Genomic DNA, 423,258 nt, shown 5'->3' on the forward strand with positions numbered 1-423,258 from the left:
ATCGCCTGCGCCACGCCGCGCCCCACCAGCGCCAGCAGCACGCAGGCCACCGCCACGCTCATGTGACCGACCTGCGGCACCGCCACCAGCAGGCCGCCCGCCACCTGCCCCAGCAGGATGGCGACGAAGGTGCCCATCTCGACCATGCCGTTGCCGCCCGTCAGCTCGCGCGCATCGAGCACCTGCGGCAGGTAGGCGAACTTGACCGGTCCGAACAGCGTGGAATGCAGCCCCATGAGGAACACGCAGCCCAGCAGGATCACCGCGTCGGCCCGCACGAAGCCCCAGGCCGCGAGCAGCATGATGATGATCTCGAGGTTCTTGACGAAGCGGATCATCTTCGTCTTGTCGAACTTGTCGGTGAGCTGGCCCGAGGTGGCCGAGAACAGCAAGAACGGCAGGATGAACAGCGCACCAATCGCCAGGCCCGCCATGGCCGGCGGCATCCAGCTCAACTGGAGCTGGTAGGTCACCATGACGGTGAAGGCGAACTTGAAGAGGTTGTCGTTCGCCGCGCCCGAGAACTGGGTCCAGAAGAAAGGCGCGAAGCGCCGCTGCTTGAGGAGGGCGAACTGGTTGGCGTGGGCGTTCGCTTCGTGGACCACGGGGGTGGTTGCGGCAGCAGCGGGGGTTGTCATTCGAAGAATTCTCCTCAGGCCGCCATCGCGGCTGCGCCCGGATTGTGCCGCAGCGCGGCCTGCCAGCGCATCTCCAGCTTGTGCAGCGCCCACAGGACCGGCAGGCCCGCCAAGGCGGCCGTCAGGTGCTTGAGGGTGTGGCCCGAAATCGTGTGCTGCGTGAAGGCGTATATCTGGTGGTCGGCCAGCTCGAAGACCTTGGCCAGCACATAGAAGCCGATCACCCAGCCCAGCTTCAGGCCCACCCCGCCGCGCATCGGCGTGGACAGCGCCAGCGTGACCACCAGCGCCATGCCGCCGAACTGCACCAGCGCCCAGGGCAGGACGTTGCCGGTTTCCTGGAACACCTCGGCCGCCAGCAGGCCGGCCGTCAGCACGAACCAGGCGACGGGCCAGCCGGCGCGCTGGCTGACGCGCTCGCACACCGCCACGCCCATCAGCCCCGCGAAGGCCACCGCCATGCCGGCGCGGTCGGCCGCGAGCCGGGGTGCGTCGGGCACGAGGTGATAGAAGGCCGAGCCGGCGGCGGTGGCGATCAGCCCCGCGAAGAACAGCCAGGCGCAGTCGAGCGTGTTGTCCGGCGGGTCGCTGGCGGGCGGCGCCAGCGGGAACACCGACAGCGCCTGCTGGTGCGAACGGTCGATGCGGTTCAGCCGGTACAGGCCCCAGAAGCCGATCAGCACGAAGGGCAGGTTGCTCAGCACGTCCATGGCGTTGGGCAGGCCGTGCCAGGCGCGGTCGTCGGCGAACACCGAGGCGATGGCGACATCGGCCGCCGGCAGGGCGGGGCCGAAGAAGGCGATGAGCGTGAGCAGTGCGAAGGTGAAAAGCAGCCCGCGTTCGCGGCGGCTGAGGGAGGGCAAGAGCATGGCGGTCCTCGGTGGTGGGTGACGAGCGGCGGAATTTAGTGGCCGGCTGCCCCACAGGCATCGGAAATCGATACGAGGTACCAATTCACTCCTTTCGGTATCCGCTTTCGATACTTCCCGCCGCCCGTGTACGCTCGAACCATGAGCACCACCGTCGACCTCGTACTCGCCCTCAAGAACGAACTCAAAAGCGCCCGCATGACCTACGCCGATCTGGCCCGGTCGCTCGACATGGCCGAATCCAGCGTCAAGCGGATGCTGGCCAAGAGCGACATGCCGCTGTCGCGCGTCGATGCCATCTGCCGCGCGCTGAAGATCGATTTCGCCGAACTGGCCCGCCGCGTGGCCGACGCCCAGCCGCTGCTGAAGGAACTGACGCACGAGCAGGAAAAGGCCGTGGTCAAGGACAAGAAGCTGCTGCTGGTGGCGATCAGCGTGTTGAGCCAGTGGACGCTGGAGCAGATCGTGGCGGCCTACCGGATCAGCGAAGCCGAGTGCATCGGCTGCCTGGCGCAACTGGACCGCATCGGCATCATCGAGCTGCGGCCGCTCAACCGGTATCGCCTGAAGCTGGCCAAGACCTTTCGCTGGCGTCCGCACGGGCCGGTGATGGAGTTCTTTCGCGAGAACGTGGTGCTGGACTACTACCGTGGCGGCTTCGACGGCCCTGCCGAAGGGCTGCTGCTGGTGCACGGCTCGATCAGCCGTTCGCTGGCGCCGGCCTTCCTGGAGCGGTTGCAGCGCGTGGCGCAAGACTTTGCGCAGCAGCACCAGACGGACCAGAAGCTGTCCCCCAAGGACCGCGAGGGCTACACGCTGCTGCTGGGGATGCGGAACTGGGAGTTCGAGGCGTTCACCCGCCTGCGACGGGCCTGAGGCCTGTTCGCGATCTGGGGATGTTCGGGTTCATTCAGGGCGAGTGCGAATGACACCAGGTGCTCCCCTCCGCGAATGTCCCCCGCTTCGCTCCTCCTTTATTTCGCTGCGGGGAGCACCTGGCGTCATTCGCACAGGACACGCTGCTGGTGCATCGCTGATCAACGACCGCGCCGAATAACGCTCACGCTGGCGGTGTGAGCGCCGCCCTGAAAGGGCTCAGGCCTTGGCGGCTTCGAGCGCGTCGCGCGTGGTGCGTGCGGCGTTCTTCGCCGCATCGGCGAAGTCTTCGCCGGACGACGCGTAGCAGATGGCCCGCGACGAGTTCACGATGATCGGCGCATCGGCGCGCCAACCCGCGCGCACCGTGGCCACCGCATCGCCGCCCTGGGCGCCGACGCCCGGGATCAGCAGCGGCACCGTCGGCGCGAGCGCGCGCACGCGTTCGATCTCGGCCGGGTAGGTCGCGCCCACCACCAGCCCGAGCTGGCCGTTGAGGTTCCATGGCCCCTGCGCCAGCTTGGCAACGTGCTCGTAGAGGAAAGGCTGGCCGTCGATGTCCGCCAGCCGCTGGCCCTGCAGGTCGGCGCCGCCGGGGTTGCTGGTGCGGCACAGCAGAAAGGCGCCCTTGCCTTCGTGCTTGAGGTACGGCGCCACCGAATCGAAGCCCATGAAGGGCGACAGCGTCACCGCGTCGGCGCCGTAGCGCTCGAAGGCTTCGAGGGCGTACTGCTCGGCGGTGGAGCCGATGTCGCCGCGCTTGGCGTCGAGGATCACGGGCACATGCGGCGCGTTGCGGCGCATGTGCTCCATGAGCTGTTCGAGCTGGGTTTCGGCGCGGTGGGCCGCGAAATAGGCGATCTGGGGCTTGAAGGCGATGACCAGGTCGGCCGTCGCGTCGACGATGCGCGCGCAGAAGTCATAGATGCGGCTGGCGTCGTCCCTGTATCCCCCGGGGAACTTGGCGGGCTCCGGATCGAGCCCCACGCAGAGCAACGAGCTGTTTTTTTGCTGTGCAGCGGCCAGCTTGTCGAGGAAAGTCATGGGCCGTGATTTTAGGCGGCCGCTCCCGGACCTCAACCGGGGGTTGGCGTGTGCTGCTCGGCCGCGAGGCAAAGGTCGGCCCACGCACGGGCCTTGTCGGCGGGGTTGCGCAGCAGATAGGCCGGGTGATACGTCGCCACCACCGCCGCGCCTGCGGCCGACGCCAGCGGCACGACGCGCCCGCGCAGCTTGCCGAGCGGGTCGCCACTTTGCATGAGGCTCTGGGCGGCCAGCGGGCCCATCGCCAGCACGACGCGGGGGGCGAGCACCGCCGCGTGTTCGTCGAAAGCCTCGGCCATGGGGCGCGGGCTGCCGGGCTGGCCGGCGGCCACGCCGCGATGGGTGCGCACCAGATGCACCGGCGTCTTGCCGTCGTGCAGCTTGAGGGCGCGCAGCATGTTGTCGAGCAGCTTGCCGGCATCGCCCGCGAAGGGCTCGCCGTGGCGGCCGTCGGCTTCGGGCGGCATGTCGGCGACGACCAGCCAGCCGCCTTCCACTGATGCCAAGGGATCGACCGTGTCGCCGTACAGGCGGCGCGGGGTTTCGATGAGGACTGCGGCGCCATTCGTCGCGGGGGCGGCGGCAGGTGCGGGGCGGGCGACCGGGGCGGGCGCAGTGGCGGGCCGTGCGGCGACTGGCGCGGGGGCCGGAGCCGGAGCTGGCGCTTCGGCAACGAATCGCTCGCTCACAGGCGCCTGCTCTTCGACAGCCGCTACCGCTTCAATGGCAACAGGGGCCTCTTCGACCACCTCGGGCATCGGCCACCAGACCTTCACGCCCATTTCGTCGAGCATCGCGCGCTGGCGGGCGTCGAGTTTCAGTGTCTGCACGGCGCTCATCGCAAGGCTCCCCAGGCGGTGCCTGTTTCATTCAATCTAAGGCTCATAACGACCGCGTCTTCGCGCTTGCCTTCATGCGCCGGGTAGTAGCCCTTGCGCACGCCGACGCTGCGAAAGCCCTGGCGCACGTAGATGTCGAGCGCACGCTGGTTGCTCTGGCGCACTTCGAGCCAGAGCCACTGCGCGTCCTCGCCGCGCGACCAGCCGGTCAGCGCTTCGAGCATGAGCGGCGCCCAGCCCTGGCGCTGGAAGGCCGGCGCCACGGTGATGTTGAGCAGGTGCACCTCGTCCACGCCCTTCATGGCGACGAAATAGCCGATGAGCGTTTCACCCAGGCTGGTGACCGGCGTGTCCAGGCCAGGGCTGGACACCGGCGCCAGCAGGCACTGGCAGTGGTAGCCGACGGCCATGGAATCGGTGAAGTTGGCGCGCGTCCACGGGTGGCTGTAGGCCGTCAGCTCGACCGCGCAGACAGCGTCGATCCGCTCGATGGTGAGCGGTTCGAGGCGGGCTTCGACGGGCTGGAGGACGGCGCTCATGCGTGGGTGGGTGGTACCAGGGCTGCTGCTGCGGTGGCGGCGGCCGCCTTGATGGCCGCGCGCTCTTCGGTGGTTTGCGCCACTTTATCGCGAACGTACAGCGGCCAGGCCTGCGCGGCGGGCACGGTGCGGCCGGCCGCGAGCAGCGCGGGCGCCAGCCGCAGCATGGCGGTGGCGGTCGGCAGCACCTCGTGGCGGGCCGTGGCCGGCGCCAGGCGCGGGCCGTAGGCGACGAAGGCGTTGCCGGCCAGCGCCCAGCCGGCGGGCACGTCGAGCGCCTCGGGCGACAGCAGCAGGGGCTCGTCGTCGCCGCCCAGCGGGCCGGCGGCGTCGAAGTCGTAGCGGGCGGCGTAGAGCTGGTCCATGCGGGCGTCGAGCACCGCCACCACCTGGCGCGCGCCGAAGGCATGGCGGGCCTCTTCGGCCACGGCGAGCAGGGTGTCGACCGGCAGCAGCGGCACGTTGGCGCCGAAGGCCAGCCCCTGCGCCACCGAGCAGGCGGTGCGCAGGCCGGTGAACGAGCCGGGGCCACGGCCGAAGACGATGGCGTCGAGGTCGGCCAGTGCGAGCCCGGCATCGGCCATCAATTGCTGGATCAGCGGGAGCAGGGTGATCGAGGCCTGCGCGCCGCCGGCGCCGCTGTGGGCCAGCAGCCGGTCGCCGTGGCGCACGGCCACCGACAGGTGCTCGGTGCTGGTATCGAAAGCCAGCAGCTTCAGGGTTTCAGACATGGACGTGACGCCCCAGGACCGCACCGATGCCGGGTGTGCGGGGAAAGAAGCGGGACGCGATGGGCATCCCCCGATTATCGAGGGCGCCCGCGGGCCCGTCCCCAGGTCGGGCAATCGGTCAGCTGGCGTGATCGCTGCGCAGGATCGTCAGCCCTGCCTTGCGCAGCGGCGCCAGCGCCTTGGCCGGCGCCTCAGGCGAGACCAGCAGCGTGGTCGCCGCCGTCACCGGGTTGACCACCCAGGCCGAGGCCACGCCGAGCTTTTCGGACGACGCCAGCACGACGGTTTCGGCCGCCGAGGCCATCAGCGCGCGCTTGATCTCGGCTTCTTCGAGGTCGCCCGTGGTCAGCCCGGCTTCGGCGTGCACGCCCGTGACGCCCATGAAGTAGGTGTCGGCATGGATGCGCGCAATGGCGGCCATGGCCGCGGCGCCCACCGCCACCACCGAGTGCTTGAACAGCCGCCCGCCGATCAGCACCACCTCGAGCTGCGTGTGCGCGGCCAGCTCGACCGCCACCGACGGGCTGTGCGTGACCACCGTGGCCTGCAGGGTGCGCGGCAGGTGGCGGGCCATCTGCACGGCGGTGGTGCCGCCATCGATGAACACCACCTGCCCCGGCTTCACCAGGCGCGCGGCGGCACGGCCTATGAGCACCTTCTCGTCCGACGCGAGCTGCTGGCGGCTGGCGAAGTCGGCACCGGCCGGTGCCAGCGGCAGCGCACCGCCGTGCACGCGCTGGAGCAGGCCTTCGGCCGCCATCTCGCGCAGGTCGCGGCGGATGGTGTCTTCGGACAGGCCGAGCGCTTCGCTGAGCGACTTCGCGACGACGTTGCCGTCGCGCTGCAGGGCCGAGAGGATGTGTTGCTTGCGCTGGCTGGTGAGCATGGCCCGATGGTATTGGCCTCTTTCTTTATTTGCACGAATTTTCTTGATGATGCACGAATTTGCACATATGCTCGCCGCCCATGACCCTTCAAGACCGCGTCCGGGTGCACGAAGTCACCCTCCTTTCCGACAACTGGTTCGTGCTCAAGACCACCCGGCTGGACTGGCTGCGCAACGACGGCCAGTGGCAGCCCATGCACCGCGAGACCTACGACCGTGGCAATGGCGCCACGCTGCTGCCCTACAACCTCGCGCAGCGCACGGTGCTGCTGGTGCGGCAGTTCCGCTACCCGGTGTTCGTCAACGGGCATGACGACCTGCTGATCGAAGCCGCGGCCGGCCTGCTCGACAACGCGGCGCCCGAGGAGCGCATCCGCGCCGAGGTCGAGGAAGAGCTGGGCTACCGGCTCGGCACGGTCACGAAGATCTTCGAGAGCTTCATGAGCCCGGGCTCGGTGACCGAGAAGCTGCACTTCTTCGTCGCGCCCTACGAGCCCTCGATGCGCATCGGCAACGGCGGCGGCCTGGCGGAAGAGGGCGAGGACATCGAGGTGCTCGAGCTGCCCATCGACGAGGCGCTGGCCATGGTGGCCGACGGCCGCATCGTCGACGCCAAGACGGTGATGCTGCTGTACCACGCGAAGCTGCATGTTTTCCCGCCGGGATAATGGCCGGATGCGTTTTGCCACCCGCCTGATTCCTTCCTCCCTTTTCTTCCTCTCGCTCGCCACGCTGGCTTCGGCCAGCGCCTTCGCCCAGCAGGCGTTGCCGACCCAGGTCGAAGCGGCTCTTGCGCGCGCCAAGGTCTCGCGCGAAACGGTGACGATGCTGGTGGCCGAGGCCGACGGCACGCGCCAGCCGCGCCTGGCCTGGCGCACGCAGGTGCCGGTGAACCCGGCATCGATCATGAAGCTGGTCACCACCTACGCCGCGCTCGACATGCTGGGCGCGGCCTACAACTGGACCACGCCGGTCTACGTCGACGGCACCATCAGCAACGGCGTGCTCAACGGCAACCTCTACATCAAGGGCCAGGGCGATCCGAAGCTGGTGCTGGAGCGCGTGTGGCTGCTGCTGCGCCACGTGCAGGGGCTGGGCATCACCACCGTGGGCGGCGACATCATCATCGACCGCAGCGCCTTCGAGAACACGGTCGAGAGCGACCCCGGCGCCTTCGACGGCGAGCCGCTGCGGCCGTACAACGCCTCGCCCGACGCGCTGCTGGTCAACTTCAAGTCGGTCAACATGACCTTCGTGCCCGACCGCGGCGGCCAGATCGCGCGCGTGAGCTACGAGCCGCCGCTGGCCAGCGTCGCCATGCCGGCCACCGTGGCGCTCACACCCGGCGAATGCGGCGACTGGCGCACCGCGCTCAAGACAGACTTCAGCGACGTCAACCGCATCCGCTTCAACGGCAGTTTTCCGGCCGCCTGCGGCGAGAAGAGCTGGGCGGTGGCGTATGGCGACCCGCGCACCTACAGCCTGCGCGCCATCGGCGGCATGTGGGCCGAGATGGGCGGGCGCGTGGGCGGGCAGATGCGCGAAGGGCGCGTGCCGGCGGGGCTGAAGCCGGCCTTCGAGTTCGAGTCGCCGCCGCTGGCCGAGGTGGTCCGTGACATCAACAAGTACAGCAACAACGTGATGGCGCAGCAGTTGTTCCTCACGATCGGGCTGACGCAGAAGAACCGCGGCACCTTCGAGGCCTCGCGCACCGCGCTGGGCCAGTGGTGGCGCGAGCGCATCGGCACGGGCGAGGCGCAGCCGGTGTTCGAGAACGGCTCGGGCCTGTCGCGCGACGAACGCATCAGCGCGGCCGCGCTCGGCAAGATGCTGCAGGTGGCATGGCGCTCGCCGGTGATGCCGGAGCTGATGTCCTCGCTGCCGGCCATGGGCGTGGACGGCACGCTCAAGAAGCGCACGCTGCGCTCGGGCGGCTCGGCCCACCTGAAGACCGGCACCCTGCGCGACGCCTCCGGCGTGGCCGGCTACGTGGATGGCAAGAGCGGCCGGCGCTATGTGCTGGTGGCGATCGCCAATGGCGAGAACGCGGTGGCGGCGCGAGCGGCTTTCGATGCGCTGGTCGACTGGGCTTCGCAGGACAACTGACCTGACGGCCGGCGGATTGGCGGCCGCACCGGCCCGGCATGTACTGAAATCTTCTGACGGTAGACGCGCGCTTGCGCGCGGCCATGGCGCTGCACAAAATCGGACGCTCGTTCTATTTAGTGCAAAACCAACGCAGGAGACATGCCTTGAAAAAGCCACAACAACAACAGCAACAACATCCATCCACCCCACTGCGCAAGCCGGCGGCATTGGCGGCCCTTGCGGGCGCCACGCTGTTGCTGCTTGCGGCCTGCGGCGGCGGTGGTGACGGCGGAGGTGGCTTCGGTTTCGGTTTTCCGCCGGCTGCCGGCGACACCGGCCGCGGCTCGGTCGTGACCAATCCGCCCGCACAGTCGGCCAGCATGTCGTCCGACCAGTTCAAGGCCAGCCTGCAGTCCAGCGACCAGGGCAAGGCGCTGCTGCAGGTGGCGGGCACGCCCAAGTGCGGCATCGACATGCGTTATCTCGAATACCGCACCATCGGCGCGAAGAACGAGGCCACCAACGCCACCGCCGCGATCATGGTGCCCACCGGCACCGACGTGGCCTGCAGCGGCGCGCGGCCGGTGGTGCTCTACGCCCACGGCACCACCGCGGCGAAGAACTACAACCTCGCCAAGTGGACCGACACCACCCAGCCAGCCGCCGGCGAGGGCCTGCTGATCGCTGCCATGTTCGCGGCGCAGGGCTTCATCGTGGTGGCGCCCAACTACGCGGGCTACGACAAGTCGACGTTGCCCTATCACCCGTACCTGGACGGCGACCAGCAGGGCAAGGACATGGTCGATGCGCTGACGGCCGCGCGCAAGACCTTCCCGAACATCAACGCCACGGACGCGGGCTCGCTGTTCATCACCGGTTATTCGCAGGGCGGTTATGTCGCGATGGCGGCGCACCGCGAGATGCAGGCCACGGGCAAGCCGGTGACGGCCTCGGCGCCGCTGTCGGCGCCCTCGGCGATCAGCCTGCTGACGGACTACACCTTCCTGGGCTGGCCGGCGCTGGGCAGCACGCTCTTCGTGCCGCTGCTCACGACCAGTTGGCAGCAGCAGTTCGGCAATGTCTACAACACCACCGCCGACGTGTACGAGGACCAGTACGCCCCCGGCATCGACGCCCTGCTGCCGAGCCTGACGCCCGTCAACACGCTGTTCGCGAACGGCAAGCTGCCGCAACTGGCGCTGTTCCCGGCCAATGCGACGCCCGGCCCGGTGAACTCGCAACTGTCGATCTTCTACGGCGCCAACAACCTGATCCGCCAGAGCTACCTGACGCAGGCGGCCGGCGACATCCAGTCGAACGGCTGCACCGGCAACGCGCTGCCCGCCACGGCGGCGTCGCTGGGCTCTGCCACGCCGCTGGACTGCAAGCCGACGGTGGGCTTTCGCAAGGCGGCGCTCGCGAATGACCTGCGCAACTGGGTGCCGACCAAGCCGATGCTGATGTGCGGCGGCGCCAACGACCCGACCGTGAACTTCGTGAGCACCCGCGCCACCACGGGCTACTTCCGCGCCAAGGGCATGCCGGCCGCGTTGCTGAGCGTGGTCGACCTGGAAGACAGCGCTGCGGTCGACGCCTACTCGAACGCACGTGCCGGCTTTGCGCAGGCCAAGAGCCTGCTGTCGCAAAGCACCCCGGGCAGTGTGTCCGACAAGGCACAGGCCGTCACGCTGGCGTACCACGGCACGCTGGCACCGCCGTTCTGCCTGGCGTCGGCACGCGGGTTCTTCCAGGGCGTGCTGGCTGCTGGAGGCTGATCCATCGGGCTGCGCTCCTTGCTTGCTTGGTGCGCAGTCCGTTCGGGGCGGGTGCGAATGACACCAGGAGCTCCCCTCCGCGAATGTCCCCCGCTTCGCTCCTCCTTTATTTCGCTGCGGGGAGCACCTGGTGCCATTCGCACAGGACACGCTGCTGGTGTGCAGCCGATCAGCGACCGCTCTGAGCGCTCACGTCGATACGGGGCTCTTTTTCGCGAAATAAAGGAGGAGCGAAGCGGGGGACATTCGCGAAAAAGAGCACCGTGTCGGCGTGAGTGCCGCCCTGAACAGCAGAGCGCCCCAAGACAACGCAACCTCAGGCCGCAGCAGCCCGCTGAAGCCGGTCGCGCACCCCTTCCCACTCGGGGGTATCGGGCGGAGTCTCGACCCAGATCAGCTTGACCCCCTGTGCGTCGAACTCGCGCAGCACGGCGAACAGTTGCTGCGCGCTGGCCGCCGCGTCGTCGGGCATGCGCCGCTGCAGCACGCGCTGCGAACGGCAGCGGATCGCGGTGCGCGACCACACAGCGATGTGCGCCGCGCCGGAGCCCAGCACATCGAGACCTGTCTGGATCGCCTTGGCATCCATCAGCCGCAACTTGGCGTCGGGCGCGTAGTGCGCTTCGAGCGTGCCCGAGGCGCGCGGGTCGGGCGTTTCGAGCACTTCGCGGTCGCTCAGCTTTTCGCCGCACGCCGCTTCGATCTGCGCACGCGTGATCAGGCCGGGGCGCAGCAGCACGGGCGCGCCGCGGCTGCAGTCGACGATGGTCGACTCGATGCCGACTTCACAGGCGCCACCGTCGATCACCATCAGCGCATCGCCGAACTCGTCGTGCACATGCTGGGCGGTGGTCGGACTGACACGGCCGAAGCGGTTGGCGCTGGGCCCCGCGAGGCCGGGCACGCCCTGCTCGGCACAGGCCTCCAGCAGCGCCTGCGCCACGGGGTGCGAAGGACAGCGCAGGCCGATGGTGTCCTGCCCGCCGGCCGCCGCCGCGCCCACGCCGGGCTGGCGCGTGACGATCAGCGTGAGCGGGCCCGGCCAGAAGGCCTGCACCAGCTTCTGCGCGAACGGCGGCAGCGGCTGGGCGAAGCGCGAGAGCGATTCGGTGCCCTTCATGCCGGCCGCCACGTGGACGATCAGCGGATGGTCGGACGGCCGGCCCTTGGCCTTGAAGATGCCTGCCACGGCGGTGTCGCTGCTCGCGTCGGCGCCCAGGCCGTAGACGGTTTCGGTCGGGAACGCGACCAGTCCGCCCGCGCGCAGCACGCGTGCCGCCTCGGCAATGGCTTCGGGAGATTGGCCGTCGAGGATCATGGGAGCCCGGTCACGGAAACCGCCGGCAGGCCCAGCAGCAAGGCGGCCTGCGTGGCCGTGGCGCGCACGCCTTCGAGCGTGGCGCCGGTCAGGGTCAGGTGGCCCATCTTGCGGCCGCGCCGGGGCTCCATCTTTCCGTACAGGTGCAGGTGCACGCCGGGCAGCGCGAGCACTTCGACCCACGGCGGCGAAACCGGCTTGTCGGCCTTGCTGTCGTCGCCGGCCGGAAACCACAGGTCGCCCAGCAGGTTCAGCATGATCGCGGGGCTGTGCTGGCGCGGCGCGGCCAGCGGCAGGCCGGCGAGCGTGCGCACCTGCAGCTCGAACTGCGACACGTCGCAGGCTTCCATCGTGTAGTGGCCGCTGTTGTGCGGGCGCGGCGCCATTTCGTTCACCACCAGCGAGCCGTCGGCCAATGCGAAGAATTCGACGCACAGCACGCCCACGTAGTTCAGGCCGTTGGCGATGCTCTTGGCGGAGTTGATCGCGCCCTGCGCCACGGTCTTGGGCATGTTCTGCGGATGCACCTCGGTCACGGCGAGGATGCCGTCGCGGTGCAGGTTGCGCTGCGGTGGAAAGTGCACCAGTTGCCCGTCGCGGCCGCGCGCGAGGATCACCGAGCATTCGAATTCGAGCGGCAGCAGCTTTTCGAGCACGCAGGGCACGCAGCCGGTGGCCTGCCAGGCATCGACCAGCTCGGCGCGCGTGCTCACGCGCTGCTGGCCCTTGCCGTCATAGCCCAGGCGCGCGGTTTTCAGAATGCCAGGCAGCAGATGGTCTTCGACGGCGGCAAGCTGCGCTGCCGTTTCGATGGCCGCATAGGGTGCGCAGGGCACGCCGCAGCGGGTGAAGTGGGCCTTTTCGGCAATGCGGTCCTGCGCGATGGCGATGGCCGAGGCGCCCGGCGACACCGGCCGCGCCACCGCCAGATGCTCCAGCGACGGCGCCGGCACGTTCTCGAACTCGGTCGTGACCGCGTCGGCCAGGCCGGCCAGGCGCGCCAGGCCGTCGACGTCGGCGTAGTCGGTGTGGATGTGGTTGTGGCTCACGCGGCCGGCGGGGCTGTCCGCGTCGGGGTCGAGCACCACCGTGAAGTAACCCATGCGCTGGGCTGCGTGGGCGAACATGCGCCCCAACTGGCCGCCGCCGAGCACGCCGAGGGTGGCGCCCGGAAGAATGGGCAGGTCGTTGTTGTTGTTGTCGCTCACAGGGCCCCCCCGCCTTGCGGCGAGAACGGCGACACGGCCGCCGGGTCCACGGGCGGCAGCGTCATGGCCTCGGCGGCGGCGGTCTGCGCCGTGCGGAAGGCGTCGAGCTTCGCGCGCAGCGCGGGGTTATTCACCGCCAGCATCGCGACCGCGAACAGCGCCGCATTGGCCGCGCCCGCATTGCCGATGGCAAAAGTGGCCACCGGCACGCCCTTGGGCATCTGCACGATGCTGTAGAGCGAATCAACGCCCTGCAGATGGCGGCTGGCCACCGGCACGCCGAGCACCGGCACCGTGGTTTTGGACGCCAGCATGCCCGGCAGATGGGCCGCGCCACCCGCCCCCGCGATGATCGCGGTGAGCCCGCGCCCGGCGGCGCTTTCGGCATACGCAAAGAGCGCATCGGGCATCCGGTGGGCCGAGACCACCTTTGCTTCGTGGCTGATTCCGAATTGCTGGAGAATCTCGACCGCGTTGCGCATCGTCTCCCAATCGGAGCTCGAGCCCATCACTACACCGACCTGAATGGTTTCGTTCATGGTTTCAATTTTACGTTTCACCCCCAGTTGGTTCCGATGATCGACATCACTCTCGAAAATTTCCAGGCCGAGCTGGTCGAAGGCTCCGTCGCCACGCCGGTGCTGCTCGACATCTGGGCCGAATGGTGCGGACCCTGCAAACAGCTCGGGCCGGTGCTCGAAAAGCTGGAGGTGGAGTACGCCGGCCGCTTCACGCTGGCCAAGCTGGACGCAGACAAGGTGCCGCAGATTTCGTCGCAACTGTCCGAAATGTTCGGCGTGCGCAGCATCCCGTTCTGCGTGATGTTCAAGGACGGCCAGCCGGTCGACGGCTTCGTCGGTGCCATCCCGGCCGAGAAGATCCGCGAATTCCTCGACAAGCACGTGCCGGGCGCGGACGAGGCCGAAGCGGCTTCCGAAGAGGCTGCCGCGCAGGAAGCATTGGCCGGGGGCGACACCCTGGGCGCACTCGAAAAGCTGCAGCACGCGGTGGCCACCGACCCGGCCAACGACGACGCGCGCTTCGACTACATCAAGCTGCTGCTGCAGGAAGGCCGCGTCGACGACGCCAAGGTCGCCTTTGCGCCGGTGATCGCCAAGACCTCGCTGGTGCGCCGTTTCGATTCGCTCCAACGCTGGATGGATGCTATCGATTTCGCAGCGCCAGTCGCAGGCACGGTGCCCGTTTCAGCCGATTTCGATGCAAAGATCACCGCCAACAAACGCGACTTCGAGGCCCGCTTCGGCCGCGCCCGCCTGCTGATGGCCGCGCAGCGCTGGACCGACGCGATGGACGAGCTGCTCGACATCCTCATGCGCGACAAGACCTGGAGCGAAGACCTCGCCCGCAAGACCTACATCGCGATCCTCGACCTGATCGAGCCGCCCAAGGTGAAGGTGGCCGACGGGCAAATCCCGCCGGATGATCCGGTCGTGGCCACATACCGCCGCCGCCTGAGCAGCATCGTGCTGAGCTAGCCGTTTCGGGCCGGCACCCGCGCTTCCTTCGATGCGCTGGCGAATGAAAGCGACCTGCGGGTCGCTTTTTTCTTGCCCGTCCCGCACCGAGGGCTGCGCCACGTTGGCGGCCACGGCGGCGTCGCATACGATCACGCCCGATTCAACTTGTTGCAGATTGAAAAGGAAGACTGGCCATGCGTTCCTTCACCCGCCGTATCGCACTCCCCGCTCTTGCCACGACGGCGCTGCTGACGGCCCTGACCGGTTGCGGCAGCGGCATCAGTCTTGATGAACCGATCGAAGGGCCCCTCTGGCGCCTGGCGCAACTGGGCGACGAGCCGATCGGACAGAGCGAGGCGCAGCTCCAGTTCGACCGCAGCAGCGGGCGGGTCAGCGGTTCGGGCGGGTGCAACCGGGTGTCGGGCAGCTTCACGCGCAGTGGCATCACGCTGAAGATCGGCCAGTTGGCCTCGACGCGCATGGCCTGCGCCGACCCGACGCGCGGCGCCAATGAAGCGCAGTTTCTTTCAGCCCTGCAGAGCACTGCGAGCTACCGCCTCGCCCCGGGGCGGCTTGCACTGCTCGATGCTGGCGGGCGGACTGTGGCGATCCTGAGTTCGGGCAGCCGCTGAGCGCGGGCGGCCGCCCTGCCGCCCTGGTCTATCAGCCGGTGAGGCGTTCGAGCGCTTCGCGGTACTTGGCGGCGGTCTTCTCGATGACTTCCGCCGGCAGGCGCGGCGCGGGCGGCGTCTTGTCCCAGGGCTTGCCGTTGATCTTGGTGGCTTCGAGCCAATCGCGCACGAACTGCTTGTCGTAGCTCGGCGGGTTGGTGCCGGCCGCCAGCGCGTCCTGGTAGCCCTCGACGGGCCAGTAGCGCGAGCTGTCGGGCGTGAGCACCTCGTCCATCAGCACCAGCGTGCCGGCTTCGTCCAGGCCGAACTCGAACTTGGTGTCGGCAATGATCATTCCCTTGGTCAGGGCGATCTGCGCGGCCGTCTCGTAGATCGCGATGCTGGTCTCGCGGATCTGCTGGGCCAGCTTGGGGCCGACGATCTCGACCACGCGGTCGTAGGTGATGTTTTCGTCGTGCTCGCCGGCTGCCGCCTTGGCAGCGGGCGTGAAGATCGGGCGCGGCAGCTTGCTCGCGTTGGTCAGGCCCTCGGGCAGCGGCACGCCGCACACCGAACGCGATTCCTGGTATTCCTTCCAGCCGCTGCCGGCCAGGTAGCCGCGCACCACGGCCTCGACCGGAATGGGCTTCAGGCGCTTGACCAGCATCGAGCGGCCGGTGACCTGCGGCACTTCGTCGGCCGTGACCACGCTCTCGGGCGCGTCGCCGGTCAGGTGGTTGGGGCAGAGCTGGCCGAGCCGCTCGAACCACCACAGCGCCATCTGCGTGAGGATCACGCCCTTGCCGGGGATGGGCTCGCCCATGATCACGTCGAAGGCGCTGAGCCGGTCGCTCGCGACCATCAGGATGCGGTCTTCGCCGACGGCGTAGTTGTCGCGCACCTTGCCGCGCGCAAGCAGGGGCAGGCTCTGGATGGAGGAGGTGTGGACGGTGGTCATGGAACAGTTGCTCTGGGAACGGGAAAACGGGGTGACGTGGAAAACGGATTGTGCGCGCAGAAAAAAGCCACCGCGGACGGTGGCCTTCGAATCGCGCGGAAGTTTTAAACGACTTCTTGCGCCAGCTCGCCCTTGGCGTACTTGGCGGCGACCACTTGCAGCGTGTCGCCCTTGATCTTCGGGCCCTGGCCTTCGCAGCCGAACTCGACATAGCGCTGCTTGCAGATCAGCTTGGCGGCTTCGCGCGCGGGCTTGAGCCATTCGCGGGCGTCGAACTTCTCGGGGTTCTCGAACAGGAACTTGCGCACCGCGCCGGTCATGGCCAGGCGGATGTCGGTGTCGATGTTGATCTTGCGCACGCCGTGCTTGATGGCTTCCTGGATTTCCTTGACCGGCACGCCGTAGGTTTCCTTCATGTTGCCGCCGTACTGGCGAATGATGGCCAGCAGCTCCTGCGGCACGCTCGACGAGCCGTGCATCACCAGGTGGGTGTTGGGAATGCGGCGGTGGATTTCCTTGATGCGGTCGATCGCCAGGATGTCGCCGGTGGGCTCGCGCGTGAACTTGTAGGCGCCGTGGCTGGTGCCGATGGCAATGGCCAGCGCGTCGATCTGGGTGCGCTTGACGAAGTCGGCGGCCTGCTCGGGGTCGGTCAGCAGTTGCTCGCGCGTCATGGTGTCGTCGGTGCCGTGGCCGTCTTCCTTGTCGCCCTTCATGGTTTCGAGCGAACCGAGGCAGCCGAGCTCGCCTTCGACGGTCACGCCCAGGCGGTGGGCCATGTCCGACACCTTCTTGGTGACGTCCACGTTGTAGTCGTAGCTGGCGATGGTCTTGCCGTCGGCTTCGAGCGAGCCGTCCATCATGACCGAGCTGAAGCCCAGGTCGATGGCGCCCTTGCAGACGTCGGGGTTCTGGCCGTGGTCCTGGTGCATGACCAGCGGAATGCCGGGGTACTGCTCGATGGCGGCCTGGATCAGGTGCTTGATGAAGGCTTCGCCGGCGTACTTGCGGGCGCCTGCGCTGGCTTGCAGGATGACGGGGGCGCCGACTTCCTTGGCGGCCTCCATCACGGCTTGCACCTGTTCGAGGTTGTTGACGTTGAAGGCCGGAATGCCGTAGCCATTGGCTGCGGCATGGTCGAGCAGTTCGCGCATCGAGACGAGTGCCATGGAGAAATACCTCGCGGGAATTAGGGAAAAGAGAAGGCGGAAAGACGAGAAAAACTGCCCCAATTCTACCGAGCGACCTTGTGGGACGACACTGACGGCAACCCGAGGAAATCGATGACGGGCGGCAGCACCGGGCCACCGAGCCACTGGATCGGCTTGGCAAAGGCGCCGATCAGCGTGACATGGCTCAGGTTGTCGAACAGCTTTACCTCTACCGGCACGCCGGCGGCGCGCAGCGCGGCAGCCATCTGGCCGGTGTTGCGGTCGGGGTAGACCAGGTTGTCCTTGGAGGCCGCCATCAGCAGCGCGCGGGGCGATGCAGCCGTGACATGCGCCAGCGGCTGCGAGTCGCGCGGCGTGTTCGGCCAGTTGAAGGCGGCCTGCGCCTGCGGGTCGCCGATGGGCAGGAAGTCGTAGGGGCCGGCCAGGCCGATCCAGCCCGCGAGCTGCGCCGGGCTGGCGCCCACTTCGGCCAGCCAGCGATCGTCCAGCGCCACCATCGCGGCGTTGTAGCCGCCCGAGCTGTGGCCCATCACGTAGACCTGCTTCGGGTCGGCGCCCAGTTGCGCGGCGTTGTCGAGCGCCCATTTCACGGCCAGCGCGCTGTCGCGCACGAACACCGGGTAGGTGAAGACGGGCGATAGGCCGTAGTCGGGAATCACCACCACCGCGCCGCGCGCGGCCAGCGCCTCGCCGACGAACTTGTAGCTGGCGCGGTCGCCATTGGTCCAGGTGCCACCGAAGAAGAACACCACCAGCGGACGGGCGCCCCGGGCGGGCGAGGTGGACGGCAGCGGCTGGTACACGTCGAGCACCTGGCGCTGCGCCTTCCCGTAGGCGATGCCGCCCTGGAACTGGTACGTATCGCCGGGCACCAGGCCGTTGAGCACCTTGATCGGCGAGCAGGCCGAAAGCGCGACGGCGGCGGTGACGGTGAAGGCGGTGAAGAAGGCGCTGCGACGCCGGCGAAGTGACGCGAAGGTGGGAAAGCTCATCGCCACAGTACGCACGCGAAGGCGCGCCGGTTTCGTCAGATGGGAAGCTGCGTGGTCGACAGCACCTGCTTCAGAACGACGAAGGTGCGGATCTGCCGCACGCCCGGCAGGTACAGCAACTGCTCGGCATGCAGGCGGTTGAAGCTGTCGTTGTCGCGGGTGCGCACGAGCATGAAGTAGTCGAACTCGCCGGTGACCACATGGCATTCGAGACAGCCCGAGACCTTCTGCGCGGCCTTCTCGAAGTCGGCGAAGGAATCGGGCGTGGAGCGGTCGAGCACCACGCCGATCATCACGAGCATGCCGAGATCGAGCGCGTCGGGGTCGAGCAGCGCCACGACGCCCTTGATGAGTCCCGCCGCCTTGAGCCGCTCGACGCGGCGCAGGCAGGCCGGCGCACTGAGGTTCACCTTGGCTGCCAGCGCCACGTTCGAGACCGAGGCGTCGCGCTGCAGGGCGCGAAGGATCGCCCGGTCGGTGCGATCCAGCTCAGGCGCTACACGCAATTTTGTTGTGCTCATTGGCTCTTCTTTGGACTGAAAGTTCCAGTGAATCTCATCTTGCCTTCTTTTGATCCGCAGATCCAGAAAACTTCGCAAGCACGTTGCGAGCCCTTCTTCCTACGATTGCTGGCACCAACTCCCTGGAGCCACGCAGATGAACCTGAAGAAGTTTCCCCGTCACGCCCTGACCTTCGGCCCGACGCCGATCCATCCGTTGAAGCGCCTGAGCGCGCACCTGGGCGGCAAGGTCGATCTCTATGCCAAGCGCGAGGACTGCAACAGCGGCCTGGCCTTCGGCGGCAACAAGACGCGCAAGCTCGAATACCTGATCCCCGAGGCGCTCGAAGGCGGCTACGACACGCTGGTGTCCATCGGCGGCATCCAGTCGAACCAGACGCGGCAGGTGGCGGCGGTGGCCGCGCACCTCGGGCTGAAGTGCGTGCTGGTGCAGGAGAACTGGGTCAACTATTCGGACGCGCTGTACGACCGGGTCGGCAACATCGAGATGTCGCGCATCCTCGGCGCCGATGTGCGGCTCGACGCGGCGGGCTTCGACATCGGCATCCGCAAGAGCTGGGAAGAAGCCATGGCCGACGTGCGCAAGGCCGGCGGCAAGCCCTTTCCGATTCCGGCCGGCTGCTCGGAACATCCGCGCGGCGGCCTCGGCTTCGTCGGCTTTGCCGAGGAAGTGCGCCAGCAAGAGGCCGAGCTGGGCTTCAAGTTCGACTACATCGTGACCTGCTCGGTCACCGGCAGCACGCAGGCCGGCATGGTGGTGGGCTTCGCGGCCGACGGCCGGGCCGACCGCGTGATCGGCATCGACGCCTCGGCCAAGCCGCAGCAGACCTTCGAGCAGATCGTGCGCATCGCCAAGGGCACGGCCGAGCTGGTCGAGCTGGGCCGCGACATCACCGAAAAAGACGTGGTGCTGGACCGCCGCTTCGGTGGCCCCGAATACGGGCTGCCGAACGACGGCACGCTGGAGGCGATCCGCCTTTGCGCGCGCTTCGAGGGGATGCTGACCGACCCCGTGTACGAGGGCAAGTCGATGCACGGGATGATCGAGAAGGTGCGGCTGGGGGAATTCCCGGCCGGCTCGAAGGTGCTGTATGCGCACCTGGGCGGTGTGCCCGCCCTGAACGCCTACAGCTTCCTCTTCAGGAACGGCTGAGCGGGGGGACCGCGCAACGAAAAAGGCCGGCATGCGCCGGCCTTTTTTGCTGCAAGCGTGCTCAGCTCGCGCGGCAGATCTTGAGCATGTTGGTGCCGCCCGGGGCACCCATCGGCTCGCCGCAGGTGATGGCGTAAACGTCGCCGCTTTGCACGATGCCACGCTTCTTCAGGTGGTTCTCGGCCTGCAGCAGCGCGGTGTCGCGGTCGCTTTCCGAATCCATCAGCAGCGGGCGCACGTTGCGGTACAGCGCCAGCTTGCGCTGCGTGGCCAGCCGCGAGGTCAGGGCGTACATCGGAATGTGCGCGCGGTGGCGGCTCATCCACAGCATGGTGGAGCCCGACTCGGTCAGCGCCACGATGGCCTTGGCGCCCAGATGGTGCGCCGTGAACAGCGCGCCCATGGCAATCGACTGGTCGATGCGGCTGTAGGTCTTGCCGCTGAAGTCGGCGTCGAGCGTCTTGTCTTCGGCGATTTCGGCGGCTTCGCAGATGCGGCTCATCTCCTGCACCGTTTCGAGCGGGTAGCGGCCCGAGGCGGTTTCGGCCGAGAGCATCACGGCGTCGGTGCCGTCGAGCACGGCGTTGGCCACGTCGCTCACTTCGGCGCGCGTGGGCACGGGGTTGGTGATCATCGACTCCATCATCTGGGTCGCGGTGATCACCACCTTGTCCATGTCGCGCGCCATGCGGATCATCTTTTTCTGCAGCGCGGGCACGGCGGCATTGCCGACTTCAACGGCGAGGTCGCCACGGGCGACCATGATGCCGTCGCTGGCGCGCAGGATTTCTTCGAGCTTGGGAATGGCTTCGGCGCGTTCGATCTTGGCGATCATCCCGGGCTTGTGGCCGAACTCGGCCGCCGCCACGTTGCACAGCTGGCGCGCCATTTCCATGTCGGTGGCGTTCTTGGGGAAGCTCACGGCCACGTAGTCGGCCTGGAAGCTCATCGCGGTCTTGATGTCTTCCATGTCCTTGGCCGTCAGCGCGGGCGCCGTGAGGCCGCCACCCTGCTTGTTGATGCCCTTGTTGTTCGACAGCTCGCCGCCCAGCTTGACGGTGGTGTGCACGGCTTCGCCGCGAACAGCGTCGACGGTCAGCACGATCAGGCCGTCGTTCAGCAGCAGCTTGTCGCCGGGCTTCACATCGCGCGGCAGGTCCTTGTAGTCCAGGCCCACGGCGTCGATGTCGCCCAGCTCGGTGCGCGAGGCGTCGAGCACGAACTTGGCGCCCGGCTCCAGCCAGACCTTGCCCTGCGCGAACTTGCCGACGCGAATCTTCGGACCCTGCAGGTCGGCCATGATGGCCACTTCGCGGCCCACCTTGCGGGCGGCTTCGCGCACCATGGCGGCGCGGTCGATGTGGTCCTGCGCGGTGCCGTGGCTGAAATTGAGCCGCACCACGCTGACCTTGGCCAGGATCATCTGCTCCAGCAGTTCCGGCGTGTTGGACGCCGGGCCGAGCGTGGCAACGATCTTGGTGGCGTGGCGGGGGATGCGGTCCGTGCTCATGAAGGTAGTCTCCGTTTTGTATTCGCTACTGTATACACTTTGTGTGTCTGACGGAAGACACCTCCGTGGGTTTTCCCGCCGCCGGACTCAGCCGGCCGCGCGCTTGGACAGGATTTCGAAGGCCGGCAGGGTCTTGCCTTCCAGCACTTCGAGAAACGCGCCGCCGCCGGTCGAGATGTAGCCGACCTGCTTTTCGATGCCGTACTTGGCAATGGCGGCCAGCGTGTCGCCGCCGCCGGCGATCGAGAAGGCGCTGCTCTGGGCAATCGCTTGCGCGATGGCCTTGGTGCCGCCCTCGAAGGCGTCGAACTCGAACACGCCCACCGGACCGTTCCAGACGATGGTGCCGGCTTCGCGCAGTTGCGCGGCCAGGATCGCGGCGGTCTTGGGGCCGATGTCCAGGATCAGGTCGTCGTCCGCCACGTCGTTGGCGTCTTTGACGGTGGCAGCCGCGTCGGCCGCGAAGGTCTTGGCCGTGACCACGTCCACCGGGATCGGCACGTCGGCGCCGCGCGCGCGCATGGCCTCGATCACCGCCTTGGCCTGGTCGATCAGGTCGGGCTCGGCCAGCGACTTGCCGATCTTCAGGCCGGCCGCCAGCATGAAGGTGTTGGCGATGCCGCCACCCACGATGAGCTGGTCGACATTGGCCGACAGGCTCTTGAGGATGGTCAGCTTGGTGCTGACCTTCGAGCCCGCCACGATGGCCACCAGCGGGCGCTTGGGCTGGGCCAGCGCCTTGGTGATGGCATCCATCTCGGCGGCCAGCAGCGGGCCGGCCGCGGCGACCTTGGCGAACTGAGCGATGCCGTAGGTGGTGGCTTCGGCGCGGTGCGCGGTGCCGAAGGCGTCGTTCACGTAGATGTCGGTGAGCGCGGCAAGCTTGCGGGCCAGCGCTTCGTCGTTCTTCTTTTCGCCCTTGTTGACGCGGCAGTTCTCCAGCAGCACGACCTGGCCGGGCTTCACGTCGACGCCGTCGACCCAGTTGGCGACCAGCGGCACGTCGCGGCCGAGCAGTTCGCCCAGGCGCTTGGCCACGGGGGCGAGCGAGTCTTCGGGCTTGAATTCGCCTTCGGTCGGGCGGCCCAGGTGCGAGGTGACCATCACGGCCGCGCCAGCGTCGAGCGCCAGCTGGATGCAGGGCACCGAGGCGCGCACGCGCGTGTCTTCGGTGATGTTGCCGGCGTCGTCCTGCGGCACGTTGAGATCGGCGCGGATGAAAACGCGTTGGCCGGTGGCCTTGCCCTGCGCGCAGAGGTCGGTGAATCGAATGACGTTCATGGATCTGGAGGTGGTGGAAGACGGGTCGGCCTGCATTGTAGGTTTCGCCCTAGCGCACCCCTGTGCTTCCCTTGCGCCCGGCTGATGCTTTTCAGCCCTTTTGCTGGGCCTTGGCGAAGCGTTCGAGGATCTCGACAAAACTCGCTGCGGCGGGAGACAGCACACGCCGCGCGGCGCCGTAGACGCACACCTCGCGATGGAAGTCCGGCGACTCCAGCCGCACCATCTGCAGCCCATGGGCACGCACCAGCGGGGCCGAGTAGGTCGGGCACACCGTCAGTCCGAGCCCCGAAGCCACCATGCCCAGCGCGGTCGTCATGTACGACACCTCCTGGGTGCTCGGGCGCAGCATGTACGCGCGCTCGGCCGCGGCCAGCTCGGGCAGCACGCGCTGGCGGAAGTCGCGCGTCGGCGCGATGAAGGTGTAGGGCTCGAGCTCGTGCCAGCGCACCTTGCGGCGCTTGGCGAAGGCGTGCCCGGGCGGGCAGATCAGCCAGTGGCGATCGCGAAAGAGCGTGCGGCGCTCGATGGCGCTGTCGACCGCCACGTCCTGCCCCACGGCCAGTTCCACGTCGCCAGCCATCACGCCCGTGAGCAGGTGCTCGGGCAGGGTGTCGGCCAGCCGCACGTCGACATCGGGATAAGCCTCGCGGTAGACCGCGATCACGCGCGGCATCAGCGTGCAGGCCATGAGCTGCGGCGCCGCAAGCCGCAACAAGCCTTTCTTCTTGTCACGCAGATCGGTCACGCCCGCTACCGCGCTCGTGAGATCGCCCAGCAGCCTATGCACCGAAGGCAAGAACTCGCGCCCCGCCTCCGACAGCTGCACGCTGCGGGTGTGGCGGTCGAGCAGTTGCACGCCCATCTCGCGTTCGAGTTCGCGCACCAGCACGCTCAACGCCGACTGGGTCAGGTGCAACTGCTGCGCCGCGGCGGTGAAGCTGCCGGCTTCGGCCACGGCGGCAAAGGCGCGCAACTGGCGCAGGGTCAGATTCATATGGTTATTTCATCAATCGATGAATTAATTTCGATTGCATCATAAGACGCGGCATCGCCCAATCGCGGCTTACCGGAGACAAGCCATGCCGACGACTGCCCCCACGGCACCCCCACCACCCGTTCGCGGGTTGCATCACTTCGCCTGGCGCTGCCGCGACAGCGAAGAGACCCGCCATTTCTACGAAGACCTGCTGGGCCTGCCGCTGGCCCACGTCATCAAGAGCGACCACGTGCCGAGCACGGGCGAGTACTGCCCCTACGTCCACATCTTTTTCCAGATGCGCGACGGCTCGTACATCGCCTTCTTCGACCTGGGCGACGACATCGCCGCGCTGCCTTCGCCCAACACGCCCGCGTGGGTGAACCACATCGCACTGCGCGTCGATTCGGTGGCCGACCTGCTGGCCGCCAAGGCGCGCCTCGAAGGCGCCGGCATCGAGGTGCTGGGCGTGACCGACCACCACATCATCGAATCGATCTACTTCTTCGACCCCAACGGCATCCGCGTGGAACTGACCACGCCGACCGTGCCGCAGGCCGAGATGGACGCGCATGCGCTGCGCGCCCATGCCGACCTCGACGCCTGGACCGCGCGCAAGGCCGAGCTGCGCGCGGCAAGGAGTGCGTCGAATGCCTGAGATGCAACTCGCCGTCATCGACGTCAAGCCCGGCGCATCGATGGAAAGCCAGTCGGGCCTGCAGCTGCTGCGCCCGCGCATCTACGGCGCTTACCGCGCGCCGGTAGGGCCGAAGAAGATCGCGGCCATCGTGATGCACCCGACCAGCAACTTCATGGGCCACTACCTGATCGGCCCGCTGGCCGAGCGCGGCATCTGCTGCATGGGCCTGAACTCACGCTTCGTGGGCAACGACACGGTGCTGCTGATGGAGCGCGCCATTCAGGACCTGGGTGCCGGCGTGCAGTACCTGCGCGCGGCCGGCTACGAGAAGGTGTTCCTGGTGGGCAACTCAGGCGGCGCGGCGCTCGCGGCCTTCTACCAGGCACAGGCCGAGAAGCTCACCGCCACGCACCTGCCCGACGGCGACCCCACGCACCTGCACCCCGACGACCTGCCGCCCGTGGACGGCATCGCGCTGTGCGCCGCGCACCTGGGCCGCACGCGGCTGATGCGCGACTGGATCGACCCCTCGGTCACCGACGAGCACGATCCGCTCTCGGTGGACCCCGAACTCGACATGTACGACCCGCGCCACCGCATGCCTTATGACCCTGCATTCCTCGCGCGCTTCAGCGCAGCGCAGAAGGCGCGGCTGGACCGCATCGAGCAATGGGCCATCGACCGACTCGCGCTGCTGCGCAGCACACCGGGCGCACCGCGCGACCAGGCCTTCGTCGTCTACCGCACGCACGCCGATCCGCGCTGCGTGGACCTCTCGCTCGATGCCAACGAGCGCCTGCCCGGCAGCGTGTGGGGCGATGCGCGGCAAGTGAACTACTCGGCCAACGCAATGGGCCGCACCACCTCGTTGACCGCCTTCCTGTCGCAGTGGTCGTCGCGCTCGCAGGCCGACGGGCCCACCAACCTTGCGCGCACCACGGTGCCGAAGCTGCTGCTGACCTACACGGGCGACCAATCGACTTTTCCGAGCACGCGCGATGCATGGATGGCCGCGGGCGGATCGCGCATCCGCAATGTCGACATCGTGGGCGGCAATCACTACCTGGCGGGCCAGCCGCACCTGATTCCGCAGGCGGCCGACGCCATCGCCGAGTTCGCGCACGCGCTGTAGAAGAGACATGGAAAACTTTGCATTCGCACCGGCCTACGAGCTGCCGGTCTGGCACTTCACGCCACCGCCCGAGCTGAACAGCACGACCGTGGTGCGCCACCCGATCGTGATCGTCGGCGCGGGGCCATCCGGCCTCACGCTGGCTTGCGACCTCGCGCAGCGCGGCGTGCATGCGGTGCTGATCGACGAAGACGACACCGTCGGCGTGCGCGGCGCTTCGTCGCGTGGCATCTGCTATGCGCAAAAGAGCCTGGAGATCTTCGAGCGCCTAGGCATCTACGAACGCATTGCAGCCAAGGGCATCACCTGGTCGTTCGGGCGCACCTTCTCGGGCGAGCAGGAGGTCTACAACTTCAACCTGCAGACGAACAACGTCTCGAAGCAACCGCCGTTCATCAACCTGCAGCAGTTCTACGTCGAGTGGTTCCTGGTCGAACGCATCCTCGAGATCGGCATGACCGACGTGCGCTGGAAGAGCCGCGTGACCCGCATCGAGCAACTGGGCGACGGCGTGCGCCTCGACATCGAGACGCCGGCCGGCAGCTACACCATCGAGGCCGATCACCTGATCGACGCCACGGGCGCCAACAGCCCCATCCGCACGCAGCTCGGCATCGAGGCGCATGCCTCGCGCAGCACCGACCGCTGGTGCATCAGCGACGTGCGCTTCAAGAAGCCGCTGCCCACCGAGCGCTGGACCTGGGTCGATGCACCGTTCAACGAAGGCCGTGGCGTCTGGCAGCACCTGATGGCCGACGGCGTGTGGCGCATCGACTACCAGATGCCCGAAGACTGCGACACGGCTCACATCAGCAAGCCCGAAGTGGCGGGCGCGCGGCTGCGCGAGCAGCTCGGGCCCGACGTGGAGTTCGAGTTCGTGTGGATCGGCCCCTATGGCTACCGCGACCACCTGCTCGACAGCTTCCGGCATGGCCGCGTGTTCTTCATCGGCGATGCGGCGCATGTGGTGAGCCCCTTCGGTGCGCGCGGTGGCAACAGCGGCATCCAGGATGCGGCGAACCTCGGCTGGAAGCTCGCGCTGGTCGCGCAAGGGCAGGCCGGCGATGCGCTGCTCGACAGCTACGACGCCGAGCGCCAACCCGCCGCCGCGCAGAACCTGCAGGTGACGAGCCGCTCGGCGCGCTTTCTCGCGCCGCGCTCGCCGGCCGAGCACACGCTGCGCCGGGCCGTGGTGGCACTCGCCGCGCGCCATCCGTTTGCACGGGCGCTGGTGAACACCGGGCGCATGTCGGTGGCCAACGATTACCCGGTGGCACCGCGGTTGCCCGAAGGCGGCCGCACGGTGCAGAACCTGCCGCTGCGCTGGGCCGACGACGGACGCGAGACGACGCTGATGCAACTGCTGGCCGAGGGCACGCAATGCATCGGCCTGTGGTTTGCGCCGACACGCGAGCAAGCCCGTGCCGCCATCGACGCCACGGCCTCGCTGCCGCTGCGCCTGCTGGCCGTGGGCGGCGACAGCGGCTTGCCCACGCTGCAGCCCGACGAACAACTCTCGCGGCATCTCGGCATCGGCGATGCGGGCAGCTTCGTGCTTGTTCGGCCCGATGCCTACCGCGCCGCCGTGCTGGCGCAAGCCACGCCCGAAGCCATCGCCGCCGCATTGCGCACCGCACTCGCCCACGACACCGCCCCATGAACACAGCGCCCCATATCCCCGACCCCGACGGCTTCTACGCCGCGCTGCTGGCCGCGCACGAAGGCCTGAGCGAGCCTCAAAGCGCCGACCTCAATGTCCGCCTCGTGCTGCTGCTGGCCAACCAGTGCGGCGACCAGTCCGTGCTGCTGGCCTGCATCCGCGCGGCCGCCGAAGACAACCCCACGACCACTCGAACCCCATGACCGCCAACGTCTCTTTCGCTTCTGCCTCGGACACCCGCGAGCAGAAGCCCCAACTGCGCGAACTCGCACCCGGTGCCTACGGCTACATCAGCGACTTCGATCCCAACTGCGGCTTCGTCGTCGGCGACGAACACGTGGTGCTGATCGACACACGCCCCACACCGCGCATGGCGCGCGACTTTCTCGCGGCCATCCGCACGGTGACCGACAAGCCCATCAAGACCATCGTGCTCACCCACTACCACGCGGTGCGCGTGATGGGCGCGAGCGCCTTCGACGAAGTGGAGCAGATCATCGCGAGCAACGGCACGCTCGACTGGGTCCGCACGCGCGGGCAGGCCGATTTCGATTCGGAGGTCGGCCGCTTTCCGCGCCTGTTCGCGGGCGTGGAAGAGATCCCGGGCCTGACTTTCCCGACGATGAGCTTCGATCGCCAGATGAGCCTGTGGCTAGGGCCGCGCCCCGGCACGGGCCGCGAGCTGCGCCTGATGGCGCTGGGCCGGGGCCATTCGAGCGGCGACACCGTGGCATGGCTGCCCGACTGCGGCGTGCTGTTCTCGGGCGACGTGGTCGAGAACCACTGCGGCGTGTACGCGGGCGACGCCTACATCGGCGACTGGGCCGGCACGCTCGACGCGGTGCACGCGCTGAAGCCGCGCGTGCTGGTGCCTGGACGCGGCGCGGTGCTGCAGGACGAAGCCGCATGCGCCGAGGCCATCGGCCTGACCAAAGCCTTTCTGTCGACGCTGCTCGACAGCGTGCGCGCCGGCATCGCCGCAGGCGAAACGCTGCGCGGCTGCTTCGCGCGTGCCGAAGCGGCGATGACGCCGCGCTTCGGCCACTGGCCCGTGTTCCAGCACGTGCTGCCCTTCGACGTGTCGCGTGCCTATGACGAACTGCGCGGCATCGAGCACCCCGTCATCTGGACGGCGGAGCGCGACCGCGAGCTGTGGCAAGTCCTGCGCGGCGAATGAGCTGAACCGATTTCAAAACAGGCAACGGAGACAAAAGACGATGATGAAACGCTTCCTTCCCCTGCTGGCCGCGGCCCTCGCGCTCGCCACCAGCCCCTTCGCCTCCGCGCAACCGGCGGCCTACCCGAGCCAGCCGGTCAAGTGGATCGTTCCGTACTCGGCGGGTGGTGGCACCGACAACCTCGCGCGCTCGCTGGCCGAGGCGATGCAGCCTTCATTGGGGCAGCCGCTGATCATCGACAACCGGCCCGGCGCATCGACCAACATCGGCGTGTCCGTGATGATGCAGGCCAAGCCCGATGGCTACACGATCATGCAGGCCGAGAACGCGGCGCTGCTCTTCAACGAGCACATGTTCACCAAGCTGCCCTACAAGCCGGCGACCGACTTCACCTACATCGGCACCATCGGCCGCTTTCCGGTGGCGCTGGTGGTGCACCCCGACTTTCCCGCGAAGACGGTGGCGGAGTTCGTGCGCTACGTGAAGGCCAACCCCGAGAAGGTCAGCTATGCCTCGCCGGGCAACGGCTCGCCGCATCACATGGCGATGGAACTCTTCAAGCAGAAGGCCGGACTGAGCATCGTGCATGTGCCGTACAAGGGCGCCGCGCCCGCGATGTCCGACGTGATGGGCGGCCAGGTGCCGGTGATGATGCTCGACCTGGCTTCGGGCCTGCCGATCATCCGCTCGGGCAAGGTGCGGGTGCTGGCCATTGCGCTGCCGCAGCGCGCGAACGCGTTGCCCGATGTGCCGACCTTCGTCGAGGCCGGTTTCCCTGACGTCAATGCCTACGCCTTCCACGGCCTGATCGGCCCGGCCGGCATGCCGCCCGAAGCGGTGGCGCGGCTGAACGCCGAACTGCACAAGGCGATGAAAGCACCGAAGGTGGTGAAGCTGTTCGCGGACTTCGGCTTCGAGGCGCTGCCGGGCACGCCGCAGGATTTCTACAAGCTCTCGCGTGCCGAGAGCGATCGCTGGGGCAAGATCATTCAGGCCGCTGGCGTGAAGCTGGAATGACCGGCTACCAACCGAGCCAGAGGTGCAGCGGCAGGTACACCGCCATGCCCGCGAGCATCGTGCCGAGCACGCCGCGCCGCCAGTAGAAGTACGCCGCACCGACGACCGCCGCATACAGGCGGGCGTCGTGCAGCGTGGTGATGAGGTGGCCCTGCGTCATCACGATCTCGGGTGCGATCACGCCGGCGAGCGCGGCGGCCGGCGCGTAGTGCAGCGCACGGTGGGCCCAGTCGGGCAGACCCCAGGGCCGGTCGAGGATGAAGAAGAAGCAGCGCGTGAGCACGGTGACGAGCGCCAGCCCGACGATCACGCCCATCGTCCACAGGTCGGTGGTGCCGCTCACTTGTCGTCCTCCGCGGTGGGGTCGAGCCCGAACTGCTTTTCGAGCCAGAAGCACAGCAGCACGGCCGCGCCGATGGCCACGACGATGTTGAGCTTGAGCGGCAGCGAATAGGCGGCCACGGCCGTGGCGCCGGCGATCAGCCCGGCCAGCACGCGCAGCCGCGTGGTCGCCATCGAGCAGACGATGGCCACCAGGCTCAGCACGCCCGCGAAGCCCAGGCCCCAGGTCTGCGGAATGAAGTTGGCCAGCGCGATGCCCAACAGGCTCATGCCCATCCAGGCGCTCCAGGTCACGAAGTAGTTGCCGGTGAGGTAGGCCTCTTGCGCTTCCTTTTCGGCGATGGTGGCCGGGGGCTTCGGGTACTGCTTTGTGAACAGCGCATAGCTCATGTCCGCCGTGAGGTAGCCGTGCACCATGCGGCGCCAGCGCGGCATGTGCATGAGGTAGGGCCGCAGGTGCAGGCTGAACACCACGAAGCGCAGGTTGACGCAAAAGCCCGTCGCCAGAATCACCCAGGCCGGCGCGCCCGCGAACAGCAGCGGAATGGCCGCAAGCTGCGAGCTGCCCGCGTAGACCAGCAAGGTCATCGCGATGGCCTCGATCACGCTCATGTCCGACTTGACCATGGCCACGCCGGTCATCAAACCCCAGGCGCCGATGCCCATGGCCACGGAGGACATGTCGCGCACGCCCACGCGGAATTCGGGGCGGCGGCGGATGTCTGCGGAAAGAAACATCAGCCGAACACCTGCCCGGGCTTCAGATCGAAGCCGCGCAGGAAATCGGCCACGGCCAGGCGCTTGCCGCCGGGACGCTGAAGCTCGGTGAGCATGACGGTCGAGCCGGCAGCCGCCACGGCGACGCCGGTGTCGGTCACGGACAGGATCGTGCCCGGCGCGGCCGACGCGTCGGCGGCGGGTGCCGCGTGGGCGGTCCAGAGCTTGATGGTCTCGCCGTCGAGCGGGCTGTTGGCGCCCGGAAAGGGATCGAACGCCCGCACGCGCCGCACGATGGCGTCGGCGGCCTGGGCCCAGTCGATCAGGGCCTCGTGCTTCTCGACCTTGCTGGCGTAGGTAACGCCTTCGGCCGGCTGCGGCGTGCGGGTGAGGGCGCCGATGTTCGCCAATGCTTCGACGATCATGCGGCCGCCCAGCGCGGCCAGACGGTCGTGCAGGCGGGCGGTGTTGTCGTCGCCGATCTCGATGGCTTCGCGCAGCAGCATGTCGCCGGTGTCCAGGCCCGCATCCATCTGCATGATGGTGATGCCGGTCTGCGCATCGCCGGCCTCGATGGCGCGGTGGATGGGCGCCGCGCCGCGCCAGCGCGGCAGCAGGCTGGCGTGGATGTTGAGGCAACCGTGCACCGGCAGGTCGAGCACCCACTGCGGCAGGATCAGCCCGTAGGCGGCGACCACCATCACGTCGGGCTGCGCTGCCAGCAGGGCGTCGCGTCCGGCCGCCGCTTCTTCGGGGTACTTGCCGTCGAGCCGCAGGCTGCGCGGCTGGGCCACGGGCCAGTTGTTGGCAACCGCGCACTGCTTGACCGGCGAGGCCTGCAGCTTCATGCCGCGACCGGCGGGCCGGTCGGGCTGGCTCATCACCAGGACGATGTCATGGCCGGCCGCCGCAATGGCTTCCAGCGCGACGCGCGCGAACTCGGGCGTGCCCGCGAAAACGACCTTGAGCCGGCTCAATCCCGCAGCCGATCGAATTCGAGATCGTCCCCCGTGTGATAGCGCCGGACCACGCCGGTCGGGTCGATGTAGATATAGAGCATGCGGCGTTCGTTCACGGCCTTGTAGCGCCAGGTCCAGACGGCGCCGTCGAAGGAGCTGACGCGGGAGATTTCATACGGACGGCCATAGAAGGCCATCACGTCGTTCTGGCGCCACTCGTTGACCTTGATGTCCTGGCCGAAGCGCGCTTCGCTCAGCACCTGGGTGGCCGAGACGACCTTGCCCGCCGCGTCCACGTCGATGTCGGTGACCTCGAAGCCGGCTGGCATGCGCGAATACTGCAGGCGCTCGCCACCGCCGTTGAGCGGGTAGCGGCCCGTGGGCGTGCCCAGGCGCTGCAGGGTCTCGGCGGCCGTGGTGCCGGGCTGGATGCGGGTGGGGTCGTTGACGCAGCCGGCGAGTACCAACGCGGACAGGGCGAATGCCGCCAGCGCTGCCAGGGACCCGGCGCGGCGCGTCATGGCGGTCAAGCCCGCTCCCGCAGCTCTTCGCGCTGCTGCTTCAGCAGCTTGCTCTTGATCCGGTTGCGCTTCAGGGGCGAGAGGTATTCGACGAACACCTTGCCAAGCAGGTGGTCGAGTTCGTGCTGGATGCACACGGCCAGCAGGCCGTCGGCCTCGATGGTGCGCAATTCGCCGTTTTCGTCGAGCGCCTGGACCTTGACCGCCGTCGAGCGCATGACGCCGTCATAGATGCCGGGCACCGACAGGCAGCCTTCTTCGTTCAGCACTTTTTCGTCGCTGGCCCAGGTGATCTCGGGGTTGATCAGCACGATCGGTTCGTTGCGTTCTTCAGACACATCGATGACGACCAGGCGCTCATGCACGTCGACCTGGGTCGCGGCCAGACCGATGCCGTTGGCGTCGTACATGGTCTCCAGCATGTCAGCCACCAGGGTCTTGATGCGCGCGTCGACGCCTTGCACCGGTTTGGCCACGGTGTGCAGGCGTTTGTCCGGGTAACTCAGAATGATTCGTTTGGCCATGAAATCGGGGGGAAGTTGTGGCTATTTTCGCCAATTCCGCGACGCGACGGGCCGCGCGGGGCCGAAAACGTTGCCCTCCCAGGGGCTTCAGCGCAGAATTCGTAGCAAATTGTGAGATTCGTATGCGCGGCGATACGTTGCCCGCTCACCCATCCAGACATGAACAAGCTCAGATCCACTGAACGCCAGCGCCCCTCTTTTCTTGCAACGTTGACCGCCCTGGCGGTCATTGGCAGTTGCGGCGCCACGACGGCCTGGGCTCAAAACTACCCCGTCACGCCCCAGCAGCGCGCCACCGCCCAGCAGACCGCCCAGGCCGGCGTTCCGCTGAACGAGCTGGCGCCCAGGGCGCCCGACGAATACACGATCAAGCCCGGCGACACGCTCTGGGCCATTTCGCGCCTGTACCTGCTGCACCCCTGGCGCTGGCCGGAACTGTGGGGCATGAACATCAGCGAGATCGCGAACCCGCACCGCATCTACCCCGGCCAGGTGCTGTACCTGGACAAGAGCGGCGGCCGCGCACGCCTGACCACCCGCCGCGGCGGCTTCAGCGGCGATGGCGGCACCATCAAGCTGTCGCCGCGCACGCGCTTCGACTCGCTGTCCGGCATGGCGCTGCCCACGCTCAATCCGAGCCTGATCGAGCCGTTCCTGAGCGAGCCGATCGTGGTGGACGCCAACACGCTGGACGCCGCACCGCGCATCGTGGCCGGCAACGACAGCCGCGTGCTGCTGTCGCGCGGCGACCGCGCCTATGCCCGTGGCAACGCCGGCTCGCCGCTGGTCGAGGCCCCGGGGCCGGTCCAGCACTTCCGCGTCTTCCGCAATGCCACGCCGCTGAAAGACCCGGGCACGGGCGAGATCCTCGGCTACGAGGCGCAGTACCTGGGCAAGGCCCAGCTGCAACGCGGCGAGTCGACCACCATCGAGACGGTGGAAAACAAGGACCTCATCACCGTGGTGCCCGCGAGCCTCGACATCATCGCGTCGCGCGAGGAAATACGCGCCGGCGACCGCCTGCTGCCCGAGCCGCCGCGCCAGTTGCTGAGCTACGCGCCGCGCGCGCCCTCCACGCAGGTCGACGGCCGGATCATCTCGGTCTACGGCAACGCGGTGCAGTTCGCCGCCCAGAACCAGGTAGTGGCCATCAACAAGGGCACCCGCGACGGCATCGACAGCGGCCACGTGCTGGCCATCCTGAAGAACGGCGAGACCATCCTCGACCGCACCGGCGAACGCAAGGAAACCATCAAGCTGCCGAACGAACGCATCGGCCTGCTGATGGTGTTCCGCACCTTCGAGAAAGTTTCCTACGCGCTGGTGCTCGAAATCAACGACACTCCGCGCGCCGGCGACTTCCTCGTCAACCCCTGACCTGCGGCCCCGGCTCTCTCTTCTTTCGCAATCGTTTGGAACGCGCAGAACTCGCAGGTTGGCTGCGACTCTCACTGACGCCGGGCATCGGCGATGCCACCGCACGCCGCCTGCTTGCGGCCTTCGGCCTGCCCGAAGATGTCTTCGCGCAGCCGGAAGCCGCGCTGCGTGAGGTCGTCACCGTCGCCCAGGCCGAAGCCCTGCGGCAGGCACCCGCCGGCCTGCAGCCGCAGGTCGACCAGACCTGGCAATGGCTGCACGCCACCGACAACGGCATTGCGCGCCGCATCGTGACGCTCGGCGACGCCAGCTACCCGACCGCGCTGCTCGAAATGGCCGACCCGCCGCCGATGCTCTATGTGCTCGGTGGCGCCGACTTCGACCTGACGCAGCTCGACCACAGCATCGCCGTCGTGGGCAGCCGCAATCCAACGCCGCAGGGCGCCACCAACGCACGCAGCTTCGCGCGGGCGCTGGGCGAAGCGGGCCTGCCCGTGGTGTCGGGGCTGGCGTTGGGTGTCGACGGCGCGGCGCATCAAGGCGCGCTCGAAGCAGCGGGCAACACGCCGCGGCTTGCCACGGTGGCCGTGGTGGGCACCGGCCTGGACCGCGTCTACCCCGCGCGGCACCGCGACCTGGCGCACCGCATCACCTTGCAAGGGTTGATCGTGAGCGAGCTGCCGCTCGGCACGCCACCGCTCACGCAGAATTTTCCGAAGCGCAACCGCCTCATCGCCGGACTGGCGCGCGGCACGCTGGTGGTCGAGGCGGCATTGGCGTCGGGCTCGCTGATCACCGCGCGGCTCACCTCGGAGCAGGGCAAGGAAGTGTTCGCCATTCCGGGCTCGATCCATTCGCCGCAATCGCGCGGCTGCCATGCGCTGATCCGCCAGGGCGCCAAGCTCGTGGAGTCGGTGAACGACATCCTCGAAGAGCTGCCACCACTTCGCACCAACGGCTCGCTCGCATCCGCAACCCCGGACGAAGGCGCCGCCCTTGAAGACCCGCTGCTGGACGCCCTCGGCTTCGACCCCGTGAGCCTCGACGCACTGAGCGCGCGCACCGGCTGGAGCGCGGCCGCGCTGCAGGCGAAGATGCTTGAACTGGAGTTGGACGGCCAGGTCGCGCGACTGCCCGGCGGGCTCTTTCAACGAATGGCTTCCACTTAGCCCGCCTTGCACGAACGTCGGCTATATTGGGCTCATGTTCGAAGTGCTCGTTTTTGTCTACGAAAACTATTGGCGCGGCGATGCTTGCCCTGAACCCGAGCAACTGGGCCGCAAGCTCAGTGCGCACGGCTTCGAGGCAGAAGAGATCCGCGATGCCCTGCACTGGCTCGACGGCCTGAGCCTTGCAACGCAGGGCATGCAGATCGAACACCATGCCGACGACAAGACCATCGCCACGGTCATCCTGCGCGGCGCACCCGAAGCGGCACTGCCCCAGTCGGTCCACGCGATGCGCGTCTATTCCCAGGCCGAGCAGGAGCACCTTGGTGCGGAGTGCCTGGGCTTCATCCGTTTTCTCGAATCGGCGAACGTGCTGCCTTGCGGCCTGCGCGAGATCGTCGTCGAGCGCGCGATGGCTGCGCCGGGCGATCCGGTTGCGCTCGACGAGCTGAAGATCATCGTACTGATGGTGCACTGGAGCACCGGCATCGAGCCCGACGCATTGGTGCTCGACGAGCTTTGCGAAAGCCGCGAAGGCCGCACGGCGCACTAGGCGCCCGCCCATCGAGTTCGGTTAGTTCAACAGCCGCTCGGGGTTGGCGTCCAGCTTGGCCAGCGCCTCGCGCGTGGCACGCACCGTGAGCGTCTCTTCCTCGGCCGGCACCAGCAGGCCCGCCTGCAGATACGTCGCCAATCGCCCCACCTGGATCAGGAAGCTGCGCCCGTCCGCCGATGCGAACAGGTGCAGGCGCTTGCGGTCGCTGCGCCAGACGAACTGCACCTGGTTCACGCGGTCGTTGTGGTCGAGCATGAACCAGTTGCCCACTTGCAACTCATGCGCCCAGGCGACCATGTCTTCCGAGACCTGGGTGCCGGCGGCATCGGGAATGACCTCGATCGACGCCGCATCCACACCGAGCAGCATCTCGATGCTGTGGGCATCGAGCGGCAGGTCGGACGCACCGCCGTCGTCGCTGACGAAATCTTCCAAGTGCGCCAGCCGCTCGGCCATGGCCTCGATCTTGGCCTGCGGAATGGCCTCGGTCTTCGACAGGAAGGCGTCGGACAGCGTGGCGCCGATGATCTTGATGTGCGCTTCCTGGGGCTCGTCAATGATGCCCAGCAGGGCCATGCCCTGGCGCAGGCGCTGCAGCAGTTGCGGCAGGTCTTGAATGACGCGCGCGCGGTCAGTGCGGTTGGGCTTGGCGCTTGCGGCCCAGACCAGCTCGGAGGCCACGCGCTTGAGCATGACGGTCTGCTCGCCCTGCGCGCCATAGCGCAGCGCGGCAATCGCCAGCACCTCGGCCCAGACCTTGAACAGGAACTCGCGGATCTCGTCGCGCACCGGCATGTCGTTGAGCATCTTGCGCAACTCGATGGTGTACTGGATCGCCATTGTTTCCTTCTGCTCGACCTGCTGCGCGACGCTCATCACGCGCTGCGTGCTGTCGCTCTGCGTGAGGTAGCGGCTGAGGAAGGCCACGAACTCGTCGAACACCAGCTTGAACACACGCTGGCCGGTCTCGGGGTATTGCTCGATCACCTGCACCACGCGGCGGATCTCGTTTTCGAGCGCGCTGCCGGAGATGGCGGCCGCATCGAAGCCCATCACGCAGGAGCCCATGCGGTCGATCAGCATGCGCGCGGGATGCTGCAGCGTGCCGAAGAACTCGGGCTCGGCAATGGCCACGCGCAGCACCGGCATCTGCAGCCGCGCGAACCACACGCGGGCCGAGAACGGAATGCGTTCTTCCGCGAGGATGGCCTGGAACATCAGCGCCACGATCTCGACCGTGGCCTTGTCGGCCGTGGTGGGTGCGCGCTTCTTCAGCTCGGCGCTGCGGCGGCGCAGGTCGACCGCCGTCTGCTGCAGCAGCGTGGCCTGTTCGCCCGAGCCGTCCATGAATTGCGTGGCCGCCATCCGGTAGGCGACTTCCGCATCGGCAATGGCGCCGGCGAAGGTGCGCGAGAAAACGCGGGGCGATCCACCAGTGCCGCCGTGGCCCGCCTGCCCGCCGCCGATGCCGCCGCCCGTTGCACGCCCTTCCGCCGCCGGGACGGAGTTCTGGCCGCCTGCCCCCGAGTCGCCGCCGATGCGCCCGGTCACGAAGCGCTTGAGGCTCAGCAGCGCGGTCTGTGCGCGCTGCCGCGCGATCGTCAGCGGCGAGCCGCCGATGGTCGATGTAGGCGCCATGGTTGACGGCACCGAGGCCTGCTGCCCGCCGTCGAATCCAAAGCCGGGGCGCTGTTGCGCGCTGTAGGGTGCATCGGACGTGCCGCGGTGGTCCACCGGTCCGTTCGACGAAGCCGTGGAGCCCGTCGCGGACGGGCTGCCACCGCCCGCCCCGCCTGTGCGCCGCACGAAGCTCTTGAGGTCGATCTCCGGCATCACGCCATTGGCGATCAGGAAGGCGTTGGCGTTCTCGTAGGCCTTGACGACCCCATCGATCAGCGCCAGTTGCACCGTGTCCTGCACCCGGGTCCAGAGCCCCCGGCTCAGGCCGGCCGCCAGCCATTGCTCCACCAGCAGCTTGGCCAGCGTCTCGGGCTTGAGCACGTCCTTGGCGTCGAGCTCGCTCGTGCCTTCGAGATGCTGGATGCGCAGGCGCAGATCGCTCAGCTCGAAGCTGGCCTTGTCGTGAATCACCTGCGCCAGGCGCGACGAGAGGATGTTGCTTTCAACCACCTCGTCGCCGATCAGCTCCAGCCGCAACGCCGAGGACGAGGTCGACGGCGCGCTGCCGGTCGATGTGACCAGTGCCTTGCGCCAGCCGGTCTGGGCCAGCGAAATCCATTGGGAGCCCTGCCCCTGGAACGCCACGAAATCGTCGCGGTGTTCCTGCATGGCGCGGGCATTGCCGGCCTCCGAGGAAATCGATGTCAGCCGGTCCCGGATCGCGCGGGCCAGCGGCACGATCACGCCTTCCGTGGCCGATACGAAACGCTCACGCGTCTCGCGTGCGAGCTGCAGGGAAGAAGCGGACCGCGCAATGCTCATTGAAGGATCGGGAAAACCAAGGTAAACGATTCGTGGGCAACACCCGCGAGCTTGCATCGGGATGCGCAAGCGCACAAGTGGCGACAACGCCCGGCGTTGCATGCGAACCGCGGTGCGGCCCTGCCGCCACCGCTTTGTTTGAACCTCAAGTATCCGTCAGACCACCGCGCCGGCGTTCGGGGCGTCTTCGGACTCGCCGTCGCGCTTGGTCGGGCCGCCCTTGATCAGGTCTTCGCGCTTCACGCCCAGCCACATCGCGATCGCGGCAGCCACGAAGCACGACGAGTAGATGCCGAAGCAGATGCCGATGGTCAGCGCCAGGGCGAAGTAATGCAGGGTCGGGCCGCCGAAGAAGAACATCGACAGCACCACGAGCTGCGTGGAGCCGTGGGTGATGATCGTGCGGCTGATGGTCGAGGTGATCGCGTTGTCGATGACCTCGCTGGTCGACAGCTTCCGGTAGCGGCGGAAGTTCTCGCGCACCCGGTCGAAGATCACGACCGACTCGTTCACCGAATACCCCAGCACCGCGAGCACCGCCGCCAGCACCGCCAGCGAGAACTCCCACTGGAAGAAGGCGAAGAAGCCCAGGATGATCACCACGTCATGCAGGTTGGCCAGAACGGTAGCCAGCGCAAACTTCCATTCGAAGCGAAACGCCAGGTAGATCATGATGCCGACCACCACCATGGCCAGCGCCTTCAGGCCGTTGCTGGTCAGCTCGTCGCCCACCTGCGGTCCGACGAATTCGTTGCTGCGCAGTTCCACCGCCGGCTCGACCGCCTTCAGCGCGTCCATCACCTGGGCGCTCTGCTGGGCCGAGTTCATGCCCTTTTGCACCGGCAGGCGAATCTGCACCGAGGTGCCGAAGCTCTGGACCTGCACCTCCTGGTAGCCCAGCTTGGCGACGACCTCGCGCACCTTGCCGACGTCGGCCGATTGCTTGTAGGCCACTTCCATCACCGTGCCGCCGGTGAACTCCACCGACAGGTGAAGCCCGCGGTGGAACAGGAAGAACACGGCCAGTGCAAAGGTGACGACAGAAACGATGTTCAGCACCACCGCGTGGCGCATGAACGGAATGGTCTTGTGGATCCGGAAGAATTCCATGGCGCTTGTCCTTGGCCTTTACTTGGTTTCGGCCACGGCCGTGCCGTCGCTGTTCGGACGCCAGACGGTGCCGATCGACACGCTCTTGAGCTTCTTCTTCTGGCCGTACCAGAAGTTCACGAGACCGCGCGAGAAGAACACCGCCGAGAACATCGAGGTGACGATGCCGATGCAATGCACCACCGCAAAGCCGCGCACCGGACCCGAGCCGAAGGCCAGCAGCGCAATGCCGGCAATCAGCGTGGTCACGTTGGAGTCAAGAATGGTGCCCCACGCGCGCTCGTAGCCCGCGTGGATCGCGGCCTGCGGCGACGCTCCGTTTCGCAGTTCTTCGCGCACCCGTTCGTTGATCAGCACGTTGGAGTCGATGGCCACGCCGATGGCAAGTGCCATGGCCGCGATACCGGGCAGCGTGAGCGTAGCCTGCAGCATCGAGAGGATGGCGACCAGCAGCATCAGGTTGACCGCCAGCGCGATCGACGAGAACGCGCCGAACAGCGCGTAGTAGAAGCACATGAACACCATGATTGCGGCAAAGCCGTACATCACGCTGTCGAAGCCCTTCTTGATGTTCTCGGCACCCTGCGTCGGGCCGATCGTGCGTTCCTGGATGATTTCCATCGGCGCAGCCAGCGAGCCGGCGCGCAGCAGCAGCGCGAGGTCGTTGGCTTCGCTCACGGTCATCGAGCCCGAGACCTGGAAGCGGTTGCCCAGTTCGCCGTTGATCGAGGGAGCCGTGAGCACTTCGCCCTTGCCCTTCTCGAAGATCAGCATGGCCATGCGCTTCTTGTAGTTCTCGCGACTCACATCACGCATGATGTTGCCGCCCTTCGAGTCCATGGTCAGATCGACCTTGGGCTGGTTGCTCTGCTGGTCGAAGCCGGGCTGCGCGTCGGTGAGGTTCTCGCCGGTGACGAGCACCTGCTTCTTCACGATCACCGGACGGCCCGATCGATCGAGGAATTTCTCGGAGCCGAAAGGCACCGGTCCGCCGCCCAGTTCGGCCGCGCGGCCTTCGGGGCTTTCGTCCACCAGACGCATTTCGAGCGTGGCGGTGCGGCCGATGATGGTCTTGGCCTGGGCCGGGTCCTGCATGCCGGGCAGTTGCACGACGATGCGGTCGATGCCCTGCTGCTGGATCACCGGTTCGGCCACGCCGAGTTCGTTGATCCGGTTGTGCAGCGTGGTCACGTTCTGCTTGAGTGCCGCGTCCTGGAAGCGGCGCGCCGCTTCGGGCTTGATGCTCGCCACGATGCGCCAGTCGGTGCCCTGCTGGCTCTCGACGGTGGTGAGGTCGGGCATCTGGTCCTGGATCAGGCGACGGGCGATTTCCAGGCTGGCTTCGTCGCGCAGCGTGACCTCGACGGTCTGGCCGTTGCGGTTCACCGCGCTGCCGCGCACTTTCTTGTCGCGAAGGCCGGTGCGGATGTCACCGGCGAAGGACTCGGCCTTCTTGTCGAGCACGCCGCGCATGTCGACCTGCAGCAGGAAGTCGACCCCGCCACGCAGGTCCAGCCCCAGGTACATCGGGAAGGCGTGCAGCGCGGTCAGCCATGCGGGAGAGCGCGACACCAGGTTCAGCGCCACCACGTAGGAGGCCTCGTCCGCGTTCGGCACCAGGGCCTGCTGCAGCGCGTCGCGTGCCTTGATCTGGTCGTCGGTGGTGGCGAAACGCACGCGCACCGCGGTCGGCTCCAGCGTCAGCAGGTCGGGCGTCAGGCCGGCCGTCTTGAGCACTTCCTCCACCCGGGCCTGCGTCGACGTATCGATCTTGACGACGGACTTGGCTGCCGACACCTGCACCGCAGGCGACTCACCGAAGAAATTGGGCAGGGCATAGATGAGCCCCACGAGCAACACGATCACGATGATCGTGTACTTCCAGACCGGATAGCGGTTCATGAGCGGGCGCTTTTCACAAGCTTCAGAAATGGAACACGGCGTGACTTGGAGCCGTGCGCCGCAAAGCGCAAGGCCCGGCTCACGCTTTTATTGCTTGACGGCGCCCTTGGGCAGAACCTGGACCACAGCGCTGCGCTGCACCTTGATCTCGATGCCGTTGGCGATTTCGAGGCCCAGGTATTGATCGCCGATCGAGGTGATCTTGCCGAGCACGCCGCCGGCCGTGGCGACTTCGTCGCCCTTGGCCAGCGCTTCGATCATGGCGCGCGCTTCTTTCTGGCGCTTCATTTGCGGGCGGATCATGACGAAATACAGCACCACGAACATCAGCACCAGGGGCAGCATGCTGCCGAGCGAGGACAACATGTCACCGCCGCCGGCGGCTGCGGGCGCGGTCTGGGCGAAAGCAGAGGAAATGAACAAGAGAGTCTCCAACAGAGGGAAGAGAGAACGAGAGGAGCGCGGACCGGGGTCCGTCATTCCACCGCTTCGCGGCCACAGGGAAAACGGGCCGCAAATCAAAGCTTGGCGGGGCTTGGCCGCGCACAGCACCGGGCATTGTATTCGGGGCGCGGCGCCCCTCAGTGCGCTATCCCGGCGCGACGCGCGGGGCTTTCAGGACGCTTCCGGGCTCTGCATTTGCTGCATATTTGATAGCAACTCCTGCAAATATCACCGGCTTTTGGCGCTTTTCCGGACAGCAGCGCATTGCACGCGGAAGCCGGGGCCACAGCCGCCAGACAATTCGATCCGCATGACGCGCAAAGCAAGGAGCCTCCATGAGCAAGCGCAATCGCTTGACGACAGCCAACACCGCACCGGCGCTTCACGAGGGGCTGAATCCACTGCTGGTGGACCTGCGGCAACTGATCGAGCAAGCCCGGCAAACGGCGGCCGCCGCCGTGAACGCGGGACTGACGCTCATGTACTGGCGCATCGGCCAGCGCATCCGCACCGAAGTGCTGGGCGGCCAGCGTGCCGGCTACGGGGAAGAAATTGTCGCGACGCTGTCACGACAATTGGCGAGCGACTACGGACGCGGCTTCGAGGAGAAGAACCTGCGGCGCATGATGCAGTTCGCCGAAGTGTTCCCGTCCGAGCAAATTGTCGTACCGCTGATACGACATTTGAGATGGACGCACTTTCTCGCGTTGCTGCCGGTCAAGGACCCGCTCGCCCGCGACTTCTACGCACAGATGTGCCAACTGGAAGGCTGGAGCGTTCGCACGCTGCGCGAGCGCATCGGCTCGCTGCTCTACGAGCGCACCGCGGTCTCGCGCCAGCCCGACGTGTTGATCCGCCAGGAACTCGACGAACTGCAATGCCAGAACCCGACCGAACCGGCGTTGCTGTTGAAAGACCCTTTGTGCTCGACTTCCTGGGCTTGCAGGACCGCCATCTGGAGAAGGACCTCGAAGACGCCATCCTGCGCGAGCTGGAGAGTTTTCTGCTCGAACTCGGGGCGGGCTTCAGCTTTGTGGCGCGGCAACGGCGCATCCAGCTCGACAACGATGACTTCTACATCGACCTGCTTTTCTACAACCGCAAGCTGCGCCGCCTGGTGGCGATCGAGCTGAAGCTGGGCGAATTCCGCGCCGAATACAAGGGCCAGATGGAGCTGTACCTGCGCTGGCTGGCCCGCCACGACCAGGAGCCGGGTGACGCGCCCCCGCTCGGCATCATTCTCTGCACCGGCAAGAAGCAGGAGCAGATCGAACTGCTGGAGCTGAACAAGTCAGGCATCCACGTGGCGGAATACCTCACCGTCCTGCCGCCCCGCGAAGTGTTCGAGCAGAAGATTCACGGCGCCCTGATGGCTGCACGCGCGCGGCTGGATGGCCGGCTCGCGGACAAGGCCGACTGAGCCGACCTCCAGCAATCCCGGATCAGGCAGCCGCGCGCTGCGCCTGCGGATTGCGCCACTTGGCCAGCAGCTCGCTCCAGCGAGTGCGGGCCGCCGCAAGGTTGCGTTCCTTGACGTGGCCATAGCCGCGAATCTGCTCCGGCAGCCCGGCGATTTCCAACGCCAGCGCGTGGTTGTCGGCACGCAGGGCGCCGATCACTTCCTCGATGCTGGCGCGGTATTCGCCGATCAGCGCGCGCTCGGTCTTGCGCTCTTCGGTGCGGCCGAAGATGTCGAGGGCCGTACCGCGCACGCCCTTGAGCTTCGCGAGGAACTTGAAGCCGGTCAGCATCCAGGGCCCGAACTTCTGCTTCTGCAGTTGGCCCTTGGCGTTCTTCTTGGCCATGAGCGGCGGTGCCAGGTGGTAGTTGAGCTTGTAGTCACCCTCGAACATGCCTTCGACGCGGTCCAGGAAAGTCCGATCGGTGTGCAGGCGCGCGACTTCGTACTCGTCCTTGTACGCCATCAGCTTGAACAGGTAGCGGGCCACCGTTTCGGTCAGGCCGGTCTTGTTGCCCAGTGCCGACTCCGCCTTTTGCACCTTGCCGATGAACTGCTTGTACTGCTCGGCGTAAGCGGCGTTCTGGTAGCCGGTCAGAAACTCCGCGCGGCGCGCGACGAGGGCCTCGACCGTCTCGCGCTTCTTGAACTCGATGACCTGTCCCGGGCGCACGCGCTTTTGCAGTTCTTCAGGGCGCACGGCGGCCTGGCGGCCCCATTCGAAGGCGGTCTTGTTGTTCTCGATGGCCACGGCGTTCAGCTCGATGGCGCGCATCAGCGACTCGTGCGCCAGCGGGATCCAGCCCTTTTGCCAGGCGTAGCCCAGGATCATCGGGTTGACGTAGATGCTGTCGCCCATCAGCGTGGTCGCGGCCGCATCGGCGTCGAAGGTGCCCATGCCGTCGATGCCCACGGCGCGCGCGATCTCGGCGGCGCAGGCGTCTTCGGGGTTCTGCCAGTTGGCGTTGCGCACGAAGGCGGCGGTGGGTGAGCTGTGGCTGTTGAGCGCCACGTGCGTGCGCCCTTCGCGCATGCGCGCCATGGTTTCGCCGTTGATCGCGACCAGCGGATCGCAGGCCAGGATCAGATCGGCCGCCGCAGTACCGACGCGCGTGGTGCGGATGTCGTCCTGCGTGTCGCCGATCAGCACGTGGCTCCAGGTGGCGCCGCCCTTTTGCGCCAGGCCCGCCGCGTCCTGCGTGACGATGCCCTTGGCTTCGATGTGCGCGGCCATGCCGAGCAGTTGGCCGATGGTGATGACGCCGGTGCCGCCGACGCCCGCCACCACCACGCCCCAGACCTTGCCGCCGTCCAGCGACGGAATCGCCGGCTCGGGCAGCAGGCCGAACTCGGCCGGCGTGGCCGCCTTGTTCTTGCCCTTCTTCTTGAGCTGGCCGCCTTCGACCGACACGAAGCTCGGGCAGAAGCCCTTCAGGCAGCTCATGTCCTTGTTGCAGCTGCTCTGGTTGATGGTGCGCTTGCGGCCGAATTCGGTTTCCAGCGGCTCCACGGAGAGGCAATTGCTCTGCACGCTGCAGTCGCCGCAGCCTTCACAGACCAGCTCGTTGATGACCACGCGCTTGGCCGGATCGACGGCCGTGCCCCGCTTGCGGCGGCGGCGCTTCTCGGTCGCGCAGGTCTGGTCGTAGATGATGGCCGTGGTGCCGGGCATCGCGCGGAATTCGCGCTGGATTTCGTCGAGCAGGTCGCGGTGCTTGACCTGCACGTGGTCGCCCGGAATCGAAACGCCCTCGTACTTCTCGGGCTCGTCGGTCACGATCACGACCTTCTTCGTGCCTTCGGCATGCAGGCTCTCGGCGATCTGCAGCACCGAGTGGCCTTCGGGCCGCTCGCCGACCTGCTGGCCGCCGGTCATGGCGACCGCGTCGTTGTAGAGGATCTTGTAGGTGATGTTCACGCCGGCCGCGATGCTCTGGCGAATCGCGAGCAGGCCGCTGTGGAAGTACGTGCCGTCGCCCAGGTTCGCGAAGATGTGCTGGTCGGTGGTGAAAGGCTGCTGGCCGACCCATGGCACGCCCTCGCCGCCCATCTGCGTGAAGCCGATGGTGGAGCGGTCCATCCAGGTCGCCATGAAGTGGCAGCCGATGCCGCCCATCGCGCGCGAGCCTTCGGGCACCACGGTGCTGGTGTTGTGCGGGCAGCCCGAGCAGAACCACGGCTGGCGCGTGGCGTCGGCCACGCTGGTGGAAGCCTGCTGCACCACCATCGAACGCTCCTTGGCTTCGAGGATGGCGAGCTGCGCGTCGATGCGGGCGGCCATGTCGGCGCCGGCGGCGGCCAGCAGGCCGGTCTTCTTCAGTCGCGCGGCAATGGCCTTGGCGATGAGCGCGGGGCTCAGGTCGGCGTTGGCGCGCAGCAGCGTGTGCGAGGTCGGGTTGGGCATCGACCATTCACCGCCGGAGTAGCCGTCGTCGCTCGCGCCCTGGCCTTCGTCGAACTTGCCGACCACGTTGGGCCGCACGTCCGAGCGCCAGTTGTAGAGCTCTTCCTTGAGCTGGTATTCGATGACCTGGCGCTTTTCTTCAACCACCAGGATCTCTTGCAGGCCGGTGGCGAATTCGCGCGTGAGCTGCGCTTCGAGCGGCCACACCACGGCCACCTTGTGCAGGCGAATGCCGAGCTGGCGGCAGGCCGCGTCATCGAGCCCCAGGTCCAGCAGTGCCTGGCGCGTGTCGTTGAAGGCCTTGCCGCTGGCCATGATGCCGAAGCGGTCGTTCGGGCCTTGAATCACGTTGTGGTTCAGCCGGTTGGCGCGGATGTAGGCCAGCGCGGCGTACCACTTGTAGTGCATGAGCCGGGCTTCCTGCTCCAGCGCATGGTCGGGCCAGCGGATGTGCAGGCCGCCGGGCGGCATTTCGAAGTCGGTGGGAATGACGATCTCGACGCGCTCGGGATCGATCATGGCCGTGGCGCTCGACTCGACGATCTCCTGGATCGTCTTCATGCCCGACCACACGCCCGAGAAGCGGCTCATGGCGAAGGCGTGGATGCCCAGGTCCAGAATTTCCTGCACGCTGGTCGGAAAGAACACCGGCGTGCCGCAGGCCTTGAAGATGTGATCGCTCTGGTGGGCGGCCGTGCTGCTCTTGGAGATGTGGTCGTCGCCGGCCACCGCGATCACGCCGCCGAATTCGGTGGTGCCCGCCATGTTGGCGTGCTTGAAGACGTCGGAGCAGCGGTCCACGCCCGGGCCCTTGCCGTACCAGATGCCGAAGACGCCGTCGAACTTGTTGGTGCCTTGCGGCGAAAAGCCCAGTTGCTGCGTGCCCCAGAGCGCGGTGGCCGCGAGTTCTTCGTTCACGCCCGGCTGGAAGACGATGTTCTGTTCCTTGAGGAACTTGCTGGCCTTCCACAGCGCCTGGTCGTAGCCGCCGAGCGGGGAGCCGCGGTAGCCGCTGATGAAGCCGGCGGTGTTCTTGCCGGCCTGCTTGTCGCGCAACTGCTGAAGCATCGGCAGCTTCACCAGGGCCTGAACGCCGCTCATGAAAGCGCGGCCGTAATCAAGGGAGTACTTGTCGTCGAGCGTGACGGTTTCTAGCGCGCGGCGGATGTGCTCGGGCAGCGGGGCGTTCATGTTGTCTGTCTCCGTATGGCAGGGCCTTTTGAGCCTGGCTGATTGACTGTGGGTCTGTGCCCGGTAGGGCGCGAGCCCATGATCACGCAAAGTGTATGCCGGGGTCCGCGACAGGTGTTTGCGTTCTTTGCCCCGAAAAAGCAGGTTCCAGAAAGAATCTTGCTTAATATCGGCGTCCATGGAAAGCATTGACAAGTTCGACCTCGCAATCCTGCAAGAACTGCAGGCCGACGGCCGCCTCACCAACGCGGAGCTTGCGCAGCGCGTGGGCCTCTCGGCCGCGCCGTGCTGGCGCCGGGTGCGGGCGCTGGAGGAAGCGGGCTTCATCAAGGGCTATCACGCCGAGATCGACCGCCACAAGATAGGGCTCGGCGTGCTCGCTTTCGTGCGCGTGGACACCGAGCGTGTCACCAACGAGGCCACGCGCAAGCTGGAGGATGCGATTCGCAAAATGCCCGAGGTGGTGGCCTGCCACTACATCAGCGGCACCGGCACCTTCGAGCTGCAGGTGGTGGCGCAAGACCTGAACGGCTTTTCGGCCTTCGCGCGGCAGCACCTGATGAACCTGCCGAACGTGAAAGACCTGCACACCAGCTTCTCGCTGGGCGAGGTGAAGGCGAGCAGCGCGCTGCCGCTGGGGCATCTGGCAAAGTAGAAAAAAGGGAACGCCATGAATCTCGAAGCAAGCAGCCGGGCACTGTCCTATCTGCAGCAAATCCACCTGCTGACCGACGCGGAACACGCCGCGGCCGCGAACGATCCGGAACGGGCCAACGCCCCGCTGCGCACGCCGGCCGAAGCCCTGGCCTGGGTCGTGGCCCGCGAGATCGTGTTGCAGCAGCAGCTTGCCGGGCTGCCGGCCCGCGCGGGCGCCGGCCGGGAAAACGAAGCGCAGGCCATCGTCTCGGAAGCCACCGGCCTGATCAGCAACAGCGACTTTCCGTTGCCGGCCTGGGCGCTGCTCCAGATGAACCTGCTGGAGCGCCGCATGCAGGACGGCGTGAGCGCCGAGGCGCTCGACCAGTTGCTGGCCATGCAACTGATCGATGCGGCGCAGCATGCGCACAGCCTGTCGATGCTGCCCACGCACCAGGAAGCCTGGGCCGCGCCCGATTCGCTGCCCGCCACGCTGGCCTGGACGGTGCTTGGTTCGGGCGCGCTGAGCGAGGACGACCTGAAGGCGCTGGCCGGCCGCGCGGAGCACGCCGACCTTGTCGCGGACGCCATCGCCCGTATCGCCGGCGCGCCGATGGTGACGCGCACGACGACGAAATCGACGTCCTTCTCCACCAGCACGCTCTCGTTCACCACGACTTCGTCGTCGTCCGCGTCGCCGTTGTCGCCCGTGTCGTCCTCACAGACACGGACGCAAACATGGACATCGACGCGCACGCCAACACAGGCGCCAACGCCGGGCCTCGTTCCCAACCGCTGGAAGCTGATCGGCCTTGCCGTGGTCGCGCTGATCGCGCTCTACCTGCTCTTCGGCCGCTGAAGGCACGCGCCCTTCACCCAGCACCATTCAACGCCGCTCGCTGCTGCTGGCCTCGCGAATGGCGCCGAATTCCGATCCCGCGCCCCACGCCGGCCAGCGCCGGCTGTTGGCCAGCGTCTCGCCGACGCGGTAGAGCAGCGGCAGGTCGTGCGCCATGCCGGTGAAGGACCAGTCGGCCTGCCATTCGTCGGCCGGCTGGTGGTAGCGATCGGCGGTGTAGGCCTTGCTGGCGGCTTCGCCGGCCGCGAGGCCGCCCGCCACCCAGTCGTTGCCCGAGGCGAACGACAGCGCCGGCACGCCGCGCTTGGCGAACGAGAAATGGTCGGAGCGGAAGAAATGGCCGGCCTCGGGGTGCGGGTCGGTCGCGTAGGCCAGGCCGAAGCCCTTGGCCTGCGCGACCAGCAGGTCCTGCAACTGCGAGGCCGCGCTACCCGAGGTGCTGAAGTTGCGCGCCGGGCCTTCGGGGCTCAGCGCGTCCATGTTGATCACGGCCACGGTCCTGGCCAGCGGGTACAGCGGCTTGGCGCCGTAGTACTCGGAGCCCAGCAGGCCGCGCTCCTCGGCCGTCACGGCCAGGAAGACGACGGAGCGCTCGGGCTTCTTCGGCGCGCTGGCAAAGGCGCGGCCCATCTCGATCAGCGCGGCCAGGCCAGTGCCGTTGTCGACCGCGCCGTTGTAGATCTTGTCGCCCTTCGCATCGGGCGCGCCCACGCCCAGGTGGTCCCAGTGGGCGCTGTAGATCACCGTTTCGCCGGGGTGCTTGCGGCCTTCGACGCGGCCCACCACGTTCTTCGAGACGATCACCTGCCGATCGATCGCGTACTCGGCCGACAGGCTCGCGTCCTTGAGCACCTGGGGCTGGAACTCGCGCGTCTGCGCGAGCTTCTTCTGTGCCTCGAAATCCAGCCCCGCGCGGCGCAGCAGATCGACCGCCACGTCGCGCTGAATCCATGCCTCCAGCTTGGGATGCACGGCCGCAGGCTGGTCGCGCTCGATGTCGAACATGGTCGCGGTGTTGGAGTTTTTCACCGTGGCCCAGCCATAGGCGGCCGGCGCGGTCTCGTGCACGATCAGCACGCCCAGCGCACCCCGGCGCGCGGCCTCCTCGAACTTGTAGGTCCAGCGGCCGTAGTAGGTCATGGCCTTGCCGCCGAAGTCGCCGCTACCGGTTTCGAAATCGGGGTCGTTGACCAGCACGACGGCGATCTTGCCCTTCAGGTCGACACCCTTGTAGTCGTCCCAGCGCCGCTCGGGTGCGCTCACGCCATAGCCCACGAAGACCAGCGGTGCCTGCCGGATCGCGACCGAGGTCGAGCCGTCGAGCGCCGCGCGCACCGCGATCTGCTCGCCCTGCACCAGCGCATCGCGCTGCGAGCCGACCTGCAGCGTGATCTGCGGCGTGCCGCGAAACTCGGTCTTCACCAGCGGCACGGCCTGCGTCCAGCCGCGCTTGCCGCCTTCGAGGTCGCCGCCGGGCACGAGGCCCGCCGCCTTGAACTGGGCCACGAGATAGTCGACCGTCTTGCCCTCGGCCGGCGTGGCCGGCGCGCGGCCTTCGAAGTCGTCGCCCGAGACGGTCTTCACGATCTGCGACAGGCGCTGCGGATCGAAGCGCGGCGCCGGATCGGCGGCCAGCGCACCGCCAGCGCTCCACGCGAGGCCGACGCCGCAACAAAGAAGGGAAATGGCACGCCGCTGGATCATGCAAGGCTCCTGGATGGGGGGATGCTCCGGATACTAGACAGCCGGCCGCAGCCACCGCGCGATGCCCCCGGCCTTCCCCCGAGAACCTTAGTTAGCCGCCTCCCGACGAGGCCTGCCAAAGGGCATCCGATAGTGAACGCCTAAAATCCCCGCCCACCACATCCCGCCACCGCGGACAAAGAGGACCTCGAATGAACCCCATCCGCCGCGCCCTGGCCCTCGGCCTTGCCGTCGCCACGCTCGCCTTCGGTGCCCAGGCACAGAACCGCGAACTCACCGTGGCCTCCAGCGCCACCTACGCGCCCTTCGCCTTCGAGAACAAGGACAAGCAGATCGTCGGCTTCGACATCGACATCATCAATGCCATCGCCAAGCAGCAGGGCCTGAAGATCAAGATCGTCAACACGCCCTTCACCGGCATCTTCGGCGCGCTGAACAACGGCGACGTCGACCTGGTGATCTCGGGCGTGACCATCAACGACAAGCGCAAGCAAAGCTACGACTTCACGCCGCCCTACTTCGCGGCCCGCCAGTTGATCGCGCTGCCGAAGAACAGCAAGGTCGCCTCGCTGAAGGACCTGGCCGGCAAGAAGATCGCCGTGGTCAGCGCCTCCACCGCCGACGACATCGCCTCGCGCGAGTTCGGCAAGACCAGCCCCGACATCCGCCGCTTCGAGAGCACGCCGCTCATCATTTCCGAGCTGGCCGGCGGCGGCGTCGATGCCGCCATGGGCGACAACGGCGTGATCGCCTACCGCGTGGCGCAGAACCCCGAGCTGAAGACCCTCGACGACAAGTCCTTCCCCGAAGAGGGCTTCGGCATCGTCGTGAAGAAGGGCGACAAGGCCCTGCTCGACAAGCTCAGCGCCGGCCTGGCCGCCATCCGCGCCGACGGCAGCTACGTGACGATCTACAAGAAGTGGTTCAACAAGGACCCGAACGTGCGCTGAGCCGCACGGCACCTGTGACCCGATCACGGCCGCCCACGAAGCGGCCGTTTGTTTTTTCAGAGTGATGACGCGAAGGCGATGAATATGGAACAACCGATCCTGCTCTTTGGATGGTTTCGATGGGACATCCTGGTCGAATACAAGGACCTGTTCTGGCAAGGCGCATGGATGACGCTGCGCATGACGGTGGTGTGCGTGCTGCTGGGTTCGAGCTGGGGCCTGTGCCTGGCGCTCGCGCGCCTGGCGCAGCCGCGCCACGCGCCCTGGACCTGGGTCGCGCGCTTCTTCCTGCGCTGGCCCGCCACGGTGTATGTGAGCTTCTTTCGCGGCACGCCGCTGTTCGTGCAGATCCTGTTGATCCACTTCGCTGTGATGCCGGTGTTCATCCACCCGACCTCGGGCCTGCTGATCGACGGCGAACTCGCGCGCACGCTCAAGCAGGAGCACGGCGCGCTCATCTCCGGCGTGGTGGCGCTCACGCTCAACTCGGCGGCCTACATCTCGGAGGTGTTCCGCGCCGGCATCCAGTCGATCTCGCGCGGGCAGTTCGATGCCGGCCGTTCGCTCGGCTTCTCGCCCGCGCAGGTAATGCGCTACGTGGTGCTGCCGCAGGCCTTCCGCCGCATGCTGCCGCCGCTGGGCAACAACGCGATCGCGCTGCTGAAAGACACCTCGCTGGTGTCCGCCATCGGCCTGGCCGAGCTGGCCTATGCGGCACGCACGGTGGCGGGCGCCTATGCGCGCTACTGGGAGCCGTACCTGGCGATCTCGGTCATCTACTGGGTCATGACGCTGGTGCTCACGACGATGCTGCGCCGCCTTGAAATCCGCCTCGCGCGCAGCGACCGGGGCTGACAAGGGGTGAGAGAAAAAAGGGCCGCGCCACAATAGCGCCACATGCCACCCATATCCCCCGAAGAGACACCGATCCCGCCCGCGCGGCCGCAGCCCTCGAAGCTCGCCGCCCTCGAGCCCCTGAAGCTCCCCGTGTTCCGCATGCTGTGGAGCACCTGGCTCATCGCCAACATCTGCATGTGGATGAACGATGTGGCGGCGGCGTGGATGATGACCTCGCTCACCACCTCGCCGATCTGGGTGGCGCTGGTGCAGTCGGCCTCCACCTTGCCGGTGTTCCTTCTCGGCCTGCCCAGCGGCGCGCTGGCCGACATCCTCGACCGCAGGCGCTGGCTGGTGGCCACGCAGTTCTGGCTGGCCGGCACGGCCATCGTGCTGTGCGCGGCACTGGCGCTCGACCTGATGACCGCGCCGCTGCTGCTGGCGCTCACCTTCGCCAACGGCATCGGGCTGGCGCTGCGCTGGCCGGTGTTCGCGGCCATCGTGCCCGAGCTGGTGCCACGGCCGCAGTTGCCAGCGGCGCTGGGCCTGAACGGCATCGCGATGAACGCCTCGCGCATCGTCGGCCCGCTCACGGCCGGCGTGCTGATCGCCAGCGCCGGCACGGTGTGGGTGTTCGCGCTCAACGCGGTGCTGTCAGTGGCCTCGGGCTTCGTGGTGCTGCGCTGGCGGCGCGCGCACACACCCAATCCGCTGGGCCGCGAAAAGCTCATCAGCGCGATGCGCGTGGGCGTGCAGTTCGTGCGGCAGTCGCAGCGCATGCGCGCGGTGCTGGTGCGCGTGTCGATCTTCTTCTTCCACTCCACGGCCCTGCTGGCGCTGCTGCCGCTGCTGGCGCGTGAGCTGCAGGGCGGCGGTGCCGGCACCTTCACGCTGCTGCTGGCGGCCATGGGCTCGGGCGCGATCATCGCGGTGCTGTTCCTGCCCCGGCTGCGCCAGGCGATGGGGCGCGACCAGCTGGTGCTGCGCGGGGCGCTGCTGCAGTCGGGCGCCACGGCGGTGATGGCCTACGCGCCCAACGCATGGGTGGCGGTGCCGGCGATGTTCTTCGGCGGCATGGCGTGGATCACGGTGGCCAATTCGCTGTCGGTGTCGGCCCAGCTCGCATTGCCCGACTGGGTGCGGGCGCGCGGCATGTCGATGTACCAGATGGCCATCATGGGCGCGAGCGCGATCGGCGCGGCGCTCTGGGGCCAGGTGGCCACGGTGACGTCGCTGCAACTGAGCCTGGTCATCGGCGCCATCAGCGGCACCCTGCTGATGCTGGTGGCCCTGCGCTGGGTGACCGATGTGAGCGGCGAAGACGACACCAGCCCCGCCGAAGCCGGCTGGGCCGCCGGCCCGCCGGCCGAGGCGCCGCAGGAAGACGGCCGCGTGGTGATCACGGTCGAGTTCATGATCGACCCGGCCCGCGCCGCCGCCTTCCATATCGTCATGCAGCAGACCCGCCGCGCGCGCCTGAGCCAGGGCGCGATCGGCTGGGAGCTGCTGCACGACATCGCGCAGCCGGCGCGCTACGTGGAGCAGATCGTCGATGAATCGTGGACCGACCACCTGCGCCGCTTCAACCGCGCCACCGCCTCCGACATGGCGCTGCGCGAGCGGCGGCTGGCCTTTCACCTGGGCGAGTCGCCGCCGGTGGTCACGCGCTACGTGGTGCGACGCTGAGCCCCTGCGGCGTCTCGCTGCCGCAACAGTGGCGGGCGTCTGATTGTTTCTTGATGGTGAATCGTGCCAAATGGTCCGGCATCTCCCGGCCCGGGGCCGCTACAAGAGACAACGAGGAGCACGCATGCACATCGAGCGACCGCATCGATTCCCGCGCCACATCCCGATTCCCCTTGTTTCATCCCTCGCGGCCGTGCTGGCCGCACTGGCCGGCGGCGGTGCTCATGCGGCCTGCGGCCCCACCACCACGCCCGGCACCGGCGACACGGTGGTCTGCGACGGCACCACCACCGGCTCGCCCAGCGTGATCGCGGTGCCGGGCAGCACCGGCGTCAGCATCACGGTGAACAACGGCGCCACGCTGAGCACCACTGCCAACCAGGCTTTGCTCATACAAGACGGCAGCAGCATCACCAACAACGGGACGATCACGGTCACGGGCCCTGGAACAGGGGGCGGTGGGCGCGGCGCAATGATTGCCACCGGCAGCGACAACGTGCTGACCAACAACGGCACCATCCGCACCGCAAGCACAGGCCCAGGCGCAGTGGGCATCCTGGTGACGTCGAACAGCAGCACCCGGACTGTCATCACAAACAGCGGCAGCATCACCACCACGGGCGGCAGCTCGCACGGCATCTCCACGCTGGGCCCGGGCAACACAGTCACCAACAGCGGCACCATCGACGTCAGCGGCAGGGCGAGCAAGGGCGTCTATCTGCAAGGCGGCAACGGCGTCGCCAACCTGCTGGTCAACACCGGCACCATCCGCGCGACAGGCGCCAACACCTCGGCCACGAGCGGCTTCGCGAGCGCGGTGCATGTGAACACGCTCAGCGCCAGCTTCTTCTCGCGCGTCGAGAACCATGCCGGCGGCGTGCTCTCGAGCGCCAATGACTACGGCTATCGCGGACAGAACGGCAACGACACGCTGATCAATGCCGGCTCCATCGAGGGCAATGGCGGCACCAACAACGACGGCGCGATCCTGATGGGCGGCGGCGGCACCGGCACGCTGATCCTGCAGACCGGCTCGGTCATCAAAGGCGCGGCCGATGGCGGCAACGCGAGCAGCGACACCTTCCTCGAAGGCACCGGCACCGTCGACAACGCCTTTCGCAATTTCCAGAACCTCACGATGCGCGGCACCGCGTGGTCGTGGAAGACCGATGCGAGTTTCTCGAATTCGATCCGCATCGAGTCGGGCCGCTTCGACCTGCCCGCGACGCTGACCAGCCCCGGCATCGCCGTGCTCCCCGGCGCCACGGTCGCCGGCACCGGCACCTTCGCGGGCAACGTGACGAACCAGGGCACCTTGCTGCCCGGCCCCAACGACGGCGTCAACTTCGGCGCCTTCACGGTGCGCGGCAACTACTTCGGCGGCAGCGGCGCGCTGGTGCAGGTCAACACCGTGGTCGCTGGCGACAACTCGCCGTCGGACAAGCTGGTGATCGACGGCGGCGCGGCCTCGGGCGGCACCGGGTTGCGCGTCGTCAATCGCGGCGGGCTGGGCGCGCCCACGCTGGCCGACGGCATCCTGGTGGTGCAGACGCTCAACGGCGGCACCACCGCCGCCAACGCCTTCTCGCTGACGCAGGCGGTCGAGGCCGGTGCCTACAACTACCACCTGTTCCGCGGCGGCGCGGCGGGCAACAACCCGGACAACTGGTACCTGCGCAACAGCGGCTACGTGGTCGACGGCAACGTTGTGGGCACGGTCACCGAGGTCATCGATGCGCTGGAAACCCATCCGCCGACACCCGGCACGCCGCCGCCGTCGTTCGAGCCGGTCAAGCTCTACCGGCCCGAAGTGGCGCTGTACAGCAGCATTCCGCTGGTGGTGCGCCGCCTCGGGCTCGCGCAGCTCGGCAGCTTTCATGACCGGCAGGGCGACCAGCAACTGCTTGCCAACGACGAGGGCTCGCAAGCCTCGTGGGGCCGCGTGTTCGGCGAAAGCACGCGGCAACGCCTGCGCGGCGACGCCGACCCGCAATTCAACGGTCGCATCTCCGGCCTGCAGCTCGGGCACGACTTCCTGATTGCCACGGACGGCTCGGGCGGGCGCAACCGCGTCGGCGTGCTCGGCGGCTACACCCGCGCCAGCGGCGACACCAGCGGCGTGGTGGACGGCAACACCAACGGCGCCACCGGCCACCTGAGCGTCGAGGGCTACAGCCTGGGCGCGTACTGGACCCGCGTGGCCAGCAGCGGCTGGTACAGCGACGCTGTGCTCATGGCCACCCGCTTCAGGGCCGACGCGCTCTCCACGCTCGGGCGCGGCGGCCGTCCGCACGGCACCTCGGTCACGGCCTCGCTCGAAGCGGGCTATCCGCTGGCACTGAGCGACAACGTCACGCTGCAGCCGCAGGTGCAATTGATCTGGCAGCGCAGCGCGATCGACGGCTTCGACGACGGCATTTCCGCCGTGCGCTTCCAGCGCGACAACGCCGTCACCGCCCGCGTGGGCGCGCGGCTCGAAGGCAGCTTCAGCGCCGGCGGCGGCACCTGGAAGCCTTATCTGAAGGCCAATCTCTGGCACACCTTCAGCGGCGACAACCTGATCTTCTTCGGGCCCACCGACCAGGTCGCCAACGGTCGCGGCGCCAGCGCGCTCGAAGTCGGTGCCGGCGTGGTCGGGCAGGTGAACAAGATGCTGGCGGTGTATGGCGGCCTGGCCTACACCAGCGCCATCGGTCGGACGCAGCAGACCGGCGTGCAGGGCCAGTTGGGCATGCGGGTGCGCTGGTAACACCAGGCGCGGCGGCTGGCGTTCCACCTGGGCAAAGCGTCGCCAGCGGGTGTTTTGACCACTTGCATGGTTTTGATGGCATAGCACTTGCATGCATAAGAGCAAGGGTATCCACCCATGTCAGACTTTTTCTGACCACATGGATAATTTAGACTATCCAACCCGCCGTCAAGAGGTTTGCCACGATGAATCCGGTCCCCCTGCGCAGCCGTTTCTGGTCTGACCTGACCAGCGAAGAGTTCTCCCGTCTCGACCGCGAACGGCTCATCGCCGTGTTGCCGGTGGGCGCCACCGAACAGCACGGTCCCCATCTGCCGATGTCGACCGACACCGCCACCATCGACGGCATGGTGCGCGCCACGCTCCCGTACCTGCCCGACGACCTGCCGGTGCTTTTTCTTCCCACCGTGCCCTATGGCAAGAGCAACGAGCATTCGCGCTACCCCGGCACGCTCACCGTGTCGGCCCACACGCTGATCTCGCTGTGGAAAGACATCGGCGCCTGCGTCGCCAAGGCCGGCGTGCGCAAGCTGGTGCTCTACAACAGCCACGGCGGCCAGATGAGCGTGATGGACATCGTGGCGCGCGACCTGCGCGAAGAGCACGACATGATGGTCGTGGCCGCCAACTGGTACACGCTGGGCCTGCCCGAGGGCCTGTTCACCGCGCATGAAGGCAAGCACGGCATCCATGCCGGCGACCTCGAAAGCTCGGTGATGCTGCACCTGACGCCCGACTACGTGCGCCGCGATCAATTCCAGAACTTCAGCTCCATGACCGAGCAGCTGGCCGCCGAGAACAAGTTCCTCTCGATCACCCCCAGCGGCAAGCTCGGCTGGCAGATGCACGACATCAACCCCGCGGGCGCCGCCGGCGACGCCACGCGCGCCACCGCCGAGAAGGGCGCGGCAGTGCTCGACCACGTGGGCCGCCGCTTCGTCGAGCTGCTGCAGGAGGTCGACCGCTTCCCGCTCGAACGCCTGGCCAACGTCCCGGCCTGGCGCTAGGCTCGCACGCCATGGACAGCACCCAGACCCCACCCCTGGTCAGCCTGCGCAACGTCAGCAAGCGCTTTGCCAACGGCACGCTCGCCCTGCAGGGCATGACGCTCGACATCGGCGAGCACGACTTCGTCAGCTTCCTCGGCCCCTCGGGCTGCGGCAAGAGCACCGCGCTGCGGCTGGTGGCCGGGCTCACCCGGCTCAGCTCGGGCGAGATGAAATGGTCGGGCGCCAACACCGGCAAGACACAGAGCGACCGCGACCTGGGCTTCGTGTTCCAGGAGCCCACGCTCATGCCCTGGACCAAGGTGTTCGACAACGTCTGGCTGCCACTCAAGCTCGCGGGCATGGGCCGCGACGAGGCCGCGCCGGTGGTGCAGCAGGTGCTGGAGCTGGTCGGCCTCTCGCGCTTTGCCGACGTCTATCCGCGCGAGCTGTCGGGCGGCATGAAGATGCGCGTGTCGATCGCGCGCGCGCTCGTCACGCACCCGCGCCTGCTGCTCATGGACGAGCCCTTCGCCGCGCTCGACGAAATGACGCGCATCAAGCTCAACAACGACCTGCTGGCCATCTGGCGCGAGCACCGCTTCTCGATCGTGTTCGTCACGCACAGCGTGTACGAGTCGGTGTACCTGTCGAACCGCATCGTCGTGATGGCGGCGCGCCCCGGCCGCGTGATCGACGAGATCCGCATCGACGAGCCGTACCCGCGCGGCGAAGAGTTCCGCACGTCGAGCCGCTACAACGCGCATTGCACGGCTGTCTCGCAATCCCTGCACGGAGCCCTGCATGGCCTCGACATCGACCATTGAACCCGTGATGCCCATGGACCACACGACCGACGAAGCCACCCCGTCCGCCGACATGCTGCGCGCGCACGAAGACAGGCTGCGCCGCCGCGAGTCGATGCTGCGCATCGTGGTGCCGGCGGGCATCGTCCTGGCGCTGCTGCTGATCTGGGAGTGGACGGTGCGCGTCAACAACATCCCGCACTACATCCTGCCCGCGCCCTCGCTCATTCTTCGCACGCTGTTCGACAACTGGGATTCGCTGTCCAGCGCGCTGTGGTTCACCGTCAAGCTCACGCTGCTCGCGCTCACGGCGGCCATCGTCGGCGGCGTGCTGCTGGCGATTGCGTTCGCGCTGTTCAAGTGGGTCGAGATCGGGCTGTTCCCCATCGCCGTGATCCTGCAGGTGACGCCGATCATCGCGATCGCACCGCTGATCCTGATCTACGTGTCGAGCACCACGGCGGCGCTGCTGCTGTGCGCGTGGATCGTGGCCTTCTTCCCCATCTTGTCGAACACGGTCATCGGATTGAAGAGCGCCGACAGCAACCTGCGCGACCTGTTCCAGCTCTACAAGGCCTCGCCCTGGCAGACATTCCGCTACCTGCTCGCACCCAGCGCGCTGCCGTACTTCATGGCGGGCCTGAAGATCGCGGGCGGCCTGAGCCTGATCGGCGCGGTGGTGGCCGAGTTCACTGCCGGCACCGCAGGCAAGGAAACCGGATTGGCCTCGCGCATTCTCGAATCGAGCTTCCGCACCGAGATCCCGATGATGTTCGCCGCGCTGCTGCTGGTGTCGTTGCTCGGCATCGTGATCTTCATCGTGTTCGCCGCCCTGTCGCGCCTGGTGCTGGGCCACTGGCACGAAAGCGAAATGCGCCGCGAGCGCTGACCGGGCCTGTTGCGATGGACGCCATCACCATGACCGAACAACCGGCCACGCACGCCGCCGTCGACTGGGACGCTGTGCGCCGCGAACTGCACGGCCTGAACCTGATCACCGCGCCCAACCAGCGCAAGCAGTTGTCGAAGGACTTCTACTGGTACAGCCCCATCCTCACCGCACAGCTCGCGGGCTGCGTGGCCGACCTCGTCGTCAAGGTCAGCACCGAAGACGACGTGCGCCAGGCCGCGGCCGTGGCCGCGAAGTGGAAGCTGCCGCTGACCGTGCGCGCCGGCGGCACCGGCAACTACGGCCAGTGCGTGCCGCTCGAGGGCGGCATCGTGCTCGACGTGACGCAGATGTGCCGCGTGCTCGACATCGGCGAAGGCCGCATGCGCGTCGAGGCCGGTGCGCGCATGCACGACATCGACCTCGCCGCGCGTGAGACCGGACAGGCGCTGCGCATGTGGCCCTCGACCTGGCACGTGGCCAGCATCGGCGGCTTCATCGCGGGCGGCTTCGGCGGCATCGGCTCTTTCCGCCACGGCATCCTGCGCGACCCCGGCAACCTGCTGCGTGCGCGCGTGATGACGGTGGAGCGCGAGCCGCGCGTCATCGAACTGCAGGGCGACGAGATCCAGCAGGTGCACCACGCCTACGGCACCAACGGCGTGATCCTCGACGTCGAAGTGGCGCTGAGCCCCGCCGTCGAATGGGTGCACTGCACGGTGTTGTTCGACACGTACCGCGGCGCGCTCGACTTCGGCATTGCGGCACAGGCGCCGACGCTCGACATCTTCCTGCTGTCGACCGTCGAGGCGCGCTTCTCGCCCTACTACACGGCCATGCGCGACCGCTTTCCGCCGAACCGGCATGCGGTGTTCACCATGGTCTCGCCCGATTCGATGGCGGATTTCCGCGCGCTTGCCGAAGCCCATGACGGCACGATCTCCGTGGCCGGCACCGAAGCCGAACTGCTGGCCGACGGCCTGCCACCCGCTTATGAATGCGCGTTCAACCACACGACGCTGCAGGCGCTGAAGGCTGACCGTGGCTGGACCTACCTGCAGGTTGCCTACGCCCAGCCCTTCGACCCGTCGGTGGTCGAGCGCCATCTCGAGATCTTCGGCGACGACGTATTGCAGCATCAGGACTTCGCGCGCGCTGGCGGCGAGTGCGGCACCTTCGGCATCCTGCTGGTGCGCTGGAAGGGCGAGGCCCATCAGTACGAGCTGATCCGCGAGATCGAGTCGCAAGGCGGCTGCAAGATATTCAACCCGCACGTCGTGACCATCGAAGACGGCGGCATGAAGACCATCGACACACAGCAGATCGATTTCAAGAAGCGCAGCGATCCGATGGGGTTGATGAACCCCGGCAAGACGCGGGGCTGGCATGCGGACATGGCTGTCGAGCGCTGACATGACGTCCTGCTTTTCTGTTCTTCTTGCTGGGCGTTTTGTTCGCTGTTGTTCAGGGCGACGCTCACGCCGACACGGTGCTCTTTTTCGCGAATGTCCCCCGCTTCGCTCCTCCTTTATTTCGCGAAAAAGAGCCTCGTATCGGCGCGAGCGCTGGACAGAGCAGTTGTTGATCAGCGGTACACCAGCAGCCTGTCCGGGTGCGAATGACACCAGGTGCTCCCCGCAGCGAAATAAAGGAGGAGCGAAGCGGGGGACATTCGCGGAGGGGAGCACCTGGTGTCATTCGCACCCGCCCCGAATGAACCCGAACCCGAACCCGAACCCGCACCCAAGCAGCAGCGCCCCAAACAACAGCCCCCAGAACGCAAGCCCGCGATCGACATCGCTGACATGAAAATCCCCCGAGTCGCTTTCAAATCCCAGGAGTCCACTGCCATGCGCGTCCCCGCTCTGACCCTTCGTCCCCTTGCTTTCGGCCTGGCCCTCGCGGCCGCCGCCTTCGCCGTGCAGGCGCAGGAAAAAGTGGTGTTCGCCACCAACTGGAAAGCGCAGGCCGGCCACGGCGGCTTCTACCAGGCGCTGGTGGACGGCACCTACAAGAAGTACGGCCTCGACGTGGAGATCATGCAGGGCGGCCCGATGGTCAACAACCGGCCGATGCTGCCGGCCGGCAAGGTCGACTTCCTGATGACCGGCAACCTGCTGCAGTCCTTCGACAACGTGAAGAACGGCGTGCCCACCGTGGTGGTCGCGGCCATCTTCCAGAAAGACCCGCAGGCCATCTTTGCGCACCCCGGCCAGGGCTACGACACCTTCAAGGACCTGACCAAGGCGCCCGTGGCCTTCATCGGCAAGGACGGCCAGTTCAGCTTCTGGCAGTGGATGAAGTCGGAGCACGGCTTCAAGGATTCGCAGCTCAAGCCCTACACCTTCAACGTCGGCCCGTTCCTGGCCAACAAGAAATCGATCCAGCAGGGCTACGCGATTTCCGAGCCGCTCTCCATCAAGGCACAGGCCGGCTTCGACCCCGTGGTGCACCTGCTGGCCGACCATGGCTTCTCGACCTACGCGACCACCATCGAGACGCGCGCCGACCTGATCAAGACCAAGCCCGAGACGGTGCGCAAGTTCGTCGAGGCTTCGATCATCGGCTGGAACAACTACCTCTACGGTGACAACAAGGCCGCCAACGAGCTCATCACCAAGACCAACCCCGACTCGACCGCCGTTGCGCTGCAAGGCTCGATCGACCTGATGAAGAAGATGGGCATCGTCGACAGCGGCGACTCGCTCACCAAGGGCATCGGCGCCATGGACGAAGCCCGCGTGAAAGATTTCTACGACAAGATGGTCAAGGCCGGCCTGTACAAGCCGGGCGAGATCGATCTGTCGAAGGTCGTGACCACGCAGTTCGTGAACAAGGGCGTCGGTGTCGACGTCCGCAAGAAGCTCACCGGCAAGTAAGAAGAGCCGGCCAGCCAGAGAAGCATTGTTTTTCCCGTGGGTCGCGCGGGGCTTGCGCCGGGGTCAGATGCCGGCGCCTGGGTTGCCATAAGGCACGCGCGGCCTTTTGTTCCTTGGGCTCTGACCCCGTCTCGCCGAACAGGCGAACCGGCCCTTCACCATGAAAACGCTCGTCGTCCACTGCCATCCGAACCCTGACAGCTTCAACCACGCGCTGTACCGCGCCGCCCTCGAGGCGCTCGAACCCCGGCATGCCGTCAAGGCCATCGACCTCTATGCCGAAGGCTTCGACCCGACGCTGACCCGCGAGGAGCGCATCGCCTACCTCGACAACCCCGAACTGATCCGCGAGCGCGTGAAACCGCATGTCGAAGCGCTGCTGTGGGCCGAGCACCTGGTGTTCGTCTACCCCACCTGGTTCCACGGGCCACCGTCGATGCTCAAGGGCTGGCTGGAGCGGGTGTGGCTGCCGGGCGTGGCTTTCCTGCCGGCCGAGCGCAAGGGGCAGCTCGCGAAGTCGGGCATGCGGCACATCCAGCGGCTGACGGTGGTGACCACGGGCGGCTCGCCGCGCTGGTTCGTGTTCGCGATCGGTGATCCGGGCCGGCGGCTGTTCACGCGCGCGCTGCGTGCGCTGTTCGCATGGCGCTGCAAGGTGACGTGGCTGCAACTGCACGACATGAACGCCGCCACCGCGAACGACCGCACCCATTTCATCGCGCGCGTGTCGCGCAAGCTGCAGAGCATCTGAGCCGTTTCGAACAAACAGAAAGAAAGAAGAGGAGGCCCGCACCATGAGTCTCGAGCGCACGCTCACTGTCCGCGTCGAACGCATCTCGCGGCAGACGCCGGAAATCCTGGCCTTCGAGCTGGCCCATCCGTGGGGCCGGCCGCTGCCGGCCTACGAGGCCGGCGCGCACATCGACGTGCACATGCCCGGCGGCTTTTCGCGCCAGTACTCGCTGGCGCGTGCGCCTTCGGGCAACGCGTCCTATGTGATCGGCGTGAAGCGCGAAGTCGGCAGCCGCGGCGGCTCGGCTTCGATGCATGAGCGCGTGCGCGAGGGCGACCTGCTGCCCATCAGCACGCCGCGCAACACCTTTCCGCTGCGCGAAGAGGCAAAGCACCACCTGCTGCTGGCGGGCGGCATCGGCATGACGCCGCTGCTGGCCATGGCGCAGGCGCTGGCGGCGCGCGGCGCGGACTTCACGCTGTGCGTGTTCGCGCGCAGCGAAGAGCACCTGGCCTTTGCCGATGCACTGCGCGCGCCCGCGCTGGCGCCGCACCTGCGGCTGCACCTCGACCAGGGCGATGCCTCGCAACGCATCGACCTGCGCGCGCTGCTCGCCGAGCGCGCGCCGAACGCGCATCTCTACGTGTGCGGCCCGGGTGGCTTCATGCAGGCGGTGCGCGATGCGGCTGCACATTGGCCCGAAGACGCACTGCACACCGAGTACTTCGCGGCGCCGACCGACGCCAACACCACCACCGGCCTGCCCTTCACGCTCAAGCTCGCGCGGCGCGGCATCACGGTGCCGGTGGCGGCCGACCAGACGGCCGTCGATGCGCTGCATGAAGTCGGCATCGACATCCCCGTGTCGTGCCAGCAGGGCCTGTGCGGCACCTGTGTGGTCGAAGGCGACGGCGAGGGTGCCGAACACCGCGACTTCTGCCTCACCGGCAGCGAGCGCAAGACCCGCGTGGCGCTGTGCTGCTCGCGCGCCAAGGGCCAGGAACTGGTGCTGCAGCTGTGAGCGCGCGGCCCGTCATCATCGACACCGGCATCGACGAGCGCGAGGCCGAAAGCGAAGCCCCCGCCACGCGCGGGCGTTCGCGCAAGTACACGCAGGTGCTGGGCCTCATCAACCAGGCCGCCATCGAGGTGTTCGCCAGCGAAGGGCTGGCCGGTGCATCGACGCAGGCCATCGCCGACAAGGCCGGCCTGTCGAAGGCACAGCTGCACTACTACATCGAAAGCAAGGAAGCGCTGTACCGGCAGGTGCTGCAGGACATCCTGACCGACTGGATCGTGGTGTTCGGCTTCAGCGACGAGGCCTTCGGCCCGCGCAAGGTGCTGGGCGACCTGATCCATCGCAAGATGGTGTTCTCGTTCGACCACCCGCTGCGCTCGCGCATCTTCACGGCCGAAATGATGCGCGGCGCGCCGGTCATCAACAGCATGATGACCACGAGCAAGGCCCGCACCGACCAGGCCGCCGCCGTGATCCAGAACTGGATGAACCAGGGCCTGATGGACAAGGCCGACCCGATGCTGGTGCTGTTCCACATCTGGGCCGTGACGCAGTTCTATGCCGACCACGCCACGCAGGCCGCGTACTACCGCGACGTGGCGCAACAGGGCGACGAGAAAGACCGGCGCTACCTGATCGAGCAGGTGACGGAGTTCTTGCTGAAGGGCGCGGGGGTCAAGTAGCCGCGCGCTGCGGCAAATACATCGTGGCTTCGACTTCCACCAGCACCTCGTCCCCCGGCAGAAAGCGCGACACCTCGACCACCGTGCTCACCGGCGGCTCGCCCGGATAGAAGAGGCCGCGCACGCGGTTGTAGAAAGCGTAGTGCGGCAGGTGGCGGAAGTACTGCACCAGCTTCACCACGTCTTCCATCGTGCCGCCGTGCTCGGCCGCGATCTGGCGGATGCGCTCCAGCACGAACCAGCTCTGCGCCACGATGGGCGCCTCGAACACATCGACCGACATCTGGCCCGTGGCGTAGCCCACGCCCTGCAGGGCGGTGCGCGCGGCTTCGGGAATCGCGTCGTAGCCCGCGACGGCGCGGCGCGTGGCCGGGTCGACCGCGACCACGCCGCTCATGAAGACGAAATCGCCCACGCGTTTCGCGGCCGCGTAGTTGGCCATCGGCTTGCCCATGCTCATGGTGTTTTCTCCGGATTCGTTTGTTTTTCGAGGATGCGGCCGGCGCGGATCACGGTGCGTTGGCGGCCGCGCGGGCCGATGAGTTCGTGTTCGTCGGTGGCCGCGAGCAGCACCAGGTCGGCCGGGCAGCCCGGCGCGATGCGGCCGTCCCATGCGAGCCCGAGCGCCTTCGCGGGGCTGACGGTGATGGTGTCGAGCCAGTCGGCGGCCGGTGCCAGGTGCGCCATCTGCACGCCGAGGCCGAAGGTCTCCAGAAGATCGTAGCTGCCATAGGGGTAGAAGGCGTCCTGCACGTTGTCGGTGGCCAGGCTCGCACGCAAGCCCCATGCCGCCGCCTCGCGGATGCGCGTGATGCCGCGCGCCACCGGCGTGCGGTCCCACGCGCCCTGCAGGTACAGGTTGGTGGTCGGCAGCGCCACCAGGTGAAGGCCGGCGCCCGCGCACAGCGCGAGCGTTTCGTTGGCGACCGCGTCGTCGTGCATCGCGAGCGAGCAGGCGTGGCCGCAAACGACGTGGCCCTTGAAGTCGCGCGCCCGCACCAGTTGCGCGATGCTGCGCAGGCCGCTGGCCTCCACGTCGAGCCCTTCGTCGACATGGAAGTCCAGGCCCAGCCCGTGCTGCTGCGCGAGGTCGAACACGCGGCCGAGCTTGTGCACGATGCCGTCGTTGCGATAGACGAAAGCGCCGAGCGTGCCGCCCGCACGTTGCACCTCGTGCGCGATGCGCTCGCCGGCCGCGAGGTCGGCGAACAGGTCGAGCGGCGTGAGCGAGACGAACTGCAGTTCGATGCGGCCGTGCCATTCCTCGCGCAGCGCCTCGAACACGGGGAGCGCGGCCGGCGGTTCAGCCTGCACCCAGTCGATGTGCGTGCGCAGTGCGCGCGTGCCCGACTGCCATGCGTCTTGCAGCGCGCGCGTCATGCGCAGGCGCAGCGACTCGCCGGTCCAGCTGTCGCGGTGCCTGTTCATGCGGTCGATGGCGGTGAACAGGTCGCCCTGTGCTGCACCCACGTCCTGCACGGTGTAGTTCTTGTCGATGTGGGCGTGGGCTTCGACCAGCGCGCTCAGCAGGATGCCGCGCGCGTGCTTTTGCCCGGCGCTCGGAACGATCGATTCGACCTTGCCGTCTGTCAACGTGATGTCGAACACCTGCGCGTCGCCGGCATCGAAGCCCCGCAGCGGCGCCGGAATGCGCAGCGCTTCGAGCTTCATGTGCGCTGTCGCCATGCGCGCAGCCAGCCGAGGCCGGCCGAGGTGCCGCCGGGCTCGGAGCCTCGGGCGGGCCGGTACTCGCAGCCGACCCAGCCCTGCCAGCCGCACTGCGCCGACACCTCGTCGATCACATCGAACAGGTAGGGATAGTTCTGCTCACCGATGTCGGGCTCGTGGCGCTCGGGCACGCCCGCGATCTGCAGGTGGCCGACGCGGCCGGTCGGCAGGTACTTGCGGATCTTCATCGCCACGTCGCCTTCGACGATCTGGCAGTGGTACAGGTCCATCTGCACCTTGAGGTTGGGTGCGCCGACCGCTTCGACGATCTCGTGCGCGTGGTCTTGCCGGTTGAGAAAAAAGCGCGGAATGTCGCGCGTGTTGATCGGCTCGATCAGCACGTCGCGCCCGGCCTTGGCGGCTTCGGCGGCGGCCCAGCGCAGGTTGTCGAGGTAGACCACCTGCACGGCCTCGCGCTCCAGGCCTTCGGGCACGAGGCCGGCCATGACGTGGATGCGCGGGCAGTCGAGCGCCACGGCGTAGTCGATGGCCTTGGCGATGCCTTCGCGGAATTCGGCGTCGCGGCCCGGCAGGCAGGCAAGGCCGCGGTCGCCGCCGTCCCAGTCGCCGGGCGGGCCGTTGAACAGCACCTGCTTCAGGCCGTTGGCCTGCAGCCGGGCCACGATTTCTTTCTGCGGGAACGCATAGGGAAAGAGATATTCGACGCCCTGGAAGCCGTCTTTCGCGGCGGCATCGAAGCGGTCGAGGAAAGCTAGCTCCGGGTAGAGCATCGAGAGGTTGGCGGCGAATTGGGGCATGGGGTGTTTTTACTACCAGCGCGCGCCGAAGGTGCGGCGCAGTTCATCGATCTGCGTGGCGTCCAGCGGTTCGGGCTTCGTTGTGGTGGTGAGCAGTTGGAGCTTTGCGGTTTCTTCGAGTTCTTCGAGGACCGACATGGCGGCGGCGGGTGTGTCATGCCAGACGTTGGGGCCCAGGCGCGTGAGCATCACGGCGCGGATTGGCGTGCCGGCGTTGCCGTGGCGTTCGATGGCCTGTGCGACCTGTTCGGCCGCCTCGGGGGCGCCGGGGCGGTGGTACGGAATGACCGGCACGTGGCCGACTTTCATCACGAAGTACGGTGTGAGTGCGGGCAGCAGTTCATCGCCTTGCTGCGGCATCAACGTGAGCGCGACGCAATGCGTGCTGTGGGTGTGGATCACGCAGGCCGTATCGGCGTCGAACTTGCGCGCTGCGGCATAGATGCGCGTGTGCAATGCGATGGTCTTGCTGGCGCGGTCGCCGCTGGTCTGCTGGCCTTGCGCATCGAGCTTTGCGAGTCGCGCCGGGTCGAGGAAACCGAGGCAGGCGTCGGTGGGCGTGATGAGGAAGCCGTCGTCCAGCCGCACGCTGATGTTGCCTGCCGTGGCATGCACGTAGCCGCGGTCGAACAGGCTGCGGCCTGTGCGGCAGATTGCTTCTCGGGCCTGGTTTTCTGTCATGTCGGTTTCTGGGTTGTCTGCATTAGGGGCGCTGCTGTTCTTCAGGGCGAGTGCGAATGACACCAGGTGCTCCCCTCCGCGAATGTCCCCCGCTTCGCTCCTCCTTTATTTCGCTGCGGGGAGCACCTGGTGTCATTCGCACAGGACACGTCGCTGGTGCACCGCCGATCAACAACCGCTCTGTCCAGCGCTCGCGCCGATACGGTGCTCTTTTTCGCGAAATAAAGGAGGAGCGAAGCGGGGGACATTCGCGAAAAAGAGCACCGTGTCGGCGGGAGTGCCGCCCTGAACAGCAGCGCCCCAAACCACGAAGCATCCAACGCACAACGGCTGCAGACGTCATCCGAGCACTGTAAATGCCTTGGTAAAAAAATCATCACTGCCGAAATTGCCAGACTTCAGCGCGATATGGACACCCGCGCCCTTTGCGGCCTCGGCGCGTGCATGGCACCACGGCACGCCGGGGTCGATCTGCGGGCCGATCTGCATCTGCGCGATGCCCAGCGCTTGCACGCACGCACCCGAAGTTTCACCACCGGCCACGACGAGTTGACGCACACCCTGGCCGACCAAACCACGTGCGATGGCGGCGATGGTGCGTTCGACCATTGCGCCAGCCTCGTCCACGCCGAGGCGGCCTTGCACCGATTTCACGGCGCCGGCCTCAGCTGTGGAATAGACGAGCACCGGGCCTTTGTCGAGCAACGGGGTGGCCCATGCCAGCACTTCAGCCGCCACATCCACGCCTGCCGCGATGCGCAGCGGATCGATGGCCAGCGCCGCGCCGCCACGCTGGATGAAGTCGAGCACCTGCCGATTGGTCGCAAGCGAACAACTGCCGGACACCACCGCCTTGTGGCCACCGGCCGCAGGCAATGCACTGGCCTGTGACGAAGGCGCAAGGCCGAAGTTGGCCGGCAGGCCGATGGCCACACCGGAGCCTGCGGTGACCAGCGGCATCTTCGCGAGTGCGGGACCCATGCGCAGCAGGTCATCGTTCGACACCGCATCGACGATGGCGATCGAGACGCCCTCGCCTTTCAATTGTTCGATGCGCTCCCCGATGGCTTCGGCACCACGCGCCACCACCGCGTGATCGATCAATCCCATCTTGCGCGTGCACTGCGCCTGCAGCACACGCACGAGGTTCGGGTCGGTCATCGGCGTGAGCGGATGGTTCTGCATGCCGCTCTCGTTGAGCAGCACATCGCCCGCGAACAGGTAGCCCTTGAACACGGTGCGCTTGTTGTCGGGGAAGGCGGGCGTGGCGATGGTGAAGTCGCAGTTCAACGCCTCCATCAGCGCCTCGGTGACGGGGCCGATGTTGCCCTGCGGTGTGCTGTCGAAGGTGGAGCAGTACTTGAAGTAGATCTGCTGTGCGCCTTGCGCCTGCAGCCAGCGCAGGGCTTCCAGTGATTGCGCGATGGCTTCGGCCGGTGCGATGGTGCGCGACTTGAGCGCGACCACCACCGCGTCGACTTCGGCATCGAGCGGCGTGGCCGGCACGCCGATCGCCTGCACCACGCGCATGCCGGCACGCACGAGGTTGTTGGCGAGGTCGGTGGCGCCGGTGAAATCGTCGGCGATGCAGCCGAGCAGCAGCTTCTTCTTTGCCATCGCTCAGTCTTTCGACACGGGCAGCTTGACCGCCTGCGCGTTCTCGCGGACGTAGTCGCGCAGGATGGCGTCGAAGCTGGCATCGGCCTTCAGGCCCAGCGCTTCCGCACGCGCCGCGTGAATGCGGCTGGGCCAACTGGTGACGATCTTTGCGACAGCGGCGTCGGGCTGCCAGTCGATCAGGCCAGTGGCGTCCTTGCCTGCGATGCGTTCGAGTGCCTGCGCCATCTCGCGCACGGTGGTGGTCAATGCGGGCAGGTTGATGGCGGTGCGCGCGCCCCACTCGGCAGCGCTCGCCGTGGCCGCGCGGATGATGCCGGCGACGGTGTTGTCGGGCGAAGCCAGCGCGACGGCCGTGTCAGGCGACACGGGGCAGCGCGCGCGCTCGCCGGCCAGTGGCTCGCGCAGCATGCCGCTCAGGAAGCTGGAGGCCGCGCCGTTGGGCCGGCCGGGGCGCACCGACACCGTCATGAGCCGCACGTTGCGGCCCTGCACGAAGCCCTTGCGCGTGAAGTCGGCCACGAGCTGTTCGCCGATGAACTTCTGGATGCCGTAGCTGTTCTGCGGCGTCGGCAGCGTGGTGTCTTCGATCACGGCGGGCAGGCGCTGCTCGGGCGAATCGCCGAACACCGCGACCGAGCTGGAGAACACGAACACCGGCGCATGGCCCGCGCGGCGGCAGGCGTCGAGCAGGGCGCGCGTGGTGTCGAGGTTGCTGCGCATGCCGAGATCGAAGTCGGCCTCGCACTCGCCGCTGACGGCTGCAGCGAGGTGGAACAGCGCATCGGTGTCGGCCAGCGGCAGCGCGCCGTTGCCGGCTTGTTCGTACAGATCGCCCTGCACGAACTGGATGCGGGCATCGGCCGCGAGGTCAGCGGGCGGCGGCACGCGGTCGGCCAGCGTGATGCGCGCGACGGGCTGGGCTTCGCCGCCAGCCAGCGCAAGGTCGCCGCCAGCGAGCAGCGTGCGGGCGAGACGGGCGCCGAGAAAGCCGCAGCCGCCGGTGATGAGGATGTTCATGGTCGTCTTGTCTTTCGTTTGCTTGTTCGTTTTTTTTAGAGCACGGGCAGGAAGCGCAGCAGCGCGTCGGCCACCGCATCGGGCGCCTCGCGTTGCGGGAAGTGGCCCACGCCGTCGAGCAGTTCACGGCGGTAGGGGCCGCTGAAGAAGCGCTCCTTGCCGGCCGAGGTGTCGGGATGATTGCAGGGGTCCGCCGCGCCATGCAGCACCAGCGTGGGCACCGACAGCACGGGCGCGGGGCTGAGCGCGGCATCGTCGGCCGCGTAGTGTGGATCGCCTGGCGCGTGGCCCCAGCGATGGCGGTACGAATGCACCACCACCTGTGCCCAGTCGTCGCCTGCGAAAGCAGCGGCGGTGGCCTCGAACTCGGCGGGCTCGTACCAGCCGGCCGGGGCCCACGTGTCCCACATCATCCGCGTGAAGGCGATGCGATCTTCGTGCACCGTGCGTTCGCCACGCGGCGTGGCCATGTACCAGTGGTACCAGTAGTTGCGCGCCTGTTCGATCGCCATCGGCTGGTCGGGCGCGTTGGTGCCGTAGCCGATGGGCATCAGCGTGAGCGCGCTTGCGACGCCGGGCCGCAGCCCGCAGGCATTGCCCACCGCGCGTGCGCCCCAGTCGTGGCCGACCAGCGCGGGCTGCTGAAGGCCGAGCGCGTCGATGAAGTCGAGCAGGTCGCGGCCCAGTGCCGAGAGCTGTCCGCTGCGCGGCGTATCGGCATGCAGGAAGGTCGTGGGCGCGAAGCCGCGCAGCGCAGGCAGCAACACGCGCCAGCCGGCTTCAACGAGCCGGGCGGCCACGCCGTGCCAGCAGCGCGGGCTGTCGGGCCAGCCGTGCATCAGCACTGCTGTGGCTTTGCCGGCAGGGTTCCACTCTTCGTAGCCGATGCGCAGCAGCGGCGTGTCGACGGTCTTGATGTCGCTCATGAGGCCTTTCCTTTCGCGGCGGGCAGTTCGATGCCCGGAAAGATTTTGATGACGGCGCTGTCGTCCTCGCGCGCGAAGCCTGCCGTGGACGCCTGCATGAACATTTGATGCGCGGTGGACGACAACGGCAACGGAAACTTGCTGGCGCGCGCCACGTCGAGCACGAGGCCCAGGTCCTTCACGAAGATGTCGACGGCCGACAGCGGCGTGTAGTCGCCCGCGAGCACATGCGCCATGCGGTTCTCGAACATCCAGCTGTTGCCCGCGCTGTGCGTGATGACTTCGTAGAGCGCATCGGGGTCCACGCCTTCGCGCAGGCCCAGCGCCATCGCCTCGGCCGCCGCCGCGATGTGCACGCCGGCCAGCAGCTGGTTGATGACCTTGACCTTGCTGCCCGCGCCGGCCGAATCGCCCAGGCGGTAGACCTTGGCGGCCATCGCCTCGAGCACCGCGCCGGCCTTGGCGTAGGCGGCGGGTGTGCCGGCGGTCATCATCGTCATCTGGCCGCTCGCGGCCTTGGCGGCGCCGCCGGAGATGGGCGCATCGAGGTACAGGATGCCCTGCTTCGCAAGGCGCGCTTCGAGCGCCACGGACCAGTTCGGATCGACGGTGGAGCACATCACGAAGAGGCTGCCGGGTTTCATCGATGCGGCGCAGCCGGGTGTGGTGCCGTCGCCGAACAACACCGATTCGGTCTGCGCGGCGTTGACGACGACGCTGACCACGATGTCGCACTGCGCGCCGAGCGCGGCCAGCGTGTCGCAGGCCGTGCCGCCATCGCGCGCGAAGGCGGCGGCAACGCCGGGGCGCACGTCGAACACGTGCGGCGCATGGCCCGCGCGACGCAGCGATTGCGCCATGCCGCTGCCCATGGCGCCGAGGCCCACGAGGCCGACGACGGGGGTGTTGCTGGAGGTGTCTGTCATGGTGTCGTTTCTCCGGTCAGCGATTGACGAGTTGTTTGGGCGTGAGCCACACGCCGATGGCCCCGAGCACGAGGGCCGCGGCCAGCACGTACATGCCGATCTGCGTGCTGCCCGTGAGGTCCTTGAGATATCCGATGAGGTACGGGCTCACGAAGCCCGCAAGGTTCCCCACCGAGTTGATGGCCGCGATGCCCGCGGCCGCGGCCGTGCCCGAGAGGAACGCGGTGGGCAGCGACCAGAAGAGCGGTGCGCAGGTCAGCACGCCGGCTGCGGCGAGCGAAAGGAATGCGAGCGACACGGCCGTGTTCTGCGTGTACGAGGCGGCCACGGTGAAGCCGACGGCGCCCATCATCGCGGGCACGATCAGGTGCCAGCGGCGCTCCTGCCGGCGGTCGGCGCTGCGGCCGAAGAGGTTCATCGCGACGATCGCGCAGACGAACGGAATCGCGCTCAGCAAGCCGATATTGAAGTTGCCCTGCACGCCCGTGGCTTTCACCAGCGTGGGCAGCCAGAAGGTCAGCGCGTACTGGCCCATGACGAAGGCGAAGTAGATCAGCGCCATCCACCACACGCGTGCATCGCGGAACACCGCGGCCACCGAGTGCGGGCCCTTGGCGCCGTGCGCCTGGTCGCGCTCGACCTCGCGCTGCAGCAGCGCCTTTTCTTCGGGCGAGAGCCATTTGGCCTGCTGGATGCCGTTGTCGAGGTAGAAGAGAACGATCACGCCGACCAGCACTGCGGGAATGGCTTCGATGATGAACATCCACTGCCAGCCGTGCATCGACGAGACGCCGTGGAAGGCGTCCATGATCCAGCCCGACAGCGGATTGCCGAAGATGCCCGCCACGGGTATCGCCGACATGAAGACCGCGATGATCCGCGCGCGCCGGTGCGAGGGATACCACTGGGTCAGGTAGAGGATCACGCCGGGATAGAAGCCCGCCTCGGCCACGCCGAGCAGGAACCGCAGGATGTAGAAGCTGGTGGGCGTCTGCACGAACACGAAGCATGCCGAGAGCAGGCCCCAGGTGATCATGATGCGCGCGATCCACATGCGCGCGCCCACGCGGTTGAGCAGCAGGTTGCTCGGCACCTCGAAGAGGAAGTAGCCGAGGAAGAAGATGCCGGCGCCCAGGCCGAACACGGTTTCGCTGAACCCGAGGTCCTGCCCCATCTGCAGCTTGGCGAAGCCGACGTTCACCCGGTCCAGGTACGCGATCACGTAGCAGAGCATCAGGAAGGGAACGAGGCGCCAGAAGACCTTGGCATAGGTGCGCTTCTCGAGCGCGGTGTCGGCGGCCGATGGGGCCGTGGCCGGGGGCGCGCCGGCCTGGAGGGTTGGAGTCATGACAGGGAAGTCCGCTTGCAGCTTTGGATGAAAAGCTTGGGTGAAGAAAGCGAGGTCGTCTCGTTGCCGTGCAGCGCGGCCGCCTCTTTATTTGTCAGGTCATCATACAAATTCAAGCCAAGCTGGCTGACCCGGGTAAACCCTCAAGCCGCAGCTCGTTTCCTTCTTCTTGCTTATTTGCCTGCGGGCCAGTCTTCGACCAGCGGCCGCGCGAGTTGCGCGCCTTCCTGCTGCCAGAAGGCTGGATCGGCCTGTTCGATGCGGCGGATGGCGTTGTCCATGTGGGACTTGGCGGCCTCGCGGGCGCGCAGCGGGTCGCCAGCCTCGATGGCTTCGACGATCTGCGCATGCTCCTGCGCGACCTCGCGCGCGAAGTCGGCGCGGCGCGCTTCGTTGGCGCGGGTGACGCGTGTGGCGCCGTGCAAAAACTGCCGCAGGTATTGCAGCGTGCCGATCAGGAACGGGTTGCGCGCGGCCTCGGCGATGGCGCGGTGAAAGCGCACATCTTCGTCGGCGCCGTTGCCGCCGGCAGCCACCGCGGCGTGCAGCGCATCGATAGCGTCACGGATGCGTTGCACGTCTTCAGGCGTGCGGCGCTCGGCCGCGAGCGCGGCCACTTCCGCTTCGAGCGCACGGCGCAGCTCGACCATCTGGATCACCGCTTCGCGCGAGGCCACGTGCGGCATCTCGAAGCGCAGCGGCTCGACACCAGCAGCACGCACGTACACGCCGCTGCCCTGTCGCGAATCCACGAGCCCCAGCGACTTGAGCCGCGAGACCGCTTCGCGGATCACGGTGCGGCTCACGCCGAACTGTTCCGCGAGCACCGCTTCGGTCGGCAGCCGATCGCCTTCGGACAAGCGCCCGCTGCGCACCTCGGCCGCGAGCGCATCGGCCACCTGGTCGGCCAGGCGGACGGCGGGGGCGAGGGATTGGAAACGGGCGGTCATGGACGCGAGGGGCGGTGGGGCCTGCGACTCTAACGCAGGCCCGCACGCCATGCCCCGCGCTGCGCAGTGCTCTGCGCTGTGCCGGTTCAGTTCAACGCGTGACGCGCGGCGCGCACGATGCTCGCGGCATCCACGCCGAAGAACTGGCGCAGTGCCGCGCGCGTGTCGCTGCGGCCGAAGCCGTCGGTGCCGAGCGTGAGGTAGCGGCGGCCTTCGGGCAGGAAGGCGCGCACGCTCTCGGGCACGGCGCGCACATAGTCGGTGGCCGCGATGATCGGGGCCTTGCCCTTGCCGAGTTGCTGCGCGACGAACGCGGTGCCGGCGTCTTCACCGGCCAGTGCACGCTGTTCGCAGGCCAGGCCGTCGCGTGCCAGTTCGCTCCAGCTCGTGACGCTGAACACCTCGGCCTCGATGCCTTCGTCGGCCAGCAATTGCGCGGCCTTGACGACTTCGGTGAGGATGGCGCCCGAGCCCATGAGCGTGACCTTCTGCTTCGCCTTGCCCTTGGCCGGCGCATACGTGCCGAAGCGATAGCACCCGCGCAGGATGTCGCCTTCCGCGCCCTCGGGCACATCGGGCTGCGCGTAGTTTTCGTTCATGAGCGTGACGTAATAGAAAACGTCCTTCTGCTCGACCATCATTTCGCGGATGCCCGCATCGACGATCACCGCCATCTCGCCCGCATACGCCGGGTCGTAGGCCTTGCAGTTGGGGATGGTCGCGGCCACGAGGTGGCTGCTGCCGTCCTGGTGCTGCAGACCTTCGCCGCCGAGCGTGGTGCGGCCCGACGTGGCGCCGAGCAGGAAGCCGCGGGCCCGCTGGTCGGCGGCAGCCCAGATCGCATCGCCCACACGCTGGAAGCCGAACATCGAGTAGTAGATGTAGAAGGGCAGCATCGCGAGGCCGTGGACGCTGTAGCTGGTGGCCGCTGCCGTCCAGCTTGCGATGGCGCCTGCTTCGCTGATGCCTTCTTCGAGGATCTGCCCGTCGGTGGCTTCGCGGTAGCTCAGCACCGAGCCGATGTCTTCCGGCGCATAGCGCTGGCCCACGCTCGAATAGATGCCGACCTGCTTGAACAGGTTGGCCATGCCGAAGGTGCGCGCCTCGTCGGCCACGATGGGCACGATGCGCGGGCCCAGGGCCTTGTCTTTCAGGAGGTTGCCCAGCATGCGCACGAAGGCCATGGTGGTGCTCATTTCCTTGCCCGCCGCTGCCGTCGCAAACTGCGCGTAGCTCGCGATATCGGGCTTGGGCACCACGTCGCAGGCGGTCTCGCGGCGCGGCATGGCGCCGCCGAGCGCTTCGCGGTGCTGGCGCAGGTAGCGCATCTCGGCGCTGTCTTCGGTGGGGCGGAAGAAGTCCATCGCGGTGGCCTGCGCATCGGTCAGCGGCAGGTTGAAGCGGTCGCGGAATTCGATGAGGTCGACGTCGCCCATCTTCTTGTGCGAGTGCGTGGTCATCTTGCCCTGGGCCGCGCTGCCCATGCCGTAGCCCTTCTTGGTGTGGGCCAGGATCACGGTGGGCTGGCCCTTGTGCTTGGCCGCCGCGGCGTAGGCCGCATGGATCTTCACGAGGTCGTGGCCGCCGCGCTTGAGGCGGTCGATCTGCTCGTCGGTCATGCCTTCGGCAAGGCGCGCGAGTTCGGGGTTCTGGCCGAAGAAGTTGTCGCGGTTGAAGCGGCCGTCTTTCGCGGCAAAGGTCTGCATCTGGCCGTCGACGGTGTTGGCGAAGACACGGGCCAGGGCACCGCTCACGTCCTGCGCGAACAGGCCGTCCCAGTCGCTGCCCCACACGAGCTTGATGACGTTCCAGCCCGCGCCGGCGAAGAGCTTTTCAAGCTCGTCGATGATGCGGCCGTTGCCGCGCACCGGGCCGTCGAGGCGCTGCAGGTTGCAGTTGACGACCCACACGAGGTTGTCGAGCTTCTCGCGCGCTGCGAGCGTCAAGGCGCTCATCGACTCGGGCTCGTCCATTTCGCCGTCGCCGAACACGCCCCAGACCTTGCGACCTTCGCAGTTCAGCAGATTGCGGTGCGTGAGGTAGCGCATGAAGCGCGCGTGATAGATCGAGCTGATGGGGCCGATGCCCATCGAGCCGGTGGGGAACTGCCAGAAGTCCGGCATCAGGTACGGATGCGGATAGCTGCACAGGCCGCGCGCGCCGCTGCCTTCGGTGAAGGCGGGCGCGGTGAGTTCCTGGCGGTAGTGGTTCAAGTCTTCTTCGCTGAGGCGCCCTTCGAGGTACGCACGCGCGTACACGCCGGGCGCGCTGTGCGGCTGGAAGAACACGAGGTCGCCACGATGCGCTTCGCTGCGTGCGTGGAAGAAATGATTGAAGCCGGTCTCGAACAGATCGGCCGCGCTTGCATAGCTGGCGATGTGTCCACCGAGTTCGCCATACGCCTGGTTGGCCTTGGCCACCATCGCGAGCGCGTTCCAGCGCATCAGCGAGGCCAGCCGCTCTTCGATGGCGAGGTCGCCCGGGAACGGCGGCTGGTCTTCCGCCGCGATGGTGTTGACGTACGGCGTCGCGAGTTCGGGCTGCCAGCCGATGCGCTGCTGGCGCGCGAGGCGGGCCAGCTCCACCAACATCTGGCGTGCGCGCTGCGGACCATGCGTTTGCGCCAGCGCCAGGAAGGCGTCGCGCCACTCGGCGGTCTCTGCAGGGTCGGGGTCGTGCGAAAGCGGCGTGTCGAGCAGCAATGCGCGCATCTGGTCGGCTGAAATCGGGGCGTTCATACCGGCACTTTAGGCCGGCATGCGGAGAATTAGCTACCGGCACGGCCAATTCCCTGCAGTCGTCACAGCATAAGATGCCGCCACTTTCAACTTGCACGGCATTTCATGCAACTCGACGCCATCGACCTGCGCATCCTCGACGAACTGCAGCGCGACGGCGCGCTGTCGAACGTGGAGCTGGCGCGCCGCGTGCACCTGTCGCCCTCGCCATGCCTGGCCCGGGTGAAGGCGCTCGAAGCCAACGGCGTGATCGGCCGCTACGTGGCGCTCGCGAGTCCCAAGGCGCTGGGCCTGGGCCTGAACGTGTTCATCTCGATCAGCCTGAAGACGCAGAGCAAGCATTCGCTGGCCGACTTCGAGCAGCGCATCGCCGAGCACGACGAGGTGATGGAGTGCTACCTGATGACTGGCGACCGCGACTACCTGATCCGCGTGGCCGTGGCCGACATGGCGGCGCTGGAGAAATTCATCATGGAGCAGCTCACGCCGATCCCGGGGATCGAGAAGATCCGGTCGAGCTTTGCGTTGAAGCAGGTGCGGTACAAGACGGCGCTGCCGTTGCCGACGGCGCCGTCCTGAGCGTCAGGGGTTCAGCGTCGTCAGCGACTTGCCTGCGCTGTAGAGCATGGTGATTTCCTTGGTGGTCAACAGCCGGTTCCACATGGCCACGTCGTTGTACTTGGGTGCCACCTTGCCGATGGCGTAACCGCTGTAGAACTTGCCGGTCGCATCCTCATTGAAGACCAACGGCCCGGCGGGCAGCGCCTTCGCCATGTCCAGGGCCGCCAGGTCGAGCGCGGCGCTTTGCAGTTTCTGCCCAGGATTCCCGACATAGGCGGTGGCCTTCTTCGCCACGGTGTCGACGCTCAGCGCGATGTACACCCACTGGTCCGATGGAATCGACAACGTGGCGTCGGCGCGCTGCTTGCCATCGCCGAAATTGAAGGTCAGCGCGTTGGGCGAATCGGTCTGGCTGGCGATGAAGCCGGGGTTCGCGCCCGAGGCCCAGTTCTTGTTGGTCACGACAGGCAGCCACGCCTGCTTGGCATCCGAGTTGAACCAGAAGCCCAGCGTGAACTGCGCACGGCCGGTCCAGTCGATCGGCATGACGTAGCTGTTGACCTTGGGGTCGATGACCAGCGCCTTGCCCGAGAAGCCATCGGCAACGTAGGACACCGGGGTCGGCGGCGTGGGCTTCAACAAGGCCAGTCCGGGCCCGCCCTTCGCATCGCCCAGGCCGCCATCGAACGAGATGAAGGTGCGCAACTGATCGAGCAGCGAAGGCGCGAGCTGATCGACCGGCTCGACGTAGCTGACCTCGGCGCGCGTGGCGAGCGGCACACCATCGGCCGTCACAACATAGTTGAACAAATAGGTCTTCTCGCCTTCGGCGCCGAGCCCCGGAGGCTCTTCGCTCCATGCGGTGGCCGCGGGCGGCAGCGTCTTGACCGGCTTGTTGTCGCGGTACACGCGCAGTTCCGCCGGGGGCGTTGCATCGGCCGCAAGCTTCCAGTCCAGGCGAATGGTCTTGGGCGCATCCGGGGCGGTGCTGGCGCGCAACTGCTGCACGCCCGGCTTGCCGAGCAGCGATTGCCCGTCCATGGTCCACAAGGCAGGGTCGGCATCGACGGCGCCCAGGAAGTCCAGCACGGTCGGCGCAATGTCGGCGGCACTGGGATAGTCGTACAGGTCCATGGGGGCCGCGGCATTGAACACCGCGTTGGCCGGCTTGTTCAGTGCGATGAACGTGGTCTTGTCCGCCCGTGGCGGCGGCACCGGCGCGCCCTTCGCGCGCATGGCCCGGTCGGTGCTTGCAAGTACCAGCCATTCTTCCTTGCCGTTCGCCTGCTGGCGCGCCTGGATGGCGGCCAACAGCTTCGCGACCTGCGCGTCCAAAACTTCCAGCGCGCCCTTGTAGTCGCTGTCGGAGCCGGTGCTCGCAATCGGCGCCAGCGCATGAAAATTCGCGAGCACAAGGTCGTGGCTGCCGTTCGCGATGGCCTTTTCGGCCGACGCTGCAACGCAGAGATCGACACCGGCGCAATCGACCAGCCGGTCGATGGCCGCGCCCTGCACATCCGCCTGCAGCAAACCGACGAGCTGCGCATTGCTGGCCGCCACGGCGGCCTTGCGCGAGGGACTGGCGGATGCGAGCCGCCGGAAAAGCGTGTCGGCCTGCGGGGTCTGGGCCACCGCATCCGAATTCACCTTGTGCCGATTCGCCCAGGCACCGGTCACGATGGTGGCCCAGCCGGGCCCGCTCAGTGTTTCCTGTTGAGTGACCGTGCCGGCGATGCCACCGGTGTAGGCGGCCCGGAGCTTCAGTTGCGCGAGCGCCGGCATCCGTTGCTGCGCAATCGCCTCCTGCAACTGGTTGATGTTCAGCCCGTCGATGCCGATCAGCAGCACCTTGCGGGATGTCGCCGCGGGAGGTACAGCGGGCGCGGCGCCTGTCGGCCCGGAGCCGAAAGGGAGTCCACCACCGCCGCCACCACCACCGCAGCCGGACAGGAGCGCAATGAGCGCCACACAAAGAAGGTTTTTCCAGCCGGAATGCATGGCGTGCGCCCTACAGCGAATCGACGGCAACGCCGCCGATCCTGGGGTCCGTGAGGCTGTGCCGGCCGGTCTCGACATGGCCCGCGAAACGACGCAGGAAGCCGCTTTGCGCATCGGTCGTGATGCGCACGTCGAACCACTGCGCACTGGCCGACAGATTCCAGGTGTCGTGCACCGATGCGTCCGGCTGGACCACGAGGCTGCGCGAGTCCTTGCTGTCGTACCCATTGGCGACGAAGAAGGTGCACGCGGACTTGCCTGCATTGCTCAAGGTCAGGACGAGGTGGCCATTGACGACGTCGTAGCAGGCTCGCGCTTCGGGCCGGGCCGCTGTGTCCGAAGGCGCGGCAAGTTGCCCCTTGAACTGGTTGAGGAACCCGTTGGGGCCGTAGACCGAGAAGTCGTACACGGCCCCGGTGCCACCGGCCGCCTCGGGCGTCCAGCTGTCCGACAGCGTCTTGCCGGCCTCCACCGAGTATTGCCACGGGCCTCTGCGGTCGTCGGCATCGGTGAAGGTGCGGTCGGGAAACACCGTGTCGTCGGGCTCGTAGGCCTTGTCCGCGACGTTGAAGGTTGCCCGGTTGTTCGCGTAGACGATGAACCCGGCGCCGGCCGCGCCGGTGTTGGCGAAGTCGATCCAGAAGCGCTTGCCGTCCGGGTCCGGCCGCGCATGCGCGAACAGCTCATACGGCAAGGCGCGTGCCGGCCGCTGGCCCATCTGCTGGACAGGCCGTGACGGTGTGACCGGCGGCACCGGACCGGGCAGCTTGCGGCCGGCGTCGGCAACGGTCTTGTAGTTCTGGGTGTCCGGCAGCGCAGGCAAGCTGCTGTCCGGCGTCTTGAAGTCGAAGGCCGAGGTCAGGTCGCCGCACATCGCCCGGCGCCAGGGCGAGATGTGTTCGCAAGCCACGCCGAAGCGTGCTTCGATGAAGCGCAGCACGGAGGTGTGGTCGAACACCTGCGAACACACCCAGCCGCCCTTGCTCCACGGCGAGATCACCAGCATGGGAACGCGCGGCCCGAGTCCGATGGGCACGCCGTTGTAGTTTTCTTCGGCCGTGGACACGGTGCTTTGGCCCTGGTAGCCGTAAAGCCGCGTGTTGACCGGCGGCACGTAGGCGGGCATGTGGTCGAAGAACCCGTCGTTCTCGTCGTAGTTGACGATGAACACGGTCTTGGCCCAGACGGCAGGATTGGACGTCAGCGCGTGCAGCAGCTTGTCGACCAGCGCCTGGCCTGCGGCCGGCGTTGCGGTCGGGTGCTCGCAGTAGGCGTCGGGGCACACGATCCATGACACCTCCGGCAACCGGTCGTTCCGTACGTCGTCGGCAATCGCATTGGCCAGCACTTCGTCGTAAGGCTCTTCGTTGGAAGCCAACTGGCTGCCGACATAGGACCGGCCCCGCCGGTAGAGATCGGACTTCTTGTCGAGCTTGCGAAAGGCCTTGTGGTACGCGACCGAGTTGCAACCGTAGTTCGAATAGGCCTGGTACACGCGCCAGTCGATCTTCTTTTCCTGCAACTGCTCCGCGTAGCAACGCCAGCGCAACCCCTCCCAGGGGTCGTCCTTGTCCATGTCGCCGGTCCAGTTGTTGTCCAGTTCCTGGCCGTGCAACCGCTTCTTGCCGTTGGTGGCGTCATAGCCGCTGAGCGTGTAGACGCTGGCGCCGCCGGTGAAGTACTGGCGGTTCGGCTCGGTGTTGGCAAAGATCGAGCAATGGTTGGCATCGCAGATCGTGAAGGCGTTCGCGAGCTGGTAGTAGAACGGCAGGTCCTGCTCGGTGTAGTAGCCCATCGACATGCGGCTCTTCAACGGCACCCACGCGTCCCAGTTCTTCCAGATGCCCTGCTCCAGCTTCCAGCTGTGGTCGGTACCGCCCACCTGGTGTGCGCTGGTGGCGCTGGTGTCGAGCCGGAAGGGCAGCACGTAGCCGAGCTTGGCCTGCGCGGCGGGATCGCCTTCGTACCAGGTGCTTTTCTTGTGCCAGTTGTTGAAGCCGACGTTGGCATAGCCGGTGCGCGACTCTGCATTCCTGCCGACGCTCTGGTACCACACGGGCCTGCCGCTGGGCAGTGGCACGGGCCGCGGATCGCCAAAGCCCCGCACACCGTTCATGGTGCCGAAGTAGTGATCGAACGACCGGTTCTCCTGCATCAGCACGACGATGTGCTTGACGTCCTGAAGGGTGCCGGTGACGTTGTTGGCGGGAATGGCCAGCGCGCGGCGGATGCTGGGCGGAAACGCGGCCAGCGCCGTTGCGGCGATGCCGACACCGGCCGTGTTCTGCAGGAATGTGCGACGTGAATTCATGGATGTGCGCCCGGTTGGCTCAGAGGGCCGCGGGCGGCGGCGCGCAATGAATGCCGGCGGTGGGCGCGGGCGGCGTTGCAGGCGTGACCGGGGTGGGCGTCGGAATCCCGGCGACAGGACCGGTGCTGCCACTGCTGCCGCCACAGGCTGCGAGCACGCAGGCCAGGCCTAGCGCGATGGACAGGCGCGCAAGAATGCGATGCATGAATGAAGCTCCCCTTGAAAGTCTTTGTTATTGCGAGGCGCCGGCGCGAACCCGGTCGCGCGAGGAAACAGAAGCAACAAGACGGCGGCGACAGGTGCGCCGCCGTCCCGACCTTCATCAGGTCTTCGAGAGCTTCGGCTGGATCGGGTCGGCGGTGAGGTAGCCGACCGCGGAGCTGTAGCGGTCGTTGTAGTTCTTGCGCACCAGCGGATCGAGCGTGACGTAGACCTTGCTGTGCAGGCCGTCCGCAGGCGTCTTCGAAGGGCCCGTGCCCCAGTCACCCGCGTGCTGGAAGTTGCTCATGATGTAGGTCCAGCCGTTGAGCTCATCGACCGCATGCAGGCCGGTCGACTCGCCGCCGGAGGGAATCGACATGATCCGCGAGAGCTTCTTCGTGTCGATGTTGTAGGCCCACAGGAAGTTGTTGACGTGGCTGCTGCTGTCCTCGCCGATGAACAGGGTGCGCAGCTTTTCCGAGAACTTGAGGTTGTCGGGGTTGCCGATCTTGTCGGGGTTGGAGGTGTTGCCAAGCGCATCGGGATTCTTGAGGTCTTCACCCACGATCAGCGCGCGGGTCTGCGTCGGCACCCAGTCGCTGTTGATGGATGTACCGTCGGTGTCCTTCTGGCCGCCCGCGAGGTTGTGCGCCATCACGCCGCCGGCGCTGAGCTTGGTGGGCAACGCGATGTTGGTGGCGGCCGACCAGCCCGTGCCGCCCACGACCATCGAGTCCTGGATGTTCTGCAGCGCGGAGTAGGCCACCTTGTCCTTGATGTTGACGGTGGTGCCTTCCATCTTGGTGAAGGCCATGCTGGCGCCCTTGAGGTTGGCGTAGCGGTGGGTTTCGAGGAAGGCGGCGGCCTTCTCCATGCCGGGCTTCAGCTTGACGTAATTGGCCTTGCCGTTGGCGAACAGCTTGGTGTAGCTGGGGTCGCTCGGATCGCTCGTCTTGACGTCCATGATGTCGACCGCCTTGAGCGTGTCGGCGAGGTTCTCGATCTCGGCGCTGGTCGCATGGCCGAGGTTGATCCACGTGATCTTCGTGGCGGCGGCGGCCGGGTCGATCGAGTAGCCCGCGTCGTACCTGGCGACGTAGAGCGTGCCGGCCGACAGGTCCTTTTCCTTGTCGGCGACGAACATGAAGAAGCCGCCGTTGGTGTAGTCGTCACCCATGAGTGCGGTGCGGTTGTCGGGCATGACCTGGATCAGCTCATGCGAGATGCGGCCCATGCAGTAGTGCTTCTTGACACTGCCGGTGCCGTCGGGGTTCACCGTGATTTCGGGCAGGTGGCCGTAGTGGTACGGGTTGGCCTTGGTCGGGTCGCCGAACACGTTCTGGCTGTAGGCCTGGAACATGGCACTGCCCGCTGCGGTGGTCGCGTCGGGCTCGTACTCTTCGCTCGACAGGTGGGTGTTCCAGGGCGACAGGCTGGCGCCGCAGGTGATCCAGAGACCATGGGCGCTCGACATGTCGACGTTGTGGTACTTCACGAGGCTCAGCTTGCCCGTGGTCTGGTCCTGGTCGAGCGTGAGCACGGCGATGGGGGACGGCAGCATGCCGTAGGTATCGGCGCCGCTCAGATCGCGCGTGTTGTATTCAAACTGGACCACAGCGAACACCGGCTTGCCCTTGATGCCGGTCACAGTCGCGTTCGGCAGCGAAAGCAGCGACGTGCCATCGGGGCTGTCGGAGAAGAACTGACGGTTCTTGCCGGCCACCGAGGTATCGATGATCGGCTCGTTCTTGATGTTGACATAGCCGCCTGCGAGGATCTTGCCGCCCTTGCCATCGGACACCATGTCGCCGGTCAGGAAGAAGGGCTGGTAAGCCAGCTTGTATTCGGTGGAGCTGCCGTTGTCGAACGACACCTTGAAGGTCGAGCCGACGGTGGTGGTGGCCATGGCGGCCGCATCGGCGAGCGTCGGCGCGGGCATGCCCGTGAATTCGGCCGAGGCGAACTTGGCGGCAGGTGCGGGTGCCGGCGCTGGCGCGGGCGGAGGAACGATGGGCGGGAAGACCGTGCCGCCGCCACCACCGCCGCAGGCGGTGAGGAAGGCGACGCCGCCGAGCGGCAGCATCGGGGCGGCGCCCAGCAATTTCAGGGCGTGGCGGCGGGAGGCGCTGGGGGCCTGGGTGGAGTCAGTCATTTGTTTTTCCGGAGATCGTGGAGGAGGCGTCGTGAGGCCTTAAGTCAGCCTCCCGTCAGGCACAGGACCATAGTTGGCGGCCATGACGAAACCGTGCATTGCTCATGACAGAGCGATGACACTGCACGCCGCAAGGGCGTGCCGATCAACGGAAAAAGTGGCTGGCGCGGCTCAGGGCGCCGGCAGCCCGCGCGGCCACAGCGCCCACAGCCGCAGCGGCTGGTTCACGCTCGCCGCGAGCCGGCCCGCATCGGCGCCGGTGCCGGCAAAGTAGTCGGCCCGCACCGCGCCAAGAATGGCGCTGCCGGTGTCCTGCGCCACCACCAGTTTCTGCAGTTGCGCCGCCGGTCCGCTGGACGCCAGCCACACCGGCGTGCCGTACGGAATGCTCTCGCGGTCGACCGCGATCGAGCGCCCCGCCGTCAGCGGCACCCCCTGTGCGCCGCGCGGGCCGAAGGCGGCATCGACTTCGCTCATCGTCTCTTCGCGGAAGAACACGTAGCGCGGGTTGCTCCACAGCAGTTGCGTCACGCGCTGCGGGTTCTGCGCGACCCAGGCCTTGGTGTCGTCGGGCCACTTGCCGACCTTGGTCACGCCCTGGCTCATCAGCCACTGCTGCACGCTACGGTAGGGCTGCTCGTTGGTGGCCGAGAAAGCCACGCGCACGGTGTGCTGGTAGCCGTTGGCCTCGGTGATGCGCAGGCGCCCGGAGCCCTGGATGTGCAGCATCAGCGCGTCGATGGGGTCGGCCATCCAGGCGATCTCGCGGCCGCGCAGCGCGGCCTGGGCCTCGGGCAGGGTCTCGATTTCCTGGCGCGAATACCAGGGGCGGCGCGGCACGAGGCCGTCCGGTGCCTGGTAGATCGGCACGTTGAAGGTGGTGCTGGGCACGCGCGAGGCCTCGTACACGGGCTCGTAGTAGCTGGTGAGCTTGCCTTCGGTCTGGCCGTTCAGCGCCTCGACGCGGTAGGGCTGCAGCCGGTCGGTCATCCACTGGCGCTGCTCTTCGGGGGTGGCGATGGTGAGCTGGCGCACGTCGCGGCACAGCGGCGCAAAGGCGGCGTTGGGGCGCGAGCAGTTGGCCAGCAGGGCGATCCACGCTTCATGCAGCGGGTCTTCGTCGAAGCCCGGCAACTCGGTCCAGCCGACCGGCACCCAGCGGCTCTTGGGATGTGCGAGCGAGCCGGTCAGCGGGCCGAGGTCGCGCGGCGGGGCGATGACGGCAGGACGGGTTGGCGCAACAGGCACGCGCGGGCCGACGGAACAGCCGGCCAGCGTTGCTACGATCACCAGCCCAACCGTCCACAGGAGTCCATTTCTCATGGGTTTGATTCTGCTTGAAGCCCTCGCCGCGGGACTCGTGTTCATCTTGATCATTTGGTGGACCATGTTTTCCGGCCGCAAGAAGGGTGAATTGCACGACGATGCCGACGCCGAGGACGGCGCCAAGGCCGCCGAACGGAATCCGCCGCCGAAACCGTGAATTGATCGTGTAGCCCGACGCCGCACGCTGGTGTCGGAAAAGCACTCTATTGCTATTACTTTAGTAGCAATAATCGCAGCATTCATGCGCGATGGCGAAACTTTTCTTATTTTCCGTAGGGCTATGAACCCGTACCATGGAGGCACGTCCGGGAGCTAAGCTGTGGCCCGCCTGATTCAACCTAGAAAGGTATCGCCATGAAAAAATTCATCCTCGCCACCACCGCAACGGCCATCGTCCTGTCCGGCTGCGCCGGCGGCATGACCGACACCCAGCGCAACACCGGCATCGGCGCCGGCATCGGCGCGCTCGGCGGCGCAGTCATCGGCTCCGCCACGGGCGGCAACCGCGGTGCCATCGGCACGGGCGCGGTGGTCGGCGCGGCAGCCGGCGCGCTCGGCGGCTACCTGTGGTCGCAGCGCATGGAAAACCAGAAGCGCCAGATGGAAGCCGCCACCCAGGGCACGGGCGTGGCCGTGACGCAAACGGCAAACAACGAGCTGAAGCTGGCCATTCCGAGCGACGTGTCGTTCGATGTGGGCCGCTCCAACATCAAGTCGAATTTCGCGCCGGTGCTCGACCAGTTCGCCAGCGGCCTGCGCAACAACCCGAACGCCGAGGTGCGCATCATCGGCCACACCGACAGCACCGGCACCGACGCCATCAACAACCCGCTGTCGGTCGACCGTGCGTCCAGCACGCGCGACTACCTGGTGGCACGCGGCGTGAATGCCGGCGCCTTCCGCATCGAAGGCCGCGGCTCGCGCGAGCCGATCGCCGACAACAACAGCGACGCCGGCCGGGCGCAGAACCGCCGCGTCGAGATCTACGTGGGCGAGCGCGCACCGCAGGGCTGAGCCACCGCCGCGCATCCGTCACACAGGGGAAACCGGTCGCGTTGAAAGGCCGGTTCCCGACGCCATTCCATTGGTCCAAGAAGAGGGAAAACTCATGAAGAGATATGTTGTTGCGAGCGCGGCGGCCGCCGCGTTGACGTTCATTGCGGGCTGCGCCTCGCAATCGACCCCGCCGCCCGCACCCGCACCCGCGCCTGCCGCCGCCCCCGCCAACAGCTGGACGGCACGCCTGGCCGCGCTGAAGAGCGACCTGGAGGCTTCGACCAAGGGCACGGGCGTGGTGATCGAGCAGACCACCGACAACCAGCTTCATGTGGTGATCCCGAACGACCTGTCGTTCGACACGGGCCGCTCCAACGTCAAGCGCAACCTGGCACAGGTGCTCGACAAGGTCGCCGAAGGCCTGAAGACCGCCACCACCGCCAGCGTGCGCGTGGTCGGCCACACCGACAACACCGGCAGCGACGAAGGCAACGAGCGCCTCTCGGTGAGCCGTGCCGACAGCGTGCGCAACCACCTGGTGGGACGCGGCGTGTCGACCACCGCCATCGCGACCGACGGCCGTGGCGCACGCGAACCGCTGGTCGACAACAACACCGCGGCCGGCCGCGCACAGAACCGCCGCGTCGAGATCTTCGTCGCGGAAAAGGTCTGAGCGTCTAGGGCCTGTTCACCCTAGAGATCCCGAAGCCGGTTCGCCAATTCGACGGCCGACTTCACTTCCATCTTCTCGAACACGCGCGCGCGGTGGACCTCCACCGTGCGCACGCTGATCGCGAGCTGGTCGGCAATCAGCTTGTTCGGCAGGCCCTCGACCACGAGCCGCATCACGTCGCGCTCGCGGTCGGTCAGCTCGGCAATGCGCTCGGCCAGGCTGCGGCGCACGCGCTGCGCCTCCAGCTCTCGCAGCGACGCGCCCAGCGCCTGCTCGATGCGGTCGACCAGGGCGTTGTCTGAAAACGGCTTCTCGCAGAAATCGAAAGCACCACGCTTGACCGCATCGACGGCGGTCGGCACATCGGCATGGCCGGTCAGGAAGATCACCGGCATCGCGGCCAGCAAGCCGCGCTCGGCGAGCCGGTCGAACAGCACCAGCCCGCTGGTGCCGGGCATGCGCACATCGAGCAGCAGGCACAGCGGCTGCTCGGGCAGCGGGCCCTGGTCGAGAAACTGCTCGAAGGCCTCGGCGCTGCCGAAGTGCTCGGAAGCCAGGCGCCGCGAGCGCAGCAGCCAGGCCAGGGCCTCGCGCACGCTGGCGTCGTCGTCCACGATAAAGATCAAGCCATCGATCAGCGGTTGCATGCCATGAGGTCCAACGAAAAGTTTGAAAACGCAGTCAGGCTGCGGTCGGCAGGGTAAATCGGAAGATGGTGCCGCGTGGGCGATTGGGCTCGAACATGAGTGCGCCCCCGTGTTGCTCCACCACGGTGCGGCACAGGCTCAGCCCGAGCCCCATGCCATCGGCGCGCGTGGTGAAGAAGGGCGTGAAGAGCCGCTCGGCCACTTCCGCGCTGATGCCGCAGCCCAGGTCTGCCACCGAAAACTCCAGCCAACGGCGGCCGTCTTCCTGGCCCGTGCCGCCCACCGCCACGGCGCGTGCCACGCGCAGCCGCAACACCCGGCTGCCGACGTTGTCGGGGCTGTCCATGGCCTGCATCGCATTGCGCGCCAAATTGAGCAGCACCTGCTCGACCAGCGTGCGGTCGCACATCGCCGCGGGCAATCTGTCTTCGAGCACCACTTCGATGATCACGCCGAGCTTGCGCGCCTGCAGCCGCACCAGCGGCAGCACGGCGTCGATCAGCGCCTGCGGCGCCACGGCCTCGCGCGTGCGGTCGCGCCGGCGCACGAAGTCATGCACGCTGCGGATCACCTGCCCGGCACGGTCGGCCTGCTCGGCGATGCGCTTCACGGCCATCGCGACTTCACCCTGGTCGCCGGTCGCGTTCGGCCCGAGCAGGTTGAGCGAGCCGCTCGCATAGCTGGCAATGGCAGCCAAGGGCTGGGTGAGTTCGTGGCTCAGCAGCGACGCCATTTCGCCGACCGTGGCCAGTCGCGCGCTGGCCTGCAGGCGCTCCTGGCTGGCGCGCGAGAGTTCTTCGATGCGGCGCTGCTCGCTCACGTCGATGAACGCGCTCATCCAGCCGGTCTGCACGCGGTGCGCGTTGATGAGCGGCGCCTCGAAGATCAGCACCGGAAAGCGCGTGCCGTCCTTGCGCATGAAGACCGACTCGAAGCCCTCGCGCGGCGGCATGCCGCCGGCCAGGCGCCGTGCCTGGCGCTGCTGGTATTCGTGCGCCAGCTCGGTGGGCCAATAGGGGGCCTCGGTGTTGTCCGCCATCAGCTCTTCGGGGCTGAAGCCGACCATCTCGCAGAACGCCGGGTTGACGTAGGTGATGCGCCCCTGCAGGTCACGCGCGCGCAGGCCGGTGATGACCGAGTCTTCCATCGCCTTGCGAAAGGCCAGCGCATCGGCCAGGTCGCGTTCGGCGCGCAGCCGCCGTCGCGTGTCGCGCGCCAGCAGCACCAGCACCGACACCAGCGCGATCGAAATCGCCGTGACCAGCGCCGTGAGCATGTTCGGAAACAGGTCGGGCGCGGCGCGCCAGCCGTCCACGCGCAGCATCAGCGCGGCGCCGGGCAGGTCGATGAGCTGCTGCGAGGTGAACACGCGCGTACCAGTGCGCCGCGAGGTGCCCAGCGCCACCAGCCGCGTGCCGTCGGCCTCGGTGAAGGCTACTTCCTGGCCGCGCGTGAGCGTGGGGCCGACCAGCTCGATCAGCGCGTCGCGCAGCGAATAGCTGGCCACGAGATAACCGCCCGCGTCGATGGGCACGCACAGCTCCATCACCTCGACGCCGCCGCCACCGGTGATCGGCACGTAGTGGCTCGGCGAATAGGCCGACGCGCCGAGCTTGCGGGCGGCCGCGCAGGCCAGCGTGACGTCGGACTGCTCGGGGCCGCGGCTGGCCTCGTCGAGGATGCGCATGCGGTAGGGCGTGTTGACCGCCTCGATGGGGCGCAGCGCGGCATCGCGCCATTCGAGCCGCAGCCATTCGCGGTGCTCGCGCAGCAGGGCGGCGGCGGTGTCGACCCATTGCGAGCGCTCCACGCCCGGGGCCTGCGTGGCGCGCAGGCTCTGCGCGTTGCGCTGGAAGCCGCTGCGCAGGTCGGAGACGGCATCGGCGGTGTCGCGGTCGAGTGCGGCCTGCACCTGCTCGACCTCGTGCCGTCCCGCGAGCCACACCACGGTGACCAGCAGCGCCGACACCAGCACCGCCAGCAGCAGCCACAGAAACCAGCGCTTCCAGAGCGAGCGCAAACGCGCGAACGACAGGGGCGCTTGCCGGCGGTGCGGGGCTTCGGGGTCGACTTCGGGCGGCAGGGCCGACACGTCAGAGCACGCTGTGCGAGAGAACAGGAAGCTGGGTGCGCGAGCGCTCGACCTGTGCGGCGTCGATGTCGAACAGCACCACGCCCTCGCCGCTGGCCTGTTGCGCCACCACCGTGCCCCACGGGTCGACGATCAGCGACTGGCCCCAGGTCTGGCGGCCGTTCTCGTGCGTGCCGCCTTGCGCGGGCGCGACCACCCAGGCGAGGTTTTCGATGGCGCGGGCGCGCAGCAGCACCTCCCAGTGGGCGGCGCCGGTGGTGCGGGTGAAGGCGCTGGGCACCAGCAGCAGGTCGGCGCCCTGCTTTGCGAGCGCGCGGTACAGCTCGGGAAAGCGCAGGTCGTAGCAGACGCTCATGCCGATGCGCCAACTGTGGCCGTCGCGCGAGGGCAGGTCGAACACCACGGGCTCGGTGCCCGGCGCGATGACGCGGCGCTCGTCGTAGCGCTCGCTGCCGTTGTCGAAGAAGAACAGGTGGATCTTGTCGTAGCGCGCCACGCATTGGCCTTCGGGCGAGAAGCACAGCGAGCTGTTGAACACATGCTCGGCGTCGGTGCTTTCGATGGGCAATGTGCCGCCGACGATCCACAGCCCGAACTCGCGCGCCGAGTCGGCCAAAAAGCCCTGCACCGTGCCCGCGCCGGCGGTTTCGCGCAGGCCCAGCTTGTCGGTGTCGCGCGCACCCATCAGGCAGAAATACTCGGGCAGCACCGCCAGCTCGGCACCGGCCGCGGCCGCCTGCGCGAGCAGGTCGTGGGCGCGCGCGAGGTTGGCTTCGCGGGCAATGGCCGACACCATCTGGATGGCTGCAACTCTCATTGGGTGGTCTCCGTTTTCTTGCCTTCTTCGGCGGTCGACGAGCCTGGCAGGCCTGGCAATGCGGGCAGGCCCGGAAGGGTCGGGATGCTCTGGGGCAGCAGCTGCAGCGTACGCGGCACCTTGGCGATCTTGGGGTCGGCCCAGGTGCCTTCGACATGAAACTCCTGCGTGGCGGCGGCCGACAGCGGCTTGCTCAGCACCCATTGCGCCAGGAAGGTGCCCAGGCCGATGGCCGGGTTGATGGCGGTGGCCACCAGCGCGGCCGTGCCGGCGTTGATCTCGGGCACCACCACCACGCGCAGGTTCTGCGTCTCGCGCACGATGTCGGCCGAGCCGTCCATCAGCGCGGCGGCGTTCACGCCCTTCATCTGCAGGTTGTTGGTGCTCGCGATGCCCTTGTTGATCTTCGCGTCGCCACGGATGAAGTCGAAGGCGAAGCCCTGGCTGAACACGTCGCGGAAATCGAGCGTGAGCCGGCGCGGCAGCGCCTGCAGGCTCAGCACGCCGAGCAGCTTGGCCAGGCCCGGGTCGGCCTTGAGGAACTGGCCCGATTCCACATCGACCTGCAACTGGCCGCTCAGGCTCGGGTAGTCGAGCGAGAAGGGCGAGCCGCGCCAGTTGACGTCGCCTTCGAGCCGCCCCTTGCCGCGCCGCAGCACGCCCGGCATGCCGAAGCGCCCGAGCAGTTCGCCGGCGTCTGCAATGTCGAGCTTGAAGGTCATGGCGGTGCGGCGCAGGCCGGCCGCCGCGCCGGGAATGGCGGCCCAGGTGCCCTTGGCCGAGAAGCTGGCTTCCGGCATGGTGAAGCCCAGCTTGTTGAGCGCCCATTCGCGGCCCGCGCCGCCACGGTTGACCGCATCGATCTCGGCGCGGCCGAGCCGCTTGCCCAGCAGTTCGAAGTCGTCGATGACGATGTCCAGGGCCGGCAGCGCGCCGGGTTGCTCGTCGAGCAGGGTCTCGACCTGCGTGGCCTCGGCCGGCGCGATCTTCAGCCGCGCGAGCCGCGCATACAGCCGGCCGGCCTGCGTGTGGCGGTACTCGGCATAGCCGCTGAGTTCGGTGGCGTCGATGTTGGCGCGCCAGAGCGCGCCGTCGCGCGTGCCGCCCAGCACCACGTTGTGCAGCGTGCGGCCGGCCACGCCGAGCTGCTGCGCGCGCACCGCGATGCGGGTGGGCAGGTAGGCCAGGGCCGGATCGTCGGGCCGCTCGGTGCTGCCCGCGCTTTCGGAGGCGCTGCTCACGGCCGAGCCCAGCAGCGCCTGCCAGGCGGAGATGTCGAGCTTGACGATGTTGACGTTCGCGAACACGCCCTTGTCGGGCAGGCTGGCCGTTTCGCCCCCCGTCAGGCCGAAGCCGATGCTGCCGCGCAGCACGCGCGCCTCGGGGCCCGAGATGTCGCGCATGTACTGGATCGCGCCGACGCGGCCCAGGTCCAGCGTGAGCTGGTCCTGCGTGGCAACGCTTGCGCCCTGGCGGGTTTCGCGCGCGGTCACCTTCTTCTCGATGCGCAGCGGCATCTGCTCTTCAGCCGTCTTCACGAGCGGCGGCGGCAACTGCAGGGCCATGCCCTGCAGGCTGCTGGTGAGCGAGAACTCGGGCGCGCCATCGCGCACCGAGAAAGTGGCGGCGAAGGGCGTGCTGCCGCTGGCCTTGCTGGCCAGGCGCGAGAGCCATTCGATCTCGCGCGCGCCGCGCAGGCCGTCGGCGGTGGCCGTGCCCTGCGCCTTCAGGGCCACTTCGCGGTTGGGGCCCGAGAAGCGGCCCTTGCCTTCGACGCGGATGTCGCCGCCCAGCAGCCGGGCCTGCACGCCGGCCAGCGAGAAGCCGGTTTCGGTGAAGTTCAGCGTGCCCTTGGCCTGCGTCAGGGAAGGCGCCTCGGGCACCACCTGCAGCTCGTTGTCGGCCAGCGTCACGCTGGCCTGCACCTTGGCGTTGTCCATGGCCGCGAGCGGCAGTTCGAGGTGCAGCTTGTAGTCGGCCGAACCGGTGGCACGCGCGCGCAGCATGAGCTCGCCGGTTTCGCCGGCCAGCGGCGCGCCCGCGCGCAGCACCTCGGCCAGCGGGCCCTTGGCCTGGGCATCGACGCGCAGTTGCGGCGCGTGGTGCGACAGCTCGGGGATCTGCGCTTCGGCCTTGGTCACTTCGACGCCGTTGGTGCCGGCCAGGCGGCCGCGCGCGTTGCGCACCAGCATGCTGTCGCGCTCGAACACCAGTTCGCCCGAGAGGCCCGTGAGCGGCGGCCACACCGGCGGCGGCATGCCGTTGCTGCGCGACGGCGTGGGCGGGACATGGGGCGGCGCATAGGCGTAGTTGACGTCCGCCACCTTGGCCGCGATGCGGAAGTCGCCCAGCTTCGGATCGAGGAAGGGCATGTCGTGCAGGTCGCCGCGCACGCGGAAATCGACGCTGCTGGCCGTGCCCTTGGTGACGGCGTCGCGCACGTAGTCGCGGGTGTGCTGCGGAATGTCGAGCGGCAGGTAGCGGAACACGCGCGTGCCGTCGGCGCGGGTCAGCTTGCCTTGCAGGTCGAGCACGCCCGGGTAGTGGGCCTTGCTGCTGGAAGTGGCCGGGTCGCTGGTGCGCCAGCTCGCCTCGGCGTCGCCCTCGGCATCGACGTTGGCGAAGCGCAGCTTGGAGACCTGCAGTTGCGCATTGCCGTTGTCGAGCTTCCACTGCAGTTGGGTCGAGAGCCGATCGATCGGGATGATCGGGTCTTCGAACACACCCGGAAATTCGAGCGTGCCCTGCGCAATCGCCAGCGTGGCCGTGCCGCCGGCGTGGGTGGCGTCGAAGTCGAGCGTGGCGCCGCTCAGGCCGGGCGTGCCGGCGTGGATCTTGGGATGGACAGGCGTGGCTGCCGCGGCGGTGTTGGCGGCGGCAACCGGTGTGGTGGCCGTCGTCGTCGATGCGGGAGGAGGGCCCGCGGCAGTATCGGTGGCCCCCGGCTGCGAGGCCACGCGAAGGCCGCTGACGCGGCCCTTGGCCTGGTATTTGTCGGGCGCGCCCAGTGCGCCCTGCCAGTTCACGTCGATGTGCTCGACCAGCCCGCGCGGCGCATAGGCATCGAGCACCTTGTGCGTGGCCTCGCCCAGCGGCAGCCGGTCGGCGATGAGGGCCAGCGCCGCAAGGTCGAGGCGGTCGGCGCGCATCGCGCCGTGCTCGGGCGTGCGGCCCTTGGCCGGCGTGTGCTGCAGCCACAGGTTGCCGCCGGGCCAGCGCATGCCGTCGCTGGTCTCGAACTGCAGCGCGGTGGTCGAGAACTCGAGGGTTTCCTCGGAGCGATGGCCGGCCAGCCGGCCGGTGACGGCGCGCAGCACCAGCGGCTGCAGGCCCTTGTCGAGCGAGACGTCGACCCGGTCGAGGCCGAGGTCGGCCGCGCCGCCCACGATCTGGCCGTCGTCCACGTCGGCCCACACGCGCAGCGCGCCGTTGCCTTCGCGGATGCGGGCGTCGAGCGCCACGTACTGGCCCAGCCGCGTGACGTCGATGTAGGGCAGGTCGGCATAGAGCTGGCCGTCCCATGTCTGCCAATGGCCGCTGCGGATCGACAGCAGCGGCTGGCGGAACTGGCCGCGCAGGGTGAAGCGCTGGCCCCAGCCGGCCGGCGGCGTGGCGTCGAGCCGCAGGCCGTGGCGCAGGCCGGTGTTGCGCGCGACGAAGCGCACGTCGGTCAGCAGCAGGGGTTCGGCCCGGCGCTGTTCGTCGGTCCAGCGCACCGTGCCGCCTTCGATGACCAGCTCGCGTTGCGCGAAAAACCAGTCGGCGGCGCGGGTTTCTCCGGTCGTTTCGGTCGACATGTGCAATCCAGCCACATGGAGTTTTCCCTGAGCATCGCGGCGCACATCGACCTGCGGACCCTCGATGTAGAGCTGCTCGAAATTCAGGCGCCAGAGCGAGCGCGGCGACACGCTGGCCACCACGCGCACGAGGCGCAGCGCCTCGCGGTTGTCCGCATCCTGCAGCACCACGTCGCGCAATTCGAAGGCCGGGAAAAGCCCTTCGGAGCGGGCGGTGATCGATCCGATGCGGACCGGCACGCCGATGGCCTTGCTAGCCTGTGCCTCCAGAGCGCCGCGAAAATCACCGATTCGCGGCACAATCCACGCGTGTAGGACAACGACTGACAGCGCCAGCAGAAGCCATGCAGCGATCAGCAAACCCAACAGCCAGCGCGCCGTCACAGCGGTGATTTTGAGCAGACGTGAAGGGGTAGACGCCGTGTCGTTCATTGAGGATCGCGCTGTGTCGGGAATTATGACCGCCAGCATTCAGAGGGGTTCCACGGAAACCGATAGCAGTGTGAACCAGTTGCCAGCCACTTCGACGCCAGACGCGCAGAACGCGTTCTCTTCTTACTCACGCTTCGTGCAGCGCCTGCGTCGCAGGTATGCGGCCGAGCTTTCATTTCTTCCCCTTGGCGCGCCGCGGCGCGAATCGATGACAGTGGCTTACGAGGCATTGCGTCAACGAGGGGACAGCGTTGCCGATGCACTGAGGATTGTGCGGCAGCTCGTGATGGAGCGGCTTGTAACGCTTGATTGCGACGAGCAGGCGCCGCTGGCCGTGGTGACCACCGCCGTCACCGAGCTGGCCGAGCTGGCGCTGGACATCGCCTGCCGCGACGCCTGCCACGAACTCGACGCCGTGCACGGCGCGCCGCTCGGCCCCGAAGGCCAGCGCGCGCAGTTGTGGGTGATCGGCATGGGCAAGCTCGGCGCGCGCGAGCTCAACGTGTCGAGCGACATCGACCTGATCTACCTGTATGACGTCGACGGCGAAACCGCGGGCGATGCCGATGGTCGCGGGCGCCTTGCCAACCAGGAATACTTTTCACGCGCCGTGAAGCGCATCTATGCGCTGGTGGGTGACACCACGGAGCACGGCTTCGTGTTCCGCGTCGACCTGGCACTGCGTCCCAATGGCAACTCGGGGCCCAGCGTGGTCTCGCTCGATGCGCTCGAAGAATATTTCCAGGTGCAGGGCCGCGAATGGGAGCGCTTCGCCTGGATGAAGAGCCGGGTGGTCGCGCCGCGCGATCTCGTGCTCGCGGGCCAGGCACAGGCCCTGCGCGGTGCGGTGCTGCCCTTCGTGTTCCGCCGCTATCTCGACTACAGCGTGTTCGACTCGCTGCGCACGCTGCACCGGCAGATCCGCGAGCAGTCGGCGCGCCGCAGCGCCGGCCGGCCCGAGCGCGCGAACGACGTCAAGCTCTCGCGCGGTGGCATCCGCGAAATCGAATTCACCGTGCAACTGCTGCAGGTGGTGCGCGGCGGCCAGTTCCCCGAGCTGCGCACGCGGCCCACGCTCGATGCGCTGCAGCGCCTGGCGCGCGCCAACCTGATGCCGCAGGAAACCGCCGATGCGCTGGCCTCGGCCTACGAGTTCCTGCGCCGCGTCGAACACCGCATCCAGTACCTGGACGACCAGCAGACCCACGTGCTGCCGGTGGCCGACGACGACCTGCGCTGGATTGCCCAGAGCATGGGCTATGCGAACTGCTGCCCCTTCCTGGAGCAGCTCGACACGCACCGCGAATTCGTCGCGCAGGAGTTCGACAAGCTGCTCGGCGGCGAGAAGCCCTGCAACGGCAAATGCAACGGCAAGAAGGCCGCCGCACCCGCCGACCTCGCGGACCTGCTCGACGACCTGCCGCCCGTTTTTGCCGAACGCATCCGCGACTGGTGCGAGACACCGCGCGTGCTCGCGCTGCGCGAAGAAACGCGCGGGCGGTTGCGCCAGCTGGTGCAGCGCACCGGCCAGTGGCTCAAGGAGCCCGACGGCGATGGTGCGGGGCAAACGCCGCGCCATGTCGATGCCGCCATGCGCTGGGCCGACTGGATCGAGCCGCTGATGCGCCGCGAAAGTTATCTCGCGCTGCTGGTCGAACGGCCCGCCGTGCAAGAGCGCCTGCTGCGCCTCTTGGGCGCGGCGAAATGGCCCGCGCGCTACCTGATGCAGCACCCCGGCGTGATCGACGAGCTGGCAAGCGACGAGATGCTGTCCGGCCGTTTCGTGGCCGAGGAATTCGAGCGCGAACTCGAAGCACGCCACACCTCGCTCACCCGTACCGGCGAAGCCGACGAAGAGCGCCTCTTGAACCTGCTGCGCCACGCCCACCATGCCGAGGTGTTCCGCACGCTGGCGCGCGACGTCGATGGCCGCATCACCGTCGAGCAGGTGGCCGACGACCTGAGCGCGCTGGCCGACACCACGCTGCGCGTGACCGCCCGCTGGTGCTGGCCGCATGTGCGCAACCGGCATCGCGAGGTGGCGCAGTTCGCGATCATCGGCTACGGCAAGCTGGGCGGCAAAGAGCTGGGCTACGGCAGCGACCTGGACATCGTGTTCGTCTACGACGACGAGGACGAGCGCGCCGGCGAGGTCTACGCGGCCTATGTGCGCAAGCTGATCAACTGGCTCACGGTGAAGACGCGCGAAGGCGACCTGTTCGAGATCGACACCGCCCTGCGGCCCAACGGCAACTCGGGCCTGCTCACCACCAGCTTCCAGGCCTACGAGAAATACCAGCTCGGACGCGGCAGCAACACCGCATGGACCTGGGAGCACCAGGCCATGACGCGCGCCCGCTTCGTGCTCGGCAGCGCGGACCACGGCGCCGAACTGGGCGCGCGCTTCGACCAGGTGCGCGAGGCCGTGCTGGTGGCGCCGCGCGACCGCGAGGCGCTGAAGGCCGAGATCATCGCGATGCGCGACAAGCTGCGCGCCGCGCGGCCGGTGAAGGCCGACCGCTTCGACGTGAAGCACAGCCCCGGCGGCATGGTCGATGCCGAGTTCGCGGTGCAGTTCCTGGTGCTGTCTTCATCGGGCGAGCACCCGGAGCTGATTCCCAACCTGGGCAACATCGCGCTGCTGCTGCGCGCCGAACTCGCAGGGCTGCTGCCCGAAGGCATCGGCCGCAGCGCGGCACGGGCCTACCGCGAGCTGCGCCGCGTGCAGCATCGCGCGCGCCTGAACGAAGAACCGACGCAAGTCACCCCGCCCGCACTGGCCGCCGAACGCGAAGCCATGCTGGCGCTGTGGAAGGCCGTGTTTGGCTGACGAAGCCCGCACACGCACGAGCACCGCGCTGGCTGCCTGCGCGGTTGCAGTCGCCGTTCTTCTTGCCGGCTGCGCAAGCGGAACACGCAGTGGTAGCAGCGGTGGTGGCGCGCTCAGCGGCCGCGACGGCCCCGGCACCAACATCCCGCCGGACCTGGACCGCCTGCCCGACGCCGAGCCCCGGATCGAGCCCATCCGCAGCAGCGGCGGCACCAGCAAGCCCTACACGGTGCTGGGCCGGGGCTATGCGCCGATCACCGACGACCGGCCGTTTCGCGAATCGGGGCTGGCCTCCTGGTACGGCCGCAAGTTCCACGCTGCATCGACTTCGAGCGGCGAGCCCTACGACATGTACGCCATGACGGCCGCGCACAAGACGCTGCCGCTGCCGAGCTACGTGCGCGTGCGCAACCCGTCCAACGGCCGCGAGGTGATCGTGCGGGTGAACGACCGCGGGCCGTTCGTCGACGGCCGCGTCATCGACCTGAGCTACACGGCCGCGTTGAAGCTCGACCTGCTGCGCGGCGTGGCGCCGGTGGAAATCGAGCGGATCACGAACGAGGACATCCGCACCGGTGCATGGCGGCGCGACAACGGAACGGCGTATGCCTCGGCGGCGCCCTTGCCAGTGGCTGCAGTGGCCCCGGTTGTTCCAGTGCGGGTTGCGTCGCCACGCGCGGCGGGCGCACAGCAGCCGGTGCCCGTGCCCGCCCAGTGGACGACGTCGGTCGCCACGAACAGCGACGACATGCCGCCGCCCGCGTCGACCATGCCGGTCGTGCCGCAAACACCCATGGCAGTCACGCTGCCTCCCGGGACCGGGGCCGAGCCGGAATCGGCCCAGTCGCCGCCGTCCGTTCCGCCGTCGCGGCAGGCCATCATGGTGACCGACTTGGCACCGCTGCAGGCCGCGCCTTCGTCACCGCCGCTTCCGGCGGGGACGCCACCGCCTTCCACCGCGTTGCAAGGCTTCTGGGTGCAACTGGGCGCGTTCCGAGAACGCGACGGTGCCGAGACCTTGATGAGCCAGGCCGCGCGCGGCCTGCCTTCGCTGGCATCGCAACTGCGCGTGTTCAGCGAGGCGGGCACGCACCGCCTGCAGGCCGGGCCGTTCCCCTCGCGGACGGCGGCTGGCGAGGCCGTCACGCAGTTGCGCGACAGCCTGCGCATCGCGCCGATGGTGGTGGAGCGCCGCTAGGCGCTTGCTTGCTCGCCCGGTCAGTCCAGCGGCTTGGCCGCGACCGGCACGCGCATGCCGACGTTCAGGCGGTTCCAGGTGTTGATCTGCGCAATCGCGATCGTGAGTTCGGTGATCTCCAGGTCGCTGAACTGCGCCTTCAGCGCTTCGAATTCGGCATCGCGCGTGTCGTGGTTGTCCGCCAGCCGCGTGAGCGACTCGGCCCACGCGAATGCCGCGCGCTCGCGTTCACTGTAGAAATCGGCTTCGCGCCAGGTGGGCAGGCTGTTGATGCGCTGCCAGTCTTCGCCTTCCTTGCGCAGGTCGCGCACGTGCATGTCGAGGCAGTAGGCGCAGCCGTTGATCTGCGAGACGCGGGTGAAGACCAGGTCGATCAGCTTCTTGCCGAGCGTGGTCGATTCGATGCTGGTGTTGACGGCGAGGATGGCCTGGAAGGACTTGGGGGCGAGCTTGAACCAGTTGAGACGGGCGGTGGTGTTCATGGGTTTCTCCAGAGGGTTGACGACGAAATCTGCTGTCTACCCACTGAAGACGGGCGACGCGTTCGCCCTGTGACACCCGCGCTGGTCTATTTCGGAAAAAGTTGCGCGATGCGCGCCAGCTTGTCGGGATTGCGCTGCGCGCGGATGCGCACGATGAGGTCGTTCTCGATCTCGAAGGTCTGGGCCGATTCGAGTTCGCCGTCGAGAAAGCGCAGCATGCCGGGCTCGCCGTTGATGTCGACCAGCTCCATGCGCACCGACGCACCCATGCGGCGCCAGAGCGAGAAGTAAAGCTGCGCCAGCCGCTGGCTGCCGCGCAGGATCTTGTCGAAGGTCTGGACCTTGCCGCCGCCGTCGCCCAGAAGCTCGACGTCTTCCGACATCAGGGCCTTCAGGTCCTGCAGGCTGCCGCGCGCGGCGGCATCGGCGAAGGCGCGCAGCAGGCGCTGGTGAGTCTCGCGCGGCACGCTGAAACGCGGCCGCGCCTCCTGCACCTGCAGCTTGGCGCGGTGCACCAGTTGCCGGCAGGCGGCCTCGCTCTTGCCGAGGGTGCGGGCCACTTCGTCGTAGTCGGCGTCGAACACTTCGCGCAGCAGGAAAGCGGCGCGGGCCTCGGGTGCCAGGCGCTCCAGCACGGCGAGAAACGCGACCGAGACGTCGTCGGCGCGTTCGAGCAGTTCTTCAGGCGTGTCGGGCGCTTCGGTCAGCGTGGGCTCGGGCATCCAGGTGCCGATGTAGTGCTCGCGCTGGACCTTGGCGGCGCGCAGCCGGTCGATCGACAACCGCGTGACGACGGTCACGAGCCAGGCTTCGGCGCTGTCGAAGCTGTTCTTGTCGGCGTCGTGCCAGCGCAGCCAGGCGTCTTGCACGACTTCCTCGGCTTCCGCGACGGAGCCGAGCATGCGGTAGGCGATGCCCTGCAGGCGGCGCCGGTGGCTGTCGAAGGCGAGTGTGGGGTCGTCCATGTCGGGCTAGACGGCTGGCACCTGCGGTTTGTGACACCGGGCGCCCAAAAAAACGCCCCGGCGTGCGGGGCGATTTTTTTGTGTATGCGGGATCAGGCGCCCTGGTATTCCGGCTTGGGGCCGAGCGTGGCGGTGATTTCCTTGCGATAGCGGTTGAGCTCCTGCACGGTCTTGAAGCTGCGGTTCATGAGCAGGCTCAGGTTGTGCAAGATGCGCTCGCCGACCTTGGTTTCCCAGACGGCGTCGAACTTGATCTGCTTGTCGAGCCAGTGCTCGAGCCAGTCCGGGTCGGGCATGCGGCTCTGGATGGTGTCGTTCGGGAACAGCGCCTTGTTCACGTGCAGGTTGGTCGGGTGCAGTGCCTGGGCGGTGCGGCGGGCGCTGGCCATGAGCACGCCGACCTTGGTGAACGCGGCACGGGCTTCGTCGCCGAACTTTTCCATGGCGCGCTTCATGTAGCGCAGGTAGGCGCCGCCGTGGCGGGCTTCGTCCTGGCTCAGCGTGGTGTAGATGTGCTTGATGACCGGCTCGGTGTGCCACTGGGCGGCACGGCGGTACCAGTGGTTCAGGCGGATCTCGCCGCAGAAATGCAGCATCAGGGTTTCGAGCGGCGGGGCCGGGTCGAAGTCGAAGCGCACTTCGTGCAGTTCCTGCTCGGTGGGCGCGTGCTTGGGGCTGAAGCGCTTGAGGTACTCCATCAGCACCAGCGAATGCTTTTGCTCTTCGAAGAACCAGATCGACATGAAAGCCGAAAAATCGCTATCGTGGCGGTTGTCGCGCAGAAACATCTCGGTGGCCGGCAACGCCGCCCACTCGGTGATGGCATTCATCTTGATGGTCTGCGCCTGCTCTTCCGTCAGCAAAGAAGCGTCGAACGACTGCCAGGGAATGTCCTTGTCCATGTCCCAGCGGACGGATTCGAGTTGTCTGAAGAGTTCCGGATAGAGCATCAATGTCTTTCTATGGCCGCCGATTTTAGTCGGCCCGTTTGGCGCGACCATGACAGACGCGCGATGATGCGAATACGCGCGCCCTTGCGGCACGGATGCACACCTCCCCTTTGAACCAGGAGTCCGCCATGCGAACCCTCTCCCGATTGTCAACGCTCTTGCGCTGCGCGCCTGCTATTTCCCTCGTGGCTGGCCTGTTTACCGTACTCCCCGCAAGTGCCCAGAATGTGGCCGCCGCAACCGCCCCGGCAGAGGCGGCAGGGTGCCCGACCATCCTGCAACACACCTTCCCGCGGCTGCAGGATGAAAAGCCCCAGACTTTGTGCCAGTACTCCGGCAAGGTGGTCCTGGTGGTCAATACCGCCAGCTTCTGCGGGTTTACGCCGCAATACAAGGGGCTGGAAGCGCTGGACCTGAAATATCGCGCGCGCGGCCTCGTGGTGCTGGGTTTCCCCTCGAACGATTTCGCCCAGGAATCGGGTTCCAACAAGGAAATCGCCGACTTCTGCGAAAGCACCTTCGGCGTGAAATTCCCGATGTTCGCCAAGTCGTCGGTGCGCGGCACCGATGCCAATCCGCTGTTCAAGCAGCTTGCGCAAGCCTCCGGCACCACGCCGAAATGGAACTTCTACAAGTACCTGATCGGGCGTGACGGCAAGGTCGTGCAGGCGTGGTCGAGCATGACGGCACCCGACGAAAACGGTTTCGTGAACGTCATCGAAAAGCAGCTCGGAACAAATTAAGACTGAGCAGTTCACAAAAAGACGGATCGGTAATATTATTTACCGATGCGTCCAGACCTTCGCGAACCTGCAGAAACAAACGTTTACCAATCCAGCGGGAACCGTGCCGCGAAGGTCGCGCTCCTAACTTGCGTGGGCAGTGATTGCCCAGCAAGTTTCATGTTGCGAGGTCTTCCGGGCGCTTGCCGTTCGGTCGAAATCCCGAGGCGATTCTTCTCCTCCTCCCTCCCTCCCTCCTTCGTGTCGGGGCGCCTCGCAGCATTTTTATATTCCCGCCGGGCGGGGGTTTCGCGATGACGCAGCCCCCTCGCATCGCCGTCATCGGCGCCGGCATCTCGGGACTGGCCGCGGCGCATTCGCTGCGCGACATCGGCCAGATCACTCTCTTCGAAGCCAGTGACTACTTCGGTGGCCACGCCCACACGGCAACGATCGAGCTTCCGCGCTCCGCCACCGACACCACCCGCGTTTCGCATGGCGTCGACACTGGCTTCCTGGTCTACAACGACCGCACCTATCCGAACCTGATCCGCCTTTTCTCCGAGCTGGGCGTCGAGACCGCCCTGTCGGAGATGTCGTTCTCGGTCCAGGCCACGCGCGACGACGACGGCGGGCCGCTCGAATGGAGCGGCAACAACCTCGGCACCGTCTTCGCCCAGCGCCGCAATCTGTTCGATGGCCGCTTTCTCGGCATGCTGCGCGACCTGCTGCGCTTCAACCGCCTGACCACGCGCATCGCCCAGGCCGGCACAGAAGGCGAGCTGGCCCAGCCGCTCGGCGAATTCCTCGACACCCACCGCTTCGGCGCAGCATTCCGCGACTGGTACTTCCTGCCGATGATGGGCTGCATCTGGAGCTGCTCGACCACGCAGATGCTGGCGTTCCCGGTCGCGACCATGATCCGCTTCTGCCACAACCACGGCCTGATCCAGATCGCCAACCGGCCGCAGTGGCGCACCGTGCGCGGCGGCTCGCGCCAGTACGTCGAGAAGATCGTCGCCGGCCTGTCCGACAAGCGCCTGAACACGCCGGTACGCCGCATCACGCGCAGCGACGACGGCGTGAAGGTGGCCACCGATGCCGGCACCGAACGCTTCGACCACGTCCTGCTCGCCACCCATTCCGACCAGTCCCTCGCCATGCTCGGCGACGCCAGCCCGGCCGAGGCCGCGGTGCTGGGCGCGATCCGCTACCAGGCCAACCACGCCGTGCTCCACACCGACGCCGGCGTGCTGCCGCAACGCCGCGCCGCCTGGGCCGCCTGGAACTACGAACGCGCGGCGGCCAGCGACCGCGAATCCGGCCGCGTCTGCCTGCATTACCTGCTGAACAAGCTGCAGCCGCTGCCCTGGGAACAACCGGTCGTCGTTTCGTTGAATCCGGTCCGCGAGATCCAGCGTAGTCAGGTCATGGCCGAATACGACTATGACCACCCGGTGCTCGACCTTGCCGCGATCCGCGCGCAAGCCGAGGTGCCCGCCCTGCAAGGCCAGCGCAACACCTGGTTCGCGGGCGCGTGGATGGGCTACGGCTTCCACGAAGACGGCCTGAAGGCCGGCCTGGCCGCAGCCCAGGGCCTGCGGGCCCGCCTGTCGGCCGCCGCCGGTGACGGCACCCCGAGGCCCACGCCATGACGCCCACGCAGGCCGTGCCGCTGATGGGCTTCGGAGAAGTCCGCCACGCACGCCTGCGCCCGGCGCGCAACGCCTTCGTCTACCCGACCTACTTCCTGATGCTGCCGATGCGCACCCTGCGCGCACGCGGCAGCGACACGCTCGCGGTCAATCGCCGGGCCGCCCTGTCCTTCTTCGACATCGACCACGGCGACGGCCGCGCGCCTGGCCAAGGCGGCGCACTGGCCTGGCTCGACGAGCTGCTGGCCGCCCACCAGATCCACGACGCCGACGGCGAAGCCTGGCTGCATTGCTACCCGCGCGTGTTCGGCTACACCTTCAAGCCGGTGAGCTTCTGGTATTGCCACACGGGCGAAGGCGTGCTGCGGGCGATCGTGGTCGAGGTCAACAACACCTTCGGCGAACGCCACTGCTACCTGCTCGACCGCCCCGTGTACGGCGCGGAACTCAGGGCCACCAAGGCCTTTCATGTCTCACCGTTCTGCCGGGTCAGCGGCGACTACCGCTTTCGCTTCTTCGTCGATGCCGACCTCACGCGCACCGTGGTGCGCATCGACCACGACGACGCCGACGGCCCGCTGCTGCAGACCAGCGTGAGCGGCGAACTCGCACCGATGACGGCGGCCAGCGTGCGTCGCGCGCTGTGGCGCTACCCCGCCATGACCTTCGGGCTGATCGCGCGCATCCACTGGCAGGCCGCGCGGCTGTGGCTCAAGCGCGTGCCTTTCGTCGCCAAGCCGGCGCCGCCCCCCAATTTCGTTTCACGCGACAACCAGCAGCAGGCGAATCCATGACCACGACCCACACCGCCTCCTCCGCCTCGCGCTTCTCGCTGCCGCAAGACGCCCCGGGCGCCGCGCGCACCGTGCTCGGCCTGCTGCAGCGGCTGGCCTACGGCTCGCTCACCGTGCGCCTGCCCGACGACTCGGTGCGGCACTTCGGCGCCACGCCGGGCAGCGGCCCGACGGCCTCGCTCACGCTGCGCAACTGGAACGTGTGCAAGGCCGCGCTCAAGTCGGGCGACATCGGCTTCGCCGAGAGCTACATCGCAGGCGACTGGACCACGCCCAACCTCACCGAGCTGATCAAGGTGTTCATCGCCAACCGCCGCGCCATCGAGGACGTGGTGTACGGCAGCTGGTTCGGCCGCCTGCTCTACCGCGTGCGGCACATCATGAACCGCAACAGCAAGACTGGCAGCTCGCGCAACATCCACGCGCACTACGACCTGGGCAATGCGTTCTACAAGCTCTGGCTCGACGAGACGATGAACTATTCGTCGGCCTGGTTCGAAGGCAAGCTCGACAAGCCGATGCCCGAGGCGCAACGCGCCAAGGTGCGCCGCGCCCTCCAACTGGCGGCCGTGAAGCCCGGCGACCGCGTGCTCGAAATCGGCTGCGGCTGGGGCGCGCTGGCCGAGATGGCGGCCTTCGATTTCGGCGCTTCGGTGACCGGCGTCACGCTCTCCACCGAGCAACTGGCCTTTGCCCGGCAACGCACGGCGGGGCTGAAGACCGACCTGCGCCTACAGGACTACCGCGACATCGACGACGCGCCGTTCGACGCCGTCTGCTCCATCGAGATGGTGGAAGCCGTGGGCCGCGAATACTGGCCGACCTACTTCGCCAGCGTGAGCCGGCTGCTCAAGCCGGGCGGCCGCGCCTGCGTGCAGAGCATCGTGATCGACGACCAGTTGTTCGACCGCTACATCGACTCGACCGACTTCATCCAGCAGTACATCTTTCCGGGCGGCTGCCTGCCGTGCCCGCGCGAGTTCCGCCGCGAGGCCGAAGCCGCGGGGCTGGAGGTGGTGGACGAATTCGCCTTCGGCGCCGACTACGCCGAGACGCTGCGGCGCTGGCGCGAGAGCTTCCTGGGGCAGCGCGCCCACATCCTGCAGCTGGGCTTCGACGAGCGCTTCATGCGCATCTGGGAGTTCTACCTGGCCTACTGCGAGGCCGCGTTCTCGCAGGCCAACATCGACGTGGTCCAGTACACGCTGCGCAAGCGCTAGATCGCGCGGCCCTTCGTGTCGTCCTCCTTCGGACCCCTCGATGGCTTGCGCTACGGACTGCTCGGGCTGCCGCTCGCCTTCGTCGCGCTGCCGCTCTACGTGCTGCTGCCGAACCACTATGCGCGGGCCTTCGGCGTACCGCTGGCGACGCTGGGCGCGGTGCTGCTCGGCGCGCGATTGCTCGATGCGTTGATCGACCCGCTGCTCGGACGGCTGAGCGACCGGCTGCATGCGCGTTCGTCGCAGGCGGTGCTCGGTGCCGGAGCCATCGCGGCCGGTGTGTTGCTGCTTGGCTTCGGCCTGCTGTTCTTTCCGCAGTTGCTGGTCGATCCCGCGCGGCATGGCGCACTGCTTGTGGCGGCGGCCGTGCTGCTGGCCATCACCTATGCGGGCTACAGCATGCTGAGCATCTCGCACCAGTCGTGGGGCGCGATGCTGGGCGGCGACGCCTTGCAGCGCGGGCGCATCGTGGGCTGGCGCGAAGGCATGGGGCTGGTCGGCGTGGTGCTCGCGTCGGTGGTGCCGACGCTGGCCGGGCTGCCCGCGATGGTCGGGCTGTTCGGCGTGCTGCTGACCATCGGCTGGGTGTTCTGGACGCGGGCGCCCCGGCCGGTGCGCGGCGCCGTGCCGCATGCGGCGGTCGACCTGCGGCTGCCGCTGCGCCGACCGGCGTTTCGCCGCCTGCTGGCGGTGTTCGTGCTCAACGGCATCGCGAGCGCGGTGCCTGCCACGCTTGTGCTGTTCTTCGTGCAGGACCGCCTGCGCGCGCCTGCTTCGCTGGAGCCGGCCTTCCTGGGTCTTTACTTCGTCGTGGCGGCCGCGTCGATTCCGGTGTGGCTGCGCATCGTGCGCCGCTTCGGGCTGGCGCGCTCCTGGCTCGGGGGCATGTGCATGTCGGTGGCGGTGTTCGCGTGGGCCGGCGCGATGGGTGCGGGCGATGCGGCGCCCTTCCTCGTGGTCTGCGCGCTGTCGGGCTTTGCGATCGGCTCAGACCTCGTGCTGCCGGGCGCCTTGCTGGCCGGGATCATTGCCGAGGCCGGCGACCAGCCGCATGCCGGGGCCTACTTCGGCTGGTGGAATTTCGCGACCAAGCTGAACCTGGCGCTGGCTGCGGGCCTGGCACTGCCGCTGCTCGGGCTGGCGGGCTACGTGCCCGGCGCGCGCGAACCCTTGGCCCTGCAGGCGCTTTCGCTGGCCTACTGCCTGTTGCCCTGCGTGCTCAAGGTGCTCGCGGGCGTGTCTCTCTGGGCGTTGGTGATCCGGCCGGCGACCGGTGGATCGACTGCATCGGCGCCTGTTCCCGAGGCTTCGCAGTGAAGCCGTTCAATCCGCCGCTGGCCGACTGGCACGGCAAGACGGCGTGGATCGTCGGCGCGTCCTCGGGCATCGGCCGTGCGACAGTGCTGGCGCTGCTCGCGCGCGGCGCGCGGGTCGCGGTGTCGGCACGCAACCGTGAGGCCCTGGAAGAACTCGCGGAGATGCACGACGACGCCAGCCGGCCACCGCGCGTGATCGTGCTGCCGCTCGATGTGCGCGATGCTGTCGCCGTGTCGGCCGCGCACGCCCAGCTGCAGGCCATCGCGGGACAAATCGACTTCGTGCTCTACAACGTCGCCACCTACGACGCGCTGCGTGCCGACGCGTTCGCGCTCGATGCAATGCTGGCGCACCAGCAGATCAACTATGTGGGCGCCCTGCATGTGCTGGCGGCCGTGTTGCCCGGCTTCGTGGCGCGCGGCGCGGGCCATCTCTCGATCACGGGCAGCGTGGCCGGATTTCGCGGGCTGCCGAAGAGCCTGGCCTACGGCCCGACCAAGGCGGCGCTCACCAATCTGGCCGAGGTGCTGTACATCGACCTGCATGCGCGCGGCATCGGCGTCAGCCTGGTCCAGCCGGGCTTTGTCGAGACGCCGCTCACGGCGAAGAACGATTTCAAAATGCCGGCGCTGATCACGCCCGCAAAGGCCGCCGAAGCCATGCTCGACGGCTGGCGCCGGGGCGCCTTCGAGATCCACTTTCCGCGCCGCTTCACCTTCTGGATGAAGCTGATGCGGGTGCTGCCCTACCGGCTTTACTTTCCGGCGGTGGCGCGCTTCACGGGCCTGTAGGCCTGCGAGTGGGTCAGGGCTTCGTATCGATGAAGCTGGGCCTGAGCATCAACTTGTCGTACAGCTTGGCCAGGTTGCTGTGCTCGCCGCGCCAGTCGATTTCGGGAAAGCGCAGGTTGAGCCAACCCAGCGTGCAGCCCACCGCGATGTCCGACAGGCTCAGGTGAATGCCGCTGCAAAAGGGCTTGTCGCCCAGGCCCTTGGACATGGCAGCCACGCCGTCCTCGACCTTGGTGCGCTGGCGTTCGATCCAGGCGGCGCTGCGCTCGCCGTCGCTGCGCCCGGGCCAGGTGGCTTCGAGGCGCCAGAGCACGCCGGCGTCCATGACGCCATCGGCCAGCGCTTCCCAGGTCTTGACCTCGGCGCGCTCGCGGCTTTGCTGCGGGATGAGCTTGCCGACCGGTGACAGGGTGTCCAGGTATTCGACGATCACGCGCGAGTCGAACATCGCCTCGCCGCCTTCCATGATCAGGCAAGGCACCTTGCCCAGCGGGTTGGAGCTGGCGATGGTGGTGTCGGCAGCCCAGACGTCTTCGATCACGAACTGGTAATCGAGCCGCTTTTCGGCCAGCACCACGCGCACCTTGCGCACATAAGGGCTGGCGGCCGATCCGATCAGTTTCATGAAGACTCTCTCCCGTTGCTTTGATGACATTTGTTCATAATCATTTTAGGTGAACGGGAAAACCAGAGGCCCGAATCGACCCCAATGTGTCGGGGCCGCCCCACGGACCGGCGGCCGCCTAAAATTCGGGCATGAGCTTTTCCACCGTTTCCGCCCTCTCCCCCCTGGACGGTCGCTATGCGACCAAACTCGCGGCCCTGCGCCCGCTGATGAGCGAACAGGGCTATATGCACCGGCGCGTGCAGGTCGAAGTGGCGTGGTTCATTGCGCTGTCGGACTGCGGTTTTGTCGAATTCAAGCCCCTGACGGGCGGCGCCCGCAAGTACCTGCTGGGGCTGGTCGCCCATTTCTCCGAGGCCGATGCACTGGCCATCAAGGAGATCGAGAAGACCACCAACCACGACGTGAAGGCGGTCGAGTACTGGATCAAGTCCAAGTTCGAGGCCCGGCCCGAGCTGCTGGCCGCCGCTGAATTCGTGCACTTTGCCTGCACCAGCGAAGACATCAACAACACCAGCCACGCCCTGCAGATCCAGGCCGCCCGCGACAAGGTGGTGCTGCCGGCCATCGACGGCCTGATCGCCAAGCTGCGCGAAATGGCGCACCAGTTCGCCAACGTGTCGATGCTCTCGCGCACGCACGGCCAGACGGCCAGCCCGACCACCGTCGGCAAGGAAATCGCCAACGTGGCGGTGCGCCTGTCGAAGGCCCGCGCGCAGATTGCCTCGGTGCAACTGCTGGGCAAGATGAACGGCGCGGTCGGCAACTACAACGCCCACCTGGCCGCATGGCCCGATTTCGATTGGGAAGCCTTCAGCCGCAAGGTCATCGAAACGCCGGCACCGCTGGGCCTGGGCCTGAGCTTCCAGCCGTACAGCATCCAGATCGAGCCGCACGACTACATGGCCGAGCTGTTCGATGCCGTGGCGCGCGCCGACACCATCCTGATCGACTTCTCGCGCGACATCTGGGGCTATGTGAGCCTGGGCTACTTCAAGCAGCGCCTGAAGAAGGGCGAGATCGGCTCGTCGACGATGCCGCACAAGGTCAACCCGATCGACTTCGAGAACGCCGAAGGCAACCTGGGCCTGGCCAACGCGGTGCTGCGCCACCTGAGCGAGAAGCTGCCCATCAGCCGCTGGCAGCGCGACCTGACCGACAGCACGGTGCTGCGCAACATCGGCGTGGCCTTCGGCTACGCCACCCTGGCCTACGCCAGCCTGGCCACCGGGCTGGGCAAGCTCGAACTCAACCAGGAAGCGCTGGCCGAAGACCTCGACGCTTCGTGGGAAGTGCTGGCCGAGCCGATCCAGACCGTCATGCGCCGCTTCGGCGTGCAGGGCGCCTACGAGCAGCTCAAGGAAGTGACGCGCGGCAAGACCGTCACGGCCGAGGCGCTGCACGGACTGATCCGCTCGCTCGAGATCCCGGAAGAGGAAAAAGCCCGCCTTCTGGCCATGACGCCAGCCAGCTATGTTGGCAAGGCTGCGGAACTCGCCAGTAGAATTTAAGACTTCGTGTACCGATGCACCAGCCGCCTGAGGGCGGCTGTTTTCGTCGCATCGCACCCACTCCCCAGCCAACGCGCCGACAGGTGCGCCAGCCAACAACCGTGATGGGACTCGCCGTCCCCGCCGTTCATGCTGCGCGCTCCGCTGAGACGTCTCTGGCTCAAGGTCCATCGCTGGATCGGTCTTTCCCTCGGGCCGATCCTTGCCCTCACGGCACTGCTCGGCGCGGTGCTCGTGGTGTCGCAGCCGCTCGACCGCTACGCCCATCCGGCCTTCTTCGTCGCCCGCGGCGCGGCTGACCCGGCCGCTGCCGCACTGCCGCTCGAGGCGCTGCGCCAGCGCATCCTGGCCGAGTTCGGCCCCGACACCAACTTCACGCTGCGCCCACCGCGCGAGCCCGGCCAGACGCTCTGGGTGCTGGTGCGCGGCAAGTGGGACGGCACGCTCTACCTCGACCCCGCCACCGGCGCGGAGCAGGGCCGGCGCGGCACCGAGGAGGGTTTCTACAACCTGGCCTACAAGCTCCACAACAGCCTCCTGCTCGACAGCACCGGCAAGGGCATCCTGGCTTTCGTGGCGCTCGCCTACCTGTTCCTGCTGGTGACGGGCCTGGTGCTCTGGTGGCCGACACGCTGGCCGCCGTCGCTGCGCATCGTGCTGAATCGCGGCCTGCTGCGCGGACTGTTCGACCTGCACCGCACAGGCGGCGCGGTGCTCGGCCTGCTGATCGCGGTGTCGGTGGCCACGGGCGCCTACATGGCGTGGCGGCCGTTGGGCGACTTCATCTCCACCGCCCTGGGGCAGCAGCCGGTCAAGCCCCCGGCCATCGCGAAGGGCGGGGCCAGCGGCCCGCGCTTGCCGCTGGACGAACTCGTGGCGCGCGCGCAGCAGGTCTATCCGGGCCAGCCGATCGGCTACGTGCTGGTGCCCGGCAAGGCGGACCGGCCGGTGCGCGTGCGCTTCCGGCTGTCTGACGACCCGCATCCCAACGGCATCAGCTCGGCCTGGCTGAACCCGGTGAGCGGCGAGGTGCTGGCTGCGCGCAAGTGGCAAGACCTCGACACCGGCAACGGCATGGTGGCGGTGATCTTTCCGCTGCACACGGGCGAGCTGGGCGGGGTGGCCCACCAGGTCGTCACCGCGCTGCTGGGCCTGGCGCTCGGCGGCCTGGGCTTCAGCGGCATCTGGCTCTGGTGGCGCCGGCGCGCCATGGCCGCCGCGGCCCGCAACAACGCGCTTTCCAGTCGCACGGCGTCCTGAACGGTCGCGACGCCCTGCACTCACCGCTTCATTCAACAACAACCGAAGGAGGATCCTCTTGTTCCCGCACAAACGCACAGCCATCGCCATGGCGCTGTTACCCCTGAGCCTGCAGAGCTTCGCCGCCGACGCGGAGCCCGCCGCCGAGCCATCGAAATCGCTGGAGGCCATCACGGTCACGGGCGACTGGCTCGGCAGCCCGAGCGAAACCAAGGTGCTGGAGCACGCCGGCGCACGGACCATCATCGAGCGCAAGCAGATCCAGGAAAGCGGCTCGGCCAGCGTGCGCGACGTGCTGCGGCAGGTGCCGGGCGTGCAGGTGCAGGAAAGCAACGGCACGGGCGGCAGCGACATCTCGCTCAACGTGGGTGTGCGCGGGCTGACCTCGCGGCTGTCGCCGCGCTCGACCATCCTGCTGGACGGCGTGCCGCTGGCCTATGCGCCGTACGGCCAGCCGCAACTGTCGCTGGCGCCGGTGTCGCTGGGCAACCTCGAAGCGGTCGACGTGGTGCGCGGCGCGGGCTCGGTGCGCTACGGCCCCCAGAACGTGGGCGGCATCATCAACTTCGTGACGCGGTCGATTCCGGCGCAGTTCGCGGCCGAGGCCAGCGTGGGCATCGAGAGCGCGAGCCATGGCGGCGGCGTGAAGTCCACGCCCAGCCTGTTCGTCGGCGGCACCAACGACAAGGGCCTGGGCCTGGCGCTGCTGTACTCGGGCACGCACGGTGATGGCTGGCGCTCGAGCAACGACAGCACCAAGCTCGACGACGTCATGCTCAAGGGCGCCTACCGCATCTCGAAGACCGATGACATCGCGCTGTCGCTGCACCACTTCGAAGGCAGCGGGCGCATGCCGGGCGGGCTGACCACCGCGCAGTTCGCGGCGAACCCGTTCCAGTCGGACCGCCCCTTCGACGAGTTCACCGGACGCCGCACCGACGGCTCGTTCAAGTACACGCACAACGACGGCGTGAACAAGTTCGAGTTTTTGACCTACTACACCGACTCGTTCCGCGGCAGCCACCTGGAGCAGGAAGGCAGCGGCACCAGCGCCAACCAGCGCCGCCTGACCGCGGCGCCGCGCACGTACCACACCTTCGCCGTCGAGCCGCGCTACTCGCGCCTCTTCGACTCGGGCAGCGTGGTGCAGGAGGTCAGCGTCGGCTACCGCTACCTCAAGGAAGCCAGCTCGGAAGTGGCCACGCGCAGCAGCTACTACCGGCCGCGCCTGGGCTTCGATGCGAACACGCTGGCGCAGCCGGCTTACCAGACCAGCGCGGGCGGCACGACCGCGCATGCGTTCTACATCGACGACCGGATCGACTTCGGCAACTGGACCATCACGCCCGGCGTGCGCTACGAAGCCATCCGCTCGCACAACGACGTGACGAACCTCACCAGCGGCCGGATCACCAGCACGCTGTTCCCGAAGATCGATTCCAACGAAGTGCTGCCGACGCTGTCGGTGATGTACCGCATGAACGCCAAGTGGTCGCTGTTCGCCAATGCCGGCGTGTCCTTCGGGCCGCAGCAGTACGCGCAGCTCGCGCAGTCCACCAGCGGCCTGCATCCCGAGAAGGCCAAGACCTATGAAATCGGCACGCACTACAAGGGCGAGGCCTGGAGCGGCGAGCTGACGCTGTTCAACATCAATTTCGACAAGGAGCTGCAACTGGCCCGCTCCATCACCGGCGACGTCGGCCAGTGGACCGACCTGGGCGCCACGCGGCACCGCGGCCTGGAATCGGCGCTGCGCTATGACTTCGGCGACCTGAGCAACTCGCTCAAGGGGCTGTCGGTGTCGGGCACCTACACCTACACGCAGGCCACCTCCAAGGCCGGCGTGTTCGCGGGGCGCGACCTGCCGTTCTATTCGCGCCAGGTGGCATCGCTGGGTGCACGCTACGAGCGCGGCCCGTGGGTCTTCAATGCCGACCTCTACGCGCAGTCGAAGCAGCGCTCGCCCGGCTCGCCCGACCCCGGCGCGATCTACGTCACGCAGGAAGACGCGACCGGCCGGCTGGGCAACATTCCGGGCTACACCACCATGAACCTGCGCGCCGCGTACGACTTCGGCCCGAACATGCGCAACCTGAAGCTGGCCGTGGGCATCAAGAACCTGTTCGACCGCCGCTACTACAACCGCTCGGTCGACAACAACGGCGGCAAGTACGTGGGCCAGCCGCGCACGCTGTACGTGCAAGCCTCGGTGGCGTTCTGAGTCCGGGGGTGCGCGCGCATACACTCGCGCACCCATGGCCCTCAAATCCACCATCTTCAAGGCCACCCTCGCGGTGGCCGACATCGACCACGGCTACTACGCCGACCATGCGCTGACCCTGGCGCGCCACCCGAGCGAAACCGACGAGCGGATGATGATCCGGCTCGTCGCGCTCGCGCTCAACGCGCACCAGCTGCAGGACATCTGCAACGGCGACGGCACGCTGACCTTTGGCGCCGGTTTGTCGAACGTCGACGAGCCCGACGTGTGGCTGCGCGATTTCACGGGCCAGATCAAGATCTGGATCGAGGTCGGCCAGCCCGAGGACAAGCCCGTCCTCAAGGCCTGCGGCAAGGCCGACGAAGTGATCGTCTATTGCTTCAACCACGCCGCCGAGATCTGGTGGCGCGGCATCGAGAACAAGCTCACGCGGCCGCAGAACCTGAAGGTCTACCGCGTGCCGACCGACGCCTCGCAGGTACTGGCCGCGCTCGCGCAGCGCAGCATGCAGCTGCAGGCGACGATCCAGGAAAACACGCTGACGCTGGGCGACGGCACCAACAGCATCGACATCGAACTCTTGCGCTGGAAATAGGGCTCGCCCCCAGGCTACGCGCACTTCGTGTCGCTTCTCCAACCCCCTACCGGGGGCAACACCTGCGGCCCGGCAAAGCCGGTTCCGCGGTGTTCCACGAAGGGAAAGCTTTCTCTTTCTAGATCGCGGGCATCATCTCGCCGCACTGCCAGCACTGCTCGAAGCCGCCTTCGACCTGCTCGCCGCACACGCATTGCCAGCTGCGTTGCGGCCGGTGCTGCACGGCGTGCAGCACGCGTTGTGCAAGCTCGAACTGGCTTTCATCGTCGATCCAGATTTCGGGCAGGCACTGGTCGGGCGGCAACTGGCCCATCACCGCGCCGAGGAATTCGCGTTGCACGGTGGCCTCGACGCCCTCCTCGCGCAAGGCGTGCACCCACAGCGTCGCGATCGCGAGATTCGGGGCTTGGGCAAGGCGGCGCATGCGGTGGTGCCGGCCTTCAGGGCGTGTCGTCGGGACCGAGCGGCTCGGTCGGATCGTCGGGCCACTGCGGCGGCTCGGCTTCGCGGGCGCGCTCGGCATAACGGTTGAAGCGCCAGGCCGAGTCTTCCATGGTGATGCGGCGCCAGGTCACGCGCTTCTCGACCGGTGTCATCGCGGGCCAGTGCTGCACTTCGTCGAAGCTGCGCCCGCAGCCCTTGCATTCGTCGTCGCCCTGGCTGGTGGAGCAGATCGCGATGCAGGGCGTGTCGGGGGTGCTCTCGTACCAGGCCATCCAGGCAGCCCAGGCCTTGGGAGGGAAGCCGACCTCGTCGACCTCGTCCTCGTGGTGAAAAACCATGAGCGCGTAGACCTCGGCCAGCGCGCGCAATTCGGGTCCCAGCGTGACCCCGTCGGGCGAGGGTGTTCTCTCGCGCCAGTGGTTGATGGCGGCCTCGATGTCGGTGATGTGTATGGCGGCCATGAAGAGTGGAAAAAGCAGCGAGCGGCGATCATAGTCCGCCAATGTCCCGTGATCCCAAAGGGCCATGTCTGCTCCCAAAAAAGGAGCGTCCATCGCACTGTTCATGCGCGTTTCGGGCTTGTTCTTCTTGAGCGCATGGAAACTTTCGATTGCCATGCCGCAACCTTCGATGCTCTAATCCCGCCCACGAAGGGGAGTAGCTCCCGACCGCTGTCCATGGCAGCGTGAATCGCCAGGTCGTCAATACGAAGCAAAACACTTCCGGCCTGTCGGACAACGTACGCGCACTGGCGCGCGCGCTGTCGAGCAAGACCTTCGATTTGAACCTGTGCAGGTTTGGTCGAAGCGTTCTCGAGTCCCCGGTTCCACCGGTTTCTTCATTTCCACGCTTTCGACCAGCCCCGTGCGGGATGAATCGAAACGCATCGGTATGCGCCTGCCCGTCATCGTCCCACCCAGGAGAGACAGGCGGGGCGCGAAGAAGACAAAGAGGAATCTATGGAATTGTTCATGACCCCGGAGTTCTGGGTCGCTGTCGGTCAGATCATCATGATCGACATCCTGCTCGGTGGCGACAACGCCGTCGTGATCGCGCTGGCCTGCCGCAAGCTGCCGCCCGCACAACGCACCCAGGGCATTCTCTGGGGCACCGCCGGCGCCATCATCCTGCGCGTGATCCTGATCTTCTTCGCGCTCACGCTGCTGGCCATTCCGTTCCTGAAGCTGGTCGGCGCCGTCCTCCTGCTCTGGATCGGCATCAAGCTGCTGGCCCCCGAGCATGACGACGCGCACGGCAACATCACCGGCAGCGACAAGCTGTGGGGCGCGGTCAAGACCGTGATCATTGCCGACCTCGTGATGAGCGTCGACAACGTCATCGCCATTGCCGGTGCCGCGCAAGGCGCAGGTGCCGACCACCAGATGCCGCTCGTGATCTTCGGCCTGCTCGTGAGCATCCCGATCATCGTCTGGGGCAGCCAGCTCGTTATCAAACTGATGGACAAGTTCCCGATGATCATCACGCTGGGCGGCATGCTGCTGGGCTGGATCGCGGGCACGATGGCCGTGTCGGACCCCGCGCTGGCGAACACCGCCGCCTGGACCTGGGTGCCGAAGGTGCCGCAGACCGACGTGATCAAGTACGCAGCCGGTATCGGCGGTGCGCTGCTGGTGCTGGCCATCGGCAAGTGGGTCGCGGCCCGCAACAAGCCGGCAACGACGGCTGCCACGCCGGGCTGAGCGCCGCAAGCGCTTGCCCCGACGCTTCCTGTACCCCTGTCTCTGCCACTCTAACTACCTGAAGGAGCACTCATGGAAAAGATCATTCTTTATGTCGACGACGTCACCTACGCCTGTGAACAGTTCGCCGAACTCGCACCGGACGCGAACAGCGTCGTGGCGCGCCATTGGGTGCTCGTGGCCTGCGCGCCGCGCATGACGCATCGCATCAGCAAGTGGGTGAGCCACAGCGCGCGCGAGAATTGGCGCGCCAAGTGGTTCAGCAAGGTGCAGGCACAGATGCTGCCGCTGCTGGAGCGCAACGGCGGCCAGGTGACGCCGGTGCTGGCCATGGGCCCGCTGGCCGAGCTGACGCTTCAACTGAAGCGCGAGCATTCGGCGGCTCATGTGGTCGATGCGCGCCGCCCGAAGATCGGCGTCGACCTCGAACCCGTGACGCCCGACCAGAAGCCCGCGAACCAGACCGGCTGGGCCTTCCCCGGCGCGGTGATGGGCATGGGTGCACTGCTGGTGCTGGCGAACGAGCTGGCCGAGTAACAAGACAGGCTCAAAAGGCCTTCACGACGAGCCCCGGCGCGGCAACGCGCCGGGGCTCGTCGTTTTTAGGGCTCTGGGGTATCCTGCGCCGCATGCGCATCATCATCAAATGGCTGCTCAGCGCCGTGGCGCTGCTGGCGGTCGCTTATCTCTACAGCGGTGTCCAGGTCAACAGCTTCGGCTCCGCGCTGATCGCGGCGGCGGTCATCGGCCTGCTCAACATGATCGTGCGGCCGATCCTGGTGGTGCTGACGCTGCCGGTCACCATCGTCACGCTCGGGCTGTTCCTGTTCGTGATCAATGCGCTGCTGTTCTGGGCCGCCTCGGGGCTGCTCGGCGGCTTCCACGTCAACGGCTTCCTGGCCGCGCTGATCGGCTCGCTGATCTACTCGCTGCTGGGACTGCTCATCGAATCCGCGCTGGGCGGGCTTCTTTCGCGGCGCTGAGCGGCGCCGCCGTAACTGTTATCTACTTCAGCGGCGGCTCTTCGGCCTGCTGCTTCACCAGCACATCCACAGCCCGCGCGCGGGTGTCGACGATCGACGCCTCGTAGTGATCGATCGGCTTCCCCGACTGCCGCATCAGCTCCTGTGCCGCCTTCAAACGATCGCGTGCGGCCGGGTAATCGAGGATCGCCACGTTGGCCTCGGCATCGGCGCGCACCGCGCGCACCGTGTCGTTCTGGGCACCGTAGAGATTGGCGAGCGTGTGCCACGCCGTCGCGTCGCGCGGGTTCACGGCCACCCAGTCGCGCAGCGCGGGAATCATCGGCGCGGGCTGGCGCATGGCAATCGCGGCTTCGGCCGCGAGCAGCATCTCGGGGCGCTCCTTCGACTTGGCGTCGAGCAGCGCGGCCGCCTTGGGCGCTGCGCCCGCGGCCAGTTCGATTTCAGCGCTGAGCCAGCGCGCCTGCTTGGCCGCTGGCGCGTCGTCCGCCGTGCGCACGACGAGCCGCTCGGCCAGCGCACGCGCCGTCTTGTAGTCGCGCATTTCCTTGGCCGACAGCGCGGCAGCGTAGAGCGTGCCGGCCTGTTGAATCGGCGTGCTTTTCGCGAACTCGCCGGTCGACGCGGAATCGACCCAGAGCCGCAGCACATCCACGCCCGGCCGCGTCAGCACGCGGGCCCGGGCGGAGATCATCGCGTGGTCCATGACCGGCGGGACCGGGGGCGCCGTGTCCATGCGGAACTGGAACCGGCCCTGCATGTCGGAGATGCGCTCGGTGGTGAGCGGATGGCTGCGCAGATAGGGGTACGAACCGTTGTCGTTCAGGCGCGAGGCGTACTGCAGCTTCTCGAACATCGCCGCGGCGCCTTGCGGCGCGAAACCCGCCTGCGTCATCACGCCGAAGCCGATGCGGTCGGCCTCGCGCTCCATGTCGCGCGAGAAGTTCAACTGGTTCTGCGCGAACAGCGCCTGGCTGCCCATGATCACCGCCTGGCCGGCGTCACCGCTGCGGCTCTTGCTGGCGGCGATCATCCCCAGGATCAGGCCGGCCAGCATCAACGGCAACTGCTTGCCCTGCTTGTCCATGATGCGCGCGATGTGGCGCTGGGTGACGTGCGACAACTCGTGCCCGAGCACCGTGGCCAGCTCGTCGCGACTGCCGACCACGGCCACCAGACCCAGGTTCAGGCCCAGATAGCCGCCCGGCAACGCAAAGGCATTGATGTTGCGATCGCGCCCAATCAGGATGGTCCAGGCGAAGCGCTCGTCGAGTTCGGGCGTCAGCTCGCCGCGCGTGCGGGCAGCCGCCAGCAGGCGCTGCCAGATCTCCTGCACATAGGCGGCGATCACCGGGTCGTCGACATAGTCGGTGTCGCGGTACAGCTCGCGGGCGATCTGGTCGCCGAGATGGCGCTCGGCGCTGGCCGTCATCTCGCCGCCGTCGCCCATGCCGGGCAGTACCTGCATCTGGGCCAGTGCGGGGGTTGGCAGCAACACCTGGGACGCTATTAAAAAAGTAGCGCATAGCGACCGCAGGACGGGCGCAAGCGGGCTTTTTCTGTGGGGATCGGGAGTCAAGCGCGGCATTCCTCGTCTGTGGCTCGGGCTCGTATGATGCATCCCCAACCCGAACGTTCACACATGAAGTCTCTCACCCATTTTGACGCGCAGGGGCAGGCCCACATGGTCGACGTCGCCGGCAAGCCCGCCACCCACCGCGTGGCCGTGGCCACGGGACGCATCGAGATGCAGCCGGCGACACTGGCGCTGATCGAATCGGGGACGGCGAAGAAGGGCGATGTGCTGGGGATCGCGCGGATCGCGGGGATCCAGGCGGCGAAGAAGACCAGTGACCTGATTCCGCTGTGCCATCCGCTGGCGCTGACGCGGGTGGCCGTGGCGTTTGCGATGGCCGAAGGCGGAGAGGTCCCGCAGGTGGCGTGTACCGCGACGGTCGAGACCGTGGGGCCGACGGGTGTCGAGATGGAGGCGCTGACCGCCGTGCAGGTGGCGCTGCTCACGATCTACGACATGTGCAAGGCAGTGGACCGGGGGATGCGGATCACGGATGTGCATGTGTTGGAGAAGCATGGGGGAAAGTCGGGGAGTTGGGAGGCGCCATGACCGCACTGCTAGGGAGCGACGTCTTCGTTCGCACCCTCCCTCATCCAGCGGGCGAAGTCTGACGGAAATGCACGCCTGAAGCGCTCAGCCTCTTCCCGCGCCTCCTCTTTGCGCCCCAGCAATTCGGCGCTCTCGATCAGCTTGACGATGACGCGCGGCTCCGGCGAGAAATGAATCACGCGCTGCGCGAGAGCATGCACCTCGGCAGCATTGGCGGGCGTTACGGCGGTCAGCGTCAACTCTGCAAACTCCACCTGGCGCGCAAACAGCCACGATCCTCTCACCTTCGCGAGCGTATCTTCCTCGTAAGCCGCAAGCCGTTCGTCGCGCGGGAGATAGATCTGGCTGACGCGGACGTAATCCCAGCTGGCGCATCCGACAATTAACAGCAAGACACCGGCCGCCAGGGACTGCAGCGCCGGCCAGATCGCAAGACTGCGCCTGCCCGGCCACAGCATGCCGAGGCACAGGCCGAAAACCAGCTGAAACGGCCCATACCAGAGCGGGTACTCGAGCAGGCTGTGCAGCACGATCGCACCCAGCATGCCCCACGCCATCAGGCGCGTGGGATCGCGCTCGCGCCAGGGCCGCGCGGCAAGCACCATCCAGAAAAAGCCACCGCAGATCAGCACGGCGGCAGGAATGCCCAGCTCCACTGCCAGATGGAGGGGAAGGTTGTGCGCGTTGTCCAGGATCTCGACGAACCGGGCGCCGTCATATTGGGTGCTGTAATGCGCAAAGCTGAGCTCGCCCCATCCCCAGCCGGTCCAGGGATGCTTGCCGATCAGCGTAAGCACGTTACGCCACAGTATGAGGCGGCTATGGTCCTCAGGTGCGCCGGTGTGCAAGCGCTGCAGCATGCTCTCGACGCCGCTGTCGCCCCCAGCCAATTGAGGCAATGCCCAGGCGATGACAAAGTAGAACGGGATGGTCGATAGCAGAAGCAGCGGCGAAGGCAGGTACAACCGCGACCCGGCTCCTTCGACACGCAAGCCCCGGCGCTCTCGTCTGGCAATGAAGGCAGCTACGCCGACGATGGACAGCAATTGAAGCAACCCCGTGCGCGATGTCGAAGCGGCAGCAGCAACAAGGAGCAGCAGTGCCGCAGCCATCAACCCGCGCCGTACGCGCGCCGATGGATACATGGCGTAGAGCCATAGTGATGCAATCCAGGCCGTGCTGATCAACGTGGCAAACTGGTTCCGCTGACGGAGGTTTCCGTAGGCTTGGCCCAAGGCGGGGGTGGTGGTCCAGGGGACGAGTGGTTCGGCGAGACCGTAGTACTGGAGAAGGCCAAGGATTGCGCTCACGAGACCGGCAACCAACATGCCACAGGACAGTGCTGACGCAGGAGCACGGCCGCCGGCGATCACTCCAGAACCGATGCTGGCCGCAGCCACCATGCCGGCAATGACCATACAAGCCGGAAGCCACGTCGAAGAACCGCTGGGCACGCTGGACAGTGCTACTGCGAGCATTCCAAACCCCAGCCAGATCGACAAGAGATACGTAGGGAAAGCCGCCGGGCCAAGCAAAAGGATGCCGGCAAGGCATGCCCATGTGAAAAGCAACTGCCAGACATTGACCGACGGGCCAGCCACGAACGGGCACAAGAATGGCAGCGCTATCAGCCCCACGCGAGCCACCTGGCCCATGTATTCAGGAGCAGGCCTTTGAGCGCGGGCAAGAGTGTCAGCGGTCATCCGCTGGCATTGTGCCTTGGGCTTCGAAGAAGCTGGGAAGTTCGACGGTGGAGTGAATCTGTAAGGCGAACAGCCCTAGCGCCAGCAATTCGCCGCTGTACCGGGGGTACCGGCAGCCATGCCCTTGGCGCCCTTGGCATCCAAAGTGAAGTCGCCGCACTTGCGATCCGAAGCCTGCGCCCCCGCGCGCGTGGCCTTTAATGTATAGCCGCCGTCGCCGCCGTCAGCGGCCGCACTCACGGTCAACGTGTAGTAGCCGTTTTGCGACCCAGCACCGTATGGCAGGTTCAGCTTGTTCACTGCGTCGGAATAACTACCGTTCTGCGCCCTCCAACGCTCTTGGCGCGCGGCGGCATCATTGAGCAGGTTCTGCCCCTCCACCCGTCGGGACCGCATCACGTACTCCATGTATGACGGGTAAGCAATCGCCGCCAGGATGGCGACGATTGCTACGGTAATCATCAGCTCGATCAGGGTGAAGCCCTTTTCAGCGTTGCGCACTGGTTTCTCCTTCAAAAAACATGCGGCTCGCCACTTGAGCGAATGCGAGCAGCGTCAGGTGAGGCGCCGCCTTCACCATCTCATTGGAGAGAGCTTGAAACATCAGTTCGGCGGCTGCTTGCGCCAGCTTTGACGGCCGAACTGCAAGCCGTGGTTGACCCGCCGTTCGGCGTTCGCGCTGGGATCGAACACCCGCTCCCCGCGAATGGTCTGCTTGCCTGCCCCCGTTTCCGTGCCATTGACTTGGCCGCCACCCACCGCGTCAGAGGCATCGAAGACACCATCACCGTTCATGTCGAATACGACGTAATCGGTGCGGCCACCGCCGTTCGGATCGATGCCGTAGATCGTGCCGCCCATGCCCGCTGCGCAGGGGTCCTCTGAAGTCCGCACCGATGACAGGAACAGCCCCCGGCCATATAGCGTCATGTCGTAGACCACCTTCTCCCCATTACGCGGCAGGTCCACAACCCAGCCCCACTTCTCGACATCGCTGTCTCTCTTGCCAGTGGCGTCGGCCTTGTACCAATGCACCGTGTTGTTCGTCAGCGAGAAATTGCCTGTGCCAGCCACCAGTTCCGTGAACGATTGGCCCTGCAGATCGCTGCGCCCCTTAGACGCCGTCGGCAATGGCGTAGGAGCTGTCGCACCCCTGTCGCTATAGCGGTCCCAGATGCCATACGTGGTCTGCCTCTGTGTGCTGCTCTTGTCGCTGGCCGTCAGCAAGCGGCCCGTACCGAAGATCACCAGATCGCCCTTTCCCGTCGGGTGCTGTGTCACGTAGGGCGCCGCTGTGATGGCTTGGCGTTTGCCGTCCGCGTCCTTGGCGGTGAAGAACTTCTGCACTGTCCACGCGGAGATATCACCGCTGCTCATGTCGAAACGCCACACATTGCCAGCCAAGTCACCTGCATAGGCCAGGTCCACCTTGCCGTCACGGGTGTTGTCCACGGCGGTCACACGCGACAGGCCATTGCCCAGCGGCATTGAAGCTGTCAGCTCGGCGGTCGTCATGCCGCCATCCAGATCGAAACGCCGGAGCACGCTGCCGTTGGAGATGTCCAGAACGAACAGGCTGGCACCCCCACCGCCTGCAGTGCTGTTGCCTCCTTGGTAGCCGCCGGGTACCAGCGCGACCCATTTGCCTTTGCCCGTTGCAGGATCATTGAGGCGGGCGATGGTTGGCTGCGGCAGCGAATTGCCCATGTTGGAGTTTTGATCAGAACCAAACTCCCACAGCAACTGAGGGGAAGTGGGGTTAGTGACGTCCAGCGCAAACACCTGCCTGCCGCCCGCCCCCAGGCTGCCGATCAGCACCTTGTGCCATGCACTGCCGAAATACACGTCCGAGGCAACAGGCGTGCCATCAACGTAGTAGCGGTGAGGCGTCCCATCCTTCTTGCCGTAATCGGGCGCAGTGAGCGTGTTCAGGTTGTTACGCATCGCCGTGGGAATGAAGGCGAATTCCTCTACGCCGTTCTCGGCGCGGAAGGCGTGGAACATGCCGTCGTTGGCGCCCACGTAGATCATCTCGGGCTGGCTCGCCTGTCCTGCGGCAAAAGCCGCATAGTTGCTGCCGGTTCCTTCCAACGGATCCGCTGCTGCTGGCCGGTAGAGCGCTCCCTTCACGCGCAGTGGCGAAGAGTTGACGATGTCACCCAGCAGATTGGACTTGGTGTTGGGCAGGCTCTTGCGGGCACGGAACGCATCGTTCTCGCCGCGCAGGAAGCTGATGCGCTGTTCGGCTTTCGCGTCCGCCAGATTCGTGGCAGGACTCTTGTTGAGCGCCGTGAGCCAAGCTGCATCGGCCGTCTGACCGTTAATACCGACAAAGGTAAAGGGACGCAGGGTTGGCGTGGTAGTGCCGGCACCGGCATACAGGATGTTTCGGGCCGTCGCGCGCGTAGACAGCTTCTCTGCCGCACTCCACTGCCGCACGTAGTTCAAGCCGTTGGTGGCGCTTTCGGTGAGCCTCTCGCGAATCACGTCGCCGACCCAGCCATCGGCCTCAAAGCGGGTGCGGTAAATGTCTGCGCCCGCGGCGATCGTGCCCCCGGGCACATCCACAGATACCGCCGTGACCGAATTGGTGTTCTGCAGGATATCGTTGAAGGCCTTGGTCATCTGCGCCTTCAGCGTGGTGGCGTTGGTGACCAGGAAATAGTTGTCCGGGTCGCCCACGACCGTAGCCGGATCGCGCCCTGGCATGCCGTACTTGGCGGCGTACCACAAAGGATCCTTGAGGAAGCTGCCCGAAGAGCCAGTAGTACTGGGTGTGAAGGTGCGACTGGCCGAGAGCGGCAGGTTGGTGCACTCCGAATCGGAGGAGGGTCGCCCTTCGCAATAGCCAGGCGGACGGTTGGGAGGCGTATTCAGCGCGTAATACACGGATGCCGTGTCCTTGTCCCTCACCTCCAGATACATGCCATCCTGGGTGGTTCCAGAGACCACATAGCCCATGTGTTGACCGATGCTGCCCGCTGCATATTCGGACAGCATGTCGACCTTCACGCTGCCGTTCGCCTGCAGCGAGACGATATAGCGCGAGATGGCATCCATGTCGTGGTCGGCGCCTTGCTCCACGTCCTCGTAGTTGATGCGGAACTCCGCATAGGCCCGCCCCTCATTGATGCTGGAGTTTTGGTCGGCTGTGCCGGTGTTGGCGATGCGGTCCACGTAGTAGTCCACGATCTGATTGGTCGGCGCGAAGCGCGTGGGATCAATGCTGAAGCCAGTCACGGATTTGGCAAAGGGGGAGATCGTCACGAACCGGCCATTGCCCACTGGAAAGCGGATCTCCGGCAGTGGAGAGGCAATGGCTACCGAATAGGTCATCAGCCGATTCTTGCCCTTGGCATTGCCGAAAACGGCATTGTTGGCACCAAAGCGCGATACCCCCGCGGAGTAATAGCTGCCTTCCTTGCTGGGCTCCTGGGGCGACAGTCCGCGCACCCAGGAAAGATCGTCGACCGTCTTCACTGACGGTGCGCCGTTCGCGTTGGTCGAGCTTGACTGGCCAATGAAAAAGCTCTTGCCATGAATGCCCTCCGCAGCGCCGATGGCCTGCACCTCGTTGGCGACATTGAAGCCGGCCAGGGCGTCGGCATTGACGGCAACAGACTGGTAGCGGCTACCCGGCAGCTTGGTGTCATACGAAGGATTGATGTCGCTAAGAACTGTCATCACCGGGCGCGCGCAATGCTGATAGCCGCCACCGCTGGGTTTTGCCGCGTAAGGCGACACCCAGTCGGGCTTGGAAAGGTTCAAAGGATTTGCGCTGTCCTTGGACCCGCTGCCATAGTCGTACTGGCTGTGGGCGCCGGAGGCTCCGCCGAAATAGCGCAGCGTCTCGAACATCATCTCGCCCACCGGGTTGCCCCACATCGCACACATCGACGGATCGGTCTTGCCGCTGATAGGCCCATCGGTGATCCAGCCGCAATCGTTGTACTGGCTGCCGTTGAAGCCGATCAGGCGCAGACGGTCAATGTTGGCAACGACACCGGCGACGCCAGTCTGGAACGCGCCCGTCTGCGGATTGACCTCGTCGGCAAAGCTGCTCATGTTGCGCCGCAGAATGCCGCCCGCGATATTTTTCTGGTACGAGCCCGAGAGCAGGCCGAAGTACATCTTGTTGTTCTCACCGAAGTCGTGCAGCAAGCCGGTCGGCTTGTAGATGGCTGTACCGCCGTTGTTCGGATAGGACTTGCAACTGGCTTCACGCAAGGCCGCGTCGGTGCTGGAGCAGGCCTCCACCCGGATCTTGCGGGTCACTATGGCGCTGGCAGGCCGAGTCACCTTCAGGGCCAGCCCCCAGTTGTCATCGCCTGCTCCTTCGACATGGCGAAACTTCACCGTCTTCCAGCCTGCCGTCGTGAAGTTGAAGATCTTCGAGTGACTCTGCAAGCCGTTTTGACTGCGATCCGCGCCATGGCCGCCATACCAACCCCAGCTTGTGCCGTCGATGGTGGCCTCCACGGCATCGTCTCCATCAACGGCAAAGGTGTAAGCCCCCGCCGCTGGAATGTAGACCTCTCCCAGGATCTCGGTCAGGTAGTTGTCGTGGGTGCAGCCATTGGTGCCGCTGAACGGGTTGTTGTTTCCGCCAGTGGTGTCGATCGTGGCGATCGCGCTCGTGCCGCACAAATTGGCGCTCTTTCCGTTGTCGGTGAAGAACTTGGTCATTTGCGCCGCAGTCGTGGGTGTCGCCGCGTTGTTTGTCTTCTTCCACGTCATGATGGTCAGCTTCTGATATGCGCTGCTGGGCAACATCTCAAATTGCGAGCCACCATCCACCGCGCATGCCACACCACCGAGGCAAAGGTCCTGCCCCGCGGTCCCCTCCTTGGACACCCAGTCCCAGATCTGGAACTTCGAGTCGTTGAGCACTCGCAGGCGAGGGATCGCGTTGTCATCGGTTTCGCCCAGTGTGGTCACGGCAAAGAGATGGCGGGTGCCGCTCACCGGCTGCGCCAGCGGCGCGTAGTCGCTGATGTTGTAGACAGCACCATCGCGAACGGGGTCATAGGCCTTGCCCCAGGCGTGCGCGTCACGAGGCACATAGGCCGCCTGCAGAACGGTGCTGCTGGTGGTATCGGTCACGCGCATTCCGCCATAAAGTACCCGGCGAATGGCATCCATGCGCGATGTGGCGAGGTAGTTAAGGAAGTCGCCGCTCCAGCGAGTTCCACCAGCACAGATTTTCTTCTTGGCACCTGTGGCTGCCGCAGCAGGCGAGAACTTGTCGTTGCTGTATTCGTAGCAGGCGTTGTTGTTGAAGTACCCGTAATAGTCGATCTGATCGGGCTTGTAGCCCACGTCGATCACGCCGTCGCCGTTCAGGTCGGAGGCGTCGTTGTAGGCCTCGTAGTAGAGCTTATGGTCGCGCCCCATCACCAGCATATTCAACGGCGGGTTGCTCTCGCTCACGAACAGCGGCGTCTGTGCCAAAGCCGTATCTCCGCTGTCTTGCGCGGTCGCAAGGTGCTGGCCGAAAAGCAATGCCGCTACGGCGGCAAGCAGGCCGACCGTGTGGAAGATACGAAAAGTTGAGCGATTTGAACGTGTGGAACGAGCCATTGCAGCCCTCCTCGACTATTTGATGAAGAGATTGACTGTGGAACGCAGGCAAAACGCCTGCGAGCCGCAGGCTTGCACGCTGGTTTCGGCGGTGGCCTGGGCGTTGAGCTCGTAGAACTCGGTACAGCCGGTGCTTGCGGCTTCGAGCGCGGATGTAGCGCTCGAACCCTTGGGGCAGACGGTGGAGATGTAGCGCGGATACCAATAGCCATAGGGGTTCGCGAATCCGGTAGCAGCGGTCTTGGCGGCGAACGAGGTATTCAATCCGAGGGGATCAGTGCGGGCGTCGGAAATGAAACAGGGCTTGACCCCGTCATAGGGGCTGGCCGCGCCATCAGCACACTTGGACAACGACAGTCCATACTTCTGGATGATGCGTTCACCCTCCCGCAGCGCGCCGTCCGCCGTTTCCTGCAGCTTCTGGTTCTCGAGCACGTTGCCGGCGATGCGTGACTCAAGCGTGATGGTGCGCATGCCGACCACGGCCAATATCAGCACCAGCAGCATCATGATCATGGCGACGAACAGCGCAGCTCCGCGCTGGTGTAGCCGTTGGGACGAAATTGAAATATGGCGTGCGCTCATGGCATCAGGTTTCTCAGCGTGAGGGAGCCGCTCGCAAGCTGGTAGAGCTGGCCCTTACTGGTGTCGCAGCTGGCGCTGGCACCGCCCACGCCTTCCCAGCGGGTGCATGTGGAGGACTCCATGCCTCCGGTGACCCTTTCTGCCGAACTCGACAGCAAAATGGCATAGCGCAATGACCTGATGGCTTCATCGGCTGCGGGCTTGCTGGTCTTGAACTCTTCGACACGCCGCTCGGCGAACGAATCGTTGCCCTTGCCAACCCCGAACTCGAAGAGCACGCTTCGCACCCCGTCTGCCACTTCCCGCTTGTCTTCAGCCTGACTACCGGCTTGGCAGACCAGCGCGCCCTGGTTGAGAAAGTACTTTTCGACGAACAGGCCTGCCCCCAGGGCCGGCGCGGGCGGCGCTTCATAGGCCCCCAGCCCGGCAATACCCGCCGATGACCCCGCGCAGTCCTTCTCATTGTTGTCGCGCGGCTGATAACGGATGCACAAGGTGCCCGTGTCGACCGCGTAGATGGCCTGGCCCACGGCGAACTGACAGCCGTTGGGATGCGCAGCGCCGTCGGCAGGAAAGGCCTCGTCCATGGCCTGCGTCGGATCGCGCCGATAGCCGGCCTTCGTGAACTCATTGTCCAAGGTGCCTAGCACGTAGCGGCTGTTGCCGAGGTTCTCGCTCTGACTTGCGCGAAAACCAAAGTTACGCAAGCTTTCCATGTAGATGGTGGTGGCGATCAAGACGACGACAAGGCCCACGGCCATTGCCACCATGAGCTCCACCAGCGAGAGGCCCTGCTCGGCCGCTCTAGAGCGGCAAATGACGCTGCTGTGCGTCTGCGGACATGTACGCGACACGGGCTCAGAGCCTCGATCGCAACGTGTAGGAGCAAAAATCATTGTCGGTTCCATCCAGACACTGGCCCTTCTTGACCGGCCAGGCTACGGTGACCGAGATCACACCGTTTCCCGCATCCAGGCCGACGACGAAGTTGCTCGTAACAAGAGCAGCGGGTAGTTCCGGCATGAGCTGCCTGGCACGCGCGCCCCAGCAGCCCAGCCGCTTGGCGGGAATTGCGGCCAACGGTTGGCAATCGTTCACTGTGACCGCATCCAGCTCGGTCCCCATCGCTTTCGCGTAGCCGCCCAAATCCGCCTTGGGCGTGCCGTTGGTTTGCAGCACGGTGAGCGTGTCGCCACGCATCGTCTCCATCAACTCGGAGGCAACCATCGATGCCATCTGGCGCCGCTCGGTATCGGTGGTGAATTGGATGGCGCGCACGTGCATGCCTGCGGCGCCGAGCAGGCCGATGCTCACGAGCAGGACAGCCATGAGAACCTCGATGAGGCTCAGACCCGCTTGTCGGGATGACGATGGAGAACGGGAGACATTCATCGGCGAAACTCCGACAAAAATGCCGGGCTTCATGAGCAGGCCTGCCCAGTTGCTACATGCTGCAGCCGCACCAAGCCCGCGCCGGTCACACTGAGGCACTGCACGCGCGTCGCATTGGTCGCGGAAACCGATACCGTGTATGAGACGCCACCGGAAGCGGGTCGGGCCTTGCCCGTCACCTCGAAGACCACGCCGCCTGAAGAGCCAGGCTCGACGCTGACGGTATCGGGCAATGTGGCCTCGCGCAGCACTTTTTCTCCTGCTTGCGCTTGCCACTTCTGCCCTGTTGCGGTGACAGTGCTTTCCGTGCGCTTGTAGACACTCTCGGCACGGGCGAATTGGAGCAGGGTCTGCAACTCCTGCGCCGCAGAAGTCACCCGTTGATTGGCAGTGAGGGTTGTGAACGACGGTATTGCCAACGCAGCCAAGATAGCTACCAAGGCAACAACGATCATCGCTTCGATCAGAGTGAAGCCTTTCTGCCCATGCAGTGACACAGCTGGTTTTTTCATTGGGCACTGGGGCTGTCGACTGACGGCGTCAGATTGAGTTAGGAGTGTTTCCCATCGTAACGTTTGTGAGCGAAATCGTTACTCCACCAAAGGACCGCTTGCCATCCCGAAGCGACCGTTTGTCAGAAATGCAAGGTTTTGCACGGCACTAGTAAACGAATGTACACACCATGCCTTGCTTCGTATCAAGTCGCGACACCCATGGCAAGCCGCTCTTGATTACATCTGGCGTGATGAGCGAGCGTGAAACTCAAGGGCAAAAAGATCCGCCTCGTCTCCACGCTCACCGCGCTGCACTTCTACATCAAGCCGTCGGCGTGGACACAACAGCATGGGCTAAGGGCCGATCTCACAGGTATTCCGGGCAGCAGCAGCATCGAAGTCGACCCAGCCTTGTTTGGAAGAAACCCGTCTAGGTCCATGTTCCCGATCAAGCCAACTGGGTGTTCTCGTCGCAGGAGGCGTTATTACCCCAATAAGATCGAGCAAAGTCTGAGGCACAGCATTGGCGACTTTGGGTCGGGTTCGCGTATTAGAAAGCGCATCCAGTCGATCACCGATCAGCAGCTTGGCCTTGGCGCTCGACCAGATCAGCGCTGGAACGATGAAAGAATGGCTCGATGCTCGCGTGATGCTTTTCGCCTTGCATGGCTGGTCGAACACGTCCTGCCCGTGATCAGAGATGTACATCACCACCGCCGCATCCCCCTTCCGGTCAACGCCCTCGATGATTTGCGAAAGCAGCGAATCGGTGTACTGGATACTGTTGTCGTACGCATTGCTGGCCTGCACCGCGAGTGAGGCGTTTTCCTTGATGCCATCCTGTACTGGAACGGTTGTCAATGAAGGACGGTAGATATCGAAGGCCGGCGGGTAGCGATGCGAGAAATCGAAATGGCTGCCCAGCGTGTGCACCACAATGAATTTTCTGCCCTTGATGTCCAACCTTCGGCGCAACGGCTCGAGCAGTACTTCGTCGTAGGTTCCTCGAGCGTCGTAGCTTGTCGGGTTAAGGTAAATCGCTTCGTCCGCATCGCCAGCGTACATCGCGATGGGACTTTCATAAAACCCCCCCACACCTTGGTTCGATAACCAAGATGTTCGATAGCCCATCTGCTTAAGCGCCGCCAAGATCGACGGCTCCGCACTGGGAGCAACTTTTCCGTCACTCGCCAGCACCGGTCGCCGGGAGATGAGGTTGGGCACGGCATATCGCGTAGCGACCGACTGTGTAACTACATCAGGGAAAAGGATCAGGTCGCCCATCGCCGACAGCTTCGGCGTGGTCTTTCGTTCATAGCCAAAAAGCTGCCATCGATCGGAGCGCGAGGATTCTCCGACTACCAGCACGACCGTGTCGAGATGCGCGTCGGCAAGTTTCGGCTCGAAGTCGAAGCCGCTCAGTTTTGCTCTGAGTTGTCGGATGATCGATGCATCCTGGTGTACCCAGATTGCCGATAGAGGCAGGTCAAGCGGATAGACCGTTGCTAAGACCGCGGCCATGCTGCCCGCCCTATTGACGAAGGGCTCCGGAGCAGCGGCAGCAGCATCGCCCATATCCCTATGCAACAGCGCTAGCAAGATCAGGATCGCCGGAACGGTAAGCAAGACCCAGTGGCGTGAACGGTGCGTCCATCTGGCGCGCTTGCGATACAGATACATCCCCAGCACGATGGCGACGCTGATAAATAGGACACCCGGAAACAACACAGCCCATCCCGAAGTCGACAGGAACTCGGCCATCTCGCGTGCGTCCGCATCCATTGCCATGCCAACGAAAGTCGGTGTCACCGGCTGTGCAAAATTCACGCGCAAGAAGACTTCAAGCGACCACCAGAGTGAAGGCACTGTCGCCACAACAAGGCCCATCCAGAGGCGGGGCGCGACAGCAAAGACCAGCGCCCAGAAGCAGGCTGCGTAAGCTATGTTCTCCGTATACGACGTTTCGAGAATATTGGCGGCACTGCGAACGATGAGGAAGTTCGGGGCTATCAGCACAAGCACCAGCAGCGCAAGGATCAGAGACGCGATCCATTCACCACTTATTGTTGATGTCGTGGGCTTCGGCGCAAATCGCATTGTCTTGACATCCTTTTCGCAGCACAGGCCGTGCTTGCTTACCTGTGGTCGATACTGGCGGCGCGAAGACCCTAGTTCTCACCCATCCGCCGCGTTCAAGTGTGGGCGTTTGCGCAGGTCCTCTCCCGACATTGCCAAACGTGGCCGCGATAGTGGGCAGATCACGCGACCCAGGAAGCACAAGTACACGTAGAGGTCCAGATTGCGGCGATGGCAGGCGTTGCATTTCAGCTGTAGCCTGCAAATTCGATTGCGATCTGAGCACGTGCATCAGTACCTGGGTACGCTGATCGCAGCGAGCACACCAATAACTGCATTGCACCGCAGATCAACGATTCGATCAAAGCAACACACTCGAATTGGAGTGCTGCTGGGATTTCTCGGATATTAAAAAAGCCGCCCATAGGCGGCTTTCGCTTGACGCATCAATTTGATTAGGTGGCAGCTGCACGGCACTGAGCGGGAACATACTTTGCGGGCGAACCAGCGCAGGTCCAGACCACAACCTTGTCAGCGTTGACCACCGGCGTAAGGACGATCGAGGCGTCGCCTGCCTTTGTGGTGCCGGTCAGCGTCAGCACCCCGCTTGCACAAACGAGGCTTTTGACGTTTTCTGTAGCGACGGTGCTGTTCGTGACACCGTTGCAAGAGTTGACATCAATCACGCTGGCGGCAGAAGCGATGTTTTCGCCGATCGTTGCTTTGGCGGCAGAAGCGGCAACCATAGCTTCCGACACGCGTGCACGAACCGTATAGTCTTGGTAAGCCGGCAAAGCCACAGCAGCCAAGATACCGATGATCGCCACAACGATCATCAATTCGATAAGGGTAAAGCCGGCTTGTGCGCGGCGAGCGAGAGTGCGACGGTTCATTTGACTAACTCCAGGTTGGTTTGTAGAGCCCGGGAACCAGCCCGGAGCGCAGTACCTTCCGCAGCATCCGTGCCACCCGTTCCCAAGGCCCCGCGCTGCCCAAACCCGTCATCTTTGGCCACCTTGGCGTTACACCAAGTGACATAACTTGCTTCAAGATGCTACAAGCGGTGACAAATTTGTCATGCCAACGCATCGGAAACCGTCAGAAAGTCAGGATCCCATCCGCCTTGAGCCAGCGTATGTCGCGCTGCGCCAGCCCGGCCACCTGATGGTCCGCCAGCGCCCCGATCTGGCTCATGATTTCGTCGGTTTCCGCCGGCTTGGTATGGGTGATGTAGATCGGGTATTGCTTGCCCGGCTCGATATGCGCCAGTTCATCCGCCAGCACAGCAGGCGACAGATGCAGGCTGCGTTCAGCCAGTGCCTTTTCGCGGCTGCTGAAGGCCGTCTCGATCACCAGCATCGCCACCTCGATCGCATTGACGCGCTCCCAGAAAGGCGCGTTGCGCTCGGTATCGCCGCTGAAAACCCAGTGGGCTCCGCCGGTAGCTCTTCGCACGGCGAACCCGCAGGCCGGCACCGTGTGCACAGCGGGCAGCACCTCGATCAGCTTGGGCGCGCAGCTGCCCAGCTGCAGCACCTGCCCCACCGCAATATCGTGAAAGCTCACGAAGGGCGCCTCAGGGCTCGGAATGCTCTCGAAATCGGGCCAGATGACGTTGTTGAACACATGCGCGCGCAGCGCCTCGATGGTGGCTCGCAGCGCGTGCACACGCAGCGGTTGCGTGCGGCGGCTGCCCACGGCATCGAGCATCAAAGGCAGCGCGGCGATGTGGTCGAGGTGGCTGTGGGTCAGCACGACATCGTTGATGCCGGCCATCTCTTCGAGCGTGAGATCTCCGACCCCGGTGCCCGCATCGACGAGCAGGTCCGTGTCGACCAGAAACGAGGTGGTGCGGCAGTCTTTGGCGATGGCGCCCGAGCAACCCAGCACACGAACCTGCATTGTGAGAGACCCCTTGTATGTGTCTGTCGTCATTTGGTTTCGAACCGGGTTGCGCCGTCCCAGTTCGGGTCTTGCGGACGCAACGCCATCGAGGCTAAACGCTGGGCGTAGAGCTGGTAAAGGACTTTTTTGGCATCGGCCGCGAGCAGGGGTGCCAGCAAGTTTCGGCCCACCGCCCAGTCCTGCCGCCGATAAGCCGCGAGCACGCCGGCCCAGCGTTCGAGCAGTTGTTGCGCCTGCTTCATCGCGTCGGCCGTGCGCGCGTCCAGCGGCGTAAAAACGGCAACGACTTGTGCCTTTCCCTTGACGCGCACGCTGTCGAGCTCCTGCCAGATGTAGTCGGGCGCCAGCTCGCGGGTCGCGCCGCTGGCGATGATCTCGACGCCGTAGTGCCCGCTCAGTCCTTCGAGGCGCGACGCAAGATTGACCGCGTCGCCGACCACGGTGTAGCTGCGGCGCGCGGTCGAGCCCATGTCGCCCACGCTCATCACGCCGCTGTTGATGCCGATGCCCACGCTGATCTCGGGCCGGCCGGCGGCGCGGTGCATGCTGTTGATCTCGCGCACGGCATCGGCCATGTCGAGCGCCGCGCGCACGGCCAGCGCCGCGTGGTCGGGCGTGTCGATCGGCGCGCCCCAGAAGGCCATGACGCAATCGCCCATGTACTTGTCGACGGTGCCGCGGTGCGCGCTGATCACGTCGGTGAGCCGGCTGAAGACGGTATTCAAAAAAGCTTGCAGCTCGGCCGGCGCCATCTGCTCCGACAAACGGGTGAAGTCGCGCATGTCGCAGAACATCACGGTCATCGGCTTGCTCTCGGCGCGCATGCTGTAGCGGTCGGGGTGCACGAGCATTTCGTTGACGAGCTGCGGCGGCACGTAGGTGCCGAAGAGCCGCACGAGGCCGCGCCGCGCGCGAGATTCGACGAAGTAGCCCCAGCTCATGTTGAGCACGAAAGCCAGCGCCGTCGTGGCAAGTGCCGAGGCCAGCGGCAGCACGAGGCTCTCGCTCACGTAGAGCCAGGTGTTGAGGCCGACCAGCGCGGCCGTCGTGCCTGCGGCCAGCAACACGGCACGCGATGCCGACAGCAGCGACAACCCGAATGCCAGCACGAGGCCCGCGACCAGGATGGTCAGCACCTCGTAGCCGGGCGCATAGTCCGGCACCGCGAGCAGGCGGTGATCGAGCAGGCCCGAGACGATGTTGGCATGCACCTCGACACCCGGAAACGCGGCGCCGACCGGTGTGGCGCGCAGGTCCTGCAGGCCCGGCGCCGTGGCGCCCACGAGCACGATCTTGTCTTTCAGCTCACCCGGACCCAGTCGGCCTTCGAGCACGTCGGCGGCCGCCACGTAGCGGAACGATCCCGCACCTGCGCCGCCCGGTCCGCGAAACGGCACCTGCATGCTGGCGGACTGATCGACGGGGATGCGCAGGCGCCCGAGCCGCAGCGATTCGAGCCTGGGCACCTCGCTGCCGGGCGCGAAGGCCGGGCGCACCGGCGGCGAGCCGTTCGCCAGCCGGTAGACCGCGAGACTCAGCGATTCGTAGTAGCCGGGCTGCGCCTGATCGCCTTCGTAGCGCGCGATCAGCGGCACGCTGCGAATGACGCCATCGCCGCTGTCGCCGACCAGCGTGTTCAGGAATCCCGCGGCGGGCGCAGCCTTCGCCAGCTCCGGCAGGCTGGCCCCGAAGCCGTTCCAGCTCGTGGCATAGGCGCCGCCCGCGGGAAAGGCATCGGGCGGCAGGAGCGGCGTGGCGGGCAACTGGCCCTTGGCGCTCGGGGTTGCGGTTCGCGTGAAGTAGTAGCCGAGCGCAACCCGCTGGCCGTTCAGCGCTTGGGCAAAGGTGGCGTCGTGGTTCAGCGTAGGCGCGAGCCGCTCGATCTCCGCCGCAAGGCCCTGCATGTTGCGCAGCGGCCCGTTGGCAATCTCTCGCAGCCTCTCGAGGCCGGCGCTCCGGTCGGGCTCGAGGAACATGACGTCGAAGCCGAGCACCGCCGCCTGCTGGCGGGTCAGAAGCTCGGTGGTCAGGCGGGCGATCTTGTCGCGGGGCCAGGGCCACTGGCCCTCGCGCGAAAGGCTGGTGTCGTCGACATCGACGATCACGACGCGCGAATCGAGCGTGCGCGGCATGGTGGCGCGCAGCCGGATGTCGTAGATCAGGCGGTCAAGGCGCTCGAATGCGGTCAACTGCCACATGTCGGTGGCATGCGCCAGCGCCAGCAGAACCGGCAGCAGCGTGATGGCGATGCGCGGCCAATGCCGCCGCAGCACGCTCATCATGGCGCGCCGCCCGGACGGCGAAGACCGCCGCGACGGCCAAGAAAAAGGAAAGGCTCAGACCCGCACGAACTGCATGCGCGTCTTGTCGCCAAGCTCGAGCACGTCGAGTTCCTGCAAGGCGACCGCGTCGGTCCCCAGCAGCACGCCATTGAGCGTGACGCCGCCCACGGCGCTGGCCGCGACGTAGCCTTGCCGGCGGCGCGTGACGACGGCCACGGCAACGCCGGGCTTGCCGATGGTGGTGACCACTTTCTGCAGCGAGACGTCCTGTCCTTGGTTGGCGCCGGACAGCACACGCAGCACGGGAATGCCGAGTTCGACGAGCGCACCCGACTCCGTGGGCGCGGACGAGAGCGGCATGGATCCTGAAAACTCGCCGGACGCCGTGCGGACCGAGCCGGGACCGATGGCCAGGTTGCTGCGCGCGCGGAAATGGATGCGGCAGCCCCCGACCTCGATGACATCGTTGTCCTTGAGCGCCTGCTTCTGGATGGCGAGCGCATTGACGTAGGTGCCGTTGGTGCTGTTGAGATCTTCAATTTCGACTTCGCCATCGCTCATGTGCAGCACGGCGTGCTCGCCGCTGACCGCCAGATTGTCGATCACGATGTCGTTGTAGGCACGCCGGCCAAGCGTCGTGCGGTCCTTGGCGAGTGCCACTTGCCCGATGACAACGCCATCGACCGAAATGATCATCTTCGGCATTGCCGACCCCCCGAATGCAAAGCTTTAACGACGGCAAGCGGGACGGCGTGCAGCCGTCGGGGCCTGTTACCTGGCCGCCCGGGGCACTTCGGCAACGCCCGCCCTTGCCAGAACAACCGAAATGTTGTCCCGTCCACCATTGTCGTTTGCAATTGCAACCAAAAGTGAAGCTTTTTTCTGAAGCCCGACATCGTGTCCAAGAAGCGTGAAAAGCTGCCCATCCGAGACCATCTCGCTCAGCCCGTCGGAGCAAAGCATATAGAGATCGCCGGGCCGGGCGCTGTGCTCATGCATTTCCAGCAGGACCTGGGGCTCCACGCCGACGGCCCGCGTCACGAGGTTGCGGGTCGGCGAATTGAGGGCTTCCTCGGCGGTGATGGCACCGGCGTCCAGTTGCTGCTGGCGCAGCGAATGGTCACGCGTGAGCAGCTCCAGCTTGTTGTTGCGCAGGCGATAGCAGCGCGAATCGCCGATGTGCCCGACCACCACGCGTTGCGGGCGGAACGCGGCCAGCACCAGCGTCGTTCCCATGCCCTGCAGTTCCGGGTTGGTGGTGCCGGCGTGCAGGATCGATCCGTTGGCCTCGTCCGTGGCCGCCTGAAGCGCCCGCCGGACCACGCGGGCCGGCGCCTGCATCCCGGCCTGGGCGAACCAGCGGCCGAAGCTGGCGTGCAGCAGCGAGATGGCCATGGCGCTGGCCACTTCACCACCCTTGTAGCCGCCCATGCCGTCGGCCAGCAGCGCCAGGCCGAGCGCGGCATCCACGTGCACGGCGTCTTCGTTGTGGGCGCGCAGCCGGCCGACATCGGTCAGCGCGGCGAACTCCCAGGTCAGCGGGGGCCGGGTCGAGAACAGGGAAACGCCGACACTCGCCATGGTTTGCCAGTGCCGACTTCGCGAACGCTCAGTGCGCAGCGGCGTGTGCACGCCGTTGCATCAGGCGGCCGGCGGCCACGACGAACACCGCGCCGGCGGCTGCCGCCGCATAGTGCAACCAGGGGTTGGCCGCCAGCGTGTCGCGCAGCACGACGTCGCTCACGATGGTCTCGCCGCCGACCCAGCCGATCAGCGCGGCACCCAGCATGATGATGATGGGGAAGCGTTCCATGAGCTTGATCATGAGCGTGCTGCCGAAGATCACCAGCGGAATGCTGATCGCCAGGCCCAGCACCAGCAGCACCATGCTGCCCTGCGCGGCCGCCGCGACGGCGATCACGTTGTCCAGGCTCATCACGAGGTCTGCCAGGAGGATGGTGCGCACGGCCACCATCATGCTGCCGTATTCCTTGCTTTCTCCTTCGCCATCGTCTTCTTCGCTGAGCAACTGCAGGCCGATCCACAGCAGCAGCAGGCCGCCGATGATCTGCAGGTAAGGCAGCGCGAGCAGCTTGGCCGCCACCACCGTGAGCACGATGCGCAGCACCACGGCCGCGCCCGAGCCGAACATCACGGCTTTTTTCTGCTGCGCAGGCGGCAGCGATCGCGCGGCCATGGCAATGACCACGGCGTTGTCGCCCGACAGGATGATGTTGATCCAGACGATCTTGAGCAGACCGATCCAGAAGTCTGTGCTTTGAAGGAGTTCCATGTCTCTGATCCCGATTCCACTGTGTTTTATTGAAAAAAGCGCCCGCAATCCAGTGCGGGCGCTTTTTTATTTCTGCGTGGCCCTCTCATGACCCGGCTCTGCGGCCGGTGTCGTGGAGTCGTCTCTTACAGCCTTGCCTTGAGCAGCTTGGCCAGTTCCGAGAAGTTGCGCGTCACGGTGAAGCCGCACTCTTCCATGATGGCGAGCTTGGCATCGGCCGTGTCGGCACCGCCCGAGATCAGCGCGCCGGCGTGGCCCATGCGCTTGCCGGGGGGGGCGGTGACACCGGCGATGAAGCCGACGACCGGCTTCTTCATGTGTTCCTTGCACCAGCGGGCTGCGTCAGCCTCGTCGGGGCCGCCGATTTCGCCGATCATGATGACCGCGTCGGTGTCCGGATCGTCGTTGAAGGCCTTCATCACGTCGATGTGCTTGAGGCCATTGATCGGATCGCCGCCGATGCCGACTGCCGACGATTGGCCCAGGCCGATTTCCGTCAGTTGAGCCACGGCTTCGTACGTCAGCGTGCCCGAGCGCGAGACCACGCCGATGCGGCCCTTGCGGTGGATGTGGCCGGGCATGATGCCGATCTTGATTTCGTCGGGCGTGATCAGGCCGGGGCAGTTCGGGCCCAGCAGCAGGGTCTTCTTGCCGCCGGCCGCTTCCTTGGCCTTCATCTTGTTGCGCACTTCGAGCATGTCCCGGACCGGGATGCCTTCGGTGATGCAGATCGCCAGGTCCAGGTCGGCTTCGACAGCTTCCCAGATGGCGGCCGCGGCGCCTGCCGGCGGCACGTAGATCACCGACACGGTGGCGCCGGTTTGCGAAGCAGCTTCCTTGACCGAACCGAAGATCGGGATGTTGAAGATCGACTCGCCGGCCTTCTTCGGGTTCACGCCCGCCACGAAGGCGTTCTTGCCGTTCGCGTATTCCTGGCACTTCTCGGTGTGGAACTGACCGGTCTTGCCGGTAATGCCTTGCGTGATGACTTTGGTGTCTTTGTTGATGTAGATCGACATGACTTGTTCCTTAGGCCTTCTTGACTGCTGCGACGACCTTCTGGGCCGCGTCCGCCATGGTGTCGGCGCTGATGATCGGCAGGCCCGAATCGGCCAGCAGCTTCTTGCCTTCGACTTCGTTGGTGCCCTTCATGCGCACGACCAGCGGCACTTGCAGGTTCACGGCCTTGCAAGCCGCGATCACGCCGGTGGCGATGGTGTCGCACTTCATGATGCCGCCGAAGATGTTCACGAGGATGGCTTCCACGTTCTTGTTCTTCAGCATGATCTTGAAGGCTTCCGTGACCTTCTCGGGGGTGGCACCGCCGCCCACGTCCAGGAAGTTGGCCGGCTCGCCGCCGAACAGCTTGATGGTGTCCATGGTGGCCATGGCCAGGCCGGCACCGTTCACCAGGCAGCCGATGTTGCCGTCCAGCGAGATGTAGGCCAGGTCGAACTTCGAGGCTTCGACTTCGGCTGCGTCTTCTTCGTCGAGGTCGCGCAGGGCCACGATTTCGGGGTGGCGGAACAGCGCGTTGCTGTCGAAGTTGAACTTGGCGTCCAGCGCCATGACGTTGCCCTTGCTGTCACGGTTGAGCGGATTGATCTCGACCAGCGAGGCGTCCGTCTCCATGTAGCAGGCGTAGAGCTTCTTGAGGATGTCGACCGTCTGGGCGGTCGAGTCGGCCGGCATGCCGATGCCGTCGGCGATCTGCTTGGCCTGTTCGTCGGTCAGGCCCTTTTCGGGGTCTGCGAACACCGTGATGATCTTCTCGGGCGAGGAGTGAGCCACTTCCTCGATGTCCATGCCGCCTTCGCTCGAAGCGATGAACGCGACCTTCTGGGTCGCGCGGTCGGTCACGGCCGAAATGTAGTATTCCTTGTTGATGTCGGCGCCATCTTCGATGTAGAGGCGGCGCACCTTCTGGCCTTCGGGGCCGGTCTGGTGGGTCTTGAGCTGCATGCCGAGGATTTCGCCGGCCAGCTTCTTGACGTCTTCGATCGACTTGGCGACCTTGACGCCGCCGCCCTTGCCGCGGCCACCCGCGTGGATCTGGGCCTTGACGACCCAGACCGGGCCTCCAAGCTTCTGGGCGGCTTCGACAGCCTCCTGGACCGTGTATGCCGGGATGCCGCGCGGCACCGGCACGCCGAACTTGGCAAGGATTTCCTTGCCTTGGTACTCGTGAATCTTCATGAGGGATGTCTCTCGGAAGGAGGAGGTTGAGAACGGGAGATTGGGAGGTGAGAGTGTTTGTGCTCTGTTGTTCGCGGGCGACGGCAGCCTGACGGCTGGGGGCGGCGAACAACCGCGGACTGTATCATGGTGCGCCGCACCAATACTGTACGTGTGGGTGCGGTCAATACGTACTTTCTTCTAGCTACCCCGAGCACACTCCCATCATGGCCAAGGTTTTCATCGACGGCGAAGCCGGTACCACCGGCCTGCAGATTCGCGAACGGCTTCAAACGATGCCGCAAATCGACCTCGTGAGCATTGCGCCCGAGCTGCGAAAAGACGTGAACGCCAAGCGCGACCTGATGGCCGGCGTCGACCTCGTGGTGCTGTGCCTGCACGACGACGCGGCACGCGAATCGGTCGCGCTGATCGACCAGCTGCCCGGCAAGAAGCCCAAGATCATCGACGCCTCCACGGCGCACCGCATCGCGCCCGGCTGGGTGTTCGGCTTCCCCGAACTGGTGGCCGGCCACTGGCAGGCCGTGGCCCAGGCCGACCGCGTCGGCAACCCCGGCTGCTACGCCACCGGCGCGATCGCCATGGTGCGCCCGCTGATCGACGCGGGCCTGCTGCCGGTCGACTTCCCGATCTCGCTGCCTTCGGTGAGCGGCTATTCGGGCGGCGGCCGGACCATGATCGAGGCCTACGAAAAAGACGAGGCACCGCTCTTCGAGACCTACGCGCTGGGCCTGAAGCACAAGCACATTCCTGAAATCATGGCCTACACGGGCCTGACCCGCCGGCCGGTCTTCATTCCGTCCGTGGGCAATTTCAAGCAGGGCATGCTGGTCCAGTTGCCGCTGCACCTCGACCTGCTGCCCGGCAAGCCGAAGGCCGGCGACCTGCAGGACGCACTGGCCGCGCACTACGCAAAGAGCAACACGCCCGAACAGTTCGTGAAGGTGCTGCCGCCCACCGAAGACGGCAAGCTCGATGCGCTGGCGCTCAACGACACCAACCTGCTCGAGATCCGCGTGTTCCCGAACGAAGACCACCGCCATGCCGTGGTGATCGCTCGCCTGGACAACCTCGGCAAGGGCGCCAGCGGCGCCGCGGTGCAGAACCTGAAGCTGATGCTGGCGCTCTGAGCGCCACGCCCCTTCGCTTCAGCGTCAGTCAGTCCGTTAGTTAGTTAACCAGCCACAGGCCCACACCCAGCAGGGCCGCGTGCGCGCCCAGCGCGATGTACAGCGGCTTGCGCGACGGCGTCGCCATGTCCTGCAGCGTCTCGTTGATGCGGCGCGTGAGCAGGGCGCGCAGCGCCGGGTCTTGCGCGGCGCCTTCGCCGGCAGCCGGCTCGCCCTGCGCGGCACGGCCTTCCTGCCACTCGGCGAGCATCTCGCTCATCGGCAGCCGGTTCAGCACGAACGAAACCACCGACCGCGCCGCCTTGCCCTCACCCAGCACCGGTGCAAGCTGCTTGCTCAACGCGTCGACCGACAGCCAGTCGGCCGCGCGCTGCAGCGTGCCGTGGGTGCGCGGCATGGCTTCGATGCGACCCGCGATGGCGCCACCCAACTTCTGCGCCACCACCTCGCCGCGTGCCGCCACCAGATGCTGCATGGCGCGTGCACGGCCTTGCGCCACACCCAGCATCACGTAGACGCCGACAAACAGGAGCAGCAGAACAGCCACCATCAGCGGCGGCGAAGTGAGCAGCGCCACGATGGCGCCGAACCCGCCAGCACGCGCCGCCGGATTGCCCGGCCCCTGCAACTGGCTCAGATAGAAGACGAAAACACCGCCACCCAGAATCACGCCGAGCAGGCCGCCCTTGATCACCGACCCGACGAAAGCAAAGCCGGCCTTGGCACCGGTACGCGCGAGGGACGGCTGGTTGACGGGCTCTGATGGCATCGAAGGGCTCCCTGAAGTTGTTGAAGGCCTGTCGCCGCGGCGGCAACGATTGTTGATCATGCCATCGCAGTCCAACTCCATAATCGCGCCACACAACAACCAGGAGGATTGCCATGGCAGTCAAGTTTCAGAAACCGACCGGGGCGTTCGTCGCCGCTTCTTGGGCCGCACTGCTTGCCGGCGCCGTCGTCTACCTGATCGGGCTGTGGAACGCCACGATGCAGCTCAATGAAAAGGGCTACTACTTCACCATCCTGATGTACGGCCTGTTCGCGGCCGTGTCGCTGCAGAAGACTGTGCGCGACAAGCTCGAAGGCACCCCCGTCACCGCCATCTACTACGGCCTGTGCTGGATCTCGCTGCTGTTGTCGGTGGCGCTGCTCGCCGTCGGCCTGTTCAATGCCACGCTGGCCAACAGCGAAAAAGGCTTCTACGGCATGGCCTTCCTGCTGAGCCTGTTCGGCGCAGTGGCCGTGCAGAAGAACGTGCGCGACATCGCCGCGTACAAGACCGAAAACCCCACGGCCGACGACATTCCCGACGCGGGCTGAAGCCCCCGTAGCCCGCCCTTCGCGCCAGCCGCGCTACTCGTTGTCGTTGTAGCCGCTGGCGCCCATCAGCGCCGACAGGCGTGCCGCGATGCTGCCGGCAATCTCCTGCACCTGCGTCACATCGGGGCCGGCCTTCTGGTCGATGCGCTCGATGTACGGCACGTTGATGGACGCGATGACGTGGTCGGCCACACCCATCACCGGGAACGCGATGTTGGTGATGCCCCGCGTCTGCTTGCTCGGCATTGCCGAGTAGCCGCGCTCTCGCACCTCTTGCAGGATCGAGAACAGCTCGCCGGGATCCATGTCGAGTTCGCCTTCCACGCCAATGTGGGCGCGCAGCATGCGGGCGCGGTCGATCTCGTCGCGAAACGCCAGCAGCACATGGCCCGAGGAGGTGTCCGTCAGCCCCATCACCACGCCCACCTTGAGCCCGAAGGACCAGCGCTCCGGGCTCTCGACCTGCGCAATCACCACCACCCGCCCGCCCTGGTACATCGCCAGGTGGCACGACTGGCGCGAGCGATTCGCCAGCTCGCGCAGCAGCGGCAGCGCCGCGCTCACCAGGCTCTTGAGCGGCTGCTGGCGATGCGCCAGCTCGAACATCCGCAGCGTGAGCGTGTAGCGGTCGTTCTCGTCGACCTGCACATAGCCGCGCCGCTGCAGCGTCACCGCCATGCGGAAGATCTCGCTGACCTTGCGGCCCACCTTCTGCGCCAGCTCGTTGAGCGTGCAGCCGGTGACGCTGTCGGCCAGCACCTCCAGGATGTCCAGCCCCTTTTCAAGGGCCGGCGCCGAATAGCGCGGCCCGGCGTCCAGCCCGTCTTCCGGCTCGGACGACGGGGCTTCGATCAATGGTTCTGCAGGGCTGCTCGGCATCTTTGGATTCATGGCGCTTCAAGCGTACACGCATGGCAGGCCGGCTTCAGGCGAAGCCGGGCGGCGCATCAGGCCACGCGGTCCTTTCCGGCAATCTGCCGCGGCAGGGCGAACAGGATGAGCGCGGCGGCAAGCAGCGTCACGCCGGCGATCACGTACAGGCCGACCTGCGTGCTGCCGGTCATGTCATGCACCTTGCCCACCATGTACGGGCTGATGATGCCGCCGAGGTTGCCGATGGAGTTGATCAGCGCAATGCCGCCCGCCGCAGCCGTGCCCGTCAGGAACTTCGGCGGCAGCGTCCAGAACACCGGCAGGCAGCCGATCACGCCCACCGCCGCCACCGTCAGCGCGGCCATCGCCAGTCCGGTCGACGCGCCGAAGTAGGCGCTGCAGATGTAGCCCAGCCCGCCCACGGCCACGGTCAGGCCGAGGTGCCAGCGGCGTTCGCCCGAGCGGTCCGAGCTGGCGCCGATCAGCACCATCGCGATGCCCGCCGCCGCATAGGGAATGGCCGTGAGCAGCCCGATGTTCAGCGGGTTCGTGATGCCGGTGTTCTTGATGAGCTGCGGCATCCAGAAGGTCAGCCCGTACAGGCCCATCAACATGAACATGTAGATCAACGCCAGCAGTGCCGTGCCCGGCTGGCGCAGGGCCGCCAGGAAGTTGTGCTCGGCCTGGCCGGCCTCGGCGTCGACGTTGGCGCGCAGCAGGCGCTTTTCGTCATGGCTCAGCCACTTCGCGTCCTCGATGCGGTTGTCCAGCAGGAGCAGCACCACCAGCCCCAGCAGGATCGTCGGCAACCCCTCCAGCAGGAACAGCCACTGCCAGCCGGCCCAGCCGTTCATGCCCGCGAAGTGGGTCATGATCCAGCCGGCCAGCGGCCCGCCGATGACGCCCGAAATCGCGATCGAGGTCATGAACCAGGCGTTGATGCGCGCGCGCCGCCGGGCCGGGAACCAGTAGGTGAAGTACAGGATGACGCCCGGCAGGAAGCCCGCCTCCGCCGCGCCCACCAGGAAGCGCAGGATGTAGAACGAGGTCTCCGACCGCACGAACATCATCGCGGTCGAGGCCAGCCCCCAGGTGATCATGATGCGGGCGATCCATCGCTTGGCACCCACGCGATGCATGATGATGTTGCTGGGCACCTCGAAGATGAAGTAGCCCACGAAGAAGATGCTGGCCCCGAGCCCGTAGGCGGCATCCGAGAGGCTCAGGTCGCCCTGCATCTGCAGCTTGGCAAAGCTGATGTTGACGCGGTCGAAGTACGCAAAGATGAAGCAGACCACCAGCAGCGGCAGCACGCGCCAGCCGACCTTGCGGTAGATGGCGTCCTCGGCGGCCGAGCCGTCCGCCAGCACGGCGACTCCGGCCATGGATGAACTGCTCATGTCAGTTCGACCAGCCGCCGTCGATCATGTGCGTGGTGCCGGTCGTGAAGCCCGACTCGTCCGATGCCAGGTACACCACCAGCGCGGCAATTTCTTCCGGCCGGCCGACGCGGCCCAGCGGCTGGCGCGCCACGAAGGCGGCGCGCACGGTGGCTTCGTCGGCACCGGCCTGCTCGGCCTGGGCCGCGATGCGGTCGCGCAGCGAAGGCGATTCGACGGTGCCCGGGCAGATCGCGTTGCAGCGAATGCCTTGCTGGATGAAGTCCGCCGCCACCGCCTTGGTCAGGCCGATGACCGCCGCCTTCGACGCACCGTAGACAAAGCGGTTGGGCACGCCCTTCACGCTCGACGCGGCCGAGGCCATGTTGATGATCGAGCCGCCGTGTTCCAGCATCGCCGGCAGGAAGGCGCGGATGGTGCGGTACATCGACTTCACGTTGAGGTCCATGCTGAAGTCCCAGTCGGCTTCCTCGCAGGCCAGGATGTTGCCGCTGTGCACGAAGCCGGCGCAGTTGAAGAGCACGTCCAGCCGTCCGGCGGTCTGCGCGAAGGCCTGCAGCGCGGCGCTGTCGCGCACGTTGAGCGACGCGGTCTTCAGGCCGGTCAGCCCTTCCTCGCGCGCCAGCGCGGCGAGTTCGGCCAGCGCGGCTTCGTCCACGTCGGTGGCCCACACGGTGGCGGCGCCTTCACGGGCCAGTGCGAGTGCGCTGGCGCGGCCGATGCCCTTGCCTGCGGCGGTGACGAGGATGTTCTTTCCCTGAACGCGGTTGCTCATGTTGCGGTGTCCTTGGTGTGATTTGAGTGCTGGTGAAATTTTCATTTCATCTATGAAATCAAATGTACGCCAAGGCCTTGAGATTTGGAGCCAGCCGGAGGCCTTGAATCACGCCTTTCTCATTGGTGTTTACCCGCAATCAGGCGCAAACCCCAGCGTCAAAAACAGCTTGCCCTGTTAGCCTAAAAGCTGAAATCTAGTTTTATCTAAGAAAACAAAGACATGGCCACCACGACTGATTCGCTGCTGCCCCGGTTGCAGGCCTGCTACACCGGCATCCTTCACGACGTCATGCGCGCGGCGGGCCTGCGCGACTTCACGCTGCCACCCACGCTGCGCCCGCTGATCGCCGGCAAGAAGATCTGCGGCCCGGCCTTCACGGTGAGCGGCCGCGTCGACCCCACGGCCGACCCGCATGAAACGCTGATGGCCTGGACCGGCTTTCTCTCGCGCGCCAGGCCGGGCCACATCGCGGTGATCCAGCCCAACGACTCGACGGTCTCGCACATGGGCGAACTCTCGGCCGAAACGCTCGGGCGCAAGGGCGTGCTGGGCGTGATCGCCGACGGCGGCGTGCGCGATGCCGAATTCATCCTGGCCCAAGGCTTCCAGGTCTGGCACCGCTACTTCACGCCGCGCGACGTGGTTGGCTACTGGCTGCCCGATGCAATGGAAGTGCCGGTGCGCATCGGCGAGGTCATGGTGAACCCGGGCGACCTGCTGCTGGCCGACACCGACGGCGTGATCTGCCTGCCGCTCGCGCAGGCCGAGGCCATCGTCACCGAGGCCGAACACATGATGGGCCGCGAGAACCTCGTGCGCACCGCCATCCTCGCGGGCACCGACCCGCAAGAGGCCTACCTGAAGTACCGCAAGTTCTGAGGCGGCGAACAGTGAGCGCCATGCAACCCCTCGATTCCCGGCTCGTGCTGCTGTCAACCGAAGACAACTGCCTGATCGCCTGCAGCCACCTCGCGGCCGGCACGGTGGTGCAGCTCGAAGGCGGCAACGCCACGCTGCCGCGCGACATCGGCCTGGGCCACAAGCTCGCGCGCCGCGCCATCGCCGCCGGCGAGAAGGTGCTGAAGTACGGCGCCGTCATCGGCAGCCTGCGCACGCCGGTCGAAGCCGGCGAGCACATCCACACGCACAACCTCGACAGCGACTACACCCCCACCTACACGCTGGACGAAGGCCACACCTTCGTCGGCCATGCCTGAAGCGACGACACCCGACATGAACCCGACGAACCCGCTCCAGCTCCACGGCTATCCGCGCGCCGACGGCCGCAAGGGCATCCGCAACGTGGTGGTCGTGGCCTACCTGGTCGAATGCGCGCACCACGTCGCGCGCGAGATCACGCTCAACTTCCGCCAGCAGCAGGGCGACGTCGAAGTGCACCTCGTCGGCTTCCCCGGCTGCTACCCCAACGAGTACGCCGAACGCATGATGACGGCGATCACCACGCACCCCAACGTGGGTGCGGCGCTGCTGATCTCGCTGGGCTGCGAGAGCATGAACAAGCGCAAGCTCGAACAGGCCATCGAAGCCTCGGGCCGGCCGGTGCACACGCTGACGATCCAGCAGAAGGGCGGCACCCGCAGCACGATCCGCGAAGGCACCGAGTGGGTCGAATGGGCGCTGGCCGAACTCGCGCAGCAAGAGCGCGTGCCGATGGCCATGAACGAACTCATCGTCGGCACCATCTGCGGCGGCTCCGATGGCACCAGCGGCATCACCGCCAACCCGGCCGTGGGCCGCGCCTTCGACCTGCTGATCGCACAGGACGCGCGCTGCATCTTCGAGGAAACCGGCGAGCTGATCGGCTGCGAATTCCACATGAAGCGGCGCGCCGCCACGCCCGAACTCGGCGATGCGATCGTCGAATGCGTGAACAAGGCCGCGCGCTACTACAGCACCATGGGCCACGGCAGCTTCGCGCCGGGCAACGCCGATGGCGGCCTCTCGACCATCGAAGAGAAATCGCTCGGCGCCTATGCCAAGAGCGGCGCCTCGCCGATCAACGGCATCGTGAAGCCGGGCGACGTGCCAACGCAGGGCGGCCTGTACCTGCTCGACGTGGTGCCCGATGGCGAGCCGCGCTTCGGCTTTCCGAACATCAGCGACAACGCGGAGATCGTCGAACTCATCGCCTGCGGCGCGCACCTCATCTTGTTCACCACCGGGCGCGGCTCGGTGGTGGGCTCGGCGGTCTCGCCGGTCATCAAGGTCTGCGCCAACCCCGACACCTACCGCCAACTCGCCGAGGACATGGACGTGGACGCCGGCCGCATCCTCGAAGGGCGCGGCACGCTGCAGGAGGTGGGGCAGGAAGTCTTCGATGCGGTGCGCGATGTCGCCAACGGCGCGGCCACCAAGTCCGAAGGACTGGGCCATCGCGAATTCATCCTGACCTACAAGGCCTTCGAGCCCATCGGTCCGTCCTGCATGCCGCTGGCTCGCGCGGCCTGAGCCGGCCACTCCTGCGAACGATTTCTCGAAGGAGATTGCTTGAACTACCAGTTCGATTTCGCCCCCGTGCTCGCGCAGTGGCCGCTGCTGCTGGAAGGCGCATGGACGACCGTGCAACTGTCCTTTGTCGCCACGGTGCTGGGCTTTGCGCTGGGCACGGTCTGCGCACTCGGCCGCAACAGCCGGCACGGCTGGCTGCGCGGCCTGACGGGCGGCTATGTAGAGGCGATCCGCAACACGCCGCTGCTGATCCAGAGCTACTTCCTGATCTTCGGCCTGTCGAGCGCGGGCGTGACCATGCCGATCATGGTGGGCGCGGTGCTGGCGCTGGTGGTGAACATCGGCGCGTACAGCTGCGAGATCATCCGCGCGGGCATCGAGTCGATCCACAAGGGCCAGCTCGAAGCCGCGCAATGCCTGGGCCTGTCGAAGCTGCAGGTGTTCTGGCACGTGATCCTGCGCCCGGCCGTGGAGCGCGTGTACCCGGCGCTCGCCAGCCAGTTCGTGCTGCTGATGCTGGCCTCCAGCATCATGTCGTCGATCGGCGCGGAAGAGCTGTTCGGCGTGGCCAACCGCATCCAGTCGGACACCTTCCGCAACTTCGAGATCTTCATCGTGCTGTGGGTGGTGTACCTCGTGCTGTCGTACGCCATGCGCCTGGGCTTCTGGCTGCTGGGCATGCTGATCTTTCCGCGCCGGCGCAAGCTCGGCACGCCGCTGTGAAAGGCGTCGCGTCATGACATTCATGCCGGCCGATCACTTCGGCTTTCTGTTGATGGGCGCTTGGGGCACCGTTCAGCTCTCTGCGCTCGCTTTTGTCGGCGGCGGGCTGATCGGGCTTGCGGTGGCGCTGGCCCGCGTGTCGCCGGTCAAGGCGGTGCGCGTGGCGGCCGCGGGCTACATCCAGGTCATCCAGGGCACGCCGCTGCTGGTGCTGATGGGCGTGTGCTTCTTCGGCCCCAACATCGCGGGCGTCGGCTCGGTGCCGGCACTGGCGGCGGCGGCGCTGGCCATCACCGTCTACGCCAGCGCCTTCCTCGGCGAGATCTGGCGCGGCTGCATCCAGTCGGTGCCGCGCGCGCAGTGGGAAGCGGCCGAATGCCTGGCGCTCACGCGCTGGGAGCGCATGCGCCGCGTGATCCTGCCGCAGGCCTTGCGCATCGCGACGCCGCCCACCGTGGGCTTTCTCGTGCAGATCATCAAGAACACATCGATCGCGTCGCTGGTGGTCGGCTATGCCGAGCTGTCCTACAACGCGAAGGTGCTGAACAACTCGACCTTCCAGCCCTTCCTGTATTTCGGGTGTGCGGTGGTTCTCTATTTCATTCTTTGCTACCCGCTCTCGCGGTGGAGCCGTGCACTCGAAAGGAAGCTCCATGCATCCCGTGGTTGAACTCGACAAAGTCCACAAGCACTTCGGCGCCTTGCATGTCTTGAAGGGCGTGTCGTTCTCGGTCCAGCGCGGCCAGGTGGTCGCCATCATCGGCCAGAGCGGCTCGGGCAAGAGCACCGCGCTGCGCTGCATCGACCGGCTGGAGACCATCGACAGCGGCACCATCCAGTGCTGCGGCCACGCAGTGCACGACCCGTCGCTGAACCTGCGCGCGCTGCGCAAGGACGTGGGCATCGTGTTCCAGAGCTACAACCTGTTCCCGCACCTCACGGTCAAGCAGAACATCACGCTCGCGCCGCAGTCGGTCAAGAAGATCGGCGCGTCCGAGGCCAACGCCATCGCGATGGAAGTGCTCGAGCGCGTGGGCCTGGCCGAGAAGGCCGATGCCTACCCCGAGCAGCTCTCGGGCGGCCAGCAGCAGCGCGTGGCCATCGCGCGCTCGCTCGCGATGAAGCCGCAGTTGATGCTGTTCGACGAAGTGACTTCCGCGCTCGACCCGCAGCTCACCGGCGAAGTGCTCAAGGTGATGGAACAGCTCGCGTCCGAAGGCATGACCATGATCCTCGTGACGCACGAGATGGCTTTTGCGCGCGGCGTGGCCGACAAGATCATCTACATGCACCAGGGGCTGGTGTGGGAAGAGGGCGACGCCAGCATCCTCAGCAACCCGCAGACGCCCGAGCTGCAGCATTTTCTCGGCACCGGGCTCTGAGCCCCGGCGCCCACCTTCACAACTCCAGGAGACCTTCGATGACCCGCTCTCTCTTTGCCCAGCGCCGCGGCGCACTGCTTTCAGCTATCGCGCTGGCCCTGCCGCTCGCCTTCATCGGTGGCGCGGCGCATGCCGACCAGCTCGACACCATCACGGCCGCCAAGAAGATCCGCGTGGCCATCGACCTGGCCGTGCCGCCCTACGGCCTGAAGGACGAAAAGCTCAACGCCACCGGCTCCGACGTCGAGACCGCGCGCCTGCTGGCCAAGAGCCTGGGCGTGGAGCTGGAGATCGTGCAGACCAACGGCGCCAACCGCATTCCGTTCCTGCAGACCGACAAGGCCGACATCGTGATCTCGAGCATGTCGGTCACGCCCGAGCGCGAGAAGGTGGTCGACTTCTCGATTCCCTACGCCGCCATCCTGGCCGTGGTCGGCGCGCCGAAGAGCATGACGATCACCGGCCCCGCCGACCTGGCCGGCAAGAAGGTGATTGCCACGCGCGGCACCACCAACGACCAGGAACTCACCAAGGCCGCGCCGGCCGGCACGCAGATCGTGCGCTTCGATGACGACGCCACCTCCATCACGGCAGTGATCAGCGGCCAGGCCGACATCTTCGCGACCGCGCCGCCGCTGCTCAAGACCATCAACGAAAAGAACCCGGCCAAGCAGATGGAGCCGAAGTTCACGATGAAGATCAACATGATGGCCATCGGCCTGCGCAAGAACGAGCCCCGGTTGAAGGCCAAGCTGGACGACTTCGTGAAGGCGCAGCTCAAGAGCGGCGAGCTGAACACCATCTACAAGAAGTTCCACGGCGCCGACCTGCCGGTCGAAGTGACGCGCAACGCAGGCTGATGACCATGGCGAAGATAGACCAGGTCGAGATCGCGCAGATCGACATTGCGCCCAAGGTCAAGCGCACCGACGCCATCCAGTCCTTCGTGACGCAAGAGACCGTGATGGTCACGGTGCGCTGCGACGACGGTTCGGTGGGCACGGGCTACACCTACACCATCGGCACGGGCGGCTCGTCCATCGTGGCGCTGCTGCACGACCACCTGGTGCCGCGTCTGATCGGGCGCGATCCGCAGCAGTACGAAGCGATCTGGCGCGACCTGTTCTTCCACACGCACGCCACTGCTGTCGGCGCCATCACCAGCCTGGCGCTGGCGGCCATCGACACCGCGCTGTGGGACCGCAATGCGCGTGCCGCCAACCTGCCGCTGTGGCGGCTGGCCGGCGGTGCGCAGTCGCGCGTGCCGGTCTACACGACCGAAGGCGGCTGGCTGCACATCGAGCCGGCGCAACTGGTCGAGCAGACGCTCGCAGCCAAGGCCGATGGTTTTCTCGGCGCGAAGATCAAGGTCGGCAAGCCGCATGTCGCACAAGACATCGCGCGCCTGTCGGCTGTGCGTGAAGCGGTCGGCGCGGATTTCGAGTTGATGGTCGATGCGAACCAGAGCTTCACCGTCGCTGAAGCCATTCGCCGCGCGCGCCAGTACGCACCGCTCGATCTCGCGTGGTTCGAAGAGCCAATGCCGGCCGAGCATGTGCGCGGGCATGCGCAACTGCTGGCCAGCACCAGCGTACCGATTGCGGTGGGTGAGTCGATGTACCACCCGTCGCAGTTCGCCGAATACATCCAGCAGGGCGCCTGCTCCATCGTGCAGGCCGACGTGGCGCGCGTGGGCGGCATCACGCCGTGGCTGAAGATCGCGCACCTGGCCGAAGCCCACAACATCGCGATGTGTCCGCACTTCCTGATGGAGCTGCATGTGAGCCTGTGCGCGGCGGTGCCGAATGCGCGCTGGGTCGAATACATCCCGCAGCTTGATGACCTGACTACGAGCCGTCTGCGTATCGAGGACGGGCATGCGGTCGCACCTGAGACGCCGGGACTCGGCATCGAATGGGATGTCGATCAGCTCAAGGCGCGGCGCAAGTTCACACCTCTGGTGGTGCGCGGCTGAGCGTATTTGGAGTTGGGGTGCGGCTGTTCAGGGCGGCACTCACGCCGACACGGTGCTCTTTTTCGCGAATGTCCCCCGCTTCGCTCCTCCTTTATTTCGCGAAAAAGAGCCCCGTATCGACGTGAGCGCTGGACAGAGCAGTCGTTGATCGGCTGCATACCAGCAGCGCGTCCATGTGCGAATGACGCCGGGTGCTCCCCGCAGCGAAATAAAGGAGGAGCGAAGCGGGGGACATTCGCGGAGGGGAGCACCCGGTGTCATTCGCACTCGCCCCGAATGAACCCGAACCCGCCCCGCTCGTGAACGGCCTTCAAAAGGCCGAGTCAGCCAGCTTCAAGCAGATGCCGCAACGCCTGCAGATCACGCGCGATCCATTCCGCATCACGCTCGAACGCCGCATCGTCCATGTGCGGCTGGCGCAGCAACGTGAACTGCAATTCGCAAGCGCCCGGCGCGACGCCGATCACCCGGAACGGCAGGTAGACCTCGGGCACACCTTCAGGCGCGACCCAGTGATCGAGAACGCCGAAGTCGTTGGATGGCGCAAAGCGCATGTGCGCGTCGCCGCTCTCGGGCGTTTTCACAATCCAGTGGTCGCCGTGGCGAACCAACGCGCTCTTGGCCAGTCCGCTCGCCCAATCAGGCAAACGCGCCGGATCGGCAGCCAACGCATAGGCGCGACGCCATTCGCAGGCCACACGCTGCGTGACGACGCGGGACTGCACGGCGAGGTCTTCATTCGTCTGCTTCATCGAAGTCACTCCTGAGGACTTTGGCCACCACCGCGCCCGAAAAACCGCGCGCCAGCAGAAACCGCATTTGTTTGGCCCGCTCCTTGGCATCGGCGGGCGCTGCGTCGAAACGGCGACGCCACAGCGCCGTGGCGCGTTCGACTTCCGTGTCTTGCAAGCTGGCCACCGCTTCGGCGATGGCCTCGGGCGCGATGCCCTTGGCCTGCAACTCCTGCCGCACCCGCAACGCGCCGGAACGGGCGGCGCGCTGGTTCAGCACCGAGGCCACCACACGCGGCTCGCTGATGAAGTCCTTGGCGGCCAGTTCGTCGAGCGCGCGGGCCAGCGTGCCGGGCTCTTCTTCGTGCTTGGCCAGCTTGCGCTCCAGCTCCGCACGCGAATGCTCGCGCTGGCTCAGGAGGCGCAACGCGCGGCCTTTGAGGGAAGGGGCTGCAAAAGCCATGCGTGATCAGGTCGTCGCTCGCGCGGCCCGCGACAGGCCGCGCCCGAACCAACTTACTCGCTCTTGTCTGCCTTGTCGGCCTTCGGCGCCTTGGCGGGCTTCTCGGCCTTTTCAGGTTCCGACCCGGCATCGGCGGCCAGCAGCGGAATGCCCAGCGACTCGCGCACCTTGTTCTCGATCTCGCGCGACAGCTCGGGGTTCTCGCGCAGGAACTCGCGGGCGTTGTCGCGGCCCTGGCCGATTTTTTCGCCGTTGTAGGCGTACCAGGCACCCGACTTGTCGACGATCTTGGCCGTGACGCCCATGTCGATGATTTCGCCTTCGCGGCTGATGCCCTCGCCGAACAGGATGTCGAACTCCGCCGTCTTGAACGGAGGGCTGACCTTGTTCTTGACCACCTTCACCTTGGTTTCGTTGCCGATGGCTTCGTCGCCCTTCTTGATGGTGCCGATGCGGCGGATGTCCAGGCGCACCGAGGCGTAGAACTTCAGCGCGTTGCCGCCGGTGGTGGTTTCGGGCGAACCGAACATCACGCCGATCTTCATGCGGATCTGGTTGATGAAGATGACCATGCAGTTGGTCTTCTTGATCGTGGCGGTGAGCTTGCGCAGCGCCTGGCTCATCAGGCGGGCCTGCAGGCCGGGCAGCGAGTCGCCCATTTCGCCTTCGATTTCAGCCTTGGGCGTGAGGGCGGCGACCGAGTCGATGACGATCAGGTCGACGGCACCCGAGCGCACCAGCGAGTCGACGATTTCGAGCGCTTGCTCGCCGGTGTCGGGCTGGCTGATCAGCAGGTCGGACAGGTTCACGCCGAGCTTCTGGGCGTACTGCACGTCGAGCGCATGTTCGGCGTCGACGAAGGCGCAGGTGCCGGCCTGCTTTTGCATCTGGGCGATGACCTGCAGCGTGAGCGTGGTCTTGCCCGAGGATTCCGGGCCGTAGATTTCGATCACGCGGCCGCGCGGCAGGCCGCCGACGCCCAGCGCGATGTCCAGGCCCAGCGAGCCGGTGGAGACCACCTGGATGTCTTCGAGCGCCTCGCCTTCACCCAGACGCATGATCGTGCCCTTGCCGAACTGCTTTTCGATCTGGGCCAGCGCGGCCTGCAGGGCCTTGGCCTTTTCACTGTTGGCGACCGAGATACTTGCGCCCTTGACGACTGCGTCCATGTGGAAATCTCCTTGAAAATCAACGGTTGGTGTCTGGTTTCACCCATCTGCTTTTAACCACAGGCTGGATGCTTGAACAGTAGTGTAGAGGCTCATTGGTTTGAGTAAACCCATTTTTTGGTCAGTTTGCTTTACCATTTGGCGCCATGTCCGAAGCCGCCTTCCCGACCGATTCCGATGCCTGGCGACAGACCCACCTGGGCCGCCTGCTGGGCCACGCCATGCGCCGCTTCGACGAGCGCGTGCTGGCGCTGATGGCGCACGACCTCGACGTGCCGCTGGCCCTGTCGAACCTTGCCGCGCGCGCCCAGGTGAGCGCCGCGCACGTCCACATCACGCGGCACCTGGCGCGCGAGGGTTCGCGCCTGACCGAGCTGGCCGAGCGCGCCGGCATGACCAAGCAGGCGATGGGCGCGCTGGTCGACCAGTGCGAGGCCTGGGGGCTGGTCACGCGCGGGCCCGATCCGCTCGATGCGCGCGCGCGCCGCGTGCTCTTCACCACTGACGGCCTGGCCTGGCTCGATGCCTTCCGCAGCGCGGTGACGCAGGCCGAGCGCGAGTTCCGCAGCAGCGTCGGCGACGACATTGCCACCGTGGTAACCATCGGACTGGAAGCCTATACGGCGGGCTAGACTTCACCGGGGGAGAGAGAACGAGACAAATGCGAGCGGCGCCAGCACGGCGCCCGAACCGGCCGGAGGTGGCACATGAGAATTCTGATTGCCGAAGACGACCAGGTGCTGGCCGATGCCCTGCTGCGCAGCCTGCGCACTTCGGGCGCGGCGGTCGACCACGTGGCGAACGGCTCGCAGGCCGACACCGCGCTCATGACCCATGACGAATTCGACCTGCTGATCCTCGACCTCGGGCTACCCAGCCTGCACGGCATCGAGATCCTGAAACGCCTGCGTGCGCGCGGCTCGCAACTGCCGGTGCTGGTGCTCACGGCGGCCGACAGCGTGGAAGAGCGCGTCAAAGGACTGGACCACGGCGCCGACGACTACATGGCCAAGCCCTTCAGCCTGCAGGAACTCGAAGCGCGCGTGCGCGCCCTCACGCGGCGCGGCATGGGCACCACCAGCAACGCGATCCGCCACGGCCCGCTGGTCTACGACCAGGCCGGCCGCGTCGCCACCATCGACGGCAAGATGATCGAGCTGTCGGCGCGTGAACTCGGCCTGCTCGAAGTGCTGCTGCAGCGCGCCGGCCGGCTGGTCAGCAAGGACCAGTTGGTCGATCGCCTCTGCGAATGGGGCGAGGAGGTGAGCCTCAACGCCATCGAGGTCTACATCCACCGGCTGCGCAAGAAGATCGAGAAGGGGCCGGTGCGCATCGCGACCGTTCGCGGCCTGGGCTACTGCCTCGAAAAGATCCAGAACTGATGTACCCCTGCGTGCGGGAAATGCCGTGGAGCCGGCTTCGCCGGGCCGCAGGCATGGCCCCTGGTAGGGCGTTGGCGAAGCGACGCGAAGTGCGCAAGGCCTGGGGGCGAATCAAGTGAAGCTCTTCCAGCGCGCCCAGCGCTCCCTGTTCGGCGAAATCCTCGACTGGATGCTCACGCCGCTGCTGCTGCTGGTGCCGGTGAGCATCGGCGTCACTTGGCTGGTGGCGCAGGGCATCGCCAACGCGCCCTTCGACCGCGCGCTGGAACACAACGTCAAGGCGCTGGCCGAACTCGTGACGGTGAAGGACGGGCAGACGCAGTTCGTGCTCTCGCAGCCGGCGCGCGAGATCCTTCGCGCCGACAACGCCGGCAATGTGTACTACCAGCTGCTCGACGGCCACGACACGCTGCTGAGCGGCGATCGCGACCTTCCGATGCCCGGTCTCGACGAGCCGCTGCCGCCCGGCCAGGTGTTCCTGCACAACAGCGCGTTGCACGGCAAGGAAGTGCGCGTGGCCTCGCTGTGGATCGCCAGCGGCGTCGCGGACGTGCCGCCCACGCTGCTGCAGCTGGCCGAGACACGCGAGAAGCAGGCGGTGCTGGCGCTGGAGATCATCAAGGGCGTGCTGCTGCCGCAGTTCGCGATCTTGCCGCTGGCGGTGCTGCTGATCTGGCTGGCGCTGGTGCGCGGCATCAAGCCGCTGTCGGTGGTGGAGGCGCGCATCCGCGAACGGCGCCCCGGCGACCTGAGTCCGCTCGACGAATCTTCCGTGCCGCTCGAAGTGGTGCCGCTGGTGTCGTCGGTGAACGAGCTGCTGAACAAGCTCAACGATTCCATCGACACACAAAAGCGCTTTCTGGCCGATGCGGCGCACCAGCTCAAGACGCCGCTGGCGGGCCTGCGCATGCAGGCCGACCTGGCGCAGCGCGAAGGCGCCAATGCCGACGAGCTGAAGCAATCGCTCAAGCAGATCGGCCGCGCCAGCGTGCGCGCCACGCACACGGTGAACCAGTTGCTGTCGCTCGCGCGCGCCGAAGGCACCAGCGCGATGACGCATCAGCAGCCTTGCGACCTGGCGCGGCTGACCATCGAGGTGGTGCGCGAGGCCGTGCCGCGCGCGATCGAAAAGCGCATCGACCTGGGCTACGAGGGCGCCCAGGCAGGTGCGCCCGGCGTGGTGTTCGACGGCAACCCGACGCTGCTCAAGGAGCTGGTGCGCAACCTGGTCGACAACGCGCTCAACTACACGCCCTCGGCGCCTCCCGAACGACCCGGCCGGATCACCGTGCGCGTGCTTGCCGACCCCTTCGGCCATGTGCTGTTGCTGCAGGTGGAAGACAACGGCCCGGGCATCGCGGAGTCCGACCGCGAGCTGGTGTTCGAGCCCTTCTACCGCGTGCTCGGCAACGAGGCCGACGGCTCGGGGCTGGGCCTGCCGATCGTGCGCGAGATCGCCAACCAGCACCGCGCGCAGGTGAAACTGGAGGACGCGCATCCCGGCAAGCATCCGCCGGGGGCGCTCTTCACCGTTCGCTTCGAAGGAGAGCATCTGGAATGAGCGCATCCGCCGGGGAGTTCAAGGCCATCGAGGCGCTGCGCCGCCGCTTCAAGACGATCCGCACCGACACCGACGTGTCGGACATGTTCGACTTCGGCGCCGACCTGCTGGAGCTTCAATCGCCCCAGGCACTGGCCTTCCACTACGAACTGCTGCACGACACCGGCATGGACAGCGAGCTGTACGACTGGCTTTGCCGCAAGTTCGGCGAACGCGGCGATGAAGCCGAAGACCATCTGCTCGCCTGCTTCGAACAAGAGCAGGACCCGTCCATGCAGGCGACCGTGCTGCAGATGCTCGGCGCCTTCAAATACCGCAAGGGCCGCCGCCTGAAAGAGACTGTGGCACTGGCACGCGCCGCGCTCGCGTCGCCGCACGAAGACCTGCGCTGCAAGGGACTGTGGGTGATCGGCTGGCTCGGCGGCACGAGCGACATCGCGAAGGTGACGCCGCTGCTCGCCGACGACCCCGCCGCCGCGAACCGGCAATGGGCCGCCAGTGCGCTGATGCAGATCGTGCTCAACCGCCGCAGCGCGGCGCCCAAGGCGCTCGAATGTCTGCGCACAGCCCTCGAAGCCGAGACCGATGCGGTCGCGCTTCGCGGCATCCTGGTCGCGGTGCAGGAGATCGCGGGCAAGAAGTTCGGCCTGAGTTCAAGTTCGCACGAACCACCGTCCGAAGAAAAATTGCAGGCCGCGCTGGCCAAGGCGCGGCGGATGTTCGCGCGCGCCGCTTGACCCAATTACGGCGCTGGCGCCGATGCGGGCGGGGTCGCCGGTGTGCCGGCCTTGGGTTCCTTGCGGATCTGCAGCCACTCGGGCCGGATCTGCCGCGCAAGCCGTTGCGGCTCGCGCTCGTTGAGGCCGGCCGGCGCCAAGCCGAAGCCGACCAGGTCACCGCGCGCCCACAGGAAGTAGCCGGCGTTGGCCAGCAGCAGGACGACGAGTACCAGGCGCAACTTCATCCGCGTCAGAAAGACATGCCGCGAGGGCGCACGCTCACTTCGTCGCTGGTGATCAGTTGCAGGCCGGCGTCGGTGCGCACCTGCAGCTCGCCGCCCCAGGCCACGCCTTCGCACAGACCGGCGGTGCCGTCGCTCAGCACCACTTCGCGTCCGCGCAGCACGTCGCGCGCGGCAAAGCGTTCGGCAAAAGGTGCGAAGCCGCCGGCCTCGAAGGCCAGCACGGCGCGCACCAGCGGCTCGGCCATCTCGCGCAACACCTCCGGCGCGCTCGCCTCGGGCCGCCACTGGCGCAGCCACGCGGGCGGCGTGCGCATGCCGTCGCCTTCGCGCGCGCCGATGTTGATGCCGATGCCGATCACGACGTAGCGCTGTCCATCTTGTCGCGCGGCCTGCGGCATCGCGGTCTCGATCAGGATGCCGACCAGCTTGCTGTCGTTGACCCACACATCGTTGGGCCACTTGAGCCCGACCTTGTGTTCGCCCGTCGGGTCCAGGCTCTCGACCACGCTGACACCGACGGCGAGCGACAGGCCCGACCAGTCGGCAGGCGCCAGCGGCAGGCCGAGCGAGAACATGAGCGAGGCAGCGGTGTCCTGCTGCGGCGTGCTTTGCCAGGGGCGACCGAGGCGGCCACGCCCTGCCGTCTGGCGCTCGGCCACGAGCAGCACGGGCTCGGTGCGGCCAGCGCGCGCACGGCGCATCAGCTCGGTGTTGGAAGAGTCGACCTCGGTCACGACCTCGACCGTGAAGCCCGGCAGCAGCGGCGCGACCGCTGCGGCGATCCGGTCTTCGAACCAGTCGGCCGTGGTGCTGCTGCTGTTCATGCTCAGTCCTTGTCGGACTTGTCTTTCCTGGCGGATTTCTTGTCCGCCTTCTTGCCGTCGGCTTTTTTCTCGGCTTTCTTCTTGTCAGCCTTCTTGGCTTCCTTCTTCTCTGCCTTTTTCTTTTCAGCCTTCTTCCTGGCCTTCTTCTTTTTCTTCTCTTCGTCTTCGTCCTTGGGCGTCAGCAGCGTGCCGCGGCACTGCTCGGAGCCGCACCAGCAAGGAAATTCGGACAGCAGCTTGGGCGTGTACGGCTCGTCGATGACGAGGCCGTAGTCGTAGTTGAGCTCTTCACCGGCGGCGATGTTGCGCAGCGCCTTGATGAACACGCGGCCATCGGTTTCGTCGGCTTCGCAGTTCGGCTCGCACGAGTGGTTGATCCAGCGCGCGTCGTTGCCCTTGACGTTGCCGTCGATCACACGCCCGTCATCGATGTGGAAGTAGAAGGTGTGGTTGGGCTGCGTCGGGTCATGCGGATGGCGGCGCAGCGCCTCTTTCCAGTTGATGATCTCGCCCTTGTATTCGATGAGCGTTTCGCCTTCGGCCAGGTCCTGCACGGCGAACACGCCGTTGCCATGGACGTCGGAGCGCCGCATCTGGATGCGGCGGCCGCTGGACTGCTTCGAGGCCCGCGCCTCCCCCTCGGGGGGTTGGGGGGCTTCCAGATCGCGGCCAACGGAAAGTGGGGTTTTGGAAGGCATCGCCGAAGTCTGTTAGTTTGAATATGCACACATGCGCGTGTGCGCGTGCGCACGCGGGAAGCCGCAGAGTATAGAGAGCCCTCAGATGACAAAGACTTTGGTAATCGCAGAAAAGCCGTCGGTGGCACAGGACATCGTCCGTGCACTCACGCCGGTGGCCGGCAAATTCGACAAACATGACGAGCATTTCGAGAACGACAGCTATGTCGTGACCAGCGCTGTCGGCCACCTGGTCGAGATCCAGGCGCCCGAGGAATTCGACGTCAAGCGTGGCAAGTGGAGCTTTGCCAACCTGCCGGTGATTCCGCCCCACTTCGACCTGAAGCCGGTCGACAAGACAAAGACGCGCCTGAACGCCGTGGTCAAGCAGGCCAAGCGCAAGGACGTGACGCAACTCATCAACGCCTGCGACGCGGGCCGCGAGGGTGAGCTGATCTTTCGCCTGATCGAGCAGTACGCCGGCGGCAAGAGCCCGCTGGGCAAGCCGGTCAAGCGCCTCTGGCTGCAGTCGATGACGCCGCAGGCGATTCGCGACGGCTTCGATGCGCTGCGCACCGAAAAGCAGATGCAGGGCCTGGCCGACGCCGCGCGCTCGCGCTCCGAGGCCGACTGGCTGGTGGGCATCAACGGCACGCGCGCCATGACCGCGTTCAATTCGCGCGACGGCGGCTTCTTCCTGACGACCGTGGGCCGCGTGCAGACGCCCACGCTGTCGGTGGTGGTCGAGCGCGAGGAACAGATCCGCAAGTTCGTCTCGCGCAACTACTGGGAAGTCCACGGCAACTTCGCGGCCGAGGCCGGCGAGTACCCGGGCAAGTGGTTCGACGCCAACTGGAAGAAGGCCAACGCGCCGCTGCAGGCCAACGGCGAGCCCGACCCCGAGCAGCGCGCCGACCGCGTGTGGAACGAGCAGGACGCGCTGGCCATTGCCAATGCCGCGCGCGGCAAGCCCGCCACGGTGACCGAAGAAAGCAAGCCCACCACGCAGGCCTCGCCCGCGCTGTTCGACCTGACCTCGCTGCAGCGCGAGGCCAACGGCCGCTTCGGCTTCAGTGCCAAGACCACGCTCGCGCTGGCGCAGAGCCTGTACGAACGCCACAAGGCGCTGACCTACCCGCGTACCGATTCGCGCGCACTGCCGGAAGACTATCTGCCGGTGGTCAAGGACACCATGGGCATGCTCGCCAACAGCGGCATGAAGCACCTGGCGCCGTTCGCCCAGCAGGCGGTCGACGGCAACTACGTCAAGCCCAACAAGCGCATCTTCGACAACGCCAAGGTGTCGGATCACTTTGCGATCATCCCGACGCTGCAGGCACCGAGCGGCCTGAGCGAAGCCGAGCAGAAGCTCTATGACTTCGTGGTGCGGCGCTTCCTGTCGGTGTTCTTCCCGAGCGCCGAGCACCAGGTGACCACGCGCATCAGCACGGTCGAGCAGGGTGGCAAGAAGTACCCGTTCCGCACCGACGGCAAGGTGCTGGTCAAGCCGGGCTGGCTCGCCATCTACGGCAAGGAAGCGCAGGACGACGAGAAGGAAGACGACAAGGACGGCAAGCGCCTCGTGCCGGTGAAGCCGGGCGAGATCGTCCACACCGAGTCGGCCGACATCAAGGGCCTGAAGACGCGCCCGCCCGCACGCTACTCTGAAGCGACGCTGCTCGGCGCCATGGAAGGCGCCGGCAAGACCATCGACGACGACGAGCTGCGCGAGGCCATGCAAGAGAAGGGCCTGGGCACGCCAGCCACGCGCGCGGCCACCATCGAAGGGCTGATCGCCGAGAAGTACATGCTGCGCGAAGGCCGCGAGCTGATCCCGACGGCCAAGGCCTTCCAGCTCATGACGCTGCTGCGCGGCCTGGGCGTGGAAGAACTGTCGAAGGCCGAGCTGACGGGCGAGTGGGAATACAAGCTCGCGCAAATGGAGAAGGGCGCGCTCAGCCGCGACGCCTTCATGCGCGAGATCGCGGCGATGACCGAGCACATCGTCAAGAAGGCCAAGGAATACGACCGCGACACCGTGCCGGGCGACTACGCCACGCTCGAGACGCCGTGCCCCAACTGCGGCGGCGTGGTGAAGGAAAACTACCGCCGCTACGCCTGCACCGGCAAGAGCGGCACCGGCGAAGACGCCTGCGGCTTCTCGTTCGGCAAGTCGCCGGCCGGGCGCACCTTCGAGGTGGCCGAGGCCGAGGCGCTGCTGCGCGACAAGCACATCGGCCCGATCGACGGTTTCCGCTCCAAGGCCGGCTGGCCCTTCACCTCCGAGATCGTCATCAAGTACGACGAGGAAGCCAAGAACTGGAAGCTGGAGTTCGACTTCGGCGACGACAAGAATGCCGAGAGCGGCGAGATCGTCGACTTCAGCGAGCAGGACACCGTGGGCCCGTGCCCGGTGTGCGGCGCGCCGGTGTTCGACCACGGCAGCAACTACGTCTGCGAGAAGTCGGTGCCGACCAACGCGCAGCCGACGCCCAGCTGCACCTTCAAGACCGGCAAGATCATCCTGCAGCAGCCGGTGGAGCGCGCGCAGATGGAAAAGCTGCTCGCCACCGGCAAGACCGACCTGCTCGACAAGTTCGTGAGCATGCGCACGCGCCGCGCCTTCAAGGCCTTCCTGACCTGGAACGCCGAAGAGGGCAAGGTGACCTTCGAGTTCGCGCCGCGCGAAGGCGGCAGCAAGTTCCCGCCGCGCAAGACCTTCGGCAAGCCGGCGGCAAAGACCGCCGCAGCCAAGAAGGTGGCGGCGAAGAAGACGCCCGCCGCCAAGAAGGCACCGGCCGCGAAGAAGGCGGCCACGCCGCGCAAGCCGGGCGCGGGCCTGAAGCCCAGCGACTCGCTGGCCGCGGTGATCGGCGCCGATCCGGTGGCGCGCACCGAGGTCATCAAGAAGCTGTGGGACTACATCAAGGCCAACAACCTGCAGGACGCGCAGAACAAGCGCGCGATCAATGCCGATGCCAAGCTGAAACCCGTGTTCGGCAAGGACCAGGTGACGATGTTCGAACTCGCGGGCATCGTGGGCAAGCACCTCTCGGCACCCGACGCGGCCTGACGCGGCATGCAGCGCCGACACCTCGCCGCCGCGCTGGCCGCAGCAATGCTGCTGGGCGGCGCGGGCCTCGCCCACGCTGCCGCGTGGCCTGACAAGCCCGTCAAGCTGGTCGTGCCTTTCCCGCCCGGACAGGCCACCGACATCTTTGCCCGTGCGCTCGCCGAACAGCTCGGCAAGCGGCTGGGCCAGCCCGTGATCATCGACAACAAGGCCGGCGCGGGCAGCAACATCGGCACCGAGTTCGTGGTGCGCGCGCCGCCCGATGGCTACACGCTGGTGGTGGCGGGCAGCGCGATGGCGGTAAACCAGACGCTGTATGCCAAGCCGGGGTTCGATCCGCGCCGCGACCTGGTGGGCATCTCGCTGATCGCGAAGGTGCCGCTGGTGTTCCTGGCCACGCCCGAGAGCGGCATCCGCACGCTGGCCGAGCTCACGGCGCGCGCCAAGGCCGAGCCCGGCCGACTGAGCTACGCGAGCGCCGGCATCGGTGGCACGCAGCACCTGTCGGGCGAGATGTACAAGTCGGCGGCGCATGTGTTCATCACGCACATTCCGTACCGTGGCAGCGGCCCGGCGCAGTCGGACTTTCTGGGCAACCAGATTCCGCTGATGGTCGACTCGGTGACGGCCGCGCTGCCGCACATCAAGGCGGGCAAGGCGATTGCGCTGGCGGTGACTTCGGCCACGCGCTCGTCGCAGTTGCCCGACGTGCCCACGGTGCGCGAGTCCGGTGTGGCCGGCACGAAGAACTTCGAGGCCGTGGGCTGGCTCGGCCTGATGGCACCGCGCGGCACGCCGCCCGAGATCGTGGCGCGGCTGAATCACGAAGTGACCGACATCCTGAAGAGCGAGCAGATGGCGCGCTTCATCCGCGAACGGGGCTCCGAGCCGGCGCCCACGAGCGGACCCGAGTTCGACCGCTTCGTGGCGAGCGAGATCGGGCTCTGGGGTGCGGCGGTGAAGGCTTCGGGCGCCAAGCCCGAGTAAGCGAGCAACAAACGCCGGTCAGCGCAGGACCGGCGCCGCAGCCTCCCCGCTGCGGTCGACTTCCGCCAGCAGCCAGTTGCGGAAGTGATCGAGCGTGGCGAGCTGGCCTCGCCCTTCGGGGTAGCAGAACCAGTAGCCCTCGTTGCCACGGTAGCCACCGCCGGGCAAGGGCTCGTCCACCAGGCCCGAGGCAATTTCGTCCTGCACGAGGCAGCGCGGCACCAACGCCACGCCCATGCCCACCATCACCGCGCGGATCATGGTCTGGAACTGGTCGAACTGCGGGCCCGCCAGCGGATCGAGCCCGCGCACGCCATGCGCCTCGCTCCATTGCACCCACGACTGCGGCACCGTCACATGGCGCAGCAGCGTGCAGCGGGCCACGTCCTGCGGCGACTGGATGACGGCCTCGGCCTGCGCCGCGCGCGGCGCGATCAGCGCCACGTCCTGCCCCGAGAGGTAATGCGAGCGGGCGCCGGGCCAGTGGCCGTCGCCGAACAGGATGGCGCAGTCGAGTTCGGGCCGCTCGAAGTCGTAGCCATGCACGAAGGGCACGAAATGCAGCGTGATCTGCGGATGGCGGCGCTGGAAATCGGGCAGCCGCGGAATCAGCCACTTGGCGCCGAAGGTGGGCAGGGTGGACAGGTGCAGCGCGCCGCCGCCGTCGCCGCTGGTGATCAGCTCCAGCGTGGCCGCCTCCAGTTGCGCGAGCAGGGCGCGCACCGCCTTTTCATAGCGCTCTCCGGCGGGCGTGAGGGCCAGCCGCTTGCGGCTGCGCTCGAACAGCGGCGCGCCGATCCAGCGCTCAAGCTCCTGCACCTGCTTGCTGACCGCGCCCTGCGTGAGGTGCAGCGCCTCGGCCGCGCGCGAGACGCCGCCGAAGCGCACCACCGTCGAGAAGGCGCGCAGCAGGTTCAGGGGCGGGTTGAGACGGCGCAGTGACATGGCGAGATGCCCATTAAAACATTCCAGATCAGAATGTTAGCGGGTATATCCTTTGCTTCAAGTGATGCAGCAAATCGCTCCATCGCTCCCTGCTTCATTGGAAGAACCCCATGCAACGTCGTCATTTCATTTCCACACTGGCCGCCGTTTCCGTCGCTCCAGGAATATCTTTTGCCCAAGGCAAGCCGATCCGCCTGGTCGTGCCCTTCCCGCCCGGCGGCGCCACCGACATCACCGCCCGCGTGCTCTCCGAGCCCCTGGGCAAGATCCTGCAGCAGCCCGTGGTGATCGACAACCGCGCCGGCGCCGGCGGCTCCATCGGCATGGCCGAGCTGGCCCGCGCCACCCCGGACGGCCTGACCTTCGGCGTGGCCACGCTGTCCACGCACGGCGTCAACCCGGCCGTGTACGCCAAGCTGCCCTACGACCCGATCAAGGGTTTCGTCGCGGTGACCGAACTGGTGAAGGCACCGGGCGTGGTCGTCATCAACCCGGCCGTGCTGCCGGTTGCCAACTTCGCCGAGCTGGTGAAGTACCTGAAGGCCAACCCGGGCAAGGTGTCGTACGCCTCGCCGGGCAACGGCACCATCGGCCACATGTGGGGCGAGCTGTTCAAGAGCAGCACCGGAACCTCGATGGTGCACATCCCCTACCGCGGTGCGGGCCCGGCCATCAACGACGTGCTCGCGGGCCAGGTGCCGGTGTACTTCGACCAGGTGGCGTCGTCGCTGCCGCATGTGAAGTCGGGCAAGCTGAAGGCGCTGGCCGTGTCCTGGCACGGCCGGCTCGATGTGCTGCCCGACGTGCCGACCTACGGCGAGCTGGGCTACGCGGCCAACAACGACCCGTCGTGGTTCGGCATGGTCGCGCCCGCCGGCACCTCGCCCGAGATCGCGCTGCGCATGCAGCAGGCCGTGGTCACCGCGCTGAAGGACAGCTCGGTGCGCGAACGCCTGGCGCTGCAGGGGCTGTACGCCTCGGGCACCACGCCGGCCGAGTTCACGAAGCAGATCGCGAGCGAGATCGAGAAGATGAAGAAGGTGGCCGCCTTCGCGCGCATCCGATTGGACTGAACGACAGCTGCCTATGCATCCAGTTCTGAAACTGATTCAAACCCGCGCCCAGGTGACGAGCGTCGCCGGGCACACGCCGCTGGTGCTGGACTCGCCGCACAGCGGCACGGTCTACCCCGAGGACTTCCAGCCGGTGTGCGACCTCGCCACGCTGCGCCGGGCCGAGGACACGCACGTCGAGAAGCTCTATGCCTTCGCGCCCGCCATGGGCGCGGCCTGGGTCGAGGCGCACTTTCCGCGCAGCTACCTCGATGCCAACCGCGACATGAGCGAGATCGACACCACGATGCTGGACGGCGCCTGGACCGACCCGGTGTCGACCGATCCGCGCGTGCTGTCGAAGGTGCGCCTGGGCAAGGGCCTGATCTGGAAGCTCACCGACGAAGGCCTGCCGATCTACGACCGGCCGCTCACGGTGGACGAGGTGCGCCAGCGCATCGACCAGTGCTGGCGCCCGTACCACGCGGCGGTGGCGCAGGCCATCGACGACGCGCATGCGCGGCACGGCTACAGCATCCACATCAACTGCCACTCGATGCCAGCCATTGCGGGCAGCCATGCCACCGACTTCCCGGGGCTGGCGCATGCCGACTTCGTGATCGGCGACCGCGACGGCAGCACGGCCGACCCTGCGCTGTCGCAGAAGATCTGCGAGCACCTGCGCGGCTTCGGCTACAGCGTGGACTACAACCACCCGTACAAGGGCGTGGAGCTGGTGCGCCGGCACGGCAAGCCGGCCGGGAACCGGCACAGCATCCAGGTCGAGATCAACCGCAAGCTCTACATGGACGAGGCCACGCTGGCGCTGAATGACACCAGCGCGGCGCGGCTGCAGGAACATCTGCGGTCGATGGTCGAACTGCTGCTGGCGACCGACCCGCGCTGACCGATGCCCCACGGCGGCCGGGTTGCACAACAACCCTGCTGACTGCGGGCATGTTGTTACAGGGCGGGAAAGGGCCGCGGCCTATAGTGGCCGCAGTCCCACCATTCCCCTGGAGTTTTCCGTGAAGCCATTCATTGCAGCTTTTTTCGCCATCGCAATGGGCCTGCTGGTCTCGGGTTGTGCCAGCACGGGCTCGTCGGGCGCGAGCGCCAGCTCGTCGTCTTCGCCGGCCTCGACGGGCAGCGGCGTCACGGTGTTCGGCACCATCGACGCCGGCGTCAGCGGCTACAAGACCCAGTCGCGCTGATCCCGGCCCTTCATCAGGCCACCCCGGCCAGGTAGCCGTGCAGCGCGCCACGCAACTGCCGTGACAGCGCCTGCAGGTCGGGCCGCCCGCCCGTGCCGATGTGGGTGTGCGCGACCAGGCCGTAGATGATGGTCTGGCACACGCGGGCCGCTTCCTTCTTCGGGCAATCGGCCGCCAGGTCTCCGGCGGCATCGAGCACGCCCACCCACTCGGCCACGAAACGGTCGTACATCTTGCGATAGGCCTCGGGGCTGGAGAGGTGCCGCTCCAGCAGGTAGTGCGCGCCCCAGGCCAGCGGCTGTTCGCAGTGCGCGTCGATCTGCGCATCGATCACCGCATCGACGATCTCCCGCAACGGCCGGCCCGCATGCGCGGCAATAGCCGCGCGCATGTCCAGCAGCAGCGCCTTGGAGCGCAGGTGCAGGCACACGCGCGCCAGGTCGTCCTTGCTCGCGAAGTATTCATAGAAGCTGCCGAGCCCCGTGCCGGCCACCGCCACGATCTCGCGGATGGTGATGGCGGCAAAACCCTGCTCGACCAAAAGCCGAACAAAGGCTTCCTGCAGCGCCTGCGAGGTGTGGCGCGCGCGGGACTGGCGCGGCTTTCTCCTCGGGGCGGCGGCGGGTGTGCGGGCGCTGGTCATCGCCGCCGAACCCGAACACCTTGCACCCCGGTTGTTCCTAGAATTTTTGGACCCATCGAACGGCATTCTGCAATGACCCACACCGACACCGCCCCCGAGCAATCGAGCACCGCCGTCTACACCGGACAAGGCGACGCCTGGCAACCCGGCGAACTGTCGCGCGGCCCCTGGGACCCGCGCGCGCAACACGGCGGCGCGCCCTGCGGCCTGCTGGCGCATGTGGCCGAACGTGCCGCGCCGGGGCCGGACTGGTTGCTCGCGCGGCTCACGGTCGAGCTGGTCAGGCCGGTGCCGGTGGCGCCGCTGGTCACGCGCGTGCAGGTGCAGTCGTCGCGCGCCACGGTGCGCGTGGGCATCGACCTGCTGGCGGGCGATGTGGTCGTGGCACGGGCGCATGCGCTGCTGCTGCATCAACAGCCTTTGACGCTGCCGGCCGACTTGCCGGGCGCATCGCCGCACCCGTTGCTGCAGCGGCCCCGGGACTGCAAGGACCGGGTGCGCATTCCCGGCCTGCCCGAAGGCGTTTCGTTCTATCAGACCGCCATGGAATCGCGCGTGGCACAAGGCGACGCCAGCCGGCCGGGTCCGTGCGCCGCGTGGTTCCGCCTCGCGGTGCCGCTGGTGCAGGGCGTGGCCACCTCGCCCGCCATGCGGACGGCGGCTGCCGCCGACTTCGGCAACGGCCTGAGCTGGGTGCTGCCACCCGATCGCTTTTTGTTCGCCAACGCCGACATGAGCCTGAACCTGTTCCGCGCGCCCGAAGGCGAATGGATCGGCCTGCGCGCCACCACCGAGGCGCACGGCGATGGCGCCGGCCTCACCGTGTCCCACCTGTACGACGAGCGCGGCCCCATCGGCATCGCCACCCAGACGCTGGTGCTGCGCGAACGCGCCGCCGCTTGAACCTACACCGACCCGAGAGACAAGACATGACCACCACCGGCATCCACCCCGACAACCAGGTTCCCGAACTCAAGGACTACAACGTCTACACCAGCGACCCCGTGCTGCGTCGCGCGGTCGCGCGTGGCGGTGCCGCATGGCGCGACGACGAGCTGGTGCGCCAGGGCGCGGAGTACGGTGCCGAGGCCACGCTGCGCGCCGCCGAGGACGCCAATCGCCACGAGCCCGAGCTGCACACGCACTCGCGCATCGGCGAGCGCATCGACCAGGTGCAGTTCCATCCGGCATGGCACACGATGATGTCGATCGCCCGGCGCAACGGCATCGCCAACCTGCCCTTCTTCGACGAACGGCCCTCGGCCTGGGTCGGCTACGGCGCCTCGCTCTACATGCACAGCCAGATCGAGTCGGGCTCGACCTGCCCGACCACCATGACCAAGGCCTGCATTCCGGTGATGCGCCGCAACGCCGCGCTGTACGGCGACCTGAGCGCCAAGCTCGCGTCGAACGAGCACGATGCGCGCGACATCCCGCTGGGTGGCAAGACCTCGATGACCGTCGGCATGGGCATGACCGAGAAGCAGGGCGGCAGCGACGTGCGCACCAACACCACGCGCGCGGTGCCCGCGGGGAGCATGGCAAGTGGCCCATGGGGCGACGAGTTCCTGATCACCGGCCACAAGTGGTTCTTCTCGGCGCCGATGTGCGACGGGCACCTGGTGCTGGCCAAGACCGACGAGCATGGTTCGTCGTGCTTCTTCGTGCCGCGCTGGCGGCCCGATGGCAGCAAGAACGCCATTCACATCCAGCGGCTGAAGGACAAGGTCGGCAACCGCTCCAACGCCAGCAGCGAAGTGGAGTTCAAGGAAGCCTGGGGCGTGCGCGTCGGCGACGAGGGCCGTGGCATCCCGACCATCATCGAGATGGCGACCGTGACCCGCCTTGACTGCGCGCTCGCCAGCGCGGGCTTCATGCGGCAGGCCTTCGCGCAGGCCGCGCACTATGCGCGCAACCGCTTCGCCTTCGGCAAGGCGCTGGTCGACCAGCCGGTGATGACCGAGCTGCTGGCCGACATGGCGCTCGAATCCGAAAGTGCCACGCTGCTGGCGATGGAGCTGGCCTCGTGCTTCGGTTCGGCCGCGCCGCTGGACACGGCCTGGCGCCGGCTGCTCACGCCCGCCGCCAAGTTCTGGAACTGCAAGCGCGCGGTGGCCCTCACCGGCGAGGCGATGGAAGTCTTCGGCGGCAACGGCTACGTGGAAGACGGCCCGATGGGCCGGCTGTTCCGCGAGGCGCCGGTCAACTCGATCTGGGAAGGCTCGGGCAACGTGATGTGCCTGGACGTGCTGCGCGCCGTCTCGCGCAACCCGGGCGACGTGCACCTCGTGCTCGACCAGCTTCAGGACATCGCCACCGGCGAGCCGCGCCTGCAGACCGAGATCGACGTGCTGCGCCGCCTGGTGCAACTGCCGCCGCAGGAACTGGAGCGCCAGGCGCGCCGCTTCACGCAGCGGCTGGTGCGCGCGACGCAGGCCTGCCTGATGCTGACGCATGCGAGCGTCGAGGCCTCGGCCGCCTTCGTATCGAGCCGCTTCGACCCCGACTGGGGCCCGGTCACCGGCATCAGCGCCGGCACCAGCGACCCGGCCGCGCTGGTGCGCGCCGCCTGGCACTGAGGACGGCACGGATGGATTTCGTTTCCCTTCTCGACCAGCACGCCCGCATCCAGCCCGACAAGGAATGCCTGCGCCTGGCGGGCCGCGCCTGGACCTACGCCGAACTGGCCGACCTCACGCGGCGCGCGGCGACCGTGCTGCGTGCGCAGGGCATCGGCCCCGGCGACAAGGTGGCGCTGCTGTGCTTCAACTCGCCGGGCTTCGTCATCGCGATGTTCGGGGCCTGGCGCCTCGGCGCGGCGGTGGTGCCGGTCAACCACAAACTGCAGGCGCCGGAGATCGACTACATGCTGGCCCATTCGGGCGCGCGGCTGTGCGTGGTCGACGGCATGCTCGCGGCACAGGCCGCGCGTATCTCGCACCGCTGCGGCTGGATCGCGACCGAGAACCCGGCCGAGGGCATGCCGCTGCTCGAAGACCTGCTCGCGCAGGCCGCGCCGCTGCCCGACGAACCAGCGCCCGCGGGCGATGTGCTCGCGCAGGTCCTCTACACCTCGGGCACCACCGGCAAGCCCAAGGGCTGCCTGCACAGCCACCAGAACGTGTTCATGGCGGCGGTGTGCACTGCCGCCGGCATGTCCCTCTCGCGCAACGAGCGCACGCTGATCGCGATGCCGGTGTGGCATTCATCGCCGCTCAACAACTGGCTGCTGGGCACGCTGCTGATGGGCGGCACCGTGGTGCTGCTGCGCGAGTACGCGCCCAAGGCCTTTCTCGACACGCTGGCGGCCGAGCGCATCACCTTCACCTTCGGCGCGCCGATCGCCTTTCTCGCGCCGCTGTCGGTGGTGCCCGACGTGGCCGGCTACGACTTCAGCGCAATGCGCCTGTGGGCCTACGGCGGCGGCCCGCTGGGCGCCGACATGGCGCGCAAGCTGGCCGAGAGCTACCGCAGCGACCGCTTCGTGCAGGTCTACGGCATGACCGAATCGGGCCCGCTGGGCACGGTGCTGTACGCGGAAGACGCGATCGCGAAGGCCGGCTCCATCGGCCGCGCGGGCGTGCCCGGCGTGGCGGTGGAACTGCGCCATGCGGACGGCCGGCGCTGCGCGGCGGGCGAGGTCGGCGAGATCCACCTGCGCTCGCCGGCGGTGATGCAGGGCTACCTCGACAACCCGCAGGCCACGGCCGAGGCCTTCGACGCGCACGGCTGGTACCGCACCGGCGACCTCGCGCGGGTGGACGAAGACGGCTTTTTGTTCATCGTCGACCGGCTGCGCGACATGATCATCACGGGTGGCGAGAACGTCTATTCGAAGGAAGTGGAAGACGTGCTCGGCGCGCATCCCGACGTGCAGGACGCGGCGGTCATCGGCCGCCCGCATCCCGAGTGGGGCGAAACGGTGACGGCGGTGCTGGTGGCGCGCGCGGGCCGAGCGCTCGATGCGGGCGAGCTGTTCCGTTTTCTCGAACAGAAGCTGGCGCGCTACAAGATCCCGCGCGTCTACGAGGTGCGCGAGGCGCTGCCGCGCACGGCCACGGGCAAGCTGCTCAAGCACCTGTTGCGCGAACCGGCCTGAAGGCCGCCCTCGCAGCCGGCCTCAGGAAGCGTTCAGCGCCGCAGCAGCGCCTGCCGCAGCACGCGCGCCGCGCGGTCGCGGATCTTGCCGGTGTTGGAGCGCAGCGAGGAACGCGGCGCCACCTTGGCGGTGGCGCAGGCCCACAGGAAGTCATGCAGGATCGGCGTGTCGTCGACCGTCTCGGTGCTGCCGTACTTGTGGAACTCGGGGTGCCATTGGGTCGCGGCGATGTAGCTGCGGCCCCTGTCGGGCCGGCGGCGGATGGCCTCGGGCACGCGGTCGGGCAGGCTCCAGGCCTCGATGTCGAAGCCCGGTGCGATGTCCTTCACGCCCTGGTGGTGGATGCTGTTGACGCGCGCGCTCTTCACTTCAGGGAACAGCTTCGACAGCCGCGTGCCCTGCACGATCTCGATTTCGTGGAAGTTCTGGTCGTAGGTCACCGGGTCGCGGTGCCGCAGGCCGCCGTCGTGCTGCGCCTCAATGTCCTGGTAGAGCGTGCCGCCAAAGGCCACGTTGATGAGCTGCAGGCCGCGGCACACGCCGAAGATGGGCTTGCCGGCCTGCTCGAAGGCCTCGACCAGCGCGAGGTCGTACAGGTCGCGGATCTGGTCGCCGATCCATGCGTCCTTCAGCGGCACCTCGCCGTAGCTGCCGGGCCAGACGTCGGCGCCGCCGTGCATGACCACGCCGTCGAGCCATTCGGCGTAATGCGACAGCTTGGTGTCACCGCGCGCGGTTTCGCCGGTGGGGCAGGGCACCATCACGACCATGGCGCCGGCCGACATGAGCCAGTGCGCGATCGATTGCTCGACGTACTGCAGCGTCTTGTTGGTGAAGAGCGAGCGGGCCGGGTCGGCATGCGAGAAGCAGGCAGACAGGCCGATCTTGAGCCGGGCGGAAACAGGTTGTGTCATCGCTTGGCGGTCAGCGCGAACTGAACGAGAGGTGCGAAAAGGAAAATCCATTGTGGCGCGTTGGCCTCTCGCACGGGGTCGGACGACACGCCAAGTATGCTTTCAACGCCGCCCCACCGAATAAGGAAGACAAGCCAATGAAGACCATCAAGGGCCCCGCCATTTTTCTGGCCCAGTTCGCGGGAGACACCGCCCCCTTCAACACGCTCGACGGCATTGCCGGATGGGCGGCCGGGCTGGGCTACAAGGGCGTGCAGATTCCGAGCTGGGACGCACGGTTGTTCGATCTGCAAAAGGCCGCCGAGAGCAAGACCTACTGCGAAGAGGTGAAGGGCACGCTCGCCAGCCACGGTCTGGAGATCACCGAGCTCTCGACGCACCTGCAGGGCCAGTTGGTTGCGGTGCATCCGGCCTATGACGCGGGCTTCGACGGCTTCGCGGCACCCGAGGTGCGCGGCGATCCGGTCGCGCGCCAGCAATGGGCGGTGCAGCAGCTGCACTTCGCGGCCAGGGCCTCGGCCAACCTGGGTCTCACGGCGCACGCGACCTTCTCGGGTGCGCTGGCCTGGCCCTACCTGTATTCGTGGCCGCCGCGCCCGCCCGGACTCATCGAGGAAGCTTTCGATGAACTCGCGCGCCGCTGGCGCCCGATCCTCGATGCCTTCGACGCGGTGGGCGTGGACGTGGGCTACGAGATCCACCCCGGCGAAGACCTGCACGACGGCGTGAGCTACGAGATGTTCCTGGAGCGCGTGAACAACCACCCGCGCGCCTGCCTGCTGTACGACCCGAGCCACTTCCTGCTGCAGCAGCTCGACTACCTGGCCTACATCGACCACTACCACGAGCGCATCAAGATCTTTCACGTGAAGGACGCGGAGTTCAACCCGAGCGGCAAGCAGGGCGTGTACGGCGGTTTCCAGAGCTGGATCAACCGGGCCGGGCGTTTCCGCTCGCTGGGCGACGGGCAGGTGAACTTCAAGGCGATCTTCTCGAAGATGGCGCAGTACGACTTTCCGGGCTGGGCGGTGCTGGAGTGGGAGTGCTGCATCAAGCACCCGGAAGACGGCGCGCGCGAAGGCGCAAAGTTCATCGCCGATCACATCATCCACGTGGCCGACCGGGCCTTCGACGACTTCGCGGCCGGCGGCGTCGACGTGACGGCCAACCGGAAGATGCTGGGCCTGGGCCGATGAAACTTCAGCGGTGCAACGGGCAGCCGTTGCGTTCGCTGCGGTAGTTCGACGAAGCCGCATAGGCCGCCTTGCGCGCACGCATCACATTGCCCAGCGGCCGGTGCGCGGCCAAGGCATGCCAGGGGTTGAAGGCCATGCCGTCGTCGATCTCGCGCGCCAGGTCATCGCTCCAGCCGGCCTGCGGGCCGATGCGGATGCGCGCCACGGCCACGAAGGGGCTCAGCGCCTGCGGCCACTCGACCGAGGCGTCTTCGACGGGCATGCGTTCCAGGTCGGTACACAACTGCACGCGCAATTCCCATTCGGCGGGCTGCTGCCGCACCAGGTCGACCACCGCCTCGCGCGTGCCGTCGGGCTTGTCGTGCAGGTCGATGGCCTGGCCTTCGAGCGCCAGCAGATTGGGCGACACCGGCGCCAATTGCAGCTTGGCGATGTAGGCGCCGTGGCGCATCGGCACCTGCGTGAAGAAGGTGGCACCGAGCGGATGGGTCTCGGGGTGGCCGCCCATTGCGATCAGCGTGCCGCTTTGCCCGCCGACAGCCTCGACGGCTTTCTCCACGCCCTGCAGCACGCTGGACAACACGCGCTTGGCGTTCGGCGCCTTGTCGGTGGTGCCGGCGAGCAGCTTGAGGCTCTTGAGAAAACCCTTGGCGTCGGGCGCGGGGAATACGGGTCCGTCGACGAACAGGAAGTCCTGCGTGTTGCCGCCCTCCGCGCCTTCGACCCGCTCGCCCTCGACGCCCTGCACCTTGAGCGCCATGCCGCGCGGCAGCGAGACGCGGTCGTCCAGCATCTCGGCCGGCGGCGTCGACAGGCGCATCACGACCGGGTAGCTGCGCGGCGCGGCAAAGAGCCCCTGTGCGAGCGGCTCGGGCAGGCCGTCGAGCACGCGCAGCTCGCCACGCAGCAGGCCGTGGCTCTTGGCATGCACGCTGCGCGCCGCATGGCCGGTGTGGTCGGCCATGGTCCTGGACATGCCGAGCAGCGTGGCGACCAGCTCGGCCTGGGTCTTGGCTTCGTCATCGGCCACCGTCTCGACGGACGGGTCGAAGCGAACGGGTGCGGCGGAAAGGGTGGCGGTGCTGTTCATCGTGGGTCTTCCTTCTGCCTTCGGCCTTCGACGTGAGGGCCTTGCAACGCCTCACGATCCGGCGCGCCCACGGGCGGCCTTGTAGGAGCACAGCGCCAATGCGTGCGCGGAAGAACGGCGCTCAGAGCAGTTGCACGAGCCGGCGGATCGCGCCGTCGATCTGCGATTCGGCGATCAGCCCGTAGCCGAAGGCCAGGCCGTTGGGTGCATCGGGCGCCAGCGGGTCCAGCGCGAAGCGCGAGAGCGGCGGCAGCGTGATGCCAACTGCGGCGGCGCGCTCGACCACGGTGTGGTCGCGCGTGTCGCCGCGCAGCCAGGCCGACAGGTGCAGCCCCGCATCGGACGGGATCGGCTCCAGCCGGCCCGCGCCGTGCCGCACCAGCGCCGCCAGCAGTGCGCTGCGCCGCGCGCCGTAGAGCTTGCGCATCTTGCGGATGTGGCGCGCCAGGTGCCCTTCGGCGATGAAGGCCGCCAGCGCCTCCTGCCCGAGCACCGGGCCGTGCCAGTCGGCCAGTTCGCGCGCCCGCACCAGCGCCGCGCGCGCCCAGGGCGGCGCGACGACGAAGCCCAGGCGCAGCGCGGGGAACAGGCTCTTGGAGAAGGTGCCGACGTAGAAGACCGACTCGGCGCGGTCGAGCGTCTGCAGCGCGTCGAGCGGGCGGCCGGCGAAGCGGAATTCGCTGTCGTAGTCGTCCTCGATCACGACGGCGTTGCGGGCCCGCGCGAAGGCCAGCAGCGCGGCGCGCCGCTGCGGCGACATCGCCACGCCGGTGGGGAACTGGTGCGAGGGCGTCACGCAGATCACGCGCGCCTCGGGCGGCAGGCGCTCCACGCACAGGCCCTCGGTGTCGGTCGGCACGGTGACCACCTTCGCGCCGGCGGCCATCATGGCTTCGCGCAGCGAGGGATAGAACAGTTCTTCGACCGCGACCACCGTGCGCCCCGGCACGACGAGGATGCGCGCCAGCAGCCCGAAGGCCTGCTGCGCGCCGGCGGTGACGACGATGTCGTCGGCCGTGCAGCCGACCGCGCGCGTGAACGACACATGCCTGGCGATGGCCTCGCGCAGCACGGCCTGGCCTTGCGGGTCGGCGTAGTCGGCCGGCTCGCGTGCGACGCGGCGCAGCGCGCGGTCGGACAGGCGGCGCCAGATGTCGAAGGGAAAGGCGGCGACGTCGGGCAGGCCGACGCGGAAGTCGTCGCGCGAAGGCCTCGGTTGCAGGGTGGGTGCGAGGTCGGCGCCCGGCACATTCAGCGGCACGAGGCGCTGATCGCGTTTTGCGGCCATGCCCCTGGCGGTGCGGCCGCGCCGCGACTGCGGCAGGGTGTCGGCCACATAGGTGCCGGCGCCGGGACGTGCCAGCAGGTAGCCCTCGCTCAGCAGCAGGTCGTAGGCCGCGAGCACGGTGTTGCGCGAGACGCCCAGGCGCAGCGCCAGCGCGCGCGTGGCCGGCAGGCGGGCGCCGGGCTGCAACCGGCCGTCGAGGATGGCGCTGCGCAACTGGCGGTGCACTTCGCGCAGCAGGTCGCGCGAGCCGCTGTCGGGCAGGCGGATCGCGAGTTCGAAAAGTGGCTCCATGATGTTCGCTGATTGTGGTTCTTTTGAAGAGCCACTTGCAAGCCTATTCTGAAGGCCTCGGAACATCCATTGCACGGAGTCCTTCATGAACACCACCACCGAACTCGCAACACCCCCGCAGCCGCAAGCCGGGCGACTGCCCCTCGGCTTGGCCTGGCTCGCGCTGGGCGCTTTCGCCATCGGCACCGAGAGCTTCATGGTCGCCGGCCTGCTGCCGGTGCTGGCGGCCGACCTGCAGGTCAGCGCCGCGCGGGCCGGCCAACTGGTGCTGCTGTTCGCGCTGAGCTACGCCATCGGCTCGCCGCTGATGGCCGCGCTGTTCGCGCGCGTCGGCCGGCGGCCGTTGCTGATCGCCAGCCTCGCGGCCTTTTCGGGCCTGACGCTGGCGGCGGCGATGGCGCACGGCTTCGCGCAACTGGCGCTGGCGCGGGTGGCGCTCGGGCTGGTGGCAGGCGTGTTCCTGCCGACGGCGAGCGCGGTGGCGGCGGCGATGGTCTCGCCGGCGCTGCGCGGGCGGGCGCTGGCCATCGTGACCGGCGGCGGCACGCTGGCAGTGGCGCTCGGCGTGCCGCTGGGCGCATGGATCGCTGGCTGGGGCGGCTGGCGCGTGGCCTACCTGCTGATCGCCGCGGTGGCGGCGCTGGCGACCTGGGGGCTGGTGTTCGGGCTGCCGCGCAAGCTGGCGCTGGCCACGGCCGTGGCGACCGAACGCACGCCGGCCTTCGCCGTGGCGCGCGAGCCGGGCGTGCTGCCGGGGTTGCTGGTCAGCATGCTCTGGGCCACGGGCGGCTTCAGCTTCTACACGTACCTTTCGCTGTTCCTGTCGGGCACGCTGGGATTCGGGACGCAGGGCGTGAGCGCGGTGTTCGGTGCCATCGGCGTGGCGGCGGCCTTCGGCACCGCGGCCGGCGGCTGGGCCACCGACCGCTTCGGCGCCGACCGCATGGCGCAGGGCTTTGCGCTGATGCTGGTCGTGATCCTGGGCGGGCTGTCGTTCTCGGCGCAGATGCTGCCGTACGGGCTGGCACTGCCGCTGATCGTGGGCCTGTCGGCACTGTGGGGCTTTGCCGGCTGGGGCTTCGGCCCGGCGCAGGCGGTGCGGCTGATTCGCCTGTCGCCCGACCGCGCGCCGATGACGCTGTCGCTGCACGCCTCGGCGATCTACCTCGGCATTGCGGCGGGCTCGGCACTGGGCGGCGCGGCCATCGAGCTGTTCGGCGTGAGCGCGGTGGGCTGGGTGGGCGGGGCCAGCCAACTGGCGGGATTGATGCTGCTGTTGCACGCCGCACGCAGGGCGCGGGCTGCGAATTCGCTCCCGGCTGCCCCGGCCGCCGCCTGATCGCGCCGCAATTCACTATATTTTTGATAGCAAACAAAGCAGGGGCGACGGCCGCAAGAGGCCTGATTCATTCAAGCGTTGTTTTTAAGACAAGCAACTGTCATGCCCCGCAAGCTATAATGGCGGGTTCGTTTCGATACCACGACGAAGCACTTCGTCATATTGCCGGCTGACCTGCACTGTCCCTTGGATTTTTCAGGCCCCCACACTTTCAGCCGGCTTCACAGTGTGTTGGAGCGCCAGACCGGGCGCCCATGATTGCCACCACTGCCTTCGTTCCTGTTGAAGCGAATAGCGCGTCCGCCGCGCCGTTCCGGCCGGCCCACGCCCGTTTTCAATTATTTTTCAGGCTCTTCGCGTTGTTCTACATTCACGCGCTGCGCCAAGGCTCCATGGACATCATTCAACACAGTATCGCGGTGGGCAAGTACCTTGTTTCCCCGCTCATCCGACATCAGGACGACGGCAATTTCGCCGCCTCCGTCTCGATCCGCTCCGGCCACGGCAGCGGCATGCACGACCGCGTGATGCGTTTCACGCCGCGCTTTGCCAGCCATGCCAGCGCGGTGCGCTACGCCCTCGACCAGGGCCTTTGCTGGGTTCGCGAGCGCAGCCCGCGCAGTCACAACGCTCCGCTCGCACTTGCGTGCGCGGGCTGAAACAATCACACCCGATTTCATCTCCAACACACATCGAACGATTCAGAGGTAATCACACATGCCCAAGGAAGAACTGATCGAAATGAACGGCGCAGTGACCGAAGTCCTGCCCGACTCGCGCTACCGCGTCACGCTGGACAACGGCCATCAACTGATCGCCTACAGCGGCGGCAAGATGCGCAAGCACCACATCCGCATCCTGGCGGGTGACAAGGTGTCGCTCGAACTCTCGCCTTACGACCTGACCAAGGGCCGTATCACCTTCCGTCACCTGGAACGTCGCGGCCCGCCGCCGACATCCGGCGGCAACAACTCACCCCGCCGCTGATCCGCGACTGACGAAAAGCCTTGCGGCGCCTCGCAAAAGGCGCTGGCAAGGCTTTTGTTTTTGTTGCGCATCCCCGGCCCATCCGGCCTCCCGGCTGCTGAACGATGACCACAACCAATCCCACAGCCGGCGGCCCGCAAGCCCAGGCCCCAGCCGCCGACAACGGCTTTGCCGCGCTGGCGCTCTCGCCCCAGATGCTGGCCAACCTCACGCAGCTCGGCTACACGCAGATGACGCCGATCCAGGCGGCCGCGCTGCCGCCGGCGCTGCTCGGCAAGGACCTGATCGCCCAGGCCAAGACCGGCAGCGGCAAGACCGCCGCCTTTGCCCTGGCGCTGCTTGCCAACCTCAATGCACGCCGCTTCGCCATCCAGGCGATGGTGCTGTGCCCCACGCGCGAGCTGGCCGACCAGGTCACGACCGAAATCCGGCGCCTGGCGCGCGCGGAAGAAAACATCAAGGTGGTCACGCTCTGCGGCGGCGTCGCGCTGCGCGGGCAGAACGCCAGCCTGGAGCACGGCGCGCACATCGTGGTGGGCACGCCGGGCCGCATCATGGACCACCTGGATCGCGGCAACCTCGACCTCTCGGCGCTCAACACGCTGGTACTGGACGAAGCCGACCGCATGCTGGACATGGGCTTCTTCGAAGACATCGTGAAGGTGGCGCGCCAGTGCCCTTCGGCCCGCCAGACGCTGCTGTTCTCGGCCACGTACCCCGAAGGCATCGCCAAGCTGGCGCAGCAGTTCATGAAGAGCCCGCAGCAGATCACGGTGCAGGCCCAGCACGAAGGCAGCAAGATCCGCCAGCGCTGGTATCAAGTGAAAGACAGCGAGCGGCTGCACACCGTGAGCCTGCTGCTCGACCATTTCCGTCCCGTGAGCACGCTGGCTTTCTGCAACACCAAGCAGCAGTGCCGCGACCTCGTCGAGGTGCTGCAGGCGCAGGGCTTCAGCGCGCTGGCGCTGTTCGGCGAACTGGAGCAGCGCGAGCGCGACCAGGTGCTGGTGCAGTTTTCCAACCGCAGTTGCTCGGTGCTGGTGGCCACCGACGTGGCGGCGCGCGGGCTCGACATCTCGCAGCTCGAAGCGGTGATCAACGTCGACGTGACGCCCGATTCCGAAATCCACATCCACCGCGTCGGCCGCACCGGCCGCGTGGGCCAGTCGGGTGATGCCGAAGGCCTGGCGCTGAACCTGGCCAGCATGAACGAGATGGGCAGCGTCGGAAAGATCGAACAGCTGCAGGGCCGCGAATCCGAATGGCACGAACTGGCCGAGCTCACGCCCGGCAAGGGCCAGCCGCTGCAGCCGCCGATGGCCACGCTGCAGATCGTGGGCGGGCGCAAGGAAAAGATCCGCGCCGGCGACGTGCTGGGCGCGCTGACCGGCGACTGCGGCTATGCCAAGGATCAGGTCGGCAAGATCAACGTCAACGAGTTCTCGACCTATGTGGCGGTCGACCGCGCCATCGCCGAGGAAGCCGTGCGCAAGCTGTCGAGCGGGCGCGTGAAGGGCAAGTCGGTCAGGGTGCGGCTGCTGACGCTGCAGGACCTGGACCAGTAACAGCCGGAGGCTGCGGCGTGCCAAGCGCCGCGGCCTCGCCATGCGCCGAGGTCGGCGCCACCGGCGCATCGAGCACCGGTGCGGGTGCCACATCCGGTGCCTGCTGCCGTGCCAGCTTCGCGGCCAGCCGGAACGCCACCACCACGGCGAACAACCCGAACAGCGACGATCCCACAGCCTGCCCGACCAGCACGCCAGCCGCACCGTGGTGCGAGCCCCACCACGCGAACGGAATCGTGCCCATCGTCGCGCGCCCCCAGTTGAACGCGGTCGACAGCAGCGGATGCCCGAGGTTGTTGAACGAGGCGTTCGCCACGAACAGCCCGCCCGCGAAGAAGAAGCTCGGCGCCAGCCAGGTGCAGAACAGCGAGATCAGCTCTGCCGCCTGGCCTTCGGCCGAGAACGCGCGGATCAGCACGCCCTGTCCCAACGCCAGCACCAGCCATGCCACGGCCACCGACGCCACCATGAACAGCAGGCTGTCGCGCAGCCCTTCCTGCACGCGGCGGTACTGGCCCGCGCCCAGGTTCTGCGCCAGGATCGGCCCGACCGCGCCGCTGAGCGCATAGACCAGCCCGAAGGCCACCGGCGTCAGCCGGTCGATGGTGGCCGCGCCCGCCACCGCCGACGGGCCGAACTGCGCAATGGCATGCGTGACGAAGGCCGCGCCCACCGGCGTGGCAAGGTTCGTCAGCACCGCCGGCCCCGCCACGCCCGCCAACGCACGCGCATCGCCAGCCAGCCGCGATGCATCGAAGCGCCCGAGCATGTGGTGCTTCACCAGCACGCCATGCAGCCCGATGGCCGCCAGCACCGCGCGCGAGACCACCGCGCTGATGGCCGCGCCGTCGAGCCCCAGGCCGAAACCGAAGATCAATATCGGATCGAGCACCGCCGTCACGAAGGCCGCCGCCAGCGTGACCACCATCGAGCGGCGCGCATCGCCGACCGAACGCAGCAGCGCCGAACACGCCATGCCGATGCCCAGCAGGGGCAGCGTGTGCACCGTCACCGCCAGGTAACGCTGCGCGAGCCGCGCCGTCTCGCCCTCGGCGCCGAGCGCATGCAGCGCGGGATGCAGGAAGAAGGCCGTGCCGCTGCCCACCACCACCGACAGCGCCGCCATCAGCACCAGGCTCGCGGTGGCGATACGGCGCGCGTCGCCGCTGCGGCCTGCGCCCACGGTGCGCGACACCACCGCCGCGATGCCGATGGTCAGCCCGATGCACAGCGATGCATGAAAGAAGCCCACCACGCCCGCGAAGCCGACCGCCGCGGCCGTCGCCTTTTCCCCGAGCAGCGAGATGTAGAAAAGGTTGATCAGGTCGACCGCGAACACCGCGATCAGCCCGATGGCAGCGGTGCCGGCCATCACGCAAACATGGCGCAGCAGCGACCCCGAAACGAAGCGCGGGCGCTCTGCCGCACCCGCTGTTTCGGTTATTGGCATATGAAATCCTCGATGTGGCCTAATTGCAGGTTCGAACATTACTTTTACCCGAGCTTTTCATGCCCAAGACATTCCGTACCGAAGCCGAACGCGTTGCCACCCCGAAGCCGACGCCGCTGCCCGGCTACACGCTGCCCAAGTCGGGTGGCGGCCAGAAGGTCAGCCTGGAACGCGGCACCGCAACGCGCAGCAAGAAGAACCCTGGCAAGCGCGCCAAGAAGGGCGGCTGATCCAGCCCCCGATGGCTCCCCGGAGCCACGACGAACGCGCCCTCGGGCGCGTTTTGTCATTGGGCCAGCCATAAGACTGCCATGTCCGACGACAACCAGATCTTCATCCCGCCCTCGTTCTTCGCGGTCTACAGCGATGCCCGCCAGCGTCTGAGCGAACCGATCGGCGTGGTGCGCGAGCGCTACGAGATCTGCGAAGACCTCGCCAACCACCTCGTGGGCCACGCGCAGATCCAGCACCACACCGAGGTGCCGGTCGAAAGCGAGATCCTGCGACGCATCCACGCCGGGCTGGCGACGCCCGAAGCCGGCGTGTCGCCCGCCGAAGCCGGATGGATCGTGCAGCGGCTGGCCGAGCTGCTGGGCTGGGAAGGCCCGGAAGAGCCGGCGCCTGCCGAAGACTGAGCCACGGACACGGCCATGCAACGCGTTGCCGCGGCATTGCTTGTGTCCTCGCTCTTTTCGCTTCCCGCGCTGGCTGGCCGCATGCCCATGTCGTGCGCGCTGGGCAACGGACCAGATGCCGTCGTGACAGTCTCGCGCGACCATCCCATCGCCGACACCGCCGTCTATCACCTGGCACAAGGCCGGGCGGCACCGCACCCGCTGTTCGATGGCGAGCCCGACGATTCGCGCGGTGCCGGTGTGCGCGTGCAATGTGCAGGCAAGCGCCAGCGCGCGATGGTGCTGCAGGGCGAGTTCATGTCGGCGGGCTATCCGAGAGGGCTGGTCGTTCTTCATGAACCGCGCACGGGCCGCTTCGCGCAGCTCGCCTTCGCCGAGCGCAACGCGCCCGGCTGGCTGTACCTCGGCCCCAAGGACCGCCTGATCGTGTTCCCGCCCGGCGGACGGATCGAAACGCGCAAGCGCTACCTCGTCTATCGTTTCGCGACCGGGCAGGAAGCCACGGAAGAAGTGGTCGACGCGCTGCCCGACGCGCGTGGCTACGAGATGATCCGCCTTCAACGCTGATTCCAAGGAGCCCCTGGTGCTGCTCAAAGTCGGCGAACTCGCCAAACACACCGGCCTCACGGTGCGCACGCTGCACCACTACGACGCCATCGGCCTGCTCGCGCCCTCGGCGCGTTCGGAGGCCGGCTACCGGCTCTACAACGCCGCTGACATCGGCCGGCTGCACGCCATCCAGGCGCTGCGATTGTTGGGGCTTCCGCTGGCGGAAATCGGCGGACTGCTCAGTGCCGAAAGCGGCTCGCTGCCCACGATCATCCAGCGCCAGATCGCATCGCTGGACCAGCAGATCGCCCAGGCCACGGTGCTGCGCGAGCGGCTCGCCCTGCTCGAAGAGCGGCTCGCCGAAGGCGCCCAACCCGACATGAAGGACTGGCTCGCCACGCTCGAGCAGATGACCGCCTACGGCCGCTACTTCAGCCCCGCCGAGATCAAGTCGCTGATGGCCAACTGGAACGCGGTGGCCGGCCAGTGGCCGCCGCTCATCGCCGACGTGGCCTCGCTGATGGCGCGTGGCGTGCCCGCCGATGCGCTCGAGGCGCAGCCGCTCGCCAACCGCTGGATGAACCTCATGGGCCAGTGGATGGACGGCAACTACGACCTGGTCACGCGCTGGGGCGAGATGTACCGGCGCGAGCCGGTGGCGCGGCGCGACGACGGGCCGCCGGCCGAACTGATCGACTACATCGACGTGGCCATCGGCTTGCGCATGGCCGCGCTGCTGCGCCACCTGGACACCGAGGACTTCGCGCGCCTGGGCAAGCCGCCTGAAGACGAATGGCGCCGCCTCGGCGAAGAACTCGCCGCGCTTCAGGTCCGCAACCTGCCGCCCGGGGACGCGGCGGTGCAGGCCATCGCGCTCGCCTGGGTGCGGCTCTTCGATGCCTTCACCGACCACGATCCGGCGCTGGCCGCGCGGCTCATGAAGGCCATGGCCATGGAGCCGGTGCTGCAGGCCGCCGCCGTGGTCGGCCCCGAGGTGCGCGACTACCTGCTGCAGGCCATCGCCGTGCTCCAGCAAAAAAATCCGTCGCCCGGCCCGACGCCCGCTTGACCCTGACGTTGCGTGAGGCCCAACAGTCGGCCTCCATGAACAACGCACACACACCACACCTACCCCAACGGCTCCACGCGCTCGACAACCTGCGCGCCCTGATGATGTGGCTCGGCATCGTGCTGCACGTGTCGATCAACCACATCACCCTTGCCGACTCGCCGCTGCCCTGGCGCGACCCGCAGACATCGCCGGTGGCCAACCTGCTGCTGATCTTCATCCACAGCTTTCGCATGCCGGTGTTCTTCGTGCTGGCCGGCTTCTTCGTCGCGCTGCTGGTCGAGCGGCGCGGTGCGGACGGCATGCTGAAGAACCGCGGCCTGCGGCTGGCGCTGCCCTTCGCGCTGTTCTGGCCGCCGCTGTTCGTGCTGACCACCGTGCTTGCGATGGTCTACATCCACCTGACGGTGCGCGGCGTGCCGGGCATCGACACCGCGCTGACGCCCGCGCGCCAGCCGGGCGGCTCGCCCTTCAACACGATGCACCTGTGGTTCCTGTACCAGTTGTTCTGGCTCAGCGTGATGGCCTGGGCCGGCGTGCGGCTGCAGCGCTTCGTGCCGGCGCGGCTGCGCGAGACGCTCGCGCGCGGCTTCACCGGGCTGGCGTCGCGCCGCTGGGGTTTCGCGGTGCTCGCGCTGCCGCTGGCTTTCACCGGCTCGTTCTATCCGTCGGGCATCGTGGCGGGCAGCAGTTCGTTTCTGCCGCCGCTCGCCGAGTGGGTGCAGAGCGGGCTGTTCTTCGCGTTCGGCTGGTATCTGTTCGCGCAACAGGATCGCCTGCTGGCGCTGTTCGCGGCACGCTGCAAGGGGCATGCGCTGGCCGGGCTGGCCTTCTTCGTGGCGACCGTGGTGCTGCTGGGCCTGTCGAAGGCCAACGGCCCGTATCACCTGCCGCACCCCGAGTTCTGGATCGCCTTCGCCTACAACGCGACTTCATGGCTCTGGAGCCTGGCACTGATCGGCGGCTTCGTGCGCTACCTGCCGCGCCAGAGCGCGGTGCTCGCGTACCTCTCGCAAAGCTCGTACTGGGTGTACCTGGTGCACATGCTGGGCACCATCGGCTTTGGCATCCTGCTGTTCAACGCGCCCCTCGGCGCGGTCGCGAAGATGGGCCTGAACATCGCGGCCACCTCGCTCATGGCGCTCGCCAGCTACCAACTGCTGGTGCGGCACACGCCCATCGGGCGGCTGCTGAACGGTCAGCGCAAAGAAGAGGAAGAAAAACGCTCGACCAGAAAGTCGACGAAGGCGCGCGTCTTGGCCGCCAAGTGACGCGAGGGGTAGACCGCGTAGACCGGCGTCCTGTCGGCCTCCCAGTCGCCCAGCGCCGCTTCGAGCCGGCCCTCGGCCAACTGCTGCTCGACATAGATGCGCGGCACGAGGCTGAGCCCGAAGCCGGCCAGCAGCGCGTCGCGCACCGCGATGCTGGAGCTGACCTTGTAGCGCCCGTCGATGGCCACGGCCACGCTGCGGCCGGCGCGGCTGAAGGTCCACTTGTTCGCATGGCCCGACAGCGTGAACTGCACGCAGTTGTGGGCCTTCAGGTCTTCGGGCTGCGCGGGCCGGCCGGCGGTGGCGAAGTACGCGGGCGCGCCGCACAGCACGTGCGTCATGGTCATCAGCTCGCGCGCGACGAGGCTGGAGTCTTCGAGCCGGTCGCTGCCGCGAATCGCCAGGTCGTAGCCCTCGCCGATCAGGTCGGTGCGGCTGTCCTGCAGGTTCAACTCAAGCCGCAGGTTCGGGTAGCGGTCCATGAAGGCCGGGATGTGCGGCGAGATGCAGGTCAGCGCGAAGGTCAGCGGCGCGCTCACGCGCAGCACGCCGCCGGGGCTGCTGCCCATGGGCGCGAGCGCGGCGTCGGCTTCGGTGAGGTCGTCCAGGATGCGCGACAGCCGCTCGTGGTACGCCGCGCCCGCTTCGGTCAGGCTCATGCTGCGCGTGGTGCGGTTGATGAGCCGCACCTTCAGGTGTGCCTCCAGCTCCGCGATGTTCTTGCTGACGGCCGCGGCCGACAGCCCCAACTGCCGCGCTGCGCCGGCAAAGCTGCCGGTGCTCGCGGTGGTGCGGAAGACCTTGAGGGCGGTGAGATGGTCCACGCTTGATTCACGACTGAAGGTAAAGAATCAATTCATTATTCAGTCATTCACAACCGATGGTCAATTGACTAGATTTGACGGCACACACATACCGCCATTCAAAGCAAAGAGAGCCCGCCATGACCAGCCGCGCCACCGACGTCCTTCTTACCGCTGCCGCGCCGGCCATCTGGGGCAGCACCTACATCGTCACCACCGAGCTGCTGCCGGCGAACTACCCGCTGACGGTCGCGCTGCTGCGCGCGCTGCCGGCCGGGTTGCTGCTCCTGCTGATCGTGCGCAGGCTGCCCGAGCGGGCGTGGTGGGGGCGCATCTTCATCCTGGGTGCGCTGAATTTCTCGATCCTGTGGGCGATGCTGTTCCTCGCGGCCTACCGGCTGCCGGGCGGCGTGGCCGCGACCATCACCTCGGTGCAGCCGCTGCTCGTGGTGTTCCTTGCGAGCGTCTTCCTGGGCTCGCCGGTGCGTGCGCTGTCGGTGGCTGCGGCGGTCATCGGCATTGGTGGCGTCGCGCTATTGGTGCTGACGCCGAATGCCGCGCTCGACGGCATCGGCATCGCGGCGCCATCGCAGCGGCCGTGTCGATGGCCTTCGGCACGGTGCTCAGCCGGCGCTGGCAGCCACCGGTGTCGGCGCTGGTCTTCACCGCATGGCAACTGACCGCCGGTGGCCTGCTGTTGTTGCCGGTGGCGCTGCTGCTGGAGCCGCCGCTGCCCGCGCTCAGCCTGACCAACTGGATCGGCTTTGCCTGGCTCGGACTGGTCGGTGCCGCGCTGACCTACATCGTCTGGTTCCGTGGCGTGGCGCGGCTGGAGCCTTCGGCCATCGCGCCGCTGGCCTTCCTGAGCCCGGTGACTGCCGTGATCCTCGGCTGGGCACTGCTGGGGCAACGCCTGTCGGTGCTGCAGATCGTGGGCATCGCCATCGTGATCGCGAGCATCTGGCTCAGCCAGCAGGCGCAGCGTGGCGCGCAGCCGCTGGTGCGTGCAGCGCCTGCAGCTCGCTGACCAAGCGGCGTCAGGCGGGCTGGGGCGAGGTCGCGCGCCTGAGCAGGCTCAGGTAGCCGGGCTGCACTTCCATCCGCGCCGTCGCGCCCTGGCGCTGCAGCAGGCGGTGCGCCTTCGGCAAGGCCCAGCAGGGCAGGTTGGTGAACATGTGGTGCTCGCAGTGGTAGTTGACCCAGTAGGGCGCCACGAAGATGCGTTCGAGCCAGCCGGCGTGCGTGGTGCGCGCCTGGCGCAGCGGATCGGCCTCGTTCTGCGCGACCAGCGCATGCTCGGCGATGTTGCGCACGCGGCTCACGAGCGGCAGCCATGTCGCCATCGGCAGCAGCCACATCAGCAGCCAGGCCCACCAATAGCCAGCGAGCGCGAACGCCAGGAAGCCGAGCCCGTTGGCGATGAGAAAGCGCCGGTCTTTCGCGATCTCGCGGCCGAACACCTTCAGCGCGGACTCGCCTGGCGCACGCTTGCGGATGCCTTCGGCGATGTGGCCGAAGCGCTGCTTGTAGAAGGTCTGCCCGCTCAGGTCGCGCACGACCTTGCGCCACATCGATTCACGCGTGATCGGAAAGGGCGCCGACAGCACGAGGTCCGGGTCTTCGGTCTGCTGCACGAAGCGGTGGTGCTGCAGGTGGTAGGGCCGGTAGTCGCGCAGCGTCGACGAGCACAGCCAGTACCCGACCCAGTCGTTGACCTTGCGGTTGCGGTGCAGGCCCGCGTGCGCGGCATCGTGCATGAGGATGAACAGGCCCAACTGCCGCGTGCCGACGATCGGCACCATGAGCGCGATGGTCCACGGCCACACGATGCCCACGAGCATCGCGGCGCCGATCACGCCCCAGCAATGCACCACCAGCCACAGCCCCTTCCATGACGAGCGCGTGGTGAGCGCCTGCCACTCTTGGGTGGAGAAGAAATCTTCGGGTTGGGCTCGGGGTGCGGCGGCCATGCGGGCCAGTATGCGCCGCATGGGTGCGGGGGAACACGCGGAATTCCCCGAGGTGCGAGTGAAGCCCTTGGACCTACTTGTCGATGATCTTGCGGGCGAAGACTTCGAGGTAGTCCATGAGGCGATTGGCGCCGGCAATGGCCGCCGCCTCGTCGCCGGTCGCGATGCCCTGCGCCAGTTCGAGGTGCGCGTTGGCGCCTTCGACGATCTCGCCTTCGTGCTGGTAGGCGTACCAGAAGCGGCGGCATTGCACGATGAGCGGCACCACCGCCTTCACCGCCGAGTCGTTGTGGCTGGCCTGGTGGTTGACGAGGTCGAGCGCGCGGTCGGCCTTCATGTAGTCGTTGAGGTCGCCACGGCCTGCGGCCTCGACCATGGCCTCGGCGCAGCGCACGATGGCCGTGCGCTGCAATGCGGTGGCGCGGCGCGCCGAGCAGGCGGCAATCAGCAGTTCGAGCACGCGCCGGGTCTGGATCACGTCGAGGTGGTCGGCCAGGTCGATGGTCGACACCAGCAGGCCACGGCGCGGCTGCTGCACGATGAGGCCGATCGACACCATGCGCATCAGCGCCTCGCGCACCGGCGTGCGGCCCAGGCCCGTGCGGTCGGCAAGGTCGGCCTCGGCGATCTGGCTGCCGGGTTCGAGCTGCATGGTCGACAGCAAGGTCTCGATGGCGTCGTAGGCCACGTCGGCGGCGCGGCGCTTGGGCGGTGGGCGGGTGTCGGTCTTCTTCGGGGGGGCCATGGGTTTCTTCTGCGGCGGATGCCGCTGCTGCGACGTCATTGTCGGGCCTCCTCATGGCCTGCCAGGCCGGCCAGCGTGGCGATGCGGACCGGCGACAGCGGCGGGCGCGGCACGGGCGGCGTCCATCCGAAGAGGAACTGCGCGGCGTCGCCACACACGCGGCCCTGGCAGGCGCCCATGCCGCAGCGGCGGTGCAACTTGGCATCGGTCCAGCCGCTGCAATTCGAGAGAGAGGACAAGGGCACGTCTTCGCAGCGGCACACGAGCGTGTCGGGTTGCGGCATCTGCCGGATGTCGGGAGTCAATGCAAAGCTGCGATGCAGCCGCGCGGCGAAGGCGTTCCAGCGGGCGCGTTCGGCCTCGTGCGCTTTGGCGGCGGGCTCGTTGCCCACGGCTGCGTAGCCAGCGATGGTGCCCTGGGCCAGTGCGCGTTCGCTGCCGCCGAAGCCTGTGCACTCGCCGGCCGCGTAGATGTCGGGAATGCTGGTGGCTTGTCGCGCATCGACCGCGAGGAACTGAACGCCGAAGCCTGCAGGTGTAAGTGCGCAACCGAGCAACTGGCCCAACTGCGTGTTGGGCGTGAGGCCGAAGCCGCAGGCCACGCGATCGCATTCGATCTCGACCTCACCATCGCCTTGCCGCAGGCGGACCGATTCGACTTGCGTTGCGCCTTGAACCGAGACGATGCGCGATGAGGTGCGGTACTGCGGATCGGCCAGCGTCACCGCCTGCGCCGCCTTGCCCGGCCAGCGCAGCAGACTCGCGCCAAAGCCCGCGACCGATGCGAGCGATGCCTGCTCGGCAATGCGCAACACCTTCGCTCCCGCCGCGCGCGCCGTGGCCGCAGCGGCCAGCAGCAGCGGCCCGCTGCCCGCGATGACGATGCGCTCGCCCTCGACCGGCAGGCCTGCCTTGATGAGCGCCTGCAGGCCGCCCGCACCCGTCACGCCGGGCAGCGTCCAGCCGGGGAAGGGCAACAGCAGTTCGCGCGCGCCGGTGCAGAGGATCAGCTTCTTCCACTGCATGCGCGTGGCGCGCTCGGCATCTTCGAGCAGCAATTCGTTGACAGCAGGCACGGCGACGATGCGCGTGCCGCTGCGCACGCGGATGTTGGCGTGGCGTGCGAGCGCCTCGCGCCACTTGCGCGCCGCCGGAGGCAGCTTCGCGCCCGGCCCATCGCGCCAGATCTGGCCGCCGGGCGCGGGGTTGTCGTCGATGACGACGATCGACGCGCCACTGGGCGCCGCCGCCACAGCCGCAGCCATGCCAGCCGGACCCGCGCCGACGATCAGCAGGTCGCAATGTTCCGGTGCCGTGCCGCTCATTCGGTCGTCTCCACGCGCATGCCTTCGCCGCAGACGGTCTGGCAGGCGAGCCTGCGCCGGCCATCGACCAGCACCCGGCATTCCTGGCACACGCCCATGCCGCAGAAGGGCGCGCGCGGCTGGCCGCTGACCGAAGTGCGCGCCACGCCCATGCCGCCCGCGATGCACAGCGCGGCCGCGACCGAACTGCCGGTCTTCACGCGCACGAGGTGGCCGTCGATGTGCAGCAAGGTGTGATCGCTCATGCCGTCTCCAGCAAGCCGCGCGGCGCGTAGGGCACGGCGTCGAAGTCAGGAACGGCGCCGGTCATCAGGGCAGCGAGCAGGTGCGCGCTACCCGGCGCGGTGGTCACGCCGAGGCCCTCGTGTCCGACCGCCAGCCAGAGCCTGTCGCGCCACGGGTGCTTGCCCAGCAGTGGCAGGCCATCGGGCGTCGCGGCGCGCATGCCGGTCCACGAACGCACGGCATTCAGATGAGCGAGCCCCGGCAGGTAATCGAGCGTGCGTTGGAGCATGCGCGCGAGCATCGGCGTTTCGACCGTCGGGTCCGTCGTGTCGAACTGGCGCGATGAGCCGACCAGCAGTTGCCCCGTGGGGCGCGGCTGCACGTTGAACGCGACCGAGTCACCATCGCTGTGGTGCGCGCTGGTCACGTAGCCGAGTTCGACAAGCTGGTGATGCACGGTGCCCGGATAGCGGTCGGTGATCAGCAGGTGGCCCTTCTTCGGGCGTATCGGCAGCTCGGGACACAGCGTCGTCGCATGGATGCCGTTGGCCAGCACGATCTGCGGCGCGGTGCGGCGGCTGCCATCGGCCATCCGCAGCGTGCCGTCGTCTTCGATGGCCTCGACCTTCGCCTGCTCGATGCGGATCGCATCGCCGCCTTCGTCGATGAGCCAGCGCGCCGCGTTCGGCGCATAGAGGATGCCGTCGCCCGGCACTTCGAGCGCGCCCGACAGGCCCCGGCGCAACGCGGGCTCGGCCTGCGCCAATGCGGCCGCGTCAAGCAGGCGGCTGTCGATGCCATGCGCGCGCAGCCGTTGCTGCTTGCGCTCGGCCTCGGCCATCTCTTCTTCGTTCGCGGCGATCCAGAGCGTGCCGCAGGGGCTGTATGCGCAGTCTTCGCGCATGCGCGGCGCAAGCGCGCGCCAGCGTGCGATCGAATCGCGGCTCAGCGCGAGTTCGGCCGGGTTGTCGTCCATCACCACGAGGTGGCCCATGCCAGCGCCCGTGGCGCCGCCGATGCGGGCATCGAGCACCAGCACGCGACGGCCGGCCTGCGCCAGCGCATGGGCACACGCGGCACCGACGATGCCGGCGCCGATGACGATGACATCCGCGTCCATGCCGCCCGGCACTAGAGCCGTATGCCCCAGCCGAACGGGTCTTCGTCGTCGATCAGCAGCGTGGCTTCGGCGCTGATGTGCGCGCGGCCGCGCAACGTGGGAATGACCTTGTCGCCATCCATCGCGTAGCTGGCCTCGAACACGCTGCCGATCACGCTGGCCTGCTTCCAGACGGCCCCCGGCGCGAGCTTGCCGTCGGCCGCGAGGCAGGCGATCTTGGCGCTGGTGCCGGTGCCGCAGGGCGAGCGGTCGTAGGCGTTGCCGGGGCACAGCACGAAGTTGCGGCTGTCCGCGCCTTCGCCTTCATCGCTGGCGAAGAGTTCGATGTGGTCGATCTCCGCGCCATCCGCACCGGTGATGCCCTGAGCGGCCAGTGCGCGGCGCAATGCCGCGGTGTAGTCGGTCAGCGCGGCGAGGTTGTCGCTCGCCACGCGCTGGCCGTGTTCGCTCACCAGGAAGAACCAGTTGCCGCCCCAGGCCACGTCGCCGCGCACGGTGCCATGGCCGGGCAGCTCGACCGCCACCTGGTGCAGGTGCCGGTAGGCCGGCACGTTGCGCACGCTCACCGAGCCGTCGGCATGCAGCGTGGTCGTGACCGTGCCCACGGGCGTTTCGATCTTGTGTTCGCCGACGCCAATGCGCCCCATGTGCGCAAGACTCGCGACCAGCCCGATGGTGCCGTGGCCGCACATGCCGAGGTAGCCGGCGTTGTTGAAGAAGATGACACCGGCGGCCGCATCCTTCGACACGGGCTCGCACAACAGTGCACCCACCACCACGTCACTGCCGCGCGGCTCCAGCACGGCGGCCGCGCGCCACTTGTCGTGCCGGTCGGCCAGCAGCGCACGGCGCTCGGCCATGCTGCCGCCACCCAGATCGGGAAAGCCGCCGATGACCAGGCGCGTGGGCTCACCGCCGGTGTGCGAGTCGATGATCTGGATGCGGTGCATGTTGTCTTCGGGCTCAGTAGCTGGCGAGGGGAACGGGCGCTGCGTTCTTGAAGGTGAACACCGTGATCGGCGCCTGCTTCATGTTGCCCTTGTCGTCATAGGCGTAGGTCGCGGCCACGCCCTTGTAGGTGGTCTTGTAGAGCTCAGCGCCGACCTTGTCGGGGTCGATCGAATTGGCCTTCTGCATCGACTGGCCGATGAACATGACCTGGTCGTAGTACGAAGCCGCGTAGGCGTCGGCATCGACGTTGAAGCGCTGCTTGAACTTGGCCTTGAAGGCCGGGCCGCTTTGCGCCTTCTCGAGGATGGAGCCGCCCTGCGCGCAGAACACCAGGTCGTTGACCGCATCGCCACCGAGCTTGCCGGTGGCGGGGCTGCAGACGGTGTCGCCGCCCAGCAGCTTGCCGGGCACCGCGAGCTGCTTCATCTGGCGTGCCATCGGTGCGGCCTGCGGCGCGTAGCCACCGAAGAAGATGGCCTCGGGCGCCTTGGCCTTCATGTTGGTCAGGATGGCGGTGAAGTCGACCGCCTTGTCGGTGGTGAACTCCTGCCCGACGACCGTCAGGCCCTGCGTCTTCGCTTCCTTGGTGAACTCTTCCGCCAGGCCCTGGCCGAAGGCGGTGCGGTCGTCGATCACGCCGACCTTCTTGACCTTGAGCACCTTGGCCGCATAGATGGCCATGGCGCCGCCGATCTGGTTGTCGCTGGCGATGATGCGGTACAGGTTCTTGTAGCCGCCCTGCGTAACCTTGGGGTTGGTGCCCACGGTCGACAGCAGCACGCCGCCGTCGCTGTACAGGCGCGAGGCCGGAATGGCCACGCCCGAGCAGTACGGGCCCATGACGTACTTCACGCCGTCGTCCACGAATTTCTGCGCCACGCTCACGCCGGTCTTGGCGTCGCACTGGTCGTCTTCGGAGACCAGCTCGAACTTCAGCGTCTTGCCGCCGACGCTGATCTTCTTGGCGTTGAGTTCCTCGACGGCCAGGCGCACGCCGTTTTCATTGTCCTTGCCCGCGAAAGCGTTGGGGCCCGACAGCGGACCGCTGTGACCGATCTTGACCACCTGCTCCTGCGCATACGCCTGGCCTGCAACGGCGAGGGCCACGAGGCTTAGAAACGGAACCATGTGTGCTTTTGTCTTCATGCTTCTTCCTAGGTTGGGGACGATGAAAAGGAGGTTCGTTTTATGCGATTACGCGACGGACTGGTACTGGGCAGGACGCGTAGCCAGCGCCTTCTTGACGACGCCTTCGATGAAGGCGCGCTCCTCGCCGATCAGCGGCAGGCGCGGACGGCGCATGTGCTCGGAGCCCACGCCCACCAGCAGGTCGATGAGCTTCAAGTTCTGCACGAGCTTGGTCGACACGTCCAGGTGCAGCATCGGCGTCATCCACTGGTAGAGCTTGAGCGCTTCTGCAAACTTGCCGGCTTTCATCAGGTCGTACAGCGCCACGGTCTCGCGCGGGAAGGCACAACCGACGCCGGCCAGCAGGCCATCGCAACCCAGCGCCAGGCCTTCGTAGGCGAGGTCGTCCACGCCCAGGAAGAGCTGGTAGCGGTCGCCCACGGTGTTGCGCAGGTCAGTGATGCGGCGGATGTTGTCGGTGCTCTCCTTGATGGCCGCGATCCATTCGCAGTCGGCCAGCTCGACCATGTGCTCAGGCTTGAGATCGACGCGGTAAGCCACCGGGTTGTTGTAGACCATGATGGGCTTCTGCGCGGCGTTGGCGATGGTGCGCACGTTCAGCATGGCTTCGCGCGCATCGGCCACGTAGATCACCGAGGGCATCACCATGAAGCCGGCCACGCCGAGCTTGTTGGCGCCATCGACATAGCGCAGCGCCTCGCGGGTGCTGGTCTCCGACACGTTGGCCAGCACCGGGATGCGGCCGTCAGCAGCGTCCAGCGCGATCTTCGCGACCTGCAGCTTTTCTTCCAGCGTCAGCGTGCTGGCTTCGCCGAGCGAACCGCAGGTGACGAGGCCGTGGATGCCGTTGCGGATCTGGAAGTCGATGTGACGGGCCGTGCCCTCGGCATCGATGCTTTCGTCGGCGTGGAACTTGGTGGTGATGGCGGGGAAGATGCCTTGCCAGCGGGGATTGCTCACGGTGTCGCTCCTGTGGAATGTGCGGCGGGAAAACACCGCGATCTAAATATATTAATAATATATCCAACAGATATCCGTAGGGCAAGCGCGCTTCCGGGCGCATGGTTTGTGTGATACCGGGGCTAAAGGCGGGCGCGGGCGAGCCCCTCGCCGCGCGCCTGTTTCACTTCTTCCAGAACTGCCAGCGCTTCGCAGGCTTTCCCGGCAGCTCGATGCCTTCGGCGCGGGTCGAAAGAAACTGCAGGTACTTCGGGTCTTCGTCGGCCAGCAGTTCGGGGCCACCGCCCATGTAGGCGCGCATCAACTCATCTGCCGCGCGGTCCAGGTTGCCCAGTTCGAACTGGCACTGGCCCAGCCGAAGGTGCAGGAAGGGGTTGCCGATGGCATCCGGGAAATGCATGGCGTTCGAGAGGTTGTCGCGGCCAGCCTCGAAGTCACCGGACAGGAAATTAGCGTCGCCGATGGCGGCCAATGTCCAGGTGCCGGCCTCCCAGTCGGTCTTCGGTTCGGGCAGCAGGTCGAAGGCCGCCCAGTACAGCGGGAAGGCCTCGGCGAACTGCCCGGCCTCTGCCTGCGCGTCGCCCTGCGCGCACAGCCGCTTGATCTCTTCGTGAATGTCGTCGGGCAACTCCGTCATCGATTGCATCTCCCTCATGTTCAATTGCGGCCGTCTGCCGGGCGCAACTGATTGCCCTTGAGGATGACCGGCTTGCCGATGGGCGGCGCGCTCTTGGTCTCGACCGTGCGCAGCGTGCCGTTCTGCATGCGCACGCCAACCTCGTAGACCGTCACCGTGCGCACGTGCTTTTCGATGGCATTGCCAGCGAAGCCACCGCCGACCGCGCCGAGCACAGTGACCGCAGCGCGTCCGCCGCCGTGGCCGAACTGGTTGCCGACCAGCCCGCCCACCACGCCGCCGGCCACCGCGCCGACGCCGGTGGTGGGCTGCGCACGTTGCACCGGCCGTACCGATTCGACCTGGCCGCAGACCGCGCAAGGCGGTGGCGCCGGCCGGGCTGCAACCATCGGCGCATTCGCGCCAGGCGCCGGGCCGGGCTGAATCGCTTGCATAGGGGCCGGCTCCGGCGCCCTGGCGGGTGCCGGCATCGGTGCCGCAGCCATGGCCGGCGGTGCCGCGCCTGCGCCCGTGGGCGGCGCAACGGGCGCCGCGGGCATGGCCTCCGGCTTGAAGTCGTCCGGCGCCCGGGGCGATGCGGCGGCAAGCACCGCGGGCGGCGGCGCGCTGGCGCCGGTGTCGCCGCCCTGTTTGTGCATCAGCACGCCGGCGAGCGCCACCACGGCTGCTGCCAGCACGCCGATCACGGCCCACAGTGCCTTGGGCGACTTGCTCACTTGCTGCCCCGGTGCGGGGTCGAGCGGTGTGGTCGAGTCCATGAAAAATTCCCTTTTCGTCCGATGCCGGGTGCATCGGAATCCACCAGGGAGCATGGCCGAGGCCGGCGCGTTGTCAATTGACCGGCGTCCTACATGGCGCGTGAACCGTTACACCTTGTCAGTCGATCTTCGCGCCTGACGCCTTGACGACCGCGCCCATCGCGTCCCAGTCCGTGCGCAGCAGCTTCTGGAATTCTTCCGGGCTCTGGCTGCGCGGCTCCACGCCCAGGCGCTTGAAGCGCTCCTGGATCGCGGGGTCGGCCAGCACCTTGTTGGCCGCGATGTTGATGCGCTCGACTTCGGCCTTGGGCGTGCCGGCCGGCGCGAGCAGGCCGATCCACGAATCGAAGGCATAGCCCGGCAGGCCGCTTTCGGCCACGGTCGGCAGCTTCGGCAGGAAGGGGCTGCGCGACTGGCCGGTGGAGGCCAGCAGCTTCACGCGCGCATCGTCCTGGAAGCCGATCACGCCGATGCTCGACGAGATCACGGCCTGCACGCGGCCCGCGAGCACCTCGTTGACGGCCTCGCCGGTCGACTTGGTCGGGATGTGCGTCATCTGCAGCCCCGCCTTGGCAAGGAACGACGCCATCGCCAGGTGCGTGGCGCTGCCGTTGCCGGCCGATGCGTAGTTGTACTTGCCGGGGTGGGCCTTGACCTCCTTGATGAAGTCCGCCGTGTTCGACACGTTGAGCCCGCTCGTCACCGCCAGCACGTAGCCCGCGTTGCCGACGTTGGCCACGCCCACGAAGTCCTTCAGCGGGTCGTAGCTGAGCTTGTTGTAGAGAAAGCCCGCGATGTTGTGGCTCGCGGCCGCAAGGATCAGCGTGTTGCCGTCGCCCGGCGCGCGCGCCACGAGGGCCGCGCCCACGGTGCCGCCCGCGCCCGCGCGGTTCTCGACGATGGCGCTGGCGCCGAGCGCCACGCCCAGTTCGTTGTTGAAGGCGCGCGCCACCGTGTCCTGCACAGCGCCCGTGCCGAAGGGCACGACGATGTGCAGCACGCGCTGTTGTTGCGCATGGGCCGGTGCGAAGGCGCCGAACGCCATGCAGGCGGTGGCGGCCGCGAGCGCGGCCAAAGAGCGTCGGGTGCGCAGGTGGGAAGACATCGGAAGGGCCGCTTTCATCATCATCGTCAACGTGGAAAAAACTCAGGTGCCCGTCTGCAGCCAGCGCTGCGCCAGCTTCACGAAGTAGCTGGCACCGATCGGGATGATCTCGTCGTTGAAGTCGAACGAGGTGTTGTGGATGATGCAAGGGCCGGGCCCGTGGCCGCCGAGCCGGTGGTCGCCGTCGCCATTGCCCAGGAAGGCATAGCAACCGGGCCGCGCGAGCAGCATGTGGGCGAAGTCTTCGGCGCCCATCACGGCGGGGAAATCGTCGGTGACCATGTCCTCGCCCACCACCTCGCGCATCACGCCGGCGGCAAAGCGCGCCTCCGCCACGTGGTTGACCACCGGTGGTGACGAGCGGTTGAAGAACACCTCAGCCGTGCAGCCATGCGCCGCCGCCACGCCCGCGGCCACTTCGCGCAGGCGGGCCTCGATCTTGTCGATGGCGTCGATGGAAAAGGTGCGGATCGTGCCTCCCACCGTGGCCACGTCGGGAATCACGTTGGGCGCGTCGGAGCCCTGCAGTTGCGTGACCGCGAGCAGTGCGCGCTCGGTGCTCGGAATGGTGCGCGGCACGATGGTCTGCAACTGCTGCGCCAGCGTGACCACCGCTGCCACCGGGTCGATGCCGGTGTGCGGCATCGAGGCGTGCGTGCCACGACCGCGCACGGTGATCTTGTAGGTGTTGCTCGACGCCATCAGCGCGCCTTCGTTGAGCGCGAAGCGGCCGACGTCGCCAACCGGGAAGTTGTGCAGCGCAAACACCGCGTCGCAGGGAAAGCGCTCGAACAGGCCGTCCTGGATCATCTTCTTGGCGCCTGCCTTGCCCATCTCTTCGGCGGGTTGAAAGATGAAGTGCACGGTACCGTCGAAATCGTCAGGCCCCTGCTGCGACAGATGCCATGCGGCGGCCAGCAGCATCGTCGTGTGGCCGTCGTGCCCGCAGGCGTGCATGCGGCCGGCGTGGGTGGACTTGTGGGCGAACTCGTTGGCCTCGTGCAGCGGCAGCGCGTCCATGTCGGCGCGCAGGCCGATGGTGCGGCTGCCCGTGCCCTTGCGCAGCACGCCTACGAGCCCCGTGCCGGCGATGCCGCGGTGCACCTCGATGCCCCATTCGGCGAGCAGGCTCGCGACTTTTTCGGAGGTGCGGTGTTCCTCGAAACCGAGTTCGGGATGCGCGTGGATGTCGCGCCGGATGTCGACGAAGCGGGTGGCGTGGGCGGCGAAGGAGTCGACGATGTTCATGGCGGGTGGGGCTGCGAAAGAGTCGTTCGAAGAAAGAAGCGAACGATTCTGGCGCAGCCGCCCGCCGGGCGCACGCTGGTTTGCGCGCGGTCAGTCGCGCGAGCCGGCAGGCCGGTCGGTCAGCCCAGCCGGCCTTCCTGCCGCAGCTTCGCGCCGATGCGCCGGATCTCGGCCTCGCCCTGGTCCAGCGTCGCCCGGCTCGTGTGCACCGAGTAGTGGCCCATCACCAGCTCGTGCGGATGCTTCACCGCCGAACCCAGCACGAAGGAGGTGTCGCCATGCGCCACGAAGTCCAGGGCCGCGTCGGATTCCTCGAACACCGCCAGCTCGCCGGCATCGACCGGACCCGCGGCACTGTAGCCCGCGCCGAGCCGGCCTTCGTTGACCGCGACCCAGCCCACCGTGTGGCCGGCGGGCGGCGTGTAGCGCCAGCGCTCGCCGTCCTTCAGTTGCACGGCCAGGTAGTTCATCGGGGACGGGGCCGGAATGGCGCTTTGCGCCGCGCCGTAGCGCCCGAGCAGCACGCGCGCCGGGCCTTCCTGCGGCACCTGCGAGGGCGCAAGGTAGATGCTCTGGGCCGGCGCGTTTTCTTCCGAGGCCGGCAGCGCCACCCAGAGCTGGAAGCCCTGCACGCGCTTGACGCCCGGCGCAGGCGCGCCGGTGTGCCACGCGCCGTTGCCCGCGCGCATCCACTCGACGCCGCCGCCCAGCAGCACGCCTTGTTCGCCGGTCGTATCTTCGTAGAGCGTGTCGCCCTCGATCAGCCAGGTCAGCGTGGCAATGCCCGAATGCGGATGCAGGCCGAAGCCCTTGTGGCCGCCTTCGGTGTTGAAGCCGAACAGGTCGAGGAACACGAAGGGCTTGAGGAATTCGCCCAGGTCGCCCGGGCTCACGAGCCGTGTGATCGCCCCGTGCTTCGAGCCGCGCGTGCGGTAGACGATGGCGCGGGCTTCGGTGTCGGTTGCAGTGCCGATTGCGGTTGCAGTTGCAGTTGCGGTGGTCATGCGGCGTCCCTCGCGGTCTTCAGCGCCGTGGCCCACCACGCGATGTCGTCCAGCATGCCCTTGGCGGCCTGCGCCAGGTGCGGGAAGTCTTCGAAGGTCTTGCCCTGCTGCCAGATGCCCAGGAACTCGACCATGCCGATGTGCACGGCATTGCGCACCGGCGCCATCTGCATCTCGACGGCGATCAGGCGCAGTTGCTCGATGGCGCGCGCCGCACCCACGCCGCCGTAGCCCACGAAGCCGATCGGCTTGCGGGTGAACTCCTTGTAGGCCCAGTCGATCGCGTTCTTCAGCACCGCGCTGGGGCCGTGGTTGTATTCGGGCGTGACGACGACCAAGCCGTCGAAGGTGGCCAGCTTGGCCTGCCAGCGCTGCGCGGCCTCGTTCTTCACCGGGCCCCAGGCGGGCGCGCCGGCTTCGTTGAAGAAGGGCAGCGGATGGTCGCGCAGGTCGACCAGTTCGAAGGCGAGGTCGGTGCGTTGTTTCGCGATCTCGTGGATCCACTGCGCGGGCTTTTCGCCGAAGCGGCCTTCGCGGGTCGAGCCGAGGATGATGCCGATGCGGGGTTGTTGTTGGGTCATGGGGTACTCCAGAAAATTGAATGAAGAAAAGAGCTCAGGCCGCCGTGACGGCCAGCCGGGACACGGGACGAAGGCGCCAGGCGACGAAGCCCGACAGCAGCGCCAGCACCGCCGCCGGCGCGGGGTTGCCGCCGATCAGCACCAGGTGCGTGGCCACGCCGCAGACCATCGTCGCGGCCAGCAGCAGGCCGCCGAGAAAACCGGTCGCCGGCACGAGCAGCAGCACGGCGCCGCCGACTTCGACCAGACCGGTCACATAGCGGAACCACTGGCCGAAGCCGATGGCGTCGAAGACCTGGACCATCTGCGGCACGCCGGCCAGCTTGGATGCGCCGGCCGCGCCGAAAGCCAGCGCCAGAAGGATGCGAACGCCCCAGACGATGCGACGCTGGGTGGGGGAAGTGGGGTGTTGGGAAGTCATGGGCAGAAGGTTAGGCACGCACCCGTTGATCGACTAGACGGTAGAGTCGGATTGCACTCGTCCAGAATTCGAAGGAATCAGCCCGCCATGCTCGACCTCAACGACATCGCCATGTTTGTGCAGGTGGTGCGCCACGGCAGCTTTGCCGAGGCCGCGCGGCGGCTGGGCCTGCCGCCGAACACCGTCAGCCGGCGCATCCAGCAGCTCGAAGCGCAACTGGGCACCCGGCTGATGCAGCGCTCGACACGCAAGCTGACGCTGACGAGCGCGGGGCAGGAATTTCATGACCGCTGCGCGGCGGCGGTCGACGGGCTGGCGGCGGCGGGGCAGGAGCTGGCAGCGGGCGGGCAGGCGCCGAGCGGGCTGGTGCGGGTGGCCGCGCCGGCGGATTTCTTCGATTTCTTCCCGATGGAATGGGTCGCGGATTTCCTCGCGGCCCATCCGCTGGTCAAGCTCGACTTCGTGCTCAGCGACGCCCCCGCCGACCTGATCGCCGAGCGGATCGACGTGGCGTTCCGTGGCGGCGTGCTGCGCGATTCAGGCTACATCGGCCGGCGGCTGGCCACGCGCAGCGGCGGCTTGCTGGCAAGCCCCGCCTACATCGCGCGGCGCGGCCAGCCCGCCAGCCTGCAGGAGCTGGCGAACCACGACTGCGTGACCCCGCCGCACCCCACCGGCCACACCACTTGGCGGCTGGCCGGCCCCGATGGGGAGGAAGAAGAAGTGCAGGTCACAGGCCGCTTCACCGGCAACACCGCGCAGGCGCTGCGCAAGGCGGCGCTGGCCGGGCTGGGCATCACGCAGCTTCCGCCGTCGATGGCCACGCGCGACGAGAAGGAAGGCCGGCTGGTGCCGGTGCTGCCGCAGTACCGGTACACCGGCCGGGGCCTGAGCGTGGTCTACCCGAGCCGCAAGCACCTGCCGCTGGCGGTCTCGACCTTCATCGACACCGTGATCGGCAAGCTGGGCCAGATGGACGTGCTGCTGGAGCCCGCGCCACCGGGGAAAGCCTAGCCGCCAGCGCTTTTTCGTTTCCACTGAAAATGCGACCCCATGAAAATCGAAAAAGACACCGTCGTCACCATCAAGTACAAAGTCTCGGATGCACAGGGCAAGCTCATCGAAGCCAGCCCCGAGCCGATGGCTTACCTGCATGGCGGGTACGAGAACACGCTGCCCAAGATCGAGGAAGCGCTCGATGGCAAGGAAAAGGGCTTCCAGACCACGCTGGACCTCGCGCCCGAAGATGCCTTCGGCCAGCGCGACGAGGCGCTGGCGCGCAGCATCCCCAAGGCCGACTTTCCGCCGGGCGTGAAGGTTGGCGGACAACTGCAGGGTCGGCTCGACGACGGCACCGAGCATGTGTTCACCGTGGTGAAGATCAAGGGCCCGGTCGTGCTGCTCGACGGCAACCATCCCTGGGCCGGCAAGGCGCTGCGCTTCAGCCTGCAGGTGACGGACGTGCGCGCGGCGCTGCCAGTGGAAATCGAGCACAAGCATGTGCATGGGGCGCACGGGCACCATCACTGATCGATGAGGCGGTCGAAGGCTTCTTCTTCGACCCGGCGCCTGCTCGGTTCAGTTCTCCTTCCAGAACCGCGGCGCGCCTTCGATCTTCTCCAGGGCCTTGCGACAGGCCTTCGCGCCGGCCGCATGGCGCGCGCTGAACCAGCCCACGGCGAACCACGCTCGCGCATCGCGCTGCGTGGCTTCGCGGTAGAGCACGAGCGCCACGGCTTCGTCGTTGAATTCGCCCAGCGCGTCCTGCGCGGGGCGCAGCGCTTTCAAGTAGCGCTCGGCGGCATTCTTGTCGCGCCCCTTGTCTTGCGCCTCGAACAGCGGCGCGACGAATTCGGCGAGGTAGCGCAGGCGCTTGAGCCGCTTGCGCACGCGGTGCTGGCTTTCGGTGTCCAGCGACTCGAAGCGGGCGCCGTTGCGCACAGCCTGTTTGTGCAGATGCTGCAGGCGCTTGCGCAGCAGGCGACGGGCGGCGTCGGCGCTCATCGGGGTGGGGGCTGACGGGGTCTCGACCGCTTCTTGAGTGCCGCTCACCGATGCGGCTTCCGCCGGTCCCGCGGCAGTGAATCCAATCAGCGAAACCAGCACGCCCTGGAACGCCGGCGCGCGCACCAGATCGCCGGACGACGGCGCAGAAGCGGCCGCGTCATCGCCCGCCAGCGGATCGAAGTCCGGCGCGCCCGCATCGCGCAATTGCGGCTGCGCCAACTTCACGACCTGCTCGCGGTCGCGCAGGGCACCGAGCGCGCGGAAGGCGTCGACCAGCGGCGGCTCCCATCCGCTGGCATCGAACAGGCCCGGGGCCGCATCGAGCCCCGCCAGTTCGCGCAGCGCGGTGCGCAGGCGCCGGATGCCGATGCGCAGTTGATGGATCTGTTCTTCGTCGGTGCTGCCGGCCGCGATCTCGCTGGCATTGGGCAGCATCTGCGCGAGGCAGGACGCGACCACGGCCTGCTGGATCGCGCGGCCGTCGGGGTGCTGCGCGGCGAAGCGGGGCGCCTCGGCCTTCACGGCAGGCACGATGTCCTGCGCGGCCAGCAGGCGCGCACCGCGCTCGGCCTTCGAGACGGTGCTGAACCACAGCCCATGCTGCTGCGACCAGCGGCGTGCGAGCGACACCAGCCCCTGCACGTCGCCGCGCTTGAGTTCCAGCTCCAGTTCGCACACGGGGGATTCGCGCTGCTCGGGCGTGCCTGCATGGGCGACGACCTTGCCGACGTCGAGCGCCATCTCCACGACCGCGCCGCCGGGCCCGGTGACGCGCACGTCACGCGTGAGCCGCACGATGTCGGTCGATTGCCGCTCGACCAGCGGTGCGCCGCCATCGGCCAGCAGTCGGGTGAGCCGGTCGCCGACGGGCGTGCCTTGGTGGCGCTGCGGGTCGATGTCGGGCGTTGCGCTGCTCGCGCCCAGGTCGACGTTGTGCTCCAGCCGGTGCAGTGCGTTGTCGCCTGTGGCCTTGACGGTCTGCACCCAGCGCCGCCCCTCCTTGCGCAGCCGCAGCACCATGCCGTGCGCGGCAAGCTGCTGGTCGGCGGTGTCGAAATAACGGGCCTGCAGGCGGGTGCGGACCACGGTGCCGCGCCGCAGGGCGGCCTCGACGGCCTTCAGGCGGCCGGCGGGAATACAGAACTTGAACTCGATTTCCATGGTGGCCATGATGCCCCGTCTTTTTCCCCTGCACCCTGGCCCGCGCAAGCAATTCAAAAATCATGTGGACACCGTCCATTTTCTTTGATATCTTTTGTGGACGGCGTACACAAGACCTTGCGAAGACGCCGATTTCACCTTCAACCGAACCAGGAAAACCTCATGGCCAACAAGCAGATCTTCGTGAACCTTCCCGTCAAGAACCTCGAAAAGACCAAGGCTTTCTTTGCCGCGCTGGGCTACACCTTCAACGCGCAATTCACCGACGCCAACGCCGCGTGCATGGTCATCCAGGAGGGCAGCATCCACGCGATGCTGCTGGTCGAGGACTTCTTCAAGACCTTCACGACCAAGAGCCTGACCGACACCAGCAAGAGCACCGAAGTGCTGCTGTGCCTGTCGTGCGAGAGCCGCGCCGAGGTCGATGCGATGGTCGCCAAGGCGGTGGCCGCCGGCGGCACGGTGCCGCGCGAGCCGCAGGACTACGGCTTCATGTACGGCCACGGCTTCCAGGACATCGACGGCCATCTGTGGGAGCTGATGTACATGGACCCGAACGCCGTCGTGACCCACCAGAACCCGTAAACAACGCCACGCGGCTGAAGACCCGGACGATGCCCATCGTTCCATACGCGCTCTTCACTGTTGCACGGGCGGTGCCTACCGGAAGGCGGCGCCGCCCCGATATTCCCTCCACTGGCACGGCATCATCGGCCGCGCCCCACCTGGAAAGGAATAGCAGCATGTCCGACAACAACAAGAGCCCCATCGTCAAAATCGCCCCCCTCGGTTTTCCGTGGCAGACGATCGACCCGTTCCTGTTCTGCGTCTATCACGACGACGCGTACCCGAAGGCCAACGGGCAGATGGGCCCGCAGGCCTCGCTGGCCGGGCGCCAGATCGGCCAGGACTTCAGCCGCAAGGACGGCTGGAGCATGTACCACGGCGACACGGTGCCGGGCTTTCCCTCGCACCCGCACCGCGGCTTCGAGACGGTGACCATCGTGCGCAAGGGCCTGGTCGATCACTCCGACTCGCTGGGCGCCACCGCGCGCTTCGGCGGCGGCGACGTGCAGTGGCTCACGGCCGGCAAGGGCATCGTGCATTCGGAGATGTTCCCGCTGCTGGACGCGGGCGCGCCGAATCCGCTGGAGCTGTTCCAGATCTGGCTGAATCTGCCGGCCAAGAACAAGATGGCCGAGCCGCACTTCACGATGTTCTGGTCGGACGCGATCCCGCGCTTTGCGTCCGACGACGCGAAGGGCGGCCGCACCGACGTCGCGGTGATCGCCGGCAAGCTCGACGACGGCGTGGCCGGCCAGGAGCCGATCCAGCCACTCGCACCGCCGCCCGACTCGTGGGCTTCGCAGGCCGATGCCGACGTGGCGATCTGGACCATCAAGATGACGCCCGGCGCCCAATGGACGCTGCCCGCCGCCACGGGCGAGGGCACGCGGCGCATGCTGTATTTCTTCAAGGGCGCCGCGGCGCTCATCGCCGGCCAGCGCGTCGAAGGCCCCGCCGCCATCGAGCTGCGTGCGAATGCAGACGTGGAGCTTGTCAACGGCAACGACGAAGCGAGCGAGTTCCTGGTGCTGCAGGGCCGCCCGATCGCCGAGCCGGTGGCGCAGTACGGCCCCTTCGTGATGAACACGCAGGCCGAGATCAGCCAGACCATGGCCGACTACCGCCGCACCCAGTTCGGCGGCTGGCCCTGGGACGATTCGGCGCCGGTGCATGCGCACGATGCCGCGCGCTTTGCGCGGCATCCGGGCGGGCGCGAGGAAATCCCGGCGGGTTGAGCCGGGGCGCGCTTCAGCTTCAGAACGTCTTGAGCACCTCGGCGTTCAGGGCGGTCATGCTGGGAATGAACTCGATCACGTCGGTGCGCGCCACGCCGTTCTGCACGAACGGATCGCGTGCCAGCACGGCGTCGAGGCCATCCCGGTCGCCCGAACGCGCAAGGATCACGCCGCCCTTGCGCGGCACCTGCCGACCCGAGGCCACGAACAGGCCGCTCGCGTAGTGCTTCTTGAGCCAGGTGAGGTGCGCGTCCATCAGCGCGTCGAGTTCTTCGAGCGGGCGGATGTAGGTGAGGGTGACGATGAACATGGCGGGATCGCGGGTAGTGCGGAAGCCCCGATCCTATGGCCTGGGCAGGGCAGTTGCGGGGCGCGTGTGTGTCTGCCAGGTAACTGTGCCTACGGCGGTTGACCGGGGGTCGTGCTTCGCCTACATGCCGCCGGCAAGCACCGACGCCACCAGCCACACATTGGCCGCGCTGATCGCGCCGAACAGCAGCCACGCCAGCCCCTTGAGCACCGGCCCATTGGCAAAGCCGCCCATCATCTGGCGATTGCTGGTGAAGCGGATCAGCGGCCACATCGCAAACGGCAACTGAAAGCTCAGCACCACCTGGCTGAGCACCAGCATCTTGCCCACGCCACCATCGCCGAACCACCACACGCCCAGAAAAGCCGGCCCCAGCGCGAGCCCCCGCGTGATCAGCCTTCGTTGCCAGCACGGGATCTTCAGGTCGAGAAAACCTTCCATGATGATCTGGCCCGCGATGGTGCCGGTGAAGGTCGAGCTTTGCCCCGAGGCCAGCAGCGCAATGCCGAACAGCGTGGCCGCGAGCGCGCTGCCGACGATGGGCTCGATGAGCCGGTAGGCATCGTCGATCTCCGTCACTTCGCGGTGGCCCGTGGCATGGAAGGCGCTGGCCGCCAGCACCATGATCGCCGCGTTGACCAGCAGCGCGAGCGACAGCGACACCACCGCGTCGAGCGTGCAGAAGCGCACCGCCTCGCGCCGGGCCGCGTCGGTGTCGGCGATCAAGCGCGTCTGCACGATGGACGAATGCAGGTACAGGTTGTGCGGCATCACCGTCGCGCCGACGATGCCGATGGCCAGATACAGCGCGCCCGGCTGCTGCAGCCGCTCCAGGCTGGGGCCGAAGCCCATCGCCACGCCGAACCAGTTGGGCGGCGCCATCGCCAGCTCGACGATGAAGCAGCCCGCGATGGTGCCCACCAGCCCGAGCACGATGGCTTCCACGCGCCGAAAGCCCGCGCCCTGCAGGCCCAGCACCAGCAAGGTGTCGAAGGCCGTGATGGCGATGCCGACCGGGATCGACACGCCGAACAGCAGGTGCAAGGCCAGTGCACTGCCCAGCACTTCGGCGAGGTCGCAGGCCACGATGGCCAGCTCGGCACCGAGCCACAGCAGGCGGTTGACGCGCGGCGAGTAGTGCGTGCGGCAGGCGCGCGCCAGGTCTTTCTGCGTGACCAGCCCGAGCCGCACGCACAGCGTCTGCAGCAGCATGGCCGCGAGGCTTGCGAGCAGCACCACGAAGAGCAGGCCGTAGCCGAACTTCGAGCCGGCCTCGATGTCGGTGGCCCAGTTGCCCGGGTCCATGTAGCCGACCGACACCAGCAGCCCCGGGCCCGCGTAGCGCATCAGCTTCCTGAAGAAGGGCAGCTCCTGCGGCACCGCCACGCTGCCCTTGACCTCGGAAGGGCAGAAGGGTGCGGTGGCCTTGCGCGGGAGCGGGAAGAACATGCGGGCGATGATAGGGGCGCGTCGCGAATCGAAGGGGCGGCGCTGCGGTTGTCGCCGACCGGACCCGCGCGCAAGCGCCCGATCTCTTAGATTCGACAGCCGCATCCATTCATCCATCTGTCTGTTTGTTTGCCTGTCTGTCCACCTACCTGCACCGGAGACTTTTTCAATGATCCACGTCCTTGCCGTCATCACCGCCAAGCCGGGCCAACGCGCCGCACTGCTCGAAGCCTTCGCCGCCAACCGCCCGGCCGTGCTCGCCGAAGCAGGCTGCATCGAATTCGCCGCCACGGTCGATGCGCAAGGCGTTCCGCCGTCGAAGGCCAGCTTCGGGCCCGACACCTTCGTCGTGGTCGAGAAGTGGGAGTCGCTGGCCCACCTGCAGGCGCACGCCGTGGCGCCGCACATGGTGGCGCACAGCGCGCGGACGAAGGAGCTGACGGCGGCCAAGCTGATTCACGTGCTCGAGCCGGTCTGAGTCCGAGCCCCAGCTCGCACCCCCGCGTGCCTTCGCGCGCGACGGGATGCGTGCTACCGTCGCGCCGGGGAGCAGGCATCACGCAGAGGAGGCCACCGGCATGGCGATCTTTGGTTCGCACGATTTCCGCTCGCGCGCTTTCGGCATCGCATCCGGTGTGCTGGCCAGCGCCTTCCTGACGGCCGGCTGCGCACCACTCATGGCGCCGCCCTATGCGGCCGACTACGAAGCGCTCGACCAGCTCGAAGCCACCCGGCCCGGCATGGTCGCCGTCGCGAAGGCCCAGCCCACCGACCCGCAAGACAAGATCAACACGCTGAGCCTGCGCCGCGCAAAGCTGGTGTCGCCCAGCGGCAGCTTCGCGCAGTACCTCGAAGACGCGCTGATGCGTGACCTTGGCGAGATATCGGCCTATGACCCGAAGGCGCCGACCCGCATCGCCGCGCGCATTCTGGTGAACGACATCGACCTGGGCATCGTCAACGGCACCGGGCGCATGGACGTCGAGGTGACCGTCACGCGCGACGCCACGCAGCGCCTGCGCAAGACCTACCGTGCAGAGACGGCCTTCGATTCGAGCTACGCCAACATCGTGGCCGTGCCCGCCGGGCAGGCGGCGTACCCGCGCCTCGTGCGCGCCTTGCTGCGCGAGGTGTATGCCGACCCGCAGTTCGTGGCCGCCATCGGCCGCTGACGTCACAGCTCCGGAGGCACGAATGACGACGGGATCTTCTTTTCTTTCGGCAACGATGCGGCTGGCAGCCACCACCGCACTGGTGGCCTTGCTCGCAGGCTGCGTCCATCCGATCACGATGATCACCGAGACCGCGCCACCACGGTCGCAGGCGCACCTGATTCCGAAGAAGGTCGCCTACGTGATGACCGATGCCGAGCGCGATGTGGAGGTGATCACGCCCGGTGGCAGCGGCGACCGCGTGAGCTACTACCCGTACCGTGATCTGGAAAAGTCGATACGCGATGCGCTGCGCGCCGTGTACCGCGACGTGGTGGTGCTGCGCACTGCCGGCGATGCGAAGGCGAACGAGGCAGCGGGCGTGTCGCTGGTGTTCACGCCGCGCATCAAGACGGACTCCAGCTCGACTTCTTTCATCAGCTGGCCGCCGACGTCGTTCACGGCGGAGGTCTCGTGCGTGGTGACCGATGCTGCCGGCGCGGAAGTGACGCGCGTGCGCGCGACCGGCAACGGCACGGCGGAGTTCGGCGAGTTCAAGGGCGACTTCGGGCTGGCCGCGCGAAGGGCCGCGACGCGGTTGACGTCGCAGTTGAGCAGTGAGATTCGCAGGGACGAGAAGCTGCGTTGAATCATCGCGGCGCCCGGCCGACAATTCAGTCGATGCCAAACACCGCAACCCTCTGGGAGGATGCCGAACGCCGCGCGCCGGACCTTGCGCGCGCATTGGCTCGCACCGAGCTGGCGTTCGGAAACTGGGCGCCACTCACCGCACCGGCAGCGCTCGAAGCCGCCATTGCAACGGGATGGCAACGCGTCATGGCATCGGCCCGCGAAGGCAAGGTGTCGCTCGATCCTTCGTTCATCGCTTCGCTGCACGGGTCGATCGCTCGCGCCATCGGGGCCCTTGGCGCGGGCATTTTTCGCGAAGGCGAACATCCATCGGACTGGGCAACATTCAAGCGTGCCCTCGATGATTCCGCACTGGAATACGGCCTGGCCGGCAGCACCGAGGCCTGGGTACTCGCCCAGTTGTACTGGGGCGGGCATCTGGACTCCCTGATGTTCTCCGTGGCCTGGCTGCTCAGCGGCGGCATCCGGTTGCAGGAGGGAATGCAGATGCTCGTGCCGGATGCGATGCACGACCCGGAGCTGAAGAAAAACCTGGACTGGGCTGGCCCCGGTTGCTACGACGCGGAGAGCTTGCGCGGACTCATCGGGCGCTACGAAGCGGAACAGATGCCGGACTTGTCGTCCCCATGAAAAAACGCGCCCTCGGGCGCGTTCCTGTTCTGCCGGCGAAGCCTTACTTCGACACGACCTTCACCATCTCCAGGCACTTGTTCGAGTAGCCCCATTCGTTGTCGTACCAGCTCACGAGCTTCACGAAAGTGCTGTCCAGGGCAATGCCGGCTTCGGCGTCGAAGATCGAGGTGCGCGGGTCGCCGCGGAAGTCGGTGGCGACCACCTTGTCCTCGGTGTAGCCCAGCACGCCCTTGAGCGCGCCTTCGCTCTGTGCCTTCATTTCGGCGCAGATTTCCTTGTACGTGGCTTCCTTGACCAGCTCGACCGTGAGGTCGACCACCGACACGTCGGAGGTCGGCACGCGGAAGCTCATGCCGGTGAGCTTCTTGTTGAGCTCGGGGATCACCACGCCCACGGCCTTGGCGGCGCCAGTGCTCGACGGAATGATGTTTTCCAGGATGCCGCGGCCGCCGCGCCAGTCCTTGTTGCTCGGGCCGTCGACGGTCTTTTGCGTGGCGGTGGCAGCGTGCACGGTGGTCATCAGGCCGCGCTTGATGCCCCACTTGTCGTTCAGCACCTTGGCCAGCGGGGCCAGGCAGTTGGTGGTGCAGCTGGCGTTGCTGATGATGGCTTCGCCGGCGTACTTCTTGTCGTTCACGCCGTAGACGAACATGGGGGTGTCGTCCTTCGACGGTGCCGACAGGATCACCTTCTTGGCGCCCGCGTCGATGTGCTTCTGCGCGGTTTCCTTGGTGAGGAACAGGCCGGTGGATTCGAGCACGACGTCGGCGCCGACTTCGTTCCACTTCAGTTGCGACGGGTCGCGCTCTTGCGTGAGGCGGATCTTCTTGCCGTTGACGATCAGCGTGTTGCCTTCAACCGTCACTTCGCCCTTGAAGCGGCCATGCACCGAGTCGTACTGGAGCATGTAGGCCAGGTATTCGGGCTCGAGCAAGTCGTTGATGGCAACGATCTCGATGTCGTTCTTGAAGTTCTGCACTGCTGCGCGCAGCACGTTGCGACCGATGCGGCCGAAGCCGTTGATACCGAGTTTGATAGCCATCTGACTTGCTCCTAAGGTTGAAAACTTGTTGTGGACGAACGGGAAGAAGAAGCGCCTGCCGCGGCTCAGTCGCGCAGTGCGGCTTCGACCGTGGCAGCGACGTTCTCTGCCGTGAATCCGAAATGCTTGAACAGCTCCGGTGCCGGTGCCGACTCGCCATACGTGTCGATGCCGACGACGGCCGCGCAGCCGTACTTCCACCAGCCACCGGTGCAGCCCATTTCGACGGCGATGCGCGGAATCTTCTTCGGCAGCACGGCCTTCTTGTAGGCGATGTCCTGGCGGTCGAAGGTGGTGGTCGAGGGCATCGACACCACGCGCACGGCGATCTTCTTTTCGGCCAGCAGCTTTTGCGCAGCGAGTGCGAGCTGCACTTCGGAGCCGGTGGCGATGATGACGGCGGCCGTCTTCTTGCTCTTGAGGCCGACGGCTTCAGGCTCGGACAGCACGTAGGCGCCGCGGCTGATGTCGCCCAGCTCCGACTTCGGCGCATAGGCGATGTTCTGGCGGCTCAGCAGCATAGCGGTCGGGCGCGTCTGGTTCTGCAGGGCCACGGCCCATGCCACGGCGGTTTCGGCCGTGTCGCCCGGACGCCAGACGTCCAGGTTCGGAATCAGGCGCAGCGAGGCGGCGTGTTCGATCGACTGGTGGGTCGGGCCGTCTTCGCCCAGGCCGATGGAGTCGTGCGTGAACACGTGGATCACGCGGCGCTTCATCAACGCGGCCATGCGGATGGCGTTGCGGCTGTAGTCGCTGAAGGTGAGGAAGGTGCCGCCGTAGGGGATGTAGCCGCCATGCAGCGTCACGCCGTTCATGATGGCGGCCATGCCGAATTCGCGCACGCCGTAGTTGATGTGGCGGCCGATGGTGCCGTGCGGTGCTTCAACCGGTGCTTCGGGCTTGGCTTCGTCTTCGGCGCCTTGCTTGGCTTGCACCGCAGGCAGGTTCATGACCACGGCGCCGGTCTTCGGATCGAAGCGCAGGGCGGGCGTGCTCTTGGTGTTGGTGAGGTTGGAGCCGGTCAGGTCGGCGCTGCCGCCGAGCATTTCGGGCAGCGCGGCGGTGAAGGCTTCGAGCGCGAGCTGGCTGGCCTTGCGGCTGGCGACGGTCTCGGCCTTGGTGTGGGCGGCGACCACGGTGTCGAAGGCGACCTGGTGGAAGTCCTTGGGCAGCTCGCCCTTCATGCGGCGGGTGAACTCGGAAGCGAGCTCGGGGAACGCAGCGGCGTAAGCGGCGAACTTGTCGTTCCACGCGGCTTCGGTCTTTGCGCCTTCGGCCTTGTGGTCCCAGTCGGCGTACACGTCTGCGGGGATTTCGAAGGGCGCGTAGTGCCAGTCGATGGCGTCGCGGGTCAGCTTGATTTCTTCGGCGCCGAGTGCTTCGCCGTGTGCCTTGGCGGTGCCGGCGCGGTTCGGGCTGCCCTTGCCGATGACGGTCTTGCAGTTGATCAGCGTGGGCTTGTCGGTCGATTGCTTGGCCTTGGCGATGGCCTTGGACACTTCCTTGGCGTCGTTGCCATCGATCGGGCCGATCACGTGCCAGCCATAGGCGTGGAAGCGCTCTGCCACGTTGTCGATGTACCAGGGCTTGACCTGGCCGTCGATGCTGATGCCGTTGTCGTCGTACAGCGCGATCAGCTTGTTCAGATGCCAGGCGCCAGCCAGTGCGCAGGCTTCGTGGCTGATGCCTTCCATCATGCAACCGTCGCCCAGGAAGGCGTAGGTGTGGTGGTCGACGATGTCATGGCTCTTGCGGTTGAACTCGGCGGCGAGCAGCTTCTCGGCCAGCGCGAAACCCACGGCATTGGTGATGCCCTGGCCCAGCGGGCCGGTGGTGGTTTCAACGCCCGGCGTCACGTCGACTTCGGGGTGGCCGGCGGTCTTGCTGTGCAGCTGGCGGAAGTTCTTGATCTCGCCGATGGGCAGGTCGTAGCCGGTGAGGTGCAGCACCGCGTACAGCATCATCGAAGCGTGGCCGTTCGAGAGCACGAAGCGGTCGCGGTCGAACCAGTGCGGGTTGGCCGGGTTGTAGCGCAGGTGGTCGCCCCAGAGTGCGACGGCCATGTCGGCCATGCCCATCGGTGCACCCGGATGTCCGGAATTTGCTTGTTGGACGGCATCCATAGCCAGCGCGCGAATCGCGTTGGCCATCAGGGCTTCGTTTGCCATGGGCATGGGACTTTCGGGGGAAAAGGGTGGGAGGGGATAGGGGGGAACCCGCGATTTTACCGGGCGAGCCCGGGCCGGCGCCGATACAGGCCCAACACCCCGCTGATGTTCTTGTGCGGCAGCCGGACTGCTAGAGTTGCCACCCATGCATGGGCTGCACCTCACCGCCGACCTTCACGACTGCCAATGCGGTCTTCAATGGCTCACCGACAGCGCGGCTTTGGGCGCGGTCTGCGCCAAGGCGGTGTCGGCCTCCGGACTGCAGGCGGTGGGCAAGCTGGTCCACGCATTTCCGGGCACTTCGCAGGGGCCGGGCGGCGTGACGGCCACGCTGCTGCTGGCCGAATCGCACCTGTGCATCCACACCTGGCCCGAGCAGCGCGGCGTGACGCTCGATGTGTACGTCTGCAACTTCAGCGGCGACCATTCGGCCAAGGCGCACGCGCTGATGGACGGGCTGATCGCGCTGTTCCAGCCCCGCCACAGCGAACGCAACGAGCTGCAACGCGGCCGCGTCGCAGCGTGAAGGTCGCGGGTTCCGTGAAGGCGATGATCCTGGCCGCCGGCCGCGGCGAGCGCATGCGGCCGCTGACCGACGCCACGCCCAAGCCGCTGCTCGAAGTGCGCGGCAAGCCGCTGATGCAGTGGCCGATGGAGGCGCTGGCCGCTGGTGGCTTCACCGAGCTGGTGGTCAACACGGACTGGCTGGGCGCACAGGTTTCGAGCCGCTTCGGCCCGAACCCATTGTTGAATGGTCATCCGGCGCTATCAATTTCATACTCCGACGAGGGCCGCGACTTCGGCGGCGCACTCGAAACAGCGGGCGGCATCGTGCGTGCGCTGCCCCTGCTGGGCGAAGTTTTCTGGGTCGCGGCCGGCGACGTGTTCGCACCCGGCTTCGCCTTCACCCAGGCGTCGGTCGATCGCTTCATCGCCAGCGGCAAGCTCGCGCACCTGTGGCTGGTGCCGAACCCGGCGCACAACCTCAAGGGCGATTTCGGCCTGTCGCCCGAGGGCCTTGCGCTGAACACGGCCGACGAGAAGTTCACCTTCTCGACCATCGGCCTGTACCGCGCCGCGCTGTTCGCACCGCCTTATTGCAGCATCCCGCCCGGCAACCCGGCCGGACTCAAAGCCCCGCTGGCGCCGATCCTGCGCGCCGCGATGGACAATGAACAGGCAAGCGCCGAGCTGTACACCGGCCCCTGGACCGATGTGGGAACGCCCGAACGACTCGCCCAACTGAACACGCCAAGATGACCTCAGCAGACACCACCACGATCTACGCCGAGCGCCGTGCGCGCCTCGCTTCGCAACTGGGCAAGGACGGCATCGCGATCATTCCGACCGCGCCCGAACGGGCGCGCAACCGCGACACCGACTTCCTGTACCGGCACGACAGCTACTTCTACTACTTGACCGGCTTCACCGAGCCCAACGCCTGGCTGGTGCTGGCGGGCGACGGCCGCGCCACGCTGTTCTGCGCGCCGAAGGACCTGGAACGCGAAATCTGGAACGGCTTTCGCCTCGGCCCCGACGCCGCCCCCGCCGCGCTGCGCGTCGACGAGGCCTTCTCGGTCGACGACCTCGATGCGAAGCTGCCCAAGTTGCTGGAGAACCGCGCGACCGTGTGGTTTCCGTTCGCCATCCACAAGGGCCTTGAAACCCGTGTCGACGGCTGGCTGCAATCGGTGCGTGCGCGCGTGCGCTACGGCGCGCTGTGCCCCGAGGAGCAGCGCGACCTGTGCGGCCCGCTCGACGAGATGCGCCTGGTCAAGGACGCGCACGAGCAGGACATCATGCGTCGCGCCGCGCAGATCAGCGCGCGCGCCCATGTCCGCGCGATGCAGCTGTCGGCCCGCATGCTGCGCGAGGGCAAGGATGTGCGCGAGTACCACCTCGACGCCGAACTGCTGCATGAATTCCGCCTGGGCGGATCGCAATACCCCGCCTACGGCTCCATCGTCGCGGCCGGCGCCAACGCCTGCGTGCTGCACTACAGCGCCGCCGCCGTGCCGGTGCGCAAGGGCGAGCTGGTGCTGATCGACGCGGGCTGCGAACTCGACGGCTACGCGAGCGACATCACCCGCACCTTTCCGGCCGATGGCAAGTTCAGCGGCCCGCAACGCGCGCTGTACGACCTCGTGCTTGCGAGCCAGGACGCGGCGGCCGCCGTCACCAAGGCCGGCCACCGCTTCAACGACCCGCACGACGCGGCCGTGAAGGTGCTGTCGCAGGGCATGCTCGACCTGGGCCTGCTCGATGCCGACAAGGTCGGCAACGTGCAGGACGTGATCGACTCGCGCGCCTACTTCCAGTTCTACATGCACCGCACCGGCCACTGGCTCGGCATGGACGTGCACGACTGCGGCAGCTACGTCGAGCCCACGCAGGTCGGCGAAGTGAGCGAGCGCAAGGATCCGCTGTCGAACGAAGTCATCAAGAACCGGCCGAGCCGCATCCTGCATCCCGGCATGGTGCTGACGCTGGAGCCCGGCATCTACGTGCGGCCCGCTGAAGGCGTGCCCGAGCAGTTCCACCACATCGGCATCCGCATCGAAGACGACGCGATCGTCACGGCCACCGGCTGCGAACTCATTTCGCGCGGCGTGCCGGTGAAGGCGGACGAGATCGAGGCGCTGATGCGAGCTTGACGGCCCGCTGCGACACCGGCGGCGGCGCATGCCGCGCCTGCAGGAAGTCGATGAACACCCGCAGCTTGCGCGGCATCTGCGCGCGGCTCGGGTGGTAGAGGTAGAAGCCCGGAAAGGTCGGCCACCAGGGCTTGAGCAGCGGCACGAGGCGGCCGCTTGCGAAGTCTTCGCGCACCGCACCCTCGAAGGCCGAGGTGATGCCCGCACCGGCGCGGGCCGCGGCCAACAACACCTCGCTGTCGTTGCTGATCAAGGGCCCATCGAGCGCGATGTCCAGCACGCGCCCGTCCTGCGCGTATTCCCAGCGATAGAGGCCGCCCGTGGTCAGGCGGTAGTTCAGGCACCGGTGCTCGCGCAGGTCTTCGGGCACGCGCGGCGGCTTGCGGCCCTTGAGGTAGCGCGGCGCGGCAAAGGTGACCATGCGCAGCGGGCCACCCACCGGAACGCCCACCACGTCCTGCGCCAGGCTTTCGCCGAGACGGATGCCGGCATCGAAGCCGCCTTCCACCAGCTCGACCATGCGGTTGTCGCAGACCAACTCGAGCGTGATGTCCGGGTAGGCGTCGGCGAAATCGCCCATGTGCGGAAAGAGCAGCAGCTCGGCCGCGACGCGCGAGACATTCAGCCGCAGCAGACCGGCGGGCCTGTCGCGCGCCTCGTCGATGCCTTCGACCGCCTGCGCCAGCGCGGCAAGCCCCGGCCGTGCGCCATCGAGGAACTGCTGACCCAGCTCCGTCACGCCGACGCGTCGCGTGGTGCGGTCGAGCAGGCGCACGCCCAGGCGCTGTTCGAGCGCGCGCACAGTCTGCGACAGGGCGGAAGGCGACACGCCCAGTTCTTGCGCGGCGCGCGTGAAGCTGGCGTGGTGGGCCACCCGTGCAAAGGCGGCGATGGCGGGGAGCAGTTCGGGTGGCATGGCGTTCATTATGAAGACGGGCTTCATAAAGCATCAATCCCGGTGGGCTTTTTTCAAAGCAATGCCGCAACTACCTTCGAGGCCTTGGCGATGCAACCGCGCCGCCGCACCTCGAAAGGACATTCACCATGAAGCTCGACAACTACCTCACCCTCGGTCGCTCGGGCCTGCGCGTCAGCCCGATGTCGCTCGGCACCATGACCTTCGGCAGCGACTGGGGCTGGGGCGCCGACGCCAGCGAATCGCGCCGCATGTTCGACGCGTACGTGGACCGTGGCGGCAACTTCATCGACACCGCCAACTTCTATACCAACGGCAGCTCGGAAAAACTGCTGGGCCAGTTCATCGCCGGCAAGCGCGACTCGGTCGTCGTGGCCACCAAGTACTCGCTGAACATGCAGCCGGGCAACCCCAACGCGGGCGGCAACCATCGCCGCAACATGGTCCGCTCGGTCGAAGCGAGCCTGCAGCGGCTGGGCACCGACTACATCGACCTGCTGTACCTGCACATCTGGGACAACCTCACGCCCATCGACGAAGTGATGCGCGCCTTCGACGACCTCGTGCGTTCGGGCAAGGTGCTCTATGCGGGCATCTCCGACACGCCGGCCTGGCAGGTCGCGCGCATGCAGACACTGGCCGACCTGCGCGGCTGGGCGCCACTGGTGGCGCTGCAGATCGAGCACAGCCTGATCGAGCGCACCGTGGAGCGCGAGCTGCTGCCGATGGCGCACGAACTCGGCCTGGGCGTGATGGCCTGGTCGCCACTGGGCAGCGGCGTGCTGACGGGCAAGTACACGCGCGCCGACCTCGGCCACACGCAGAGCGCCGAAGCGGGCGTGACGGGCACGCGCAAGGACGTGACGGCCGGCAATGGTGCGCTGCAGCCGCGCTCGCTCGACATCGCGGACGTGGTGGCGCAGATCGCGAAAGAGCAGGACCGCTCGCCGGCGCAGATCGCGCTGGCGTGGCTGCTGCATCGCACGGCGCCGACGGTCATGCCGATCATCGGCGCGCGCACCTTCGCGCAGTTCGAGGACAACCTGGGCGCGCTCGACGTGGTGCTCGATGCCGATGCGCTGCAGCGCCTCGATGCGGTGAGTGCCGTGGCCAAGGGCTTCCCGCACGACTTCATGGCGCTGCCGATGACGCAGGGTGTGCTGTCCGGTGGCAGCTCGGTGCGTCGCCCGGCATGAGGCGATCGAAGGTGGTGGTGATCGGCGCGGCCGGCACCATCGGCCGCGCCGTGGTGGCGGAACTCGGCGAGCGCCACGAGGTGATCGCGGTCTCGCGCCACGGCACGCCGTTGTGTGTCGATCTCGATGCGCCGGCCACCATCGATGCGCTGTTCGATGCGGTGCCCGACATCGACGCCATCGTGTCCACCGCCGCCAGCGTGCCGCTCGCGCCCTTCGGCACGTTGTCAGACGAAGGGCTGGCGCGGGCGTTGCACGCCAAGCTCTTCGGCCAGATCGCGCTGCTGCAACGCGCGGCGACGCGCCTGCGCGAAGGCGGGTCGGTCACGCTGACGAGCGGTCGCTTCGACGGTGTGTTGCCGGGCGGCAGCGCGGGCGCACTCGCGAACGCGGGCCTGGAAGCCTTCGTGGCGCAAGCCGCGCCCGAACTGCCGCGCGGCCTGCGCGTGAACGTGGTGGCGCCCGGCTGGGTGCAGGAGACGCTGGACGCGCTCGGCCTGCAAGGGCCGAAGGGCACGCCGGCGCGCGAAGTGGCGCGGCTCTATGCAGCAGCGGTGGAAGGCGCGATGAGTGGGCAGGCCCTGCGCATCATCACGTGACGTCAGGCGAGCAAGGCCGCGAGCAACAGGTAGAGCAGCAGGCCGAACAGCGCGATGGCCGCTGCCGCAAATCCGATCCAGTGAAAGCGGCGCGGCGCGTAGCTCAGCAGGCCGACCGTGGCGACGGCCGCCGCAGTGAGCGAGCCCAGCCACAGCACCCAGCCGATCGTTCGGCCGGAAGCCTGCAGGCTGGCGCCGAGCGACACGCACAACAGCGCGGTGCCGCCCAACTGCAGCCAGCGACGCCACGACCCCGGCGTGCTGCCGCGTCCGAAGACGTCTTCGCTGTGGCGGTCCATCGCAAGGCTCAGCGCGCAGAAGCCGGCGAGCGATGCGGCGAACACCAATCCGAAAAGCAGCGCGTTCATCGCGACCTCACGAGCCCTGGCCCGAGGTGGCAAGCCCCGACGGCGGTTGTTTCCTGGCCGCCTGTGCTGCGATGGTCTTGCGGCGCTTGCGCTCCACGATCCAGACGGCACCCGCAAGGCCGAGGCCCAGCGCCATCACGACCAGATCGAAACCCGCCACCGCGCTCGGACCCATGCGCAGGCTCACCGTCAGCGGCGCGGGGCCGGTGAACGCGTTGAGCACCGGCAGTAGCGCGAACAGCAACGCGCCGAGCGCGAGTTGCGCCTGCCACATGCGCAGCGTCGGCCGCAGCAGGCCCAGCACGGCCGTCGCACCCCAGACGATGAAGAACCAGCGGATCTCGGCCTCGCCGCGATCGGCCACGTCCAGCGGCAGCAGGCGGTTGGCCCAGAAGAAGGACGCCATCGCTACCGGCAGGCCGGCCACGGCGCCGAGGTTAAGCCCGTCGACCAGCCGCAGCCCGAAGCCGATGCGCCCGCCTTGCTTGAGCGTCTTGGCAAACTTCTGGCGCTCCTTCACGGCCCACAGCAAGAGTCCTGTCGCCACCATCAGGCAACCCGCGATGCCCGAGAGGAAGAACAGCGCGCGCAGCAGCGGATCGGCGAAGCGGCCGATGTGCAGCCCGTAGAGCACGCCGCGCGTTTCAGCGGCCGGCTTGGGCGCGTCGCCGAACGCGCCGATCAGCGCGCCGGTGGCGCCGTTGAACTGCATCGACGGCTGGTCGTATGACAGCTGCGGCCCTTCGGCACGCGTGATCGACACCACGGAATTCGCGTCGTTCGGCAAGTGCACGGTGATGCGGCCCACGGCCGCGCCGTCCCAGTGCGCGGAGGCCTGCGCGACCATCGGCGTGATGGGCGCGAGCGGCACCTTGGTGCCCGAAGTCTTGAACTGGTCGCGACCGCCGCCCGGGAAAGCCTCGGAGAAGAACGCCTGCTCGCCGCCACGGTCCTTGTAGGCCACCTGCGGGCCCCACGGCATGTACATGAACATCAGCGTGACGAGGCCGGTGTACGTGATCATCAGGTGATAGGGCAGCGCGAGTACCGCCGTCACGTTGTGCGCGTCGAGCCACGAGCGCTGGCCCTTCTTCGGGCGGAAGGTGAAGAAGTCCTTGAAGATGCGCTTGTGCGTGACGATGCCGCTGAAGATCGCGACCAGCATGAACATCGCGCAGAAGCCGACGATCCAGCGGGCCCACAGCGCGGGCATGTAGTGCAGGTCGAAGTGCAGGCGGTAGAAGAACTCGCCGCCGCGCGTCTCGCGCGCAGCGGTCATCGCCTGGCCCGTGGCCGGATCGAGCATCGCGCGATCGAAGCGCCGGCGCCGCTCGACGGGCGCAGAGCCGGGCGGCGGGGGCGGCTTGAGCCACAGCACGCTGGTCGACGGCTCGCGCTCGGTCGGCAGCGTGATGAACCAGCGCGGGGCATCCGCGCCGCGCTGCTGCAGGAAGGCCACCGCCGCTTCGGCCGTCTTCGCCTGAGGCGCCGGGGTTTGCGCGATCGCATGCAGCTCGGGCTTCATCCAGAGCGTGATCTCGTCCTTGAAATACGAAGCGGTGCCCGCCGCGAACACCATGAACAACACCCAGCCGACCAGCAGGCCCGACCAGGTGTGCAGCCAGGCCATCGACTGGCGAAAGCCTTCCTTCATGCGCGGCCCCCGGTGATCCGGATGAGCAGCAGCAACAGCAGGCCCAGCGGCACTGCGGCGATGGCGAGACCGGACCAGGCACGCCACGCAGTGCGTGCGGCAAAGACCCACATCACGGCGAGCGCGAACACGATGAAGGAGGCCAGCGTGCCGGTCATCGCGGCTTCGCTGCGCGCCATGCCGAAGGCCGCGGGCAGGCACAGCGCGAGCACGGCGGCGGACAGCGCCGCGACGCCGTAGCCGCCGGCGATGGCGGCGACCGCGCGCGAAGCCACGCCAAGGCGGTAACGAACGCCGGCGGTCACGACGCGCGCCGGACGGCGCACGAGGTCGTTCGGGAATTCATGGAAAGGGAAAGGATCGGAGAAGATGAGAATGATACGCATCTTGATAAAGACCGATCTTTTCGACGACCACCCCGCGACGCGGGGATTGGCACGCAGTTCGGGCCAATGCTCACGCGCCGGCCCGGACCTTTTCTGCGCTTCCTACGGCGCAGGCCCCGCCGGACGCCAGCGCCCGGCGTTCGCGCGCCATTCATAAAGACGCGATCCGATCTGCACCCTGTCGCCGTTCGCGACGTTGGCGGGGAACAATTGGTCGTACGCGCGCAGGCGGTAGCCCAGGAAGCTCGCCGACGCCTCGACGTAGCCGTCGGCCGAAACGACGGCCGCCCCCACGCCCATCAGGGGTGCGGACTGCTGCACAAGGCCGGTGACGTTGGACACGATCGACGCCTGGCCGTCGAACCTGGCGCCCTGCGTCATCGTCCCTGCGCCGCTGCGTACGGCTACCAGGCCACCCACCGCATCCGCGTCCAACTCGAACAAGCCGGCGGATGAAGCCCGCCCCGCGCCAACCCCCGCCAGGTCGACCGTCGCCGGAAGGTATCCCTTCGCCTCGATGACGAGTGCGCCCGAAAACGGCTTGGCGCCGAATGTCGAGGCACCGAAGGTCAATGCGCCGAACATGTGGCGCTACTCCGTCGGTGCCGCGGGCACGGGCGGCGGTTCGCTGCCGGGCTCCAGCTCCGGCTCCGGAGCGGGCTGGAACGCGAGGAAGTCGCACACCGGCAGCATCGGCAGGAGCTGCTCGACGGTCGGCTCTTCAGCCAGGCCCGCGGTCACCTTGTCCTGCAGCGCATAGCAGAAGTCCCACACCAGCGAGCGCCATGCACGAAAGGCACGCCCCTGCGCCTGGAAGCGCGGCACGGCGGGCTCGTCGGCATAGGTCACCGCAGTCCGGATGTCGTCGTATCCATGGGCGGCCGCAGTGAGGTCGAGGTGCTTCTGGACTTCGCTCCGCAACGCGGCCGCCCGCTCCTCGCGCGTGGGCTCGCGGGGTTCGGGCGCTGGCGGCGCGGGCTCTTCCACCGGCACCTCCGGCAGCGAAGGCTCCGGTGGAAGTTCCGGCACGGGGATGTCTTCTTCCACCCACCTGCCGTTGGCCGCCGCGAAGTGGCGCTTTCCTTCGACAGCGGGTGGTGGCGCTGTCGCCATGCAGTTGCCCGGGATGAGCCACACATCGCCTTCGTCGGCCGGCGACAGGTCACTTTCGTCGAGTTCGACCGGGCCGGCATAGATCCGGTCAGGTCCGAATGAGTAAACGGTCTTGGTTTTCATGGTCAGTACTTGATGCATGCGAGGTAGGCGTTGTTGCGCGGGCGGGCCTCGGTTTCGCCGATGGCGAGCACTGAAACATTGGCGTGGTCGCCCTTGATGCCGATGCCGGTGGCGGCGGCATATATGCCGATGCCTGTGCCCGACGCACCAACTCCCACGTTGTGACCGTGATTGCCGACAGGGTCCGTGCCGCGACCGGTTTCAGTCGTGCTGAAGCCATAGCCTATGGGGGTCACCGCTGCGACATAGGCCGGCGCGGTGCCTAGGTAGCCGTGCGCGTGAGATCCCTGCGCATCGGTCCATGCACCGTGCGCGTGGCCCGGATCCGCAACGCCATGCGCATGACCGGGATCGATGATGCTGTGCCCGTGTCCGGAGTCGCTCACGCCATGCGTGTGCGACAGGTTCGCGCTGTCCTGGTATGAACCCAGCGCGCGTCCGGGATCGAGCCCCCGCCCTTCATCCAGCCCTCGATCGAACACGCCCCGCCCATCGGGCAGGTTGAACGTGGCCGAGCCATCGCCCGCCCCATACGTCGTGCCGATCTTCGCGAAGAGCCGCGCATACGTCGTGCGCGACACCGCCGCGCCATTGCGCTTGAGGTAGCCCGCGGGCGGCGTCGATTGCGCGAAGTAGCAGACCATGCCGGTCTGGTCGAGGCCGAGCGCTTCCTGCCAGTCCGCCTTCAGCTGGTCGGTGGACGCCGACAGGATGGTCAGGCCGATCTGCTTCGCACCTTCCGGAAAGTCGACTGCGGCGCCGGCATTGCTCGATGCGATGACCAGCGTCCGCGCAAGCGCAGCTCCGGTCATCGTGGCACGGCCCAGTTCAAACAGGCCGGTGGGGCGGCCGACAGAGTCGACCGCGTTGATCATGTAGTGGCAGGTGTCTCCCTCTGCCATCCCGGCGGCGGAGAACGGTCGATAGGCATCGACGGCGCCCTCCAGCGCGAAGGCGCCCAGCCCCACGGAGGTGCTGGACTCCAGGATTCGGTCGGCGGTCTTGTGTGCCATCGTGTGATGCCGTTCAGACCGTGAGGAACGCGACCTTGGTCGTCGCCTTCAAGCGAGGAACCACACCGGCCTGGATCGGGATGACAGGCGTCAGCGCACCGTGCAGCAGCAGCAGGCCGTTGCCCGCCGCGGCCGTGCCGATGCCCAGGTGCGTGGCCGTGCCGGTTGCCGTTCCTGCGACTTCCAGGAACTCAAGCGCGTTCACCAGGAAGCCCTCGCTCCCGATGACCGACCATCCGGCCGGGCTGCGCGGCACGGCCATGCGGACATAGCCGGGGTACACCAGTTCGTTCGTGCTCTGGTTCGAGCCGGCACCGGGCGCGGCGGTGAGAAGACTGATGTAGAGGTCCGTCGACGGACTCACGGAAGCGTTGTCGGCCAGACCGGCGATCGGCGTCCCGAGAAGAATCAGTTTGATGAAAGCGTTGGCGGATGCGGGTGAATATGCCATTCGTGGCTCCTGGTTGAGTGGGTTATGCAAGCGGTGGGTTAGCGGGCGAAAGGCCCATGAAATCGACCAGATCACAACGGGTCGGAATGTCTTTGTCGGCGAGGCCGTCGACGAATGCGTGTGCAGCCCGCTCGGCGCCGAAGCAACGCTGCACGTGGCCGGCAATGGCGCGCGCGAGGGCCCTGGCCTCTTCGAGCGTGAGCGTGATGAAGCCGTCGACGGCCTTGAAGTCGATGGCTTCGAGCCCTCCGGCTTCCATGTCGGCCAGTCGCTCGGCGAACGCAGCCCGGTCTTCGCGTCCGGTCTTGATCCGCACGCCACTTGCCAGCGTCAGTCCGCCGGTCTCGACGTTCCAGCGTTGTTCCGCCAGAGCGGCCTTGAGCTGCGCCTTCAGTTGAGCCGGCGTGCGCAGGTCACGCCATGCATGCGCCGACCAATCGAAGACGTGGTGCTCGCTCGGGCGTGCAGGCAGCGGTTCGGGCGAGCCGTTGCGGATGTACGAGCCGGGTGCGGCCGCGCCAAGGTAGACGGACTCGCCAGGCCCGGCCTGGGCATGGCACCACTCGACCGTGGCCTGCGTGCCGGTGCATCGGATCTCGCCGGTGCGGGTGTTGTAGACAGTGAAGTTGGGCATGGTTCAGCGGCGCGTGGACAGCGCATAGATGGAAGAGCCTCCCGTGCCTGCAGGCACAAGGGACGAGAAGAAAAGGGTGTGCCAGCCGGGGTTCAACGTCACCTGGACACCGCCTGTCACGGTGCTCCCCGCCACGCCGGCGCCAACCCAGCGAGGTATCCCATCGACTGTCAGCGTGACCAGGGACATCCCCGACACGAAGGTGGAAGCGAGGATGAAGGTATCCAGCGGCGCGCCCCCCGGCACGAAGTGATTCACTGCAACTGCATTTCCCGCCGAAGCCGCGAAGGACGGCACGGTGACGGACTGCCCGCGCAGGTTCAGCGTGTCGATCACGTCCACCTGATTGATCGTCAGCCCTTCGTTCTGCAGGTTGAAGCCCGGCCCCCAGAGCCTGAAGCGTCCCGTGGCGTTCTGCATCTGCAGGCCCATGCCGTTGCAGTTCAGCTCAACGAAGGTGTCGCCGCTGGTATGGCGCGCAAGCACCCATCCCCAGCCACCGTCATGGATCCACTTGTTGGCGCTGCGCACATACCCCCAGCCGCCCACGCCATCCCCAGAGATGTCGATCTGGCCCGCATTCACATAGCCCAGCCTGGCCGTGATCGCCGACAGCCGGTCGACGTTGATCGCCCGCGCAAGGATGGTGCCGTCGACGACCAGCGTGCCGTCGATGCCAACAGTCGGCGCGCCTGCCACGGAGCCCACCACGAACGGGTACTTGGTGACGCCGCCCGCAGCCTGCTGCGCGATGGCGAACCGGTCGACCAGCACCGTGAAGTTGCTCTCCTGGCCGTCGTTGTTCAGCAGCACGCCCGCCACCTTGTTGCCGGCCACCACCTTCAGGCCCCACTTGGCCGACAGCTTGCCGGTCTCGTCGGCGCGCACCACGGCTTCCTGGTTGATCGCAGCCTCGGCGCCGTTGACGCGCACCGCCAGCGTCGTGCGTGCCGCCGCTTCCGCGGCATCGGCCGTTGCACGTGCGGTCACTTCCTCGCGAATGGCCGCGACCGCGCCGCGATCGCTGGCCTCGGAGGTGTAGGGCGTGACCGGGAAGCGGCCTTGCTCGACCTTCACGAAGCGAATCCCGATGCCGCCACCCGCAACGTAGTCGCTCCACAGAAACGTGACCTTGCCCGTGACCGCAGCGGCTGGCGCGAGCGCTTCCACCGCAAAGTCGTTGCGCCGGAGCTGCTCGTTCATGAACCCGTGGCGCCCCGCCTTGAGATTGCTCGTGACGCCCAGCGAAGTGCCTGCCGCATCGAAGAACTCGAGCGCGAATCCGCTCTGGCCGACATCACTCAAGAACATCGCATCGCCCGAGCCGGCGTACCAGGTCCCGGGCCTGGCCGGAAAGGATGCGCTGGCCAGTCGGCCGGCAGCCGGAGCCGCCGCCTGAAGTCGCGCCGACGCACCCCAGTCGTCCTCCACGACGTCCCACGCGTTGCCCTGCAGTTCCCACTTGTCGAGCGCGAACTCGAACCCGCCGTTGAACACCAGGTTGGCACGCACATAGCCGACGGCTCGCGCCGAGACGGTATCGATGCGCTGTGCCAGTTGCTCGGCCGTGTCGGTGACCACCTTCTCGACATGCGTGATCGCCGTGCCGCGCTCGATGGCCTCATCGATCAGACGCTCGCTGATACCCGAGTTCACGTTCAGCAGATCGGCGACCTGCTCATCGAGACCCTCCTGCAGTTCCTTGATCGCATCGTCGATGGACGGCAGCGAAGCCAGCTCGACATAGCCCGCATCGCCGGCGTTGCTGGCCGCGTCGAACGCCACCACCCAGTAGATGCGCGTGGCGGCAACCGGCTCGGTGCGTGCGAAGTTGAGCGAACTCGTGCGACCGATCTCGACGGCCTGCGCCAACGTAGGTCCCACCTTGACGATGTACGCCGCAATGGGCTGCGTGGTGCCGCAGGGCTGCCATGCGAGTTCGATCTGCGCGCCCCACACCTCGCCGCGCACGATCGGCTGCGCCGGCTGCAGGATGTCGATGGTCGCGGCGACGGGGATGCCCCAGACGCCTTGCGTGTTGGCATGCGCCGCCCACACCTTCTGCGTGCCGGTATTCAGCCACCCGATGTTCGCGGACTGCGCCTTGCCCGTGAAGCGTTCGATGGCGGTTTCCCATGAAGCGCCGACACGGATCTGCGTCGCGCCCCAGTCCAGCAGGTTGAGGCCTGCCGGCGCGGACCAGCGTGCGATCACGCCGGCGGATTCCACCGCCAGGCTCAGGCCCGCGACGTCATCGGGAAACTCGCTGGGCCCCTGCAGCCTGTGCGTGACCGTGGTCCAGCTGCTCACCGCATAGGGCGTCAGGAAGCGCACGCGCACCTGGTACTCGCTGTGCACCGCAAGGCCGAGCAGGTAGGTCTCTTTCGCGTCCCCCGGCAGGTCCATCGACTGCCACTCACCGACCGGCGTGATCGAGCGCCATTCCACGCGCACCGCGCCGTTGCGCACCACCGCGGGTTCGGTGGAAGGCGACCAGCTCACCTTCGCACGCACGACCAGCGTGCCGCCCTGTTGCACCAGTTGCTCTTCGCCGCTTTGCACCTGCAGGTCGAGCGGCGCCTGCGGTTGCAGGAACGGGCTCGGCAGATTGGTGTTCGGCGCCGCATCGGCCTGCACCTCATCGGCCAGGTCGTAGTAGGCCGGCACGTCCTCGATCACCAGCAGCGATAACGGCGCGTTGCGGGCATAGGTCCAGTCCTGCACACGGAAGGTCTTGTTGGCAAAGCCGTACAACGCGCTCGTGAGCACGATGCGGTCGCCGGGCTGCAGGTGCCACGCCAGCATCTTGGGATGGATGCGCAGCACGAAGCCGCCGCGGCTCTGCTCGACCACCACGCGGGCGATCTGGTGGCAGCGCACATGCGATGTCGTGAACGCCAGCGCCATGTCGGTGAACTTGTCCTTCGCATCGAGCGCGCGGAAGGTCGGGTTCTGGTACGGCGTGAAGTCTTCACTGACGCCGTTGCGCGCCGCGTTGACGTAGGTGCCGCGCATGCCGTTGAAGCGGCTCGTGCCGGGGTTGGCGGTTTGCACCACCGCCGTGGGCGCCAGCATGTCGTCGTCGGTGAGGTTGAGCACCGGCGTGGACCACGCACCGGCCTGGATGCGCCAGACACCGCCCGACTCCAGGCTGAAGCCCGCCATTGCATCTTCGAGCTGCTGGCGCGTCGACTCGCGGTCCTGATCCGAGCGGAACATGCCGTCGCAGACATACAGCGCCCGCGAGTTGCCGTAGTTGACGGCATCGACCGCGCCGTAGACCTCCTGGTCGCAGGCGTTGGCCGCGGCGATCAATGCGTTCTCGTCGATCTGGTCGGTGGCCGCGAGGTAGCCGGTTTCCGAGCGCAGGAAGTCGGCCAGGCACAGCGCGGGGTTGCGCGAGTAGGCGGTCTGGCCGGTGCGCGGGTCGTACACCTTCTTGCCGCGCAGCCTGGCCGTGATCTCGGGAAGACCGCCCTGGAAGCGCTCGAACAGCATGTTGAGCGTGACCACTGCGTAGGTGCAGCCGCTCAGCTTGTGCTGCTCGGTCCAGAAATTGGCGCCCGGGAAGGTCTGGTCGACATTCCAGCGAAGGAAGGCATCGGCCGTGTCCACGCCACCCGGCGAGGTGTGGAACTGCACGTTCACCGCCGGGCCTTCCGAAGGCCAGCCAGTGAACAGCGGCGGCATCTGGAACTCGGCGCCGTCGGTCCAGCCGAATTCGTTGGGCCGGCCCACCGACGTACCTTCGATGAAGATCTCGTCGATGGCTTCGCATTCGTGCGAGGCGAAGACCATCACGACATGCTTGAACTGAGCCATCTGGCCACTGTCGAGCACCGCGACAACGGCACCGCCAATCCGCGCGGGTGCGCCGTAGACCGTGGCCCAAGGGGCTTCCGCGCTGACCAGCGTGGCCGTGCGGTCGCGCAGGTTGGCCATGTCTTCGGCGGCCTTGCGGGCTGCAGCTTGCCGCGCCTTCTTCTTGGCTTGCGAAGAGGCGTAGGCCGAGCTCGCAACAGAGACTACGGCCGCAATCGCAGCCCCATAACTCGTCACAAAGGAGGCAATCAAACCGATGATGCCCGACACCGGCTCGGCATGTGCCGCGGCCGTGAAGCAAAGAAGGCCCAGCAGAACGCTAAGCAGTCGAGTCAGATACGCCATGCGGCCACCCCCTCTGTGATTGGAAGAAATGCCAACCGGTCATTGCCCGGCGCCACCACGTGCGGCCCCGTGCAGATGCCGAAGCTGTACCCGGAGACGCGCCCGATGCGCCCACCACTGCGTGCCAGCACGACATCACCGCGCTGTGCCATCCGGCCCGGCAACGCCGGCCCCAGAAGCGCCGTGGCCGCAGCCTCGAAACCGCCTGCGGCGCGCACGTGCCTGAGTGCCGCCAGCAGTCTCTTGGGCGCCAATGCGCCACCCTGTGCACGCAGCGACTCCAGCGGATCGGTCCCGCGCCGTTCGCGCACCCAATCCGCCGCGATGGTTGCGCAGTCGTGTTCGAAATACGCGAAGCCGGTGTGGCGTCGTGCATCGATGAAAGTGTCGAGATCGATGCTCATTTGCTGTGCACACCCAGGTTCTGTCGATACTGAAGATTGGCTTGCAGCCACTTGCCGACCCAGACAGCCGGGTTGCCGATCAGGCTTGAGAGATACGAGAAGCCCATCTCACCCGGATGCCGCGCCTGGTGCTGCGCGTTGTTCATGCGAAGTGCTGCAGGGTTGCTTCGCACGTCATAGCTCGCGGTGCGGCAGTCCATGCTGATCGAGGCGGTGTTGCCATCGCGATCGATCTTCATCTGGTCCATCACGCCCACGAAACGCAACACCGGCGAGCCGTTGATCTGCAGCGTGTTGGCATCGAGCATCGCGATCCACACGCGCACACGACGGTCCTGGTAATCGGAGGGATCGCCGAGCGCCAGCGCGCGTGTGCCGATGTCCACCGGCGAGAGCGTCAGCGTGAGCTTCTCGGCCGCGCCGTCTTCGCTCTCGTGCAGCTCGCCGATGGAGCCGAGATTGCCCACGCCCTGCCAGGTCTCACCCATCACCTGGACGCTGAGCGGCCAGTTGGTGAAGCGTGCGGTGCCCGAGCGCAACTGCAACTCGACGAGTGCGAGCTCGCCGTATGCGGCCGCGCCGGCTGCGGCCTGAAAGCCGCCATTGACAGGTACCGTCATTCCCAGGACTCCATCAGATCGAGGCTGAAGCCGCCTTGCGTGCGCGACTCCGAAGACCAGTTGTTCTTTGCGTCCGTCTTGCGCATGAGGCAGGTCGGACGGTCCCAGATCACCGCGCTGCCCGCGGCAACCGCCACGCGCAACACCGGCTCGATCTGCACCACGATCAGCCCTGCGGCGTTGGCCACTGCATCGGCCTGCACGTGCAGCAACTGCCGTTGAATCGATCCTTGGTTGACACCGATCCAGTCGCCCTGCAGCAGCGTCTTGCCCGCCTGGGCCACGCCCAACTGGATCGACAGCGAAGAGGCACCAGCCGCAGCCGCGAGCGCCGTCCACACACCGCGTGCCGTGCCGCGAGGCGCCGGCTGCAGCATGTCGCTGACCGCCAGCACATTGACCTGGCCGCGCAGCGCGTGCACCAGGCTGCGCCACATGGCGGCCTCGCTCATCAGCGGAATGCGCTCTTCACTCACGAGTGCACAGGTGCGGCGTGGCGGTGCCAGCACGGCCACCTGCGACGAACCGGTGTCGCCGCTGCTGAAGCTCAGGTCGAAGGTCTGGATACCGAAATCCTGGCGCTTGACCGGCAGGTTGGGGGGCAGGGTGACGATGCTCATTGGGGCACCACCCGCAGACGCTTGAGTTGTTCCATTTGGCCCTTGTTGTTGGCTTGAAGCGCACGGTCCAGATCGGCGAGCACGGCGCCGCGATCGGACCTTGAATCGATGTTGAAGACGTTGGTTGGCGCGTAGTGCAGGCCACTGCCGCTACCGCCGTCCGAGCCTTGAGCACTGACGCCCAGGCGGCCGTCGGAGCCACGGCGCAGCGGCATGATGGCTTCGGGCCCGGCTTCGCCCATGAGGCCGATGCCGTTGGCGAACGGGAAGAACGTGGGTGTGCCGACCACGCTGTTGGCGTAGGCGTGCAGGCCAGGCGATGCGAAGACGTTGCCGTTGGCGTTCGCAGCCCACCCCTTCAGGCCGATGAACGTGCCTAGCGTGTCGCCGCCCAGGAGGTTGGAAACACCTGCTGCCGCGGAAGTCCATGCACCACCGAGGAGGCCCGAAACCGCGCCGAAAAGTCCACCGAGTCCCGATGAAGAGCCTTTCGAGTCGGATGCACCACCGCCCGAGATCGATCCCTTGAGCGCGCCCGTCAGCCAACCGGCGAATCCATCCACCGCGTCCTTCAACGTCGCGTCGTAGAAGGCATCGGCCAGCGATTTGACGAGCTTCTTCTTGAGCCCTTCACCGATCTTGTCGATGGCATCCCGGCCGCCACCTTCCAGCAGGTTGACGAAACCGTCGCGGAACACGCCGCCGATGTCGTCGGACATCTTTTTCGACTTTTCCTCGTCCTTTGCCTTTTCCTTCTTCTGCTTCTCGTCGGTGGTTTTCAGGCGTTCAGAGGTCTCGGTCGCGGCGAGCAGTTCTTTCTCGGCATCGCGACGGGCGTACAGCGACTTCAGGTAGGCCGGATCGACGTTCTCTGTCGCATCGAGCTCCTGGATCTGCCGTTCCGTCTGCGCAATGGTCAGCTTCTGGATCGCCTCCTTGGACATGCCATACACGGCGTTCTGTTCCTCTTGCGCACGAACCTGCTCGCGGATTTTTTCCGTCGCTTGCTGCGAGGTCTTGAGCACGTTGCTCTGAGACGCGGCCTCCATCTCCGCGAAGGTGCGTTCGGCTTCTGCATTGACAAAGCCACGCTGCTGGTCGATCTCCCCTGCCTTGGCTTCCAGCTTTCGCTTGTCGCCAGCGGACCCTTTCCTGGAACCCAGCAGGCGCAGTTCCTTCTGGATGGCCTCCTCCTGGTCCGTCAGGTCCTGGAGTCGCAGATCGCGTTTTTGCCGGACGACGCCATAGTCGGTGAGCAGATCGCGTTTGCGCAGGCTGTCGATGTTCTTGAGGCCCTCGGCGGTAAGTCGTGCCTTGGCGTTGTATTCCTCGCGCACGGCTTCGATACGAGCTCGAAGGCCATCGTCCTCGGCGCGGCTGATGCCGGAAGCCCCTGCGTTTGTCGCGGGGCGATCTTTTTTCTCGCTTTCCGTGCTGGACTTCTTGATGGCGGCGTCGTTCTCCTTGGCGCGCTGCCCCTGCAGATACGCGCCATTGCGAGCCAGATGATCGGTTTCGACCAGTGCAGCCTTTTCTTCGCGCAGCTTCTCTGCTTCGCGGTCTCGCGTGGACTTTGATTTCGGCCGACCAAAGGCCGCGCCGTTGGCATTGACGGCAAAGCCGTTGCCTTGCTCCAGCGCGCTCAACTGTTCAAGCTTTTTGTCGATTTCGCCAATCTTCTGCTGGGTGGTTTCGGGGCGACCGATGTTCAACATCGAGTCCCAGGCCCGCTTCGCGACGCCCGTCACGGCAAGCCAGCCGCGCTCCATGCTGCCGAGATTGCCGACCACCTCGGCAGTGCGTTGCTTCATCGCGGTGGCGAAGGTTTGCTGCGCCAGCGCCGCAGCCTCTTCCGTCTTTCCCTGCTTCTCCAGGGCCACGATGCGCTCGTAGGTGCTTGCGCTCAGATAGTGGTAGGTCTCGTTGAGCTTGGCCGATGCCTTCGATGGCTCATCGGCCAGCTTGACGAAATTGCCAACGGCTTCGTTGATCGAAGTGCCCAGCACGCGGTTCATTTCCGCCGTTGCTCCAGCAACTTCATTCACGACGTCCCCGCCGATCCTGCCTGTGCTGACTACTGCGGCAATGGCCTCCGCGGCCTTGGCTTGCGTGCCTTGCGTTCCGGCGACCTCGATGGCTTTGGTTTGAAGTTGATCGGTTGTGAGCCCGACGTAGTTGCCGGTCATCGTCTTCGCGTTGGCGTAAGCCACTGCTTCCTTGCTGCCTTCGACATAGGCCTCTGTCAGCAAGGTCACGGCCTTCGTCGCGATGTTGAGCGGGGTGGCGATGCTCTTGATGTAGCCGCCCACAGCACCGAGGGTCGCGCCGACACCGCCGAAGGAGGACACGAGCTTCGTTCCTTCGCCCACCAGCGAGGTCAAGGGTGACTGGCCGGCCTGGATGCTGGAGAACAGGCTTTGAAAGGACGAGGCGACCTCCTTGGCAGAAGCTGCAGCCTTGGCTTTCGCCTCTTCCGCCTGGCTCGCTCCGCTGGAGATCCGGTCGATAAATTTCGCGAATTCATTGACGACCCGGGGGAGGTCCGCGTTCATTGACGAAGCGTCCATCGTCATCCGGATTGCCATTTGTTGTGTTGCAGCCATGTCTGTATGGTCCGTTTGAGAGAAAGAAAAAATAAGGCCGACATCTGCCGGCCCCATGCTTCTTCGATGGCCTTGGGCCCGCGTTGTCGCTAGACGTTCAGCACCGCGATGCCTTCGTCTTCCATCACCTGCAGCTGCAGGAACACTTCACGCTGCCGCGCACGCGGGATGCCCAGGCGCCTCATCGCCACGTCGACCGCGCCGAAGTCGAGCCCCTGGAACCACGCGCCCGCCGCCCCTGCGACGACCCGCCACTGCGTTCGGCAGGCATGGAACACCTCGAATGCTTCCTGGTGTTCCGGCCATAGCTCGAAAGGTGGCGGGCCGCCGCCGTTGGCTGTCGAAGAGACGAGCTTCTTCGGGTCGAGACCGAGCGACGCGCACTGGCTGCGGAGATCGTCGTCCAGCTCGTCGTGGACGCGATGCTCTGCTCCGAGCACAAGGCGCGCGGCGCCTCTCAGTTTTTTACCGCGGCCGGGTAGGCGTGCTCGAAGTAGCTGTAGGCAATGGCGGCTTCGAAGCCGGTCCATTCCTCCACCGCCGCGGCGCGGTTCTCGGCCGTGCAGATGTAGGGCGCGCCGTCGTCGCCGTCCAGCTCCTTCCAGTCGGCCAGCACCATGTCGAGCAGGTCCTTGTCGGTCAGGGTGCGGGCTTCGAGGCGCGATTGCAGCGTGTCGTTCTCGCTCTTGGTCAGGCGCTTGAAGACGGCGCTGAAGCGCACCTCCTCGACCTGGCCGTCGCCGGGCACACGCATCAGCACCGGCGCGACGAAGGTCGGCTTGACGGCGATCTTGAGTTTCTGGGGCATCTCTGTCTGTTCCTGTGGATGTGTGTGGGAATGCGGCTCAGCGAACGACGATCGACCACTCGTCGTTGCCCGCGCCGGTGGGCACGAACTCGAGCGGCACGGTGATCATCTGCACGCCGTCGACGTCGCTGAAGGTCGGCTTGCCGATCTGCGCGCGCGGCGACAGGAACTCGACGACGTTGCTCGCGCCCTGGCCGTGCTTGAGCGCCAGGTTCACGCGCTGGCTGGCGCGTGCCATGCCGATCCAGTCCTTGGTGGCGATCGAGGTGTTCTCGAAGGTCACCGAGCCGGTCGACACGCGCGCGGTGATGTCGACTGCGTCCACGGTCATCAGGTCGCGCTTGACGACGGTGTTGCCGGCATCGAAGGCGAAGGCGTTGGCGGCCACGCCGAGGCCGTCGAGCGTGAGCGTGGTGTTGGCCTTGTTCACGCCCAGCGGGTCCATGAACTTGGTGTAGTCGGCCACGGGCAGCGGCGCGTCTTCGGCGGGCACGAACAGGCCGGTGAATTCGAACTGCCACTTCGGGATGCCCTTGGCATTGATGGTGGCCTTCACGTTGCCGTGCGCGTCGGTCATCTTGTAGACGGTGCCGTCGACGTTGCCGTAGATGGTGAGCGACTCCAGCGCATCGGTGGCCGGCGCGAAGGTGGTGCTGACGCCCGCGGCCGTGGTGACGGCGATGGCGCAGCCGCGCATCAGCGCGGCATAGCCGGGCACGTCGCCCGCCGCTGCAACGCCGGCGATCTCGACCGAGAAGGCGATCTTGCTGTACTGCGTGACCAGCACGGAGCCGCGCGAGCCGAAGTAGGGCCGCACGTTGTCGCGCTGGACGACGTCGCCTTCGATGGGGGTCAGCGTGACTTCGCTGACCAGGATCGCGTTGGCCGCGCCGGTGGGCAGGGCGTCGGTGCCGCGTGTCGTTTCAGCCTTGGCCAGGATGGCCATCTTGCGCATGAGTTTTGCCATGTCGGCGTTCTCCGTTGGTGGTGGTTGGTTGGGTTGTCGAAAAAAGGAAAAGACCTGCTCGCGGGCAGTCAGAGGTAGCGCCAGGTCCGCAACTGCAGTGCAACGCCGTGACAGCGCACACCGCAGAAAGTGACGAGGCCGGTGCCGTCGACCTGCACGCCGTCGGTGCGCTTGTCGTCGGTGAGCGGGCCGGAGGCGCATGCGCCGCCGAAGGTGGGGTCGGCGCGCACGGCGTCGCGGATGTCTTCGACGAGGGCGTCGAACACGCGCTCCGAAGCGGCGTCGTCGTCGAGCGCGAGATAGCCGTGCACGGTCCAGGTGTCGACGCTCATGGTGCGGCCGCTGTTGACGCTGCGTTCTTCGGTGGCGGTGCGGCGCAGCCACCAGCCACGCAGTTGCTGGCCACCGGCCGGCAGGTCGTAGAGGTAGAGCGCGCGCTGCGCGACTTCGTCGATCAGGGAACGCTCGCGGTCGTGAACGCGGCCGATCTGCGGCACGGTGTTCAGCGTCTGCACGATGGCGCTGCGAAGGCTGTCGAGACGGCTCATGCCTGGGCTCCGTTCAGTGTGTGTGAGGACCGGCGCTTGCTGTTGGGGAAGTACATCGATCGCTTCGTTGTTTGGTTGGTTGGTGTATGAACTGTCGCGGCGAAGGTCCGATTGGCTGAGGCCGACATCCGCCGGCCCCTCGCGTCAATTGATGCCGGGCCCGTTGCGAAACCACTGCTTGACGGCCTCCGCGAGCAGTGCCGTGCCGATGGCCATCGCGCCGCCCGATGCGGCACCGAACACCGCGGCGCGCTGCTCGACCGAACGCAGCCGGCCATCGAGTGCGTCGAAGCGGGTGTCGAAACCGTCCATGCGGCGGTTCTGCCGGTCCTGCCCGTCCTTCAGGGCCTGCACCAGGCCGTGGATCTGGCCGAGCAGCAGCAGCTCTTGCGTGCGTTCGTGGGGGTCGCTCATGGGGCGGGTCTTTCTGTAAGGAACTCGATCAGCGCGCGGTGGCGGAGCCGGTCTGCGGCGCATGACCTGGCGTTGATGTCGTGGTTGGTCCAGGCGTCGTCGACCGTGAGGCCGGCATCAGCAGCACAGGCTTCGCCGGAGGTGTCAGCAAGTCCGCAGGCACCTGCGGGTATGTCGGTGCCCGCAAGGGCGCTGTTCCACAGCCAGACAGCAGCAAGGCTGAGGCGATGAGGGCCACCGACAGCGTCATGCTGTGCGTCGCCAGGCGGCGCAGCATCCGCATGCGGTCCGGGCGCTGCAGCCGGCGCAGAACCGGCAGGCCGCTGAGCGCGGCGATCAGGAACAGCAGTAGGAAGGACAAGAGAAACGCGCTGACGTAGATCATGGGACGGGCCTTCGAGGGAGAGGTAGCTGGCCTGCAGGGCGCTCGCGCCGAGCTGGTATTGCGCCGATGCGGCGCGCCCGCGCTCGTACTCGGCCTGCAGGTCTTGCGCGAGCTGCGTTGCGCGCTGCGCTTCCTTCTGCTGCCATGCGGCGCGCTCTTTCATGCGGCCGGCGTTCTGCAGCGCGAGGCCGCAGAACGCGAGCAGCAGCACCGTCAGAAAGGCGGCAATCAGGCCGGCCCAGGCCTTGCCCGTGAGGCCGTTCATGGCGCGTTCCCCATGCACTGCGCGTGCAGCTTGAGGCGGTCTTTCCAGATGCCGGCGCAGGTCTTGTTGCCGGGCGCCGAGCAGTCGGTCTTGCCCACGTACTTCCAGCCGAGGATGGCGTTGCACGCGCCCGCGTAGTCACCGGCGTTGAGCCGCTGCACCAGCACCGAGGTGCGGCCCTTCTGGCCGCCGGTGCAGAAGTTGAACGCGCCGATGTTGTAGGCCAGGCTCACGTACGCGTCGTACTCGTGCTGGTGCAGCGGCACCTTCACGCATTGCTTGAGTTCGCTCTCGTAGGTCTGCACGTCGCGCAATGCGCGCTGCAATGCGGGCACGGGCGTGGTGGTGTCGCCCATGCGCACGCCGCCGGTGGTGCCGAAGCCGATGGTGGGCACGGCCGTGCCGTGCACCGGGTCGGGGTAGGCTTTGTCGCTGTAGCCTTCGCGCGCGACGATGCCGATCAGCCCCGCCGCGCTGAGCGCGAGCACGGCCAGCAATTGCCGCGGCGCCTGGCCCCGCTCACGCGTGTGCCGCCGGTTGAAAAGAACGGTTCGGAAAGTGTCTTTGCCCATGACCCGAATGGTCGGGCGAGGGGCTCAAAAGACTGAGGCCGACATGAGCCGGCCCCCTTTGTTTCAGGGCGCGTGGCGCCCCGTGTTGCGTCGCCTGTCGCGACGCCTCAGATTTCGCCGCCGTGCCAGACGACGCGGCCGCTGATGTGCAGTTCGGACGCCTGGTCGGCGCTCAGCACCTGCGGCTTGTACGCGGGGTTGTAGCTGATGATCTGCAGCCCGCCGGTGGAGAAGTCGCGCTGCAGCACCTTCACGTAATCGTGGCCGTCGAGCTGGATGACGTACACGCCGTCCTGGTCGAGCGACTTGGTGGCGGTGTCGACCAGCAGGATGTCGCCGTTGTTGATCTTGTCGGCCATCGAGTCGCCGCGCGCGTGGACGATGCGCGCATGCGCCGGCTTCACGCCCTTGCGCGCCATCCATGAGCGGCTGAACGCGAAGCGGCCCATGTGTTCCTGCGAACCGTTGATGGCGCCGTTGCCGGCGCTCACGCGCACGTCGAGCAACTCGACCAGCACGAAGACCTCGTCGTCCAGCCCGCTCGACAACTGGCTCGGCGGGTTGGCGGGCTGGAACGGGTTGAGCTCGGAAGGGTCGACCCCCAGTGCAAGCGCCATCACATAGAGCTGCTCGAGGCTGGCATCGCTCACGCCCCGCTCGATGCGGCCCACCGTATTGAAGTGCAGCCCGCTGCGCTGGGCGAGGTCATCGATGGTGAGCCCCTTCTGCTTGCGCAGATCGCGCACCCGCGCGCCTTGCGCGAGGGCCAGCTCGCCGACGCGAGCCTTCACCTGGGTGTCGTCGGGTGGAGTGTTGATTTGCGACGTCACGATAACTTTGATTTGTGCGAACGCGCACATCCTAGACATGCAGAGGTCTTTTTACAACCCGCCCCATGTCTGAGAACGTGTAAATGTTGGTTTTTATGTTCTTCCCGATTGTGAAAACCTGATTTGTGTGCATAATCAGATCCACCAACACAAAACGAGACATTTCAATGGATTGGCACCCTACTCAGGTTAAAGAAGCACCCGAGATGGGTGAAACCAACCAGTCCACGTTGGCAAAAGAACACGAATACGCGCATATCAGCGAAGTTACGAACCGTCCGTGGGTTGCAAAGCCTGCAGCCTTCAGCGGGCGAGCCAGTGAATCGAGCAGTGCCACAAGCCAGGAGAGATTTACCGTGAGAACAGGCTCAGTCAAAAAAACCGAAGGCCCCGCGCGCCGGGCAGGAGACGCGTGATGGACAACACCACGGCCTCCAACACCACCACCTCCGAATGGTTCGTCGCCAAGGCGCTGATGGCGTTGGCAGACCGCCGCGCCGAAGCGGCACGGGGCGAGACGACCGCGCCCACGGCCGCGCCCGACGCGGTCGTGCGCACCGCCGACCCGTTCGCCACCCGCCTGTGGAACCTGCTGCGCATTCGCCGCGCGCTGACAGCCGACGAAGCCGCGGCGCTGCTGCTCGCCGATACCGACGACGACATCGCGCTGGGCCGCCGCCAGGCCGGCGCGCTCCTGCTGTCCTGGTCGCGGCAATGCCCGCAGGCCGTACGTGTCGACGCCCGGCGCGTGGACGGCCTGAAGCGCTACGCGCTGCTGCGCGACATCGGCGCCACGCCGCCTGCGCCACACGGAGCCGTTCGATGACCAGCGCGCCCGCACCATGCCCCTCTTACATGGGCGAGCCCTGGTTCGCCCTGCTGCGCAACGCCTGCATCGACCGCCGGCGCTCCGAGGTCGCAGCGCAACTGCACCTGAGCCCCGCCGCCGTGAGCCAGGTGCTCAACGGCAGCGGCAAGTACGGCGCCGGCAAGGCCCGCACCGACCGCATCGCCCGCCGGGTGCTCGACACCTTCGGCGACCCCGCAACGAACGAGGAAGCCGACGCATGAGCACGACATCCGATTCCCAACTGGCAGGCCGGGTGCAACGCGCCGTCGCCACGCATCTCGAAGCGCACGAAGCTGCATCCGCGAAGGAACTCGAAGGCATGCTGGCCGCCTGCGTCGATGGCTACCAGAGCGAGGCCGGCGGCACGGCGCTGCGGCAGCAGTTGGCCAAACTGGCCGACTGCGGGCACGTGCACCGCGTGACGGTCGGCGGCCAGCCGCGCTGGAAGCAGGGCCCCGGCCCGCTGGCCGCGCGCATCGCGGCGGCGCGCCGGGTGCTGCGGCTCGACACCAGCGTCTACACGCCCGAAACCACCACGGTCGTGCGCCCCGCCGCGATGGACTTCGCCCGCATCCCGAGCCTGCTGCTCGGCCACCGCAGCGGCTACTGGGGCACTTCGCGATGAGCAGCGGCACGCCTTCCATCACCGCCACGCGGGTTCTTGCCGAACTCCAGGCCCATCGGGGCCGCGACAACGGCATCCACGTGCGCGACCTCGTCGCGCGCATCACCGGCCAGGCAACGCCGGCTCCGGCACTGGAGCGCCGCGTGCGCGAGTTCGTGTCGGCGTTGCGGCTGCAGGGCGAGCAGATCTGCGGCAAGCCCGACACCGGCTACTTCATGGCCGCCAGCGCCGCCGAGCTGGACGAGACCTGCCGCTACCTGCGCGGCCGCGCCGTCTCCGGCTTGCTGATCGAAAGCCGCATGCGCCGGGTCTCCATGCCCGCGCTGCTCGGCCAGCTCGCGCTGTCCGACAGCAGCGGCAGCAACAACACCACCGACACCGTCAACGCCTGAGAGGACACACCATGCAAGAAGCCATCGCACACCACCCCGGTCAATGGAAAGACGCCAACGGTGGCGGCCGCATGAGCACGCCTGAATTTGTCGGCGCAGCGCCGTTTTCGTCGCGCGGCATCGCGCCGTCACCACCGCTGCCGCCACCCCATCGAGGCAACGGCCTGCGGCAGGCCGCCACCGCGCTGGCGCTTGAACTGCTGCCGCCCCGGCTGCGCGAGTTCGTGCGGCTGATCGGACTGCCCGCCACCTTGCGCCTGATCGAGCGCTATGGCGGCCTGCGGATCTACATTCCGGCGCACCCGGCGCCGGACCATCCGTTCGCGGGGCTGATCGGCTTCGACAAGCTGCGCGCACTGAGCGCGGAGTACGCCATCGACGGCACCGGCCTGCGCTTCGTGCTGCCGAAGGCGCAGCGCGCCTTCGACGCCATTCGCAACGAGCAGATCCGCACGGACTTCAGTTGCGGCAAGTCGGTGCGCGCGCTGGCGGCGGAGCATCACCTGGTCGAGCGGCAGGTGGCGCGCATCGTCGCGGACATCGCGTTCTGAACGAAAAAAGCCGGGCCATGCGGGCCCGGCTTTTCGATGCGGCTCGCCTCTTACTTGGCCTGCAGCAGCGCACCCGCTTCGAGCAGCACCAGCTCGTTGTCGTCCGCCTTGTTCGGCTCGCGGCTGCTGGAGAAGGGCAGGTTGTTGTCGTTGCCCACCACGATGTGCGTGGCATCGACCACGTCGACGTTCTCGATGGTGAAGAACGGGAACTCGAGCACGCCGTCGTTCAGCGGCTTGCGCGCGAGCTTGTTCGGATCGGCGATGTTCAGCAGGTCGATGTAGCCGATCTTGCGCACCGGTCCGCCCACGTTCGCATCGGTCAGCTCGACCTTGTAGACGCGCTTGAACTTGGCGATGTCATGGAAGCAGTCAGTGCGCTTCTGGCCTTCGGGGCAGGCCTTGTCGGATGTGCCTTCGCCGTTGTCGCGCTCGATGATGAGGCCCGTGGTGCCGTCGATCATGTTGAAGTCGCCGATGGCGTTGCCATTCGCTTCGAGCACGTACTTCCAGTGGCGGCCGGTCCACTTCTCGGTGGCCACGTCGAACTCCAGCACGCGCAGCGCTTCCTTGCCTTCGACGCGTTCGTAGTCCTTGGCCTCGGCATTCCACACCGGGCCTTCGAGCAGCGCATAGAGCTTGCTGCCGTCCTTCGACGCGGCCATGCCCTCGAAGCCCTTGGAGCGCTTGACCTGGAAGTCGACCGCACCGCCCGGTGCGCCCGGCGTGGTCACAGCCGGATGGTCGGGCGAGCGCACGGCCTTGCCGTCGACCAGCGTGTCGAACACCGCGAGCACCTTGCCCTTGAGGTCGGCCTTGATCAGGAACGGGCCGAACTCCTCCCCGATCCACAGCGCGCCGCCGGCAAACTGGAAGCTCTCGGGGTCGAAGTCCGAGCCCGTCAGGTAGCGCTGCTTGGTGCCTTCGTGAACGATGCGAAACGGCACCTTCTTGTCGGGGTCGTGCAGGAAGATGGTGTTCAGGCGATTGAACTTGCCGCTCTTGAAGTCCACCTTGTAGTGGTTCAGGTAAAGCATGAAGTCGGGCGAGTTGGCCTTGGTGCCGGCACCGTTGTCGGTGAGCACCCAGAAGCTGCCGTCGTCCATCTTCTTGATGCCCGAGTGGCCCTGCAGCGGCTGGCCCTTGAACGGCACCGACACGCCAGTGCCGCGACCGGCCGAGAGGCCTTCGACGCTGCCCAGCGCCTCGACGCGCTTGGCCGTCGTGAACTTGCCGCTGACCTGCAGATCGGCCGGTGCGTCCTTCGGTGCAGCCACGAAGCTCTGCGCGGGCAGCACGGCGTGGCCGGCAAGCGTGGAGGGAAAAGCGGTCTGGGCCGACACGCTGCCGCATGCGAGCGCGGTGGCAAGGGCGATGAAGGAGAGGGAAGCAAGGCGCGTCATGAGCGAGAAAGTCTTCAAGTACAAAACGCGTGACCATGCCGGGAAGGCATGACGTGTGCGTGACATCCTTTCAAGTCAAGGTGCGATGTCGACCGTCACTTCGCGCGACTCGGCGCGGCCCTGGTCATCGACGGCGCGCAGCACATAACGGCGCCCCGACTCCGCAAGGTCGGGCATCCACGTGATGCCTTCACCCGGTGCGGCGCGGCCGATGAGTGCATCGTCGGCAAACCAGTAGATCGTCTGCGTGCCGGCGGCGGCCTCGGCGCGCAACACCAGGGGCTCGGGCTTCTTCACGCGCAGCGTGTGCCGCACGCCGCGCAGCGGCGAGGTGATGAGCGGTGCGCTCTCGGACGCGTTGCCGTCCTTCTCGCAGCCGTCGGCCGGCGCACTCGCGCGCGGCAGGCCGGCCTGGCGGAACAGGCGGCGCATGTCGCTGCCCCATTGCTCCACCACCTGCTGTCGCGCATTCGGCTGCGGGCCGCAGACCACCTTGCCCGTCGTCTCGTCGACCCACACCGCGCGATGCAGATTGCTGACCTGGATCGGCGACTTGCCGGCGATGAACCACGTGGTGGTGCGCACCGGACACAGCGCATCGGGCAGGCCGCCAGTGGCGGCGCAGACCTCGACCTGCCGCAGGTCGGGCGGCTGCCGCGTCGCGACCTCGCCGGGGTCGAGCCGCTCGGCGCGCAACGCATCGACCATGCGCAAGAACAGCGGGGCCGCCGCATCGACACCCACCAGCGCGGGGTTGCTGCTGCCATCGAAATTGCCGACCCACACCACCAGCACATGGCGCCCGAACACGCCGGCGGTCCACGCATCGCGAAAGCCCCACGAGGTGCCCGTCTTCCATGCGATGGCGGGGCGCGCGGGCAGCGTGGTGTCGGGGCGCGGCGTGTGGCGCAGCATGTCGAGCGTGATGAACGATGCCTCTTCGCTCAGCAGGCGCAGCGGCTGCGCGGGCCGCTCGTCGGGCGCGGGCTGCGTGTATCGGATCGGTTGCGAGATGCCGCCGTTGGCCAGCGTGGCATAGAGACCCGCCAGCTCTTCGGGCGTGACCTCGCCGCCGCCCAGCACCAGCGCCAGGCCGTAGTGCGATTCGCTTTGCAGCTTCTGCACGCCCGCGAGTCGCATGAAGTCGTAGAGCCCCGGCTTCGAGAGCTTCGCCGCCACAGAAACGGCCGGGATGTTGCGGCTGCGGATCAACGCATCCTGCGCCGACAAGGGCCCGGCGAAGCGATGGTCGAAGTTCTCCGGCGTGTAGGGGCCGAAGGAGGTCGGCGCGTCCTTCAGCATCGTCTTCGGATGCAGCAGCCCCTGGTCGAGCGCCAGCGCATAGATGAAGGGCTTGAGCGTGGAGCCCGGCGAGCGCTTGGCCAGCACGCCGTTGACCTGGCCTGCGATGGCGTCGTTGCGGAAGTCGGCCGAGCCGATCATCGCGCGCACCTGCATGGTCGAGGCGTCGAGCAGCAGGGCGCTCGCGTTGGTCATGCCCACGTCGGCGTGCGTGCGCAGGTACTGGGCCATCACGCGTTCGAGCGTGGCCTGCATGCGCAGGTCGAGCGTGGTGCGCACTTCCAGCACGCCGCGCTCCTGCGCGAGCAGCATGTCGGTGGCGTGCGGCGCGAGAAAGGGGAGGCTGCCGCGCGACTGCGCCGACAGCGCGAGCTGCGCATCGGGCGCATGCTGCTTTGCAGTGGGGTCGCGCTCGGCCCACAGCGCCCACAGGCGTTCGCGTGCCGATTGCAGCTCCGCATTGCGGCCGCGCTCGGCGATGCGCTTGATGGGGTTCTGCGGAATCACCGCGAGCGTCAGTGCCTCGGGCAGGCTGAGCTTGGCGGCGTCCTTGCGAAAGTAGATCAGGCTCGCGGCCTGCACGCCTTCGATGTTGCCACCGTATGGCGCGGTGTTGAGGTACGCCTCCAATATCTCGCGCTTGCCGAAGCGTGCTTCGAGCCACAGCGCCGCGCCGATCTGCGCGACCTTGCCCATGGCGGTGCGGCTGTCGATGCCATAGACGCGGCGTGCGAGCTGCATGGTGAGCGTCGAGCCGCCCTGCCGGCGCTCGCCGCTGGCAATGCGCCATGCGCTGCGCGCCAGCGCGGCGGGGTTGACGCCGGGGTGCGCATAGAAGCGCCGGTCTTCATAGAGCAGCACCGCATCGACCAGCGTGGGCGAGATGCGATCGAGCGGCACCCACAGCCGGTATTGCTCGTCGCCCGCGAGCGTGAGGCGCAGCAGTTCACCGCCCTGCGCGTACACGGCGCGCGAACTGCCGACCGTTTCGCTCAGCGGCGCGTGCGGCCAGAAGCGCAGCAGCGCCAGCAGCACGGCCAGCGCGAGCAAGGCGCGGCCCGAAAGGGCTGCGATGCGCTTTGTTCTGAAGGAGGCCACGGCGCGCTCTTCGTGCTCAACTGGCGGCCATCGGGCCGCAGGGATGGCCACCATCGCCCGTCAGCTCGTACATGTAGAAGCGCTTGCCCGTCGCCACTTCGACGACATGGCTGCGGTTCGGCATGACGTTGGGCTGGGAGCGATGGAACACATAGCGGTACTTGTCGTTCGCCAGGACGATGAAGGGCTGCTCGCCTGTCCCGTCCCTGGGTCCGACGACCTTCAGGCCGCTGGTCGACGACGCGCCTGCGTACCGGCACAGCCGGGCACTTTGCGCGAGCGTGTAGTCGTAGATGTCCTGGCTGTCGGCCATCAGGTTGAACCATCCGTATTCGCCGGGGAGGGTGCCGACCACCGGGCCTTGCAGCGACACAGTCGAGGGCTTCTCGTCGCGACGGCTGAAGCGGTAGAGCGTGTGGGCGTCGATGCCGTAGGCCTTCGCGAAGCGGCCGTCTGCGTAGCGCGTCACTTCGAGAAACTGAAAGCTCGGCGCGTCCGCCCCTTGCACCTCCATGTCCCTGAAGAACACCTTCGTGGCGGTGCGCCCGAAGTCCAGCAGCTTGTCTTCCTGGGAAATCTCGCAACTGAAATCCGGGTGCGTGCCCAAGAGCCTGTCCTTCGCCTTGCACGATGGCTCCAGCACGGTGAAGTCACCGCCTTCCGACATCGGCAAGGGCAGGGCGTAGAAAAGATTCCTGCCGTCCTTGAGCTTCCCGCGCCATTGCACGCGGCTGTAGGGCACACCGGCGGCCGAGGTGAAGTTCGAGCGGAAGTAGTCGCCGCCCAGTGCCTTCGGCGTGCCCGGCAAGACCAGTCCGATGTCATCGAAGTAAACCTGCCAGGTGTGCTTCCTGTCTTGAACGAGGGTCCTGGAAGCGACCTTGAAGCTTTCAGGATCGGAGTCGTCAAGCATCACGCCGCGCCAGTAGACGCGCGCCTTGTCGCGCGCGAAGTCGTAGAAGACGTAGGCGTCGCTGTCGGTCTGCATGCTCTTGTTATTGCTCAGGTACAGGACCTTGAAGCTCTCGGCATCGGCCCCTTCGACGGGGCGCCCCTCGAACAGGACATGCGCGCCATAGCTCGCATACGACGAGGTGCGGGGGCCTTGGCCCGCTTCGTCGTACGACTGCATCAACGGCTGCACCGGCGTGCCGGCGGGCAGCGCTTCGATGCCCCGCACCGCGAACTGCTTGTAGTAGAGCTGCGCCTTGTCGACGCCGTGTTCCTGCGAGACCGACTGGAACGACCGCGCATCGGGCGCGGGCTGCAGCGGAAACAGCTCGTTCATATCGGTGGTGCAGGTGGTGGTGCCCATCGGGCAGAAGCTGCGCCCCGCCGAGCTGTAGCTTCCGAAGTTCCCCACGCAGGTTCCGTTGACGGAGGAATGCTGCTCCCTGAAATAGACGGCGCCGTCGTGCACCACGTACTCGCTCGCAGCGCCCTTCGCCGGGCGGTGGTCGCCGCAGCGCTTGGTCTCGCCGCGGCTGTCGCTCTTGTCGCGCTGGCCTTGCGTGTCGACATGGAAGGTGTCGGTGCACGAGTCCTGCCCGCAGCCGACGGCCAGCCACGACGCAAGCATCAGCGACAGAAAAAGCCGCGTCATGCCATGCGCCTCAATTCGCCACCACCTGGAAGCGCGCGCCCGCCGAGCGCGAGAACACGCGCCGGTCGTACATCGCCTCGCCATACGCCGCCGGCACCACGAAGTCGCCCACGTTGGTGGCGCGCGCCTTGTAGGTCACTTCGAGCAGGTCCTTGTTGACGCTGCCGTAGAACACCACACGGTCTTCGCGGATGTCGGCGTACTGCACCTTCCACGAGCCGCCGCCACCGAGCCGCTTCTTCCAGATCGGCGCATCGGCGTTGGCATCGTCGTCGTCGCCCACCGCCTGCAGCACCGGCTCCAGCCCGCCGGGCAGCACGTCGACCAGCGCCACGTCGTTGAGCTGCGCACGCTCCAGGCTGCGCACGCGCACCCGCACCGTGACCTCTTCGCCGAGCTTGGCCTTGGTGACCGGGTTACCCTTGGCATCGAGCACTTCATGAAAGATTTCAAGGCCCTTGTTCACCGGCGTGGCGGGCACGTTGCGCTCGAAGCCCTGTTCGGCCCAGCTGTAGTAGAGGTTGAAGTCGCTGTCGTTCGACAGCTTCAGCTTGGCGGTGCCGGCCGGCACCCCAGCACGCGTGATCGGGTTGACCGCACCCAAAGCAAGCGCTGCCGCCTGGCCTTGCGCGTTGACGGTCTGCGCCGTGAGCTTGCCTTCGACGTTCTGCCCCACGGCCTCGAAGTACGAATCGACCGCCAGCAGCATCGAGGCCGACGACAGGCTGTTGTACCAGCCGTCGCGCACCATCGTGCCCATGCGCTCCCACACCGCCGGCTTGAGCGTCTTCAGGCGCGAGGGGAAGTGCCGCGCCACCAGGTGCAGCATCATGCTGTCGTGCACCAGCGGGTCGTAGTAAGCGCCCCAGACGTTGCGGCGCGTGTTTTTCTCGGTGCGCGTGAGCAGGTCGGACCACACCGGGTTGAGCAGCTCGTTGGCCACCTGTTCCTGCTTCACGAGCTGGTAGCTCGCAGCAAGGTACACGGCGCCAAGGTCGTCGCTCCAGCCCTGCGTCTGCTTGTTGCGCCAGGCTTCGCGCAGGTTGGCCAGCGCGGCCGGCGCGATGATGCCCTGGCGTGTCAGCAGGTAGGCCGCCTGCGTGCGCTGGCGCCAGCCGTCGAGCGTGGTGTCGCCGCTGCCGAGCCAGCCTTGCAGATACGTGTTCGCCTTTTGCAGCAGGTCTTGCGGCACCGGCAGCTTGTGGTCTTTCGCCTCGATCAGCAGGTGCACCGCGTAGAGCGTGGCAAAGGCGTCGGTGCCGGCACCGGGCCACAGCGAGAAGCCGCCGTCGGCCGTCTGCCGTGCGCGCAGTTGCACGAGGTAGCGCTCGAAGGTCTTGCGCGCCTCGGGCATCGGGCCCTGTTCGGCCGTGCGGCCGCGCGCCATTTCCTTCACCAGCTCGGGGCGGCTGCTCAGCAGCACGGCCGGGAAGGTCTGGCTCGTGATCTGCTCGGTGCAGCCGTGCGGGTAGGCCTCCAGGTACTGCATGAGGCCCGTCGCAAAGGCCCACGGCGCGGCCGACACGGCCACGTCGCTCTGGCGGAAGTTCGGGTACAGGTCGGCCTGGCTGCTCAACTCGCCCGCGCGCTGGAAGCTGCCGGCCTGCACCAGCGTGACGAAGGGCGATGCGGGCCGCACGCTCACTTCGGTCGACAGGCGCGCGCTGAAGGTCTTGTGCGTCGATGTGAACACCAGCGCCGAAGAACCCAGCACGGCCTGCTCGCCCGGCTTGGCACGCACATTGAACTTGGTGCTGGCTTCGCCGCGCTCGTTGACCTTGAGCGTCTGCGTGGCGTCGCCCACCACTTCGAGGCCGCCCGAGGCGGTGAGCGTGAGCGCGATGGGCGCCTCCTTGCCCGAGCCCACGATGTTGTTGGCAAGGCCCACGCCCACTTCGACGGTATCGCCGGGCGCCATCGCCAGCGGTGCGTTCGGCAAGATCACCATGTCGCCGCGCACCACGGTGCGGGTGCTCTTGGCGGCGGTGGTTTCGTCGTTGATGGCCACGGCCATCACGCGCAGGCTGCCGTTGAAGCTCTCGGGCACGGTGTAGCTGAACTCGCGGCTGCCGTTCACGTCGACCAGCCCCGACCAGTAGGCCACGGGCTTGTCGCGCTTGCGCTTGAACGGGTTCAGGTGCTTGCCGAGTTCGCCCTCGCCGTCACCGCCGGGGGCGGCGCCCTGCATGAGCTTCTTGAACTCCGGCAGGATCAGGTCGAGCGTCTGCAGAGTGCCGACTTCGAGCGCGCGCTTCTGGAAGAAGTGCTTGAGCGGGTCGGGCGTCTTGTAGCGCGCCACCTGCAGGATGCCTTCGTCCACCGCGAACAACACGGCGCGCGTCGGCTTGTCGCTGGTGAGCTTCATCTTCACCGTCTGCCCCGGCTTCACCAGCTCGGTGCTGGTGAGCTGCAGGTTGGCGGTGCGTTTCGTCAGCGCGGTGGCGAAGGGCACGATGCCGTACGACAGCGGGCTCATGTAGACCTCGTCCGATGCCGGGTCGCGCACGAAGTGCACGTTGATGTAGCCGGTGCCCTCGAAGTCCTTGGGCAGCGTGATCTTCTGCACCGAGGCGGTCTTGTCGGTCTTGAACCATGCGTGGGCGTAGACCTTGTCGCGCTCGATGGTGATGAGGCCGGCACCGACGTACGGCGCGCGGATGCTCACCTCGATCTCTTGCCCGGGCTCGTAGTCCTTGCGGTCGAGCGTGAGCTGCAGTTCGGCATTGCGGTCGAGCGAGCGCGAGACGTTGGCGTTGCCCGCCACGCTGTACTCGACGCGGTTCAGCTCCATGCCTTCGGCGTTGCGCACCACGTAGGCGAAGTTGCCGGGCGCGCCGGTGTCGAGCGCCACGGTGTTGCCGTTTGCGGTAAGCGCGAAGGGCTTCGTGTCGATCACGATTTCCTTCTTGCGCGACTCGTAGCGGTACAGGCCGTTGTCCTGCTTGATGAGCACCGACAGCACCTTGCGCTCGATGCGCTCGATCTTCAGGTCGGCCACGGCCGTCTTCCTGGCCTTCGCGTCGATGGCGATCACGGTGGCATTGCGCGCGGCGCCCTTGCTCACGTAGCTGGTGTCGCCGTCGACCTTCACGCCGACAAGGTAGGGCATGTCGCTCACCAGCGTCTGGGCCTCGGCCGAGACGCTGCGTCCGCCCTCGGGCTCGAAGGCCTTGGCCAGCACGTGCACCTGGTAGGTGGCGGCGTCGAAGCGCGACAGGCGCAGGTCGAACTCGGCCTTGCCGTCGGCGCTGGTCTGCACGCTGCCCAGGTCGTCGACCTGCTTTTCGGTGGCGCGTTGCGGGTCGAAGAAGGCGTAGTCGGTGAAGGCGCGGAACACCGGGAAGCCGGGGCTCAGCGTGAGCGTGCCTTCGACCTTGCGGTCGGGCGCGGGCGTGCCGAAGAGGTTCTGCACATCGATCAGCGCCTTCAGGTCCTTGGGGCTGACCCAGCCTTCGGCGATCTCGCTGCTGAGCTTGGCCACGACCTTGGTGCGGTCGGGCAGGAACTCCTGCACCTTCACGGTGGTGCTGCCGATGAGCAGGCCCGCGACCTCGGGCGTGCCGGGCGAAGACTCGCGCGGCAGGTAGAGGTTGACGGTGTAGTTGCCGGTGGGCGAGGTGTCTTGTGTGGTGTGGGCGATTTCCGCCGCGCCGCCAGGGCCGAGCTTGAGCTTCTCGCGACGCACGCTGAGGCCGCGCGCATCGATGATCTCGGCTTCGAGCGGCAGGTCGCGCAGCGAGGTGCCCCAGTTGCCGGCCTTCACCATCATCGCTATGTGCATCGTGTCGCCGGGGCGATAGATGCCGCGGTCGCTGAACACGTACGCCGTCATCTGGTTCGGCACGCCGGCCGCGCGCAGGCCGCCGACGTCGAAGCGCGAGATGTCGAGCGTGCGGTCGCTGCGGTTGAAGGGCAGGAAGCTCAGGTCGCCGTCCTTGCGCACCACCAGCACCACGGGCGCCTTCTCGCGCTGGTAGCCGGCCAGGTTGGGCAGCTTCGCGGCGCCTGTTGCATCGGTGGATTGCGACGCGACGATCATGCCGTTGCGGCCCCACACCTCGACCAGCGCACCGGCCACGGGCTGGCCGTTGGCGATGCTCTGCACGAACACGTCGCGCGTGCCGTCGAGCGACTTCTTGGCGACGATGCCCAGGTCGGTGACGAGCACCAGGCGCTGGTCCTTCTGGTCTTCGGGGTTGCCGCTTTCGGGGTTGCCTTCTTCGTCGGAAGACTGTTGTTCTTCTTCCTGCTGCCCTTCTTCGGATTGGGCCTGCGTGGCATCGCCCTCGGGCTTCTTCTTGGCCTTGGGGTCGTAGCCCTGCACCTTGAGCAGGAAGACGCCGCGCCGGTCGGCCACGTCGCTACGCAGGTATTCGGCGAAGTCGACGGTTTCGTAGTGCGCCTTGCCGGCGGGAATGGTCAGCGGAATCTCTTTCTGGAAGCGGTCGACAAGGTTGTCCCCCTGCAGGCTGCCGAAGAACTGCGGATGCGCGAAGTCGCCGTTGGTCTGCGTGACCAGGTGCTGCAGTTGCTGCGGCAGCAGGCGGCCGATTTCAAGGCGGATGCCCGGCAGGTCGCGCACCAGGATCGGCAGCTTGCGCTCGCCCGACAGCGCGAGCAGCGAGCCCTGGCTCATGATGGTGAGTTCGGGCGCGAAGGTCTTGAGCAGCAGCACGTCTTGCCGCGCGTTGCCCAGCTGGTAGCCGCCCGGCGTCTTCAGGCCCTTGGCCACGCGCACCAGCAGGTAGCGCCCGCCTTCGGCCTGGGGCATGCGGAAGCTGACCATCTCGGTCACTTCGCGTTCGCTGGCGATGGGCTGCAGGTTGATCTTCTTTGCGCGGCGCAGCACGGCGTCGGTGATCTTCGACGAGGCGGCGGACCAGTCGAACTTGTCTTCCGGGTCGCCCTTCGGGTCTTCCGTCACCGGCAGCAGCCAGGCTTGCACCACGCGCGCCATTTCGCGCTCGTGCACCGGCATCGAGGCGGTGACGTGCATCACGTGCTCGGGTTCGCCGTTCTCGCCGGTGACGATGGTGGGCTCGACGCTGGAGATGTCGAGGCTGAAGAGGCCGGGGATGTCGACCGCGCGCGAGACGTCGCCGCGCTGCGCGGGGCCGCCCTTCTGCGCCACCGCGCCGGCCGTGAGGCTGAGCACGACCGGGCGCGTCTTCTCGGGAATGGGCAGGGGCTCCGACTGGACGGTGGCGGCAAGGCGCAGCTTGTCGTAGCTCACGGTGAACTTCTCGCTGGTGCACTTGCCCACGCTGAAGATCGAGGAGCCGCAAGGTTGGTCGTAGGTCAGCACCAGGCGCTTTTCGAACTCGGCGGTGTTGACGGGGTGCGAGAAGCGCACCTGGAAGAGGGCACGGCGCACGTTGGCCTGCACGGGGTCTTGGTAGAACTCGGCACCGCCGATGCGTGCGCTGAACTCGGGCGAGGTGAACTCGTACTTGCGCAACTCCATCTCGATGTGCGGCGCGAGCGCGTTGCCGGCGAACTGCACCTTGTATGGCTGGCCGATGGGCCAGTCCTGCGCGGGCAGGAATTCAAGCCGGTTCTGCTTGGTCCATGTCCAGCGGCCTGCCACGGCGGGCTCGATGGTGATGCCGGTCGCCTCTTGCCCGATGCGCGCGATGGGCGCGACAGAGGCCGTGAAGTTGATGACGACGGGGTTGGGGCCCTTGTCGTTTTCGATCTGCGTGCGTTGCGGCGGCTCCAGCTTCGCGGTGGCGACGATGGGCTCGACGCGGTCCGGCGTGAGGCCGTGCCACCACTTCAACACGTGCGGGCTCGCGGCCCAGCCGGCCAGCACGAGCAGTGCGAGGAGCACCAGCCATGCGAGGCGTTGCTGCAGCCACTGCAGGCCGAAGAGAAGGAAAGCGCCGATGATGCGCAGCCAGCCCGGGGGTCGCCAGGAACCGATGAGTCCGCGGGCCAGCGGACGCAGAAAACCGAGCACACGGCCCAGGCCGGTGAAGAGCACATCGCTGAGCGATGCGAGTTTTCGATTGGCAACTTGAAGCATGGAAGCTCCCCCGATGTTTTTGTAGGCGCTTGCCAGTTTGCTGGCGGTCTGTGAAGCGATGGCGCTGCGTGTGAAGTCTGCGTGAAAACTGCACAGAGTGCATCTGGGCTGTCTCTGGCTCTGGTGCGTTGTGTCGCGGGCTGTGCTGTTCGGGGCGGGTTCGGGTTCATTCCGGGCGGGTGCGAATGACACCAGGAGCTCCCCTCCGCGAATGTCCCCCGCTTCGCTCCTCCTTTATTTCGCTGCGGGGAGCACCTGGTGTCATTCGCACTGGGACACGCTGCTGGTGTACCGCTGATCAACCAACGCTCTGTCCAACGCTCGCGCCGATACGGGGCTCTTTTCGCGAAATAAAGGAGGAGCGAAGCGGGGGACATTCGCGAAAAAGAGCCCCGTATCGGCGGGAGCGTCGCCCTGAAGAACGGCAGCGCCAAAAAACAGAAGACCGTCTCAGAACGAGAGCTGGGGCTTGTTCACCATCAACCAGAACACGACCGCCATCGCCACGAAGGCCGGATACCCGAGCAGCTCCCAATAGCGCTGGTAGCGCGCGTAGAGCGGTGGCAACGGTGTGGTGTCACGGTGCGCCTGCGCTGCGATGGCCGCCATGCGGATCTGCAGCCACACCACCGGCAGCCAGCAGAGGCCCGCAATAACGAACAACGTCAGCGAGAGTGCCAGCCAAGGCGTCGACAACGGCCAGCCCGCCATGTGCGCCAACGCGAAGCCTGTGACCGGCTGGAGGATGACCGTGGGCGTCGTGAACCACCAGTCGGCCCGCACGACCAAACGACTCACGACCGCTTGCGCCGGCACGCTGCCGCTGCGGTTGGTGAAGAACATGTAGAAGGCCGAGCCCAGCCCCGTGCCGACCATCAGCACGCTGGAGACGATATGCAGCCACTTGAGGACGAGATAAGTGTTCATGGCGTTGCGCGTCGGTACAGGTGCCAGAGCAGGGCGGCGATGGGCAGGTTCTTGAGCAGCGGGCCGAGCGGGTGCAGCCACAAGGTGGGCTGGAGCACGGTCGCCACGAGGGTCATGACGAGCATCAGGGCGAGAGCGGTCGCGTAGCTGCTGCGGCCGGGCCGCAGCCAGAGCGCGAGGCCGATGACAAGGTCTGCTGCCGCGCCGCCGACGATGAGCCACTGCATCAGCCACGGCGGCGATGCGATGCCGGCTTCGGCCAACACGCGACGGCTCTGGCCATCAAGTTCGACGATGCTGGCGATGGCCGTGAACAGCCACACCACAACGAGGCTGAAACGCAGCAGGCGGTCATCGCTTTCCGTGTTTGTCATGCTGTATCACTCCCATGCTCCACCCGCTGCCACTCGACGATCTCGTTCGCATGCGCTGCCAGGAAGTCGCGCATGCGCGCAAAACGCCGCTGCGTCTGCCGCGCGAAGACCCGCACCACCACGGGCTCCAGAAGCCAGCGAAACGCCCGCGGCTCGGCTTCGATGGTGTAGACGTAGATCAGCACGGAGTGGCCTGGTTGCGTGTCGCGGTGCCGCATGGAGGCGGCCCATCGGCTGAAGGGAAAGGAGTGGCCGATCATCGAGGCCGCCGCCACATGCGGTCGCTCGAAAGTGACGAAGCGCGTGCGCATCGACAGGCCGCGCAGCCAGCCACCGCCGGTGTTCTCGGTTTCCGCACCCACGAAGGGGCAAGGTGCACCGCCCACCACGCGGGCATTGCCGACCAGCGAGTCCCAGCGCGAACGCCAGACGTGATAGTGGAAGGCGTCGAAGACCACGTCGGCCGGCGCCGGCATGTCGAACTCAAAGCGCTGGTGCGCCATGGCCTGTCGCGCTTTCGCCTTCGTCGACCACATCGGTCACCATGCCCCAGCGGGCGAACTCGGGCTCGAATTCCGGCAGGGCGAGCAGGCCTGCACAGGCGTGTGCGCCGATGGGCAATGCATCGCCGCGTGCAAGGCGACGGGCCAGCAGGATGGCGGCCATGCAGGGGATCTCGGGGCCGTGGTTGTCGTCGGATGCGATGTGCCATGCGCGTCGCGCTGCCCGGCCTTGCGCGTCGGTGCCCGTCACGCGCACCACCATGCCGCCCAATGCGGTGCCGAGCGCATCGAACACGCGGCCGGTCGAATGCAGCAGCGGTGCCAGCTTTTGCGGCGCGGGCAGCAAGCCCACGCGGTGCATGAACGCCATGAACGCAAAGGCCTGTTGAGCCAGGCCGACTTCGAGCGCCGCGCGGAACATGACCGACTGCACGCCGGCGTAGCGCGCGGGAAAAAGTTCGAGGTCGGGGATGTCGCACAAGGCGCCACGGCGCGGCTTCATGCGTGCGAACTGCACCTTCACCGGGTTGGCCCAGCCGGGTTGTTCGGTCCATTGGCCGTGCTGCCAGACGCGGATCGGTTCGCCGCAGTAAGCGAGCACGCCGGCAAGCGTCGCTTCGCCGCGCGGCGCGCCTTGTGCCGGCGCGATGCAGATGTCGATGCTGTGGATGCCCTGCCAGCCTGCCGTGAGATGGTCGACCACCGCCGACGACAGCGCGGGCACGGTGCTCGCACCGGCCACTGCGGTGCGGCCTGCGCTGCGGAAGGCGACATCGAGTGCTGCAGGAAAGTCGCAGACGAAGCGGCGGCCATCGGCGAGGTCGATGTAGTGCGCGCCGGCCGCTGCAACGGCTTGCGGCACGCGGTAGTCCTGGTTCTGGAACGGGCCTGCGGTGTGAATGACGAGGTCGACGCCCAAGTAACCCAGGCCTTGTGCGAGGTCGGGCGATTGGGCATCGACGCGAACGCCGCGCGCGTTGGCGCCCAGCGTTTGCGCGAAGGCGGTTGCCCGTTCGAGATCGCGGCCGCCCACCAGCAGTTCGATGTCGGGGCCCGGTGCCAGCGCGCGGCAGATGCGTGCGCCGAAGTTGCCGTAGCCGCCGAGCACCAGCGTCTTCATCATGTCGTTCGGGACCCCGCGACATGACCGCGCGTGAACGCTTCCTCGAAGATCGAATAGCCCGACCAGTCGGCATGCGCGAACGACAGCCGCCCGGCGACGACGCTGCCGCGATGCGCCGCGTCCGGTGCGGTGCGCTGCGAGCCGATCTGCGCCAGCAGCCCCGGCCGGGGGATCGACATGGCGTGGCCGTAGCGCGTGATGTCGATGCGCGTCGCCAGCGACGGCAGGTCGGGATGCGGCACCGAGAGTTCGGCGAGCAGGTCATCGCGCCAGCCGGTCCACGGGCGGTCGAGCAGCAGGCGGCGGCCGTCGGTGGTGTCGTAGCTGCTCGGGCCGAGCGGGCGGTACCAGCTCAGCACGGTGCCGCGCGGCGTGGGGTCGAGCGTCTGGTGGCGCGCATCGACATAGCCGAGGCCGCGCGTGCCGTAGATCACGTTGTCCCAGCTCGGCGCGGCGCCGGGGCGGTCGACGAGCGGGCCGCGCAGATGCACGTTGGCGACCAGCCACGGCGCGTAGCGCACGTGCGCGGCGGCGTTCGTGAGCACGGGCGGCGGGTTCTCGACCACGCGCGCGGCGATGAACACCGGCAGCGCGACGATGCAGCGCTCGGCCTGCCAACGTACGAGGGATTTTGTGGCGGCATCCCATGCATCGACCTCGACGCCGCCGCGCACGTCGGCGATGCGCGTGACGACCTGGCCGGTGTGCAGCCGGTCGCCGAGCGGCGTGGCCAGTTGCTTCGTGAGCCAGCCGTTGCCTTCGGGCCAGGTGAGGATGCCGTCGCGCTCGGGGCTCGAATCGTTGACGCTGCCCGTGGGATCGCCGGGCGCATGAAAGCCGTGTCGGCTCGCGAAGTAGTGGATACCGGCCCAGGCGGAGACGTGCTCGATGCCCGCGCCGTAGTCGTCGCGGCAGCAGTAGTCGAGGTACCAGCGCAGTTGCACGTCGCTGAAGCCTTCGCTGTCGAGCCAGTTGGCGAAAGGGATGGCGTCGAGCGCCAGCAGCTCGGGCGTGACCGCGACCTTGAGCGTGGGAATGGCGAAATGCGCCGCGTGCTGCAGCGCGTCGATGCGCTGCGCGAACTTGCGGTACTGCGCGAGCGTGCTCTCGCCCACGCCGTGCACGGGCAGCAGGCCGTCCTGCCATTCGCCGTGCAGGAACAGGCGCTCCTGCGGGCTGTGGCAGAGGCTGATCTCGTCGTATTCCCAACGGCCCGCCACGCGTCGGCGCAGGCCGAGTTCTTCGAGCAGGTCCTGCACCTCGCGCGCGTCGTCGCCGGGCACGGGCAGGTAGTGCGCGCCGAGCGGGCAGGCGATGCCGTTGACCATGCCGCCGCGCGCATTGCCGCCGGCGGTGTCTTCGAGTTCGAGCAGCGCGAAGTCTTCGGTGCCTGCAAGGCGCAACGCGCGCGCGGCCGCGAGGCCTGCGACGCCGCCGCCGGCGATGACGACGCGCGTGCGCTTCACGACGGCGGGTGCCTGGCTCTTGAGCGCGTCATCGCGCATCGCATGGCCGCGCGTGACGTCGATGCCGGTGAAGCCGCCTTCGATGGGCGGCGGTGGCGCTTCGCAGCCAGCGAGCGCAAGGGCGCCCGCCGCACCTGCCGCCACGCTGAGGAATTCGCGACGCTGCATGACGCGGCTAGTGCGCCATCACCTTGCCCCACTCCTGTTCGTAAGTGGTGACGAGGATCTGGTTCGAGAGGCGGTTCACTTCCGTCGACACGCGCGCCATGTCGAGCGGAAAGTCGAACATCAGCGGCAAGGTGGACGGCGAGAGAAAGCGCAGCCCCGCAGGCAGCGCATCGGGCATGCGGTAGGGCCGGCGGCTCGCGATGATGTAGCCCCATTCGCCGAAGCTCGGCACATGCGCGTGGTACGGCGTTGCGGTCAGGCCGACGGATTCGATGGTGGTCGCCACGGTCCAGTAGCTCTTGCGCGCGACCAGCGGCGAGGTGGTCTGGATCACCGCATAGCCGCTGGCGGACAGCCGCTTTTCGAGCAGCGCGTAGAAGCTGTTTGTGTAGAGCTTGCCGATGGCGAAGTTGGTCGGATCGGGAAAGTCGACCACGATCACGTCGTACGTGTCGCCCGGCTGCTGCAGCCACTGGAAGGCGTCGGTGTTGATGATCTTCACCTTCGGCGACGACAGCGAATGGCCGTTGAGCCGGGCCAGTGTTTCGTGCGTGGTGAAGAGTTGCGTCATGTTCGGGTCGAGCTCGACCAGCGTGACCGACTCGACCGAGGGGTACTTGAGGATCTCGCGCACCGCCATGCCGTCGCCGCCGCCGAGCACCGCGACCTTTTTCGGGGCGCCTTGCGCGGCCATCACCGGATGCACCAGGGCCTCGTGATAGCGGTATTCATCGCGCTCGGCGAACTGCAGGTTGCCGTTCAGGAAGAGCCGATGCCCGAGCAGCCCGCGCGTGACCACGATGCGCTGATAGGGCGAGGTGGCGCTGAACACGATGTGGTCCTGGTAGAACTTGTCTTCGGCCAGCGAGGTGATGTGGTCGGCACCGACGAAGGCGCCAAGCAGCGCGGCCAGCGCAAGAAAGCAGGCCAGCGCATGCGCGCCGACGCGGCGCAGCTCATGGCGGAACAGCCATAGCGCCCACACCGCCACCGCGGCATTCATGAAGCCGAACAGCAGGCCGGTGCGGATCATGCCGAGCTGCGGCACGAGGATCAGCGGGAACGCCACCGACACGGCGAGCGCGCCGAGGTAGTCGAAGGTCAGGACCTGCGACACCAGGTTCTTGAGCTGGATGTTGCGCCGCAGGATGCGCATCACCAGCGGGATTTCGAGGCCGACCAGCGTACCGACGACCATCACGAGGCCGTAGAGCAGCAGCCGGAAGGCGCCGGGCGCATAGGCGTTCGCCAGGAACAGGATCGCCGGCAGCGCGCCGCCGATCAGCGCCACCATCAGCTCGATGCGAAGGAAGTGGGCAGGCAACTGGCGGTCGAAATAGCGCGAGAGCCAGGAGCCCACGCCCATCGCGAACAGGTAGGTGCCGATGATGGTGCTGAACTGCAGCACCGAATCGCCGAGCAGGTAGGAGCTGAGCGCCGCAGCGCTCAGTTCGTAGACCAGCCCGCAGGCTGCGACCACGAACACGCTGGCCAGGAGCGCGATTTCGACGGGTTGCGGGCCCTTGGCCGGCAGCGGATTGGCAGAGGTATCCATGGAGATCAGGCGGTCGCCGCCGGGCCGCCCCAAGGCGGACCGCGCCTCCCCCTCGGGGGGTGGCGAATGACACGTAGCGAAGCGAAGTGCAAAGCCGGGGGGCTAATGGATCGCTGCGGCGACGATGATGCAGATGCCCAGGCTCATGGCGGCCACGACCAGGCCCAGTGCCACGTTCTGCTTCTCGACGATTTCCGCCCACAGGTCATAGGGCGTGATCTTGTCGATGATCAAAAAGCAGAGCCAGAAGATCACCACGCCGATCAGCGCGTACACGAGCGATCCGAGGACCACGCCCGGTTTCAGCCATTCAAATCCCATGGGGACCTCCAGTCGTAGTAATAACAAGTGCCATCGACATGATGTGCTTCATTTGTGCCCGCCGCCGCTCGAATAGCCGCCGTACGAGCCGCCCGAGCTGCGCGAGCCGCCCGAAGAACCACCGCTGCTGCTGCAGGTGCTCAGGATGACCAGCAGGATGATGATCACCACGACGATGATGATGATCGTGCCGCAGCCCAGGCCCGATGCGGCGCTCACGGGCAGCGCGTCGCCGCGCTTGAACATGTCCTTCTTGGCGTCGAGCTTGAAGGCCGTGGCCACGACGCCGCTGTCGAGCTTGATGCCGGATGACCAGGTCAGCTCGTTGGCCGAGCGTTCCATCGACAGCAGCGCGGGGCCGCTGGCGAAGTCGCGGTTGAAGGTTTTCTGCCCGCGCTCGACCTGCCAGTAGAACTCGCCCGCGACGTAGCTGGTTTCGGCGTTGTAGGCGTACTGCTGCTGGTAGCGCTTGTTGAGGTAGGTTGCGGTGCTGCCGTTCTCGGCCATCACCGGCGCGCCGGTGGTGGGCTTGACCAGGCTCCAGCCGTCCTCGGCGTCGACCAGAAAGCTGAAGCCGCGCTTGGCGTTGTAGAGCAGGTATTCGTCCCAGCCGAACTGCTCGTCGTCGCCGGGCTCGGTGCCCATGCGGTGCTGGAAGCCGACCACCTGCCACTGCGCGCCCTGCAACTGGCCCATGGTGCCGAGCGCGATGAGCGGGCGCACGGGCTCGTCTTGTGTCGCATGCTTGAGCTCGCCGCCGATGCCTTGTGACAGGTCGATGATGCTGTTGCACGAGCCGCAGGTGATGCTCTTGCTGTCGGCCAGGTTGACGGTGACGGGCGAGCCGCAATTGGGGCAGTTGAAGCTGCGGCCCTTTTCGTCCTTGGCGGATTCGGCGCGCAGGCCGGTGAGCTGCAGGTCGTCGAGCTGCACCGAGCGGCCGAGGTACGCGGTGGGCGTCGCGGTGCCGTAGTCGATGCTGAGCACCAGCCCCTTGTCGTTGCGCAGCTCGACCATCGCGAAGGAGCGACCGAGTTCGGGCAGGTGCGGCAGCTCGCCCTGCGCGGAGGTCAGCGCCACCTGCTCGTTCGAGGTGACGGTGTAGCTCTGGCCGGCAAAGGCGCTGGTGGCGCCCACGCGCAGGTCGACCGGCGGCGGCGCGGTGCGCTGCAGATCGAAGGGCAGGGCGAAAACGTAGGCGCCGTTGTCCTCGCTCAGCACGCCGGTGCGGTCGCCGTCGAGGGCGGCAATCCACTCGGTCCAGCGGCCGCCGGGGTAGGTGTATTGCAGGCGGCCGATCAGCGTGAACGGCTTGTCCTGGATACGGCCGGCGGCGAACAGCTGCAGCGGGCTGAAGTCGTCGAACAGCTCGGCCATCTTGCCGGTGCGCGCGAGCGTGTCGCCCTGGCGCACGACGGTGCTCTGGCAGTAGGGGCAGACCGCGTGCGTCGATTGCGCCGAGCGGAATTCGACCGGCGCGCCGCAGCCGGGGCAGGGCGCGCGGTAGTAGCGTTGGTTGCCGGTTTCCTCAGCCATGGCACCACACGAAAGCGATGGCTGGGGCTGCGGCTACGGATGCAGTTGCGGGGAATGCCATGGAACCGGCTGCGCCGGGCCACGGGCATTGCCCCCTGCAAGGGGGAAGGAGAAGCGACACGAAGTGCGCGAAGCCTGGAGGTTAGACCAGCTTCTTGAGGAGGTCGGCCTTCTTGGCGTCGAACTCTTCCTGCGTGAGGATGCCCTTGGTCTTCAGTTCGCCGAGCTTCTCGAGCGTGGTCATCACATCGGCTGCACTCACCACCGCCACGGTGGGTTGCGCGGCCGCACCGGCGGCAGCCGCGGCAGCCGCTGCTGCATTGGCGTTGTTCGGGTTCAGGCCCTGCGCGAGGTTCTGCGCCATCACCTGGCCGAGCGCCACGCCGGCGCCCAGGCCCATTGCGTCGCCGGCAATGCCGCCGCCGCTGGCCGCGCCTTCGGCGAACTTGGGGATCGCCTGCGCCGTCTGGTACTGCATGAACTTGCCCATGTCGTTGCCGACCATGCCCATGCCGATCTTCTGGTCGAGGATCTTCTGCAGCTCTTCGGGCAGCGAGACGTTCTGGACCGTGATGTTCTCGAGCTTGATGCCGATCTTCTCGAACTCGGGCACGAGCTGCGCGGCAAGCGCCTGCGCAAACTGGATCTGGTTGGCCGCCAGGTCGAGGAAAGGCACGCCGCTGGAGGCGATGGCGTTGCTGATGTTCTGCAGCACCAGGCCACGCAACTGGCCGTCGAGGTCGGCCACGCTGTAGATGTCGCGCGTGCCCGAGATTTCGGTGTGGAACAGCTTGGCATCGCCGATGCGGAAGCTGTAGTTGCCGAAGGCCCGCAGGCGCACGGCGCCGAAGTCCTTGTCGCGAATGGTGATTGGCTGGGGCGTGCCCCACTTCTGGTCGACCTGCTGGCGCGTGCTGAAGAAATAGACGTCGCTCTTGAAGGGAGACTCGAACAGCTTGTCCCAGTTCTTGAGGTACGTGAGCACGGGCAGCGTCTGCGTCGTGAGCTTGTACATGCCGGGGCCGAACACATCGGCCACCTTGCCTTCGTTGACGAACACGGCCACCTGCGATTCGCGAACGGTGAGCGAGCCGCCGTTCTGGATTTCCATGTCCGCCATCGGGAAGCGCCAGGCCAGCGTGCCATCGCCGGTCTCGGTCCACTGGATGATGTCGATGAACTGTTTCTTGATGAAATCCATCAGGGCCATGGTTGCTCCTCTTCAGGTTTTTTCCGAACTGTGCATATTGCCACATCGACTTGACGGCGCGCAGTGCGATTGGTCATGCCTTGCTCGGCCATGCGTCGTAGGCCGTCACAAGCCGAGGTCTACAATCGGCGCCCCCAGAAGAAGCGCCACCAGGAGCTACGGCACATGTCAGATTCGAATCCATCGACCTCATCGACTCCCACGCCCGAAGACAAGCGCGCAGAGCTGCGCCGTGCCGCCCTCGAGTACCACGAGTTTCCCGTTCCCGGCAAGATCGCCATTGCGGCGACCAAGCAGATGGTCAACCAGCGCGACCTGTCGCTGGCGTACTCGCCCGGCGTGGCCGCGCCCTGCGAGGAAATCGTCAAGGACCCGGCCAACGCTTTCAAGTACACGTCGCGCGGCAACCTCGTCGGCGTGATCTCCAACGGCACCGCCGTGCTCGGCCTGGGCGACATCGGCCCGCTGGCTTCCAAGCCGGTGATGGAAGGCAAGGGCGTTCTCTTCAAGAAGTTCGCCGGTGTCGACGTGTTCGACATCGAGATCGACGAGAAGGACCCGGCCAAGCTGGTCGAGATCATTGCCTCGCTGGAGCCGACCTTCGGCGCCATCAACCTCGAAGACATCAAGGCACCCGATTGCTTCTACGTCGAGCGCGAGCTGCGCAAGCGCATGAAGATCCCGGTGTTCCACGACGACCAGCACGGCACGGCCATCACGGTGGCGGCGGCCATGGTCAACGGCCTGAAGGTGGCGGGCAAGAACATCGCCGAAGTGAAGCTGGTCACCTCGGGCGCGGGCGCCGCGGCGCTGGCCTGCCTGAACCTGCTGCTCAAGGTGGGCCTGAAGCGCGAGAACGTGTTCGTCACCGACCTGGCCGGCGTGGTCTACGAAGGCCGCGAAGAGCTGATGGACGACGACAAGCGCCAGTACATGCAAAAGACCGACCTGCGCAAGCTGGCGGAAGTGATCGTGGGTGCCGACGTGTTCCTGGGCCTGTCGGCCGGCGGCGTGCTCAAGCCCGAGATGGTGGCCAAGATGGCGGCCAAGCCGGTGATCTTCGCGCTGGCCAACCCGAACCCCGAGATCGCGCCCGAAGACGCCCATGCGGTGCGCAACGACGTGATCATGGCCACGGGCCGCACCGACTACCCGAACCAGGTCAACAACGTCCTGTGCTTCCCGTACATCTTCCGTGGCGCGCTCGACTGCGGCGCGACCACGATCACCGACGAGATGGAAATCGCCGCGGTGCACGCCATTGCCGATCTGGCGCAGGCCGAGCAGAGCGAGCGCGTGGCTGCTGCCTACGTCGGTGAAAAGCTGTCCTTCGGGCCCGAGTACCTGATTCCGAAGCCTTTCGATCCGCGCCTGATGATGAAGATCGCGCCGGCCGTGGCCAAGGCCGCCGAGGAAAGCGGCGTGGCGATGCGTCCGATCAAGGACATGGACGCCTACCGCGACAAGCTGCAGAACTTCGTCTATGCCTCGGGCACGACGATGAAGCCGATCTTCGAAGCCGCCCGGCGCGCCGCCAAGAAGCGCGTGGCGTACTGTGAAGGCGAAGAAGAGCGCGTGCTGCGCGCCGCGCAGATCGTGGTCGACGAAGGCATCGCGCGCCCGACGCTGATCGGCCGCCCGGCCGTCATCGCCCAACGCATCGAGAAGTTCGGCCTGCGCCTGAAGGAAGAGCTGGACTACGACATCGTCAATGTCGAGCAGGACCACCGCTACCGCGACTTCTGGCAGACCTACCACCGCATGACCGAGCGCAAGGGCCAGACGGTGCAGACCGCCAAGATCGAGATGCGCCGCCGCCTCACGCTGATCGGCGCGATGCTGCTGCACAAGGACGAGGTCGACGGCATGATCTGCGGCACCTGGGGCACCACGCTGATCCACCTGCACTACATCGACCAGGTGATCGGCAAGCGCCCGGGCGGCTGCGAAAGCACGCCGCAGGACGTGCCGGTGTACGCCTGCATGAACGGCCTGCTGCTGCCCGATCGCCAGGTGTTCCTGGTCGACACGCACGTCAACTACGACCCCTCGCCCGAGGAACTGGCCGAGATCACGACGATGGCGGCCGAGGAAATGATGCGCTTCGGCCTCAAGCCGAAGGCGGCGCTGCTGTCGCATTCCAACTTCGGCACCAGCAACGAGCCCAGCGCCATCAAGATGCGCAAGACGCTCGACCTGCTGCGCGTTCAGGCGCCCTGGCTCGAAGTCGACGGCGAAATGCACGGCGACGTGGCGCTGGACAGCAAGCAGCGCGCGGTCGTCATGCCGCACAGCGCGCTGGCGGGCGATGCCAACCTGTTGGTATTTCCGAACATCGACGCGGCCAATATTTCGTACAACCTGCTCAAGACGGCGGCAGGCGGCAACATCGCGATCGGCCCGGTTCTGCTGGGTGCGGCCAAACCTGTGCACATTCTCACGGCCAGCGCGACTGTTCGGCGCATCGTGAACATGACAGCCTTGACAGTGGCTGACGCAAACGCCGAGAGATAGGCCATTTGGCGAGAGTGGCCGCCAACTTAAATTGCCACTCGATAGCCCCGCGACTGCTCAAACTTTGAGCAGTCGCTTGCTATTTTCTCCAGCGTGGTGCACACTCGCGGGCTTGAATTTGCGGGTTAACCCCGAGGTTGATCGCTGATTCGGACCCCCCGCTCTTTTCTTGTGGTGCCCCCATGGCGGCTTACGCCTCGATCACGTCCTCTGTCACAAAGTTTGCGCTCACCGGCCTGATGCTGGCAGCGTTGACGACCGGGGCCGAGGCCCGCGGATGGTTCGGCGCCGGAAAAACGTCCACCGAGGAATCGATTGCACTGACCGACCTGCCAGTGCAGGGCCAGCGAACCTACCAGGCCATCCTCAACGGCGGCCCCTTCCGGTACGACAAGGACGGCACGGTATTTGGCAATCGCGAGCGTCTCCTGCCATCGGCACGGCGCGGCCACTACCGCGAGTACACGGTGACGACACCGGGCTCGCGCAATCGTGGTGCACAACGAATAGTCTGCGGTGGTGAACAACGCACGACGCCCGAGGCCTGCTGGTACACGGCAGACCACTATGCGAGTTTCAGACGGATTGCGCCATGAGCGATGACAACGACCTGAGCGGCGCCCCGAAGCGCCCCGAAGAAATGATGATGACTATGGAAAGACCAGCGGAGATGACTTTATCCCTTCGTGCCGTACGCCCGAACATCGTGCAATCGATCCGCGCCTTCCGCGTGAACGACCTGCAGGACGCTGCCAACGCGGCCGGCCAGCACTTCCTGTATGCCAACCTGGGCAACGCCCAGACCAAGCAGGACGTGCTCGACCTGATCGCCCAGCAGTTCACCTTCCCGGCGCACTTCGGCAAGAACTTCGACGCGCTGTACGACTGCATGACCGATCCGTTGCATAAATCGGGCCCGCAGCCAGGTTTTGTCATCGTGCTCGAGCAGATCCCCGCCAACGCCAAGTTCGACAAGGAAGCGCGCGAGCAACTGCTCGACATCTTCCGCGACGCCTCGGATTACTGGGGTGACCGCAAGGTCCCCTTCCGGTGCTTCTATTCTTTTCTGTAGCCCGTTCTGCATCTACCAGCCAAGCAGAACGGGCGAACGAGGCTCAGCCAAATGCTGAAACCCTCGACGGCATCGAAGTCAACACCACCACCACGGCCGTCGCCAGCACCGAGCCGGCCGGCGAAAAAATGCCGACCGACAAACTGGTCGATGTTTCGCCCCTGGCCTTGCGCATGAGCAGCCCGTTCAATGCGGGTTACTGGCTCGCAGCAGCGTAAGTAACAACGGGCTTTTGCCCTTGTAGAAAAGCCCGTCGTCGACGGGCTTTTTTCATGGGGGAACGGCCTGGGCCAATGCAACGTATTCGGCCACCGGCACCTCTTCGGCCCGGCGCTGAGCATCGAACGTGCCGGCGAAGCCGTGTTCTTCCAGCCACCTGCCCAGCGTGTGCCGCATGATCTTGCGGCGCTGGCTGAAGGCGACCTGCACGATCTCGCCGAGCCGCGCGGCATCGACCGCCGGCGGCTGCGCCAGCGGCACCATCCGCACCACGGCGCTGTCGACGCGCGGCGGCGGATCGAAGCTCTCCGGCGGCACGAACAGCACGTTGGCCATGTCGTAACGCCACTGCAGCATCACGCTCAGGCGGCTGTAGTCCGAGGTGGCGGGCCTGGCCACCATGCGGTCGATCACTTCCTTTTGCAGCATGAAGTGCTGGTCGGCGACCAGATGGGCGGAGCCCAGCAGGTGGAACAGGATGGGCGTGGAGATGTTGTAGGGCAGGTTGCCCACAACGCGCAGGGGCTTCCCCGGGAACCGGCCGGCCAGCTCGGCAAAGTCCACCTTCAGCACATCGGATTCGATGACGTCGAGTTGCGGATGCTCGCGCAGGCGCTTGGCCAGGTCGCGGTCGAGCTCGATGACCGTGAGGCGGCCGAGCCGCTCGACCAGCGGCTGCGTCAGCGCCGCGAGCCCAGGGCCGATCTCGACCATCGCGTCGCCGGGCTGCGGCGCGATCTCGTGCACGATCGCGTCGATGATCCCGCCGTCGGACAGGAAATGCTGCCCGAATCGCTTTCTGGCGATGTGTGCCATCGAATCAGGACTGCGGCGGTTCGCGGTACTCGACGTAGGCGCGGGCGCGCACTTCCTGCACCCAGGTGTTGAAGGCTTCGTCGACACGCTGTTCGCGCAGCGCCGCCCGCGCGGCTTCACGCTGCTCGGTTTGGGTCAGCTTGGAATCGCGACGGCCGATCACCTGGATCAGGTGCACGCCGAAGCGCGACACCACGGGGTCGCTGATCTGGCCCGGCGAGAGCCGGTCCATGGCTTCCTCGAACTCGGGCACGAACTGGCCCGGCTGCGACCAGCCGAGGTCGCCACCGTCCTTGGCGCTTCCATCCTGCGAGTTGTCGCGGGCCAAACCGGCGAAGTCGGCCCCGGCCTGCACACGGCGCTTGAGTTCGGCAAGCTGCGCCACCGCCTGCGCCGTGGTGCGCTTGGGATCGTTGAGCAGCAGGATGTGGCGCACTTGCGTCTGGGTGACGGTCGCGTCCGCCGCGCCGAGCTGGGCCTTGGCCAAGACCTTGAGCACATGGAAGCCGGCGCTCGAGCGGACGGGCCCGGCAATGCCGTTCACCGCCGTCGACTGCGTGGCCTCGACAAACAGCGGCGGATAGCGGTCGGCGCTGCGCATGCCGATCGCGCCGCCATTGGCCCGGTCGGGCGAATCCGAGTTCTCGCGCACCAGCTTGGCAAAGTCCTCGCCGGAGCGGGCGCGCTGCGTGAGGTCCTGCGCCTTTTTCTGCGCGGCGGCCACCTGCGCGTCGGTGGCGTTCTCGGGCACGGCAACAAGCACCTGCGCGAGGTTGAGATTTTCCAACGCCGCGTTCTTGACGGTGACATTGCGCTGGTCGCGCAGGTACTCGTCGGCCTCGGCATCGCTGATCTTGACCTTCGACTCGACCTCGCGATCGCGCAGGCGCGTGAGCAGCAACTGGTCGCGCAGGTCGCGGCGGAAGTTCACCAGTGCGATGCCTTCGGCGGCCACGCGGCGGTGCAGCTCGGTCAGGCTGATCTCGTTCTGGCGGGCCACGGTCTGCTCGGCCTGGTCGATCGCCACCTCGTCGACCTTGATGCCGTTTTCCTTGGCCAGCTGCAGCTGGGCGCGCTCGGAAATCAGGCGCTCCAGCACGAGCCGCGTGAGTTCGCCGCGCGGCACGCGCGCGGCTTCGGCGTTTTCCTTGATCAGGCGATCCACCCGCATCAGCACGTCGGTGTTGGTGATCGGCTCGGAATTGACCAGCGCGACGATGAATTCAGCGGAGCGCTGCACCGGCGGCGAAGCAGGTGCGTTGGCCGCGGGGCGCGCTGCGGGCGGGCCGAGGCGCGGGCCGGCGCGCATGATGTCCGTGATGCCGCTGCCAGAGCGAAAGCCCTGTGCACCCGACGTTGCAGCCATTGCTGCGAGGCAGCCCAGGGTGATGATGGAACGGATGTGTTTCATGGCTTAGCTCAGTCTGTCGTCAGTCGTAATTGGTGAAGCGGCTCGGTGCTTCGCCAGGTTGGCGCAAGGGTTGGTAGCGCTGGATGTTTTGCCGCAAGGCCTGCATCGGGCTCGACCCGATGCTGGAGAAGCCGACAAATTCGAGCTGGAACATGAGGCGGGTGTTGGGTTTCACCTGCCCGGTCGTGATGCGTTGCAGCACCACGCGGCCGATCCAGCAGCAGCCGTCGTACTCGAAACCGAGCACACCGTCCGTGAGTCCCTTGGCCTGCAGGTCGTAGTTCAGGCGGCCCACGGCGTACCAGCGTCCACCGCCCTGGCCCTTGCCCGGACCGAGGTTCTTGCCCTTGTCGCCCCACAGGTCGTTGACCGGCCATTGCCAGCCCACGTCGATCGACTTGCTGCCGTCGGTCGCGGTCGGCGTACTCGGCGCCTGGTAGCGGAAGGCGGCGCTGAGGTTGTGGTACGGCTCGGGGTTGTAGCGCGCGCTGATGGCCGAACGCGTCGACCTTCGCGTGTCGGGGTTGTACTGGAGCAGGGTGTCCAGGCTCCATTTGGGTGTCCAGTTGACCTGGGCGCCGAGCAGCAGGTCGCTGGTGCGATCGGTGACAGGCGCCACGCCAGGCAGCGTGACCTTCTGGTCGGAGAAGCGGAACCGCTGGGCGATGCCGAAGCGCACGGCTTCGACGCCGGTGCCAGGGTCGATCAGGCGCGAGGTCACGCCGAGCGTGAGCGCGTTGGTGTCCGAGATGCGGTCGTTGCCCGAGAACGCGTTCTCGGTATAGATGGTTGCAAAGCTGAAGTCGTTGGCCGCCGTGTCGTAGTTCGGCAGCATGCTCTGGTCGCGGTACGGCGTGTAGACGTAGTACGCACGCGGCTCCAGCGTCTGGCGGAAGGCGCGGCCGAAGTAGCTGGCGTCACGCTCGAAGATCAGGCCGCTGTCGAGGCTGAAGGTCGGCACGGTGCTGGTGCTCGACGTGCCGATGAGCACCGGCGAATTCGCGGTGTAGGGAATGCCGTTGACGTAGGTGATGCCGTTGAGCGTCAACTTCGGAATATTCGCCTGCGGCACGAAGTAGTTGTACGCGGCCGACTGCACCTGCAGCTTCGGGATCACGAACGAACTCGGCGTGATGAATGGCCGGCTGATCGAGCCCTGCACGAAGGCGCGGTCACCGTCAGGCTGCGACTGCTGGTTGGCATCGAAGCCGTTCTGCCCGAACAGGATGCGTGGCGCGCTGAAGTGCGTGTAGTCCGCGGTGAACGCAACGTCGAAGCCGTGCCAGTCGTACTTCCTGTAGTTGGCGGTGACCTGCGGCAGGCGGTCGTACGAAGGCACGATCGGCGACAGCGAGTACTGCAGCGTCTGGTAGGCCAGCGTACGCACGCTGCCGGTCCAGTCGCCCTTGCCCCAGTTGAGCGAGGCGTCGTTGGGCAACTGGCGCACTGCGACCGACGGCGTGCGCGTGAAGTCGCGCCAGTAGTCGTTGTCGCTGACCCGGTTGATGTTGACGGTGGCCGACAGTGAATCGAGGCCCAGCGCCTTGGCATCGAAATCCTGGTGATGGTTGAGCCAGAGGCCCCAGCGCTTGTTGCTGGTGGGTGGCTGGCCGATCGAACTGGCCGTGGCCGTTCCATTGAGCACCTGCTGCAAGCTCTCGTTGTAGCGCTGGCCCACCAGGCGGTCGCTGCCCATCAGGTCCAGGCGGATGGAGCCGCCGTAGTCCTTCTCGAGGTAGCGGAACTCGTTGCTGAAATTGATGCCGCGCTTGGTCATCAACGTCGGCGTGAACGTGGCGTCGCGGTTGGGCGCGATGTTCCAGTAATACGGCTGCGCGATCTCGATGCCGTTGGTGTTGTCGATGCCGACCGTGGGCGGCAGCAGGCCGCTCTTGCGCTCGTTCGACAGCGGGAAGCTCACGCTCGGAAGCGCCGGCGTCGAGATGCCCATGAAGCTCAGCCGGGCATTCTTGGCCACACCCTCGTTTTCCTGGGTATCGGTCGTGATCGAGTTCGCGGTCAGCAGCCAGGCCGGCATCCAGCCGGGGAAATCTTCGCGGCGGCAGGTGGTGTAGGTGGCCTGCCGGGCTATCGACACATTGGAATCGACGAAATCGATGCGTTGCGCTTCGCCGTGCGCGTCGTTCGCCAGGAAGTGATAGCGCACGTTGTTGAAGAAGCCCTCGAAGGTCTCGAGCTTGAGTTGCAACTCCGGCCCTTCGTACACGTTGCCGCCCTGGTTGACCCGCACGTTGCCCGTGGCCTTGGCACGGTCGTCGGGCTGGTAGTACTCGAGGCGGTCCGCGGTGATGGCAAGGGCGCCGCGCCGCAGCGTGGCATTGCCTTCGACCACGGTTTCCAGATCGGGCCGGCCCGACATGCGGTCGCCGCTGAGCAGGCTGGGCAACTGGCCGCGCTCTGCGGGGGGCAGGATTTCCGTCAGCAGCGGTGTGCGCTTCAGCGTGAGCGGGCCGTCGAGGCCGCCGCCTGCGGATTGAGCGAACGCGCCATGCGCATGCAGCAGCGCCAGCGACAGCACGGCCAGTGGCAGCGGCGGGCTGGCGCGCCGCGAGGCAACACGTCGGCTCATCAAGCCCTCCGCCTCGCCGATCCGGGGAAAGCCGGCGACTCTCCCGGGGAGAGCAGCGAGCGCACAAGGTGCCAAGCGTCAGGGCATTGGGTCGTAGGCATCGGTTCGGAACGAAGGGTATCGTCGGGGGAGACGGCGCGGCAGGCCGGCGGGTTGCGGGGGCCGGCAGCAACCCGTCCCGGCCGGAAGCCGGCCCAAGGGGGTTGCCGCGCCAGGCGGATTTGTAGAATCGATTATCCATGACAGCACCCCTGCCCCCGACCTCATTGCCCCCAGGCACCGCCGAGACCATTCTCTGGACAGATCCGCAGCGGGCCGAAGTGTTCCGGGGCTGGCTGACCGGCATCGCCGGCGCCCATCACCTGCTGCCGGGCACGGTCCGCCTGGCCTCGGTCGACGCCAGCTTCCGCCGCTACTTCCGCCTCGACACTACCGATGCCGCAGCCCCCACGCGCATCGTGATGGACGCCCCGCCCGACAAGGAGAACAGCGACCCCTTCGTGCAGGTGGCAAAGCTCATGGCCGACGCCGGCGTGCTCGCTCCCACGGTGCTCGAATGGGACCGGGTCAACGGCTTTCTGCTGCTCGACGACCTGGGCCACCAGACCATGCTGGACGCGCTCGATCCGGCCCGCCCGGACGCCAGCCGCCCGCTCTACGACCAGGCGATCGACGCGCTGATCCGCTGGCAACTGAGCTCCCAGCCCGGCGTGCTGCCCCCCTACGACAGGGCCCTGCTCGAACGCGAACTGGCCCTTTTCCCCGAGTGGTACATCACTCGCCATCGCGGCATCGCCGTCGAGGGCAAGCTCAAGGAGCGGCTGGAGCGCAGCTTCAAGCTGATCGTCGACAGCAACCTGGCTTCGCCCAGCGTCTACGTGCACCGCGACTTCATGCCGCGCAACCTGATGACCGGCAACAGCACGGCGCTCGGCGTGCTCGACTTCCAGGACGCGGTCTACGGCCCGATCACCTACGACATCGCCAGCCTGATGCGCGATGCCTTCCTGAGCTGGGACGAAGAGTTCGTGCTCGACATCACCATCCGCTACTGGGTGGCCGCCCGCAAGGCCGGCCTGCCGGTCGACGAAGACTTCGGCGCCTTCTACCGCGCGGTCGAATGGATGGGCCTGCAGCGCCACCTGAAGGTCGCCGGCATCTTCGCGCGCCTCACGCTGCGCGACGGCAAGCCCCGTTATCTGGCTGACACGCCACGCTTCATCGCCTACATCCGCGCCACCGCGGGCCGCTACATGGAACTGACGCCGCTGGTGCGCGTGATCGACGAAATCGAGGGCACTTCGGCGCTCACCGGCTTCGCCTACGGCCGTGTCTGAAGGAAAGCTGAAAAGCTAAGGGCCTGTGACGGCCATACAACGGTCGTTCCTCGCTCCTTATTTCATAGCATGCCCCGTTTTCACTGTTCCATCCCGCTGACCGCCGGCGCCAGCCTGGCCTTGCCGCCCGGTGCCGCGCGCCACGTGCAGGTACTGCGGATGCAGCCCGGCGACGCGCTCACCCTGTTCGATGGCGCGGGCGGCGAGTACGCGGCCACGGTCGAGCGCATGGGGCGCAGCGATGTCTCGGTGATGGTCGGCGCCCATCTGGCGATGGAGCGCGAGGCGCCGCGCGCCGTGCACCTCGCGGTCGGCATGCCGGCCAACGAGCGCATGGACTGGCTGGTCGAGAAGGCCACCGAGCTGGGCGTGGCGAGCATCCAGCCGCTGGCCACCGCCCACGGCGTGCTGCGCCTGTCGGGCGAGCGCGCCGAGAAGAAGCGGGCGCACTGGGAAGCCATCGCGGTCGCGGCCTGCGAGCAGTGCGGCCGCAACCGCGTGCCGGTGATCCATCCGGTGCGCTCGTTCTCGGGTGCTTCGGGCTGGATCGATGCGCAAGGCGCCAACACCGAGGCCGTGCGCCTCATCCTGAGCCTTGCCGAAGGCACACGCCGGATCGCCGACATCGCGCCGAACGCCCACGGCGTGCTCGTGCTGAGCGGCCCCGAAGGCGGCCTGAGCGGCAGCGAGGAGCAGGAGGCCATCGCCCGTGGCTTTGCTCCGGTCACGCTCGGCTCGCGTGTGTTGCGCGCCGAAACCGCCGCCTTGGCCGCACTGGTGTCGCTCGCCGGACTCTAGGCAGAGCGAGGCGAAAGGGTGAGTGTTTTCCGCGACGCGCTTGCGGAACACCTGGGAAACAATCGTTACCCGGTTAATACAAAAGAAGGACTTTTGCCCATGCCCCGCTTGCCCAGCGCGCTGCGCCTTGCCCCTCTCGTTCTTGCCGCCTTGTGCGCGGTGCAGGGCGTCCACGCCCAGAGTCCGGCCGTCGCCCCCACGCCCGCGCAGGTCAGCCCCGAAGTCGACAAGGCGTTCACCCAGCTCATGGCCGCGCCCACCATCCAGAAGCTGCTGGACGCGGTCAAGGCCGACCATGAGCGCTCGGTCGACGACCTGAAGATGCTCACCGAGATCGAGGCACCGCCCTTCAAGGAGCACAAGCGCGCCGAGGCATTCCTCGCCCGCATGAAGGCGCTCGGCCTGACCCAAGCGAAGATCGACGCCGAAGGCAACGTGATCGGCTTGCGCAAAGGCACCGGCCACGGGCCGAAACTGCTGATCTCGGCCCACCTCGACACCGTGTTCCCCGCCGGCACCGACGTGAAGGTGAAAGAGCGCGACGGCCGGCTGTACGCACCCGGCATTGCCGACGACACGCGCGGGCTCGCCGTGCTTCTTTCGTGGATCAAGGTGCTGAACGACAACAAGATCCAGACCGTGGGCGACCTGATGATCGTCGGCAACGTCGGCGAGGAAGAGCTGGGCAACCTGCGCGGCATGAAGGCGATCTTTAGAGACCATCTCGACATCGACGGCATGGTCGGGCTGGAGCCGTCCCCGCCGGGCAGCGTGCTGGTCCTCGGCACCGCGAGCCATCGCTACGAGGTCACGTTCCAGGGCCCGGGCGGCCACAGCTTCGGTGCCTTCGGCCAGGTACCGAGCGCCATCCACGGCATGGGCCGCGCCATCGCGAAGATCGCCGACATCCGCACGCCGAGTTTTCCGAAGACCACCTTCACCGTCGGCACCGTGAGCGGCGGCACGTCCGTCAACACCATCGCGCCCGACGCCCGCATGGCCATCGACATCCGTTCGGACGACATGGCCTCGCTGCTGGAAACCGAAAAGAAGATCCTCACCGCCATCGACGAAGCCGTGGCCGAAGAGAACAAGCGCTGGAACGTCACGACGCTGAGCGCCAGCACCAAGCTGATCGGCGACCGGCCCGGCGGCCGCACACCGCCCGATTCGGTCATCGTGGAAGCGGCGACCCGCTCGAACGCCGCCTTCGGCCACAAGACCCTGCTGCGCGGCGGCAGCACCGACGCCAACGTGCCGATCTCGCTGGGCATCCCGGCCATCATCGTGGGCGGTGGCGGCAAGGCCTCCGGCTTTCACGCGCTGAGCGAATCGATCGACGTGACAGATGCATGGAAAGGCGCGCAGAATTCGCTGGTCACCGTGCTGGGCTTGGTGGGTGTGCAAGGGGTCAACTCTCCATTGCTTCCCAAACGGACTGCGCGCACCAAGTAATTTGTCACGATGCAAGTTTGGAAGTGGATGCACCACTTTCTACTTACGGTCCGCGGCACCGCAAAATGCCAGCGGTTCTGTCACACACCAAGGAAACGGCCATGGGATTGCTCGATTCGGTACTCGGTCAAGTGCTAGGGGGCGCTGCACAACAGCAGCAGCCGCAAGGCGGAGGCCTCGGGGGGCTGGGCGATCTCGGCGGCCTGGCCGGCGCGCTGGGCGGCCTGCTCGCCAACAACGGAAGTCAGGGCGGCCTGGGAGGGCTGGTCTCGAAATTCGAGCAGGCCGGCCTGGGCAGCGTGGTCAGCTCGTGGATCGGCAAGGGGGAAAACCAGCCGGTGTCGGGCGATCAACTGCAAAGCGCGCTGGGCAGCGACACCATCGCCGCCATCGCGTCCAAGCTGGGCGTCAATGCGCAAACGCTGCTGCCGATGCTCGCCACCATGCTGCCGTCGCTCATCGACCAGCTCACGCCGCATGGCAAGGTGCCCGATCAAGGCCTGGGCAACCATGAAGACCTGCTGGGTTCGCTCAGCGGTTTGCTGCAAGGCAAGCAGCCCTGAAACAGGGCGGCCTTTCGTCAAGAATTCCGGCGCCCGCGAGGGCGCTTTTTTTTGCCCGCCTTCGACCGCTTCGCGGGCTTGCGTTGGCCGACAATCCCGCACGCAACAATTCCGGGGGACGGCATGGCAGGGGCTCGCAAGTCGAAGGGGGACGACGGTCTGCAGGCGCAGCCTGACGGCACGGTCCGGTGGTCCAAGGCCATGCGCGAAGCGCTGGCACAGTTCAAGGACCCTCCCTGCCGCAACTGTGGCGGCACGCTCTCGGCTGAACGCAGCCTGGCCGACAGCCTGGATTTCTTCCGGCGCCATCACCTCTCATCCTGGCAGCGACGCGAGGCGCGACTGCGCATGCTCGAGCTGCACGGGCTCGACGCGGTGGAGCTGTTCCTTCTCGACCCCGCGCCGCGCAAGGACGCCGTTGCCGACCTGCTCGCCATCCACGATGCCGCAGTCGTCCGCTTCCTCGTCACCCAGGTCAAGCACCTCGACTGCAAGAACGCCCTGATCAAGCAGGCGGCGCGCTGGCCGCTGTTCGTGCTGCGCGAACTGCTGTCCACCAACCCGGCGCGCCACCAGGCCGGTGCCGCGCTGGTGCTGGAACTGCTGGCCGCCAACCCTGAATGGCAGGCACCGCTGGAGGCCGCCTGCGACGCCGCCCAGCGCAAGACGCTCGAGCGCCTGCAGGAAGACAGCTCGGAAGGATTGGCCGATGCCGCGCCGCAAGAGTGGCCCGCCTTCCTGCGCCATCCACCGTGGAAGAACCGGCAGGCGCTGCCGACCATTCCAACGCTGGCATTGGCCCCGCGATGCGAGCCCGCGACGCTGCACTGGGACGACCTCGCCGTCCCGTCGCACGTTCCGCAGGACCAGACGGTCTCCGACTGGTTGCAGCGCGAAGTCACGTCCCGACGCGAAGATTCCGGCCAGCGGATGGCGGACTTCGCACGCAACGGGTCCGCCGCGCCGGCGCACGCCCAGGCATGGGACACCCCCCGCCAGGCCTTGTGGCTGATGGGCCTGCGGCCGGAGTCGATCGAGCCGGTGATGACCGGCCGCCGCATCGAACCGGAAGACTTCACGACACCGCCGCCGGGCACGTGGGGCCACGCCGACTTCCTCTGGCAACTGCCGTCCCCCATGGCCATTGCGGTGTTCGAGCAGATGCCGCAAGAGACTCACTACATGGGCGATGCCATGCGCATCCGCCCCGTGCTCCATCACTTCGGCACCGCCGCGCTGCCGGGCCTGCAGCGCTACCTGAAGCAGGGCGCGCGCGCGATGTTCGAGCTGGTCTCGGTCATCGAATGGGACCAGCTTGCCCACTGGGTCGCGAAGGGCTTTCACACCAACCGCTGGGTCCGGCGTGAAGCGGGCGAATGGCTGAGCCGCTACCCGGAGGCGGCCTCACGCGGCCTCATCCCCGCCGCGCTCGGCGAGCCCGGTGCGCCACGCGATGCCGCCCAGTCCGCGTTGCGCTGGTTGCAGGGCGCCGGCCATGCCGAAAAGGTTCACGCACAGGCCGAGGCCTACGGCCCGGAAGCCGCGAGCGCCATCACGCAGCTGCTGTCCACCGCCCCCGAGGACGTGCTGCCCGAGAGCCTGCCCACCGTGCCCAAGGCCTTGCCGCTGGCAACGCTGCCTCGCCTCGTTCTGAAAGACAGCGGCCACGCACTGCCGCAGACTGCCGTGCCCGACGTGCTGATGGCCATGATGCTGAGCAAATCCGATGCGCCGTACCCCGGCCTGAGCTCGCTGCTCGCCGCGCTGACACCCGACTCCTTCGCGCGCTTCGGCCGCGCATTGCTGGCTTGGTGGATCGGCAACGGCCGACCGAGCAAGGAACGCTGGGCCTTCGCGCTGCAGGGCCGCTTCGGCGACGACGAAACCGCACGCCAGTTGTTCGGCCTGCTGCGCCAGTGGCGCGCCGCGCTCGACCGCGTGCGGGCCTACGACGCGCTTGAGATGCTGGGCGAGATCGGCACCGACGCCGCCCTCATGCACCTGAGCGAACTGGCCCGCCAAACGCGCTACGACGACCTGCGCAGCCGCGCCGACCGCATGCTGGTCGAAGTGGCCGAGCAGCGCGGCCTCAGCCTGGAGCAACTGGCCGACCGCACCGTGCCCGACCTCGGCCTCGACGCGCGCGCCCGCCTGTCGCTGGACTTCGGCCCGCGCAGCTTCGAGGTACGCATGGACGACAACTTCCAGCCCGTGCTGCGCGACAGCGCCGGCAAGCTGCTCAAGGCGCTGCCCAAGCCGAACGCCAGCGACGACGCAGGCAAGGCCGCCGCCGCGACCACGCAGCTCAAGGAACTGCGCAAGCTCGCCAAGACCGTCGCCAGCGCGCAGCTCAAGCGACTCGAAGCCGCCATGTGCGAGCAGCGCCGCTGGGCGGTCGACGAGTTCGTTCCCTTCTTCGCCAACCATCCGGTGCTGCGCGTCTTCAGCCGGCCGCTGGTCTGGGGCTTGTTCGATGCGCAGGACCAACTGGCAGCCGCCTTCCGCGTCAGCGCGGAGGGCGAGCTGACCGACCTGCAGGACGACGCCTTCGCACTGCCCGAAGACGGGCACGTGGGCATCCCGCATCCGCTGGAAATCGCGGCGCTCGACCCCGCGCTGGCCGGCGCATGGGCGTTGGTGCTGGCCGACTACGAACTGGTGCAACCCTTCGAGCAGTTGATGCGCGAGACCTTCACGCTCGACGAAGCGCAGCGCGCGCGCCGGGCGCTCGACCACTGGGCCGGCCGCTCCGTATCGAACGCCGGCCTGCTCGGCCTGGAAACACGCGGCTGGCAGCGCGAGGTGGGCGACGGCGGCATGGTCAACAGCTTCAACAAGCCGCTGCCCGGCGGGCATTGGATCTGCCTGCAGCTCGAAGAAGGCTGGTTCGTGCAGGACAGCCCGGACGGCAAGGAACTGCAGACCGTGAGCAACGTGATGCTCGACAGCGCGGAAGCCACCCTGGACGAACTCACGCCGATCATGCTCAGCGAAATCGAGCGCGACCTGAACCGCGTGATCCGGGCTGCCACGCCATGAACCGCAACCTCTGGCTGCTGGCCATCTGCCAGGGCCTGCTCCTGACCAACAACGTCACCTTCATCGCGATCAACGGGCTGGTCGGCCTGGGCATCGCGCCGCACGGCTGGATGGCGACGCTGCCGGTGATGGGTTATGTGGTGGGCGGCGCGCTCAGCACCGGGCTGGTGGCGCGCACGCAGCAGCGCTTCGGACGGCGTGGCTCGTTCCAGATCGGGTTGGCGGTGGCGGTGGCATCGGCACTGGTGTGCGCCTACGCCGCGGTGTCGAAGAACTTCTGGCTGCTGTGCTTCGCCACCGTGGTCGCGGGCTACTACAACGCCAACGCCGGGCTCTACCGCTTCGCCGCTGCCGAGCTTGCGGCGCCGGCATGGCGCGAGAAAGCCGTCTCGATGGTGATGGCGGGCGGCCTCATCGGCGCGGTGGCGGGGCCCAACCTGGCAACCGTCACGCGCAACGTCTTCCCGGTGCCGTTCGCGGGCGCGTACATCGCGTTGGCCGCGGTGGCGCTGCTGTCGATGGCGGTGATGCACTTCATCGAATTTCCCGCCTCGCTGATGCGCAAGGAAGCGGCGGGCGGACGGCCGCTGCGCGAGATCATGCGGCAGCCGGTGTTCATCGTGGCCGCTGCATCGGGCGCGCTGGGCTATGGCGTGATGAACCTGCTGATGGCGGCCACGCCCATTGCCATGCAGATCTGCAGCCTGCCTTTTTCAGATGCCGCGCTGGTGCTCGAATGGCATGTGATCGGCATGTTCGCGCCGGGCTTCTTCACCGGCCACCTGATCCGCCGTTTCGGCGCGCTGCCGGTGATGGGCGTGGGGCTGGCGCTCAACCTCGGATGCATCGCAGTCGCGCTCTCGGGCGTCGAGCTGCATCACTTCATCGTGGCGCTGTGCCTGCTGGGCGTGGGCTGGAATTTTCTGTTCACCGGCAGCACGACCCTGTCGCTCACGGCCTATACGCCCGAGGAGCGCGACCGGGCGCAGGGCGCGCTCAACTTCTGCGTGTTCGCCACGTTGGCGTTGACCTCGTTCGCCTCGGGCGTGCTGGTCACGACACAGGGCTGGCAGTTGCTGAACTTCGGCTCGCTGGTGCCGGTGGCGCTGACGGGCATCGCGCTGGTCTGGCTGGCGCGCAAACGGCGAATCGCCGCTGCGGCCGCGATCTGACAGTTGCCGTTCAGGCCGGCGGAAAGCGTCGGTCGAGCCAGTGCCGCAAAGCCCCGAACACGGGTGCGGCCTCCAGCTCGTTGAAGAGCTCGTGGTACAGCGACGGGAAGCAATGCGCCTCGACCATGCCGCTGGGCGCGGCTGCCGCAGCGAACGCTCGGCTTGCGGCGGGCATCACGAGGCGGTCGTCGCCCGCGTAGAGAAGCAGGGTCGGCACAGGCCAGTTGGCAGCGTGCTGCTGCACCGACGCCCCTTCGTAGGCAAGGAAGCGCGCGAGCCGGCTGCCGACGCGGTCGTGCGTGAGCGGATCGTCGCGGTAGGCCTGCACCACGGCCGGATCGTGCGAGAGGTAGTTGTCGTCGAGCCCGTTGCCCACGCGCAGGTTCGGCGCGATGCGCGGCAGCACCGCGAGCAGCGCCTTCTGGAAGCCGCTCAGGCCCGGATCGAGCCCCGGCGACGACAGCACCAGCCCGTCGACCGCCCGCACACCGCGCGCCACCAGGCTCGCCGCGACCAGACCGCCGAGGCTGTGGCCCAGCAGCACCAGCGGCAGCCCGGGGTTTTCGCGGCGCGCGTCGTCGATCACCAGCGCGAGGTCGTCGACCAGCCGCAGCTCGCTCGGCAGGCCACCGCGCGCGCCGGTCGATTCGCCGTGGCCATGGTGGTCGTGCGCCCAGACGGCAAAGCCCCACTCGTGCAGGTCTTCGGCAAGCGCGTGATAGCGGCCGGCATGCTCGCCGAGCCCATGCACCACGACCACCACCGCGCGCGGCTCGCCGGGGGCCGGCAGGCGGCGCAGCGCCAGCGTTTCGCCGTCCGGTGTGGACAGCGACACGCGATGCGGCAAGGGCAGGGCGCTCAAGCCGCCACGGGCTCCGCGGCGGCGGCGCGATGCGCGGCCGGAAGTGCGGAGATCACCTCGGCCACGGCGGCGGTCAGCTTCTTGGCATAGGGCACGTGCAGGAACTCGTTCGGGCCGTGCGCGTTGCTCTTGGGGCCGAGCACGCCGCAGACCATCATCTGCGCCTTGGGGAAGCCCGCGCTGAGCATGTTCATCAGCGGGATCGTGCCGCCCTGGCCGATGTAGCCGCAGGACGCGCCGAAGTGCGCCCGCGAAGCCTTGTTGAGCGCATCCTCGAACCACGGCGTGATGGTCGGAGCGTTCCAGCCGGTGGCGCCGCCGTTGCTCTCGAAGGTGACGCGGGCCTGGTAGGGCGCGTTGTCTTCGAGCAGGGCCTTGAGCTTTTGCACCGTCTCGCCCGCGTCGACCAGCGGCGGCAGGCGCAGCGAGAGCTTGAACGCGGTGTATGGACGCAGCACGTTGCCCGCGTCCTTCAGCGCCGGAAAGCCTTCGGCGCCGGTCACCGACAGCGTGGGCTTCCAGGTGCGGTTGAGCAGCGCCTCGACCGGGTCGGTGGTGGTCGGCAGCGCGAACATGGTCGAGCCGCCGCAGTCGTAGTGCGCCCACGGGAAGCGCTTGTAGACCTCTTCACCGAGGATCGCGGCCGTGGCCTTGGCTTGCGCCAGACGGTCGGCCGGCACCTCGCAGTGGAAGCTCGCGGGCAGCAGGCGCCCGGTGGCGCTGTCTTCGAGGCGGTCGAGCACCTGCCGCATGATGCGGAAGCTCGACGGCACGAGGCCCGAGGCATCGCCCGAGTGGATGCCTTCGGTCAGAACCTCGACCTTGAGCGTGCCGCTGGCCATGCCGCGCAGCGAGGTCGTGAGCCACAGCTGGTCGTAGTTGCCGGCACCGGAATCCAGGCAGATCACCAGCTCGACATCGCCCAGGCGCGGACGCAGCGCGTCGACATACGGCAGCAGGTCGTAGGAGCCGCTTTCCTCGCAGGTCTCGATCAGGCCGACGATGCGCGGATGCGCCACGCCCTGAGCCTTGAGCGCCTGCAGCGCAGCAACGCTGGCGTACACCGCATAGCCGTCGTCGGCACCGCCACGGCCGTAGAGCAGGCCGTTCTCGTACTTGGGCGTCCAGGGGCCGAGGTCGTTGCGCCAGCCGGTGAATTCGGGTTGCTTGTCGAGGTGGCCGTACATCAGCACGGTCTCGGTCATGTCGGTGCCGGTGGCCGGCACTTCGAAGAACAGCACCGGCGTGCGGCCTTCCAGGCGCACGATCTCCAGCTTCAGCCCCTCGACCTTCTGCGCCTCGACCCAGGCGGCGGCGTTGCGCAGCACGGTCTCCAGGTAGCCGTTGGCGGCCCAGTCCTTGTCGAAGCCGGGCGACTTGGAGGGAATGGCGATGTAGTCGGTGAGTTGCCTGACGATGTCGCCGTCCCATTGGGCGGTGACGTCGGAGAGGGCGCGCGCGGCGTCGAGCGTGCCGGCGGGCATTTCGCGGTGCAGGGGGGCGTTCATCGGGGGGTCTCCGCAGGGTGTCGAAAAAACGCATTTTGCGCCTTGGAACGAGCGCGCGTAGAGTGCGGGCGATCTCAACCCGGAGTGCAATGTGAGCAAGACTGCATCGACTCGGATCAAGGCAGATATCAAGGTAGGCATCGGCGGCTGGACCTACGAGCCCTGGCGCGACAACTTCTATCCCAAGGGGCTCGCGCATGCGAAGGAGTTGAACTACGCCAGCCGCAAGGTGAGCGCCATCGAGATCAACGGCACCTACTACAGCACCTTCAAGCCCGAGCACTTCAGGAAGTGGCACGACGACACGCCGGCGGACTTCATGTTCTCGCTCAAGGCCTCGCGCTTTGCGACCAACCGCAAGCTGCTGTCGGGCGCGGGCGATTCGATCAAGCGCTTCATCGAGAGCGGCGTGGTCGAGCTGGGCGACAAGCTGGGGCCGATCGTGTGGCAGTTCATGCCGACCAAGCAGTTCGATGCGGAAGACTTCGAGGCCTTTCTCGAGCTGCTGCCCAGGAAGGAAGGCAGCCGCACGCTGCGCCACGTGATGGACGTGCGGCACGAGAGCTTCATCGTGCCGGCCTACAAGGCGCTCGCGAAGAAGCACAAGGTGTCGACGGTGTTCACCGATGCCGACAAGTTTCCGTCCTTCGAGGAGCCCGAAGGCGACTTCGCCTATGCACGGCTCATGATGGCCGACGCGAAGCTCAAGACCGGCTACGGGCCGAAGGCGCTCGACACCTGGGCCGAGCGCGCGCAGGGATGGGCCGGATCGGCAACGAAGAAGCGCGACGTGTTCGTCTACTTTATCAATGGCGCCAAGGAAAGGGCACCGGCCGCGGCCGGTGCCTTGCTGGAGCGCCTGGGATGGACGCCGCCGCCGGCCTGAAGCCGGACGGCGCGCAATCCGGAGACCGCGTTAGGCCTTGGCGCCGAAGCTGATTTCGCCCGAGAGCTGGCCGCCTTCTTCGATCACGATCTTGCCGTAGCGGATCTTGCCGGTGACCTTGCCGGTCGAGTGAATGACGAGCTTCTCGCGCACGGTGAGGTTGCCGTCGAACACGCCGCGGATTTCGGCGATGTCGATCTCGGCCGAGCCCTTGAACTCGCCTTGCTCGGCGATCTGCATCAGGCGCGAGTCCATGGTCGCTTCGACCAAGCCTTCGACCACGAGGGTGTCGCAATCGGTGATCTCGACGCCCTTGAGCTTGATGTTCGGGCCGACGGTGAGCTTGCTGCCGCCTTCCTTGGCAGCGGGTGCTGCCGCGGCAGCAGTGGTGCCGAGTCCGCCTTGTTGTGCGGTCAGCGATGAAGGATTGACGGGGGTACCGGAGAGATTGGTGCCCGAACCAACCAGCGGGGCGGGGCGGGATGTCAACGAGTCGGTGTCACGATCACGCTTGCCGAAAAAGGGGGACTGTGTAGCCAAAGGGGAGCTCCTCAAGAAAGGGACTATCGTAAGAACGCACTCATGGCCTGCGGCACTTCATTGCGCAATAAGCGTAACCGAATAAGTCGCTCCCGCGCATGACAATGGCCGCTCACGCGACCCAGGCCCTGCAAAGATGACAAGCCCGACCACCGACTCCGCTGGCGCTGCACGCGCCATCTCGTCCACCACCGACGCCCGCTTCGACAAGCCCGCCAGCGGATGGCGGCGCACGCTGTTCACGGTGATCTTCGAGGCCGACACGCGGGCCGGGCTGCTGTTCGACCTGGCGCTGATCGCGGTGATCGTGACCAGCGTGCTGGTGGTCATCCTGGACAGCGTGCAGTCGATCCGCGAGCAATGGCGCCCTGTGTTCAATGCGCTCGAATGGGTGTTCACCATCCTCTTCACGCTCGAATACATCGCGCGGCTGTCGTGCGTGAACAAGCCGCTGCGCTATGCGCTGAGCTTCTATGGCGTGATCGACCTGCTCGCGCTGCTGCCCACCTTCCTGGTGGCGCTGGCGCCCGAGCTGGCCTACCTGATCGACGTGCGCATCCTGCGGCTGCTGCGCGTGTTCCGCATCTTCAAGCTCTCGCGCTACTCGGTGGAGTACCGCGCGCTGGTGCTGGCGGTGGCATCGAGCCGCCGGAAGATCACCGTGTTCGTCGGCTTCGTGATGCTGGTGGTGCTGGTGATGGGCACGCTGATGTACGTGGTCGAAGGCCCGACGCATGGCTTCACCAGCATTCCGGTGGCGATCTACTGGGCCATCTCGACCATGGCCACGGTGGGCTTCGGCGACCTCGTGCCCAAGACCGACCTGGGCCGCGCGATCGCCTCGGTGATGATGCTGCTGGGCTGGGGCGTGCTGGCCGTGCCCACCGGCATCGTGACCGCCGAGATGGCGCGGCGCGGGTCCGACGACGATGCGACGCCGGTGGCGTCGCGCGGCGTGCTGGCGATGACGCCACCGCCTGCCGCCGTACCCGTACCTGCGCGACGAGTTACGCCTGCGGCCAGACGACGCGCCCTTGCGCAGCATCGTCGAGGCGGGCGATGAAGGCATCGGCGTCGGGCGCGGGGAGCGTGAAGGCGAAGTGCACGTCGTCGCCGTGCTGCACTTCGTCGAGCACTGCGCCCACCGCGGCGAGTTCGCGCCGCAGCAGTCCTTCGAGCGCATAGGGCACCGCGCACCGCAGGCTGCGCTGCCGCACCAACGGCACGAGCGTGGCGCCGAGCAGGGCCTGCGCGATGGCGTCGGTGTAGGCCCGCACGAGGCCGCCCGCGCCGAGCTTCACGCCGCCGAAGTAGCGCACCACAGTGGCGAGCGAACCTTCGATCTCCTGATGGCGCAGCACTTCCAGCATGGGACGGCCGGCCGTGCCGCCGGGTTCGCCGTCATCGTTGGCTGCGGATTGACCGCCGGCCATCAGCGCCCAGCACACATGCGCGGCCGCAGGATGCTCGGCGCGCAGCGAGGCAACCACGGCCAGCGCAGCGGCCCGGTCGGCCACCGGTTGCACGCAGCCGATGAAGCGGCTCTTCTTGATGACCAGCTCGCTGTGAACCGGCTGCGCCAGCGTGAAGCTCATCCGGTGTAGCGCTCGTCGCGGCTCAGCCGCCCCGCTCGAACTTGAAGACGGCCGTGCTGGCGCGCGCGTTCGGCAGCCAGCGCACGTCGCGCCCGTCCTGTAGGCCGAAGGCATCGAGCACGCGCAGGTTGTTCTTGCCGGCCAGCACCTCGAAGTCCTTGAAGGTGCCGACGCGGATGTTGGGCGTGTCGTACCACTGGTAGGGCAGGCGACGCGTCACCGGCATGCGGCCGCGCGCCACGCTCAGCCGGTTGGGCCAGTGCGCGAAATTGGGAAAGGCGACGATGCCGATGCGGCCGACGCGCGCGGTCTCGCGCAGCATCACCTCGGCATTGCGCAGATGCTGCAGCGTGTCGATCTGCAGCACCACGTCGAACGAAGCGTCGTCGAACATCGCGAGGCCTTCGTCGAGGTTGAGCTGGATCACGTCAACGCCGCGGCGGATGCACTGCAGCACGTTGCCGTCGGCAATCTCCACGCCGTAGCCGGTGCAGCCGCGCTCGCGCTGCAGCAGGTCGAGCAGGGCGCCGTCGCCGCAGCCAAGGTCGAGCACGCGCGAGCCCTGAGGCACCAGCGCGGCGATCAGTCGTTGGGTGTCGATGTCGCTCATTGGAATTCCTGCGCCACGCGTTCGAAGTAGGAGCGCACCACGCCCATGTAGCGCACGTCGTCGAGCAGGAAGGCGTCGTGCCCGTGCGGCGCGTCGATCTCGGCGTAGCTCACGTTGCGGCGGTTGTCGAGCAGCGCCTTCACCAGTTCGCGGCTGCGCGCGGGCGAGAAGCGCCAGTCGGTCTTGAAGCTCACGAGCAGGAACTTGGCCGTGGCCTGCGCCAGTGCCTTGCTGAGCTGGCCGCGGTGGTTGCGTGCCGGGTCGAAGTAGTCGAGCGCGCGGGTGATCAGCAGGTAGGTGTTGGCGTCGAAGTACTCGCTGAACTTGTCGCCCTGGTAGCGCAGGTAGCTTTCGATCTGGAACTCGACGTCCTGCGTGGAGTAGCGGTAGTCGAGGCCGACCGTCTCGCCCTCGACCGCGCTGCGCAGGATGCGGCCGAACTTCTCGTTCATCACGTCGTCGCTCAGGTACGTGATGTGGCCGATCATGCGGGCGATGCGCAGGCCGCGCTTGGGGATCACGCCGTGTTGGTAGAAGTGGCCGCCGTGGAAGTCGGGGTCGGTCACGATGGCGCGGCGCGCGACTTCGTTGAAGGCGATGTTCTCGGCCGTGAGGTTGGGTGCGCTGGCCACCACCACGGCGTGCCGCACGCGGTCGGGGTATTGCAGTGTCCAGGACAGCGCCTGCATGCCGCCGAGGCTGCCGCCCATGACGGCAGCGAGCGTGCGGATGCCGAGTGCGTCCAGCAGCGCGGCCTGGGCGTCGACCCAGTCTTCGACCGTCACCACCGGGAAGTCGGCGCCGTAGACCTGCCCCGTGGCCGGGTTGACGTGCATCGGGCCGGTCGAGCCGAAGCACGAGCCGAGATTGTTGACGCCGATCACGAAGAAGCGGTCGGTGTCGACCGGCTTGCCGGGCCCGACCATGTTGTCCCACCAGCCCTCGGAGCGGGCCTGGCCCTCGTAGACCCCCGCGACGTGGTGCGAGGCATTGAGCGCATGGCACACCAGCACCGCATTGCTGCGATCGGCGTTCAAGGTGCCATAGGTCTCGTAGGCGAGTGTGTAGTCGCTGATCGACGTGCCGCTGCGCAAGGCCAGCGGGCCCGCGAACTGCATCGACTGCGAAGTGACGACCAAAGGTAACGGCATGAATGAAAAAACCCGGCCTCGCCAAAAACGAGCCGGGTCTGCCGCGCCTGTCTTTAGCTGAATTTATAAAGCGCCCGCAAGCTGAAGCAAATCGGCGCAAGGGGCAGTATATCGCCCCGTCGGATAACGACTACCAGCCGATGATCATGATGATGCCCAGCACCAGGAAGATCGCGGCGGAGATGCCATGCACGAGCTTGATGGGAACGCGCTTGACGATCTTGTCGCCCAGCCACACCACCGGTGCATTGGCCAGCATCATGCCCAGCGTGGTGCCGGCGACGACCCAGAAGTAGTCCTGGGTGAAGCGGGCCGCGAGCATGACGGTGGCGATCTGCGTCTTGTCGCCCATCTCGGCCAGGAAGAACGCGACGACCGTGGTGCCGAAGACGCCGAAGTGCGAGACGCCGGGGGCGTCGTCATCGTCGAGCTTGTCGGGAATCAGCATCCAGGCCGCCATTGCGATGAACGAGCCGCCCAGGATCCAGCGCAGAACCTCGGGCCCCAGCCAGTGCGTGATGTAGTTGCCGACGGCCCCCGCAAGGGCATGGTTGACGATGGTGGCGGCGAAGATGCCCAGCACGATCGGCCAGGGTTTCCTGAAACGGGCCGCGAGCAAGAGAGCCAGGAGTTGGGTCTTGTCGCCCATTTCGGCGAGCGCAACTACGCCGGTTGCTACGAGAAAAGCTTCCATGATGAACGTGGGTTCCTTGGGCCGAAGGACGCAATTGACCGTGCAACACCTTCGGCCATATTTCCCGAAGTTGCACGGTCAAAGGTCTCGCCAGGTGTTCTCACTGCACGCGCCATGTCCTGTGTGGGGCAGGACAAGTCTGTTGACGCGGGCCCTTCTCGCAAATCGGAAGGCGGCTACTCCCCAATGACGGGGCGGATTCTACCTGTAGCGCCAAGGACCTCTTCTCAATTCCGTAAGCGTGCGCTAGCTTTTAAAGTTTTGACAAGTGCTACCGCAAGAAGCAATTTTCTGCTTGCATTTCGCATATTTCACCCATAATGCACGAGCCTCCCTCTTCATTTTGGTGGGGAAGCAGTTCGGTGATCGGTCAGTTTCGCGCGACTCGACGGCTCTCGTTTGAGTGATGCTTTCGGGACTCCATCGCTTTTCTTGATGTGTTTATAGGAGTCCCTTGATGGGCAACAAACTGTACGTCGGCAACCTGCCTTACTCGGTGCGCGACGGTGATCTCGAGCAGGCCTTCGGCCAGTTCGGCGCAGTGACCAGCGCCAAGGTCATGATGGAACGCGACACGGGCCGCTCGAAGGGCTTCGGCTTCGTCGAGATGGGCAGCGACGCGGAAGCGCAGGCAGCCATCACCGGCATGAACGGTCAGCCTTTGGGCGGCCGCAGCGTCGTCGTCAATGAAGCACGTCCGATGGAAGCACGTCCTCCGCGCAGCGGTGGTGGCGGCGGCTACGGTGGTGGTGGCGGCGGTGGTGGTTATGGCGGCGGTGGTGGCGGAGGCTACGGCGGCGGCGGTGGTGGCTACGGTGGTGGTGGCGATCGCAGCGGCGGCGGTGGTGGTCGCTCCGGTGGCGGCGGCTACGGTGGCGGTGGCGGTGGCCGCAGTGGTGGTGGCGGCGGTGGTGGCGATGGCGGTTTCCGCAGCCCCTACGGCGCTGGTCCCCGTGGCGGCGGCGGCGGTGGCCGCAGCGGTGGTGGTGGCGGCGGCTACGGTGGTGGCGGCAACAGCGGCTACTGATCCCCGCGCTTCAACGCACACAGACAAAAGGCTCCCTCGGGAGCCTTTTTCAATGGATCTGCGCCTGGCGCTTTGTCTTCTTCAGGCTTCGCCGCTGCGCTTCTTGCGCTCGCGGCCCTGCACCGCCCGGTCGAGCACGGCATTGGGCAGCATGCGCATGATCTTGGCGACCACGCCCATCTGCCAGGGAATCACGCGGTAGCTCGTGCCGGACTCGATGGCGCGCAGCGCCTGCGCGGCGAAGTCCTCGGCCTTCATCAGGAAGGGCATGCCATAGCGGTTGCCTTGCGTGAGCGGCGTGTCGATATAGCCAGGGCAGAGCGTGACGACCTTGACGCCGCTGTTGCGCAGCTCCCCGCGCAGGCTCTCGCAGTACGCGACCACGCCGGCCTTGCTGGCGCAATACGCGCCATGCCCCGGCAGTCCGCGAATGGCGGCCACGCTGGCGATGCCGACCAGCCGTCCGCTGCCACGCTTTCTCATGGCCTCCACGAACGGATGGAAAGTGGCCGCCAGCCCGACGTTGTTGGTGGCGAAGGTCTGCGCCAGCACGTCGAGGTCCGCACGCTGCGCGGTGTCGATGCCAACGCTGATGCCGGCATTGGCAATCACCACGTCGGGCAGTCCCTGCTGCGCGATGCAGGCAGCGCCCGCGGCCACGATGCTGTCCGTCTGCGCCACGTCGGCGCTATAGATCTGATAGCGATCGGCACTCAACCCACGGGCGTTCGCCCATGCCTCGATTTCCGCCGTGCGCCGCGCGACCAGCGCCAGGCGATAGCCCGCGTCGCTGAAGCTCGCGGCCAGGGCCTGGCCGATGCCGCTCGATGCGCCGGTGATGAAAACAAGCGGAGAAGACGTGGTCATGCGTGAGTGGCTTTCGTGTTCTTCTTTTTCAACGCTTCTTGGCCGTTGGCGCTGCAAGCATCGCCGGCGACGGCATCAGCAGGCCGCGCACCCGGCCGTTCAGGTTGGCCACGCCGCTCAGGTTGTCGTAGTCGAGCGTGTCGCCCGTGAACTGGTCGGTGCCGCGAAGAAGCGTGACCGGCTGGTTCGACGTGACGCGCTCGGTGTCGAGAAAGGTGTGCAGAAACTCGCCACGGAATTCCAGGCGCGGCATCGGCTTGCCATTGGCGCCCACTGACGGGTCGCGAATGACGATGGCATTGCCGAACAGCTGGATTTCGCTGCCATCGGAGTTCGACAGGCCACGGTTGGCCGTCGAGCGCGTGACCAGCCCTTCGGGGGACACGGAGCGCATGCGCACCTTGTCCACCTCGATGGTGTCGGTGTCCGGGTAGTGCCGGCCTTCGACGCCATGAAGCTCGCTGCGCAGCTCGCCGCTGGGCAGGAAGTTCTTGATCACGAAGTCGCGCATGAAGTAGTCGGGCTCGTGCGTGGGCGCGCTCTTGGCGGTGGGCTCCAGCAGCTTGGGCGCATTGCGCACCAGCCAGTAGGTGCCCAGCGCCACGGTCGCCGTCAGGATGATCGGCAGGTAGATCGTCGCGCGGTCCAGCACGTTGCGCACCTGGTCCCACACGCGTTTGATGTCGTTCATCGGTTCGGGCCCATGGCAGCGTCGAGCAGCGGCCGGTACTGGCCGCAGGCTGTCAGAAGCAGATCGCAGAATTCGCGCGCCGCGCCTTCGCCGCCGCGTGCCTTGGTGACGTAGCGCGCAATGCCGCGCACCTCGGCATGCGCATTGGCCGGCGCTGCTGCAAAGCCGACGCGGGTCAGCACCGGCAGGTCGGGCCAGTCGTCGCCGATGGCGGCGGCCTGTGCCCAGCCGAAGCCCAGTTGGTCGAGCATGGCCTGGGCGGCGGGCAGCTTGTCTTCGGTGCCGTAGCGCACGTGCTCGATGCCCAATGCTTCGAGCCGCACGCGCAGCGGCTTGGAATCGCGACCCGTGATCACCGCCGGCGTGATGCCCGCCTTGCGCAGCAGCTTCAGGCCGTAGCCGTCGAGGATGCTGAAGCGCTTGAGCGTTTCGCCATGCTCGGTGAAGTACACGCCGCCATCGGTCAGCACACCATCGATGTCGAAGAACACGATGCGCACATCCTGCGCGGCGAGCAAGGTCTCGGCCTGGAACTCGAGCGGCATCAGATGACCTTCGCGCGCATCAGGTCGTTGGTGTTGATCGCGCCGACGATCACGCCCGCGCCGTCGATCACGAACAGCCGGGTGATGCCGCATTGCTCCATCAGCTCGGCGGCTTCCACCGCCAGCGCGTCGATGCGGATGGTGCGCGGGTCGCGGTGCATCACATCGGCCGCCTTGGGCGTGCGCAGGTCTGCACCCGCTTCGATCAGTCGGCGCAGGTCGCCGTCGGTGAAGATGCCCGAGGCGCGGCCGTCCGGCTCGACCACGGCAGCAGCGCCGAAGCCCTTGATGCTCATGGCACGCATCAGCTCGCTGATGGTGGCGGACGGCGGCACGCGCGGCACTTCGTCGCCCGAGCGCATCACGTCGCTCACATGCGTGAGCAGCTTGCGCCCGAGCGCGCCGCCCGGGTGCGAGCGCGCGAAGTCTTCCGAGCCGAAGCCGCGCGCGTCGAGCAGCGCCACCGCCAGCGCATCGCCCATCGCCATCTGGGCGGTGGTGCTCGCGGTGGGGGCGAGGTTCAGGGGGCAGGCTTCCTTGGCAACGCCGGCGTCGATCACGATGTCGGCGTGGCGCGCCAGGGTGGAATCGGCGCGGCCGGTCATGGCGATCAGGGGCACGCCCTGGCGCTTGACCACCGGCAGGATGACCGTCAGCTCGTCGACTTCGCCGCTGTTGGAAATCGCGAGCACCAGGTCGACCGACTTGATCATGCCGAGGTCGCCGTGGCTGGCCTCGGCCGGGTGCACGAACATCGCGGGCGTGCCGGTGGAGGCAAGGGTGGCGGCGATCTTGCGGCCGACATGGCCGCTCTTGCCCATGCCCATCACGACCACGCGGCCGCGAACGTCGAGGATCTTGCGCACGGCTTCCACAAAACTCGGGCCGACCCGGGTCTTCAGGCCAAGAACGGCTTCGGCTTCGATGTCGAAGGTGACGCGTGCCCGAGCGAGGATGGCTTCGGGGTCGACCACATGGGCCGGGGCGGGGCGGGAACTCATTGGCCGATTTTACGGGCCGGGCGGTGCCCGGAACCTCTTGGCCCGGGGAAGCCCGGGGCACGGACATTGCTCTAGCATCGGCGCCTATGTCTTCGTTCGATCTCACGCTGTTGTATCTGCTGGCCGCGGTGATCGGCGTGGTGGTCTGCCGGTCGCTGAAGCTGCCGCCGATGCTGGGCTACCTGTCGGCCGGCGTGCTGATCGGGCCGCATGCGTTTGCGCTGGCGCAGAACTCCGAGGGCATCCGCCACCTGGGCGAATTCGGCGTGGTGTTCCTGATGTTCGTGATCGGGCTCGAATTCAGCCTGCCCAAGCTGCGCGCCATGCGCAAGCACGTGTTCGGGCTCGGCTTGCTGCAGGTGCTGCTGACGATGGCCTTCGCCACGATCGGCGCGCTGCTCATCTCCACGCAGTTGCCGCCGAACTGGCGCCTGGGCTGGCAGACGACGCTGGCGCTGTCGGGCGCGCTCACCATGAGCAGCACCGCCATCGTGGTCAAGCTGATGGCCGAGCGGCTCGAGCTCGAAAGCGAGCACGGCAAGCGCGTGATGGGCGTGCTGCTGTTCCAGGACCTGGCCGTGGTGCCGCTGCTGGTGCTGATCCCCGCGCTCGGCGCGCCGCCCGAGGCGCTGGCCAAGGCGCTCGGCCTCGCGCTGCTGAAAGCCACCTTCCTGATCGGCGTGCTGCTCTACGGCGGCCCGCGCATCATGCGCTGGTGGCTCACGCTGGTGGCCCGGCGGCGCAGCGAAGAACTCTTCATCCTGAACGTGTTGCTGATCACGCTGGGGCTGGCGTGGCTGACCGAATTGGCCGGCCTGAGCCTGGCGCTGGGCGCCTTCATCGCGGGCATGCTGGTGTCGGAGACCGAATACAAGCACCAGGTCGAGACCGACATCCGCCCCTTCCACGACGTGCTGCTGGGGCTGTTCTTCATCACGGTCGGCATGTCGCTCGACTGGCACATCGTGGTGCAGCGCTGGATGCTGGTGGGCGTGCTGCTGCTGGTGCCGCTGCTGTTCAAGCTGGCGCTGGTGACGGTGCTGGCGCGCGTGCTGGGCGCCACCTCGGGGGTGTCGCTGCGCACCGGCCTCTACCTGGCGCAGGCCGGCGAATTCGGCTTCGTGCTGCTGACGCTGGCGCAAGAGCGCAGCCTGCTGCCGCCGTGGCTGGCCAACCCGGTGCTGGCCTCGATGGTGCTGTCGATGCTGGCCACGCCCTTCATCATCATGTACAGCAACGCCATCGTGCGAAAGCTGGTGGCCAGCGACTGGCTGCAGCAATCACTGCAGATGACGAGCATCGCGCGCAAGACCATCAACACCGCCAAGCACGTGATCATCTGCGGCTACGGGCGCTGCGGCCAGAACCTGGCGCGCATCCTCGAGCGCGAAGGCATTCCGTACATGGCGCTCGACCTCGACCCCGACCGCGTGCGCCAGGCCGCCGCCGCCGGCGACTCGGTAGTGTTCGGCGACGCGGCGCGGCTGCAGGCCCTGATGGCGGCCGGTCTGGCCCGCGCCAGCGCAGTCGTCGTCACCTATCTCGACGTGCCGGGCGCGATGAAGGTGCTGGCCAACACCCGCGCCCATGCGGCGCATGTGCCGGTGATCGTGCGCACGCAGGACGACCACGACCTCGAAAAACTGCAGGCCGCCGGTGCGACCGAGGTGGTGCCCGAGGCCATCGAAGGTTCGCTGATGCTCGCCAGCCATGCGCTGGCGCTGGTCGGCGTGCCGATGCGCCGCGTGATCCGCGTCGTGCAGGACCAGCGCGACGCCCGCTACAACCTGCTGCGCGGCTACTTCCACGGCGCCGACGACGACAAGGCCGACGAGGTCGACCACGAGCGGCTCAACAGCTTCACCCTCACCTCAGGCGCACGCGCGATCGGCCAGACCCTCGAACAGATCGCGCTGCCGACACTGAACGTGCGCGTGGCCAGCCTGCGCCGCCACGACGGCCAACCCCGCACGCCGGCCGGCGACACGGTGCTGTCGGACGGCGACACGCTGGTGCTGTCCGGCAAACCCACCGCGCTGGCCATCGCCATCGAGCGCCTGCAAAAAGGCTGAGCGCCGAACCCGGCAGCCTCGGGGGCGCGCTAGTTGATCAGGCTGGGGTTGCGCTTTTCTTCTTCGATGCGCTGCTGACGGCGCACCGCTTCGCATTGCGCATGCGCCTTGTACTCGGGCTTCAGGCACTGGGCGGCCATGCATTGCGCCTTGGCGATGAAGTTGCGGTCGCCGCACATGGCCATCGGTTCAGCCGCGGGAGCGGGCGGCGGCGGTGGGGCGGCCACGACAGGCGGGGCAGAAGGTTCGGATGCGCTCGGTGGCGGCGCGGCAACCGTCGCCTGCTTGCGCGGTTTGACGATGGGCTTGGAAGGCGTTGCCACAGGCGCCTGCGGCGCTTCTGCTTCGGGCGCCGGCACCAGCGCTGGCGCAGGTGGTTCATCGGCTGCCGGCGCGGGCGACGCTTCGACTGGCGGCGGTGCCACAACAGCGGCAGCAGCCGGCTCCGAAACGGGCGGCGCAGTTTCCTCGACGCCCACCGGCGCCTTGCGCGTCCCGTAGCCATACCAGCCCGCAACGATCATCAGCAACGCCACCACCAGCAAACCCAGCCACAGCAGGATCACGCGCTTGCGCGGCGGCCGTTCGACGGGAACCGTTCGCCGGACCTTGACGCGGGTCTTCTTTCTTTCCGCCCTCTCGGCCCGGGCCGCCTCCGACATCGACGATGACGCAGAGGGCGGCGAAGGCGCGCGCGACGGCTCACCGGGCGCCGCGATCACGGTTCGCTCGTCCTCCGGCGGCGCGACGGGCGCCCTGCCAAAGAAAGAGCGCGAAGACACGGGCTCGGCGGGATCGAACAGCGGCGCCGGAATGGTCGGTGCACGCAACTGGGCCGGCGCCGTGGTGGCCCATTCGCGATCGGGGCTCGGCGCCGGGGGCATCCGGGTGGTCGTGGCAACCAGCGGTTCGCCGCAGCTTCTGCAGAAATTCGCGCCGTCACGGTTTTCCGTGCTGCAGTCCGGACAGATCAAGGCCATGGCTTACTTACTGACTACTCTCGGGGGTCCAAAACGAAAAACGGCGGCGGCTGCTGCCGCTGCGGGCTGGCATGGCCTGTGTCGCGGGTCTGCTGGCGGCAGGCCTCAGGTCACGGCGACGCGCTTGGAGCGGTGCGCCATGCGCTTGGCGATCACGGCGCCGAGCGCCATCGCGATTTCCAGCGCCATGTTGGGCTGCCGGTTCGACATTTCCGCAAAGCGGATGGCGTTGAGCCGCCACACGCGGCCCGCACCGGTGACCACCACATTGGCCGAGTGCGGCTGGCGCGAGAAGAAAGAGCCTTCGCCAACGACCGAGCCGGGGGTGAGCACGGCAAGGCGCATCTGCTCCTTGCTGCTGACGCGGTGCACGCTGATGGCGCCGCTCTCGATGAAGAACACCGAGCGGTCCGGCGTGCCCTGTTCGATCAGCACGTCGCCGACGCCCGCGTCGATGGGTTGCAGGTAGCCCGCGAGGGTTTCCCACTGCTGGACGTTGAACGTCAACGCGAAAGCGTCGAGGCTCGTGTTCTCCGCGATGGCGCGGCTCAGGTTCTGGATGGACATGTTTTTCTCAACCCCGCATCTGTGCCGAAGTATCCGCGAAGGCCATCCGGTTCGGCTACAAGTGTTTACGTTTTCGCCGGCCGTTTGTCGTCAAGTGTCGCTATTTCCCGATACAGAAGCGCGAAAAGATGACGCCGAGCAGATCGTCGGCACCGAACTCGCCCGTGATCTCGTTGAGCGCGTTCTGCGCCAGCCGCAGCTCTTCGGCCAGCAGGTCGAGCAGTTGGGCCTGCGCCGCCAGATGGCCCGCGGCCAATGCAAGGTGCGTTTCGACCCGGCCCAGCGCCTGCACATGGCGCGCCCGCGCCAGGTAGACGCCCTCGGGCACAGACTGCCAGCCGGCCATGTGAAGCAGCCGATCGCGCAGCGCCTCGATGCCCAGGCCGGTCTTGGCGGACAGCGCGATGCCCTGCGCCGGCTCGACCGAGGGCGCTGCATCCTGCTTGTTCCACACGTCGAGCACGGGCACGCTCGCGGGCAGCTTCTGCCGAAGGGCGCGCAGGATCTCGGCATCGGCGGCGGCGTAGTCCGGCAGCTCGGCGCGCGTCAGGTCGTGCAGGAACAGCACGGCATCGGCGCTTTCGATCTGGCCCCAGGCGCGCGCCACGCCGATCTGTTCGACCTCGTCGCTGCTCTCGCGCAGGCCGGCGGTGTCGGCCACATGCAGCGGCACGCCGTGGATCTGGATGGTTTGCGAGACCACGTCGCGCGTGGTGCCCGCGACCGCGCTCACGATGGCCAGCTCCGCCCCGGCCAGCGCATTGAGCAGCGAACTCTTGCCCGCATTGGGCTGCCCCGCGATCACGACCTTGATGCCTTCGCGCAGCAACGCACCCTGGCGCGCGCGCAGTTGCACGGCCGCCAATTGCGACTGCAACCTCACCAGTTGCCCGGCTGCATCGGCCTTCTGGAGGAAGTCGATCTCTTCCTCCGGAAAGTCGAGCGTGGCCTCGACCAGCATGCGCAGGTTGATCAGCGCATCGCGCAGCGTATGGATCTCGCGCGAGAAGGCGCCCGACAGCGAACGGCCGGCGCTGCGTGCCGCCGCCTCGGTGCTGGCGTCGATCAGGTCGGCGATCGCCTCGGCCTGGGCCAGGTCGATCTTGCCGTTGAGAAAAGCGCGCTGGCTGAACTCGCCGGGCTCGGCCACCCGAAGGCCGGGCAAACGCGGTCGGCCTGTGATCGCATCGGATTCCGCCGCCGCTTCGAGGCAGCGTGCCAGCAGCAACTGCAAGACGACCGTGCCGCCGTGCGCCTGCAGCTCGAGCACGTCTTCGCCGGTGAAGGAGTGGGGCGCCGGAAAGTGGATCGCCAGGCCGTGGTCGACCGGCTCGCCGTCCGCGTCGCGAAAGGGCAGGTAGGTGGCTTCGCGCGGCTTGAGCGCGCGGCCGCAGATCGCATCGATCAGCGGCGCGAGCCTTGCACCCGACACGCGAACGATGCCGACCGCGCCGCGCCCCGAGGCAGTGGCGATGGCAACGATAGGGTCGGAGGTGCGGGCGAAGGTCATGGAAGCGCGATTCTTTCAGCAAAAAGGAAAAGGGCCGCGAATGCGGCCCTTTGCGGGTGGCGGAGGAGCCCGTGCGGCTTACTTGCCCAGCACGCCCAGCCGCTTGTTGATGAACCACTGCTGCGCGATCGACAGCACGTTGTTCGTGATCCAGTACAGCACCAGGCCGGCCGGGAAGAAGATGAACATCACGCTGAACGCGAGCGGCATGATCCACATCAGCTTGGCCTGCATCGGATCGGGTGGCGTCGGGTTGAGCCAGGTCTGGAACAACGAGGTGGCCGTCATCACGATCGGCAGGATGTACCAGGGGTCCGGTGCCGACAGGTCGGTGATCCACAGAATCCACGGTGCATGGCGCATTTCGACCGACGACAGCAACACCCAGTAGAGCGCGATGAACACCGGGATCTGGATCACGATGGGGAAGCAGCCGCCCATCGGATTGACCTTCTCGGTCTTGTAGATCCGCATCATTTCTTGCTGCATTTCCTGCGGCTTGTCCTTCAGCCGCTCGCGCATTTCCATGATCTTGGGGTTGATGGCCTTCATCTTGGCCATGCTGGCGTAGGCCTTGGCGTTGAGCCAGTAGAAGGCCGCCTTCAGCAGCACCACCAGCGCCACGATCGACCAGCCCCAGTTGCCCAGGATGCCGTGCAGTTGGGTGAGCAGCCAGTACAGCGGCTTGGAGATGATCGCGAAGATGCCGTAGTCCTTCACCAGGTCCAGGCCCGGGGCGATGGCTTCGAGCTTCTTTTCTTCTTCGGGACCGGCGAACAGCGCACTGTTCACGACCTGCGTGGCACCCGGGGCGATCTTCGGCAGCGTGGCCACCATGGCCACGGTGAAGAGGTTGTCGCCCAGGTCTTTCACGCGGAACTCGCGGCGCAGTTGTTCGCTGGCCGGGTCGCCCTTGAGCAGCCACGCCGACGCGAAGTAATGCTGCACCATCGCGATCCAGCCGTCGTTGGCCGGCGGCGGCGGTTCGATCTTGCCCTTGGCGATGTCCTTGAAGTCCAGCTTGTGGAACTTCTTCTCGTTGGTGTACGCAGCGGGGCCGGTGAAGGTGTTGGTGCCGAACATGGTGCCGGCGGCCACGGTGCCGTGACGCAGCAGCTGCAGGTACAGCTGGGCTTCGCGCGGCTGGTCGCTCACGTTGACCACTTCGTGGCGCACGCCGATGACGTAGTCGCCGCGGTGGAACACGTAGGTCTTGATGTACTTCAGGCCGCCGACGGGCGCGCTCTCGAAGCCCACTTCCAGCGTGTTCTGGCCGTCGGCCATCTCGCGCGGACCGGCCTTCGGCGTCATCGGCGTCAGGTGGTTCGGGAAACGCTCACCGGTGTCGACCTGGTTCAGGAGGCCGGTCTGCGCCACATAGCGCGTGGCCGCCGAGCCGTTCTCGAACAGCACGACGCGCTTGGTGCGGTCGGCTTCGTCGTACTTCTGCAGCTCCAGGTGGTTGACCGTGGCGCCTTCGCTGTCGATCGTGGCCTTGAACAGGTCGGTGGTCACGGTGACCTGCTCGCGGGGAGCGGCCGCCGCGGCTTGCGTGGGCACGGCGCCGGCGTTGCCGCCGGTGCCACTGGCAGCGGTGGGCACGCCGTTGTTGGCAGCGGGCGTGCCGCCCGGGGCAGGGGCCACCACGGCTGGCTTGCTCGATGGCAGGAAGGTCGGCTTGTTGCCGTTGAAGACCTGCCATTGGTCCCACAGCAGCACCAGCGAGAACCCAAAAATCACCCACAGGATCGTGCGGCGGATATCGTTCATGACGAAGACTTCTTGTCGGAGGAGAGAAGAGACGAAAACAGCGATCCTGACTTGTCAGTGCGACGCTGTGATTTCGGTGGAACCGGATCGTGGCCGCCTTGGCACCAGGGCTGGCAGCGCGCGATGCGGTGCAGGGTGAGGTAGCTGCCCTTGAGCGCGCCATGCACCTCGAGCGCCTCGATCGAATACACCGAGCAGGTCGGCGTGAAGCGGCACGACTGGCCGAGCCAGGGGCTCAGCAGCAGGCGATAGCCCTTCACGAGGCCGATCAGCAGGCGTTTCATGGTGATCCGGAAGAGGGCGCGGAAGAGGAGGAAGAAGAACGTTCGGAACGCTCGCGCGGCGGCGCCAGCGGGCGCGCGGCACGCGCCAGCAGTTGCTGCAGTTCAGCGCGCACGGCGGCCTTGAGCTTGTCCGAAGAGGCGCTCACGAATTCCTTGCGATCGAAACTCGCGCGCAGCCGCACCACATGCGCGGCACGAGGCAGGCCGACGTCGGGCGCGGCGCTCACGGTATAGATCTGGCGCTTGATGGCGTTGCGCGTGACCGCGCGACGCGCCCAGCGCTTGGGCACCATGGCGCCCAGCCAGACATCGTCGGACGCGAACAACGGCTGTGCGCTCGATGCGAGATCGAGCGCACAACGGTGCAATGCGAAATGAGCAGTGCGCGCCACGGTGGCACCTGCGAGGACGGCCTGGAATTGCGCGCGGGTCTTGAGCCGCTGCATGGAAGCCGGGCCGGGCACGTCAGACGCGATGGCTACGGGAGCCTGCGCTGGCGTGTCGGCTGCTGGCAACGGCAGGTGGGCTGCCGTCAGACAGCCAGGCGCTTGCGGCCCTTGGCGCGGCGTGCGTTGATGACGGCACGGCCGCCACGGGTCTTCATGCGGACCAGGAAGCCGTGGGTACGGGCGCGGCGGACTTTGGATGCTTGATAGGTGCGTTTCATGGTGATTTCCTAGTTCCCTGTTCACGCTGATCCTTCGCATGTAAAGCATGAAGAACCTGCGGGGCGCCGGGGGAGCGTGTTTGGGATGGCCCCCGAAAGACGCAATAGGTTTTCAGGGAAACCCGCAATTATCGCAAACATTGGCGCCCGGAACAATCTTCGACTGGATTTGCGGGCCTTTCACCGTCGCCGGCAGCGTGTGGATAAGTTTTTGACAAGTTAGAATGCCGACCGCCTTCCAGCAGAGAATATCCACAATACCTATACCAAGAAATGCCCGAAGGTTTCATCACTTTTTCAAGCGCCCATGTCGACTGACGGCATCGGCGAAAGCCTCTGGCAGGCCTGCGTCGACCAGCTCGCGCAGGAGCTGTCCGAGCAACAGTTCAACACCTGGATCAAACCCCTGACAGCGCAGGTCGCAGACGACCTTTCGCGCATGACGGTGTTCGTTGCCAACCGCTTCAAGCTCGATTGGATCCGGGCCCAGTACGCCGGCAAGATCGCCGCGATGGCCGAGAAGATGTACGGCCAGCCAGTGGCTGTCGAGTTAGCGCTTGCTCCTCGCGAAGCTCCTGTGCGCTCTGCACCTGTGGCAGTCATGACCGAAACGGACGTGCCGCGCGACGTGGCCGGCCCCGGCGAAGAACCGGCGGCTGCCGGTTTCAAGAACCGCCTCAATTCCGGCCTCACTTTCGACACCCTGGTCGAGGGCACGGCCAACCGCATGGCGCGCGCCGCGGCGATGCACGTGGCGGGCATGCCGGGCCATCTTTACAACCCGCTTTTCATCTACGGCGGCGTCGGCCTGGGCAAGACCCACCTGATGCACGCTGTGGGTAACCGGCTGCTGGCCGACAAGCCGGATTCCAAAGTTCTCTACATCCACGCGGAGCAATTCGTCTCGGATGTGGTCAAAGCCTATCAGCGCAAGACTTTTGATGAGTTCAAGGAGCGCTACCACTCGCTCGATCTGTTGCTGATCGACGATGTGCAGTTCTTCGCCAACAAGGACCGGACGCAGGAAGAATTCTTCAATGCGTTCGAGGCCCTGCTCGCCAAGAAATCCCACATCGTGATGACCAGCGACACGTATCCGAAGGGGCTGGCCGACATCCACGAACGCCTGGTGTCGCGCTTCGATTCGGGCCTCACGGTCGCCATCGAGCCGCCCGAGCTCGAAATGCGCGTGGCCATCCTGATCAACAAGGCGCGCGCCGAATCGGCCGAAATGCCGGAAGAAGTGGCCTTCTTCGTCGCCAAGAACGTGCGCTCCAACGTGCGCGAGCTCGAAGGCGCGCTGCGCAAGATCCTGGCTTACTCGCGCTTCAACCAGAAGGAGATCTCGATCGCCCTGGCGCGCGAGGCGCTGCGCGACCTGCTGTCGATCCAGAATCGCCAGATCTCGGTCGAAAATATCCAGAAGACGGTGGCCGACTACTACAAGATCAAGGTCGCCGACATGTACAGCAAGAAACGCCCGGCCAGCATTGCGCGGCCGCGGCAGATCGCGATGTACCTGGCCAAGGAGCTCACGCAGAAAAGCCTGCCGGAAATCGGCGAGCTGTTCGGCGGGCGCGACCACACGACGGTGCTGCACGCGGTGCGCAAGATTTCGGGCGAGCGCCAGCAGCTCACCGAACTCAACCAGCAGCTCCACGTGCTCGAACAGACGCTCAAGGGCTGAAGCCGGATGTCGTTCAAAGTGTCCCTTCGGACAGCGGAGAATGGCGCCTTCGACGGGGCGGGTGAGGCTCCGATCTACGACTACCAAGCAGATTCAAAGAGATAAGAGAAGAGGTAAGCACACATGATCGTTTTGAAGGCAACCCAAGACAAAGTCCTCGCCGCGCTGCAGTCGGTGGCGGGCATCGTGGAGCGGCGCCATACCTTGCCGATCCTGGCGAACGTGCTGATCCGCAAGACCGGCGGCCAGCTGCAGCTGACCACCAGCGACCTCGAAATCCAGATTCGCACCACCGCCGAGCTCGGCGGCGACGAAGGCAACTTCACCACCACCATCGGCGCGCGCAAGCTCATCGACATCCTGCGCACCATGCCTTCGGACCAGACCGTGAGCCTGGAATCGAGCGCGAGCAAGCTGGTGCTCAAGGGTGGCAAGAGCCGCTTCACGCTGCAGTCGCTGCCCGCCGAAGACTTTCCGCTGGTGCAGGAAGCAGCCAACTTCGGCCCCGTGTTCAGCGTGCCGCAAAAGACGCTGAAGGACCTGCTCTCGCAGGTGTCCTTCGCGATGGCCGTGCACGACATCCGCTACTACCTGAACGGCATCCTGTTCGTGGCCGAAGGCAAGCAGCTGAGCCTGGTGGCCACCGACGGCCACCGCCTGGCTTTTTCTTCCGCCACGCTCGACGTCGAGGTGCCGCGGCAAGAAGTGATTCTTCCGCGCAAGACCGTGCTGGAAATGCAGCGCCTGCTGTCCGACGCCGAAGGCGCCATCGAGATGCAGTTCGCGAACAACCAGGCCAAGTTCAGCTTCGGCGGCATGGAGTTCGTCACCAAGCTGGTCGAGGGCAAGTTCCCCGACTACAACCGCGTGATTCCGAAGAACCACAAGAACACCGTCACCCTGGGCCGCGCGCCGCTGCTGGCCAGCCTGCAGCGCACCGCCATCCTGACCAGCGAGAAGTTCAAGGGCGTGCGCCTGAACATCGAACCCGGCACGCTGCGCATTGCATCGAACAACGCCGAGCAGGAAGAAGCCCAGGACGAACTCGACATCGACTACGGCGGCGACGCCATCGAGATCGGCTTCAACGTGACCTACCTGATCGACGCGCTGTCGAACATGGACCAGGACATGGTCAAGCTGGACCTTGCCGACTCCAACAGCTCGGCCTTGTTAACCATCCCAGAGAACGCATCTTTCAAGTACGTCGTGATGCCGATGCGTATCTAGCAGACAGCCCACCCAGCGCCTTGCGCACACAGCCCGCGGCCCTCCGCGGGTTTGCGCTTTCAAGAGGCGGTGAATTGAGCTTTTGAGAGCCCGAAAAATCACGTGAATGCCGTGAGAGATAGAGGAATATCCGAATGAGTGCAGAAGAAAACAAGCCCGAAGTGCCGCACACCGAGCCGGTCTACACGCCTGAAATCCAGGTCGTGCCGCCCGAAGGCATACCCGCCGACACCAGCTACGGCGAAGGCTCGATCACGATCCTCGAAGGGCTTGAAGCCGTGCGCAAGCGCCCCGGCATGTACATCGGCGACACCTCCGACGGCACCGGCCTGCATCACCTGGTTTTCGAAGTCGTCGACAACTCCATCGACGAAGCGCTCGCCGGCCATTGCGACGACATCGTCGTGACCATCCACAGCGACAACTCGATCTCCGTCACCGACAACGGCCGCGGCATTCCGACCGGCGTGAAGATGGACGACAAGCACGAGCCCAAGCGCTCGGCCGCCGAAATCGCGCTCACCGAACTGCACGCCGGTGGCAAGTTCAACCAGAACAGCTACAAGGTCTCGGGCGGCCTGCACGGCGTGGGCGTGTCCTGCGTGAACGCGCTGAGCGTCAAGCTGCGCCTGGTCGTGCGCCGCGAAGGCAAGATCCACGAACTCGAATTCAGCCGCGGCTTCGTGCAGAACCGTCTGCTGGACATGGTGAACGGCGTCGAAGTCTCACCGATGAAGATCATCGGCGAGACCGACAAGCGCGGCACCGAAGTCCACTTCCTGCCCGACACCGAGATCTTCAAGGAGAACTCGGACTTCCACTACGAGATCCTGAGCAAGCGCCTGCGCGAACTGAGCTTCCTGAACAACGGCGTGCGCATCCGCCTGAAGGACGAGCGCTCTGGCAAGGAAGACGACTTCTCGGGCGCCGGCGGCGTGCGCGGTTTCGTGGAGTTCATCAACAAGGGCAAGACCGTCCTGCATCCGAACTCGTTCTATGCAGAGGGCGAAAAGCCCGCCGACACCTACGGCGGCATTCCCGGCACGCACATCGGCGTTGAAGTGGCGATGCAGTGGAACAGCGGCTACAACGAGCAGGTTCTGTGCTTCACCAACAACATCCCGCAGCGTGACGGTGGCACCCACCTCACGGGCCTGCGCGCCGCGATGACCCGCGTCATCAACAAGTACATCGAAGAGAACGAGTTCGCGAAAAAGGCGAAGGTCGAAGTCACCGGCGACGACATGCGCGAAGGCCTGTGCTGCGTGCTGAGCGTGAAGGTGCCCGAGCCCAAGTTCTCCAGCCAGACCAAGGACAAGCTGGTGTCCAGCGAAGTGCGCGCGCCGGTGGAAGACATCGTCGGCCGCCTGCTGAGCGACTACCTGCAGGAGCGCCCGAACGACGCCAAGATCATCTGCGGCAAGATCATCGAAGCCGCCCGCGCCCGCGAAGCGGCCCGCAAGGCCCGCGAAATGACGCGCCGCAAGGGCGTGCTCGACGGCATGGGCCTGCCCGGCAAGCTGGCCGACTGCCAGGAAAAGGACCCCGCCCTGTGCGAGGTCTATCTGGTGGAGGGCGACTCCGCCGGCGGCTCCGCCAAGCAGGGCCGCGACCGGAAGTTCCAGGCCATCCTGCCGCTGCGCGGCAAGATCCTGAACGTGGAAAAAGCGCGCTACGAGAAGCTGCTCACCAGCAATGAAATTCTCGTGATGATCACCGCCCTGGGCACCGGCATCGGCCGCGCCGGCGCCACCAGCGCGGGCAGCGGCGCGGACGACTTCAACGTTGCCAAGCTGCGCTACCACCGCATCATCATCATGACCGACGCCGACGTTGACGGCGCCCACATCCGCACGCTGCTGCTGACCTTCTTCTACCGGCAGATGCCCGAGCTGGTCGAGCGCGGCCACATCTACATTGCGCAGCCGCCGCTGTACAAGGTCAAGGTCGGCAAGGAAGAGCAGTACCTGAAGGACGAAACCGCCCTCAACGCCTTCCTGCTCAAGGTGGCGCTGAAGGACGCGAGCATCCAGACCGGCGGCAGCGCGTCGACCACGCTCGCTGGCGACACCCTGGCCGAACTGGCGCGCAAGCACCAGCTGGCCGAGGCCGTGATCGCGCGCCTGCGCAACTTCATGGACGCCGAGGCGCTTCGCGCCATTGCCGACGGCGTGAAGCTCGACCTCGACACCACGCCGGCCGCCGAAGCTTCGGCCGCTGCGCTGCAGGTCAAGCTGCGCGAGCTCAACACCACAGGCATCCCGGCCGAGGTGAGCAGCGAGTTCGATGCCCGCACCGACAAGCCGCTGCTGCGCATCAGCCGCCGCCACCACGGCAACATCAAGAGCAGCGTGCTCACGCAGGACTTCGTGCACGGCGCCGACTACGCCGCGCTGGCCGAAGCCGCCAACACCTTCCGCGGCCTGCTGAGCGACGAGGGTGCCCTGGTCCGCCGCGGCGAGGGCGAGCGCGCCAAGGAAGAAAAGGTCGGCGACTTCCGCCAGGCCATGAAGTGGCTGATCGGCGAAGCCGAGCGCGCCACCTCGCGCCAGCGCTACAAGGGTCTGGGCGAAATGAACCCCGCGCAGCTGTGGGAAACCACCATGGACCCGACCGTGCGCCGCCTGCTGCGCGTGCAGGTCGACGACGCGATCGAAGCGGACCGCGTGTTCACGATGCTGATGGGCGACGAGGTCGAGCCGCGTCGCGAGTTCATCGAACAGAACGCATTGCGGGCTGCGAACATCGACGTCTGATCGCTGCCGACAGCGCTCTGTGTCTTCAAAACGCCCGGCCCGTCCGGGCGTTTTCATTGGTGGGTGCTGTACCGAAATGGAACAGCCCGTCTCTTTGCCGCAATCGAGGGTGTCCGATGTATTCTGCTGTACACAACGCAGATCCCCAGGCGACATTGCCCCAACCGGAGACAAGAGACATGCGCGACTACCTGAAGTTCTACATCGACGGCCGTTGGGTCGAGCCGGCCACGCCGAAAAGCATCGACGTCATCAACCCCGCGACCGAAAAGTCCGCCGGCCGGATCTCGATGGGCTCCGCCGCCGACGTCGACCGCGCGGTGCGTGCCGCACGCGCCGCGTTCGCGGACTATTCGCAGACCAGCGTGCAGGAACGCGTGGCCCTGCTCGAGCGCATCGTCGCGGAGTACAAGAAGCGCTATGCGGACATGGCCGCCGCCATCACCGAGGAAATGGGCGCGCCCGCGGCACTGGCCAAGGACGCCCAGGCGGCCATGGGCCTGGCGCACCTGCAGACGGCGCTGGAGGTGCTGAAGACCTACAGGTTCAATGAAGCGCGCGGCAGCACCTTGCTGGTGAAGGAGCCGATCGGCGTGTGCGGCTTCATCACGCCATGGAACTGGCCGGTCAACCAGATCGCGTGCAAGGTGGCGCCGGCACTGGCCGTGGGCTGCACCATGGTGCTCAAGCCATCGGAGATCGCGCCTTTCTCCGCCATCATCTGGACCGAGATCCTGGACGCGGCGCAGGTGCCCGCCGGCGTCTTCAACCTCGTGAACGGCGACGGCCCCACCGTGGGCGCCGCGCTGTCTAGCCACCCCGAAGTCGACATGGTGTCGTTCACCGGCTCCACCCGCGCCGGCATCGAGGTGGCCCGCAACGCCGCGCCGACCGTGAAGCGCGTGCACCAGGAACTGGGCGGCAAGTCGCCCAACATCATCCTGGAAGACGCCGACTTCCAGCGGGCCGTCACGGCGGGCGTGCGGGGCGTGATGGGCAACTCCGGCCAGTCGTGCAATGCGCCCACGCGCATGCTGGTTCCCCATGCGCGCATGGCGGAGGCCCTGTCCATCGCGAAGGCGGCGGCCGAGGCCACCACGGTCGGTGATCCGGCCAGCGGCGCGGCGCTCGGCCCCGTGGTTTCCGCGGCCCAGTGGGACAAGATCCAGACGCTGATCCAGAAGGGCATCGACGAAGGCGCCACGGTGGTGGCGGGCGGTCCCGGCAGGCCCACGGGCCTGGAGACCGGCTACTACGTCAAGCCCACCGTGCTGGGCCATGTGAACAACCAGATGACGGTGGCGCGCGAGGAAATCTTCGGCCCCGTGCTGACGATCCTCGGCTACGACACGGTCGACGAGGCCGTCGCGATCGGCAACGACACGCCCTACGGGCTCGCGGCCTATGTGTCGGGCACCGATCCCGAAGCCACGAGAAAGGTCGCCTCGCGCCTTCGTGCCGGCCAGGTGAACATCAACAGCGCAGCCCTCGACCTGAGCGCGCCTTTCGGCGGCTTCAAGCAGTCCGGCAACGGGCGCGAATGGGGCGACCACGCGTTCGGCGAATTCCTCGAAGTGAAGGCGATGCTGGGCTTTGCGCCGAAGGCAGCGGCCTGAGGCGTCGCGCGGCGCCGGATTCCTCTCGTACAGAGCCCGCACCTTCGCCCCTGTGGCGCGGTTGCGGAGCGCGTTCATCCTGATGAATCGTTAGCTGCTGTCGCCAACCCCGGCGGGATAATGGACGCCCGATGATCGTCCGACCCCGCCCCCATTGGCTGCGCATGCTCTTCGTGTGGCGCGGTTCGGTTCTGCCGGATATAGCGCCGCAGTTGTTGTGGACCACGGCCTTCGCCGTCCTGGTGACCGTGCTGCATGGGCAGTTGTTCCATTGGAAGGTGCCGCTCAACTTCGTGCCCTTTTCGCTGATCGGCCTGACGCTGGCCATCTTCCTGGGCTTTCGCAACAGCACGAGCTATTCACGCTACTGGGAAGCCCGCACGCTGTGGGGCGCGCTGCTCAACGAGACGCGCTCGCTGGTGCGCCAGGCTCTTACCTTGACCGATGCGCCCGCGCAGGCAGCCGTACCGGCCGCCCGCCTCATCGCCTTCGTGCATGCGCTGCGCCATCAGCTTCGCGGCAGCGACCCTGCCGCCGACCTCGCGCGCCTTCTTTCGCCGCAAGACTGCGCCCGCCTGCAAGCCGTGCGCTTCAAGCCGGCCGTGCTGCTGCTGATGGTGGGCGAGTGGCTGCAAGACCAGCGCCGGCAAGGCCAGCTCGATCCGATGCTGGCCCAGGCCATGGAAGTCCCACTGGGCCGGTTGACCGAGGCACTGGGCGGCTGTGAACGCATCGCGAGCACGCCGATTCCCTTCACCTACGCCGTCATCATCCACCGCACCATCTATCTGTACTGCGTGCTGTTGCCGTTCGGCCTGGTGGATGCCATCGGCGCCATGACACCCGTGGTGGTCGCCTTCATCGCCTACACCTTCTTCGCACTCGAAGCCCTGGGTGCCGAGATCGAAGAGCCTTTCGGCACCTCGCCCAACGACCTGGCGCTGGATGCGATGTCGCGGACGATCGAAGCCACGGTGCGCGAAATGATGGGCGAGACGCCGCCGCAGGACGCCCGGCCCGACGGGTACATGCAGACCTGAGGCCGCTGGCCGGCTGAGGCTTCGGAACGCCTCCGGGCGCCGCAGCACCTGCGCCAATCGCGCGATGCCGCGCATCCATGCACCGCTGCAGGCGCCGGCCGCGCACCGGCCACGCACCGGCCCGGAATCGTGCGCAAAGCGCCGCGTATCAGGGTTTCCGTGAGGTCAGGGTCACAAAATTGACTTCATGCCCGTCACACGGGCGTCACCAGCTATGAAAACAATAGCATTCAACTTCCGAGCGAGGATCGTTCCTCGTAAACGCTATATCTAGCCCGACTCTTGCTAAGCAAAATCCGTCGACGGATTTCACGTCACGCAAGATCGAGGACCACACAGCAATGAACCCATCGCGTCTCCGGCGGCCTCTGGCCGCGCTGGTACTGGGCGGTACAGCAGCATTCCTCGGGGCCATGTCTTCGGCCCACGCGTTCTCGAACCCGCCCATCCAGGTGGCGCAGGGCATCGAATACATGTGCGGTGGCACCGCCCGGGATGAAGCCGCATTCATGGAAATGGTGTCGCCGCGCTGGGCCGCCACCATCGAATTCGGCGTGAGCGACGGCAAGGGCGCGCAGCAGCCGGGCTTTCCGGCCAAGGCACTGATCGAAGTGCGCCAGAAATACACCGGCCAGGTCGTGCTGGACGTGCAGTCGCAGGGGCCGTACATGCTGGCGCGGCTCAATCCGGGCGCCTATGACGTGAACGTGACGCTGGGCGGGCTGACGCTCACGCAGTCGCTGGTGGTGATTGCCGGGGTGCCGGCGCGTGCGTCCTTTGTCTGGCCATCGAATTTCGACATGGCCTCGGTCACGCCGCCGCTGCCGCAGGCGCTGGCGCAGACTTCCGCCGCACGCTGAGAGACGACCCGGGCACGCCCGTGCGGCGTGCCGGTCTGCCTGACTTGCTGTGATCCCGGTCAGCCTTTCCTAAGCCACGCGCCGCACATTGGCCGCGTGGCCTCTTGCCACGACGACAAGGAAAGGATCCAGACCATGACCTCCCGTTTCTCATCGCGCACGCGGCCCCTGGCGGCCGCCATGCTGTTCGGCGCCGTCCTGCTGGGAGCGCTTTCATCGGCCCACGCGACGGTGAACCCGCCGATCTACATGGCGCACGGCGTCGAATACATGAGCGGCGGCATCGGCAGCGATGAAGCGCAACTGATGGAAACGGTGTCGCCGCGCTGGCCCGCGACCTTCGAGTTCGCGGTCAAGGATCACAAGGGTGCCGATTTCGCAGCCAACGTGCACGTGACCGTGCGCGACGGCAGCGGCGCCGCGCTGCTCGACAACGTGGTGTCGGGCGGCCCGTTCATGGTGGCGCGGCTGGAGCCGGGCAACTACGAAGTCGAGGCGCAGTTGGGCAACCAGGTGCTCAAGCAAGCGCTGCATGTGCTGCCGGGCGCCGCCGCCAAAGCCACCTTCGTGTGGCCGGCGGGCACCGACATGGCTTCGGCCGGCACGCGCACGGTGCAGTAGCGCGGCGAAAGTGGGCGCAGGCACCGCTTTTCGCCGGTGCGGATTCGCGGACCCGGCCCGGCCACAACGCCCGCTATCCGGGTGCCTTGCGCTATAGAAAAAATAGCGGCTGCCGCGCCTTCGGGCGCCTTGAATGCGCGGCATGCGCCTTGCAGATGGTGTATCCCGGGCAGTGCCCGAACCCATTGCCCCGATGCCGATCCGCCCCCTGAGTGTCCTGACCGCGCTGCTGCACGTCTACATCGCGCTGCGCCTGCTGCCTGCGCTGGCCGTGCTCACGCCCGCGTGGCCGTTGGCGTTGCTCGCGCTGCTGGTGTCGGCGGCCACGATTCCCTTGCCCTTCGTGTCGCGCCGCATCGGGCGCCATGGTTCGATGGACGACGTGCTCAAGTGGGTCGGCCTGATCAGCATGGGCTGGTTCTCGTCGATGTTCGTGCTGACGCTGGTGCGCGACGCCGGCCTGCTGCTGGCCTGGCTGGCGAGCGCGCTGGGCATGCTGCAGGTGCCGTGGAATGCGCTGCGGCCCTGGAGCGCGCTGGCGGTGCTGGCCATGGCCACGGCCACGTCGCTGATCGGTTTCTTCAACGCGCGCCGCACGGCCGGCGTGAAGCGGGTGGACGTGCCGATCAGCGGGCTGCCGCAGGCGCTCGAAGGCTTCACGATCGCGCAGCTCAGCGACATCCATGTGGGCCCGACGATCAAGAGCGCGTACATCCAGCGCATCGTCGACGTGGTCAACGGCCTGGGCGCCGACACCATCGCAATCACCGGTGACCTGGTGGACGGCAGCGTGCCCGAGCTGCGCGAGCACATCGCGCCGCTGGCCGGACTGCGCGCGCGCCACGGCACTTTCGTGGTCACGGGCAACCACGAGTACTACGCGGGCGCGCACGCCTGGATCGACGAGCTGCGCCGGCTCGGCCTGAAGGTGCTGTTGAACGAGCACGTGGTGCTGCAGACGCGCAACGTGCGCGGCGCGCAGACCGATGAAGAGCTGTTCGAAAGCGCGCTGGTATTGGCCGGCGTGACCGACTTCACCGCCGGGCATTTCGACGCGGCCCATGCCAGCGACCCGCACCTTGCATTGTTCGACGCACCGCCGCTGGTGCACACGCGCGTGCTGCTCGCGCACCAGCCGCGCAGCGCAACGCTGGCTGCAGCGGCGGGCTACCAGCTGCAGTTGTCGGGCCACACGCATGGCGGCCAGTTCTTTCCGTGGAATCTGTTCGTGCCGATGCAGCAGCCCTTCACGGCGGGCCTGCACCGGTTGCATGACATGTGGATCTATGTGAGCCGGGGCACCGGCTACTGGGGCCCGCCGAAGCGCTTTGGCGCGCCCTCTGAAATCACGCTGCTGACGCTGGTGCCTGCGCGGGCCTGAGCGTCGCTCTTCCTCTTCGCGTCTTCAGCCTCTGCCTCAGGCCTGCAGCTCGGCCAGGCGCCGCGCATTCGATGTGGCCGCTGCATGGATCGGCTTGAGCCCTTCGCGCGCGATGCCGGCCGCCGCGTCCGACAACTGGCTTGCCGCAGTCGCGGTGCGCGCCGTGGCCTGCACGAGCGCATCGCTGTGCGCCGCCGCCTGCGCCGGCGTGACGCTGCCCGCCAGCGAGAAGAACGCCGTGGTGCTCACCAGCCATTGCTGAAACGCACGGTGCGCCAGCGAAAGGTGGCTGCTGTTCCATTGCTTGACCATCGCCAGGCCCGATTCGCTCGCGGCCGCGAGCTTTTCCTGGCCCATGAGCTGGAACTCCGCGAGGTCGGCCGCGCTGGGCGTGAGCCCGGCCTTGGCGATGCGCTCGGTCCGCATGCGGATCACCGAGCCGGAGGAGAGCAGCATCTCGTGGGTCTTGACGGCCAAATCGACCCATTGCATCAATGGATCGGCAAGGCGGGCGGTGGAAGTAAGAGATGGCATGGGAGGCTGACGCGTAGAGGTGGTGAGCCACTATAGGCTTCGTGAGTTTCGATTGTTGCAGTGCAACAAAATCCATCTCTTTCAGTGAACAAGTCGTGCATTTCGGGGCAAAAGGTGCGCGCTGATCGCACGCCGCCGGTTCACAAAGTTACGAATGACCCGGTCGCAACCGCCTGGCCTGCATTTCCGTGACCAGATAGCCCAGCGTGGCCACGGCCAGCGGCAGCAGGTAGTAAAGCGCGCGATAGGCCAGCAGGGCGCCCAGCAGTTTCGTTTCCGGCACCTGGTGCGACAGCAGCGCCACGAACACGGCTTCGAGCACGCCGAGCCCCGCCGGCACATGCGTGATGACGCCAGCCACCGCCGCCACCAGCAGCACCGCGAGGACCTGCGGATAGTCGACCTGGCCTTGCAGCAGGAACCAGATCACGCCGCCCATCAGCGACCAGTTGGCGCACGACATCGCCAGTTGCAGCAGCGCCAGCGGAAGCCGGGGCGCGCTGAACTCATGGCCCCGCACGCGCCAGGCGCGTCCCTTTGAAAAAGCGCACAGCGCCACGTAGCCCACGGCCAGCAGCAGCAACACTGCACCCAGGATGCGCAGCCCTTCGTTGTCGATCTTCCAGTCGGGCGGCAGCGCCAGCGGCCAGAAGCAGAAGGCCGCGCCGGCCACGAGCAGGTAGCCGAGCCAGTTGGTCAGCATGCTGAAGCCCAGCACGCGCGTGATGGTGTCGTTCTCCAGCCCCAGGCGCGAATAGAGCCGGTAGCGAAACGCCACGCCGCCAACCAGCGAACCCAGGTTGAGGTTGAAGGCGTAGCTGATGAAGGTCACGCCCATCACCGTGCCAGTGCCCAGCTTGTGCTTCGTCACGTAGCGGCCCAGCAGGTCGTAGGTGCTGTACAGCGCAAAGCTGCAGGCGGCCAGCGCACCCGCAGCGAGCAAGGCGGATGCGGGCAGCGCGCGGATCGCGTCGAGCACTTCGTCCCATTCGATGGTGCGCGCCTGCTTCACGAGCAGCCATGCGATCAGCCCGAAGAAGCCCCACAGCGCCACGCGGCGGGCCCAGGGCCACCAGGACTGGCGGGTGAGGGCCATCGTGCTCATGGTGAATCAGGCGGTGCTCGCCTCAAGCCGCTTCCGTCTGCGTGGCACCGCCGGCCGGATCGCTCGTGCCGGTGTCGCGCCGGCTGGCAAGGTCGGTGGCCTCGGCGGGTGTCAGGCGCGGCACGTGGCGCGGCAACCGGCCCAGCAGCGCCGGATACCAGCGCAGGATGTGGAAGACGAAAAAACTGCGCACCAGCCGCCAGCCGCTCCACTCGCTCGCCAAGTCGGCCGTGTCGATCTGCTTGCAACTGTGCTGCATGAGATGGTCCATGCGCTCCCACAGCACCTGGTTGAAGGCCGCATCCCGCACGACCACATTGGCTTCGAGGTTCAGCGACAGGCTCAGCGGATCGAGGTTGCTTGACCCCACGGTGCTCCACCGGTCGTCCATCAGCGCGACCTTGCCGTGCAGCGGACGATCGCAGTACTCGTAGATGCGAACGCCGGCATGCAGCAGGTGGTGGTACAGCATGCTCGCTGCCGTCTTGACGATCGGCATGTCGGGCTCGCCCTGCAGGATCAGCCGCACATCGACACCGCGTCGTGCCGCGCGCCGCAGTTCCTTGATGAGCCGGTAGCCCGGAAAGAAATACGCATTGGCGATCACGATGCGTTCGCGCGCGGCGCGGATCGCCGCGCGGTAGTGGCGCTCGATGTCGTTGGTGTGGCGCCGGTTGTCGCGCGTGACGAACATCGCGTCGGCCTCGCCGGCGCGGCTGCCGGCCTCGCGTGGCACCTGCTTCAGGCGGCGGCGGAACCAGCCCGCGCCCTTGCCGCCGAGTGCGATGGCGCGCAGCACGAACTGGTGGATCTCCGCGACGATCGGCCCCGTCAGTTCGACCGCGTAGTCCTGCTTGGCCTTGGGCCCGAAGTCGAGCAGATGGTCGGCCGAATAGTTGATGCCGCCGACGAAGGCACGCTCGCCGTCGATCACCACGATCTTGCGGTGCATGCGGCGGAACACGTTGAGCCGCTGGCCCATGAAACGCTGGCCCGGATCGAACACCCGCACCTTCACGCCGGCCGAGGTCAGCCCTTCGATGAATTCGCGCGAGAGGTCGGGCGAGCCAAAGCCGTCGATCATCAGGTCGACCTTCGCGCCGCGTTCGGCGGCCGAGCGCAGGGCCGCGTGCAGTTGCAGGCCGACCTTGTCCTCGAACAGGATGAAGGTCTCGACGATCACTTCGCGCTGCGCCTGCCTGATGGCGTCGAACACGCGCGGAAAGAACTGCTCGCCGTTTTCCAGCAGTTCGATGCGATTGCCGGCGACCCAATGGTTGTCGTTGCTGTTGTCGTTGTTGCTGCTCATGGCGAGGTGTTCACAGGTCGATGTCCGCCACCAGCGGGGCGTGGTCCGAGAGATGCGACCACGGCCTGCGCGGCAGCACCACGGGCGCATGCACGCCCGCGTTGCGCACGTAGATGCGATCGAGCGGCAGCACCGGAAAGCGCGCCGGAAAGGTCTTGGCCGCACGCCCATTGGCATGCACGAACACCTCGCGCAGCCTGGCGCCTTGCGCCAGGATCTCGTGCGCGCGGCTGCGCCAGTCATTGAAGTCGCCGGCCACGATCAGCGGCGCATCCGCCGGCACCTCGTCGCGCACGATGTGGCACAGCAGTTCGAGTTGCTGCTGCCGGTGCGCCTCGGCCAGCCCGAGGTGCGCGCAGATCACATGCACATCGACGACGCGGCCCGGCAGGCGCAGCACGCAATGCAGCAGGCCGCGCTTTTCGGGGCCGCTCACCGACACGTCGTGGTTGCGGAAATGCACGATCGGAAATTTCGACAGCACCGCGTTGCCGTGGTGGCCCTTCGGATACACCGCGTTGCGCCCGTAGGCGAACTGCGGCCACATGGTGTCGGCCAGAAATTCGTAATGCGGCGCATCGGGCCAGTTGCTCACCTTGCGCGAGTGGCGCGAATGCGTGCCCAGCACTTCCTGCAGGAACACCACGTCGGCGCCCACCGTGCGCACCGCGTCGCGCAGCTCCGGCAGGATGAACTTGCGGTTCAGCGCGGTGAAGCCCTTGTGGGTGTTCACCGTCATCACCTTGAGCGAGGTCGGCGCCGGGGTCGCGGCAGCAGGAATGGGGGGAGAAGACATCGGTCTGCGGTTGTACGTTGCCTCGCCCGCTGCGCCTGTAGGAACGCGCCACCTTCTTCACCGGCTTTCACGCCTGGGCGGCCGGCTCCTACAGGCAGGCCTGCCGCACCCCCACACAGCGCGGATTTCGTGCCTCCTACGGTGGTTTCAGGGCCTGCAGAAAACAGCCCGCGGTTTCATCCATTGAATTCGAGGCAACCCAGAAGGAACACCCCATGAAGCAAGCCATTTTTCGCGCCACGGTCCTCGCTGCGCTGATGGGCACGGCAGGCATCGCCCTGGCCCAGGCCCCATCCGACCCAGCCTCCCGGGAGGCTGTAAAGGCCGAAGCCCGCGCGCAGAACCGCAACAACGACAACAGCATGGTGCCCAAGGGCGAGGCCACGACCACAGTCAATCACCAGCCGAACGCCATGCCGCAACCGACCGGCGAGCGCTCGCGTGCGGAAGTGAGCCAGGAGGCCCGCAAGGTCAAGCCGCAGTTCGGCCAGAAGGGCGAACGCCCGGAGGTTGCAACGAACCCGACCGACAAGACCGGCACGCCGAAGTAGCCAACTGGTCGACATGCGCCGGTGAACGAAAAAGCCCGCAGTGCTTTTGCGCTGCGGGCTTTTTTTCGATGGCGCCGTTGCCGGCGCCCTGGCGGCTGCGATCAGCCCTTGGCGGGAGCGGCGCCGCCACGCGGGCCACCGTGGCCGCGATGGCCGTGGTCACCGAAGTGGGCGGTTTCCGTGTCGAAGGTCTTCTGTTGGTCGGGCGTCAGCGCGGCGTAGAAGGTCTTCGTGGCGTCAGCGCGCTTGGCGAACCTGGCGCTGCGCTCGGCCTGGCGGGTTTGCATGCGTTCCAGGCGTTCCGGCGTGGTCAGCTTGGCGAACTCGGCGCGGTCCATGTGCGGACGCGGGCCGGCGGGCGGCTGGCTCGCGGCGGTGAAGGTGCTCCATGCGCCTTCCTGGGCCGATGTCAGCTTGAGCTTGTCCTTCAGCGCGGCCATGCGCTTGGCGCGGCGTTCCTGCATGCGCTCCATGCGCTGGGCCGGGTCCATGCGCTTGTGCTGCGCCTTGGGCGCGGCGGCGTTGTCGGCCTGGGCCACCGCGGCGGTGGGTGCGGTTGCGGCGGCCGGTGCCTGAGCGAAAGCGCCCGAAGAGGCGAGAGCGGCCGAACCCAACAGGCTGGCCCAGACGATGCGTTGGCGAAGAGAAATCATGAGAAGTGCTTCCTTTCGAAGAAGCCCGCCACCGATGGGCAGCAGGTGAGACGAAGTGTGGAAGCCCTCTGTATCGCCACCGTTAGCCGGAAGTGAGCTTGCGTAAAGAACGGTGAACCCGACTCTATCCACCCAGCTTTCCATTCTGGAAGTCATGAACCGCCTGCTTGATCTGCTCCTGCGTGTTCATCACGAAGGGGCCGTATTGCGCGATCGGCTCGTGCAGCGGCTTGCCCGCGATCAGCAATGCGCGCGCGGGGCTGTGGTTGGTGGCGCCGGCGCGCAGCATCACGCCGTCGCTGTCCGCTTCGTTGGCCAGGATGGCCATGCGGCGCGTCGGCACTTCGCTGCCGGCGATCCAGAGCGATTCGCGGAACACGTAGACCAGCACGTTGTGGTCATGCGGCAGCGGCTGCGCGAACTCGGCGCCCGGGGGCAGGGTGATGTCCAGGTACAGCGGCTCGGTGTGCTCGCGCCGCACCGCGCCCTCGATGCCGTGGCTCGCACCGGCGATCACGCGCACGTGCACGCCGCCGGCGGTGGTGTATTCGGGAATCTCTTCGCTCTGGATGTCGCGATACCAGGGCTCGCGCATCTTGTCCTTGGCGGGCAGGTTGAGCCACAACTGAAAGCCTTCCATCAGGCCTTCTTCCTGCTCGGGCAGTTCGCTGTGCACGAGGCCGCGGCCGGCGGTCATCCATTGCACGCCGCCGTTTTCGAGCAGCCCTTCATGGCCTTCGCTGTCGCGGTGGCGCATGCGGCCCGCGATCATGTAGGTGACCGTCTCGAAGCCCCGGTGCGGATGGTTCGGAAAGCCGCCGATGTAGTCGCCCGGGTTGTCGCTGCCGAAGGCATCGAGCATCAGGTAGGGGTCGAGCCGCTTTTGCAGCGGCTGCTGCAGCACGCGGGTGAGTTTGACGCCGTCGCCATCGCTGGTGGAAACACCGGCCACGATGTGGTCGATGCCGCGCGGCGTGGCCACGGGATCGGTGGGGTGGTTGCTGTGGTGGTTGGCGTTCGTCATGCGGCCATGGTGGCACTAACGCGGCCGCCGCGCCACCCATGGCCCCCGGGGCGATTCAGCCGCCGGCTATTTCGGCCACTGCTGGCGCTGCCAGTAGCGGTACTGCCACCGGGTCTCGAAACCGGCCCGCCGGTAGAGCGCCAGCGCCGGCGGGTTCGCTGCATCGACCTGCAGGAACACGCGCTCGAAGCCTTGCGACAGCGCGGCCTGCGCCAGCCCGGCCAGCACGCGCCCCGCCAGCCCACGGCCCCGGTGCGCCACATCGGTCCGCATGCCGTGCACGCTGGCCCATCCGTGCCCGAAAGCCATCGCGCCGGCGGCGAGGGTTTTGCCGCCTTCGCGCACGCTGGCGTAGAGCGAGCCCTTGGCGCGCGCCAGCATCCGCACGCGATGCGCGCCGTCCACCGGATCGAAACCTTCGCCCAGGAACAGCGCCGCCCAGGCGTCGTCGGGCTTGCGGTCCACATCGGCCAGCGCACCGCCGGCCGCAACCACCTGCCGCATGCGCTGCGCCGAGCCGACCTGCACGCAGGTCGGGTTGTCGTCGGCATAGTGCCGCCGCGCCAGCTCGCTGCGCAGCCCGTCGAAGCAGGTGGCATCGGCCAGCCGCAGCGCGGGCGCGACCTGGCGGCTGTCGTAGCGGTCTTCGATGCGGTCGAGCGTGCCGTGATCGACCGCGCCCCGGTGCAGCGGCACGGCCGATCGAGCGCGCTTGACGGTGCCGCCGTCGAAGGGCAGCAGCCAGCCGTCGAGTTCTTCGGTCACTTCGGGCGACACCGCCGCGATGGTGGCGCGCTCGATGGCTTCGATGTCGGCATCGGTCAAAAGAGTCGTGGTCATGGCGTGGCCTCCGGCGCCGTGAATCTGGCGGCGGCCACGCCCTTGAGCATGGCCTCGCGCTGGTTGCGGCTGATGCCGCGAATGCCTTCCGCCACCCACTTGATGCGGTCGGCGTCGATCTGTCCGTCGCGCCGCCACTGCTCGAGCACGGCCTGCGGCTTGTGCAGCATCGCGGCCAGCCAGACGGCCTGCGCCGGCTCCAGCGTGCGCGCGCTGCGCTTGAAGTAGCGGCGCGCCGCGGCCTCGGCGCCGCAGATGTTGCCGCCCCACGGTGCGTTGTCCAGGTAGAGCTGCAGGATGCGGGCCTTGCCCAGCGTCTGCTCCATCTCGACCGCGTAGAGCATTTCGCGCAGCTTGCGCTCGGCCGTGCGATCGCTGCCGGTCACGAGCAGCTTGGCGAGCTGCTGCGTCAGCGTGCTGCCGCCGCGCCGGACCTGGCCGGGCTTCTGGTTGTTGTCGATCGACGCGAGGATCTCGGTCAGGTCATAGCCGGTGTGGGTGAAGAAGCGCTGGTCTTCCGCCGCGATGACCGCGCGCGCCAGCCAGCTGTCGTTGGTCAGCTTGGCCGACGGGCCGCAACTGGTGCGCGCATTGAGCATGGCCTCGGTGCCCAGCCCTTCGACGGTGAACTGGCTGATGTTCGGCTGCACCGAGAACGTGGCCTCGGGCAGCACGAGCTGGCCGTGCAGCGCCAGCGTGCCGCCGATGCGCGCGCGCTGCAGCTCGGGCAGCGTGGGCACCAGCACCGCGTACCAGCCGGCGATGGGCGCGTCCTGGATGTTGGCGCTGAGCTGCAGGTTCTTCGGCGTGAGCTTGCCTTCCCAGTGGCCCTGCAGCCGGGTGGCGTCGTTGTTCTGCGGCGTGGCTTCGAGCGTGCCGCTCAGCGTGTTGCCGTCGCGCCGCACGGTGGCAATGAGCCGCTCGACCTTGATCGGCTGCGTACCGAGCGCGGACACCTCGGCGCTGCAGGGGGCGCAGGTCATCTCGAGCAGTTCGCTGGTTTCTTTCCAGCCGAAGCGCACGGTGCCGAAGCGGGTGTCCAGCGAATGGCCGTCCAGGCGCGGCGCGAACCAGGGCGAGGTGGCCAGGCGCAGCGCGGTGGGCACGCCGATCTCGAAATTCAGCGGACCGGCCTTCACCGTGGTGCTCCATTCGCCGGCGGCCGGCGCGAGCACCAGCTTGACTATCAAAAAGATAGCTACACACGCTGTAATAACCAGGGCCATGAGCCCGAAAAGCACAAATCTCAGGGTCTTCTTCACAGGCACGTTTCTCAGATCGGTCTCGCCACGGTGACAGCTTGCCACGGACCATGCGACTGGCCGCTGGCCGCTGCCCAGTACCAGGCTGAAGTGTCGGTGAAAGCCGTGCCCTGGGCATCGACGATGCGCTCGCAAACGCGGATCTTTTGCGCACCGTGCCGTTGCGCAACAAAACAGCGCCACAACCGTTCCTGCGCATCACGTTCCAGCCGCGCCTGTTCGATGCGGTAGCCCAGCGCGCGGTAGCAATCGAGCGCCGGATGCAGCATGCGCGTGGGCTGCTTCACCTCGCGCATCACCAGCGTCTGGGTGCCGTCGGTCATGCGGCCGATGGCGCCGGGGAAGCGGTCGGCAAAGCGCTGCTCGACTTCGCTCAGGGCCAGCGGGCGCAGCGGAACGCCGTCCCACTGGCTTGGCCATTCGTGCGAGATCGCCACCTCGTCGGACGCCGCCGGTGCGCGCAGGGCCGCAGCGGTCGACCACAGCATGCACAGCAGCATCGCCAGCGCAAAGGCCGTCTTGTGGCCGATGCGGTTAATGAAATGGTTCGCAAACCAGCGCTCAAAGAACGGTGTCGACATGGCGGCCTCCTTGCGTCGTGATCAGGCCCGCGATGGGATGTTCCAGCGGCTCGGGTGCGGGGCGCGCCGGCACCATCAGCCGGGCGATGGCGCCGCACACGGCCGCCAGCACCACCAGGCCCAGCGCGTTGTGCGCCCAGGCCGCCAGCGGATGGCCCGCGCCCTCGAAGGCGATCAGCACGCTGTTGCGCAGGATGTTCCCGCCCAGCACCAGCAGGCCGACCATCGGCAGCCGGCGAATGAAGCCGCGGTCGCTGCGGCGCGCCCACAGCGCGACGGCGCAGGCCGTGAAGTAGCCCAGCCACACCATCTGCACGCCCGAGCACGGCGCATCGACGATCACGAGGCGCCCATCGACCATCAGGCTGGCGCCTTCACGCGCCACGTCGAAGCCCGGTGCCAGCAGCCAGCGGCTGGCTTCGGCCGTCACCACGCGCAGCGGATAGCCCGCATAGAACTGCAGCGACGACAGCAAAGGCAGCGCCAGCACCGCAAGCCCCACCACCGGCAGCGCGGCCACGCGCCTCGGCAGGAACGCCATCAACCCGCAGGCTAGCGACAGCACGGCCACCAGCCCCGCAGCCAGCGGCGGCAGCGCCGGCACGACGCCGAGCCCCGTGCGCAGCAGCGTCGCGAGCACGCCGCCCGCACCCGCCAGCGCCAGCCAGCCCAGCCGCGGCGAAGCACGCAGCTCGCGCCGGCGATGCCACACCAGCGCCGCCAGTGCGACGAGCGCCAACAGCCCCATCGGATCGTCGGAGCCGTCGCGCATGCGCTGGACCATCCACACCCAGGTCGGCATGAGCGCGACGAACTGCAGCGCGAGCCAGCCGGCGGCCGGCGTGCGGTCGATGTGGATGCCCCAGTCCACGATGCGCGGATGACGGTGGGCGAGCGTTGCCAAGGACATTTTTCTTCTCTCTTCTTTTCGTTTCGTCTGCGCGTGTTCAGGAGGTGAAGCGGCGCGCGTCGTTGCGGCGGGCGCGGCGGCGCAACATGGCCAGCATCGACAGCACCACGGCAATGGCGCCCAGCGCTTCCGGCTCCGGCGTGCTCGGCACTTCGGCGCCCAGCGCCAGGTCGCTCACGCCTTGCGGCATCGGCAACGGCTGGTTCACGTCCACGCTGTTCTGCGGCGCCACGTTGCGCACCACCTTGTCGACCGCGATGAAGCTCGTGTACTGCGTGAGCAGGCTGTACTTCAGGCCCAGCTCGGTGATGCGTTCCTTGAAGGCGGCGCCGCCTTCCAGCGTTTCCTGGTCGCTCAGGCTTTCGATGCGGTGGCGGGCCCACAGGGTTCGCAGCGCGGCGGTGTCCTGGCGGGTGCGTTCGTCGATGCGCACTTCCTGGCGGTAGGGGCCGTTGGCGCTCTGGCCTTCGATGATCACGCGGCCTTTTGCTTCACCGCGCCACTTGCCGAACACGATCACCGGGCGTTCGCCCAGCACGTCGGGCAGGGCCTGCGGTTCCACGTCGTACACATCGAGGCCGCCGAAGGTGGCCTTCACGCTGGTGAGCACCGGCGACTCCACCATGCGGCGAAAACGCGCGGCCTGCTCGGGCGCCTGGATCGGGTCGGTGACGATGAAGGGCTCGCCCATGCCGGCGCGTGCAATGCCTTCCATCAGGCTGCGGTTGACCGAGGAGCCGATGCCGAAGGCGAACACATTGGCCTTCGACAGGTTGTTGCGCACCAGCTCGAAGGCTTCGCGCTCGACCGTCACGTAGCCGTCGGTCACCACGACCACGGTGCGCGACACGTTCTCTTCCTTGGGCTCGGCGTAGACACGCTTGAGCGCCGGAATCAGCTCGGTGCTGCCGCTGCCGCTGTAGTTCTTGATGGTTGCGAGTGCCTGTTCGATGTTGGCGCGCGTGGCCGGCACCGACCTGGGCGACAGCATCTTGTTGCTGCCCGAGAAGAGCAGCACGTTGAAGGTGTCGCTCGGGCGCAGGCCGCCGATCAGGCGCTCCAGCACGGTCTTGGCGGTGTCCAGCGGAAAGCCGTGCATCGAGCCCGAGATGTCGACCACGAAGATGTAGTCGCGCGGCGAAATCGCGCTGGCGGCCACGGCCTTCGGGGGCTCGACCATGGCCAGGAAGAAGTTCTCTGCGTTCTCGCCCTGGCCCTTGTAGAGCATCAGGCCCGATTCGATTTTTTCGCCGGCCAGGCGGTAGTCGAGCACGAAGTCGCGGTTGTCGGCAGGGCGGCCGTCTGCCGTGAGCACGATGTCGGCGTGCTGGTCTTCGTCGCTCTTCTTCACGTCGATGGCGTGCGTGGTCGAGCGGATTTCCTTCAGGCCCATCGGCGTGTCGATGGTGGCCTTGAGCTTGAAGCTGGTCGAGGGCGCGGTGCCGGCGGTCAACGTGGGTTGCGCCACCCATTTCGCCTGCGCGTTCGCAGACTGCGGGCTGTTGTAGCGCGGGCCGACCACGGTCGGGAACACGAATTCGTAGTTGCCCGACTGCGGCACCAGCAGTTCGGTGTAGCGCAGCTCCACCTTCACATCGTCGCCCGGCATGATGTTGGCGACGTTCATCTGGAACACGTTGGGCAGGTGCTGCTCCAGCAGCGCGGCGGTCTTGCCTTCCTTCTTCGCGGTGTCGTATTCGATCTGCGCCTGCTGCTTCTCGCGGATCTGCGCGGTGATGAGCCGGTCGGCCAGCCGCACGTTCAGGCCGCTCACGGCCGCCTTGGTCGATCCGGGAAACACGTACTTCGCCTCGATGGCGCGCTGGCCTTCGTTGCGATAGGTCTGCGTGACCGTCACGTCGGCGATCACGCCCGAAATCTTCACCGAGACCTCGGTGCCCTTGAGCGGCAGGCGATCGACCGACGGGTCGTCGCTCTTGACGAAGAAGTACGGGCTCTCGGTCTTCATGCGCGGGCCGGCGGGCGCTTCCTGCGCATGCAGCGGGCGCACGCCCAGTGCGACGAAGCCCGCGGTCGCCAGGCTCACGGTGGCGAGCCAGAGCCAGCGGCCGGGGCGTGGGGTGGTGTGGGCATCCATGGCGGGGGTCCTTGTCCGTGCGAACTTGCACAGCCGCAACTGTCGGCACCGCACGAGAAGCCAGTTGGAAGGCTCCTTGAAGTCGCACGCCTTGAATGCCCCGCTGTGTGAAGTCTGTGTGAAGTGCGCCGGCGCGGGTGCTTCACACGGCCTTCGGGTCGCGCGAAGAGCATCGCGGCTTCGCTACTGACGAGGAGATCAAAAAATGCTTCAGTTCCTGAGAGCCCTGCAGAGCTCGATGCTGGTCAAGGTGGCCGGGCTGTTCTTCCTGCTGTTGCTGCTGTGCATTCCGCTGGCCGAGATCGACTCGATCAACCGCGAGCGCGGCGAGAGCCAGCGTGAGGCGGGCCGCGAGCTGGCCGCCACCTATGCCGGCCGCCAGACCGTGGTCGGCCCGCTGCTGCTGGTGCCGTATGTCGAGCGCTGGACGGAGCCGATGCGCAATGCGCAGGGCAAGCTGATCGGCCAGGAGCCGCACAGCAAGGAAATGACCCACGTGGTGTTTCCCGACAAGCTGCACATCGAAGGCACGATGGCGCCGCAGGAGCGCTACCGCGGCATCTTCAAGAATCCGTTCTACACGCTCGACGCCACGCTGAGCGGCGGCTACGCCGCCTTCGATCCGAAGGCCGTGGCGCACAGCGAGACCGATTCGACGATCGAGCTGAAGGCGCCTTTCATCGCCTTCAACGTGAGCGACCTGCGCGGCCTCGACGGCTCGCCGGCGCTGCTGATGAACGGCGAGGCACTGCGCTTTCGGCAGCGCGTGCCGGGCATTGCCGACGACGCCTGGTTTGCCAACGGCATCCACGCACCCGTGACCGGCGCCGCGCTCGCGGCATGGCAGGCCGGCAAGGCCTTGCCCTTCGAGATGAAGCTCGGCCTGGTCGGGCAGGACACGCTGGCCATCGCGCCCATCGCCGAGGAAACGACCGCGCACCTGCGCTCGCCCTGGGCGCACCCCAGCTTCGGCGGCCGCTTCCTGGCATCCGAACGCAGCGTGACGCCGGGCGGCTTCGATGCGCACTGGCGCGTGTCCTCGCTCGTGACCACGGCGCGCGAGCAGGTGCGCGCGGGACTCGCCGGACGCGGTGTCGATCCCGACAGCGACGCCCAAGCCGTCACCCAGGCCGCCGGTGCCGTGCGCCGCAACCTGGGCCCGCTGCAGACCTTCGACGTGTCGCTGGCACAGCCGATCAACGTCTATTCGATGAGCACGCGCGCCGGCAAGTACGGCATGCTTTTCATCGGCCTGGTGCTGATGGCGGCCTTCATGTTCGAGCTGTTCCGCAAGCTGCGCCTGCATCCGATCCAGTACGGGCTGGTCGGCCTGTCGATCGCGCTGTTCTTCCTGCTGCTGCTTGCGCTGTCGGAGAAGTTCGCGTTCTGGATGGCCTACGCGGGCGCGGCAACAGCCAGCGTCACCTTGCTCGCCGTGTACTTCAGCGCGGTGCTGGGCGGCTGGCTACGCGGCCTGTCGTTCGGCGCTTTCGTCGCACTGCTGTACGGCGCGCTCTACGGTTTGCTGGCTTCCGAAAGCAATGCGCTGCTGCTCGGCGCGCTGCTGATCTTCGGCATGCTGGCCACGCTGATGCTGGTCACGCGCAGGGTCGACTGGTATGCGCTCTCTCGGCGCAATGACGCAACGCCGGCCGCACCGGCAACGCAGGCGGCATGAAGCTGCTGCGGGTCAGCTTCGGCGCACTGGGCTGGCTGGCCCTGGCCACGCTGTGGTTCTGGGCCTGGCACCTGAAAGACCCGCACCTGCGCTTCATGCGTGCGTGGGAACTGCCGCTGCTGCTCGGTGCGCTGGCCGTCGGCATCGCGTTCATCTGGCGATGGACCCACGGCTGGTTGCGTCCGGTGGCCTTGGGCCTGGCGTTCGCGGCGGTGCTGATGGCGCTGTGCAACGAAGCGGCCTCCATCCAGCACCGGGCCGAAGTGAATGCCTCGTCGGGGCCGATGGCACAGGCGCTCGGTGCGCACTTCATCGTCGGTTATGACGATGCGAAGAAGCTGCGCGAGCTGGCGCGCAAGGGCCTCATCGGCGGCATCTTCGTGACCGGCCGCAACGTACAGGGCCGCACGGCCGCCGAATTGCGCGATGAAATCGCCGGCCTGCAGGCGCTGCGACGCGAAGCCGGCCTGTCGCCGCTGGTCGTTGCGACCGACCAGGAAGGCGGCGCGGTGTCGCGCCTGTCGCCGCTGGTCGAACGCCAGCCCGCGCTGGCCACGCTGCTGGACGCGGACGTGCCCGACGAAGACCTCGCGCAGCGCGCCCATGCCTACGGCGCGCAACAGGGCAGGGCGCTTGCGGCGCTGGGCATCACGCTCAACTTCAGCCCGGTGGTCGATTTGCGCACCGGCCGCGCGCCGGGCCGCTGGGATCTGCACACCCGCATCGACGAACGCGCCATCTCGGCCGACCCCGCGCTCACCGCGCAGGTAGCGCTCGCTTATGAGAAAGGCCTTGAGTCGGCTGGCGTGCGCGGCACGCTCAAGCACTTTCCCGGCCTTGCCGGCGTGCACGAAGACACCCATCACTTCGCCGGCAGCCTGCGCACGCCGGTCGCCCGACTTGCAACACATGACTGGAAACCATTTCAAGAAGTGTCGAAACAATCTGACGCAGCCATCATGCTCGGGCATGTGATCCTTGCGGAACTCGATGCGGAATCTCCGACTTCTTTCTCGCGCAAAATCGTGCAGCAGGTGATTCGGGGCGAATGGGGCTATCAGGGCCTGCTCGTCACCGACGATCTCACGATGGGCGCGGCCTACAACCATGGCCTGTGCAATGCCACCGTGCGTTCGCTGAACGCCGGTGTGGACCTTCTGCTGATCGCCTTCGACCACGACAAGTACTTCGACGCCATGCATTGCGCGCAGCAGGCCGCGCAACGCGGCGCACTCGATCTGCCGATGCTGGAACGCAGCAGCGCGCGGCGGCTCCAATCCTTTCGCTAGTCAGTTAGCCCATTTCTATGTTCAAACGTTCAAGCTCCTCCCCCACCGACGACGGCGCCAAGCCGGACGGACGCAACCGCCGCTGGAAGCGCATCGCAGGATGGGGCGCCATCGCGGCGGGCTCCGGCGCGCTGGTGGTGATCGTCGCGGCCATCGTCGCGGTCGTTGCCATCTATCCGAAGCTGCCCGATGTCTCGGCGCTGTCCGACTACCGGCCCAAGCTGCCGCTGCGCGTGTACTCGGCCGAAGGCCAGTTGCTCGGCGAATTCGGCGAAGAGCGCCGCAACCTCACGCCCTTCGCCAACATTCCGAAGGTCATGAAAGACGCGGTGCTGGCGGTGGAAGACGCGCGCTTCTACGACCACGGCGGTGTCGACTACAAAGGCTTTTTGCGCGCGGCGGTGGCCAGCCTGAAAGGCGGACGCAAGCAGGGCGCATCGACCATCACGATGCAGGTGGCACGCAACGTCTACCTGAGCTCCGAGCGGACCATGAGCCGCAAGACCTACGAGATCCTGCTGGCGCTGCGGCTCGAACAGCAGCTCACCAAGGACCAGATTCTCGAGATCTACCTGAACCAGATCTACCTGGGCAACCGCGCCTACGGTTTCGCCGCCGCCGCCGAAACCTACTTCGGCAAGCCGCTGCAGAACGTCACCATCGCCGAAGCCGCGATGCTCGCCGGCCTGCCCAAGGCGCCCGGCGCGAACAATCCGGTGGCCAACCCGCGCCGTGCGCGGGCGCGCCAGCTCTACGTGATCGACCGCATGCAGGAAACCGGCTTCATCACCGCCGAGCAGGCGGCCACCGCGAAGAAGGAAGAACTGCACCTGCGCGATGCCGCCGACCCGAACCGGCTGCATGCCGAATACGTGGCCGAAACCGTGCGCCAGATGATGTACGCGCAGTACGGCGACAGCATCTACACCAGCGGCATGAAGGTCTACACCTCGCTGGTCGCGGCCGACCAGGTGGCGGCCTACAAGTCGCTGCGCAAGGGCATCATGGATTACGAGCGCCGCCAGGTCTATCGCGGCCCCGAGAAGTTCGTCGACCTGCCGACCGAGCAGAAGGAAGTCGATGAAGCCGTGGACGACGCGCTGGCCGAACACCCCGACAACGGCGACGTGATCGCGGCCGTGGTGCTCGATGCCAACGCCAAGGAAATCAGCGCCGTGCGCGCCAACGGCGAAACCATCCAGATCAGCGGCGAAGGCCTCAAGCCGGCGCTGTCGGGTCTTGCCGCCAAGGCACCGCCCAACATCAAGATCCGCCGCGGCGCGGTGATCCGCGTGGCGAAGACGCCGAAAAACACCTGGGAGATCACGCAACTGCCCGAGGTCGAGGCGGCCTTCATCGGCATGGACCCGCGCACGGGCGCCATCAAGGCGCTGGTCGGCGGTTTCGATTTCGGCAAGAACAAGTTCAACCACGTCACGCAGGCCTGGCGCCAGCCGGGTTCGAGCTTCAAGCCCTTCATCTATTCGGCCGCGCTTGAAAAAGGCTTCACGCCCGCGACCATCGTCAACGACGCGCCGCTGCACTTCGATGCCAGCGAAAACGGTGGCCAGCCCTGGGAGCCGAAGAACTTCGAAGGCACCTACGAAGGCCCGATGCCGCTGCGCACCGCGCTGATGAAGTCGAAGAACCTCGTGACGCTGCGCGTGCTGCAGTCGATCGGCGCGCCTTATGCGCAAGACTGGGTCACCAAGTTCGGCTTCGACAAGGACAAGCAACCGGCCAACCTGCCGATGGGCCTGGGCGCCGGCTCGGTCACGCCGATGCAGATGGCGGTGGGCTACTCGGTGTTTGCCAATGGCGGCTACCGCGTCAACCCTTATCTGGTCACGCGCGTCACCGACCTGCGCGACAAGGTCCTGATGGAAACCGAGCCACCGGTGCTCGACGAATCGCGCCGCGCCATTCCGCAGCGCAACGCCTTCATCATGAGTTCGCTGCTGCAGAGCGTGGTGCGAAACGGCACCGGCTTCAAGGCCTATCAAGCGCTCAAGCGCGACGACCTCTACGGCAAGACCGGCACCACCAACGATTCCTTCGACACCTGGTTCGCGGGCTTCCAGCCGACCATGGTCGGCGTTGCATGGGTCGGCTACGACACGCCGCGCCAGCTCGGCGTGCGCGGCGAAACCGGCGGCAGCCTGAGCCTGCCGATCTGGACCGGCTACATGCAGACCGCGCTGCAGGGCGTGCCCGTGACGCAGCCGGCCGAGCCGCCGGGCGTGGTTCGTGTCGACGGCGAGGTGTATTTCGACGACTTCACGCCGGGCCACAACGTGGCGAGCCTGGGCCTTGAAAATGCCGAAGCGGCACCGCCGCCGGTGGAACAACTCACCGGCGCGCCGATCGGTGCGCCGCCGCCACCGGAAGAGCGCAACAAGATCCTGGACTTCTTCAGGTAACGGCCACACGGTTCAAAGCGCAAGCGGGATGCGGTGCCTACACTCGGTGCCGCTTCCCGCTTTTTTTTCTTCTCTCTTCACGCATACATGGAAATTCTTACCCTGGTGGCGTTGATCGCCGCCGGCGCCTACATCCTCAAGTCCAGAGACCAGCGCCAGCGCATCGCGCTGCTGGGCACGCACCTGGGTCGCTACCAGATCGAGAAGCTGATGGAGAGCCTGACTTCGGGCTACCTGCGCTGCCTCGGCGAAGACGATCCCGAGCGCCGCCAGCAGATCTGGAGCCTGCTCGATTCCACCGAGGAAAAACTCTCGGCCCAGTTCGACAGCTTCGCTGGCGAGTTCGCCCGCACGCCGGAAGCCGACACGCGCGTGAGCAAGCTGCCCGTTGCAATTCCCTTCGCGACCAAACTCTTTCCGGCCGCGGCCTTCGACCTGCGGCAAGCGCTGGCGATTCATGCGCGCGGCATCGCCGGCGTGATGAAGAACGAAGCGAATCGCTCGGCCAAATCCAAGGCCTTCACCATGTCGGCCGAACTGTTCCTGATGCAGCACACCTGCCACTGGTACTGCAAGTCGAAGACCGTGGCGTCGGCGCGCATGCTCACACGCCACCAGACCTCGTATGAGCAACTGCTCGATGCGGTGAGCCCCGAGACGCGCGAGGCTTATCTCGCCTTGATCTCGGCCTGATCGGTTCCTGAGGGTTTCCAGTGCAGCTCACGGGTCTCGATCACCATCGTGTCCATGCTGAGCATGCGGACTTCGTTCTGGAAGGCGATGTTCGCTATGCGCCCGGAAAGTCCCTCTGGTTTTGCGCAATGGCCACCGGCGCAGCCGTCGGTGGCGTCTTCTTTTTTCAATGGAATGCGCTCGCGCTTTTCGTTGTCAGCACGGGCTTCGTGCTGTTGTTCGGCCACTCGCTGGGCAGCCATCGCCAGTTGATTCACAACAGCTTCCAGTGCCCGCAGTGGCTGCGATATGCGCTGGTGTATTGCGGTGTTCTCGTGGGACTGGCCGGGCCGCTGGGCATTCTTCGCCAGCATGAACTGCGGGACTACGCGCAGCGCCTGCCCATCTGCCACGACTACCTGCGCCATGGCCGCGGCTTCTGGGGCGACGCATGGTGGCAACTGCATTGCGAGCTGCATCTTTTGCGACCTCCACACATCGAACTGGAGCCGCGCATCGCCAACGACCGAGTCCTGCAATGGCTCGAGAAAACCTGGATGCTGCAGCAATTGCCGGTGGCCGTTCTGTTCTATGTCTGGGGTGGCTGGGCTTTTGTTGTCTGGGGCGTTTGTGCCCGGGTCACGTCCGGCGTTCTGGGCCATTGGCTGATCGGCTGGTTTGCACACAACCACGGCGCGATGAACTACGAAGTACGCGGCGCCGCAGTGCAGGGCCGGAACATTCCATGGACCTCGCTGCTGACCATGGGCGAGTCCTGGCACAACAACCATCACGCGTTTCCGGGCTCTGCCCGGCTGGGACTCGCGCCGGGCGAATGGGACCCGGGTTGGTGGATGCTCAAGCTGCTGGAGCGTTTCGGCCTGGTGTGGGATTTGCGCTTGCCGGCTTCGCTGCCGCCACGGCCCGAACTGCAGGCACTGACGCCGGTTCAGTGATGTGACAACAGCGGCAGCGTGAGCGTTGCGACCGCGCCGCCACGCGATGCGTTGCCCAGCTCGATGCGACCGCGGTGCAAGGCCGCGATCTCCTTCACGAACGCCAGCCCCAGCCCCGTGCTCTTCTTCTGGCTGTGCGGCCGCGCGAGCGAATAGAACTTCTGGAAGACTTTTTCCTGCGCGTAGTCCGGAATGCCCGGCCCGTGATCGCGAACGGTCACGCGTGCAAGCCTGGAGGTGGTCTCCAGCACGAGCAGCACTTCGCTGTCGCGCGGCGAAAAATCGATGGCGTTGTCGAGCAGATTGCTGATGGCGCGGCGCAGCAAGAACGGATCGCCTTCGGTGCTCGCCTCGTCGCGAATGTTCACCAGCAGACGGATGTTGCGCTTGGCCGCCGCGGGCTGTGCGCTGAGCGCGATGTCTTCGATCAATGACGCCAACACCACCGGCTCCGTGCGGTCGAGCGCGCGCCGCGTTTCGAGCGCGGTGAGTTCCATCATGCGGTCGACGATTTCCTGGATGCGTTGGGTCTCGCTTTCGATGTTCTTCAGAAAGCGTTCGCGCTCCGCATGCGGCATCGATGGCTCCTGCAGCAGCTCGGCCGCGCCACGGATCGCGGAGAGCGGGCTTTTGACTTCGTGCGTGAAGGTCTGCACGTAGTCGGCCACGTAGTTGCGTCCGGTGAGCGCATCGCGCATTTCGCCGAAGCCGCTGCGCACCGTATCGACCGCGCGGCGCGCCATGCGCGACAGGCTCAGGCTGCGCTGCGCGCGCACCCAGGTCCAGTAGTCCGAGATCAGCCCGAAGGGCCGCACCAGCCAGATCGACACGATCACCGCGAGCAGCAACAGCGCAAGGCCGGAGCCCACGCCGACCCACAGCGTGCGGGCGCGGGCGTCTTCCACGAACTGGCCGAAGCTCTGCACCGGCTTGCCGACGCTGACCATGCCGACGATTTCGTTGTTCCAGCGGATCGGCGCGCCGACGTACATGACCGACGTGCGCGGATCGCCGTCGACGTCGCGCGAAGTGCGCGCGCCATACAGGCCGGCGAGCGTGCGGCTCACGTCCATCCATTGCGAATAGTCGGCGCCCAGGTGCCTGCCGAGCGAATCGAACATCACGCGGCCGTTGCGGTCGGTGACGTACACGCGCAGCTCGACGCGGTTCTTGTGCAGGTTGTAGATCTGGGCCGAGAACTCGCGCGCGTAGACGGTGCGAAACAGCGGTTCGAGCCGCGCGGTGTTGATGGCGCCGGCAATCACGTCCTGCTCGACCAGGCTGGCCACGAGTTGCGAGGTTTCGACCAGCGATTCCTCGGCCGACTCGCGGTAGCGCGGGTCGATGTCCGACATCACGCGGTACAGCAGGAAGGCGATGCCTGCCGTGTAGATCAGCAGGATGCCGATGAAGATCCGCGTGCGACGGGTCACGAGGACTTGGCTGGCAGTTCTTCGTTCAGCGCGTAGCCGGTGCCGCGCAGCGTGCGGATCGGCTCCACATCGGGCGCGACGGTCTTGAGCTTGGCGCGCAGGGTCTTGATGTGCGCATCGACCGTGCGGTCGAAGCTGTCGCTGGCGTCGTCCCAGACCAGTTGTAGCAATTCATCGCGCGTGAAGACGCGGCCGGGGCGCTGCACCAGCAGGCGCAGCAGCCCGTACTCGTAGCGCGAGAGTTCGAGCAGCCGTCCGTAATACCGGATCTGCATCCGCTCGTTGTCGAGCGAAAAGGGCATTGCGGGTGCCTGTGGGGTCGCTGGAGCCGCCTGGGGCGCGATTTGATGGGGAGCCCCATGGTTTGCTCCGGCGGCCGCTGGCGAGGCTCCTGGGCCGTTTCTCGCGCTCCGTCTCAGGATGGTCCTGACGCGAGCGACCAGCTCGCGCGGCGAAAAAGGCTTGGCGATGTAGTCGTCCGCACCCAGTTCGAGGCCCACCACGCGGTCTATTTCGTCGCTGCGGGCCGTCAAGAACACCATGGGTACCTCCGGGCCGCCCATGGACTGGTTCAGCGCCTGGAGGCGTTTGAAGAGCTCGAAACCGTTCAGGTCGGGCAATCCGATGTCCAGGATCGCCAGCGCCGGCGGTTCCTGCGCGAACTGCGCGATCGCTTCCTCGGCGGTGGCACACCAGATCGGGGTGAATCCGTCGCTTTTCAGGACGTACTGCAGCGTGTCGGCGATGCCCGACTCGTCTTCGGCAATCAGGATCCGCGGTTTGAAGCTCATCCACGGATGTTAGCGAGGGGAAGCGGGCCGCCCGGGCCCGTTTTTTCGCCCGAGGCGCTGGAGACCGGCGCGGCCGTCCGCGGCTTTTTTTTTGGCGCGGCGCTTTCCCTGTTCCCTATTTCTTATTCTTCTTATTCAAATTAGTAGTAGTAGATAAGGGAAGCACTCTTCTGTGGACAGGGCACTTTTTTCGTTATGTGACAACGAGTTGTCATGCCTGCGTCACTGTGCGCAGCCGCGCTTCCGAGGTGTACCGCCGAAATGAACAACATTGGGTAACCCGCCGGCGCTGTGGATAACCGATGGCTTGTGCAAAAACTGTCCCCAGAGTTGTCCTTTGACACCCCCTTGGAAATCTGCGAAAGGCGGCTTTCGGGCAAAGAAATTCAGTGCTCAAAATTTAAGCAATATGTAGAATCCCCTTGCAAATCAATGACTTGCAATGGCCCTACACAGCAGTGCCGGGGTTATCCACAGAGTTGCTCAAGCTTTGTGGGGAGAACGTCCAAAGGAACCTTCGCAGCGCCAAGCACCCGAACTTCGTCCTTCATATGACGAAAACCTCGAACATGACACCTTCAGAAACAACGGCCATCGTGACCCTGAGCCTGCTGGCGGCCTTCGTCGACGGCGAAAAGCACGAACGCGAACGCGCGGAGATCAAGCGCATCGCCGAAGGCCTGTCGCAAGCCGACGGCCTGAATCTGCCGACGCTCTACCAGGACGTGCTGATGAAGCGCGTTTCGCTGGCGTCGGTGGCCGGGGAGCTGAAGAGCACCGAATCGCGGCAGCTCGCCTACGAGATGGCGGTGTGCGTGTGCGATGCCGACGGCACGCAGTCGGAGGCGGAGCGCATGTTCCTGGCGGACGTGCGCACCTCGCTCGGGCTGGATGCGTCAGTGGCGGGGTTTGCGCAGCGGGCGGAAGAAATCGCGTCGGTGCCGGTGGGCGCCGCAGTGGGAACGGCCACGGCGGCGGGTGCCGCGGCGGTGGCCGTCAATGCGCCCGACAGCGCGGAGCTGGACAAGTCGATCCTGAATGCGGCCATCCTCAACGGTGCGCTGGAACTGCTGCCCGAGACGCTGTCGACCATGGCGATCATTCCGCTGCAGATGAAGCTGGTCTATCGCATCGGCCAGGCGCACGGCTACCAGCTGGACAGCGGGCACATCAAGGATTTCCTGGCCACGGTCGGCGTGGGCCTGACCTCGCAGTACCTGGAACAGGCCGGGCGCAAGCTGCTCGGCGGGCTGCTGGGCAAGGTCGGCGGCGGCTTGCTGCGCGGGCTGGGCAACCAGGCCGTGAGTTCGGGCATGAGCTTCGCGGCGACCTATGCGCTGGGCCATGTCGCCAAGCGCTACTACGCGGGCGGCCGCACGCTCTCGACCCAGATGCTCAAGGACGCGTTCTCGGGCGTGGTGAAGGAAGGGCAGGGCCTGCAGACGCAATATCTGCCGGCGATCCAGGAGAAGGCCCGCACGCTCGACGCGGGCAAGATTCTTTCGCTGGTACGAGGCGCCTGATCTAGACCTTGCTCAGGTCATCGAGGATCGGGCAGTCGGGCCTGGCATCCCCGTGGCAGCAGTGAACCAGATGGGACAGCGTATTGCGCATGGATTGCATGTCCGCGATGCGCTGCTCCAGTTCACCCAGGTGCTTTTCGGCGATGCGCTTGACACTCGAACTCGCGCGCCGGCGGTTGTGCCACAGGCCGACCAGCTCCGCGATTTCTTCCATCGAAAAACCCAGGTCGCGTGAGCGCTTGATGAAGCGCAGCGTGTGGATGTCGGCGTCGTTGTACTGGCGGTAGCCACTCTCGGTGCGCGCCACCGCCGGCAGCAGGCCCAGCCCTTCGTAATGCCGGACCATGCGGGCCGAGACGCCCGACAGGCGCGCGGCCTCGCCGATGGCGACCTGCCGGCCTCCGGTGTCCGTCATTGAACGGCGTAGCCGGCGTTCTCGATCGCCGCCACGATGTCCTTGCGCGGCTGTTCGCTCAGCACGTCGACATGGCCGGTCGGAAGATCGACCGTGACCTGCGCTTCGGGATCGACCGTCTGCACCGCGTTCTGCACCGCGGTCACGCAGTGGCCGCAGCTCATGCTCGAGACCTGGAATTTCTGGCTCATCGTCGTGGCTCCTTTTGAATTCAATTGAATGAATGAATGGTGGGTTGCAAGGGGAAGCCGCAAGTTTGAACCCTCTCACGATGTCAACGTCCAGCGAAGGGGCACTGTCGCTGCGCGGCGGTGTTGGCAACGACCTGCGACGTTATCGCTTTCGCACCGGAAGTTGCGCACAATCGCGAACCCATGAGCACTCCCCACCCGGTTAGGCAGAGGCCCGTTTGAAACTTGCGCAACTCCTGCGCCACCTGCGCACAGATCGCAAGATCAGCCAGCTCGAACTGGCGCTGCGCCTGGACGTGTCGCAAAGGCATGTGAGCTACATCGAGGCCGCGCGCGCACGGCCGAGCCGCGAATTGCTGCTGGCCTGGCTGGCCGAACTGGACGTACCGACCTCGGTGCGCAATGCCGCGCTGCTGCATGCGGGCTTCGCGTTGCCGCAGGAAAAGATGGCGCTCGACAGCCCCGAACTCGCGCCCGCGCTGCAGGCGCTGCGCCACACGCTGGCCGCGCACGACCCGAACCCCGCGCTGGTCTTCGATGACGACTGGCACACGGTCGACCAGAACCGCGGCGCGGGCTGGTTGTGGTCGCTGGTCATGCCCGAGCTGGCCGCGAGCGCCGGGGGCCGTGTGCGCGGCATGGACATGATCACCGCGCTTGGCCATCCCAAAGGCCTGCTGTCGCGCATGCATCAACCGTGGGCCGTCGGCTCGGCGCTGCTGGCGCAACTGCGCACCGAGGCCAGCGCGACGCCGGCGCTGCAGGAAAGAATTCAGCGGCTTTCCGATGCACTGAATCAACGGCACCGACCGGCCGTTGCCGCGAAGGCGCCAGCTCATGCGGCGCCCTATCTGAGCCTGGTGTTCGACACGGCACTGGGCACGCTCTCGTATTTCTACGTGCAGAGCGTCTTCGCATTGCCGCAGGACGTGACGCTGGCTTCCTTGCGGATGGAGCTCTGGTTTCCGCTCGACAGCCATACCGCCGAGATGACGCGGCGCCACGTCGAGCTGGGTTGAGCATCGGCTGTCATTGCTGGCGCACAGGGACCTGCTGCGCGGGGTCGTAGAAGAAGGTCTCCGCCGCGATGCGCTCGCCTTCCCAGTGCTGGCAGGCCACTTCTTCCATCCGCGTGACGGAGCCATCGAGCCATTCGAAGCGGAAGACCCAGCGCACGACCACGTCGTCGCCGCTCACGAACACGGGCGGCAGGCATTGCGAACTCACCGACCTGGCGCGCGCAAGCACCTTGCGTTCATGGGCGACCAGCGTGTCCCGCCCGATCCGTGGCGGCGACTGGTTCTCCTGCATGGAAGCTTGCGGCGTGTAGAACTCCTCGATGGCTTCCACATGCGCGTTCTGTTCGACGCGTGCGATGAATCGGGCCAGGGTATCGGGTGCGGGCATGGCTGTTCTTTCTGCGAAGGCGCAAGGCCTTGTGGGGATGCAGGCAAGTCTGGCAGGCGCGCCCGGCACTGTCGATTACCTGCCTGGTCGCAGTGCAGCGAAACCTTGCGACCTCGTGCATGCGACGAGGCCGACGGCTCTTCTTCAGTCGATCAGCAGCGCCATCATGTGGTCGTCGATGGCCTGCGCATCGGCGGCCCGCTTGTAGAACTTGCGCAGCGTGCCTTCGCGTTGGAAGCCCAGCTTTTCGTAGAAGCGCAGCGCGGGCGCGTTGTCGCTTTCGACGATGAGTTCGATGCGCTTGACGCCCGCCGATATCAAGGTGTCGATGGCCTCGGTCACCATGGCCAGCGCCACGCCTTGCCCGTGCAGGGCCGGATCGACCGCGAGCGTGCCGAGGCTGGCCACGTGCTGCACGCGGCCCGGATAGCGCGTGGCGCGGTAGAAGCCGGCGACCTTTCCGTCGCGCTCGTAGATGTGGAAGCCGCGGCCGTCGAGCAGCTCTTTGTAGATCGCGCGAAAGTCTTCGAGCGGCATCGGGTCGTAGCCCAGGTAGGGCACGACCTTCTCGTGCATGTAGAGGGCGAAGACGGTGTCGATGTCCTGCGGGGTGGCCAGCCTGTGCATGGTGTGTGGAGCTTCCATATCGATGAAGCGCCGAGCATAGCGAGGCGTTAAAAAACGCCTGCTGCGAAAGAGCCTCAGGCCAGCATGACCGCCGACACCGCCAGCAGCACCACCTGCACGCACCAGGCCCAGCGCAGCCGCAGGCGCGAGTCGAGCACCGCGCCGATGGCCCAGAAGCCGCCGACCGCCAGTGCGAGCAGGACCAGGCCGGTCTGGAACGCCAGGTCGTCGGCCCGCCACAGGAAGGCGAGCGTCACGCCGACCCAGCCGGCGAAATGGATGGCAGCCGACGCGACCTGGGCGCGCGTCAGCACCGGGTCATGGATGTGCATGGCTTCTTCGAGCGAGAAAGGGGCTTCCGGAAAACGCGCGGCCACATCGGCCGGGCGCCAGCCCGGCGGCTTGAACCAGACGGCGAGCTTGTCCTGCCATCGCCGCGTGTGCCAGCTGTCGCGCAGCAGCGGTGCGTAGGGTCCGAGGATCGCGCGCAGCGGATCGAAGCTCGCGAGCGTCTTGCGCGTGCCGTAGACGCAGCGCTCGCCTTCTTCCGCGAAGGTGCCGAACATGCGGTCCCACACCACCAGCATGCCGCCGTAGTTGCGATCGACATAGCCGTCGTTCACGGCGTGATGCACGCGATGGTTGGAAGGCGAGGAGAACACGCGGTCGAACCAGCCGAGCTTGCCGATGTGCTCGGTGTGGATCCAGAACTGGTAGACCAGCACGATCAGCCCCGCCAGGCCGAACTGCTCGGGCGGCACGCCCACCACCGCCATCGGCAGATAGAAGGCCCAGCCGAGAAAGGCCACGGCGCTCTCTTGCCGCAGCGCGGTGGAGAAGTTGAATTGCTGGCTCTGGTGATGCACCGAGTGCGCGGCCCAGAACACGGCCGACTCGTGGCCCGCGCGGTGCAGCCAGTAGTCGAAGAAGTCGAACAGCAGCACCGCCGCGATCCAGCCCATGGCGCTGTCCCAGAAGCTGGGACGCGTCCAGATCGCGACGACCGGGTAGACCATCGCGTACAGGCCGATCTGGAAGAGCTGGGTGCATACGGCGAACGACTGGCTCAGCAGGCCCTGGCTCAGACTGCCGATGGTGTCGCTGAAACGGTAGGTGTTGCGCCGCTTGAGCCAGCCCCATGCGAACTCGCACGCCATGAGCAGCGCGAACACGGGCACGACGAAAACGACCAGCCGGTGCACCGTGCGTGTTTTTCAGGAAGTCTTCAGCGAATCTTCAGCGTTCGGACGCGCGACCGGCCACGATGACCGCGTTGGTGCCGCCGAAAGCGAAGGAATTGGACAGCGCGTAACGGATGCCCTTGGCCTGGCGCGCCTCGCCCTGGACGAAGTCGAGATCGAAAGCCGCATCGGGCGTCTGCAGGTTGGCGATGGGAGGCAGGGCCTCGCGTGCCAGCGCGCGCAGCGCTGCAATCAGCTCGATGGCACCGCCGCCGCCGAGCACGTGGCCGTGGATGGCCTTGGTGGCGCTCACGGGCGCGCCCTTGCCGAACACTTCGCGGATCGATGCGGCTTCGGCGGCATCGCCGGCCGACGTGGCCGTGCCGTGCGCGTTGATGTGGCCGATGTCCGAGGCCTCGATGCCCGCATCGCGCAGGGCGGCGCGCATGGCGCGCACCTGGCCGCCCGCATCGGGGTTGGTGATGTGCGTGCCGTCGCAGTTGGTGGCGTAGCCCGCGAGCATGAAGGGCGCGGCGTCGGCGCCGCGTGCCAGCGCATGCGCTTCCGATTCGAGCACCAGCGCGGCAGCGCCTTCGCCGATGGCAAAGCCGGCGCGGTCGCCCGAGAAGGGGCGGCAGGCGGACGACGGCGCATCGGCCGGCGGCGGTGCCATCACGCGCATGGCGTGCCAGCTCGCCATCACGCCGGGCGTGAGCATGGCGTCATGGCCGCCGACGATGGCCACGTCGATCCAGCCGCCGCGAATGGCGCGCATGGCTTCGCCGATGGCCACGGCCGAGGAGGCGCAGGCACAGGCGTAGGCAATGGCTGCGCCGCGTGCGCCGAAGTGCAATGCCAGCTCTGCCACCGCCGCGTTGGGCATGACGGTGAGCACGGTGGTCGGGCGCATGCGGCGCTGTTCGCCGTAGAGCGCGCTGGTGGTGTTGTCGAAGGTGCCGGCGCCGGCCAGGCCGCTGCCCCAGTAGATGCCGAGGCGATCGCGGTCGATGCTGTCCAGGTCGAGCTTGGCTTCGGCGGCGGCGTCTTGCGCGGCGGCCAGGGCCATGGCGGTGCCGCGGTCCAGCGGCAGGCGCGAGGTGCTGCGCACGCCGTTCGATTCGAAATCGCAGGCGGCAACGGCCAGCTGCATCGGGTCCATGCCCTTGATCTCGAGCGTCTGCGCACGCACGGCGGAACGGCCGGCGAACAGGGCTTCGTCGAAGGCTTCGACGGTGCGGCCGATGGGCGTGATGAAACCGAGACCGCTCACGCGCACCGGCGTGGATGCGGCGCGCGCAGCAGAAGCGGCGAGCACGGCGTGGGCGGCTCCGCTGCTCATGCGTGGGCTTCGGCGGTCTGGGTGGAAGGGACGGCAGCAGCGCCGCTGCTTTCGGTGTCGATCACTTCGCACAGGCGTTGCAGCGTGATGCCGGCTTCGCGCGGATCGAGGCGGTCTTCGGGAATGCGCAGGTGGAATGCGTCTTCGACGGCGAAGACGAATTCCATCAGCGCGAGCGAATCGAGACCGAGGTCGGACAGCGCGGTGGCAGGCGAGATGGCCGAGCGCTCGACCTTGAAGTCGGTCTCGAGAATCGTCGCGATGCTGTTGAAGGTGGGCGAAGTGGAATCGGAAGAAGACATGGGGATGTTTTCCTTTCAGTCGGGTTCGGGCCGGGTCAGGCGTACAGGGGATGCTCAGGCATCGTGCCATGCGCCACTGCATCGGCGAAAGACACTGTTTCGCGAACGACCTGCTGGCGGTCGTTGTCGATCGTGATCATGTGGTAGCTGTTGGCCACCACCACGGTGCGGAATGCGCGGCAGCGAAGGCCGCGCGCCAGGATGTCGAGATTGGCCACGCTGGCCACCTCGTCCTGCTGGGCATGCAGTGCGAGCACGTTGTCGCATTGCACGCTGTTGAGGTTGCGGCGCACGTGGCGGATCAGCCGGTCGTGTTCGCGCAGGTGGCCCACGCCGATCACCGAGCTGCCGGCGCGCGAGACCTTGCGGTGGCGCAGCTCGCGCTCGATCCAGGCCCGCACGCGTTCGTTCTTCACGCCGTAGGGCGGGCGTTCGCGGTATTGCCAGAGGCGTCCGAGCGGCGTGTAGAAGGCCAGCGGCAGCAGGAACTGCGTGCGCGGAATGGCCCAGCCGTCAAAGCGCAGCGTGGTCGACATGAGCACCAGCGCGTCGATGTCCTTGCCGCAGCGGATGGCCGCGCCCAGCGCGAGCGAGGAGCCGGCGGAAATGCCGATGAGCACCACGCGGTCGTGCTGCGCGCGCAGCGCCTTGACCTGGGCCTGGATGACGTCGAGCCAGCGTTCGTACGGTGCGGCGTGTTGCAGCGGCGCGTTGGCATCGAACGAGTAACCCTCGATCGACAGCGGGTGCACCGGATAACCGCGGCTGCGCAGTGCGGACTGCACGGTCAGCAACTCGTCAGGCGTGCTGCATAAACCATGCAGCAGGACCACGGCGGTGCGTTGCACCTCGGAAGGCACCACACTCAACAGATCGGAGGGTTCGCGCGCACTCATCGTGTGGCGCCGGCCATGAAAATGGCCCGTGTTTCATATTGCTGTCGTATGCTCATGTTGCGTTTATCGCTGGAGCGACTGACCGGCTGCTGACCCGTCATTCGTAAGGGCAGATTACCCCAACCACACAATTACCATGCGAATTCTGCTTGTCGAAGATGACGCCGTACTGCGCGATGTGATGCTGCGCAGTCTCGCGGATGCAGGCCATCGGGTCGATGTGTCGACCAACGTCGAAGATGCCGACCACCTTTGGCGCGTGCAGCCCTTCGACGCGGTGCTGCTCGATCTCAACCTGCCCGCCACCGCAAGCCCCACCAGCGGCCTGGCCAGTGGCCTCACCGCCTTGCGACAGGCGCGTGCACGCGGCGACCGCACGCCGGTGCTGGTGCTCACCGCGCGCGGCCGCACCGAAGAGCGCATTGCCGGCCTCGATGCCGGCGCCGACGACTACCTGGGCAAGCCCTTCGACCTGGCCGAGGTCGAAGCTCGCCTGCGTGCATTGGTGCGCCGCGCCAAGGGCACCGAAGACATCGTGCTGCTGGGCCAGCTCAAGCTCGATCGCAAGGCGCGGCGCTTCTCCACCACGGGCGGTCCGCTCGACCTGCCGGCGCGCGAGTTCGAGGTGCTGTGGGAACTGATGAGCCCGCCGGGCCGCACGGTCAGCAAGCGCGCGCTGTCCGACAAGCTCTCGAGCTTCGACGAATCGCTCGGCGACAACGCGCTCGAGGCTTTCATCTCGCGCCTGCGCAAGAAGCTGCTCGGCACCGGCGCAACCATCCGCACGCTGCGCGGCATCGGCTACCTGCTCGAAGCCGACGTGTGATTCGCGCGTGACCGAGTCGATCGAACAGCCCCTCGGAAAGCTGCGACAGGCACCGTCGCTCACGCGGCGCGTGCTGCGCAACGTGCTGGTGCCGCTGGCGCTCACGTGGACTGTAGGTGCCGTCATCGCGCTGGTCATCGCCAACTATTTTTCGGAACAGGCTTTCGATCGCGGCATGCTCGACGACGCCTATGCGCTGTCGGCCAACGTGCAGGCGGGCGAGCGCGGCATCGAACTGCTGTTGACGCCGCGCGAAGTGGCGACCGTGCTCTTCGACCAGGTCGACAAGGTGTACTTCGCGGTGCAGCGGCTCGACGGCACGCTGATCTCGGGCCAGGCCGGACTGCAGGCGCCCCTGCCGGTCGACGGCTTGCGCTATCGCTTTTCCGACGTGGAATACGAAGGCAGCGTGTTGCGCGCAGTGGTGCTCGAACACGATGCGGAGCCCGACCTCAGCATGCCCTACCGCGTGGTGGTGGCGCAGACCACGCTGAGCCGGACGGCGCTGGTGCGGCAACTGCTCGGCTATGCGCTGGCACCGCAGATCCTGTTGTTGTTGTTGCTCGCGGTGTGGCTCTGGTACGGCATCCGCAGCGACCTGCGGCCGCTGGCCGAATTGCAGCGCGCTCTTGACCGGCGCGATGTGCGCGACCTGTCGCCGGTGACGGTGGCGCAGACCTCGCGCGAGCTGCAGCGCCTGGGCAATGCGGTCAATTCGTTGTTCGACAGGCTGGGACAGAGCCTGCAGGCGCAGCGCGAGTTCGTGGGCAACGTAGCGCATGAACTGCGCACGCCACTCGCGGGCATTCGCGCGCTGGCCGAATACGGACTGGCGCAGCATGACGCGAAGGTCTGGCGCGAGCAGCTCGAACGCGTGTCGGAGCGGCAGTCGCGCGCGAGCCACCTCATCGACCAGTTGCTTGCGTTGGCGCTGGCTGAAGAGGCGCGCACGGGCCTGGACCGTGTGCCGGTGCGACTCGACGTGCTGGCCGAGCAGACGGTGCTGCGCCACCTGGCACGCGCGGATGCGCGCGGTGTCGACCTGGGCGCGCGTGGCCTGGACGACCCGGTGGTGGTGCATGCGAACGAAGCGCTCGTCGAAGGCATCCTCGACAACCTGATCGACAACGCGCTGCGTTATGGCGGCCGCACGATCACGGTGGAACTGGCAGGCCAGACACTGAGCGTGATCGACGACGGCCCCGGCATTCCACTCGAAGCGCAGCGCGACCTGATGCAGCGATGGGCGCAAGGGCCCGCCGGTGAAAAGCTGGGGCAGGGCTCGGGCCTTGGGCTGTCGATCGTGTCGCGCTACGCCGAGCTGTTGGGCGCGGAGCTGCGGCTCGATGCAGCGGAGCCAACAGGGCTGCGCGTAAGCGTGGCGTTCGGAGAAGTGCCTTAGCGGCCAGTGCTCAAAGCGGTGTTCCCTGATGGAACGCCATGCGCCAGCGGCCAAGCCGTTGCCGCCACAGCGAGCTGCGCAGCGAGTCCGCCGAAGGCCGTTCAGCAATGGCCTTGCGGTGTACGCGGTAGGTGACCAGCGCCACATCGGAGGCGATGCGGTGCACGCGAAAGTCGGTCATCGTGCGCTCTGAAAAAGCTTCATCGCGCAGGGCTTCGATGATGGCCGGTCGGGTCCATGCGATGCCCGAAATGCCGATCTCCTGGAAGTCGTCTTCGAGCAGTTCTTCGAGCCGTGTGGCGCTTGCACGCACCTCGCGAAGATGCAGGTCGCCTTCGAGTTTCAGCAGCAATGCATCGAGATTTTCGAGCGGTGCGGCTTCGTAGAGTTCGAGCGGCAGGCCGTCAGGATCGGCGAAGAAGGTGAAGCGCCGGCTGGTGAATTCGTCGGTGCGCAGTGGGTCGACTGCGATGCCTTGTGCGGCCAGTTCGTTGGCTGCGGCCTGTACGTCGTGGACCTCGAAGGACAGGTGGCGCAAGCCCTGTGCCTCGGGTCGCGTGAGGCGCGTGGGTGCATCGGGAAAAGAGAAGAGTTCGATCTGCGAGCCGTCGGGCAACGCCAGGTCGAGCTTGTATGAATCGCGTGCGGCGCGGTAGTTTTCAGCGACGACCCGCAGGCCCAGAACCTCTGTGTAGAAGCGCTTCGACACCGCGTAGTCGGCGCAGATGATGGCTACGTGGTGGATTCTGTTCAGCTGCATCGCGGTGTTCATCTCAGTTGGCTCTATCGCTTTGTTGTGGGCTTGGGATCGGGCTCGGGTTCATTCAGGGCGAGTGCGAATGACACCAGGAGCTCCCCTCCGCGAATGTCCCCCGCTTCGCTCCTCCTTTATTTCGCTGCGGGGAGCACCTGGTGCCATTCGCACTGGGGCACGCTGCTGGTGAACCGCTGATCAACAATTGCTCTGTCCAACGCTCGCGCCGATACGGGGCTCTTTTTCGCGAAATAAAGGAGGAGCGAAGCGGGGGACATTCGCGAAAAAGAGCACCGTGTCGGCGTGAGCGTCGCCCTGAACAGCAGCAGCGCCAAACACAACGCGACGAACGAAAAGACAAGGACTCATCCCAGCCGCTTGCGCAGAAAAACGCGGGTACGTTGTTCAAGCACGAGCCGCTTGTATTCCACATAGCCGATGCGTTCGTAGAGCGCGCGGTTCTCCGTCATCTTCTCATTGGTGAACAGGTAGATCGAGTCGTGTCCTTGCCGCAGTGCTTCGCGCTCCGCCAGTTCGAGCAGCGCGCGGCCGACACCCGTACCCTGATGCTGCGGCAACACGGCAATGACGTCGATCAGAAAGCCTTCGTCGGTGATGTCGAGCACCAGTGCGGCCACGACCTCTTGCTGTTGCGTGGCGATCCAGACCTGTGCATTGGCGATGGCCGCGCCGTAGTCCTTCGTCATCGGAATGGGTGTGAGGCCCAGGCGCGGAATGTAGATGCGGAAGGCTTCGATGGCGCATGCGGCAACCGCATCGGCATCGGCGGCCTCCGCACGCCGCAAGGTCCACGCGGCAGTGCTCATGCCGCGAACTCCACCTCGGCTTCGATCTCGACCGGGATGTTGAACGGCAACTCCGCCATACCCACGGCACTGCGCGCATGCGCGCCGATGTCGGGGCCGAAGAGTTCGAGGATGAGGTCTGAAAAACCGTTGATGACAGCCGGCTGTTTGTCGAAGCCCGGTGCCGAAGCGACCATGCCGAACACGCGCGTCCATGCGGTGATGCGGTCGAGATCGCCGAGTGCGCGTTGCAGGCTGCCGAGCATTGCCAGTGCGGTCAGGCGTGCGGCTGTGTAGCCCTGTTCGACGCTGACTTCACGGCCCAGTTTGCCCAGCGGCGCGGCGATGGTGCCGTCGGCGTTGAGCGGGCCGTGGCCCGAGATCAATGCACGGCTGCCGGCCACGCGCACGAACTGGAAAGGCAACACCACGCCGGGTGGCGGCGTGATGGTGGGCGGGAGCACGAGGCCGAGTGCGGCCAGTCGTTGCGCGATGCGGGCCATGACGTTCTTTCTCTTCGATTGGAAGATGGATGCGTCGCCGCATCTTGCCATGGCCCATTTCACATCCGCAGCAGCGCCTGGGCAGCACTGCAAGGCCCTGTCAGGCCAGTGCTGGATAGTCCGTGTAGCCCTTCGCGCCGCCGCCGTACATCGTGGCCTTGTCCAGCTCGTTCAGCGGTGCGTTCTCGCGCAGGCGGCGCACGAGGTCGGGGTTGGAGATGAAGGGCTTGCCGAAGGCCACGAGGTCGTCGCCTTCCTTGAGCGCTTCTTCCGCCAGCGGGCGGTCGTAGCCGTTGTTGACCATCCATGCGCCCTTGCCACCGGCTTCGCGGTATGCGGCCTTGAGGGCTTCGTAGTCGAAGGGGCGGTCTTCGATTTCACGCGGGCCGCCGGTGGCGCCTTCGATGATGTGGATGTAGGCCAGGTTGAGCTTGGCGAGCTGCTTGACCACGTAGGTGAAGAGCGGCTGCGGGTTGCTGTCGTGCACGTCGTTGGCGGGCGTGACGGGCGACAGGCGGATGCCGGTCTTGCCGCCGCCGATGGCGTCGACCACGGCGCGCGTGGCTTCGAGCAGCAGGCGGGCGCGGTTCTCGATGGAGCCGCCGTAGTCGTCGGTGCGCTTGTTGCTGCCGTCTTTGAGGAACTGGTCGAGCAGGTAGCCGTTGGCGCCGTGGACTTCGACGCCGTCGAAGCCGGCGGTCTCGACCGCGCTGCGGGCCGCGACGGCATAGGCGTGGACGATGCCGGGCAGTTCACCGGCGTCGAGCGCGCGCGGCTCGGAGGTCTCGACGAAGGTCGGCACGCCGTCCTTGATGAGCACGGTCTTGGTCTTGGCGGTGATGGCCGAAGGCGCGACGGGCTTTCCGCCATCGGGTTGCAGTTCGGTGTGCGAGACGCGGCCCACGTGCCACAGCTGCACGACGATCTTGCCGCCCTTGGCGTGCACGGCATCGGTCACGTGCTTCCAGGCGTCCAGTTGCTCGGTGCCGTAGAGGCCCGGCACGTCGGCATAGCCCTGGCCCTGATGGCTGATGGCGGTGGCTTCGGTGATCAGCAGGCCGGCCGAGGCGCGCTGGCCGTAGTAGGTGGCGGCGATGTCGGGCGGAATCGCGTTGGGCGAGCGGTTGCGCGTCAGCGGCGCCATCACGATGCGGTTGGCGAGCTTCAGGTCGCCGGCCTGTACGGGGTCGAAGAGGGTTGACATCGTGTGAGAGTAAAGAAAGTGAAAACAGGCCGAAGGCTAAGCCCGGGGCCTCAACCCTGCTGTGACGGGGTTGTCCGGTTGGTGCTAGGCGTTCGGCGGGAGCGCCAGCGCCTCGGGGATCAATGCGCCGTGGTAGTTGGCCCAGGTGTCGAAGGGCATTTCGACGTCGGACACGAAGCGGTCGCCGCGGTACCAGAAGCGCCCGGCGAGCGCGATGCGGCCCTGGGTGTCGAAGATGCGGCGCTCCATGTGGGCGATGGGCGTGGCGAAGGAGCAGTGCAGGTACTGTGCGAGCAGCAGGTCGGCGGGGGCGACGGTGAGCGTCTGTTGCACCTTGTGCATGCGGTCGGCGGCGTATTCGTCGAGCAGGTAGGCGATCTTGTGGCGCTGTTCGCCATCGGGCGGAAAGAGCGCGTGGATTTCCGAGGCGACGTGGATCTCGACGAGGCAGAAGGGCTCGCCGCCGTGCACGTGGATCTTGCGGATGAAGGCGTAGTCGGGATACGTGGCGCCGCCGCGTGCGAGGCCTTCGGGCAGCGGTTGCTGGCGGCGTTGTTCGAGGATGTCGAAGCGGATGTCGCGGGCGCGCGGGTCGTTGATGGCGTTGCGCAGCAGCGGGTCGGCGCCGGAAGAGGGCAGTGTGGAAACGAAGGTGCCGCGTCCGCGCTGGCTGGTGATGAGGCCTTCGCGCGCCAGCACGCCGTAGGCTTGTCGCACGGTGACTCTTGCGAGCTTGTAGTCGGTGGCGAGTTGCGCGACGGTCGGCAGTTGTTGGCCGCTTTGCAGTTCACCGTGGGTGATGCGGTGGCGCAGGACGCTGGCGAGCTGCAGGTACTGGGTGACGCCCGCGCCGTGTTCTCCGCCCAGGGGTGAAGGCGAAGCGAGGGAAGACGGGGCGGAGAGGGTCATGTCGGTTTTCTTCTACTGCGCGTTGTTGTTGTGTTGTGGGTTCGGGTTCATTCAGGGCGAGTGCGAATGACACCAGGAGCTCCCCTCCGCGAATGTCCCCCGCTTCGCTCCTCCTTTATTTCGCTGCGGGGAGCACCTGGTGTCATTCGCACATGGACACGCTGCTGGTGATCCCGCGATCAACAACCGCCCTGAACAGCAGCGCCCCGAAAGACGCACAACAAACACAACGCGACGAACAAAAGAGCAGGGCTTCATCCTATGGATTGTCGATGTGCAGCGAGCGGATGAATGGTACCCATCGCGCGCGTTCGGCACGGCCATAAGCCTCGGCCTGCGTGGGCGTGGTCGGCCCGAGCGGGTCCGATGCACCTTGCGCGAGCCGCGCCTGTACGGCCGGCAATGCGAGCGCCTGGTTCAACGCAGTGTTGAGTTTGGCTAGCACCTCGGGTGGCGTGCCGGCGGGGGCCATCAGGTCGTTCCACGTGTAGGCCTCGTAGTCGTGCAGGCCCTGCTCGGCGAAGGTCGGCAATGTGGGAGCCATCGGGCTGCGCTTGTTGCCCGAGATCGCGAGCATCTTCAGCTTGCCCTGTTTGGCGAGCGGCGCGGTCGAGATCAGGCCGTCGAACAGCAACTGCACATGACCACCCGACAAGTCGACCAGCGCGGCGCCATTGCCCTTGTAGGGCACGTGCAGCAGTTGCACGCCCGCGGCCTTGGCGAAGGCTTCGCCGACGATGTGGCTGATGGAACCCGGGCCGCCCGACCCGTAGCTGACCTGGTCGGGTTTGGCCTTTGCGAGGGCGATGAGTTCCTTCAGCGTGCCGGGCATGTCCGCGCTGCCCACCAGCACGAGCGGCGTGCGCGAGACGAGGCCGATGGCGTGCAGGTCTTTCTCGACATCGAAAGGCAGCGAGCGGTACAGGCCCACGTTCATCACCAACTGCGAGCTGGTGCCCAGGCCGATGGTGTAGCCATCGGGCGTGGCCTTGGCGACTGCTTCGGTGCCGATCACGCCGCCTCCGCCACCACGGTTTTCCACCACCACGCTCTGGCCCAAGCTCTGCGTCATGGCGATCGCGAGTTCGCGCGCGATGGTGTCGTTGCCGCTGCCTGTGCTGAAGGAGACGATGAGGCGGATGGGCTTGGTGGGCCATGCCGGTTGCGCGAAGGCATGAAGTGGCGCACCGAGCGTTGCGGCAGCAGCAGCGGCGCCACCGAGCACGAGCCTGCGTCGCTGAAGGTGCGCGGTGTTCATGGCAACAACGCGAGCAGTGCGGTGCTCACGCGCACCGGCACCGCGAGCAGGATCTGCCCCATGCCCTTGCCGAGCGGGTCGTTGCGCAGCGACGCCATGCCACCGCCGCCGAGCGCCTGTTCGCAGACGAAGTTGAAGGCGTCGATGCCAGGCACGTCGTAGCGCGTGACGCGGCCCTTCACCAGATGCGCGAGCCATTCGGCAACACGCGCCTCGGTGAGTTGTTCGCGCAGCAGTGGCAGCAAGGCAGGGTGGCGCGCGATGACGCCGATGTTCGAGGTGTCGCCCTTGTCGCCGCTGCGTGCCCATGCGAGGCGGATCAGTGGGACTTCGATGCTGTCGGCGGTGTCGACTGATGCGGCGGTTGCCGCGGGCGCTGCTGCGTTCGTTGCGCGTGGTGCGTCGTTGTTCGATGCAGCCTGTGTCTGCGGCACATCGACAGGCGCGCCATCGAGCGTGACGCGTGCCTGCACGCGGCCCTTGTCGAGCAGGAAGGCGTACTGCCGTATCGATGGCGACACCGATGCACGTCCGCCGCCCGATCCGGTGGTGCCCGGTGCCCATGAGGTGCCGGCCGGCGCGACCTCGCGCGCGAAGAGTTCCAGTGCCTCCTTGCGCTGATGCGTCACCGCGAGCCGCAAGATGGCTTCACGCGCTTGCGTGGCTTGTGCGTGGGGTCCGTAGCAGGACTCGGCGCCGAGCACTTCGAGTTGTGTGCCGCTGTAAGGGCCGAATCCGTACTGCGCGAACAGCGTGCCCGTGCGCGCAAGGATGGCCTCGCCGGTGCGCCTGGCTTTCGCCACCGCATCGAAGCCCACGATGGTGAGCTGCGCGGCCGTCTTGAAGCCTTCCACATACGTGGCGCAGACCTTGTAGGTCGCGGTCGGTGCGCGGCCGCGCGCGCCTTGCACGGCCACGCGATGTTCGCCGGCCTGCGCGATGCGCACCTGCGTGAAGTCGGCCACCACGTCGGGCAGCAGGTAGGCGGCGGGGTCGCCGATTTCGTAGAGCAGTTGCTCGCCCACCACCGCGGGCGTGAGCTTGCCGCCGGTGCCTGCGGGCTTGGTGACGACGAAGCTGCCGTCGGCCTTGCATTCGACGATGGGGTAGCCGATGTTGGGCCAGTCGGGCACGGTGTCCCAGTCGGTGTGCAGGCCGCCTGTGGCCTGGCAGCCGCATTCGATGATGTGGCCCGCGAGGCTGCCTGCCGCCAGCAAGTCATGGTCGCCGGGCTGCCAGCCGAACTCGTGCATCAGCACGCCGAGCGTGACGGCGGAGTCGACACAACGGCCGGTGATGACCACCTGTGCGCCGGCGTCGAGCGCGGCTTGTACGGGGCGTGCGCCGAGATAAGCGTTGGCGGTGAGCACACGTTCGGGTAAGGCCGTGCCGCTCTGCAACTCGCGCACCGGTGGTTGCGATTGACGCAGTTCGGGCAGCAGCGGCGACACGTCATCGCCGCTCACCACGGCGATCTTCAGTGTGATGCCTTGCTCTGCCGCGAGCGCGGCCAATGCATCTGCGCAGCCTTGCGGATTGACGCCGCCCGCATTGCTCACGACGCGGATGCCTTGCTTCACGACGTCCTTGAGCACGGCCTTCATAGCGACCGACACGAAGTCGGTGGCATAGCCCAGCTCGGGCTTCTTGAGCCGCGCGCCCGCAAGGATCGACATGGTGAGTTCGGCGAGATAGTCGAACACGAGGTAGTCGATCTGCCCGCTGGCCACGAGCTGCGGCGCGCCCACGCTGCTGTCGCCCCAGAAGCCCGATGCGCCGCCGATGCGGACGACGCGGTCCTTGTTGTTGTTTGTGTTGCTGCTGTTCATCGGCCACTCCATTGCGGCTTGCGCTTTTCGCGGAAGGCGAGTTGGCCTTCGGTCGCGTCTTCGGTGAGGGCGAAGAGGGCGATCTGGCTTTCGGTGAAGGCCATCGATTCTTCAAAGGCCATGGCCTCGATCTTCTTCATCGTGTAGAGGCCGCGGCGGATGGCGGCGGGCGACTTGTCGAGCATGCGGCCGAGCAGCCAGTCCACGCTTTCATCGACGTCGTCGCTCACGCGGTTGACGAGGCCGTGTTCGAGTGCCTGCGCGGCGGCGATGGGCTCGCCGGTGATGCACATCTCGGACAGCACGCGGCGCGGCAGCAGGCCGCCGAGCACGCTGAGCACCTGCGCGGGGAAGAGGCCGACCTTGACCTCGGGCAAACCGAACACGGCTTGGCTGCTGGCCACCGCCATGTCGCACATGCCCATGATGCCCATGCCGCCGGCCATGCAGGCGCCGTTGACGCGCGCGATCAGCGGCACGGTCGATTGCTTCGCCTGGCGGAAGAGGTTCGCGAAGCCCTGGTAGGGCTGCGAATAGTCGAACTTGAAGGCGCTGCCGCTTTGCAGGTCGGCGCCCGCGCAGAAGGCTTTTGTACCGGCGCCGGTGATGACGACGGCGCGCACGGCGGTGTCGGTGTTGGCCCGTGCGAGCGCGGCGGACAGGCCCGCGAGCACGCCGGGGCTGATGGCGTTGCGGCGCTCTTCGCGGTCGATGGTGAGCCACAACACGGACCCGCGCATTTCCTCGCGCAGTTCGGTGGTGGCAGGAGCGGTGTCGGTCATGCGGCGGGTCCTTGGTTCAAGAAATAGAGGAGGGAGAGGAAGAAGTCGCGGGCGTGGCGGGCCACTGGAAGCGTGCTGGCCTGCGTTGCGTGAAGTCGTCGATGGCCTGGCGGTGGTCATCGGTCGTGAAGGCGAGGCCTTGGGCCATGGCTTCGAACTCGAACATCGCGTCCATGTCGCTGTCGTGCGTGCGTTGCAGGCCCTGCTTGGTGAGCGCGATGGCGGTGGCGGGGCCGTTCGCCAGTGCGGCGGCTATGGCCTGCGCGTGCGGCAGCAGTGCGTCGGCGGCGATGACTTCGTGGACGATGCCCCAGTCCATCGCCGTCTGCGCATCGAGTTCGCGTGCGGACAGCATCAATGCCTTGGCGCGGTTCAGGCCCACGCTGCGCGCGAGCGTGAAGAGCGAGCCGCAGTCGGGCACGAGGCCGACCTTCATGAACGACATGCAAAAGCGCGCGCTCGGTGCGGCGAGCACGAGGTCGGCCGCCAGCGCAAGGCCGAAGCCACCGCCGTAGGCACAGCCCTCGACGGCCGCGATGACGGGCTTGTCGCTCTGCATCAGCAGGCGCATGCCGGCCTGTGCGTCCTTCATGCGAAGGCGACCCGCAGCGGCTTCGAGGCGTTCGATCTCGCGCATGCCCTTGACGTCGCCGCCCGCGCAGAAGTGGCCGCCGCGTCCGGTGAGGACGATGGCGCGCACCTGCGGGTTGTCTACCGCGCCACGGATCGCATCGAACATCTGCGCGCGCATTTCGAGGTCGAAGGCGTTGCGGCGCTCGGGCCGGTTGAGCGCGATGGTGGCAACGTGGCCGTCGATGTCGCAGGCGATGAAAGAAGAGGAAGTGGTGGTCATCAGGATGCGCGCACGGCGCCGTTGTGAATGAGGGCGTCGATGCGCGCGTCGTCGTAGCCGGCTTCGCGCAGCACTTCGCGGCTGTGCTGGCCCACGCGCGGCGGCGGCGTGGCGCGGCCCGGCGGCGTGCCGGACCATTCGCTGGGCACGGCCATCTGGCGGATGCGGCCGACGTCGGGGTGCTCCATCTCGCTGAAGAAGCCGATGTCCTGCAGGTGGGCGTCGTCCAGCAGCGTGTCGAAGGTGTGCATCGGAAAGACGGGGATGTCGGTGCCGCCCAGCAGCGCTTGGCACTCGGCGGTGGTGCGCGTGGCCAGCGCCTCGCCGACCATCGCGTAGAGCGCGTCGATGTGCCGCGTGCGCACGCGGATGTCGGCAAAGCGCGGGTCGGTGTCGAACAGCGCCGGTTGGCCGATGGCTGCGAGGAAGGCGCGCCACTGCAGGTCGGTGTAGATCAGGCAGCAGACGTGGCCGTCGAGCGTCCTGTAGGGGCGGCGTTCGGGCGAGAGCAGGCGCGGGTAACCGAAGTCGCCCTGCGGCGGCACGAAGGTCTGGTTGTAGAGGTGGTCGCCCAGCACCTGCGGCACCATGGTCTCGAACATCGGCACGTCGATGCGCTGGCCGCGCCCGGTGCGCTCGCGGCCGTAGAGCGCGGCGCTGATCACGCCGAAGGCATAGAGGCCCACGGAGCGGTCGGCGATGGTGATGGGCATGTAGCGCGGCGTGCCGTCGGCGCTGCCCATGGCCATGGCCTGGGGCAGGGCGCAGGCGGCCTGGATGAGGTCGTCGAAGGCGGCGCTGGCGGCGTGGCGCCCGCGCTGCGAGAAACCGAACATGCCGACGTAGAGCAGGCGCGGGTTGATGGCGGCAAGCGCCTCGTAGCCCAGGCCCAGGCGTTCCATGGCCTGCGGGCGCACGTTGTAGGTCAGCACATCGGCGTCGCGCACGAGGTCGATCAGCGCGGCGCGGCCATCGGGCGATTTCAGATCCAGCGCGATGCTGCGCTTGTTGCGGTTCATGCCCAGGAACAGCGGGCCCATCTTCTGGTGGCCCTGCGCGCCGATGCCGCGCACCACGTCGCCTTCGGGCGATTCGACCTTGATCACGTCGGCGCCGAGGTCGCCGAGCATCTGCGTGGCCGAAGGGCCCATGAAGATGGTCGTGATGTCGATGACCCGCACGCCGGTGAGCGGGCCGCGTGCGCCGGTTTCGTCGCCGCCCGGGTGCGGGGAGTTGGAAGAAGAGGAAGACATCGGCCCAATCTCTAAAGTTCTATTTATAGAGTTTATGAGGCGAAAGAAAAGCCGCGCAAGGCGGCTTGTGGCTGAATCGATCCGGGTTTTCCCTCGGATCGGAGCGCTTTGGCTTACTTCAGCAGGCCTTCTGCCTTCATTGCTTCCTGAACGGCCGGGCGGGCGCCCACGCGTGCGTGCCAGGCCAGCAGGTTGGGGTAGCTGGAGATGTCCACGCCGGTGGGCTTGGTCCAGTTGGTCACGGTGAACAGGTAGCCGTCGGCCACGCTGAAGTTCTCGCCCATCAGGTACTGCTTGTCGGCCAGTTCGTTGTCGAGCCACTTGAAGCGCGAGGCCAGCTTGTCCTTGAAGATGGTCTTGGCGTCTTCGGGCATGGCGGGGTTGAACAGCGGGCTGAAACCCTTGTGGATCTCGGTGCCGATGAAGGTCAGCCATTCCTGCAGGCGGTAGCGTTGCAGCGTGCCGGCGGCGGGCGCCAGGTTCTTGGTGGGTGCCAGGTCGGCAATGTATTGCAGGATGGCCGGGCCTTCGCGCAGGCGCGTGCCGTCGTCCAGCTCGAGCATGGGCACGTAGCCCAGCGGGTTGATGCCGTAGTAGTCGGTGCCGTCTTGCAGCTTGTGGCTCTTGGTGCTGGCCAGCACCGGCTCGACGGCAATGCCTGCTTCATGCAGGGCGATGTGGGGCGAGAGCGAGCAGGCGCCGGGCGAGTAATACAGCTTCATGCGAAGAACTCCAATGGATGTTGTCGAGGTTGGATTTTTGGAACCGAAGCGGATGCTATCGGGTTTGGAAGCATCGCGTTTTTGTCCTACGGCTGCTTGCGCAGGGTGACTATCAGCGCGGCGGCGGCGGCTTTCTAAGCTGCCGGCACGGTGGGCGAGGCCTGCTGAAGGAGTCCTGGAATGTTGAAGTACGCGATCATTTTTGCGGTGATTTCGTTGGTGGCCGGCCTGCTCGGTTTCGGTGGCGTGGCCGCCGGTGCGGCAGGCATTGCAAAGCTGCTGTTCGGCCTGTTCCTGGTGCTTGCCGTGCTGTTCGTGGTGCTTGCGGCCCTCGGCGTGGGCGCGGTGAAAAAAGCGCTGGACTGATGCTGCGCGTGAAACCGAAGTGGCCGCGGGCGCGCTCGCTCGGGCTGCTGCTGCAAAGCCCCGCGCACCGCGTGCTGCGGGTGCTGCTGGTCACGCAGAGCCATTGGCAATTGCCCGATGAACCCCGCTCCCGTCGACGACGGGCCTGAAGAAAGATCTTTGCCATGCACCTGTCCCACATTGACGCGCAGCTCGACTACGAGGTGGTCGCGCCGGCCCACATGCTGCTCAACATCGAAGCCGCGCGCTCGGGCGCGCAGGCCGTGGTGAGCGAGGTGCTGAGCATCGAGCCGCCCACGGAGATGCAGGTGTTCTGCGATGAGTCCAGCGGCAACCGCTTCATCCGCTTCGATGCGCAGCCGGGGCCGCTGAAGATCCGCTACAAGGCCAGCGTGCAGCGCGCGCATGTGGCCGTGCCGATCGACTTGCGTGAGGTGCCGGTCAGCGAGGTGCCCGACGAGGTGCTGCACTACATGATGCCCACGCGCTACTGCGAGTCGGACCTGATGTCGCGTTGCGCGCAGCAGCTCTTCGGCGAACTGCCGCCGGGCATCGGCCGCGTGCAGGCGATCGTCGACTGGATTCACGAAAGCATTGCCTACGAGCCGGGCAGCAGCGACTCGACCACCACTGCGCGCGAAGTCTTCGTGGAACGCGCGGGCGTGTGCCGCGACTTCGCGCACCTGGGCATCACCTTCTGCCGCGCGCTCAACATTCCGGCGCGGCTGGTGGTGGGCTATGTGTGGTTCGATGAACCGCCGCAGGATTTCCACGCGGTGTTCGAGGCATGGCTCGGCGGGCAGTGGGTGCTGTTCGATGCGACGCGCATGGCGCCGGTCGACCGGCTGGTGCGCGTGGGCACCGGGCGCGACGCGAAGGACGTGGCCTTCTGCACGATCTTCGGCAACGTGCGCATGACGGACAAGAAGCTGGTGGTGCGCGAGCTGCAGGATGAAAGCCCTGCGCCCCCGAAGGCGCCGCCGCCAACGGGCGCGCTGCTGGGCATCGAGAAGCCCGTGCCGGTGGTGCAAGTGGCGCAGACGGCCGCCTGATGCGGGTAGTTTGCTATTAAATATATAGCAAACTATCCAATACACACGAGCGTTACGGCTTGATTTGGCAAGCCCCTCTAGCTTGTCCACACAGGCGGCGCAAAGCGGCATCGACGATTAAAATTAGCGCCCCCTTTTGCGCCGCGCACGCGTCAGTTGTGCGCCCTCTTTTCAAATGCTGTACCCCGAAGAATTCGACGTGATCGTCGTCGGCGGTGGCCATGCCGGCACCGAAGCCGCGCTCGCCGCCGCGCGCATGGGCGCCAAGACGCTGCTGCTCTCCCACAACATCGAAACGCTGGGCCAGATGAGCTGCAACCCGTCGATCGGCGGTATCGGCAAGGGCCATCTGGTGAAGGAGGTCGATGCACTCGGCGGCGCGATGGCGATTGCCACCGATGAAGCCGGCATCCAGTTCCGCATTCTCAATTCGAGCAAGGGCCCGGCCGTGCGTGCGACCCGCGCGCAGGCAGACCGCGTTCTGTACAAGGCGGCGATCCGTCATCGCCTGGAGAACCAGCCAAACCTGAGCCTGTTCCAGCAAGCGGTCGATGACCTGATGGTCGAGGGCGATCGCGTGGTCGGCGCCATCACGCAGGTCGGCATTGCTTTTCGTGCACGCACAGTGGTGCTGACCGCCGGTACTTTTCTCGATGGCCGCATCCACGTCGGCCTCGACAACTACCAGGCCGGGCGTGCGGGCGATCCGCCGGCCATCAGCCTGTCGGCTCGCCTGAAGGAACTGAAGCTGCCGCAAGGCCGCCTCAAGACCGGCACGCCGCCACGGCTCGACGGCCGCAGCATCGATTTTTCGAAGTGCACCGAGCAGCCGGGTGACGGCATGCCGGGTGGGGCAGGGCCGATGCCCGTGTTCAGCTTCATGGGCCGGACCGACATGCATCCGCAGCAGATGGCCTGCTGGATCACCCACACCAACGCGCGCACGCACGACATCATTCGCTCCGGCTTCGACCGCAGCCCGATGTTCACCGGCAAGATCGACGGCGTCGGTCCGCGCTACTGCCCGAGCGTCGAAGACAAGATCAACCGCTTCGCCGACAAGGAAAGCCACCAGATCTTCCTGGAACCCGAAGGCCTGACGACCAACGAGTACTACCCCAACGGCATCTCGACCAGCCTGCCGTTCGACATTCAGCTTCAGTTGGTGCGCTCGATGGCCGGGCTGGAAAACGCGCACATCCTGCGACCGGGCTACGCGATCGAGTACGACTACTTCGATCCGCGCGAGCTGAAGAGCAGCTTCGAGACCCGCTCGGTCAAGGGCCTGTTCTTCGCCGGGCAGATCAACGGCACGACCGGCTATGAAGAGGCGGCGGCCCAAGGGCTGTTCGCGGGCATCAACGCCGCACTGCAATGCCGTGGTGAAGACGCCTGGCTGCCGCGTCGCGACGAAGCCTACCTGGGCGTGCTGGTCGACGACCTCATCACCAAGGGCGTGACCGAGCCGTACCGCATGTTCACGAGCCGCGCCGAGTTCCGGCTGCAACTGCGCGAGGACAACGCCGACATGCGATTGACCGAAGCAGGGCGCAAGTTGGGCCTGGTGGACGACGCACGCTGGGACGCTTTCAGCCGCAAGCGCGATGCTGTTTCACGTGAAACACAGCGCCTCCAATCGATCTGGGTGAACCCCCGCAACCTGCCGGCCGCCGAGTCTGAGCGGGTGCTGGGCAAGGTCATCGAGCACGAATACAACCTGGCCGACCTGCTGCGCCGGCCCGACGTGAACTACGAAAAGCTGATGTCCCTGGACGGCGGCAAGTACGGCGCCCAGACGGCGCTGACCGAAACCGAGATCGAGCAGATCGAGATTTCGGCCAAGTACTCCGGCTACATCGAGCGCCAGCACGATGAAGTGGAGCGTGCCGCGCACTTTGAAAACCTGCGCCTGCCGGACGACTTCGACTACGGACAGGTCAAGGCGCTGAGCTTTGAAGTGCGCCAGAAGCTGGACAAGCATCGCCCCGAAACCCTGGGCCTGGCTTCCCGCATTTCGGGCGTGACCCCTGCCGCCATCTCTCTCTTGATGATTCATCTGCGCAAGGGCGGCCATAAAGCCTTCGCCCGCGACGCCGCCACGGAAGCTGCCACCGAGCCGCAATCTGCACAATGACGATGCCTATCGACACGCTGCGCGCAGGCGCAGCCGCCCTGGGCGTGGCCCTGTCCGACCATCAAGCGAACCAACTGCTGGCCTACGGCACCTTGATGCTGAAGTGGAACAAGGTCTACAACCTCACGGCCGTGCGCGACCCAGCGGGCGTGATGACGCACCATCTGCTCGACAGCCTCGCCGCCGTGGCGCCGCTGCAGCGCGAGTGGCCGGGGAAGGGGAGGCTGCTCGACGTGGGTTCGGGCGGCGGCCTGCCCGGCGTGGTCATCGCGATCATGCGGCCCGACATCGAGGTGAGCTGCCTGGATGCCGTGGCCAAGAAGGCCGCGTTCGTCCAGCAAGTGGCGGTTGAACTGGAGATGCCGAACCTTCGAGGCCTGCACGCACGGGTCGAATCCCTGGCCGGCAGCTATGAGGTTGTCAGCTCTCGCGCCTTCGCCTCGCTGCCGGACTTCTTCAACGGCTCGGTCCATCTGCTCGCGCCCGGCGGTGTCTGGCTCGCCATGAAGGGCAAGATGCCCAGCGACGAACTCGCTGTTTTGCCCAAGGGCGTGGCTGTGTTTCACGTGGAACAACTGACGGTTCCGGGCCTGGACGCCGAGCGCTGCATCGTCTGGGCGCGCAAAGAAGCGACCTGAGCTGCAAATAGAAGGGGCTGCGCCGGCAAAAGCGCGCCCCGGAACAGCCCTCGCGGCGTTGGCCTCGCTTAGACTCGACAGCTCCCCCTTGGCTCTCTTTTTCGAGGCAAATCCATGTTCGGCATCGCTGACTACGGCGCTTTCGTCGCCGCCATCGTCCTGTTCCTCCTGATTCCCGGTCCGGGCAATCTTGCGCTGATCACGTCGACCAGCAAAGGTGGCATTCGAGGCGGACTGGCCGCGACGGCCGGGGTGATCTTTGGCGACCAGTGCCTTTTGTGGGCTGCGGTGGCCGGCGTGTCGGCTGTGATGGTCGCTTACCCGGCGGCATTCAAGGCGGTTCAGTGGCTGGGCGCGGCCTATCTGGCATGGCTGGGCATCAAGATGCTGCTGGCCAAGCCGGGTGCGGCGCCCATCCTCAACATCAAGCCGAGCCATTTCATGCGGCAGGCTTTCACGATCACCTTGCTGAACCCCAAGGCGATCGTGTTCTACATGGCTTTTTTCCCGCTGTTCGTCGACCCGGCCCGTCACCAGGGCCTGATCACCTTCGGCGTGATGGCACTCACGATCGCGACGCTGACCTTCCTGTACGGCCTGACTTCGACGCTGCTCACGCACTTCCTGGCCGAGCGCATCCGCGCCAATCCCCGCATCTCGACCACGCTCGAAAAGCTGGCCGGCACCTTCCTGATCGCCTTCGGCATCAAGCTCGCGATCACTCGCTGAACCCGTAGAACCCGACGACATGGCCAAGATTTTCTGCATCGCCAACCAAAAGGGCGGCGTCGGCAAGACCACCACCACCGTCAATCTCGCCGCAGGCCTGGCCAAGGTCGGCCAGCGTGTGCTGATGATCGACCTCGATCCCCAGGGCAATGCGACCATGGGTTCGGGCATCGACAAGCGCCAGCTGGAGCTGACGGTGTACGACGTGCTGCTCGAGTCGGCCTCCGTGGCCGAGGCGCGGGTGAAGGCCGACAAGCTGGTGGAGGGCGGTTGCGGCTACGACGTGCTGGGCGCCAACCGCGAACTGGCCGGTGCCGAAGTCGAAATGGTCGCCATCGACCGCCGCGAGAAGCGCCTGCGCACCGCGCTGGCCGCCGTCGGCGCCGAGTACGACTTCATCCTGATCGACTGCCCGCCGTCCCTGAGCATGCTCACGCTGAATGGCCTGTGCGCCGCCCATGGCGTGATCGTGCCGATGCAGTGCGAGTACTTCGCGCTCGAAGGGCTGACCGACCTGGTCAACACCATCAAGCAGGTGCACGCCAACCTCAACAAGAACCTGCAGATCATCGGCCTGCTGCGCGTGATGTTCGATCCGCGCATCACGCTGCAGCAGCAGGTGAGCGAGCAGCTCAAGTCCCACTTCGGCGACAAGGTGTTCGACACCGTGATCCCGCGCAACGTGCGCCTGGCCGAAGCACCGAGCTACGGCCTGCCGGGCGTGGTGTTCGATCCGGCGGCGCGTGGCAGCCAGGCTTTCATTGCCTTTGCGCAGGAGCTGATCGAGAAGATGCCGCCGGCAAGTGCCTTTGCTTCGGGCGCGGTGGCGCCGCCGATTGCGCCTGTCGAGCGCATGGCACCGGACCTGCCCATTCCCGAAGACGTCCTCGCGCCGGCAGTTGCTGCTGCGCCAGCGGCCGATTCGACCAGCCAAAACAACGCCTGACGCTTGCCTTATCTGGGTAAGTTGCTATCAAGTTCGTAGCAAATGACAGCTCCCCGCATCCTGCTGCTGCCCGGATGGCAGAACAGCGGCCCCGGCCATTGGCAAACCCTTTGGGAGTCGATCCATGGCGACCACCGCGTCGAGCAGCATGAATGGATGCGCCCGCTGCGCGGCGACTGGTCCATGCGTCTCGAAGAGGAAGTGCTGGCCGCGCCCGGCCCAGTCGTCCTTGCGGCGCACAGCCTCGGCTGCATCCTCGTCGCGGCCTGGGCCTCGCACTCGCGCAACGCCCACAAGGTGCGCGGCGCATTGCTGGTGGCGCCCGGTGACCTGGAGCGCGACGACCTGCGCCAGATGATTCCTGGCTGGGCACCCATCGTGCGGCAGCCGCTGCCGTTTCCGGCGGTGCTGATCGCCGCCAACGACGACCCCTATTGCGAGGCTTCGCGCTCGCGCCAACTGGCCGGCGACTGGGGCGCGCGCTTCGTCGACGCCGGCGCACGCGGCCATCTGAACGCCGAATCCGGCCTGGGCGACTGGCCCGAAGGCCGGCAACTATTGAACGAAATCTCGAAAGACAAGAACTGATGGCGACCAAGAAACCCAAGGGCCTGGGCCGCGGCCTCGAAGCGCTGCTCGGCCCGACGGCCGCGCCTTCCGCCGACAACAGCAACGGCGGCGGCAATGCAGGCTCGGAAGAGGGCGGTGCGCCGCAGAACCCGAACACGCTGAGGCTCGACGAGATGGTCGCCGGCGTCTACCAGCCGCGCACACGCATGGACGAAGGCGCGCTCTACGAGCTGGCCGAGAGCATCAAGGTGCAGGGCATCATGCAGCCGATCCTGGTGCGCCGGCTCGATGCCGAATCGGCGGCCGCCAAGAACGCCGAATACGAAATCATCGCGGGCGAACGGCGCTTCCGTGCCGCCAAGATCGCGGGCCTCGACAGCGTGCCGGTGCTGGTGCGCGACGTGCCCAACGAGGCCGCGGCGGCCATGTCGCTGATCGAGAACATCCAGCGCGAAGACCTCAATCCGCTGGAAGAGGCTCAAGGCCTGCAACGCCTGGTCACCGAGTTTGGGCTCACTCACGAGCTGGCGGCACAGGCCGTGGGCCGTTCGCGCAGCGCGGCCAGCAACCTGCTGCGCCTGCTGAACCTGGCCGAGCCCGCGCAGCAGATGCTGATGGCCGGCGACATCGACATGGGCCACGCCCGCGCGCTGCTGTCGCTCGACCGCGGCACGCAGATCACCGCCGCCAACCAGATCGCGGCCAAGAAGATGTCGGTGCGCGAGGCCGAGGCGCTGGTGAAGAAGCTGGCGGCCGAGTTCACGCTCACGCCATCGCGCCGCGGCAATGCCGGCGACAAGTCGCGCGACCTGCAGCGCGTGGAAGAAGAACTGGCCGACCTGCTCACCGCCGAGGTCGAGGTGCGCATCAAGAAGCGCACCAAGCGCGGCGAAAGCGGCGAGCTGGTCATTCACTTCGGCTCCATCGAAGCGCTCAACGGACTGATCGATCGCATCCGCCGAACGGCCTAGTGTTGTGAACAGGGCGTCGTGCATTCGTTTGATTGATTCCTGCAATCCTTTGCGCGTATCCTCGATCGCTGGTTTTTTCACCTCAGATATCTGACAACAGAGGGAGTCACCCCATGCAGCTCACCAAGTTCCCGCTCGCGGCCATCGCCGTCGGCGCGCTTCTTCTCACTGGCTGTGCGGCCACCGACATGCAGATGGGCAGCTCGTCGGCCAAGACCATGGCCACGGGCAGCGCGGCCGGCGGCTCGACCGACAACGCCAGCAGCCAGCTGGAGCGTTGCGAATCGCCTCTGGGCACGGTCTCGCTGATCGAGAACCAGAGCGCGGGTTGGTACACCATCCTCACCGGTGAATACCGTCTGCCGCCTACTGCAAATCTGTTGCGTTTGCTGGTGCAGCAATCCAACTGCTTCATCGTGGTCGAGCGCGGCGCCGCCGGCATGAACGCCATGACGCGCGAACGCGCACTGCAGCAGTCGGGCGAAATGCGCGGCGGCAGCAACTTCGGCCGCGGCCAGATGGTGGCGTCCGACTACGGCCTGTCGCCCGAGATCGTGTTCAGCAACAGCGATGCCGGCGGCATCGGCGGTGCGCTCGGCGGCCTGGTGGGTGGCGGCCGTGGCCGTGCGCTCGCACAGATCGGCGGCAACATGCAGACCAAGGAAGCCAGCGCGCTGCTGACCCTGATCGACAACCGCTCGGGCGTGCAGGTCGCAGCTTCGGAAGGCAGCGCCTCCAAGACCGACTTCGGCGCCTTCGGTGCGCTGGCCGGCCGCAGCGCGGGCGGTGGCCTGGGCGGCTACACCAACACGGCGCAGGGCAAGGTGATTGCAGCCGCGTTCATGGACGCCTTCAACCAGATGGTTCGTTCGCTGCGCAACTACAAGGCGCAGACCGTGCGCGGCCAGGGCCTTGGTGGTGGTGGCCGCCTGGGCGTGGACGGCGGTGCAGCACCGTCGCAAACCTATGTGCCGGCAGAGAAGGCACCGGCTCGTCGCCGCAGCAACAACAACTGATCGCGCACAGCGGCCGGCAGGCCGCACACAAACAAAAAGCCCGGGGCTCTTGCGAGCCACCGGGCTTTTTTTCTTTTCAATGGGCGCTTGCGTCGTCGCTCAGAGGCTGAAGATCTTGCCCGGGTTCATGATGTTCTTCGGGTCGAGCGCGCGCTTGATCGTGCGCATCATGTCGATCGCGCCCACGCCCGCTTCGGTCACCAGGAAGTCCATCTTGTGCAGGCCCACGCCGTGCTCGCCGGTGCAGGTGCCTTCGAGCGCCAGCGCGCGGCTTACCAATGCATGGTTCAGCTCTTCGGCCTTCACGCGCTCTTCGGGGATGTTCGGATCGAGCAGGTAGCCGAAGTGGAAGTTGCCGTCGCCCACGTGGCCGACGAGGAAGTAGGGGATGCCGCTGGCATCGGCCTCGGCCACCGAGTCGAGCAGGCAATCGGCCAGGCGCGAGATCGGCACGCAGGTGTCGGTCGAGATCACGCGGCAGCCGGGGCGCGACTGCACCGCCGCGAAGTAGCTGTTGTGCCGCGCGGTCCACAGGCGCGTGCGTTCTTCCGGCGTGCTGGCCCATTCGAAGGCATTGCCGCCGTGGCCGCTGGCCAGCTCCTGCACCGTCTCGGCCTGTTCCTTCACGCCGGCGGGCGAGCCGTGGAATTCCATCAGCAGCATCGGCTCTTCGCGCAGGCCCAGCTTGGCGTAGGCGTTCACCATGCGCACCGTGTTCACGTCGATCAGTTCGACGCGCGCGATCGGCACGCCGAGCTGGATGGTTTCGATGGTGGTGCGCACGGCCGCCTCGATGCTCGGGAACGAGCAGATCGCCGCCGACACCGCCTCGGGCAGCGGGTAGATGCGCAGCGTGACCTCGGTCACCACGCCCAGCGTGCCTTCGCTGCCCACCATGAGGCGCGTGAGGTCATAGCCGGCGGAAGACTTCTTGGCGCGCGTGCCGGTGCGAATGACTTCGCCGGCGGCGGTGACCACTTCGAGCGCCAGCACGTTCTCGCGCATGGTGCCGTAGCGCACGGCGTTCGTGCCGCTGGCGCGCGTGGCCGTCATGCCGCCGATGGAAGCGTCGGCACCGGGGTCGATGGGGAAGAACAGGCCCGTGCTCTTGATCTCTTCGTTGAGCTGCTTGCGCGTGACGCCCGGCTGCACCGTCACCGTGAGGTCGTCGGCATTGATCGACAGCACGCGGTTCATGCGCGACACGTCGATGCTGATGCCGCCTTGCACCGCCAGCAGATGGCCTTCGAGCGAGGAGCCCACGCCGAAGGGAATGACGGGCACGCTGTGCTCGCTCGCGAGCTTCACCGCGTCGGCCACATCCTGCGTGCTTTCGGCGAACACCACGGCCGAGGGCGGCGGCGCATCGAACGAAGACTCGTCGCGCCCGTGCTGCGTGCGCACCGCCATCGCCGTGGAACAGTTGTCGCCGAAGCGCGCCTTCAGCCCGTCGATCAGGCTGGCGGGCACGTCGCGCAGATGAAGCGCCGGCATCAGGTGCGAGGTTTGGGTCGGGGCGTTCATCGGGGCGTCTCCTGAAGGGAAATGGGGGCGGGGGTGCGCGGTCATTTTACGGAGCGAGCACCATAATGCGCTTCGGAAAAAAACATGAACCCCACCACACTCAGCGCACTCGCGGCCTTCCCGTCGCAACTGGAGGCCCACTACGCGGCCATTCCCGCCGCCTTCCGGCATTGGGCGCCGCCCTCGTGGGAGGGCGTGCCCAGCGAAGCCTTTACCGCCATCGAGCAGCTTTGCCATGTGCGCGACATCGAGGTCGAGGGCTACCACGTGCGCTTTCGCCGCACGCTCGCGGAGGTGCATCCCACGCTGGCTTCGATCGACAGCGAACCGCTGGCCATCGAACGCAACTACGGCGCCGCCGATGCTGCGAAGGTGTTGGCCGAGTTCCGCCTTGCGCGCGTGCAGACCATGGAGATCATCTCCAGCCTGAGCGACGCGCAACTGGCGCGCACGGCCGTGTTCGAGGGCTACGGCCCGCTCACCATGCGCAGCCTCATTCACTACCTCTGCAGCCATGACCAGCAGCATCTTGCAGGTCTGCAATGGCTGGCCGGCAAGATCGACGCCTCGACCGTCGCGCTGTAGTCAAGTCGTCAAGCAGTCAACAGGAGCGCCCATGGGCAACCGACTTTCCCAGATCGCCACCCGCACCGGCGACGACGGCACCACAGGCCTGGGCGACAACACGCGCGTGCCCAAGGACCATTTGCGCGTGCACGCGATGGGCGATGTGGACGAGCTCAATTCGCAGATCGGCGTGCTGCTGTGCGAGCCCATGCCGGAGGCCGTGCGCGAGCTGCTGGTCGACGTACAGCACCAGCTTTTCAACCTGGGTGGCGAGCTGTCGATGCCGGGCTACACGCTGCTCAAGCCTGAAGCGCTGCTGCAGCTCGACAACGCGCTGGCCGATCACAACGCCGCCTTGCCGCGTCTTGCCGAATTCATCCTGCCGGCCGGCACGCGCGCGGCCTCGCTCGCGCATGTGTGCCGCACGGTGGCGCGACGGGCCGAACGCGCGGTGGTCGCGCTCGGTGCGACGGCCGAACTCAACGACGCGCTGCGCCAGTACCTCAACCGGCTCAGCGATCTGCTCTTCGTGCTGGCGCGCGTGCTCAACCGCATGAACGGCGGTGACGACGTCTACTGGAAGAGCGAGCGCATGGCGCGCGCGGCAGCCGCAGAAGCCGAAGACAACGCCAAGGAGGCACCATGAAGACTTTCCGTACCGCATCACTCACTGCAGCAGCAGCCATCGTCGCCGTAACGCTCTGGCTGCCGGCCACAGCGCAGGCACAGAGTGCCGACAACCCACCTCAGGCGCAACGCGCCCACACCATCAAGGCACCGGCGCGCAACGGCAAGGTGGTGGGCAGCGTGCAGCGCGGCACCAACGCGGCGGGGCGCGGCGTCAACCGCGCTGATGCGGCCACGCGTCGCGGTATCAGCAACGTGTCGGAGAAGGCGAGCCGGCCGGTGCGCAACGTGGGCGAGGCCTTTGGCCGCAAGCTCTCGCCGGGCTCCAGTGGGCGTGCTGCGCCACCGGCTGTGGGGCCGCAGGGCAACGCGCCTTGATGTGTGGGGTCGTGAGCGCCGCGTGAGTTTTTGCGCTGCTGCTGTTCAGGGCGACGCTCACGCCGACACGGTGCTCTTTTTCGCGAATGTCCCCCGCTTCGCTCCTCCTTTATTTCGCGAAAAAGAGCCCCGTATCGACGTGAGCGTTCAGAGCACTTGTTGATCGGCGATCACCGGCAGCGTGTCCATGTGCGAATGACGCCGGGTGCTCCCCGCAGCGAAATAAAGGAGGAGGGGCGCGTAGCGCCCCGGGGGACATTCGCGGAGGGGAGCACCCGGTGTCATTCGCACGCGCCCTGAACAAGAACGCCAAATACACAGCAGTCCAAAAACGGCACAAAAGAGAACACCCGAGATGGCAAGAAACATAGAAATCAAGGCCTGCATCGACAGCGTGGAACGCGTGGCACTCATTGCAGCGAAGCTCGCCGACCAAGGCCCCATCGAGATCGCGCAAGACGACACCTTCTTCCGCTGCAACGACAGCGCAGACCGCCTCAAGCTGCGCACCTTCGCGCCCGACCGCGCCGAGCTGATCTTCTATCGCCGCGCCAACAGCAGCGGCCCGAAAGAGTCGTTCTACCTGATCACACCCACCGACAAGCCTGATGTGCTGCGTGAATCGCTCACGCTTGCGTGGGGGCAGGCAGGCCGCGTGCGCAAGCAGCGCCGGTTGTTCATCGTCGGCCGCACACGCGTGCACCTGGACCGTGTCGAAGGCCTGGGCGAGTTTCTTGAACTCGAAGTGGTGTTGAAGGAAGGCGAGACGCCCGAGGCCGGCGTTGCCGAGGCGCATGCGCTCATGGCGCAACTGGGCATCGGCACCGACCAGTTGGTGCAGGGCGCCTACGTCGACCTGCTGAACGCCTGATCAACGCCAGCCTGCGGCCTTGAGCTGGTCCGCCAGCAACTGCGCGACCTTTTCATAGCCTCGTGCATTGGCATGGATGCGGTCGGAGCGCAGCGATGCGTCCGACAGCACGCTCGAATAGACATTGGCGACCAGCAGCGCCTGCGCTGACTTCGCGACTTCTTCGTAGACCGGCGCATCGCTGAGCGAGCCGATGGCCGCGCGCATCGCATCAGGCGCGGGCGTGGCCAGCAGCGCGACATGCGGCGTGTGCGCACTTGCCTGGCTGACCAGTGCCGCGAGGTTGTCGCGCGTGGCATTGGGAGACACGCCGCGCAGCATGTCGTTGCCACCGATGCCGATCAGGATCGCGTCGTAGCTGCCCGCCGCCAGCAGCGCGGGCAGGCGCTCCAGCGCACCGGCCGAGGTGTCGCCGTTGATGCCCGCGTTCTCGATCTGCCAGCCCGTCAGCTCGCCCAGTTTCACGGGCCACGCAGCGTCGGGCGGTGCGCCGTAGCCGAAGGTCAGGCTGTCGCCCAACGCCAGCACGCGGGCGTCCGGTTTCAATGCGGTGGCGGAGGCCTTGCGCTTGCCACAGGCCGCGAGCACTGCGGCAGCCGGCACGCCGGCCAGCAGTTGGAGAAGGTGTCGTCGCTTCATGTTGCGCGCAGCTTAATTGCTGGCCCGCATCGAGCCGATGCAAGGCCCACGGGCGTGCGGGCCTTTGCTCGGAAAGCGCATAAGCCTCCCCGTTTTTGTTCGTTCTCGCGCAAGGCACAGGCGCGAAGAATCGCGGCCCTGCACGCTCATTCATTACCGGGGTCCGACACCATGTCGCTGTTCAATCGCCATCGTTTCCTGCGCCATGTGGTCGCACTTTCCGCCGCGCTGCTGGCCGCGCCGATCGTGGCCTGGGCCGCGCCCGCCACCGGCGAGCCGGTGTGGTTCGGCGTGAGCGGGCCGCTCACCGGGCAGAACGCGCAGTACGGCGCGCAATGGAAGGCCGGCTTCGACCTGGCGCTCGAACACATCAATGCACAGGGCGGCATTCATGGCCGTCCGTTGGCCTACAACTTCGAAGACAGCCAGAGCGATCCGCGCCAGTCGGTGGCCATTGCGCAGAAGCTGGTGAACGACAAGCGCGTGCTGATCGAACTGGGCGACTTCTCGAGCCCTGCTTCGATGGCCGCGTCGCCCATCTACCAGCGCGCAGGCCTCGTGCAACTGGGCTTCACCAACTCGCATCCCGACTTCACCAAGGGCGGCGACTACATCTGGAGCCCGTCCATCAGCCAGGCCGACGCACAGCCGCTGCTGGCCGAACTCGCGGTGAAGACGCTGGGCTTCAAGCGCATTGCGGTGCTGTACCTCAACACCGACTGGGGCCGCACCAGCAAGGACGTGCTGGTGAAGGCCGCGCAGGAGCGTGGCGCGCAGCTTGCGATTGCCGAGGGCTACCAACCCGACGAGAAAGACTTCCGCTCGACGCTGGTGCGCGTGCGCGACGCCAACCCTGATGGGCTGGTGCTCATCTCCTACTACCCCGACGGTGCGCTCATCGCGGGGCAGGTGCGCAGCGTGGGGCTCAAGCAGCCGATCGCCGCGGTGGGCTCGGTGTATTCGCCGAAGTTCATCGAGCTTGGCGGTGCGGCGGTGAACGGCATCTACACCAACACCGCCTTCTATCCCGAAGAGCCGCGCGCCGAGGTGCAGGACTTCGTGAAGAGCTTCCGCGCGAAGTACAGCAAGGAGCCGGATGCGTTCAATGCCTACGCGTATGACGCTGTGGTGTACGCCGCAGCAGCGCTGCGCCAGGCCGGCCCGAAGGCTGATCGCAAGGCGGTGCGCGATGCGTTCTACAAGATCAAGGATGTGCCCAGCGTGATCTTCGGCAAGGCGAGCTTCGATGCGCAGGCGCGCCGCGTGGTGGGGGTGAAGAGCGTGAATCTGGTGGTGAAGGACGGCAAGTGGGCGCAGGTCGATGAGAAGGCGGCGCTGGCCTTGTCGAAATGAGCGGTCTTTTGTCTTTTTCCCTCTCCCTCTGGGAGAGGGCCAGGGTGAGGGCAGTCGGCATCACAACATCGCGCGGCCTTGATTGCCGCGTGCCCTCACCCCAACCCTCTCCCAGAGGGAGAGGGAGCAAGACGGGGAGAGGGGGCGCGGCCCTCATCAAGGCCACCCGATGAGCTTCACCTCCTTCTTCGACTACACAGTCAACGGCCTGATCATCGGCAACATCTACGCGTTGCTCGCTGTCGGGCTCGCGCTGATCTTCGGTGTCTCGCACCTGATCAACTTCGCGCACGGCTCGGTCTACACGGTCGGCGCGTACATCGGCTGGGCCAGCATCACCTACCTGCACACGCCGCTGCCCGTGACCATCCTGCTCGTGGTGCTGGGCTCGGGCGCACTCGGCATGCTGATCGAGCGCGTGGGCCTGCGGCCGTTGCAGGGCGCCGCGCGCATCGCGCCGCTGCTGGCGACCATCGGCATCAGCTTCGTGCTCGACATCCTCGTGCAACTGGTCTTCAGCCCCGACCCGCGTTCGCTGCCCACGCAGCTGCCCGATTGGCGCCTGCAGATCGGCACCGGCACCATCGGCGCGCTCGACCTGCTGATCGCGGGCATCGGCATCACCAGCGCGGCTGTGCTGTTTCTCTTCCTGCGTTTCACGAAGCTGGGCTGGGCTGTGCGCGCCACCGCGCAGGACCGCGATGCGGCGCAGCAGATGGGCGTGGACGTCGACCGCGTCAACCAGACGGTGTTCGCGATTGCCGCCGCGCTGGGCGGCCTCTCGGGCCTGCTGGTGGGCATGTACTACAACAACATCAGCCCGGCGATGAGCTTCCAGGCCACGCTCAAGGGCGTGGTGGCCACCGTGGTCGGTGGCGTGGGCAACGTGCCGGGCGCCATCGTCGGCAGCCTGCTGTTGGGGCTGATCGAGAGCTATGGCGTGGCGATTCTCGGAACGCCCTACCGCAACCTCTTTGCCTTCGCGTTGCTGCTGGTCATCCTCGTGTGGAAGCCCAACGGCCTGTTCGGCCGCAAGCGCGCGCTGCCGCCCGAGCCGCTGACCGGTACCTTCATCGCACCGAGCAAGCCGTGGCACATACCGCGCCGTGTGCTTGCCGCGCTGTTCGCGGCGGCGGTGGCATTGCCGTTCTTCGATCCATCGCCCTACCTGCTGCAGACGCTCACCAACGCATGGCTCTACGGCGCGCTGGCGCTGAGCCTCACGCTGGTGGCCGGCACCATCGGGCAGATTTCGCTCGGCCATGCGGGGCTGCTGGCCATCGGCGCGTATGCCTCGTCGCTGCTGGTGCTCGACCTGCACCTGCCGGTGGGCACGGGCATCGTGCTCGCGGGGATCCTCACGTCGCTGATAGGCACCGCGTTGATCTTCCCGGCGTTCAGGCTGCGCGGGCACTACGTGTCGATTGCCACGCTCGGCATCGGCGAGATCGTGGCGCTGACCATCCTCAACTGGGAAAGCCTCACGCACGGGCCCATCGGTGTGTCGGGCATTCCGCCGCTGTCGCTGTTCGGGCGCGATGCCTCGTCGAACGAGGCCATCTACTGGGCCTCGTTCGGTGCGATGGTGCTGCTGGCCCTGCTGCAGTGGCGCTTGCTGCGTTCGCACCTGGGCCGCACCTTCCGCGCGGTGCGCGAAGACGAAGTGGCCGCGCGCGCCTACGGCGTGAGCCCCGACCGCTACAAGGCGCTGGCCTTCGGCTTCGGCGGCTTCGCGGCGGGTGTGAGCGGCGCCTTCACCGCGCACATGTACTCGTACATCAACCACGAGACCTTCGGCTCGCAGATCTCGATCCTCGCGCTCACGATGGTGATCCTCGGCGGACTGGGCAACATCAGCGGCGCCTTGCTCGGTGCGGTCGCGCTCGTGAGCCTGCCAGAGCTGTTCCGCGTGACGGCCGAGTACCGGATGCTGATCTACGGCGTCGCATTGCTTCTGTTGATCCGCTTCCGCCCGCAAGGCCTGCTGGGCACCGTCTGAAAGAACCAAACACACCATGAGCCACCTCAACGATTACCTCGCCGAGAAACGCGCCGCCGTGCTGGCACGCAATGCCGCTGTCGAAGCGGGCACCGCACAGCCCTTGCAGCTCAAGGCCAGCGTGAAGGCCGAAGGCCGCAGTGGCGTGCGCCGGCTGCGCATTCGCGATCACCAGGTCATCAGCGACAGCCCGCCCGATTTCGCGGGCTACAACCTGGGGCCCAGCTCGCCCGAGCTGCAACTGGGTGTGCTCGGCACCTGCGTCACGCACATCTTCCTGATCCAGGCGGCAGAGCGCCAGGTGCCGCTCGAAAGCCTCGAAGTCGAAGTGACCGGCATCATCGATCCGCGCGGCGGCAAGCCGGGTCATGAGCACACGCCCATCTGGCCGCACCAGATCGGCTACACGGTGCACATCGATTCACCCGCGAGCCGCGAAGACATCGACGCGCTGTTCGAGGCGGTGGAGCGCAACTGCCCCATCCTCAACCTGCTGCGCAATCCGCAGACCATCCGCGCCGAAGTGAAGCTCGTCAACTCGAAGGCGCAAGCGGCCAACGCGCCGTCGAAGGCGGGCGATGCCATCGCTGCTTGAGATCCGCGGTCTCACGCGCCGCTTCGGCGGGCTGACGGCGGTGAACGCGATCGACCTGCATGTGGGCGAGGGCGAACTGCTCAGCGTGATCGGCCCCAACGGCGCGGGCAAGACCACGCTGTTCAACCTCGTGACGGGCCTCGATCGGCCCGATGCCGGGCAGGTGCTGTTCGACGGACAAGACATCACCGGCCTGCCGGCGCAACAACTCGCGCAGCGCGGCCTGGCGCGCACCTTCCAGCATGGCCGGGTGTTCGCGAACCTCTCGGTGCTCGACAACGTGCTGGTCGGCGCGCACACGCGGCTGCGCGCCGTGAAACCGCGCGTGGGCGGTGTGCCGGGGCTGGGTGCGCTGGCCGAGCTGGCGCTCGCGCTGGTGCAGCCCGCTGCCGTGCGGCGCGAAGAGCAGGCGCTGCGCGACGAGGCGCACGCCATCATCGCGCTCTTCGGCGAACGCCTCACGCCGCGCACCAACCATCCGGCGTACAGCCTCTCGTACGCGAACCGCCGCCGCGTGGAGATCGCTCGTGCGCTCGCGCTCAAGCCGCGCCTGCTGCTGCTCGACGAGCCCACGGCCGGCATGAACGAAAGCGAAACCGCGGAGATGCTGGAGATCATTCGCGGCCTCAAGTCGCGCGGCCAGACCATCCTGCTGATCGAACACAAGCTCGACCTCGTGATGCAGTTGTCGGATCGCGTGGTGGTGCTCGACGACGGCCGCAAGATCGCCGAGGGCCTGCCTGATGAAGTGCGGAACGACCCGGCCGTGATCGAGGCGTACCTCGGCCATCGCCACGTGGGCGAAGCACACAAGGAAGCGGTGCCCGCATGATCGCCACCGTCGCACGCACCGGCCTTTCTCCTTCCACCCTCTGGGGAGAGGGCAGGGGCGAGGAACTGCCCGAACGGAGCACTGCGCCTGCGCTTCGCAGTGCCACACAGCCCCTTCTGCAACTCAGAAAGATCAACAGCTTCTACGGCCCCGTGCAAGCCCACTTCGACCTCGACATCGAAGTGCGCAAGGGCCAGATCGTCAGCCTGCTCGGCGGCAATGCGAGCGGCAAGTCGACCACCATGAAGATCGTGCTCGGCCTGCTCAAGCCGCGCTCGGGCGAAGTCAATTTCAACGGCGAGTCCACGCTCGGCCTGAGCACGCCGCAGATCATCCGCAAGGGCATCGGCTCGGTGCCCGAGGCGCGCCGCCTGTTCCCCGCGATGACCGTGCGCGAAAACCTGCTGATGGGCGCCTACGCGCGCAGCGACCGCAGGGCCGTGGCCGAAGACCTCGAACGCATGCTCGAGCTGTTCCCGCGCGTGGCCGAGCGCATCGAATTCCAGGCCGGCACGCTGTCGGGCGGCGAGCAGCAGATGGTGGCGATGGCGCGCGCGCTCATGGGCCGCCCGCAACTCATCTGCATGGACGAGCCGACCATGGGCCTGTCGCCGCTGTATGTCGACAAGGTGCTCGAACTCATCGCGCGCATCAACGGGCAGGGCGTCTCGGTCTTCATGGTCGAGCAGAACGCCAGCCTTGCGCTGCAGATCGCGCACCACGGCTATGTGCTGCAGACCGGGCGCATCGTGCTCTCGGGCCCGGCACGCGAGCTGCTGGCCGACGCGCGCATCCGCGATGCCTACCTCGGCGGCGAGGGCGCGGCCCGCACCGCCTCTTGAATCCACAACCGGACACACGGAGAACGATCACCATGCCATTGACACTCGACCACATCGTGATCGCGGTGCACGACCTCGAACGCAGCATCGCCGACTACGGCGCGCTCGGCTTCCATGTGCTGCGCGGCGGCGACCATCCGGGGCGTTCCACGCACAACGCGCTGGTGGTGTTCGGCGACGGCAGCTACTTCGAGCTGATCGCGTGGCGCCAGCCCTCGCCCAACGAACGCTGGTGGCAACTGCTGCAGCGGCATGGCGAAGGCATCGTCGACTTTGCGCTGCTGCCGCGCGACACCGCCATCACCGTGGCCGATGCCAAGGCACGGGGCCTCACGCTCGAAGGCCCGCTCGACGGCGGCCGCGTGCGTCCCGATGGTGAACGCCTGCGCTGGCAGACGGCACGTGCCTCCTCGGCCGACCTGCCTTTCCTGTGCGGCGACCTCACGCCGCGCGCCTTGCGCGTGCCCGAAGGCGAAGCGCGCGTGCATGCCAACGGCGCGCTCGGCGTGGCCAGCCTGGCGATTGCGGTGCGTGACCTCGATGCCACGCTGGCGCGCTACCGCGCCTTGCTCGGCATCGTGCCCGACGATGCCGACACGCACATCGGCGAGCCGGTGGCGGTGCCCGGCAGCAACCTGCGCGTGGCGGTCATTGCGCTGGGCGGCAGCGTGCTCGTGCTGTCGTCACCGCGCGAGAACGCATCGGCCCCGCAGGAGGGCAGCGGCACGCTCACCCAGCGGATCGCGGCCCGTGGCGAAGGCCCGTATGCGCTGGTGTTGCACACAGACCGGCCGCAATCGACCGGTGTGTTCGACCTGGCACGCACTCATGGCGCGTTGATCGAACTCGACCTGCCGCCGGTGGAGCGCCATGCGAAGCATGGCAGCGCACATGCCGATCAGGCCAACAGCGTGGTGGGCGGATAGGCCGCTGCAGGCCGTCGCATCGAGACAGTGGCGTTCAGGCCACCCGTTCGCGCAACTGGAACACATTGCCTTCGGGGTCGTGCCCATCGCAATGGCGGTGGCCGTTGAATTCCCACTCCGCCTCCGCGGGCTTCAGGGCGCCACCGCTTTCGGCCGCCAACCGGCGCGCATCCGCGAGGCTGGCCACCGGGAAGATGAATTTCAGCGCGGTGTTCTCGCGCAGCACCGGCGGCTGCGCGATCTGCACCTTGGCCGCGATGCCCGGATTCATCGCGACAATGAAGAGCTGCAGCGCCGGCGAGGCCAGGCTCGCATGGTCGGGTTCCGGTGGCGAGAGCGTCAGCCCCGCGACCTTTGCGTAGAACGCGCCCACGCGGGTGACGTCCTTGGCATAGATGACGGCTGCTGCGGCGGTTTGATCTGGCATACGCACTTTCTCCTCGATGGTTTCTTCTTCACTGTTCGGCTACCTCGTTTCGATTCTGCCTGCGGGCGCGCTCGCGCTGGCTCTGTTGCTGCTGATCCCACGTGCGTTGGTGGGTGCGCGGGTGGCCGTGCACATCCTGTTCTTCATCCTGGCGCGCGATGCCATGAGCCCTGCGGGTTTCTGGCAGCTCGATGCGGGCTCGATGCGTTTGAGCGGACCGGCGCCGGTGCTGTTTGCACTGGCGGGCATGTCCGCCGCGCTGGTCGTCGGCGTGGCCTGGCTGGAGCGCGCGGCGCGCGAGGGCATGGCGTGGTGGGGCAAGGGGCGGGTGGTGGCGTCGGTGCTCTGGGGCGTGCTGGGTGCGGTGGCCGTTACCGCCATCGCCGCTGCACTGAAGGCCATGCTGGGGCTGTCGTCGTTGCCGGCACCGGGTCCCGCGATGTACGTGCCGATCCTGGTCTTCGCGCTGCTGGGCAATGCCTACGAAGAGCTGCTGTTTCGCGGCATGCTGCAGCAGCGCCTGGCACAGCACATGTCGGCAACGCGCGCTTGGTTCGTGGGGGCCGTGTTGTTCAGCCTGTGCCATGCGTGGCTCGCGTTGATCGTCACGCGCGTGGGCCTGCCGGTGCTGGTCTTCACGCTGATCGAAGGGTTGGTCGCCGGTTTCGTGTACCGGCGAGCGGGGTTGCTCGGTGCCACGCTGGCGCACGGCCTTGCGATCTTCGCGCTCGCGGTCGGCCTGTACTGATCGATCTGACGCCGGTCAGGCCGCGCGGCCGGCGGCGTGCGCCTTGCGCAACTCGGCCTGCATCTTCTTCTGCAGCGGCAGCCCGCCTTTTTCGAGCGCCGCGGCGGGCGCTGCGCTTTGCTTCGTGGCGGACGTGTGCTTGCGCCCCCAGATGCCGAGCTGCGTCACCACCGGCAGAAGGTCGATGCCCCTCGGCGTGAGGCTGTAGATGGCCTTCTGCTTGTGGCTCGGGTCATCGGTTCTGGTGAGCACGCCCTGTTCGACGAGCGTGTTCAGCCGCTCGGTCAGGATGTTCGAGGAGATGCCTTCCTCGGACTGCAGGAACTCCCGGAAGTGCCGCTTGCCGGCAAACATCATGTCGCGAACGATCAGCAGGCTCCAGCGGTCGCCGAGGACTTCGAGCGCGAGGTTGATCGGGCACAGCGATTTCTGTTGAGTGGCCATGGGGCTTGTGTGGGCTGAAAAACTGATTGCAGTTTCGCACCAGTTCGCCAATACTCCAACTGCTTGCATTTCAAGAGCAGTTGCATTGAAAGATGCGAAGGAGAAGCCGCATGCGAAAACTCATACTCCAGATGCAGATGTCCGTCGATGGATACGTGTCGCCCGCCAACGGCAATCTCGACTGGCAGGTGTGGGGCTGGGGCGATCGCTGGGCCTGGGACGACCGGCTGAAGCAAGACTTCAACACCGTCTTCGGTGGTATCGACACCATCCTGCTGAGCCGCAAGATCGTGGAAGAAGGCTACCTCGACCATTGGGGTCGCGCTGCGAAGAGCCATCCGGCCGACCCGCACTACGCCTTTGCACGAAAGGTGGTCGATGCGCGGAAGGTCGTGCTCACCGACAAACTGAAGGCATCGCGCTGGGAGCGCACCGTCATTGCGCGCGGCGGCATGGCCGACGAGGTGAACGCGCTCAAGCAGCAGGGCGGCAAGAACATCCTGTGCATCGGCGGTGTGGGCTTCGCGTCTGCGCTGGTGGCGCATGGGCTGGTCGACGAGTTCCAGTTCTTCGTCAATCCCACGGCCGTGGGCGGCGGCCGTTCGGTGTTCCACGATCCGCACAAGGGCCACAAGCTGCGCTTGCTGCAGTCCACGGCCTACGAATGCGGCGTCGTGGTCAACCGCTACGCCCCGATTTGAAGGACAAGGCCTCGTGCGGATACCAGCCCTTACCTGATTTCACCTGACCGAGACCTGAAGCGTCCGTTCGGGACACATGCGCGGCACACAATGGACTCGTCATCAACGCATGAAGGAGTTCCAGATGATCATCAATTCAAAGAGCATGGCCGTCGCTGCTGCGGCGCTCGCGATGTGCATGGCCGCGGGAAGCGCCTTTGCGCAAGACCGCCGCTTCGATGGCCGCCCCGGCGATGGTCGTCCGGGTGACGGTCGGTATGAACAGCGCGACCGCAACTTCGATCGCGGTGGCCCGCGCGGCGGTTACCGCGGCAACCAGGACTTTCGCGATGGTCGCCAGTTCGATCGCCGCGGCTTTCCGCAGCCGCACGTCGAATGGCGCCGTGGCGGCCGCGTGCCGCCCGAGTATCTGGGCCGCAACTACGTGGTGAACGACTGGCGCGGCTATCGCCTGCAGGCGCCGCCCCGTGGCTATCAATGGGTCGGCGTGGGCGGCGACTTCGTGCTCGCGGCCATCGCCACCGGCGTGATCGCGAACATCATCGCAGGCCAGTAAACAGCCGCGTCGGTTCACGACAGCTCAAGAAAAGCCGCCACAGGCCACTGTGGCGGCTTTTCTTTTGGGGGAGTGTGGCTCTCAGGCCAGTGCGGTGGGCACGGACTGGGCGCAGACGTTGCGCCCGGTGATGGTCAGCCGAAGGCCGCCGCCGTGCCATTCGAGCCAGTTAAGGCTCACATACGCGTCGATGTCGCTGTCGTCGATGCGGTCGGCCTGGCGGCTTTGCAGAAGCTCCACCGTGGCGGGCAAAGCCCGTCTCAACCGCTCGCGCCGCTCCGCTGCATCGGCCGCCTTGAGGGCGGCCCTTGTTTGCTGTTGCTGCTGCTGCGGGGTCGATGCCATTGCTGATCCGTTTCCAGGAAGCCAGGGAATTAACCCGAATGTACGCCCCTTGTGTGAAGGTGCATTCTTCTTTTTTAACCTCTCTGTCGTCCGTAGTACACGCCACGCAACAGACGCTGGACAGCCCCTAGATTTCGTAGTGCGATGCCCTTGCCTCATCGCCCAAAGCCTTCTCCACAACCGCGCGTGTCAGCGTGGGGGCAAACGACTCGATGAAGGCATAGACGTACTTGCGCAGGTAGGTGCCGCGCCGCACCGCCAGCTTGGTGAGGTTGATGCCGAACAGGCGCCCCGCGTCGAGCGCGCGCAGTTGCGTGTCGCGCTCGGCCTCATAGGCCACGCCGGCCACGATGCCCACACCCAGGCCCAACTGCACGTAGGTCTTGATCACGTCGGCATCCATGGCGGCGAGCACGATGTTGGGCTGCAGCCCGCGTTGCTCGAAGGCTTCGTCGATGCGAGAGCGGCCTGTGAAGCCGGTGTCGTAGGTGATGAGCGGATAACGTGTGAGCGCATCCAGCGTGAGCGGCGCGTCGAGCAGCGGATGCTCCGGCGGCACGATCACCGAATGCGTCCAGCGGTAGCAGGGCAGGGCGACCAGTTGCGGATAGTCGCCCAGCGCCTCGGTGGCAATGCCCACGTCGGCTTCGCCATCGAGCAGCATCTGCGCGATCTGCTTGGGCGAGCCCTGGTGCAGGTGCAGTTTCACGTTCGGAAACTGCGTGCGGAATTCCTGCACCGCCACCGGCATCGCATAGCGCGCCTGCGAGTGCGTGGCCGCCACCGAAAGCAGGCCGCTCTGCTGCGCGACGAACTCCTGTCCGGCATGCCGCAGGTTGCTGCTCTCCATGAGCATGCGCTCGATGATCGGCAGCACATGGCCGCCCGGCTCGGTCAGGCCGGTCAGCCGCTTGCCGGCGCGCACGAAGAGCTCGATGCCGAGTTCCTCTTCGAGTTCGCGGATCTGCCGGCTCACGCCGGGCTGGGAGGTGTGAAGGGTGTGCGCGACTTCGGTCAGGTTGAAGCCGCAACGAACGGCCTCGCGTACCGAGCGCAGTTGTTGAAAGTTCATCTGGCGCGGAAGGGTCGGGGCCCCGGAGCGGGGCCGACCGGCGATTCTCGGCACAAGTGCTTATTCGGGGAACGATGCGTTTGTTGGTTTCACATGAGTAAAACATCTTTAGAGCCTTTGTTGGCGGGTGTCTTGTAATTTCGCACGTCCGTGCTAAAGTTTGCCGCATGGACGCCAAGACCCAGAAAAGCGAACTCACCCGCACCGCCATCGTCGGTGCGGCGATGAACCTTGCGCTGGCCGAAGGGCTGGAGGCGATCACGCTGCAGGCCGTCGCGAGCCGGCTCGGGCTGTCCAAGAGCGGCGTGTTCTCGCGCGTGGGTTCACGCGAGGCGCTGCAGAAGGCCGTCATCGAGGAGTACGGCCGTGGTTTCCTGGCCGATGTGTTCGTGCCCGCCATGCAAAAGCCCAAGGGCCTGCCCCGACTGAACGACATCGTGGCGCGCTGGATCGCCCGCACCCGCGACGTGGAGATGTACACCGGATGCCTCTACATGGCCGGTGCCTTCGAGTTCGACGACCGAGAAGGCGAGCTGCGCGACGTGCTGTTCGACGAGATCACGCGTTGGCGTGCTGCACTGCGCCGCACGGTGATGCTCGCGGTGGAAACTGGCGAACTGAAGGCCGACACCGACCCCGCGCAACTGGTCAGCGAAATGAACGGCGTGATGATGACCCAGCTGCACGACGCGCGTTTCCTGCGCGACCCGCAGGCCGCCGACCGCGCCACGCAGACCTGGCAGCGGCTTCTTTCCAGCTACCTCGCCTGACTCACGGAGCAGGCAGATTTCCCACGTTCCCATTTGCCAGAATTTCGCACAGTCGTGCGATAAGTAGGAGAAGCACCATGCTGATCATTGCCCTCTTTCTCGCCGTCTACGCGACCGTTGTTGGCGCCCGGACTGTTTGCGACACCTTGCGCAGCTTGCCTCGCAGCAATCGCGATTGGGTCTGGTACTAGGGATTCGACTTCGCTCTTCTGTTCGTCGCGTTGTGTTCGGTGTGCGTTGGTTTTGCGCTGCTGCTGTTCAGGGCGACGCTCACGCCGACACGGTGCTCTTTTTCGCGAATGTCCCCCGCTTCGCTCCTCCTTTATTTCGCGAAAAAGAGCCCCGTATCGACGTGAGCGTTGGAAAGAGCGGTCGTTGATCGGCTGCACACCAGCAGCGTGCCTATGTGCGAATGACACCAGGTGCTCCCCGCAGCGAAATAAAGGAGGAGCGAAGCGGGGGACATTCGCGGAGGGGAGCTCCTGGTGTCATTCGCACGCACCCCGAATGAACCCGAGCCCAAGCCCCCGAATGTCCCAACCGACAAGCGCTCGTTTCGTACGTAGCAGGCCACGCAACAGCGTGGTGAAAAACGGATATCCAAGGACCATCTCATGACAAGCACTTCCGCCGCCTCGAAGGCCGCTCCCGTCAACTACTACGGCGCCAGCCGGCTGATGCGTGCGATGCGCTTTGGCCTGGGCGCCTCGCAGCGCCTTTGGCCCGCGCTGGGCGTGCACGCCGCATATCGCGTGTTCGGCACACCACTGCCGCCCAAGTGGCTCTATCGCGGCCAGCACCCCGGCACTGACTGGCGACACGAAGCCTGGTCCTTCGAGGACGCGAGCCTGGGCATCTATCACCTGGCCGCACAAGACTCGGCCGCGGAATCGGCACCTGTCGTGCTGCTGGTGCATGGCTGGGGCGGCCACGCGGGCCAGATGCTGCCGCTGGCCCATGCGCTGGCTGCCGCAGGCTTGCGACCGGTGCTGCTCGAACTGCCGGCCCACGGCCGCAGCGCGGGCACCGCGACCAACGGCGCACAGTTCGCGCGCGCCATCGACTACGTCGCGGCGCGGCTCGCGAACGATGGGCACGCACTGCGCGCAGTGGTGGCGCATTCACTGGGCGCCAACGCGCTTGCCTACGCCACCGGGCGAGGGCTGCCCGCGGAGCGCATCGTGCTGCTTGCACCGCCCGCGTCGCCACGCGAATACACGCGCTACTTCGCAAATGCGTTCGGCCTCAGCGAATGGACGCGGGCTGCGATGCAACGGATGTTCGAGGCGCGTGAAGGCGTGCTCATGCCGCAGTTCGAGCCCGCCTTCGTGGGCCCGCGCATCGCGCAGCCGACGCTGATCGTGCATGACCGAGACGACCGCGTGAACCGCTTCGCAGATGCAGAGGCTTACCGCGATGCCATCGCCAACGCACGCCTCGTGGCCACGCAGGGCTGGGGGCATCGCCGAATCCTCAAGGAAGCAGCGGTGCTCGACGAGGTGACGCGTTTCCTGATGACGCTGGCGTAGGCAGCCCTGGGCCAGCTGCCAGCTACCACGTCGGATGAACCGGCGTGAACACCGGCCTGAACAGATGCCGCCACACGATCTGCCCGTACCCCCGGTAGTAGAAATGGCCGTTCGCTTCCAGCACCGCCGCGCGATGGCGCCGGAAGTACACCGGGATCTCGTACCAGGGCATCGTCGGCGCACGGTGATGCACATGGTGCAGGTTGTTGAAGAGGTAGAGCAGGCCGAAGACGATGTTCGACTCGACGATGGCCACGCGTTCGTGCGGCGTGTCGGCCCAGCGGTGCTCGGTGAAGGTGCGCAGCGAGCCCAGCATCATCCCGGGGTAGACGAAGTACAGCAGGTATTCGCCAATGCCCATGCCGCAGACCACGGTCACGTAGTACAGCACCGGCGCCACGCTCAGCGCATGCCAGCCCCATGTCGGCAGGCGCGAGAAATTACCCGAAAGAACCTGCCCCAGCTCGAAGCGCACCAGCTTCCACAGCCGCAGGAACGGCCCCAGCACCACGCGGAACGCGATCGTCTGGTTCGCCATGTAGATCCACCGCCACACCGGCCCGTAGCCGGCCCATGCGGGTGCCGAGTGATAGGCGCTTTCTGTGTCGCGCTCGGGATGCGTCAGGTGGAAGTTGACGTGGTGCGAACTGTGGCCGCGGTTGTAGAAGGGGTAGGGCAGCCACAGGTTGAGCGGCGGCCACACGACGGCATGGCGCAGCCAGGTCGGCAGATGGCGCATCGCGTGGATGCTCTCGTGCTGCAGCGAGAAGTGCAGTTGCGCGAGAAAGCCGCCGAGCACGAACAACGCCCAGCCCGGCAAGGCCGCGTGCCACCACAGCAGCGCGGCCCACGCAACGTACAGCGCGGCCGCCAGCAGCAGTGTGGGCACTTCGTAGTGCCACCACCAGTGCTGGCGCTTGGCAGTGGGTGCGCGCGTTGGCGCGGGCGACGGTTCGGCGGTCGAAGTCATGGTGCGAGGACTGCGATCCTAGGTATGAAGAACCCGCTTGCATGCGCGCATTTCGCATAAGCAATGTCGTGAAACTTCGTTCCGGCCCGGGGACCCTGCGTCCTACGCTCGACGTCTTTGCTGCGCTCCTGGCGCTTCCGTCTGTCTTCGCGTCTCCTGCCCCATGAAACCCTCTCTCTCCCGCCTTGCCGTTCTGCTGGGGGCGTTGTCGTCGTCCGCGCTGTTGAGCTTCGCGCCCGCCCACGCCGCCACCGTGGACGACTACCCGACCAAAACCATCCGCGTCGTCGTTCCCTATCCGGCTGGCGGCATTGCCGACAAGATCGCGCGTGAGGTCGCCGAACAGCTCCAGCAGCGGCTCAAGCAGGCGGTGGTGGTCGAAAACCGCAGCGGCGCGGCCGGCAACATCGGCTTCGAATACGTGGCGCGCCAGCCGGCCGATGGCTACACGTTGCTGCTGGCGCCCGCGTCCAATCTCACGGTGCAGCCCGCGCTCTTCAAGCAGTTGAGCTACGACCTCGCGCGCGACTTCACACCGGTGTCGCTGCTGGTGCAGACGCCGCAGGTGCTGCTGGTCAATCCGAAGCTGTCGATCAATACGCCGCGCGAGTTGATCGACTATTCGAAGAAGCACCCCGGCAAGGTCAACTACGGCATCAGCGTCGGCGCGTACTCGCACCTCGCGGGCGAGCTGCTGAAGACGCAGACCGGCGCCGACTTCACCGCCATTCCTTACCAGGGCAGCGCGCCGGCCATCAACGACCTGCTGGGCGGCCAGACGCAGTTCATCTTCAACGAGGTGATCACCGCGATTCCTTTCGTGAAGGCCGGCACCCTGAAGCCGCTGGCCGTGGCCTACAGGACGCGCGCGCCGTGGCTGCCCGATGTGCCGACGACCGCCGAAGCGGGCTTGCCCGATTTCGAGGTCACGTCCTGGTACGGCGTGGTGGTGCGCAGCGGCACGCCGGCGCCGTTGGTGCAGCGGCTGTCGCGCGAGTTGCGCGACATCGTGCAGTCGGCTGATTTCAAGAGGCGCTATGACGACATCGGCGCGTTCACCGTGGGCAATACGCCTGAGGAGTTCGGCCGCTTCATCCAGACCGAGACGGTCAAGTGGACGGCTGTCGTGAAGCAGGCGGGGATTCAGCCGAACTGATACGGGGATGGATCTTGCTTCGCGGTTTGTCGTGTTTGAAGTGCGTTGTTCAGGGCGGCACGAGCGTTGGACAGAGTAGTCGTTGATCAGTGATTCACCAGCAGCGTGCCCCTGTGCGAATGACACCAGGTGCTCCCCGCAGCGAAATAAAGGAGGAGCGAAGCGGGGGACATTCGCGGAGGGGAGCTCCTGGTGTCATTCGCACTCGCCCCGAACAAGCAGCGTTCAAAACACAGCACCCCCAACGTAGTAAAAAACCGAAATGAGCTGGACCGAAAAGAAGGCCATACCCCCCGCCGAACTGCAGACCTTGCTGCTGGCAGAACCCCCAGCAGAGCTGGCCTTGCTCGACGTGCGCGAAACCCGCTGGTTCGTGCAGCGCCACCCGAATCTCGCGCGCAACGCACCGTTCAGCGGCCTCGAACTGCAGATCGGCGCGTTGGTGCCGCGCCGCTCCACACCCGTCGTGCTCTACGACGACTACAACACGCCCGATGGCGCAGCACAGGCCGCGGCAGCCTTGCTCGCGCGCATCGGCTACACCGACGTGCGCACACTCGACGGCGGCCTGCAACGCTGGGTGACCGAGGGCCTGCCCGCCATCGACGGCTACGGCACGCTGGTCAAGGCCTTCGGGGACCGCGCCCGCCTGCACTACGGCACGCCGGCCCTGTCCACGGAGGCGCTGCGGACACGCCAGCGCGACGGCCTGCCGACCACGCTGATCGACGCACGGCCGCGCGCTGAATTCGAGTTCCTGTCGCTGCCCGGCGCGCGCAACCACGCCGGGACCGAACTGGCACTGCGCCACTTCGCGCCACGCGAGACTGCCCATGTGTGGGCCATCAACTGCTTCAGCCGCACGCGCGGCATCATCGGCGCGACCACGCTGCGGCTGCTTGGCCATGCGCCCGAAGCGGTGTTCGTCGAGGACGGCGTCATGGCCTGGGGCCTGCAAGGCGCGCCGACCGTCCAGAACGCCGCGCCCGACGACGAGCTTCCGCCCGAGTCGCCCCAGGTGCTGCGCCGCATCGCCGACGACCTCATCGAACGCTTCGCCCTGTCGGTGGCCGATGCCGGACAGCTTGCCCGCTGGCGTGCCGACGACACGCGCACGCTCTACATCTTCGACGTGCGACCCACCGCCGACCCGGCCCTCGCGGGCACGGCCGTGCAGCAGGTGCCCGGCGGCCAGTTGCTGATGCATTTCGAGAACCTCATCGGCACGCGCGGCGCGCGCATCGTGCTGCTCGACGACCCGGCCCATCGGCTGCGCGCGGCCGTCACCAGCTTCTGGCTCACGCAGCTCAATCAGGCCGAGGTGCACATCTACGACGGCGATGCCTTCCTGCCGGAACAGGCCCCGCCCGCAACACCGATTACCGTGAAAGAGGCGCCCCAAGGACTCGACCACGCAGGCCTTGCCCAACTGCGCAGGAACGGCGCCGTCACGGTGATCGACGTCGGCCCCAGCCTGGATTACGAACGCGGCCATCTGCCCGGCGCGCTCTACATGCTCCCGGCTTCGCTCGCGCCCCTGGCCGGACATGCCGCGCCCGGCCGCACGCTGGTCTTCACCTCGCCGGACGGCGCAACAGCAGCCCGCGTGGCGCGCGATGCGCACCGGCGCTGGCCGGGTTCGGGGGCGGTGTTCACCTGGCTCCAGGGCGGAACGCAGGGCTGGAAGGCCTCAGGGCGGCCGCTGACGACCGCTTTCGTGCCGGCCCAGCTCCTGACCCCGTTCGATGACGACTGGGGCTCGGTGATGCGGGTGTTCGGTCCGCGCCGCGACGCGGCCTGGGCCGATTACCTGGCGTGGGAGCGCGCGCTGTCCGAGCGGGTCCTGCAAGACCCGTCGGTGCGCTTTCGCTTCTTCCCCTGGTCGCCGCTTCTCAGCGCGCCGGCGTAGGGGCAGGGTCGGGCAGCTCGATCTTGATGTCGAGCACTTCGAGGTTGTCCTGGGTTTCCAGGTGCACCTTGATGTCGTTCGCGTTGATCGACACGTACTTGGAAATCACCGCCACCAGCTCGCGCTGGAGTTCTGGCAGATAGTCGGGGCGCCTTTTGCCGCTGAGGCTGGAGCGCTCGTGCGCGAGGATGATCTGCAGGCGCTCTTTCGCGACGCTTGCAGTCTTCTTCTTCTCGCCGAGCAGGAACGAGAGAAACGACATGCCTACTTGCCTCCGAAAATTCTCTTGAAGAAGCCCGGCTTCTCGGCGTCGACAAAGCGCATTGGCTTGTCTTCACCCAGAAAGCGCGCAACCACGTCGCTGTAGGCCTGCGCCACGTCGGTGTCCTTGTCGTGGATCGCGGGCACGCCCTGGTTGGAGGCATGCAGCACGCTTTCCGACTCGGGAATCACGCCGATCAGCTTGATGCGCAGGATGTCCTGGATGTCTTCCAGCGAAAGCATCTGCCCGCCAGCGACCCGGTTCGGGTTGTAGCGGGTGATCAGCAGGTGCTCCTTGATCGGGTCGCCGCCGTCCTTGGCGCGCTTTGTCTTGCTGCTGAGCATGCCCAGGATGCGGTCCGAGTCACGCACCGAAGAGACTTCGGGGTTGGTCACCACCAGCGCCTCGTCGGCGAAGTACATCGCCATCATGGCGCCGGTCTCGATGCCGGCGGGCGAGTCGCAGACGATGTATTCGAAGTCCATCGCGGCCAGGTCGGCCAGGATCTTCTCGACGCCTTCCTGCGTCAGGGCTTCCTTGTCGCGCGTCTGCGAGGCGGCCAGCACGAACAGGTTGTCGCACTGCTTGTCCTTGATGAGCGCCTGGCTCAGGTTGGCTTCGCCCTGGATGACGTTGATCAGGTCGTACACCACGCGGCGTTCGCAGCCCATGATCAGGTCGAGGTTGCGCAGGCCCACGTCGAAGTCGATCACGGCCGTCTTCTTGCCCGCGAGCGCCAGGCCCGATGCAAAGCTGGCGCTCGTGGTCGTCTTGCCGACGCCGCCCTTGCCCGAAGTCACCACCACAATTTTGGCCATGGCCATTCCTTCTTGTTTCGATTCAGTTGTTGGTTGTCAGGGTCGCCGCGTTCCGTGAGCCGGTGATCCGGGTCAGGGAATCGCGTCGATCGCGATTTTCTTGCCGTCCAGCCGCACTTGGGCGGACTTGCCCAGCACCGTGTCGGGCAGCGGCACCTCGTTGGTCCGGTAGATCCCGGCGATGGCCACCAGCTGCGCTTCCATGCAGGTCGAGAAGATCCGCGCCTCGGTGTTGCCGCGCGCGCCGGCAATCGCCTTGCCGCGCAGCGGTGCGTACACATGCACGTTGCCGTCGGCAATGACCTCGGCGCCGAAGCTCACCACCGCCGTCACCACCACGTCGCCGCCACGGGCGTAGACCTGCTGGCCCGAGCGCAGCGGCTTGTCGATCAGCAGCGTGCCGTTGGCCGGCACCGGCACTTCGCGCACGATCTGCGGGGCTTCCGACACGGTCGGGGCCTCGGCGGGCGGGGCAGGGGGGCGGGGCGCGGGCGCCGAGGGCATGGCCGCCAGCGACAGGCCGGCGGCGCGGGCCGCGGCGTTCTGGGCGGCGTTGCCGCCGCGCACCGCAATCGGCTGGGTCTGGTGGCGCGCCAGCAGGCTGCGCAGGGCGGCGAAGTCGATTTCGGCGCTGGTGGCGCCGTCGTCTCCTTCTTCTGGCGCCTGCAGCAGCGAGAGGTCGATCACCACCGGCTCCTGCTCGAAGAAGTCGGGCGAGTCGGCCAGCTGGGCGTCGAGTGCCTCGGCCAGCACGTCCAGGTCGGACGTCTTGAGGATCACTGCAATCAGCGGCAGCGTGGCGCTCTTGAATTCGAAAACCGCCTTGGTGCGCGCGGCGGAGACATCGGCCATTGGAAAACGTCGGTGCGAAAAGCGTTGGAGTCTAACGGGCGCGGGCTTCCGGCCGGTGACCGGCCGCTCTTTGAAGCCCTTGGCACAACACTTCTTGCACCACGTTTCACTTTCCCGGGGGTCAGGCGTTGCGCGATCTGCCCAGCAGCGCGTAGAGGATGATCGCCCCGAAAGTGGCGGTTCCGATGCCGCCCAGCGCGAAGTCGCCGAACTTCAGCGTGAAGTCGCCCGTGCCGATGATCAGCGTGATCGCGGCCACGATCAGGTTCTTGTTCTGCGAGAAGTCGACCTTGTTGTCGACCCAGATCTTGGCGCCGGCAATGGCGATCAGGCCGAACACCACGATGCTCACGCCGCCCATCACCGGCAGCGGAATCGCCTGGATCAGCGCGCCGAACTTGGGGCTGAAGCCCAGCACGAGCGCAATGATGGCCGCCACCACGAACACCGCGGTGGAGTAGATGCGCGTGGCCGCCATCACGCCGATGTTCTCGGCATAGGTCGTCACGCCCGTTCCGCCAGCCGCGCCGCTCACCACCGTGGCGATGCCGTCGCCGATGAAGGCGCGGCCCATGTACGCATCGAGGTTGCGGCCCGTCATGGCCGTCACCGCCTTCAGGTGGCCCAGGTTTTCCGCCACCAGGATGATCGCCACCGGCGCGATCAGCAGCATCGCGTTGGCCGTGAACACCGGCGTGGTGAAGGTCGGCAGGCCGAACCAGGCCGCGTTGGCGATGCCGCTCAGGTCGACCGGCTTGCCCCAGCCCAGGCCGTTGGTCAGCACCGCGTAGACCACCGTGGCCAGGATCAGTCCGGCCAGGATCAGCAGGCGCTGCAGCATGCCGCGCGCGAACACCGCCACCAGGCCCACGCACAGGAAGGTCACCGCCTGCATCCACGACTCGAAATTGCTGGCCGCCATGTTCTTGATCGGCACGCTCGCCAGGTTGAGCCCGATCACCGCCACCACCGCGCCCGTGACCACCGGCGGCATGAAGCGCTCGATCCACCCTGTGCCGATGGCCTGCACCAGCGCGCCGATCAGGATGTAGACCACCCCGCAGGCGATGATCCCGCCGAGTGCCACCGCGATGTTGGCGTTGGGGCCCTTGCCCGCATAGCCGCTGGCCGCGATCACCACGCCGATGAAGGCGAAGCTCGAACCCAGGTAGCTGGGCACCTTGCCGCCGGTCACGAAATAGAAGATCAGCGTGCCGATGCCGCTCATCAGGATCGCGATGTTGGGGCTGAAGCCCATCAGGATCGGCGCCAGCACCGTGGCGCCGAACATCGCGATGACGTGCTGCACGCCCATCGCGCCGGTCTGCAGCCAGGGCAGCCGCTCGTCCGGCGCAATGACCGCGCCGTTGGCCAGCGCGGACGCCGGTCTTTCAGTCCAGTTGAACATTCTTCTTGCTCCTCTTGAGGGGGTGTCGGTTGGTGGTTGTCGTCGTCGAATCGCCTGCGCTTGTCCCAGCGCGCCCTGGCTCTCCCGGGGCGTGATTGTGGTCGAAGCGTCTCGTGCTGAACATCAGGGAGCACAGCAGGGGCCGGCGTACGCGCGAGAAGAATGTGAACCGGCAATTTGCGGCCCGACCGTGACGGATTGGGTATGACGGCCTGGCGCATGCCTCTAGTCTCGCGGCGTCACAACATCAACAACGGGAGGAAAAATGGCCAACGAGACCATGAGGATGAGTGCCGCGGGCATGTCTGAACTTCGCCGCCGGGAGCGCGTCGTTCTGCGGTACTACAACGACGTGGCAAACAACTGCACCTTCGGTGCCGGCACGCTGGCTCACCTTGGCGGATGCACCGCCGAAGAACTGGGACGCACCGTCACGGTCGCTCAAGTGGATGTTTCACTGGCCTCCAGGGTCGCCTCGGCCGAAGAGACGGTGCGGCGACGCGTGACCCGTCATCCGCTCACGCAGGAGCAGTTCGACGCATTGGTGAGTTTTACTTTCAACGCGGGCCCGACCGGTGCGCGCAGAACCCTCGACGCCGCGGATCGCGGCAGCAACGCGGATGTGGCGACGAACATGACAAATCACGTTTTCATTCATCCCAGAGATGCCAGTGGTCGCAGAGGACGGGCGGTCAGGTCTTCCGGCCTCGTGAACCGGCGCCGTGAAGAGGTGATGCCGTTTCAACCGGTCGCGCCTTCCCGGTGAACACAGGACGTATTGCGGCGTGCTTGTGGTTCGCCGCCATGAGCTTTTGCGCTTCGGCGCTCGCGCAGCCTTCCGAAAAGCCCGTCGAGACGCCTTCCGCTCAAGAAGTCCTGTCCGCACTGTCCCGGCGCAGCCAGCTTCCCGAGGAGGAACTGCGCCGCCTGACCGCAGATTGCGCGGCCGACCAGCAGAGCATGTACTTCTGCGCCTACCGCGATGTCGTGGCGGCTGAACTGAAGCTCGATCGCGTGATGGCGGACAAGGCGCGCGAACGCCCCGGGTGCAAGGGCGCGATCGACGCCAAGGTCGAACGCTGGAAGGTCGCTCGCGACCGGACTTGCGCGAAGAGCGCGGCACGGGAATGGGGTGGCGGCTCCATGGAGCCCACGGCGCGGAACATCTGCCTTGCCGAGAGCACCGGCCGCATGGTCAGGCAGGTGCAGCGCCTGAACAGTTGCCCACGCCCGTAAAAAGAGAAGGTGCGTTCAGCGCGGCTGCAGCACCGCCATCGTGATCCGCGACACGCAGGTCAGCTCGCCCGCCTCGTTTGTCAGGTCGATCTGCCAGACCTGCGTGGTGCGCCCCCGGTGCACCGGCCGGGCGGTGCCGATGACCCAGCCGCTGGTGACCGAGCGGATGTGGTTGGCGTTGATGTCCAGGCCCACGGCGCGGTCGCCTTCGGGGGCCGAGTAGTGGGCGCCGCAGGAGCCCAGCGTTTCGGCCAGCACCACCGACACACCGCCGTGCAGGATGCCGTAGGGCTGGCGGGTGCGTTCGTCGACCGGCACGCGGGCGCGGATGAAGTCGTCGCCCACCTCCAGGAACTCCATGCCCAGCGTGGCGACGGCGGTGCCGACGTGGTTGCGGGTCAGTTCTTCGACGGTGATTTCTTTTTTCCAGATACGCATTCGGTTCTTTCCGGTACAGGGTGTCGGGAAACTATAGCGACGGCGGCTGACATTGGCAGTCGCCTTTGCGTGTTAACTTGGATCGATGAAGCGCCCCCTCCGTCATTGGCTCATCGGCATCGCCGCCGTGCTGCTGCTGGGGGTTGGCGTGCTGGTGCTGGTCGTGCGCGCGAAGCTGCCCACCGACGCCGAAGTGGCCACGCAGATTTCCGCCGCGTTTGAAAAGCGCTTCGGCACGGCGCTGAAGATCGGCGGCGCCCGCTGGTCGCTGCTGCCGGTGCCCGCGCTGGTGCTGACCGACATCGCCACCGACCAGCCCCGCCCGATCACCTTGCGCCGGCTCAGCCTGCAACTGAAGCTGGCGCCGCTGCTGCACCGCGTCATTGCCGTCGACGACGTCGAGATCGACAGCCTGGTGTTGCCGCGCGCCTCGGTGCAAGCCTTCCGCGGCAAGGGCCCCAAGCCGGCTGAGGGCGGCGATGCCGTCGCGCTGCCCGCGCCCTGGACGCTGGCGCCCGTTCCCGTGGAGCGGGTGCGCTGGCGCGACGTGGTCTGGATCGACCGGCGCGACATCGCACTGGCCTACGACGGTGAAGTCACCTTCGACCCCGGATGGCGCCCGCGCCAGGCCCGCATCGAGCGCGCCGGCGTATCGACCCCGACGCGCCTGCGGCTGGACCGCGAAGCCGGGCAGGACCGCTGGCGCACCCGCATCGACGCAGGCGGCGGCACCGGCAATGGCGTCACGCGCTTCGAGACGCTGGCCAACGGCAAGCTGCGCGTGTCGGCCGAACTCGAACCCCGGCAGGTCGACATCGAAAGCCTGCTGCAGGCCTTCGACCGCCGCAGTTCGCTGGCCGGCAAGGTCTCGGGCCGTTCCACGCTGGTGGCCGAGGCCGACGACGTGGCCGCGCTGGTGCGCAGCCTGCACACCCGCACCACCTTCTCGGTCCAGCCCGCCACGCTCACCAAGCTGGACATTGCCAAGGCCGTGACCACTGCCGGCATCAGCCGAGGCGGCCGCACGGCGCTGGACGAACTCACCGGCACGCTCGACACCCAGGGCACCGCCGACGGCGTGGTGATGCAGTACAGCAACCTCAAGGCGCGCTCGGGCGTGCTCACCGCAAGCGGCAACCTGCGCCTGTTCAACCGCAAGCTGGACGGTGAGGTGGCGGTCGATCTCGTCGATGGCGTGGTCGGCGTGCCGCTCAAGATCGGCGGCACGGTGAGTGACCCCGAGCTGTCGCTGACCGGCGCGGCACTCACAGGCGCGGCCATCGGCAGCGCGGTGCTGCCGGGCGTGGGCACCGCCATCGGCGCGCGCGTGGGGCAGCAGGTGGAAAAGCTGTTCGGCGGTGGCAAGCCTGAGAAGCCGGTGCCCGGGAAGCAGCGCACGCCGCCAGCCTCCGCGCGCTGAACGCCGATAGGTTCAGGGCGAGTGCGAATGACACCAGGTGCTCCCCTCCGCGAATGTCCCCCGCTTCGCTCCTCCTTTATTTCGCTGCGGGGAGCACCTGGTGCCATTCGCACAGGGACACGCTGCTGGTGTGCAGCCGATCAACGACTGCTCTGAGCGCTCACGTCGATACGGGGCTCTTTTTCGCGAAATAAAGGAGGAGCGAAGCGGGGGACATTCGCGAAAAAGAGCCCCGTGTCGGCGGGAGTGCCGCCCTGAACAGCAGCACTCCCAAGCGGCAGGCTCAGCAAAAGTACGACTACGAAAAAGCCTTGATCACCGCAGGCACAGTCAGCACCGCCGTGTAGTAGCCCATGAACTGCACGCCCGTGTTGAACCCGATGGCACGCGACAGCAGCCCGCCTAGCAGCCCCATCGTCAGGATCACCAGCAGGCCGAGCAACTGCCCTTCCCACACGCTGATCACCACGATCAGGCCAACGAAGGTCGCGATGATCGCTTCGTGGCTCACCTTGCGCGAGACGAACAGCGCAGCACGGCGCGCGAAGTTCATCGTGAACGGATAGGCCACCAACGCAGCAAGCACCACCGCCAGCATGCCGTAGCCCAGGAACTCCCAGTGGTTCAGCAGGTTGTGCAGGTTGTGGGTCTGGCCCGTGGCCGAGTCGATGGTGAATACCGGCGGCGCATTGAACAGCGGCGCCGCCGGCCCGGCGGCCACCGGGCTCAACGGCAGGCCGATGGCGATCAGCGGAATCAGCGCCTCGGCGATGTAGGTCGCCTCGGTCACACCGTTGCGCGCGGCCAGCGTGGTGGTGAGCCGGTGGTATGCGTGCTTGATGCGCGAGCCGACCAACTCGCCCAGCACCACCGTCATCGCGACCGGGCTGAACACGAAGGTGGCGCTGGAGATCGTGGCGGTCGCAACGGTCCACTTCACCTGCGTGCGGTCGAGCACCTTGAACGGATTCGGGAAGTAGCCCGTCCAGCCCTTCACGTCGGGCGCGAGCGAGAAGGTGCGGACCTTGTCGCGCTTCATGCGCGCACGCGCGGCGGGCGAGATCACCGAGAACAAATCAGCCACCAGCGGCCCGATGGCAATGCCCAGGAAGTAGCTGATGCTGAGCTTCACGCCGTACTTGCCGGTGAGCGCCTGCAGCGCGACGATGACCATCACGAACGGCACCAGCGTGGCCACCGAGGCCCAGCGCCCGCTCGAAAAATAGGCGATGGCCACGGCAGCCACCACGAAGATCCACGGCGCCGCCTTGGTGATGGCCGCGCCATACGGCGCCAGCAGCACCGCGAACAGCACGGCCAGCGGCACCGCGAGAAACGCCGCGATGATCGCGCCCGACACCATCTTGCGCAGCGCGATGTGCGGCACGCCCAGGTTGCGCAGCACGTTCGCGTCCTGCAGCAGCGGCGTGGCCATGGTGTCGCCCGGAATGCCGAGCAGCGCGGTGGGCACCGCATGCGTCATGTGCTTGGCCACGGCCGCCGCCAGGAAGAAGGTGAACACGCCTTCGGGCGGCACGCCGAGCAGCACCACCAGCAGCGTGAGCGGCGCGAGCGTGGTGGTTTCGTCGGTGCCCGAGACGAGGCCGATGGCCGCGAACACGACGGCACCCACGAGGCCCATGCCGGTGGCGACGAGGATCTGGTTGAGGAGGGCGGCTTCGATCACGATGCGGCTCCTTCAGTACTGCGAGCCTGGGGCTTGTACGACGCGAACAGGTCGTAGATTTCCAGTTCCTTCATCTCGCGCACCACCGACGGCGGCAGGTCGTCCACCGAGCCCAGGTCGCCGTGCTCGCCGGCCAGTTCGGCCAGCACTTCTTCGCGCCAGCGCGGATCGGGGTCCGTGCCTTCGACCACCTCGCGCTTCGGCGCGAAGAGCTTCGCGCAGATCAGGCCCGACACCACGCAGCCGCCGAGACCGGCGAGCATGGCGTAGGCACGCGCCAGCTCGGGCGTGCTCACCACGCTGGCAAGCACGCGGCTCGCCACGAGGTAGCCGGTGAGGCTCACCGCGACACCGATGACGATCGACCACGCGAGGTGGCCCAGGTCGGCGGTGTCGCCCCATATCTCCACCAGCCGCCAACGGGCGGGCGTTGCACTGTCTGCATTCATTTGTCGTTGTCTCCGTCTGTGGTTGTGTGACGGCCACCCTGCGTGGCCGCCGCGGTTTCGGCCGCGGTCCGTTGTGCGCCTGCCTACTTCTTGCGCAGTGCTTCGAGCAGTGCCACGGCGCGGTCGGTGCGCACGTCGTGCTCTGCCGCCATCTGCTTGGCGACGCTGTCGATCTCGTCGCCCGTGGCACCCGCGACCAGTGCGATGTTGCGGGCATGCAGCGCCATGTGGCCGCGCTGGATGCCTTCGGTGGCGAGCGCGCGCAGGGCGCCGAGGTTCTGCGCGAGGCCCACGGCCACCGCGACTTCGCCAAGCTCCTGCGCCGACTTCACGTCGAGGATCTTCAAGGCGAGCCGCGCGAGCGGATGCGTCTTCGTCGCACCGCCGACCAGCCCCACCGGCATCGGCATCTCGATGGTGCCGACCAGCGCGCCGCTCGTGTCTTTCTCCCACGTGGTCAGCGAGGTGTAGCGCCCGCTGCGGCAGGCGTAGGCATGCGCGCCGGCTTCCACCGCGCGCCAGTCGTTGCCGGTCGCGACGATCACCGGATCGACGCCGTTCATGATGCCCTTGTTATGCGTCGCCGCGCGGTAGGGGTCGATGGCGGCGAAGGTGTACGCATCGATCACGCCTTCGACCACTTCTTCGCCGCTGCGCTCGCGCGTGGCCAGCACGGACGGTGCAAGCCGCACGCGCGCGCGCGCCAGCCGCAGGTCGGCCAGGTTCGACAAAATGCGCAGGCGCACCGTGCCGCCCGTGAGCTTCTCGACCAGCGGCGACACCGCCTCGGCCATGGTGTTGACGGTGTTCGCGCCCATCGCGTCGCGCACGTCGACGACGAGGTGCATCACCACCATCGCGCCGCGCGGCGTGTCGCCGAACACATGCACCTCGATGTCGCGGCAACCACCGCCCAGGCCGATCAGCACCTTGTCGCGGCTGTTCGCCACGGCCAGGATCTCGTCGCGCGCACGCAGCAAGGCGAGCCGCGCGCCGTACGGATCGGTGATGCCGATCACCTGCACCTGCGCGCGCATCAGCGGCCCGGTGCTCGATGCCTCGAAGCCGCCGCCCTCGCGCGCCAGCTTGGCCATGAACGATGCAGCGGCCACCACCGAAGGTTCTTCCACCGCCATCGGCACGAGGTAGTCGCGCCCGTTGACGGTGAAGTTGCCGGCCACGCCCAGCGGCAGCTCGAAGGTGCCGATCACGTTCTCGACCATGCCGTTGGCGCGGTCCACGCTCAATGCGCCGGGCTGGGCGAGCAGCGCCACCTCGTCGTCGGTGAGCGATGCAGCCTGCGCGATGTGGGCGAAGCGCTGCGCGGGCGTGAGTGCGCGGAAGTTGGGAATGCGGGAATCGGCGACCATCGTTGCTTGTCTCTTCGGAAGATGAATTCGGGAGCAGGCAATTTAGGTCGGCTGTACCGCCGGCGGAAGGCACAGTTTGGCGGGACAGTGCGGACAGTGGTGCGCGAGGGCAGGGCGCTGTGTCACAGTCCCGGCCCATGACCACCATCGCCGATTCGCTCGCCGACACCCTCGCGCGCCAGATCGCCAGCGGCGCCTACAAGGCCGGCGACAAGCTGCCTTCGCTGCGCGAACTCGCGCAACTGCACCACTACGCCAAGAACACCGTCGTCGCCGCCTTCGAGCTGCTGGTGTCGCGCGGGCTGGTGGAGCCGCGCCGTGGTTCGGGCTACTTCGTGCTGCCGCAGAAGCAGGCCGCCAGGCCGGCGGAAGAAGACGCCGGCAGCCTCGGCCGCGCCATGGACATCGTGTGGCTCATGCGTGAACAACTGAAGACGCAGCCCGACGCCATCGCCGTGGGCGACGGCTTTCCGCCGGTCGAATGGCTGGCCGACGTGCGGCTGGACAAGTACCACCCGAAGGTGGTGCGCACCGGGCTCGGCGCGTTGTTCCGCTATGGCAGCCGCTTCGGCTATGCGCCGCTGCGCGACCACCTCGTGCGCAAGCTCGCCGACTTCGGCATCGGCGCCGAGCCGCGGCAGATCGTGCTGACGCACGGCGCCAACGAGGCCATGGACATCGTCATCCGCTACTTCGTGCCGCCCGGCGGCAAGGTGCTGGTGGACGACCCCGGCTACTACCCGTTGTTCGGCAAGCTCAAGCTCGCGGGCGCGCAGATGCTGGCCGTGCCCCGCCTGGCCGATGGCCCCGACCTCGACGTGCTGGAGCAGTTGCTGATTGCCGAGCGGCCGCGCCTCTTTTTCACGCAGTCGCTGGCGCACAACCCCACGGGCTCCGACATCTCGCCGGCCAAGGCGTTTCGCGTGTTGCAGCTCGCGCAGAAGTACGACCTGCTGATCGTCGAGAACGACCCGCTGGCCGATTTCAAGCCCACGGCCTTGCCGCGGCTCTCGGCGCTGGACCAGCTGGAGCGCACCATCTACATCGGCAGCTTCTCGAAGTCGTTCTCGGCCGCGCTGCGCGTGGGCTTCATCGCCTGCGGGGCCGACCTGGCGAGCGACCTTGCGGACCTGAAGGCGCTGATCCACGTGAGCAGCTCGGAGTACAGCGAGCGCACGGTCGACGTGATCCTCAGCGAAGGGCACTACCAGCGGCACCTGAACCGCCTGCAGAACCGGCTCGGTGAAGCCACGCGCAACGCGCTCAAGCTGTTCGACACGGTGGATGCCGAGGTCTTTGCGCGCAGCCCGCAGTCGCTCTACATCTGGGCCGCGCTGCCGGGGGTGGACGACTCGCTGGCCTTCGCCCGCGAGCTGCTGCCGCGCAAGATCGTGATGGCGCCGGGGCGCATCTTCAGCGTCGACTCGACACAGGTGTCGCGCTGGTCGCGCTTCAACGTGGGCGCCATGGCCGACCCACGTTTCGCGAAGGCGCTGCGCACTGCACTTAGGCGGCGCGGGGCTTGATCAGGCCAGTCGTCAGTCGCGCAGGCTCTCGCGCAACTGCCTGCGGTTGAGCTTGCCCACGGCCGTCTTCGGAATCTCCTGCGCGAACAGCACGCGCTGCGGCTTCTTGTAAGACGCGAGCTGGTCCGCCACATGCGCGATCAACTCGGCCTCGTTCACTTGCTGCCCGGCGCGCAGCACCACGACGGCGGTGACGATCTCGACCCACTTCTCGTGCGGCAGCCCGATCACCGCGCATTCGCGCACTGCCCCGTGCGTCATCAATGCGTTCTCGACCTCGCGCGGATAGACGTTGTAGCCGCCGCTGATGATCATGTCCGAGGTGCGGTCCTTCAGGTGCAGGAAGCCGCGTTCGTCGAACACGCCCACGTCGCGCGTGCGCACCCAGCCGCCTTCGACAAAGGTCTCGGCATTGAGCGCGGCCGCGTTGTAGTAGCCCGCCACGGCAGAGGGCGCGCGCACAGCGATCTCGCCCGGCGTGCCCGGCGGCACGTCGTTGCCCGCTTCGTCGATCAGCCGCATCTCGATGTCGAGCGCCGGCTGGCCGCAGGTGTCGAGCAGGTCGTCGGTGTGGTCTTCGGGCCGCAGCACCGCCAGGCACAGCGGCACCTCGGTCTGGCCGTAGTACTGCCAGAAGCGGTGCCGACCCCAGGCCGCCATCGCGCGCTGGATCACCGCGCGCGGCATCGGCGAGGCGCCGTAGATCACGTAGCGCAGGGCCGACACATCGGTGTCGCCGATGTCGGGAAGCTCGAACAGCATCTGCAGCATCGTCGGCACCAGGTTGATGGCGGTGATGCGCTGGGCCTGCAGCGTGCGCAGGAACAGGCCAGGCTCGAAGCCCGGCAGGATGACCGTGCGCCCGCCGCGCAGCCAGAAGGGCAGTACGAACACGCCGCTGGCATGGATCAGCGAGGCCGCGTGCAGCATCGCGTCGTCGGGCGTGGCGGGCAGCAGGTTCAGCAGCACGTTGCGGCAGATCGCGGCGTAAGAAGCCTGCGTGTGCTGCGCCGCTTTCAACGTGCCGGTGGTGCCCGAGGTGAACAGCGTCAGCACCACGTCGTCGTGCGAAGGCGTGAAGGCGGGCGCATCAGCAGGGCATGACGCGGCCTGTGCGAGCAGATCGGCGGCGCCGGCAAGGGCCGCGCCCATCCCCATGCACACCAGCGTGGGCACGGCCTCGCGCAAGGCGGCTGCGCGCTCGGCAAGGTCGGGGCCGAACACCAGGTGCGTGCTGCCGGTTTCCGCGAGCATGCGCGCGTGTTCCGCCAGCGACAGCCGCGAGTTCAGCGGCACGCGGTTGATGCCGGCCTTCACGCAGGCGAAGTCCAGCGGCACGCTGTGCAGGCCGTTGTTCAGCAGCAGCGCCACGCGCGTGTGCGGCACCGCGCCGGCCGCGTGCAGTGCGTGCGCAAGCTGGCTGCTCAGGCGGTCGACTTCGGTGAAGGTCAGCGTCTTGTCGCCGAACACGATGGCCGTGCGCGGGCCGTGCTGCAGTGCGCCGCGGCGGATCAGGTCGAGGTAGGTGGGGCCACGTGCAGGCAGGGTGGCGGATGGTGTGGAAGGCACGGTGTTTCTCCTGTCGTTTCTATGGATGGCGTGCGCGGCTCAGCGCTTGAACTCGCCATGACGCCCGGCCCCGCCGGCGAAGCGCGCGGCACCCGCTTCGCCCTCGGCAAAGACGATCGGCACGCCCTGTGCGCCTTCGCGGCGCAGGGCCTCGGCCAGCGGCAGGTCCCATTGCCCGTAGGCGGACTGGCGGTCGGTCAGCATGCATTGCTGCGGGAAGGCGGCGATCTGGCGCGCCAGTTCCTGCGCGGCCGCGAGCGCACCGCCGGGCGGCGTGACGCGGTTGACCAGTCCCATCGCCAGCGCTTCTGCGGCACCGACCGGCCGGCCCGTGAGGATCATGTCGAGCGCGCGCCCCATGCCCACGATGCGCGGCAGGCGCACCGTGCCGCCGTCGATCAGCGGCACGCCCCAGCGGCGGCAGAACACGCCGAGCACGGCGTCGTCGTCGGCCACGCGCATGTCGGCCAGCAATGCGAGTTCGAGCCCGCCCGCCACCGCATAGCCGTTCACTGCCGCAATCAGTGGCTTCGACAGCGCCATGCGCGTCGGCCCCATCGGCCCGCTGCCGCCGCCTTCGCGGTCGAGTTCGTTGCGGCGCGCGGGGTCGCCCACGGCGGTGAGGTCGGCGCCCGCGCAGAAGTTGCCGCCCGCGCCGGTCAGCACCGCCACGCGCAAGGCGTCATCGGCCTCGAAGCGCTCGAAGGCTTCGCGCAGCCCGGCGGCCACGGTGCCGTCGACCGCATTGCGCTTGTCGGGCCGGTTCAGCGTGATGGTGCAGACCGTGCCGTCCACGTCGTAGTTCACATAGGGGGAGACCATGAGGAGGTCCTTTCGGGGCAAAATTACACGTTCAATCGTTCATGGCCATCGTAGGAAATATTTCACAATTACGCAAACATGGACAAAATATGTAATGTTCCGGTCGATGTCCCGAGCGCGTCGGACCTGATCCTCGACCTCCTGGTGGCCCACGGCGACACGCTGACTTCGCAAGCCCTGTGCCGGGCCGGGGCGCTCATGGGCATCGGCGAGACCACGCTTCGCGTGGGGCTGACGCGCCTGGCAAGCGACGGCAAGATCGGGCGCGGCGAGCGCGGCAGCTACCGCCTCAATCGCGCGGGGCCGGCCTTGTCGCGCGCGGTCGACGACTGGCAGCACAAACAGGCGCAGGCCATCGCATGGCAGGGCGACTGGCTCGCCGTGCACGACGCCAGCGTGCCGCGCACCGAAAAGACGGCCTGGCGCCACCACAGCCTGGCGCTCACCTTGCGCGGCTTTGCCCCGCTGCGCGAGCGCCTGCACATCCGGCCCGACAACCTCGCGGGCGGGCTCGCGGCCGAACGCACGCAGCTCGAAGCGCTGGGCCTGTCGCCGCAGGCGCTGGTGTTCCGGCTGGCCGACCTGGACGATGCGGCGCAGGCCGCCTCACGCAAGCTGTGGAACGTGCGCACGCTGGCGGCCGACTACAAGCGACTGCAGACGGGGCTCGAGCGCAGCGAGAAGCGGCTGCGCACCCAGCCGCTGGAAGTGGCCGTGCGAGAGTCGCTGTTGCTGGGGCGCGCCGTCATCGCGCACCTGATCCGCGATCCGCTGCTGCCGGCCGAACTCATGTCCCCCGAGCCACGCGCCGCGCTGCTGGTGGCGACGCGGCGCTACCAGGCCAAGGCGCTGCAGTTGTGGCGCGAGTGGCTGCCGCAGCCCTGAGCGCGCCGAAGCGCCTCACCCCAGTTCGTCGAACTGGACCACGCCTTCCTTCATGACCAGCGGGATGCGCTCGCCCTGGCCCAGCAGGCAGGCGACATCGCGCAGCGGATTGCCGTCGACCACCAGGATGTCGGCCAGCGCGCCGGGCACGAGCCGGCCGAGGCGATCGGACATGCCCAGTACCTCGGCGCCGACCGTGGTGGCGCTGGCGATGGCCTCGGCGGGCGATAGCACTTCGGCGCGCAGGCGGAACTCGTCGCTCTGCAGTCGCTGCGATTCGCCCAGCAGGTCGGAGCCGAAGCCCATCTTCACGCCGGCCGCCTTGTAGATCTGCAGCGAGCGCAGGCCGGCCTCGCGCACATCGGCCACCTTGGCCACGCTTTCCTTGGGCAGGCCGTAGCTTTCGCCTTCGTTGGCCAGCGCGTCGTAGGTGACCAGCGTCGGCACCGCGTAGGCGCCCAGTTGCGCCATCAGCGCCGCCGTGGGTTCGTCCACGAGGTTGCCGTGCTCGATGGTGCGCACGCCGCAGCGCACGGCCCGTGCGATGGCGGCTGCTGTGTAGGCGTGTGCCATCACATAGGTGCCGCGCGCCTCGGCCTCCGCCACGATGGCGCGGATTTCATCCTCGCTGTAGCCGAAGGCGCCCACCGGGTCGGTGGGCGACGCCACGCCGCCGGAGGCCATGATCTTGATCTGGTCCGCGCCCATCTGCAGCTCTTCGCGCACGGCCCTGCGCACCGCATCGACACCGTCGACCACGCGCGCCAGCGCACCGACCCGCACGCAGGTCGAGCAGGTCGCGCCCGCATCGAGAAAGTCGGAGCGGGCCCGCATGTCGCCGTGGCCACCGGTCTGGCTCAGCGCGCGCCCCGAGACGAACAACCGTGGCCCCTGCGCGAGCCCGGCGTCGATCGCCTGCTTGAACGCGAACCCCGCGCCGCCCGCGTCGCGCACCGTGGTGAACCCGCGCCGCAGCATGCCGCGCATCATGGGCACGCTGCGCAGCGTGATGAGCACATTGGGCATGTGCACCTGCCGCGAGAGGTTCAGCTCCACCGCGATCACGTGCACGTGCAGGTCGATCAGGCCCGGCATCACCGTCTTGCCCTTCACGTCGATGACCCGCGCCGTCTTGCTGTGAAGCGGCTTGTCGGAGACCTCGCGCACCACGCCCTGTTCGACCAGGATGTCGTGCCCCTCCAGCAGCTCGTTGCGCAGCGGGTCGAGCAGGTTGGCGTTCCTGAAAAGTACGGTGTTCGTCATGTCGTGGACTCCTGAGCTTGTTGCGCCATCACGGCCGGCACCGCCAGTTGCGCGAACACGCGCGCAAGCTCGACGTGCCCGGTGCCGTACCAGTTTTCTTCATGCAGCATGTTCAGCGTGCCCAGCGTCTGGCCCTGCCAGCGCAGCGGAATGTTCAGCACGCTGCGGCAACCCAGCGACACGATGAGTTCGTGGTCGTAGAACACGTCGCGCAGGTCGTCGGCATTGCGGCCGATGTAGGGCAGGCCTTGTTGCATCACTTGCTGCATCCACGGCGAATCGGTGATGGGCTTGCGCCCGCCCACCGGATAGGCCTCGCGCATGTTGGTGTAGACGCGCTCTGACTCGCGCGCCGCGCGGTGATGAACCAGGATGGTGAACAGCCGGTGGCCGATCGTTGCCGCCACCGCTGCGTTGATCGCATCGAAGGTGGCTTGCGGCTGCTGCGTGTCGGCGTGGGCCTGTGCCACGGCGAGCAGCGATTCGGTAATGGAAGAGGTGGGCAACATGGATGACAGGTTTCAGGAAAGTTCGGTGGCGGCGATGTCTTCGAGCGAACGCCCCCGCGTCTGGATGCCCATGAAGGTGACGGCCGCCGCGCCCAGCAGCAGCACCGCCGTCGTCATGCCGAACACGCCCGCGAAGCCCAGCGACGGATAGACGAAGCCGACCAGAATGGGCGCGGTGATGCCGCCGATGCGCCCGATGGCCGACGCCAGGCCGGAGCCGGTCGCGCGCACCTGCGTCGGAAACACCTCGGGCGTGTAGGCGTAGACACCCGCGTACGTGCCGTTCATGAAGAAGGACAGCAGCACGCCGGCCAGCATGATCTGGTTGTCGCTGTGCGTGAAGGCCAGCCCCAGCGCCGAGAGGCCGCCCAACAGCATGTAGCTCACGATGGTGGCCTGCCGGCCGATGCGTTCGTTGAACCATGCGGCCGAGAAGTAGCCGGGAATCTGCGCGATGTAGATCACCAGCGAATAGCCGAAGCTCTTGGTGATCGTCATGCCGTTCTGGATCAGCAGGCTCGGGATCCAGGTGAAGAACGAGTAGTAGCTGAAGGTGATCGACAGCCACATCAGCCACGTCATGCTGCTGATGCGGATGAGCTTGCTGGAGACCAGCGTGGCGTAGTTCTTCAGCAGGCTGCCCCGGCTGTTGCTGGGCGGCGGCGCGGCGATGTCCTCGGCGTTGAGCACGGGCAGCGTGTGGCCGCGCCGCACGTGGTCGGCCTCCATCGCATCCATGATCGCCGTGGCCTCGGCCTGCCGACCCTGGCTTTCGAGCCAGCGCGGCGACTCCGGCAAAGCACGGCGCCACCACAGCAGCAGCACCACGGGCGTGGCCGTGATGAAGATGACGATGCGCCAGCCCTCGGCAAACGCCGGCACGATGAAGTAGCCCAGCAAGGCGGCAGCGACGAAGCCGAACGAGAAGAAGCCGGCCAGCGCCCCGGTGAAGGTGCCCCGGTAGCGGCGCGCCACGAACTCCGACAGGTAGGGCGCGATGATCGCGCTCTCGGCGCCGGCGCCAAAGCCGGCCACGATGCGCAACGCCAGGAAGAGTGTCCACTCGTTGACCATGCCGCTGAAGAGCGAGGCCACGCAGTAGATCGCCAGCGCCGACATCATCACCTTGCGCCGCCCGATCAGGTCGCCGAAGGAGCCGGCCGCCAGTGCGCCGAAGAAAAAGCCGATGAAGTTCGCGCTGGCCAGCACACCGATCTGCACGCTGCTCAGCCCCCATTCGGTGCGCAGCACCGGCAGCACGAAGGCGATCACCGCCGCGTCCATCGCATCGAAGGTGTAGCCAAGTCCTCCCATCAGCAGCAGCCGGCGATGAAAGCCGGAGAAGGGCAGGCGCTCGATGCGGGCCGACAGCATGGTCATGGGGATTCCTTCGACGACAGGCTACGAAAAAAGAGGTAACTGAACGACGCGCCAGATCGTAGGATCGACCGGATATAACGACAAATTTATACGGGTGATTGTGTTTATAGAGGCCGTGAATGACCTACCGCACCGCTGACCTCAACCTGCTGAAGGTGTTCGAGGCCCTCATGACCGAGGGCAACGTCACCCGCGCAGCCCGCAAGCTGTCTTTGACCCAGCCCACGGTCAGCAATGCGCTGCGGCGTTTGCGCGAGACCTTCGACGACCCGCTGTTCGTGCGCAGCGGCGCGGGCGTCAACCCGACGCGGCGGGCCATCGACCTGTGGGAGCCGCTCTCGCAGTCGCTGCATGCGATTCGCAACACGCTGGATGTCGAGAGCTTCGACGCCCTGCGCAGCACCGCCAGCCTGAGCATCGCCATGTCCGACTACGTCTCGAGCATCGTGGTGCCCCGCCTGGCCAGCAAGCTGAGCAAGGCGGCGCCGTCGATGCAGATCCACGCCATTCCCAACACGCTGGTGGACTTCGGCAAGGTGCTGGCAGACAACAAGGCCGACTTTGCGATCAGCGTCTACAACGAGGAAGTGCAGCGGCCGGCGTTCCTCAAGTCGAGGGCGCTGTGGTCACCCGACTTCGTCTGCCTCATGCGCACCGGGCATCCGCTGGCGCGCCTGCAGAAGATTCCGCTGAAGAAATTCCTGGCCGCGCGCCATGTCGACGTGAGCCTGGTCGGCAAGACCACGCCGACCTACGACCTCTTCCTGCACAGCCGCGGACTGCAGCGCAACCTGGTCGCGACCGTGAACCACTACAGCGCGGCTTACGAAGTGGTGCGCCGCTCCGACCTGATCGCGGTGCTGCCATGGACCGAGCGCTTCGAGCCACCTCGGCTGACCGGCCTGCGCAAGATGCCCGTTCCGCTCGAAGCGCCGCCGCGCATCATCGAGCTGTTCTGGCACCAGCGGCACGAGACCTCCGCGCTGCACCTGTGGCTTAAGAACACCTTGCTGACCCTGTTCGAACAGCCGTCCTGAGGCGGCAAGCTTCAGCCGCGCAGCCGCACCACCTGCGCGTCGCCAGGTGTGCGCGCATGCAGCCGCGTCACCTCGGCCGCGCGCCGCGTCAGCACCGCGCGCTGGTTGATGTAGCCCTTGTCGGTGATCTCGCCCGCGTCCAGGCTCGGCGGTTCGGCCAGCACCAGCGCGCAGGCCGGGCATTGCGACGAGCCTGCGCCTTCGTCGCGCAGCGCACGCAGCACCTCCGCGATGCGCGTGCCCATCGCTTCGGGCGACAGCGCGGTCCCTTGCGGGCTGGCGAACACCAGCATGCCGATCTCGTCGCGGTCATGGCCCGTCAGCACCACGTCCTGCACATGCGGCGCGAGCAGCGACACCAGCTTCACGCGCAGCGTGCCCACCGACACCCAGGTGCCGGTCGACAGCTTGAAGTCTTCGGCCACACGGCCGTTGAAGATCACGCCGTGCGTCGGTTCCGCAGGGTTCGCGAGAAAGCCGGCGTCACCGATGCGGTAGTAGCCCTCTTCGTCGAAGGCCTCGGCGGTTTCACGTGGTGCGTCGCGGTAGCCGGGGAACACCGACACGCCCTTCACGCGCATCTCCAGCTTCTCGCCGTTGGGCACGAACTTGATCTCCAGCCCCGGCAGCGGCGCACCGATGCAGCCGGCACCGTCGAGCTTCCAGTGCGCGGAGGTGATGGCGGGCGAAGTCTCGGTCGCGCCCCACGAAGTCGTGAGCCACAGTGGCCGCGTTGGCCGCACGCGCTGCGCCACCGCTTCGAGCCGTTGCCACGTGGAAGGCGCGAGCGCCGCCGCCGCATAGAAGGCCAGCCGCAGCCGCGAGAACACCTCGGTGGCCAGCGCGTCGTCGGCTTCGAGAAAGGGCAGCAGCATGTCGAAACCACGCGGCACGTTGAACAGCAGCGTGGGTTTCACCTCGCGCAGGTTGCGCACCGTCTTCTCGATCAGGCCCGGCGCGGGCCGGCCTTCATCGATGTAGAGCGCGCCGCCGTGGCACAGCACCATGTGCAGGTTGTGGTTGGCGCCGAAGGTGTGGCTCCAGGGCAGCCAGTCGACCAGCACCGGTTTTTCCTGCGACAGGAAGCGCCAGGTCTGCGCCATCATCTGCTGGTTGGCGCACAGCATGCGGTGCGTGTTGATCACCACCTTGGGCTTGCCGGTGGAGCCGGAGGTCAGCAGGTACTTGGCATGCGTGTCGGGCAGGATGGCCGCGAAGGCTTCCATCACCGCCGGAGTTTCCCTGGCCGAGAGCAACCGGTCGAAGGCCAGCGCACCTGGATGCGCGTCGGCGTTGCGGCTGAACACGGTGACTGCCTCGACACCGCAACCCGCGAGTGCACCGCCGTAGACCTTCGCATCCGATGCATAGATTAGCGAAGGCCCTAGCGCCTTCAGCATGCCGTGCAGCCGCGATGGGTCCTTGGCCATGCGCGAGTACGCGCTCGACAGCGAGCAGGCGGTACGGCCGATGTGCATGGTCGCAAGCATCAGCACTGCGTGGTCGATGGCGTTGTCCGAGAGGATCACCACCGGTTTTCCCACGGGCAGGTTCAGGTCGAGCAGGCCTTGTGCCACCGCACCGACCGCCCGGCGCAGCGCGCGGTAGTCGAGCTTGCGCCAGCCTTCGCCGCTGTCGTCGCGTTCGGCGAAGGCCAGTGCATCCGGCGTTTCGCGGGCCCAGCGTTCGATCCACTCGCCGATGCAGCGCGCATAGGGCTTGAGCGCCATCGGCGAGCGCAGTGCGAAGGAGCCGTCGTCGAAATCCATGCGCACTGTGCGGGGTGGGGCGATCAGGGTTTCGTCTTGGAGGAAGTCGGTCATTTCAGTGTTCCACGGAGTACTGTCTGCGGCGTTCTTGTTCGGGGCGTGTGCGAATGACGCCAGGTGCTCCCCTCCGCGAATGTCCCCCGCTTCGCTCCTCCTTTATTTCGCTGCGGGGAGCACCTGGCGTCATTCGCACAGGACACGCTCTGCGTTTGCAGCCGATCAACGACTGCTCTGAGCGCTCACGTCGATACGGGGCTCTTTTTCGCGAAATAAAGGAGGAGCGAAGCGGGGGACATTCGTGAAAAAGAGCACCGTGTCGGCGTGAGCGTCGCCCTGAACAGCAGCAGCGCAGAAACGCCCAACGCGGCGAACAAGAAAACAGGGGGCCATCTAGTCAAGCTTGCCGGTATCAGCCTTCGCGCGAATCAGGTCTAACAGCAGGGTGTCGCGTGCCGCTTCGAGTTCAGCAGTGCGGCGCGTGCCAAGTTCTTCAGCCACGCCTTGCACCACCTGCTGCTTGAGTTCGGCAGTCATCGACGGCGCCCCCAGGTCTTTCCACCAGTCCTCGATCGGCCCACCCAAGTGAGCAAGCACATGTGCGATGCCACCCGCACCACCCGAGAGATGCAGATTCATGAACGGCCCCATCACCGCCCATCGCAAACCCGGCCCATGCGCGATGGCCGTATCGATGTCGGCCACACTCGCCACGCCTTCGTTGACGAGATGGAACGCCTCGCGCCACAGGGCAGCCTGCAGGCGGTTCGCGATGTGCCCCTTGACCTCGCGCTTCACGTGGATCGGCCGCTTGCCGATGGCCGCATAGAACGCCATCGTGCGTTCGCTGACCTCGGCCGAAGTCTTCTCGCCGCCGATCACTTCCACCAGCGGAATCAGGTGCGGCGGATTGAACGGATGCCCCAGCACCACGCGCTGCGGATGCGCGCAGCCCGACTGCACGCCGCTGATCGCCAGGCCCGATGAACTCGATGCCAGGATGGTGTCGGGCGGCGCCGCCGCGTCCATGCGGCGGAACAGGTCGATCTTGAAATCCATGCGCTCGGGGCCGTTCTCCTGCACGAAGTCGGCGACCGACACGGCATCTTCCAGGCTGTCGTGAAAACGCAGGCGATCGACCGATGCGCCTTCGGACAGGCCGAAGCGCTCCAGCGTCGGCCAATGCTGCGCCACCGCCTCGCGCAGACGCTCTTCCGCGCCCGGCGACGGATCGGTCGCATTCACGTCGAGCCCGTGCGCCAGGAAGTACGCGACCCAGCTCGCGCCGATCACGCCGGTGCCGACGACGGCGACGCGCTTCACATCGGTAGTGGTGAGAGTGGCGTTCATGACGACTTCCACCGCGCGCAGCGGCTCTCGGCCCTGGTGGTCCACGCGGCCTCGCCGGCAATCGGCTCGACCACCTTGTAGTAGTCCCACGGCTCCTTCGACTCGGCCGGCGTCTTCACCCGCATCAGGTGCATGTCGTGCACCATCAACCCGTCGTCGCGCAGCCAGCCGCCCTTGACGAACATGTCGTTGAACTTCGTCTTGCGCAACTGCGCCATCACCTTGTCGGCATCGTCGCTGCCAGCAGCCTTCACCGCCTGCAGGTACTGCAGCGCGGCCGAGTAGTCGCCGGCGTGGAAGGACGAGGGCATGCGCTTGTGCTTGTCGAAGAAGCGGCGCGCCCAGGTGCGTGACTCGGCGCTCTGGTTCCAGTACCAGCTGTCGGTGAGGTACATGCCCTGCGAGGTCTTCAGGCCCAGCGCATGCACGTCGTTGATCGTGATGATCATGCCCGCGAGCTTCATGTTCTTGTTGATGCCGAACTCGGCCGCCGACTTGATGGCGTTGACCGTGTCGCCGCCCGCGTTGGCAAGCGCCAGCACCTGCGCCTTCGAGTTCTGCGCCTGCAGCATGAACGACGAGAAGTCGCTCGCGCCCAGCGGATGCTTGACCGAGCCCGCCACCGTGCCGCCATTGGCCTGGATGATCTTGACCGCATCGCTCTGCAGCGCCGCGCCGAAGGCGTAGTCGGCTGCCACGAAGTACCAGCTCTTGCCGCCGGCCTTGACCACCGCGCTCGCGGTGCCGCGCGCCATCGCCACCGTGTCGTAGGCGTAGTGCACCGTGTAGGGCGAGCAGTATTCGTTGGTCAGGCTCGACGCGCCTGAGCCCACCACGAAGTACGGCTTCTTCTTGTCCGCCGCCACGCCCGCCATGGCAATGGCCGCGCCCGAGTTGACGCCGCCGATCAGCATGTCGACCTTTTGCACGTCGAACCATTCGCGCGCCTTGGCCGCCGCGATGTCGGGCTTGTTCTGGTGGTCGGCCGTGACCAGCTCGATCTTCTTGCCGTCGATGGCGCCGCCCATGTCGGCGATGGCCATGCGGATGGCCTCGGCGCCGGCCGGGCCGTCGTAGTCGCGGTACAGGCCGGACATGTCGCTGATGAAGCCGATGCGGATCACGTCGTCCGACACCTGGGCGCAGGCGCTCGCGGTGAAGGCCGCGCCCAGCGCCAGGGCCAGTGCGGTGCGGGAAATGTTCATGTGCTCTTGTCTCCGTTCGTTGCTCTTGTCGGCATCAGCCCAGCGCGAACTCAGGGCGTGGCAAGCCCGTGCGCGGCAGGCCCATCATCTGCCGCGCCTCGGCGGGCGTGGCCACTTCCATGTCCAGCTCGCGGATCACGCGCACGATGCGCTCGGTGAGCTGCACGTTGGTGGCCAGCTCGCCGTGGCGAAAGTACAGGTTGTCTTCCAGCCCCACGCGCGCATGACCGCCCAGCAGCAGTGCCGCCACGTTGGCTTCGAGCTGCGACATGCCGATGCCGCTCACGCCGAAGATGCTGCCCTTGGGCAGCGTGTCGACCATCATCTGCAGGTTGCGCGGCGAATACGGCATCGCGTTCTGGAAGTTGCGGTGCACGTTCATCACGAGGTTGATGAAGTAGGGCTCGTCGTCATGCCCTTCGCCGACCAGCGTGGTCACGTCCTGCAGGATGTGCGTGGGGCTGAACACCTCCCACTCGGGCTTGATGCCGCGCGCCTTCATGCCGGCGGCCAGCTCGCGCCCGCGCGTGATCGGCGTGTCCATCAGGATCTGCTTGCCCTCGAAGCTCAGGTTGAGCGTGGTCGCGTCCAGCGTGCACATCTCGGCACCGGCGTCCATGCCCTTGATGCGCTCTTCCCACGCAATTTCCCAGCGGTCGCCGGCCAGCGGCTTGACCATGTCGCCGTGCACGCCACCCCCGGTGGAGTTGTTGATGACGATGTCGCTGCCGCCCGCGCGGATGCGGCTGTTGATGTCGCGGTACACATCGGCATTGCAGGTGGCGCCGTCGTCGGGCCGGCGCGCGTGGATCGCCACCACGCTGGCGCCGGCGTTCCAGCAGCGCAGCACGTCGGCGGCAATCTCGGCGGGCTGCGTGGGCAGGTGAGGGTTCTGCGACTTGTGCGCCATGCCGCCGGTGGGGGCGATGGTCACGATCACTTTGCGCTTCGACGACATTCCGGGCTCCTGGTGTCTTTCATTGGGGGGCGCGGTATTATTTTTTTAAGGCGCAGGCACACTCAGTCATCGCGACGACATTTGGGGGCAGGGTTTACGCGGCGCGCCCCGTTCCTCGCCTCTTCTTTGCCCCTTTCTCGCCCTTCAGGAGCTTTCATTCCATGCCCACGACGAAGCCGGCCATCCAGGCGGCATCGCTGACGATTGCGCAACTGCTGCACGGCTCGGCCTGGTTCCCGCTGCTCGACGAAGCGGCGCGCGAACGCGTGCGCGACGAGATGCGCGAAGTCGACGTGGCCGCCGGTGCCGCGCTGTGCCGGCGCGGCGACACGCCGATGCACTGGTACGGCACGCTCGAAGGGCTGCTCAAGTGGTCAATCACCTCCAGTGACGGCCGCTCGGTGACCTTCGGCGGCCTGTCGGTCGGAAGCTGGTTCGGCGAAGGCACGCTGCTGCGCGCGGTGCCGCGCTCGGCCGACATCATTGCGCTGCGGCCCAGCCGCGTGGCGCAACTGCCGCTGGACACCTTCGAGTGGCTGCACCGCACGCAGCGCGGCTTCGACCACTTCCTGCTGCAGCAGATCAACGAGCGGCTGCACTGGTTCATGGGCAACTATGCGGCGCACCGGCTGCTGGATGCGGACAGCCAGGTGGCGCGCGCGCTGGCGGGGCTGTTCCACCCGTGGCTGCATCCGGGCAGCGAGCCGCATCTGCAGACCTCGCAGGAAGAGATCGCGAACCTGTCGGGCGTGTCGCGCCAGCGTTGCAATGCGGCGCTGAACCGGTTGAAGGAAGCGGGTTTTCTGCGGATCGAATACGGCGGCATCACCGTGATCGACCTCGAAGGGCTGCGGCGCTTCATCGAATAACGAACCCACCCCAAAAACACGGCGGAACCTTCATGACATTGCCCTGGCCCCTGTTCCTTGCATTGCTCAAGCTCATGGGCCGCCGTCGCCGCTTCGAAAGCGCCGAAGGCTTGCTTGCGGCCGTGGCCCGCGACCGCAAGACCGCGAGCGCCGAGCCGCCTGCGTCGGTGCACAGGCGCTGCGCGATCAGCAAGCGCCAGGTGAATGGCCACGATTGCTACACGCTGGCGCCGCTGTCCGGCGCGGGATCGGTGCAGCTCCTGTACCTGCACGGCGGCGCGCACGTGGCGGAGGTCTCGCCCTTCCACTGGCGCCTGATGGCGGAACTGGTCGAAACCACCGGCTGCACCGCGCATGTGCCGGTCTTTCCGCTCGCGCCCGAGCACACCTACCGGCCGGCCTATGCGATGGTGAACGAGGTCTACCGCACGCTGGCCGCCGCGCACGACCCTGGGCAACTGGTGCTGATGGGCGATTCGGCGGGCGGCGGCCTTGCGCTTGCACTGGCGCAGGGCTTTGCCGCATTGGGCCTGCCGCAGCCGCGCGACATCGCGCTCATCTCGCCCTGGCTCGACCTCACCGTGTCGAACCCGGCCATTCCCGCGCTCGAAGCCGACGACCCGTGGCTGGCCCGCTCCGGGTTGGCGGAAGCGGGGCGCTGGTGGGCCGGCGACGACGAAGACCCGGCCCTGCCGCACCTGAGCCCGTTGCACGGCGCGCTGCAGGGGCTGGGCCGGCTCACCGTCTTCATCGGAATGCGTGATCTGCTGCTGGCGGACTGCCGGGCCCTGCGCGACCGCGCCGCGGCGCAGGGCGTGCATGTCGAGATGCACGAGGCCGCCGGCATGATCCACGTCTGGCCGCTGCTGCCGGTGAAGCAGGCGACGGCGGCGCGCGCCGCCATCGCGCAGATCGTGCGCGGCCGGCGCTGACTCAGCGCGTGTGGTGCGACGCCGCCAGCTCGTAGACCGGCGTATCGATCCCCTCCATGCGCGCCTTCAACTGCAGCGCCAGAAACTGCGAGTAGTGCCGCGACTGGTGCAGGTTGCCGCCGTGAAACCACAGGTTGTCGACCTGCGTCGGCTTCCACATGTTGCGCAGCTCGCCTTCCCACGGCCCCGGGTCCTTCGGCGTGTCGGAGCCCAGGCCCCAGCACTTGCCGACCTTGTCGGCCGTCTCGGGCGAGATCAGGTCGGCCAGCCAGCCGTTCATCGAGCCGTAGCCGGTGGCGTACACCAGCAGGTCGGCCGGCAGCTCGGTGCCGTCCGTCAGCGTGACCGAGCGCTCGTTCACCCGCTCGATGTTCACGCCGCTCTTCAGGTGGATGCTGCCGTTGGCCACCAGCTCCGACGCGCCCACGTCGATGTAGTAGCCCGAGCCGCGCCGCAGGTACTTCATGAACAACCCCGAGCCGTCGGCGCCGAAGTCCAGCAGGAAGCCCGCCTTCTCCAGCCTTGAATACAGGTCCGCTTCGCGCTTCTTCATCTCCTCGTACACCGGGATGTGGAAGGTGTGCATGATCTTGTAGGGCACCGAGGCGAAGATCAGGTCGCCCTTGTGATGGTCGATGCCGTTCTTCAGCGCCTGCTCGGAATACAGGCCACCCAACGCCAGCTCCATCAGCGACTGCGAAGGCGCGATGTGCGTGGACGAACGCTGCACCATCGTCACGTCCGCGCCGTGCTCCCACAGGGCCGCGCAGATGTCGTGCGCCGAGTTGTTCGAGCCCAGCACCACGCACTTCTTGCCGGCATAGGCCTCGGGCCCCGGATGCTGGCTGGAGTGGTGCTGGTCGCCCTTGAAGTTCTCGGCGCCCGCCATCTTCGGCACGTTCGGATAGCCCGACACGCCGAGTGCGAACACCAGTTGTCTCGGCCGCAGCACCACCGGCTTGCCTTCGCGTTCGACGGTCACTTCCCATGTCTGCGTGGCTTCGTCGAAGCGCGCTTTCTTCGCGTGGGTGGAACTCCAGTAGTTCAGTTCCATGATCTTCGTGTACATCTCCAGCCAGTCGCCGATCTTGTCCTTGGGCGCGAACACCGGCCAGTCGTCGGGGAAGGGCATGTAGGGCAGGTGGTCGTACCAGACCGGGTCGTGCAGGCACAGCGACTTGTAGCGCTTGCGCCAGGAGTCGCCCGCCTTCGCGTTGCGCTCCACGATGATGGTCGGCACACCCAGCCGGCGCAGCCGCGCACCGAGCGCGATGCCACCCTGGCCACCGCCGATGATCAGCACCTCGGGCTGTTCGGTGTAGCCGAGCGCCGCTTCTTCGTCACGGCGCTTTTCGAGCCAGTTCTTGCGGCCCTTGTGCACGCCGTGCTCCGCGCCCTTGATGCGGTGGTCGCCGGTCTTTTCCTCGAAGCCCTTCAGCTCGGTCATCGTGGTGAGCAGCGTCCACGCCTTGCCGTTGCGAAGGCGCACATGGCCGCGGCCGCGTGCCACGCGCGTCTCGAAGGTGAACCACGCATCGACCACGCCATCGGCCTCGGTCGCTTCGCCCTCGATCGCGAAGGCCGTGGGCTGCGTGTCGGCCAACTGCGCCTTCAGCATCGCGCGAATGGCGTCGGCGCCTTCCTGCGTGCGGATGTTCCAGGTGAAGGCCACCAGGTCGCGCCAGTAGCTGTCGGGCTCGAAGAGCGCAACGGCCGCGTCGATGTCGCCTCGCGCGAGCGCGGTGGCGAAGTCGGCAAGCCAGGTGGCGGCGGCCCGGGTGGGGGCGGTGGTCGGGTCTGTCATTGGATGTCTCCGTGGCGTTGGATGAATGCGCGGCGCTGCATGGCGCTCGCGGTGTTCATTGCGCAGCTTTCGTGCCGCGTGGGGCGCGACGAAGAATCAATGGCTTGGCGGTGCTTTTGTCGCAACTGTCGCGTGCGTCGCAGGTGGCTTGCGACGGCCGTGCGACACGGATGCGACAGGCCTCATATTGCCGTGGACACAAAAAAGAAGACTTTGGATTTAATTTCAAAAATGATTGTTTTCAATACATGCGCAGCTTGTGGCTTCTCAACTACTTTTTTGTTTGCTTTTGATTACAGAAATTAAGCACTTCGCTACATTCGTATGCGATCCACGGCGTCGCCGAGGACGCATTTGATTCATACGAATGAAGAGGGACAGATGAGGAGAAACATTGGAGTTGCGTTCGGCGCGGCGTTGGTCTTGGGTTTGGCCGGTTGTGGCGGCGGTGGGGGTGGAGGAGGGGGCGGTGTTCCGTTGCTGCCGATTCCGGTCGCACCCGCGCCGTCGCAGCAACAGCCCGCCGCTGCGGAGCTCAAGCTCACGGTCGAGATCGCGGGGGCAGCCGCAACGCCCGATGGCGCCGGCAAATACAGCGTGGTGCCCGGCCAGCAAGTGGTGGTCAAGGCCAGCGATAGCGTGACGTGGGTCAGCGACGCCGGCAACAGCTTCGTGACCCGCACAGATGTCGACACCACCGTCGCGCAGTGGGTTTCGCGTTTTGCCAATTCCGACAAGACGCAGACTGGCTCTTACAAACTCGTGGCCAATGCATCGGAAAGCCGCTCAAAGGAACTGAATTTCGTTGTGCAGACGGGTGACTATCGCAACGGCGATTACATGGTGTTCGCCGCCAACGGCTCGCGCCAGAAGCTGAGCATCGATTTCGACAAGGCCACCTACAGCATGACGGATGCGGCCGGCGATATGACCAGCGGCACGCTGACACCGCCTACCCCATCGACGCTTGCAAACGACTGGAAGGTCCAGAACAGCCGCATCACCGGCACGAACACCTCCGCACTTTGGGCCCTTGGCGACAACATCGTCGGAGCGTTCCCATTTGCGAAGCCCTTCTCGGCGCCGGTGTCTTACGCGGCAGCGCCATTGGTGGCGACCCGTGCGCTTCTCGCCACGCAGAGCAAGCTGGACGGCACCTACGACCGCGCACGCATAGAGATCTCGAACTCGAGCCGCGAATCGGCCATTGCGCAGATTCAGATCTCTGGTGGCGGTACCGTGATGAAGCAGTGCTCGGACCTGATCATCTACAGGATCGAAAATTGTCCGACGGCAAACGTGGTGACCAGCAAGGTCGAAGCGGATACCGAAAGTGGTCTGTGGTTGCTCAAGAACCCTGCGGATGGAACCGTCCTCGGCCGTTTTGGCGTTGCCATCGTTGACGGCGAGAAGATCTACCTGAGCGCGGGAGTATCGCCGGCCACTGGTGGCCAAGTGTTCGCCATTGGGGTGCCGGCGGCGTCGGAATATGTGGGCTTCAGCTCGTTTGCCGGATGGTCGACAGACGGCACCATGGACATGGTGATCGGTGCCACCCCGTCCGTCTATAACATTGTCATGACCGACGCAGTCATCCATGCTCCGTTGGCCCTCACGGTGGCTGCAGGCCCCGCTTCGGCGTCCTACGGTATCCGCTCGGCGGCATCGGGTCCGGACTCTTTCTTCACGATGCGTTCCAAGCAGCTCGAAGTGCTGGTCAGCGCACGCAGTCCGTCTGCTCGCGCGGGCTTCCTGCACCTGGGTCTCATCCAGTAACTCGACAGAGCTGATAACGAAAAGAGCTCGCACGCCATCACAGGCGTTGCGGGCTTTTTTCATGAGGGCAGCGTTCGTTCGGGTCGCGTGATGGCGTTGCGTTTCGGTTGCCTTGGCCTACCCTCGACGCGGCGCCACGATGCCCTGGCGCTTCATTTGGCGGTAGGCGGTCGCACGGCTCAAGCCGAGTTCGTCGGCCGCGCGTGCGACGTGCCAGCGATGGCGTTTGAGCGCGTCGAGCAGGCGGCCGGATTCATCGAAAGGGTCTTCGTCGACCGCCGTGTCGGCGCTTTGCATCGGCCGCGGCTGCAATTGCAGATCCTGCGTTGCCACAGTCGACCCCGTGCACAACGCCAACGCCAGCCGCAGCACATTGCGCAACTCACGCAGGTTGCCCGGCCAGTCGTGCGCCAGCAGCCGTTGCATCGCCGCGTCGGACAGCCGCGCCGTTGAGCGCATCGCAGCCGCTTCCTCGTTGAACATGATCTCGATCAGATAGCGCCTGTCGCCACGATCACGCAAGGGCGGCAGCTTCAAAACCGCGCCGCACAACCGGTAATACAGGTCTTCACGAAAACGCCCCGCAGCCACCAACTCCGGCAGATGCCGGTGCGTGGCCGCCACCACCGCAATGTCCACGCGCTGCGGCGACTCCGCGCCCAGCGGCAGCACCTCGCCTTCGGACAGCACGCGCAGCAGCCGCGTCTGCAGCGCCATCGGCATGTCGCCGATCTCATCGAGGAACAGCGTGCCGCGGTCGGCCTGCGCGATCAGCCCCTTCATGCCCTTGGCCCGGCCGCCGGTGAAGCTGCCGGGCGTGTAGCCGAACAGCTCGCTCTCGATCAGTGAATCGGGAATGGCCGCGCAGTTCACGGCCACGAAAGGCATCGCCGCGCGGCTGCTCTGGCCGTGCATCGCGCGCGCCAGCACTTCCTTGCCGCTGCCGGTCTCGCCTTCGACCAGCACATGGATGCCCCGGTCCACCAGCCGGCGCGCCTGCGCGAGCAGCTTCTGCATCGCAGGGTCGTCGCCCGCGATGCGGTCGAGCGGCGGCAGGCGGTCGGAGGGCTTGGTGGAGGTGAGGGCAGCCGCCGTTGTCGTCGTTGAACGCCGCACGCGCGGCGCCAGCAGCGAGGCGTGGTACTCGCCGCCACCGGGCAGCAGCACCGTGTGCGCGAAAGGCATCGCCGACGAGGCGCCGGCGCCGATTCGCCAGATGGCGTCCATCGGCATGTGCAGCAGTTGCGACACCGCGCCGCCCAGCAGCGGCGCCTGCGCATCACTGAACGCCCGCCGCGCACCGCCATTGGCGCCGACCACCGCGCCGCTGTCGTCGAACGCCAGCATCACCTCGCCCGCCACATCGACCAGCCCGTAGGCGCTGCCCAGCCGCAGGATCCAGTGGCCGCGAAAGTTGCGCAGGAAATCGGCGTCTTCGATCATCCGCGCGTAGATCGACACCAGGTGCCCCACGAGATGCTGGCTTTCTCGCGCCTCGGGCGAGCGCAGCGCCGACACGTCGAGGATGGCCGTGAGCTTGCCGCTGTGGTCGAACAGCGGTGCGGTGGTGCAGGTGAGCGCGATGTGCGTGGCATCGAAGTGCTCGGTCTGGTGGCAGGTCATCGGCTGTCGCTCGACCAGGCAGGTGCCCACGCCGCAGGTGCCGGCATGGGCTTCGTTCCAGTCGGCGCCGAGGTACAGGCCGGCCTTGCGCAACTGGTCGTCCCAGGCCGGGTTGCCGATGTAGTCGACGGTGATGCCTTCGGCGTCGGTCAGCAGCACCATGTAGCCCAGGTCGGCCACGCGGCGGTAGATGTCCTCCATGCCCGCACGCGCGGCCCGCAGGAAGTGCTCCAACTGCTGCTGGTGCGCGCGGACCTCCTGCGCCGGCAGGATGCGCGCGGGCGTCGGCTTCGACGGATCGAGCCCGTGGTCGCGCACGCAACGCGCCCACGACTTGTGGACCAGGCTCGTCGCCGGATCGGCCAGCGCCGTGCCGGTGGCGATCGAATAGACGTTGTCGATGTGACGCGATTGCAGGGAAGTCATGCGCAACCTCGCGAGGGTGGTGGGGCGCGGCCATGCCAGGGGCCGCGCAGCCGTCCATCATTTGGCTGTCGCACTGTCGCGGGTGAGAGGTGAAACCCGGTGGCTGGGTCAAACTCGGTTACGCTTTCCGGCCGATCTCCACTTCAGGATGCCAAGGCTGTCCATGAGTTCTCCGCTTTGCCCGAACTGCCAGGAACGCATGTCCTCTGTCGAGCATGGCATGGGCGGTGTCTGGTCATGCATTTACTGCGAAGGCACATGGCTGTCGCGAGGCCAGGTCGGAGAAATCGCTCATCGCTTCATGCCTCGTGCAGCGAGTTCGACGAGTCCGCCCGCCAATTGCAAGGCGGCTTCTTTTGTGTGTCCAGCCTGTCCGAACTCGTGCTTCGAAGCGGGTGAGGAAGACGGAATCTATCGCTGCGCGGCCTGTCGCTCGCTCTTCTTCGAGCGAGGCGTGCTCGCGAAGACTTCGCCGCAAAAGTTTTCGAGCGATGGAGAGGCGCCAGTGGCGGCTGCGCTTGCTGGCGTCATCGGATCCACGTTGGCACTCGACTCGCTGCCCCTTGCGGTGGCGTTGCAAGCCAAGAGGCCAAAAGGCCTCGCCTGAGTAGAAAGTAGCGTCCACCTGCCATGTCACAGATCCTGCTCGAAGGCTACACCGTCGATGAAATCCTCCAACTACCGAACGAGGAACTGCAGGGCATCGTCCTGAGAGATGAGCCGCTCGTGTTCAAGGCGGGCAGCGCCAACATGCTCGGTCGATTCAAGGTCGAGGGCAATGTGTTGGTCATGGAACTCGCGCATATCGACGGCGGTGGCGAGGGAGCGCTCCCCAGCGTGGCCTCTCTTGCCAGTCGCTATGCCAGGCGCGAAGGCTTGGCGTTCATCGAGTGGCGTGTTCATGCGGTGCATTGCGCCAACCCGAACCTCAAGCTTCGGCGCGTCCTGGAGCGCAGGGGCTTCGTGGTGCGCGACGTGCCGGGAACCGGGGAGTGCTACTGGTTGCGAGTGCCGACGGACGGCACCCTGCACGCCATCAACTGAAACCGCAAACTCCATGGCACCGCTGGAATCCACTCATCAACTTCTCACTGTGGCTGCGAGGCTGCTGGACAGTGCCGCTTCCGGCATCCGGGACGCCAAGCTCGAGCCTGTTCGCGAGAACATCGCGCAGATCGGCCAGATCCTTGCAGCGATTTTCGAGATCGAGCAGAAGATCTACGCGCTGCGGCCGGACCTGCAGTCCGCGTACCTTGGCGAGCCCTCGCCGTATCCCGAGTCCAACAAGCGGCTCACCCGGTTCATGTTCCAGGCATGCGGTCTGGAGGACGCGGGCGAGATCGCGCAAGCCATCGAGAAGTACAAGGAATACCTGCAGCTCGAAGAGTCATCTCATCATCGCGAGATTGCGGAGGGCGAAATCCGAAGGCTCTCGAACAGAGAGGAAGACTGACCCCTTTGCGTTGAGGCCTCACACCCCCAGCAATTCCTCCAGCACCTTCGGCTCCCCCAGCAGTTCCGCCGAAGCCCCATGCCGCACGATCTGCCCCTTCTCCATCACCACCGCCAGATCGGTATGCGCCAACACCTTGCGGTAGTCGCGGTCCACGATCAGCGTCGCGATCCCTGTGCTGCGGATCTCGCTGATCACGCGCCATATCTCGGCCACGATCAGTGGCGCCAACCCTTCAGTCGCTTCATCGAGGATCAGCAAACGCGGGTTGGTCATCAGCGCGCGGCCGATGGACAGCATCTGCTGCTCGCCGCCCGACAATTGCTGCCCGCCGTGCGACAGCCGCTCGGACAGCCGCGGAAAGGTCGCCATCACGCGGTCGAAGGTCCATTCGCGCTTGCCGTCGATGCCGGCGCGCTCGCTCATCACGAGGTTCTCGCGCACCGACAGGTTCGGGAAGATGCCGCGCCCTTCGGGCACGTAGCCGATGCCCAGACGCGCCATCTTCTCGGGCGGCAGGCCGGTGACGGTGCGGCCGTCGACCTGCACTTCGCCCGAAGCGGGGCGCACATAGCCCATCACCGTGCGGATCAGCGTGGTCTTGCCCATGCCGTTGCGCCCGAGCAGGCCGACCGAGGTGGCCGCCGGAATGCCGGCGTGCACGCCGCGCAGGATGTGGCTGTTGCCGTAGTAGGTGTTGAGGTCGCGAACGAGCAGCATGTCAGTGTTTTTCCTCGCCCAGGTAGGCGGTGCGCACTTCGGGGTTCTCGCGGATCGAGGCCGGGTCGCCGGTGGCGATGACGGTGCCGTTCACCATCACGGTGATGCGGTCGGCAATACGGAACACCGCGTCCATGTCGTGCTCTACCAGCAGGATCGCGTGCGTGGCCTTCAGCCGCACGAGCAACGTGAGCATGCGGTCGGTTTCTTCCGCGCCCATGCCGGCGAGCGGTTCGTCGAGCAGCAGCACGCGCGGGTGGGTGGCCAGGCACATCGCCACTTCGAGCTGGCGCTGCGCGCCGTGGCTCAGCGTGCCGGCGATGCGCAGGGCTTCGCTCGACAGGCCCGCAGCTTCCAGTGCCGCGTCGGCCGATGCATTGCTGGTGGCGCAGCGCCGTGACGACTGCCAGATCGCCCACGGCTTCGCGGTGGCGGCCTGCGCGGCGAGGCGGCAGTTCTCGTGCACGCTGAACTCCGGAAAGATGGTGGTGCGCTGGTAGCTGCGGCCCACGCCGTCGCGGGCGCGGCGCGATTGCGCGCGGCCGGTGATGTCGATGCCGTCGAGCGCGATGCGGCCTTCGGAGGCTTCGATCTCGCCCGAGAGCATGTTGATGAGCGTGGACTTGCCGGCGCCGTTGGTGCCGATCACCGCGTGGACTTCGCCGATGTGCAGGTCGAGCGTGACGGCGTTGACGGCGGTGAGGCCGCCGAAGCGGCGGGTGAGGCCTTCGACAGAGAGCAGTGCGTTCATGGTCTTGCTCCTTCCCCTTCCGGGGGAAGGTTGGGATGGGGGCGGGCGGCCTTGGATGCTGCGCGGCGTTGGAGGCCGCTTGCCCCCACCCCGGCCCTCCCCCAGAGGGGGAGGGAGAAAGACAGGCAGAGGGAGCAGGTCATGCAGCCCCCTTCGGCGACAGCCGTTGCACCAGCCCGATCAGCCCCTTCGGCAACAGGGCCACGAACACGATGATCGCGATGCCCAGCGTCAGTTGCCAGTGGTCGGCCAGCGGGCCCATCACCGCATGCGTCGAGAAGATTTCCTTCAGCAGCGTGAATGCGATCGCGCCGATCACCGCGCCGCGCAGGTGGCCGAGGCCGCCGAGGATCACCATCAGCAGCACCTCACCCGAGTTGTGCCAGGCCATCAGCTCGGGGTTGACCACGCCGTCACGCGAAGCCAGCAGAAAGCCCGCGAGCCCGGCCAGCGAGCCCGCCAGCACGAAGGCTGCGAGCTTGTAGCCGTACACCGCGAAGCCCGCTGCGCGCATGCGCTGCTCGTTCACACGGATGCCCGCGAGCGCCGCACCGAAGCGCGAACGACGAATGAGCGCCAGCAGCCCGTAGGTGAACACCAGCGAGGCCAGCACCACATAGAACAGCACCGTGCGGTTCTCCAGGTCGAGCGCACCGAGAGCGGGCCGCACATACATGTAGATGCCGTCGCTGCCGCCGCCGACCTTGGTGTCGTGGAACACGAAAAAAGCCATCTGCGCGAAGGCCAGCGTCACCATGATGAAGTACACGCCACGCGTGCGCAGGCTCAAGGCGCCGACGAACAGCGCATACAGCGCCGCCGCGCCCATGGCCAGCGGCAGCAGCAGCGCGAAGTTGCCGCCCTCGCTGCCCGAGGCCAGCACGGTGACATACGCACCGATGCCGTAGAAGGCCGCATGGCCCAGGCTCACGAGGCCGGTCATGCCGACCAGCAGTTCGAGGCTCAGCGCGAAGATCGACAAAATCATGATCTTCACGACGAAGTCGGACATGTAGTTGCCCATCAGCGGACCCGCCACGCCGATGGCGACGGCGCAGGCCACGGGCACGAGGAACGCGCTCTTCTTCATGACCGCCTCCCCATCAGCCCTTCAGGCTTCCATATGAGCACGATGGCCATCAGCAGGTAGATGCCGATGCCGCTCAGGTCCGCGAAGAACACCTTGCCGAAGGTGTCGACAAAACCCACCAGCAGCGAGGCCAGCAGCGCCCCCGTGATCGAGCCGATGCCGCCGATCACCACCAGCACGAAGCAGATGATGAGCACGCTCGCGCCCATGTTCGGATACACCGAGGACATCGGCGCCGCGATCATGCCGGCCAGCGCCGCGAGCGCCACGCCGGCCGCGAACACGATGCGGTACAGGCGCTTCACGTCGATGCCCAGGCCCCGCACCATGTCGCGGTTGCTGGCGCCGGCGCGGATCATCATGCCCAGGCGCGTGCGGTTGACCACGAAGTACAGGCCCACCGCCAGCACGATGCAGGCGGCCGATGCGAACAGGCGATACCACGGGTAGCTCATGACGTTGCCCAGCGCGAAGCTGCCGTCGAGCCATGCGGGCACCTTCACGCCGTGCACGTCGTTGCCCACGAGGATGGAGCGCAGCTCCTCGAACACCAGGATGAGCCCGTAGGTCATCAGCACCTGCTGCAGGTGGTCGCGCTGGTAGAGGTAGCTGAAGAAGGCCCATTCGAGCAGGTAGCCGAAGATGGCCGCCAGCACCACGCCGGCCACCAGCATCAGCAGGAACTGGTCGCCGAACAGCGGCGCGAGCGCGAACGCCATGTACGCGCCGATCATGTAGAAGCTGCCGTGGGCAAGGTTGATGACGCCCATGATCCCGAAGATCAGCGTCAGCCCCGAGGCCACGAGAAAAAGCAAAAGCCCGTACTGAACCGAGTTCAGGCACTGGACCAGGAAGGTTCCGAAATCCACCGTGTGAGATCCCAGTTGAATGTGGTTGCCGCAAGGCGGCTCGCGGCCCGTGAATCAGCTCAAGGGCCGCGAGGGAACGAGATAACCGAAGGCCTCGTGGCCTCTTACATCCGGCAGCCGCGTGCCGGGTCTGCCAGGCCCTTCAGCGCGATGCTGACGAGCTTGTTCTCTTTGCCGTCCACCTTGCGCAGGTAGATGTCCTGCACCGGGTTGTGCGACTTGCTCATGGTGAATGTGCCGCGCGGGCTGTCGATCTTTGCCTTCTCGATGGCGCCGGTGAACTCGGCCTTCTTCGAGATGTCGCCCTTGGTGGCGTTCAGGCCCACGCCGAGCATCTGCGCCGCGTCGTAGCCCTGCACCGCGTACACGTCGGGCTGCAGCTTGAAGGCCTTGGCGTAGCCGACGCGGAAGGCGTTGTCGCGTGCGGTGTTCAGGCCGTCGGCGTAGTGCAGCGTGGTCAGCATGCCTTGCGCGGATTCGCCTTGCGCGTCGAGCGTGCCGTCGGTCAGGAAGCCGGGGCCGTACAGCGGAATGGTCTTGTTCAGCCCCGCGGCCTGGTAGTCCTTGACGAACTTCACCGCGCCGCCGCCCGCGAAGAAGGCGTACACCGCATCGGGCTTGGCCGCCGCGATCTCTGTCAGCAGCGCCTGGAACTCCACGTTGGGGAAGGGCAGCGTGAGCTGCTTGTCGACCTTGCCGCCGGCCTTCTCGAAGCCTTCCTTGAAGCCGTTGACCGACTCTTCGCCGGCCGCGTACTTCCAGGTGATCGTCATGACCTTCTTCTTGCCCTGCTGCTTGGCAGCGACTTCGCCCATCGCATAGGCCGGCTGCCAGTTGCTGAACGAGCTGCGGAAGATGTTGGGCGCGCACATCGGGCCGGTCACCGCATCGGCGCCGGCATTGGGCACGATCAGCACGGTGCCGCTTTCCTTGGCGGCCTTGGCCATGGCCATCGCCACGCCCGAGTGCACGGTGCCGACGATCACATCGACGTTGTCGCGCTTGATGAGCTTGTTGACGTTGTCGGTGGCCTTGGCCGGGTCGGACTCGTCGTCGACCTTGAAGTACTCGATCTCGCGGCCGGCGAGCTTGCCGCCTTGCTCGTCCACGTAGAGCTTGAAGCCGTTCTCGATGGCCACGCCCAGCGCGGTGTAGGTGCCGCTGTAGGGCAGCATCAGGCCGACCTTGAGCTTGCCGGTGCCTTGCGCGCCGGCCGTGCCGCACAAGGCGGCCGCGAAGGCGAGGGCGGTCAGCGCAAGGCGCGCGGTGCGAACCGGGGTGGGTGTGGTCATGGTGTTTGTCTCCTGTTTTTGGTGATGAAAGAAGCGGTTGCGACGGTGACACGTTCCGGCTGATCGCGATGTGGGGAATGCCCGCATTCAGGGATTTCGAGCAGCTCGCAAGTACCACCCACGCGCGCCGCGATGCCGCGGATCTGCGCCAGCGTGCCGTACTCGTCGTCGATGCCCTGCACGGCCAGCACCGGGCAACGGATGGCATCGAGTTCGGCCTCGATGTTCCATTGGCGAAAGGGCGGATGCAGCCAGATGCGGTTCCAGCCCCAGAAGGCGGAATCGGCGTTGTCGTGGTAGCGGCCGAGCTTCTTCGGCAGGTCGGTGCTGAGGTAGGCGGTGCGGGCGATCTCGATGTTCGCGACGGTCTTGTCTTCCACGAAGATGTGCGGCGCCAGCACCACGAGGCCTTCGAGCTGGTCGGGGAAACGCGAGGCATAGAGCAGCGCGATCGAGCCGCCATCGCTGTGGCCGAAGAGCCAGGGTTTTTCATCGCCGAGCTTCAGTGCGGTGAAGAGCGCGGGCAGCACTTCGTGCGCCTGGCGATGCATGAAGTCGACGTCCCAGATTTCGTCATCGGCGCGCGGGGTGGAGCGGCCGTAGCCGGGGCGCGAGAAGACGAGGCCGCGTGCGTTGGCGGCGTTGCAGACTTGCGCGGGGAAGTCCTTCCACATCGCGATGGAGCCGAGGCCTTCGTGGAGGAAGACGATCAAAGGTGCGCCGGTGCGCTCGGGGGAGAGCCACTGGCATTCGATCTGAATGGGGCGGTTGCGCCAGGTGATGGTGGCGAAGTCGGGGGTGCTCATCGCATGGCTCCCGGCTGTTGCTCCTTCCCCTTCCGGGGGAAGGTTGGGATGGGGGCAAGCGGCGCTGGCGAAGGCTGTGCTTGTGCGAAGGCCGATGCCCCCACCCCAACCCTCCCCCGGGAGGGGAGGGAGAAAGACGGGAAGCTCATGCCTGCTTCTCCCGCTCACGCAACCTGAACCGCTGAATCTTCCCGGTGGCCGTCTTCGGCAGCTCTGCCACGAACTCCAGAAACCGCGGGTATTTGTAAGGCGCCAGCCGCTCCTTCACAAAAGCCTTCAACTCTTCTTCAGTCGCCGTGCTGCCATCCTTCAACACCACGAACGCCTTGGTCTTCGTCAGCCCTTCGCCGTCTTCCTTGCCGATCACCGCCGCTTCGAGCACCGACGGGTGCTGCATCAGCGTGGCCTCGACCTCGAAGGGCGACACATAGATCCCGCTGACCTTCAGCATGTCGTCGCTGCGGCCCGCATACGTGAAGTAGCCGTCGGCATCGCGCGTGTACTTGTCGCCGCTCTTGGTCCAGCCGCCCTGGAAGGTCTCGCGCGACTTCTCGCGGTTGGTCCAGTACATCAGCGCCGAGCTGGGGCCGCGGATGTAGAGGTCGCCGACTTCGCCATCGGGCACCGGGCGGCCGTCTTCGCCGCGCAGCTCGACCTCGTAGCCGTCCACCGGTTTGCCGGTGGTGCCGTAGCGGATGTCGCCGGGCCGGTTGGAGATGAAGATGTGCAGCATCTCGGTCGAGCCGATGCCGTCGATGATCTCGCAGCCGAACTGCGCCTTGAAGCGCTGCGCGATCTCACCGGGCAACGCCTCGCCGGCCGACGAGCACATGCGCAGCGCCACCGCATCGCGCGATGGCAGCCGGGGCGATGCGAGCATGCCCGCGAAGCCCGTGGGCGCGCCGAAGAAGACCGTGGGCTTGTGCTCGGTCCAGCGACGGAAGGTGGCATCGGGCGTGGGCCGTTCGGCCATCAGCACGACCGTGGCGCCGACCGACAGCGGGAAGGTCAGCGCATTGCCCAGGCCATACGCAAAGTACATCTTCGCGGCCGAGAAGCACACATCGTCTTCGGTCAGAGCCAGCACCGGCTTGCCGTACAGCTCGGCCGTCCACCACAGGTTGGCGTGCGTGTGGACCGTACCCTTTGGCTTGCCGGTGGAGCCGGAGGAATACAGCCAGAAGCCCGGGTCGTCCGATGCCGTGGTCACGGGTGCGGCCAGCGGTTCGGCGGCGGCGAGCGCGGCCTCGAATTCCGTTGCGCCCTCGGGCAGCGCACCGGTCGGCTGCGACACGATCAGCGTGTTCACTTCATGCCCGCCGCGCGCCATCGCGTCCTGCAACGTCGGCAGCAGCGCGCCCGACACCAGCACGGCCTGCGCGCGGCTGTGGTCGAGCATGTAGGCGTAGTCGTCTGGCGTGAGCAGCGTGTTGACGGCCACCGGCACGATGCCAGCGTAGAGGCAGCCGAGAAAGCTCACCGGCCAGTCGCTGCTGTCGAGCATCAGCAGCAGCACGCGTTCTTCGCGGCGCACGCCGGCGGCCTTCAGCGCGGCAGCGAGGCGGCGCGCGCGGTCTTCGAGCTGGCCGTAGCCCAGCGTGCCGCGATCGTCGATGTAGGCGGTGCGTTCGGCGCGGCCACGGTTGAGGGCGAACAGGTGTTCGGCGAAGTTGAAGCGTGCGGGCAGGGTCATGGTTTTTGTCTCCTTCGGCCGGGTCTTTGCTTGTTCTAGAGGCCGAGTGCGGCGATCACGCCGGGGCTCGCCTGCACGGCGCTGCGGCGGTGATAGAAGTCCAGCGCGCGCAGGCCGCCGAGTTCGGCGCCGCCGCCCGCGCGGCCGGGGCCGCCATGCATCGACATCGGCATCACGTTGCCGTGGCCGGTGTGGGCCTGTGCCACTTCGGGCGAAATCACATGCACGCGGCCGTGGCTCGGTGCGACGGCAATTGCGGCCTGTGCCAGCGCCGTGTCGTCGCTGCCATAGAGAGAAGTCACGAGCGAACCCTGGCCGCGATGCGCCAGCGCAATGCCGTGCGCGAGATCGCGGTACGGCAGCAGCGTGGCGACGGGGCCGAACACTTCCACGTCATGCACGCGCTGCGCCGCATCGGCATCGCGCGCGCCCAGCAGCACCGGGCCGATGCAGGCGGCGATGGCCGGGTCGGCGTCGACCAGCGGCTTGTTGCGGCTGTCATGCAGCACGGTGGTCTGCGCGGCCAGCGCGTCGAGGCCGTCGCGCACCGCGTTCAGTTGCGCCCGGCTCACCAGCGAGCCCATGCGCACGTTCTCGTTGCGCGGGTTGCCGACGGTGATGCCCGCGAGCTTGGCGCCGATGGCTTCGGCGGCCGCGTCGTACACCTCGGCCGGCACCAGGATGCGGCGGATGGCAGTGCACTTCTGGCCTGACTTCACCGTCATCTCGCGCACCACTTCGCGCACGAGCAGGTTGAAGGCCTCGCTGCCGGGCGCGGCACCGGGCAGCAGCAGGGCGCTGTTGAGGCTGTCGGCCTCGATGTTCGCGCGCACCGAATATTGAGCCACGGCGGGGTGCGAGCGGATCACCGCGGCCGTTTCGGCCGAGCCGGTGAACGAGACCACGTCGAAGGGCTGCAACGCATCCATCAAGCCGGCCGAACTGCCGCAGATGACGGAAAGCGCACCGGCAGGCAGCACGCCCGCATCGACCACGTCCTTGACCATGCGCTGCGTGAGCCACGCGGTGGCCGTGCCGGGCTTCACGATCACCGGCACGCCCGAGAGCAATGCCGGTGCGGCCTTTTCCCACAGGCCCCACGACGGGAAGTTGAAGGCATTGATGAAGAGCGCAACGCCGTGCGTCGGCACCTGCAGGTGCTGCGACTGGAACACCGGCTCCTTGCCGAGCTTGACCGCATCGCCGTCGCGCAGCGCGCGCACGTCGCCGAGCGCATCGCCCCACTTGGCGTACTGGCCCAGCGTGAAGATCGCACCGTCGATGTCGACCGCCGAGTCGTTCTTCACCGTGCCTGAATTGGCGGTGGCGATCTCGTAGTACGCATCGCGGTTGGCCTGCAGCACTTTGACGATCGCGCCGAGCAGGCCGGCACGTTGGCGATAGGTGAGGGCGCGCAGTGCATGGCCGCCCTGTTCGCGCGCAAAGGCAAAGGCGGCGGGTAGGTCGAGGCCGGTGGCGTCGACGCGAACGAGTTCGGTGCCGAGCACCGGATCGAACAGCGGCGTGCCGGCGCCCGATCCGCTTTGCCAGCGGCCGGCGACGTAATTGGAAAGGAGTTCGGTCATGGGGTGAACTTGATCTGCCCTTCGGGCAGCAGATAGAGAACGAGCGCGCGGCCGTGCGCCACGGTCGGGCGATGCGCGGTGCCGGGGCCGTAGACGCACCAACCGGCGGAGCGGCCGTCGAAGGTGGCGTGTGCGCTGTCGTCGAGCGGCATGATCAGGTCGATCTCGCCGTTCGGATGCGTGTGGTGCGGGCCCGCGATGTCCTGCATGTCGACCACGTCGACCGAGAAGCGGTGCAGCGCGTCTTCGGCCTTGAAGACCCGGCCGTACTTGATGCCACCGCCTTCGCGCTCGCACAGCCAGCCTTCGGCTACGCCGCCGATGCAGGCCTGGCGCAACTGCTCGAAGCGCGCGCTGCCCGCGCCGTGCGTGGCGTTGAGCCACTGGTCGAGCGCGCCATCCAGCGGCTTGCCGGCGATCTCGGCGGTCAGGCCGGCAATCAACTGGTGAAATGCCGGCTTGCCGTTCGTGGTGGCGGTAGTGGGGCTGCTGCTGCTGTCGGACATCGTGGCGGGCTTCTCGGTGGAGGCTGGCTGGGCGCGAACATCCAGGGCCCTGCAACGGGCCATGAACTTATGAACTACCTTGCAGGATCTCTGTGTGTGCAGTATCTTGCTTGTGGCCGAACAATAAGCAGCGAGACAATCAGTGTCAAGCAATATAGTGCATCTATGGTGTTTACCCTGAGCGCGCACAATCCCGGCGAAGAACGAGGAATTGCATGAATGAGCATGTAGACGCGGTGCTGGCCACCGCGCCAGAAAACGGCAATGGCAGCAACGCCGGCGCCACCGCACCGGCCGGGGAGGCCCGCAATCCGCTGCTTGCAGCGCTGGGCGACCGCGTGCGCAACCTGCGCGCGCAGCGTGGCCTCACGCGCAAGGCGGTGGCGATTGCAGCCGACGTGTCGGAGCGGCACCTGGCCAACCTCGAGTACGGCATCGGCAATGCGTCGATCCTGGTGCTGCAGCAGGTGGCCGGCGCGCTGCATTGCTCGCTGGCCGAGCTGGTCGGTGACGTCACGACCAGCTCGCCCGAGTGGCTGCTGATTCGCGAACTGCTCGAAAACCGCAGCGAGACCGACCTGCGCCGCGTGCGCGTGGCGCTCGGCGAACTGCTGGGCACGGCCTCGGTCGATCCGGCGCGGCAACGCCGCATCGCGCTCGTGGGGCTGCGCGGCGCGGGCAAGTCGACGCTGGGGCAGATGCTGGCCGAAGACCTCGAACTGCCGTTCATCGAGCTGAGCCGCGAGATCGAGAAGCTCGCCGGCTGCAGCGTGCGCGAGATTCACGACCTGTACGGCACCAACGCCTACCGCCGCTACGAGCGCCGCGCGCTCGAAGAAGCGGTGCAGATCTACAGCGAGGTGGTGATCGCCACGCCGGGCGGCATCGTCTCCGACCCGGCGACCTTCAACGAACTGCTGGCCCACTGCACGACCGTGTGGCTGCAGGCCGCGCCCGAAGAGCACATGGGCCGCGTGGCCGCGCAGGGCGATACGCGTCCGATGGCGGCCAGCAAGGAGGCGATGGAAGATCTGCGCCGCATCTTGAATGGCCGGGCTGCCTTTTATTCGAAGGCCGATCTGTCAGTGGACACGAGTGGCAGGACGTTGGCGCAGAGCTTCCAGGCGTTGCGTGCTGCTACTCGCCAATCGATGGGTCTTCTCGACGGCTGAGTTTTTAGCGGCTCGGGTTGAAGTCCTTCAGGGCGGCACTCACGCCGACACGGTGCTCTTTTTCGCGAATGTCCCCCGCTTCGCTCCTCCTTTATTTTCCATCAGAGGGTTAAAACCACCGGCTTTCAGCCGGTCAGCTTTAGCACCAAGATGTGGTGCTGGAGGTGGCTGGTATGGACT

403 protein-coding genes, 2 pseudogenes and 1 riboswitch (1 of these 406 only partly in view) are annotated in these 423,258 nt (G+C 66.8%); of the genes and pseudogenes, 174 read left to right on the forward strand and 231 right to left on the reverse strand.

Going from position 1 to position 423,258, the window contains the following annotated elements; all coding sequences use genetic code 11:
- On the reverse strand, positions 1-638 hold the 5' portion of the coding sequence (locus ACSFB7_RS14390; protein ID WP_435471143.1) for an MFS transporter. It extends 1,318 nt beyond the left edge of the window; 638 of the gene's 1,956 nt are visible here — the first part of the coding sequence; the start codon lies at positions 636-638; its stop codon lies off the left edge, out of view.
- 14 nt (positions 639-652) lie between these two features.
- The gene (locus tag ACSFB7_RS14395; protein WP_435471145.1) at positions 653-1,507 is read right to left on the reverse strand and encodes a hypothetical protein; all 855 of its coding nucleotides are present in this window, start codon (positions 1,505-1,507) and stop codon (positions 653-655) included.
- Between the two features lie 141 nt (positions 1,508-1,648).
- On the opposite strand from ACSFB7_RS14395, the gene ACSFB7_RS14400 reads away from it, so the two are divergent.
- Positions 1,649-2,383, forward strand: a complete 735-nt coding sequence (locus ACSFB7_RS14400; protein WP_435471147.1) for a helix-turn-helix domain-containing protein — start codon at positions 1,649-1,651, stop codon at positions 2,381-2,383.
- Positions 2,384-2,602: 219 nt separating this feature from the next.
- Here ACSFB7_RS14400 and pyrF read toward each other — a convergent pair whose 3' ends face one another.
- From pyrF to ACSFB7_RS14425, 5 genes are all read right to left on the reverse strand, one after another.
- On the reverse strand, positions 2,603-3,427 hold the full coding sequence (gene pyrF, locus ACSFB7_RS14405) for an orotidine-5'-phosphate decarboxylase (RefSeq protein ID WP_435471149.1): 825 nt from the start codon (positions 3,425-3,427) through the stop codon (positions 2,603-2,605).
- 32 nt (positions 3,428-3,459) lie between these two features.
- Entirely contained in the window at positions 3,460-4,266 is an 807-nt protein-coding gene (locus ACSFB7_RS14410) for a uracil-DNA glycosylase family protein (protein WP_435471151.1), read from the reverse strand.
- The gene (gene rimI / locus ACSFB7_RS14415) at positions 4,263-4,805 is read right to left on the reverse strand and encodes a ribosomal protein S18-alanine N-acetyltransferase (protein WP_435471153.1); all 543 of its coding nucleotides are present in this window, start codon (positions 4,803-4,805) and stop codon (positions 4,263-4,265) included. Before rimI ends, ACSFB7_RS14410 begins: the two co-directional genes overlap by 4 nt.
- Complete coding sequence (gene tsaB, locus ACSFB7_RS14420) at positions 4,802-5,536, reverse strand: tRNA (adenosine(37)-N6)-threonylcarbamoyltransferase complex dimerization subunit type 1 TsaB (RefSeq protein WP_435471155.1); 735 nt, start codon at positions 5,534-5,536, stop codon at positions 4,802-4,804. The genes rimI and tsaB overlap by 4 nt, the downstream gene beginning before the upstream one ends.
- Before the next feature lie 118 nt (positions 5,537-5,654).
- The gene (locus ACSFB7_RS14425; protein ID WP_435471157.1) at positions 5,655-6,422 is read right to left on the reverse strand and encodes a DeoR/GlpR family DNA-binding transcription regulator; all 768 of its coding nucleotides are present in this window, start codon (positions 6,420-6,422) and stop codon (positions 5,655-5,657) included.
- Positions 6,423-6,502: 80 nt separating this feature from the next.
- On the opposite strand from ACSFB7_RS14425, the gene ACSFB7_RS14430 reads away from it, so the two are divergent.
- From ACSFB7_RS14430 to ACSFB7_RS14440, 3 genes are all read left to right on the forward strand, one after another.
- Entirely contained in the window at positions 6,503-7,090 is a 588-nt protein-coding gene (locus tag ACSFB7_RS14430) for an NUDIX hydrolase (protein WP_435471159.1), read from the forward strand.
- Positions 7,091-7,097: 7 nt separating this feature from the next.
- The gene (dacB, locus tag ACSFB7_RS14435; protein WP_435471161.1) at positions 7,098-8,528 is read left to right on the forward strand and encodes a D-alanyl-D-alanine carboxypeptidase/D-alanyl-D-alanine endopeptidase; all 1,431 of its coding nucleotides are present in this window, start codon (positions 7,098-7,100) and stop codon (positions 8,526-8,528) included.
- A gap of 146 nt (positions 8,529-8,674) precedes the next feature.
- On the forward strand, positions 8,675-10,285 hold the full coding sequence (locus ACSFB7_RS14440; protein ID WP_435471163.1) for an alpha/beta hydrolase family protein: 1,611 nt from the start codon (positions 8,675-8,677) through the stop codon (positions 10,283-10,285).
- Positions 10,286-10,601: 316 nt separating this feature from the next.
- Here the strand turns inward: ACSFB7_RS14440 and ACSFB7_RS14445 are convergent, their stop codons facing one another.
- The 3 genes from ACSFB7_RS14445 to purE are packed head-to-tail and all read right to left on the reverse strand — an operon-like array spanning position 10,602 to position 13,350.
- Positions 10,602-11,603: an L-threonylcarbamoyladenylate synthase gene (locus ACSFB7_RS14445; protein ID WP_435471165.1), complete on the reverse strand. Its 1,002-nt coding sequence runs from the start codon at positions 11,601-11,603 to the stop codon at positions 10,602-10,604.
- Positions 11,600-12,811 carry a 5-(carboxyamino)imidazole ribonucleotide synthase gene (locus tag ACSFB7_RS14450; protein ID WP_435471167.1) on the reverse strand — a complete coding sequence of 404 codons (1,212 nt, stop codon included), beginning with the start codon at positions 12,809-12,811 and terminating at the stop codon, positions 11,600-11,602. The genes ACSFB7_RS14445 and ACSFB7_RS14450 overlap by 4 nt, the downstream gene beginning before the upstream one ends.
- A complete protein-coding gene (gene purE / locus ACSFB7_RS14455) occupies positions 12,808-13,350 on the reverse strand; it encodes a 5-(carboxyamino)imidazole ribonucleotide mutase (RefSeq protein ID WP_435471169.1) in 543 nt (180 codons plus the stop codon). The genes ACSFB7_RS14450 and purE overlap by 4 nt, the downstream gene beginning before the upstream one ends.
- Before the next feature lie 36 nt (positions 13,351-13,386).
- Here purE and ACSFB7_RS14460 point away from each other — a divergent pair, with 36 nt between their 5' ends.
- Positions 13,387-14,307: a tetratricopeptide repeat protein gene (locus tag ACSFB7_RS14460; protein WP_435471171.1), complete on the forward strand. Its 921-nt coding sequence runs from the start codon at positions 13,387-13,389 to the stop codon at positions 14,305-14,307.
- A 176-nt stretch (positions 14,308-14,483) separates the two neighbouring features.
- Positions 14,484-14,921, forward strand: coding sequence for an META domain-containing protein (locus ACSFB7_RS14465; protein WP_435471173.1), 438 nt, complete (start codon positions 14,484-14,486; stop codon positions 14,919-14,921).
- A gap of 31 nt (positions 14,922-14,952) precedes the next feature.
- On the opposite strand, the gene ACSFB7_RS14470 is transcribed toward ACSFB7_RS14465, so the two are convergent.
- The 4 genes from ACSFB7_RS14470 to ACSFB7_RS14485 form a co-directional block, all read right to left on the reverse strand.
- Positions 14,953-15,858, reverse strand: a complete 906-nt coding sequence (locus tag ACSFB7_RS14470) for a phosphoribosylaminoimidazolesuccinocarboxamide synthase (protein ID WP_187112812.1) — start codon at positions 15,856-15,858, stop codon at positions 14,953-14,955.
- 104 nt (positions 15,859-15,962) lie between these two features.
- Positions 15,963-17,027, reverse strand: a complete 1,065-nt coding sequence (gene fba / locus ACSFB7_RS14475) for a class II fructose-bisphosphate aldolase (RefSeq protein ID WP_435471175.1) — start codon at positions 17,025-17,027, stop codon at positions 15,963-15,965.
- A 65-nt stretch (positions 17,028-17,092) separates the two neighbouring features.
- A complete protein-coding gene (locus ACSFB7_RS14480; RefSeq protein ID WP_435471177.1) occupies positions 17,093-18,022 on the reverse strand; it encodes an alpha/beta hydrolase in 930 nt (309 codons plus the stop codon).
- 35 nt (positions 18,023-18,057) lie between these two features.
- Positions 18,058-18,543: an Lrp/AsnC family transcriptional regulator gene (locus ACSFB7_RS14485; protein ID WP_435471179.1), complete on the reverse strand. Its 486-nt coding sequence runs from the start codon at positions 18,541-18,543 to the stop codon at positions 18,058-18,060.
- Between the two features lie 136 nt (positions 18,544-18,679).
- On the opposite strand from ACSFB7_RS14485, the gene ACSFB7_RS14490 reads away from it, so the two are divergent.
- Positions 18,680-19,696 (forward strand): 1-aminocyclopropane-1-carboxylate deaminase, encoded by a 1,017-nt coding sequence (locus ACSFB7_RS14490; RefSeq protein ID WP_435471182.1) that lies wholly within the window; start codon positions 18,680-18,682, stop codon positions 19,694-19,696.
- 61 nt (positions 19,697-19,757) lie between these two features.
- Here ACSFB7_RS14490 and pyk read toward each other — a convergent pair whose 3' ends face one another.
- From pyk to ACSFB7_RS14505, 3 genes are all read right to left on the reverse strand, one after another.
- Positions 19,758-21,206 carry a pyruvate kinase gene (gene pyk / locus ACSFB7_RS14495; RefSeq protein ID WP_435471184.1) on the reverse strand — a complete coding sequence of 483 codons (1,449 nt, stop codon included), beginning with the start codon at positions 21,204-21,206 and terminating at the stop codon, positions 19,758-19,760.
- A gap of 87 nt (positions 21,207-21,293) precedes the next feature.
- Positions 21,294-22,487 (reverse strand): phosphoglycerate kinase, encoded by a 1,194-nt coding sequence (locus ACSFB7_RS14500; protein WP_435471186.1) that lies wholly within the window; start codon positions 22,485-22,487, stop codon positions 21,294-21,296.
- A 91-nt stretch (positions 22,488-22,578) separates the two neighbouring features.
- A complete protein-coding gene (locus tag ACSFB7_RS14505) occupies positions 22,579-23,484 on the reverse strand; it encodes a LysR family transcriptional regulator (protein WP_435471188.1) in 906 nt (301 codons plus the stop codon).
- 85 nt (positions 23,485-23,569) lie between these two features.
- Between ACSFB7_RS14505 and ACSFB7_RS14510 the strand changes: the two genes are divergently transcribed.
- Genes ACSFB7_RS14510 through ACSFB7_RS14535 form a run of 6 tightly spaced genes read left to right on the forward strand, consistent with a single transcriptional unit; the run spans position 23,570 to position 29,093 of the window.
- A complete protein-coding gene (locus ACSFB7_RS14510) occupies positions 23,570-24,124 on the forward strand; it encodes a VOC family protein (protein WP_435471190.1) in 555 nt (184 codons plus the stop codon).
- Positions 24,117-25,238, forward strand: coding sequence for an alpha/beta hydrolase family protein (locus ACSFB7_RS14515; protein ID WP_435471192.1), 1,122 nt, complete (start codon positions 24,117-24,119; stop codon positions 25,236-25,238). The genes ACSFB7_RS14510 and ACSFB7_RS14515 overlap by 8 nt, the downstream gene beginning before the upstream one ends.
- Positions 25,239-25,245: 7 nt before the next feature.
- Positions 25,246-26,898, forward strand: a complete 1,653-nt coding sequence (locus tag ACSFB7_RS14520) for an FAD-dependent monooxygenase (RefSeq protein ID WP_435471194.1) — start codon at positions 25,246-25,248, stop codon at positions 26,896-26,898.
- Complete coding sequence (locus ACSFB7_RS14525) at positions 26,895-27,101, forward strand: DUF2783 domain-containing protein (protein ID WP_435471196.1); 207 nt, start codon at positions 26,895-26,897, stop codon at positions 27,099-27,101. Before ACSFB7_RS14520 ends, ACSFB7_RS14525 begins: the two co-directional genes overlap by 4 nt.
- A complete protein-coding gene (locus tag ACSFB7_RS14530) occupies positions 27,098-28,075 on the forward strand; it encodes an MBL fold metallo-hydrolase (protein ID WP_435471198.1) in 978 nt (325 codons plus the stop codon). Before ACSFB7_RS14525 ends, ACSFB7_RS14530 begins: the two co-directional genes overlap by 4 nt.
- 43 nt (positions 28,076-28,118) lie before the next feature.
- A complete protein-coding gene (locus ACSFB7_RS14535; RefSeq protein ID WP_435471870.1) occupies positions 28,119-29,093 on the forward strand; it encodes a Bug family tripartite tricarboxylate transporter substrate binding protein in 975 nt (324 codons plus the stop codon).
- 4 nt (positions 29,094-29,097) lie between these two features.
- Here ACSFB7_RS14535 and ACSFB7_RS14540 read toward each other — a convergent pair whose 3' ends face one another.
- From ACSFB7_RS14540 to def, 5 genes are read right to left on the reverse strand one after another with little or no spacing between them, the layout of a single operon-like run.
- Entirely contained in the window at positions 29,098-29,409 is a 312-nt protein-coding gene (locus ACSFB7_RS14540; protein WP_435471872.1) for an AzlD domain-containing protein, read from the reverse strand.
- Positions 29,410-29,432: 23 nt separating this feature from the next.
- On the reverse strand, positions 29,433-30,173 hold the full coding sequence (locus ACSFB7_RS14545) for an AzlC family ABC transporter permease (protein WP_435471200.1): 741 nt from the start codon (positions 30,171-30,173) through the stop codon (positions 29,433-29,435).
- Positions 30,173-31,129, reverse strand: coding sequence for a methionyl-tRNA formyltransferase (gene fmt, locus ACSFB7_RS14550; RefSeq protein WP_435471202.1), 957 nt, complete (start codon positions 31,127-31,129; stop codon positions 30,173-30,175). Before fmt ends, ACSFB7_RS14545 begins: the two co-directional genes overlap by 1 nt.
- Complete coding sequence (locus ACSFB7_RS14555) at positions 31,126-31,632, reverse strand: hypothetical protein (protein ID WP_435471874.1); 507 nt, start codon at positions 31,630-31,632, stop codon at positions 31,126-31,128. The genes fmt and ACSFB7_RS14555 overlap by 4 nt, the downstream gene beginning before the upstream one ends.
- Positions 31,633-31,637: 5 nt before the next feature.
- Positions 31,638-32,156, reverse strand: a complete 519-nt coding sequence (gene def, locus ACSFB7_RS14560) for a peptide deformylase (RefSeq protein WP_435471204.1) — start codon at positions 32,154-32,156, stop codon at positions 31,638-31,640.
- Between the two features lie 159 nt (positions 32,157-32,315).
- On the opposite strand from def, the gene ACSFB7_RS14565 reads away from it, so the two are divergent.
- The 3 genes from ACSFB7_RS14565 to ACSFB7_RS14575 are packed head-to-tail and all read left to right on the forward strand — an operon-like array spanning position 32,316 to position 35,255.
- Positions 32,316-33,533, forward strand: coding sequence for a LysM peptidoglycan-binding domain-containing protein (locus ACSFB7_RS14565; RefSeq protein ID WP_435471206.1), 1,218 nt, complete (start codon positions 32,316-32,318; stop codon positions 33,531-33,533).
- 35 nt (positions 33,534-33,568) lie between these two features.
- Positions 33,569-34,702: a DNA-processing protein DprA gene (dprA, locus tag ACSFB7_RS14570; protein ID WP_435471208.1), complete on the forward strand. Its 1,134-nt coding sequence runs from the start codon at positions 33,569-33,571 to the stop codon at positions 34,700-34,702.
- Between the two features lie 34 nt (positions 34,703-34,736).
- Positions 34,737-35,255, forward strand: coding sequence for a Smg family protein (locus ACSFB7_RS14575; protein WP_435471210.1), 519 nt, complete (start codon positions 34,737-34,739; stop codon positions 35,253-35,255).
- A 21-nt stretch (positions 35,256-35,276) separates the two neighbouring features.
- Here the strand turns inward: ACSFB7_RS14575 and ACSFB7_RS14580 are convergent, their stop codons facing one another.
- The 4 genes from ACSFB7_RS14580 to yajC all read right to left on the reverse strand — a co-directional run bounded on the left by ACSFB7_RS14580 (position 35,277) and on the right by yajC (position 41,135).
- On the reverse strand, positions 35,277-37,700 hold the full coding sequence (locus ACSFB7_RS14580) for a DUF1631 family protein (protein WP_435471212.1): 2,424 nt from the start codon (positions 37,698-37,700) through the stop codon (positions 35,277-35,279).
- Between the two features lie 156 nt (positions 37,701-37,856).
- On the reverse strand, positions 37,857-38,810 hold the full coding sequence (secF, locus tag ACSFB7_RS14585; protein ID WP_435471214.1) for a protein translocase subunit SecF: 954 nt from the start codon (positions 38,808-38,810) through the stop codon (positions 37,857-37,859).
- A gap of 18 nt (positions 38,811-38,828) precedes the next feature.
- Positions 38,829-40,712 (reverse strand): protein translocase subunit SecD, encoded by a 1,884-nt coding sequence (secD, locus tag ACSFB7_RS14590; RefSeq protein ID WP_435471216.1) that lies wholly within the window; start codon positions 40,710-40,712, stop codon positions 38,829-38,831.
- A gap of 87 nt (positions 40,713-40,799) precedes the next feature.
- Positions 40,800-41,135 (reverse strand): preprotein translocase subunit YajC, encoded by a 336-nt coding sequence (gene yajC / locus ACSFB7_RS14595; protein WP_435471218.1) that lies wholly within the window; start codon positions 41,133-41,135, stop codon positions 40,800-40,802.
- A 356-nt stretch (positions 41,136-41,491) separates the two neighbouring features.
- On the opposite strand from yajC, the pseudogene ACSFB7_RS14600 reads away from it, so the two are divergent.
- Positions 41,492-42,576 (forward strand): annotated as a pseudogene (locus tag ACSFB7_RS14600) (PDDEXK nuclease domain-containing protein).
- Between the two features lie 22 nt (positions 42,577-42,598).
- Here ACSFB7_RS14600 and ACSFB7_RS14605 read toward each other — a convergent pair.
- Positions 42,599-46,210 carry an indolepyruvate ferredoxin oxidoreductase family protein gene (locus ACSFB7_RS14605; protein ID WP_435471220.1) on the reverse strand — a complete coding sequence of 1,204 codons (3,612 nt, stop codon included), beginning with the start codon at positions 46,208-46,210 and terminating at the stop codon, positions 42,599-42,601.
- A gap of 178 nt (positions 46,211-46,388) precedes the next feature.
- On the opposite strand from ACSFB7_RS14605, the gene ACSFB7_RS14610 reads away from it, so the two are divergent.
- Positions 46,389-46,865 carry an Lrp/AsnC family transcriptional regulator gene (locus tag ACSFB7_RS14610; protein WP_187112838.1) on the forward strand — a complete coding sequence of 159 codons (477 nt, stop codon included), beginning with the start codon at positions 46,389-46,391 and terminating at the stop codon, positions 46,863-46,865.
- A gap of 15 nt (positions 46,866-46,880) precedes the next feature.
- Positions 46,881-47,705, forward strand: a complete 825-nt coding sequence (locus tag ACSFB7_RS14615) for a hypothetical protein (RefSeq protein WP_435471223.1) — start codon at positions 46,881-46,883, stop codon at positions 47,703-47,705.
- A gap of 27 nt (positions 47,706-47,732) precedes the next feature.
- Here the strand turns inward: ACSFB7_RS14615 and ACSFB7_RS14620 are convergent, their stop codons facing one another.
- Positions 47,733-49,409, reverse strand: a complete 1,677-nt coding sequence (locus ACSFB7_RS14620; RefSeq protein ID WP_435471225.1) for a M28 family metallopeptidase — start codon at positions 49,407-49,409, stop codon at positions 47,733-47,735.
- A 191-nt stretch (positions 49,410-49,600) separates the two neighbouring features.
- Between ACSFB7_RS14620 and ACSFB7_RS14625 the strand changes: the two genes are divergently transcribed.
- The 12 genes from ACSFB7_RS14625 (at position 49,601) to ACSFB7_RS14680 (ending at position 63,625) form a co-directional block, all read left to right on the forward strand.
- On the forward strand, positions 49,601-50,359 hold the full coding sequence (locus tag ACSFB7_RS14625) for a basic amino acid ABC transporter substrate-binding protein (protein ID WP_435471227.1): 759 nt from the start codon (positions 49,601-49,603) through the stop codon (positions 50,357-50,359).
- Positions 50,360-50,443: 84 nt separating this feature from the next.
- Positions 50,444-51,214 (forward strand): amino acid ABC transporter permease, encoded by a 771-nt coding sequence (locus ACSFB7_RS14630; RefSeq protein ID WP_285413962.1) that lies wholly within the window; start codon positions 50,444-50,446, stop codon positions 51,212-51,214.
- Positions 51,215-51,256: 42 nt separating this feature from the next.
- Positions 51,257-52,882 (forward strand): MFS transporter, encoded by a 1,626-nt coding sequence (locus ACSFB7_RS14635; RefSeq protein WP_435471229.1) that lies wholly within the window; start codon positions 51,257-51,259, stop codon positions 52,880-52,882.
- Between the two features lie 124 nt (positions 52,883-53,006).
- Complete coding sequence (locus tag ACSFB7_RS14640; RefSeq protein WP_435471231.1) at positions 53,007-55,631, forward strand: autotransporter family protein; 2,625 nt, start codon at positions 53,007-53,009, stop codon at positions 55,629-55,631.
- Positions 55,632-55,816: 185 nt separating this feature from the next.
- Positions 55,817-56,638 (forward strand): creatininase family protein, encoded by an 822-nt coding sequence (locus tag ACSFB7_RS14645; protein WP_435471233.1) that lies wholly within the window; start codon positions 55,817-55,819, stop codon positions 56,636-56,638.
- Between the two features lie 11 nt (positions 56,639-56,649).
- Positions 56,650-57,444 carry an ABC transporter ATP-binding protein gene (locus tag ACSFB7_RS14650; RefSeq protein WP_187112846.1) on the forward strand — a complete coding sequence of 265 codons (795 nt, stop codon included), beginning with the start codon at positions 56,650-56,652 and terminating at the stop codon, positions 57,442-57,444.
- Positions 57,422-58,312, forward strand: a complete 891-nt coding sequence (locus ACSFB7_RS14655; RefSeq protein WP_435471236.1) for an ABC transporter permease — start codon at positions 57,422-57,424, stop codon at positions 58,310-58,312. The genes ACSFB7_RS14650 and ACSFB7_RS14655 overlap by 23 nt, the downstream gene beginning before the upstream one ends.
- 14 nt (positions 58,313-58,326) lie before the next feature.
- Positions 58,327-59,724: an FAD-binding oxidoreductase gene (locus tag ACSFB7_RS14660; RefSeq protein WP_435471238.1), complete on the forward strand. Its 1,398-nt coding sequence runs from the start codon at positions 58,327-58,329 to the stop codon at positions 59,722-59,724.
- A 438-nt stretch (positions 59,725-60,162) separates the two neighbouring features.
- Entirely contained in the window at positions 60,163-61,191 is a 1,029-nt protein-coding gene (locus ACSFB7_RS14665) for an ABC transporter substrate-binding protein (protein ID WP_435471240.1), read from the forward strand.
- 160 nt (positions 61,192-61,351) lie between these two features.
- Positions 61,352-61,942: an NAD(P)H-dependent oxidoreductase gene (locus ACSFB7_RS14670; RefSeq protein WP_394482818.1), complete on the forward strand. Its 591-nt coding sequence runs from the start codon at positions 61,352-61,354 to the stop codon at positions 61,940-61,942.
- 43 nt (positions 61,943-61,985) lie between these two features.
- The gene (locus ACSFB7_RS14675) at positions 61,986-62,945 is read left to right on the forward strand and encodes a PDR/VanB family oxidoreductase (protein WP_435471242.1); all 960 of its coding nucleotides are present in this window, start codon (positions 61,986-61,988) and stop codon (positions 62,943-62,945) included.
- Entirely contained in the window at positions 62,942-63,625 is a 684-nt protein-coding gene (locus ACSFB7_RS14680) for a TetR family transcriptional regulator C-terminal domain-containing protein (RefSeq protein ID WP_435471244.1), read from the forward strand. Before ACSFB7_RS14675 ends, ACSFB7_RS14680 begins: the two co-directional genes overlap by 4 nt.
- Here the strand turns inward: ACSFB7_RS14680 and ACSFB7_RS14685 are convergent.
- The 11 genes from ACSFB7_RS14685 to mdeB all read right to left on the reverse strand — a co-directional run bounded on the left by ACSFB7_RS14685 (position 63,618) and on the right by mdeB (position 76,317).
- Positions 63,618-64,085, reverse strand: a complete 468-nt coding sequence (locus ACSFB7_RS14685; protein WP_093242688.1) for a RidA family protein — start codon at positions 64,083-64,085, stop codon at positions 63,618-63,620. The genes ACSFB7_RS14680 and ACSFB7_RS14685 overlap by 8 nt on opposite strands.
- Positions 64,082-65,311, reverse strand: coding sequence for an amidohydrolase family protein (locus ACSFB7_RS14690; protein WP_435471246.1), 1,230 nt, complete (start codon positions 65,309-65,311; stop codon positions 64,082-64,084). The genes ACSFB7_RS14685 and ACSFB7_RS14690 overlap by 4 nt, the downstream gene beginning before the upstream one ends.
- Positions 65,293-66,111: a 2-oxo-tetronate isomerase gene (gene otnI, locus ACSFB7_RS14695; protein WP_435471248.1), complete on the reverse strand. Its 819-nt coding sequence runs from the start codon at positions 66,109-66,111 to the stop codon at positions 65,293-65,295. Before otnI ends, ACSFB7_RS14690 begins: the two co-directional genes overlap by 19 nt.
- 12 nt (positions 66,112-66,123) lie before the next feature.
- Positions 66,124-66,792 (reverse strand): class II aldolase/adducin family protein, encoded by a 669-nt coding sequence (locus tag ACSFB7_RS14700; RefSeq protein ID WP_435471250.1) that lies wholly within the window; start codon positions 66,790-66,792, stop codon positions 66,124-66,126.
- A 339-nt stretch (positions 66,793-67,131) separates the two neighbouring features.
- Positions 67,132-68,409: a 3-oxo-tetronate kinase gene (otnK, locus tag ACSFB7_RS14705; RefSeq protein WP_435471252.1), complete on the reverse strand. Its 1,278-nt coding sequence runs from the start codon at positions 68,407-68,409 to the stop codon at positions 67,132-67,134.
- A gap of 3 nt (positions 68,410-68,412) precedes the next feature.
- Entirely contained in the window at positions 68,413-69,429 is a 1,017-nt protein-coding gene (denD, locus tag ACSFB7_RS14710; protein WP_435471254.1) for a D-erythronate dehydrogenase, read from the reverse strand.
- 35 nt (positions 69,430-69,464) lie between these two features.
- Entirely contained in the window at positions 69,465-70,355 is an 891-nt protein-coding gene (locus ACSFB7_RS14715) for an alpha/beta fold hydrolase (RefSeq protein ID WP_435471256.1), read from the reverse strand.
- Positions 70,352-71,281, reverse strand: coding sequence for an L-threonate dehydrogenase (ltnD, locus tag ACSFB7_RS14720; protein WP_435471258.1), 930 nt, complete (start codon positions 71,279-71,281; stop codon positions 70,352-70,354). The genes ACSFB7_RS14715 and ltnD overlap by 4 nt, the downstream gene beginning before the upstream one ends.
- A gap of 16 nt (positions 71,282-71,297) precedes the next feature.
- Positions 71,298-72,629 (reverse strand): MFS transporter, encoded by a 1,332-nt coding sequence (locus ACSFB7_RS14725; protein ID WP_435471259.1) that lies wholly within the window; start codon positions 72,627-72,629, stop codon positions 71,298-71,300.
- Between the two features lie 173 nt (positions 72,630-72,802).
- Entirely contained in the window at positions 72,803-73,579 is a 777-nt protein-coding gene (locus ACSFB7_RS14730) for a FadR/GntR family transcriptional regulator (RefSeq protein WP_394482842.1), read from the reverse strand.
- Positions 73,580-73,665: 86 nt separating this feature from the next.
- Positions 73,666-76,317 carry an alpha-ketoglutarate dehydrogenase gene (mdeB, locus tag ACSFB7_RS14735; protein ID WP_435471260.1) on the reverse strand — a complete coding sequence of 884 codons (2,652 nt, stop codon included), beginning with the start codon at positions 76,315-76,317 and terminating at the stop codon, positions 73,666-73,668.
- Between the two features lie 105 nt (positions 76,318-76,422).
- Here mdeB and ACSFB7_RS14740 point away from each other — a divergent pair, with 105 nt between their 5' ends.
- Positions 76,423-76,896 (forward strand): Lrp/AsnC family transcriptional regulator, encoded by a 474-nt coding sequence (locus ACSFB7_RS14740; RefSeq protein ID WP_394482846.1) that lies wholly within the window; start codon positions 76,423-76,425, stop codon positions 76,894-76,896.
- Between the two features lie 3 nt (positions 76,897-76,899).
- Here the strand turns inward: ACSFB7_RS14740 and ACSFB7_RS14745 are convergent, their stop codons facing one another.
- The 5 genes from ACSFB7_RS14745 to mltA form a co-directional block, all read right to left on the reverse strand.
- The gene (locus ACSFB7_RS14745; RefSeq protein ID WP_435471263.1) at positions 76,900-78,846 is read right to left on the reverse strand and encodes a LamG-like jellyroll fold domain-containing protein; all 1,947 of its coding nucleotides are present in this window, start codon (positions 78,844-78,846) and stop codon (positions 76,900-76,902) included.
- Between the two features lie 40 nt (positions 78,847-78,886).
- Positions 78,887-81,187, reverse strand: a complete 2,301-nt coding sequence (locus ACSFB7_RS14750; protein ID WP_435471265.1) for a phosphocholine-specific phospholipase C — start codon at positions 81,185-81,187, stop codon at positions 78,887-78,889.
- A 19-nt stretch (positions 81,188-81,206) separates the two neighbouring features.
- The gene (locus ACSFB7_RS14755) at positions 81,207-81,392 is read right to left on the reverse strand and encodes a hypothetical protein (protein ID WP_435471267.1); all 186 of its coding nucleotides are present in this window, start codon (positions 81,390-81,392) and stop codon (positions 81,207-81,209) included.
- Positions 81,393-81,509: 117 nt separating this feature from the next.
- Entirely contained in the window at positions 81,510-83,540 is a 2,031-nt protein-coding gene (locus ACSFB7_RS14760) for a PhoX family protein (RefSeq protein WP_435471269.1), read from the reverse strand.
- 171 nt (positions 83,541-83,711) lie between these two features.
- Positions 83,712-84,863, reverse strand: coding sequence for a murein transglycosylase A (gene mltA / locus ACSFB7_RS14765; RefSeq protein WP_435471271.1), 1,152 nt, complete (start codon positions 84,861-84,863; stop codon positions 83,712-83,714).
- Between mltA and ACSFB7_RS14770 the strand changes: the two genes are divergently transcribed.
- The 3 genes from ACSFB7_RS14770 to ACSFB7_RS14780 all read left to right on the forward strand — a co-directional run bounded on the left by ACSFB7_RS14770 (position 84,862) and on the right by ACSFB7_RS14780 (position 86,535).
- Positions 84,862-85,023: a hypothetical protein gene (locus ACSFB7_RS14770; RefSeq protein WP_435471273.1), complete on the forward strand. Its 162-nt coding sequence runs from the start codon at positions 84,862-84,864 to the stop codon at positions 85,021-85,023. The two genes, mltA and ACSFB7_RS14770, sit on opposite strands and share 2 nt — an antisense overlap.
- Positions 85,024-85,220: 197 nt before the next feature.
- Positions 85,221-85,880 (forward strand): YiaD family glycine zipper/OmpA-like lipoprotein, encoded by a 660-nt coding sequence (locus ACSFB7_RS14775; RefSeq protein ID WP_435471274.1) that lies wholly within the window; start codon positions 85,221-85,223, stop codon positions 85,878-85,880.
- A gap of 94 nt (positions 85,881-85,974) precedes the next feature.
- On the forward strand, positions 85,975-86,535 hold the full coding sequence (locus ACSFB7_RS14780) for an OmpA family protein (protein WP_435471276.1): 561 nt from the start codon (positions 85,975-85,977) through the stop codon (positions 86,533-86,535).
- 20 nt (positions 86,536-86,555) lie between these two features.
- On the opposite strand, the gene ACSFB7_RS14785 is transcribed toward ACSFB7_RS14780, so the two are convergent.
- The 4 genes from ACSFB7_RS14785 to ACSFB7_RS14800 are packed head-to-tail and all read right to left on the reverse strand — an operon-like array spanning position 86,556 to position 94,320.
- The gene (locus ACSFB7_RS14785) at positions 86,556-87,182 is read right to left on the reverse strand and encodes a response regulator transcription factor (protein WP_435471277.1); all 627 of its coding nucleotides are present in this window, start codon (positions 87,180-87,182) and stop codon (positions 86,556-86,558) included.
- 34 nt (positions 87,183-87,216) lie between these two features.
- On the reverse strand, positions 87,217-89,265 hold the full coding sequence (locus tag ACSFB7_RS14790; protein WP_435471876.1) for a two-component system sensor histidine kinase NtrB: 2,049 nt from the start codon (positions 89,263-89,265) through the stop codon (positions 87,217-87,219).
- Between the two features lie 10 nt (positions 89,266-89,275).
- Entirely contained in the window at positions 89,276-90,091 is an 816-nt protein-coding gene (locus tag ACSFB7_RS14795; RefSeq protein ID WP_435471279.1) for a carbon-nitrogen hydrolase family protein, read from the reverse strand.
- On the reverse strand, positions 90,088-94,320 hold the full coding sequence (locus tag ACSFB7_RS14800) for a YhdP family protein (protein WP_435471281.1): 4,233 nt from the start codon (positions 94,318-94,320) through the stop codon (positions 90,088-90,090). Before ACSFB7_RS14800 ends, ACSFB7_RS14795 begins: the two co-directional genes overlap by 4 nt.
- 25 nt (positions 94,321-94,345) lie before the next feature.
- Between ACSFB7_RS14800 and glnE the strand changes: the two genes are divergently transcribed.
- Positions 94,346-97,150, forward strand: coding sequence for a bifunctional [glutamate--ammonia ligase]-adenylyl-L-tyrosine phosphorylase/[glutamate--ammonia-ligase] adenylyltransferase (gene glnE, locus ACSFB7_RS14805; protein ID WP_435471283.1), 2,805 nt, complete (start codon positions 94,346-94,348; stop codon positions 97,148-97,150).
- Positions 97,143-98,348 (forward strand): septal ring lytic transglycosylase RlpA family protein, encoded by a 1,206-nt coding sequence (locus ACSFB7_RS14810; RefSeq protein ID WP_435471285.1) that lies wholly within the window; start codon positions 97,143-97,145, stop codon positions 98,346-98,348. The genes glnE and ACSFB7_RS14810 overlap by 8 nt, the downstream gene beginning before the upstream one ends.
- A 20-nt stretch (positions 98,349-98,368) precedes the next feature.
- Here the strand turns inward: ACSFB7_RS14810 and ACSFB7_RS14815 are convergent, their stop codons facing one another.
- From ACSFB7_RS14815 to ACSFB7_RS14825, 3 genes are all read right to left on the reverse strand, one after another.
- Positions 98,369-98,830, reverse strand: coding sequence for a carboxymuconolactone decarboxylase family protein (locus tag ACSFB7_RS14815; protein WP_435471287.1), 462 nt, complete (start codon positions 98,828-98,830; stop codon positions 98,369-98,371).
- Positions 98,831-98,916: 86 nt separating this feature from the next.
- Positions 98,917-99,795, reverse strand: coding sequence for an RNA polymerase sigma-70 factor (locus ACSFB7_RS14820; RefSeq protein ID WP_435471289.1), 879 nt, complete (start codon positions 99,793-99,795; stop codon positions 98,917-98,919).
- Positions 99,796-99,887: 92 nt separating this feature from the next.
- Entirely contained in the window at positions 99,888-100,745 is an 858-nt protein-coding gene (locus ACSFB7_RS14825; RefSeq protein WP_435471291.1) for a ferritin family protein, read from the reverse strand.
- A 128-nt stretch (positions 100,746-100,873) separates the two neighbouring features.
- On the opposite strand from ACSFB7_RS14825, the gene ACSFB7_RS14830 reads away from it, so the two are divergent.
- The 6 genes from ACSFB7_RS14830 (at position 100,874) to ACSFB7_RS14855 (ending at position 107,244) form a co-directional block, all read left to right on the forward strand.
- Positions 100,874-101,488 (forward strand): glutathione peroxidase, encoded by a 615-nt coding sequence (locus ACSFB7_RS14830; protein WP_435471293.1) that lies wholly within the window; start codon positions 100,874-100,876, stop codon positions 101,486-101,488.
- A 293-nt stretch (positions 101,489-101,781) separates the two neighbouring features.
- Complete coding sequence (locus ACSFB7_RS14835; RefSeq protein WP_435471295.1) at positions 101,782-103,122, forward strand: NAD(P)/FAD-dependent oxidoreductase; 1,341 nt, start codon at positions 101,782-101,784, stop codon at positions 103,120-103,122.
- Positions 103,119-103,916: a DUF1365 domain-containing protein gene (locus tag ACSFB7_RS14840; RefSeq protein WP_435471297.1), complete on the forward strand. Its 798-nt coding sequence runs from the start codon at positions 103,119-103,121 to the stop codon at positions 103,914-103,916. Before ACSFB7_RS14835 ends, ACSFB7_RS14840 begins: the two co-directional genes overlap by 4 nt.
- A complete protein-coding gene (locus tag ACSFB7_RS14845) occupies positions 103,913-105,136 on the forward strand; it encodes a class I SAM-dependent methyltransferase (RefSeq protein ID WP_435471299.1) in 1,224 nt (407 codons plus the stop codon). The genes ACSFB7_RS14840 and ACSFB7_RS14845 overlap by 4 nt, the downstream gene beginning before the upstream one ends.
- Before the next feature lie 15 nt (positions 105,137-105,151).
- Positions 105,152-106,453, forward strand: coding sequence for an MFS transporter (locus ACSFB7_RS14850; RefSeq protein WP_435471301.1), 1,302 nt, complete (start codon positions 105,152-105,154; stop codon positions 106,451-106,453).
- Positions 106,450-107,244: an SDR family NAD(P)-dependent oxidoreductase gene (locus ACSFB7_RS14855; RefSeq protein ID WP_435471303.1), complete on the forward strand. Its 795-nt coding sequence runs from the start codon at positions 106,450-106,452 to the stop codon at positions 107,242-107,244. Before ACSFB7_RS14850 ends, ACSFB7_RS14855 begins: the two co-directional genes overlap by 4 nt.
- Before the next feature lie 13 nt (positions 107,245-107,257).
- Here the strand turns inward: ACSFB7_RS14855 and ACSFB7_RS14860 are convergent, their stop codons facing one another.
- Positions 107,258-107,869: a glutathione S-transferase N-terminal domain-containing protein gene (locus ACSFB7_RS14860; RefSeq protein ID WP_435471305.1), complete on the reverse strand. Its 612-nt coding sequence runs from the start codon at positions 107,867-107,869 to the stop codon at positions 107,258-107,260.
- A gap of 131 nt (positions 107,870-108,000) precedes the next feature.
- On the opposite strand from ACSFB7_RS14860, the gene purB reads away from it, so the two are divergent.
- The 4 genes from purB to ACSFB7_RS14880 all read left to right on the forward strand — a co-directional run bounded on the left by purB (position 108,001) and on the right by ACSFB7_RS14880 (position 113,456).
- Positions 108,001-109,380 (forward strand): adenylosuccinate lyase, encoded by a 1,380-nt coding sequence (gene purB / locus ACSFB7_RS14865; RefSeq protein ID WP_435471307.1) that lies wholly within the window; start codon positions 108,001-108,003, stop codon positions 109,378-109,380.
- Positions 109,381-109,509: 129 nt separating this feature from the next.
- Positions 109,510-110,640 carry a PepSY-associated TM helix domain-containing protein gene (locus ACSFB7_RS14870; protein ID WP_435471309.1) on the forward strand — a complete coding sequence of 377 codons (1,131 nt, stop codon included), beginning with the start codon at positions 109,510-109,512 and terminating at the stop codon, positions 110,638-110,640.
- An 88-nt stretch (positions 110,641-110,728) separates the two neighbouring features.
- Positions 110,729-112,861 carry a TonB-dependent receptor family protein gene (locus ACSFB7_RS14875; protein WP_435471311.1) on the forward strand — a complete coding sequence of 711 codons (2,133 nt, stop codon included), beginning with the start codon at positions 110,729-110,731 and terminating at the stop codon, positions 112,859-112,861.
- A 34-nt stretch (positions 112,862-112,895) separates the two neighbouring features.
- The gene (locus tag ACSFB7_RS14880) at positions 112,896-113,456 is read left to right on the forward strand and encodes a YaeQ family protein (RefSeq protein WP_435471313.1); all 561 of its coding nucleotides are present in this window, start codon (positions 112,896-112,898) and stop codon (positions 113,454-113,456) included.
- Positions 113,457-113,574: 118 nt separating this feature from the next.
- Here ACSFB7_RS14880 and ACSFB7_RS14885 read toward each other — a convergent pair whose 3' ends face one another.
- Both ACSFB7_RS14885 and ACSFB7_RS14890 read right to left on the reverse strand, forming a co-directional pair.
- Positions 113,575-113,880, reverse strand: a complete 306-nt coding sequence (locus ACSFB7_RS14885) for a putative signal transducing protein (protein WP_435471315.1) — start codon at positions 113,878-113,880, stop codon at positions 113,575-113,577.
- 16 nt (positions 113,881-113,896) lie between these two features.
- Positions 113,897-114,361 (reverse strand): DUF3717 domain-containing protein, encoded by a 465-nt coding sequence (locus tag ACSFB7_RS14890; protein ID WP_435471317.1) that lies wholly within the window; start codon positions 114,359-114,361, stop codon positions 113,897-113,899.
- Positions 114,362-114,859: 498 nt separating this feature from the next.
- Here ACSFB7_RS14890 and ACSFB7_RS14895 point away from each other — a divergent pair, with 498 nt between their 5' ends.
- From ACSFB7_RS14895 to ACSFB7_RS14905, 3 genes are all read left to right on the forward strand, one after another.
- Entirely contained in the window at positions 114,860-115,600 is a 741-nt protein-coding gene (locus tag ACSFB7_RS14895) for a TerC family protein (protein WP_435471319.1), read from the forward strand.
- Between the two features lie 72 nt (positions 115,601-115,672).
- Positions 115,673-116,137: a hypothetical protein gene (locus ACSFB7_RS14900; protein WP_435471321.1), complete on the forward strand. Its 465-nt coding sequence runs from the start codon at positions 115,673-115,675 to the stop codon at positions 116,135-116,137.
- Positions 116,138-116,229: 92 nt separating this feature from the next.
- Positions 116,230-116,583, forward strand: a complete 354-nt coding sequence (locus ACSFB7_RS14905) for a phage holin family protein (protein ID WP_187112884.1) — start codon at positions 116,230-116,232, stop codon at positions 116,581-116,583.
- Positions 116,584-116,605: 22 nt separating this feature from the next.
- Here the strand turns inward: ACSFB7_RS14905 and ACSFB7_RS14910 are convergent, their stop codons facing one another.
- Complete coding sequence (locus ACSFB7_RS14910) at positions 116,606-118,171, reverse strand: M48 family metalloprotease (protein ID WP_435471324.1); 1,566 nt, start codon at positions 118,169-118,171, stop codon at positions 116,606-116,608.
- A gap of 54 nt (positions 118,172-118,225) precedes the next feature.
- Between ACSFB7_RS14910 and moaC the strand changes: the two genes are divergently transcribed.
- A complete protein-coding gene (moaC, locus tag ACSFB7_RS14915) occupies positions 118,226-118,708 on the forward strand; it encodes a cyclic pyranopterin monophosphate synthase MoaC (protein ID WP_435471326.1) in 483 nt (160 codons plus the stop codon).
- 8 nt (positions 118,709-118,716) lie between these two features.
- Here moaC and ACSFB7_RS14920 read toward each other — a convergent pair whose 3' ends face one another.
- The 16 genes from ACSFB7_RS14920 to sucC form a co-directional block, all read right to left on the reverse strand.
- On the reverse strand, positions 118,717-120,411 hold the full coding sequence (locus tag ACSFB7_RS14920; protein ID WP_435471328.1) for a PglL family O-oligosaccharyltransferase: 1,695 nt from the start codon (positions 120,409-120,411) through the stop codon (positions 118,717-118,719).
- Positions 120,412-120,486: 75 nt separating this feature from the next.
- A complete protein-coding gene (locus tag ACSFB7_RS14925; RefSeq protein WP_435471330.1) occupies positions 120,487-120,912 on the reverse strand; it encodes a type IV pilin protein in 426 nt (141 codons plus the stop codon).
- 102 nt (positions 120,913-121,014) lie between these two features.
- Positions 121,015-125,991 carry a pilus assembly protein gene (locus ACSFB7_RS14930; protein ID WP_435471332.1) on the reverse strand — a complete coding sequence of 1,659 codons (4,977 nt, stop codon included), beginning with the start codon at positions 125,989-125,991 and terminating at the stop codon, positions 121,015-121,017.
- Positions 125,992-126,006: 15 nt separating this feature from the next.
- Positions 126,007-126,576, reverse strand: a complete 570-nt coding sequence (locus ACSFB7_RS14935) for a pilus assembly PilX family protein (protein WP_435471334.1) — start codon at positions 126,574-126,576, stop codon at positions 126,007-126,009.
- Positions 126,573-127,430 (reverse strand): PilW family protein, encoded by an 858-nt coding sequence (locus ACSFB7_RS14940; protein ID WP_435471336.1) that lies wholly within the window; start codon positions 127,428-127,430, stop codon positions 126,573-126,575. The genes ACSFB7_RS14935 and ACSFB7_RS14940 overlap by 4 nt, the downstream gene beginning before the upstream one ends.
- 4 nt (positions 127,431-127,434) lie before the next feature.
- Positions 127,435-128,001, reverse strand: coding sequence for a type IV pilus modification protein PilV (pilV, locus tag ACSFB7_RS14945; protein WP_435471338.1), 567 nt, complete (start codon positions 127,999-128,001; stop codon positions 127,435-127,437).
- Positions 127,998-128,480 carry a GspH/FimT family pseudopilin gene (locus ACSFB7_RS14950; protein WP_435471340.1) on the reverse strand — a complete coding sequence of 161 codons (483 nt, stop codon included), beginning with the start codon at positions 128,478-128,480 and terminating at the stop codon, positions 127,998-128,000. The genes pilV and ACSFB7_RS14950 overlap by 4 nt, the downstream gene beginning before the upstream one ends.
- Positions 128,481-128,816: 336 nt before the next feature.
- Positions 128,817-130,559 (reverse strand): phosphoethanolamine transferase, encoded by a 1,743-nt coding sequence (locus tag ACSFB7_RS14955; RefSeq protein WP_435471342.1) that lies wholly within the window; start codon positions 130,557-130,559, stop codon positions 128,817-128,819.
- Positions 130,560-130,993: 434 nt separating this feature from the next.
- Positions 130,994-131,431: a pilin gene (locus ACSFB7_RS14960; protein WP_435471344.1), complete on the reverse strand. Its 438-nt coding sequence runs from the start codon at positions 131,429-131,431 to the stop codon at positions 130,994-130,996.
- 205 nt (positions 131,432-131,636) lie between these two features.
- The gene (locus ACSFB7_RS14965) at positions 131,637-132,440 is read right to left on the reverse strand and encodes a 3',5'-cyclic-nucleotide phosphodiesterase (protein ID WP_435471878.1); all 804 of its coding nucleotides are present in this window, start codon (positions 132,438-132,440) and stop codon (positions 131,637-131,639) included.
- Between the two features lie 29 nt (positions 132,441-132,469).
- On the reverse strand, positions 132,470-134,722 hold the full coding sequence (locus tag ACSFB7_RS14970) for a CHASE2 domain-containing protein (protein ID WP_435471880.1): 2,253 nt from the start codon (positions 134,720-134,722) through the stop codon (positions 132,470-132,472).
- 57 nt (positions 134,723-134,779) lie between these two features.
- Positions 134,780-135,430 carry an FHA domain-containing protein gene (locus tag ACSFB7_RS14975; RefSeq protein WP_435471346.1) on the reverse strand — a complete coding sequence of 217 codons (651 nt, stop codon included), beginning with the start codon at positions 135,428-135,430 and terminating at the stop codon, positions 134,780-134,782.
- Between the two features lie 66 nt (positions 135,431-135,496).
- Positions 135,497-136,306, reverse strand: a complete 810-nt coding sequence (locus ACSFB7_RS14980) for a Stp1/IreP family PP2C-type Ser/Thr phosphatase (protein WP_435471349.1) — start codon at positions 136,304-136,306, stop codon at positions 135,497-135,499.
- A 28-nt stretch (positions 136,307-136,334) separates the two neighbouring features.
- Complete coding sequence (locus tag ACSFB7_RS14985) at positions 136,335-137,018, reverse strand: TerC family protein (protein ID WP_435471351.1); 684 nt, start codon at positions 137,016-137,018, stop codon at positions 136,335-136,337.
- A gap of 125 nt (positions 137,019-137,143) precedes the next feature.
- Positions 137,144-138,037 (reverse strand): succinate--CoA ligase subunit alpha, encoded by an 894-nt coding sequence (gene sucD / locus ACSFB7_RS14990; protein WP_124457755.1) that lies wholly within the window; start codon positions 138,035-138,037, stop codon positions 137,144-137,146.
- A gap of 10 nt (positions 138,038-138,047) precedes the next feature.
- Positions 138,048-139,214, reverse strand: a complete 1,167-nt coding sequence (gene sucC / locus ACSFB7_RS14995) for an ADP-forming succinate--CoA ligase subunit beta (protein WP_187112895.1) — start codon at positions 139,212-139,214, stop codon at positions 138,048-138,050.
- Positions 139,215-139,420: 206 nt separating this feature from the next.
- Here sucC and argC point away from each other — a divergent pair, with 206 nt between their 5' ends.
- A complete protein-coding gene (gene argC, locus ACSFB7_RS15000; RefSeq protein ID WP_435471353.1) occupies positions 139,421-140,344 on the forward strand; it encodes an N-acetyl-gamma-glutamyl-phosphate reductase in 924 nt (307 codons plus the stop codon).
- Positions 140,345-140,384: 40 nt separating this feature from the next.
- Here the strand turns inward: argC and ACSFB7_RS15005 are convergent, their stop codons facing one another.
- Entirely contained in the window at positions 140,385-141,113 is a 729-nt protein-coding gene (locus ACSFB7_RS15005; protein WP_435471355.1) for a hypothetical protein, read from the reverse strand.
- A gap of 113 nt (positions 141,114-141,226) precedes the next feature.
- Here ACSFB7_RS15005 and yiaA point away from each other — a divergent pair, with 113 nt between their 5' ends.
- The gene (gene yiaA / locus ACSFB7_RS15010; RefSeq protein ID WP_435471357.1) at positions 141,227-141,664 is read left to right on the forward strand and encodes an inner membrane protein YiaA; all 438 of its coding nucleotides are present in this window, start codon (positions 141,227-141,229) and stop codon (positions 141,662-141,664) included.
- 33 nt (positions 141,665-141,697) lie between these two features.
- On the opposite strand, the gene ACSFB7_RS15015 is transcribed toward yiaA, so the two are convergent.
- The 3 genes from ACSFB7_RS15015 to ACSFB7_RS15025 are packed head-to-tail and all read right to left on the reverse strand — an operon-like array spanning position 141,698 to position 144,712.
- Positions 141,698-142,555, reverse strand: coding sequence for an IclR family transcriptional regulator (locus tag ACSFB7_RS15015; protein ID WP_435471359.1), 858 nt, complete (start codon positions 142,553-142,555; stop codon positions 141,698-141,700).
- Positions 142,556-142,611: 56 nt separating this feature from the next.
- Positions 142,612-143,937, reverse strand: a complete 1,326-nt coding sequence (locus ACSFB7_RS15020; protein WP_435471361.1) for an MFS transporter — start codon at positions 143,935-143,937, stop codon at positions 142,612-142,614.
- Between the two features lies 1 nt (position 143,938).
- Positions 143,939-144,712, reverse strand: coding sequence for an SDR family oxidoreductase (locus ACSFB7_RS15025; protein ID WP_435471363.1), 774 nt, complete (start codon positions 144,710-144,712; stop codon positions 143,939-143,941).
- A 222-nt stretch (positions 144,713-144,934) separates the two neighbouring features.
- On the opposite strand from ACSFB7_RS15025, the gene ACSFB7_RS15030 reads away from it, so the two are divergent.
- The 8 genes from ACSFB7_RS15030 to ACSFB7_RS15065 are packed head-to-tail and all read left to right on the forward strand — an operon-like array spanning position 144,935 to position 151,264.
- On the forward strand, positions 144,935-145,594 hold the full coding sequence (locus tag ACSFB7_RS15030) for an RraA family protein (RefSeq protein ID WP_435471365.1): 660 nt from the start codon (positions 144,935-144,937) through the stop codon (positions 145,592-145,594).
- A 20-nt stretch (positions 145,595-145,614) separates the two neighbouring features.
- On the forward strand, positions 145,615-145,932 hold the full coding sequence (locus ACSFB7_RS15035; protein ID WP_435471367.1) for a UxaA family hydrolase: 318 nt from the start codon (positions 145,615-145,617) through the stop codon (positions 145,930-145,932).
- 16 nt (positions 145,933-145,948) lie between these two features.
- Positions 145,949-147,184, forward strand: coding sequence for a UxaA family hydrolase (locus ACSFB7_RS15040; RefSeq protein WP_435471369.1), 1,236 nt, complete (start codon positions 145,949-145,951; stop codon positions 147,182-147,184).
- 39 nt (positions 147,185-147,223) lie between these two features.
- A complete protein-coding gene (locus tag ACSFB7_RS15045) occupies positions 147,224-147,907 on the forward strand; it encodes an amino acid ABC transporter permease (RefSeq protein WP_435471371.1) in 684 nt (227 codons plus the stop codon).
- Positions 147,908-147,929: 22 nt separating this feature from the next.
- A complete protein-coding gene (locus ACSFB7_RS15050) occupies positions 147,930-148,577 on the forward strand; it encodes an amino acid ABC transporter permease (RefSeq protein WP_435471882.1) in 648 nt (215 codons plus the stop codon).
- A complete protein-coding gene (locus ACSFB7_RS15055) occupies positions 148,561-149,289 on the forward strand; it encodes an amino acid ABC transporter ATP-binding protein (RefSeq protein ID WP_435471373.1) in 729 nt (242 codons plus the stop codon). The genes ACSFB7_RS15050 and ACSFB7_RS15055 overlap by 17 nt, the downstream gene beginning before the upstream one ends.
- 38 nt (positions 149,290-149,327) lie before the next feature.
- Complete coding sequence (locus ACSFB7_RS15060; RefSeq protein ID WP_435471375.1) at positions 149,328-150,149, forward strand: transporter substrate-binding domain-containing protein; 822 nt, start codon at positions 149,328-149,330, stop codon at positions 150,147-150,149.
- 5 nt (positions 150,150-150,154) lie between these two features.
- A complete protein-coding gene (locus tag ACSFB7_RS15065) occupies positions 150,155-151,264 on the forward strand; it encodes a mandelate racemase/muconate lactonizing enzyme family protein (RefSeq protein ID WP_435471377.1) in 1,110 nt (369 codons plus the stop codon).
- Positions 151,265-151,587: 323 nt separating this feature from the next.
- Here ACSFB7_RS15065 and ACSFB7_RS15070 read toward each other — a convergent pair whose 3' ends face one another.
- From ACSFB7_RS15070 to recA, 3 genes are read right to left on the reverse strand one after another with little or no spacing between them, the layout of a single operon-like run.
- A complete protein-coding gene (locus ACSFB7_RS15070; RefSeq protein ID WP_435471379.1) occupies positions 151,588-152,016 on the reverse strand; it encodes an SRPBCC family protein in 429 nt (142 codons plus the stop codon).
- Positions 152,000-152,458 (reverse strand): recombination regulator RecX, encoded by a 459-nt coding sequence (gene recX, locus ACSFB7_RS15075; protein WP_435471381.1) that lies wholly within the window; start codon positions 152,456-152,458, stop codon positions 152,000-152,002. Before recX ends, ACSFB7_RS15070 begins: the two co-directional genes overlap by 17 nt.
- A 53-nt stretch (positions 152,459-152,511) precedes the next feature.
- On the reverse strand, positions 152,512-153,627 hold the full coding sequence (gene recA, locus ACSFB7_RS15080; RefSeq protein WP_435471383.1) for a recombinase RecA: 1,116 nt from the start codon (positions 153,625-153,627) through the stop codon (positions 152,512-152,514).
- Positions 153,628-153,773: 146 nt separating this feature from the next.
- Between recA and ACSFB7_RS15085 the strand changes: the two genes are divergently transcribed.
- The 4 genes from ACSFB7_RS15085 to ACSFB7_RS15100 all read left to right on the forward strand — a co-directional run bounded on the left by ACSFB7_RS15085 (position 153,774) and on the right by ACSFB7_RS15100 (position 157,307).
- Positions 153,774-154,259, forward strand: a complete 486-nt coding sequence (locus ACSFB7_RS15085) for a MarR family winged helix-turn-helix transcriptional regulator (protein WP_435471385.1) — start codon at positions 153,774-153,776, stop codon at positions 154,257-154,259.
- 75 nt (positions 154,260-154,334) lie between these two features.
- Complete coding sequence (locus ACSFB7_RS15090) at positions 154,335-155,009, forward strand: response regulator transcription factor (protein WP_093128962.1); 675 nt, start codon at positions 154,335-154,337, stop codon at positions 155,007-155,009.
- A 115-nt stretch (positions 155,010-155,124) separates the two neighbouring features.
- Complete coding sequence (locus ACSFB7_RS15095) at positions 155,125-156,570, forward strand: sensor histidine kinase (protein ID WP_435471388.1); 1,446 nt, start codon at positions 155,125-155,127, stop codon at positions 156,568-156,570.
- On the forward strand, positions 156,567-157,307 hold the full coding sequence (locus ACSFB7_RS15100; RefSeq protein ID WP_435471390.1) for a HEAT repeat domain-containing protein: 741 nt from the start codon (positions 156,567-156,569) through the stop codon (positions 157,305-157,307). Before ACSFB7_RS15095 ends, ACSFB7_RS15100 begins: the two co-directional genes overlap by 4 nt.
- Before the next feature lie 5 nt (positions 157,308-157,312).
- Here ACSFB7_RS15100 and ACSFB7_RS15105 read toward each other — a convergent pair whose 3' ends face one another.
- Genes ACSFB7_RS15105 through ACSFB7_RS15115 form a run of 3 tightly spaced genes read right to left on the reverse strand, consistent with a single transcriptional unit; the run spans position 157,313 to position 159,056 of the window.
- On the reverse strand, positions 157,313-157,534 hold the full coding sequence (locus ACSFB7_RS15105; protein ID WP_435471392.1) for a sporulation protein: 222 nt from the start codon (positions 157,532-157,534) through the stop codon (positions 157,313-157,315).
- A 5-nt stretch (positions 157,535-157,539) separates the two neighbouring features.
- Positions 157,540-158,358: a biotin--[acetyl-CoA-carboxylase] ligase gene (locus tag ACSFB7_RS15110; protein WP_435471394.1), complete on the reverse strand. Its 819-nt coding sequence runs from the start codon at positions 158,356-158,358 to the stop codon at positions 157,540-157,542.
- Between the two features lie 2 nt (positions 158,359-158,360).
- Positions 158,361-159,056 (reverse strand): SET domain-containing protein, encoded by a 696-nt coding sequence (locus ACSFB7_RS15115; RefSeq protein ID WP_435471396.1) that lies wholly within the window; start codon positions 159,054-159,056, stop codon positions 158,361-158,363.
- Positions 159,057-159,141: 85 nt separating this feature from the next.
- Here ACSFB7_RS15115 and ACSFB7_RS15120 point away from each other — a divergent pair, with 85 nt between their 5' ends.
- The gene (locus ACSFB7_RS15120) at positions 159,142-162,108 is read left to right on the forward strand and encodes a DNA topoisomerase III (RefSeq protein ID WP_435471398.1); all 2,967 of its coding nucleotides are present in this window, start codon (positions 159,142-159,144) and stop codon (positions 162,106-162,108) included.
- Positions 162,109-162,114: 6 nt separating this feature from the next.
- Positions 162,115-163,095, forward strand: coding sequence for a tripartite tricarboxylate transporter substrate binding protein (locus ACSFB7_RS15125; RefSeq protein ID WP_435471400.1), 981 nt, complete (start codon positions 162,115-162,117; stop codon positions 163,093-163,095).
- 18 nt (positions 163,096-163,113) lie between these two features.
- Here the strand turns inward: ACSFB7_RS15125 and ACSFB7_RS15130 are convergent, their stop codons facing one another.
- Entirely contained in the window at positions 163,114-164,040 is a 927-nt protein-coding gene (locus ACSFB7_RS15130; protein WP_435471402.1) for a LysR substrate-binding domain-containing protein, read from the reverse strand.
- 110 nt (positions 164,041-164,150) lie between these two features.
- Here ACSFB7_RS15130 and ACSFB7_RS15135 point away from each other — a divergent pair, with 110 nt between their 5' ends.
- From ACSFB7_RS15135 to ACSFB7_RS15145, 3 genes are all read left to right on the forward strand, one after another.
- On the forward strand, positions 164,151-165,113 hold the full coding sequence (locus ACSFB7_RS15135; RefSeq protein WP_435471404.1) for a tripartite tricarboxylate transporter substrate binding protein BugE: 963 nt from the start codon (positions 164,151-164,153) through the stop codon (positions 165,111-165,113).
- 13 nt (positions 165,114-165,126) lie between these two features.
- Positions 165,127-165,999 carry an N-formylglutamate amidohydrolase gene (locus ACSFB7_RS15140; protein ID WP_435471406.1) on the forward strand — a complete coding sequence of 291 codons (873 nt, stop codon included), beginning with the start codon at positions 165,127-165,129 and terminating at the stop codon, positions 165,997-165,999.
- A 121-nt stretch (positions 166,000-166,120) separates the two neighbouring features.
- Entirely contained in the window at positions 166,121-166,306 is a 186-nt protein-coding gene (locus tag ACSFB7_RS15145; RefSeq protein WP_093242534.1) for a hypothetical protein, read from the forward strand.
- A gap of 13 nt (positions 166,307-166,319) precedes the next feature.
- On the opposite strand, the gene ACSFB7_RS15150 is transcribed toward ACSFB7_RS15145, so the two are convergent.
- Positions 166,320-166,949: a TetR/AcrR family transcriptional regulator gene (locus tag ACSFB7_RS15150; protein WP_435471408.1), complete on the reverse strand. Its 630-nt coding sequence runs from the start codon at positions 166,947-166,949 to the stop codon at positions 166,320-166,322.
- 72 nt (positions 166,950-167,021) lie between these two features.
- On the opposite strand from ACSFB7_RS15150, the gene ACSFB7_RS15155 reads away from it, so the two are divergent.
- Genes ACSFB7_RS15155 through ACSFB7_RS15165 form a run of 3 tightly spaced genes read left to right on the forward strand, consistent with a single transcriptional unit; the run spans position 167,022 to position 171,048 of the window.
- Positions 167,022-167,852 carry a thioesterase family protein gene (locus ACSFB7_RS15155; RefSeq protein ID WP_435471410.1) on the forward strand — a complete coding sequence of 277 codons (831 nt, stop codon included), beginning with the start codon at positions 167,022-167,024 and terminating at the stop codon, positions 167,850-167,852.
- A gap of 26 nt (positions 167,853-167,878) precedes the next feature.
- Entirely contained in the window at positions 167,879-169,528 is a 1,650-nt protein-coding gene (locus ACSFB7_RS15160) for an acyl-CoA dehydrogenase family protein (protein ID WP_435471412.1), read from the forward strand.
- Between the two features lie 11 nt (positions 169,529-169,539).
- Positions 169,540-171,048, forward strand: a complete 1,509-nt coding sequence (locus ACSFB7_RS15165) for a class I adenylate-forming enzyme family protein (protein WP_435471414.1) — start codon at positions 169,540-169,542, stop codon at positions 171,046-171,048.
- Between the two features lie 32 nt (positions 171,049-171,080).
- Here the strand turns inward: ACSFB7_RS15165 and ACSFB7_RS15170 are convergent, their stop codons facing one another.
- Positions 171,081-171,962 (reverse strand): gamma-glutamyl-gamma-aminobutyrate hydrolase family protein, encoded by an 882-nt coding sequence (locus tag ACSFB7_RS15170; protein ID WP_435471416.1) that lies wholly within the window; start codon positions 171,960-171,962, stop codon positions 171,081-171,083.
- Between the two features lie 137 nt (positions 171,963-172,099).
- Here ACSFB7_RS15170 and ACSFB7_RS15175 point away from each other — a divergent pair, with 137 nt between their 5' ends.
- Positions 172,100-173,158 carry a sugar phosphate isomerase/epimerase family protein gene (locus tag ACSFB7_RS15175; protein ID WP_435471418.1) on the forward strand — a complete coding sequence of 353 codons (1,059 nt, stop codon included), beginning with the start codon at positions 172,100-172,102 and terminating at the stop codon, positions 173,156-173,158.
- Between the two features lie 4 nt (positions 173,159-173,162).
- On the opposite strand, the gene ACSFB7_RS15180 is transcribed toward ACSFB7_RS15175, so the two are convergent.
- Both ACSFB7_RS15180 and pdxR read right to left on the reverse strand, forming a co-directional pair.
- The gene (locus ACSFB7_RS15180; RefSeq protein WP_435471420.1) at positions 173,163-174,248 is read right to left on the reverse strand and encodes a catalase family protein; all 1,086 of its coding nucleotides are present in this window, start codon (positions 174,246-174,248) and stop codon (positions 173,163-173,165) included.
- Between the two features lie 121 nt (positions 174,249-174,369).
- Positions 174,370-175,827, reverse strand: coding sequence for a MocR-like pyridoxine biosynthesis transcription factor PdxR (pdxR, locus tag ACSFB7_RS15185; protein WP_435471422.1), 1,458 nt, complete (start codon positions 175,825-175,827; stop codon positions 174,370-174,372).
- Between the two features lie 85 nt (positions 175,828-175,912).
- On the opposite strand from pdxR, the gene ACSFB7_RS15190 reads away from it, so the two are divergent.
- The 4 genes from ACSFB7_RS15190 to dbpA all read left to right on the forward strand — a co-directional run bounded on the left by ACSFB7_RS15190 (position 175,913) and on the right by dbpA (position 179,718).
- Positions 175,913-177,166, forward strand: a complete 1,254-nt coding sequence (locus ACSFB7_RS15190) for an MFS transporter (protein WP_435471424.1) — start codon at positions 175,913-175,915, stop codon at positions 177,164-177,166.
- Positions 177,167-177,558: 392 nt separating this feature from the next.
- Entirely contained in the window at positions 177,559-177,825 is a 267-nt protein-coding gene (locus ACSFB7_RS15195) for a hypothetical protein (protein WP_435471884.1), read from the forward strand.
- A 58-nt stretch (positions 177,826-177,883) separates the two neighbouring features.
- The gene (gene infA, locus ACSFB7_RS15200; protein WP_013544282.1) at positions 177,884-178,153 is read left to right on the forward strand and encodes a translation initiation factor IF-1; all 270 of its coding nucleotides are present in this window, start codon (positions 177,884-177,886) and stop codon (positions 178,151-178,153) included.
- A gap of 104 nt (positions 178,154-178,257) precedes the next feature.
- The gene (dbpA, locus tag ACSFB7_RS15205; RefSeq protein ID WP_435471426.1) at positions 178,258-179,718 is read left to right on the forward strand and encodes an ATP-dependent RNA helicase DbpA; all 1,461 of its coding nucleotides are present in this window, start codon (positions 178,258-178,260) and stop codon (positions 179,716-179,718) included.
- Here the strand turns inward: dbpA and ACSFB7_RS15210 are convergent.
- Positions 179,678-181,168, reverse strand: a complete 1,491-nt coding sequence (locus ACSFB7_RS15210) for an MATE family efflux transporter (RefSeq protein ID WP_435471428.1) — start codon at positions 181,166-181,168, stop codon at positions 179,678-179,680. The genes dbpA and ACSFB7_RS15210 overlap by 41 nt on opposite strands.
- A 59-nt stretch (positions 181,169-181,227) precedes the next feature.
- On the opposite strand from ACSFB7_RS15210, the gene ACSFB7_RS15215 reads away from it, so the two are divergent.
- From ACSFB7_RS15215 to ACSFB7_RS15235, 5 genes are all read left to right on the forward strand, one after another.
- Positions 181,228-181,398 (forward strand): hypothetical protein, encoded by a 171-nt coding sequence (locus ACSFB7_RS15215; protein ID WP_172672148.1) that lies wholly within the window; start codon positions 181,228-181,230, stop codon positions 181,396-181,398.
- A gap of 81 nt (positions 181,399-181,479) precedes the next feature.
- Positions 181,480-181,803, forward strand: coding sequence for a hypothetical protein (locus ACSFB7_RS15220; RefSeq protein ID WP_435471430.1), 324 nt, complete (start codon positions 181,480-181,482; stop codon positions 181,801-181,803).
- A gap of 15 nt (positions 181,804-181,818) precedes the next feature.
- On the forward strand, positions 181,819-182,370 hold the full coding sequence (locus tag ACSFB7_RS15225; RefSeq protein WP_435471432.1) for a hypothetical protein: 552 nt from the start codon (positions 181,819-181,821) through the stop codon (positions 182,368-182,370).
- Positions 182,371-182,386: 16 nt separating this feature from the next.
- Positions 182,387-183,421, forward strand: coding sequence for a MerR family transcriptional regulator (locus ACSFB7_RS15230; protein ID WP_435471434.1), 1,035 nt, complete (start codon positions 182,387-182,389; stop codon positions 183,419-183,421).
- Between the two features lie 35 nt (positions 183,422-183,456).
- Positions 183,457-184,692, forward strand: a complete 1,236-nt coding sequence (locus tag ACSFB7_RS15235; RefSeq protein ID WP_435471436.1) for an acyltransferase family protein — start codon at positions 183,457-183,459, stop codon at positions 184,690-184,692.
- Here the strand turns inward: ACSFB7_RS15235 and ACSFB7_RS15240 are convergent.
- Entirely contained in the window at positions 184,620-185,516 is an 897-nt protein-coding gene (locus tag ACSFB7_RS15240; protein WP_435471438.1) for a LysR family transcriptional regulator, read from the reverse strand. The genes ACSFB7_RS15235 and ACSFB7_RS15240 overlap by 73 nt on opposite strands.
- Positions 185,517-185,635: 119 nt before the next feature.
- Between ACSFB7_RS15240 and ACSFB7_RS15245 the strand changes: the two are divergent.
- Positions 185,636-186,522: pseudogene (locus ACSFB7_RS15245) on the forward strand (EamA family transporter).
- Between the two features lie 10 nt (positions 186,523-186,532).
- Here the strand turns inward: ACSFB7_RS15245 and ACSFB7_RS15250 are convergent.
- The 15 genes from ACSFB7_RS15250 to ACSFB7_RS15320 form a co-directional block, all read right to left on the reverse strand.
- Positions 186,533-187,465, reverse strand: a complete 933-nt coding sequence (locus ACSFB7_RS15250; protein ID WP_435471440.1) for a fatty acid desaturase family protein — start codon at positions 187,463-187,465, stop codon at positions 186,533-186,535.
- Positions 187,466-187,538: 73 nt separating this feature from the next.
- Positions 187,539-188,210, reverse strand: coding sequence for a GntR family transcriptional regulator (locus ACSFB7_RS15255; protein WP_435471442.1), 672 nt, complete (start codon positions 188,208-188,210; stop codon positions 187,539-187,541).
- 35 nt (positions 188,211-188,245) lie between these two features.
- Positions 188,246-189,535 carry an FAD-dependent oxidoreductase gene (locus tag ACSFB7_RS15260; RefSeq protein ID WP_435471444.1) on the reverse strand — a complete coding sequence of 430 codons (1,290 nt, stop codon included), beginning with the start codon at positions 189,533-189,535 and terminating at the stop codon, positions 188,246-188,248.
- A complete protein-coding gene (locus ACSFB7_RS15265; RefSeq protein WP_435471446.1) occupies positions 189,532-189,780 on the reverse strand; it encodes a (2Fe-2S)-binding protein in 249 nt (82 codons plus the stop codon). Before ACSFB7_RS15265 ends, ACSFB7_RS15260 begins: the two co-directional genes overlap by 4 nt.
- Positions 189,777-190,880, reverse strand: coding sequence for an NAD(P)/FAD-dependent oxidoreductase (locus ACSFB7_RS15270; protein ID WP_435471448.1), 1,104 nt, complete (start codon positions 190,878-190,880; stop codon positions 189,777-189,779). Before ACSFB7_RS15270 ends, ACSFB7_RS15265 begins: the two co-directional genes overlap by 4 nt.
- A gap of 11 nt (positions 190,881-190,891) precedes the next feature.
- The gene (locus ACSFB7_RS15275; protein WP_435471450.1) at positions 190,892-191,830 is read right to left on the reverse strand and encodes a 4-hydroxyproline epimerase; all 939 of its coding nucleotides are present in this window, start codon (positions 191,828-191,830) and stop codon (positions 190,892-190,894) included.
- A 13-nt stretch (positions 191,831-191,843) separates the two neighbouring features.
- Positions 191,844-192,977: a branched-chain amino acid ABC transporter substrate-binding protein gene (locus tag ACSFB7_RS15280; protein ID WP_435471452.1), complete on the reverse strand. Its 1,134-nt coding sequence runs from the start codon at positions 192,975-192,977 to the stop codon at positions 191,844-191,846.
- A 48-nt stretch (positions 192,978-193,025) separates the two neighbouring features.
- Complete coding sequence (locus ACSFB7_RS15285; protein WP_435471454.1) at positions 193,026-193,940, reverse strand: dihydrodipicolinate synthase family protein; 915 nt, start codon at positions 193,938-193,940, stop codon at positions 193,026-193,028.
- Positions 193,941-194,103: 163 nt separating this feature from the next.
- The gene (locus ACSFB7_RS15290; protein ID WP_435471456.1) at positions 194,104-194,577 is read right to left on the reverse strand and encodes a tetratricopeptide repeat protein; all 474 of its coding nucleotides are present in this window, start codon (positions 194,575-194,577) and stop codon (positions 194,104-194,106) included.
- A gap of 20 nt (positions 194,578-194,597) precedes the next feature.
- Entirely contained in the window at positions 194,598-195,335 is a 738-nt protein-coding gene (locus ACSFB7_RS15295; RefSeq protein WP_435471457.1) for a glycine zipper 2TM domain-containing protein, read from the reverse strand.
- Positions 195,336-195,453: 118 nt separating this feature from the next.
- Complete coding sequence (locus ACSFB7_RS15300; protein ID WP_435471459.1) at positions 195,454-196,440, reverse strand: tripartite tricarboxylate transporter substrate-binding protein; 987 nt, start codon at positions 196,438-196,440, stop codon at positions 195,454-195,456.
- 42 nt (positions 196,441-196,482) lie between these two features.
- On the reverse strand, positions 196,483-197,688 hold the full coding sequence (locus ACSFB7_RS15305; RefSeq protein WP_435471461.1) for a M20 aminoacylase family protein: 1,206 nt from the start codon (positions 197,686-197,688) through the stop codon (positions 196,483-196,485).
- Between the two features lie 119 nt (positions 197,689-197,807).
- Positions 197,808-198,692: a pirin family protein gene (locus ACSFB7_RS15310; RefSeq protein ID WP_435471463.1), complete on the reverse strand. Its 885-nt coding sequence runs from the start codon at positions 198,690-198,692 to the stop codon at positions 197,808-197,810.
- Positions 198,689-199,273 (reverse strand): NADPH-dependent FMN reductase, encoded by a 585-nt coding sequence (locus ACSFB7_RS15315; protein WP_435471465.1) that lies wholly within the window; start codon positions 199,271-199,273, stop codon positions 198,689-198,691. Before ACSFB7_RS15315 ends, ACSFB7_RS15310 begins: the two co-directional genes overlap by 4 nt.
- A 34-nt stretch (positions 199,274-199,307) precedes the next feature.
- Positions 199,308-199,694 carry a DoxX family protein gene (locus ACSFB7_RS15320; protein WP_435471467.1) on the reverse strand — a complete coding sequence of 129 codons (387 nt, stop codon included), beginning with the start codon at positions 199,692-199,694 and terminating at the stop codon, positions 199,308-199,310.
- Between the two features lie 87 nt (positions 199,695-199,781).
- Between ACSFB7_RS15320 and ACSFB7_RS15325 the strand changes: the two genes are divergently transcribed.
- Together ACSFB7_RS15325 and ACSFB7_RS15330 are read left to right on the forward strand one after the other, a co-directional pair.
- Positions 199,782-200,708, forward strand: a complete 927-nt coding sequence (locus ACSFB7_RS15325; protein WP_435471469.1) for a LysR family transcriptional regulator — start codon at positions 199,782-199,784, stop codon at positions 200,706-200,708.
- A gap of 39 nt (positions 200,709-200,747) precedes the next feature.
- Complete coding sequence (locus ACSFB7_RS15330) at positions 200,748-201,224, forward strand: FKBP-type peptidyl-prolyl cis-trans isomerase (RefSeq protein ID WP_435471471.1); 477 nt, start codon at positions 200,748-200,750, stop codon at positions 201,222-201,224.
- A 48-nt stretch (positions 201,225-201,272) separates the two neighbouring features.
- Here ACSFB7_RS15330 and ACSFB7_RS15335 read toward each other — a convergent pair whose 3' ends face one another.
- Positions 201,273-202,871 carry a CYTH and CHAD domain-containing protein gene (locus tag ACSFB7_RS15335; RefSeq protein ID WP_435471473.1) on the reverse strand — a complete coding sequence of 533 codons (1,599 nt, stop codon included), beginning with the start codon at positions 202,869-202,871 and terminating at the stop codon, positions 201,273-201,275.
- A 153-nt stretch (positions 202,872-203,024) separates the two neighbouring features.
- Here ACSFB7_RS15335 and ACSFB7_RS15340 point away from each other — a divergent pair, with 153 nt between their 5' ends.
- Together ACSFB7_RS15340 and ACSFB7_RS15345 are read left to right on the forward strand one after the other, a co-directional pair.
- Complete coding sequence (locus ACSFB7_RS15340; RefSeq protein WP_435471475.1) at positions 203,025-203,447, forward strand: VOC family protein; 423 nt, start codon at positions 203,025-203,027, stop codon at positions 203,445-203,447.
- Between the two features lie 158 nt (positions 203,448-203,605).
- Positions 203,606-204,664 carry a pirin family protein gene (locus tag ACSFB7_RS15345; protein WP_435471477.1) on the forward strand — a complete coding sequence of 353 codons (1,059 nt, stop codon included), beginning with the start codon at positions 203,606-203,608 and terminating at the stop codon, positions 204,662-204,664.
- A 19-nt stretch (positions 204,665-204,683) separates the two neighbouring features.
- On the opposite strand, the gene ACSFB7_RS15350 is transcribed toward ACSFB7_RS15345, so the two are convergent.
- Both ACSFB7_RS15350 and ACSFB7_RS15355 read right to left on the reverse strand, forming a co-directional pair.
- Positions 204,684-204,974 (reverse strand): YciI family protein, encoded by a 291-nt coding sequence (locus ACSFB7_RS15350; RefSeq protein WP_435471479.1) that lies wholly within the window; start codon positions 204,972-204,974, stop codon positions 204,684-204,686.
- A 120-nt stretch (positions 204,975-205,094) separates the two neighbouring features.
- Positions 205,095-206,423: an Nramp family divalent metal transporter gene (locus ACSFB7_RS15355; RefSeq protein ID WP_435471481.1), complete on the reverse strand. Its 1,329-nt coding sequence runs from the start codon at positions 206,421-206,423 to the stop codon at positions 205,095-205,097.
- A gap of 169 nt (positions 206,424-206,592) precedes the next feature.
- Between ACSFB7_RS15355 and ACSFB7_RS15360 the strand changes: the two genes are divergently transcribed.
- The 4 genes from ACSFB7_RS15360 (at position 206,593) to ACSFB7_RS15375 (ending at position 208,855) form a co-directional block, all read left to right on the forward strand.
- The gene (locus ACSFB7_RS15360; protein WP_435471483.1) at positions 206,593-206,901 is read left to right on the forward strand and encodes a putative quinol monooxygenase; all 309 of its coding nucleotides are present in this window, start codon (positions 206,593-206,595) and stop codon (positions 206,899-206,901) included.
- Positions 206,902-207,001: 100 nt separating this feature from the next.
- The gene (locus ACSFB7_RS15365; RefSeq protein WP_435471485.1) at positions 207,002-207,595 is read left to right on the forward strand and encodes a YajG family lipoprotein; all 594 of its coding nucleotides are present in this window, start codon (positions 207,002-207,004) and stop codon (positions 207,593-207,595) included.
- Between the two features lie 22 nt (positions 207,596-207,617).
- Positions 207,618-208,223, forward strand: coding sequence for a hypothetical protein (locus ACSFB7_RS15370; protein ID WP_435471487.1), 606 nt, complete (start codon positions 207,618-207,620; stop codon positions 208,221-208,223).
- A gap of 32 nt (positions 208,224-208,255) precedes the next feature.
- A complete protein-coding gene (locus tag ACSFB7_RS15375) occupies positions 208,256-208,855 on the forward strand; it encodes a hypothetical protein (RefSeq protein WP_435471489.1) in 600 nt (199 codons plus the stop codon).
- A gap of 43 nt (positions 208,856-208,898) precedes the next feature.
- Here the strand turns inward: ACSFB7_RS15375 and gap are convergent, their stop codons facing one another.
- Together gap and ACSFB7_RS15385 are read right to left on the reverse strand one after the other, a co-directional pair.
- Positions 208,899-209,900, reverse strand: coding sequence for a type I glyceraldehyde-3-phosphate dehydrogenase (gap, locus tag ACSFB7_RS15380; protein WP_435471491.1), 1,002 nt, complete (start codon positions 209,898-209,900; stop codon positions 208,899-208,901).
- A gap of 65 nt (positions 209,901-209,965) precedes the next feature.
- On the reverse strand, positions 209,966-212,068 hold the full coding sequence (locus tag ACSFB7_RS15385; RefSeq protein ID WP_435471493.1) for a transketolase family protein: 2,103 nt from the start codon (positions 212,066-212,068) through the stop codon (positions 209,966-209,968).
- A 145-nt stretch (positions 212,069-212,213) separates the two neighbouring features.
- On the opposite strand from ACSFB7_RS15385, the gene ACSFB7_RS15390 reads away from it, so the two are divergent.
- Genes ACSFB7_RS15390 through ACSFB7_RS15400 form a run of 3 tightly spaced genes read left to right on the forward strand, consistent with a single transcriptional unit; the run spans position 212,214 to position 214,722 of the window.
- On the forward strand, positions 212,214-212,594 hold the full coding sequence (locus tag ACSFB7_RS15390) for an S-adenosylmethionine decarboxylase family protein (RefSeq protein ID WP_435471495.1): 381 nt from the start codon (positions 212,214-212,216) through the stop codon (positions 212,592-212,594).
- Between the two features lie 23 nt (positions 212,595-212,617).
- Complete coding sequence (locus ACSFB7_RS15395) at positions 212,618-213,328, forward strand: nucleotidyltransferase family protein (protein WP_435471886.1); 711 nt, start codon at positions 212,618-212,620, stop codon at positions 213,326-213,328.
- Positions 213,325-214,722, forward strand: a complete 1,398-nt coding sequence (locus tag ACSFB7_RS15400) for an aminopeptidase P N-terminal domain-containing protein (RefSeq protein ID WP_435471497.1) — start codon at positions 213,325-213,327, stop codon at positions 214,720-214,722. The genes ACSFB7_RS15395 and ACSFB7_RS15400 overlap by 4 nt, the downstream gene beginning before the upstream one ends.
- Here ACSFB7_RS15400 and ACSFB7_RS15405 read toward each other — a convergent pair.
- The gene (locus tag ACSFB7_RS15405) at positions 214,664-215,638 is read right to left on the reverse strand and encodes a LysR family transcriptional regulator (protein ID WP_435471499.1); all 975 of its coding nucleotides are present in this window, start codon (positions 215,636-215,638) and stop codon (positions 214,664-214,666) included. The two genes, ACSFB7_RS15400 and ACSFB7_RS15405, sit on opposite strands and share 59 nt — an antisense overlap.
- Positions 215,639-215,766: 128 nt before the next feature.
- On the opposite strand from ACSFB7_RS15405, the gene ACSFB7_RS15410 reads away from it, so the two are divergent.
- Both ACSFB7_RS15410 and ACSFB7_RS15415 read left to right on the forward strand, forming a co-directional pair.
- Entirely contained in the window at positions 215,767-216,834 is a 1,068-nt protein-coding gene (locus tag ACSFB7_RS15410) for an aldo/keto reductase (protein ID WP_435471501.1), read from the forward strand.
- On the forward strand, positions 216,831-217,433 hold the full coding sequence (locus ACSFB7_RS15415; RefSeq protein ID WP_435471503.1) for a short chain dehydrogenase: 603 nt from the start codon (positions 216,831-216,833) through the stop codon (positions 217,431-217,433). The genes ACSFB7_RS15410 and ACSFB7_RS15415 overlap by 4 nt, the downstream gene beginning before the upstream one ends.
- A 2-nt stretch (positions 217,434-217,435) precedes the next feature.
- On the opposite strand, the gene ACSFB7_RS15420 is transcribed toward ACSFB7_RS15415, so the two are convergent.
- The 21 genes from ACSFB7_RS15420 to ACSFB7_RS15520 all read right to left on the reverse strand — a co-directional run bounded on the left by ACSFB7_RS15420 (position 217,436) and on the right by ACSFB7_RS15520 (position 236,378).
- Complete coding sequence (locus ACSFB7_RS15420) at positions 217,436-217,801, reverse strand: DUF3325 domain-containing protein (protein ID WP_435471505.1); 366 nt, start codon at positions 217,799-217,801, stop codon at positions 217,436-217,438.
- Positions 217,802-217,808: 7 nt separating this feature from the next.
- Complete coding sequence (locus tag ACSFB7_RS15425) at positions 217,809-219,455, reverse strand: PepSY-associated TM helix domain-containing protein (RefSeq protein ID WP_435471507.1); 1,647 nt, start codon at positions 219,453-219,455, stop codon at positions 217,809-217,811.
- Complete coding sequence (locus ACSFB7_RS15430) at positions 219,452-219,841, reverse strand: DUF3649 domain-containing protein (protein WP_435471509.1); 390 nt, start codon at positions 219,839-219,841, stop codon at positions 219,452-219,454. Before ACSFB7_RS15430 ends, ACSFB7_RS15425 begins: the two co-directional genes overlap by 4 nt.
- Before the next feature lie 102 nt (positions 219,842-219,943).
- Positions 219,944-220,426, reverse strand: a complete 483-nt coding sequence (locus ACSFB7_RS15435) for a hypothetical protein (RefSeq protein WP_435471511.1) — start codon at positions 220,424-220,426, stop codon at positions 219,944-219,946.
- 6 nt (positions 220,427-220,432) lie between these two features.
- Positions 220,433-221,077 carry a hypothetical protein gene (locus ACSFB7_RS15440; protein WP_435471513.1) on the reverse strand — a complete coding sequence of 215 codons (645 nt, stop codon included), beginning with the start codon at positions 221,075-221,077 and terminating at the stop codon, positions 220,433-220,435.
- A 2-nt stretch (positions 221,078-221,079) separates the two neighbouring features.
- Entirely contained in the window at positions 221,080-222,090 is a 1,011-nt protein-coding gene (locus ACSFB7_RS15445; protein ID WP_435471515.1) for a phage tail protein, read from the reverse strand.
- Positions 222,091-222,103: 13 nt separating this feature from the next.
- The gene (locus ACSFB7_RS15450; RefSeq protein WP_435471517.1) at positions 222,104-222,541 is read right to left on the reverse strand and encodes a phage tail fiber protein; all 438 of its coding nucleotides are present in this window, start codon (positions 222,539-222,541) and stop codon (positions 222,104-222,106) included.
- Between the two features lie 22 nt (positions 222,542-222,563).
- Entirely contained in the window at positions 222,564-223,175 is a 612-nt protein-coding gene (locus ACSFB7_RS15455) for a DUF4376 domain-containing protein (protein WP_435471519.1), read from the reverse strand.
- A gap of 3 nt (positions 223,176-223,178) precedes the next feature.
- The gene (locus tag ACSFB7_RS15460) at positions 223,179-227,342 is read right to left on the reverse strand and encodes a phage tail tip fiber protein (RefSeq protein WP_435471521.1); all 4,164 of its coding nucleotides are present in this window, start codon (positions 227,340-227,342) and stop codon (positions 223,179-223,181) included.
- Positions 227,330-227,746, reverse strand: a complete 417-nt coding sequence (locus ACSFB7_RS15465; protein ID WP_435471523.1) for a DUF6950 family protein — start codon at positions 227,744-227,746, stop codon at positions 227,330-227,332. The genes ACSFB7_RS15460 and ACSFB7_RS15465 overlap by 13 nt, the downstream gene beginning before the upstream one ends.
- Positions 227,743-228,366: a hypothetical protein gene (locus tag ACSFB7_RS15470; protein ID WP_435471525.1), complete on the reverse strand. Its 624-nt coding sequence runs from the start codon at positions 228,364-228,366 to the stop codon at positions 227,743-227,745. The genes ACSFB7_RS15465 and ACSFB7_RS15470 overlap by 4 nt, the downstream gene beginning before the upstream one ends.
- Complete coding sequence (locus ACSFB7_RS15475) at positions 228,363-228,986, reverse strand: hypothetical protein (protein WP_187112981.1); 624 nt, start codon at positions 228,984-228,986, stop codon at positions 228,363-228,365. Before ACSFB7_RS15475 ends, ACSFB7_RS15470 begins: the two co-directional genes overlap by 4 nt.
- Complete coding sequence (locus ACSFB7_RS15480; protein ID WP_435471527.1) at positions 228,983-231,589, reverse strand: phage tail tape measure protein; 2,607 nt, start codon at positions 231,587-231,589, stop codon at positions 228,983-228,985. Before ACSFB7_RS15480 ends, ACSFB7_RS15475 begins: the two co-directional genes overlap by 4 nt.
- 89 nt (positions 231,590-231,678) lie before the next feature.
- Positions 231,679-232,029, reverse strand: coding sequence for a DUF1799 domain-containing protein (locus ACSFB7_RS15485; protein WP_187112983.1), 351 nt, complete (start codon positions 232,027-232,029; stop codon positions 231,679-231,681).
- 17 nt (positions 232,030-232,046) lie between these two features.
- Complete coding sequence (locus ACSFB7_RS15490) at positions 232,047-232,397, reverse strand: hypothetical protein (RefSeq protein WP_187112984.1); 351 nt, start codon at positions 232,395-232,397, stop codon at positions 232,047-232,049.
- A 37-nt stretch (positions 232,398-232,434) separates the two neighbouring features.
- Positions 232,435-233,364, reverse strand: a complete 930-nt coding sequence (locus ACSFB7_RS15495) for a phage tail tube protein (protein WP_435471529.1) — start codon at positions 233,362-233,364, stop codon at positions 232,435-232,437.
- A gap of 68 nt (positions 233,365-233,432) precedes the next feature.
- A complete protein-coding gene (locus ACSFB7_RS15500) occupies positions 233,433-233,912 on the reverse strand; it encodes a hypothetical protein (protein ID WP_435471530.1) in 480 nt (159 codons plus the stop codon).
- A 144-nt stretch (positions 233,913-234,056) separates the two neighbouring features.
- On the reverse strand, positions 234,057-234,326 hold the full coding sequence (locus tag ACSFB7_RS15505; protein ID WP_435471532.1) for a hypothetical protein: 270 nt from the start codon (positions 234,324-234,326) through the stop codon (positions 234,057-234,059).
- Positions 234,323-234,976 (reverse strand): hypothetical protein, encoded by a 654-nt coding sequence (locus ACSFB7_RS15510; protein ID WP_435471534.1) that lies wholly within the window; start codon positions 234,974-234,976, stop codon positions 234,323-234,325. Before ACSFB7_RS15510 ends, ACSFB7_RS15505 begins: the two co-directional genes overlap by 4 nt.
- Entirely contained in the window at positions 234,973-235,548 is a 576-nt protein-coding gene (locus ACSFB7_RS15515) for a lysozyme (RefSeq protein ID WP_435471536.1), read from the reverse strand. Before ACSFB7_RS15515 ends, ACSFB7_RS15510 begins: the two co-directional genes overlap by 4 nt.
- A 107-nt stretch (positions 235,549-235,655) precedes the next feature.
- Complete coding sequence (locus tag ACSFB7_RS15520; protein ID WP_435471538.1) at positions 235,656-236,378, reverse strand: XRE family transcriptional regulator; 723 nt, start codon at positions 236,376-236,378, stop codon at positions 235,656-235,658.
- Between the two features lie 415 nt (positions 236,379-236,793).
- On the opposite strand from ACSFB7_RS15520, the gene ACSFB7_RS15525 reads away from it, so the two are divergent.
- Genes ACSFB7_RS15525 through ACSFB7_RS15545 form a run of 5 tightly spaced genes read left to right on the forward strand, consistent with a single transcriptional unit; the run spans position 236,794 to position 238,796 of the window.
- The gene (locus ACSFB7_RS15525; RefSeq protein ID WP_435471540.1) at positions 236,794-237,204 is read left to right on the forward strand and encodes a hypothetical protein; all 411 of its coding nucleotides are present in this window, start codon (positions 236,794-236,796) and stop codon (positions 237,202-237,204) included.
- On the forward strand, positions 237,201-237,449 hold the full coding sequence (locus ACSFB7_RS15530) for a hypothetical protein (RefSeq protein ID WP_435471542.1): 249 nt from the start codon (positions 237,201-237,203) through the stop codon (positions 237,447-237,449). Before ACSFB7_RS15525 ends, ACSFB7_RS15530 begins: the two co-directional genes overlap by 4 nt.
- Positions 237,446-237,853 (forward strand): hypothetical protein, encoded by a 408-nt coding sequence (locus ACSFB7_RS15535; protein WP_435471544.1) that lies wholly within the window; start codon positions 237,446-237,448, stop codon positions 237,851-237,853. Before ACSFB7_RS15530 ends, ACSFB7_RS15535 begins: the two co-directional genes overlap by 4 nt.
- Complete coding sequence (locus ACSFB7_RS15540; RefSeq protein ID WP_435471546.1) at positions 237,850-238,245, forward strand: hypothetical protein; 396 nt, start codon at positions 237,850-237,852, stop codon at positions 238,243-238,245. The genes ACSFB7_RS15535 and ACSFB7_RS15540 overlap by 4 nt, the downstream gene beginning before the upstream one ends.
- Positions 238,246-238,256: 11 nt before the next feature.
- Positions 238,257-238,796, forward strand: coding sequence for a Mor transcription activator family protein (locus ACSFB7_RS15545; protein ID WP_435471548.1), 540 nt, complete (start codon positions 238,257-238,259; stop codon positions 238,794-238,796).
- 50 nt (positions 238,797-238,846) lie between these two features.
- On the opposite strand, the gene ACSFB7_RS15550 is transcribed toward ACSFB7_RS15545, so the two are convergent.
- The 13 genes from ACSFB7_RS15550 to ACSFB7_RS15610 all read right to left on the reverse strand — a co-directional run bounded on the left by ACSFB7_RS15550 (position 238,847) and on the right by ACSFB7_RS15610 (position 259,410).
- Positions 238,847-240,199, reverse strand: coding sequence for an esterase-like activity of phytase family protein (locus ACSFB7_RS15550; protein ID WP_435471550.1), 1,353 nt, complete (start codon positions 240,197-240,199; stop codon positions 238,847-238,849).
- Positions 240,200-240,274: 75 nt separating this feature from the next.
- Positions 240,275-242,599 carry a penicillin-binding protein 1C gene (gene pbpC / locus ACSFB7_RS15555; RefSeq protein WP_435471552.1) on the reverse strand — a complete coding sequence of 775 codons (2,325 nt, stop codon included), beginning with the start codon at positions 242,597-242,599 and terminating at the stop codon, positions 240,275-240,277.
- Positions 242,600-242,615: 16 nt separating this feature from the next.
- Positions 242,616-244,202 carry a DKNYY domain-containing protein gene (locus ACSFB7_RS15560; RefSeq protein ID WP_435471554.1) on the reverse strand — a complete coding sequence of 529 codons (1,587 nt, stop codon included), beginning with the start codon at positions 244,200-244,202 and terminating at the stop codon, positions 242,616-242,618.
- 10 nt (positions 244,203-244,212) lie between these two features.
- Positions 244,213-250,227: an alpha-2-macroglobulin gene (locus ACSFB7_RS15565; protein WP_435471556.1), complete on the reverse strand. Its 6,015-nt coding sequence runs from the start codon at positions 250,225-250,227 to the stop codon at positions 244,213-244,215.
- Between the two features lie 450 nt (positions 250,228-250,677).
- Positions 250,678-251,154 (reverse strand): DUF2269 family protein, encoded by a 477-nt coding sequence (locus ACSFB7_RS15570; protein ID WP_435471558.1) that lies wholly within the window; start codon positions 251,152-251,154, stop codon positions 250,678-250,680.
- Positions 251,151-251,528 (reverse strand): DoxX-like family protein, encoded by a 378-nt coding sequence (locus tag ACSFB7_RS15575; protein WP_435471560.1) that lies wholly within the window; start codon positions 251,526-251,528, stop codon positions 251,151-251,153. The genes ACSFB7_RS15570 and ACSFB7_RS15575 overlap by 4 nt, the downstream gene beginning before the upstream one ends.
- On the reverse strand, positions 251,525-252,031 hold the full coding sequence (locus tag ACSFB7_RS15580) for an SRPBCC family protein (RefSeq protein ID WP_435471562.1): 507 nt from the start codon (positions 252,029-252,031) through the stop codon (positions 251,525-251,527). The genes ACSFB7_RS15575 and ACSFB7_RS15580 overlap by 4 nt, the downstream gene beginning before the upstream one ends.
- Positions 252,012-253,154, reverse strand: coding sequence for a saccharopine dehydrogenase family protein (locus ACSFB7_RS15585; RefSeq protein ID WP_435471564.1), 1,143 nt, complete (start codon positions 253,152-253,154; stop codon positions 252,012-252,014). Before ACSFB7_RS15585 ends, ACSFB7_RS15580 begins: the two co-directional genes overlap by 20 nt.
- Positions 253,151-254,788, reverse strand: coding sequence for an FAD-dependent oxidoreductase (locus tag ACSFB7_RS15590; protein ID WP_435471566.1), 1,638 nt, complete (start codon positions 254,786-254,788; stop codon positions 253,151-253,153). Before ACSFB7_RS15590 ends, ACSFB7_RS15585 begins: the two co-directional genes overlap by 4 nt.
- A gap of 7 nt (positions 254,789-254,795) precedes the next feature.
- Positions 254,796-256,343, reverse strand: a complete 1,548-nt coding sequence (locus ACSFB7_RS15595) for a polyamine aminopropyltransferase (protein ID WP_435471568.1) — start codon at positions 256,341-256,343, stop codon at positions 254,796-254,798.
- A 102-nt stretch (positions 256,344-256,445) separates the two neighbouring features.
- Positions 256,446-256,664 (reverse strand): DUF350 domain-containing protein, encoded by a 219-nt coding sequence (locus ACSFB7_RS15600; RefSeq protein ID WP_187113003.1) that lies wholly within the window; start codon positions 256,662-256,664, stop codon positions 256,446-256,448.
- A gap of 48 nt (positions 256,665-256,712) precedes the next feature.
- Complete coding sequence (locus tag ACSFB7_RS15605; protein ID WP_435471570.1) at positions 256,713-258,200, reverse strand: DUF4178 domain-containing protein; 1,488 nt, start codon at positions 258,198-258,200, stop codon at positions 256,713-256,715.
- 142 nt (positions 258,201-258,342) lie between these two features.
- Complete coding sequence (locus ACSFB7_RS15610) at positions 258,343-259,410, reverse strand: SPFH domain-containing protein (RefSeq protein ID WP_435471572.1); 1,068 nt, start codon at positions 259,408-259,410, stop codon at positions 258,343-258,345.
- A 165-nt stretch (positions 259,411-259,575) separates the two neighbouring features.
- Here ACSFB7_RS15610 and ACSFB7_RS15615 point away from each other — a divergent pair, with 165 nt between their 5' ends.
- From ACSFB7_RS15615 to ACSFB7_RS15630, 4 genes are all read left to right on the forward strand, one after another.
- Positions 259,576-261,924 (forward strand): NADP-dependent malic enzyme, encoded by a 2,349-nt coding sequence (locus ACSFB7_RS15615; protein WP_435471574.1) that lies wholly within the window; start codon positions 259,576-259,578, stop codon positions 261,922-261,924.
- Positions 261,925-262,106: 182 nt separating this feature from the next.
- Complete coding sequence (locus ACSFB7_RS15620; protein ID WP_187113007.1) at positions 262,107-262,520, forward strand: guanyl-specific ribonuclease; 414 nt, start codon at positions 262,107-262,109, stop codon at positions 262,518-262,520.
- A gap of 50 nt (positions 262,521-262,570) precedes the next feature.
- The gene (locus ACSFB7_RS15625) at positions 262,571-262,996 is read left to right on the forward strand and encodes a barstar family protein (protein ID WP_086011111.1); all 426 of its coding nucleotides are present in this window, start codon (positions 262,571-262,573) and stop codon (positions 262,994-262,996) included.
- Positions 262,975-263,214 carry a hypothetical protein gene (locus ACSFB7_RS15630; RefSeq protein WP_435471576.1) on the forward strand — a complete coding sequence of 80 codons (240 nt, stop codon included), beginning with the start codon at positions 262,975-262,977 and terminating at the stop codon, positions 263,212-263,214. The genes ACSFB7_RS15625 and ACSFB7_RS15630 overlap by 22 nt, the downstream gene beginning before the upstream one ends.
- 52 nt (positions 263,215-263,266) lie before the next feature.
- On the opposite strand, the gene rsmA is transcribed toward ACSFB7_RS15630, so the two are convergent.
- Genes rsmA through ACSFB7_RS15645 form a run of 3 tightly spaced genes read right to left on the reverse strand, consistent with a single transcriptional unit; the run spans position 263,267 to position 268,032 of the window.
- On the reverse strand, positions 263,267-264,031 hold the full coding sequence (gene rsmA, locus ACSFB7_RS15635) for a 16S rRNA (adenine(1518)-N(6)/adenine(1519)-N(6))-dimethyltransferase RsmA (RefSeq protein WP_435471578.1): 765 nt from the start codon (positions 264,029-264,031) through the stop codon (positions 263,267-263,269).
- Positions 264,032-264,035: 4 nt separating this feature from the next.
- Entirely contained in the window at positions 264,036-265,442 is a 1,407-nt protein-coding gene (locus tag ACSFB7_RS15640; RefSeq protein ID WP_435471580.1) for a peptidylprolyl isomerase, read from the reverse strand.
- Positions 265,443-265,461: 19 nt separating this feature from the next.
- Entirely contained in the window at positions 265,462-268,032 is a 2,571-nt protein-coding gene (locus tag ACSFB7_RS15645) for an LPS-assembly protein LptD (protein WP_435471582.1), read from the reverse strand.
- 239 nt (positions 268,033-268,271) lie between these two features.
- Here ACSFB7_RS15645 and ACSFB7_RS15650 point away from each other — a divergent pair, with 239 nt between their 5' ends.
- The 6 genes from ACSFB7_RS15650 (at position 268,272) to ACSFB7_RS15675 (ending at position 276,396) form a co-directional block, all read left to right on the forward strand.
- Positions 268,272-269,369 (forward strand): aminoglycoside phosphotransferase family protein, encoded by a 1,098-nt coding sequence (locus ACSFB7_RS15650; protein WP_435471584.1) that lies wholly within the window; start codon positions 268,272-268,274, stop codon positions 269,367-269,369.
- 69 nt (positions 269,370-269,438) lie between these two features.
- Positions 269,439-270,167, forward strand: coding sequence for a 16S rRNA (uracil(1498)-N(3))-methyltransferase (locus tag ACSFB7_RS15655; protein ID WP_435471586.1), 729 nt, complete (start codon positions 269,439-269,441; stop codon positions 270,165-270,167).
- Between the two features lie 99 nt (positions 270,168-270,266).
- Positions 270,267-271,622, forward strand: a complete 1,356-nt coding sequence (locus tag ACSFB7_RS15660; protein ID WP_435471588.1) for a M20/M25/M40 family metallo-hydrolase — start codon at positions 270,267-270,269, stop codon at positions 271,620-271,622.
- 101 nt (positions 271,623-271,723) lie between these two features.
- A complete protein-coding gene (locus ACSFB7_RS15665) occupies positions 271,724-272,185 on the forward strand; it encodes a YidB family protein (RefSeq protein WP_435471590.1) in 462 nt (153 codons plus the stop codon).
- 123 nt (positions 272,186-272,308) lie between these two features.
- Complete coding sequence (locus ACSFB7_RS15670; RefSeq protein WP_435471592.1) at positions 272,309-275,224, forward strand: DUF4132 domain-containing protein; 2,916 nt, start codon at positions 272,309-272,311, stop codon at positions 275,222-275,224.
- Positions 275,221-276,396, forward strand: a complete 1,176-nt coding sequence (locus tag ACSFB7_RS15675; RefSeq protein ID WP_435471594.1) for an MFS transporter — start codon at positions 275,221-275,223, stop codon at positions 276,394-276,396. The genes ACSFB7_RS15670 and ACSFB7_RS15675 overlap by 4 nt, the downstream gene beginning before the upstream one ends.
- Before the next feature lie 10 nt (positions 276,397-276,406).
- Here the strand turns inward: ACSFB7_RS15675 and ACSFB7_RS15680 are convergent, their stop codons facing one another.
- Together ACSFB7_RS15680 and ACSFB7_RS15685 are read right to left on the reverse strand one after the other, a co-directional pair.
- Complete coding sequence (locus ACSFB7_RS15680; RefSeq protein ID WP_435471596.1) at positions 276,407-277,258, reverse strand: alpha/beta hydrolase; 852 nt, start codon at positions 277,256-277,258, stop codon at positions 276,407-276,409.
- Complete coding sequence (locus ACSFB7_RS15685) at positions 277,255-278,766, reverse strand: M20 family metallopeptidase (RefSeq protein WP_435471598.1); 1,512 nt, start codon at positions 278,764-278,766, stop codon at positions 277,255-277,257. Before ACSFB7_RS15685 ends, ACSFB7_RS15680 begins: the two co-directional genes overlap by 4 nt.
- A gap of 91 nt (positions 278,767-278,857) precedes the next feature.
- Between ACSFB7_RS15685 and ACSFB7_RS15690 the strand changes: the two genes are divergently transcribed.
- Positions 278,858-279,652 (forward strand): DUF72 domain-containing protein, encoded by a 795-nt coding sequence (locus ACSFB7_RS15690; RefSeq protein WP_435471600.1) that lies wholly within the window; start codon positions 278,858-278,860, stop codon positions 279,650-279,652.
- A gap of 30 nt (positions 279,653-279,682) precedes the next feature.
- Here ACSFB7_RS15690 and ACSFB7_RS15695 read toward each other — a convergent pair whose 3' ends face one another.
- A complete protein-coding gene (locus ACSFB7_RS15695; RefSeq protein WP_435471601.1) occupies positions 279,683-280,192 on the reverse strand; it encodes a bactofilin family protein in 510 nt (169 codons plus the stop codon).
- A 136-nt stretch (positions 280,193-280,328) separates the two neighbouring features.
- Between ACSFB7_RS15695 and ACSFB7_RS15700 the strand changes: the two genes are divergently transcribed.
- Positions 280,329-281,255: an ion transporter gene (locus tag ACSFB7_RS15700; RefSeq protein ID WP_435471603.1), complete on the forward strand. Its 927-nt coding sequence runs from the start codon at positions 280,329-280,331 to the stop codon at positions 281,253-281,255.
- Here the strand turns inward: ACSFB7_RS15700 and ACSFB7_RS15705 are convergent.
- The 4 genes from ACSFB7_RS15705 to ACSFB7_RS15720 all read right to left on the reverse strand — a co-directional run bounded on the left by ACSFB7_RS15705 (position 281,200) and on the right by ACSFB7_RS15720 (position 284,242).
- Complete coding sequence (locus ACSFB7_RS15705) at positions 281,200-281,787, reverse strand: IMPACT family protein (RefSeq protein WP_435471605.1); 588 nt, start codon at positions 281,785-281,787, stop codon at positions 281,200-281,202. The genes ACSFB7_RS15700 and ACSFB7_RS15705 overlap by 56 nt on opposite strands.
- A gap of 22 nt (positions 281,788-281,809) precedes the next feature.
- The gene (gene metW, locus ACSFB7_RS15710) at positions 281,810-282,397 is read right to left on the reverse strand and encodes a methionine biosynthesis protein MetW (RefSeq protein WP_435471607.1); all 588 of its coding nucleotides are present in this window, start codon (positions 282,395-282,397) and stop codon (positions 281,810-281,812) included.
- Complete coding sequence (gene metX / locus ACSFB7_RS15715) at positions 282,394-283,548, reverse strand: homoserine O-succinyltransferase MetX (RefSeq protein ID WP_435471609.1); 1,155 nt, start codon at positions 283,546-283,548, stop codon at positions 282,394-282,396. Before metX ends, metW begins: the two co-directional genes overlap by 4 nt.
- Positions 283,549-283,678: 130 nt before the next feature.
- The gene (locus ACSFB7_RS15720; protein ID WP_435471611.1) at positions 283,679-284,242 is read right to left on the reverse strand and encodes a TMEM165/GDT1 family protein; all 564 of its coding nucleotides are present in this window, start codon (positions 284,240-284,242) and stop codon (positions 283,679-283,681) included.
- A 17-nt stretch (positions 284,243-284,259) separates the two neighbouring features.
- Positions 284,260-284,439: riboswitch (yybP-ykoY riboswitch) on the reverse strand.
- A 260-nt stretch (positions 284,440-284,699) separates the two neighbouring features.
- Here ACSFB7_RS15720 and ACSFB7_RS15725 point away from each other — a divergent pair.
- The gene (locus ACSFB7_RS15725; RefSeq protein ID WP_435471613.1) at positions 284,700-285,269 is read left to right on the forward strand and encodes an RNA recognition motif domain-containing protein; all 570 of its coding nucleotides are present in this window, start codon (positions 284,700-284,702) and stop codon (positions 285,267-285,269) included.
- Between the two features lie 81 nt (positions 285,270-285,350).
- Here the strand turns inward: ACSFB7_RS15725 and ACSFB7_RS15730 are convergent, their stop codons facing one another.
- Genes ACSFB7_RS15730 through ACSFB7_RS15745 form a run of 4 tightly spaced genes read right to left on the reverse strand, consistent with a single transcriptional unit; the run spans position 285,351 to position 288,373 of the window.
- On the reverse strand, positions 285,351-286,136 hold the full coding sequence (locus ACSFB7_RS15730; RefSeq protein ID WP_435471615.1) for an SDR family oxidoreductase: 786 nt from the start codon (positions 286,134-286,136) through the stop codon (positions 285,351-285,353).
- Between the two features lie 28 nt (positions 286,137-286,164).
- The gene (gene lptC, locus ACSFB7_RS15735; protein ID WP_435471617.1) at positions 286,165-286,827 is read right to left on the reverse strand and encodes an LPS export ABC transporter periplasmic protein LptC; all 663 of its coding nucleotides are present in this window, start codon (positions 286,825-286,827) and stop codon (positions 286,165-286,167) included.
- Positions 286,824-287,372: a KdsC family phosphatase gene (locus ACSFB7_RS15740; protein ID WP_435471619.1), complete on the reverse strand. Its 549-nt coding sequence runs from the start codon at positions 287,370-287,372 to the stop codon at positions 286,824-286,826. Before ACSFB7_RS15740 ends, lptC begins: the two co-directional genes overlap by 4 nt.
- On the reverse strand, positions 287,372-288,373 hold the full coding sequence (locus ACSFB7_RS15745) for a KpsF/GutQ family sugar-phosphate isomerase (protein WP_435471621.1): 1,002 nt from the start codon (positions 288,371-288,373) through the stop codon (positions 287,372-287,374). The genes ACSFB7_RS15740 and ACSFB7_RS15745 overlap by 1 nt, the downstream gene beginning before the upstream one ends.
- A gap of 86 nt (positions 288,374-288,459) precedes the next feature.
- On the opposite strand from ACSFB7_RS15745, the gene ACSFB7_RS15750 reads away from it, so the two are divergent.
- Positions 288,460-290,445, forward strand: coding sequence for a monovalent cation:proton antiporter family protein (locus ACSFB7_RS15750; protein WP_435471623.1), 1,986 nt, complete (start codon positions 288,460-288,462; stop codon positions 290,443-290,445).
- A 29-nt stretch (positions 290,446-290,474) separates the two neighbouring features.
- Here ACSFB7_RS15750 and ACSFB7_RS15755 read toward each other — a convergent pair whose 3' ends face one another.
- The 7 genes from ACSFB7_RS15755 to rpmH form a co-directional block, all read right to left on the reverse strand.
- Positions 290,475-291,425, reverse strand: a complete 951-nt coding sequence (locus ACSFB7_RS15755) for a zinc-ribbon domain-containing protein (protein ID WP_435471625.1) — start codon at positions 291,423-291,425, stop codon at positions 290,475-290,477.
- 105 nt (positions 291,426-291,530) lie between these two features.
- Positions 291,531-291,992, reverse strand: coding sequence for a Crp/Fnr family transcriptional regulator (locus ACSFB7_RS15760; protein WP_435471627.1), 462 nt, complete (start codon positions 291,990-291,992; stop codon positions 291,531-291,533).
- 100 nt (positions 291,993-292,092) lie between these two features.
- The gene (gene mnmE / locus ACSFB7_RS15765) at positions 292,093-293,502 is read right to left on the reverse strand and encodes a tRNA uridine-5-carboxymethylaminomethyl(34) synthesis GTPase MnmE (protein WP_435471629.1); all 1,410 of its coding nucleotides are present in this window, start codon (positions 293,500-293,502) and stop codon (positions 292,093-292,095) included.
- 78 nt (positions 293,503-293,580) lie between these two features.
- Entirely contained in the window at positions 293,581-295,272 is a 1,692-nt protein-coding gene (gene yidC / locus ACSFB7_RS15770; protein WP_435471631.1) for a membrane protein insertase YidC, read from the reverse strand.
- Positions 295,269-295,556 (reverse strand): membrane protein insertion efficiency factor YidD, encoded by a 288-nt coding sequence (gene yidD / locus ACSFB7_RS15775; protein WP_056574909.1) that lies wholly within the window; start codon positions 295,554-295,556, stop codon positions 295,269-295,271. Before yidD ends, yidC begins: the two co-directional genes overlap by 4 nt.
- On the reverse strand, positions 295,553-296,002 hold the full coding sequence (locus tag ACSFB7_RS15780; protein ID WP_435471888.1) for a ribonuclease P protein component: 450 nt from the start codon (positions 296,000-296,002) through the stop codon (positions 295,553-295,555). Before ACSFB7_RS15780 ends, yidD begins: the two co-directional genes overlap by 4 nt.
- Before the next feature lie 86 nt (positions 296,003-296,088).
- Positions 296,089-296,223 (reverse strand): 50S ribosomal protein L34, encoded by a 135-nt coding sequence (gene rpmH, locus ACSFB7_RS15785; protein ID WP_007834827.1) that lies wholly within the window; start codon positions 296,221-296,223, stop codon positions 296,089-296,091.
- A 307-nt stretch (positions 296,224-296,530) separates the two neighbouring features.
- Here rpmH and dnaA point away from each other — a divergent pair, with 307 nt between their 5' ends.
- The 8 genes from dnaA (at position 296,531) to ACSFB7_RS15825 (ending at position 307,414) form a co-directional block, all read left to right on the forward strand.
- The gene (gene dnaA / locus ACSFB7_RS15790) at positions 296,531-297,910 is read left to right on the forward strand and encodes a chromosomal replication initiator protein DnaA (RefSeq protein WP_093242284.1); all 1,380 of its coding nucleotides are present in this window, start codon (positions 296,531-296,533) and stop codon (positions 297,908-297,910) included.
- Between the two features lie 123 nt (positions 297,911-298,033).
- Positions 298,034-299,140, forward strand: a complete 1,107-nt coding sequence (gene dnaN / locus ACSFB7_RS15795) for a DNA polymerase III subunit beta (protein WP_124459780.1) — start codon at positions 298,034-298,036, stop codon at positions 299,138-299,140.
- A gap of 134 nt (positions 299,141-299,274) precedes the next feature.
- On the forward strand, positions 299,275-301,896 hold the full coding sequence (gene gyrB, locus ACSFB7_RS15800; protein ID WP_435471634.1) for a DNA topoisomerase (ATP-hydrolyzing) subunit B: 2,622 nt from the start codon (positions 299,275-299,277) through the stop codon (positions 301,894-301,896).
- Between the two features lie 179 nt (positions 301,897-302,075).
- On the forward strand, positions 302,076-303,512 hold the full coding sequence (locus ACSFB7_RS15805; RefSeq protein WP_435471636.1) for an aldehyde dehydrogenase family protein: 1,437 nt from the start codon (positions 302,076-302,078) through the stop codon (positions 303,510-303,512).
- A gap of 131 nt (positions 303,513-303,643) precedes the next feature.
- Positions 303,644-304,552 carry a bestrophin family protein gene (locus ACSFB7_RS15810; RefSeq protein WP_435471638.1) on the forward strand — a complete coding sequence of 303 codons (909 nt, stop codon included), beginning with the start codon at positions 303,644-303,646 and terminating at the stop codon, positions 304,550-304,552.
- A gap of 341 nt (positions 304,553-304,893) precedes the next feature.
- Positions 304,894-305,412, forward strand: a complete 519-nt coding sequence (locus ACSFB7_RS15815; RefSeq protein WP_435471640.1) for a hypothetical protein — start codon at positions 304,894-304,896, stop codon at positions 305,410-305,412.
- A gap of 135 nt (positions 305,413-305,547) precedes the next feature.
- On the forward strand, positions 305,548-306,033 hold the full coding sequence (locus tag ACSFB7_RS15820) for a hypothetical protein (RefSeq protein ID WP_435471642.1): 486 nt from the start codon (positions 305,548-305,550) through the stop codon (positions 306,031-306,033).
- Between the two features lie 133 nt (positions 306,034-306,166).
- A complete protein-coding gene (locus ACSFB7_RS15825; protein ID WP_435471644.1) occupies positions 306,167-307,414 on the forward strand; it encodes a metallophosphoesterase in 1,248 nt (415 codons plus the stop codon).
- Between the two features lie 36 nt (positions 307,415-307,450).
- Here ACSFB7_RS15825 and ACSFB7_RS15830 read toward each other — a convergent pair whose 3' ends face one another.
- The 4 genes from ACSFB7_RS15830 to ACSFB7_RS15845 form a co-directional block, all read right to left on the reverse strand.
- Positions 307,451-307,948: a polyhydroxyalkanoate granule-associated phasin gene (locus ACSFB7_RS15830; RefSeq protein WP_435471646.1), complete on the reverse strand. Its 498-nt coding sequence runs from the start codon at positions 307,946-307,948 to the stop codon at positions 307,451-307,453.
- 148 nt (positions 307,949-308,096) lie between these two features.
- Positions 308,097-309,053: a lysylphosphatidylglycerol synthase domain-containing protein gene (locus ACSFB7_RS15835; protein ID WP_435471647.1), complete on the reverse strand. Its 957-nt coding sequence runs from the start codon at positions 309,051-309,053 to the stop codon at positions 308,097-308,099.
- Between the two features lie 22 nt (positions 309,054-309,075).
- Positions 309,076-310,362, reverse strand: a complete 1,287-nt coding sequence (gene clsB / locus ACSFB7_RS15840) for a cardiolipin synthase ClsB (RefSeq protein ID WP_435471649.1) — start codon at positions 310,360-310,362, stop codon at positions 309,076-309,078.
- Positions 310,363-310,372: 10 nt separating this feature from the next.
- Positions 310,373-311,158: an endonuclease/exonuclease/phosphatase family protein gene (locus tag ACSFB7_RS15845; protein WP_435471651.1), complete on the reverse strand. Its 786-nt coding sequence runs from the start codon at positions 311,156-311,158 to the stop codon at positions 310,373-310,375.
- Positions 311,159-311,373: 215 nt separating this feature from the next.
- On the opposite strand from ACSFB7_RS15845, the gene ACSFB7_RS15850 reads away from it, so the two are divergent.
- Positions 311,374-311,709: a serine/threonine protein kinase gene (locus ACSFB7_RS15850; RefSeq protein WP_435471653.1), complete on the forward strand. Its 336-nt coding sequence runs from the start codon at positions 311,374-311,376 to the stop codon at positions 311,707-311,709.
- Positions 311,710-311,810: 101 nt separating this feature from the next.
- Here ACSFB7_RS15850 and ACSFB7_RS15855 read toward each other — a convergent pair whose 3' ends face one another.
- The 7 genes from ACSFB7_RS15855 to ACSFB7_RS15885 all read right to left on the reverse strand — a co-directional run bounded on the left by ACSFB7_RS15855 (position 311,811) and on the right by ACSFB7_RS15885 (position 319,077).
- Positions 311,811-312,362, reverse strand: a complete 552-nt coding sequence (locus ACSFB7_RS15855; RefSeq protein WP_435471655.1) for a Spy/CpxP family protein refolding chaperone — start codon at positions 312,360-312,362, stop codon at positions 311,811-311,813.
- A gap of 124 nt (positions 312,363-312,486) precedes the next feature.
- Positions 312,487-313,386 carry a pirin family protein gene (locus ACSFB7_RS15860; RefSeq protein WP_435471657.1) on the reverse strand — a complete coding sequence of 300 codons (900 nt, stop codon included), beginning with the start codon at positions 313,384-313,386 and terminating at the stop codon, positions 312,487-312,489.
- 66 nt (positions 313,387-313,452) lie between these two features.
- Complete coding sequence (locus tag ACSFB7_RS15865; RefSeq protein ID WP_435471659.1) at positions 313,453-314,226, reverse strand: GNAT family N-acetyltransferase; 774 nt, start codon at positions 314,224-314,226, stop codon at positions 313,453-313,455.
- The gene (locus tag ACSFB7_RS15870) at positions 314,223-315,416 is read right to left on the reverse strand and encodes a biosynthetic peptidoglycan transglycosylase (RefSeq protein ID WP_435471661.1); all 1,194 of its coding nucleotides are present in this window, start codon (positions 315,414-315,416) and stop codon (positions 314,223-314,225) included. Before ACSFB7_RS15870 ends, ACSFB7_RS15865 begins: the two co-directional genes overlap by 4 nt.
- 83 nt (positions 315,417-315,499) lie before the next feature.
- On the reverse strand, positions 315,500-316,069 hold the full coding sequence (locus ACSFB7_RS15875; RefSeq protein ID WP_435471663.1) for a hypothetical protein: 570 nt from the start codon (positions 316,067-316,069) through the stop codon (positions 315,500-315,502).
- Entirely contained in the window at positions 316,050-316,979 is a 930-nt protein-coding gene (xrtQ, locus tag ACSFB7_RS15880) for an exosortase Q (protein WP_435471665.1), read from the reverse strand. Before xrtQ ends, ACSFB7_RS15875 begins: the two co-directional genes overlap by 20 nt.
- Positions 316,980-317,016: 37 nt before the next feature.
- A complete protein-coding gene (locus tag ACSFB7_RS15885; protein WP_435471667.1) occupies positions 317,017-319,077 on the reverse strand; it encodes a VIT and vWA domain-containing protein in 2,061 nt (686 codons plus the stop codon).
- Between the two features lie 205 nt (positions 319,078-319,282).
- Between ACSFB7_RS15885 and creD the strand changes: the two genes are divergently transcribed.
- The 5 genes from creD to ACSFB7_RS15910 all read left to right on the forward strand — a co-directional run bounded on the left by creD (position 319,283) and on the right by ACSFB7_RS15910 (position 326,092).
- Positions 319,283-320,755: a cell envelope integrity protein CreD gene (creD, locus tag ACSFB7_RS15890; protein WP_435471669.1), complete on the forward strand. Its 1,473-nt coding sequence runs from the start codon at positions 319,283-319,285 to the stop codon at positions 320,753-320,755.
- Positions 320,752-322,044 carry a glycoside hydrolase family 3 N-terminal domain-containing protein gene (locus ACSFB7_RS15895; RefSeq protein ID WP_435471670.1) on the forward strand — a complete coding sequence of 431 codons (1,293 nt, stop codon included), beginning with the start codon at positions 320,752-320,754 and terminating at the stop codon, positions 322,042-322,044. The genes creD and ACSFB7_RS15895 overlap by 4 nt, the downstream gene beginning before the upstream one ends.
- Positions 322,045-322,061: 17 nt before the next feature.
- Positions 322,062-324,464 carry a penicillin-binding protein 1A gene (locus ACSFB7_RS15900; protein ID WP_435471672.1) on the forward strand — a complete coding sequence of 801 codons (2,403 nt, stop codon included), beginning with the start codon at positions 322,062-322,064 and terminating at the stop codon, positions 324,462-324,464.
- Positions 324,465-324,551: 87 nt separating this feature from the next.
- Positions 324,552-325,157: a hypothetical protein gene (locus ACSFB7_RS15905; RefSeq protein ID WP_435471674.1), complete on the forward strand. Its 606-nt coding sequence runs from the start codon at positions 324,552-324,554 to the stop codon at positions 325,155-325,157.
- Between the two features lie 128 nt (positions 325,158-325,285).
- Positions 325,286-326,092, forward strand: a complete 807-nt coding sequence (locus ACSFB7_RS15910; protein WP_435471676.1) for an acyl-CoA desaturase — start codon at positions 325,286-325,288, stop codon at positions 326,090-326,092.
- On the opposite strand, the gene creC is transcribed toward ACSFB7_RS15910, so the two are convergent.
- Entirely contained in the window at positions 326,086-327,525 is a 1,440-nt protein-coding gene (gene creC / locus ACSFB7_RS15915) for a two-component system sensor histidine kinase CreC (protein WP_435471678.1), read from the reverse strand. The two genes, ACSFB7_RS15910 and creC, sit on opposite strands and share 7 nt — an antisense overlap.
- Positions 327,522-328,316: a two-component system response regulator CreB gene (creB, locus tag ACSFB7_RS15920; protein ID WP_435471680.1), complete on the reverse strand. Its 795-nt coding sequence runs from the start codon at positions 328,314-328,316 to the stop codon at positions 327,522-327,524. The genes creC and creB overlap by 4 nt, the downstream gene beginning before the upstream one ends.
- Positions 328,317-328,885: 569 nt before the next feature.
- On the opposite strand from creB, the gene ACSFB7_RS15925 reads away from it, so the two are divergent.
- Positions 328,886-329,839 carry a YcjF family protein gene (locus tag ACSFB7_RS15925; protein WP_435471682.1) on the forward strand — a complete coding sequence of 318 codons (954 nt, stop codon included), beginning with the start codon at positions 328,886-328,888 and terminating at the stop codon, positions 329,837-329,839.
- 1 nt (position 329,840) lies between these two features.
- Here ACSFB7_RS15925 and cueR read toward each other — a convergent pair whose 3' ends face one another.
- Positions 329,841-330,254, reverse strand: coding sequence for a Cu(I)-responsive transcriptional regulator (gene cueR, locus ACSFB7_RS15930; RefSeq protein WP_187113065.1), 414 nt, complete (start codon positions 330,252-330,254; stop codon positions 329,841-329,843).
- Positions 330,251-330,445 carry a heavy-metal-associated domain-containing protein gene (locus ACSFB7_RS15935; protein ID WP_435471685.1) on the reverse strand — a complete coding sequence of 65 codons (195 nt, stop codon included), beginning with the start codon at positions 330,443-330,445 and terminating at the stop codon, positions 330,251-330,253. Before ACSFB7_RS15935 ends, cueR begins: the two co-directional genes overlap by 4 nt.
- Before the next feature lie 218 nt (positions 330,446-330,663).
- Between ACSFB7_RS15935 and ACSFB7_RS15940 the strand changes: the two genes are divergently transcribed.
- Positions 330,664-331,464 (forward strand): MmyB family transcriptional regulator, encoded by an 801-nt coding sequence (locus ACSFB7_RS15940; protein WP_435471687.1) that lies wholly within the window; start codon positions 330,664-330,666, stop codon positions 331,462-331,464.
- A gap of 10 nt (positions 331,465-331,474) precedes the next feature.
- On the opposite strand, the gene ACSFB7_RS15945 is transcribed toward ACSFB7_RS15940, so the two are convergent.
- The 6 genes from ACSFB7_RS15945 to ACSFB7_RS15970 form a co-directional block, all read right to left on the reverse strand.
- On the reverse strand, positions 331,475-331,852 hold the full coding sequence (locus ACSFB7_RS15945) for a nuclear transport factor 2 family protein (protein ID WP_435471689.1): 378 nt from the start codon (positions 331,850-331,852) through the stop codon (positions 331,475-331,477).
- Positions 331,853-331,996: 144 nt separating this feature from the next.
- Positions 331,997-332,602, reverse strand: coding sequence for a GNAT family N-acetyltransferase (locus ACSFB7_RS15950; protein ID WP_435471691.1), 606 nt, complete (start codon positions 332,600-332,602; stop codon positions 331,997-331,999).
- Positions 332,554-333,681, reverse strand: a complete 1,128-nt coding sequence (locus ACSFB7_RS15955) for a sterol desaturase family protein (protein ID WP_435471693.1) — start codon at positions 333,679-333,681, stop codon at positions 332,554-332,556. The genes ACSFB7_RS15950 and ACSFB7_RS15955 overlap by 49 nt, the downstream gene beginning before the upstream one ends.
- A 34-nt stretch (positions 333,682-333,715) precedes the next feature.
- Positions 333,716-334,999: a beta-ketoacyl-[acyl-carrier-protein] synthase family protein gene (locus tag ACSFB7_RS15960; protein ID WP_435471695.1), complete on the reverse strand. Its 1,284-nt coding sequence runs from the start codon at positions 334,997-334,999 to the stop codon at positions 333,716-333,718.
- The gene (locus ACSFB7_RS15965) at positions 334,996-335,301 is read right to left on the reverse strand and encodes a phosphopantetheine-binding protein (protein WP_435471697.1); all 306 of its coding nucleotides are present in this window, start codon (positions 335,299-335,301) and stop codon (positions 334,996-334,998) included. Before ACSFB7_RS15965 ends, ACSFB7_RS15960 begins: the two co-directional genes overlap by 4 nt.
- Before the next feature lie 35 nt (positions 335,302-335,336).
- Positions 335,337-336,197 (reverse strand): alpha/beta hydrolase, encoded by an 861-nt coding sequence (locus tag ACSFB7_RS15970; protein ID WP_435471699.1) that lies wholly within the window; start codon positions 336,195-336,197, stop codon positions 335,337-335,339.
- A gap of 136 nt (positions 336,198-336,333) precedes the next feature.
- On the opposite strand from ACSFB7_RS15970, the gene ACSFB7_RS15975 reads away from it, so the two are divergent.
- Positions 336,334-337,023 (forward strand): response regulator transcription factor, encoded by a 690-nt coding sequence (locus ACSFB7_RS15975; protein ID WP_435471701.1) that lies wholly within the window; start codon positions 336,334-336,336, stop codon positions 337,021-337,023.
- Between the two features lie 7 nt (positions 337,024-337,030).
- A complete protein-coding gene (locus ACSFB7_RS15980) occupies positions 337,031-338,425 on the forward strand; it encodes a sensor histidine kinase (RefSeq protein ID WP_435471703.1) in 1,395 nt (464 codons plus the stop codon).
- Positions 338,426-338,435: 10 nt separating this feature from the next.
- Here ACSFB7_RS15980 and gloA2 read toward each other — a convergent pair whose 3' ends face one another.
- From gloA2 to gstA, 11 genes are all read right to left on the reverse strand, one after another.
- Positions 338,436-339,185, reverse strand: coding sequence for an SMU1112c/YaeR family gloxylase I-like metalloprotein (gloA2, locus tag ACSFB7_RS15985; protein WP_435471705.1), 750 nt, complete (start codon positions 339,183-339,185; stop codon positions 338,436-338,438).
- Positions 339,186-339,544: 359 nt separating this feature from the next.
- The gene (locus ACSFB7_RS15990) at positions 339,545-340,006 is read right to left on the reverse strand and encodes a GNAT family N-acetyltransferase (RefSeq protein WP_435471707.1); all 462 of its coding nucleotides are present in this window, start codon (positions 340,004-340,006) and stop codon (positions 339,545-339,547) included.
- A complete protein-coding gene (locus ACSFB7_RS15995) occupies positions 340,003-340,488 on the reverse strand; it encodes a RidA family protein (protein WP_435471709.1) in 486 nt (161 codons plus the stop codon). The genes ACSFB7_RS15990 and ACSFB7_RS15995 overlap by 4 nt, the downstream gene beginning before the upstream one ends.
- Positions 340,489-340,588: 100 nt before the next feature.
- Entirely contained in the window at positions 340,589-341,692 is a 1,104-nt protein-coding gene (locus tag ACSFB7_RS16000) for an alkene reductase (protein ID WP_435471711.1), read from the reverse strand.
- Positions 341,693-341,776: 84 nt separating this feature from the next.
- Positions 341,777-342,601, reverse strand: coding sequence for a GntR family transcriptional regulator (locus ACSFB7_RS16005; RefSeq protein WP_435471713.1), 825 nt, complete (start codon positions 342,599-342,601; stop codon positions 341,777-341,779).
- A 259-nt stretch (positions 342,602-342,860) separates the two neighbouring features.
- Entirely contained in the window at positions 342,861-343,859 is a 999-nt protein-coding gene (locus tag ACSFB7_RS16010) for a Bug family tripartite tricarboxylate transporter substrate binding protein (protein ID WP_435471715.1), read from the reverse strand.
- Complete coding sequence (locus tag ACSFB7_RS16015; RefSeq protein ID WP_435471717.1) at positions 343,856-345,688, reverse strand: acyclic terpene utilization AtuA family protein; 1,833 nt, start codon at positions 345,686-345,688, stop codon at positions 343,856-343,858. The genes ACSFB7_RS16010 and ACSFB7_RS16015 overlap by 4 nt, the downstream gene beginning before the upstream one ends.
- Positions 345,685-346,470 (reverse strand): enoyl-CoA hydratase/isomerase family protein, encoded by a 786-nt coding sequence (locus tag ACSFB7_RS16020; RefSeq protein WP_435471719.1) that lies wholly within the window; start codon positions 346,468-346,470, stop codon positions 345,685-345,687. Before ACSFB7_RS16020 ends, ACSFB7_RS16015 begins: the two co-directional genes overlap by 4 nt.
- A gap of 16 nt (positions 346,471-346,486) precedes the next feature.
- The gene (locus tag ACSFB7_RS16025) at positions 346,487-347,323 is read right to left on the reverse strand and encodes an enoyl-CoA hydratase/isomerase family protein (protein ID WP_435471721.1); all 837 of its coding nucleotides are present in this window, start codon (positions 347,321-347,323) and stop codon (positions 346,487-346,489) included.
- Positions 347,323-348,576 (reverse strand): CaiB/BaiF CoA transferase family protein, encoded by a 1,254-nt coding sequence (locus tag ACSFB7_RS16030; protein WP_435471723.1) that lies wholly within the window; start codon positions 348,574-348,576, stop codon positions 347,323-347,325. Before ACSFB7_RS16030 ends, ACSFB7_RS16025 begins: the two co-directional genes overlap by 1 nt.
- Before the next feature lie 113 nt (positions 348,577-348,689).
- The gene (gene gstA / locus ACSFB7_RS16035; RefSeq protein WP_435471725.1) at positions 348,690-349,298 is read right to left on the reverse strand and encodes a glutathione transferase GstA; all 609 of its coding nucleotides are present in this window, start codon (positions 349,296-349,298) and stop codon (positions 348,690-348,692) included.
- A 180-nt stretch (positions 349,299-349,478) separates the two neighbouring features.
- On the opposite strand from gstA, the gene ACSFB7_RS16040 reads away from it, so the two are divergent.
- From ACSFB7_RS16040 to ACSFB7_RS16085, 10 genes are all read left to right on the forward strand, one after another.
- Positions 349,479-349,664 carry a DUF1328 family protein gene (locus ACSFB7_RS16040; protein WP_013538518.1) on the forward strand — a complete coding sequence of 62 codons (186 nt, stop codon included), beginning with the start codon at positions 349,479-349,481 and terminating at the stop codon, positions 349,662-349,664.
- 8 nt (positions 349,665-349,672) lie between these two features.
- Positions 349,673-349,813: a hypothetical protein gene (locus ACSFB7_RS16045; RefSeq protein ID WP_435471727.1), complete on the forward strand. Its 141-nt coding sequence runs from the start codon at positions 349,673-349,675 to the stop codon at positions 349,811-349,813.
- Between the two features lie 15 nt (positions 349,814-349,828).
- Entirely contained in the window at positions 349,829-350,716 is an 888-nt protein-coding gene (locus ACSFB7_RS16050) for a transglutaminase-like domain-containing protein (RefSeq protein WP_435471729.1), read from the forward strand.
- A 175-nt stretch (positions 350,717-350,891) separates the two neighbouring features.
- Positions 350,892-352,850 carry a tRNA uridine-5-carboxymethylaminomethyl(34) synthesis enzyme MnmG gene (mnmG, locus tag ACSFB7_RS16055; RefSeq protein ID WP_435471731.1) on the forward strand — a complete coding sequence of 653 codons (1,959 nt, stop codon included), beginning with the start codon at positions 350,892-350,894 and terminating at the stop codon, positions 352,848-352,850.
- The gene (gene rsmG / locus ACSFB7_RS16060) at positions 352,847-353,488 is read left to right on the forward strand and encodes a 16S rRNA (guanine(527)-N(7))-methyltransferase RsmG (protein WP_435471733.1); all 642 of its coding nucleotides are present in this window, start codon (positions 352,847-352,849) and stop codon (positions 353,486-353,488) included. Before mnmG ends, rsmG begins: the two co-directional genes overlap by 4 nt.
- Positions 353,489-353,602: 114 nt before the next feature.
- On the forward strand, positions 353,603-354,217 hold the full coding sequence (locus ACSFB7_RS16065; RefSeq protein WP_435471735.1) for a LysE family transporter: 615 nt from the start codon (positions 353,603-353,605) through the stop codon (positions 354,215-354,217).
- Positions 354,218-354,236: 19 nt separating this feature from the next.
- Positions 354,237-355,163: a ParA family protein gene (locus ACSFB7_RS16070; protein WP_435471737.1), complete on the forward strand. Its 927-nt coding sequence runs from the start codon at positions 354,237-354,239 to the stop codon at positions 355,161-355,163.
- A 42-nt stretch (positions 355,164-355,205) separates the two neighbouring features.
- Positions 355,206-355,751, forward strand: a complete 546-nt coding sequence (locus ACSFB7_RS16075) for an RBBP9/YdeN family alpha/beta hydrolase (protein ID WP_435471739.1) — start codon at positions 355,206-355,208, stop codon at positions 355,749-355,751.
- The gene (locus ACSFB7_RS16080; RefSeq protein ID WP_435471741.1) at positions 355,751-356,704 is read left to right on the forward strand and encodes a ParB/RepB/Spo0J family partition protein; all 954 of its coding nucleotides are present in this window, start codon (positions 355,751-355,753) and stop codon (positions 356,702-356,704) included. The genes ACSFB7_RS16075 and ACSFB7_RS16080 overlap by 1 nt, the downstream gene beginning before the upstream one ends.
- 113 nt (positions 356,705-356,817) lie before the next feature.
- Positions 356,818-357,720 carry a CsgG/HfaB family protein gene (locus ACSFB7_RS16085; protein WP_435471743.1) on the forward strand — a complete coding sequence of 301 codons (903 nt, stop codon included), beginning with the start codon at positions 356,818-356,820 and terminating at the stop codon, positions 357,718-357,720.
- Positions 357,721-357,819: 99 nt separating this feature from the next.
- On the opposite strand, the gene ACSFB7_RS16090 is transcribed toward ACSFB7_RS16085, so the two are convergent.
- The gene (locus ACSFB7_RS16090) at positions 357,820-359,244 is read right to left on the reverse strand and encodes an FAD-binding oxidoreductase (protein WP_435471745.1); all 1,425 of its coding nucleotides are present in this window, start codon (positions 359,242-359,244) and stop codon (positions 357,820-357,822) included.
- An 84-nt stretch (positions 359,245-359,328) separates the two neighbouring features.
- Between ACSFB7_RS16090 and ACSFB7_RS16095 the strand changes: the two genes are divergently transcribed.
- From ACSFB7_RS16095 to ACSFB7_RS16110, 4 genes are all read left to right on the forward strand, one after another.
- Positions 359,329-359,829 carry a DinB family protein gene (locus tag ACSFB7_RS16095; protein WP_435471747.1) on the forward strand — a complete coding sequence of 167 codons (501 nt, stop codon included), beginning with the start codon at positions 359,329-359,331 and terminating at the stop codon, positions 359,827-359,829.
- 31 nt (positions 359,830-359,860) lie between these two features.
- Positions 359,861-360,457, forward strand: coding sequence for a cob(I)yrinic acid a,c-diamide adenosyltransferase (locus tag ACSFB7_RS16100; RefSeq protein WP_435471749.1), 597 nt, complete (start codon positions 359,861-359,863; stop codon positions 360,455-360,457).
- On the forward strand, positions 360,454-360,816 hold the full coding sequence (locus tag ACSFB7_RS16105; RefSeq protein ID WP_435471751.1) for a hypothetical protein: 363 nt from the start codon (positions 360,454-360,456) through the stop codon (positions 360,814-360,816). Before ACSFB7_RS16100 ends, ACSFB7_RS16105 begins: the two co-directional genes overlap by 4 nt.
- A gap of 355 nt (positions 360,817-361,171) precedes the next feature.
- Complete coding sequence (locus ACSFB7_RS16110) at positions 361,172-361,687, forward strand: class IV adenylate cyclase (RefSeq protein WP_435471753.1); 516 nt, start codon at positions 361,172-361,174, stop codon at positions 361,685-361,687.
- Here ACSFB7_RS16110 and ACSFB7_RS16115 read toward each other — a convergent pair whose 3' ends face one another.
- Positions 361,688-362,326 carry a GDSL-type esterase/lipase family protein gene (locus ACSFB7_RS16115; protein ID WP_435471755.1) on the reverse strand — a complete coding sequence of 213 codons (639 nt, stop codon included), beginning with the start codon at positions 362,324-362,326 and terminating at the stop codon, positions 361,688-361,690.
- Positions 362,327-362,497: 171 nt separating this feature from the next.
- Between ACSFB7_RS16115 and ACSFB7_RS16120 the strand changes: the two genes are divergently transcribed.
- From ACSFB7_RS16120 to ACSFB7_RS16145, 6 genes are all read left to right on the forward strand, one after another.
- Positions 362,498-363,679, forward strand: coding sequence for an ABC transporter substrate-binding protein (locus ACSFB7_RS16120; RefSeq protein WP_435471757.1), 1,182 nt, complete (start codon positions 362,498-362,500; stop codon positions 363,677-363,679).
- Between the two features lie 169 nt (positions 363,680-363,848).
- Positions 363,849-365,678 carry an ABC transporter permease gene (locus ACSFB7_RS16125; protein ID WP_435471759.1) on the forward strand — a complete coding sequence of 610 codons (1,830 nt, stop codon included), beginning with the start codon at positions 363,849-363,851 and terminating at the stop codon, positions 365,676-365,678.
- 16 nt (positions 365,679-365,694) lie between these two features.
- Positions 365,695-366,273, forward strand: coding sequence for an OsmC family protein (locus ACSFB7_RS16130; protein ID WP_435471761.1), 579 nt, complete (start codon positions 365,695-365,697; stop codon positions 366,271-366,273).
- A complete protein-coding gene (locus ACSFB7_RS16135; protein ID WP_435471763.1) occupies positions 366,257-367,105 on the forward strand; it encodes an ABC transporter ATP-binding protein in 849 nt (282 codons plus the stop codon). Before ACSFB7_RS16130 ends, ACSFB7_RS16135 begins: the two co-directional genes overlap by 17 nt.
- Positions 367,102-367,947 (forward strand): ABC transporter ATP-binding protein, encoded by an 846-nt coding sequence (locus ACSFB7_RS16140; RefSeq protein ID WP_435471765.1) that lies wholly within the window; start codon positions 367,102-367,104, stop codon positions 367,945-367,947. The genes ACSFB7_RS16135 and ACSFB7_RS16140 overlap by 4 nt, the downstream gene beginning before the upstream one ends.
- Positions 367,948-367,979: 32 nt before the next feature.
- Positions 367,980-368,873 carry a VOC family protein gene (locus ACSFB7_RS16145; protein ID WP_435471767.1) on the forward strand — a complete coding sequence of 298 codons (894 nt, stop codon included), beginning with the start codon at positions 367,980-367,982 and terminating at the stop codon, positions 368,871-368,873.
- A gap of 34 nt (positions 368,874-368,907) precedes the next feature.
- Here ACSFB7_RS16145 and ACSFB7_RS16150 read toward each other — a convergent pair whose 3' ends face one another.
- A complete protein-coding gene (locus tag ACSFB7_RS16150; RefSeq protein ID WP_435471769.1) occupies positions 368,908-369,300 on the reverse strand; it encodes a VOC family protein in 393 nt (130 codons plus the stop codon).
- Between the two features lie 16 nt (positions 369,301-369,316).
- On the opposite strand from ACSFB7_RS16150, the gene ACSFB7_RS16155 reads away from it, so the two are divergent.
- On the forward strand, positions 369,317-370,048 hold the full coding sequence (locus ACSFB7_RS16155) for a CPBP family intramembrane glutamic endopeptidase (protein WP_435471771.1): 732 nt from the start codon (positions 369,317-369,319) through the stop codon (positions 370,046-370,048).
- Positions 370,049-370,063: 15 nt separating this feature from the next.
- On the opposite strand, the gene ACSFB7_RS16160 is transcribed toward ACSFB7_RS16155, so the two are convergent.
- A complete protein-coding gene (locus ACSFB7_RS16160) occupies positions 370,064-370,492 on the reverse strand; it encodes a winged helix-turn-helix transcriptional regulator (protein WP_435471773.1) in 429 nt (142 codons plus the stop codon).
- A 110-nt stretch (positions 370,493-370,602) separates the two neighbouring features.
- Between ACSFB7_RS16160 and ACSFB7_RS16165 the strand changes: the two genes are divergently transcribed.
- Both ACSFB7_RS16165 and ACSFB7_RS16170 read left to right on the forward strand, forming a co-directional pair.
- Positions 370,603-371,193, forward strand: coding sequence for a dihydrofolate reductase family protein (locus ACSFB7_RS16165; RefSeq protein ID WP_435471775.1), 591 nt, complete (start codon positions 370,603-370,605; stop codon positions 371,191-371,193).
- Between the two features lie 124 nt (positions 371,194-371,317).
- On the forward strand, positions 371,318-371,749 hold the full coding sequence (locus ACSFB7_RS16170; protein ID WP_435471777.1) for an RcnB family protein: 432 nt from the start codon (positions 371,318-371,320) through the stop codon (positions 371,747-371,749).
- 81 nt (positions 371,750-371,830) lie between these two features.
- On the opposite strand, the gene ACSFB7_RS16175 is transcribed toward ACSFB7_RS16170, so the two are convergent.
- Together ACSFB7_RS16175 and ACSFB7_RS16180 are read right to left on the reverse strand one after the other, a co-directional pair.
- Positions 371,831-372,094, reverse strand: coding sequence for a hypothetical protein (locus tag ACSFB7_RS16175; RefSeq protein WP_093242115.1), 264 nt, complete (start codon positions 372,092-372,094; stop codon positions 371,831-371,833).
- A 127-nt stretch (positions 372,095-372,221) separates the two neighbouring features.
- The gene (locus tag ACSFB7_RS16180) at positions 372,222-373,166 is read right to left on the reverse strand and encodes a CysB family HTH-type transcriptional regulator (protein ID WP_187113112.1); all 945 of its coding nucleotides are present in this window, start codon (positions 373,164-373,166) and stop codon (positions 372,222-372,224) included.
- A 167-nt stretch (positions 373,167-373,333) separates the two neighbouring features.
- On the opposite strand from ACSFB7_RS16180, the gene ACSFB7_RS16185 reads away from it, so the two are divergent.
- Together ACSFB7_RS16185 and ACSFB7_RS16190 are read left to right on the forward strand one after the other, a co-directional pair.
- Positions 373,334-373,936 carry a TetR/AcrR family transcriptional regulator gene (locus tag ACSFB7_RS16185; protein WP_435471780.1) on the forward strand — a complete coding sequence of 201 codons (603 nt, stop codon included), beginning with the start codon at positions 373,334-373,336 and terminating at the stop codon, positions 373,934-373,936.
- 614 nt (positions 373,937-374,550) lie between these two features.
- Positions 374,551-375,465: an alpha/beta fold hydrolase gene (locus ACSFB7_RS16190; RefSeq protein ID WP_435471782.1), complete on the forward strand. Its 915-nt coding sequence runs from the start codon at positions 374,551-374,553 to the stop codon at positions 375,463-375,465.
- A 22-nt stretch (positions 375,466-375,487) separates the two neighbouring features.
- Here ACSFB7_RS16190 and ACSFB7_RS16195 read toward each other — a convergent pair whose 3' ends face one another.
- Complete coding sequence (locus ACSFB7_RS16195; protein WP_435471784.1) at positions 375,488-376,435, reverse strand: fatty acid desaturase; 948 nt, start codon at positions 376,433-376,435, stop codon at positions 375,488-375,490.
- Positions 376,436-376,598: 163 nt separating this feature from the next.
- On the opposite strand from ACSFB7_RS16195, the gene ACSFB7_RS16200 reads away from it, so the two are divergent.
- Complete coding sequence (locus ACSFB7_RS16200; RefSeq protein ID WP_435471786.1) at positions 376,599-377,591, forward strand: Bug family tripartite tricarboxylate transporter substrate binding protein; 993 nt, start codon at positions 376,599-376,601, stop codon at positions 377,589-377,591.
- 262 nt (positions 377,592-377,853) lie between these two features.
- Positions 377,854-379,500, forward strand: a complete 1,647-nt coding sequence (locus ACSFB7_RS16205; protein ID WP_435471788.1) for a rhodanese-like domain-containing protein — start codon at positions 377,854-377,856, stop codon at positions 379,498-379,500.
- Here ACSFB7_RS16205 and minE read toward each other — a convergent pair.
- The 4 genes from minE to ACSFB7_RS16225 form a co-directional block, all read right to left on the reverse strand.
- On the reverse strand, positions 379,484-379,762 hold the full coding sequence (gene minE, locus ACSFB7_RS16210; protein ID WP_435471790.1) for a cell division topological specificity factor MinE: 279 nt from the start codon (positions 379,760-379,762) through the stop codon (positions 379,484-379,486). The genes ACSFB7_RS16205 and minE overlap by 17 nt on opposite strands.
- A gap of 2 nt (positions 379,763-379,764) precedes the next feature.
- On the reverse strand, positions 379,765-380,580 hold the full coding sequence (minD, locus tag ACSFB7_RS16215; protein ID WP_435471792.1) for a septum site-determining protein MinD: 816 nt from the start codon (positions 380,578-380,580) through the stop codon (positions 379,765-379,767).
- A 72-nt stretch (positions 380,581-380,652) separates the two neighbouring features.
- On the reverse strand, positions 380,653-381,432 hold the full coding sequence (gene minC, locus ACSFB7_RS16220) for a septum site-determining protein MinC (protein WP_435471794.1): 780 nt from the start codon (positions 381,430-381,432) through the stop codon (positions 380,653-380,655).
- A gap of 121 nt (positions 381,433-381,553) precedes the next feature.
- Entirely contained in the window at positions 381,554-382,840 is a 1,287-nt protein-coding gene (locus ACSFB7_RS16225) for a solute carrier family 23 protein (RefSeq protein WP_435471796.1), read from the reverse strand.
- A gap of 265 nt (positions 382,841-383,105) precedes the next feature.
- Here ACSFB7_RS16225 and ACSFB7_RS16230 point away from each other — a divergent pair, with 265 nt between their 5' ends.
- Together ACSFB7_RS16230 and ACSFB7_RS16235 are read left to right on the forward strand one after the other, a co-directional pair.
- The gene (locus ACSFB7_RS16230) at positions 383,106-383,606 is read left to right on the forward strand and encodes a glycoside hydrolase family protein (RefSeq protein WP_435471798.1); all 501 of its coding nucleotides are present in this window, start codon (positions 383,106-383,108) and stop codon (positions 383,604-383,606) included.
- Positions 383,607-383,629: 23 nt separating this feature from the next.
- The gene (locus ACSFB7_RS16235) at positions 383,630-384,076 is read left to right on the forward strand and encodes a lysozyme inhibitor LprI family protein (protein ID WP_435471800.1); all 447 of its coding nucleotides are present in this window, start codon (positions 383,630-383,632) and stop codon (positions 384,074-384,076) included.
- A gap of 15 nt (positions 384,077-384,091) precedes the next feature.
- Here the strand turns inward: ACSFB7_RS16235 and ACSFB7_RS16240 are convergent, their stop codons facing one another.
- Complete coding sequence (locus ACSFB7_RS16240; protein ID WP_093242088.1) at positions 384,092-384,514, reverse strand: hotdog fold thioesterase; 423 nt, start codon at positions 384,512-384,514, stop codon at positions 384,092-384,094.
- An 85-nt stretch (positions 384,515-384,599) separates the two neighbouring features.
- On the opposite strand from ACSFB7_RS16240, the gene ACSFB7_RS16245 reads away from it, so the two are divergent.
- Positions 384,600-385,934, forward strand: a complete 1,335-nt coding sequence (locus tag ACSFB7_RS16245; RefSeq protein WP_435471803.1) for an AsmA family protein — start codon at positions 384,600-384,602, stop codon at positions 385,932-385,934.
- 298 nt (positions 385,935-386,232) lie between these two features.
- Here the strand turns inward: ACSFB7_RS16245 and ACSFB7_RS16250 are convergent, their stop codons facing one another.
- The 3 genes from ACSFB7_RS16250 to ACSFB7_RS16260 all read right to left on the reverse strand — a co-directional run bounded on the left by ACSFB7_RS16250 (position 386,233) and on the right by ACSFB7_RS16260 (position 389,440).
- Positions 386,233-387,618, reverse strand: a complete 1,386-nt coding sequence (locus ACSFB7_RS16250) for a tripartite tricarboxylate transporter permease (RefSeq protein WP_435471890.1) — start codon at positions 387,616-387,618, stop codon at positions 386,233-386,235.
- Positions 387,618-388,070, reverse strand: coding sequence for a hypothetical protein (locus ACSFB7_RS16255; protein ID WP_435471805.1), 453 nt, complete (start codon positions 388,068-388,070; stop codon positions 387,618-387,620). Before ACSFB7_RS16255 ends, ACSFB7_RS16250 begins: the two co-directional genes overlap by 1 nt.
- Positions 388,071-388,153: 83 nt before the next feature.
- Complete coding sequence (locus tag ACSFB7_RS16260; protein WP_435471807.1) at positions 388,154-389,440, reverse strand: hydroxymethylglutaryl-CoA reductase, degradative; 1,287 nt, start codon at positions 389,438-389,440, stop codon at positions 388,154-388,156.
- Between the two features lie 137 nt (positions 389,441-389,577).
- On the opposite strand from ACSFB7_RS16260, the gene ACSFB7_RS16265 reads away from it, so the two are divergent.
- Positions 389,578-390,966 carry an aminotransferase-like domain-containing protein gene (locus ACSFB7_RS16265; protein ID WP_435471809.1) on the forward strand — a complete coding sequence of 463 codons (1,389 nt, stop codon included), beginning with the start codon at positions 389,578-389,580 and terminating at the stop codon, positions 390,964-390,966.
- 12 nt (positions 390,967-390,978) lie between these two features.
- Here ACSFB7_RS16265 and ACSFB7_RS16270 read toward each other — a convergent pair whose 3' ends face one another.
- Together ACSFB7_RS16270 and ACSFB7_RS16275 are read right to left on the reverse strand one after the other, a co-directional pair.
- On the reverse strand, positions 390,979-392,535 hold the full coding sequence (locus tag ACSFB7_RS16270) for a class I adenylate-forming enzyme family protein (protein WP_435471811.1): 1,557 nt from the start codon (positions 392,533-392,535) through the stop codon (positions 390,979-390,981).
- Between the two features lie 39 nt (positions 392,536-392,574).
- A complete protein-coding gene (locus ACSFB7_RS16275; protein ID WP_435471813.1) occupies positions 392,575-393,357 on the reverse strand; it encodes a crotonase/enoyl-CoA hydratase family protein in 783 nt (260 codons plus the stop codon).
- Positions 393,358-393,435: 78 nt separating this feature from the next.
- Between ACSFB7_RS16275 and ACSFB7_RS16280 the strand changes: the two genes are divergently transcribed.
- Positions 393,436-394,242, forward strand: coding sequence for a PaaX family transcriptional regulator (locus ACSFB7_RS16280; protein WP_435471815.1), 807 nt, complete (start codon positions 393,436-393,438; stop codon positions 394,240-394,242).
- Between the two features lie 15 nt (positions 394,243-394,257).
- On the opposite strand, the gene ACSFB7_RS16285 is transcribed toward ACSFB7_RS16280, so the two are convergent.
- Genes ACSFB7_RS16285 through ACSFB7_RS16295 form a run of 3 tightly spaced genes read right to left on the reverse strand, consistent with a single transcriptional unit; the run spans position 394,258 to position 397,394 of the window.
- Complete coding sequence (locus ACSFB7_RS16285; RefSeq protein ID WP_435471817.1) at positions 394,258-395,505, reverse strand: metal-dependent hydrolase family protein; 1,248 nt, start codon at positions 395,503-395,505, stop codon at positions 394,258-394,260.
- Entirely contained in the window at positions 395,502-396,014 is a 513-nt protein-coding gene (locus ACSFB7_RS16290) for a GAF domain-containing protein (RefSeq protein WP_435471819.1), read from the reverse strand. The genes ACSFB7_RS16285 and ACSFB7_RS16290 overlap by 4 nt, the downstream gene beginning before the upstream one ends.
- 12 nt (positions 396,015-396,026) lie before the next feature.
- On the reverse strand, positions 396,027-397,394 hold the full coding sequence (locus tag ACSFB7_RS16295) for an MFS transporter (protein WP_435471821.1): 1,368 nt from the start codon (positions 397,392-397,394) through the stop codon (positions 396,027-396,029).
- A gap of 119 nt (positions 397,395-397,513) precedes the next feature.
- On the opposite strand from ACSFB7_RS16295, the gene ACSFB7_RS16300 reads away from it, so the two are divergent.
- Positions 397,514-398,431: a LysR family transcriptional regulator gene (locus tag ACSFB7_RS16300; RefSeq protein WP_435471823.1), complete on the forward strand. Its 918-nt coding sequence runs from the start codon at positions 397,514-397,516 to the stop codon at positions 398,429-398,431.
- Positions 398,432-398,442: 11 nt separating this feature from the next.
- Here ACSFB7_RS16300 and ACSFB7_RS16305 read toward each other — a convergent pair whose 3' ends face one another.
- The 4 genes from ACSFB7_RS16305 to ACSFB7_RS16320 form a co-directional block, all read right to left on the reverse strand.
- A complete protein-coding gene (locus tag ACSFB7_RS16305) occupies positions 398,443-400,254 on the reverse strand; it encodes a feruloyl-CoA synthase (protein WP_435471825.1) in 1,812 nt (603 codons plus the stop codon).
- A 336-nt stretch (positions 400,255-400,590) separates the two neighbouring features.
- Positions 400,591-401,547, reverse strand: coding sequence for a 3-hydroxyacyl-CoA dehydrogenase NAD-binding domain-containing protein (locus tag ACSFB7_RS16310; protein WP_435471827.1), 957 nt, complete (start codon positions 401,545-401,547; stop codon positions 400,591-400,593).
- Entirely contained in the window at positions 401,544-402,752 is a 1,209-nt protein-coding gene (locus ACSFB7_RS16315) for an ABC transporter substrate-binding protein (RefSeq protein ID WP_435471829.1), read from the reverse strand. The genes ACSFB7_RS16310 and ACSFB7_RS16315 overlap by 4 nt, the downstream gene beginning before the upstream one ends.
- Positions 402,753-402,786: 34 nt before the next feature.
- Positions 402,787-403,710 (reverse strand): beta-keto acid cleavage family enzyme, encoded by a 924-nt coding sequence (locus tag ACSFB7_RS16320; RefSeq protein WP_435471831.1) that lies wholly within the window; start codon positions 403,708-403,710, stop codon positions 402,787-402,789.
- A gap of 161 nt (positions 403,711-403,871) precedes the next feature.
- Here ACSFB7_RS16320 and ACSFB7_RS16325 point away from each other — a divergent pair, with 161 nt between their 5' ends.
- Together ACSFB7_RS16325 and ACSFB7_RS16330 are read left to right on the forward strand one after the other, a co-directional pair.
- Positions 403,872-404,579: a Crp/Fnr family transcriptional regulator gene (locus ACSFB7_RS16325; protein ID WP_435471833.1), complete on the forward strand. Its 708-nt coding sequence runs from the start codon at positions 403,872-403,874 to the stop codon at positions 404,577-404,579.
- Positions 404,580-404,611: 32 nt separating this feature from the next.
- Positions 404,612-405,511, forward strand: coding sequence for an alpha/beta hydrolase fold domain-containing protein (locus ACSFB7_RS16330; RefSeq protein WP_435471835.1), 900 nt, complete (start codon positions 404,612-404,614; stop codon positions 405,509-405,511).
- 1 nt (position 405,512) lies between these two features.
- Here ACSFB7_RS16330 and ACSFB7_RS16335 read toward each other — a convergent pair whose 3' ends face one another.
- Entirely contained in the window at positions 405,513-407,315 is a 1,803-nt protein-coding gene (locus ACSFB7_RS16335; protein ID WP_435471837.1) for an NAD(P)/FAD-dependent oxidoreductase, read from the reverse strand.
- Between the two features lie 381 nt (positions 407,316-407,696).
- Here ACSFB7_RS16335 and ACSFB7_RS16340 point away from each other — a divergent pair, with 381 nt between their 5' ends.
- Entirely contained in the window at positions 407,697-409,091 is a 1,395-nt protein-coding gene (locus ACSFB7_RS16340; RefSeq protein WP_435471839.1) for a hypothetical protein, read from the forward strand.
- 117 nt (positions 409,092-409,208) lie between these two features.
- On the opposite strand, the gene ACSFB7_RS16345 is transcribed toward ACSFB7_RS16340, so the two are convergent.
- A complete protein-coding gene (locus ACSFB7_RS16345) occupies positions 409,209-411,140 on the reverse strand; it encodes a sigma-54-dependent Fis family transcriptional regulator (RefSeq protein ID WP_435471841.1) in 1,932 nt (643 codons plus the stop codon).
- Positions 411,141-411,303: 163 nt separating this feature from the next.
- Between ACSFB7_RS16345 and ACSFB7_RS16350 the strand changes: the two genes are divergently transcribed.
- From ACSFB7_RS16350 to ACSFB7_RS16360, 3 genes are read left to right on the forward strand one after another with little or no spacing between them, the layout of a single operon-like run.
- The gene (locus tag ACSFB7_RS16350; protein WP_435471843.1) at positions 411,304-411,747 is read left to right on the forward strand and encodes a zf-TFIIB domain-containing protein; all 444 of its coding nucleotides are present in this window, start codon (positions 411,304-411,306) and stop codon (positions 411,745-411,747) included.
- A gap of 23 nt (positions 411,748-411,770) precedes the next feature.
- Positions 411,771-412,184 carry a hypothetical protein gene (locus tag ACSFB7_RS16355; protein ID WP_435471845.1) on the forward strand — a complete coding sequence of 138 codons (414 nt, stop codon included), beginning with the start codon at positions 411,771-411,773 and terminating at the stop codon, positions 412,182-412,184.
- A 13-nt stretch (positions 412,185-412,197) separates the two neighbouring features.
- Complete coding sequence (locus ACSFB7_RS16360; protein ID WP_435471847.1) at positions 412,198-412,593, forward strand: hypothetical protein; 396 nt, start codon at positions 412,198-412,200, stop codon at positions 412,591-412,593.
- 18 nt (positions 412,594-412,611) lie between these two features.
- Here the strand turns inward: ACSFB7_RS16360 and ACSFB7_RS16365 are convergent, their stop codons facing one another.
- From ACSFB7_RS16365 to ACSFB7_RS16405, 9 genes are all read right to left on the reverse strand, one after another.
- Complete coding sequence (locus ACSFB7_RS16365) at positions 412,612-413,313, reverse strand: ABC transporter ATP-binding protein (protein ID WP_435471849.1); 702 nt, start codon at positions 413,311-413,313, stop codon at positions 412,612-412,614.
- Between the two features lies 1 nt (position 413,314).
- On the reverse strand, positions 413,315-414,064 hold the full coding sequence (locus tag ACSFB7_RS16370) for an ABC transporter ATP-binding protein (protein WP_435471850.1): 750 nt from the start codon (positions 414,062-414,064) through the stop codon (positions 413,315-413,317).
- A 139-nt stretch (positions 414,065-414,203) separates the two neighbouring features.
- Positions 414,204-415,154, reverse strand: a complete 951-nt coding sequence (locus tag ACSFB7_RS16375) for a branched-chain amino acid ABC transporter permease (protein WP_435471851.1) — start codon at positions 415,152-415,154, stop codon at positions 414,204-414,206.
- Positions 415,151-416,023, reverse strand: coding sequence for a branched-chain amino acid ABC transporter permease (locus ACSFB7_RS16380; protein WP_435471853.1), 873 nt, complete (start codon positions 416,021-416,023; stop codon positions 415,151-415,153). The genes ACSFB7_RS16375 and ACSFB7_RS16380 overlap by 4 nt, the downstream gene beginning before the upstream one ends.
- Before the next feature lie 104 nt (positions 416,024-416,127).
- A complete protein-coding gene (locus ACSFB7_RS16385; RefSeq protein WP_435471855.1) occupies positions 416,128-417,315 on the reverse strand; it encodes an ABC transporter substrate-binding protein in 1,188 nt (395 codons plus the stop codon).
- On the reverse strand, positions 417,312-418,121 hold the full coding sequence (locus ACSFB7_RS16390; RefSeq protein ID WP_435471857.1) for an alpha/beta fold hydrolase: 810 nt from the start codon (positions 418,119-418,121) through the stop codon (positions 417,312-417,314). The genes ACSFB7_RS16385 and ACSFB7_RS16390 overlap by 4 nt, the downstream gene beginning before the upstream one ends.
- Before the next feature lie 145 nt (positions 418,122-418,266).
- A complete protein-coding gene (locus tag ACSFB7_RS16395; protein ID WP_435471859.1) occupies positions 418,267-419,814 on the reverse strand; it encodes a benzoate-CoA ligase family protein in 1,548 nt (515 codons plus the stop codon).
- 35 nt (positions 419,815-419,849) lie between these two features.
- Positions 419,850-421,400, reverse strand: coding sequence for a 3,4-dehydroadipyl-CoA semialdehyde dehydrogenase (locus ACSFB7_RS16400; protein ID WP_435471861.1), 1,551 nt, complete (start codon positions 421,398-421,400; stop codon positions 419,850-419,852).
- The gene (locus ACSFB7_RS16405; RefSeq protein WP_435471863.1) at positions 421,397-421,906 is read right to left on the reverse strand and encodes a 4-hydroxylaminobenzoate lyase; all 510 of its coding nucleotides are present in this window, start codon (positions 421,904-421,906) and stop codon (positions 421,397-421,399) included. Before ACSFB7_RS16405 ends, ACSFB7_RS16400 begins: the two co-directional genes overlap by 4 nt.
- Before the next feature lie 215 nt (positions 421,907-422,121).
- Here ACSFB7_RS16405 and ACSFB7_RS16410 point away from each other — a divergent pair, with 215 nt between their 5' ends.
- Positions 422,122-423,078, forward strand: coding sequence for a helix-turn-helix transcriptional regulator (locus ACSFB7_RS16410; protein WP_435471865.1), 957 nt, complete (start codon positions 422,122-422,124; stop codon positions 423,076-423,078).
- Positions 423,079-423,258: the final 180 nt, after the last annotated feature.

The organism is Variovorax raffinosi, assembly GCF_051216615.1.
GTDB lineage: Bacteria > Pseudomonadota > Gammaproteobacteria > Burkholderiales > Burkholderiaceae_C > Variovorax.

Excerpts from the sequence above, each read along its gene's own strand:
- ACSFB7_RS15780 (WP_435471888.1), bottom strand. The coding sequence starts at position 296,002 with ATGCAGCGGCTCAAGACCCGCGCGCAATTCCAGGCCGTCCTCGCAGGT.
- ACSFB7_RS14410 (WP_435471151.1), bottom strand. The coding sequence starts at position 4,266 with ATGAGCGCCGTGCAGACACTGAAACTCGACGCCCGCCAGCGCGCGATG.
- ACSFB7_RS15035 (WP_435471367.1), top strand. The coding sequence starts at position 145,615 with ATGCAACCCCTCGATTCCCGGCTCGTGCTGCTGTCAACCGAAGACAAC.
- ACSFB7_RS16400 (WP_435471861.1), bottom strand. The coding sequence starts at position 421,400 with ATGACCGAACTCCTTTCCAATTACGTCGCCGGCCGCTGGCAAAGCGGA.
- ACSFB7_RS14880 (WP_435471313.1), top strand. The coding sequence starts at position 112,896 with ATGGCCCTCAAATCCACCATCTTCAAGGCCACCCTCGCGGTGGCCGAC.
- ACSFB7_RS16095 (WP_435471747.1), top strand. The coding sequence starts at position 359,329 with ATGAACCCCACCACACTCAGCGCACTCGCGGCCTTCCCGTCGCAACTG.
- tsaB (WP_435471155.1), bottom strand. The coding sequence starts at position 5,536 with ATGTCTGAAACCCTGAAGCTGCTGGCTTTCGATACCAGCACCGAGCAC.
- sucD (WP_124457755.1), bottom strand. The coding sequence starts at position 138,037 with ATGTCGATCTACATCAACAAAGACACCAAAGTCATCACGCAAGGCATT.
- ACSFB7_RS14665 (WP_435471240.1), top strand. The coding sequence starts at position 60,163 with ATGCGCGTCCCCGCTCTGACCCTTCGTCCCCTTGCTTTCGGCCTGGCC.
- ACSFB7_RS15665 (WP_435471590.1), top strand. The coding sequence starts at position 271,724 with ATGGGATTGCTCGATTCGGTACTCGGTCAAGTGCTAGGGGGCGCTGCA.
- ACSFB7_RS15340 (WP_435471475.1), top strand. The coding sequence starts at position 203,025 with ATGGCCAACAAGCAGATCTTCGTGAACCTTCCCGTCAAGAACCTCGAA.
- ACSFB7_RS15050 (WP_435471882.1), top strand. The coding sequence starts at position 147,930 with ATGCCGGCCGATCACTTCGGCTTTCTGTTGATGGGCGCTTGGGGCACC.
- pyrF (WP_435471149.1), bottom strand. The coding sequence starts at position 3,427 with ATGACTTTCCTCGACAAGCTGGCCGCTGCACAGCAAAAAAACAGCTCG.
- gstA (WP_435471725.1), bottom strand. The coding sequence starts at position 349,298 with ATGAAGCTGTATTACTCGCCCGGCGCCTGCTCGCTCTCGCCCCACATC.
- ACSFB7_RS15550 (WP_435471550.1), bottom strand. The coding sequence starts at position 240,199 with ATGACGCGCCTTGCTTCCCTCTCCTTCATCGCCCTTGCCACCGCGCTC.
- ACSFB7_RS16290 (WP_435471819.1), bottom strand. The coding sequence starts at position 396,014 with ATGTTGCCCACCTCTTCCATTACCGAATCGCTGCTCGCCGTGGCACAG.
- ACSFB7_RS15865 (WP_435471659.1), bottom strand. The coding sequence starts at position 314,226 with ATGACCACGACTCTTTTGACCGATGCCGACATCGAAGCCATCGAGCGC.
- ACSFB7_RS15525 (WP_435471540.1), top strand. The coding sequence starts at position 236,794 with ATGGACAACACCACGGCCTCCAACACCACCACCTCCGAATGGTTCGTC.
- ACSFB7_RS16410 (WP_435471865.1), top strand. The coding sequence starts at position 422,122 with ATGAATGAGCATGTAGACGCGGTGCTGGCCACCGCGCCAGAAAACGGC.
- ACSFB7_RS15060 (WP_435471375.1), top strand. The coding sequence starts at position 149,328 with ATGACCCGCTCTCTCTTTGCCCAGCGCCGCGGCGCACTGCTTTCAGCT.
- ACSFB7_RS15175 (WP_435471418.1), top strand. The coding sequence starts at position 172,100 with ATGAAGACCATCAAGGGCCCCGCCATTTTTCTGGCCCAGTTCGCGGGA.
- recA (WP_435471383.1), bottom strand. The coding sequence starts at position 153,627 with ATGGACGCAGTCGTCAAGGGCGCAAGTATCTCGGTCGCCAACAGTGAA.
- ACSFB7_RS16265 (WP_435471809.1), top strand. The coding sequence starts at position 389,578 with ATGACCACCATCGCCGATTCGCTCGCCGACACCCTCGCGCGCCAGATC.
- ACSFB7_RS15020 (WP_435471361.1), bottom strand. The coding sequence starts at position 143,937 with ATGAGCAGTTCATCCATGGCCGGAGTCGCCGTGCTGGCGGACGGCTCG.
- ACSFB7_RS15105 (WP_435471392.1), bottom strand. The coding sequence starts at position 157,534 with ATGAAGTTGCGCCTGGTACTCGTCGTCCTGCTGCTGGCCAACGCCGGC.
- ACSFB7_RS15280 (WP_435471452.1), bottom strand. The coding sequence starts at position 192,977 with ATGAAGACAAAAGCACACATGGTTCCGTTTCTAAGCCTCGTGGCCCTC.
- ACSFB7_RS15295 (WP_435471457.1), bottom strand. The coding sequence starts at position 195,335 with ATGGACTCGACCACACCGCTCGACCCCGCACCGGGGCAGCAAGTGAGC.
- ACSFB7_RS15740 (WP_435471619.1), bottom strand. The coding sequence starts at position 287,372 with ATGCCGCTCGAGTTCCAGGCCGAGACCTTGCTCGCCGCGCAGGATGTG.
- ACSFB7_RS15820 (WP_435471642.1), top strand. The coding sequence starts at position 305,548 with ATGACCTCCCGTTTCTCATCGCGCACGCGGCCCCTGGCGGCCGCCATG.
- ACSFB7_RS14980 (WP_435471349.1), bottom strand. The coding sequence starts at position 136,306 with ATGGCGAGTGTCGGCGTTTCCCTGTTCTCGACCCGGCCCCCGCTGACC.
- secF (WP_435471214.1), bottom strand. The coding sequence starts at position 38,810 with ATGGAATTCTTCCGGATCCACAAGACCATTCCGTTCATGCGCCACGCG.
- ACSFB7_RS16050 (WP_435471729.1), top strand. The coding sequence starts at position 349,829 with ATGCACCTGTCCCACATTGACGCGCAGCTCGACTACGAGGTGGTCGCG.
- ACSFB7_RS15005 (WP_435471355.1), bottom strand. The coding sequence starts at position 141,113 with ATGCCATCAGAGCCCGTCAACCAGCCGTCCCTCGCGCGTACCGGTGCC.
- ACSFB7_RS14870 (WP_435471309.1), top strand. The coding sequence starts at position 109,510 with ATGCTGCGCGCTCCGCTGAGACGTCTCTGGCTCAAGGTCCATCGCTGG.
- ACSFB7_RS15620 (WP_187113007.1), top strand. The coding sequence starts at position 262,107 with ATGGCGGCTTACGCCTCGATCACGTCCTCTGTCACAAAGTTTGCGCTC.
- ACSFB7_RS15490 (WP_187112984.1), bottom strand. The coding sequence starts at position 232,397 with ATGCCCCAGAAACTCAAGATCGCCGTCAAGCCGACCTTCGTCGCGCCG.
- ACSFB7_RS16340 (WP_435471839.1), top strand. The coding sequence starts at position 407,697 with ATGAGGAGAAACATTGGAGTTGCGTTCGGCGCGGCGTTGGTCTTGGGT.
- ACSFB7_RS16245 (WP_435471803.1), top strand. The coding sequence starts at position 384,600 with ATGAAGCGCCCCCTCCGTCATTGGCTCATCGGCATCGCCGCCGTGCTG.
- ACSFB7_RS14635 (WP_435471229.1), top strand. The coding sequence starts at position 51,257 with ATGCCACCCATATCCCCCGAAGAGACACCGATCCCGCCCGCGCGGCCG.
- ACSFB7_RS16030 (WP_435471723.1), bottom strand. The coding sequence starts at position 348,576 with ATGTCTTCCTCTTCTTCCAACTCCCCGCACCCGGGCGGCGACGAAACC.
- ACSFB7_RS15140 (WP_435471406.1), top strand. The coding sequence starts at position 165,127 with ATGCATCCAGTTCTGAAACTGATTCAAACCCGCGCCCAGGTGACGAGC.
- ACSFB7_RS15895 (WP_435471670.1), top strand. The coding sequence starts at position 320,752 with ATGAAGCTGCTGCGGGTCAGCTTCGGCGCACTGGGCTGGCTGGCCCTG.
- ACSFB7_RS14660 (WP_435471238.1), top strand. The coding sequence starts at position 58,327 with ATGGACGCCATCACCATGACCGAACAACCGGCCACGCACGCCGCCGTC.
- ACSFB7_RS14860 (WP_435471305.1), bottom strand. The coding sequence starts at position 107,869 with ATGAAACTGATCGGATCGGCCGCCAGCCCTTATGTGCGCAAGGTGCGC.
- ACSFB7_RS15960 (WP_435471695.1), bottom strand. The coding sequence starts at position 334,999 with ATGAGCAGCGGAGCCGCCCACGCCGTGCTCGCCGCTTCTGCTGCGCGC.
- ACSFB7_RS15945 (WP_435471689.1), bottom strand. The coding sequence starts at position 331,852 with ATGCCCGCACCCGATACCCTGGCCCGATTCATCGCACGCGTCGAACAG.
- ACSFB7_RS15470 (WP_435471525.1), bottom strand. The coding sequence starts at position 228,366 with ATGACGGTACCTGTCAATGGCGGCTTTCAGGCCGCAGCCGGCGCGGCC.
- ACSFB7_RS15130 (WP_435471402.1), bottom strand. The coding sequence starts at position 164,040 with ATGTCACTGCGCCGTCTCAACCCGCCCCTGAACCTGCTGCGCGCCTTC.
- ACSFB7_RS15825 (WP_435471644.1), top strand. The coding sequence starts at position 306,167 with ATGCGCGGCATGCGCCTTGCAGATGGTGTATCCCGGGCAGTGCCCGAA.
- ACSFB7_RS16350 (WP_435471843.1), top strand. The coding sequence starts at position 411,304 with ATGAGTTCTCCGCTTTGCCCGAACTGCCAGGAACGCATGTCCTCTGTC.
- ACSFB7_RS16145 (WP_435471767.1), top strand. The coding sequence starts at position 367,980 with ATGCCATTGACACTCGACCACATCGTGATCGCGGTGCACGACCTCGAA.
- ACSFB7_RS16280 (WP_435471815.1), top strand. The coding sequence starts at position 393,436 with ATGGACAAAATATGTAATGTTCCGGTCGATGTCCCGAGCGCGTCGGAC.
- yiaA (WP_435471357.1), top strand. The coding sequence starts at position 141,227 with ATGGCAGTCAAGTTTCAGAAACCGACCGGGGCGTTCGTCGCCGCTTCT.
- ACSFB7_RS16170 (WP_435471777.1), top strand. The coding sequence starts at position 371,318 with ATGATCATCAATTCAAAGAGCATGGCCGTCGCTGCTGCGGCGCTCGCG.
- ACSFB7_RS16345 (WP_435471841.1), bottom strand. The coding sequence starts at position 411,140 with ATGACTTCCCTGCAATCGCGTCACATCGACAACGTCTATTCGATCGCC.
- ACSFB7_RS15425 (WP_435471507.1), bottom strand. The coding sequence starts at position 219,455 with ATGAAGGAAGGCTTTCGCCAGTCGATGGCCTGGCTGCACACCTGGTCG.
- ACSFB7_RS16140 (WP_435471765.1), top strand. The coding sequence starts at position 367,102 with ATGATCGCCACCGTCGCACGCACCGGCCTTTCTCCTTCCACCCTCTGG.
- ACSFB7_RS14770 (WP_435471273.1), top strand. The coding sequence starts at position 84,862 with ATGGGTTTGATTCTGCTTGAAGCCCTCGCCGCGGGACTCGTGTTCATC.
- ACSFB7_RS16230 (WP_435471798.1), top strand. The coding sequence starts at position 383,106 with ATGGCCAACGAGACCATGAGGATGAGTGCCGCGGGCATGTCTGAACTT.
- ACSFB7_RS15290 (WP_435471456.1), bottom strand. The coding sequence starts at position 194,577 with ATGACGGAGTTGCCCGACGACATTCACGAAGAGATCAAGCGGCTGTGC.
- ACSFB7_RS15015 (WP_435471359.1), bottom strand. The coding sequence starts at position 142,555 with ATGAATCCAAAGATGCCGAGCAGCCCTGCAGAACCATTGATCGAAGCC.
- ACSFB7_RS15755 (WP_435471625.1), bottom strand. The coding sequence starts at position 291,425 with ATGGCCTTGATCTGTCCGGACTGCAGCACGGAAAACCGTGACGGCGCG.
- ACSFB7_RS15970 (WP_435471699.1), bottom strand. The coding sequence starts at position 336,197 with ATGAGTGCGCGCGAACCCTCCGATCTGTTGAGTGTGGTGCCTTCCGAG.
- ACSFB7_RS15100 (WP_435471390.1), top strand. The coding sequence starts at position 156,567 with ATGAGCGCATCCGCCGGGGAGTTCAAGGCCATCGAGGCGCTGCGCCGC.
- ACSFB7_RS15090 (WP_093128962.1), top strand. The coding sequence starts at position 154,335 with ATGAGAATTCTGATTGCCGAAGACGACCAGGTGCTGGCCGATGCCCTG.
- ACSFB7_RS15335 (WP_435471473.1), bottom strand. The coding sequence starts at position 202,871 with ATGGCCACCATGGAAATCGAGTTCAAGTTCTGTATTCCCGCCGGCCGC.
- ACSFB7_RS15405 (WP_435471499.1), bottom strand. The coding sequence starts at position 215,638 with ATGCCACCCGAACTGCTCCCCGCCATCGCCGCCTTTGCACGGGTGGCC.
- yidC (WP_435471631.1), bottom strand. The coding sequence starts at position 295,272 with ATGAACGATATCCGCCGCACGATCCTGTGGGTGATTTTTGGGTTCTCG.
- ACSFB7_RS15760 (WP_435471627.1), bottom strand. The coding sequence starts at position 291,992 with ATGTCCATCCAGAACCTGAGCCGCGCCATCGCGGAGAACACGAGCCTC.
- lptC (WP_435471617.1), bottom strand. The coding sequence starts at position 286,827 with ATGAACGACATCAAACGCGTGTGGGACCAGGTGCGCAACGTGCTGGAC.
- ACSFB7_RS15375 (WP_435471489.1), top strand. The coding sequence starts at position 208,256 with ATGCCAAACACCGCAACCCTCTGGGAGGATGCCGAACGCCGCGCGCCG.
- ACSFB7_RS15815 (WP_435471640.1), top strand. The coding sequence starts at position 304,894 with ATGAACCCATCGCGTCTCCGGCGGCCTCTGGCCGCGCTGGTACTGGGC.
- ACSFB7_RS15125 (WP_435471400.1), top strand. The coding sequence starts at position 162,115 with ATGCAGCGCCGACACCTCGCCGCCGCGCTGGCCGCAGCAATGCTGCTG.
- ACSFB7_RS15685 (WP_435471598.1), bottom strand. The coding sequence starts at position 278,766 with ATGAACGCCCCCCTGCACCGCGAAATGCCCGCCGGCACGCTCGACGCC.
- metW (WP_435471607.1), bottom strand. The coding sequence starts at position 282,397 with ATGAGCGACATCGACACCCAACGACTGATCGCCGCGCTGGTGCCTCAG.
- ACSFB7_RS16000 (WP_435471711.1), bottom strand. The coding sequence starts at position 341,692 with ATGTCAACCCTCTTCGACCCCGTACAGGCCGGCGACCTGAAGCTCGCC.
- ACSFB7_RS15400 (WP_435471497.1), top strand. The coding sequence starts at position 213,325 with ATGACCTCAGCAGACACCACCACGATCTACGCCGAGCGCCGTGCGCGC.
- ACSFB7_RS15925 (WP_435471682.1), top strand. The coding sequence starts at position 328,886 with ATGACACCTTCAGAAACAACGGCCATCGTGACCCTGAGCCTGCTGGCG.
- ACSFB7_RS14960 (WP_435471344.1), bottom strand. The coding sequence starts at position 131,431 with ATGAACCGTCGCACTCTCGCTCGCCGCGCACAAGCCGGCTTTACCCTT.
- ACSFB7_RS14875 (WP_435471311.1), top strand. The coding sequence starts at position 110,729 with ATGGCGCTGTTACCCCTGAGCCTGCAGAGCTTCGCCGCCGACGCGGAG.
- ACSFB7_RS16190 (WP_435471782.1), top strand. The coding sequence starts at position 374,551 with ATGACAAGCACTTCCGCCGCCTCGAAGGCCGCTCCCGTCAACTACTAC.
- ACSFB7_RS14730 (WP_394482842.1), bottom strand. The coding sequence starts at position 73,579 with ATGACCGCCCGTTTCCAATCCCTCGCCCCCGCCGTCCGCCTGGCCGAC.
- ACSFB7_RS15935 (WP_435471685.1), bottom strand. The coding sequence starts at position 330,445 with ATGAGCCAGAAATTCCAGGTCTCGAGCATGAGCTGCGGCCACTGCGTG.
- ACSFB7_RS15365 (WP_435471485.1), top strand. The coding sequence starts at position 207,002 with ATGGCGATCTTTGGTTCGCACGATTTCCGCTCGCGCGCTTTCGGCATC.
- ACSFB7_RS15370 (WP_435471487.1), top strand. The coding sequence starts at position 207,618 with ATGACGACGGGATCTTCTTTTCTTTCGGCAACGATGCGGCTGGCAGCC.
- ACSFB7_RS15835 (WP_435471647.1), bottom strand. The coding sequence starts at position 309,053 with ATGAGCACGATGGCCCTCACCCGCCAGTCCTGGTGGCCCTGGGCCCGC.
- gap (WP_435471491.1), bottom strand. The coding sequence starts at position 209,900 with ATGGCTATCAAACTCGGTATCAACGGCTTCGGCCGCATCGGTCGCAAC.
- ACSFB7_RS15875 (WP_435471663.1), bottom strand. The coding sequence starts at position 316,069 with ATGTCGACACCGTTCTTTGAGCGCTGGTTTGCGAACCATTTCATTAAC.
- yidD (WP_056574909.1), bottom strand. The coding sequence starts at position 295,556 with ATGAAACGCCTGCTGATCGGCCTCGTGAAGGGCTATCGCCTGCTGCTG.
- metX (WP_435471609.1), bottom strand. The coding sequence starts at position 283,548 with ATGCCGTTACCTTTGGTCGTCACTTCGCAGTCGATGCAGTTCGCGGGC.
- ACSFB7_RS16405 (WP_435471863.1), bottom strand. The coding sequence starts at position 421,906 with ATGTCCGACAGCAGCAGCAGCCCCACTACCGCCACCACGAACGGCAAG.
- ACSFB7_RS14485 (WP_435471179.1), bottom strand. The coding sequence starts at position 18,543 with ATGAGCACAACAAAATTGCGTGTAGCGCCTGAGCTGGATCGCACCGAC.
- ACSFB7_RS16370 (WP_435471850.1), bottom strand. The coding sequence starts at position 414,064 with ATGAACGCACTGCTCTCTGTCGAAGGCCTCACCCGCCGCTTCGGCGGC.
- ACSFB7_RS15900 (WP_435471672.1), top strand. The coding sequence starts at position 322,062 with ATGTTCAAACGTTCAAGCTCCTCCCCCACCGACGACGGCGCCAAGCCG.
- ACSFB7_RS14655 (WP_435471236.1), top strand. The coding sequence starts at position 57,422 with ATGGCCTCGACATCGACCATTGAACCCGTGATGCCCATGGACCACACG.
- gyrB (WP_435471634.1), top strand. The coding sequence starts at position 299,275 with ATGAGTGCAGAAGAAAACAAGCCCGAAGTGCCGCACACCGAGCCGGTC.
- ACSFB7_RS16195 (WP_435471784.1), bottom strand. The coding sequence starts at position 376,435 with ATGACTTCGACCGCCGAACCGTCGCCCGCGCCAACGCGCGCACCCACT.
- ACSFB7_RS15180 (WP_435471420.1), bottom strand. The coding sequence starts at position 174,248 with ATGAACAGCACCGCCACCCTTTCCGCCGCACCCGTTCGCTTCGACCCG.
- ACSFB7_RS14500 (WP_435471186.1), bottom strand. The coding sequence starts at position 22,487 with ATGAACGTCATTCGATTCACCGACCTCTGCGCGCAGGGCAAGGCCACC.
- ACSFB7_RS16155 (WP_435471771.1), top strand. The coding sequence starts at position 369,317 with ATGGTTTCTTCTTCACTGTTCGGCTACCTCGTTTCGATTCTGCCTGCG.
- ACSFB7_RS16110 (WP_435471753.1), top strand. The coding sequence starts at position 361,172 with ATGGCAAGAAACATAGAAATCAAGGCCTGCATCGACAGCGTGGAACGC.
- ACSFB7_RS14630 (WP_285413962.1), top strand. The coding sequence starts at position 50,444 with ATGGAACAACCGATCCTGCTCTTTGGATGGTTTCGATGGGACATCCTG.
- ACSFB7_RS14670 (WP_394482818.1), top strand. The coding sequence starts at position 61,352 with ATGAAAACGCTCGTCGTCCACTGCCATCCGAACCCTGACAGCTTCAAC.
- ACSFB7_RS16385 (WP_435471855.1), bottom strand. The coding sequence starts at position 417,315 with ATGACCACACCCACCCCGGTTCGCACCGCGCGCCTTGCGCTGACCGCC.
- ACSFB7_RS16335 (WP_435471837.1), bottom strand. The coding sequence starts at position 407,315 with ATGACAGACCCGACCACCGCCCCCACCCGGGCCGCCGCCACCTGGCTT.
- ACSFB7_RS14400 (WP_435471147.1), top strand. The coding sequence starts at position 1,649 with ATGAGCACCACCGTCGACCTCGTACTCGCCCTCAAGAACGAACTCAAA.
- ACSFB7_RS15745 (WP_435471621.1), bottom strand. The coding sequence starts at position 288,373 with ATGAGTTCCCGCCCCGCCCCGGCCCATGTGGTCGACCCCGAAGCCATC.
- ACSFB7_RS16305 (WP_435471825.1), bottom strand. The coding sequence starts at position 400,254 with ATGACCGACTTCCTCCAAGACGAAACCCTGATCGCCCCACCCCGCACA.
- ACSFB7_RS15325 (WP_435471469.1), top strand. The coding sequence starts at position 199,782 with ATGCTCGACCTCAACGACATCGCCATGTTTGTGCAGGTGGTGCGCCAC.
- ACSFB7_RS14725 (WP_435471259.1), bottom strand. The coding sequence starts at position 72,629 with ATGACTCCAACCCTCCAGGCCGGCGCGCCCCCGGCCACGGCCCCATCG.
- denD (WP_435471254.1), bottom strand. The coding sequence starts at position 69,429 with ATGAACATCCTCATCACCGGCGGCTGCGGCTTTCTCGGCGCCCGTCTC.
- otnK (WP_435471252.1), bottom strand. The coding sequence starts at position 68,409 with ATGGCAAAGAAGAAGCTGCTGCTCGGCTGCATCGCCGACGATTTCACC.
- ACSFB7_RS15855 (WP_435471655.1), bottom strand. The coding sequence starts at position 312,362 with ATGATTTCTCTTCGCCAACGCATCGTCTGGGCCAGCCTGTTGGGTTCG.
- ACSFB7_RS14975 (WP_435471346.1), bottom strand. The coding sequence starts at position 135,430 with ATGCCGAAGATGATCATTTCGGTCGATGGCGTTGTCATCGGGCAAGTG.
- ACSFB7_RS14905 (WP_187112884.1), top strand. The coding sequence starts at position 116,230 with ATGCGCATCATCATCAAATGGCTGCTCAGCGCCGTGGCGCTGCTGGCG.
- ACSFB7_RS16010 (WP_435471715.1), bottom strand. The coding sequence starts at position 343,859 with ATGAACACCGCGCACCTTCAGCGACGCAGGCTCGTGCTCGGTGGCGCC.
- ACSFB7_RS14760 (WP_435471269.1), bottom strand. The coding sequence starts at position 83,540 with ATGACTGACTCCACCCAGGCCCCCAGCGCCTCCCGCCGCCACGCCCTG.
- ACSFB7_RS14920 (WP_435471328.1), bottom strand. The coding sequence starts at position 120,411 with ATGACCGCTGACACTCTTGCCCGCGCTCAAAGGCCTGCTCCTGAATAC.
- ACSFB7_RS16240 (WP_093242088.1), bottom strand. The coding sequence starts at position 384,514 with ATGCGTATCTGGAAAAAAGAAATCACCGTCGAAGAACTGACCCGCAAC.
- ACSFB7_RS14740 (WP_394482846.1), top strand. The coding sequence starts at position 76,423 with ATGCAACTCGACGCCATCGACCTGCGCATCCTCGACGAACTGCAGCGC.
- creB (WP_435471680.1), bottom strand. The coding sequence starts at position 328,316 with ATGAGCTTCAAACCGCGGATCCTGATTGCCGAAGACGAGTCGGGCATC.
- ACSFB7_RS15600 (WP_187113003.1), bottom strand. The coding sequence starts at position 256,664 with ATGGGATTTGAATGGCTGAAACCGGGCGTGGTCCTCGGATCGCTCGTG.
- ACSFB7_RS15395 (WP_435471886.1), top strand. The coding sequence starts at position 212,618 with ATGATCCTGGCCGCCGGCCGCGGCGAGCGCATGCGGCCGCTGACCGAC.
- ACSFB7_RS15390 (WP_435471495.1), top strand. The coding sequence starts at position 212,214 with ATGCATGGGCTGCACCTCACCGCCGACCTTCACGACTGCCAATGCGGT.
- ACSFB7_RS14800 (WP_435471281.1), bottom strand. The coding sequence starts at position 94,320 with ATGAACGACACGGCGTCTACCCCTTCACGTCTGCTCAAAATCACCGCT.
- ACSFB7_RS15720 (WP_435471611.1), bottom strand. The coding sequence starts at position 284,242 with ATGGAAGCTTTTCTCGTAGCAACCGGCGTAGTTGCGCTCGCCGAAATG.
- ACSFB7_RS14540 (WP_435471872.1), bottom strand. The coding sequence starts at position 29,409 with ATGGGCGTGATCGTCGGGCTGGCGCTCGTCACCGTGCTCACGCGCTGC.
- ACSFB7_RS15225 (WP_435471432.1), top strand. The coding sequence starts at position 181,819 with ATGCAACGCGTTGCCGCGGCATTGCTTGTGTCCTCGCTCTTTTCGCTT.
- minE (WP_435471790.1), bottom strand. The coding sequence starts at position 379,762 with ATGTCGTTTCTCTCGTTCCTGCTCGGCGAGAAGAAGAAGACTGCAAGC.
- dnaN (WP_124459780.1), top strand. The coding sequence starts at position 298,034 with ATGATCGTTTTGAAGGCAACCCAAGACAAAGTCCTCGCCGCGCTGCAG.
- ACSFB7_RS16295 (WP_435471821.1), bottom strand. The coding sequence starts at position 397,394 with ATGACCATGCTGTCGGCCCGCATCGAGCGCCTGCCCTTCTCCGGCTTT.
- ACSFB7_RS14465 (WP_435471173.1), top strand. The coding sequence starts at position 14,484 with ATGCGTTCCTTCACCCGCCGTATCGCACTCCCCGCTCTTGCCACGACG.
- ACSFB7_RS16005 (WP_435471713.1), bottom strand. The coding sequence starts at position 342,601 with ATGACCCTCTCCGCCCCGTCTTCCCTCGCTTCGCCTTCACCCCTGGGC.
- ACSFB7_RS16320 (WP_435471831.1), bottom strand. The coding sequence starts at position 403,710 with ATGTCGTCGAAGCGCAAAGTGATCGTGACCATCGCCCCCACCGGCGGC.
- ACSFB7_RS16325 (WP_435471833.1), top strand. The coding sequence starts at position 403,872 with ATGCCCACGACGAAGCCGGCCATCCAGGCGGCATCGCTGACGATTGCG.
- recX (WP_435471381.1), bottom strand. The coding sequence starts at position 152,458 with ATGGCTTTTGCAGCCCCTTCCCTCAAAGGCCGCGCGTTGCGCCTCCTG.
- ACSFB7_RS14565 (WP_435471206.1), top strand. The coding sequence starts at position 32,316 with ATGAACAAGCTCAGATCCACTGAACGCCAGCGCCCCTCTTTTCTTGCA.
- ACSFB7_RS15455 (WP_435471519.1), bottom strand. The coding sequence starts at position 223,175 with ATGCCCAACTTCACTGTCTACAACACCCGCACCGGCGAGATCCGATGC.
- ACSFB7_RS15345 (WP_435471477.1), top strand. The coding sequence starts at position 203,606 with ATGTCCGACAACAACAAGAGCCCCATCGTCAAAATCGCCCCCCTCGGT.
- ACSFB7_RS15120 (WP_435471398.1), top strand. The coding sequence starts at position 159,142 with ATGACAAAGACTTTGGTAATCGCAGAAAAGCCGTCGGTGGCACAGGAC.
- ACSFB7_RS15220 (WP_435471430.1), top strand. The coding sequence starts at position 181,480 with ATGTCCGACGACAACCAGATCTTCATCCCGCCCTCGTTCTTCGCGGTC.
- ACSFB7_RS14650 (WP_187112846.1), top strand. The coding sequence starts at position 56,650 with ATGGACAGCACCCAGACCCCACCCCTGGTCAGCCTGCGCAACGTCAGC.
- ACSFB7_RS14700 (WP_435471250.1), bottom strand. The coding sequence starts at position 66,792 with ATGACAGAAAACCAGGCCCGAGAAGCAATCTGCCGCACAGGCCGCAGC.
- ACSFB7_RS15030 (WP_435471365.1), top strand. The coding sequence starts at position 144,935 with ATGGCCACCACGACTGATTCGCTGCTGCCCCGGTTGCAGGCCTGCTAC.
- def (WP_435471204.1), bottom strand. The coding sequence starts at position 32,156 with ATGGCCAAACGAATCATTCTGAGTTACCCGGACAAACGCCTGCACACC.
- mnmG (WP_435471731.1), top strand. The coding sequence starts at position 350,892 with ATGCTGTACCCCGAAGAATTCGACGTGATCGTCGTCGGCGGTGGCCAT.
- dbpA (WP_435471426.1), top strand. The coding sequence starts at position 178,258 with ATGACCACAACCAATCCCACAGCCGGCGGCCCGCAAGCCCAGGCCCCA.
- ACSFB7_RS14690 (WP_435471246.1), bottom strand. The coding sequence starts at position 65,311 with ATGGCGACAGCGCACATGAAGCTCGAAGCGCTGCGCATTCCGGCGCCG.
- ACSFB7_RS15540 (WP_435471546.1), top strand. The coding sequence starts at position 237,850 with ATGAGCAGCGGCACGCCTTCCATCACCGCCACGCGGGTTCTTGCCGAA.
- rpmH (WP_007834827.1), bottom strand. The coding sequence starts at position 296,223 with ATGAAACGCACCTATCAAGCATCCAAAGTCCGCCGCGCCCGTACCCAC.
- cueR (WP_187113065.1), bottom strand. The coding sequence starts at position 330,254 with ATGACGGACACCGGAGGCCGGCAGGTCGCCATCGGCGAGGCCGCGCGC.
- pilV (WP_435471338.1), bottom strand. The coding sequence starts at position 128,001 with ATGAAGCCCGGCATTTTTGTCGGAGTTTCGCCGATGAATGTCTCCCGT.
- ltnD (WP_435471258.1), bottom strand. The coding sequence starts at position 71,281 with ATGACAGACACCTCCAGCAACACCCCCGTCGTCGGCCTCGTGGGCCTC.
- purE (WP_435471169.1), bottom strand. The coding sequence starts at position 13,350 with ATGAACGAAACCATTCAGGTCGGTGTAGTGATGGGCTCGAGCTCCGAT.
- ACSFB7_RS15065 (WP_435471377.1), top strand. The coding sequence starts at position 150,155 with ATGGCGAAGATAGACCAGGTCGAGATCGCGCAGATCGACATTGCGCCC.
- ACSFB7_RS16025 (WP_435471721.1), bottom strand. The coding sequence starts at position 347,323 with ATGACCACCACTTCCTCTTCTTTCATCGCCTGCGACATCGACGGCCAC.
- ACSFB7_RS14675 (WP_435471242.1), top strand. The coding sequence starts at position 61,986 with ATGAGTCTCGAGCGCACGCTCACTGTCCGCGTCGAACGCATCTCGCGG.
- ACSFB7_RS16285 (WP_435471817.1), bottom strand. The coding sequence starts at position 395,505 with ATGACGAACACCGTACTTTTCAGGAACGCCAACCTGCTCGACCCGCTG.
- ACSFB7_RS15465 (WP_435471523.1), bottom strand. The coding sequence starts at position 227,746 with ATGAGCATCGATCTCGACACTTTCATCGATGCACGACGCCACACCGGC.
- ACSFB7_RS15330 (WP_435471471.1), top strand. The coding sequence starts at position 200,748 with ATGAAAATCGAAAAAGACACCGTCGTCACCATCAAGTACAAAGTCTCG.
- ACSFB7_RS15410 (WP_435471501.1), top strand. The coding sequence starts at position 215,767 with ATGAAGCTCGACAACTACCTCACCCTCGGTCGCTCGGGCCTGCGCGTC.
- pdxR (WP_435471422.1), bottom strand. The coding sequence starts at position 175,827 with ATGGAGCCACTTTTCGAACTCGCGATCCGCCTGCCCGACAGCGGCTCG.
- rimI (WP_435471153.1), bottom strand. The coding sequence starts at position 4,805 with ATGAGCGCCGTCCTCCAGCCCGTCGAAGCCCGCCTCGAACCGCTCACC.
- ACSFB7_RS15500 (WP_435471530.1), bottom strand. The coding sequence starts at position 233,912 with ATGAGCCGTCTCGACAGCCTTCGCAGCGCCATCGTGCAGACGCTGAAC.
- ACSFB7_RS16075 (WP_435471739.1), top strand. The coding sequence starts at position 355,206 with ATGACAGCTCCCCGCATCCTGCTGCTGCCCGGATGGCAGAACAGCGGC.
- ACSFB7_RS15085 (WP_435471385.1), top strand. The coding sequence starts at position 153,774 with ATGTCCGAAGCCGCCTTCCCGACCGATTCCGATGCCTGGCGACAGACC.
- ACSFB7_RS15515 (WP_435471536.1), bottom strand. The coding sequence starts at position 235,548 with ATGGGCAAAGACACTTTCCGAACCGTTCTTTTCAACCGGCGGCACACG.
- glnE (WP_435471283.1), top strand. The coding sequence starts at position 94,346 with ATGACCGCCAGCATTCAGAGGGGTTCCACGGAAACCGATAGCAGTGTG.
- ACSFB7_RS14895 (WP_435471319.1), top strand. The coding sequence starts at position 114,860 with ATGGAATTGTTCATGACCCCGGAGTTCTGGGTCGCTGTCGGTCAGATC.
- ACSFB7_RS16395 (WP_435471859.1), bottom strand. The coding sequence starts at position 419,814 with ATGACCCTGCCCGCACGCTTCAACTTCGCCGAACACCTGTTCGCCCTC.
- ACSFB7_RS15575 (WP_435471560.1), bottom strand. The coding sequence starts at position 251,528 with ATGACAAACACGGAAAGCGATGACCGCCTGCTGCGTTTCAGCCTCGTT.
- ACSFB7_RS15300 (WP_435471459.1), bottom strand. The coding sequence starts at position 196,440 with ATGTCTTCCCACCTGCGCACCCGACGCTCTTTGGCCGCGCTCGCGGCC.
- ACSFB7_RS15235 (WP_435471436.1), top strand. The coding sequence starts at position 183,457 with ATGAACAACGCACACACACCACACCTACCCCAACGGCTCCACGCGCTC.
- argC (WP_435471353.1), top strand. The coding sequence starts at position 139,421 with ATGGCCAAGGTTTTCATCGACGGCGAAGCCGGTACCACCGGCCTGCAG.
- ACSFB7_RS14970 (WP_435471880.1), bottom strand. The coding sequence starts at position 134,722 with ATGAGCGTGCTGCGGCGGCATTGGCCGCGCATCGCCATCACGCTGCTG.
- ACSFB7_RS15645 (WP_435471582.1), bottom strand. The coding sequence starts at position 268,032 with ATGAGCCGACGTGTTGCCTCGCGGCGCGCCAGCCCGCCGCTGCCACTG.
- ACSFB7_RS15070 (WP_435471379.1), bottom strand. The coding sequence starts at position 152,016 with ATGAAGCAGACGAATGAAGACCTCGCCGTGCAGTCCCGCGTCGTCACG.
- ACSFB7_RS15265 (WP_435471446.1), bottom strand. The coding sequence starts at position 189,780 with ATGAGCGATCACACCTTGCTGCACATCGACGGCCACCTCGTGCGCGTG.
- ACSFB7_RS15845 (WP_435471651.1), bottom strand. The coding sequence starts at position 311,158 with ATGTCTTCTCCCCCCATTCCTGCTGCCGCGACCCCGGCGCCGACCTCG.
- ACSFB7_RS16080 (WP_435471741.1), top strand. The coding sequence starts at position 355,751 with ATGGCGACCAAGAAACCCAAGGGCCTGGGCCGCGGCCTCGAAGCGCTG.
- ACSFB7_RS15585 (WP_435471564.1), bottom strand. The coding sequence starts at position 253,154 with ATGATGAAGACGCTGGTGCTCGGCGGCTACGGCAACTTCGGCGCACGC.
- ACSFB7_RS14610 (WP_187112838.1), top strand. The coding sequence starts at position 46,389 with ATGGAAAGCATTGACAAGTTCGACCTCGCAATCCTGCAAGAACTGCAG.
- ACSFB7_RS16255 (WP_435471805.1), bottom strand. The coding sequence starts at position 388,070 with ATGAATGCAGACAGTGCAACGCCCGCCCGTTGGCGGCTGGTGGAGATA.
- ACSFB7_RS16300 (WP_435471823.1), top strand. The coding sequence starts at position 397,514 with ATGACCTACCGCACCGCTGACCTCAACCTGCTGAAGGTGTTCGAGGCC.
- ACSFB7_RS15885 (WP_435471667.1), bottom strand. The coding sequence starts at position 319,077 with ATGGATGCCCACACCACCCCACGCCCCGGCCGCTGGCTCTGGCTCGCC.
- ACSFB7_RS14845 (WP_435471299.1), top strand. The coding sequence starts at position 103,913 with ATGACCACGACCCACACCGCCTCCTCCGCCTCGCGCTTCTCGCTGCCG.
- ACSFB7_RS15805 (WP_435471636.1), top strand. The coding sequence starts at position 302,076 with ATGCGCGACTACCTGAAGTTCTACATCGACGGCCGTTGGGTCGAGCCG.
- ACSFB7_RS16065 (WP_435471735.1), top strand. The coding sequence starts at position 353,603 with ATGTTCGGCATCGCTGACTACGGCGCTTTCGTCGCCGCCATCGTCCTG.
- ACSFB7_RS16330 (WP_435471835.1), top strand. The coding sequence starts at position 404,612 with ATGACATTGCCCTGGCCCCTGTTCCTTGCATTGCTCAAGCTCATGGGC.
- minD (WP_435471792.1), bottom strand. The coding sequence starts at position 380,580 with ATGGCCAAAATTGTGGTGGTGACTTCGGGCAAGGGCGGCGTCGGCAAG.
- ACSFB7_RS15530 (WP_435471542.1), top strand. The coding sequence starts at position 237,201 with ATGACCAGCGCGCCCGCACCATGCCCCTCTTACATGGGCGAGCCCTGG.
- ACSFB7_RS15510 (WP_435471534.1), bottom strand. The coding sequence starts at position 234,976 with ATGAACGGCCTCACGGGCAAGGCCTGGGCCGGCCTGATTGCCGCCTTT.
- ACSFB7_RS16225 (WP_435471796.1), bottom strand. The coding sequence starts at position 382,840 with ATGTTCAACTGGACTGAAAGACCGGCGTCCGCGCTGGCCAACGGCGCG.
- ACSFB7_RS14955 (WP_435471342.1), bottom strand. The coding sequence starts at position 130,559 with ATGCGATTTGCGCCGAAGCCCACGACATCAACAATAAGTGGTGAATGG.
- ACSFB7_RS15025 (WP_435471363.1), bottom strand. The coding sequence starts at position 144,712 with ATGAGCAACCGCGTTCAGGGAAAGAACATCCTCGTCACCGCCGCAGGC.
- ACSFB7_RS14505 (WP_435471188.1), bottom strand. The coding sequence starts at position 23,484 with ATGAATCTGACCCTGCGCCAGTTGCGCGCCTTTGCCGCCGTGGCCGAA.
- ACSFB7_RS16355 (WP_435471845.1), top strand. The coding sequence starts at position 411,771 with ATGTCACAGATCCTGCTCGAAGGCTACACCGTCGATGAAATCCTCCAA.
- ACSFB7_RS16020 (WP_435471719.1), bottom strand. The coding sequence starts at position 346,470 with ATGACCGACACCGCTCCTGCCACCACCGAACTGCGCGAGGAAATGCGC.
- ACSFB7_RS15190 (WP_435471424.1), top strand. The coding sequence starts at position 175,913 with ATGAACACCACCACCGAACTCGCAACACCCCCGCAGCCGCAAGCCGGG.
- ACSFB7_RS15700 (WP_435471603.1), top strand. The coding sequence starts at position 280,329 with ATGACAAGCCCGACCACCGACTCCGCTGGCGCTGCACGCGCCATCTCG.
- dacB (WP_435471161.1), top strand. The coding sequence starts at position 7,098 with ATGCGTTTTGCCACCCGCCTGATTCCTTCCTCCCTTTTCTTCCTCTCG.
- clsB (WP_435471649.1), bottom strand. The coding sequence starts at position 310,362 with ATGAGCAGCAACAACGACAACAGCAACGACAACCATTGGGTCGCCGGC.
- ACSFB7_RS14640 (WP_435471231.1), top strand. The coding sequence starts at position 53,007 with ATGCACATCGAGCGACCGCATCGATTCCCGCGCCACATCCCGATTCCC.
- ACSFB7_RS14460 (WP_435471171.1), top strand. The coding sequence starts at position 13,387 with ATGATCGACATCACTCTCGAAAATTTCCAGGCCGAGCTGGTCGAAGGC.
- ACSFB7_RS15355 (WP_435471481.1), bottom strand. The coding sequence starts at position 206,423 with ATGTTCTTCCCGCTCCCGCGCAAGGCCACCGCACCCTTCTGCCCTTCC.
- ACSFB7_RS15975 (WP_435471701.1), top strand. The coding sequence starts at position 336,334 with ATGCGAATTCTGCTTGTCGAAGATGACGCCGTACTGCGCGATGTGATG.
- ACSFB7_RS15460 (WP_435471521.1), bottom strand. The coding sequence starts at position 227,342 with ATGGCGTATCTGACTCGACTGCTTAGCGTTCTGCTGGGCCTTCTTTGC.
- ACSFB7_RS16260 (WP_435471807.1), bottom strand. The coding sequence starts at position 389,440 with ATGGTCGCCGATTCCCGCATTCCCAACTTCCGCGCACTCACGCCCGCG.
- ACSFB7_RS16160 (WP_435471773.1), bottom strand. The coding sequence starts at position 370,492 with ATGGCCACTCAACAGAAATCGCTGTGCCCGATCAACCTCGCGCTCGAA.
- ACSFB7_RS15040 (WP_435471369.1), top strand. The coding sequence starts at position 145,949 with ATGAACCCGACGAACCCGCTCCAGCTCCACGGCTATCCGCGCGCCGAC.
- ACSFB7_RS15560 (WP_435471554.1), bottom strand. The coding sequence starts at position 244,202 with ATGACGCGGCTTTTTCTGTCGCTGATGCTTGCGTCGTGGCTGGCCGTC.
- ACSFB7_RS14530 (WP_435471198.1), top strand. The coding sequence starts at position 27,098 with ATGACCGCCAACGTCTCTTTCGCTTCTGCCTCGGACACCCGCGAGCAG.
- ACSFB7_RS14615 (WP_435471223.1), top strand. The coding sequence starts at position 46,881 with ATGAATCTCGAAGCAAGCAGCCGGGCACTGTCCTATCTGCAGCAAATC.
- xrtQ (WP_435471665.1), bottom strand. The coding sequence starts at position 316,979 with ATGTCCTTGGCAACGCTCGCCCACCGTCATCCGCGCATCGTGGACTGG.
- purB (WP_435471307.1), top strand. The coding sequence starts at position 108,001 with ATGAGCTTTTCCACCGTTTCCGCCCTCTCCCCCCTGGACGGTCGCTAT.
- ACSFB7_RS14545 (WP_435471200.1), bottom strand. The coding sequence starts at position 30,173 with ATGTTTCTTTCCGCAGACATCCGCCGCCGCCCCGAATTCCGCGTGGGC.
- ACSFB7_RS14900 (WP_435471321.1), top strand. The coding sequence starts at position 115,673 with ATGGAAAAGATCATTCTTTATGTCGACGACGTCACCTACGCCTGTGAA.
- secD (WP_435471216.1), bottom strand. The coding sequence starts at position 40,712 with ATGAACCGCTATCCGGTCTGGAAGTACACGATCATCGTGATCGTGTTG.
- ACSFB7_RS14785 (WP_435471277.1), bottom strand. The coding sequence starts at position 87,182 with ATGCAACCGCTGATCGATGGCTTGATCTTTATCGTGGACGACGACGCC.
- ACSFB7_RS15580 (WP_435471562.1), bottom strand. The coding sequence starts at position 252,031 with ATGGCGCACCAGCGCTTTGAGTTCGACATGCCGGCGCCGGCCGACGTG.
- ACSFB7_RS14755 (WP_435471267.1), bottom strand. The coding sequence starts at position 81,392 with ATGCATCGCATTCTTGCGCGCCTGTCCATCGCGCTAGGCCTGGCCTGC.
- ACSFB7_RS14815 (WP_435471287.1), bottom strand. The coding sequence starts at position 98,830 with ATGAACACCACCGCCCGTCTCAACTGGTTCAAGCTCGCCCCCAAGTCC.
- ACSFB7_RS15250 (WP_435471440.1), bottom strand. The coding sequence starts at position 187,465 with ATGGCCGCCGCACCCCGAGCCCAACCCGAAGATTTCTTCTCCACCCAA.
- ACSFB7_RS15210 (WP_435471428.1), bottom strand. The coding sequence starts at position 181,168 with ATGCCAATAACCGAAACAGCGGGTGCGGCAGAGCGCCCGCGCTTCGTT.
- ACSFB7_RS16135 (WP_435471763.1), top strand. The coding sequence starts at position 366,257 with ATGCCATCGCTGCTTGAGATCCGCGGTCTCACGCGCCGCTTCGGCGGG.
- sucC (WP_187112895.1), bottom strand. The coding sequence starts at position 139,214 with ATGAAGATTCACGAGTACCAAGGCAAGGAAATCCTTGCCAAGTTCGGC.
- ACSFB7_RS14470 (WP_187112812.1), bottom strand. The coding sequence starts at position 15,858 with ATGACCACCGTCCACACCTCCTCCATCCAGAGCCTGCCCCTGCTTGCG.
- ACSFB7_RS15505 (WP_435471532.1), bottom strand. The coding sequence starts at position 234,326 with ATGAGCGACCCCCACGAACGCACGCAAGAGCTGCTGCTGCTCGGCCAG.
- ACSFB7_RS14525 (WP_435471196.1), top strand. The coding sequence starts at position 26,895 with ATGAACACAGCGCCCCATATCCCCGACCCCGACGGCTTCTACGCCGCG.
- ACSFB7_RS14715 (WP_435471256.1), bottom strand. The coding sequence starts at position 70,355 with ATGAGCGACATCAAGACCGTCGACACGCCGCTGCTGCGCATCGGCTAC.
- ACSFB7_RS14515 (WP_435471192.1), top strand. The coding sequence starts at position 24,117 with ATGCCTGAGATGCAACTCGCCGTCATCGACGTCAAGCCCGGCGCATCG.
- ACSFB7_RS15435 (WP_435471511.1), bottom strand. The coding sequence starts at position 220,426 with ATGTTCGGCGCATTGACCTTCGGTGCCTCGACATTCGGCGCCAAGCCG.
- ACSFB7_RS15730 (WP_435471615.1), bottom strand. The coding sequence starts at position 286,136 with ATGACCACGTCTTCTCCGCTTGTTTTCATCACCGGCGCATCGAGCGGC.
- ACSFB7_RS16360 (WP_435471847.1), top strand. The coding sequence starts at position 412,198 with ATGGCACCGCTGGAATCCACTCATCAACTTCTCACTGTGGCTGCGAGG.
- ACSFB7_RS15170 (WP_435471416.1), bottom strand. The coding sequence starts at position 171,962 with ATGACACAACCTGTTTCCGCCCGGCTCAAGATCGGCCTGTCTGCCTGC.
- ACSFB7_RS14620 (WP_435471225.1), bottom strand. The coding sequence starts at position 49,409 with ATGATCCAGCGGCGTGCCATTTCCCTTCTTTGTTGCGGCGTCGGCCTC.
- ACSFB7_RS14930 (WP_435471332.1), bottom strand. The coding sequence starts at position 125,991 with ATGGCTCGTTCCACACGTTCAAATCGCTCAACTTTTCGTATCTTCCAC.
- ACSFB7_RS14830 (WP_435471293.1), top strand. The coding sequence starts at position 100,874 with ATGCGAACCCTCTCCCGATTGTCAACGCTCTTGCGCTGCGCGCCTGCT.
- ACSFB7_RS15480 (WP_435471527.1), bottom strand. The coding sequence starts at position 231,589 with ATGGCTGCAACACAACAAATGGCAATCCGGATGACGATGGACGCTTCG.
- ACSFB7_RS14950 (WP_435471340.1), bottom strand. The coding sequence starts at position 128,480 with ATGAAAAAACCAGCTGTGTCACTGCATGGGCAGAAAGGCTTCACTCTG.
- ACSFB7_RS14890 (WP_435471317.1), bottom strand. The coding sequence starts at position 114,361 with ATGGCCGCCATACACATCACCGACATCGAGGCCGCCATCAACCACTGG.
- creD (WP_435471669.1), top strand. The coding sequence starts at position 319,283 with ATGCTTCAGTTCCTGAGAGCCCTGCAGAGCTCGATGCTGGTCAAGGTG.
- ACSFB7_RS15990 (WP_435471707.1), bottom strand. The coding sequence starts at position 340,006 with ATGAGCACTGCCGCGTGGACCTTGCGGCGTGCGGAGGCCGCCGATGCC.
- ACSFB7_RS15215 (WP_172672148.1), top strand. The coding sequence starts at position 181,228 with ATGCCCAAGACATTCCGTACCGAAGCCGAACGCGTTGCCACCCCGAAG.
- ACSFB7_RS15705 (WP_435471605.1), bottom strand. The coding sequence starts at position 281,787 with ATGAGCTTCACGCTGGCGCAGCCGGTTCACAGCGAGCTGGTCATCAAG.
- ACSFB7_RS14535 (WP_435471870.1), top strand. The coding sequence starts at position 28,119 with ATGAAACGCTTCCTTCCCCTGCTGGCCGCGGCCCTCGCGCTCGCCACC.
- ACSFB7_RS16090 (WP_435471745.1), bottom strand. The coding sequence starts at position 359,244 with ATGAACGCCCCGACCCAAACCTCGCACCTGATGCCGGCGCTTCATCTG.
- ACSFB7_RS14985 (WP_435471351.1), bottom strand. The coding sequence starts at position 137,018 with ATGGAACTCCTTCAAAGCACAGACTTCTGGATCGGTCTGCTCAAGATC.
- ACSFB7_RS16365 (WP_435471849.1), bottom strand. The coding sequence starts at position 413,313 with ATGCTGCTCGTTCGCGACCTCAACACCTACTACGGCAACAGCCACATC.
- ACSFB7_RS15995 (WP_435471709.1), bottom strand. The coding sequence starts at position 340,488 with ATGGCCCGCATCGCGCAACGACTGGCCGCACTCGGCCTCGTGCTCCCG.
- ACSFB7_RS16205 (WP_435471788.1), top strand. The coding sequence starts at position 377,854 with ATGAGCTGGACCGAAAAGAAGGCCATACCCCCCGCCGAACTGCAGACC.
- ACSFB7_RS15260 (WP_435471444.1), bottom strand. The coding sequence starts at position 189,535 with ATGAGCGGCACGGCACCGGAACATTGCGACCTGCTGATCGTCGGCGCG.
- ACSFB7_RS15905 (WP_435471674.1), top strand. The coding sequence starts at position 324,552 with ATGGAAATTCTTACCCTGGTGGCGTTGATCGCCGCCGGCGCCTACATC.
- ACSFB7_RS14885 (WP_435471315.1), bottom strand. The coding sequence starts at position 113,880 with ATGCGCCGCCTTGCCCAAGCCCCGAATCTCGCGATCGCGACGCTGTGG.
- ACSFB7_RS16165 (WP_435471775.1), top strand. The coding sequence starts at position 370,603 with ATGCGAAAACTCATACTCCAGATGCAGATGTCCGTCGATGGATACGTG.
- ACSFB7_RS14835 (WP_435471295.1), top strand. The coding sequence starts at position 101,782 with ATGACGCAGCCCCCTCGCATCGCCGTCATCGGCGCCGGCATCTCGGGA.
- ACSFB7_RS15110 (WP_435471394.1), bottom strand. The coding sequence starts at position 158,358 with ATGAACAGCAGCAGCACCACGGCCGACTGGTTCGAAGACCGGATCGCC.
- ACSFB7_RS14605 (WP_435471220.1), bottom strand. The coding sequence starts at position 46,210 with ATGAACGCCCCGCTGCCCGAGCACATCCGCCGCGCGCTAGAAACCGTC.
- ACSFB7_RS16375 (WP_435471851.1), bottom strand. The coding sequence starts at position 415,154 with ATGAAGAAGAGCGCGTTCCTCGTGCCCGTGGCCTGCGCCGTCGCCATC.
- ACSFB7_RS15590 (WP_435471566.1), bottom strand. The coding sequence starts at position 254,788 with ATGCAGCGTCGCGAATTCCTCAGCGTGGCGGCAGGTGCGGCGGGCGCC.
- ACSFB7_RS15165 (WP_435471414.1), top strand. The coding sequence starts at position 169,540 with ATGGATTTCGTTTCCCTTCTCGACCAGCACGCCCGCATCCAGCCCGAC.
- ACSFB7_RS15155 (WP_435471410.1), top strand. The coding sequence starts at position 167,022 with ATGACCCACACCGACACCGCCCCCGAGCAATCGAGCACCGCCGTCTAC.
- moaC (WP_435471326.1), top strand. The coding sequence starts at position 118,226 with ATGAAGTCTCTCACCCATTTTGACGCGCAGGGGCAGGCCCACATGGTC.
- ACSFB7_RS16130 (WP_435471761.1), top strand. The coding sequence starts at position 365,695 with ATGAGCCACCTCAACGATTACCTCGCCGAGAAACGCGCCGCCGTGCTG.
- ACSFB7_RS14780 (WP_435471276.1), top strand. The coding sequence starts at position 85,975 with ATGAAGAGATATGTTGTTGCGAGCGCGGCGGCCGCCGCGTTGACGTTC.
- ACSFB7_RS15255 (WP_435471442.1), bottom strand. The coding sequence starts at position 188,210 with ATGGCCCCCCCGAAGAAGACCGACACCCGCCCACCGCCCAAGCGCCGC.
- ACSFB7_RS16070 (WP_435471737.1), top strand. The coding sequence starts at position 354,237 with ATGGCCAAGATTTTCTGCATCGCCAACCAAAAGGGCGGCGTCGGCAAG.
- ACSFB7_RS16200 (WP_435471786.1), top strand. The coding sequence starts at position 376,599 with ATGAAACCCTCTCTCTCCCGCCTTGCCGTTCTGCTGGGGGCGTTGTCG.
- ACSFB7_RS14625 (WP_435471227.1), top strand. The coding sequence starts at position 49,601 with ATGAACCCCATCCGCCGCGCCCTGGCCCTCGGCCTTGCCGTCGCCACG.
- ACSFB7_RS15415 (WP_435471503.1), top strand. The coding sequence starts at position 216,831 with ATGAGGCGATCGAAGGTGGTGGTGATCGGCGCGGCCGGCACCATCGGC.
- ACSFB7_RS16390 (WP_435471857.1), bottom strand. The coding sequence starts at position 418,121 with ATGAGCACCCCCGACTTCGCCACCATCACCTGGCGCAACCGCCCCATT.
- ACSFB7_RS15605 (WP_435471570.1), bottom strand. The coding sequence starts at position 258,200 with ATGGCTGAGGAAACCGGCAACCAACGCTACTACCGCGCGCCCTGCCCC.
- ACSFB7_RS15445 (WP_435471515.1), bottom strand. The coding sequence starts at position 222,090 with ATGGCACACAAGACCGCCGACCGAATCCTGGAGTCCAGCACCTCCGTG.
- ACSFB7_RS15135 (WP_435471404.1), top strand. The coding sequence starts at position 164,151 with ATGCAACGTCGTCATTTCATTTCCACACTGGCCGCCGTTTCCGTCGCT.
- ACSFB7_RS15160 (WP_435471412.1), top strand. The coding sequence starts at position 167,879 with ATGACCACCACCGGCATCCACCCCGACAACCAGGTTCCCGAACTCAAG.
- ACSFB7_RS15610 (WP_435471572.1), bottom strand. The coding sequence starts at position 259,410 with ATGGCCCTGATGGATTTCATCAAGAAACAGTTCATCGACATCATCCAG.
- ACSFB7_RS15495 (WP_435471529.1), bottom strand. The coding sequence starts at position 233,364 with ATGGCAAAACTCATGCGCAAGATGGCCATCCTGGCCAAGGCTGAAACG.
- ACSFB7_RS15595 (WP_435471568.1), bottom strand. The coding sequence starts at position 256,343 with ATGGATACCTCTGCCAATCCGCTGCCGGCCAAGGGCCCGCAACCCGTC.
- ACSFB7_RS14645 (WP_435471233.1), top strand. The coding sequence starts at position 55,817 with ATGAATCCGGTCCCCCTGCGCAGCCGTTTCTGGTCTGACCTGACCAGC.
- ACSFB7_RS16105 (WP_435471751.1), top strand. The coding sequence starts at position 360,454 with ATGAAGACTTTCCGTACCGCATCACTCACTGCAGCAGCAGCCATCGTC.
- ACSFB7_RS14480 (WP_435471177.1), bottom strand. The coding sequence starts at position 18,022 with ATGAGCTTTCCCACCTTCGCGTCACTTCGCCGGCGTCGCAGCGCCTTC.
- ACSFB7_RS14965 (WP_435471878.1), bottom strand. The coding sequence starts at position 132,440 with ATGCAGGTTCGTGTGCTGGGTTGCTCGGGCGCCATCGCCAAAGACTGC.
- ACSFB7_RS15310 (WP_435471463.1), bottom strand. The coding sequence starts at position 198,692 with ATGACCACCGCAACTGCAACTGCAACCGCAATCGGCACTGCAACCGAC.
- ACSFB7_RS14430 (WP_435471159.1), top strand. The coding sequence starts at position 6,503 with ATGACCCTTCAAGACCGCGTCCGGGTGCACGAAGTCACCCTCCTTTCC.
- ACSFB7_RS14750 (WP_435471265.1), bottom strand. The coding sequence starts at position 81,187 with ATGAATTCACGTCGCACATTCCTGCAGAACACGGCCGGTGTCGGCATC.
- ACSFB7_RS15115 (WP_435471396.1), bottom strand. The coding sequence starts at position 159,056 with ATGCCTTCCAAAACCCCACTTTCCGTTGGCCGCGATCTGGAAGCCCCC.
- otnI (WP_435471248.1), bottom strand. The coding sequence starts at position 66,111 with ATGCCCCAATTCGCCGCCAACCTCTCGATGCTCTACCCGGAGCTAGCT.
- ACSFB7_RS14795 (WP_435471279.1), bottom strand. The coding sequence starts at position 90,091 with ATGAGAGTTGCAGCCATCCAGATGGTGTCGGCCATTGCCCGCGAAGCC.
- ACSFB7_RS15650 (WP_435471584.1), top strand. The coding sequence starts at position 268,272 with ATGACAGCACCCCTGCCCCCGACCTCATTGCCCCCAGGCACCGCCGAG.
- ACSFB7_RS14395 (WP_435471145.1), bottom strand. The coding sequence starts at position 1,507 with ATGCTCTTGCCCTCCCTCAGCCGCCGCGAACGCGGGCTGCTTTTCACC.
- ACSFB7_RS14825 (WP_435471291.1), bottom strand. The coding sequence starts at position 100,745 with ATGCTCTATCCGGAACTCTTCAGACAACTCGAATCCGTCCGCTGGGAC.
- ACSFB7_RS16040 (WP_013538518.1), top strand. The coding sequence starts at position 349,479 with ATGTTGAAGTACGCGATCATTTTTGCGGTGATTTCGTTGGTGGCCGGC.
- dnaA (WP_093242284.1), top strand. The coding sequence starts at position 296,531 with ATGTCGACTGACGGCATCGGCGAAAGCCTCTGGCAGGCCTGCGTCGAC.
- ACSFB7_RS15860 (WP_435471657.1), bottom strand. The coding sequence starts at position 313,386 with ATGACGAACGCCAACCACCACAGCAACCACCCCACCGATCCCGTGGCC.
- ACSFB7_RS15675 (WP_435471594.1), top strand. The coding sequence starts at position 275,221 with ATGAACCGCAACCTCTGGCTGCTGGCCATCTGCCAGGGCCTGCTCCTG.
- ACSFB7_RS14445 (WP_435471165.1), bottom strand. The coding sequence starts at position 11,603 with ATGATCCTCGACGGCCAATCTCCCGAAGCCATTGCCGAGGCGGCACGC.
- ACSFB7_RS15270 (WP_435471448.1), bottom strand. The coding sequence starts at position 190,880 with ATGGACGCGGATGTCATCGTCATCGGCGCCGGCATCGTCGGTGCCGCG.
- ACSFB7_RS15810 (WP_435471638.1), top strand. The coding sequence starts at position 303,644 with ATGATCGTCCGACCCCGCCCCCATTGGCTGCGCATGCTCTTCGTGTGG.
- ACSFB7_RS15320 (WP_435471467.1), bottom strand. The coding sequence starts at position 199,694 with ATGACTTCCCAACACCCCACTTCCCCCACCCAGCGTCGCATCGTCTGG.
- ACSFB7_RS15565 (WP_435471556.1), bottom strand. The coding sequence starts at position 250,227 with ATGCTTCAAGTTGCCAATCGAAAACTCGCATCGCTCAGCGATGTGCTC.
- ACSFB7_RS16175 (WP_093242115.1), bottom strand. The coding sequence starts at position 372,094 with ATGGCATCGACCCCGCAGCAGCAGCAACAGCAAACAAGGGCCGCCCTC.
- ACSFB7_RS14510 (WP_435471190.1), top strand. The coding sequence starts at position 23,570 with ATGCCGACGACTGCCCCCACGGCACCCCCACCACCCGTTCGCGGGTTG.
- ACSFB7_RS16310 (WP_435471827.1), bottom strand. The coding sequence starts at position 401,547 with ATGAACGCCACTCTCACCACTACCGATGTGAAGCGCGTCGCCGTCGTC.
- ACSFB7_RS15385 (WP_435471493.1), bottom strand. The coding sequence starts at position 212,068 with ATGGCAAACGAAGCCCTGATGGCCAACGCGATTCGCGCGCTGGCTATG.
- ACSFB7_RS15965 (WP_435471697.1), bottom strand. The coding sequence starts at position 335,301 with ATGTCTTCTTCCGATTCCACTTCGCCCACCTTCAACAGCATCGCGACG.
- ACSFB7_RS15350 (WP_435471479.1), bottom strand. The coding sequence starts at position 204,974 with ATGTTCATCGTCACCCTCACCTACATCCGCCCGCTCGAAGAACTCGAC.
- ACSFB7_RS15535 (WP_435471544.1), top strand. The coding sequence starts at position 237,446 with ATGAGCACGACATCCGATTCCCAACTGGCAGGCCGGGTGCAACGCGCC.
- ACSFB7_RS15830 (WP_435471646.1), bottom strand. The coding sequence starts at position 307,948 with ATGCCATCTCTTACTTCCACCGCCCGCCTTGCCGATCCATTGATGCAA.
- ACSFB7_RS14775 (WP_435471274.1), top strand. The coding sequence starts at position 85,221 with ATGAAAAAATTCATCCTCGCCACCACCGCAACGGCCATCGTCCTGTCC.
- ACSFB7_RS15420 (WP_435471505.1), bottom strand. The coding sequence starts at position 217,801 with ATGAACGCGCTGCTTTTCGGATTGGTGTTCGCCGCATCGCTCGCCGGC.
- ACSFB7_RS14840 (WP_435471297.1), top strand. The coding sequence starts at position 103,119 with ATGACGCCCACGCAGGCCGTGCCGCTGATGGGCTTCGGAGAAGTCCGC.
- ACSFB7_RS14820 (WP_435471289.1), bottom strand. The coding sequence starts at position 99,795 with ATGGACGACCCCACACTCGCCTTCGACAGCCACCGGCGCCGCCTGCAG.
- ACSFB7_RS15625 (WP_086011111.1), top strand. The coding sequence starts at position 262,571 with ATGACTATGGAAAGACCAGCGGAGATGACTTTATCCCTTCGTGCCGTA.
- ACSFB7_RS16085 (WP_435471743.1), top strand. The coding sequence starts at position 356,818 with ATGCAGCTCACCAAGTTCCCGCTCGCGGCCATCGCCGTCGGCGCGCTT.
- ACSFB7_RS15450 (WP_435471517.1), bottom strand. The coding sequence starts at position 222,541 with ATGGCATATTCACCCGCATCCGCCAACGCTTTCATCAAACTGATTCTT.
- gloA2 (WP_435471705.1), bottom strand. The coding sequence starts at position 339,185 with ATGCAGCTGAACAGAATCCACCACGTAGCCATCATCTGCGCCGACTAC.
- ACSFB7_RS14685 (WP_093242688.1), bottom strand. The coding sequence starts at position 64,085 with ATGAGCATGGGCAAGCCGATGGCCAACTACGCGGCCGCGAAACGCGTG.
- ACSFB7_RS14575 (WP_435471210.1), top strand. The coding sequence starts at position 34,737 with ATGTTCGAAGTGCTCGTTTTTGTCTACGAAAACTATTGGCGCGGCGAT.
- minC (WP_435471794.1), bottom strand. The coding sequence starts at position 381,432 with ATGGCCGATGTCTCCGCCGCGCGCACCAAGGCGGTTTTCGAATTCAAG.
- ACSFB7_RS16120 (WP_435471757.1), top strand. The coding sequence starts at position 362,498 with ATGTCGCTGTTCAATCGCCATCGTTTCCTGCGCCATGTGGTCGCACTT.
- ACSFB7_RS15640 (WP_435471580.1), bottom strand. The coding sequence starts at position 265,442 with ATGAAACACATCCGTTCCATCATCACCCTGGGCTGCCTCGCAGCAATG.
- ACSFB7_RS15195 (WP_435471884.1), top strand. The coding sequence starts at position 177,559 with ATGGACATCATTCAACACAGTATCGCGGTGGGCAAGTACCTTGTTTCC.
- ACSFB7_RS16185 (WP_435471780.1), top strand. The coding sequence starts at position 373,334 with ATGGACGCCAAGACCCAGAAAAGCGAACTCACCCGCACCGCCATCGTC.
- ACSFB7_RS14580 (WP_435471212.1), bottom strand. The coding sequence starts at position 37,700 with ATGAGCATTGCGCGGTCCGCTTCTTCCCTGCAGCTCGCACGCGAGACG.
- ACSFB7_RS15850 (WP_435471653.1), top strand. The coding sequence starts at position 311,374 with ATGAAGCAAGCCATTTTTCGCGCCACGGTCCTCGCTGCGCTGATGGGC.
- ACSFB7_RS16015 (WP_435471717.1), bottom strand. The coding sequence starts at position 345,688 with ATGAACAGCAGCAACACAAACAACAACAAGGACCGCGTCGTCCGCATC.
- pyk (WP_435471184.1), bottom strand. The coding sequence starts at position 21,206 with ATGAGCACGGACCGCATCCCCCGCCACGCCACCAAGATCGTTGCCACG.
- ACSFB7_RS14425 (WP_435471157.1), bottom strand. The coding sequence starts at position 6,422 with ATGCTCACCAGCCAGCGCAAGCAACACATCCTCTCGGCCCTGCAGCGC.
- ACSFB7_RS16275 (WP_435471813.1), bottom strand. The coding sequence starts at position 393,357 with ATGGTCTCCCCCTATGTGAACTACGACGTGGACGGCACGGTCTGCACC.
- ACSFB7_RS16315 (WP_435471829.1), bottom strand. The coding sequence starts at position 402,752 with ATGAACATTTCCCGCACCGCACTGGCCCTGGCGCTGGGCGCGGCCTTC.
- ACSFB7_RS15315 (WP_435471465.1), bottom strand. The coding sequence starts at position 199,273 with ATGACCCAACAACAACCCCGCATCGGCATCATCCTCGGCTCGACCCGC.
- ACSFB7_RS15670 (WP_435471592.1), top strand. The coding sequence starts at position 272,309 with ATGGCAGGGGCTCGCAAGTCGAAGGGGGACGACGGTCTGCAGGCGCAG.
- ACSFB7_RS15305 (WP_435471461.1), bottom strand. The coding sequence starts at position 197,688 with ATGAACATCGTCGACTCCTTCGCCGCCCACGCCACCCGCTTCGTCGAC.
- rsmG (WP_435471733.1), top strand. The coding sequence starts at position 352,847 with ATGACGATGCCTATCGACACGCTGCGCGCAGGCGCAGCCGCCCTGGGC.
- mnmE (WP_435471629.1), bottom strand. The coding sequence starts at position 293,502 with ATGACCTTCGCCCGCACCTCCGACCCTATCGTTGCCATCGCCACTGCC.
- ACSFB7_RS14935 (WP_435471334.1), bottom strand. The coding sequence starts at position 126,576 with ATGAGCGCACGCCATATTTCAATTTCGTCCCAACGGCTACACCAGCGC.
- ACSFB7_RS15545 (WP_435471548.1), top strand. The coding sequence starts at position 238,257 with ATGCAAGAAGCCATCGCACACCACCCCGGTCAATGGAAAGACGCCAAC.
- ACSFB7_RS14910 (WP_435471324.1), bottom strand. The coding sequence starts at position 118,171 with ATGCCGCGCTTGACTCCCGATCCCCACAGAAAAAGCCCGCTTGCGCCC.
- ACSFB7_RS15615 (WP_435471574.1), top strand. The coding sequence starts at position 259,576 with ATGTCAGATTCGAATCCATCGACCTCATCGACTCCCACGCCCGAAGAC.
- fba (WP_435471175.1), bottom strand. The coding sequence starts at position 17,027 with ATGGCACTCGTCTCGATGCGCGAACTGCTCGACCATGCCGCAGCCAAT.
- ACSFB7_RS15910 (WP_435471676.1), top strand. The coding sequence starts at position 325,286 with ATGGCCACCGGCGCAGCCGTCGGTGGCGTCTTCTTTTTTCAATGGAAT.
- rsmA (WP_435471578.1), bottom strand. The coding sequence starts at position 264,031 with ATGGCACACATCGCCAGAAAGCGATTCGGGCAGCATTTCCTGTCCGAC.
- ACSFB7_RS15360 (WP_435471483.1), top strand. The coding sequence starts at position 206,593 with ATGATCCACGTCCTTGCCGTCATCACCGCCAAGCCGGGCCAACGCGCC.
- ACSFB7_RS15475 (WP_187112981.1), bottom strand. The coding sequence starts at position 228,986 with ATGAGCATCGTCACCCTGCCCCCCAACCTGCCGGTCAAGCGCCAGGAT.
- mltA (WP_435471271.1), bottom strand. The coding sequence starts at position 84,863 with ATGAGAAATGGACTCCTGTGGACGGTTGGGCTGGTGATCGTAGCAACG.
- mdeB (WP_435471260.1), bottom strand. The coding sequence starts at position 76,317 with ATGAACGCCCCGATTTCAGCCGACCAGATGCGCGCATTGCTGCTCGAC.
- ACSFB7_RS16180 (WP_187113112.1), bottom strand. The coding sequence starts at position 373,166 with ATGAACTTTCAACAACTGCGCTCGGTACGCGAGGCCGTTCGTTGCGGC.
- ACSFB7_RS16100 (WP_435471749.1), top strand. The coding sequence starts at position 359,861 with ATGGGCAACCGACTTTCCCAGATCGCCACCCGCACCGGCGACGACGGC.
- ACSFB7_RS15150 (WP_435471408.1), bottom strand. The coding sequence starts at position 166,949 with ATGACCAGCGCCCGCACACCCGCCGCCGCCCCGAGGAGAAAGCCGCGC.
- ACSFB7_RS14555 (WP_435471874.1), bottom strand. The coding sequence starts at position 31,632 with ATGACGCGCCGCGCCGGGTCCCTGGCAGCGCTGGCGGCATTCGCCCTG.
- ACSFB7_RS15660 (WP_435471588.1), top strand. The coding sequence starts at position 270,267 with ATGCCCCGCTTGCCCAGCGCGCTGCGCCTTGCCCCTCTCGTTCTTGCC.
- ACSFB7_RS15055 (WP_435471373.1), top strand. The coding sequence starts at position 148,561 with ATGCATCCCGTGGTTGAACTCGACAAAGTCCACAAGCACTTCGGCGCC.
- ACSFB7_RS15440 (WP_435471513.1), bottom strand. The coding sequence starts at position 221,077 with ATGAAAACCAAGACCGTTTACTCATTCGGACCTGACCGGATCTATGCC.
- ACSFB7_RS15430 (WP_435471509.1), bottom strand. The coding sequence starts at position 219,841 with ATGCGTATCATTCTCATCTTCTCCGATCCTTTCCCTTTCCATGAATTC.
- ACSFB7_RS15655 (WP_435471586.1), top strand. The coding sequence starts at position 269,439 with ATGCCCCGTTTTCACTGTTCCATCCCGCTGACCGCCGGCGCCAGCCTG.
- ACSFB7_RS15275 (WP_435471450.1), bottom strand. The coding sequence starts at position 191,830 with ATGCACCGCATCCAGATCATCGACTCGCACACCGGCGGTGAGCCCACG.
- ACSFB7_RS14520 (WP_435471194.1), top strand. The coding sequence starts at position 25,246 with ATGGAAAACTTTGCATTCGCACCGGCCTACGAGCTGCCGGTCTGGCAC.
- ACSFB7_RS16150 (WP_435471769.1), bottom strand. The coding sequence starts at position 369,300 with ATGCCAGATCAAACCGCCGCAGCAGCCGTCATCTATGCCAAGGACGTC.
- infA (WP_013544282.1), top strand. The coding sequence starts at position 177,884 with ATGCCCAAGGAAGAACTGATCGAAATGAACGGCGCAGTGACCGAAGTC.
- ACSFB7_RS16115 (WP_435471755.1), bottom strand. The coding sequence starts at position 362,326 with ATGAAGCGACGACACCTTCTCCAACTGCTGGCCGGCGTGCCGGCTGCC.
- ACSFB7_RS15750 (WP_435471623.1), top strand. The coding sequence starts at position 288,460 with ATGTCTTCGTTCGATCTCACGCTGTTGTATCTGCTGGCCGCGGTGATC.
- ACSFB7_RS15725 (WP_435471613.1), top strand. The coding sequence starts at position 284,700 with ATGGGCAACAAACTGTACGTCGGCAACCTGCCTTACTCGGTGCGCGAC.
- ACSFB7_RS16125 (WP_435471759.1), top strand. The coding sequence starts at position 363,849 with ATGAGCTTCACCTCCTTCTTCGACTACACAGTCAACGGCCTGATCATC.
- ACSFB7_RS14490 (WP_435471182.1), top strand. The coding sequence starts at position 18,680 with ATGAACCTGAAGAAGTTTCCCCGTCACGCCCTGACCTTCGGCCCGACG.
- ACSFB7_RS15570 (WP_435471558.1), bottom strand. The coding sequence starts at position 251,154 with ATGAACACTTATCTCGTCCTCAAGTGGCTGCATATCGTCTCCAGCGTG.